This is a genomic window from Variovorax terrae, from assembly GCF_022809125.1.
Classification (GTDB): domain Bacteria; phylum Pseudomonadota; class Gammaproteobacteria; order Burkholderiales; family Burkholderiaceae_C; genus Variovorax_A; species Variovorax_A terrae.
Genome location: NZ_JALGBI010000001.1, coordinates 1,349,613 through 1,795,756, shown reverse-complemented (window position 1 = coordinate 1,795,756; position 446,144 = coordinate 1,349,613). Strand labels below are relative to the sequence as shown.

Here is a 446,144-nt window from a genome sequence, read left to right as displayed (position 1 = left end):
CCCAGGGCGACACCGTGCCGAAGCGCGGTGACACCACGATCACCGGGCCGTCCACCGGCCCCGCATAGGGCTCGCCATAGCTCAGCAGGGCCGCCAGGCGGGCCTGCGTCTCGGGCGACGGCGGCGCTTCGCTGGCCACGAGGTGCACGAACCGGGCCGCGATGCCGCTGATGCGGTCATGGATGGCCTGCAGGCGCGGAAGAAGTTGCTGGACTCGGAACTCGCTGAGCGCGCTGCCGCCGTCGAAGGTGCTGATATGCAGGGTCACTGGGGTGGCCTTGTGGTTGCCGCAGCCACGCTGGATGGGTGGCTCCGTGAAAACCCTTGATTTTACCTGCGCAGGAATTCACCCAGTGGGATAATCGAGGCCATGAGCATTACCTACAAAGACGCGGATGGCATCGCGGGCATGCGCACCGCATGCCGCCTGGCTTCGGAAGTTCTCGATTACCTCACGCCTCACATCAAGGCCGGCATCACGACCAAGGAAATCGACCGCCTGGCGAACGACTACATGGTGAACGTCCAGGGCACGACCTCCGCCACGCTCGGCTACCAGCCCCCGGGCTACCCGCCCTACCCCGCATCGCTGTGCACCTCGCTCAACCACGTGGTGTGCCACGGCATCCCGAACGACAAGCCGCTCAAGAAGGGCGACATCATGAACGTCGATGTCACCGTCATCACCAAGGAGGGCTGGTTCGGCGACAACAGCCGCATGTACCTCATCGGCGAAACCTCCATCCAGGCCCGGCGCCTGTGCGCCATCACCTTCGAGGCCATGTGGCACGGCATCATGCAGGTGCGGCCCGGCGCCCGCCTGGGCGACGTGGGCTGGGCGATCCAGAAATTCGCCGAGAGCAACGGCTTCTCGGTGGTGCGCGAGTTCTGCGGCCACGGCATCGGCAAGGTGTTCCATGAGGAGCCGCAGGTGCTGCACTACGGCAAGCCCGGCACGCTCGAGGAGCTCAAGCCCGGCATGACCTTCACCATCGAGCCCATGATCAACGCCGGGCGCCGCGAGATCAAGGAGCTGACCGACGGCTGGACCATCGTCACCAAGGACCATTCGCTCTCGGCCCAGTGGGAGCACACCGTGCTGGTGACCGAAACCGGCTACGAGGTGCTCACGCTGTCGGACGGCAGCCCGCCTGCGCCTTCGTTCGTCACGGCCTGACCGCCTGGGCGCCTGCCCGCCACCGACCTCACCGCCCGGACATGCCCGACCTGCAAGCCCTGCGCAACGACTACCGGCTCCAGAAAGCCGAGCTGCTGCAGTCCGTGCAGTCCAGCGGCGCCTCCACCCGCGGCGTGCGCCGCCTGCTGCAAAAGCTCGCGCAGCAGGCCGATGCCACGCTGCGCACGCTCTGGGCCCATGCCAGCTTCCCCGAAGGCTTTGCGCTGGTGGCCGTGGGCGGCTATGGCCGCGGCGAGCTGTTCCCCTACTCCGACGTGGACGTGCTGCTGCTGCTGCCCGACCATGCCTCGCCCGACGCCGACGAGGCGCTGAAGCAGCAGATCGAGGGCTTCATCGGCAGCTGCTGGGACACCGGGCTGGAGATCGGCTCCAGCGTGCGCAGCGTGGCCGACTGCGTGGCCGAAGCCCGCAAGGACGTGACGGTGCAGACCTCGCTGCTCGAATCGCGCCTGGTCACCGGTGACCGCAAGCTGTTTGCCCTGTTCAGCGCGCAGTACGCGGCCACGCTCGACCCACAGGCCTTCTTCGTCGCCAAGACGCTGGAGATGCGCCAGCGCCACCACAAGTTCGAGAACACGCCCTACTCGCTGGAGCCCAACTGCAAGGAATCGCCCGGCGGCCTGCGCGACCTGCAGACCCTGCTGTGGGTGGCCAAGGCCGCCCGGATCGGCAAGAGCTGGGACGACCTCGCGCGCAAGGGCTTGGCCACGCCGTTCGAGGCGCGGCAGATCAAGCGCAATGAGGCCCTGCTGAGCCTGATCCGCGCCCGGCTGCACCTGATCGCCGGGCGGCGTGAAGACCGGCTGGTGTTCGACCTGCAGACTGCGGTGGCCGAGTCCTTCGGCTACACCGAGCAGACCACGGCCGGCGGGCGCCTCGCCATGCGCGCCAGCGAAGTGCTGATGAAGCGCTACTACTGGGCCGCCAAGGCGGTGACCCAGCTCAATCAGATCCTGCTGCTCAACATCGAGGAGCGGCTCAACCCCAGCACGCACGAACCGCGCCCGATCAACGAGCGCTTCGCCGACAAGGCCGGCATGATCGAGGTGGCCAGCGACGACCTCTACGTGAAGCAGCCGCACGCCATCCTCGAAACCTTCCTGCTGTACCAGACCACGCGGGGGCTCAAGGGCCTGTCGGCCCGCACGCTGCGCGCGCTCTACAACGTGCGCAACGTGATGACGGCGAAGTTCCGCGACGACCCGGTCAACCGCGCCACCTTCCTGCGCATCCTGCAGCAGCCCGAGGGCATCACCCACGCCATGCGGCTGATGAACCAGACCTCGGTGCTCGGGCGCTACCTGTGGGTGTTCCGCCGCATCGTCGGCCAGATGCAGCACGACCTGTTCCACGTCTACACCGTGGACCAGCACATCCTGATGGTGCTGCGCAACGTGCGGCGCTTCTTCATCGCCGAGCACGCGCACGAGTACCCGTTCTGCTCGCAGCTCGCCGCCGGCTGGGACAAGCCCTGGATCCTCTACATCGCGGCGCTGTTCCACGACATCGCCAAGGGCCGCGGCGGCGACCACTCCAACCTCGGCGCGCACGAGGTGCGGCGCTTTTGCCGCCAGCACGGCATCGCGCGCGAGGACGCCGCGCTGATCGAATTCCTGGTGCACGAGCACCTCGCCATGAGCCGCATCGCGCAGAAGGCGGACCTGAGCGACCCGGACGTGATCGCGGCCTTCGCCCAGCGTGTGGGCAATGAGCGCTACCTGACCGCGCTCTACCTGCTGACCGTGGCCGACATCCGCGGCACCAGCCCCAAGGTGTGGAACGCCTGGAAAGGCAAGCTGCTGGAAGACCTGTACCGCTACACCCTGCGCACCCTGGGCGGCCGCGCGCCCGACCCCGACGCCGAGGTCGAGGCCCGCAAGCGCGAGGCCCTGGTGCTGCTGGCGCTGCACGCGCTGCCGCACGAGGCGCACAAGGCGCTGTGGGACACGCTGGATGTGCGCTACTTCATGCGCCACGAGGCGTCCGACATCGCCTGGCACACCAAGCAGCTGTCGCGCTTTGTCGAGAAGGCGAGCGGCGACGAGTCCGCGCCGCGCGGCCGCGCCATCGTGCGTGCGCGCCTCTCGCCGGTGGGGGAAGGCCTGCAGGTGCTGGTCTACACGCCCGACCAGCCCGACCTGTTCGCCCGCATCTGCGGCTATTTCGAGCAGGCCGGCTTCAGCATCCTGGACGCCAAGGTGCACACCGCCAACAACGGCTACGCGCTCGACACCTTCCAGGTCGTGACCTCGATCCTGCCCGAGCACTACCGCGAACTCATCAGCATGGTCGAAACCGACCTGCTGCACACCATCGAGCAGCGCGGCCCGCTGCCGCCGGTGGGGCGCGGGCGCGTGTCGCGCCGCGTCAAGAGCTTTCCCGTGGTGCCGCGCGTGGATCTTCGGCCCGACGAGAAGGCCCAGCGCTGGCTGCTCAGCATCTCGGCCAGCGACCGCGTGGGCCTGCTCTACAGTGTGGCGCGCGTGCTGGCGCAGCACAAGCTCAACCTGCAGCTCGCCAAGGTCACGACGCTGGGCGAGCGCGTGGAGGATACCTTCCTGATCGACGGCGCCGAGCTGCAGCAGAACAAGGCGCAGATCGAGATCGAGACCGAGCTGCTGGAGGCACTGGCGGCGCCATAGGCCGGCAGCGCCACGCCAGACCAAGGCGCGGCGGCCTCAGTCGTCCTGCTCGGCGTCCAGCCCGGGAAACAGCACCTCGGTGAAGCCGAACTGCGTGAAATCGCGCACCCGCATCGGGTAGAGCTTGCCGATCAGGTGGTCGCATTCATGCTGGACCACGCGCGCATGGAAGCCCTCGGCCACGCGGTCGATCGGGTCGCCATGGGGGTCGAAGCCGGTGTAGCGGATGCGCGCGAAGCGCGGCACCACGCCGCGCAGGCCGGGCACCGAGAGGCAGCCCTCCCAGCCGTCCTCTTCATCCGGCCCCAGCGGCGTGATGACCGGATTGCACAGCACGGTGCGCGGCACGGGCGGCGCGTCGGGGTAGCGCGGGTTGGGTGCATCGGTGCCGAAGATCACGAGCTGCAGGTCCACGCTGATCTGCGGTGCCGCGAGGCCGGCGCCGTTGACAGCGGCCATGGTCTCGAACATGTCGCGCACCAGCAGGTGCAGCGCATCGGTATCGAAGGCCGTCACGGGCGGGGCGATGCGCAGCAGGCGCGGATCGCCCATTTTGAGGATGTCTCGTACAGCCATGGGACGCGGGGGAAAGCTGGGGAGCCGCAAGCATAACCTCCCCCGCCGCCGCGCCATCGGGGCCCGCGGGCGCGATCAGGGCAGCGGCAACCGGCGCACCGCGCAGAAACGTTTGCTAGCGTCCGCGCCGATACCCATAGGAGCCGTAGAAACCGATGGAAGGCGACACCACGATCGGCGCTGCCGGGTAGTAGTAGGTGCCAGGATAGGGAGCCACCGGGGCCACCACGCAGCCGCTCAGCAGGGTGGCGCTGGCAGCGGCGAGGATGATTCCGGCGATACGTAGGCGAGACATGACGGTCTCCTTGTAGATCAGGTCATTTCACAACGCGCGGCGGCCGCGGCCCTCCGACATACCGCAGGTCGCTTTGCGTAACGGTGGGTAAAGCCCTCAGCGCCCGTGGCCGCCACCCCCGTGGCCACCGTCATGCCCTCCACCGCGGCCGCCAAAGTGGCCTGCGCCGCCCATTCCCATGCGCGGCGCGCCGCCGCCGCCGAACGGGCGTCCGGGCGCCACGAAACCAGACGAGCCATGGCGAGGCCCGCGGCGGGCCACCACCACGCTGAAATCGACAAAGCCATAGGCGGGGCCCCAGAACCAGGGATCGGCATAGCCTATGGGCGGATAGGCGTAGGTGTACGGGTAGACGTAGGGCGAACTGTAGGGGTACGCGGTACCGTAGTAGGCATCGGCGGGCACCACGGCGCAGCCCGAGAGCCCGGCCAGGGCGCCAGCGGCGAGCGCGGCGGCGCAGCAGGAAATGCGGATGTTCATGACTGCCTCCTGAAGACAGTGTCCAGGAGGGTTGGACCCCCGCGCCGCGCCGGGGTTCAATCGCTGGCCGTCACTCCGCAGTGCCGGCCAGCAGGCGGCGCAGCCCGTCTTCGTCGAGCACCGCGACGCCCAGGGCCTGCGCCTTCTCCAGCTTGCTGCCCGCCTCGGCGCCGGCAACCACGTAGTCGGTCTTCTTGCTGACCGAGCCCGCGACCTTGGCGCCGGCGGCTTCCAGCAATTCCTTGGCCTCCTCGCGCGACAGCACGGGCAGCGTGCCGGTCAGCACAAAGGTCTTGCCCGCCAGCGGCAGCTGCGCGCGCGGCGCGGGCTCGCCCTCGGGCCAGGCGATGCCACAGGCCCGCAACTGCTCCACCACCTCGCGGTTGTGCGGCTGCTCGAAGAAGGTGCGGATGCTTTTGGCCACCACCGGGCCCACGTCGTTGACCTCCAGCAGCTGCTCTTCGGTCGCATCCATGATGGCATCGAGGCGGCCGAAGTGGCGCGCCAGGTCCTTGGCCGTCGCCTCGCCCACGTGGCGCAGCCCGAGGCCGAACAGGAAGCGCGGCAGCGTGGTCTGCTTCGAGGCCTGCAGCGCATCGAGCACGTTCTGCGCCGACTTCTCGGCCATCCGGTCGAGGCTGGCCAGCGCGGTCAGGCCCAGCCGGTACAAATCGGGCAGCGTGTGGATGACCTGGGCGTCCACCAGCTGGTCCACCAGCTTGTCGCCCAGGCCTTCGATGTCCATGGCGCGGCGCTGGGCGAAATGCAGGATGGCCTCCTTGCGCTGCGCGGCGCAGAACAGGCCGCCGGTGCAGCGGTGGTTGACCTCACCCTTTTCGCGCACCACGGCGCTGCCGCAGACCGGGCACTGGCGCGGCATGCGGAAGTTGGGCACGTAGGGATGACGGGAAACCACTTCGTCCCGAACCTGCGGCTCATCGCCGGCAGCGGCGGGCTCGATGCCCGTGGCGCCCAGCCTCGCCAGCCCGACGATCTCGGGTATCACGTCGCCCGCGCGGCGCACGATCACCATGTCGCCCACACGCACCTTCTTCCTGCGCAGCTCGAACAGGTTGTGCAGCGTGGCATTGGTGACGGTCACGCCGCCCACGAACACCGGCGCCAGCCGCGCCACCGGCGTGAGCTTGCCGGTACGGCCCACCTGCACGTCGATGCCCTGCACCGTGGTGAGCTGCTCCTGCGCCGGGTACTTGTGCGCCACGGCCCAGCGCGGCTCGCGCGTGACGAAGCCGAGCTGACGCTGCAGGGCCAGGCTGTCGACCTTGTAGACCACGCCGTCGATGTCGAACGGGAACTGGTCGCGCTGGCTGCCGATGGCCTGGTGGTACGCTATCAATTCGGTAGCACCAAACGCCCGCTGCACCTGGACTGCGACGGGAAAACCCCATGATTTCAGGGTTTGCAGCAGTTCGTAGTGGGTCTGGAAGTCCGGCCCGCCCTGCTCGGCCGGCGTGATCTCGCCCAGGCCATAGGCAAAGAAGCTCAGGGGCCGCTGGGCCGCGATCGCGGGGTCGAGCTGGCGCACCGCGCCGGCAGCGGCATTGCGTGGGTTGACGAAGGTCTTCTCGCCCTTCTCGCGCTGCCGCTCGTTCATGGCCTCGAAATCGTCGCGACGCATGTAGACCTCGCCGCGCACCTCCAGCACCGGCGGTGCATCGGCGGGCAGCTTCAAGGGGATCTGGCCGATGGTGCGGATGTTCTGCGTGACGTCCTCGCCCAGCTCGCCATCGCCGCGCGTGGCGGCCTGCACCAGCACGCCCTGCTCGTAGCGCAGGTTCGTCGCGAGGCCGTCGAACTTGAGTTCCGCCACGTAGCCAACCGGCGGGTCGGCCTCGGTCAGCCCGAGCTCGCGGCGCACGCGCGCGTCGAAGTTCTGCGCGCCGCTGGCCTCGGTGTCGGTTTCGGTGCGGATGCTGAGCATGGGCACGGCATGGCGCACGGGCGTGAAGCCGTCCAGCACTCTGCCGCCCACGCGCTGGGTCGGCGAGTCGGGTGTGGCCAGTTCAGGGTACGTGGCCTCCAGCGCCTGCAGTTCGCTGAACAGGCGGTCGTATTCCGCGTCCGGGATCTCGGGGGCGTCCAGCACGTAGTACTGGTGCGCATGGTGATGCAGCAGGCGGTGCAGTTCCTGCGCACGGGCCAGGTCGGCCGCGGGAATGGCAAACAGATCGGCGTTTTCCACGAGCAGGCCTCAGCAGCAGCATCCGGGGCCACCGCGGAACCGGCTCTGCCGGGCCGCTGGTGGCGCCCCCTGGGGGGAGGCGGCCTTCGGCCGCTTCGGGGAGGTCATGAAAACAACCGCCGCGCCAGCACCGAGCCGGCGGACAGTTCGCGCGCGTCCAGCGTGTCGTAGAGCTGTTCGAGGTCGGTGCCGATCACGTCCATGGCCTCGGCCCGCAGCGACTGGCCGTTGTCGTCGGTGACCAGGCCGTCCATGGCCGCGGCCAGCGCCGTGGCCGCCTCGCGCATGCGCAGGAACGGCTGCTCACCGCGGTGCACCTGCGGCACGTCCAGGCTCAGCGCGACTTCGCGGATGGCCGACTGCGCCGGGTCGTCGGCCAGCGCGGCCTGCGTGTCGAACGCCAGGCCCAGCACCGGCGGCAGCCCGGGGGCGCCGGCCGGCAGCACCATGCGCCCCGGAATCACCCCGGCCACGAAGCCCAGGCGCGCCGCATGCTGCTGCACGTAGCCCGGGCTCCAGGCTGCGCTCTTGGCGCGCAGGGTGAAGCCGAGCTGGGCATCGTGCCCGCTGGCGAACTGGTCGAGCTCGCGCGCGCGCGCCACCTCGTCCAGCATCTCGGGAAACTCGGGCTCACCATTGACGGCGTCAGCGAAGGCCTGCGCCTTCATCACGAACTCGGAGTACTCGATCTCGTTGAGCGCGCCGGTGCGGTTGGCCAGTTGCACGCCGGCCTGGAAGGCGCCGTAGCGCTGGCCGGGGGCCGGGGTTTCCCACTGCTGCGTGAGCTCGTTCAGGCCTTCGACCGCGAACGGCTTGCTGCCGGCGCGCCGCGTCGGCGGCATGGCGGCCAGCGCGGCCTCGCCGGACACCGCGCCCGAGGCGGGAGCGTCCAGCACGATCGGCGCGATCACGTCGATCAGCGCATCGAGGCCGGGTTTTCTTTCGGGCAGCGGCAGTGGCACCGGGGCCGAATCGAAGGTCGGCTCCTGCAGCTCCGGCTCGCCGTGGGGCGCGGCGCCGGCATCGAAGCCGGGCTCGGTCTGCGTGTCGCGCTGCGCCTGCCGGGGCGCATTCTTGCGCGAAGTCCAGGTGCTGTGCGCCACCACGGCGGCCAGCACGAGGCCGCCGATGATGGCCAGGCCGAGGGTGAGGTTGCTCATGGAACGGCTCCTCAGACGGCTTCGGCCATGGAGACGGCGGACTCCATGTCCACCGCCACGATGCGCGAGACGCCCTGCTCCTGCATGGTAACGCCGATCAGCTGCTCGGCCATCTCCATCGCGATCTTGTTGTGGCTGATGAACAGGAACTGGGTTTCTTTGCTCATGGCGGAGACGAGTTTGGCATAGCGCTCGGTGTTGGCGTCATCCAGCGGCGCATCCACCTCGTCCAGCAGGCAGAACGGCGCGGGGTTGAGCTGGAAGATCGCGAACACCAGCGCGATGGCGGTGAGCGCCTTCTCGCCGCCCGAGAGCAGGTGGATGGTCTGGTTCTTCTTGCCCGGCGGCTGGGCCATGACCTGCACGCCGGAGTCGAGGATTTCTTCGCCCGTCATCACCAGTTTGGCATTGCCGCCGCCGAAAAGTTCGGGGAACATGCGCCCGAAGTGCTGGTTGACGATGTTGAAGGTGCCGCCCAGCAGCTCGCGCGTCTCGCCGTCGATCTTCTTGATCGCATCCTCCAGCGTCACCATGGCCTCGTTCAGGTCGGCCGATTGCGCATCGAGGAAGGTCTTGCGCTCGCGCGCCGTACTGAGTTCGTCCAGCGCCGCCAGGTTGACGGCGCCCAGCGCCGTGATCTCGCGGTGCAGGCGGTCGATCTCGCCCTGCATGCCGTTCAGGCGCACGTTGCCTTCCTGGATCGACCGGGCCACCGCCTCGAGATCGGCCTGGGCATCGGCCAGCAGCTGCGTGTACTGCTCCAGGCCCAGGCGCGCGGCCTGTTCCTTGAGCTGGAAATCGGTGATGCGCTGGCGCAGCGGGTCGAGCTCGCGCTCGAGCTGCAGGCGGCGCTCGTCGCTGGCGCGCAGCTTGGCGGTCAGGTCGTCGTATTCGCTGCGCTTGGCGCCCAGGGCCTGTTCGCGTTCGAGCTTCAGGGCCAGCGCGCTCTGCAGGCCGGCCTGGGCCGCTGCGTCGGTCAGGCGCGACAGCTCGTCGTGGGCGCGCTGCTCCTCGGCGCTGATGGATTGCGCCTGCTGGGTGGCGGTTTCGATGGCGCGCGAGAGCTCGCCGCGGCGCGCCTCCAGGCTGCGCTGCGAGAACGTGGCCTCCTGCGCCTGGCGCTCCAGGCTGCGCTGCTGTTCGCGGCATTCGGCCAGCTTGCGCTCGGCCTCGATCACACGCTCGTCGAGCTGGGCGTGGCGCTCCTGGCTGTCGGCGAGCTGCATGTCCAGCTCTTCGAAGCGCGCTTCGGCCGTGACGCGGCGCTCCTGCAGCTCATCAAGCTGGGCATCGACCTCGGCCAGGTCGCCGCCGATCTGCTCGCTGCGCGCACGGGTCTGCTCGGCGAGCTGCGTCAGGCGCAGCGTCTCCACCTGCAGCTCATGGGAGCGGCTCTGGCTCTCGGCCGCCTCGCGCCGCGCCGCGACCAGGCGCTGGGAGGCGTCGGAATACGCGGCCTCGGCCCGCACCAGCGCTGCGCGCGACTCTTCGCTGATCAGCGCCTGCGCCCGCAGTTGCTTGTCGAGGTTCTCGATTTCCTGCGCGCGCGCCAGCAGGCCGGCCTGCTCGGAGTCCTGCGCATAGAAGCTCACGCTGTGGGCCGTCACGGCATGGCCGGTCTTGACGTAGATGACTTCGCCGGCGCGCAGCTTGTCGCGGCTGGCCAGCGCGTCCTCAAAGCTCTGGGCGGTGTAGCAACCATGCAGCCAGTCACCCAGCAGGGCCTTCTGGCCCGCATCGTTGAGACGCAGCAGATCGGCCAGGCGCGGCAAGGCCGCGTTGCCTTCGGGGGCGCCGGCCTGCGGCGGGCTGTAGAACGCCAGCTTGGCCGGCGGCGCATCGGCCCCGAAGGCCCGCACCATCTCGAGGCGCGACACCTCGAGCGCGCCCAGGCGCTCGCGCAGCGCGGCTTCCAGGGCGTTCTCCCAGCCCTGCTCGATGTGGATACGGCTCCACAGCCCCTGCAGGCTGTCCAGCCCATGCCGGGCCAGCCAGGGCTTGAGCTTGCCGTCGGTCTTGACCTTCTCCTGCAGCGCCTTGAGCGCCTCCATACGCGCCGACAGGTCGGCCTGCTTGTGGCTCTCGGTGTTCACGGCCTGCTGCCGGGTGCGGCGCTCCTCGTCGAGCTGCGGCACCTGCTCCTGCAACTCGTGCAGGCGCGCATCGGCCACGCTGGCCGACTCCTGCGCCGCCGCCAACTGGTCTTGCAGGTTCACGAGGCGGGCCTCGTCGGGGGCTGCCAGCGCATTGCGGTCGGCCACCAGCTTCTCGCGGCGCAGGTTGAACTGGCGCGACTGTTCCTCGATGTTGCGCTGGTCGGCGGCCAGCACCTGGATCTGCTGCTGCACCTGGGCCACGCCGGTGCGCTGCTCGTTGGCCTTGGCCTGCGACTGGCGCAGCGCTTCCTCCAGATCGGGCAGTTGCTGGGCCTGCTCTTCGACCTGCGCGGCCAGCAGCACGGCCTTTTCCTCGGCGTCCACGCCTTGCGCGGCCAGGGTTTCGATCTCGGCCTGGGCATCGTCGCGGCGCGCCGCCCACTGCGCGGTCTGCTCCTTGAGCTGCAGCAGGCGCTGCTCGACGCGCTGGCGGCCTTCCACCACGAAGCGGATCTCGGCCTCCAGCCGGCCGACCTCGGCGCTGGCCTCGTACAGCAGGCCCTGCGCCTGGTTCACGTGGTCGCCCGCCGCGTAGTGGGCCTGGCGGATGGTTTCGAGCTCGGCCTCCACATGGCGCAGATCGGCCAGGCGGCTTTCGAGGTCGTTGACGGCCTTCTCGGCCTCGGCCTTGACCTTGGCCTGGTCGGCCTCGGCCTCGGAGCGGCGCAGGAACCAGAGCTGGTGCTGCTTGAGCGTGACGTCGGCCTGCAGCGTGTTGTACTTCTGCGCGACCTCGGCCTGCTTCTCGAGTTTTTCGAGGTTGGCGTTGAGCTCGCGCAGGATGTCTTCCACGCGCGTGAGGTTCTCGCGCGTGTCGGACAGGCGGTTTTCCGTCTCGCGGCGGCGCTCCTTGTACTTGGAGACGCCGGCGGCTTCCTCGAGGAACAGGCGCAGCTCCTCGGGCTTGGACTCGATGATGCGGCTGATCGTGCCCTGGCCGATGATGGCGTAGGCGCGCGGGCCCAGGCCGGTGCCCAGGAACACGTCCTGCACGTCGCGCCGGCGCACCGGCTGGTTGTTGATGTAGTAGCTGCTGGTGCCGTCGCGGGTCAGCACGCGCTTGACGGCGATCTCGGCGAACTGGCTCCACTGGCCGCCGGCGCGGTGGTCGGCATTGTCGAAAATCAGCTCGACGCTGGAGCGGCTGGCCGGCTTGCGGGTGTTGGTGCCGTTGAAGATCACGTCCTGCATCGACTCGCCGCGCAGCTCGCTGGCCTTGCTCTCGCCCAGCACCCAGCGCACCGCATCCATGATGTTGGATTTGCCGCAGCCATTGGGCCCGACCACGCCGACCAGTTGGCCTGGCAGCATGAAGTTGGTCGGTTCGGCGAACGACTTGAACCCTGACAGCTTGATGGAATTGAGACGCACGGAGAACCCTGTTTTCTTGTGACCTGAGCAGTGAATCTGGCTTATCGATTCAGGTGGATGTCCGGCCTGCTGCCAGAGGGCAGCGGCCATGCCGGCGGGGGCGGCGCGGAAGGTCCAATATTACCCGAGCCGCCAAGCCTCCCAGGGGGAGCCGGAAGCATTCCGCCCCATCGCCCCGGCCTCAACTCAGCAGTCCGTATTCGCCGCCGCGCTCGATGGCGCGCAGGTAGGCCGGCCGCGCATGGATGCGCTGCAGGTAGTCCATGAGCCTGGGCCGGCTGGCGTTCAGGCCCCCTCGAACGGCGGCGGCTTCGACTGGAAAGCTCATCTGGATGTCGGCCGCCGTGAATTCATCACCGGCGAACCAGGGGCTTTTCGAGAGCTCGCCCTCCAGGTAATCCAGGTGCTGCTTGATTTGCGGCTCGATGAAGCTGCTCTTGGCCTTGCCCGCGATGGCGCGCGCCACCGGCTTCACGAAAAACGGCATCGGCGCGCGCTCGATGCGGTCGAACACCAGCTTGAGCAGCAGAGGCGGCATCGCCGAGCCCTCGGCATAGTGCATCCAGTAACCGTAGCGCAACCGCTCCGGGCTGCCCTCGGCTGGCGCGAGCCGGCCGCCGCCGTGGCGCTGCACCAGGTATTCGAGGATGGCGCCGGATTCGGCCAGCGTCAGCTCGCCGTCGGTGATCACCGGCGACTTGCCCAGCGGGTGCACCGCGCGCAGCGAGGGCGGCGCCAGCATGGTCTGGGGGTCGCGCTGGTAGCGCTGGATCTCATAGGGCAAGCCCAGTTCCTCCAGCAGCCAGAGCACGCGCTGCGAGCGGGAGTTGTTGAGGTGGTGAACAGTGATCATCAGATGGTCCTTGGGCAGGCCCCGGGTGGATGGCGCTTGGCCCATGAATTTAACCGCAATCAGCAGCGCCTCCAAGTCGCATCATGAAATTTAAATTTCCTTTTGAATCAAACAGTTAAATGATCTTTCAAATCCATTGCCTTAACTTCAAAGCCGCAGCGACGGCGGCCGCCCGAACCGAACCGCGCCGGGCTTTGACCCTTGCGGGCCCGGTGCCGGCCCCCTTGCGCGCGGCTTTGCGGCGCATACTGGCTGGACAACGACAGGAGACCCACGATGACCCTCTGCCCCATCGCCATGGCCGTTGGCTGCAGCAAATGCCCGGCCTTCAGCGTGTGCCCGCTCAAGACGGTGATTGGCGACCAGCCCAAGGCGAAGGATGCGCCGCCCAAAGCCGCGCAGACAAAGAAGAAGCCGTGAAGCGCGCTGCCGGCGCCTGAAATCCGCGGAGCCCGGCTTCGCTCGGGGTCGATCCCGGATAATTCGGGAATGAATCCCCTGCTGGCCACCTTGCAGCCCTATCCCTTCGAGCGGCTGAAACAACTTTTCGCGGGCGTCACGCCCAACCCTGCGCTTCGCCCCATCAGCCTTGGCATCGGCGAGCCCAAGCATCCGACGCCCGATTTCATCAAGCAGGCCCTGAGCGGCGCGCTGTACGACCCCAGCAGCGACCTGACGGCCTACCCGCCCACGGCCGGCACGCCGAAGCTGCGCCAGGCCTTTGCCGCCTGGCTCAGGAACCGGTACGCGCTGGAGCTGGACCCAGCGACCCAGGTGCTGCCGGTCAACGGCTCACGCGAGGCGCTGTTCGCCTTTGCCCAGACCGTGGTCAACCCCGGCCCGAAGCCGCTGGTGGTGTGCCCCAACCCGTTCTACCAGATCTACGAGGGCGCGGCCCTGCTGTCGGGCGCGCAGCCCTACTACGCGCCCAGCGACCCGGCCCGCAACTTCGCGGTGGACTGGGGCAGCGTGCCCGCCGAGGTCTGGGCCCGCACGCAGCTGCTGTTCGTCTGCTCACCGGGCAACCCCACGGGCGCGGTGATGCCGCTGGACGAGTGGAAGAAACTGTTCGAGCTGAGCGACCGCCACGGCTTCGTGATCGCGTCCGACGAGTGCTACAGCGAAATCTATTTCCGCGACGAGCCGCCGCTGGGCGGGCTGGAAGCCGCCGCGAAGCTCGGGCGCACCGACTACCGCAACCTCGTGGCCTTCACCAGCCTGTCCAAGCGCAGCAACGTGCCGGGCCTGCGCAGCGGCTTCGTGGCCGGCGACGCGGCCCTGCTCAAGGCCTTCCTGCTCTACCGCACCTACCACGGCAGCGCCATGAGCCCGGTGGTGCAGGCCGCCAGCATCGCGGCCTGGGGCGACGAGCAGCACGTGATCGAGAACCGGGCGCAGTACCGGGCCAAGTTCGCCCGCGTCACGCCGCTGCTGGCCGAGGTGCTGGACGTGGCCCTGCCCGACGCCGGCTTCTACCTGTGGGCCCGGGTGCCCGGCAGCGACACCGGCTTCGCACGCGACCTGCTGGCTCAATACAATGTCACCGTGTTGCCCGGCAGCTACCTGGCGCGCGAGGCCGGCGGCTTCAATCCCGGCGCGCAGCGCATCCGCATGGCCCTGGTGGCCGAGACGGCGGAATGCGAGGAAGCCGCCCAACGCATCGTTCAATTTGTCCAATCCCAAAAGAAGTGATTCCATGACTCAACAGCTCCAGCAAATCATCGACGCCGCGTGGGACAACCGCGCCAACCTGTCGCCGAAGTCCGCCCCCAAGGAAGTGGCCGATGCCGTTGAGCACGTGATCGCCGAACTCAACAACGGCCACCTGCGCGTGGCCACCCGCCAGGGCGTGGGCCAATGGACCGTGCACCAGTGGATCAAGAAGGCCGTGCTGCTGTCGTTCCGCCTGAAGGACAACGAGATCATGCGGGCCGGCGACCTCGGCTTCTACGACAAGGTGCCCACCAAGTTCGCCCACCTCTCGCCCGAGGACATGGCCGCCACCGGCGTGCGCGTGGTGCCGCCGGCCGTGGCCCGCCGCGGCAGCTATGTCGCCAAGGGCGCGATCCTGATGCCCAGCTACGTCAACATCGGCGCCTACGTGGACGAAGGCACCATGGTCGACACCTGGGCCACCGTGGGTTCGTGCGCCCAGGTCGGCAAGAGCGTGCACCTGTCCGGCGGCGTGGGCCTGGGCGGCGTGCTGGAGCCGCTGCAGGCCAACCCGACCATCATCGAAGACAACTGCTTCATCGGCGCGCGCTCCGAAGTGGTGGAAGGCGTGATCGTCGAAGAGAACTCGGTGCTGGGCATGGGCGTGTACCTCGGCCAGAGCACCCCGATCTTCAACCGCGACACCGGCGAGATCAGCTACGGCCGCGTGCCCGCGGGCAGCGTGGTCATCAGCGGCAGCCTGCCCAAGAAGACCAAGTCCGGTCAGGACTACGCCACCTACGCCGCCGTGATCGTGAAGACCGTCGACGCCCAGACGCGTTCCAAGACCAGCCTGAACGACCTGCTGCGCGACTGAGCGGCGGCCCCGGGCGGACACCAGATCACAAACGAGAGGGAGACAGCATGGCGACGATGGGCACGATGGAGCGGATTCTCCGCCTGATGGCCGAAAAGAAGGCCTCGGACGTGTATTTGTCGGCGCACTCGCCGGCCCTCATCAAGATCAACGGCCAGTGCATCCCGATCAACAACCAGATCCTGCCGCCCGAGGCCACCAAGAACCTGCTGTCCGAGATGCTGCCGCCCACGCGTATCGAGGAGATGGTGGAGACCGGCGAGCTCAACATGGCCCTGCCCATCGAGGACGTGGGCAACTTCCGCATCAGCGCCATGCGCCAGCGCGGCAGCTATGCGGCCGTGATCCGCTACATCACCACCGAGATCCCGCCCCTGCCCACGCTCAACGTGCCCATGATCCTGGGCGACCTGATCATGGAAAAGCGCGGCCTGCTGCTCATGGTGGGCTCCACCGGCGCCGGCAAGAGCACCACGCTGGCCTCGATGATGGATTTCCGCAACGAGAAGGCCACGGGCCACATCCTCACCATCGAGGACCCGGTCGAGTTCCTATTCAGGAACAAGAAATCGGTGGTCAACCAGCGCGAGGTCGGCAGCGACACGCAGAGCCTGCAGGTGGCGCTCAAGAACGCGCTGCGCCAGGCGCCCGACGTGATCCTGATCGGCGAGATCCGCGACCGCGAGACCATGTCGGCCGCCATCGCCTATGCCCAGTCAGGCCACCTGTGCCTGGCCACCATGCACGCCAACAACAGCTATCAGGCGCTCAACCGCATCCTGAGCTTCTACCCGGTGGAAGTGCGCCCGACCATGCTGGGCGACCTCGCCGCCGCGCTCAAGGCCATCGTCTCGCAGCGCCTGCTGCGCACCGTGCACGGCGCGCGCACGCCGGCCGTGGAGGTGATGCTCAACACCAAGCTGGTGTCGGAGCTGATCGAGAAAGGCGATTTCTCGGGCGTGAAGGAAGCCATGGAGAAGTCCATGGCCGAAGGCTCGCAGACCTTCGAGCAGGACATCGCGCGCCTGATCGTCGAAGGCACGGTGGACCGCAAGGAAGGCCTGATCTACGCCGACTCGCCCACCAACCTGATGTGGCGCCTGCAGAACGACTTCGCCGCCGCCTCGCAGAGCCAGGAAGCGCATGAAGAGCCGGACGACGAGCCGTCGTTCACCGAAATCACGCTGGACGTGAAACACTGAAAGCCCTGGCCGCCCGGCCTGCCGCCACCCCATGAGCACCCGCACCCTGCACCTGACCGAACAGCTGATCTCGCGCCCCTCCGTCACCCCTGAGGACGCCGGCTGCCAGCAGATCATCGCCCAGCGGCTCGCCCCGCTGGGTTTCGCCTGCGAAACCCTGGCCAGCGGCCCGGACAGCTTCCGCGTCGTCAATTTATGGGCAAAGCGCCCGGGGGTCCAGGCGGGGCGGTCCTCGGATGCTACGAAATTGATAGTCTTCGCGGGCCACACCGACGTCGTGCCGACCGGCCCGCTGGAGCAGTGGAGCAGCGACCCGTTCACCCCCACGCACCGCGACGGCAAGCTCTACGGGCGCGGCGCCAGCGACATGAAGACCTCGCTCGCCGCCTTCGTGGTGGCGGTGGAGGAGTTCCTGGCGGCGCGCCCCGATCCGGCGCTCTCCATCGGCTTCTTGCTGACCAGCGACGAGGAAGGCCCGTCGGTGGACGGCACCGCGGTGGTGTGCCGGGCCCTGCAGGCGCGCGGCGAGCGGCTCGACTACTGCATCGTCGGCGAGCCCACCTCGGTCGAGCGCACCGGCGACATGATCAAGAACGGCCGGCGCGGCACCATGGGCGGCCGGCTCACCGTCAAGGGCGTGCAGGGCCACATCGCCTACCCGCACCTCGCGAAGAACCCGATCCACCTCGCCGCGCCCGCGCTGGCCGAGCTGGTGGCCATCGAATGGGACCGCGGCAACGACTTCTTCCAGCCCACCAGCTGGCAGATGAGCAACATCCACGGCGGCACCGGCGCCAGCAACGTGATTCCGGGCTCCGTGGTGATCGACTTCAACTTCCGCTTCTGCACCGAATCCACGCCCGAGGCCCTGCAGCGGCGCGTGCACGAGGTGCTGGACCGCCACGCGCTCGACTACGAGCTGCAATGGACCGTGGGCGGCCTGCCCTTCCTCACCACGCCGGGCGAGCTCGTCACGGCGGTGCAGGCCGCCATCCAGGCCGAGACCGGCATCACCACCGAGCTGTCCACCACCGGCGGCACCAGCGATGGGCGCTTCATCGCCAAGATCTGCCCGCAGACCATCGAGTTCGGGCCGATCAACGCCACCATCCACAAGATCGACGAGCACGTGGCGGTGGCCGACATCGAGCCGCTCAAGAACATCTACCGGCGCGTGCTGGAGAACCTCGAAGCGCAGCTCCAGACGGCGCACGGCGCATGACGACGGTCATCGAACTGATCGAGGCCGGCGCGCAGCAGCTCGACGCGGCCGGCGTGGCCTTCGGTCACGGCACGGCCAATGCGTTCGATGAAGCAGCCTGGCTGGTGCTCTGGAAGCTGGGCCTGCCGCTGCACGAGCTCGACGCGGTGGCCGGCCAGCCCGTTGCGCCCGCCCAGCAGGCGCAGGTGGCCGAGCTGCTGCGAACGCGCATCGACTCGCGCCGGCCGGCGGCCTACCTCACCCGCGAAGCCTGGCTGCAGGGCGTGCCCTTCTACGTGGACGAGCGCGCCATCGTGCCGCGCAGCTTCATCGCCGAGCTGATCGCCGACGGCGGCATCGACCCCTGGCTCGGCCAAAACACACGCCGCGTGCTCGACCTGTGCACCGGCAACGGCAGCCTGGCCGTGCTGGCGGCCATGGCCTGGCCCGAGGTGGCGGTGGACGGCGCCGACCTCTCGGCCCAGGCGCTGGAGGTGGCAAGGATCAACGTCGAGCGGCATGCGCTGCAGCCGCGCATCCGCCTGCTGGCCTCCGACGGGCTGCAGGCCGTGCACGGCCCCTACGACCTGATCCTGTGCAACCCGCCCTACGTCAACGCGCAGAGCATGGCCGCCCTGCCCGCCGAATACCGCGCCGAGCCGGAACTGGCGCTGGCCGGCGGCACCGACGGCATGGACTTCATCCGCGCCCTGCTGCGCGATGCGCCGGCCTGCATGAGCGAGCACGCCGTGCTGGTGCTGGAGATCGGCAACGAGCGCGCGCATTTCGAGGCGGCTTTTCCGAAGCTGGAGGCCGTCTGGCTCGAAACCAGCGCCGGGGACGACCAGGTGCTGCTGCTCACGCGCGAGGCTTTGCGGGACGGGGTGCAGCGGGGCTGAGATAATTCAGGGTTTCCCCCCTGCGCCAGCCTGCCGGCCTTTCCCACCTCATGAGCTCTTCCACGCCCCCGACCCCGCTGACCTATGACCAGGCCGGCGTCAACTACGACCTGATCGACCCGCTCAAGATCGCGGCCCAGCGCGCCGCGGCCGCCACCGGCGCGCACCTGGGCGGCCACGGCTTCGGCGAGGTCGCGGCCTCGCGCGGCGAATCGGCCTACGTGGTGGACGTGGGGCCGATGTACCTGGCCTCCATCGTCGAATGCCTGGGCACCAAGACCCTGGTGGCCGACGACATGGCGCGGCTCACCGGCAAGAGCTACTACTCGGCCATCGCGCAGGACACCATCGCCATGGCGGTGAACGACCTCATCACCGTGGGCGCCACGCCGCTGGTGGTGCAGGCCTACTGGGCGGCCGGCGGCTCCGACTGGTTCAACGACGCACAACGCTCGCAGGCGCTGGTCGAGGGCTGGAAGAAGGCCTGCGACACCTGCCGCGTGGCCTGGGGCGGCGGAGAGACGCCGGCGCTGGCCGGCATCGTGGCCGACGGCCGGGTTGACCTGGCGGCCTCCTGCACCGGCATCGTGAGCCCCAAGAGCCGGCTCTCGCTGGGCGACCAGCTCGGCGCGGGCGACGCCATCGTGTTCCTGGCCGCCAGCGGCATCCACGCCAACGGCCTGTCGCTGGCGCGCAAGCTGGCCGAGCGCCTGCCCCAGGGCTACCTCACCGACATCGGCAACGGCCAGAGCTACGGCGAGGCGCTCTTGGCGCCCACCGCGCTGTACTCGCCCGTGACCGAGGCGCTGGCCGCGGCCGGCATCGTGCCGCACTACAGCGCCAACGTCACCGGCCACGGCTGGCGCAAGCTGATGCGCCACCCCAAGGCCCTGACCTACCGCATCACCGCCGTGCCCGACAAGACGCCGGTGCTGGCCTTCATGCAGCGCGAATGCGCGCTCGACGACCACGAGGCCTACGGCACGCTCAACATGGGCGCGGGTTTCGCGCTGTACCTGGCGGCCGATCAGGCCGCGCGCGCCGTCGAGATCGCGCAGGGCCTGGGCGTCGCGGCCCTGGTGGCCGGCCATGTCGAGGAAGGCCCCAAGCGCGTGCTGATCGATCCGCTGGGCGTGGCGTTCGGCGGCGACGAATTAAGGCTTCGCTAACCCCCAGGCTCCGCTGCGCTGCGCCTCCCCCCTTGCAGGGGGCAACACCAGCGGACCGGCGAAGCCGGTTCCGCGGTGTTTCTGGGGCCTAACCCGCCCCTGAATTTTTGATTGCATTGGTTCCATGATCACCCTCAGAAACGTCATCCTGCGCCGCAGCGCCAAAGTGCTGCTCGACGGCGCCTCGGTCACCATCAACCCCGGCGAGAAGGTCGGGCTGGTGGGCCGCAACGGCGCGGGCAAGTCCACGCTGTTCGCGCTGCTCAACGGCTCGCTGCACGAGGACGGCGGCGACTTCTCCATCCCCAAGCAGTGGCGCATGGCGCAGGTGGAGCAGAACATGCCCGAGACCGAGGCCTCGGCCACCGACTTCGTGCTCGGCGGCGATACGCGCCTGGCCGACCTGCGCGAAGCCCTGGCCGCGGTCGAGGCCAGCCATGAAGCCAACCCTGACGATCCCGAGGTCGGCATGGCCCTGGCCCATGCCTACACCGACCTGGCCGACGCCGGCGAGCACGACGCCGTGCCGCGTGCCCAGGCGCTGATCCTGGGCCTGGGCTTCAAGCCGCACGAGCTCGACCTCCCCGTCAACAGCTTCTCGGGCGGCTGGCGCATGCGCCTGCAACTCGCGCGCGCGCTGATGTGCCCGAGCGACCTGCTGCTGCTGGACGAACCCACCAACCACCTGGACCTCGACGCCCTGGTCTGGCTCGAAGCCTGGCTGCAGAAGTACCCGGGCACGATGATCGTGATCAGCCATGACCGCGAGTTCCTCGATGCGGTAACCGATGTCACCCTGCACATCGAGCACGCCAAGCTCACGCGCTACGGCGGCAACTACAGCAAGTTCGAAGACATGCGCGCGCTGCAGATGGAGCAGCAGCAGCAGGCCTTCGCCAAGCAGCAGGACAAGATCGCCCACCTGCAGAAGTTCATTGACCGCTTCAAGGCCAAGGCCAGCAAGGCCAAGCAGGCGCAAAGCCGCGTCAAGGCGCTGGAGCGCATGGAGAAGGTGGCGCCGCTGCTGGCCGAGGCCGACTTCACTTTCGAATTCAAGGAGCCGCTGAACCTGCCCAACCCGATGCTGTCGATCAGCGATGCGGCCGTGGGCTACCGGGTCGAGGACGAGGCCCCCAAGGTCATCGTGCGCGGCATCAACCGCTCGGTGCTCGCGGGCCAGCGCATCGGCATCCTCGGCGCCAACGGCCAGGGCAAGTCCACGCTGGTGAAAACCATCGCGGGCGACATCCCGCTGATCAGCGGCACCGTCACCCAGGGCAAGGGCCTGTCGATCGGCTACTTCGCGCAGCAGGAACTCGACGTGCTGCGCCCGCAGGACACGCCGCTGGAGCACATGGTGCGGCTGGCGCGCGAGGTGACTGCGGCCGGCGGCCCGGCCTCGCGCGAATCGGCGCGCGAGCAGGACCTGCGCGGCTTCCTGGGCGGCTTCAACTTCAGCGGCGACATGGTCAAGCAGGCCGTGGGCACCATGAGCGGCGGCGAGAAGGCGCGCCTGGTACTGTGCATGATGGTCTGGCAGCGCCCCAACCTGCTGCTGCTGGACGAGCCCACCAACCACCTGGACCTGGCCACCCGCGAAGCCCTGAGCGTGGCGCTCAACGAGTTCGAAGGCACGCTGATGCTGGTCAGCCACGACCGCGCGCTGCTGCGCGCCGTCTGCGACGAGTTCTGGCTGGTCGGCCGCGGCATCGTCAAGGACTTCGACGGCGACCTCGACGACTACCAGCGCTACCTGCTCGACGAGGCCCGGCGCCTGCGCGACGAGGCCCGCGAGGCGGTGCGGGAAGCGGCCCGCCAGGACGAGCCGGCCGCTATCAAATCAGTAGCGCCCGTTGAGCCGCCGACGCGGACATCGGCCGCTTTTTCCCCTGAAAACTCGGCTCAGCAGCGCAAGCAGGAGGCCCAGCGCCGCCAGCAGGCCGCGGAGCGCTCGAAACCGTTCAAGCGCGAGCTTGAGCAGGCTGAGGCGCGCATGGCCGCCCTGAACAGCGAGAAAGCCGCCCTCGAAACCAGGCTCGCGGCGTCGCCCACCCCCGCCGACATTGCCGAAGCCGGCAAGCGGCTCAAGGCCGTGGGCGAGGAGCTCCAAGCACTGGAAGAGCGCTGGCTCGAACTCGGCGAGCTGATCGAGCAAGCCAACGTGGCTTGAGGGCCTGCCGATGCCGCTGGAGTCCCCACTCCACCGGGCGGCTGTGACTCGCGCTACAGTGGCCTGTCAACGCGAAAGGAGCCACCCCTCATGCCCACCGCTTTGCAACTGGCCGAAGGCCATGAAGCCCTGATCGCCGCCGTGCGCCGCAGCCGCAAGCTGCTGCACCGCCGCGCCCTGGTGGCCGGCGTGGCGAGCACCCTGCCGGTGCCGGGGCTCGACTGGGCCGTGGACGCCGCGCTGCTGTCGCGGCTGATCCCGGAGATCAATGCCGAGTTCGGCCTCACGCCCGGCCAGATCGACCGCCTCACCCCCCACAAGCGCGAGCAGATCCAGAAGGCCACGGCCCTGGTCGGCTCGGTGCTGATCGGCAAGTTCATCAGCCGCGACCTCATCCTCAAGGCCGCGCAGGCCGTCGGCATGCGCCTGACGGTGCAGCAGGCCAGCAAGTACGTGCCGCTGGCGGGCCAGGCCCTCTCGGCCGTGATCGGCTACACCGCCATCCGCTACCTGGGCGAAGAGCACCTCAAGGATTGCGTGCGCGTGGCACGGGCCGCGCAGCTGCTGCTGCCGGCCCCGCCATCGCCGCGCCACGCCACGTCGGACGCGGGCCTGGCGACCTCGTCGCCCTGAGCGCCTACTTGACCAGGACCACCGGCTGCGGCGCGGTCGCCAGCACGCGCTGGGCCACCGAGCCGAGCAGCAGATCGGCCAGGGCGCTGCGGCCCTTGGCCCCGAGGACGATCAGGTTGAACTTGCCGTTCCTGGCCAGATCGACGATTTCCTGCGAAACGTGCCCCGTGCGGATCACGATGTCGTGCTTGACCTCGGCGGCCTTGAGCAGCTTTCTCGCCGGCTTGAGTTCTTTCTCGCTGAGTTCGCGCAGGTAGTCCGCCACCTCGGTGCGGCCCACGAACGCCTTTGCGTGGCGCAGCCCCGTGTCGTCGTGCACGTTGACCAGCGTGACGCTCGAGGCCGGCCGGACCTGATGCACCAGCTCGATGGCGTACTTGACCGCGCGCAGGGCATGCTTGGAGCCGTCTGTCGCAACGAGGATTTTCATGAGGTGCTCCTTCGGGTGAATCGGGATCGGCCCAGTCTAGGGCCAAACACGGCCGGCATGGCCTGATCTGGATCAACAGACCGGCGCGGCACGGCCTCGCGCCCCGCCGAAACCGGCGCGTGAAATCGGGAACAATCACGGCTGCAACGACCGCCCTTGACCGATTCCCCCGCCATGCAGGACGCCCTCTTTCCCTCCGACGATGCCGCACCGCCGCCACCGCAGCCGCGCCGGCGTGCGGCGCGCAGCGGCGTCGATCCGGTGCCCACCGTGCCCGAGCTGGAGGAGCTGGCCCACGCATTGCCGCAGCGCCTGCGCATGGGCACCTCGTCCTGGCATTTCCCGGGCTGGGGCGGCCTGGTCTGGCAGGGCGACTACAGCGAGGCCCTGCTGTCCAAGCAGGGGCTCAAGGCCTATGCGCAGCACCCGCTGCTGCGCTCCGTGAGCCTGGACCGCTCGTTCTACCGGCCCCTGTCGGCCAGCCAGTACGCGGCCTACGCGGCCCAGGTGCCCGATGACTTCCGCTTCGTGGTGAAGGCGCCCAGCCTGGTGGCCGACGCCACGGTGCGCGGCGAGAACGGCCGCAGCGTGCAGCCCAACCCGGCCTTCCTGAGCCCCGACCTGGCGCTGCAGGAGTTCGTGCGGCCGGTGCTCGAAGGCCTGGGCGGCAAGGCCGGCGCGCTGGTGTTCCAGCTCAGCCCGCTGCCCCCGACGCTGCTGGGCCGGCTCGACGAGGTGCTGGCCCGCCTGGCGCAGATGCTGCAGGCCGTGCAGCCCGAGCTGCAGTCGTTCCGGGCCACGGCACCCGATGCGGTGGTGGCCGTCGAGGTGCGCAATCGCGAATTCCTGGCCCCGGCCTTCGCCGCCCTGCTGCGCGAGGCCGGCGCCACCTACTGCCTGGGCCTGCATGCCAAGATGCCGCCGATCGAGCAGCAGCTGCCGGTGCTGCGCGCGCTGTGGCCGGGCCCGCTGGTCTGCCGCTGGAACCTGCACCGCAAGCACGGCGCCTACGGCTACGAGGACGCCAAGGCCCTGTACCAGCCGTTCGACAAGCTGGTGGACCCCGATCCCGCCACGCGCGAGGCCCTGGCCCGCGTGATCGCCGGCACCACCGGCGCGGGCCAGTTGGCTTATGTGACGATCAACAACAAGGCGGAAGGCTCGGCGCCGCTGTCGGTGCTCGAACTGGCCCGGGCGACGCTACAGAAACCATAGCAACAAAGCACCACCGCACCTGGACATCGGGCCTGAAAGGCACTCAAAACCACTGGAAAGGCCGAAACGCCCCGCTTCAGCGCCGGCTGGCGCGGTGCTCCAGCTCGACGGCGCTGCCCGAGAGGTTGAAGCTGACGGTCGGCACGCTGAAATCGGAGAACGGCGCGCCCAGCGCGATCTCGCCGTTGCCGTGCAGCACGCATTCGTCGCGCCGCAGGGCCAGCTCGGTTTCGCTGCCAGCAAAGCGCACCCAGGTGCCGTAGCTGCTGACGTCGCTGAGCACGAAGGTGCCGTTGCGCCATTCGATCTTGGCATGCAGGCGCGACACGCGTTGGTCGCTCACCACGAATTCGGCTTCGGCCACGCGCCCGAGGTAGATCGGCAGGTCGGAGGCGCGGAATGCGGCATTCACGTCGAGCCACGACAGCTCGATCTTGCCCAGCACCGGGTCGCTGAACGAAGGCACCGCCTGCAGCGCCGCCGGCATGGTGAGGAATTCCGACATCACCTCTTCCTGCCACTCGATGCGGTAGATCACCCGTGCCTCGGCCTTGCCGCGGATGTTGATGGGGCCCAGGCTGCGGTAGCGCACGCCGGCCGCCGACGACACCGACAGCGGCTCGATCACCGAGTCGGTGGCCCAGATCTGGTCGGCGCCGGACAGGTCGCTCAGGCGCGAGGCCACGTTCACGGCATCGCCGTAGCAGTCGCCGTCAACCTCCACCACCTCGCCCGAGGCCACGCCCACCTGCAGCCGCATGCGCAGCTTGGGCGGCCAGTTGAGGATGCGCTTGTGGTGGTTGCGCTGCATTTCGACCACGGCGTCCACCGCGCCCGCGCTGTCGGGGAACACCGCCAGCACGCCATCGCCCAGCGTCTTGACCACGCGCCCCCCGTAGGCCTCGCAGACCTTGCCAATCCACTGGGTCAGCCGGGTCACGGCCTGGGTTGCCTTGGCATTGCCAAGCGTCTCGAATACACCGGTGCTTCCGGTGAGATCAGCAAATACGACCGTCTTGTTGGCGCCCATGCCCCGCTCGCCCTGGAGTTGTTGTGCCTCGCAGTTTAGAGCATCACACCCCGTTCAGGCAGCCTTGAATTGCAGGGCTTTGAGCTCCAGGAACTCTTCGAACCCGTAGACCCCGTTTTCGCGCCCGTTGCCCGACTGTTTGTAACCGCCAAACGGCGCGTTGCCGTTGAACGGGCCGCCGTTGATGTCGATCTGGCCGGTCCGGATGCGCCGCGCCACGGCCACCGCATGGGCCTCGTCGCCGCTCCAGACGGCGCCGCCCAGGCCGTAGATGGTGTCGTTGGCGATCTTTACGGCCTCGTCCTCGTCCTGGTAGGTGATGACCACCAGCACCGGCCCGAAGATCTCCTCGCGCGCCAACGTGTCACCGGGCTGCACGCGCAGGATGGTGGGCTGCACGAAGTAGCCGGGCGCCCGTGCCGGCGTGGTCGCGCCGCCAGCGATCACTTCGGCGCCCTCCTCGATGCCCTTGGCGATGAAGCCGAGCACGCGGTCGCGCTGCGCCGCGCTCACCAGCGGGCCGAGCTTGCTGCCTTCTTCCAGGCTCGGGCCGATGCCAAAGCGCGCCACCGCGGCCTGCGCCAGCGACTTGACCTCCTCGTAGCGGCTCTCGGGCACCAGCATGCGGGTGTGGGCCGAGCAGGTCTGGCCGCTGTTGAGCAGGCAGGCCGAGATCGTGCCCTTGACGGCGGCCTCGAAGTCGGCATCGGGCAGGATCACGCTGGCCGACTTGCCGCCCAGCTCCAGCGCCACGCGCTTGACGCTCTGGCTGGCCAGCTCGGCCACCCGCTTGCCGGCGCGGGTGGAGCCGGTGAAGCTCACCATGTCCACCTCGGGGTGCGTGGCCAGCACCTCGCCCACCACCGGGCCGGCGCCGTTGACCAGGTTGAACACGCCCGGCGGCAGGCCGGCCTCGTGGATGATCTCGGCCAGGATCATGGCGTTGACCGGCGCGATCTCGCTGGGCTTGAGCACCACGGTGCAGCCGGCCGCCAGCGCCGGCGCGACCTTGAGCGTGATCTGGTTGAGCGGGAAGTTCCACGGCGTGATACAGCCGACCACGCCGATCGGCTCGCGCACCACCAGCGAGTGGCCGACTTTCTCTTCCCACTCGAAGGCGCGCGCCACCTTGGCGAAGTTGGCCCAGTTCCAGACCGGCCCGCCCACCTGCACCGGCTTGGCCAGCTTGAGCGGCATGCCGACCTCGCGCGCGATCGCAGTGGCCATTTCGTCCATGCGGGCCTTCAGGCCGGCGGACACCTTGTCCAGGTAGGCGGCGCGCGTCTCCACCGGCAGCGCGGCCCAGGCGTCGAAGGCCGCGCGGGCCGCCAGCACCGCCTGCTCCGCCTCGGCGGCGGTGCCGGCCGGCACGGTGGCCATCACCTCCTCGGTGCTGGAGTCATGGACCGCGAACGTGTCGCTCGATCGGGCCTGGACCCAGGCGCCGTTGATGTAGTGGGAGGAATACGTTTTCATGAGATTTATTGCCTTGCGGCGTTAGATTATGAAGTAAACCGCAGTTTTCCGTATGCAAGAGCGAGAGGGCACTGACAACACTGTCATGAATTCTAAAGAACTAAGCGCCAAAATTGGTCACAGAAAACATCACATCTCGTTACCAAGTCGTTGATTTTTCCGTTGTTTTTCTTTGACTATTTGAACAAATGAATTTGCACTTTGCTGCCTGCCGCCTTAACTTGTCAGGCATCAAACAAGAATTGTTCAGATGATGGACAAAAGAGTCATGCGTTGGATCAAACCCAGCTTGCGCCACAGCGTCTACAGCCTGCTTGGCGGCACCCCTCCTCCGGTTTCCGAGTCCACGCTCGAAAGCCGGACCGAAGACATCCGCGAGCAGATGCTCGACAGCCTGGGCCAGGACGGCGCCCGGCAATTCACCCAGATCACGCGCCGCGTGCGCTACGCCGGCGACGTGCAGGCCCTGTGGTATCTGCGCGGCGAGCTGATGGCCGCGCTGGCCGCCATGCACGGCGAAGCCCTGGCGCGCGACACGATGGGCACGCTCACCGCAATGTTCCAGGGCCTGGTGCCCGAGGCGCAAGGCACCCGGCGGCGCTCCACCGGCTGAACCCGGCGGGCGCCCCCCCCGCCCGCGCCGCTCAGTGGTGGTGTCCCCACAGCAAGAACGCATCGCGCTCCTCGACCGACAGCGCTACCGGCGCCCCCACCGGCAGCAGCACCTTGGTGGCGACGTGGCCGAACGGCAGGTTGGTCAGCACCGGCACCTTCTTCAACTGGCCGCGCAGCCAGTCGATCACCGACTGCAGCTTGAAGCCCTTGTCGTGCGCCGAGAGCTTGTAGCCGTTGAACTGGCCGAACACGATGGCCTTCTGCTGCGCCAGCACGCCGGCGTGCAGCAGCTGCGTGAGCAGCCGCTCGATGCGGTAGGGATGCTCGTTCACATCCTCCAGGAACAGGATGCCGCCCTTGATGGCCGGCAGCCAGGGCGTGCCCACGAGCGAGGCCAGCACCGCGAGGTTGCCGCCCCAGAGCACGGCATCGCGCACTTCCAGCGCCGCCGGAACGCCTGGCGCCCCGCCCGCCCGCTTGGCCCGGCCCTGCGGCGGCGCGGTGTCAGGCGCCTGCTTCGCGGCCGGCTCGCGGCCCAGCCGCCAGCCCGCGCCCTCGCCCTGGCCGTAGAGCAGGTCGTCGAAGCAGGCCAGCATGATCTCGTCGGGCTCGTCCTCGGTGCCGAAATCGGCGCCCAGCGCCGGGCCGGCCCAGCTCACCGCGCCGGTCTGCGCCAGCAGCGCATTCTGGAACGCGGTGAAGTCGCTCACGCCGACGAACTGCGTGCCCTTGGCAATCGCCTTGGCCACGGCCTTGTAGCGGATGCCCGGCAGGATGCGCGTGAGGCCGTAGCCGCCGCGCGAGATCAATGCCACGTCGGCGCCGCTGGCGGCGGCACGGTGGATGGCGGCCAGCCGCGTCTCGTCGTCGCCGGCAAAACGCAGGTGGCTGGCCAGTGCCGCCTCGTCGATTTCCACCTCGTGGCCCTGGGCCTTGAGGCGCGCCACGCCGCGCTTGAACGAAGCCTTGTCGCGCACGGCGCTCGAAGGCGAGTAGATGTAGATATGTTTTTTCACGGACGCCAGTATGTCACTTGAAAACACGCACGGCGGCCTCGGCCACGGCCTCGCCATGCTCCTGCACGAAATGCCCGGCCTGGGCCAGCACCAGCGGCTCGGGGCAGCCGCGCAGGGTCTGGCGCAGCCCGTCCATCACGGCCGGGCCCAGCACCGGGTCCTGCGCGCCCACGGCCATGAAGGTCTGGCCCTGCCAGTCGCGGGCCCAGAAGTCGCGCGCCTGGCGTGACACCGCCGCGCCGTCGTCGCCGGGGGACTCGGGCACCATCGGCGGGAAGGCCCGCAGCGCCGCGCGGTGGCCGCGGTCGGGAAACGGGGCGTTGTAGGCAGCGCATTCGGCGGCGCTCATCTGCAGATTGCCGCGCGCGAACAGCCGCGCCACGTCGAACTCGGGATGCTGGGCGCACATCTCGCGCCAGGCCAGGAAACCGGGCGGCAGCGGCGCCTCGCCGGTGGCCAGCGTGGTGTTCATCACGAGCAGGCCGCGGTAGCGCTCGGGCGCGGCCATCGGCAGCGTCAGGCCCAGCAGGCCGCCCCAATCCTGCACCACCAGCACGACCCGGCGCAAGTCCAGCCGCTCGACCAGCTCGAGCAGCACCTGGCGGTGCCAGCCGAAGCTATGGGCGCTGTCCTTCTTGGGCTTGTCGCTCTTGCCGAAGCCCACCAGGTCGGGCGCCACGACGCGGCCGCCGCCGCGCAGGAACACCGGGATCATCTTGCGGTACAGGTAGCTCCAGGCCGGGTTGCCATGCAGGCACAGCCAGGTCAGCGCCGCATCGCGCGGCCCTTCGTCCAGGTAGTGCAGGCGCAGGCCGTCCAGGGACGGCAGATCGCTGAGGTAGTGCGGCTCCCAGGGATAGCCCGGCAGGCCGGCGAAGCGCGCCTCGGGCGTGCGCAGCGCGTCGTCGCGCACGGGCTGGCTCTGGCGGCGCGCCTGATCGCGCCGCTGGCGGAAGAAGTCGCTGAGCAGCGCGCCGCACTCGTCTGCCAGCAGGCCTCCCTGGATCCGAGTCTGGTGGTTGAGCTGCGGCTGGGCGAACAGATCGACCACCGAGCCGGCCGCGCCGGTCTTGGGGTCCGGGGCGCCGAACACGACGCGCTTTAGGCGCGCGTGCAGCATCGCGCCGCTGCACATGGCGCAGGGCTCGAGCGTGACGAACAGTTCGCAGTCATCGAGCCGGTAGTTGCCCAGCGCCTGCGCGGCGGCGCGCAGCGCCACCATCTCGGCATGGGCCGTCGGGTCGTGGCGGCCGATCGGCGCGTTGTGCCCGGTGGCGATCACCTGGCCGTGGCGCACCACCACGGCTCCCACCGGCACCTCGCCCTCGGCGCCCGCCTGCCGGGCCTGCGCCAGCGCCAGCCGCATGAAGGCGTCATCCGCCATGCTTGCTACTCATTTGATAGCACTCAATGACCGCTGCACCTGGACCTTGGGCCGATTTCGTTCTCATTTGTCGTCGGGCATGGGGCGCGCCTGCTGCATCAGGCCCTCGACCGTCTGCCGGACCTGCTGCTGCATCTGTTCGCTCTGCTGGCGCGGCGTGGCGCCTGGCGCCGCAGGCGCCACCGCGCCGGGCACGGCCACCGGGGTGGCAACCGCCGCCAGTTGCTTCTTGGCCAGCACGCCGATCACCGCCACCGCGATCAGCAGGCTCAATACGCCGAAGATCACGCGCATGTCAGCCTCGGGGCTTGAGTTGGTCCATCCAGTCCGCCAGCGCGCGCTCGTTCTCGTTGCCCTCGGCATACATCGCCTTCATCGCGTCGCGCGACTCGGGCCGGTGCTGGTTGAGCTTGAGCTTGCACTGCCAGTCGGTCACCTTGAGCTCGAAGCCCATGATGCCCGCCAGCATCTTGTGCGCGAACTCTTCGCCCAGCCCGCGCCACTGCTCGGCATACGCGGGCTCGTGGTCGCCGATCAGCGTCTTGAGCAGCCGATCCTTGGCCAGCGGGTCTTCGATTAGGGTCGCCTGCACCGTGCAGTGCACGGCCAGGTAGTTCCAGCTCGGCACCCGAGCCAGATCGGGATAGACCCTGGGCGACAGGTAGGCATGGGGGCCGAGAAACGTCACCACGGCGCGGGGCCGCGCCTGCAGGTAGCGCCAATGCGCGTTGGGCTTGGCGCAGTGGCCCAGCAGGACAAACTCCACCTGCCCTGAATCAGCCGAAGCGCGCTCTTCGAGGTGCAGCGGCAGGTGCGTAACGTAGGGCAGGCCGTCGTCGTCGTTGCTGATGAGGCTGGCGAACGGGTATTCGCGCATCAGCCGTGCGGCCGTGGCGCTGTCGGTGGTCTTGAAGTGCGGGGGCTGGTACATGGGCACATTGTGCCCGGCCTGAAGGGGCTTTGTCAGGCCTTGCGGGCGCTGCGGCGGGCGCTCATTCCCACTCGATGGTCGCCGGCGGCTTGCTGCTCACGTCATAGGTCACGCGGTTGATGCCGCGCACTTCGTTGATGATGCGGCCCGACACCTTCTTGAGCAGTGCATAGGGCAGCTCGGCCCAGTCGGCCGTCATGAAGTCGCTGGTCTGCACGGCGCGCAGCGCCACCACGTAGTCGTAGGTGCGGCCGTCGCCCATCACGCCCACGCTCTTCACGGGCAGGAACACGGTGAAGGCCTGGCTCGTGAGGTCGTACCAGCTCTTGCCCGTGGCCTCGTCCTTGAAGTTGCGCAGTTCCTCAATGAAGATCGCATCGGCACGGCGCAGCAGGTCGGCGTAGTCCTTCTTCACCTCGCCCAGGATGCGCACGCCCAGGCCCGGGCCGGGGAACGGGTGGCGGTACACCATCTCGGGCGGAAGGCCCAGCGCCACGCCGAGTTCGCGCACCTCGTCCTTGAACAGGTCACGCAGCGGCTCCAGCAGCTTGAGGCCCAGTTGCTCGGGCAGGCCGCCCACGTTGTGGTGGCTCTTGATGGTGACGGCCTTCTTGCTCTTGGCACCGCCCGATTCGATGACGTCGGGGTAGATCGTGCCTTGCGCGAGGAAGGTCGCACCCTTGTGACCGGCACCGCTGGCCTTGAGCTTCGCGGCTTCCTGCTTGAACACGGTGACGAATTCGCCGCCGATGATCTTGCGCTTGGCTTCGGGGTCGCTCACGCCGGCGAGCTTGCCGAGAAACAGCTCGCTGGCGTCCACGCGGATCACCTTCGCATGCAGCTTGCCTTCGAACATCTCCATGACCATGTCGCCTTCGTTCAGGCGCAGCAGGCCGTGGTCGACGAACACGCAGGTCAGTTGGTCGCCGATGGCGCGGTGGATCAGCGCGGCCGCCACGCTCGAATCGACCCCGCCCGACAGGCCGAGGATCACCTCCTCGTCGCCCACCTGCGCGCGGATCCTGTCCACGGCTTCGCTGATGTAGTCCCCCATGATCCAGTCGGGCCGCGCCTGGCAGATGCCGAGCACGAAGCGCTCAAGGATCGCCTTGCCCTGCCGGGTGTGCGTCACCTCCGGGTGGAACTGCACAGCGTAGAAGCCGCGCGCCTCATCGGCCATGCCCGCGATCGGGCAGCTCTCGGTGCTGGCCATGAGCTTGAAGCCGGGCGGCAGCTCGGTCACCTTGTCGCCATGGCTCATCCACACGGTGAGCATGCCGTGGCCTTCGGGCGTGGCGTAGTCCTGGATGCCGTCGAACAGCCTGGTGTGGCCGCGGGCCCGCACATCCGCATGGCCGAACTCTCGCTTGTGCCCGCCCTCGACCTTGCCGCCCAGTTGCCAGGCCATGGTCTGCATGCCGTAGCAGATGCCCAGCACCGGCACGCCGAGCTCGAACACGGCCTGCGGCGCCTTGTCGGTGGTGTCTTCATACACACTGGCGTGGCTGCCCGACAGGATCACGCCCTTGAGCAGGCCGTCCTTGGCGTAATCGCGCACCCAGTCGTCGCTGACGTCGCAGGGTTGGACTTCGCAGAACACATGGGCTTCGCGCACGCGGCGCGCGATCAGCTGCGTGACCTGGGAGCCAAAGTCGAGGATGAGGATTTTCTGGTGTTGCATGGTGGGCTCAGAAGTAGATACAGGAAATGCTGCAGGCTTGTGCGGCCGCCGCGAGCGCCCTGTCGCGCGACAGCAGCGTGCCGTTGAGGCGGACGACCAGTTCCAGGTAGGAGGCGTCGTAGTAGGTTAGCGCATGGGCCTCGGCCAGGCGCAGAACCTGGCTGCGCCGATGCAGGTTGGGGGGCATGTCGATCTCGACCATGGCCATGGAGATGATTTCCAGGCCCCGCTCGTAGTGGGCGCGCGGCAGGCGGTTGCGGCGATAGGCCATGGCCATCACATTGCCCACGTCCCACAGCCAGAGGGTGGGCGCATGGTAGATGCCGTCGCGGCTGCGGGCCTGGGCATAGTGGAAATCGGCCGTGTCGTGCTGCTCGTCCGGAATGCACCAGGCGGCGGCGGCCGACGCGTCAAGAACGATGGGCTTCAATATTTCCGGCCTTCATCACGCAGTTGCTGCCATGTGCTCTTCCCATCGCCTGTCGGTGCCGGGCTCCACAGCGAACGAAAGGCGCGCAGGTCTTCCAGGGCCTGGGCCGCGAGCTTGTCGCGCTCGGCCTCGGTCGGCTCGTCGTCCGTCGCCGCGACCAGCCGGATGACCTTCTTGCCATGGCGCGTGAGCACCACTTCCTCACCCTGCTCCACCGCATGGATCAGGGCGGACAGCCGGGTTTTGGCTTCGTTGATGGGAACGGTTTGCAAAATCTGGGCTTTTCAGGATTGATTTATGGCTATATTTTAAACCAGATCAAGAAAAAGGCCAGAATTTCTGGCCTTTTTCTAGTTGAAGAGGGTTTTGCTCAATCGGCCCGGTAGTTCGGCGCTTCCTTGGTGATCTGCACGTCGTGCACGTGGCTCTCGCGGATGCCGGCGGCGGTGATCTCCACGAACTCGGCCTTGTCCTTCATCTCCTCGATGGTGGCGCAGCCGCAGTAGCCCATGCTGGCGCGCACGCCGCCGGCCATCTGGAACACGATGGAGACCATCGAGCCCTTGTAGGGCACGCGGCCTTCGATGCCCTCGGGCACCAGCTTGTCGGCGTTCGGGTTGCCCGTGGTGGCTTCCTGGAAATAGCGGTCGGCGCTGCCCTGCTGCATGGCGCCGATGCTGCCCATGCCGCGGTAGCTCTTGTAGCTGCGGCCCTGGTACAGGATGACCTCGCCCGGCGCTTCCTCGGTGCCGGCGAACATGCCGCCCATCATCACGGTGCTGGCGCCCGCGGCAATGGCCTTGGCGATGTCGCCCGAGTAGCGGATGCCGCCGTCGGCGATCAGCGGCACGCCCGAGCCCCTGAGCGCCGTGGCCACGTTGTCGATGGCCATGATCTGCGGCACGCCCACGCCGGCCACGATGCGCGTGGTGCAGATGGAGCCGGGGCCGATGCCGACCTTGACCGCATCGGCGCCCACCTCGGCCAGCGCCAGCGCGGCCGCGCCGGTGGCGATGTTGCCGCCGATCACGTCCACCTGCGGGTAGTTCTGCTTGACCCAGCGCACGCGCTCGATCACGCCCTTGCTGTGGCCGTGCGCCGTGTCGACCACGATCGCGTCCACCCCGGCCTTGACCAGCGCCTCGACGCGCTCCTCGGTGCCCTCGCCCACGCCCACCGCCGCGCCCACGCGCAGGCGGCCGGACGCATCGCGCGCGGCGTTCGGAAAGCTGGTCTGCTTGGTGATGTCCTTGACCGTGATCAGGCCCTTGAGCTCGAAGGCCTCGTTGACCACCAGCAGGCGTTCGAGCTTGTACTTGTTGAGCAGCGCCTTGGCTTCGGCCGGCGTGGTGCCGTCCTTCACCGTGATGAGCTTGTCGCGCGGCGTCATGATCTGGCTCACCGGCACGTCGTAGCGCGTCTCGAAGCGCAGGTCGCGCCCGGTCACGATGCCCACCACCTTGCCGCCGTCGCAGACCGGAAAGCCGCTCACGCCGAGCTGTTCCGACAGGTCCATGACCTGGCGCACCGTGTGCGTGGGCGTGATCACCACGGGGTCGCGCAGCACGCCGCTTTCGTAGCGCTTGACGCGGGCCACTTCAGCCGCCTGCTGCTGCGCGGTGAGGTTCTTGTGCACGATGCCCATGCCGCCTTCCTGCGCGATGGCGATCGCCAGGCGCGCTTCCGTGACCGTGTCCATGGCGGCCGACACGAGCGGAAGGTTCAGGTTGATGTTGCGGGAGAAGCGGGTCGCGAGAGAGGTGTCCTTGGGCAGGACTTGGGAGAACGCCGGCACCAACAACACATCGTCGAAGGTGAGCGCTTTTCCGAGAAGGCGCATGTGAAAGCTCCAAAAAACGGATTGTACCCGTGGGGCCGGTCCCGGCGGCGGCGCCAAAACCACAAACCAGGCCGCAAAAGCCGCCGGATCGATGTAACAAGGTCGCCACGCGCAGCCTGCGGCGCTAAACTGCCCGGCATGAATCCGCTTCGAGTTTTTCTGTTTGGCGCCCTCTGCGCCGTGTCGATGATGGCGTCGGCCCAATGGCAATGGATCGACAAGGATGGCCGCAAGGTGTACAGCGACCGGTCACCTCCCTCCGACATCCCGGAAAAGAACGTGCTCAAGCAGCCTGGCGGCAAGCGCAGCCTGCCGGCGGAAACGGCGGCGGCAGCACCGGCCGCATCCGCCCCCGCGGCCGGCGTCCCGAAGCTGTCGGGCAAGGACGCCGGGCTCGAGGCCAAGAAGAAGAAAGCCGACGACGACGAAGCCGCCAAGCGCAAGGCCGACGACGAGAAGCTGGCGAAGGCCCAGTCCGAGAACTGCGTGCGGGCGCGCCGCAACATGGAGGCGCTCAAGTCGGGGGCACGCATCCAGCAGTTCAACACTCAGGGCGAGCGCGAGTTCATGAGCGACGAAGCCCGCGCCGCCGAAAGCAGCCGGGTTCAGGGCATCATCGACAGCGACTGCAAATAGGCCGCCGGGCTCAGTAGCCGGCCTTGGCGCCCGGCCGCTTCTTGGCGAACAGGCCGGCCGCCCGCGCCCCCTGCTTCTGGAAGCGCTCGCGGCGCGCCACCTTCGGGTCCACCTGGAGCGGGCGGTAGATTTCCACGCGATCGCGCTCGCGCAGCACCTGGCCCGGCGCGGCCTTGCGGCCCCAGACACCAACCACGGCCAAACTCAAATCCAGCGCTGGAAAAGCCTGCTGCAGGCCGCTGGCCTGCAGCGCCTGCGAAACCGTGGAGCCCTCGGCGAGCACCAGGCTCTTTTCCCAGACTTCGCGCGGCCCGGGCGAGTACGCCACCGTCACGTGCAGGTCCATGGCGTCAGCCGTAGACCTGGCCGGCCCGCTTGACGAAGGCGTCCACCAGGCTGCCCGCGATCTTGTCGAACACCGGCCCCACCAGGGCGGCCAGCGCGGCGTTGTCGAACCCGTAGTGAAGCTGCAATTCCACCCGGCAGGCGCGCTGGCTCGCATCGCCCAGCGGAATGAAGCGCCACTGGCCGTCAAGCTTGGAGAACGGCCCGCTGACCAGCTTCATGCCCACCTCGCGGCCCACCACATGCTCATTGCGCGTGGTGAAGGTCTGGCGGATGCCGCCAAAGGAAATGCCGACTTCGGCGGTCATGCCCTCCTCGTCCGTGGACACCACCTTGGCGTGGTCGCACCAGGGCAGGAATTCGGGGTAGTGGGCCACGTCGGTCACCAGGGCGAACATTTCTTCGGCGCTGTACCAGATCAGGACGGACTTGTGGACGGTTTTCATTCAGGCGGGCAACAGGCTGCAGCGTAAAATTGGCGCTGCGGGCGCAATTGTATTGAGGCCATGCAGCCCCACTTCATATCCATGGCCAAAAAACCAGACACTTCCTCCCGCATTGCCGACAACAAAAAGGCCGCGTTCAATTATTTCTTCGAAGAGCGCTTCGAGGCCGGCATGGTGCTCGAGGGCTGGGAAGTCAAGGCGCTGCGCGAGGGCAAGGTCCAGCTCACCGACGGCTACGTGGTGATCCGCAACGGCGAGCTGTTCGTGATCGGCTGCCAGATCAACCCGCTCAAGACCGCCTCCACCCACGTCAACCCGGACGCGGTGCGCACCAAGAAGCTGCTGCTGCACAAGGAAGAAATCCGCCGGCTGATCGGCAAGGTCGAGCAAAAGGGCTACACGCTGGTGCCGCTGAACCTGCACTGGAAGGCTGGCAAGGTCAAATGCGAGATCGCGCTGGCCAAGGGCAAGGCCGAGCACGACAAGCGCGACACCATCAAGGACCGCGAAGGCAAGCGCGAAGTCGAGCGCGCCATGAAAAACCGGCACCGCTAGCCTCGCCGGCAGCGGCCCGCCGGGGCTCCCGCGCGGCACGAATCAGGCATAGACTGTGGGGCCGGACGCGGTCGCCCCGAAGCCACGCCCTCGTGTAACCCAACCGGAGATCACCATGAAACTGCTCCCTGTTTCACTGCTGTGCGCCGCGCTGCTCGCCGGATGCGGCAGCATGTCGTCCTCCGCGCCGCCCGACATGCCGACCCGGACCGCCGACGGCGTGCTGATCGGGCCGACCGGCATGACGCTCTACACCTTCGACCGCGACGCCGCCGGCAGCGGCAAGTCGGCCTGCAACGGGGGCTGCGCCACCAACTGGCCGCCGCTGACCGCGCCCGAGGCGGCCAAGCCGATCGGCGCCTACACCATCGTGATGCGCGACGACGGCCGCAAGCAATGGGCCTACCAGGGCTGGCCGCTCTACTACTGGTCCAAGGACGCCAAGCCGGGCGACCGCACGGGCGACGGCTTCAACGGCATCTGGAAGATCGCGCGCCCCTGAGTCTGGCGCCAACCGGCCTGGCGCGGTTCAGGCCAGGCTGCGCAGCGGATGCGCGTGCGCCGGCCACGGGCTGACGAAGAACGGCGCCACCATCGCCGGCGTCACGTCTTCGATGCTTGCGGGATTCCATTTCGGGCTGTGGTCCTTGTCCACGGCCAGCGCGCGGACGCCCTCGACCGTCTCCGACGCCACCCCGGGGCGCAGGTGAAAGCAGTGGCGCACGAGATCGCGCTCCATGCGCAGGTCGTCGGCCAGCGCCATGCCGCGCGCGCGGCGGATCTGCTCGAGCACCACGTTCAGCATCAGCGGCGAGCGCTTGCGCAGCAGGGCCGCGGTGTCACGCGCCCAGTCCGACCCGTCGGCCTGCAGCGCGGCGAGGATGCCAGCCACGCTCTCACGCGAGAAAACATCGTCCAACAGGCCGGAGGTCCAGGCAGGTTGGTCATTGTTTGCTATGAATTTTGAAGCGATCCGGGCTTTCAGGCCGGCTGTGGAATCGATTCCGCCCGAGGCCAGGCTGTCCCACAGCGCGGGCAGCGCGGCCGATGCCACCAGGCCATCGGCCAGCCCGACGGCAACCGCGTCAGCGCCTGAAATCACCTGCCCGGTCAGCGCCAGGTATTCGCCCACGCGCCCCGGACAGCGGCTCAGGAAGTAGCCGCCGCCCACGTCGGGAAACAGGCCGATGCCGGTTTCGGGCATCGCCATCCTGGTGCGCTCAGTCACGAGTCGCAGGCTCGCCCCCTGGCTGATACCCATGCCGCCACCCATCACGATGCCGTCCATGAACGCCACATAGGGCTTGGGGTAGGTGTGGATCAGGTGGTTGAGCGCGTATTCCTCGGTGAAGAAGTCTTCGAGCTCCGGGTTGCCCGCCAGCGCCGCCTGATGGAAGAAGCGGATGTCGCCGCCGGCGCAGAAGGCGCCGAATGGAAGGCCGTTGGAGCCGCCGGCGGGGTCCTTGCTGCTGCCGCGCACCGCCACCGCCGCCACGCCGGCATCTTCGCGCCAGGCCAGCAGGGCCGCGGTGAGCGCGCGGATCATGGACAGCGACAGCGCATTGAGCGCCTTCGGACGGTTCAGGGTGATGAAGCCCACGCCACCGCGGACCTCGGTCAGCACATCATGCATTTCTGTGTTTCCAGCCTAACAATTCGTTCATCACCAGCGCGCCGATCACCAGCGCGCCGCCGGTCAGCACCGTGGCACCGGGCGCCTCGCCGGCCCCCAGCCAGGCCAAGGCGATGCCGAAGATCACTTCCAGCAGCGCCAGCAGCGCCACCTCGGGGGCCTTGAGCGCGCGCGCGCACTGCACCGCCAGCACGCAGGGAATGGCGAGCTGCACCAGGCCCAGCATGGCCAGCAGGCCCACGTCGTGCGGCGTGGCCTGGAACGGCAGCGACAGCGGCAGCGTGGCCAGCGAGGAGATCGCGGCGCCCACCAGTACCGACGGGACGAGATCCACATCGTGCCCCTGGGCATGGCTGCGCTGCACCACGGTCCAGTTGACGGCGCCCGCGATGGGCACGCACAGCGCCACCAGCGTGCCCGCAACCTGGCCGCCCGCGATCTGGCTGCCGTACATGTAGGCGATGCCCAGCCCGGCCACCACGATGGCGCCCCAGGTGCGCGGCGCCAGCCGATGGCCGATGAAGATGCGCGCCACCAGCGCGGTGAACAGCGGGCCGACCGCCATGGTCACCAGCACATTGGCCACGCTGGTGAGCGTGAGCGCCACCATGAAGGCGGTGAACATCACGCTCCAGCAGACGCCCGAGATCCAGACCGCCGCGCCGGCGCGGCGGATCTTCGTGAACACTTCGCGCCCCTGCAGCAGCGGCAGGATCACCAGCAGCGACAGCAGCGTGAAGAAGCTGCGCCAGAAGGTGATCTCGAAGCTGCTGGCGTACTCGAGCCGGCGCGTGACCACCCCTGCGATCGACCACATCAGGGTCACGATCACCATCAGGGCGACGGCTTGGGGATGGCTGAGTTTCATGGCGGAGGCGGCGAGCGGGCAAGCTGCCGAGCTTACCCGCAAATCCGGCGGCCGGACGCCGTCAGCGAGGCCGGCTCAGGCGCCTTCGCGCGAGGCGCGCTTGCGCTCGTGCTCCTTCAGGAAGCGCTTGCGCAGGCGCACGCTCTTGGGCGTGATCTCGACCAGTTCGTCGTCCTCGATGAACTCCACGCCGTATTCGAGCGTGAGTTCGATCGGGGGCGTGATCTTGATCGCGTCTTCCTTGCCGCTGACGCGGAAGTTGGTCAGCTGCTTGGTACGCGTGGCGTTGACCACGAGGTCGTTGTCGCGGCTGTGGATGCCGACGATCATGCCTTCGTACACCGGGTCGTTCGCCTTCACGAACATGCGGCCGCGGTCGTCCAGCTTGCCCAGCGCGTAGGTGAAGATTTCACCGTCGTCCATGGAGATCAGCACGCCGTTCTTGCGGCCGCCGATGTCGCCCTTGTGCGGCTCGTAGCTGTCGAAGATGTTGCTGATGAGGCCGGAGCCGCGCGTCAGGTTCAGGAACTCGTTGGTGAAGCCGATCAGGCCGCGCGCCGGGATGCGGTATTCGAGGCGCACGCGGCCGCGGCCGTCCGGCTCCATGTTCACCAGCTCGCCCTTGCGCTCGCCCAGCGCCTGCATCACGCCGCCCTGGTGGTTCTCTTCGATGTCGGCCGTCACCAGCTCGATCGGCTCGTGGCGCACGCCGTCCACGTCCTTGAACACCACGCGCGGCTTGGACACGGCCATCTCGTAGCCTTCGCGGCGCATGTTCTCGAGCAGGATGGTCAGGTGCAACTCACCGCGGCCCATGACCTCGAACACGCCTTCCTCGTCGGTTTCCTTGACGCGCAGCGCCACGTTGGACTGCAGCTCTTTCTGCAGGCGGTCCCAGATCTGGCGGCTGGTGACGAACTTGCCTTCACGGCCGGCCAGTGGGCTGGTGTTGACGCAGAAGTTCATGGTCAGGGTCGGCTCGTCGACCTTGAGCATGGGCAGCGGCGCCGGGTTGAGCGGGTCGGTCAGGGTCACGCCGATGCCGATGTCGGCGATGCCGTTGATCAGCACGATGTCGCCGGGGCCGGCCTCGGTCACCTGCACGCGGTCCAGGCCCTGGAACGTCAGCACCTGGTTGACGCGGCCCTTGAAGGACTTGCCGTCCGGGCCTTCCATCACCACCACATCCATCAGCGGCTTGACGGTGCCGGCATTGACGCGGCCCACGCCGATGCGGCCGACGAAGGTCGAGAAATCGAGCGCGGAAATCTGCAGCTGCAGCGGCGCGGCCGGGTCGCCCTCGTGCGCCGGCACATGCTTGAGCACGGTGTTGAACAGGGCCGACATGTCGGGGCCCCATTGCTCGCCCGGAGCGCCCTCTTCCAGCGAGGACCAGCCGTTGATGCCCGAGGCGTAGACCACGGGGAAATCGAGCTGTTCATCGGTGGCGCCCAGCTTGTCGAACAGGTCGAACGCGGCGTTGACCACGTAGTCGGGCCGCGCGCCGGGCTTGTCGACCTTGTTCACCACCAGGATCGGGCGCAGGCCCAGGGCCAGCGCCTTCTTGGTCACGAAGCGCGTCTGGGGCATCGGGCCTTCCTGCGCGTCGATCAGCAGCACCACGCCGTCCACCATGGAGAGAGCGCGCTCCACCTCGCCGCCGAAGTCCGCGTGGCCGGGGGTGTCGACGATGTTGATGTGCGTGCCTTCCCAGCTCACGGCGCAATTCTTGGCCAGGATGGTGATGCCGCGCTCGCGTTCGATGGCGTTGTTGTCCATCACGGTGTCGACCACCTTCTCGTGCTCGGCGAAGGTGCCGGACTGGCGCAGCAGTTGGTCGACCATGGTGGTCTTGCCATGGTCGACGTGGGCGATGATGGCGATGTTGCGGATTTGCTTGTTGCTCATAGTTTGCTTTCCAAAATCTGTTGTATCTCGGGCGGGCTCAGCAGCCGCCCCGGAATCAGCTCGCCGGCCGTGACATGCGCCGTGCCCAGCAGGGCTTCGGGCTGCTGGCCGTAGACGGCCACCTGCGCCGTGTCGGGCCAGGCGCCGCGGCGGCGCAGGCCGCTCAGGAAACGCCCCGCATTGTCGGCATCCAGCGTGACACGGGTGTGATCGGCCAGCAGCGACGCCACGGGCTGCAGGCAGTCCAGGCGCTCAGCTTCGTCCATCGCTTCCAGGGCCGCGAGCGTCACGCACTGCGACACGTCGAAGCCGCCGGTGGCGATGCGGCGCAGCGAGGTCAGGTGCGCACCACAGCCGAGCGCCTCGCCGATGTCCTCGCCGAGGGTCCGGATGTAGGTGCCCTTGCTGCAGGTCACTATTATTTTGATAGCACGAAACGACCCAGGCGCCTGGACCTCCGCCACTTCCAGCTTGAAAATCTCGACATCGCGCGGCGCCCGCTCGATCTCGATGCCCTGGCGGGCGTATTCGTACAGCGCGCGCCCGTCCTTCTTGAGCGCGCTGTGCATCGGCGGCACCTGCTGGATGCGGCCGGTGAAGCGCCGGGCCACCTCGGCCAGCTGCGCGGCGGTGAACTGCACCGGGCGCTCGGCGATCACCTCGCCCTCGGCGTCGCCGGTGCTGGTTTTCACGCCCAGCCGGGCCACGGCCTCGTAGGTCTTGTCGGCATCGAGCTGGAGCTGGCTGAACTTGGTGGCCGCGCCAAAGCACAGCGGCAGCACGCCGGTGGCCAGCGGGTCCAGCGTGCCGGTGTGGCCGGCCTTTTCGGCGCGCAGCAGCCATTTCGCCTTCTGCAAGGCGTCGTTGCTGGAAAGACCCAGCGGCTTGTCAAGCAGCAACACCCCATGCACAGGGCGCCGCTGCACCCGTGTGCGTGGCGCGTTCATGCTCAGTCTTCTTTGGCGCGCGAGGAAACGGCCTTGGCGATCAAGGCGTTCATGTCGGCCGCGCGCTCGGTCGTGCGGTCGAACTGGAAGTGCAGCGTCGGCACCGTGTGGATGTGCAGGCGCTTGAACAGGCCGTTGCGCAGGAAGCCCGCGGCCTGGTTCAGCGCCGTCTCGCACTCCGCCGGATCGCCCACCAGCACGCTGAAGAACACCTTGGCGTGCGCGTAGTCGGGCGTGACCTCGACGGCCTGGATCGTCACCATGCCCACCCGCGGGTCCTTCAACTCGCGCGCGATCAGCTCCGTCAGATCGCGCTGGATCTGATCGGCGACGCGAAAGCCGCGATTGGGAACGGATGACTTCTTGGCTGGCATGGTTCGATCCGGGTCCGCAAGGCTGGCATCACGCCAGCGTCCGGGCCACTTCCTTGATCTCGAAGAACTCGAGCTGGTCGCCTTCGGCGATGTCGTTGTAGCCCTTGATGTTCAGGCCGCACTCGAAACCTTCCTTGACTTCCTTGGCGTCGTCCTTGAAGCGCTTGAGCGAATCGAGTTCGCCGGTGAACACCACCACGTTGTTGCGCAGCAGGCGCAGCTTCGCGGAGCGGCGCACCACGCCCGAGGTGACCATACAGCCGGCGATGGCGCCGATCTTGCTGACGCGGAACACCTGGCGGATCTCGGCCGTGCCGATGACTTCCTCCTTCTTGTCCGGCGTGAGCATGCCCGACATGGCGACCTTCAGGTCGTCCACAGCGTCATAGATGATGCTGTAGTAGCGGATGTCGACGCCGTTGTTCTCGGCCAGCTTGCGCGCGCCGGCATCGGCCCGCGTGTTGAAGCCGATGATCACCGCCTTGGAGGCGATCGCCAGGTTGACGTCGGACTCGCTGATGCCGCCCACCGCCGTGTACACCATCTGCACCTTGACCTCGTCGGTCGAGAGCTTGAGCAGCGACTGCGACAGCGCTTCCTGCGAGCCCTGCACGTCGGCCTTGACGATGATCGGCAACTTCTTGACCTCGCCGGCGGCCATGTCGGAGAACATGTTCTCCAGCTTGGCGGCCTGCTGGCGAGCCAGCTTGGTGTTGTGGAACTTGCCGGCGCGGTAGGTCGCGATCTCGCGCGCACGGCGCTCGTCGGTCATCACCATGAACTCGTCGCCGGCCTGCGGCACCTCGGTCAGGCCCTGGATTTCCACCGGAATCGACGGACCGGCCGCCTTGATGCTCTTGCCGTTCTCGTCGAGCATGGCGCGCACGCGGCCATAGGTCGAGCCGGCCAGCACCACGTCGCCGGTCTTGAGCGTGCCGGACTGCACCAGCACGGTGGCCACCGGGCCGCGGCCCTTGTCGAGCTGCGCCTCGATCACCAGGCCCTTGGCCATGGCATCGACCGGGGCCTTGAGCTCCAGCACCTCGGCCTGCAGCAGCACCTGCTCGAGCAGCTCGTCGATGCCCTGGCCGGTCTTGGCCGACACCGGCACGAAGGGCGATTCGCCGCCGTACTCTTCGGGCACCACTTCCTCGGCCACCAGCTCCTGCTTCACGCGGTCGGCGTTGGCATCGGGCTTGTCGATCTTGTTGACCGCCACCACGATCGGCACACCGGCCGCCTTCGCGTGCTTGATGGCTTCCTTGGTCTGGGGCATGACGCCGTCGTCGGCCGCCACCACCAGGATCACGATGTCGGTGGCCTGCGCGCCGCGGGCGCGCATGGCGGTGAACGCCTCGTGGCCCGGGGTGTCGAGGAACGAGATCATGCCGCGCGGCGTCTCGACGTGGTAGGCGCCGATGTGCTGCGTGATGCCGCCGGCTTCGCCCGACGCCACCTTGGCGCGGCGGATGTAGTCCAGCAGCGAGGTCTTGCCGTGGTCGACGTGGCCCATGACGGTGACCACGGGAGCGCGCGGCAGCGCTTCGGCGTGCTGCTGCGACACTTCCTCTTCGGTGAAGGCTTCCGGATCGTCCAGCGCGGCGATGATGGCCTTGTGGCCCATTTCCTCCACCACGATCATGGCGGTGTCCTGGTCCAGCGGCTGGTTGATGGTGACCATCTGGCCCAGCTTCATGAGGTGCTTGATCACCTCCGAGGCCTTGACCGCCATCTTGTGCGCCAGCTCGGCCACGGTGATGGTTTCGGGCACGTGCACCTCGATCACGCGGGCTTCCACCGGCGCGGACTGCACATGCTCCTCGCGGTCGCCACGGTCGTTGCCACGGCGGCCGCGCGGGCCTCCGCGCCAGCTGTTGCGGCCCACGCCGCCGCTGGAATCGCCGCGGGTCTTGATTTCCTTCTTCTTGGCCGGATCGCCGGCCCAGCTCGACGACAGCTTGGCGGACTTGACTTCCTTGCCCGCGCCCGCCGGCGCCGCAGCACCCGCTGCTGCCGGCCGCGCCGGGGCCGTGCCGGCCGCTGGCTTGTGCAGCGTGCCCTTCATGCCGGCCTTGGCCGCATCGGCGGCAGCCGGCTTGGGTTCTTCGGGCTTCTTCGCCACCAGCACGCGCTTGGGCGCGTTCATCATGGCGCGGATGGCCTCGGCTTCCGCCAGGGCCTTGCGGCGGCGCTCGTCGAGGTCCTTGGCGCGGGCGGCTTCCTCGTCGGCGCGGGCCTTGGATTCGGCAGCCGCCTTGGCTCGCGCCTCTTCCTTGGCGCGGGCTTCGGCGGCGGCGCGCGTTTCGGCATCGTCCGCGGCGGCCTGGGCCGCGGCGGGGGCCGGCGCTTCCTGGACGCTGGCCTGCTTCTTCTCGGAAGCAGCGGCCGCAGCCGCTGCGGCGGCGGCCTTCTCGGCCTGCTCCGCCTGTTCGCGCGCACGGGCCTCCTCGGCCTCGCGCTGGCGGCGCTTCTCGGCAAGCTCTTCTTCCTGGCGGCGGATCAGCTCGGCCTGGCGGCGGGCTTCTTCCTCGCGGCGGGCCAGTTCGGCCTCGTCGATCAGGGGAGCGGAAGGCGCGGCGTCGGCGGACGGCTCGTGCGCGGCATCGGCCGGCGCATCGCTGCCGTCTTCGCGCTTGACGAAGGTGCGCTTCTTGCGCACTTCCACCTGGATGGTGCGGGCCTTGCCGGTGGCGTCGGCTTGCTTGATCTCGCTGGTGGACTTCTTCACCAGCGTGATCTTCTTGCGCTCTCCCGTGGCAGTGCCGTGGCTGGACTGCAGGTAGGCCAGGAGTTTCTGCTTGTCGGGCTCGCTCAGGGCATCGGTGGAGGCCGATTTGGGCACGCCGGCGGACTTGAGCTGGTCAAGCAAGGTTTCGGTGGATTTCTTGAGTTCGCTGGCAAACTCGGCGACGGTCATACTGGACATGTGTTGTGTAACCTTTCATGACCGTTACTCTTGAGAAGCGGCGTCACTGGTGAACCAGTGTTCGCGCGCCTTCATGATCAAGGCCTTGGCTTCGTCCGCAGACTGGCCGGTGATATCAGTGAGTTCATCCACGGCCAGGTCGGCCAGGTCGTCGCGGGTGTGCACGCCGCTTTCGGCCAGCTTGGCCACCAGCTCGGGCGTCAGGCCCTCGAGGTCGCGCAGGTCCTGCGACACTTCCTCGACACTCTCTTCCCGGGCGATTTCCATGGTCAGCAGGGCATCCTTGGCACGGGTGCGCAGCTCGGTAACGGTTTCCTCGTCGAAGCTCTCGATCTCCAGCATTTCCTGCAGCGGCACATAGGCCACTTCTTCCAGGCTGGTGAAGCCTTCGGCGAACAGGATGTCGGCGATTTCCTGGTCGACATCGAGCTTTTCCATGAACAGCTTGCGAATGGTGTCGGTTTCCTCGGCCTGCTTCTGGGCCGATTCCGTGGCATCCATGATGTTGATCTTCCAGCCGGTCAGGTCGGACGCCAGGCGCACGTTCTGGCCGCCGCGGCCGATCGCGATGGCGAGGTTTTCCTCGTCCACCACCACGTCCATGGCGTGCTTCTCTTCATCGACCACGATGGAGGACACGTTGGCCGGCGCCAGCGCGCCAATCACGAACTGGGCCGGGTCCTCGCTCCACAGCACGATGTCCACGCGCTCGCCGGCCAGCTCGTTGGTGACGGCGTTGACGCGCGTGCCGCGCACGCCGACGCAGGTGCCGATCGGGTCGACACGCTTGTCGTGGCTCAGCACGGCGATCTTGGCGCGGCTGCCCGGGTCGCGGGCACAGCTCTTGATCTCGAGCAGGCCCTGCTCGATCTCGGGCACTTCCTGGCGGAACAGCTCGATCATGAACTCGGGCGCCGAGCGCGACAGGATGATGGGCGCGCCGCGCAGCGTCAGGTCCACCTCCATGATCATGGCGCGCACGCGGTCGCCGTTGCGCAGGTTTTCCTTGGGGATCATCTCGCTGCGGCGCAGGCGGCCTTCGACGCGGCCGGACTCGACGATGATGTCGCCCTTGTCCATGCGCTTGACGGTGCCCACGAAGATCTTGTCGCCGCGCGACATGAAGTCGTTGAGCAGCATCTCGCGCTCGGCGTCGCGGATCTTCTGCAGGATCACCTGCTTGGCCGCCATCGCGCCGATGCGGCCGATCGGGACCGACTCCACGCCTTCCTCGATGTACTCGTCGACCTCGATGTCGGGAATCTGCTCCTTGGCTTCGAACAGCAGGATCTCCTGCTCGGGCAGCTGCAGGCCGGCCTCGTCGGGCACCACGTGCCAGCGGCGGAAGGTTTCGTAGTTGCCGGTGTCGCGGTCGATCGCGACGCGGATGTCCACTTCACCTTCGTAGAGTTTCTTGGTCGCCTGCGCCAGGGCAGACTCGACCGCGCCAAACACCACGTCGCGCTCGACGTTCTTCTCGCGCGAGATGGCTTCCACCAGCATCAATAATTCGCGATTCATGTCACGACTCTCCTGAACACTCAATTCAAAAACTCAATCCGCCGAAGGGGCAGGCTTGGGCCTGCGGCCCTTGAAATCGACCATCGGCGCCAACCGGGCATCGCGCAGTTCGTCCAGGGTGAAGCCCAGCGCCTGCAGCGGCGCGGGCTCCCGCTTGCGGCTCACCTTCTGGCCCGGCTTGACGGCGGGCTCGTCGCGCCAGACGATCTGCCAGCCCGAGGCCTCGCCGGAGGACACGCGCTCCAGCGTGCCGCGGAATTTCTTGCGGTTGGCGCTGACCTGGCCGCCGGCGGCCGCGCCCATCGGGGCCTTCAGGGTGATGTCCACCACCTCGCCGGCGAAACGCTCGAAGTCCTTCTCGTGGCGCAGCGGCCGGTCGATGCCGGGCGACGAGACTTCCAGGCGCTTGTACTCGGCGCCGTCCACCTCCAGCGCGAACTGCAGCTGGCGCGTGACCTTCTCGCAGTCCTCGACCGTGACGAACTGCTCCACGCCGGGCGTCCAGGGCAGATCAATCGTGATGCGCAGCAATCCTCCGGCGGAGCGTTCGATCTCCACGAGGTCGTAACCGAGGCCGGTCACCGTTTGTTCAACAATCTGCTGTAGTGCCACGTTGGTCAGCTGCCACCCTAAATCCAAAATCGATCGACCAAAAAAAACGGGCGGTTGGTACCCGCCCGTTTGGTCGTGAGAAAAGGATTGTACCTCGTAAAGCCTTGATTTGCAAGGGTTTAGGCTGCTGCCGTCACCAGGGTCCGGGTGTATTCATGCTGCGGCGCGTCAAGCACCCGGTGCACCGGGCCGGATTCGACGATGCGGCCGTCCTTCATGACGAACACCTCGTGCGCCATGGCCCGGATCACGTCCACGTCATGGGTGATCAGCAGGTAGCTCAGGCCCCGCTCGCGCTGCAGGCGCTGCAGCAGCGTCAGCACCTGCTTCTGGATGGTCACGTCCAGCGCGCTGGTGGGCTCGTCCAGCACCAGCAGGCGGGGCCGGACGATCAGCGCCCGGGCGATCGCCAGCCGCTGGCGCTGGCCGCCGGAGAATTCGTGCGGGTAGCGCTGCGGCAGGCCGGGAAACGAGGCCTCGGCCAGCCCGACGTCGGCCAGCGCCTCGGCCACCCGCTGGCGCCGCTCGGCCGGCGGCAGGCCGGGCTCATGCACCAGCAGGCCCTCGCCCACGATTTCCTCCACCGTCATGCGCGGCGACAGCGAGGAATACGGGTCCTGGAACACCACCTGGACCAGCCGCCGGATGGCCTGGTTGTGCGCGCCCTGCCTGCGCCCGGCGCCCCAGGCCCGGCCGACCACCTCCAGCGCCCCGCCGTGCGGCAGCAGGCCCAGGGCCGCCAGGGCCAGGGTGGACTTGCCCGAGCCCGACTCGCCCACCACGCCCAGCGTGCGCCCCGCCGCGATGCTGAAATCCGCCCCCTCGACCGCCACGAACTCGCCCTTGCCAAACCAGCCGCGCAGGCCGGGCCGGCTTACCGGGTAACTCACGCGCAGCCCCTGGGCCTGCATCACGGTGTCGGCGGCGGGATCGGGCGGGCTGTCGGACACATCCCGCTGCGGGCGGCTGTCGAGCAGCTTGCGGGTGTAGGGGTGCTGCGGGTTGGCCAGCACCGCGGCCACCGGGCCGCTTTCCACGAGGTGGCCGTTTTCCATCACCGCCACGCGGTCGGCGAAGCGGCGCACCAGGTTCAGGTCGTGCGTGATCATCAGCACGGCCATGCCATGGCGGCGCTGCAGGTTGTCCAGCAAGTCCAGGATCTGCGCGCGCAGCGTCACGTCCAGCGCGGTCGTGGGCTCGTCAGCCAGCAGCAGCCTGGGGCGGCAGGCCAGCGCCATGGCGATCATGGCGCGCTGGCGCTGGCCGCCGGAAAGCTGGTGCGGCAGCGCGCCGGCGCGGCGCTGCGGCTCGGGGATGCCGGTGTCGGCCAGCAACTGCACGGCGGCCTCGGCGGCCTCGCGCCCGCCCAAGCCCTGCTTGAGCTGCAGCACTTCGGCGATCTGCTCGCCCACGCTCAGCAGCGGGTTGAGCGCCGTCATCGGCTCCTGGAAGATCATGGCGATGTCGCGGCCCCGGATGCCGCGCAGCTTTTGCTCCTGGATTGATAGCAGGTCAAGACCGTCCGACGCGGACTCCGGGCCAAAAAAGCGTGCAGAACCGGACAAATGGGCATTCTGGGCCAGCCGCAGCAGGCTCAGCGCCGTGACGGTCTTGCCCGAGCCCGACTCGCCGACCAGCGCGAGCTTCTCGCCCGGCTGGATCGTGAAGCTCACCCCGTGCACGACCTCCTTGCCGCCGAAGGCGATGCGCAGGTCACGCACCTCCAGCAGCGGCGCGGGGGCACCGCCCGGTGCCGGCGCCGTCCATGGCATGGCGGCACTCATTGGTCCGCCTTCCGGGGGTCGAGCGCATCGCGCAGCGCATCGCCCATGAAGGTCAGCAGCAGCAGCGTAACCACCAGCACGGCGAAGGTGGACAGCGAGATCCACCAGGCGTCGATGTTGGCCTTGCCCTGGCTCAGCAGCTCGCCCAGCGACGGCGTGCCCGGCGGCACGCCCAGGCCCAGGAAATCCAGCGACGTCAGCGCCAGGATGGCGGCGCTCATGCGAAACGGCAGGAAGGTCACCACCGGCGTCATGCTGTTGGGCAGGAGGTGGCGCCAGATCAGGCGCCCGTTGCCCACACCCAGGGCGCGCGCGGCGCGCACGTAGTCGAGCTGGCGGTTGCGCAGGAACTCGGCGCGCACGTAGTCGCCCAGCCCCATCCAGCCGAACAGGCTGAGCAGCACGACCAGCAGCAGCACGCTGGGCTCGAACACGGCCGAGAAGATGACCAGCAGGTACAGCTCCGGCATGGAGCCCCAGATCTCGATGAAGCGCTGCATGATCAGGTCGGTCTTGCCGCCGAAGAAGCCCTGCACCGCCCCCGCCACGATGCCCAGCGCCACGCCGATGGCGGTGAGCGCCAGCGCGAACAGCACCGAGACCCGAAAGCCATACAGCAGCTGGGCCACCATGTCGCGGCCGCGGTCGTCGGTGCCGAGCCAGTTCTCGGCGGTGGGGCCCGAGGGATTGGGCTGCTTGGCGAAGTAGTTCAGCGTGCTGTAGTGGTAGTGGTTGGGAGGAAACAGCATGAAGTTGCCGGGCTTGGCGAACTGGCGCTGGATGAACGGGTCGAGGTAGTCGGTGGGCGTCTGGAAGTCGCCGCCAAACACGGTCTCGGGCACGTTGTGGACGATGGGTGCGTACCACCGGCCTTCGTAGCGCGCCAGCAGCGGCTTGTCGTTGGACACCAGCTCCGCCCCCAGGCTCAGCAGCACCAGCAGGCAGAAGATCACCAGGCTCCAGAAGCCCAGCCGGTTGCGCCGAAAGCGCAGCCAGGCGCGCCGCGAGGGAGACAGGGAAATGGCGCTCATGCCGCCCCTCCCTGCGAACGAAGCAGCTCAACCCAGGAACGCCGTGGAACCGGCTTCGCCGGGCCACTGGCGTTGCCCCCCTTAGGGGGGAGGCCGCCACAGGCGGCAACGGGGGGGCTAGTCAAACTTAACACGCGGATCCACCCAGACATAACAGAGGTCGCTCAGGAGCTTGGTCACCAGCCCGATCAGCGTGAACAGGTACAGCGTGCCCAGCACCACGGGGTAGTCGCGCCGCATCACCGACTCGTAGGACAGCAGGCCCAGGCCGTCGAGCGAGAACAGCGTCTCGATCAGCAGCGAGCCGGCGAAGAAGGCGCCGATGAAGGCCGCCGGGAACCCCGTCACCAGCGGGATCAGCGCGTTGCGGAACACATGCTTCCAGAGCACCTTGCGCTCGCTCAGACCCTTGGCGCGCGCCGTCAGCACGTACTGCTTGCGGATCTCCTCAAGAAAAGCATTCTTGGTCAGCATGGTGGTCACCGCGAAGGCGCCGAGCACGCTGGCCGTGACCGGCAGCGTGATGTGCCAGAGGTAGTCCACGATCCGCGCGCCCCAGCCGAGCTGGTCCCAGTTGGGGGAGGTCAGCCCGCGCAGCGGAAACCACTGGAGCTGCCCGCCGAAGATCACCAGCAGCGCCACGCCGAGCACGAAGCCCGGGATCGCATAGCCCACCAGCACGACCAGGCTGGTCAGCGTGTCGAAGCGCGTGCCGGCGCGCACCGCCTTGGCGATGCCCAGCGGCACCGAGATCAGGTAGCTCAGGAAGAAGGTCCAGAGCCCGAGGCTGACGGAGACCGGCAGCTTCTCCTTCACCAGTTGCCAGACGTCCTTGGGGTAGAAGAAGCTCTTGCCCAGGTCGAAGCGCGCCAGTTGCCCGATCATCTGCCAGAAGCGCTCGTGGGCCGGCTTATCGAAGCCATACAGCGCCTTGATCTCCTCGAGCCGCTTGGCATCCACGCCCTGGGCGCCGCGGTAGCCCGAGCCCGAGCCGCCGGCCTCGCGCATGCTGTCGCGGCCCTTGATCTGAGCCACCATCTGCTCGACCGGCCCGCCCGGCACGAACTGGATCACCAGGAAAGTCATCAGCATCACGCCGAACAGCGTGGGCACCATCAGCAGCAGGCGGCGCGCGATGTAGGCGGTCATGGCTTGGCTCCCGTCGGGTTGGGGGCGGGCACCGCCGCCAGGTTTGGCTTCGAGCCCCACCAGGTACTGAGCGCCCAGAGCTCGGGCTGGTAGTACGGCGGCACGACCGGGGGCAGCTCGAACTTGGCCGGGCGGTAGGCCACGCGGAACACGCCCGAATACCACATCGGCACGCTGTACCAGCCGTTCAGCAGCACCCGGTCGAGCGCCCGGATGGCGGTGCGCAGCTGCTGGCGGGTCTGGGCCTGCGCCACCTTGGCGATCAGCGCATCGACGGCCGGGCTCTTCAGGCCCCACTGGTTGCTCGAGCCCTCGGTGTCGGCCGCCTTGCTGCTGAACATCTCCTGCAACGCGGTGGCGCTCGGGCTTGACGAGCCGGGAATGCGCATGCTGCCAAAGTCGAACCGGAAGGTCTGCAGGCGCTGCAGCAGGAGCGCGAAGTCGACCGGCCGGTAGGTCAGCTTGATGCCCAGCTTCTCGAGCGCCTTCATGTAGGGTGCCAGCAAACGCAGGATGCTCGGCCCCTGGCTGTCGATGAATTCCATGGTGAAGGGCTCGCCCTTGGCGTTGCGCAGGGCACCGTCGCGGTAGGTCCAGCCCGCGGCCTTGAGCAGGGCCTGCGCCTCGCGCAGGTTGCCGCGCAGGCCTTCGGGCGTGTCGGTGCGCGGTGGCTCCGGCGCGGGGCCGAACACCTCGGGCGGCAGCTGGGCGCGCAGGGGCTCCAGCAGGGCCAGCTCGTCCGGGCCGGGCAGGCCCTGCACGCCAAAGCCGTCGGGCGTGGTCTGGCCACCGAAATAGCCGCGGGCCCGGGTGTACGAGTTGTAGAAGAGCTGGCGGTTCATCCACTCGAAGTCCATCGCCAGGGCAATGGCCTTGCGCACCCGCACGTCCTGGAACTTGGGCTCCCGCAGATTGAAGACGTAGGCCTGGAAATCCGGCACGTTCTGGTGCGGAAACTCGCGCTTGACCACCTCGCCGCGCTCGAACACCTTGCCCGTGTAGGCGCGCGCCCAGTCGCGCGAGACCGACTCCTGGAAGAAATCGAACTCGCCGGCCTTCAACCCTTCGCGGCTGGCGGTCGAGTCCTTGTACATCCTGTAGGTGATGGTCTCGAAGTTGAACTGGCCGACGCGCACATTGAGTTGGCGGGCCCAGTAGTTGGGGTCGCGCCGGTAGGTGATGTCGCGGCCAAAGTCGCTGCGGTCGATCCGGTACGGGCCGCTGCCGATGGGCGTGTCCGTCACGATCTGGTCGAACGGCTTGCGCACGCCCTGGCTCATGCCCCACTGGCGCGAGAACACCGGCATGCTGCCCACCACCATGGGCAGCTCCAGGTTGAGCTTGGCGAAATCGAAGCGCACCTCGCGCGGGCCAAGCACGGTGGCGGCCTTCACGTCCTCGAAGATGCTGCGGTACTGCGGCGCCGCCTGCTTGCTGATCAGCGTGTCGAACGAATACTTCACGTCGGCGGCGAGCACCGGGTCGCCATTGTGAAAGCGCGCCGCCGGGTTGAGGCGGAACGTCACCGACATCCTGTCGGGCGCCACCGCCACATCCTCGGCCAGCAGGCCGTAGCCGCCGGTCGCATCGTCGGCGGCGCCGGTCAGCAGCGACTCGAACATCAGCTCGGCCAGCCCCGGCGCGGCCGTGCCCTTGAGCGTGAACGGGTTGAACTTATCGAAGGTCTGCACCCGCCACGGCGGCACCAGCACCATGCTGCCGCCCTTGGGCGCGTCCGGGTTGACGTAGGAGAAATGGGTGAAGCCGGCCGGGTACTTCAGCTCGCCATAGGGCTCATAGGCATACGCGGACCAGGCCGCGCCGCTCGTCGCCGCGCCCGCGGCGCACATCAGGAAAGCCAGCAAACATCGCATGCGACAATTCTGCAAGATTTTTCCTGAGGACTGAGCTATGGGTTTTCTCGCTGGCAAAAAATTGCTGATCACGGGTGTTTTGTCCAACCGCTCCATCGCCTATGGCATCGCCAAGGCCTGCCACGAACAAGGCGCGGAGCTGGCTTTCAGCTACGTCGGCGAGCGCTTCAAGGACCGCATCACCGAATTCGCGGCCGACTTCGGCTCCAAGCTGGTGTTCGACTGCGATGTGGGCGACGATGCCCAGATCGCCAAGCTGTTTGCCGACCTGTCGCAGGCCTGGCCCCGCTTCGACGGCTTCGTGCACAGCATCGGCTATGCGCCGCGCGAGGCGATCGCCGGCGACTTCCTCGAAGGCCTGAGCCGCGAAGGCTTCAAGATCGCGCATGACATCAGCGCCTACAGCTTCCCGGCCATGGCCAAGGCCGCTCTGCCCTATCTCAACGACAAATCAGCCCTGCTCACGCTGACCTACCTGGGCGCCGTGCGCACCGTGCCCAACTACAACACCATGGGCCTGGCCAAGGCCTCGCTCGAAGCCTCGGTGCGCTATCTGGCCGAGTCGCTGGGCCGGACCCCGGACGGGCGAGGCATGCGTGTGAACGGCATCAGCGCCGGCCCGATCAAGACGCTGGCGGCCAGTGGCATCAAGGGCTTCGGCAAGATCCTCTCGGTGGTGGCCGAGGCCTCGCCGATCCGCCGCAACGTGACGATCGAGGACGTGGGCAACGTGGCCGCGTTCCTGATGTCCGACCTGGCAGGAGGCGTGTCGGCCGAGATCACCTATGTGGATGGCGGCTTCAGCCATGTGGTGGGCGGCATCGCCGAGCCCGCCGCCCAGCATTGAGTTTTTCGACAGAAATTTGATCAAAAACGTCCGATGTCCTTGTTCAGTGGACCTCGGCCGCTATTGAATCAATAGCACTCCAAGCGGCGCTTCAGCTTCAGAGGGTGCGCGCAAACGGCCCGTCGTTGCCGACCTGCACCAGCACCGCCTCGCCCGTCGTCGCCGGTGCTGCCGACAGCACCGGGCCTTCGGCCACGCAGTCGGCGAAGTAGCGCACCTTGCCCTGGTCGTCCTGCAACTCCACCAGGCCGTGGATATCGGTCTCGAAGCCCGGGCACTGGGCGTTGAACTCGCGCGAGAACTTGAGGTAGTCGACGATCTTCTTATTGAACACCTCGCCCGGGATCAGCAGCGGAATGCCGGGCGGGTAAGGCGTCACCAGGCTGGTGGCGATGCGGCCTTCCAGGTGGTCGATCTCCACCCGCTCGGTCTTGCGGTGCGCGATGTAGGCAAAGGCATCGCTCGGCTTCATGCCGGGCGTGAGGTCGCTCAGGTACATGTCGGTGGTCAGCCGCGCGATGTCGTAGCGCGCGTACAGGGCGTGCACATGCTGGCACAGGTCGCGCAGGCCCATGCGCTCGTACACCGGGTGCTGCTGGCAGAACTCGGGCAGGATGCGCCACATCGGCTGGTTGCGGTCGTAGTCGTCCTTGAACTGCTGCAGCGCCGTGAGCAGGGTGTTCCAGCGGCCCTTGGTGATGCCGATGGTGAACATGATGAAGAAGCTGTAGAGGCCGGTCTTCTCCACGATCACGCCATGCTCGGCCAGGAACTTGGTCACGATGCTGGCCGGAATGCCCTCCTTGGCGAACTTGCCGTTGAGGTCCAGCCCGGGCGTGACGATGGTGGACTTGATCGGGTCCAGCATGTTGAAGCCATCGGCCAGCCGGCCGAAGCCGTGCCACTTGGCGGTGCGGGCCTCGCCCTTGATGATCCAGTCCTCGGCGCGGCCGATGCCTTCGTCCACCAGCTTCTCGGGCCCCCAGACCTTGAACCACCATTCGTCCTTGCCGAACTCCTCTTCCACCTTGCGCATGGCGCGGCGGAAGTCGAGCGCCTCCAGGATGCTCTCTTCCACCAATGCCGTGCCGCCGGGCGGCTCCATCATCGCGGCGGCCACGTCGCAGCTCGCGATGATGGCGTACTGCGGGCTGGTGCTGGTGTGCATCAGGTAGGCCTCGTTGAACAGGTGCCGGTCAAGCTTGCGGTTCTGCGAATCCTGCACCAGCACGTGGCTGGCCTGGCTGATGCCGGCCAGCAGCTTGTGGGTGGATTGCGTGGCGAACACCAGCGACTCCTTCGGGCGCGCGCGGCGCTTGCCCATCGCGTGGTACGGGCCGTAGAACGGGTGGAAGGCGGCGTGCGGCAGCCAGGCCTCGTCGAAGTGCAGCGTGTCGACGTAGCCGTCGAGCATGCCCTTGATGGTCTCGGTGTTGTAGATCACGCCGTCGTAGGTGGACTGCGTGAGCGTCATCACGCGCGGCTTCACGGTGTCGGCGTTCACATGCTGGAGCAGCGGGTTGGCGCGGATCTTGGCCCGGATGGCCGCCGGCTCGAACTCGCTCTGCGGGATCGGTCCGATGATGCCGAAGTGGTTGCGCGTGGGCTTCATGAACACAGGGATCGCCCCGGTCATGATGATCGCGTGCAGGATCGACTTGTGGCAGTTGCGGTCCACCACCACCACGTCACCCGGCGCCACCGTGTGGTGCCAGACCATCTTGTTGGAGGTGCTGGTGCCGTTGGTCACGAAGAAGCAATGGTCGGCATTGAAGATGCGCGCCGCATTGCGCTCGCTGGCGGCCACCGGGCCGGTATGGTCCAGTAGCTGGCCGAGCTCCTCCACGGCATTGCACACGTCGGCGCGCAGCATGTTCTCGCCGAAGAACTGGTGGAACATCTGGCCCACGGGGCTCTTGAGGAAGGCCACACCGCCCGAGTGGCCCGGGCAGTGCCAGGAGTAGGAACCGTCTTCCGCGTAGTCGAGCAACGCCTTGAAGAACGGCGGCTGCACGCCCTCGAGGTAGCTCTTGGCCTCGCGGATGATGTGGCGCGCCACGAACTCGGGCGTGTCCTCGAACATGTGGATGAAGCCGTGCAGCTCGCGCAGGATGTCGTTGGGCATGTGGCGCGAGGTCTTGGTCTCGCCATACACGTAGATCGGCACGTCGGAGTTCTTGCGACGCACCTCCTCGATGAAGCTGCGCAGGTTCAGCACGGCCGGATCGAGGTCCGGGCCCGGCGTGAACTCCTCGTCGTCGATCGACAGGATGAAGGCGCTGGCGCGCGACTGCTGCTGGGCGAACTGGCTCAGGTCACCGTAGCTGGTGACCCCCAGCACTTCGAAGCCCTCGCTCTCGATGGCCTGCGCCAGCGCGCGGATGCCCAGCCCGGAGGTATTCTCGGAACGGAAGTCTTCGTCGATGATGACAATGGGAAAGCGGAATTTCATGCAGGCCTCCAGGCAGACGGGGCAAAAAAAGCAAAACAGGCGCGAAGTGTAAGGAAATAACGCGACGAGCCTCTTGCCGCGGCCCCTTTTGCCCCAAAATGTGGCGCTACCCATACACGACCGAGGAGGTTTCATGACGGATTCAACCCTCTGGTGGCTGTTGACCGGCGGCGCCATCGTCGTCGAGCTGCTCACCGGGACGTTCTATCTCCTCATGCTGGCCATCGGGCTGGCCTGCGCCGCGCTGGCCGCCCACGCAGGCGCGAGCCAGGTGGTGCAGGTGCTGGTGGCGGCCGTGATCGGCGGTGGCGCCGTGGCGATCTGGCATTACAAGCGCACGAAGCAGCCGCCGGGCCCGCCGGTGGGTGCCAACCGCGACGTCAACCTCGATGTCGGAGAAACGGTCTTCGTGGAGGCCTGGCACGCGGACGGCACCGCCACCGTCAAGTACCGCGGCGCGAGCTGGACCGTGGTGCCGCGCACCGGCAGCACGCCATCGACCGGACAGCACCGCGTTGCGGAAGTCGTTGGCAACCGCCTGGTCGTCGACAAGATTTGATCACAAGCCCCCAGAAAGGCCAGACATGGAAATCGCCCTCGTCATCTTCGTCATTGCCGTCATCTTCATCTCACGCTCGATCAAGGTCGTGCCTCAGCAGAATGCCTGGGTGGTCGAGCGGCTGGGCAAGTACCACGCCGCGCTGGCGCCCGGCCTGAACTTCCTGATGCCCTTCGTCGACCGGGTGGCCTACAAGCACTCGCTCAAGGAAATTCCGCTCGACGTGCCCAGCCAGGTCTGCATCACGCGCGACAACACGCAACTGCAGGTCGACGGCATCCTGTACTTCCAGGTGACCGACCCGATGCGCGCGAGCTACGGCTCGTCCAACTACATCATGGCCGTCACCCAGCTGGCGCAGACCTCGCTGCGCAGCGTGATCGGCAAGCTCGAACTCGACAAGACCTTCGAGGAACGCGACATCATCAACGCCCAGGTGGTGGCCGCCATCGACGAGGCCGCGCTCAACTGGGGCGTGAAGGTGCTGCGCTACGAAATCAAGGACCTGACGCCGCCGAAGGAAATCCTGCACGCCATGCAGCAGCAGATCACGGCCGAGCGCGAGAAGCGCGCCCTGATCGCCGCCTCCGAGGGGCGCCGCCAGGAACAGATCAACATCGCCACTGGCGAGCGCGAAGCCTTCATCGCACGCTCCGAGGGCGAGAAACAGGCCGCCATCAACAATGCCCAGGGCGAGGCCGGCGCCATCACGGCGGTGGCCGAGGCCACGGCGCAGGCCATCGAGCGCATCGCGGCCGCCATCCGGCAACCCGGCGGCGAGCAGGCCGTGCAGTTGAAGGTCGCCGAAAAGGCTGTGGAGGCCTACAGCAAGGTGGCCAACGACTCCACCACTACACTGATTGTGCCCAGCAACATGACGGAGGTGTCCACGTTGATTTCCTCGGCCATGAAAATGCTGCAAACCAGCAAGACATCGGCCTGAGCCAGGCAAAACCCGCCTGCGGCGCTGCTACAATGGAGGGCTTCCGGAGAGGTGGATGAGCGGTTTAAGTCGCACGCCTGGAAAGCGTGTGAGGGTTAATAGCCCTCCGCGGGTTCGAATCCCGCCCTCTCCGCCAAGAATCAGTCTCTAGATGTTCAATAGCATCCGAGAATATCCATAAAAAAAGCCGACCCTCCTCTAGGGGCCGGCTTTTTTGTTTGCTAGCGTCCAAGATCGTCCGTTGACAGCCAGGATTTATTGCTGGTACGGTTGCTGGTATTGAGGCTCTACCGTGCTGGTATCGCCCGTTTCCCCAGCGGAGCTTTGCCCGTTATGCAGCCAGGGGTTTGTGGTGCCTAAGCACAGCAGATATGGGCCGTTCTATTCATGCAGTGCGTTTCCCCGATGCACCTACAAGCGCGGCTCTGGTCAACGCCGAACTCGAAGCTGAGCTTTTTGCTGCACCCCCTGAGCAGAGACATGCAAGCGAGCCGAGCAAGTCAGGCGCTTTCTTCGGGATAGAGCTGGTTGAGGATTTCTGCTACCGGCTATACGGTCCCCAGTACTTAGCCGCCGTGAGCCAGCTCGTTTCGCGAGGCTGGAATGGTCTCCAGCAGATCCCAACTTTGATCCACCGCACCCAGGATCGTCCATGCCGGGAAGTCGCGCGTGATGTCGCGCTCCTTGATCTCGCGAAACTGGAGGGGGGGGGCGGCTCCTCGATGTGCACGCGGTAAGACACCACCTCAACCAGATCCTCAAAGCCCAAACCCTCGTGCGCCAGAATCGCGCCCAGACGCTTGAAGGCCAGATCAATCTGTTCCTTGGCGCTGTCCGGAACGGTGCCGCCTAGGCGGATTCCAACTTGGCCCGTCTACCGCAAATGCGGGGGTACTTTCCGTTCCAGCAAGGTCACAAGCCCGGGTTGCATGAATTCATAGTTGTCCGGAATATCTAGGCATATGACCTTCTTGCCGTTCAGCGACCGCCTGAACTGCTGCATCAACTTGGTCCGATGCGCCCGCTCCATCACGAAGATGATTTCGGCCCATTCAACCTGGTCGACGCTCAGTTGGCATTCTGCATCGGGAGCCAGACCAGCCGAATCCACTTCAATGCCTGGGAAGGTCGAGAAAACTCTCTCGGCGGTAGGACTGCGAAGCCTGTTCCTGCTGCAGATGAATAGCACACGTAGCATGCGAGTCTCTGAATGTTCGCGGATGAGATTGGAGGGCCGGAAGTTTGCTGCAATTCTGCCAGCGCGAGCACGACAAAGCGACAATGACCGTCAGGTTGCTCAAGTATGGGGTGCCGTGAACCGCCGCTCGATGCGGTTTCATCCGCTCCTCAGGTTGTAATCACGGCTGCCTGCCCGCAAGAGCGCCGCGTGCGAGCTCAAGGCTCGACGCGCCGGCAACTCGTTTCGCGGTCACTGCAGTAGTAGGTCCGCCGGCCCGCGACGTCCACACCGGAGCTGCGGTCCATGCTGTTGGAGTTGTTCGTGGCACCGAAGCCGCAACCCCAAACGAGGTGGGTGCTCGAGGCCAGTCGCCGTGCGTCGGGGCAGGCGCTGCTCATGGAACTGACCATGCGCTCAGGCGTGGCCCACTCCGAAAGCCCGCTCTTCGGTCCGCCGCTCAGGCCTCCGGTCACTGGGGAATCGCATCCGAAATTGCCCACCTCGTTGGGCTTAGTGCAGACGAAGATGGCCTCCGGGAATGCCTGGCGCGTCGAACCAGCAGTATCAGGCTTGCTCGGTTCGGGAGGTCGCGATGGCGTTGCAATCATCACCGGTTGGGACGGAGCCGGGGAGCGGGCCGGAGCCAGAGCCGGTGCCGGCGAAGTGGGACGCATCGCGGTCGGTGGGGCCGTGGCTATCTGGGAGGCTGGGAGAGCCCTTCGGTTAGCGGCACTTTGAGCGGCGAGCCGTTCTCGCTCTTGGATAGCGGCAAGCTCGCGTTGTGCCATGTTCGACGCTTTGGATTGCGCCGCTTGTTGCTCGGAATAAGCTTGGGCAGCCGCCTGAGTTCCGATCAGCGCGCTCTGGGCAACGGCGCCCCAGAACTCACTGCTTTTTCGACTTTCCGCTCGGCGTGTTGCGGCTACCTCTTGTCTCGCTTCTTGAAAGAGGGCTTCGTAGCGTTCCGCAGTGACGGAAAAATACCTATTCTGCCTCCAAAGCCATTCATTGCGCTCCTTGTCATAGCTGCCGCCAAACACATCTTTGACAGTGCCATCAGCACTCACCGTCAGGCTCCGTCGCTTGACCCAGGAAGAAGACGACTGCGTGCTTGAGGCGAACTGGTACAGCGTTTTCTCCTCGGGATCGTATTCGATAATGCTGTCTATCTTGTCGCACTTCCCGCTATTGAAGGAGCAATCGAAGTCGGTTCTGCGAATAGACGCACCGGGCACCAACCAAACCGCATTCCAAAAGACAATGTAGTCCCCGTCGATGCTATAGCTTTCACGCCCGACCCAGTATTTCCCGGTCGCGTGAACGTAGTCACCCCAACGGCGAAAAAGTTCTGCGGAATCTGTCGTTTCGACCTTCTTGGCCCGTTCAGGATTGCGGTGATACATCTCGCTGTCTTTTACGACAGTAACGCAGCCAGTAAGCCAGGCGGTTGCGATCAGGAACGCACATGAAGCCGTTCGGCGAAAGATATTCGAACGCTGAGAATTTGAAAATATTGTGAAACCCATCAAAATTCCCTCACATATCAAATTGGAAGATTAATCGAACGATCTCAGGGGCAATTGCTACATGCACCGCCGGGCGTTGCTCTGATTGAGACAGAGTCACACGCCAAGCGAACTCCCGCTCGCTTCATCCAACGTGACGACGTGGTCCGAAGCATGCGCAACGGCAATGCCTGACATAGAGCGACGCAACTCGGGCTCAAATCCCTCCGCCCAAGTACGGTGCTTGCTTCAGGCAATGGAAACTTCGAGTTGGAGTCGATGTCTACGCGGTGGCTAAAGGCCCGGCCAGATCTAGCGGATCTCGAACCGATACTGTGCATTTTGGCCAGCCTGACGCTCATACCAAGACCGTGCCTGACCAAGCTTCGATGGCATGTCGTCCACATAGTTGGCTTGGGCATCCCCTTGCACACGACGATCGAGGGTACTGCATTGCTGCAATGCACGAGGCTTGTACGAATCCACAATGGACCGAACCTGGGTACGGTCATTGGATTCCAGGAATCCCGCCGGGCCAGGGACTGCGACAAGAACCCAACAGTTCGAATTGTTGGTGTCGCCCTTTCTATATTCCATTGGCACTTGATACAGGAACGTCAAGGCAGCTTGCCGCGTCGCACCGTCTCTGTTGCTTGCGGCTGACTCACTTGCGACGGGCGCCAGCGCCGTTTTTCTCTCTTGCCTCTCTGCAAGCGAACCGGCGGCAGCGACCTGCAGGGACGGTGCAGCAGATGGAACCAGTTGCTGCCCCCGGGAGGGCTGCTGAATCTGCGACACCTGTTGCCCCCCTTGTGAGCGACGTTCACTGGCTAGGCGTTCCCGCTCCTTGATCGCCGCAAGTTCGCGCTGCGCCGCGTTTGGCCCCGTGGGTCGCGATGCTTGCTGTTCCGCATAGGCTTGCGACACGCCCTGCGCTACTGCGCTGACGCCCAGAGCGAAGTTGTTCCAGAAAGCAGCACTTTTGTCTCTCTCAGACGCTTTCAGTTCCGTTCGCGCTATCACACTCGCTCTTTCGTAGTCCTCATTGCTCACAGACCGAAAGACTGTCGCATCCACTACGAGATACCCATCTTGGTTTAGCGATCTTTCTCGCCCTCGCCGTTCGTCAAGCAAGGAGCCGTTGGGTTGCATGGCCAAGTCCAACAGAAGATCGCCCGGAGAAGATGCAAGCTGCTGAGAGTTCGCTTCAATCACCTGGATGCGGCCGGACTCTGGATCGTATTGCAGGCGTTGGTCGATTAAGAAGATGCCTCTCCTAGACATAAGGGTCTCACCCATGGTGTCGCCTGTCGCCTTCATGATCACTCCCGGCAGGACCCATTCATATCTCCGGCGCTCCAGGCCATCATTGCTGTAACCGATCCAGTTTTTTTCAACAGCAGCAGCATAGGGACCCCAGCGCTTCTGCAGCACCACCGGGTCTGTCGTCGCCCAAGCCTGCATTTTTGAGACTCCACCCTCGGCGTGCTCGTACAGCCGATTCGTTCCGCAGCCGTACAGCAGGGCGACGATCAATCCCAAAATCCAGATTCTCATGTACTTCTCGTGCATAAAAAAGGGGGAAGTCTAGGAGATTCAGACTGAGCAGTGGGCCTCACGCGGGTGGTGTTTACCCTGCCCTGCCCGACTCGCTGGCAACAGAGAAAAAAGGGCCAAAGCGCGCGCAGCCTTAGCAGACACCATCGTCACGGCTCCTCATCAGCGAGGAGATTTGCCTCATTTACTCCACGCCACAGGACGCTGGGTTGTCAGCGTCCGGCGGGCCACGCAGCGATGGCCAGTGCTACGCGAAGGACCGGCCGCGCCGCTCCTGACAGCGCCGTAGCCGACTCATCGCGGAGACTGTGCTGAGTACCGGCCCCGCGCTCCTTGGGCGTCTGACCAGCGTGCATCAACGGCTACCCTAAAGGGTTCTCCTGCATCGAGCGCTCAAGGGCCTTCGCGCTCGTTTCCCATCCTTCCCGGATGGCGTATTGCAAGGGCGTTTCTCCATCGTCGCTGAGAGCGTGGGGATTCGCTCCGGCTTCGATTAGCGCGGCGATGTTGTCCGCCGAATACTCGACGCAGACGGCACGGTGCAGGACCGTGAGACCACCACAGCGGCGATCCATCTGCTCGGGAAACTCGCGGATGAACGCGCGGAGGATAGACGGCGAGCGCGATCGAACAGCATTCCCAAAGGCGGCACTCACATCCGGTGCACCAGGTTTCCACGGCAAGGCGATCAGGCTCCGCAAGGTCCCGTGAGCCGAGTCGTCGGTCTCGTCGGGTACCCGGCCAGACCACAAGTTAGCGAAGTGGAAAAGTACATCGCGCGGGTAGGCTGGACGGCTTCGTGCCGCCGCGAAAAGCTCCGGGTGCCGCTCGATAGCTTCGTCGCGCCAAGCTCTGCTCAGGAGCGCAGGCAATACCACGTCGATCCCCAGCTGCGCCTCGCAGCCCTGGTGCCAGCGTGCGATTGTGCTGAATAGGGCCAGCGCATCCTCGTGGTCCAGCACCGGTTGGGACAACACTTGAAGCAAGCGGTGCCGCTCGCGGTGATGCTCCTTTGGACGCAGGTCAAGCCGTGACAGATCGCCATCCAGGGTCCGCAGGCAGTCAACGAGCCTGGCAGGCGCGGCTTCCAGCCCGCTCGGCGTCGCAAAGGTCGCCACAGCCCTGGCGTGCGCTGCTGCTTCAGCCAGCGCGCGGGTGAACTGGGTGCGAAAGTCAACGATCACGGCCACTCCCGGAGAGCTCCCGCGCGCTTCCTGAAATCGAAGAAAGAGGGTCGAATGTCGTGGGGAGCACGAAATCAGGCTCCATGGCGACAAGAACGAGCACGGCGAATCGAACCCGGATCCGCATCATTTGCGCTCGTGCTGCTCACGCGCACGCATTTCGGCGGCCCGCTTCTCCGCCCGATAGCCCGGGTCGTACTCGTTGCGCACGTCGGCGTAGCAACGCTGCACCGCGGCGCGCGCATTGTCCCAGCACACAGGCAAGTCGGTACCCGGGCTCCGATCCAGGCAATGGCGCAGGCCGAGGGCACCGCGCGCGTGGCAGGCCTGGTAGTCGCTGGCTGTGGGCGAGGCCTGGGCGACGCCAGCCAGCAAGAAAAAGACCGCAACAACCAAACGCACGAAGTCCTCCGCCTTGTTTGCGCTGATGATACTGGCCGCGCTCTCGACGCGAGCCTCCGTCACGGGCGCCTGCGGGTCCGCACGCGCTTGCAACTGCTCCGTCAGTTCACCGAGCACAAGCGCACGTTCATGCCCCTGGAACTGGAAGCGGAAATCCCCCGGATGGGTCGACGCCTAGCACCCGTGATTGAAGGTGATCCACCTCACCTTGGACCCCTGCCGCTTCTCGGCAGCCTCGAGGTCGTCCAGGTAGTCATTGATCTGCCGTTTCGTGGTGAGATTCTGGCCCAGGATGTTCGACTGGATGTTGTTGTGCACAACAATGTTCCTGAAGACGTCAGGGAAGCGATTTTCCAGCAGATTGGCGTACTTGACCTTCGCTTTGGCAACGAAATCTGTCGACTTCCCGCAAGCGCTGTCGCCCTGGTACTGGATCGGGTCGCTGATGTAGGCGGTGCGGTCTGGCGTCATCACTCCGGAGACGTGCAGGACGATGGCCCGAGCCGGGTCTGCCATTGCCTGAGACGTGGCGACAACCAAGAACAGTGCGGCCGTGACAGCAGCCATGGGGGCGAGACTTTTCTTCAAAACCGAGCTCCTATGAGAATAGATGACGTGAAAGGCATGGACATGGTCAAGAAACCGGTGGCCGGCGCTCAAGCACCTCATATGGCCAAAGGCATCATTAATCAAGCAGTGGCCCCTAGGGGGCCCCCCTGAGGCCGACAACAGAAGGCCATGCTATTTTCATAGCAGCGGGCTTGGGGTGCCATGATCCGCCTTCCAGCTTAGCCAACAGGCTGACACGAGTCATGGGCTTTGCTGTTTCTGGCCGCTGCTCAGCCGCAGTGCGCGCTGGTGGCCTTTCCCTCGCCATCCACATTGATCGTCAGTCGCGTCGCGATGAACTCCATCGTCACCATCTGATTGGGCTTGAGCGTGCGGACCGTTTCCGCGCCCGACCGGACCCTGGCTTCCTCCTGCAGCGCCGCATCGATGCTGCGCCCGATGACGAATTGGGCCGCATCGGCCTTGCACCCTGCGGCGGCGGAAGGGGCTGCCGGCACCGCGCCGGCACCCCCGCCATCCATCGCGCCGCAACCCATGACCGCCACCGGCAGCAATACAGACATCGTCAAAGCCTTCCAGGACATGAACGCCTCCTCATGAATCGTGAACCCAAACAGGCCACCACGGTACCTCAAACCGAGCCCGCCTGTCTGTGACAAACAAGAAGGCAAAAAGCCACCGCGAGGTGGCTTTTTTGCGGGAGATCGACGCGATCAGTTCAGCGGGGACTTCTTGCCGTCCTTGTAGACGTAGAGCGTCATGGCCGGGTTCTTCAGTTCGCCATTGGGCTCGAAGGCGATGTTGGCCGTCACACCCTTGAAGTTGGTTTCGGCCAGCTTCGGGATGTAGACCTTGGGGTCCCAGGAGTTGGCGCGCTTCATGGCGTCAACCAGCACGAAGGTGGCGTCGTAGGTGTACGGGCTGTAGACCTGGAACTGGCCAGGGTACTTGGCGTCGTAGCGGGCCTTCCAGGCCGCGCCGCCAGGCATCTTCTGCAGCGAGGCGCCGCCTTCGGCGCAGACCACGTTCTCCAGCGTCTTCGCGCCGCCCGCGAGCTTGGCGATTTCGGACGTGCAGATGCCGTCGCCGCCGAAGAACTTGACGTTGGAAAGACCCAGTTGCTCCATCTGGCGCAGCATCGGGCCGGCCTGGGGGTCCATGCCGCCGTAGAAGATGCCGTCCGGCGCCTTGGCCTTGATGGCGGTCAGGATCGCCATGAAGTCGGTGGCCTTGTCGGTGGTGAACTGCTCGTCAACGATCTGGATGCCCTTGGAGGCAGCCGTCTTCTTGAACACGTCGGCCACGCCCTGGCCATAGGCCGTGCGGTCGTCGATGATGGCAACCTTCTTGAGCTTAAGCGCATCGGCCGCGTAGTAGGCCAGGCCGGCACCGAGCGCATTGTCGTTGGCGATGATGCGGTAGGTGGTCTTGTAGCCGGGCTTGGTCAGGTTGGGGTTGGTGGCAGCGCCCGTGATGTGGGGAATGCCGCAGTCGTTGTAGACCTTCGAGGCGGGAATGGTGGTGCCCGAATTCAGGTGGCCCACCACGCCGGCCACCTTGGCATCGCACAGTTTCTGTGCGGCCGCCGTGCCTTGTTTCGGGTCCGCCGCGTCGTCCTCGGCCTGGATTTCGAACTTGATCTTCTTGCCGGCAATCACGACGTTCTGCGCATTCAGATCCTCGATGGCCATGCGCACGCCGTTTTCATTGTCCTTGCCGTAATGGGCCTGGGCGCCGGAAATCGGTGCCACATGGCCAATCTTGATCACTTGGACATCCTGTGCAACAGCCAAACCAGCCCCAACGGCCATGGCAGCGGCAACAGTTAGTTTCAACTTCACTTGCATATAAGCCTCCAGATTAGGAAAAAAGGTTGAGATGTAAATTTATGACTCAACGGGCGCGAAGTTATCGCAATTTCCAGGCCCGAACCATAGGGAACACGCTAGGTTCCTACCGATCAAGTGGTTTTTCCTGCCAGCAGTTGCGCTAATGCAGCAGGCACCCCGTTCGACGGTACCGCCTCAGCGCGGCGCAGCCGCCAATTCCTCAGCCAGCGCCTCTGATACAGCCTGTCGAACGGCCTCTTCGATGTCATCCCGCAGGCGCGGTCCCAGCGCCTGGGTTTGCTCCAGCACGGCGCGCGTCACCGCCTCGCGCAGGCGTCGCTCGAGCGACAGATCGATCCGCTGCATCACGCGGTGCATGATCTGGCGCTGCAGCCCGGCCACATCCTGCAGCGCCGGCGCCGGCACGGCCGCCTCGGGACGGTGCACGACCTCGGTCAGCGTCGGAACGAAGCGCGGTGGCGTGCGCGGAGGGGTGGACATCAGGCGGATCCCTTCAGCGCCAGATCGTGCCGGGTGATGGCGTAACCCCGGTCGGCATAGTGCTTCCAGCGGTGGCGTGCGCCCTGGCGGTCATCGCCCTGCTGCGTCACCACCTCGATCAGCCGCTCGAAGCGCTCAAAGCCGTCGGGCACCTGCTCGCCCAGATTGAGCAGGACCTGCTGATGGGGCGTGCCATGCACCGAACCGGCCAGCACCACGGGAGAGGCCGCCAGCATGGGCGCGGCACTGGCGCTGCGGCAGTGCGGAACGAACTCCAGCGGGGCGAACGTCCACAGGGCCACGTCCAGCTTTTGCAGCACCTCCGGCTCCGCCGTCACCACGACCCGGGCGCCGCTGCCCACCGCCTTGCGCAGCAGCCGGCAGGCATAGGCCACCTTGTCGGGGGCGTTGAAGTGAAATGCAACTTCCGTCATGCCGGCCAGACCTTGAAGCTCACTTGCGCGCGGCCGCCGGCCTGGCTTTCGGCTTCTTCGCCGCAGCAGCCCCCGCCGGAGCCTGGGCCAGCAGGTATTCGACCAGCAGGCCCACCGGGCGCCCCGTGGCCCCCTTGGCCGCACCGCTCTTCCAGGCGGTGCCGGCGATGTCCAGATGCGCCCAGGCAAACTTGCCGGCAAAGCGCTGCAGGAACTTGGCGGCCGTGATGGCGCCGCCCGCACGTCCGGCGACGTTGGCCACATCGGCGAAATGGGTCTTGAGCCCTTCCGCATAGTCCTCATCCAGCGGCAGGCGCCAGCAGGGATCGAGCGCTGCCTCGCCCGCCGCCTGCAGGGCCAGGGCCAGTTCGTCGTCCGCCGAGAACATGCCGCTGCGCACCGCGCCCAGCGCGATCACGCAGGCCCCGGTCAACGTTGCGATGTCCACCACGGCACCCGGCTTGAAACGTTCGGCATAGGTGAGCGCGTCGCACAGGATGAGCCGCCCTTCGGCATCGGTATTGAGAATCTCGATGGTCTGCCCGCTCATGCTGGTCACCACGTCGCCCGGCTTGATCGCGCGGCCGTCGGGCATGTTCTCGCAGCTGGGAATGAGGCCCACCACGTTGATGGCCGGCTTGAGCTCGGCCAGCGCGCGGAACACCCCCAGCACGCTGGCGGCGCCGCACATGTCGAACTTCATTTCGTCCATTTCGGCGGCCGGCTTGATCGAGATGCCGCCGGTGTCGAAGGTAATGCCCTTGCCGACCAGCACGGTCGGCGCCACCGATTTGGCCGCGCCCTCGTACCTGAGCACCACGAAGCGCAGCGGCTCCACCGAGCCCTGGGCCACCGCCATCAGCGCGCCCATGCCGAGCTTTTCCACCTCCTTGGGGCCGAGCACCTCGCATTTGACCCCGGGGAACTTGGCCAACGCCTTGGCCGCGCCGGCCAGCATGCTGGGAGTGGCGTGGTTGGCCGGGCGGTTGCCCCATTCCTTGGCCAGCTCGATCCCGGCAACGGCTGCGGCGCCGCGCTCGAAGGCCGGCTTGAGCACGGAAGCATCCGGCGCGCCCAGCACCAGCTGCTGGATCTTGCGGCCTTCCGCCTTCGATTTGGTGGTGGTGTACACATAGCTGGCTTCGGCGCCCGCCAGCATCGCGGCCCGCAAAGCCTCGCCTTGGGTGGCCTCGGCAAAGCAGACCAGCAGCCGCTTGGCAGGGCTGGCCTTGAGGGCCCCGACAGCGGCCTGCACCGCCTGCCGCACCTGCCGGGGCGAGCCCTCGCCGATGCCTGCCAGCACCACGCGCACGGCCGTCAGCCCGGCCGGCCGGTACAGAGAGAGCAGCCGGGCCGGCTTGGCCTCGAAATCGCCGGCCTTGGCCGCCTCGGCCAGCACGCGCGACAAGGCGTCCTTGCCGGGCTTGAACGCCTGGGTGACCAGCACCACGAGGGCATCGCATTTTTCGGCGGCGGCGCCAGCCAGGTCCAGGGTCTTGAGCTCAAAGTTCATAATTCGGTTTTTCCTTGAAACCGATGTTATTCCATTCCTCCATCCGCAAGGAGCTGGCCCGCAGTTTCGGCGCGACGCTGGTGGTGCTGGTCACCATCGTCATGACCATGATGCTGATCCGCACGCTGGGCCAGGCCTCGCGCGGCAGCGTCAACCCGTCGGACGTGATGGTGGTCATGGCCTACACCGTGCTCGGCCATCTGCCCACCATCCTCACGCTGAGCCTGTTCATCGCCATCGTGGGCACGCTGTCGCGCATGTACCGCGACAGCGAGATGGTGATCTGGTTCGCCAGCGGACGCGGCCTGGCGAGCTTCCTGGGGCCGCTGTTCCGCTTTGCCTGGCCGGTGCTGCTGGTCATCGCCCTGCTCGCGCTGGTGGTCTGGCCCTGGTCCAACCAGCAGACCCAGGACATGAAGGACCGCTTCGAGAAGCGCGGCGACCTGGAGCGCATCGCACCGGGCCAGTTCCAGGAATCCGCCAGCGGCAGCCGCGTGTTCTTCATCGAAAAGGAATCGCCCAACAACAAGACCGGGCAGAACGTCTTCATCTCGGCCACCGAGCGCGGCAAGGAGGCCGTGACCTCGGCCCGCAGCGGCCGCGTCGAAATCATCGGGGAAGACAACTTCCTGCTGCTCAGCATCGGGCAGCGCCTGGAAAGCACCATCGGCGAAACCGATCTCAAGATCAGCGACTTCGCCGAGTATGGAACCAAGGTGGGCGCCGACAGCCTGGGCGCGCAGGAAGACGCCCCCGCCAAGTCGCTCTCGACGCTGGCCCTGCTGATGGCGCCCACGCGTTTCAACCTCGGCGAGCTGGCCTGGCGCATCGGGCTGGCCCTCGCCGCCATGAATTTCGTGGTGATCGCCGTGGCGGTTTCCAGCGTCAATCCCCGCGCCGGGCGCGGGGGCAGCATGATCTTTGCGCTGTTCTCCTTCGTGGTCTATTACAACCTGCTCAACCTCGGCCAGAGCTGGATCGGCGCGGGCCGCATCTCGTTCTCCGGCTTCCTGCTGGCCCTGCATGGCGGGGTGCTGGCCCTGGGGCTGCTGTGGCTCGGCAAGCGGCACAACAACTGGTTCCTGCGGCGCCCGGCCCGGCAGCCGGTGGCATCGGAGGCAGGCGCGTGAAGACCCTGAGGCGGCTGATCTACGGCGAAGTCCTGCTCTCGGTGGCCTTCGTCACCCTGGGCTTCCTGGCGCTGTTCTTCTTTTTCGACTTCGTCGACGAGCTGCAGTACGTCGGCAAGAACGGCCCCACGGGCTACCAGCTCGTCCATGCGCTGGCCTACGTCACGCTCATGATCCCCAGCCACTTCTACGAGCTGCTGCCGATCACGGTGCTGATCGGCACCATCTTCGTGATGGCGCGGCTGGCCCAGAGTTCGGAGTTCACGATCCTGCGCACCAGCGGCCTCGGGCCCTGGCGCGCCATGAAGGCGCTGCTGGTGCTGGGCCTGGGCTTCGTGCTGCTGACGTTCGCCGTCGGCGACTACCTGTCTCCGGTCAGCGACCGCACGGCGCAGTTGCTCAAGGCGCGCTACCAGGGCAGCATCACGGTCGGCCAGACGGGCGCCTGGCTCAAGGAAAAGCAGCTCTACAACAGCTACGCCGTCAATGTCGGCGCCCTCTCTCCCGACGGCAACATGCACGCGGTGCGTATCTTCGAATTCGACAGCCGCAGCTTCCTGGTCTCGCTGACCCAGGCCGCCCAGGCCCATTTCGGCGAGGACGATTCCTGGGTGCTGGAGAACGTGGAGCGCAGCGAGTTCGTCTCGCGCGGCGGCGACATGGCGAAGATCGAACGCTCCCACCTCGACCGGTTCCGCTGGCCCACCGAGATCAGCGCCGAAATGGTCTCCGTCGCCCTGCTCAAGCCCGACCGGATGGGCACGATCGACCTGTTCCAGTACATCCAGCACCTCAACGCCAACGGCCAGGCCGCCCAGCGCTACGAGATCGAGTTCTGGAAAAAGGTGTTCTACCCCTTGAGCTGCCTGGTGATGGTCGTGCTGGCCCTGCCTTTCGCCTACCTCCACTTCCGCTCCGGCGGCATTGCCACCTACGTCTTCGGCGGCGTGATGATCGGCATCAGCTTCTTCCTGCTGAACAACGTGTTCGGCTATGTGGGGAACCTGCGCAACTGGTGGCCCTGGCTCACGGCGGCGGCCCCGGGGCTGATCTATTCGCTGCTCTCGCTGGCAGCCTTCGGCTGGCTGGTGCTGCGCCGCTAGCGCCGGTGCAGCGCGAGGCGACCATGACGCAAGGCATCCTGCTGCTGGCTCACGGCTCGCGCGACCCGCAGTGGCAGCGGCCGATGGAGGCCGTGGCGGCCCGCATCCGCGCACTCGACCCGCAAGCCCGGGTCGGCTGCGCCTACCTGGAGCTCACCGCGCCCGACCTGCCGGCCGCGGCCGCGGCCCTGATCGCGGAAGGTGCGTGCACCATTCGGGTGCTGCCCCTGTTCCTCGGCATCGGCAAGCATGCCCGCGAAGACCTGCCCCGGAAGGTGGCCGAGCTGCGCCGCAGCCACCCCGAGGTGGTTTTTGAGCTTCAACCGGCGGTGGGCGAGGATGCCCGGCTGGTAGAGCTGCTGGCCCGGATCGCGCTCTCCTGAGCGCCTCACAAGCGGGCCAGGAAAACTCGGGGCAGCCCGGCGTTTTCTCGAAGAATCTCAATAGAAGTTTGATGCATAATGAATTTCATTGTTAGTAGAAATTCGATATGAATCTGCACCAATTTCGTTTCGTCCAGGAAGCTGCGCGCCGCAACCTGAACCTGACCGAAGCGGCCAAGGCCCTGCACACCTCGCAGCCCGGCGTATCCAAGGCGATCATCGAGCTGGAGGAGGAGCTGGGCGTGGAAATCTTTGCGCGCCACGGCAAGCGCCTCAAGCGCATCACCGAGCCCGGCGAGCATGTGCTGAAAAGCATCGAGCTGATCATGCGCGAGGTCGGCAACCTCAAGCGCATCGGCGAGCAGTTCAGCGCCCAGGACAGCGGCACGCTCTCGATCGCCACCACCCACACCCAGGCGCGCTACGTGCTGCCGGTGCCGGTGGCGAAGCTGCGCGAGGCCTACCCCAAGGTCAACGTGAGCCTGCACCAGGGTGCGCCCGATCAGGTGGCCAGGATGGTGATCGACGAGGTGGCCGAGATCGGCATCGCCACCGAATCGCTGTCGGACTACGCCGAACTCGTCACCCTTCCCTGCTATGAGTGGCAGCACGTGCTGGTGCTGCCCGCCGCGCACCCGCTGGCGAAGAAGGAACGCATTGCGCTGGAAGACATCGCGCATGAGCCGATCATCACCTACCACCCGTCGTTCACCGGCCGCACCCGCATCGACACCGCCTTCGCGCAAAAGAAGCTGACGCCGCGTATCGCGCTCGAGGCCATCGACTCCGACGTGATCAAGACCTATGTGCGCCTGGGCCTGGGCGTGGGCATCGTCGCCGAGATGGCCGTGCGCGACGATGGCAGCAACAACGACCTCGTGGTTCGCCCGGTGGGCCATCTGTTCGGCCAGAACATCGCGCGCGTGGCCTTCAAGCGCAGTGCCTACCTGCGCAACTTCGTCTTCAAGTTCGCCGAACTGCTGAGCGACCGGCTGGACCGCAACCTGATCGCCAAGGCCATGAGCGGGCATGTCAATGACTATGAGTTGTGACCCACCCCTGAAGCGGCCTGCGGCCGTGGTGCCGCTGCCAGAGGCAGCGGCTCTTCGAGGCCGTCCAGACCTGCGCAGGCAGGCCTGGAGCCGCGGCCTCTCAGCCCCCTCAGGGGGACGCCACCAGCGGCCCGGCGGAGCCGGTTCTGCGGTGGCCTTCGAATAAGCCCTTCCGTTCCTCCTTTTTCGTCCTTCCTGCCTGCCCATGAGCACGACCGCCCGCACACCCAGCATCCAGACCAAACTACCCGCCGTGGGCACCACCATCTTCACCGTCATGTCGGCGCTGGCCGCTGAAAAGGGCGCCGTCAACCTGGGCCAGGGCTTCCCCGATTTCGACTGCGATCCGCGGCTGGTGGACGCCGTCACCGAAGCCATGCAGCGCGGCTTTAACCAGTACCCGCCCATGACGGGCGTGCCCGCGCTGCGCGAGGCCATCGCCGCCAAGATCGAGCGCCTGCACGGCCGCCGCTATGACCCGGCGAGCGAGATCACCGTCACCGCGGGTGCCACGCAAGCCATCATCACCGCCATCCTGGCCGTGGTGCGGCCGGGCGACGAGGTGATCGTGCTGGAGCCCTGCTACGACAGCTACGTGCCCAACATCGAGCTGGCCGGCGGCACCGTGGTGCGCGTGCCCCTTACGCCGGGCACGTTCCGCCCCGACTTCGGCAAGATCGCCGCCGCCCTGACGCCGCGCACCCGCGCCATCCTGATCAACACGCCGCACAACCCCAGCGCCACCGTCTGGACGCGCGAGGACATGCTGGCGCTGCAGGAGCTGCTGGCCCCCACCGAGGTGCTGCTGATCAGCGACGAGGTGTACGAGCACATGGTGTTCGACGCGCAGGAGCACCAGAGCGCCGCGCGCTTTCCCGGGCTGGCCGCGCGCGCCTTCATCGTGAGCAGCTTCGGCAAGACCTACCACGTCACCGGCTGGAAGGTGGGCTACGTGGCCGCCCCGCCGACGCTGACCACCGAGTTCCGCAAGGTGCACCAGTTCAACGTGTTCACCGTCAACACGCCGGTGCAGCATGGCCTGGCGCGCTACATGGCCGACCCCGCCCCCTACCTGGAGCTGCCGGCCTTCTACCAGCGCAAGCGCGACCTGTTCCGCGAGGGCCTGCAGCGCACCCGGTTCAAGCTGCTGCCCAGCGAAGGCAGCTACTTCCAGTGCGTGGACATCTCGGCCGTGAGCGACCTCGGAGAAGCGGATTTCTGCCAGTGGCTGACGGCCGAGATCGGCGTGGCGGCCATTCCGCTGTCGGCCTTCTACGGCGACGGCTTCGACCAGCGCGTGGTGCGCTTCTGCTTCGCCAAGAAGGACGAGACGCTCAGGACCGCGCTCGACCGGCTGGCCCGGCTCTGAGCGCGGAGGGCCTCGCCCCCTCACGGCGCAGCCCCCGCCGCCTCAGCTGTTGATCTGCGCCCAGGCCTTGTCCAGCCGCTTCACGCTCACCGGCTGGGGCGTGCGCAGTTCCTGCGCGAAGAAGCTCACGCGCAACTCCTCCAGCAGCCAGCGGAACTCCTGCATGCGGTCGTCCACCGCGCCCTTGCGCTCGGCCACGAGGCGCCAGTAGCGCTGCTCCTGCGGCCGCAGCTCGGCCAGCCTGGCGGCATCGCGCGCGGGGTCGGCGCGCAGCTTGTCCAGCCTCAGCGTGATGGCCTTGAGATAGCGCGGCACATGCTGCAGCTGGGCCCAGGGCGTCGAGGCCACGAAGCGTTTGGGCATCAGGCGCTGCAGCTGCTGCGCCGCATCGGCCGTCGCCTCGGGCTGGTTCTTGGTGTCCTTGATCTTGCGCGCCGCCAGGGCGTATTCGGCCAGCACGGTGCCGGCCAGGCGCGCCACCTCGTTGGCGATCAGCGTGAGCCGGCCGCGGCCCTCTTCCACCCGGCGCTTGAAGTCGAACTCGTTCGAGGGCAGTGGCTCCAGCAGGAAGGCGCGGTCCAGCGCCACGTCGATGATCTGGTCGCGCAGTTCTTCCTGCGTGCCCAGCGGCATGAAGGCCACGGCCATCTTCTGCAGGTCCGGCAGGTTCTTTTCCAGGTACTTGAGCGCGTCGCGGATCTGCAGCGCGAACAGGCGGCGCAGGCCTGCGCGGTGCTTCGCCGCAGCCACCTCGGGCTCGTCGAACACCTCGATGGCCACGCTGTCGCCGCCGTCGATCAAGGCGGGGAAGCCGATCAGCGTCTGCCCGCCCTTGCGGATTTCCATCAATTCCGGCAGCTCGCCAAAGGTCCAGGCCGTGTGGCGCTGTTCGGCGCCCGGTGCCGGCTTTGCTATGTTTTTGATAGCTACCGATGACCGCTGCACCTGGACATCCGGCACATTCTTCTCATTTTTTGGTGCTGTGGCCGGTTGCGCCGGCAATTTCAGCCCCGCCAGCGCCTGGAACGCGCCGCGCGCCTGGGCACCCAGCTCCGCCTTCAGCGCGCCGAGGTTGCGCCCATGGCCGAGCTGGCGGCCATGCTCGTCCACCACGCGGAAGTTCATGAACAGGTGCGGGCTCAGCATGTCGAGCTTGAAGTCGGCGCGCTTCACATCCAGGCTGGTGGCCTCGCGCACCTGTTTGAGCAGCGCGTCGGTCAGCGAACCCGTGCCGAACCGCTCGGGCGCGCCCAGCGCCTCGGCCAGCCGGGCAGCCGACTCGGGCAGCGGCACGAAGCGCGACCTGGGCTTTTGCGGCAGGCTCTTGAGCAAGGCCTGGATCTTGTCCTTGAGCATGCCGGGCACCAGCCATTCGCAGCGCTCCTCGCCGACCTGGTTGAGGACGAACAGCGGCACCGTCACGGTCAGGCCGTCGCGGGCGTCGCCGGGCTCGTGCAGGTAGGTGGCGGCGCAGTCCACGCCGCCCAGGCGCAGGGTCTTGGGGAAGGCATTGGTGGTGATGCCGGCGGCCTCGTGGCGCATCAGCTCGTCGCGCGTGAGCAGCAGCAATTTCGGCTGGCGCTTGACTTCCTCACGGTACCAGCTCTCGAAGCCATGGCCGCTGCAGACGTCGGCCGGCAGTTGCTGGTCATAGAAGGCGTAGATCAGTTCGTCATCCACCAGCACGTCCTGGCGGCGCGACTTGTGCTCCAGCTCCTCCACCTGGCGGATCAGCTTCTGGTTGGCCGCGAGGAAGGGCAGCCTGGTGTCCCACTGGCCGCCCACCAGGGCCTCGCGGATGAAGATCTCGCGCGCCGCCACCATGTCCACGCGGCCGAAGTTCATGCGCCGGCCGTTGTAGATCACGATGCCGTAGAGCGTGGCGCGCTCCAGCGCGGTGACCTCGGCGGCCTTCTTCTCCCAGTGCGGGTCGAGCAACTGCTTCTTCAGCAGATGGCCGGCCACCTGCTCGATCCACTGCGGCTCGATCGCGGCGATGCCGCGGCCGAACAGGCGCGTGGTCTCCACCAGCTCGGCCGCCACGATCCAGCGGCCCGGCTTCTTGCTCAGGTGGGCACCGGGGTGGCGGTGGAACTTGATGCCGCGCGCACCCAGGTACACGTCCTCGTCGTCGAGCTTGCAGCCGATGTTGCCCAGCAGGCCCGACAGCATGGACAGGTGCAGTTGTTCGTAGCTGGCGGGCGCGGCAGAGGATGGCCCCCACGCTCCGCGCTTCGCGTCGTTGCTGCCCCCCGAGGGGGCCGCACCCGGCTTGGGGCGGCCCGGCGCCGGGTGGCGCCACCCGTGCTCGGCCACCACGGTGTGGAGCTGGCTGTGGATGTCGCGCCACTCGCGCACGCGGCGCACGCTCACGAAGTTCTGGCGCAGCAGCTGCTCGTACTGGCGGTTGCTGAGCTTGTGCTCCGCGCCATGGCCACCGCGCGCGTCACCCAGCCATTTCCAGAGCTTGAGGTAGCCGCTGAATTCGCTCTTCTCGTCGTCGAACTTCACATGGGCCTGGTCGGCCGCCTGCTGGGCCTCCATGGGGCGGTCGCGCACGTCCTGCACCGACAGCGCCGAGGCGATCACCAGCACCTCGTCCAGCGCCTGACGCTCACGCGCCTCCAGGATCATGCGGCCGACGCGCGGGTCCAGCGGCAGCTTGGCCAGTTCGGCGCCAATGGACGTCAGTTCATTGGCGTCATCCACCGCGCCCAGTTCGTTCAGCAGCTGGTAGCCGTCGGCGATGGCACGGCGCTGCGGCGGCTCGATGAAGGGGAACTGCTCCACGTCGCCCAGGTGCAGCGACTTCATGCGCAGGATCACGCCCGCGAGCGAGCTGCGCAGGATCTCCGGATCGGTGAAGCGCGGGCGGCCGGCAAAGTCCTTCTCGTCGTAGAGCCGGATGCAGATGCCGTTGGCCACCCGGCCGCAGCGCCCGGCGCGCTGGTTGGCCGCGGCCTGGCTCACCGGCTCGACCAGCAGCTGCTCCACCTTGCTGCGGAAGCTGTAGCGTTTGACGCGCGCCGTGCCGGCGTCGATGACGTAGCGGATGCCCGGTACGGTGAGCGAGGTCTCGGCCACGTTGGTGGCCAGCACGATGCGCCGGCCGCTGTGGCTGTCGAAGATGCGGTCCTGCTCGGCCTGCGACAGGCGCGCGAACAGCGGCAGCACCTCGGCGCTGCGCAAGACCGGCTGGTGCGACAGGTGCTTGCGCAGGTGGTCGGCGGCCTCGCGGATCTCGCGCTCGCCGGGCAGGAAGACCAGGATGTCGCCGCCCTGGCGCGGGTCGCTCCAGAGCTCGTCCACCGCGTCGGCGATGGCCTCGTCCAGGCCGTAGTCGCGCGACTCCTCGAACGGCCGCCAGCGCTGCTCCACCGGGAACATGCGGCCCGAGACATAGATGATCGGCGCCGGGCCTTTGGTTGAGGCAAAGTGCTGCGCGAAGCGATCGGCGTCGATGGTGGCCGAGGTCACCACCACCTTGAGGTCGGGCCGCCGGGGCAGGATCTCGCGCAGGTAACCCAGCAGGAAGTCGATGTTCAGGCTGCGCTCATGCGCCTCGTCGATGATGATCGTGTCGTAGGCTTTGAGTAGCGGGTCGGTCTGGGTCTCGGCCAGCAAAATGCCGTCGGTCATGAGCTTGACCGAGGCGTCGCGGCTGAGCCGGTCCTGGAAGCGCACCTTGTAGCCCACCACCTCGCCCAGCGGCGTCTTGAGTTCTTCGGCGATGCGCTTGGCCACGCTGGAGGCGGCGATGCGCCGCGGCTGGGTGTGGCCGATCAGCCGGCCCCGGCCCGGCGCGGCGTTGAGCTTGCCGCGTCCCATGGCCAGCGCGATCTTGGGCAGCTGCGTGGTCTTGCCCGAACCGGTCTCGCCGCAGACAATGATCACCTGGTGCGCCGCCATGGCGGCCATGATGTCGTCGCGTTTGCCCGACACGGGCAGCGACTCGGGAAACTCGATTTTCAGGGGCAGGACGGACAAAACGGCAACTTCGTAGAGAATCGCGGATTATCCCAGTCTTGCCGCCGCTCCCGCCACCCTGCCCCATCCCGCTGCCATGTCCGCCGTCTTCAATTTCACCTTCGTGCCCTGGTTCCGCTCGGTCGCGCCCTACATCCACACGCACCGCGGCAAAACCTTCGTGGTGGGCCTGGCCGGCGAGGCCATCGCCGCCGGCAAGCTGCAGAACATCGCGCAGGATCTGGCGCTGATCCAGAGCATGGGCGTGAAGATCGTGCTGGTGCATGGCTTCCGGCCCCAGGTCAACGAGCAGCTCAAGGCCAAGGGCCACGCCGCCAAGTACTCGCACGGCATCCGCATCACCGACGAGGTGGCGCTCGACGGCGCGCAGGAGGCCGCCGGCCAGCTGCGCTACGAGATCGAGGCCGCCTTCAGCCAGGGCCTGCCCAACACGCCGATGGCCGGCTCCACCGTGCGCGTGATCTCGGGCAACTTCATCACCGCCCGCCCTGTCGGTGTGGTCGACGGTGTGGACTTCCAGCACTCGGGCCTGGTACGCAAAGTGGACGTGGCCGGCATCACCCGCACGCTGGACTTCGGCGCCATGGTGCTGATCTCGCCGTTCGGCTTCTCGCCGACCGGCGAAGCCTTCAACCTCACCATGGAGGAAGTCGCCACCTCGGTAGCCATCGCCCTGCAGGCCGACAAGCTGATCTTCCTCACCGAAATCCCCGGCATCCGCATCAACCCGGCCGAGCCCGAGAGCGAAGACAACCCCATCGACACCGAGTTGCCGCTGGACAGCGCCGAAAAGCTGCTGGCCGCGCTGCCGCCCGCCCAGCACCCCACCGACAGCGCGTTCTACCTCCAGCACTGCGTCAAGGCCTGCAAGCACGGCGTGGAGCGCAGCCACATCCTGCCGTTCGCGCTCGATGGTTCGCTGCTGCTCGAGATCTACGTGCACGATGGCGTCGGCACCATGGTGATCGACGAGAAACTGGAGAGCCTGCGCGAGGCCACGGCCGACGACGTGGGCGGCATCCTGCAGCTGATCGAGCCGTTCGAGAAGGACGGCACCCTGGTCAAGCGCAGCCGCACCGAGATCGAGCGCGATGCCGACCACTACAGCATCGTCGAGCACGACGGCGTGATCTTCGCCTGCGCCGCGCTCTACCCCTATCCCGAGGCCAAGACCGCCGAGATGGCGGCGCTGACCGTCTCGCCGCAAAGCCAGGGCCAGGGCGACGGCGAGAAGATCCTCAAGCGCATCGAGCACCGCGCCCGCGCCATGGGCCTGCAAAGCATCTTCGTGCTCACCACCCGCACCATGCACTGGTTCCTCAAGCGCGGCTTCGTGCAGGTCGACCCGGACTGGCTGCCCGAAGCGCGCAAGCGCAAGTACAACTGGGACCGCAAGAGCCAGGTGCTGGTGAAGAAACTCAACGGATCCTGACCCCCCGAAAGGCCCGCGCCATGCTGCAACTGCGCCCCAACTGCGAATGCTGCAACCGCGACCTGCCGCCCGACGCCGCCGGGGCGTGCATCTGCAGCTTCGAGTGCACCTTCTGCAGCGACTGCGCCGGCCTGCGGCTCCAGGGCATCTGCCCCAACTGCGGCGGGGAGCTGGTCGCGCGCCCGCGCCGGCCGGCCGAAAAGCTGGCAAAGTACCCTGCATCGACCGAACGTGTCCACCGGCCCACCGGCTGCGAGCCCACCCCATGAACCTCTCCACCCTCCTCGTCTTTTCGCTGGTCGCGCTGATCGCCATCGCCACGCCCGGCCCCACCGTGCTGCTGGCACTGGCCAACGGCTCGCGCTACGGCGTGCGCCGCGCGCTGCCGGGCATGTTCGGCGCCGTCGCCTCCGACTTTGTGCTGGTGGGCGCGGTGGCGCTGGGCCTGGGCGCCCTGCTCGCGGCCTCGGAATTCTGGTTCTCGGTCCTCAAGTGGGCCGGCGCCCTCTATCTGGCCTGGCTGGGCCTGCGGCTGCTGCGCTCGCAAGGCGGCTTCGACCTGCCCGCCGCGGGCGCGCTGGACCCGCAGCGCAGCGGCCGCGCGGTGTTCGCCAAATCCTTCCTCGTCGCCGTCACCAACCCCAAGGGTTACCTCTTCTGCTCGGCGCTGATGCCCCAGTTCATCGATCCAGCCGCGGCGCAGGCGCCGCAGTACGCCGTCATCGGCCTGGTGTTCGCCGGACTGGATTTTTCGGTGATGCTCGGCTATGCCTTCGTTGGCGCGCGCGCGGTGCGTCTGTTCCGGGCCTCGGCCGTGAAGTGGCTGGACCGGGCCTGCGGCGGCGCCCTGCTGGCCCTGGCCAGCTCGCTCGCCGTCTACCGCCGCAGCAATACCTGAATCCGCGCGCGGGCACGCCATGCTGAACATCCGGCAGATCGACCACCTCGTGCTAAGGGTTGCCGACCTTCAGCGCATGCTGGATTTCTACACCGGCGTGCTGGGCTGTCCCATCGAGCGGGTCCAGGAAGACATCGGGCTGTACCAGGTGCGTGCGGGCAGTTCGCTGATCGACCTCGTGCCCGTGGACAGTCCGCTGGGCCGCGCCGGTGGCGCAGCGGCCGGCCCCGAGGGGCGCAACCTCGATCATTTCTGCCTGCGCATCGACCCGTTCGATGCCGGCGCGCTCGCGGCCTGGCTGCGCAGCCGGGGCGTGGAGCCCGGCGCGGTGGCCTCACGCTACGGCGCCGAGGGACAGGGCCCGTCGATCTACCTCACTGATCCAGAGGGCAACGTGGTCGAACTCAAGGGCCCGCCCTGGCCGGGCGGCCAAGCGCCTGATTGATCAGGCCGGCCGGCGCAGGGCCGTGCGCACCAGCACGCCCAGCAGCACCAGACCAAGCGCCACGAAGCAGACGAACGACCAGTTGGCGATGGAGCCGCCCAGGAATGTCCAGTCGATCGCGGTGCAGTCGCCGCTGCCCTTGAAGATCATGGGGATGGCGCGCTTGAGCGGGAAGGTTTCGATCATGCCGTAGAAGTCGCGTCCGCAGGACGCGATCTCGGGCGGGTACCACTGCAGCCAGCTCTGGCGCGCCGCCACGAAGGCGCCGCCGCCAGCCAGCAGCAGGCCCAGGGCGCTGCCGCCGATCTGCAGGCCCCGGCGCCCGCTGGCCGCCGTGAGGCCGGCCACCACGGCCACCAGGATGAGCGCATAGCGCTGCACGATGCACATCGGGCAGGGCTCGAGCCCGACCACATGCTGCAGGTACAGGCCGAATGCCAGCATGGCCACGCACACCAGGCTGACGGCCGCCAGCACGCGGCGGGGCGCTTCATCGAAATACTTCAGCAACATGGATCTCCTTCAAGCTCGCGCATCGGGCCGGATGCGCCTTGCAGCCGGTCAGGACGATGCATTCTCCACAAACACCCGGGCCTGGCGCGGCGTCACCACCAGCGTTTCACCCTCCCGGAATCCCAGGTCCCTGAATTGTTGCGCAGGAATCTGCGCCTCGATCAGGGACTCCCGGGGCCGATTGTCCGCTGGTTGGTGGTCGTCGGCGGCAATAAGTTCCAGCCGCGCGATCGGCCCGACCACGATGGCCCGGCTGAGCTGGGCAACGATGCCGGCCGCGCCAGGCGAATAGCGCTGCACGTCCAGGTCGTGCGGGCGCACATAGGCATAGGCCTTCGCGTCCTGCACGTCGCGGTGCTCGGGCGAGTCCAGGCGCAGGCCCTCCAGGTGCACCTGCCCCTCGTGCGCGCGGCCGTGGAACAGGTTGACGTCGCCCAGGAAGCCGTAGACGAAGGGGCTGGCCGGATGGTCCCAGACCTCCTGCGGCGAGCCGCTCTGCTCGATGCGGCCGCCGTTCATCAGCACCACGCGGTCGGCCACTTCGAGGGCCTCCTCCTGGTCGTGCGTAACGAAGATGCTGGTCACGTGCAGCTCGTCATGCAGCCGGCGCAGCCAGCGGCGCAACTCCTTGCGCACCTTGGCGTCGAGCGCGCCGAAGGGCTCGTCCAGCAGCAGCACCTTGGGCTCCACCGCCAGCGCGCGCGCCAGGGCGATGCGCTGGCGCTGGCCGCCCGAGAGCTGCGAGGGATGGCGGTCGGCCAGCCAGTCGAGCTGCACCAGGCTCAGCAGCTCATGCACCTTCTCCTTGATCTTCGCTTCGGAGGGGCGCTGGCCGCGCGGCTTGACGCGCAGGCCGAAGGCCACGTTCTCGAACACCGTCATGTGGCGAAACAGCGCGTAGTGCTGGAACACGAAGCCCACCTGGCGCTCGCGCACGTGCACGTCGGTCGTGTCCTCGCCGGCGAACAGGATGCTGCCGGCATCGGCCGTCTCCAGCCCGGCGATGATGCGCAGCAAGGTGGTCTTGCCGCAGCCCGAGGGGCCGAGCAAGGCGATCAGTTCGCCAGAATCGATGTCGAGGCTGACGTCGCGCAGCGCGTGGAAGTCGCCGAACTGCTTGCTGATGTTGCGGATTTCGATGCTCATGGAAAGAGTCCTTGGCCGGGCTTCAGCCGGCGACGGCGGCCGCGGTGGCGGCATGCGGGATGAAAGAGGATGCGCCCTGCGGGCGCTCGGGCGGCAGCGCGGCGCCGGCGGCCAGCTCGCGCTCGTGGCGCCACTCGACCACCGACTTGATCACCAGCGTCACCAGCGCCAGGATGGCCAGCAGCGAGGCCACGGCGAAGGCCGCCACCGACTGGTATTCGTTGTAGAGGATTTCCACGTGCAGCGGAATGGTGTTGGTCTGGCCCCGGATGTGGCCCGACACCACCGACACCGCGCCGAACTCGCCCATGGCGCGCGCGTTGCACAGGATCACGCCGTAAAGCAGGCCCCACTTGATGTTGGGCAGTGTCACGTGGCGGAAGGTCTGCCAGCCGCTGGCGCCAAGCACGATGGCGGCCTGCTCCTCGTCGTTGCCCTGCGCCTGCATCAGCGGGATCAGCTCGCGCGCGATGAAGGGAAAGGTCACGAACACGGTGGCCAGCACGATGCCGGGCACGGCGAAGATGATCTTGATGTCGTGCGCCTGCAGCCAGGGCCCGAGCCAGCCCTGCGCGCCGAACAGCAGCACGTAGATCAGCCCCGCCACCACCGGCGACACCGAGAACGGCAGGTCGATCAGCGTGGTCAGGAACGACTTGCCGCGGAACTCGAACTTGGCGATGGCCCAGGCGGCCGCGACGCCGAACACCAGGTTCAGCGGCAGCGCGATGGCCGCGGTGATCAGGGTCAGGCGGATGGCCGACCAGGCGTCGGGCTCGCGCAGCGCCTCCAGGTAGGCGCCCAGGCCCTTGCGCAGCGCCTCGGTGAACACCGCCGCCAGCGGCAGCACCAGGAACAGGCCGATGAAGCCCAGCGCCAGGCCGATCAGCGCGCAGCGGACCCAGGCCGACTCGGTGGTACCGGCGCGGGCGCGCCGCACAGGCCGCGCCCCCGCGGAGGCCTTCGCGCCGGCGCTCACTTGCGTGTGGGCCGTGCTCATGCCAATGCTCCCGTGCGGCGGCGCTGCCAGGCCTGCAATGCGTTGATGACGAGCAGCAGCACGAACGAGATCGCCAGCATCACCACGGCTACGGCGGTGGCGCCGGCGTAGTCGTACTGTTCGAGCTTGCCGATGATGATGAGCGGCGTGATTTCGGAGATCATGGGCATGTTGCCGGCGATGAAGATGACGGAGCCGTACTCGCCGATGGCGCGCGCGAAGGCCATGGCAAAGCCGGTCAGCAGCGCGGGCGCGATCGACGGCAGGATGACGCGGATGAAGGTCTGCAGGCGCGTCGCGCCCAGGCAGGTGGCGGCCTCCTCCAGATCCTTCTCGGCGTCCTCGAGCACCGGCTGCACGGTACGCACCACGAACGGCAGGCCGATGAAGATCAGCGCGATCACCACGCCCGCGGGCGTGAAGGCCAGCTTGATGCCGTGCGGCTCCAGGTACTGGCCGATCCAGCCGTTGCCGGCCAGCAGCGCGGTGAGCGAGATGCCGGCCACCGCCGTGGGCAGCGCGAACGGCAGGTCCACCAGCGCATCGACGATCTTCTTGCCGGGAAACTTGTAGCGCACCAGTACCCAGGCCACCAGCAGGCCGAACACCGCGTTGACCAGCGCCGCGAACAGCGAGGCACCAAAGGTCAGCCGGTACGAGGCCAGCACGCGCGGCCCGCTGATGGCGGCCCAGAACTGCTCCCAGCTCAGCGTGAAGGTCTTGAACAACAGGGCCGACAGCGGGATCAGCACGATCAGGCTCAGGTAGAACAGCGAATAGCCGAGCGTCAGGCCGAAGCCGGGCAGCACGCGCCGGGCGCCGCCGCGCCGGCGCGGCACGCCCAGCCCGAGCGGGGCGCCGGGCGGCGCCAGGGTGGTTGCGGCGCTCATCTACTTCGCGGCGGTGTAGAGCTTGTCGAACTGTCCACCGTCATTGAAGTGGACCTTCTGCGCGTTGCCCAGGCCGCCGAACAGCTCGTTCACGGTGAACAGCTGCAGCGGCTTGAAGGTCGCGGCGTACTTCCTGAGCACGGCCGGCGAGCGCGGGCGCAGCGCGTGCCGGGCAGCGATCTCCTGCGCCTCGTCGGAGTACAGGTAGTCCAGGTAGGCCTTGGCCAGCTCGCCCGTGCCCTTCTTGGCGACGGTGCGCTCGACCACCGCGACCGGGTTCTCGGCCACGATGCTGATCGACGGGTACACCGCATCGACCTTGCCATCGCCAAACTCGCGGTTGATGGCCACGACCTCGGACTCGAAGGTGATCAGCACGTCGCCGATGTTGCGCTGCAGGAAGGCCGTGGTGGCATCGCGGCCGCCGCGCGCCAGCACCGGCACGTTCTTGTAGAGCTGGCCCACGAACTCGGCGGCCTGCGCATCGCTGCCGCCCTTCTTCTTCACATAACCCCAGGCGGCCAGGTAGGCGTAGCGGCCGTTGCCGCCGGTCTTGGGATTGACCACCACCACCTGCACGCCGGGCTTGACGAGGTCGTCCCAGTCCTTGATGCCCTTGGGGTTGCCGTTGCGCGTGAGGAACAGCATGGTGGAGGTGGTCGGCGCCGCGTTGTCGGGAAAGCGCCTGGCCCAATCCCTGGCCACCACGCCCTTGTCGGCCAGGAAGTCGATGTCGGTCGAGGTGTTCATGGTCACCACGTCGGCATCGAGGCCGTCGGCCACGGAGCGCGCCAGCGCGCTCGAACCGGCATGCGACTGGTCGATCCTGACGTCCTTGCCGGTGGTTTTCTTGTAGTGCGCCGCGAATGCCGCGTTGTAGTCCTTGTAGAACTCGCGCGCCACGTCGTACGAGGCGTTGAGCAGCGTGGTCTGTGCGGCGGCCAGCCCGCTGGCGGCCAATGCGGCGGTGGCCAGGAGGGCCTTGATCTTCGAGGTCATGCGATGGTTTCCAGTACTTCAGGAAAAGGAGGCGCCGACGTTCCCAACGACGGGTCGCCCACCAGGGATTGCAAAAGGGCCAGGCCCAGCGGCCATTCGCCGTGGCCTGATTCGATGTTGATGTGGCCGGCCTGCTGCAGGCGCACGAACTCGCTGCCCCAGGCGCGCGCATAGGCGCCCGCCAGCCGGATCGGGCAGTAGGGGTCGTTGCTGCTGGCCACCAGCACGCTGCGGTAGGGCAGCTTCTGGAACGGCACGGGCGCAAAGTCGCTCAGCACGGCGCGGCGCTCCGGGTCGGCCGGGGCCACCAGCAGCGCGCCCTGGATGCGGCGGGCCGCCTCCTCGGGCAGGTGCGCGGTGGCGATGCAGCCCAGGCTGTGCGCCGCGATCACCACCGGGCCCGGCGCCTGCAGCACCAGCTTCGTCAACGCGGCCACCCAGGCCTGCCGGGACGGCGTGATCCAGTCGTCCTGCACCACCCGGCGCGCGCCCGGCAGCCGGTCGGTCCAGAGGCTTTGCCAGTGGCCCGGGCCGGAGTCGCGCCAGCCGGGAACGATGATGAGGTTGGCAGCGATCGGCACCGTGGCGTTCCGCTTACTTGTTCGGCTGCGGCGTCAGGCGCAGGTAGGGGCGCACCGCCGTGAAGCCCTTGGGAAAGCGCTGGGCGATCTCGGCCGGGTCCTGCAGGCTGGGCAGGATCACCACGTCGCCGCCGTCCTGCCAGTTCACGGGCGTGGCCACCTTGTGGCTGTCGGTGAGCTGCAGCGAGTCGATCACGCGCAGGATCTCGTCGAAATTGCGGCCGGTGCTGGCCGGGTAGGTCAGCGTGGTGCGGATCACGTGCTTGGGATCGATGATGAACACGCTGCGCACCGTGGCGTTGGCCAGCGAGTTCGGGTGGATCATGTCGTACAGCGTGGCCACCTTGCGGTCTGCGTCGGCCAGGATCGGAAAGTCCACCGTGGTGTGCTGGGTGTCGTTGATGTCGTCCACCCACTTGGTGTGCGAGTCCAGCGGGTCCACGCTGACCGCGATCGGCTTCACGCCGCGCTTGGCGAACTCGCCCGAGAGCGCGGCCGTCTTGCCGAGCTCGGTGGTGCAGACCGGGGTGAAATCAGCCGGGTGGGAGAACAGGACGACCCATGAATTGCCGGACCATTGGTGGAAGGAAATCGGGCCGGCAGTGGACTCCTGGGTGAAGTCGGGCGCGGTGTCGCCCAGTCGGAGAGTAGCCATGAGTTGCTCCTTGCATGAATGGATGAATCCATTGTGCGGAGCAAGTCTTAAAACTCAAACGAATATATCGTTCTTAATTTATCAATTATTTAGAATATAGAGACCCTCGGCAAGAGCCATGGCCCGAATGAGAGGGCGCCATGCGGGCGCGGCCCCCAGGAGCGCCGCGCCGGCAGGCATCAGGCCCGGCCTACCCGCGCCCTCCCCGCCTCAGCCAGCCGCCAGCGCCCTCGCCTCACTGCGCTCTGCCAGCTTGCGCCGGGCATACGGCACCAGCCCGCCCACGCTCAGGATGTCCAGCGCGCTGGCCGACAGCGGCGTGGCCTGCAGCGTCTGGCCCGTGGCCAGGTTGCGGATCGTCGCGGCCTGCAGGTCCACGCACAGCGGCTGCCCGGTCTGCACCGCCGCCGAAATGCCTTCGCACACCAGGATCGGAAAGCCGTTGTTGATGGCGTTGCGCAGGAAGTAGCGGGCGAACGAGTCGGCGATCACCAGCCGGACGCCCGCGCCGCGCAGCGCGAACACCGGCCCTTCGATGGTCTTGCCGCCGCCGCCGAAATTGCGCCCGGCGACCACGATGCCGTAGTCGCCCGCCAGCGCCTTCGCGGCAAAGCCGGGGTCGAGATCGGCGAACGCCGCCTGCGCCAGTTCCCCATCGGCCAGCGCATTCGAGCTCTTGAAGCGCGTGGGCATGATCTCCAGCGCCTTCACATCGTCGCCCACGCGGTAGGCGCCGGCCGTGAATTCAGTCTGCATGGGTCAGCTCCTTCGATGCGCCCTGGAGGGTGCGCGGGTCGGTGATCACGCCCTGCAGGGCGGAGGCCGCCACGGTTTCGGGCGAACCCAGGTAGACAAACGATTCCGCGCTGCCCATGCGGCCCTTCATGTTGCGGTTGCCCGAGCTGATACAGACCTCGCCCGCGCCGAGCACGCCGCTGTGTTCGCCCATGCAGGGGCCGCAGCCCGGCGGAAACACCAGCGCCCCCGCGTCGGTCAGCGTGGCCAGGTGGCCCGCCTTCATGGCGCGCTGGTACACCTCGCGCGAGGACGGCACCACGATGAAGCGCACGCCGGGCGCCACGCTGCGGCCCTGCACGATGGACGCCGCGGCCGCGATGTCCTCGAAGCGGCCGTTGGTGCAGGTGCCGATCACCGCCTCGTGGATGGCCTTGCCGGCCTGGGAGGCCACGCTGTGGATGTTATCGAGCGCATGCGGGCAGGCCAGCAGCGGCTCCAGCGCGCCGAGGTCGACGTCCAGCACGTCTTCATAGCGGCAGTCCGGGTCGCTGTAAACGGGGGTGAACGGGCGCTGCGCCCGGTCTTTCACGTAGGCCAGCGTGACGGCATCGGCCTCGATGATGGCCGACTTGGCGCCCATGTCGGAGCAGTAGTTGGTGAGCGTGAAGCGCGCGTCCATCGACAGGCCGGCCATGCCCGGCCCGCCGATCTCGATGGCGCGGTAGATCGCCCGGCGCTCGTACCCGAGCAGCTTCATGAGGTGCAGCGCCACGTCCTTGGTGGTGACGCCGGGGCGCAGCGCGCCGTGCAGGTTGATGCGCAGGGTGGCCGGCACCACCAGCCAGATCTCGCCCAGCGCCGCGGCCACGGCCGCATCCGTCTGGCCCACGCCGATCACCACCGCGCCGATCGCGCCGCCCGTGGGCGTGTGCGATTCGTTCATGATGACCAGCTCGCCCGGCAGCACCAGGCCACGCTCGGGCATCACCACGTGCATGATGCCGCTGCCCACGTCGAACAGGTTCTTCACCTCGAACTTCTTCGCCGCCTTGCGGATGGCCGCGTGCACGTCCGCGATGGCGACGCTGTGCGCCGGGCTGTGGTGGTCGAGCGTGAAGGCCACGCGGCCGGTGTCGAACAGCGCGTCGCTGCCCAGGCTGTCCAGCGTGTTGAACACCAGCTTGCCCTGCAGGTCCATGCTGGCGACCTGGTCGACCTTGCAGTCGAGAAACTGCCCGGGCTGCACCCGGTCCAGCCCCGCCGCGCGCGCCAGGATCTTTTCGGTGATGGTCATGCCCATGCGCTGCTCCGGCTACTGGGCCGTGATGTTGGCGCTCTTGATCGCCGCCGCCCACTTGGCCGAGTCGGCCTGGATCAGCGCGCCGAACTGGGCCGCGCTGCCGCCGCCCGGCTCCAGCCCCATGGTCTGGAAGCGGGCGCGGACGTCCGTGCTCTGCAGCGCCCTGGCCACATCGGCCTGCAGCTTGTTCAGCACCGGCTGCGGCGTGCCGGCGGGCGCCACCAGCCCGAACCAGTTGCTGAACTGGTAGCCCGGCAGGCCGGCCTCGGCCATCGTGGGCACCTCGGGCAGCAGGGCCGAGCGCTTGGCGCCCAGCACGGCGAGCGCCCGCAGCTTGCCCGAGTTGACGTGCGGCAGCACCTGCGAAGCGGCGTCGAAATCGAGGTTGACTTCGCCGGCCAGCACCGCGTTCACCGCATCGGCCGTGCCCTTGTAGGGCACCATCAGCAGCCTGACGCCCGCCGCGTCGTTGAACAGGGCGGCCGCGAGATGGGGCGCGCCGCCGTTGCCGGAGGTCGAGGTGCTCACGCCCTCGGGCTTGGCCTTGGCGGCGGCGGTGACGTCCTTGACGCTCTTGTAGGGCGACGACGCCGAGGTGACGAGCACGAAGTCCACCGCGGCGGTCTGCAGGATGGGCGCGAAGTCCTTGACCGGATCGAAGCGCATCTTGGGGTATAGGTGCTGGTTCACCGTCAGGTTGCCGGCCGTCGCCATCAGCAGCGTGTAGCCGTCCGCCGGCGCCTTGGCCACCTGCTCGGAGCCCAGCACGCCCGCCGCGCCGGGGCGGTTCTCCACCACCACCTGCTGCCCCCAGGCCTCGGTGAGCTTCTGCCCCAGCAGCCGCGCGACCACGTCGGTCGGGCCGCCGGCGGTGAACGCCACGACGATCTTGACCGGCTTGCTGGGAAAGGCCTCCTGGGCCGCCACGGTGCCGGCGGCGGCCAGGGCGAGGCCGGCCAGGCAGGTGCCAGCGAGGGTTCGACGGGTGAAATGCATGTCAGTTGTCTCCAGAGGTAGAAGGAATGAGAGAGGCCACGGCCGAGGCCTTGGCGGTGCAGGCCGCGAGCAGGAAGCCGAGGTCGGTGCCGGTGGACACGAAGCGCGCGCCCATGCGCACGAACTGCGCCACCAGGTCGGGGCGCGAGCCGAGGCCGCCCACGCCCACATGCTTGCCGTGCCGCGCGCAGGCGGCGATGGTGCGTTCGTAGGCCGCGGCCACCCGCGGGTCGTCGTACTGGCCCGGAACGCCCCACTCGGCCGTGAGATCGTTGGTGCCGATCAGCATCATGTCGACGCCCTCGACGGCCGCAATCTCCTCGACGCGCTCGAGCGCCTCCACGGCCTCCATCATCACGATCACCATCGTGGCCCGGTTCAGCGCCAGATTGGCCTCGGCCGTCGGGAAGCTGCGGTAGTGCAGGTGCGGCAGGCTGCCGTTGGCCGAGCGGTCGCCCTGGGGCGCGAAGCGGGCCGCGCGCACCACAGCGCGGGCCTGCTCCGCCGAGCGCACGTGCGGCGCGATCACCCCGCTGGCGCCGCCGTCCAGCACGCGGGAGATGTACTCCGGGGTATTGGCCGGCACCCGCACGAAAGCCGGGATGCCCGCCTCCAGCGCGGCCATGCAGATCTGGCCCGTCGCTTCGAGCGAGAAGCTGCAGTGCTCCATGTCGATGTAGAAGGTGTCGAAGCCGGCGGTCTTGGCGATCCGCACGATCTCGACGCCGCGCACCAGGCGCACCATCATCGAGGCGACCACCTCGCCGCGCGCCATTTTTTCCTTCACGGGGTTTCGAAGGATCTCGTTCAGGGAAGCTTTCATCGGGGCTCGCTCCATCGAGCGATATTTAAAATATTCTCACATTATAGGAGAATTTTTAAATCACAAACCCCTTGCCCGCCCTAGCCCAAGGCGCGTGCCGGCAGGTCCACAACGTTGGCGGCGCGCGAAATGCCGGCGGAAATCTGTGCCGCCGCTGCGATCAGATCAGGCGCCAGCGCCTTGAACGCCTCCAGCCGGGGCGATTCGGTGGAGGTGGCCAGCGCGATGCTGCCCAGCACCTCGCCGTCGCGGTTGAACAGGGGTGCCGCCAGTCCCGCGATGCCGGCCCGGTACTCGCCCATCGAGAAGCAGAAGCCCTGCTGCCGGAGCTCTTTCAGCGCGTCGCGCAGGCTGTTCCAGTCCTGTCCCAGGCCGGCCTCGGCGATCCGTTCGCGGTGCTTGTTGAAAACGCTGCGCAACTGGTGCGTGGGCAGGTGCGCGAGGATGATGTTCGCCGTGGCGCCGGCCACCAGCGGCCGCTGCTGGCCCCGGCCAAACAGGGTGGCGGGCGCGTCCCCCGTGGCCTCCTGCTGCACGCACATCACCGCGCCGCTGTACAGCACCGACAGCAGCGCGCTGAAGCCGGTGCGCTGCGACAGCTTGCGCACCACCGGGCTGCCGATGCTGTAGACCGGGTCGGACAGGCGCGCGATGCGGTCCATCTCGAGGATCCTCGGCCCCACGGCATAGGAGCCGCTGCCCACGCGCGCCAGCAGGCCCGCCTGGTGCAATGACTTCAGGTAGCGGTAACAGGTGGACGGCGCCAGGCCGGTGCGCGCGATCAGGTCCTCGGTGGACCAGACGGGGGACTCGACGCTGAACGCGCCCAGCAGGTCAAGCATTTTGTCCTGGCTGCTCATGGGGGATGGCTCCTTGAAAGCGGAGCGCCGATTGTGGACGCTCTTGGTGCTGCACTCCGCAGGTCCCCGGCGAACGGCCGCAGGCCTGCCACCCTGCAACTCCTGATCGCTACAAAATCAATAGCAACAAATGACCGCTGCACCTGGACATGAGGCCGTTTTCATTCCAAATTCAGCCCGATGGGACCTGCAAGCCCTGCGTCAGGGCCTCGCCCGTCAGATGCTCCCCGAGAAAATCCAGAAAGCGCCGCACCGCCGGCACCAGCCCGCGGCGCGACGGAAACACGGCGTGCACCACGCCCGGCGGCGGCGCCCAGCCCGGCAGGGCGTGCGCCAGGCGGCCGTCGCGCACCTCGTCGCGGCACATGTAGTCGGGCAGGTAGGTGGCGCCCACGCCGCACAGCACGGCGAACTTGAGCGTCAGCAGGTCGTCCGCCACGTAGCGCGGGCGGTGCGTGAACACGTATTCGGCGCCACCCGGCCCCACCAGGCGCCAGGTGGCGCGGCCGTCGGCGGCCGACATCGCCACGGTGTCGAGCCCGGCCAGGTCCTGCGGCCCGGCCGGCCGGCCCTGGCGCTCCAGCTGCGCCGGGCTGGCCACCAGCACGGTGCCGCCGCTGCCCAGTTGCTTGACCACCAGGCTGCCGCTGTCGTCCAGCGTGGGGCGCACGCGCAGGGCCACGTCCACGCCCTCCTCCACCAGGTTGACGACCCGGTTGCTCACCAGCATGTCCACACGCACCTGCGGGTGCTGGGCCAGGAAGCGCGGCAGGATCGGCCCCACCACGGTCTGCGCCAGCGTCACCGGGCAGCTCACGCGGATCGTGCCGCGCACCTCGGTCTGCACCTGCGCCACCGCTTCGGCCGCGGCCTCGGCCTCGTCGCGCATGGCCACGCAATGCCGGTGGTACAGCTCGCCCGCCTCGGTGAGCGAGAGCCGGCGCGTGGTGCGCTGCAACAGCCGCACGCCCAGGCGCGCCTCCAGCTCCGCCACGCGGCGCGACAGCCGCGACTTGGGCAGCCCCAGGGCCCGCCCGGCGGCGGCGAAACCGCCCCGGTCCACGACCTCGGCGAAGTACAGCATGTCGTTCAGGTCTTGCATGGCGCCCTCATTGTCCCATTGGCAGGACAATCTATCGCATTTTTACCGGCTTATCAAAAGATTCGTGCGTTCCCACAATACATCCATGGCCGCAATCCGCGGCCTCACACAGGAAAGATCACCATGAAACTGCTCCACATCGATTCAAGCGTCATGGGCGGCAACTCGGTTTCCCGCCAGCTCACGCAACGCATCGTCGCGCAATGGCAGGCCACGCACCCCGGCACCGAGGTGGCGTACCTCGACCTCGCCGTCGACGCCCCGAGCCACCTCTCGATCGACTCGCTCGGCTTCCGCCTGGGCCTGCAGGGCGAAGGCCTGAGCGAGGTGCAGCGGCGCGAGAATGCGCTGTCGGAAGCGCTGGTCACGCAGTTCCTGGCCGCCGATGTGGTGGTGGTGGGCGCGCCGATGTATAACTTCGCGATCTCAAGCCAGCTCAAGGCCTGGATCGACCGCGTGGCCCAGGCCGGCCGCACCTTCACCTACACCGACAAGGGCCCCGTCGGCCTGGCCAAGGGCAAGACCGTGATCGTGGCCTCGAGCCGCGGCGGTGTGTACTCGACCAGCGACGTCGGCCGCGCCCTGGAGCACCAGGAGAGCTATCTGCAGACCATCTTCGGCTTCTTCGGCATCACCGACGTGCGCTTCGTGCGCGCCGAGGGCGTGGCCATGGGCGAGGAGCCCAAGGCCAAGGCGCTGGCCGCCGCCGAACTGGAGATCAAGGCCGTGGCCGGCCTGGCCGCCAACCAGCCGAGCGCAGCGCTGGCCGCCTGAACGCGCCCGCTGGCGCCCCGCCAAAGAAAAGGCCTGCTTGCGCAGGCCTTTTTTCATGGCGACGGCACGGCGCTCAGCCGGTGTGCGTCTTGACCCAGGCCACGTACTGGTTCACCCAGCCCTGCAGGAATTGCCGGGTGGCCTCGATGCCGATGTTGCCGGCCTCGTCCAGCAGGCCGTCCTTGACCTGGACGAAGGCCTCGGGCTGGCCCAGCGTGGGCACATTGAGGTAGGCCAGGATGTTGCGCAGGTGCTGCTGCGCCAGCGCCGTGCCGATGGCGCCCACCGAGATGCCGATCACGCCCGCCGGCTTGCCGGCCCAGGTGTTCTGGCCGTAGGGGCGCGAGGCGTGGTCGATGGCGTTCTTGAGCACGCCGGGGATCGAGCGGTTGTATTCCGGCGTGACGAACAGCAGGCCCTGGGCCGCCGCGATCTCCGACTTGAGCCGCTTGACCGGCTCGGACGGGTGGCCGTCGTTGTCCTGGTTGTAGAGCGGCAGGTCGTCGATGCGCACATGCTCGAAGCTGAACTCGGGCGGCGCCAGCCTGGCCAGCGCCAGCGCGAGTTTGCGATTGAGGGAGTCCTTGCGCAGGCTTCCCACGACGACGGCGATTCGGTATTGGCTCATGACAGCTCCTTGTGAAGAAATGGGCCGGTCCATTATGGAGAGTTATGAAAAGGCTCGTGCGTTCGTGCTGGGCATCGCCCCGGAAACGGGTCGCCGCGCTCAGAACCCCGCGATCACCGAGCCCTTGAACTCGGTCTGGATGAAGCGGCGCACCTCGTCCGAGTGATAGGCCTTCACGAGCCTGGCGACCCAGGGCTTGTTCTGGTCCTGCTCGCGCACGGCCAGCAGGTTGACGTAGGGGCTCTTGGCGTTCTCCTGCGCGATGGCGTCCTTGCCCGGGTTCAGGCCGGCCGACAGCGCGTAGTTGGTGTTGATGGCCGAGGCGTCGAGGTCGTCGAGCGTGCGCGGCAGCTGGGCCGCGTCCACCTCCACGAAGCGGATCTTCTTCGGGTTCTCGGTCACGTCCAGCGGCGTGGCCTTGAGGCCGGCGTCGGCCTTGAGCTTGATCAGGCCCTTGTCCTGGAACACCAGCAGCACGCGGCCGCCGTTGGTCGGGTCGTTCGGGATGCCGACGCGCGCGCCCTCCTTCAGCTCGGCCAGGCTCCTGACCTTCTTCGAGTAGATGCCGATCGGGAAGTTGACGGTGTAGCCCACCGGCACGATCTTGTAGCCGCGGTCCTTGACCTGGGCGTCGAGGTAGGGCTTGTGCTGGTAGCTGTTGGCGTCCAGGTCGCCGGCGGCCAGCGCGGCGTTGGGCTGCACGTAGTCGCTGAACTCGACGATCTGGATCTTCAGGCCGTCCTTCTCGGCGATCTTCTTCACCTGCTCGAAGATCTGCGCGTGCGGGCCGGCCGTCACGCCGATCTTCAGCGGCGCGTCCTGGGCCAGCAGGTCGGCCGAGAAGCTGGCGGCCAGCGCCAGGGCCAGGGCGGTGTGCAGCAGGGTACGTTTGTTCATGAGGTTTCCTTTTGGGATGAAAAAAGACCGGATGGGTCGTTGAAAAAATGGTTTTTGAATGAAATCGCGCCAAGGTCCAGGTGGCGCGGTCGTTGTTTGCTATCAATTCGATAGCATCCGCGATGCGCCTAGCGATGGCTCAGGCGCCGCACGGCCCGGTCGCCCAGGCTCTGCACGGCCTGCACGAACAGGATCAGCACCAGCACCACGGCCGCCATCACCTCGGGCAGGAAGCGCTGGTAGCCGTAGCGGATGCCGAGATCGCCCAGGCCGCCGCCGCCGATGGCGCCGGCCATCGCCGAGTAGCCGGTGAGGCTCACCAGGGTGATGGTCAGCGCCGCCACGATGCCGGGCAGCGCCTCGGGCAGCAGCACCTTGAAGACGATCTGCCGCGTGCTCGCGCCCATGGCCAGCGCCGCCTCCACCAGGCCGTGGTCCACCTCGCGCAGCGCGGTCTCCACCAGGCGCGCCACGAACGGCGCGGCCGCCAGCGTCAGCGGCACCACGGCGGCGGCCGTGCCGATGGACGAGCCGGTGAGCAGCCGCGTGAGCGGGATGACGGCCACCAGCAGGATGATGAAGGGCGTGGAGCGCACGGCATTGACGAGGCCGCCCACCAGGCGGTTGAGCGCGGGGCTACGCAGCACGCCGCCGGCGCCGCTGAGGTGCAGGAACACGCCCAGCGGAATGCCGATGGCGCTGCCCGCCAGGCCCGACAGGCCGACCATGACCAGGGTTTCCCACAGCGAGGTGGCGAACAGCGCCAGCAGCGGCCCGCTGAAGGTGGCGAGGAGGCTCTCAGGCATAGGCCACCTCCTGCACCTGCACGCCGGCGCCGCGCAGGTGCGACACCGCCTGGCGCAGCGGCTCGTGCGCGCCGCGCGCGAACACCGCGAGCGAGCCGAACGGCCGGCCCTGGATCTCGTCGACCTGGCCGTGCACGATGGACAGGTCGATGCCGAAGCGGCGGATCACGTCCGACAGCAGCGGCCGGTCGGCGCCCTCGCCCGCGAACGCCAGCCGCAGCAGCCGCGCGCTGCCCTCGTGCGGCTGCGCCATCAGCGCGCGGATGCGCGCCAACACCGACTCCGGCAGCGCCTGCGGCGCGATGTCGTCGATCAGGCTGCGCGTGGTGGCGTGCTGCGGCTGCGTGAACACCTGCAGCACCGGCCCCTGCTCCACGATGCGCCCGGCGTCGATCACGGCCACGCGCTCGGCCACCTGCTTGATCACCTGCATCTGGTGCGTGATGAGCACGATGGTCAGGCCGAACTCGCGGTTGATCTGCTGCAGCAGGGCCAGGATGGAGCGCGTGGTCTCCGGGTCCAGCGCCGAGGTGGCCTCGTCCGACAGCAGCACCCGGGGCCGGCTGGCCAGCGCGCGGGCGATGCCCACGCGCTGCTTCTGCCCGCCGCTGATCTGCGCCGGGTAGCGCCCGCGCAGGCCGGACAGGCCCACCAGCTCCAGCAGCGGCCCGACGCGGGCGCGGATCTCGCCCGCCGGCAGGCCCGCCAGCTCCAGCGGCAGCGCCACGTTGCCGTACACCGTGCGCGAGGACAGCAGGTTGAAGTGCTGGAACACCATACCGATGGCCTTGCGCGCCTCGCGCAGCGCCGCGCCCGAGAGCTGCGTGAGTTCGCGTCCGTCCACCACCACCCGCCCCGCGGCGGGGCGGTTCAGCAGGTTGATGGTGCGCACCAGCGAGCTCTTGCCCGCGCCGGAGCGGCCGATGACGCCGAAGACCGAGCCGGCCGGCACATGAAGGTCAATGCCGCGCAGGGCCTCGACGGGACCACTCGGTCCGGGATAGGTCTGGAAAATGCCGCTGAGTTCGATCATGGAAGGGCACCCTGCGTTGGCGCCTGGGTCTGGTTGAACAGGCCTTCCATGCTAGGCAGAGCGCCTCGTTCGGCCAACGAATGAATGCGTCCTAGCAAGGTACGAAATCAGATAAGCGATCCGCCAAAAAAAAGCCAGCCGCTGGACAGCGGCTGGCTCTCGGCTCAACCCACCCGGCACTACCCTGCCGGGGCGGGACGCAGGATCAGATCAGGCGCGGCTCGCGCCGATTTCTGGGCCTCAGACGGCGGCCAATGCCTGCTCGAGATCGGCGCGCAGGTCGTCGATGTGCTCGATGCCCACCGACAGGCGCACCATGCCTTCGCTCACGCCGGCCTTGGCCAGCTCGCCGGCGTCGAGCTGGCGGTGCGTGGTCGAGGCCGGGTGCGTGGCCAGCGACTTCGCATCGCCGATGTTCACCAGCCGCGTGAACAGCTGCAGCGCGTCGAGGAAGCGCGCGCCAGCCGCGCGCGGGTCGGCGCCCGCCGCGCTCCTGAGGCTGAACGACAGGATGCCCGAGGCCCTGCCGCCCATCTGGCGCCGCACCAGCGCGTGGTCCGGGTGGTCGGGCAGGCCCGCGTAGCGCACCCACTCCACCTTCGGATGCTGCTGCAGGAACTCGGCCAGCGCCTGGCTGCTGGCGCAGATGCGGTCCATGCGCAGCGGCAGGGTCTCGATGCCTTGCAGCGTCAGCCAGGCGTTGAACGGCGACAACGCCGCGCCCATGTTGCGCAGCGGCACGACCCGCGCGCGGCCGATGTAGGCGGCAGCGCCCAGGGCTTCGGTGTAGACCACGCCGTGGTAGCTCACGTCGGGCTCGTTCAGGCGCGGGAAGCGCGCCTTGTGCTCGGCCCATGGGAACTTGCCGCTGTCCACGATCACGCCGCCGATGCTGTTGCCATGGCCGTTCATGTACTTGGTGAGCGCGTGCACCACGATGTCGGCGCCATGCTCGATCGGGCGGCACAGGTAGGGGCTGGGCACGGTGTTGTCCACGATCAGCGGCACGCCATGCTGGTGCGCCACCTGGGCCAGCGCGGCGATGTCGGTCACGTTGCCCAGCGGGTTGCCGACCGATTCGCAGAACACGGCCTTGGTGCGCGCATCGATCAGCGCAGCGAAGCCGGCCGGGTCGCGCGGGTCGGCAAAGCGCACCTCGATGCCCTGCTGCGGAAAGGTGTGCGCGAACAGGTTGTAGGTGCCGCCATACAGCGTGCTGGCCGAAACGATGTTGTCGCCCGCCTCGGCGATGGTCTGGATGGCAGCGGTGATGGCCGCCATGCCCGAGGCCAGCGCCAGCGCTGCGATGCCGCCTTCGAGCGCCGCGACGCGCTGTTCCAGCACGTCGGTGGTCGGGTTCATGATGCGGGTGTAGATGTTGCCCGGCACCTTGAGGTCGAACAGGTCGGCGCCATGCTGCGCGCTGTCGAAGGCATAGGCCACCGTCTGGTACAGCGGCACGGCCACGGCCTTGGTGGTGGGGTCGGGCGAGTAGCCGGCGTGCACTGAGCGGGTTTCAAACTTCCATTGATCGGACATGTCGATAGGTTTCAGGTTGAGGGAAAAACAATGAATGAAGAAAGGAGGAGGGCCATGGCGCAGCGCGCCACGACGGCCCTCGCTATCGTAGCGCCCTCACAGCTTGGCGATCGACACCTCGGTCGATTTGACGAGCGCCACCACCTCCGAGCCCGGCGCCAGGGCGAGCTCGTCCACCGAGCGCGTGGTGATGACGGAGGTGACGATGCCCCAGGGCGTCTCGACGTCGACTTCGGACACGACGTCGCCCCGGATGATTTCCTTGACCTTGCCGCGGAACTGGTTGCGGACATTGATGGCTTGAATGGACATGGTGAAGATACTCCTGGTTGAAATTCGGGTTTACTACTGAATTGATAGCAAAAAATGACCCCACGGCGCGGACCTCCGCCGGTTTTCATTCATTTCAGACGGCCCAGCGCAGGCCATGGGCCGGTGGCGCGGGCCATGAGGGATCGGCCGGCGGTTCGCGCCCGGGCTGCTGCAGCACGCGGTCGAGGATGCGTTTCTCGATCGCGGCGAAGGCGGCGTCGCCCTGCGAGCGCGGGCGCGCCAGGGCGATGGTTTCGTCCAGCGCGATCCGCCCGTCCTCGATCAGGATCACGCGATCGGCCAGCGCCACGGCCTCCTGCACGTCGTGCGTGACCAGCAGCGCGGTGAAGCCGTGGCGCTGCCACAGGCCCTCGATCAGGCGGTGCATCTCGATGCGCGTGAGCGCGTCGAGCGCGCCCAGCGGCTCGTCGAGCAGCAGCAGGCGCGGGTGGTGCACCAGCGCGCGGGCCAGGGCCACGCGCTGGCGCTGGCCGCCCGAGAGCCGGGCCGGCCAGTCGGCCTGGCGGTCGGCCAGGCCGACCTGCGCCAGCACGTCCGCGGCGGCCGCGCGCCGCCCGGGCGGCAGGCCCAGCGTCACGTTGTCGATCACGCGGCGCCAGGGCAGCAGGCGCGAGTCCTGGAACATGATGCGCGTGTCCTCGCGCAGGCCGTCCGCGGCCTGGCCGTCGATGCGCAGGCTGCCGCCCGTGGCCGGCTCGAGCCCGGCCACCAGGCGCAGCAGCGTGCTCTTGCCGCAGCCGCTGCGGCCCACGATGGCGACGAACTGGCCGGGCTCGATGGCGATCTGCGCCTGGCGTAGCACCTCGCGCGCGCCGTAGCGCTTGGTCAGGCCCTGGATCTCGATGCGCACGCCGCCCGCGGCGGCTGGCTGGGAAGCGGTGAGTGAAGTGGTGAGTGTCATGGCGGTTCCTCGTTTCAGGTGCCAACGGCCTGGTAGCCCGGGTGCCAGCGCAGCCACCAGCGCTCCAGCCCGCGGGCGAACATGTCGGCCAGCTTGCCGAGCAGCGCGTAGAGCAGGATGCCCACCAGCACCACGTCGGTCTGCAGGAATTCGCGCGCGTTCATCGTGAGGTAGCCGATGCCCGATTGCGCCGAGATGGTCTCGGCCACGATCAGGATCACCCACATCAGCCCGAGCGAGAAGCGCAGGCCCACCAGGATGGACGACAGCGCGCCGGGCAGGATGACCTGGCGGTAGAGCTGCCAGCGCGAGAGCCCGTAGGTGCGCCCCATCTCGATCAGCCCCGGGTCCACGTTGCGGATGCCGTGGAAGGTGTTGAGGTAGATCGGGAAGAACACCGACACCGCGATCAGGAACAGCTTGGCCGACTCGTCGATGCCGAACCACAGGATCACCAGCGGGATCAGCGCCAGCGCCGGGATGTTGCGCACCATCTGGATGCTCGAATCGAGCAGCGTCTCGAAGAAGCGCAGCGAGCCCGTGAGCAGCCCCAGCAGCAGGCCCAGCCCGCCGCCCACGGCCAGCCCAGCCAGCGCGCGGCCGGCGCTCACCTTCACGTGCGTCCACAGCTCGCCCGACAGCGCCAGCGCCCAGGCCGCCTTGAGCACCTCCGCCGGCGCCGGCAGCACCCGCGTGGACAGCCAGCCCAGCGACGAGGCCGCCTGCCACAGCGCCACCAGGCCCACGGGCAGCAGCCAGGGCAGCAGGCGCAGCGCCACGGCCTGCCCGAACGCGGCCAGCGCGGCCCACGGGAACGGCCAGGCGGCCTTCAGGGGCAGGAAGCCGAAGCCCGGCGCCTCCACCACGTCGGGCAGGGGCGTCACCTGGATCTCACGCAGCGGCTGGGTCATACGGTACTCACCTGGAAAGGGTCGGGTTCAAGGAATTCAAGCTGGTTGCCGGCCGGGTCGCGCACGTAGAAGCGCAGGTAGCCCGGCAGCGGCCGGCTCTCTTCGAGGGCCAGTTGCGCGGCCAGCAGCCGGCTGCGCAGCTGCGGCAGGTCCTGCACCTCGAAGGCCAGGTGCGAGACGGCCGGCGGCGGACGCCAGTTCTCGGTCGGGATCAGGTCGACGCGCTGGCGGCCGGCGACGAAGCGCAGCGTGCCGGCGGCCGGCTGGCGCAGCTCGGTCAGGCCGACCAGCGTGCCGTAGAAGCGGCGCACCTCGGCCTCTTCGCCCGCGGGAAACGCCAGTTGCACATGGCTGATGGCATGGATGCTCATGAGTTGCTTCCTTTCGCTCAGCTTTGCGAGACCCGCGACGGCGCGTACTGGTGCGCCACCACCTCGCCGAACGGCCCGCTCAGGGCCTGGCCCGGCAGCGTCTCGCGCAGCCGGCGCGGCAGCCGCGGAAACACCAGCTCGGCGAAGCGGTAGGCCTCCTCCAGGTGCGGGTAGCCCGACAGCACGAAGGTGTCGAGCCCGAGCTCGGCGTATTCCTCGATGCGCGCCGCCACCGTCTTCGGGTCGCCCACCAGCGCCGTGCCCGCGCCGCCGCGCACCAGGCCCACGCCGGCCCACAGGTTGGGGCTGATCTCCAGGTCGGCCCGGGTTCTCTTCTTGCCGCCGGCGTGCAGCGCGGCCATGCGGCGCTGGCCTTCCGAGTCCATGCGCGAGAACGCGGCCTGGGCGCGGATCACGGTGTCGTCGTCGAGCCGGCTGATCAGGCTGTCGGCGGCCTGCCAGGCCTGCTCCTCGGTTTCGCGCACGATCACGTGCAGCCGGATGCCGAAGCGCACGCTACGACCGTGGCGTGCGGCGCGTGCGCGCACGTCGGCCACTTTCTTCGCCACCTCGGCGGGCGGCTCGCCCCAGGTCAGGTAGGCATCGACCTGCTCGGCCGCGAGCTCGTGCGCCGCGGGCGACGAGCCGCCGAAATACACCGGCGGATGCGGCGCCTGCACCGGCGGAAACAGCAGCTTCGCGCCCTTGACGCTCAGGTGCTGCCCCTCGTAGTCGAACGGCCGCCCCGCATGGCTGCGCGTGAGGATCTCGCGCCAGATGCGGATGAACTCGGCCGACTGCTCGTAGCGTTGCGCGTGGTCGAGGTAGACGCCGTCGCCTTCGAGCTCGGTCTGGTCGCCGCCGGTCACGAGGTTGATCAGCAGCCGCCCGCCCGACAGGCGGTCGAAGGTGGCGGCCATGCGCGCCGCCAGGCTGGGCTGGTGCAGCCCGGGGCGCACCGCCACCAGGAACTTCAGGCGCCGCGTCACCGGCAGCAGGCTCGAGGCGATCACCCAGGGGTCTTCGCACGAACGGCCGGTGGGAATCAGCACGCCCTCGTAGCCCAGGCTGTCGGCGGCCACGGCCACCTGCTTGAGGTAGTCGAGGTTGACTTCGCGGGCGCCCTCGGCGGTGCCGAGATAGCGGCTGTCGCCGTGGGTGGGAATGAACCAGAACACTTGCATGAGCACTCCTTAGTTGCTGCGTGCGGCCTGCGCCAGGCGCACGCCGTCGGGGCGCCAGACGATCTGCGCCACCGCGACGGGTTTGGGAATCAGGCCGAGCCGCAGGAAGGCGTCGGCCACGCGCTGCTGGTCAGCCACGGTCTGCGCGCTCAGGGGCCCGACCGGCGACTTCGGGCGGCGCTGCAGAAAAAGGCTGACCACGCCGGCGTCCAGGCCGCTGAAATCGGCGATCAGCTTGATCGCCTCCTTGCGGTTCTCCTGCACCAGGCGGTCGGCCCGCGTCAGCTCCTCGAACAGCACGGCAAGGGTCTGCGCGTGCCGCGTCGCGAACGGGCGCGAGGCCAGGTAGAACGAGTTGTTGCCCGACAGCTCGCGCCCGGTGGCCAGCGCGCGCGGCGCGATCGCGAGTTCGGTGGCGGTGTAGAACGGGTCCCAGATGGCCCAGGCGTCGACGCTGCCGCGCTCGAAGGCGGCGCGTGCATCGGCCGGCGCGAGGTAGACCGGCTGGATGTCGCTCCACTGCAGCCCGGCCTTCTCCACCGCGCGCACCAGCAGGTAGTGCGCGCTCGAGCCCTTCTGCAGCGCCACCTTGCGGCCCTTGAGGTCGGCCAGCGTGCGCAGCGGCGAGTCCTTCAGCGTCAGGATGGCCGAACTGTCGGGCTTGGGCGGCTCCGCGCCGACGTAGACCAGGTCCTTGCCAGCGGCCTGCGCGAACACCGGCGGCGAATCGCCAGTCAGCCCGAACTCCAGGCTGCCGACGGCCAGGGCCTCCAGCAGCTGCGGGCCGGCCGGAAACTCGATCCACGACACCCGGGTCTGGGGCAGCCGCTTCTCCAGCCAGCCCGACTGCTTGGCCACCACCAGGTTGACGGCCGATTTCTGGTAGCCGATGCGCAACTGCTCCGGCGGCTTCTCGCCGGCCAGCGCCGGCTGCGCCAGCGCGATGGGCGCCGACAGGCTCCAGGACGCGGCGGTCAGGGCCAGCACCTGCAGCAGGCGGCGGCGCACGGGCGTGTGGATCGGCAAGGGATGTCCTGCGTTCATGAAAAGCTCCTTGGGGAAATGGACCGGCGCGTCAGGCGAGGCCAGCCGGCGCGGCGTCCAGCACGTTGATCCTTCGGGGAATCAGCCGCAGCTCGAAGAAGACGTCGGCAATGCGCTGCTGCTCGGCCAGGATGGCCCGCGTGACCGGGCCCGTGCCGTAGGCCGAGCGCCCCACCGACAGCTCCACGATGGGCCGGGGAATGCCGAACAGCGGCGCCAGCTCGGCGGCCAAGTCGCCGCGGTGGGCCGCGGCCCAGTTGTCGATGCGGTCGATCTCCTCGATGACGATGGCCAGCACGTCGGGATGGCGCGCCGCGTAGTCGAGCGAGGAGAAGTAGTAGGCGCGGTTGTTCACCACGCCGCGGCCGTCGGCCAGGATGCGCGCGTCCAGCGTCTTCTCGGCCGCCGCGAGGAACGGGTCCCAGATCACCCAGGCATCGACCGCGCCTTTCTCGAAGGCGGCGCGCGCATCGGCCGGCGGCAGCCAGACCGGGTTGACCTCGCTGTAGGCCACATGGGCCTTCTCCAGCAGCTGCACCAGCAGGTAGTGCACGTTGCTGCCCTTGTTGAGCGCGATCTTGCGGCCCTTGAGGTCGGCCACGCTGCGCAGCGGCGAGCCGCGCGGCACCAGCACGGCCTCGGCCGAGGGGCGCGGCACGGTGGCCGCCACATAGGCCAGCGAGGCGCCGGCCGCCTGGGCGAAGATGGGCGGGGCCTCGCCCACGTCGCCGAAGTCGATCGAGCCGACGTTGAGCGCTTCGAGCTGCACCGGCCCGGCCGTGAACTCGGTCCACTTGAGCGAGACGCCGAGCGGCGCGAGGCGCTTTTCGAGCGTGCCGCGGCCCTTGAGCAGGCTCAGGAAGCCCTTCTGGTGGCCGATGCGGAGTTGGCGCTGGGGCGCCTGGGCGTGCACGGCCACGGCCGGCAGGGTGGCCGCGGCCAGGCCCGACAGGCCGCCGAGCAGCAGGTCGCGGCGCTTGCGAAACAGGGAGGTATTCATGAGGATTGGTCCTGAAAAAAAGAGGTACGCGCTCAGCGCGGGTCGGTCCAGGCGGCTTCGCGCACGGCGATGGCCTTGGGGATCAGGCGGAGGTCGAAGAAGGTGTCGGCGATCTGCTGCTGGTCGGCGATCACGCCAGCGGACACGGGCTGCACGTTGAACTCGTAGCGGCGCAGGCTCAGCTCGACCACGTCCACCGGTAGCCCCTGCAGCGGCGCGATCAGCTCGGCCGCCTGGCGCAGGTTCTTCTTGAGCCAGATGCCCTGCTCTACCGAGTCGTCGAACAGCGCCTGGATCACCCACGGGTGGCGGCCCACGAAGCGGCGCTCGCCCAGGTAGTACTGGTAGTTGTTGACCACGCCGCGGCCGTCGGCCAGCACGCGCGCGCCGATGGCCTTCTCGGCCGCGGCGGCGAACGGGTCCCAGATCACCCAGGCGTCCACGCTGCGGCTCTCGAAGGCGGCGCGCGCATCGGCCGGCGCGAGGTAGACGGGCTGGATGTCGCCGAGCTTCAGGCCGTGCTTCTCGAGCAGGCGCACCAGCAGGTAGTGCACGTTGCTGCCCTTGTTGAGCGCCACCTTGCGGCCCTTGAGCTCGGCCACCGAGCGGATCGCCGAATCCCTGGGCACCAGCAGGGCCTCGGCCTGCGGCGCGGCCGGGTCGTGGCCGATGTAGACGAACTTCGCGCCCGCGGCCTGCGCGAAGATCGGCGGCGCCTCGCCCACGTAGCCAACGTCGATCGCGCCGACGTTCAGCCCTTCGAGCAGCTGCGGGCCGGCCGGGAACTCGACCCACTTCACGCCCACGCCCAGCGGCGCCAGGCGCTTTTCCAGCGAGCCCTGCGCCTTCTGCAGCACGAACAGGCTGGCTGCTTTCTGGTAGCCGATGCGCAACTCGGCCGCCGGCTGGCCCTGGGCGCGCGCCACCGGCAGCAGCAGGAAGCTGGCGATCAAGGCCAGCGCGGCCAGCACCAGTGCACCAAGCGCGAGCCTGCGCAGGGCTTGCCACCAGCGGGCAGACGGCACGGCGGTTTCGATGCTGTCGGAAGTGATCTGGGTCATGGGGTCATCCTTGTCGGGGTTCGCGGGCAACGGCTTTCCTGGCCGCCCGCGAAAGCGGTGGTTCAACAATCTCAATTGGGGGAAACCGGGGGGCCGGCCCGCGGCGCGGACCGGCGAGGCGCGTCAGACGCTACATCGCACCCGGGAGAACGGCACGGGCTCGAAGCCGGCCGCGGGCGGCATTCGCAGGCCCTCGCTGAACAGCGTGGCCACCGCCTCGTCGAGCCGCGCGGCCAGCTCCGGGCTGAGCTGGTGGGCGCCCTCGGGCGTGAGCGTCACCTGCACGTCGGTGGCGTAGACGCCGGGCAGGATGTGGCGCGCCGACAGCGACTGCAGCACGGGCCGCAGCGCGTAGTCGAGCGCCAGCATGTGGTGGGGGCTGCCGCCGGTGGCCAGCGGCAGCACGGTCTTGCCTTTCAGCGCGGTCTGCGGCAGCAGGTCCAGGAACACCTTGAGCACGCCGCTGTAGGCTGCCTTGTAGACCGGCGTGGCCACCACGATGGCGCGCGCCCGCGCCACCTGCTCCACGGCCTGCTGGATGGTGCGGTGCGCCGTGTCGGCCAGCAGCAGCGCCTGGGGCGAGAGGTCGCGGATCAGCAGCCGCTCGACCTGGGCGCCGCGCCGCCCCAGCCGCTGGCTGACCGAATCGAGCAGCGCGGCCGAGCGCGAGCGCTCGGAGGGGCTGCCGGCAAGAAGCAGAACTGTCATGCGGATTCCAGTGCGATGCTCATCCTGCCCGGACTACTTGCGGGTGTAGATCTGGTCGAAGCTCGCGCCGTCGGCGAAATGCTCCTTGTCCGCCTTGGCCCAGCCGCCGAACGCCTGATCGATCGTCACCAGCGTGAGCTTGGGGAACTGGCCCGCGTATTTGGCCTTCGCCTTGTCGGCGGTCGGGCGGTAGTAGTTGCGCCCGGCGATGTCTTGGCCTTCATCGGAGTACAGGTACTTGAGGTATTCCTCGGCCACGGCGCGCGTGCCCTTCTTGTCCACCACTTTGTCCACCACGGCCACCGTGGGCTCGGCCAGGATGGACAGCGAGGGCACGACGATCTCGAACTTGTCGGCGCCGAACTCCTTGATCGACAGGAAGGCCTCGTTCTCCCAGGCCAGCAGCACGTCGCCCACGCCGCGCTGCACGAAGGTCACGGTGGCGCCGCGCGCGCCGGTGTCGAGCACCGGCACGTTGGCGAACAGCTTCGCGATGTAGTCCTTGGCCTTTGCGGCATCCCTGTTCTGGCCGCCGTACTTGCGCAAAGCGAACTCCCAGGCCGCAAGGTAGTTCCAGCGCGCGCCGCCCGAGGTCTTGGGGTTGGGCGTGATCACCTGCACGCCGGGCTTGACCAGGTCGTCCCAGTCCTTGATGCCCTTGGGGTTGCCCTTCTTCACCAGGAACACGATGGTCGAGGTGTAGGGCGCCGAGTTGTGCGGCAGCTTCTTCTGCCAGCCGGCCGACAGCAGGTTGCCGTGGCTCACCAGCGCGTCCACGTCGCCGGCCAGCGCCAGGGTCACCACGTCCGCGTCGATGCCGTCGATCACCGAGCGCGCCTGCTTGCCCGAGCCGCCATGCGACTGCTTAATGCTCACGTCCTGGCCGGTCTTGCCCTTCCAGTACTTGGCGAAGGCCGCGTTGTAGTCCACATAGAGCTCGCGCGTCGGGTCGTAGGAGACGTTGAGCAGGTTGACCTGCTGCGCCAGCGCCGGCACTGCCGGCAGGGCCAAGGCGCCCGCCAGGGCGGCGGCCAGGGGAAACTTGATAAAGTGGCGGCGTGTGCTCATGAATCTCTCTCTGTATGGGTTGAAAATCAACAGGGTTTGATTCTGGAAGCCCCTTCTCAAAACTGGAACCAATAAGATTTCAGTTTCTAATACCGAAAACATCTTAAAAATCTCCAAGAGGCGTCATATGGCTCGCATGATTCATTGCATCAAGCTCGGCAAAGAGGCCGAAGGGCTCGATTTCCCGCCCTACCCCGGCGAACTCGGCAAGCGCATCTGGGAAAACGTCAGCAAGGAAGCCTGGGCCGCCTGGATCAAGCAGCAGACCATGCTGGTCAACGAGAACCGGCTGAACCTGGCCGACCAGCGCGCCCGCGAGTACCTGAAGCGCCAGATGGAAAAGCATTTCTTCGGCGAAGGCGCCGACGTTGCGCAGGGCTACGTCCCGCCCAGCGCCTGACCACCCTGCGACACACATGGCCGAAGCCGTCGAATGGCTGGCCGACGGCTGGCCGCGCAGCCCCCGCTTCGACGACATCTACCGCAGCGAGGCCGGCGCCCTGGCGCAGGCCCGGCAGGTCTTCCTGCACGGTTGCGGCCTGCCGCAGGCCTGGGCCGGCCAGGCCCAGTGGCGCGTGCTGGAAACCGGCTTCGGCCTGGGCATGAACTTCCTGGCCACCTGGCTGGCCTGGAAAACCGATCCCGAGCGCCCGCGCCTGCTGCACTTCGTCTCGGTCGAGGCCTTCCCCGTGGGCGCGGCCGACCTGCTGCGCAGTGCCGCCGCCCATCCCGAGCTGCAACCGCTGGCCGAGGCCCTGGCCCGCCAGTGGCAGGGCCTGCTGCCGGGCTTTCACCGGCTGGCCTTCGAGGACGGGCGCGTGCTGCTCACGCTGTGCATCGGCGAGGTGCAGCCCATGCTGCGCGAACTCGCGTTCGAGACCGATGCGGTGTTCCTCGATGGCTTCAGCCCGCAGCGCAATCCGGCCATGTGGGAGGTGCACACGCTCAAGGCGGTGGCCCGCCTGTGCCGCCGCGGCACACGCATGGCCACCTGGACCGTGGCGCGCGCCGTGCGCGACGGGCTCGAGCAATGCGGCTTCGCGGTGGCCAAGGCGCCGGGCCTGCCGCCCAAGCGCGACAGCCTGAGCGGCGAATTCAACCCGCGCTGGGAGCCGCGCCGGCCCCGCACGCCCGAGCCGGCGCCGATGGCGGCCGCGCGCTGCGCGGTGGTCGGCGGCGGCATCGCGGGCGCGGCGGTGGCCGCCAGCCTGGCGCGCCGCGGCTGGCAGGTGCAGGTGCTCGACGCCGCCGCCCGGCCCGCGGCCGGCGCCTCGGGCCTGCCCGCCGGACTGCTGGCGCCGCATGTCTCGCCCGACGACAGCCTGCTGTCGCGCCTGACGCGCGCCGGCGTGCGCGCCACCCGGCAGCAGATGCAGGCCCTGCTGCAGGCCGGCTTCGACTGGGACGCCAGCGGCGTGCTTGAACACCGCGTGGACGGCTCGCCGGGCCTGCCCCCGGCCTGGCGCACGCCGGACCTGGCGGCCGCGGCGCGCGACTGGACACAGGACGCCACGCCCGGCCAGCGCCAGCAGGCCGGCCTGCCCGCCGCCGACGACAGCGATGACGGCACCGCCCCAGCCCTGTGGCACGGCAGCGCCGGCTGGCTGCAGCCCGCGCGCCTGGTCGAAGCCTGGCTGGCGCAGCCCGGCATCCGCTGGCAGGGCAAGGCCTGCGTGGCGCAGCTCGAGCACGACGGCGAAGGCTGGCAGCTGCACGATGCGCAGGGCGGGCTGCTGGCCCGCGCCGACCTGGTAGTACTGGCCGCCGGGCCCGCCAGCCGCACGCTCGCGGCGCTGCGGCCCGGCCTGCCGGCGCTGCCGCTGCAGGCCATTCGCGGCCAGGTGTCCTGGGCGCCGCACCAGCCCGGCGACCGTGAGGCCCTGCCGCCCTTCCCCGTCAACGGCCATGGCAGCCTGATCCCGGCGCTGCCCCTGGCCACCGGCCCGGTCTGGCTGACGGGCGCCAGCTTCGAGCGCGACAGCGCCGACCTGCAGCCCCGCGCGGCCGACCACCTGGCGAATCTCGAGCGCCTGCAGGCCCTGCTGCCGCAGGCCGCGCACCAGTTGGCCGCCGCCTTCAAAGAGGGCCGGGTGCAGGCCTGGACAGGCGTGCGCTGCGCCTCGCCCGACCGGCTGCCCCTGGTCGGCCCGCTGGACCCGGCGCATCAGCCCGGCCTGTGGGTCTGCACGGCCATGGGCTCGCGCGGGCTCACCCTGGCCGCGCTGTGCGCCGAGCTGCTGGCGGCCCGGCTGCACGGCGAACCCGCGGCCCTGGAACGCCAGTTGGCCCAGGCCCTGGCCGCCGGGCGCTGGATCAGGCCTTGAAGCCAAAAATTTGAATCAAATCGGCCCGATGTCCAGGCGCAGCGGTCATTTCCTGCTATATGTTTTGTAGCAACTGCTGCAGCTTGCCCGGGTGCATGGGCTTGCCGAGGCAGGCCTGCGCGTCGGCCAGCCAGGCGCGCACCTGGTTCACGACGGAGCGCTGCGCCCCGGTCACGATGATGCGCGGGCGCACCGCCTGCAGCGACGGAATCTGCTTGAGCAGTTGCCAGCCCGGCATGTCGGGCTGGCCGAGGTCCAGCACCACGAGGTCGTAGGCCCGCCGCTTGAGCAGCTCCTGCGCCTCGGCGCCGCTGGCCGCTTCGTCGGCCTGCAGCAGCCCGACGGAGGCGAGCTTGGTCCGCAGGTACAGCCGGCTCTCGCCCTGGGGATCGACGATCAGCACGCGCTTGGTCGCCGCCGGCGGGGCCGGCGCCGCGGGGCTTGCAGGGGCCGCGAAGTCGAGATCGAGGTCCAGATCGAGCGCCGGCGGCGGCAGGTACAGCTCGTCCATCGCCTGCACCACCACCGGCCACTGCAGCGGCCGCTCGAAGGTGCGCCAGGCCTGGGCCGGCGCCACCGCGCCGACCCAGATCAGCTTCATGTCGGGGTCGGCCTGCGGGGATTCGAGTTCGAGCCGGGCCTCGTAGCTCTGGCCGTCGATCAGGGCCAGCCGGGCCGCTTCGGGCGCGCCGGGCTGCCACAGCGCATAGGCCACATCGCGTGGCTCGGACAGCCTGAAGACCGTGTTGAGCGCATGCCGCTCGACATCGGTGAACCCCACCACCTTGACGAAGACGCGTTGTCCCATATGAGCCGCTTTGTTCTTGGGAATAAGCGGCAAATTATCGGGGCAAGCCGGCCCGGGCCGGCCGGCCGTCCAGCAATGGGCTGGGATGACCGCAGTTTTACAACAGTCGGCGCGGGCGGACCGCGGCGCCTACTTCATGGCCTCGGCCGGGCGGCGCGCCTTCACGTAGGCATCGCCGGGCAGGTAGTCCTTGCCGTCGGCGTAGCGCCACTGCACCATCGTGCCCTTGCCGCCGCGCACGTCGAGCTTGCCGACGTAGGCGCCCATGGTGGACTGCTGGTCGATGGCGCGGAACTCGGCCGGGCCGAACGGCGTGGGGAATTTCAGGCCGCGCATGGCCGCCACCAGCTTCTCGTTGTCGGTGCTGCCGGCCTTCCTGATGGCCGCGAAGATGGCCTGCATGGTGGCGTAGCCCACCACCGAGCCGACCTTGGGGTTCTCGTTGAACTTCTTGTAGTAGCCGGCCGCGAACGAGGCGTGCGCGGGCGTGTCGATCTGGTCCCAGGGGTAGCCGGTGACGATCCAGTTCTTCGGCGTCTCGTCCTTCAGCACCTCGAGGTACTCGGGCTCGCCCGACAGCATGGACACCACCGGCACCTTGGGGAACACCCCGCGCTGGTTGCCTTCGCGCACCAGCTTGGCGAGGTCGGCCGCGAAGGTCACATTGAAGATCGCATCGGGCCTGGTGTTCATGATGGCCGTCAGCGTGGTGCCGGCCTCGATCTTGCCGTTGGCCGGCCATTGCTCGCCCACGAACTCCACATCGGGCCGCTTGGCCTTGAGCAGCTCCTTGAAGCTGGCCACGGCGCTCTGGCCGTACTCGTAGTTGGGCGCGATGGTGGCCCAGCGGCGGGCGGGCAGCTTGGCGGCCTCTTCCACCAGCATGGCGGCCTGCATGTAGGTGCTCGGGCGCAGGCGGAAGGTGTAGCGGTTGCCCTTGTCCCAGACGATGGCGTCGGTCAGCGGCTCGCTGGCCACGAACAGGCGCTTGTTCTTGGCCGCGTGGTCGACCAGCGCCAGGCCCACGTTGGAGAGGAAGCCACCGGCCAGCACGTCGACCTTTTCCTTGGCCGTGAGCTCGACCGCGTGGCGCAGCGCCTCCTCGGGCTTGCCCGCGTCGTCGCGCGCGATCACTTCGACCTTGCGGCCCAGCAGGCCGCCAGCGGCATTGACCTCGTCCACCGCGAGCTGCCAGCCCTGCCGGTAGGGCTGGGTGAACTGCGGAATGGCGGAATAGCTGTTGATCTCGCCGATCCGGATCGGCACGCCCTGCGCCCCCGCCACACCCGCGGCCAGGGCCAGACATCCAACGACTGCACTTTTCATAAAAACTCCAAAGCTGCGCCAATGTAGCAGCGGATCGATGGACGCATCGGCCCAGGGGCCGGGCCGCCTTATCCGGCAGGCGCCCGGAAACGCCCTGAAACCCGCATGAATTCTGGTGAATATGCTTATCCGCATAAGGCGCTAACAAATAAATAGTTTGTTTTTATAAGTCGCACTTCTAAAGTCGCGCCCATGCATGACTTCGCGTTCATCTTCGCCGGCTTCTTCGTCGGCTTCGTCGTCGGCCTGACCGGCGTCGGCGGCGGCTCGCTCATGACGCCGCTGCTGATTTTCATGTTCGGCGTCAAGCCCTACCTGGCCATCGGCACCGACCTGCTGTTCGCCGCCTTCACCAAATTCGGCGGCTCGATCAGCCTGGCCCGCGCCCGCGCCATCGACTGGCCGGTGGTGCTGCGCACGGCCTCGGGCAGCGTGCCGGCCGCGCTGGCCACCCTCTATGTGCTGCACCGCATCGGGCCGGCCGGCGCCGCCGTGCAGCAGGTGATGACCACCACGCTCGGCGTCGCCCTGCTGCTGACCGCCGTGGCCACGCTCTACAAGGCGATTGCCGGCAAGTCGGCGCCGCGCGAGATCGAGCCGGCCGCCCTGGCACGGGCCGCCCAGCCCCGCCACTGGGCGCTGCCGGTGCTGTTCGGCGCGGTGATCGGGGTGCTGGTCACGCTCACCTCGGTCGGTGCCGGCGCCATCGGCGTGCTGGTGCTGATGCTGCTGTACCCGGCGCTGCCGCTGCCGCGCATCGTGGCCGCCGACATCGCCCACGCCGTGCCGCTGACGCTGGTGGCGGGCCTGGGCCACGCCTCCATCGGCTCGGTCGACTGGCCGCTGCTGGTCAAGCTGCTGGCGGGCTCGCTGCCCGGCATCTGGCTCGGCTCGCGCCTGGTGCTCAAGGCGCCCGACCGCGTGATCCGCTCCCTGCTGTCCGCGCTGCTGGCCTATGCCGGCGTCAAGCTGATGGCGATCTGATTCAAAGAAGAAGAGTCTCCCGCGATGTACCAATACACTTCCTTCGACAAGCAATTCATCCAGCTGCGCGCCGCGCAGTACCGCGACCAGCTCGAACGCAATCTGGCCGGCACCCTCGGCGATGCCGAATTCCGCCCGCTGCGCCTGCAGAACGGCTGGTACGTGCAGCGCTACGCGCCCATGCTGCGCGTAGCCGTGCCCTACGGCGAGCTGTCCAGCGAGCAACTGCGCGTGCTGGCCCGGGTGGCCCGCGAGTACGACCAGCCCGATGCCGCCCTGCTGGCCGACGCCCAGGCCACGCAGGACAAGCTGGGCCCGATCCCGCTGCGCAATGGCAAGCAGATCGGCTCGCGGCTCAAGCACGGCTACGGCCACTTCACCACCCGCACCAACGTGCAGTTCAACTGGATTCCACTGAACCGCAGCGCCGACGTGATGGAGCTGCTGGCCAGCGTCAACATGCACGGCATCCAGACCAGCGGCAACGTGATCCGCAACATCACCAGCGACGAGCTGGCCGGCATCGCGGTGGACGAGATCGCCGACCCGCGCCCGTTCTGCGAGATCCTGCGCCAGTGGAGCACGCTGCACCCCGAGTTCGCGTTCCTGCCGCGCAAGTTCAAGATCGCCGTGAACGGCGCGCGCGAGGACCGCACCGCGATCGGCTGGTACGACGTGGGCCTGCAGCTGCTGCGCGACGCGCAGGGCGAGCTGGGCTTCAAGGTGCTGGTCGGCGGCGGCATGGGCCGCACGCCGGTGATCGGCAGCGTGGTGCGCGAGTTCCTGCCCTGGCACCAGCTCATGAACTACCTGGAGGCCGTGATCCGCGTCTACAACCGCTACGGCCGGCGCGACAACGCCTGGAAGGCGCGCATCAAGATCCTCGTCAAGGCCGAGGGCCAGCGCTACATCGACCAGGTGGAAGAGGAATACCGGCAGATCGTCGAGGTGGACGGCGCGCCGCACACCATCACCCAGGCCGAGTACGACCGCGTGGCCGCCTCGTTCGTGCCGCCCAAGCTCGACTGCAACCGCTCGGACGCCGAGACCAAGATCGCCCACATCCTGCGCGCCGCCGCCGAGGACGACATCGAGTTCGGCCGCTGGCTGCAGCAGAACGTGGCGCCGCACAAGAACCCCGACCTGCGCGCCGTCACCCTGTCGTTCAAGCGCCTGGGCCAGGCGCCCGGCGACGCCACGGCCGACCAGCTCGACATCGCCGCCGACCTGGCCGACCAGTTCAGCGCCGGCGAAGCCCGCGTCACGCACGAGCAGAACCTGCTGCTGCCCTGGGTCCGCTGCGACCAGTTGCCCGAGCTCTGGAAGGCCGCGCGCAAGGCCGGCCTGGCACGCCCCAACATCGGCCTGCTGACCGACCTGATCGCGTGCCCCGGCGGCGACTTCTGCTCGCTCGCGAACGCGCGCTCCATTCCGGTGGCCGAGGCCATCACCGAGCGCTACCAGGACCTGGACGAGCTGCACGACCTGGGCGAGATCGACCTGCACATCAGCGGCTGCATCAACTCCTGCGGCCACCACCACAGCGGCCACATCGGCATCCTGGGCGTGGACAAGGACGGCCAGGAGTGGTACCAGGTCACGCTCGGCGGCGCCGACGGCTCGGCCCTGTCCGGCCCGGCCACGCCCGGCAAGGTGGTCGGCCCCTCGTTCAGCGCGGCCGAAGTGCCGGAGGTGATCGAGGCCGTGCTCGGCACCTATCGCGACCAGCGCCAGCTGGTGGACGGCCCCGGCGGCCCGAAGCACGAGACCTTCATCGCCACGCTGCGCCGCGTCGGCATCGAACCCTTCAAGGCGGCCGCCAATGCGGCGCGCTTCAGCCAGAAACAAGCAGCCTGAGACCCCCATGAGCCTGACACTGATCTCCCAGGAACAACACGCCGCCGCCGCACCGGCGGGCAGCGTTCTCCCGCTGGCCAACGACGCCGACCTGCAGGCCCTGGTGCTCGACGGCGTGGCGCGCATCGACCTCGATTTCCCGAAATTCACCGACGGCCGGGCCTTCAGCCAGGCGCTGCTGCTGCGCCGGCGCCTGCGCTTCGCGGGCGAGATCCGGGCCGTGGGCGACGTCCTGGTCGACCAGCTCGTGCAGATGCAGCGCAGCGGCTTCAGCAGCGCGGTGCTGCGCGCCGACCAGGATGCCACCCACGCCCAGCGCCTGCTCGACCACTACAAGGCCTTCTACCAGGGCGATGTGATCGATCCGCAGCCGCATTTCCTGAAAGCCGCCTGATGGGAGCCGTCGACCTGCACGCACGCGCCTCGGCCGGCTTCGAGGCCAAGCTCGAGGAAACCTCGCGCCTGCTGATCCGCGCCGCGGCCGAGTTCACGCCCGTGACCCAGGCCTCCAGCCTGGGCGCCGAGGATGTGGTCATCACCCACCTGATCAACCGCCTGGAGCTCGGCATCCCGGTGTTCGTGCTCGACACTGGCATGCTGCACCCGCAAACGCTGGAACTGCTGCGGCAGACCCAGGCCACCTCGAAAACGCCGGTCACGGTCTACCACCCGGTGAACGAGTCGGTGGTGCAGTTCGTGGCGCGCGAGGGCCAGGAAGCGATGTACCGCAGCGTCGAGCTGCGCAAGGCCTGCTGCCACATCCGCAAGGTCGAGCCGCTGGAGCGCGCCCTGCGCGGCCAGCGCGCCTGGATCACGGGCCTGCGCCGCGAGCAGTCGAACGCGCGCGCCGAGGTGCCGCTGATCGACACGAGCGACGAAGCGCAAACCGGCCGGGCCAAGCTCAACCCGCTGGCCAACTGGACCTGGGGCGACGTCTGGCACTACATCCAGCAGAACCAGGTGGCCTACAACCCGCTGCACGACGAGTTCTATCCCAGCATCGGCTGCGCGCCCTGCACGCGCGCCATCGCGCTCGGCGAGGACTTCCGCGCCGGCCGCTGGTGGTGGGAAGACGAAGCCGCCAAGGAATGCGGCCTGCATGTCAAGGGCGACAGCTCGCCCCTCGCAACGAATCTACCCAAGGAAGGGGTGGCCGCATGAACGCGCGCACCGAACCCGAACTGCTGCACCACCTGAGCAATGCCCACCTCGACGCGCTCGAGGAGGAAACCATCTTCATCCTGCGCGAAGTGGCCGCCGCGTTCGAGCGCCCGGCCCTGCTGTTCTCGGGCGGCAAGGATTCGCTGGTGATGCTGCGCTGCGCCGAGAAGGCCTTTGGCGCGGGCCGCCTGCCCTACCCGCTGCTGATGATCGACACCGGCCACAACTTCCCCGAGGTCACCGACTTCCGCGACCAGCGCGCCCGGGAGCTCGGCGCCGAGCTGATCGTGCGCAGCGTCGAGGACTCGATGAAGCGCGGCACCGTGCGGCTGGCGCATCCGGGCGAGTCGCGCAACGTGCACCAGTCGGTCACGCTGCTCGAAGCCATCGACGAGTTCCGCTTCGATGCGCTGATCGGCGGCGCCCGCCGCGACGAGGAAAAGGCCCGCGCCAAGGAGCGCATCTTCTCGCACCGCGACAGCTTCGGCCAATGGCAGCCCAAGGCCCAGCGCCCCGAGCTGTGGACCCTGTTCAACACGCGCCTGGCGCCCGGCGAGCATTTCCGCGTGTTCCCGATCTCCAACTGGACCGAGCTCGACGTCTGGCAGTACATCGAGCGCGAGCGCATCGCCCTGCCCTCGATCTACTACACGCATCCGCGCGAAGTGGTGGAGCGCCGCGGCCTGCTGGTGCCCGTCACCGAGCTCACGCCGCCGCGCGATGGCGAAACCGTGGTCACGCGCGACGTGCGCTTTCGCACCGTGGGCGACATCACCTGCACCTGCCCGGTGGAAAGCCTGGCCGCCACGGCCGGCGACATCGTGATCGAGACGCTGGCCGCCGACGTCAGCGAGCGCGGCGCCACGCGCATGGACGACAAGACCTCCGACGCTTCCATGGAGAAGCGCAAAAAGGATGGGTATTTCTAGGCACACGCATCGGGCCGCGCCCTTGATTGAGAAGTGACAACCATGACGATTGCTACAGAAAAAATAGCAGAAAACAACCAGCTGGTGCGGACCTCCGGCCAAAATGACTATCAATCGGCGCTGCGCTTCATCACCTGCGGCTCGGTTGACGACGGCAAGAGCACGCTGATCGGCCGCCTGCTGGTGGACAGCAAGGCCGTGCTGCAGGACCACCTGGCCGGCGTGCAGCGCCAGGGCGAGACCGACCTCGCGCTGCTGACCGACGGCCTGTCGGCCGAGCGCGAGCAGGGCATCACGATCGACGTGGCCTACCGCTACTTCGCCACCGAATCGCGCAAGTTCATCATCGGCGATGCGCCGGGCCACGAGCAGTACACCCGCAACATGGTGACCGCCGCCTCCAGCGCCGACGCCGCCGTGGTGCTGGTGGACGCGACCAAGCTCGACTGGCGCAACCCCGCGCTGGAGCTGCTGCCGCAGACCCGCCGCCATTCGCTGCTGGCCCACCTGCTGCGCGTGCCCTCCATCGTGTTCGCCATCAACAAGCTCGACGCGGTGGACGAGCCCAGCACCGCCTTCGCCCACATCAGCGCCGCGCTGAACGCCTTCGCGCAGGCCGCGCAGATCCCGGTGCGCGCCATCGTGCCGGTTTCGGCGCTCAAGGGCCACAACGTGGTCGAGGCCCGGCCCGGCTGGTGCGGTTACGAAGGCCCGAGCCTGCTGGAGCTGCTGGAGCAGTTGCCCGCGACGCCGGCCGAGACCGCCCTGCCGCTCAGCTTTCCCGTGCAATGGGTCGAGAAGTTCTCGTCCTCCGCCGACACCTCACAGGGCCGCCGCGTGTTCTGGGGCCGCGTGGCCACCGGCGCCGTGCAGCCCGGCCAGACCGTGCGGGTGCTGCCCGGCGGCCAGAGCGCCGTGGTGGCGCAGGTGCTGGACCATGCGCGCACCCCCAGGGCCATCGCCGCCGGCCACAGCGCGGGCCTGGTGCTGGACCGCGAGGTAGACGTGTCGCGCGGCGACTGGCTGCTCGCGCACGGCGGCGATGCGCCGGCCCTCGAAGCGCGGCGCGAGCTGAGCGCCACCATCGCCTGGCTCGATGAAGAGCCTCTGGTCGCCGGCCGCGCCTACTGGGCGCTGCACGGCCACCGCTGGGTCAAGGCCAAGGTCCGCCGCATCGTGCACAGGCTCAACATCAACACGCTGGCCGAGGAGGAAGCCACCGAGCTCGCCCCCAACGCCATCGGGCATGTGGAGCTCACGCTGCAGGAGCCGGTGGCGGCCCTGCCCTACGCGCAGTCGCGCGCGCTCGGCTCGCTGATTCTGGTGGACACCGCCACGCACAAGACCTCAGGCGCGGTGCTGATTCAGTAGCCCGGCCCGCCGGCCGCGATAAAACCAATAAAATCAAGGGGTCTGGCGAAACCTGGCTTCGCCTCGTTGCCACTGGCCCCCACTGCAAGAACCAAATGACTCACGTCGTCACCGAATCCTGTATCCGCTGCAAGTACACCGACTGTGTGGATGTCTGCCCCGTGGACTGTTTCCGCGAAGGTCCCAACATGCTGGTGATCGACCCCGATGAATGCATCGACTGCGCGGTCTGCATCCCCGAATGCCCGGTCAACGCGATCTATGCCGAAGAAGACGTGCCGGCCAACCAGATCGCCTTCATCAAGCTCAACGTCGAGCTGAGCCAGCAGGCGGGCTGGAAGAGCATCACCAAACGCAAGCCCGCGCTGCCCGAAGCCGAGGAATGGAAGGACGTCACGGACAAGATCGGCGAACTCGTCCGCTGAGTCTGTGCGCCTGCCGCTGCCGCCATGGAACCCCAGCTGAGCCAGGAAGTGGTCGATACCGCGCAAGCCCACGACGGCCCCATTGAAACCGATGCGGTGATCGTCGGGGCCGGCCCGGTCGGCCTGTTCCAGGTGTTCGAGCTGGGCCTGCTCGAAATCAAGGCCCATGTGATCGACTCGCTGCCCTACCCTGGCGGCCAGTGCATCGAGCTCTATCCCGACAAGCCGATCTACGACATTCCCGCCGTGCCGGTGTGCACCGGCCGCGAGCTCGTCGATTCGCTGCTGCAGCAGATCAAGCCCTTCGGCGCCACGTTCCACCTGGGCCAGGAAGTCACCACGGTCCAGAAGCAGGACGACGGGCGCTTCGCCGTCGAAACCTCCAAGGGCGCGCGCTTCCTGACCAAGACCCTGTTCATCGCGGCCGGTGTGGGGGCCTTCCAGCCGCGCAAGCTGCGGGTGGACGGCCTGGACCCGTTCGAGGGCTCCCAACTGTTCTACCAGGTCCGCAACCCGGCCGATTTCGCCGGCAAGCACCTGATGGTGGTCGGCGGCGGCGACTCGGCGCTCGACTGGGCGCTGCACTTCGCCACCCGGGGCGAGGACGGCACCCCGAAGGCCCGCAGCGTGACCCTGCTGCACCGCCGCGACGGCTTCCAGGCTGCGCCCGCCAGCGTGACCAGAATGAGGCAGCTGTGCGATGCGCACGACATGCAGTTCCTCGTCGGCCAGATCACCGGCTGCGAAACGCGGGACGGCCGGCTCAGCGGCGTCGAGGTCACCGGCGCCGATGCCACGACCCGCGTGGTGCCGCTGGACATGCTGCTGGTGTTCTTCGGCCTGAGCCCGAAGCTCGGCCCCATCGCCGAATGGGGCCTGGACATCGAGCGCCGCCAGTTGAAGGTGGACACCGAGGGCTTCGCCACCAGCGTGCCCGGCATCTTCGCCGTGGGCGACATCAACACCTATCCCGGCAAGAAGAAGCTGATTCTTTCGGGCTTCCATGAATGCGCGCTGGCCGCCTTCGCCGCCGCGCCCTTCGTGTTCCCCGACAAGAAGATCCAGCTGCAATACACCACCACCAGCCCCAAGCTGCACAAGGTACTGGGTGTGGAAACACCCGTGTTCGACTGAGCCCGGCCCACCCGCTGGCCAAGTCACCCAAGCCCGCTGCATGCGGGCTTTTTTCATGTGATTTACGGGTAAACCCTGAACAAGTGGGGCGTGATTCGATTCAAAATCTGGTTAAACCAATTTGGTTAGACCAATTTACCCATGTCCCAGGCCACCGACAGCACCCAAGTCCTCTCCCGCATCCTGCCCTTCATCCGGGAGCGCGGGTACGCCCCCGGCGAGCGCATCCCGTCGGAACGCGAGCTGGCCGAGCGCTTCAGCGTGAGCCGCGGCATCCTGCGCGAGGCGCTGTCGGCGCTCGAAGCCATGCGTGTGATCCAGCGGCGTCCGCAATCGGGCATCTACCTGCGCGATGTGGCGCGCGAGGCCTCGGTGGACATGCTGGTGCTGGAGTCCGACCTCGGCATGCCGGTCTCGCCCAGCGACGTGAAGGACCTCAACGAGTTTCGCTCCATGCTCGAGGTGCAGGCCGTCGGCCTGGCCTGCAGCCGCCGCACCGAGGCCGATCTCGCTCGCATCGATGAAGTCCTCGCGGTCTCCCGCGCCCGCCACGCGGCCGGCCAGACGCTCAGCGAACAGGACGCCGACTTCCACATGGCACTGTGCGCGGCCAGCGGCAACAAGCTGATCCAGCGCGCCGCCAATTCGTTCTGGCTGGCATCGCGGGCCCGGCGCGAACGCTACTTCGGCGATCCGGCCAATGGCCTGCGCTCGATCCGGCAGCACACGGCGCTGCGCGACGCCGTCGCCGCCGGCGACACCGCGCGCGCGCTCGATGTGCTCGGCGACCACCTCGGCAATGTCGAGCGCTACTGGCTGGCGAACCTGGTGCCCAATGCGGCGCCGGCACCCGGCCCGGCACGCTGATCCCGCCTTCGCCTTCCCCCTCGTCCGTTCCCTTTTCCGCCGGGCTCCGCCCGCCCCTGCCCGTGACCTCGCCCCTCTCCGTCCTGCTGACCCACCCCATCGATCCCGGCGCGGCCGCCCTGCTGGCGCAACGCCTGGACGTGCGCCTGGCCAGCGCCACCGACGCCGCCACGCTGCGGCATGAAGCGCGCGAGGCGAGCTTCATCATCGTGCGCGCGCCGCTGCCGCCGGACCTGTTCGCCCAGGCGCCGCGGCTGCGCGGCGTGGTACGGCACGGCGCGGGGCTCGACATGATTCCGCTGGACGAGGCCAGCCGCCATGGCGTGGCCGTGGCCAATGTGCCGGCGGTCAATGCGGGCAGCGTGGCCGAGTACGCCGTCGGGCAGATGCTGGCGCTGGCGCGGCAACTGCCGGCCATCGATGCGGCCTTGCGCGCCGGCCCCTGGGACGCCGCGCGGCAACTGGCCGACCGGGCCACCGACCTGCGCGGCAAGACCGTGGCCATCGTGGGCATGGGCGCCATCGGCCAGGCGCTGGCGCGAGCCTGCACACTGGGCTTCGGCATGTGCGTGCTCGGCGTGCGGCGCACGCCTGCCGCTTCCAATGACATGGTGCAGTACGCCACGCTCGACGAGGCCCTGCCGCAGGCCGACTACCTGGTGCTGGCCTGCCCGCTGACCCCGGACACGCGCGGGCTGATCGATGCACCGCGGCTGGCGCGCCTGCCGCGCGGCGCGCGGCTCATCAACGTGTCGCGCGGCCCGGTGGTCGACGAGGCCGCGCTCATCGAAGCGCTGCGCTCGGGCCATCTCGCGGGGGCCGCGCTCGATGTCTTCGCCACCCAGCCGCTGCCGGCCGATTCCCCGCTGCGCGCGCTGCCGCAGGTGCTGCTCTCGCCGCACCTGGCCGGCATCACGCAGGAAAGCATGCAGCGCATGAGCCAGGGCGCCGCCCGCCAGGTGCTGGAGATGCTCGACGGCCGCCTGCCCCTTCATTTCGTCAACCCCGAAGCGCGAGAGCTGATCCTCGAGCGCTGGTCCCAACTGCAACACCACCCATGAAAATCAAAAGCGTCACCGCCCGCTGGCTTCACGTCCCGATCCCCTACGAGAAGCAGCATGTCTCCGATTTCGGCCGCGTCGCCTCGTTCGACTCCGTGCTGGTCCGCATCGAAACCGAGTGCGGCCTGATCGGCTGGGGCGAAGCCAAGGAGGAGGTCGGCAGCGAGGGCAACAGCCACGGCCTCGTGGCCATCATCAACCAGAAGTTCGGCCCCGGCCTGGTCGGCGAAGATCCGCGCGACATCAACCGCCTGTGGGAGCTGATGTACAACGGCTGCCGCGGCCACTACGCGCTGGCGCACGGCCACGTGTTCCCCATCATGGGCCGGCGCGGCGTGTCCATCGCGGCCCTCAGCGGCATCGACATGGCGCTGTGGGACCTGCTGGGCAAACACCTCGACGCCCCGGTCTGGCGCCTGCTCGGCGGCCGCAAGGCCGAGCGCATGGCCGCCTACGCCTCGGGCGGCTGGGCCGATGCCGAGCACATCGGCGAGCAGCTGCTGGGCTATGTGGCGCGCGGCGGCTTCAAGGCCGTGAAGATGCGCGTGGGCGTGATCGACGGCGACCCGGTCAACTCCGCGCGCCGCGTGATCGCCGCGCGCCAGGCGCTGGGCCCGGACATCGGCCTGGCCTGCGATGCGCACGGCACCTACACGGTGGCCGAGGCCAAGCGCTTCTGCCGCCTGGTGGAAGACTGCAACCTGCTGTGGTTCGAGGAGCCGGTGACGGCCGATGACAAGCGCGGCGTGGCCGAGGTGCGCGCCGCCACCGCGATCCCGATCGCGGCCGGCGAGAGCGAGTTCAACCGCTTCGACTTCCGCGACCTCGCCGAACTGCGCGCTGCCGACGTGTTCCAGCCCGACCTCGCGATCTGCGGCGGCATCTCCGAAGCCATGCGCATCGGCGCCATCGCGGCCGCCTGGAACATCAAGCTCGCGCCGCACCTGTGGACCGGCGCCCTCGCGTTCGCAGCCGGCATGCATGTGGCGGCGGCTTCACCAGCTGGCTGGCTGCTCGAGTACTCGGTGGGCGCCAACCCGCTGCTGCAGGAACTGGCCGAGGAGCAGTTCAGCGTTCAGGACGGCCTGGTGGACATCCCGGACCGTCCCGGCCTGGGCATCACGATCCGCCAGGACTTCGTCGAGCGCTACGCCATTGCCTGACGCGGGGCCCGCCCCCTTCACTGCCTTCCATTCCAACACAGGAGACACACCCATGACCTTCCCTCGTTCCCGCGCCCTTTCGCGGCGGCTGGCCCTTGGCCTCTGCGGCGCCTCGCTCGCCCTGCTCGCGGGCGGCGCGCAGGCGCAGGCCGCCTACCCGTCGAAGCCGATCAAGCTGGTGGTGCCGTTCGCCGCAGGCGGCACCACCTCCATCCTGGCCCGCCTGCTGGCCGAGCGCATGGGCCAGGGACTGGGGCAGACCATCGTCGTCGACAACCGGCCCGGCGCGGGCGGCAACGTCGGCATGGACCTGGTGGCCAAGGCCGAGCCCGACGGCTACACGATCCTGATGGGCCCGATCGGCCTGGCCATCAACCCCGCGCTGTACGCAAAGATGCCGTTCGACCCGCTGAAGGATCTGGCCCCGGTGGGCCTGTACGCCGGCGTGCCCAACCTGCTGGTGGTGCACCCCGCGGTGCCCGCGGCCAACGTGAAGGAACTGGTCGCCTACGCCAAGGCCCACCCGGGCAAGCTCAACTACGCCTCCAACGGCAACGGCACCTCCAGCCATCTGGCGGCCGAAATGCTGAAGTCGGCCGCCGGCATCGACATCACGCATGTGCCCTACAAGGGCGGCGGCCCCGCCATGCAGGACCTGATCGGCGGTCAGGTCAACATGCTGTTCGACCAGATGCCCGCCGTGCTGCCGCAGGTCCAGGGCGGCCGGGTGCGCGCGCTCGGCGTCTCGAGCCTCAAGCGCTCCGCCGCGGCCCCGGAGATTCCCGCGATCTCCGAGGCGCTGCCGGGCTTCGACATGACGGTGTGGTTCGGCTTTCTCGCCCCCCGGGGCACCCCGAAGGACGTGATCGCACGGCTCAACGCCGAGATGCTGCGCGCGCTGAAGGAGCCGGCGTTCCAGGCCCAGCTGGCCTCGATGGGCGTCACGCCCATGCCCAGCTCGCCGGACGAATTCGGCAGCTTCATGCGCAGCGAGACCACGCGCTGGGCCAAGGTCGTCAAGGACTCGGGCGCCAAGCTCGACTGAGCCCTACAACCACCACAAGGAGCCATTCCCATGAAGACATTCACAAGCCTGGTGTGCCGCCTCGGCGCGGCGCTCGCCTGCACGGCCAGCCTGCTGGCGCCGGCACTGGCCCAGGCCGACTACCCCGCCAAGAGCCTGCGCGTGATCGTGCCGTTCCCGCCCGGCGGCGCCTCCGACACGCTGGGCCGCATGGTGGCGCAGCACCTGTCCACCGCCTGGGGCCAGAGCGCCATCGTGGAAAACCGGCCGGGCGCGGGCGGCAACATCGGCGCCGAAGCCGGGGCCAAGGCGCCGGCCGACGGCTACACCCTGACGCTGGCCGCGGCCGGCTTCATGGCGGTAAACCCGTCGATCTACCCCAAGCTCAACTACGACTCGGCCACCGACTTCCAGCCCGTGGCCCTGCTGGTGAAGGCGCCGCTGCTGCTGGTGGTCAACCCCAAGGTGCCGGCGCAGAACGCGCGCGAGTTCATCGAGCTGGCCAAGCGCGCGCCGGGCAAGATCACCATCGGCAACGGCGGCACCGGCACGGCGCAGCACCTGGGCGGCGTGAACTTCGGGCTGGCTGCGGGCGTGGACGTGGGCCACATCCCGTACAAGGGCAGCGCGCCGGCCACCACCGACCTGCTGGGCGGCGTGGTCGATGCGCAGTTCGACAACCTCGTCACGCTGGTGCCCTTCGTCAAGAGCGGCAAGCTGCGCGCGCTCGGCGTGTCGTCCCTGCAGCGCGTGGCCGCCCTGCCCGAGGTGCCGACGCTGGCCGAGGCGGGACTGCCCGGCTTCGAGGACGGCACCTGGTACGGCATCGTGGCGCCGCGCAACACGCCCAAGCCGGTGGTCGACAAGCTCAATGCCGAGCTGCTGCGCATGCTGGCCCAGCCCGAGACCCGGGACAAGCTGGTCTCGATGGGCTTGCAGCCCGCCGGCAACAGCCCGGCCGAATTCGGCACGCTGATCCGCTCGGAGATCGGCAAGTACGCCGCCATCGTGAAGGCGGCGCACGTGAAGGCCGAGTAGCCGCCGTGTCCCTATAATCCGCCCAGTACCCGCAAGGGTGCATCGCTAGGGGTGTCGCGTGTGTGGAATGCGCGACTGAGAGAGTCCCTTTGAACCTGATTGAGATCATCCTCGCGCAGGGAAGCAGGCATGGCAGGGCAGCGCCACCTCCCGGGTGGCGACAACGCCTTCCGCCACGCCACGCCCACCTGCCGCCAATCTGCTTGGAGCACATTGATGGCACACACCACCTCTTCCTCGGCCGCCACGGCCGCCGCGCCGCCCGGCAACCAGGCCCTCACGCCCGTGGCCGGGGCCGACCGCGCCTTCCGCTGGCACGACCACGCCTCGCTATGGTTCAGCCTCGGCGTCGGCCTGCTGGTGATGCAGGTCGGCGCCTACCTGATGCCCGGCCTTGGCACGCGCGAGGCCCTGCTGGCCATCGTGGCGGGCTCGGTGATCGGCGCCGGCCTGCTGGGCTGGGTTGCCAAGCTCGGCTGCGACAGCGGGCTGGCCAGCGCCGGGCTGATGCATGCGGTCTACGGCAGCGGCTTCGCGCGGCTGCCCGTCGTGCTTAACATCGTGCAACTGGTGGGCTGGGGCACCTTCGAGCTGGTGGTGATGCGCGACGCCACCGTGGCCATCGGGCGGCAGACCGGCGGCCTGTCGGCGAGCTTCTGGCCTTACGCGGCCACGCTGCTGTGGGGCGGGCTGATCGTGCTGCTGATCAGCGGCTCCATGGTGCGGCTGGTGCGCCGCGTGATCGCGCGCGTGGCCCTGCCGCTGGTGGTGCTGTCGCTGCTGTGGCTGAGCTGGCAGTTCCTCGCCCTGGCGCATGCGCAGGGCTGGGCCGCGCTCTGGCAGCGGCCCGGCACCGGCGGCCTGGGCGTGCTGCCGGCGCTGGACCTGGTGATCGCCATGCCGATCTCGTGGCTGCCGCTGGTGGCCGACTATGCCCGCCATGGCCTGAGCGGCCGCTCGGCGCTGCGGGGCACCTGGTTCGGCTACGCGCTGGCCAACATCTGGTGCTATGCGCTGGGCGTGCTGGTGGCGCTGGTGCTGCCGAGCGCCGACCTGGTCACCGCGCTGCTGCTGGCGCAGGGCGGCTTGCTGGCGCTGTCGCTGATCCTGATCGACGAGGTCGACAACGCCTACGGCGATGCCTACTCGGGCGCCGTGTCGGCGCACAGCCTGGCGCCGCGCTGGAGCATCCGCCGCTGGGGCCTGGGCATGGCGCTGGCCTGCACGGTGCTGGCGCTGCTGCTGCCCATGCACAGCCTGGAGCCCTTCCTGCTGCTGCTGAGCTCGGTGTTCGTGCCGCTGTTCGGCGTGATCCTGGGGCGGCTGGCCTTCGGCACCGACACGGTGGCGCTACTGGCCCGCGCGCAGCGCGCCCATGGCGGGCCGACCCTGATCTGGTTTGCGGGCATCGCCGCCTACCACCTGTGCCCGCTGGTGGCGCCCGATCTCGGCTCCGCCCTGCCCTCGCTGGCGTTCAGCTTCGCGCTGGCCTGGTTCACGCGTCCGCGCGCGGGCTGAGTGCTGCCAGCGGCAGCAGCCGCGCAGGCAAGGGCGCATGGCCGTGGTTCAGCGGGCCATGGCCCTGCCCGGTGCGCACGCCGGCGCCGCTGGCCAGGGCCTGCAGCACATAGCGGCGCGCCTGCGCCACCGCCTGCGACAGATCGAGCCCCACGGCCAACCCGCAGGCGATGGCCGAGGACAGCGTGCAACCCGTGCCATGGATGTTGGCGCTGGCAATGCGCCGGGCGTGCAGGCGCTCGAACGCCGGAGCGGCCCCGCCGTCCCCGGCCTGCGCCAGCACATCCACCACCTCCTCGCCCGGTAGGTGCCCGCCCTTGAGCAGCACGGCCCGGGCGCCCAGCGCGAGCAGATCGGCGGCCGCCGGCGCCAGCGCCTCGACGCCGGGCAGCTCGCGGCCCAGCAGCAGCGCCGCCTCGTCGAGATTGGGCGTGACCACCACGGCGCGCGGGAACAGCTCGCGCACCAGGCCCTGCACCGTCTCCTGCGCGATCAGCCGGTCGCCGCTGGTGGCGACCATCACCGGGTCGAGCACCACGTTGGGCAGCCGGTATTCGTCGATGGCCCAGGCCACGACGTCCACGATCTCGGGCGCATGCAGCATGCCGATCTTGACCGCATGTACGCCGATGTCCTCGATCACGGCCTGCAGCTGCGCCTTGAGGAAGGCCGGCGGCACGCCGTGGATGCCGCGCACGCCGCGCGTGTTCTGCGCGGTGAGCGCGGTGATGGCGGTCATGCCGTAGCAGCCGAGCGCTGAGAAGGTCTTGAGGTCGGCCTGGATGCCGGCGCCGCCGCCGCTGTCGGAGCCGGCGATCGACAGGACGCGCGGGTATTCATGTTCAAACATGCCCGGCCTCCATGCGTTGCAGGAAATCGCGCGCGGCGGCCCGCGGATCGTCGGCCGCGCACAATGCGCTGACCACGGCCAAGCCGTCGGCGCCGGCTGCCATCACCTCGGCCGCGTTGCCGGGATGGATTCCGCCGATCGCCACCAGCGGCAGCGAGGTCAGGGCGCGCACCCGGCGCAGGCCGTCAAGGCCCCAGGGCGCCTCGGTGTCGGTCTTGGTAGGCGTGGCGAACACCGGGCTCACGCCGAGGTAGTCCACCGGCAGCAGCGCGCTGCGCACCACGTCGGCGGACGACTCCACCGACCAGCCGATGAAGACATGCGCCGGCAGCAGGCGGCGCGCCTCGTCGGGCGGCATGTCGCTCTGGCCCAGGTGCACGCCGTCGGCATCGCAGGCCAGCGCCACATCGATGCGGTCGTTGATCACCAGCGGAATGCGCAGCGGCGCCAGCAGCGCCTTGAGCGCCAGCGCCTGCGCCAGGAAGTCGCGCGTGCCGAGCTGCTTCTCGCGCAATTGCACGCAGCTCACGCCGCCCTGCACGGCGGCGCCCACCACGTCGGCCAGCGCGCGGCCGCGCGTCAGTTGCGAATCGGTGACGAGGTAGAGCCGCAGCAGGCGGCGCAATGCCCCGCCATCGGGCTTCAGGTGGGCGGCTACCACGACGCCACCTCGAGCCGCAGGCGCCGCTCGAACGTGGCCTGGTCGATCAGCTGCAGCGCATCGAGCAGCCGCGCCTGCATGCTGCCCACGCCCTGGCCGGCGGCCCGGGTCTGCTCCGCCGCGATCTCGCCGGCCACGCCGAGCAGCGCCATCGCAGCCGTGGTGGCGCGCCAGGCATCGGGCTGCACGGCGCAGAAGGCCCCCACCAGCGCCGTGGCCGAACAGCCCACGCCGGTGATGCGGGTCATCCACGCGTGGCCGTTGGCCAGGCGGCTCCAGCGCCGCTGCGCATCGAGCACGTGGTCGGTGGCGCCGCTCACGCAGACGGCGCCGCCCGTGCGCTGCACCAGCGCCTGCGCCGCGCCCAGCGCATCGCCCGCGGCCGCGCTGCTGTCGACGCCGCGCGTGCGGATTGCGGCGCCCGCCGTGCTCATGATCTCGGAGCCGTTGCCGCGGATCACCGTGGGCGCGGCCGCGTCCAGCAGGCGCTCCAGCGTCTGGTTGCGGTAGGGCGTGGCGCCCGCGCCCACCGGGTCCAGCACGGTGGGCAGGCCGCGCGCCGCCGCGGCCTGCAGCGCCAGTTCCATGCTGCGCACCCAGTAGGGATCGAGCGTGCCGATGTTGACCACCAGGGCCTGCGCGATGGCCACCATGTCGGCCACCTCCTCGTGCGCGTGTGCCATCACGGGCGAGGCGCCGGCGGCCAGCAGCGTGTTGGCGTTGAGGTTGATCACCACGAGGTTGGTGATGCTGTGCACCAGCGGCGAGCGCTCGCGCACGGCGGCGATGTCGGCCCAGAGATCGGAGGAAGAAAGCGTGGCGGCCATGTCGGTCCTTGTCAGATGGAAGAACCTGGGCGCACCGTGGCGGGGAAAGGCGGCAAAGCCTGTGACGCTTCCCTACGCTGGCACGACCCAGATCAGGTTCAAAGAGTGTTTCTCAGTCCCGCCGCCCTGCGGCGCGGGACACCTCTAGCAAGCGGCCATTATGGCAGCGAACCAAACCGCTAGAATCCGCCCTGTCCCGCTTCGGCGGGGCTTCGCTAGGGGTGTTGCCGCGGTCCGGGAGGAAGGACCTGCGGCGACTGAGAAAGTCCCTTTGAACCTGACTGAGGTAATCCTCGCGCAGGGAAGCATGTTCCAGGACCGGGCCGATGCTCTCAAGCGGCCGCACCACGGTCCGCAGCAGGCCGACCTGCTATGACGTTGAAGGAGAACGTTATGGCAAATTCCAAACAAAACAGGCCGGAGGTCCGCATGCAGCGGTCTTTGGCAGCTACACTTTTCATAGCATCCACGGGCTGGGCCCAGACCGCGCCACCGCCGCAGGGCGCGCTCAAGCCGGTCACCATCAGCGAGCGCAGCGCCGCCCCGCAGGCCGACGTGAGCGGCTTCGGCGACCTGCCGGCGCGCGATCTTCCGCTGTCCACCACCGTGGTGGACCAGGAACAGATGCAGGCGGCCGGCGTGCGCCACCTGTCGGACCTGACGCGCATCGACCCCTCCACCACCGACAGCTACAACTCGGCCGGCTACTGGGACTTCCTCACGATCCGCGGCTTCACGCTGGACAACCGCTACAACTACCGGCGCGAAGGCCTGCCCATCAGCGCGGAAACCTCGATCCCGCTGGACAACAAGGAGCGCGTCGAACTGCTCAAGGGCACCAGCGGCATCCAGTCCGGCACCAGCGCGCCGGGCGGGCTGGTCAACTACCTGGTCAAGCGCCCGACCGACCGCGACCTGCGCGTGGTGCGCCTGGAGTACGGCGAGCGCGGCAGCCTGCTGACCGCCGCCGACCTGGGCGGGCGCTTCGGGCAGGACGCGCGCTTCGGCTACCGCTTCAACGTGGCGCATGAGGAGCTGCGGCCCGAGCTGCGTTCGGCCAACGGCTCGCGCGACCTGCTGAGCCTGGCCACCGACTGGCGCCTGACGCCGGATTCGGTGCTGCAGGCCGAGTTCGAGTGGTCGCGCAAATCGCAACCCAGCCAGGCCGCGTTCAGCCTGCTGGGCAACCGGCTGCCGGCCGTGCCCGACCCGCGCATCAACCTCAACAACCAGCCCTGGACGCAGCCCGTGGTGTTCGGCGCCCTCACCGGCACGCTGCGCTTCGACCAGGCGCTGAGCCGCGACTGGCGCTGGTCGGCGCAGTTGGGCACGCAGCGGCTCAAGACCGACGACCGCGAGGCCTTTCCCTACGGCTGCAGCGCCGAAGGCAACTACGACCGCTACTGCTCCGACGGCACCTACGATGTCTATGACTTCCGCAGCGAGGGCGAGCGGCGCCGCTTCAATGCAGCCAAGCTGCAGCTGCAGGGCAGCGTGAGCACCGGCGCCTTCAAGCACGACCTGAGCTTCGGCCTGCTGCGCAGCACGGTCACCGAACGCTACAATCTGCAGGCCTACAACCGCACCGATGCGCTGGGCAGCGCGCCGGGCACCGAAGACGGCATCGGCAACATCAATGGCACGCTGTTCACCCAGCCCTCGCCCGCGCTCACCGGCCAGAACACCAACCGCGACGAGCGCTCCACCGAGCTGTTCGCGTTCGACAGCATCAGCTGGAACGCGTGGCGCGGCTGGCTCGGCCTGCGCCACACGCAGATGCAGCGCGCAAGCGTGCGTACTGACGGCAGCCAGCCCGTGGACTACGCCCAATCCTTCACCACGCCCTGGCTCGCCCTGTCCTACCAGATCGCCGATAAAGTGCTCTACGTGAGCGCCGGAGAAGGCGTGGAATCACGCGTGACGCCCAACCTGCCCACCTACCTCTACGCGGGCCAGCCGCTGCCGGCCGTGAAGAGCCGCCAGATGGAAGCCGGCATCCGCGGCGGGAACGAACGCCTGGGCTGGGGCCTGGCGCTGTTCGAGATCCGCCGCCCGGCCGTCACCGACGACGGCGTGAACTTCCAGACCGACGGCGAAGCGCGCCACCGCGGTCTCGAAGGCCAGGTCAGCTATGCGCAGGGCCCCTGGCGCCTGGGCGCCGGTGCCATGCTGCTCAACGCCCGGCGCGAAGGCAGCATGCTGGACCCCACGCTCAACGGGCTGAAGCCGGTGAACGTGCCCAGCAGCACCCTGCGCGCCAGCGCGGCCTACCGGCTGGCGTCGATCCCCGCGCTCGAACTCGACACGCGCCTCACGCGCGAAGGCCCGCGCGCCGTGCTGCAGGACAATTCGATCATGCTGCCGGCCTGGACCCGCTGGGACGCGGGCGCCACCTGGCGCACGAAAAGCGGCGGCACCGACCTGACCTTCCGCCTCGCGATCGACAACCTGACCGACAAGCGCTACTGGCGCGAAGCCCCGCTGCAGTTCGGCCACTACTACCTCTATCCGGGCGCACCGCGCACCTTGCGCATTTCCGTGCAGGCCTCCTTGTGAAATGGTCAAAAAACACGCTATAATTTAAGTCTTGTTCCTCGATAGCTCAGTCGGTAGAGCGCCGGACTGTTAATCCGTAGGTCCCTGGTTCGAGCCCAGGTCGAGGAGCCACAAAAAAGCAAGGGCCCGCATGCAAATGCGGGCCCTTTGTCTTTTGGCGCGGCGCTGCTTTCGCCCTGCCCGGCAACGAATTTCGTGCGCCTGTGTTGCCAGCCCCTGGCGGGCTGGTTATTCTGGCCTCTCGCAGCCCCCGGTTGTCGAGGAGCTTGACATGGACATGCAAATGGCCGGCTACGGCGCACTGCTGCTGCGGGTGTCGCTGGGGGTGATGTTCCTGGCCCATGGCCTGAAGAAAGTTGCCGAGTTTCCTCCCGCCGGCACCCTGCGCTATTTCCAGTCGCTGGGCCTGCCCTCGTTTGTGGCGTATCTGTCCATCGCGGCCGAGATCGGCGGCGGGTTGCTGCTGGTGCTGGGCGTTGCCACGCGGCTCGTGGCGCTGCTCGAAATCCCTCTGATCGCCGGCACCATCGCCCTGGTGCACGGCAAGAACGGCTGGCTCTTCGCCAACCCGGGCGGCGGCTGGGAGTATCCGGCGTTCTGGTGCGTCACCCTGGCCGTGCTGATCCTGCTCGGCAGCGGGCCCTACGCGCTGCTGCCGCTCTTCGGTTAGGCTCTCATGCTGGCGGCTCTGCCGCTGATCGCCCCTCCCCGCCTGCCTGCCCCAGACCCGTGTCCGCCTCTCCCTCTCGACTGCCCTGGCTCGCACCGGGTGAGCCGTTTCCCGATCCCGCCTTGGCCTGGGGCCCGGCCGACCCGGCGCCGGGCCTGCTGGCCGGCGGTGGGGCGCTCGACGTGGACAGCCTGCAGCGCGCCTACGCGCAAGGCATCTTCCCGTGGTTCAGCGAGGGCCAGCCCATCCTCTGGTGGAGCCCCGATCCGCGCATGGTGCTGCACGCGGCCGAGTTCCGCCTGCACCGCTCGCTGCGCAGGACGCTGCAGAAATTCCAGGCCGACGCGCGCTGCGAGATCCGCTTCGACAGCGCCTTCGGCGAGGTCATCCGCGCCTGTTCGGCCAGCCCGCGCAGCGGCCAGTCGGGCACCTGGATCGTGCCCGACATGGTGGGGGCCTACGAGGCGTTTCACGCCGCCGGCTTGGCGCACAGCGTGGAAACCTGGATCGACGGCCGGCTGGCCGGCGGCCTGTACTGCGTGAATCTCGGGCATGCGGTGTTCGGCGAATCGATGTTCGCCCGCGTGCCCGACGCCTCGAAGATCGCCTTGGCCGCGCTGGTCTGTTTTTGCCGCCACCACGGCATCCGCCAGATCGACTGCCAGCAGAACACGCGGCACCTCGCCGGGCTGGGGGCGCGCGAGATTCCGCGCGGCGACTTCCTTGCCGAGGTCGCGCGCCGCCGGCTTGAGCCCGCTCCCCATTGGCGCTTCGAGCCCGTATACTGGCGCGAACTACTGTCCACCCCGGCCGAGCCAGCGTGACACACCTCAAGGATCTACCGCTCCAGACCTTGCAGTTCTATGCAACGGCGCCCTACCCGTGCAGCTACCTGCCGGGCAAGCAGGCCCGCTCGCAGGTGGCAACGCCCAGCCACCTGATCCACAACGACACCTACTCCGACCTGGTGACCAGCGGCTTCCGGCGCAGCGGCATGTTCACCTACCGGCCCTATTGCGACGGCTGCCGCGCCTGCGTGCCGCTGCGCGTGCTGGTCTCCCAGTTCCAGCCGGACCGCAGCCAGCGCCGCGCCTGGACGCGCCACCAGAACCTGCAGGCGCGCGTGCTCAAGCTGTGCTTCGTGCCCGAGCACTACCACCTCTACCTGCGCTACCAGAACGGCCGCCATGCCGGCGGCGGCATGGACCACGACAGCATCGACCAGTACACCCAGTTCCTGCTGCAGAGCCGGGTCAACTCGCGGCTGGTCGAGTTCCGCGAGACGCTGCCCGACGGATCGGCCGGCGCGCTGAAGATGGCCTCCATCCTCGACGTGCTGAACGACGGCATCTCGGCGGTCTACACCTTCTACGAACCCGACGCCGGCGCCAGCTACGGCACCTACAGCGTGCTGTGGCAGATCGAGCAGGCACGCCAGCTCGGGCTGCCCCATGTGTACCTGGGCTACTGGATCGGCCAGAGCCCCAAGATGAACTACAAGGCGCGCTTCGCGCCCCACGAAACCCTGGTGGCGGGCCAGTGGGTGAAGGGTTCGGCGCCCGCCTGAACGGCCGAAAGGCGATCACCGGTTCGTGCGGAACAGGATTTCACAAGGTAAAATCCTGGGACCGCAATCCCTCGATCGCCCCATGAGAAAATCAGACGCCAGCGTCCCGGCCACCCCCACCATCCAGGTCATCGAGCGCATGTTCGCGCTGATCGACGTGCTGGCATCGCGCGAGGAGGCCGTCTCCCTCAAGGAAATCAGCGAGAAGACCGGCCTGCACCCTTCCACCACGCACCGCATCCTGAACGACCTGGCCACCGGCCGCTTCGTGGACCGGCCCGAGGCCGGCAGCTATCGCCTCGGCATGCGGCTGCTGGAGCTGGGCAACCTCGTCAAGGGCCGCCTGAATGTGCGGGATGCCGCGCTGCTGCCGATGCGCGAGCTGCACAAGCTGATCCAGCAGCCGGTGAACCTGAGCATGCGCCAGGGCGACGAGATCGTCTACATCGAGCGCGCCTACAGCGAGCGCTCGGGCATGCAGGTGGTGCGCGCCATCGGCGGGCGGGCGCCGCTGCACCTCACGTCCACCGGCAAGCTGTTCCTCGCGGCGGACGACCCGCAGCGCGTGCGCACCTATGCCACGCGCACCGGCCTGAACGGCCACACCAAGAACAGCATCACGCAGTTGCCGGCGCTCGAGCGCGAGCTGTCGCGTGCCCGCCAGTACGGCATCGCGCGCGACAACGAGGAGCTGGAACTGGGGGTGCGCTGCATGGCCGCCGGCATCTACGACGACCAGGCCCGGTTGGTGGCGGGGCTGTCGATCTCGGCCCCGGCCGACCGGCTCGACGAGGGCTGGCTGCCCAAGCTGCAGGCCACGGCCAACGAAATCTCTGCGGCGCTGGGCTACAAGACGGCTGGCGCCCGCTGATTGATGGAAAAACCGGAGAAGGTCCGCGCCGGCTGGTCTTTTGATGCTACCGAAACGATAGCACCTCGAATCAGCCGCTGACTTGCTTGATGGCCGGGCTGCTGGTCACCGGATTCGACTCCACCCAGCGGCGCACGCGCTCGGCGTCGCCGATGCGGCTGAGCTTGCCCGCGGAATCGAGGAACACCATGATGAGCTTGCGCCCGGCGATCTTGGCCTGCATCACGAGGCACTGCCCGGCTTCGGAGATGTAGCCGGTCTTCTGCAGGCCGATGTCCCAGGCCGGGTTCTTCACGAGGCGGTTGGTGTTGTTGTACTGCAGGGTCCGGTTGCCCACTTCCACCTGGTAGCCCGGCGAGGTCGACAGCTCGCGCAGGGTCGGGTCGTTGTAGGCGGTGCTCACCAGCGTGGCGAGGTCCTGCGCGCTGGACTGGTTGTGGCTGGACAGGCCGGTGGGCTCGACATAGCGGGTGTCCTTCATGCCCAGCATCTTGGCCTTGGCGTTCATCAGGCTCACGAAGGCGGACAGGCCGCCCGGATAGGTGCGCCCCAGGGCATGGGCGGCACGGTTCTCGCTGGACATCAGCGCCAGGTGCAGCAACTCGCCGCGGCTGAGGATCGTGCCCACGCGCAGGCGCGAGCTGCTGCCTTTTTCGGTGTCCACGTCATCCTGCGTGATGGCGATCATCTCGTCCATCGGCAGCTTGGCTTCGCTGATGAGCACGCCCGTCATGAGCTTGGTCAGCGAGGCGATCGGCAGCACGGCCGAGTCGTTCTTGCTGAACAGCACCTCGCGCGTGTCCTGGTCGATCACCAGCGCCACGCTGGACTTGAGATCGAGCGCGTCCTGCGTGGAATGCAGGCCGGCGATCTGCCCGTAGGAAGGCCTAGCGGGCACCGCCGCCACACGGACCACGGATTTGCGCTTGGCCGTCAGCGTGACGCGCACCTTGCGCTTGGCGACGACCGAGGTCGTCTGCGATTGCTTCTTGACGACGACTTTTTTGCGCTGGGCCGCGTGCGCTTCAGGCAATGCCAAAGCGGCCAGAACGGCACAGATTCCAACAACTTGAAGGATACGTTTCAACGGCTGCCCCAACACAGGATTCATACGACTGGACATGAATTCATCTCCGGTGCGCTGCATGCGATAGGCCGGAGTGTATAGAAATGGAAAAAGTCGCGCAATATCAATTACTTGCGCGACCTTCCTCAAATGAGCTTTAAATTATAGGTGTTTACCCTAGCCTTGTGCAGCCACACGGTCAGCTTTGCTCTGTAACTTGTTGAGGGCACTCAGATAAGCCTTGGCCGACGCCACCACGATGTCGGGGTCGGCTCCCACACCGTTGACCACGCGCCCGGAGTTCTGCAGCCGCACCGTCACTTCGCCCTGGCTCTCGGTGGAGCCGCTGATCGCGTTCACCGAATAGAGCACCATTTCCGCCCCGCTCTTGACGTGGGTTTCGATGGCCTTCAGCGAAGCATCGACCGGGCCGTTGCCGTCCGATTCGCCCTTGACTTCCTTGCCGTCCACGGTGAACACGACGCTCGCATGCGGGCGCTCGCCGGTTTCGCTGTGTTGCGACAAGGAGACAAAGCCGTACTGCTCCTTCTCATGCGCGACGCTTTCATCGCTCACGAGCGCGAGGATGTCCTCGTCGAAGATCTCGCTCTTGCGGTCGGCCAGTTCCTTGAAGCGCATGAACGCGGCATTGATGTCCGACTCGCTTTCCATCGCCACGCCCAGTTCCTGCAGCCGCTGCTTGAAGGCGTTGCGCCCGCTGAGCTTGCCCAGCACGATCTTGTTGGCGCTCCAGCCCACGTCCTCGGCGCGCATGATCTCGTAGGTGTCGCGCGCCTTGAGCACGCCGTCCTGGTGGATGCCCGAGGCATGCGCAAAGGCATTGGCCCCCACCACCGCCTTGTTGGGCTGCACCACGAAGCCCGTGGTCTGGCTCACCATGCGGCTGGCCGCCACGATGTGCTGGGTGTCGATGCCGAGGTCGAGGCCGAAGTAGTCGCGGCGCGTCTTCACGGCCATCACCACTTCCTCGAGCGAGCAGTTGCCGGCGCGCTCGCCCAGGCCGTTGATGGTGCACTCCACCTGGCGCGCGCCGCCGATCTTCACGCCGGCCAGCGAATTGGCCACGGCCATGCCCAGGTCGTTGTGGCAATGCACCGACCAGACCGCCTTGTCGCTGTTGGGAATGCGCTCGCGCAAGGTCTTGATGAAGTTGCCGTAGAGCTCGGGAATCGCATAGCCCACGGTGTCGGGCACGTTGATGGTGGTCGCCCCCTCGGCGATCACCGCCTCGATCACGCGGCACAGGAAATCCACGTCGCTGCGGTAGCCGTCCTCGGGGCTGAACTCCACGTCGGACACCAGGTTGCGCGCGAAGCGCACCGCCAGCTTGGCCTGCTCGAACACCTGGTCGGGCGTCATGCGCAGCTTCTTCTCCATGTGCAGCGGCGAAGTGGCGATGAAGGTGTGGATGCGCGAACGCGCCGCCCCCTTCAGGGCTTCGGCCGCACGGCTGATGTCGCGGTCGTTGGCGCGCGACAGGCCGCAGATGGTCGAGTCCTTGATGACGTTGGCGATCGCCTGCACGGCCTCGAAGTCGCCGTTGGAGCTGGCCGGAAAGCCGGCCTCGATCACGTCGACCTTGAGGCGTTCGAGCTGGCGCGCGATGCGCAGCTTTTCGTCGCGCGTCATGGAGGCGCCCGGGGACTGCTCGCCATCGCGCAGGGTGGTGTCAAAAATGATGAGTTTGTCGGTCATGGGCGCTCCTTGTTCTCGATGCAGGGGGATCAGGCCACCACGCTGGCGGCACGGTCCGGTGAAACCGTGATTTTCGCGCGTTGCAGGCCCGAAATGATGGCCTTGAGCGACGCGGAGACGATATTTGCATCCATGCCCACGCCAAACAGCGTGCGCTCCTCGTTCACGCGCAGCTCCAGGTAGGCGACGGCCTGGGCGTTGGCGCCGCTGCCGATGGCGTGCTCGTGGTAGTCCAGCACGCGCACGGCCTGGCCGGTGGCCGCGTTGAGGCCGTTGATGAAGGCCTCGATCGGCCCCGTGCCCTGCCCGTCGACCTGCAGCCGCTGGCCGGACCATTGGACTTCGGCGCGCAACTGCACGGTCTTGCCATCCGCCTGGTCCTGCACGCGGTGCTGCGGTGCGGCGATCGCATTGACGCCGTACTCGCGCTCGAACAGTTGCCACAGGTCCTGCGCCGTCAGCTCCTTGCCGGTCGCGTCCATCACGCCCTGCACCACCTGGCTGAACTCGATCTGCAGGCGGCGCGGCAGCTCCAGCCCGTATTCGCTTTCGAGCAGGTACGAGATGCCGCCCTTGCCCGACTGGCTGTTGACGCGGATCACCGCCTCGTAGCTGCGGCCCAGGTCCTTGGGGTCGATCGGCAGGTAGGGAATCTCCCAGACGTCGCCCTCTCGACGCACGGCGAAGGCCTTCTTGATGGCGTCCTGGTGCGAGCCCGAGAACGAGGTGTAGACGAGGTCGCCGGCATAGGGATGGCGCGGGTGTACCGGCAACTGGTTGCAATGCTCGGTGGTGCGGCGCACCTCGTCGATGTCGGAGAAGTCGAGCTGCGGGTCCACGCCCTGCGTGTAGAGGTTGAGCGCGACGTTGACGAGGTCCAGGTTGCCCGTGCGCTCGCCATTGCCGAACAGGCAGCCCTCGACCCGCTGCGCGCCGGCCTGCAGCGCCAGTTCGGCAGAGGCCACGCCGGTGCCGCGGTCGTTGTGCGGGTGCACCGACAGCACCACCTCGGACCGGCCCTTGAAGCGGCGCGCCATCCACTCGATCTGGTCGGCGAAGATGTTGGGCGTGGCGTTCTCCACCGTGGTCGGCAGGTTGAGGATGATGGGGCGGCCCGGCCCCCAGGCGGCGATGGCGGTCTCGCAGGCCTGCAGCGAGACCTCGAGCTCGGCCATCGAGAAGGTCTCGGGCGAATACTGCAGCACCCATTCGGTCTGCGGCTGCGCGTCGGTCAGGCGCTTGACCAGGCCGACATGGTGCTCGATGAGCTGCATCACCTCGGGCACCTCGAGCCCGAACACCACGCGCCGCCACACCGGCGCCACGGCGTTGTACAGGTGGACGATGGCGCGGCGCGCGCCGGCCAGCGATTCGATGGTGCGGCCGATCAGTTCCTCGCGCGCCGGGGTCATGACCTGGATGGTCACGTCGTCAGGAATGCGGTCTTCCTCGATCAGCTTGCGCACGAAATCGAAATCGATCTGCGAGGCCGCGGGAAAGCCCACCTCGATCTCCTTGAAGCCGATCTCCAGCAGCATCTCGTACATGCGCAGCTTGCGTTCGCTGTCCATGGGCTCGATCAGCGCCTGGTTGCCGTCGCGCAGGTCGGTGCTGAGCCAGATCGGGGCCTGGGTGAGGACCGCGTCCGGCCATGTCCTGTCGCTCAGGCCGATGGGCTTGAATGCGCGGTACTTGCTGGCGGGTTGCTTCAACATGATGGATTCCTCTGTTTCAGTTAAGCCAGCAGCCCCAAAACAAAACGGCCCGCTGCTGGTGCAAACGGGCCGTTGATTCGGGTATACGCGTGCGCTACCGTCTCCGCCCGTCGGGGGATAGCAGTAGGGCCAGCGAAATTCGGTTCATGTTTTTGACTGTAGCACAAGTTCGGGGCGGTTCAGCCCGCATGCCGCGCGAAGCCCGGCGTCATTTGTGCAGGCCCCGCTCGTCGGGCTCGTCGGTGGAGGTGCTGATCACGCTGGTCTGCACGCCCTTGGCCTTGCGCCAGCCGTAGACCACGTAGCCGCTCACGCCATAGATCACGAACAGGCTGAACAGCACGATCGGCGGATGGATGTTGATGACGGCGATGCCCAGCGCGATCAGCACGATCACCGCGAAGGGCACGCTCTTCTTCATCTGGATGTCCTTGAAGCTGTAGAACGGCACGTTGGTGACCATCGTGAGGCCCGCGTACAGCGCGCAGACGAACATCGGCCAGGCGACGCTCGAGCCCTTGATGTCGGCCTCGGTCATGAGCCAGATGAAACCGGTCACCAGCGCGGCGGCAGCCGGCGACGGCAGCCCCTGGAAGTAGCGCTTGTCGACCACGGTGGTATTGACGTTGAAGCGCGCCAGCCGCAGCGCGGCGCAGGCGCAGTACACGAAAGCGGCGATCCAGCCCCAGCGCCCCAGGCCCTTGAGCGCCCATTCGTAGGCGATCAGCGCGGGCGCGGCGCCGAACGACACCATGTCGGACAGCGAGTCCATCTGCTCGCCGAAGGCGCTCTGCGTGTTGGTCATGCGCGCCACGCGCCCATCCAGGCTGTCGAGCACCATGGCGCAGAACACGCCCACTGCCGCCATGTCGAAGCGGCCGTTCATGGCCATCACCACGGCATAGAAGCCGCCGAACAGGGCCGCCAGGGTGAACAGGTTGGGCAGGATGTAGATGCCCTTGCGGCGCTTGCGCACCACGACCTCTTCTCCGGGCGCGGGAATGGAATCGGTGCCGTCATGCATGGGATGAGTCCCCTTGATGTGTCGAATGGTCGCCCGATGGCATCGCCGTCACGGCCTGGAGAAAGATGGAAACGGAATACTGGCGTGGCATGGACTGTGGAGTGTAAGCCAGCGCCTCCCCGAATCGCCACCCCCGGCAGACGGACCGCAGCCGGGCGCCTACGAGCGGCAACCTGCTGCGGTCAAGGCGGTGCTGGGTGCTGGCCCATCGGCTCGCCGAGCCGGACGGCCCGCGCGGCCTCCCAGTCGGGATTGAACGTGAATGCGCCTTCGGGAAACAGCAGCACGACGGTCGAGCCCAGCAGGAAACGCCCCATCTCCTCGCCTTGCCTGAGGATCAGTTGCCGGTCCTCGTAGCGCCATGTCCGGATCTCCTGCACGCGCGGCGGATTCACGATGCCATGCCAGGCCGTGGCCATGCTGCCGACGATGGTGGCGCCCACCAGCACCAGGACAAAGGGCCGGCCGGAAGACCCTTCCAGCGGTTCGAACACGCACACGACGCGCTCGTTGCGGGCAAACAGGCCCGGCACGCCGCGCGCGGTCTGGGGGTTCACCGAAAACAGAGCGCCGGGCACATGCGTCATGCTCACCAGGCGCCCGTCGCACGGCATGTGGATGCGGTGATAGTCCCTGGGGCTCAGGTACAGCGTGGCAAAGCTGCCTTCGGCAAACCGGGCCGCCAGTTGGCTATCGCCTCCCAGCAAGGCCTCGGCGGAGTAGTCATGCCCCTTGGCCTGGAAGATCTGGCCGGCACGGATCGCCCCGAACTGGCTGATCGCGCCATCGACCGGGCAGATCAGATCCGCCTTGGCCAGCGGGCGCGCGTCCGGCTTCAGCGCCCGCGTGAAAAATTCGTTGAACGTCGGATAGCTGCGGATGTCGGGCTGGGCCGCCTCGGCCATGTTGACGCCGTACCGCTTGATGAACCAGCCGATCAGCCAGGTGGTGGCCGCGCCGCCCCGGGCGCCAGCCACGAAGCCGCCGAACACGGTGAGCGCCCGTTTGGGCAAAAGGTATTGCAGCAGGACAGCGAGACGATCTGGCACGGAATCCACCCGTAAAAGCGGCAACCTCCAGGGTCGCCAACAAAACAGGCCTTGTGCGGGCACCCGCACAAGGCCTCTGCTCAAATCCCGAGGGGATCAGTTCCTCGTCTGGTCCACCAGCTTGTTCTTGGCGATCCAGGGCATCATGGCGCGCAGCTTGGCGCCCACCACCTCGATCTGGTGTTCGGCGTTCAGGCGGCGGCGGCTGATGAGCGTGGGCGCGCCGGCGCGGTTTTCCAGGATGAAGCTCTTGGCGTATTCACCGGTCTGGATGTCCTTGAGCACCTGCTTCATGACCTTCTTGGTCTCGTCCGTCACGATACGCGGGCCGGTGACGTACTCGCCGTACTCGGCGTTGTTGGAGATCGAGTAGTTCATGTTGGCGATGCCGCCTTCGTAGATCAGGTCCACGATCAGCTTGAGCTCGTGCAGGCATTCGAAGTAGGCCATCTCGGGCGCATAGCCGGCTTCCACCAGCGTCTCGAAGCCGGCCTTGATCAGCTCGACGGTGCCGCCGCACAGCACGGCCTGCTCGCCGAACAGGTCGGTCTCGGTTTCTTCGCGGAAGTTGGTCTCGATGATGCCGGCCTTGCCGCCGCCATTGGCCATGGCGTAGCTCAGGGCCAGGTCGCGGGCCTTGCCGGTCTGGTCCTGGTGCACGGCCACGAGGTGGGGCACGCCGCCGCCTTGCGCGTAGGTACTGCGCACGGTGTGGCCCGGGGCCTTGGGCGCGACCATCCAGACGTCGAGGTCGGCGCGGGGCACGACCTGGCCGTAGTGCACGTTGAAGCCGTGGGCAAAGGCCAGCGAGGCGCCCTGCTTGATGTTGGGCTCCACGTCGTTCTTATAGACGGTGGCGATCTGCTCGTCGGGCAGCAGGATCATGACCACGTCGGCGGCCTTCACGGCATCCGCCACTTCGGCGACCTTGAGGCCAGCCTTCTCGACCTTGGGCCAGGAGGCGCCGCCCTTGCGCAGGCCGACCACGACCTTCACGCCGCTGTCGTTCAGGTTCTGGGCGTGGGCATGGCCCTGGCTGCCGTAGCCGATGATCGCGACGGTCTTGCCCTTGATCAGGCTCAGGTCACAGTCCTTGTCGTAAAACACTTTCACGGGGTTCTCCTTCGATGAATGGGTGATGAAAATGGATCTGCGGAATGCTCAGACCCGCAGGATGCGTTCGCCGCGCCCGATGCCGCTTGAGCCGGTGCGCACGGTTTCCAGGATCGCGCTGCGGTCGATCGCCACCAGGAACGCGTCGTTCTTGGCCTGGTCGCCGGTCAGCTCGATGGTGTAGCTCTTCTCGGTCACGTCAATGATGCGGCCGCGGAAGATGTCGGCCATGCGCTTCATCTCCTCGCGCTCCTTGCCCACGGCGCGCACCTTCACCATCATGAGCTCGCGCTCGGTGTAGGCGCCCTCGGTCAGGTCGACCACCTTCACGACTTCGATCAGGCGGTTCAGGTGCTTGGTGATCTGCTCGATCACGTCATCCGAGCCGGTCGTCGTGATGGTCATGCGCGACAGCGACGGGTCTTCCGTCGGCGCCACCGTCAGCGATTCGATGTTGTAGCCACGGGCCGAGAACAGGCCCACCACGCGGGAAAGAGCGCCGGGCTCGTTTTCCAGCAGTACTGCAATGATGTGTTTCATGGGATGTGATTCCTCTTTTCGCTGCCCTCCCCTGGCGCCGGTAAGCGCCAGGCTCGGCAGGCAATAGATTCGTCCAGTTTGCTATTGATTCTGTAGCTGCCCGCGACCGCGACTCGCGGACCGGCGCCACATTTTAAGGGTCAAAGGTCTTCCGAGCCCAGCAGCATCTCGGTGATGCCCTTGCCGGCCTGCACCATCGGGAACACGTTCTCGGTGGGGTCGGTGCGGAAGTCCATGAACACCGTGCGGTCCTTGAGCTTGCGCGCCTCGCGCAGCGCCGGCTCCACGTCCTTCGGGTCCTCGATCAGCATGCCGACGTGGCCATAGGCCTCGGCCAGTTTCACGAAGTTGGGCAGCGCGTCCATGTAGCTGTGGCTGTAGCGGCCGGAGTATTCGATCTCCTGCCACTGGCGCACCATGCCGAGGTAGCGGTTGTTGAGCGAGACGATCTTGATCGGCGTGTTGTACTGCAGGCAGGTGGACAGCTCCTGGATGCACATCTGCACCGAGCCTTCGCCGGTGATGCAGAACACTTCCGAATCGGGCTTGGCCAGCTTGATGCCCATGGCGTAGGGAATGCCCACGCCCATGGTGCCCAGCCCACCCGAGTTGATCCAGCGGCGCGGCTCATCGAAGCGGTAGTACTGCGCGGCCCACATCTGGTGCTGGCCAACGTCGGACGTGATGTAGGTGTCGACGTCCTTGGTCATGTTCCACAGCGTCTCGACCACGTGCTGCGGCTTGATCACGTCCTTGTTGCCGCGGTCGTACTTGAGGCAGTCGCGCTGGCGCCAGCCCTCGATCGCCTCCCACCAGGCGCCGAGCGCGCCGGCGTCGGGGCGGGTGCCGCTCTCGCGGATCATGGAGATCAGCTCAGTCAGCACGTCCTTCACGTCGCCGACGATCGGGATGTCGACCTTCACGCGCTTGGAGATGCTCGACGGGTCGATGTCGACGTGGATGATCTTGCGCTCGTTCTGCGCGAAATGCTTGGGGTTGCCGATCACGCGGTCGTCGAAGCGCGCGCCCACGGCCAGCAGCACATCGCAGTTCTGCATCGCGTTGTTGGCTTCGATGGTGCCGTGCATGCCCAGCATGCCGAGGAACTTGCGGTCGCTCGCCGGGTAGGCGCCCAGGCCCATCAGCGTGTTGGTGCAGGGATAGCCGAGCAGATCCACCAGCGTGCGCAGCTCCTGCGTGGCGTTGCCCAGAATCACGCCGCCACCGGTGTAGATGTAGGGCCGCTTGGCATTGAGCAGCAGCTGCAGCGCCTTGCGGATCTGCCCGCCATGGCCCTTGCGCACCGGGTTGTAGGAGCGCATCTCCACGCTCTCGGGATAGCCGGTGTAGGCGGTCTTGTTGAAAGACACGTCCTTGGGCACGTCCACCACCACCGGGCCCGGACGGCCGCTCTTGGCAATGTGGAAGGCCTTCTTCATGATGTCGGCCATCTGCCGCACATCCTTCACCAGGAAGTTGTGCTTGACGATCGGGCGCGTGATGCCGACGGTGTCGCATTCCTGGAAGGCGTCGAGGCCGATGGCGGCGGTCGGGACCTGGCCGCTGATGATCACCATCGGGATGCTGTCCATGTAGGCCGTGGCGATGCCGGTCACGGCATTGGTCAGGCCCGGGCCGGACGTGACCAGCGCCACGCCCACGTCGCCCGTGGCGCGCGCATAGCCGTCGGCCGCATGCACGGCCGCCTGCTCATGGCGAACCAGGACATGCTGAATCGTGTCCTGCTTGTAAAAAGCGTCGTAAATGTGAAGCACCGCGCCGCCGGGATAGCCCCAGACGTACTTGACGCCTTCGGCCTGCAGGGCCTTCACGAGGATTTCGGCGCCCCGGAGCTCTTGCGTGGAAGTGCTGGAAGCGGCGGCTGCTGCCGATGCGATTTCGGCCTTTGAGATTTCCATGATCAACCTTTGTGAATTTCTCTGACGAAAAACCTTGGGTGCCCCTTGCCAGCTCTTGTGGAGCCGCGTCGGGACTTGAGGCCAAAGCCATGGGCGAGCTGCTTGCATCGCCGGACCGTGACCCGTTTGCCTTTTGACTTGCAACGTGCATTATCGCACTACAGCGCGCGCCGGCACCGGTCGTTACGGGAAAAAGCATGGCGCAATGCCATAATTCGAGCCGAAGTGAGCCGGAAATGCGAGAAAAAGTACAAAACGGCCCCTTGCAGCCGCGACACTTCCCACCATCACTCCCGCGATCCTCTTGGCAACCGAACGAGAACTCTCAGATTTCCTGAAAAGCGTTGAAAAACGAGCCTTCAAGCGCTCGGTCTATCACGTTCGCAATGAGGAAGCCGCCTTGGACATCGTGCAGGACAGCATGATGAAGCTGGCCGAGCACTATGGCGACAAGCCGGCCGCCGAGCTGCCCATGCTGTTCCAGCGCATCCTGTCCAACTGCACGCTGGACTGGTTCCGCCGCCAGAAGACCCGCAACGCGCTGTTTTCCAACATGAGCGACTTCGAGTTGCCCGGAGAGGACGGGGAATTCGATTTACTGGAAACTTATGAGTCCCTGGAAGACTCACAGCGCACGGAAAGTGCCGAAGACGCCACCCGCAGGGCCCAGATCCTGAGAGAAATCGAGGTTGAAATCCAGGAATTGCCGGCGCGTCAACGAGAAGCGTTTCTCATGCGTTACTGGGAGGAAATGGACGTCGCCGAAACAGCGGCGGCCATGGGGTGTTCGGAAGGCAGTGTCAAAACCCACTGTTCCCGCGCAGTCCAGGCTCTAGGCAAAGCGCTGAGGGCAAAGGGAATACATCTATGACTAATTCACTCCAATACCAGACTGACATGCTCCAGGACCGTTACGGCCTGAAGGTGGCCGCCCGTCTGTCGGCCGGCACGGGTGAATTGCCTCATGACATCTCCGAGCGCCTGCGCGCCGCGCGCGTGCGCGCCGTGGCCCAGCGCAAGGTGGCCCGCGTGCGCACGGCCTCGTCCGTGGTGGCCTCGGGCGGCAGCGCCGCCCTGACCTTCGGCGACGAAGGCCTGAGCCTGTGGAGCCGCATCGCCTCCGCCCTGCCCCTGATCGCCCTGGTGGCCGGCCTGGTCGCCATCAACATGGTCCAGAACGAAAACCGCGCCAACGAAGTGGCCGAAGTCGATGCGGCCCTGCTCACCGACGACCTCCCGCCCTCGGCCTACGCCGACCCCGGGTTTGCGCAGTTCATCAAGACCAGCAGGGACCAGAATTTCTGACGCCCGGATGAGCCTCCTGGAACCAGCGCCTGTCCTGAAGCTCCGCCCGCTCCTGACGGGCGCGGTTCTTTTCGCGGCCGCTTTTCTCATCGCACACGGCCTGCTGGCGCTGCCCGCCCGAGCCCAGCCGGCTCCCGGCGCGCCGGCCGCCCCGGCGTCCGCGGCCAAACCCGCCGGCAATAAGGCACAGCCGGCCACCGGCAGCTTCAAGCCCGCCTCCCGCCCGCTTTGGAACGAGCTCACGCCAGCCCAGCAGCAGGCCCTGCAGCCGCTGGCGTCCAACTGGAACGGCATCAGCGAGCTGCAAAAGCGCAAGTGGATCGTGCTGTCCAAGAATTACCCCAAGCTGCCGCCCGAGGAGCAGGCCAAGCTGCACAGCCGCATGACCGAGTGGGTCGCGTTGAGCCCGCAGCAGCGCAGCCAGGCGCGCCTGAACTTCGCCGAAACCAAGCAGCTCTCGCCCGACGAGAAAAAAGCCAAATGGGAGGCCTACCAGGCCCTCAGCCCCGAGGAAAAGCAGAAACTCGCCGCGGGCGCCGCCTCCAAGCCCGTGGGCGCGGCCCTGGCCGTCAAGCCGGCGCAGCAGCAACAGAAAATCGCGCCGATTCCCGGTCCGCGCAAGGACCAGCCGGCCAAGACCAGCCCGCCTCCCCGGGTGATCCCGGCGCCGCGCGCGGTGGACCACCACACCCTGCTGCCTCAGCCCGTCCCTGCCCCTGCTCCGCCCCCTGCCGACGCCGCGACCCCGCATCCGTAGTCGCCGCCGTTTTCGCCTCCCCATGCCGACGAATCGCACGCCCACGGGCGCCACCCTGCCTTCCGCCCCAGCGGCCACCGATCTCGTGGCCCCGAGCCTGCGCCGCCGCATGGCCTGCTGGCTGTACGAGGGCATGCTGATGTTCGGCGTGGTGTTCATCGCCGGCTACCTGTTTGGCACCCTGAGCCAGACCCGCAACGCCATGGACAACCGCCATGCGCTGCAGGCCTTCCTGTTCGTCGTGTTCGGCATCTACTTCACCTGGTTCTGGGCCAAGGGCCAGACGCTGGCCATGAAGACCTGGAACATCCGCGTGGTCGATGCCCAGGGCCGCCCCTTGAGCCAGCGGCGCGCCCTGCTGCGCTACCTGCTGAGCTGGCTGTGGTTCCTGCCGCCGCTGGCGCTGCTGGCCCTGTTCCCGGTGTCCGTGGGCGAGACCCTGGTGATCCTGCTGGGCTGGGTGGCGGTCTGGGCGGTGCTCAGCCGCTTCCATCCGCAACAGCAGTTCTGGCACGACGCCTGGGCCGGCACGCGGCTGGTGTCTTCGCAGCCGCTGAGCCGCTGATGCCGCCGCCAGCCCGTGACCGGGCTGTCATGAACCTCGGCGACAATCGCTGCATGTCGTCTCCAGACCCCGGCTCCCCGAACAGCGCTCCCGCCAACCTCCAGAAAACCCGCACCGGCTTCAGCCGCGTCTGGCACGCCACGGGCTATTCCATCGAGGGGCTGCGCGCCGGCTGGGGCGAGACGGCGTTCCGCCAGGAGGCCCTGGCCGCCATCGTGCTGGTGCCGTTGTCGTTCTGGCTCGGCCGCCACTGGGTCGAAACCGCGCTGCTGGCCGGCTCGGTGCTGATCGTGATGATCGTCGAGTTGCTCAACACCGGCATCGAGACGGCGATCGACCGCATCGGCCCTGAGTGGCACGACCTGTCCAAGCGCGCCAAGGACATGGGCAGCGCCGCGGTGCTGCTGAGTTTGTTGTTGTGCGCCGGCATCTGGGCCGCCGCCCTGTTTCAGAAATTTGCTGCATGACCCCCGATCCCGCTTTTTCCATCTGCGTGTACTGCGGCTCCCGCCCCGGCACCGACCCCCAATTCACCGAAACGGCCCGCCTGGTCGGCACCTGGATCGGCCAGCGCGGCGGCCAGCTGGTCTACGGCGGCGGCAAGAACGGGCTGATGGGCGTGGTGGCCGAGGCCACGCTGGCCGCCGGCGGCCGCGTGGTCGGCATCATCCCGAAGGCGCTGGTCGAGAAGGAGTGGGCCAACCACAGCTGCACCGAGCTGCACATCGTGGACACCATGCACGACCGCAAGCGCCTGATGGCCGAACGCGCCGATGCCTTCCTGTCCCTGCCTGGCGGCATCGGCACGCTGGAAGAGCTGTTCGAAGTCTGGACCTGGCGCCAGCTCGGCTACCACGACAAGCCGATCGGCCTGCTCAACACGGCCGGCTACTACGACGGCCTGGTGGCGTTCCTGCGCAGCAGCGTGCGCCAGCAGTTCATGAACGAGTGGCTGATGGATCTGGTGAAGGTGAATGCCGAGCCCGAGCCCCTGCTGCGCGATCTGGTGCAGGCGGCAGGCATGAACGCCACCGGCCTGGATCTCTCGGAAATCTGAAAGCCTGAAGCGCGGCCGGCTCAGACCGCCGTCTCGTCTTCTTCCCCGGTGCGGATGCGCACCACCCGCTCCACGCTGGTGATGAAGATCTTGCCGTCGCCGATCTTGCCGGTGCGCGCGGCCTTGACGACGGCGTCCACGCAGCGGTCCACGTCGCCTTCCTTCACCACCACCTCCACCTTCACCTTGGGCAGGAAATCGACCACGTACTCGGCCCCGCGGTACAGCTCGGTGTGGCCCTTCTGGCGGCCGAAGCCCTTGACTTCGGTCACGGTCAGGCCGGTGACGCCGCATTCGGCCAGCGCCTCGCGCACTTCCTCCAGCTTGAACGGTTTGACGATGGCGGTGATCTGTTTCATGGTCATGGGGAATTCTCCTTATGCGCGGAACTTGCTGGTAATAGGATAGCGCCAATCCTTGCCGAAACTTCGGTGCGTGACTCTGATTCCCACCGGGGCCTGGCGGCGCTTGTATTCGCTGATCTTGATCAGGCGCGTCACGCGCTCCACGTCGGCGCGCGCAAAGCCGGCGGCGACGATCTCCTCGATCGGCTGGTCGTTCTCCATGTAGCGCTCCAGGATGGCGTCCAGCACCTCGTAGGGCGGCAGGCTGTCCTGGTCGGTCTGGTCGGGGCGCAGCTCGGCGCTCGGCGGGCGCGTGATGATGCGCTCGGGGATCGGGCTGGCGCCCGTGCCGTAGGGGTCGTTCGCGTTGCGCCAGCGCGCGAGGCGGAACACCGTGGTCTTGGCCAGGTCCTTGATCACCGCGAAGCCGCCCGCCATGTCGCCGTACAGCGTGCAGTAGCCGGTGGCCATCTCGCTCTTGTTGCCGGTGGTCAGCACGATGCTGCCGAACTTGTTGGACAACGCCATCAGCAGCGTGCCGCGGATGCGGGCCTGGATGTTCTCCTCGGTCGTGTCCTCCTTGAGCCCCTGGAACTCGCCGGCCAGCGAAGACTTGAAGGCCTCGAACTCGGGCAGGATGGAAATCTCGTCGTAGCGCACGCCCAGGCGCGCGGCCATGTCGCGCGCGTCGATCCAGGAGATGTCGGCCGTGTAGGGCGAGGGCATCATCACCGTGCGCACGCGGTCCCGGCCGAGCGCATCCACCGCGATCGCCAGTACCAGGGCCGAGTCGATGCCGCCCGACAGGCCCAGGATCGCGCCCGGAAAGCCGTTCTTGCCGATGTAGTCGTGCACGCCCAGCACCAGCGCGTCCCACAGATCGGCTTCGGCGCTGCGCTCCGGTGCCACCTCGCCCGCTACCAAATCAATAGCACCCGATGACCGCTGTGCCTGGACCTCCAGCAGTTTTTCCTTGAAATTCCCGGCGCGGGCCACCAGCGCGCCGCTGGCGTCGAGCGCGAACGAGCCGCCGTCGAACACCACCTCGTCCTGCCCGCCCACCAGGTGCGCATAGACCAGTGGCAGGCCGACGGCGCGCACGCGCTCGGCCATGCGCGCCACGCGCTCGCCGCCCTTGCCCACATGAAAGGGCGAGGCATTGATCACGGCCAGCAGCTCGGCGCCGGCCTCCCTGGCCAGCCGCGCCGGCTCCTCGAACCAGGCGTCCTCGCAGATCAGCAGGCCCACGTTCACGCCGCCGGCCTGGAACACGCAGACACCCTGCCCCGGCGTGAAGTAGCGCCGCTCGTCGAACACCTGGTAGTTGGGCAGCTCGCGCTTGGCGTAGGTTTCCAGGATGCGGCCCTCGCTGATCACGCTGGCCGCATTGTGGCGCCGCTGCACCGCCACCGACTTGCTGCGCTCGTCGCCGCCGGTGGGATGGCCGACCACCACCACCATGCCCTTTAACCCGGCGAGTTCGCGGGCCACCGTTTTCACGGCATCATCACAGGCGGCGATGAAGGCGGGCCGCAGGAACAGGTCCTCGGCCGCGTAGCCGCAGATCGACAGCTCGGGCGTCAGCAGCAGGCGAGCCCCCTGCGCATGGGCCGTGCGGGCCGCGTCGATGATTTTTTGCGCGTTGCCGGACAGGTCGCCGACGACGAAATTGAGCTGGGCAACGCAGAGTTTGAGAGTCATACAAGCGATGGGAAACAAGCCAGTCGATTATGTCATCCGGGTCCTGGATTCACCGTTCGCGGTGGCGGCCGCCGACTGGAACGCCCTGCTCGCGCTGCAGCCGCAGGCCGGCCCGTTCATGCGGCACGAATACCTGGCGGCCCTGCACGAGAGCGGCAGCGCCACGCCGGCCACCGGCTGGACGCCGCGCTTTCTCACGCTGTGGCGCGGCACACAGCTGCAGGCCGCCTGCGCGCTCTACCTCAAGGACCACTCCTACGGCGAGTACGTGTTCGACTGGGCCTGGGCCAACGCCTACGAGCAGCATGGCCTGGCCTACTACCCCAAGGCGCTGGCGGCCGTGCCCTTCACGCCCGTGCCCGGCGCGCGGCTGCTGGCGCGCGATGCCGCCGCACGCGCGGCGCTGGTGCAGGCGCTGCTGGGCTGGTGCAGCAACGAAAAGCTCTCCTCGCTGCACCTGCTGTTCGGCGCCGACGAGGACGTGGCAGCCTGCGCCGATGCCGGCCTGATGCAGCGCCAGACCGTGCAGTTCCACTGGCAGAATGCGGCCCCCGCGCCTGGCGGCGACACCGGCTACCGCGACTTCGAGGCCTTCCTCGCCAGCCTGAGCCACGACAAGCGCAAGAAGATCCGCCAGGAGCGGCGCAAGGTGGCCGAGGCCGGCGTCAGCTTCCGCTGGGCCCGCGGCCGCGACATCGGCACCGCCGACTGGGACCTGTTCTACCGCTGCTACGCGCGCACCTACCGCGAGCACGGCAACCCGCCCTACCTCACGCGCGACTTCTTCCGGCGCATGGCCGACACCCTGCCCGAGCACTGGCTGCTGTTCGTGGCGGAGCGCGCCGGCCGGCCGATTGCTACCAGTTTGATAGCAGTCGATGACCCGCTGGCCTGGACCTTGGGCACTTTTGATGCCAAAACCCGGGACAAGGTGGCCTATGGCCGCTACTGGGGCGCGCTGGAGCGCGTGGACTGCCTGCACTTCGAGGCCTGCTACTACCAGCCACTGCAATGGTGCATCGCGCAGGGCTACCAGCGCTTCGAGGGCGGCGCTCAGGGCGAGCACAAGATGGCCCGCGCGCTGATGCCGGTGGCCACCACCTCGGCCCACTGGCTCGCGCACCCGGCCTTCGCCGACGCGGTGGAGCGCTTCCTGGCGCGCGAGGGCGAAGGCGTGGCGAACTACCTCGAGCACCTGGAGCAGCGCACACCGTTTCGCCAGGGCTGAGGCGCCCCGGCGGCGGTGCCGTCGTCAATGCGGCTTGGCGAACGACTCCAGCACCTCGGGCTGCACCTCCTGCACACAGGACTGGCGGCGCAGCCCGTCGGCGGCAGCCAGCGCCCGCTGCGGCGTGTCGAAGCCCAGGATCACCAGCGCCGGCGGCTGCGAGGCCAGCAGCACGCGGCCGCCGCTGGCCTGCGCCAGCGCCTCGGCCCGCCCGGCTTCGGCGCAGAACACCTTGAGCCGCGGCGCCACCAGCGCCGGCGCGCCGCTGCGCTGGTTGACGGCCACCAGGTAGCCCGGCGTGCCGCCTGAAGCCGCGCGGGCGGCACTGTCTGGTCCGGCCGCTGGGCCGCCGTCGAGCACGATGGCGTAGCCGCCCAGCCGCCCCACCACGCGCCCGCCGCTGCGCGCGGCGGCGCCAGCGGGTGCCAACATGCCGGAAGCCGGCGCCGCGCTGGCGTCGGCCTGGGCCTGCGGCTGCGCAGCGGCCCGCGGTACCAGGCGGTAGCTGGCGGTGCCTGCGGTGAAGCGGCTGCCGGTGGCGGCCTCACGCAATGCGGCGCGGTCGTCAGCATCGGCCGCCAGGACATAGGACGACGACGCCACAGCCAGAACGATGGCGGCGCGGCGCAGCGGAGTGGCGGCAATGGATACAGTCAAGAATGTCATGGTGCTCATCTCCCCAGAATGCGGATGGCCCAGCCCTGGAGCTGGGCGGTGGTGTCGCCGGTGGGCTGGGTCACGTCCACCACTTCCAGCTTCCAGGTGCCCTGGGAGGATTCGTCGAGAAAGGCGTTGGAACTCAGCAGCTCGCCCTCGAAGCCGCCCGGCGTGGGGACCAGCACGCTGAACGGCAGCAGCAGGTGGCTGCGCGTGCCGCGCGGCGAGGTCAGCACCAGCCGCAGGTTGGCCGGCGCCGTGTGGGTGGTGCCGAAGCTCACCTGCACCGACTCCACGTTCAGGTCGCCTGCCACGGCGATCGGGATCGCGCCGCGGCTGCCGTTGCCGTCGCGGTAGGGGATCGGCACCGCCGTCATGTTCTGCTGCCAGTTCAGCGTGCGCTGCGGTGCCAGCGGCTTGAAGCCGCGCGCCATGGCCACCGCCGCCGAGGCGTCCACTAGGCCAAAGCCGTACCAGTTGCTGAAGCGGCGGCCGGCGGCGTTTGTGGTCCAGCCCGGCTCCAGCACCACCGAGGCATACTGGATCGGGCCGTAGCCGGTGTCGGTCGGCCGCGCGGTGCGCGCCAGGATGTACTTGACGTCGCGCTGCGTCAGTGCTGGGTTGACCTGCAGCATCAGCGCGACCACGCCCGACACCGTGGGCGCGGCCGACGAGGTGCCGTTGAAGCTACCGGTGTAGCGGCAGTCCGGGTCGATGGCGGACTGGCCACCGGCGTCGATCGCGTTGCTCGGCGGGTAGGGGCCGCCGGCCCGGTTGTAGCCACGCTGGCAGCCCGACAGGTCGGTGGTGACCATGGCCGGCTCCAGCTTCGGGCCGCTGGCGCTCGGCTGGTAGCGGCTGTTGCCGCCGTACTCGCCGCCGAAGCCCGCCACCCAGAGCGTGGCGCCCGGCGTGGAGTAGGACGAGCGCCGCCCCGCCGCGTTGACGGCCCCGACGATGATCATTTCCGACAGCGCATTGCGGGGGTCGAAATTGGCATTCTGGCATTCCACACCGTACAGGTTGGCCGCGCTGCAGTCCTGCCCATCCAGGTCGAGGTAGCCGTTGCCCGAGGACTTGACGTAGATGCCGCCGAGGTTGTTGCGCGTGGCGCGCAGCAGCACCTCGCGCACCGTGAGCTCGCTGCGGGACAGCGGCGCCAGCGCGTTGGGCTCTACGCCGTAGCTCATGTTAAAGACCTGGGTGTCACGCGACAGCGCGCCCTGCCCCAGCGCCGCCAGCTCGTCGGCCAGCGCCTGGCTGGCCAGGAAGTTGAAGCCCTGCAGCCGCGCCTCGGGCGCCACGCCGCGGCCGCCCTTGCCGTTCCAGCCGGCGGCCGCGATGATGCCGGCCACACTGGTGCCGTGATCGCCGCCATTGCCCGTGGGCGTGGGGTCGCCGCTGCCGTTGATGAAGTTGTACGAACCGCCAGGCGTCACGTTGGGCGCCAGGTCCTCGTGCCCGATCTCCAGGCCGGAGTCGACCACGGCCACCCGCACGCCGCTGCCGCGCACGCCCTGCGCGTGCAGCTCGCCCATGTTGAGGTCCACGCCCGCCACCGGACGCACGCTGGCCAGCGCGTCCTGCCCCTTGTTGGACAGGTACCACTGGTAGGTGAACAGGGGATCGTCCTGGGCCACCGGTACGGGGGCTGGCGTGGGCGCCGGGGTGGGTGTTGGTGTCGGCGCGGGCGGCAGGCCGCTGCCGCCACCTCCACCGCATCCTGCCAGCACGGCCAGGCAGGCCGCCAGTGCGCCGGCGGCGCCATGCCGCGCGAGGCGGCCGGGCGCGCGCGCCCTCTTCCCGATTTCTCTTTTGTCGGATTGAGACATTCTTTTAACTCCTGGGTCCCTCATCAAGCGCGGCAACGATACACCATCTATCGCCGATATCGCAGGCGCCGCGAGTGTGATGGCCTCGGCACGCGCTGTGAATAGCACAAAACGACTAAGAAACAACGCTGCATTCTCGGCAATACTCGACTCATGTCACACGCCAGGACTGTCCTGCTGGTCGACGATCACGCCTTGTTCCGCGCGGGCCTGCAACTGATCGTCCAGGCGCACCCCGAGGTCGGCCCCATCCTGGAGGCCGGCTCGGTGCTGGCCGCGCGCGAGCATGCGGGCCGGCCGGTCGACCTGATCCTGCTGGACATCGAGCTGCCCGGCCTCAACGGCCTGGACGGCATCAAGCTGCTGCGCGAAATCTTCGCCCAGGCGCGCGTGATCGTGGTCTCGGCCAGCACCACGGAAGCGATGGCGCGCGAGGCCGCCGCGCGCGGCGCCGACGGCTTCCTGCCCAAGTCGTCGGGCGCCGACGACATCCTGCAGGCCATCACGCGCGTGCTGCGCGGCGAGCCTTCGTTCGAGGACGAGCTGACGGGCGCCGCCGCCCTGCCGCCGTCGTCCACGCTGACCGCGCGCCAGCTCGAGGTGCTGACGCTGCTGTGCACCGGCAAGCCCAACAAGGTGATCGCGCGCGGCCTGGGTCTGAGCGAGAACACGGTGCGCGTGCATGTCGCGGCGATCTTTGCGCACTTCGGCGTGAGCAGCCGCTCCGAGGCCCTGGTCGCGGCGCAGCGCAGCGGGCTGGTGCGGCTCTGATGTGCAAGCCCTGGCGCCTGCCCGAAGCCTGGGGGCCGGTGCTGCGCGAGGACCGCGTGCTGCGCGAGCAGGTGCTGCTGGTCGAGCGCAACCTGGGCATCGGCATGTTCGGCTCCCTGGCCGGCGGCCTGCTGTGCGTGGGCGCGCTGTGGAACACGCTGTCCACGCAGTTCCTGCTGGGCTGGCTGCTGCTGTACCTGGGCCTGATCGTGGCTGGCCGGGTGCTGCTGCTGCGCCGGGGCGGCACCGCGCGCATGGCGCCGCGCGCCGGCCTACGGGTGATCGTGGCGCACATGGCCATGGTCGGCGCGCTGTGGGGCCTGCTGTCGGTCTGGACCTGGCAACACGCCATGGACCAGCCCTGGCCGGTGTTCGCCATGCTGGCCATCATGGCCGGCGTGTCCGCCGGGGCCATGGCCTTCACCGCGCCCTGCGTGCCGGCCTACTGGGCCTATGCCTTCTCGGCCCTGCTGCCGCTGGCCTGGAACCTGCTCGCGCACGGCGGCCCGCAGTACGTCGCCATCGGGCTCGGCAGCCTGGTGTTCCTGGCGGTGACCTGCCTGTTCGCGCGCAACATCGACCTGGACGCGGCGCGCGGCATCGAACTGCGCTTCGAGAACCTGCAATTGCTCGAACGCGCCGAGGCCGCCCAGGCGCGCGCCGAGCAGGCCAACCGCGACAAGTCCAGGTTCCTGGCTGCGGCCAGCCACGATCTGCGCCAGCCGCTGCACGCCATGGGCCTGTTCCTCGAAGCCCTGGTGCGCACGCCGCTCACGCCGCACCAGCAGACCGTGCTCACGCACGCGCAGTCCGCCTCGGACGCCGCCGGCGAGATGCTGACCACGCTGCTGGACTACTCGCGGCTGGAAGCCGGCGTGATCCGCTCCCAGCCCAAGACCTTCGCGGTGCAGCCGCTGCTGCTCAAGCTGGAGCAGGAGTTCGGCGCGCAGGCCGACGCCCAGGGCCTGGTCTACCGCACGCGCGAAACCCAGGCCCTGGCGCTGGCCGACCGGGCCCTGGTGGACCTGGTGCTGCACAACCTGATCTCCAATGCGATCCGCTACACCCACCAGGGCGGCATCCTGGTGGCCTGCCGCGCGCGCAGCGGCATGCTGGCGCTGGAGGTCTGGGACACCGGCATCGGCATCGCGCCCGACCAGCAGCAGGACATCTTCAAGGAGTTCCACCAGCTCGGCAACCCCGAGCGCGACCGCCGCAAGGGGCTGGGCCTGGGGCTGGCCATCGTGCAGCGGCTGGCGCGCGAGATGGGCACGCGCGTGGAGCTGCTGTCGCGGCCGCAGCGCGGCTCGGTCTTCCGCTTCTGGCTGCCGGCCAGCCACGGCAGCGTGCTGGACGACCAGGACCGCGCCGCGCCCGAGGCCAACCTGCAGGGCCTGCGGGTGCTGGTGATCGACGACGACGACAGCGTGCGGCTGGCCATGCACGCGCTGCTCGGCGGCTGGGGCTGCCATTGCGCCACGGCCGACTCGCTGGAGCAGGCCTGGCCGCTGATCGAGGCCCAGGCGCCGCAACTGCTGATCACCGACTACCGGCTGCGCGAGAACCGCACCGGCGCGCAGGTGGTCACGGCCGTGCGGGCGCGCCTGGGCGCCGGCCTGCCGGCCATCATCATCACCGGCGACACCGCGCCGCAGCGCCTGCGCGAGGCCCAGCACAGCGACGCGCTGCTGCTGCACAAGCCGGTGTCCGCCAGGCTGCTGCACCAGGCCATCGCCAAGCTGGTCGGCTGAGCGGCTCGCCGCCCCCCGGCAAACCCCGATGGCTGGCGCCGCACCGGGTTGCTACCCTGCCATGAAGGAGAGACACACACCAATGAAATCCCTCAGCGGCCTGGACGCCACCTTCCTCTACCTCGAAACCCCCGAGACGCCCATGCACGTGGGCTCGCTCAACCTCTACGAGCTGCCCCGCGGCTTCAAGGGCAGCTTCCACAAGGCAGTCCAGCAGCACATCGCCAAGCGCATGCACCTGGCGCCGATCTTCAGCCGGCGGCTGGCCTTCATGCCGTTCGACCTGGGCCACCCGATCTGGGTCGAGGCCGACGCGGTGGACCTGGACTTCCACATCCGCAAGATCAAGGGCAGCCAGCTCAGCGTCAAGGCGGTGCAGGCGCTGGCCGCGCAGTTGCACGGCCAGCTCATCGACCGCGAGCACCCGCTCTGGGAGTTCTATGTTTTTGATAGCATCAAAGCACCGCCCGGCCTGGACATCCAGGGCAAACTGGTTGGTTTCTACTCCAAGATCCACCATGCCGCGCTGGACGGCAAGGGCGGCACGGTGCTGGCCAACGCGGTGCTCGACCTGAGCGCCACGCCGCGCGACGTGGCGCCGCCCGACCTCACGCGGCGCCGCCGCACCGCCAGCGACCTCAAGATCGGCGAGATGATCGGCGCGGTGTTCTCCAACTCGCTGGCGCAATACGCCAAGCTGGCCCGCTCCCTGCCCTCGGCCGCCACCTCGCTCGGCGGCACGGTCGCGCGGCAGACGTTCAGCGGGGGCGGCGCCGGCCTGAGCAGCCTGCGCCCCAAATCGCCGATCAGCCTCGCGCCCAAGACGGTGTTCAACACCGGCATCACGCGCGACCGCGTGTTCGCCACCGCCAGCCTGCCGTTCGCCGAATGCAAGGAGATGGCCAAGGCCGTGGGCGGCTCGTTCAACGACATCGTGCTGTGGATCTGCTCGACCGCGCTGCGCAGCTACCTCGCCCGGCACGCCAGCATCCCCAAGAAGCCGCTGATCGCCGCCATGCCGGTGAGCCTGCGCGAGGAAAGCAACAAGGAGCTCAACAACCAGGCCTCGATCACGGTGGTGGACCTCGGCACGCACCTCGCCCACCCGATGAAGCGCATGAACGCCATCCTGGCCTCCACGGCCAAGGTCAAGGAGGCGCTGGTCGAGCTCAAGTCGGTGCTGCCGACCGACTACCCCTCGTTCCTGGCGCCCTGGCTGGTGGGCGGCGCGGGCAAGGCCGCCTTCCGCACCTATGGCAAGAGCGGCATCGCCGAGCGGCTGCCGACCATCGCCAACCTCGCCATCAGCAACGTGCCGGGGCCGCAGGTGCCGCTGTACCTGGCCGGCGCGCGCATGCTGACCTTCCACCCCTTGAGCATCGTGATGCACGGGCTGGCCCTCAACATCACCATCCAGACCTACGCGGGCAGCGTCGACTTCGGCATCATCGCCGACAAGAAGGCGGTGCCGCACGTGCAGGACCTCGCGGATGCGCTGCAGGCCGCCTTCGAGGAGGCGCGGCGCCTGCACACCCTGGCGCCGGCCGGCGGCACCCCGGTAGTAACCCCTGCACCGCGCGTCGCCAAGGAGACGCAAAAACGGAAGCCTGCCTCTAAAAAGGCCCCGGCCCCAGCACCCCGCACCGCAAAAGCTGCTACCGTGGCAGGCACCAGAAAAGCCGTCAAGACCTCATCATCCCAAGCCCATGGCAAGCCCGAGACAACACCCCTCCAACGCCGACCTGCAACCGCCAAGCCTCGCCCTGCTCGCTCTTGAATTCCGGGCTCCCTGGGAGTTCGGCGCCCTGCTGCCCGCCTGGCCCGCGCTGCAGCGGGCCCCGCAGGGCGATGGCCACGCGGTGATCGTGTTTCCCGGCCTGTCGGCCAGCGACGCCTCCACCATCCCGCTGCGCCGCTACCTCGGCTCGCTGGGCTATCAGATGCAGGGCTGGGACCAGGGCTTCAACTTCGGGCCGCGCGCCGGCGTGCTGGAGCTGGCCAAGCGGCAGTTGACCGAGGCCTTCAACGCCAGCGGCCGCAAGGTCAGCCTGGTCGGCTGGAGCCTGGGCGGCGTCTATGCCCGCGAGCTGGCCAAGGAGCTGCCCCAGATGGTGCGCGGCGTCATCACGCTGGGCACGCCGTTCGCCGGCCCGCCGAAGTCAACCAACGCCTGGCGCATCTACGAGCTGACCAGCGGCCGCAACATCGACCGCGAATCCGAGACCTACAACCTGCCCGAGGCGCCGCCGGTGCCCACCACCAGCATCTACTCGCGCAGCGACGGCATCGTGGCCTGGCAGGGCAGCCTGCAGGCGCCCTCCAGCGCCAACCCGCAGACCGAGAACATCGAGGTGGTGGCCAGCCACATCGGCCTCGGCCTGAACCCGAGCACCTGGTGGGCCGTGGCCGACCGGCTGGCCCAGCGCGAGGGCCACTGGCGCCCGTTCGACCGCACCGGCCTGTTCGGGCTCAAGAGCCTGATCTATCCCGACCCGACACGGGCCTGAGCGCCCCGCCCACGGCTTGCAACTCGGCGGCAAACAAAAAGCGCCTGCGGCACGAGCCGGCAGGCGCTTTCATTTTGATAGCAGTCCACGACCACCCGGCGCGGACCTCGGGCCTGTTTGATCAGGAATTGGCCTTCTGGTAGTTGGCGATGCCGTCGCTGATCTCCTTGCGGGCCGATTCCGGGCCTTCCCAGCCGAGGATCTTGACCCACTTGCCCGGCTCCAGGTCCTTGTAGTGCTCGAAGAAATGCGCGATGGTCTTCAGGCGCAGCGGATTCAGGTCTTCGGGCTTTTGCCACTGGGTGTAGATCGACAGGATCTTGTCGGTCGGCACGGCCAGCACCTTGCCGTCTTCGCCGGCCTCGTCTTCCATCTTCAGGATGCCGATCGGGCGGCAGGTCACCACCACGCCGGGGATCAGCGGCACCGGCGTGATCACCAGCACGTCGACCGGATCGCCGTCGCCCGACAGGGTCTTGGGCACGTAGCCGTAGTTGGTGGGGTAGTGCATGGACGTGCTCATGAAGCGGTCCACGAAGATCGCGCCGGTTTCCTTGTCCACTTCGTACTTGACGGGGTCGGCGTTCATCGGGATCTCGATGACGACGTTGAAGGAATCGGGAGCGTTCTTGCCGGGAGAGACTTTATCGAGGGACATGGTGATGCGGAGATGACAGGAGGATGAAGATCAGGATTAACCCTGATTTTACTGACTCGCTCCTTGCTTTCCCCGACACCGGGAGGCTTTTGTCACGGTTTACGCTTATATTGCCCCCGTTGGCCAATCGTCTCCAAGTTGGGAGCCACGAGGAAGCAACGCAGCGGAAACACAACCGGTGCGTTGTGTTTCTTCCAAGCGAAACAACGAAGTAGGAGATCAACATGACAGGCAACTCGGCGCTGATTCTGGCGCTCGTCTGCGGGTTCGTGGCCGTCGCATACGGCTTCTGGGCGCGCAGCTGGATTCTTTCCCAGGACGCAGGCAATGCGCGGATGCAGGAGATCGCAGCCGCCATCCAGGCCGGCGCGGCCGCCTACCTGGCCCGGCAGTACAAGACCATCGCCTTCGTCGGCGTGGTGCTGGCCATCCTGATCGGCGTGTTCCTCGGCACCCAGACCGCCATCGGCTTCGTGATCGGCGCCGTGCTCTCCGGCGCCTGCGGCTTCATCGGCATGAACGTCTCGGTGCGCGCCAACGTGCGCACCGCGCAGGCCGCCACCCGGGGCATCGGCCCGGCGCTGGACGTCGCGTTCCGCGGCGGCGCCATCACCGGCATGCTGGTGGTGGGCCTGGGCCTGCTCGGCGTGACGGCGTTCTACTGGTTCCTGGCGGGCAACGGCAATCTCACGCCCGACCGCAAGCTGGCCGACCTGCTCAACCCGCTGATCGGCTTCGCCTTCGGCTCCTCGCTGATCTCGATCTTCGCGCGCCTGGGCGGCGGCATCTTCACCAAGGGCGCCGACGTCGGCGCCGACCTGGTGGGCAAGGTCGAGGCCGGCATCCCCGAGGATGACCCGCGCAACCCGGCCGTGATCGCCGACAACGTGGGCGACAACGTGGGCGACTGCGCCGGCATGGCGGCCGACCTGTTCGAGACCTACGCCGTGACGCTGATCGCCACCATGGTGCTGGGCGCGCTGCTGGTGACGGCAGCGCCCGGCAGCGCGGTGGTCTATCCGCTGGCGCTGGGCGCGGTGTCGATCATCGCCTCCATCATCGGCTGCTTCTTCGTCAAGGCCTCGCCCGGCATGAAGAACGTGATGCCCGCGCTCTACAAGGGCCTGGCGGTGGCCGGCGTGCTGTCGCTGATCGCCTTCTTCTTCGTGACGCAGTGGCTGATCCCCGACAACGCGCTGGGCGGCACCGGCGCGCAGATGCGGCTGTTCGGCGCCTGCGTAGTGGGCCTGGCGCTCACCGGCGTGCTGGTCTGGATCACCGAGTTCTACACCGGCACGCAGTATTCGCCGGTGCAGCACATCGCGCAGGCCTCCACCACCGGCCACGGCACCAACATCATCGCCGGCCTCGGCGTCTCGATGCGTTCCACTGCCTGGCCTGTGATCTTCGTGTGCATCGCGATCATGGCCGCCTACTCGCTGGCGGGCCTGTTCGGCATCGCCGTGGCGGCCACCTCCATGCTGAGCATGGCCGGCATCGTGGTGGCGCTGGACGCCTACGGCCCCATCACCGACAACGCCGGCGGCATCGCCGAGATGTCCGAGCTGCCCGCCAGCGTGCGCGACATCACCGACCCGCTGGACGCCGTGGGCAACACCACCAAGGCCGTGACCAAGGGCTACGCCATCGGCTCGGCCGGCCTCGCCGCCCTGGTGCTGTTCGCCGACTACACGCACAAGCTCGAAGCCTACGGCCGCACCATCAGCTTCGACCTGAGCGACCCGATGGTGATCATCGGCCTGTTCATCGGCGGCCTGATCCCCTACCTATTCGGCGCCATGGCCATGGAGGCCGTGGGCCGCGCGGCCGGCAGCGTGGTGGTCGAGGTGCGCCGCCAGTTCAGCGAAATCAAAGGCATCATGGAAGGCACGGCCAAGCCCGAGTACGGCCGCGCCGTGGACATGCTGACCAGCGCCGCCATCAAGGAAATGGTGATTCCCTCGCTGCTGCCCGTGGTCGTGCCCATCCTTGTGGGCCTGCTGCTCGGCCCGAAGGCGCTGGGCGGCCTCTTGATGGGCACCATCGTCACCGGCCTGTTCGTCGCCATCTCCATGTGCACCGGCGGCGGCGCCTGGGACAACGCCAAGAAGTACATCGAGGACGGCCACCACGGCGGCAAGGGCTCGGAGGCGCACAAGGCCGCCGTGACCGGCGACACCGTGGGCGACCCCTACAAGGACACGGCCGGCCCGGCCATCAACCCGCTGATCAAGATCATCAACATCGTGGCGCTGCTGATCGTGCCGCTGGTGGTGAAGTTCCACGGCGGCTGACGCAGCGCCCGCCGCTTCAACGATTCTCCAGCCCGCTTCGGCGGGCTTTTTGTTTGCTATCATTTCAGGAGCAGGCGCAGATTCCAGGCCGGGGCGGCTGGGCGGATGGTGCACCGGCGTGGCCCGGCTCGCGGCGGATAATCCCCTAGACTGGCCGCACGGGGGAAACGCCGCGGCAGGGGCCGGAGCGTTTTCATTCTCCAACGACACGGCGGGTTCAGGGACAACGACATGACAGCATCTTCTCGACGACGGGCACCTGCGGGGCTGTGCCTGGCCCTCGCCGCGCTGGGCGCGCAGGCCGAACCCATGAACTTCGACGCCGCCTGGCAGCGCATGCAGACCGGCTCCGACAAGCTGGCCGCGGCCCGCAGCGCGGTGGAGAGCAAGCAGCTGCAGGGCCGGGGCTTCAAGGGGCTGGGCGGGCCCACCGTCAGCCTGACGGGCGCGGCCTACGCCTACAACGCCAACCTCACCGTCAACCTCGATGCGGTCAACCAGCGCCTGCTGCAGCTCGACCAGCGCCTGCCGATTCCGCTGCAGAACCTGCCCATCCCGCTGCCGGTGCCGCAGTTCCCCTCGCGCTACACCTTCAACCACCACGACACGGGCAACACCTCGTCGGTCTCGGCGGTCTGGCCGATCTACGCCGGCGGCGTGAGCGACGCCGTGCGCGGCTTCGTGACGGCCCAGACCAGCGAGGCCCAGGCCGACGCCGACCAGGCCGGGCATGAACTCACCACCCTGCTGGTGCAGCGCTACTTCGGCGCGCAGCTGGCCGCGCGCGCCGCCGCGCTGCGCGAGGCCGCGCTGCAGACCATCGAGCAGCACGACGCGGCGGCGCAGAAGATGCTGGACGCCGGGGTGATCTCCAAGCTCGAGCGGCTGCAGGCCCGCTCGGCGCTCGAAGAGGCGCGGCGCAACGCGCAGAAGGCGCGCGACGACGCTGAGCTGTCGGCCGTCGCCCTGACCCGCACCGTCAAGGCCGACGAGCGCGTGAGCCCGACCAGCCCGCTGTTCGTGCTGACCCAGCCGGTCGAGCCGCTGCAGCATTTCGTGGAGGCCGCGCTGGCCCGCCACCCCGGGCTGGCCAAGGTGGCGGCCAAGAAAGCCGAGGCCGAGCAGCTGCACGCCGGCCAGGAGGCGCTGCGGCGGCCCCAGGTGTTCGCCTTCGGCCAGCGCGAGCTCAAGAGCACCAACGCCGACTGGGTGGCCGGCGTGGGCGTGCGCTGGACGCTGTGGGACGCCATCGACCGCAACGCGCTCGAAGCCTCGTCGCTCAAGCAGGTCGAGCAGGCCGAGCGCATCGGCGCCCAGGCCCGCAGCGACATCGCCCTGCTGGTGGAGAAGAACTGGCGTGCGCTCGACCAGGCACGGCGCCAGTACCTGGCCATGCAGCCCGGCATCGCGCTGGCCGACGAGGTGCTGCGCCTGCGCGTGGCCGGCCTGCGCGAAGGCACCAGCACCACGCTGGACCTGATCGATGCCCGGGTCAACCTCGCCAAGGTGCAGACCGAGCGGGCGCAGGCCGCGCACGACTATGCGGTCGCGCTGGCCAACCTGCTCGAGAGCTGCGGGCTGTCCGAGGAATTCAGCAATTACATGGCGCGCGCCGACGTGAAGGTGGAATGACATGAACAAGAAACAGATCGCAGGGATCGGGGCCGGCGCGCTGGTGGTGGCCTTCGTGGGCTACGGCCTGTGGCGCGCCTCGCAGCCCGCGCCCGAGGTGTTCCAGGGCCAGATGGAGGCCACCGAGACCGACATCGCCCCCAAGCTCAGCGCGCGCATCTCCGAGGTGCTGGTCAAGGAAGGCGACCAGGTCGCGGTCGGCGCCCTGCTCATGCGCACCAGCAGCCCCGAGGTCGCGGCCAAGCTCGAGCAGGCCACCGCGGCGCAGCAGGCGGCCCAGGCCGTGGCCGACAAGGCCCAGAAAGGCGCGCGGCCGCAGGAAATCGAGATGGCGCGCCTGACCTGGCAACGCGCCCAGGCGGCCGCGGACCTCGCGCAAAGCTCGCTCAAACGGGTCGAGAACCTGGCCAAGGAAGGCCTGGTGGCAGCCCAGAAGCGCGACGAGGCCGAGGCCAACTTCAAGGCCTCGCGCGACCAGGCGCTGGCCGCCCGGGCCCAGTACGACATGGCGCTCGCGGGCGCCCGGCCCGAGGACAAGGCCGCCGCCAATGCGCAGGCCCGCCAGGTGGCGGGCGTGGTGGCCGAGGTGGAGGCGGCCCAGGCCGAAACCGAACTCAAGAGCCCGGTCGCCGGCGAGGTAGCCAAGGTGCTGGCCAAGGTCGGCGAGCTGTCGCCGCAGGGCGTGGCCGTGGTCACCGTGGCGAACCTGAAGGATCAGTGGGCCGTGTTCAACGTGCGCGAGGACCACCTGCAGCGCTTCGGCATCGGCAGCGAGTTCGACGCCGTGCTGCCGGCGCTCGACAACCGGCGCGTGCGCTTCAAGGTCTACTACAGCGCCGTCCTGCCCGACTTCGCCACCTGGCGCGCCACCCGGGCCGGCCAGGGCTTCGATGCCCGCACCTTCGAGGTCCGGGCCCGGCCCCAGGCGCCGATCGAAGGCTCGCGCCCGGGCATGAGCGTCTTGGTGCACTGAGCCGCCGACGCCCTCTGCCCCTGCCACCGCACGCCACGATGGGTTTCGCCCAGGCCTTCCTCGCCAGCGCACGCCGCGAAGCCGCGCTGCTGCGCCAGCGCCCCTGGGACCTGGCCATGATCAGCTGGGTGCCGCTGCTGGCGGTGGCCCTGCTGTGGTGGACGTTCTCGGCCGGCCTGCCCAACCGCCTGCCGATCGGCGTGATCGACGATGACCACTCGGCCCTGTCGCGCCAGCTCACGCGCTTTCTCGACGCCACGCCCGGCCTGCAGGTCAGCCGCGCCTACGGCGACCCGGCCGCGGCGGCGCAGGCCCTGCGCCGCGCCGAGGTCTATGCGGTGGTGAGCATCCCGCGCGACTTCGCGCGCACCGTGAAGCTCGGCCGCGCCGCGCAGCTCACGCTGCTGCACAACGCGCAGCTGGGCACCCATTCGAGCCTGATCCAGCGCGACGTGCGCACCGCCGTGGGCACGCTCTCGGCCGGCGCCGAGATCAGCGCGCGCACCAAGCGCGGCGAGCCGGCGCTGGCGGCGCGCGTCAACATGGAGCCGGTGCGCGTGGGCATGATCACTTTGTTCAACGTGTCGACCAACTACGAGCAGTTCCTGGCCGCGGCCCTGATTCCGGCCGTGCTGCACATCCTGGCCATGACGGCCGGCGCCTGGGGCGTGGGCCGCGAGCTGCGCGACCGCAGCATCGCCGAATGGCTGGGCGCGCAGCCCTCTTGGGCCGCCACCGGCGGCGCGCTGCTGGGCAAGCTGCTCTGGCCGCTGCTCGGGCTGGGCTGCGTGGCGGCGCTGGCGCTGCTGTGGCTGACCTGGGGCCGCGGCTGGCACCCGCCGGGCTCGACTGGCTGGGTGGCGCTGGCGCTGCTGGTGTTCCTGGCGCTGTCGCTTGCCATGGGCGCGGCGGCGGCGGCCGGCTCGCGCTCGCTGCGCACCGCTCTGTCGGCCACGGGCTTCGTCACCGCCCCGGCCTTCGCCTTCGGCGGCGTGGGCTTTCCGCTGCAGTCGATGCCGGTGCTGGCGCGCGCCTGGGCCGAGCTGCTGCCCTACACGCACTACATCCGGCTGCAGATGGAGCAGCTGCAGATGGGCGCGCCGCTGCGCTACTCGCTGCCCACACTGGCCGGCCTGGCGCTAGCCGCCGCCGCGCTGCTGCTGGCCTGCGTGCCGCTGCTGCGCAGCGCCGTGGCCCGGCCGCAGAGCTGGGGGGGCCGCTGATGCCGCAGTGCCTGCGCAACCTGCTGCGCGCCTGGGGCGACACGCTGCGCGCCATCGGCGGCGACTTCGGCGTGCTGCTGATCCTGGCCGCGGCGCCGGTGCTCTACGGTTTCTTCTACCCCTGGCCCTATGCGCAGCAGGCGGTCACGCGCGTGCCGGTGGCGGTGGTGGACTACGACCACAGCAGCCTGTCGCGCCAGATCACGCGCTTTGCCCAGGCCAGCCCGCGCATCGACGTGCGCTGGGTCGGCGGCAACGAGCACGACGCGCAACTGGCGCTGTGGCGCGGCGAGATCGAGGGCTATGCCGTCCTGCCGCGCGACCTCAAGCGCGACGTGCTGCGCGGCAGCCCGGCCGTGGTCACGGTGCAGGCCGATGGCGCCTACGCCCTGCTCAACAAGGCCGTGCTCTATGGCTTTGCCGAAGCCGCGGGCACGGTCTCGGCGGGCATCGAGATCAAGAAGCTGCAGGCGCGCGGCCAGAGCGCACCGCAGGCGATGGCCAGCCGCAGCCCGATCAACGTGCAGATGGTGGCGCTGTTCAACCCGACCGAAGGCTACGGCAGCTACGTGGTGCCCGCGGTGGCGCTGCTCATCATCCAGCAGACCCTGCTCATGGGCGCGGCGATGCTGGTGGGCACCTGGGCCGAAACCGGGCGCCACCGCGCCGGCCTGTCGGCCTGGGCCGGCCGCCTGCTGGGCCTGTGCAGCGTGGGCTACCTGAGCGGGCTGGCCTATTTCGGCTGGATCTTCCTGGTGCAGGATTTCCCGCGCGGCGGCAACCCCGCCGGCGCGCTGGTGCTGCTGGCGTTCTATGTACCGGCCGTGTGCACGCTGGGCGCGCTGCTCGGCGTCTGGTTCGGCAACCGGGAGCGGGCCCTGCAGGTGCTGCTGTTCACGGCGCTGCCGATGGCCTTCGTCTCGGGCTTCTCCTGGCCGGCCGAGGCCCTGCCCGCGCCCCTGCAGGCGCTGCGCTGGCTCTTTCCCAGCACCGCCGGCATCCAGGCCTCGCTGCGCCTGAACCAGATGGGCGCGCCGCTGGGCGACGTGGCCGGCCTGCTGGCCGTGCTGCTCGGGCTGGCCGTCGTCTCGGGCCTGGCGCTGGCCTGGAAAACGCGGCCGGCACTGGCCTGAGCGCGGCCGGTGGGCGCTCGCCGGCAGGCCACCCGCGCGGCGACTTTGCGAGACAATCGCTGCCATGCAGCTCAATTACATTGCCAACGCATCCATCCCCTCCACCTCCGGCCGCACGATCCCGGTGATCGACCCCTCCGACGGCCTGCCCTTCGACGAACTGCAGCGCAGCAATGCGCAGGACATCGACACCGCGGTGCACGCGGCGCGCCAGTGCCTGGACGCCGTCTGGAGCAAGCTCAGCGCCGCCGAGCGCGGCCGGCTGCTGATGCGCCTGTCGGCCAAGGTGGCCGAGCATGCCGAAGAGCTGGCCGCGATCGAGCAGCGCGACTGCGGCAAGCCCACCAAGCAGGCCAAGGCCGATGCGCTGGCCCTGGTGCGCTACTTCGAGTTCTATGCCGGCGCCTGCGACAAGCTGCACGGCGAGACCATTCCCTACCAGGACGGCTACAGCGTGCTCACCTGGCGCGAGCCGCATGGCGTGACGGGCCACATCATTCCCTGGAACTACCCGATGCAGATCTTCGGGCGCAGCGTGGGCGGCGCGCTGGCGGCGGGCAACGTCTGCGTGGTCAAGCCGGCCGAGGATGCCTGCCTGTCGCTGATCCGCGTGGCGCAGCTGGCGGCCGAGGTCGGCTTCCCCGCGGGCGCCATCAACATCGTCACCGGCTACGGCCACGAGGTGGGCGACGCGCTGGCGCGGCACGAGGGTATCGACCACATCAGCTTCACCGGCAGTCCCAAGGTGGGCACGCTGATCCAGCAGGTGGCGGCCGAGCGCCATTGCCCGGTCACGCTGGAGCTGGGCGGCAAGAGCCCGCAGATCCTCTTCGCCGATGCCGACCTCGACGCGGCCATCCCCATGGTCATCAACGCCATCGTGCAGAACGCCGGCCAGACCTGCTCGGCCGGCTCGCGCCTGCTGGTCGACCAGGCCATCTACGAGCCCCTGCTGGAGCGCCTGGGCCAGGCCTTCGAGAACCTGCGCGTGGGCCCGGCCACCCTGGACCTGGACGTCGGCCCGCTGATCCGCGCCAGCCAGCAGCAGCGCGTGTGGGACTTCCTGAGCGATGCCCAGGTCGCCAACATCCCGATGGTGGCGCAGGGCCAGATCGTCGACGAGGCGCCCGAGACCGGCTACTACCAGGCCCCCACCCTACTGCGCGACGTGCCGGTGACGCACCGGCTGGCGCAGGAAGAAGTGTTCGGCCCGGTGCTGGCGGCGATGAGCTTTCGCGACGAAGACCATGCGGTGGAGCTCGCCAACGCCACCCAGTTCGGCCTGGTGGCCGGCATCTGGACGCGCGACGGCGCGCGCCAGTTCCGCATGGCCAAGCGCGTGAAGAGCGGCCAGGTGTTCATCAACAACTACGGCGCCGGCGGCGGCGTGGAGCTGCCGTTCGGCGGCGTCAAGTCATCGGGCTACGGGCGCGAGAAGGGCTTCGAGGCGCTCTATGGCTTCACCACGCTGAAAACCGTGGCGATCCGGCACGGCTGACCCGTTTTACCCGAAATTTTCAATCAAAACAGGCGAGAGTCCAGGTCCAGAGGACCTTTCTTGCTATCTATTCAATAGCACCAGGAGACCCCACACCATGCGCGTCAAGGACAAATCCATCATCGTCACCGGCTCCGGCGGCGGCATCGGCGAAGGCATCGCGAAGCGGCTGGCGGCCGAAGGCGCCCAGGTCATCGTCAACGACATCAATGCCGCGCTCGGCGAACAGGTGGTCGAGGCCATCCTGCGCGCCGGCGGCAATGCCTCGTTCTTCGCAGCCGACGTGACGAAATCCGCCGACGTCAAGGCGCTGGTGGACGCGGCCGTGCAGCGCCACGGCAAGCTCGATGCCATGGTCAACAATGCCGGCTGGACGCACCGCAACCGCCCCGCGCTCGAAGTGTCGGAAGACGAGTTCGACAAGTGCTATGCCGTGAACATGAAGAGCATCTACCTCGCCACCGTCCATGCGGTGCCGGCGTTCCGCGCCAACCAAGGCGGCAGCTTCATCAACATCGCCTCCACCGCCGGCGTGCGCCCGCGTCCGGGCCTGACCTGGTACAACGGCTCCAAGGGCGCCGTCATCACCACCAGCAAGTCGCTCGCGGCCGAGCTGGGCCCCGACAACATCCGCGTGAACTGCATCAACCCGGTGTTCAACCCCAACACCGGCCTGGCGGCCGAGTTCGCCGGCGGCCCGCTCACCGACGAGCGCAAGGCGAAGTTCCTCGCCACCATCCCGCTGGGGCGCTTCTCCACCGCGCTGGACGTGGCCAACGCCTGCCTCTACCTGGCCAGCGACGAGGCCTCGTTCATCAGCGGCGTCTGCATCGAGGTGGACGGCGCGCGCTGCGTCTGAGCCTGGATCACCGGCAGGCGGGTCTTTCGGACCCGGGCACAATCCTCACCATGGCCGAGCGCGTCATTCCCCTGGTCGATCAGCGCGCCGCTGCGCAGGCGGCGCCGCGCCCGGCGCTGCCCGTCGGCGTGCCGGCGCAGCCGGTCGCCTCCAGCGGGCTGCTGTCCGACCGCCTGGGCCGCCCCCTGCACGATTTGCGCATCAGCGTGACCGACCGCTGCAACTTCCGCTGCAGCTACTGCATGCCCAAGGAAGTGTTCGACAAGGACTACCCCTACCTGCCGCACGGCGCGCTGCTGAGCTTCGAGGAGATCACGCGCGTGGCGCGGCTGTTCGTCGCGCACGGCGTGCGCAAGATCCGGCTTACCGGCGGCGAGCCGCTGCTGCGCAAGAACCTCGAGGTGCTGGTCGAGCAGCTCGCCGCGCTGCGCACGGCGGACGGCGCGCCGCTGGACATCACGCTCACCACCAACGGCTCGCTGCTGGCGCGCAAGGCGAAGGCCCTGAAGGCCGCCGGGCTGCAGCGCGTGACCGTGAGCCTGGACGGGCTGGACGACGTGGTGTTCCGCCGCATGAACGACGTCGATTTCCCCGTGGCCGAGGTGCTGGACGGCATCGCCGCGGCGCGCGAGGCGGGCCTGGGCCCGATCAAGGTCAACATGGTGGTCAAGCGCGGCACCAACGAGCACGAGATCCTGCCGATGGCGCGGCACTTCAAGGGCAGCGGCATCGTGCTGCGCTTCATCGAGTACATGGACGTGGGCGCCACCAACGGCTGGCGCATGGACGAGGTGCTGCCCTCGGCCGACATCGTCCGGCTGATCCACGCCGCGATGCCGCTGGTGCAGCTCGGCCACAGCGCGCCGGGTGAGACGGCCGAGCGCTGGGCCTACGCCGATGGCTCGGGAGAAATCGGCGTCATCAGCAGCGTGACGCAGGCCTTCTGCCGCGACTGCAACCGCGCCCGCCTGACCACCGAAGGCCAGCTCTACCTGTGCCTGTTCGCCACGCGCGGGCACGACCTGCGCTCGCTGATCCGCGGCGGCGCCAGCGATGCCGACCTCGCCTCGGCCATCGGCCACCTCTGGCAGGGCCGCGACGACCGCTATTCGGAGCTGCGCGGCTCGCTGCCGCCCGAGGCGGCCGGCGGCGCGCGGCGCGTCGAAATGAGCTACATCGGAGGATGACGATGGCCCCCTCGGACATCACCGGCCTCGTGCTCGCCGGCGGGCGCGGCTCCCGCATGGGCGGGGTGGACAAGGGCCTGCAGAACTTCAACGGCCTGCCGCTGGCCCTGCACACGCTGATGCGGCTGGCGCCGCAGGTGGGCGAGGTGATGGTCAACGCCAACCGCAACCTCTCGGCCTACGAGGCGTTCGGCGCGCCGGTCTGGCCCGACGGGCTGGCCGACTACGCGGGGCCGCTGGCCGGCTTCCTGACCGGGCTGGAGCGCTGCGAGACCCGCTGCCTGCTCACCGTGCCGTGCGACACGCCGCTGTTCCCCACCGACCTGGCCGAGCGCCTGGCCGCGGCGCTGGCGCGCGACGACGCCGAGATCGCGATGGCCAGCGCGCGCGAGGACGACGGCCCGCTGCGCCCGCAGCCGGTGTTCTGCCTGCTGCGCGTGGAGCTGCTCGAAAGCCTGGTGCGCTTCACGCACGGCGGTGGCCGCAAGATCGACGCCTGGACCGCGCAGCACCGCACCGTGATCGTGCCCTTCGACGCGCCGGGGGACGACCCCAAGGCCTTCTTCAACGCCAACACCCTGGCCGAACTGCACGCCCTGGAGACCCGATGAAGAGCATCGCCCAGATCGCCGCCGAACTGCAGGGCTACGACCCGCAGGCGCTGGGCGCCGACGACGTCAACGAGTTCCTGTCGCGCCTGGTCGAGCCGGTCGGCGGCGTGGAGGAAGTCGGCATCTTCGACGCGCTGGGCCGGGTGCTGGCGCGCGACGTCATCTCCCCGTTCAGCGTGCCGCCGCACGACAACTCGGCCATGGACGGCTATGCGTTCGACGGCGCCCAGCTCCCCGCCGACGCGCCGCTCACGCTGGCCGTGGTGGGCACCGCGCTCGCCGGTAAGGCCTGGCAGGGCACGGTTGCCGCCGGCGAGTGCGTGAAGATCATGACCGGGGCCATCATGCCCGCCGGGCTCGACACCGTGGTGCCGCAGGAGTTCACCCAGGCCGAGGGCGAGCGCATCCGCATCCCGCCGAAGCTGCTGCAGCGCGGCGACAACCGGCGCCTGAGCGGCGAAGACCTCATGGCGGGCCAGCCGGCGCTGCGCCAGGGCGAGCGCCTGACGCCCGCGGCGCTGGGGCTGCTGGCCAGCCTGGGGCTGGCAACGGTGCCGGTGGCGCGGCGCCTGCGCGTGGCCTACTTTTCCACCGGCGATGAGATCTTGAGCCTGGGCGAGGCGCCGCGCGAAGGCGCGGTGTACGACAGCAACCGCTACACCGTGTTCGGCCTGCTCACGCGGCTGGGCTGCGACATCGTCGACCTCGGCGTGGTGCGCGACGACCCCGCGCGGCTGGAAGCCGCCTTCACGCAGGCCGCGCAGCAGGCCGACGCCATCATCACCAGCGGCGGCGTGAGCGTGGGCGAAGCCGACTACACCCGCGCCATGATGAAGAAGCTCGGCGACGTGGCGTTCTGGCGCATCGCCATGCGCCCGGGCCGGCCGATGGCGGTGGGCCGCCTCCCGGCGGCGGCGGGCCGCGACCCTGGCGAAGCGGGCAGCGCGGGGGCCATCCTCTTCGGCCTGCCCGGCAACCCGGTGGCGGTGATGGTGACCTTCCTCGCGTTCGTGCGCCCTGCCCTGCTGCGCATGATGGGCGCCCGGGCCGAAACGCCTCCGCTGCTCAGGGCCCGCAGCAGCACCGGCATCCGCAAGAAGCCGGGCCGCACCGAGTACCAGCGCGGCACCGTGAGCACGGCGGCCGACGGCAGCCTGCAGGTCGGCATCACCGGCAACCAGGGCTCGGGCGTGCTCAGCTCCATGGTGCAGGCCAACGGGCTGATCGTGCTGCACCACGGCCAGGGCTCCGTGGCCGCGGGCGATCTGGTTGATGTGATGATGTTCGATGGGGTGATCTGAGGATGGGGCTTGGCTGAGTCTTGAATTGGCTGATTTCGAGGCGAATCGGCCGGATGTCCTTGTGCTGCGGTCGTTTCTTGCTATTGATTCAGGAGTTCTTTGCTCTTTGTCTTGGGGGGCTGGTTCGCCTGCAGGCCGGGACTCGCCCCGGCAGGCGACTCACTTTTCTTTGCTTCGCCAAAGAAAAGTAAGCAAAAGAAAGGCGAGCCGCAGTCATGGCCCCTGCGGGGTTCCCTGCGCTGCTCGCGCCAGGTGGGGTCTGGCTAAACTCGCTTCGCTCAAACAACGCCAGCCCTGATCCACCTGCCGCTGCGCTGCTCGGCCATGCCAGGACGGCGTGGGGGAGAAAGACAAAAACCAAGCCCACAAGAACGCGCCATGGCGCGTCCTGTCAATGAGAGGGGGAGTTGGTTCCCCCCGCCGTTGTGAGGAGGCGAGCAACGCAGGGGTGGGCGGGAAAAGAGGCGAAGATGTTTGAGCCCGCAGGGCGAGTTTCTGAGCCTCCCGCCCGGCCCGAGTAGCGCAGCGTGCCCGAAGCGAAGCGCAGGGCCGACGAACCCGGCTCGCCTTCTCTTTGCTTACTTTCTCTTGGCGAAGCAAGAGAAAGTGAGTCGGCCGCCGGGCCGAGACCCGGCTTGCAGGCGAACCAGCCGCCCAAGACAAAGAGCAAAGAACTCCTGAATCAATAGCAAGAAACAACCGCAGCACAAGGACATCCGACCAATTTCACTCAGAAATCCCGCAGAAAACAGGCTGACGGCTCCCCGCCAGCCCCGCCCCCCTCACTTGGCCACGTAATCCTGCGGCAGATGCAGCCCCTCGGGCGTCTCCCTGGCCTCGGCCGTCTTGGCGCCTGGCACGGCCTGGCGCGCGAAGAACGAGTACATGGTGGGCACCACGAAGATGGTGAGCAAGGTGCCCAGCGACATGCCGCCCACGATCACCCAGCCGATCTGCATGCGGCTCTCGGCCCCGGCGCCGCGAGCCAGCGCCAGCGGGATCGCTCCCAGCACCATGGCGCCGGTGGTCATCAGGATCGGGCGCAGGCGCTGCGCCGAGGCCTTGATGAGTGCATCGGTCATTTCCATGCCGTGCTCTCGCAGCTGGTTGGTGAACTCCACGATCAGGATGCCGTGCTTGGTGATCAGGCCCACCAGCGTGATCAGGCCGATCTGCGAGTACACGTTGAGCGAGCCGCCCGCCCACTTGAGCGCCAGCAGCGCGCCGATCATCGACAGCGGCACCGACAGCATGATCACCAGCGGATCGACGAAGCTCTCGAACTGCGCGGCCAGCACCAGGAAGATGAACAGCAGCGCCAGCACGAACACGATGGCCAGCGCGCCCTGCGAGTTCTTGAACTCGCGCGAGGTGCCGTTGAGGTCGGTGCTGTAGCCGGGCTTGAGCACCTTGGCGGCGGTGGCGTCCATGAACTTGAGCGCCTCGCCCAGCGAATAGTCGGGCGCCAGGTTGGCGGTGATGGAAACCGAGCGGCGCTGGCCGAAGTGGTTGAGCTCGCGCGGCGACACGCTCTCGCGCACCTTGACCAGGGCCGACAGCGGAATCATGGTGTCGCTGCGCCCGCGCACGTAGATGCCGTCGATGTCCTCGGGCGTGGTGCGGCCGGTGGCCTGGGTCTGCACGATCACGTCATACTGCTCGGCGTCGCGCTTGTAGCGCGTCACCTGGCGGCCGCCCAGCATGGTTTCGAGCGCCTTGGCCACCACGTCCACGCCGACGCCCATGTCTGCCGCCTTCTCGCGGTCGACGTCGATACGCAGCTCGGGCTTGTTCAGCCGCAGGTCCACGTCGGGCGAGACGATGCCCGGGTTCTTGGCGATCTCGTCGAGGAACTGCCGCGTCACCAGGTTCAGGTTCTGGTAGCTGTCGGAGGTCTGGATCACGAAGTTCAGCGGCCGGTCGCGAAAGCCCTGGCCCAGCGACGGCGGCGTGATGGTGAAGGCCGACACGCCGGGCAGCGCGTTGAACTTGGGCTGGAGCTCGCGCGCCAGCTCCAGCGTGCTGCGCTTGCGGTCTTCCCAGTCCACCGTGCGGTAGACCACGCTGGCCTGCGACACCGTGGGATTGCCCACGTTGCCGAAGATGCGGTCGAACTCGGGGTACTGCTGGCCCATGGCCTCCAGCGCCTTGGCATAGCGGTTGGTGTAGTCGAGCGTCGAGCCGTCCGGGGCGTTCACGGTGGCCAGGATGGTGCCGCGGTCTTCCAGCGGCGACAGCTCCTGCTTCATGGTCGGCAGCACCAGGTAGATGGCCAGCGCGCTGCACAGCATCATGCCGATCACGAGCCAGCGCGCCTGCAGGAAGAAGCGCTTGAGCGCCAGCCCCGCGCCGCTTTCGCCGGGCCGCGGCTGGTAGCGCGTCGTCACCACCCAGCGCAGCACGCGGCCGTAGCCGTCGGACAGCGCCGTCAGGAAACGCTCCATCGAGCGGTCGAACAGGTTGGGCTTGGGGTTGTGCTTGAGCAGCAGCGAACACATCATCGGCGTGAGCGTGAGCGCCACGAAGCCCGACACCACCACCGCGCCGGCCAGCGCCAGCGCGAACTCCACGAACAGGCGCCCGGTGCGCCCCGGCGTGAAGGCCAGCGGCGCATACACCGCCACCAGCGTCAGCGTCATGGTGACCACGGCGAAGCCGATCTCTCGCGCGCCCTTGATGGCGGCCGAGAACGGGTCGAGCCCCTCCTCGATGTGGCGGAAGATGTTCTCCAGCATCACGATGGCGTCGTCCACCACCAGGCCGATGGCCAGCACCAGCGCCAGCAGCGTGAGCGTGTTGATGGTGAAGCCGGCCAGCGCCATCAGCGCGAAGGTGCCCACCAGGCTCACCGGAATCGTGACGATCGGGATGATGGAGGCGCGGAAGGTGCGCAGGAACACGAAGATCACCAGCGCCACCAGCACGATGGCCTCGCCGATGGTGTGGTACACGTTCTTCACCGAGCGGTCGATGAACTGCGAGTTGTCGTTGGCGATGTCGATGTTGATGTCGCCCGGCAGGTCGAGCTTGAGCTTGGGGATCATCTCGCGCACGCCCTGCGAGAGCTGCAGCGGATTGGCCGTGGCCTGGCGGATCACGCCGGCCGAGATCGCCTCGCGGCCGTTCAGGCGCACCGAGCTGCGCTCGTCGGCCGCGCCCTCCTGCACCCGGGCCACGTCGCGCACCTTGACCGGAAAGCCGTTGACGTTTTTGACCACGATCTCGGCGAACTGGCCGGGCCGGATCAGGTCGGTCTGCGAGGTCACGCTGAACTCGCGCTGCTGCGACTCGATGCGCCCGGCCGGCAGCTCCAGGTTGCTGCGCCGGATCGCGTCTTCCACGTCCTGCGTGCTCAGGCGGTAGGCGGCCAGCTTGTCGGCATCGAGCCAGACGCGCATGGCGTACTTGCGCTCGCCGAAGATGCGCACGTCGGCCACACCGGTCACGGTCTGCAGGCGCGGCTTGACGATGCGGTTGACCAAGTCGTTGATCTGCAGCGGGCTCATCGTGTCGCTGGTGAAGGCCAGCCAGATCACGGGGAAGGCGTCGGCCTCGACCTTGGCGATCACCGGCTCGTCGATCGCCTGCGGCAGGCGGTTGCGCACGCGCGAGGTGCGGTCGCGCACCTCGGCCGCGGCGGCATCGGCATCCTTCTCCAGGCGAAAACGCACCGAGATCTGGCTCTGCTCGGCGCGGCTGATCGAGGTGATCACGTCCACCGCGTCGATGCCGGCGATCGAGTCCTCCAGCGGCTTGGTGACCTGCGACTCGATCACCTCGGCCGAGGCCCCGGCGTACTTGACGCTCACGGTGACGACGGGTTCGTCGATCTTGGGATATTCGCGCACCGACAGGCGGTTGAAGCTCACCGCGCCGATCAGCACGATGAGCAGCGACAGCACGGTGGCGAACACCGGCCGGCGGATGGAAACTTCAGCGAGCTGCATGCGGGGCTCTCCGGAAACTGGGGACGGTCACGTTCAGGCGGGAAGGCGGCCCGTGCCGCGCGGCCCGCGCGGCGCGCCTTCCGAGGCGCCGCGGCCGCGGGCCGTGTCGGCGGCCACCGTCAGGCACGGATTCGGGCCGCTGGCCGGAGCCTGCGCCACTGGCAGGGCCGCGGGCACCATCACTGGGGCAGAAGCGGCCGCGGCCGCCGCGGCGGGTGCCGCAGGCGCAGAGGGCGCGGGCGCATTGCCGCCGCCCGGGCGCGCCGGCTCAGCCCGGCTCAGCTCCGCCACGCGCACCACGGTGCCATCGCGCTGCACGCGCTGCTGGCCCGCGATGATGATGCTGTCGCCCTCTTCCAGCCCCTCGACGATTTCCACGCGGCCGGGCCGGCGGATGCCGACCTTGACCTCCACGCGCTGGGTGGTGCGGGTGTCGGCATCGGGCCCGGGCTTGAGCTTGAGCACGAACTGGCGCCCGCCCTGCGGCACGATGGCTTCCTCGGGAATCACCTTGGCGCGCTCGCGCTCGCCGAACACCGAGGTCACGCGCGCGAACATGCCGGGGCGCAACTGGAGTTGGCGGTTGTCGATGCAGCCGCGGATGCCGACCGAGCGGCCGTTGGCGTCGAGCAGCGGGTCGATCGCCTGGACCATCGCCGTGAACTTGCGCCCGGGCAGCGCGTCGATGTCGACCATGGCCTTCTGGCCCTTGCGCACCTTGGTGTGAAAACGCTCCGGCAGCCGGAAGTCGACGTAGATGGCCTCGATGTCCTCGACGTTGACGATGTCGGAGCCGTCCTTCAGGTAGTCGCCCACGTTGACCGTGCGGATGCCGGCGATGCCGTCGAACGGCGCCACGATCCTGAGCCGCGCCGCGGTGGCCTTGGCCAGCGCCAGCTTGGCCTGCGCCACCTCCAGGTTGGCCGCGCTTTCGTCGACCGAGCGCTGGCTGATGAAGCTCTGCGCCACCAGGTCCTGGTTGCGCTTGTGGTTGGCCTGCGCGATCGACAGCTCGGCCTGGCTTTGCTGCACCTGCGCCAGCGGCAGCTGGTCGTCGAACTGCACCAGCAGCTGGCCCTTGCGCACGCGGTCGCCGTCGCGGAAGTTGAGCTGCGTGATGCGGCCGCTGACCTCCGGGCGCAGCACCACGCTCTGGCGCGAGCGCAGGCTGCCCACGGCCTGGGCGTCATCCGCCAGCCTCATGGTTTCCACGCGGGCCGCTTCCACCAGCGGCGCACGGCCGCCCCCCGGCGCGCTGGCCGGCCCCTGGGCGCCGACGGCGGCCGGACCCGGGCCGCTGGCGGCCGGCGCGGCCGCGGGCTTGTTCTGATACCACCAGGCGGCGCCGGAGGCAGCCGCGATGCCAACGACGGCCACGACGGAATAGATTGCTTTGGATGCCATGAAGAAGACAACGACTTGGAGTTGATGCGTGAGGAATCGGTTGAATGTAACAACCAACCTGCCAATGTATCAGCAGCCGGTGTCCGTGGCATGCGCAAAGCCCCTAGGTCGGCGCCTTCGCCGGCCCATTTTCGGCCGCCTTTACGAAGTCTTTACATTCGGCCGCCGCACCGGCACGGCAGCCGCTCACCGGCGCCCGAGCGCCCGCTCCACGCCCATGTTGGCCAGGGCGTCGGCGCGTTCGTTGCCAGGGTCGCCCGCGTGCCCGCGGACCCAGCGCCAGTCGATCTTGTGGCCGCTCGAGGCGACCAGCGCGTCGAGCTTCTGCCACAGGTCGGCGTTCTTCACCGGCTGCTTGGCCGCGGTGCGCCAGCCCTTGGCCTTCCAGCCCGGCAGCCACTCGGTGATGCCCTTGAGCACGTACTGGCTGTCCAGGTGCAGCGTCACCTCGCAGGGGCGCTTGAGCGCCAGCAGGGCCTCGATCACGGCCGTCATTTCCATGCGGTTGTTGGTGGTGCCCAGCTCGCCGCCGAACAGCTCCTTTTCGGTGGCGCCGGATTTCAGCAACACGCCCCAGCCGCCCGGGCCGGGGTTGCCCTTGCAGGCGCCATCGGTGTAGATTTCAATGTGATTCAAAACGATTTACCTTGCTTGTCCTTGTCGGGTGGACTTTGTTTGCTACAGAAACAGGAGCAGACGCCATGCTCTTGGAAGATTTCCAGGCCGGCCCCAGCAGCCGCATGCCGCGCACCCGCTTGACCGCCACCACGAAGTACGTGGCGCCGAAGATGGGCCACCAGCGGTCGCCCGCCGCGTCCATCCAGTCGAGGCGCTCCAGCCACTGCTCGCTGCGCACCGCCGGGCGGTAGCAGCCGAAGCGGCCCGATTCCACCTCGAAGCTCAAGAGCCGCAGCCAGTCGCGCAACCGCCAGTAGCCGATGAAGTCGCCCATGTCGGGCAGGAACAGCTCGCCGAAACCCAGCCGCTGGTACAGCCTGGCGCGCCGCTGGCGCAGCCCCCACAGGCTGGTCGGGTTGAGGCCGCAGATCACCACCTTGCCCTCGGGCACCAGCACCCGCTCGACCTCGCGCAGCGTGGCATGCGGGTCGGCGCTCAGCTCCAGCGAATGCGGCAGCAGCACCAGATCGAGGCTGCTCTCGGGGAACGGCAGGGCGGCGAAATCGGTCATCAGCACCGCGTAGGCCGGCGCGTCCTGCGCGGCCAGCCAGCGGTGCGGAATGCGGCTTGCCTGCAGGCCGTCGAGCTCGGGCAAACCGAGCTGCAGGGCGTGGTAGCCGAAGATGTCGGCCACCGCCCGGTCGAACTGCGCCTGCTCCCAACCCAGCAGATAACGCCCGGGAGGGGTTTCAAACCACTCGTGCAAACCTATAATTTGACCGCTCATGAAGTTAATTCCGCTGCCCGCCTTTACCGACAACTACATCTGGATGTTGCACGACGGACGCCGGGCGCTGGTGGTAGACCCCGGCGATGCGCAGCCCGTGTTCGATGCCCTGCAGGCCCATGGCCTGCAACTGGACGCGATTCTAGTCACGCACCATCACCCTGACCATGTCGGCGGCGTGGATGCCCTGCGCGACGCCACCGGCGCCGTGGTCCACGGGCCGGCGCGCGAACGCATCCCAGAGCCGCTGAACCGCCTCGCCGGCGGCGACGTCGTGACCGCGCTGGACCTCAGCTTCGAAGTGATCGACGTGCCCGGCCACACCGCAGGCCACATCGCCTACTACTGCACCAACCTCGATGGCGCGCCGCTGCTGTTCTGCGGCGACACGCTGTTCTCCGGCGGCTGCGGCCGGCTGTTCGAAGGCACGCCCGCGCAGATGCTGGCCTCGCTCTCGGCGCTGGCCTCCCTGCCGGGCGACACCCGCGTCTGCTGCACCCACGAATACACCCTGAGCAACCTGAAGTTCGCACGCGCGGTCGAGCCCGACAATGCCGCGCTGGCCCATTACGCCGCACAGTGCGAGGTGGTCCGGGCCAACCACCAACCCACTCTGCCGTCGAGCATGGCGCTGGAGTTGCAGATCAACCCCTTCCTGCGCACCCGCGAGCGCGGCGTGATCCGTGCCGCGCGGGGCTTCGACCCGTCCGCGGCGCAGGACGAGGTCGGCGTGTTTGCCGCCCTGCGCCAATGGAAAAACGAGTTCAAATGAAACTGCTTCACATCGCCTGCATGGCGACACTGCTCTGGCTGGCCGGCTGCGCCAGCACCGGCACCCCCTCCTCCGTTCCCTCCCCCGTCCTCGCTTCCCCCACCTCCTCTCCCCCCGGCACCACCGCACAGCGCCCCGCCATCATTCCCGGCGGCCCGCTGCAGCCGATCACGGCCGCCGAGGCCGCATCCCTGGGCGTGGCCCGGCTGGCCCCGCCGGCCGACCTGTGGGAGCGCATCCGCCGCGGCTTCGCTATGCCCAACCTCGAGGGCGATCTGGTGCGCGACCGCGAGCAGTGGTATGCCTCGCGGCCCGACTACATCCAGCGCATGACCGAGCGCTCCAGCAAGTACCTGTTCCACATCGTCGAGGAGCTGGAGCGGCGCGGCATGCCGAGCGAGCTGGCCTTGCTGCCGTTCATCGAGAGCGCCTTCAACCCGCAGGCGGTCTCCAGCGCCAAGGCCGCCGGCATGTGGCAGTTCATCCCCAGCACCGGCAAGCATTTCGACCTGAAGCAGAACGTGTTCCGCGACGACCGGCGCGACGTGCTGGCCTCCACCCGCGCGGCGCTGGACTACCTGCAGAAACTGTATGGCATGTTCGGCGACTGGCAGCTCGCGCTCGCGGCCTACAACTGGGGCGAGGGCAACGTGGGGCGTGCCATCGCCCGCAACCAGCGCGCCGGCCTCGGCACCGGCTACGCCGATCTCAACATGCCGGCCGAAACCCGCCTGTACGTGCCCAAGCTGCAGGCCGTGAAGAACATCGTGGCGAGCCCGCAGAGCTACCGGGCCGAGCTGCCACTGATCGAGAACCACCCCTACTTCCAGAGCGTGCTGGTCACGCGCGACATCGACGTCGCGCTCGCGGCCCGGCTCGCCGACGTCAAGATCGAGGATTTCAAGGCGCTGAACCCGTCGGCCCACCGGCCCGTGATCCTGGCCGCCGGCACGCCCCAGATCCTGCTGCCCTGGGACAACGCCGCCGTGTTCCAGCGCAATTTCGAGGCCTACTCGCAGGGCCAGTACGCGAGCTGGACGGCCTGGACCGCGCCCGCCACCATGAGCGTGAGCGAGGCCGCCAGGCGCGTCGGCATGAGCGAGGGCGACCTGCGCAGCGTCAACAGCATTCCGCCGCGCATGCTCATCAAGACCGGCTCCACGCTGCTGGTGCCGCGCTCCGTCAAGACGCAGGACGACGTCACCGAGCATGTGGCCGAGAACGGCCAGCTCAACCTGGCGCCCGAAATCATCACGCGCCGCACCGTGGTGAAGGCCGGCAAGCGCGACACCGTGGCCAGCATCGCCAAGCGCTACCGGCTGAGCGCGGCCAGCGTGGCTGAGTGGAACGACGTGAAGGCCACGTCCTCGTTCCACGCCGGCCAGCAGGTCGTGGTGTTCCTGCCGGTCAAGCTCAAGACGGCCACCGCCCGGGCACCCGCCAAGTCGCCGGCGCGCTACGCCAAGCGCGGCGGCAAGCCGACGCGGGTCGTCAAGCGCTGAAGCCCGCGCTCAATAGGTGGCGCGCCCGCCCGACAGGTCGAATGCCGCGCCGGTGCTGAACGAGCATTCGCGCGTGCACAGCCAGGCCACCATCGCGGCCACCTCGTCGGTGGTGCCGAAGCGGCCCATCGGAATCTTGGACTTCATGTAGTCGATGTGCTGCGCCGACATCTGCGCGAACAGCGGCGTCTCGACCGCGGCCGGTGCCACGCAGTTCACGCTGATGCCCTGCGTCGCCAGCTCCTTGCCCAGCGACTTGGTCAGCGCGATCACGCCGGCCTTGGACGCGCTGTAGGCGCTGGCGTTCGGGTTGCCCTCCTTGCCGGCCACCGAGGCGATGTTGACGATGCGGCCATAGCCCTGCGCCCGCATCTGCGGCAGCACCGCCTGGCAGCACAGGAAGGTGCCCGTCAGGTTGACCTGCAGCACCTGCTGCCAGGCACCGAGTGGGTAGTCCGCCACCGGCGCGTTGGGGCCGGTCACGCCCGCGCTGTTGACCAGGATGTCGATGCGGCCCAGCGCCTGCGCCGCCTGCAGCGCCGCCTCGCGCACGGCAGCAGCTTCCGTGATATCCACCGGCCAGGCCGTGAGCCGCGGCTGTGCGGCCGCCTGCAGGGCCGTGGCATCCCGATCCCAGAGCATGACGGCGGCGCCGCTGGCAAGCAGCCGGCGGGCGATGGCCAGGCCAATGCCCGACGCGCCACCCGTGACGACGGCGCACTGGCCGTCCAGGTCGAGCCGGTTCATGCGGCCTCCTCGCAGGCGATGGCGGGCTGCCGCCCACGCTGCGCGGCGGCCATGCGCACGCAGAGGTTGAAGGCCTGCTGCAGGCCCTCGATGTTGGCCAGGCCCTGGCCCGCGATGTCGAAGGCGCTGCCGCTGGCCGAGGTGGCCACGGGCACCGGCAACCCGCCGTGCAGCGTGACGCCCTGCTCGAACCCCATGAGCTTCATCGCGATCTGGCCCTGGTCGTGGTACATCGACACCACGGCATCGACGTCGCCGCGCCGCGCGCCGATGAACACCGTGTCGGGCGAATAGGGCCCGCGCGCATCCAGCCCCTGGGCCTGCAGCAGGCGTACGGCCGGCGCGATGACGTCGATCTCTTCCCGGCCGATGGAGCCGCCGTCGCCGGCGTGCGGGTTGAGGCCCGACACCGCGATGCGCGGATGCGCCACGCCGGCCTGGCGCAGAGCCGCATCGATGATCCGCACCGCGTCGCAGACGCCCTGCTGCGTGATCTGGCCGGCCACGTCCTTCAGCGGAATGTGCGAGGTCACGCGCGAGGTCCAGAGCTGCTGCGTGAGGTTGAACTCGCAGACGAAGCCCGTCACGCCGAAGCGCTCCTGCATGTAGCGCAGCTCGTCCTCGTGGGTGAGCCCGCCCAGCCGCAGCGAATGCTTGTTGAGCGGTGCGAACAGGATGCCGTCCACGCAGCCGCGCCGGGCGGCCTCGGTCGCCAGCGCCAGCGCCTGGAACGAGGCCCGGCCCGATTCGGCGTTGGACTCGCCCAGCACCGGCTCGCGCCCGCCCATCCAGTCCTGCGCCAGCAGCGACACGCGGCCCGGCGCCAGGCGCAAATGCTCCAGATCGCCGGCGGCCAGCGCATCGAGCTGCACGCCCGCGATGCGCTGGCCCTGCGCGAGCACGGCGGGGTCGGCGATCAGCAGCACATCGGCCGCCTCCAGGTTATGCGGCCGCGCCAGCAGCTTGACGGCCATCTCGGGGCCGATGCCCGCCGGGTCGCCCAGCAGCACCGCCAGGCGGGGTCGTTGCGTCGTCATGGATGCAGGTCCTTGGTTATTCTTGGGAGGTCAGGGGGATGGGCCTCATTCGGCCTTGATGCCGGCTTCGCGCACGAGCCTGCCGTAGCGCTCGTACTCGGCCTTGTTCATGTCGGCGAACTGCTCCACCGTCAGGATGCTGATCTCGCCGCCCAGGTCCTTGATGCGGGCCTGGACCTCGGGCAGCCTGAGCGTGCGCGTGAGCTCGGCGCTCAGGCGCTCGACGGCGGCCTTCGGGGCGCCGGCCGTCGTGAACAGGCCGTACCAGGTGGACACATCGGCGCCGCGCACGCCCTCCTCGGCCAGCGTCGGCGTGTCCGGCAGCTCGGCGGAGCGCCGGGGCGAGGTCACCGCGAGCGCCCGGAACTTGCCGCCCTTGATCTGCCCCATGGCCGACGAGGTGGAGTCGAACATCATGTCCACCTCGCCCGCGATGATGTCGATGTGCGCGGCGCTGCTGCCCTTGTAGGGCACGTGGATCGACTTCAGCCCGGTGCTGAGGTTGAAAGCCTCGCCGCCGATGTGCTGCGTGCTGCCCACGCCCGAGGAGGCGTACTTGAAGGAGCCCGGCTTCTCGGCCATCGCCTGCGCCAACTGGCGCACTGTCTTGTAGGGCCCGCTGGCCGAGACCACGAGCACGTTCGGCATCACCGCCACCAGGCCGATCGGCTGCAGGTCCTTGAGCGGGTCGTACTTGAGCTTGAGCAGGTGCGGCGCCACCGCTTGCCCGGTGTTGGTGGCCAGCAGCAGCGTCGAACCGTCGGCCTGCGCGTGGGCCGTCATGTCGGCCGCGATGGTGTTGGAAGCACCGGGCCGGTTTTCCACCACCACGGGCTGCCGCAGCCCGCCCGCGAACTTCTCGGCCAGCACGCGCGCGAGGATGTCGGTGCCGCCGCCGGGCGAGGCCCCGACCATGATGCGCACGGGCTTGTCCGCCGGGGATGGGGATTGGGCCTGCGCCGCCAGGCCGAAGCCGGCCAGCATGCAGGCAAACCAGGCCCGCCGTTGAAGCCGCGCAAATGAAACCATGGGTGTTATCTCCTGTAGGTATATGCCGCCCGGTCTGTGCATGCAGGGCTGCCGGCAAGGGTACGGGGGAATCGAGCGTCTTTCCAATCCCGTTTCGCCAGGAAACCATATACATTTGTATATCAAGCACCGCCTCTCCACCCCGCATGCCCGCCCCCTCCGCCGACCTGTCCCTGCTGCTGCGCGTCCGCCCGCGCCAGCTGATGCTGCTGGCACTGCTGGACACGCAGCGCAACCTCGGGCGCGCCGCCGCGGCCATGAACATCAGCCAGCCGGCCGCCACCAAGCTGCTGCTGCAGCTCGAGGACGCGCTGGATGAGCGCCTGTTCGAGCGGCTGGCGCGCGGCATGGAGCCCACGGCCTACGGCGAGGTGCTGATCCGCTACGCCAAGCGCGTGCTGACGGACTTTGGCGGCGCACGCGAGGAGATGCAGGCGCTGCGCTCCGGCCTGCACGGCGCCCTGCGCATCGGCAGCGTGCCGGGCGCCGTGCCCGAACTGCTCACCCCTGCGCTGATCGAGTACCGGCGGCGCCATCCGCAGGTGGCGGTCTCGGTGGTGGTGGAGACCAGCGACGTGATGCTCGCGCAACTGGGCCGCGGCGACGTGGACCTGATGCTGGGCCGGCTCACCGACGGCCACAGCGCCGAGGAGTTCTCCTGCATCCCGCTGCTCGACGAACTGCAGGTGGTGGTGGTCGGGGCCGGCCACCCCGTGCTGGAGCGCGCCTCGGTCACGCTGGAAGACATGGCGCAGTGGTCGTGGGTGTTGCAGCCGCCGGGATCGCCGCAGCGCGTGCGCTTCGAGGCCGCGCTGCGCGAAGCCGGCATCCACGCGCGGCTCAACATCACCGAGACGGCGTCCACCATCGTGACCACCGCCCTGCTCGAAGCCTCGGACATGGCGGCCGTGATGCCGGCCTCGCTGGCCGCGCACTACGCCCGCCTGGGCGTGCTGCGCGTGCTGCCGCTGGAACTGCCGGTGCGCGTGCCGCCGGTCTGCCTGATCACCCGGGTCGACCGCGCGCTTGCGCCGGTCGCCATCCACTTCAGGCGGCTGCTCGCCGGCGAGGCCTGACAGGCTTCAGAGTTCAGAGCTTTTCGGTCTCGCCCTGCCGGGGCTGCCACTTCATGAGCCGTTTTTCGAGCTTGCCGACGATGCCGTCGAGCACCAGCGCAAAGGCGGTCAGCACCACGATGCCGGCGAACACGGTGTTGACGTCGAAGGTGCCCTCGGCCTGCAGGATCAGGTAGCCCACGCCGCGCGCCGAGCCCAGGTACTCGCCCACCACCGCCCCCACGAACGCCAGGCCCACCGAGGTGTGCAGGCTGGAGAACACCCAGCTCGTGGCGCTGGGCAGGTAGACCGTGCGCAGCAGCTGGCTCTGGTTGGCGCCCAGCATGCGGGCATTGGCCAGCACCACCGGGCTGACCTCCTTCACGCCCTGGTAGACGTTGAAGAACACGATGAAAAACACCAGCGTCACCGCCAGCGCCACCTTGCTCCAGATGCCCAGGCCGAACCACAGCGCGAAGATCGGCGCGAGGATCACGCGCGGCATCGAATTCGCGGCCTTGATGTAGGGGTCCAGCAGCGCGCTGGCCGTGGGCGTGAGCGCCAGCCACAGGCCGCAGGCCAGGCCCAGCACGGTGCCGATCACGAAGGCCAGCACGGTTTCCAGCAGCGTCACGCCCAGGTGCAGGTAGATGTCGGCATTGCCCGGCAGGCCGTCGGGAAACAGCAGGCTCTCGCCGAAGCCGAACGGCAGGAACCACGACCAGATGCGGCCGGCCACCTTGATCGGCTCGCCCATGAAGAACGCGACCTGCTGGTTGCGCGAGGCGACATGCCAGGCCAGCAGGATCAAGATCAGCAGGGCCACCTGCCAGAAACGCAGGTTCTTGTCGGAAAGCCTGAGGGCGCGCCACATGGTCAGGCCGCCTTCTTCAGTTGCTGGGCGTAGCCCTTGAGCACCTCGTCGCGCAGCACGCCCCAGATCTGGCTGTGCAGTTCCACGAAGCGCGGCTGGTTGCGTACCTCGGCCACGTCGCGCGGCCGCGCCAAGTCGATGCCGAACTCGCCGATCGGGTGCGTCGCCGGCCCGGCCGAGAGCACCACCACGCGGTCGCTCATGGCGATGGCCTCGTCGAGGTCGTGCGTGATGAACAGCACGGCCTTCTTCCTGGCGGCCCAGAGGTCGAGCACCTCGTTCTCCATGAGCTGGCGGGTCTGGATGTCGAGCGCGCTGAAGGGCTCGTCCATCAGGATGATGTCGGGGTCGAGCGCCAGCGTCTGCGCCAGCGCCGTGCGCTTGCGCATGCCGCCCGAGAGCTGGTGCGGATAGCGGTCGCCGAACTCGCCGAGGCCCACGCGCTCGAGCCAGGCTTGGGCCTGGCGGCGGGCACGCCGCGGTACTGCAGGCCGACCATCACGTTGTCGATGGCGCTGCGCCAGGGCATCAGCGCCTCGGTCTGGAACATGTAGCCGGCGCGCGCGTTGATGCCCTGCAGCGGCTGGCCGAACACCTTCACCTCGCCCGAGGAAGGCTCCAGCAAGCCGGCGCCGATGTTCAGCAGCGTGGACTTGCCGCAGCCCGTGGGGCCGACCACCGAGACGAACTCACCGGCGCGGATGCGCAACGTGGTGTCGGCCACCGCGGTGTAGCGCTGGCTCTTGTCCTCCTTCGAGCGGAAGGTGACGCTGATGTTGAGGAGTTCGAGTGCGAATTCGGACATGGGCCGAGTTTAGGGCCTGGGTAGCGCTCGAACGCGCTCAGGCCTTGAATTTCTCTTTGGCGCGGCGGGCGAATTCGTTGGTGTAGGTCTTGGCCAGGTCGATCTTGTCGGCCTTGACCGTGTTGTCGAAGCTGGCCAGCGCCTTGAGCGCGGTCTTGGGGCCATCGTCGGGCACCAGGCCGTCCAGCGCAATCGCCTCGCGCACCTTGTTGAACGAGGCCAGGTACAGCGCGCGGTCACCCAGCAGGTAGGACTCGGGCACGGTCTTGATGATGTCGCTCGGACCGGCGGTCTGCAGCCACTTGAGGCCGTGCACGATGGCATTGGCCAGCGCCTGGCAGGTGTTGGGGTTCTTCTGGATGAACTCGGTCGAGGCGTACAGGCAGGCCGCCGGCATGGAGCCGCCGAACACGTCGAGCGTGCCCTTGAGCGTGCGCGTGTCGCTGACGATCTTCACGTCGCCCTTCTGTTCGAGCATGGTCATCACCGGGTCGGTGTTGCTCATGGCGTCGATCTGGCCCGAGCGCAGCGCGGCCAGCGCACCGGCGGCGGTGCCGACGCCGATGTAGCTCACGTCGCTGGCCTTGAGGCCGGCGCGCGACAGCACGAGGTTGGCCACCATGTTGGTGGACGAGCCAGGGGCCGACACGCCGATCTTCTTGCCCTTGAGATCGGCCAGCGTCTTGTAGTTGGGCATGGCCTTGGTGGAGATGCCCAGGGCGATCTGCGGCGCGCGGCCCTGCAGCACGAAGGCCTGGAAGAACTGGTTCTTGCTCTGCAGGTTGATGGTGTGCTCGAACGCGCCCGAGCAGACGTCGGCCGAGCCGCCCACCACGGCCTGCAACGCGCGCGCGCCGCCGGAGAAATCGCTGATCTCCACATCGAGGCCCTCGGCCTTGAAATAGCCAAGCTGTTCGGAGATGGTGAGGGGCAGGTAGTAGAACGCGGCCTTGCCGCCCACGGCGATGGCGATCTTGCTTTTTTCGAGCTTGGGCTGCGCGCGCAAGGCGGGCACGGCCACGGCTGCGGCACCGAGCGCGGCCAGCGATGCGAACGTCCTGCGATTGAAGGTTATGTTTTGCATGGAAGACTTCTCTCTTGACGGATTGCCTCGAAGCTTAGTGAGGCATGAAAAAACCCGCATCGGGAACATCCCCGTGCGGGTTTTTACGTAAGCTGCGCGGCTCAGCGATAGCCGACGAACAGGATGCCCACATTCACCGCGAAGGCCAGCGTCCAGACGAGGGTGCGCAGGCTGGGCAGGCCGGCCACGTACATCATCACGTAGACCAATCGCAACACAATGTAAACAAAGGCCAGGATGTCGAGCTGCGTCTGCGGCGCGCCGAGCTGATGCGCAATGACGACCGCGCCGATGAAGAACGGCAGGCTCTCGAAGCCGTTGGCCTGCGCCGCATTGGCGCGGGCGCGCCAGTCGGTCTGCCGGGCCAGCCAGCCGCGCGGGTCGCTGTTGTCGAAGCCGCCTTCGCGCCGCGGCGTCCCCACGGCGCCGTACTTGGCCAGGCCCGCGCAGACGATGGGCAGCACGGCGGCGATCAGAACGCACCAGTAGGCGATGGTGAAGTGGGTGGAGGTCATGGCAGGCATCATGTTGAAGGTTTCGTGCCGGAGGTCCGCACGCTGTGGACGCCGGCAGCTATCAAAACTGTAGCAGAATTTTCTGCCGCCCCGCGCGTGGCCTTAGCGCCGATCGACCAGCGCATGCGCGATGGTGCCGAGGTCCACGTACTCCAGCTCGCTGCCCACGGGCACGCCGCGCGCCAGCCGCGTGACCTGCAGGCCGCGGCTTCTCAGCGCCTCGCCGATCACGTGCGCGGTGGCCTCGCCTTCGGCCGTGAAGTTGGTGGCCAGGATCACTTCCTGGACCACGCCGTCGGTCGCGCGGTCGAACAGCTTCTGCAGGCCGATGTCCTTGGGGCCGATGCCGTCCAGCGGGCTGAGCTTGCCCATCAGCACGAAGTAGCGGCCCTTGTAGGCGGCAGTGCGCTCCACCGCCGACTGGTCGGCCGGCGTCTCCACCACGCACAGCTTGGCCGCATCGCGCTGCGGGTCCAGGCAGGTAACGCAGACCTCGGCCTCGGTGAAGGTGTGGCACAGCGCGCAGTGCCGCACGCTGTCGGTGGCCTGCCGCAGCGCCTGCGACAGGTGCAGCGCGCCCTCGCGGTCGTGCTGCAGCAGGTGGAACGCCATGCGCGAGGCCGACTTCACCCCCACGCCAGGCAGGCGCCGCAGCGCCTGGATCAGCGCGTCGAGGGAATTGGCGTTAGACATGGCGGATCAAGCCCATCACGGCCACAGGCTTTCGTGCGGACACCGCGGAACCGGCTTTGCCGGGCCGCGGGTGTCGCCCCCTGCAAGGGGGGAGGCGCAGCGAAGCGCAGCCTGGGGGTGTGCCACTAGAACGGGAATTTCATGCCGCCAGGCAGGCCGGGCATGCCCGCGGTGAGCTTGCCCATCTTCTCCTGCGAGGTTTCCTCGGCCTTGCGCACGGCCGCGTTGAAGGCGGCGGCCACCAGGTCTTCGAGCATGTCCTTGTCGTCGGCCAGCAGGCTCGGGTCGATGGTGATGCGCTTGACGTCGTGCTTGCAGGTCATGGTGACCTTGACCAGACCGGCGCCGGATTCGCCAGTCACCTCGACGAAGGCCAGTTCTTCCTGCGCCTTCTTGAGGTTGTCCTGCATGGCCTGGGCCTGCTTCATGAGGCCGGCGAGTTGTCCTTTGTTGAACATGGAAGGTCCTTTATGGGTTCTGAATGGATTTGATGCTGCCTGGCACGATTTTCCCACCGTATTCACGCACCATCTGCTGCACGAACGGATCGTTCAGGATGATTTCCTCGGCGGCGCGCTGCCGCTCGGCCTGCGCGGCGGCGTTGCGGCGCGCCGGCGAGTCGGTCACGGCGCCCACTTCGACGCCGATCTTCACATCATGGCCGGCGTTGCGCAGCGCCGCCTGCAGCCGTTCGCGGCTGACGGGCTGGTCGAGCGACGAGCGCTCGACGCGCAGCAGCCAGTGCGAGGCGCCCTCGCCCGCGTCGCGCGCCACCAGTTGCGACTGCAACGCCAGCTCGCGCACCAGCGCGGTGATGGCTTCGGCCTCCACCAGCTGCTGCACCGTGGCGTGCCAGAAGTCGCCTTCCTCGGTGGGCGTGAAGTCCGTGGCGGGCGCGGCCGGCGCGGCGCGCTCCACGCGCTGCTCGGTGCGCGCGGTGGGCTCGGGCTGCACGCGCACCGGAATTGCTACGAAATTGGTAGCACCCGATGACCGCTGCGCCTGGACCTCAGGCGGTTTTTCCTCTGAAATCACGGTGCGGGGCGCTGCGGCGGCCGGAGCCGGTGCCGCGGGCTCGGGCCGCACCTCCGCCGACACCGGCACCGGGGCCGCCACGGCCGCGGGCGGCGCTTCCTGCACCGGCGGCGGCACGCGGGGCGCGGCAGCGGGCCGGGAAACGGCGGGCTCAGCCGGCGTCAGAGTTTTTTTTTCCACGGCGGCGGCGCTACGCTGCGCATTCGCCGGCTTGAAGGCCAGCAGCCGCAGCAGCACCATGGTCAGCGCCGCATAGTCGTCGGGGGCCAGGCCCAGCTCGGCGCGGCCGTGCAGGCACAGGCTGTAGAGCAGCTGGGTTTCGTCGGCCGGCATCGCCTGAGCCAGGCGCGCGGTCTCGGCCGCCTCGGGGTCGGCGTCGTCGGCGCCCATGCCGGGCACGGCCTGCAGTACGGCCATGCGCTGCAGCACCGAACTCATTTCCTCCAGCGTGGAGGCCGCGCTCAGGCCGTTCAGGCGCAGGGCCTCGGAGGTCTCCACCACCGTCTTGCCGTCACCTTGCGCCAGCGCGTCGATCAGGCGGAACACGTAGGAGCGGTCCACGCTGCCCAGCATCTGACGCACCGCGGCCTCTTCGAGCGTGCCGCTGCCGAAGGCGATGGCCTGGTCGGTCAGCGACAGCGCGTCGCGCATCGAGCCGCGCGCAGCACGCGCCAGCAGGCGCAGGGCCTGCGTGTCCGCGGCCACGCCCTCGGCCTGCAGCACACCCACCAAGTGCTCGAGCACGGTCTCGGGCGCCATCGGCCGCAAGTTGAACTGCAGGCAGCGCGACAGCACCGTCACCGGCACCTTCTGCGGATCGGTGGTGGCCAGCACGAACTTGAGGTACTCGGGCGGCTCTTCCAACGTCTTGAGCATCGCGTTGAACGCGGTGTTGGTCAGCATGTGCACTTCATCGATCATGAAGACCTTGAAGCGGCCCTGCACCGGCTTGTAGACCGCCTGCTCGAGCAGGCTCTGCACCTCGTCCACGCCGCGGTTGGAGGCGGCGTCGAGCTCGGTGTAGTCGACGAAGCGGCCGCTGTCGATGTCGGTGCAGGCCTGGCACACGCCGCAGGGCGTGGCCGTGATGCCGCCATTGCCGTCCGGGCCCTGGCAGTTCAGCGACTTGGCCAGGATGCGCGAGACCGTGGTCTTGCCCACGCCGCGGGTGCCGGTGAACAGGTAGGCGTGGTGCAGCCGCTGCGTGTTGAGCGCATTCGTGAGCGCCTGCACCACGTGCTCCTGGCCCACCATCTGCGAGAAGGTCTTGGGACGGTACTTGCGGGCGAGCACGAGATAGGACATGCGGGGATTCTAAGGGCCGCCTCCCGGGTGCCGGGGCCGCCGTCCGATATACACGGAACTTCGAACACAGGAATTGCACCCGCAAAACCTTGCAGACCCGAAGCCTTGGGTCTGCTCGCCTACAATAGCGGCTGACGGGCCTCCCCGCATGGTGAAGCGGCCAAACGGGTCAGGTGGGGAACCAAGCAGCCCTAACTGTGGAGTCAGTGCCGGGGGTAAGGCTCGTCAACCTCCCTTCTTCTTTTTCCTCCCGATGCTCCGGGTTGGCGCAGCCCTGCACGCCGCCGTCGTGCAACGGCGGACGGGAAGTCAGTGCAGGTTCTGGCGCGCCACGAAATTCACGGCCTGGGCGCGTGTGTGGACGTTGAGCTTGCGGAAGATGCTCTTGATGTGCGCGCTGACCGTCTCGTTGCTGATCGACAGCGTCGATGCGATGTCCTGGTTGACCTGGCCTGCCGCGACCAGCTTCAGCACCTGGCGCTCGCGCGCCGAGAGAACGTCCTCGATCGGATCATACGCGGGCGCCGCCTTCGGCAGGTCTTCCGACAAACGCTTCAGCAGGACTCGGCGCGCCAGATCGGGCGAGATCGCGGCGCCGCCATTGACGACCTGCAGCACGGACTGCGCCATGTCGCGGAACCAGGAGTTCTTGACGAGGTAGCCCGAAGCCCCCGACTCGAAGGCCTGGAGAATCTGGCTTTCGTCGTCCAGCGCGGAAAGCACGATGACCTCGATCGTGCCGCGATGCTTCTTCGCGGCCTTGATGAGCTCCAGCCCATAGCCATCGCCCAGCCGCACATCCAGGATGAGCACATCGAAGTCGGCTTGCGTGACGAGCCGCCGGCCCGTGGCGAGGCTGTCGGCCTCACCCACCACGCGGATGCGGTGGTCGGCCAGCAGTTCCTGGATGATCGTGCGCCGCATGCAGGGATCGGCATCGACCAGGATGACCCGCACGGGAAAATCCTTCTGCCCCGTGAGGAACTCCGGCCAGGGCCCCATGTGCGGGCTGGACCGCGCGGAAGATTCAGCAGCGTCCGCCTGGCGTTCCCCTGTCACAAGCACTCTGTCCAGCGATGAATTCGGATTGGTGATCACGTCTTCTTCCTCGCGAACATTGATCCGGACGAGGCCTCTCGATGAAGGAAATTTCATAATAGTTGATCCCCATCGTTTGAGAGAAACGTGCACGCTCCGTTTGCATTGATCTCGTGACATTCTGCTCAGCTCCCTCTGTTTTGAGGTAAAGGCATGGATGAGCCCACGATTCACAGACAGCACCAAGCACGGCGCATGCGCACGACGCACAGAGCACGGCGCGCGCATCGGCCCGATGGCGCGGGCCGGCAATGAAGCGATGCAGGGAGTGGTGAGTCAGACAGAAGTCAGCCTCCCCGCAACGCAGGGAGGCTGACGCGACATGCAGGCGCGAAGATGGTGGCCTATTTCCGCACGGGCCGGAAGAACAGGTACTCGCCGCGGCCCATCTCCGGGGTGATGTAGTAGCCCTCGCAGAACTCATCCGTGCAGCGGACTTCCACCACGCGGGGCCAGATGGTGGCCGCGGTCGGGTACCCGGGCATGTACTGGGGCACATGCCAGACATCGAGGTCGCCGACGGGGGAGGCATTCTCAAAGCCTTCGGCATTCTGCAGCCCGCTGCCCAGCGGGACACGCTCGATCTGCAAGTCCGCGGCCGCCACCGAACCGGCAAAACAACCGAGGAGTGTGAGGGTGTAGAAAATTTTCATCATGGACGGCTCCTGACGCTTGCGGGCGCTTTGTGGAAGTGGCAATGCCTTCCGGGCAAGCATCGCTTCACCCACCTAAAAATTCTGACCGTAGTCGACGCCGCCGCTGGAGACGACTGCAGCATCGCTGGTTTTGGCCTCAGGCGCGGGCATCGCTGCCGGTACTGCTGCTGGCGTCGGGGTTGCTTCAGGGGCTGGAGCCGGCGCCGGTGCTGGAGCCGGCGCTGGTGCGATCGCCTTCTGCGGTACCGGGCTCGCTGCGGCGGTGGCCACGGGGCCGAATGCCGCTGCCCGTTCTTCCGCCGTCATCGACTGCGGGCACTTGGTTCCCGTCATCTCCAGCGCCGCCTTGGCCGCCGGGTCCATGCAGTCCATGGCCAGCGAAGCCGCCTTCATGCCCTTGTTCCAGAGCTCGCGGCTCATTTTCAGGCGCTTGCACTGCTCGTCGGTCCAGGTGGTGCCGAAGCTCAGGCCGATGCCGGGCCCGTTGGCACTGCCGCTGCTGCTGCCCATGCAGGTGTCGTTGCTGGTGATCAGGTTGGGGCCGTTGACCGAGGGCACGTTCTTGACCGTGTAGCTACCCTGGTATTGCACGATGCCGGTGGATGTCCCGCTGTTGATGATGTTTTCGGTGCCGTTGGTGAACGAATTGGTCGTGACATTGCCCGGGCTCGAAAACGTGATCGACTGTGCATTTCCCTGAGCCGACGTGACCGCTGAACTGTTCGAACTGTTGTTGGCACCACTCTGCTGTTGCGTCTGCTGCGCCAAGGCAGCGAAGGAGGCGCCGAGCAACACCGTAAAGACTATATTTTTCATTTTGGCGTCCTTTCACACTGATGGAGAGCCCCCCGGGGCTCTCTCACTGAATGGAGAGAGCCCCCCGGGGGCCCTCCCCATGGAACCGCCATCGCTAGTTCGTGGCGGCGCTGGAGCCGGCGCCCGCAATGCCGCCGGTGCCCCCGCCGTTGCTGAACGAGCCGGCATTGCCGAAGTGCACGTTGGTCACGCCCGTCGAGCCGCCCATGGAGCCGGCCGAGGAGCTCGTGCCCGTCCCGGTGATGGGGCCGTTCAGCGCGCCAGCGCCGGCGCTGTAGTCTGCCGTGGTGCCCGAGGTACGGGTCACGAGCGCGAAGCCGCCGCCGGGGCCGGCCCCCGTGGCCGCCACGTTGTTGGTACCGGAAGCTGCGCCGCCAGACGCCGACCCGTTCACCGGATGGGAGTTGTCGACATCGAAGCCAGCAGAAGCACCCGACGTGGCACCCGCCTGGGCCTGGGCCGCGCCGCCCGCGGCGCCATTGCCGCTGGTGGCAGCCAAGCTCGTGACGGAGCCGACAGTGGAGGCGGAACCTCCTACCGTGGCGAGTCCGCCGCTGCCGACACTGTTGCCGCCGCTGATGGCGTGGGCATTGGCGGTGGCATTGGCCCCTGACGTGGCCGCGTTGTAGCTGAGAGCACTCCCGGTTCCGGAGCTGGCGGCGCCGGAGACGGTGGAGGATGAGGCGTTGGTCGTCGTCGCGGTAGCGGCGATGGCCGAGCTGCCCACGGTTGCAGATGCGATACTGGCAACGAGAGCAACAGCCATGGCGATTACTGTCTTCTTCATGTCATTTCCTTCAATGAAAAATCTCGGAGCCGCCGAGCGCGGGTTGGAGTCGTGGCATCTTGTGGATTCACCCCGGATCCATTTGACAGAGCGAACTTCTTGAACATTGCTCTTCACGAATTCCTCTCTGTCCGGGCCCAGTTTCAAAGTGCCCGCACATGCAACCAATCCCTGTGGGCCGGTACCCGATTTGGGGGAGGCGGCCACGGCGGCTTTCATGCGCCGGCTGCGCCAGAAAACACCCCGGCCCGCCTGATTCAAGAGCGGATCGAGGCCTGAAGAAACCGTGCCGGGACGAAGAAATGGCTGATGCCCCGATGATTTATCCGGGTTAGTTTCCAGGCGTAACTTGAGCAAGACAATTCACACGGTTTTACGGTTCTGCCAAGTCCGTCACACTCTGTCATCCCGGCTTTTTTGACACCCCCACATGCAACGGCTCCTGCGCATCCTGCTGACGGCTCTGGCCGTGTTCGCCATCGCGGTCTTCGCACTCAACACCTCGCTCTTCACCGAGCGCGCTCCCGGCGAACCCGTGCTGCTGGCGCACCGCGGCGTGGCGCAGCGCCATGACGGCAGCCCCGTGGGCCGCGACGACTGCACGGCCACGCGCATCGTGCCGCCCACGCACGATTTCCTGGAGAACACCCTGCCCTCCATGCACGCCTCGGTGGCCGCCGGCGCGGACGTGATCGAGCTCGACGTGCACCCCACGAGCGACGGCACCTTCGTCGTGTTCCACGACTGGACGCTGGACTGCCGCACCAATGGCCACGGCGTGACGCGCGAGCAGCCGCTGAGCTACCTGAAAGCGCTGGACGTGGGCTACGGCTACACCGCCGATGGCGGGCGCAGCTTCCCGCTGCGCGGCAAGGGCGTGGGCCTCATGCCGACGCTGGACGAAGTGCTGGCGGAATTCCCCTCGCAGCGTCTGCTGATCAACGTGAAGAGCCGCGACCCGCAGGAAGGCGTGAAGCTGGCCGGCGTGTTGAATGCGCTGCCGGCGCAGCGGCGCGCGCAGCTCATGGCCTACGGTGACGCTGCGCCCATCGACGCCTTGCGGCGCCTGGCGCCCGATGTGCGCGTGTTCTCCCGCGAGTCGCTCGAAGCCTGCCTGAAACGCTACATCGCCACGGGCTGGTTCGGCCTGATGCCCGAGGCCTGCCGCCATACGGTGGTGCTGGTGCCGATCAATGTGGCGCCCTGGCTGTGGGGCTGGCCGGACCGTTTCATGAACCGTTTCAAGGACGTCCGCAGCGAGGTGTTCGTGCTCGGCCCCTACCACGGCGGCGGCTTCTCCACCGGCCTTGACAGCGCCGAGGATCTTGCACGACTGCCCGAGGGCTTCAGCGGCGGCGTCTGGACCAACGAGATCGAGCTGGTGGGCAAGACGCTCAAGCCACGCGGGCGGCATTGAGGGTCTATTTTTGGCTTTTGCTGATATGCGAGCGCAGCCAATCGGCAAACTGTTCTTCGCTGATGTCGCCCGCAGCCACGGCAAGCATGGTCAGCACGCAATCTGCGTCCGCAGCTTCCAGCAAGTAGCCATTCAGCCGCAGAAATAATTCAGCTGCCACGAAGCCCGTGCGCTTGTTGCCGTCGATAAATGCGTGATTGCGCGAAATGCCGTAACCGTAGGCCGCGGCCAGAGAGGCTGCATCAGGATTGCCGTAGGCCTGCAAATGGCGCGGCCTGGCGAGCGCGGATTCAAAAAGCCCTTCGTCCCGCACGCCTGCACCGCCGCCATGCTCGGCCAACTGCGCCTCATGCACGGCCACCAAAACGGCTCGGTCCAGCCAGATCCAGCGGGTCATTTGGCGAGTTCACGCAGAACGGCGCGGCGCTCTTTCATGAGGTCACGCGCGATGCGCATCTGCTCCTCAAACTCCGGATTGTGGGTGGTCAGGCGCATGCCGTCCGGCGAGTCCGTGAGATAGACCTCCTCACCCTTTTCAAGGCCCAGCTTGATCAGAACTTCCTTGGGCAGGATCACGCCGAGTGAGTTGCCGATTTGGGTAAGTTTGAGCGTATGCATGGTCAAATTAACGTTATAATGACTGTTATACTAACTCTTCAGCCCAGATATTTCAAGCCTCTCCGTCACGCCGCCCGCCCTGAAACCGCTCACTCCACCCCAAGCGGACAAGGCTGGAAGCGCACGCAGGGCGCCACCTTGCGCAGCCGCGTCAGCACGTTCTCGCCCCCTTCGGCGCGGGCCGTGAACTCCACCTCGTCGCCGACGCGAATGCCTGCGAGCAGAGCCGCGTCGCGCACCTGGAAGGTCAGTGTGGAAAAAGGCATCTTGGCGCGCGGCCGGATCTTCAGCCGCAGCAGTCCCGAATCCGGCCCCGAGGCCGCAGGCAGAGCCCGCACCTGTGCCCGGGTGTAGACCACCTGGGAGGTTGGCGCAGGGGCCGGTGGCTCACTCGCCGTCGCCAGCAGCGGCAACAAGGCGGCCACGGCCAGCAGGGCCAGCCGGCGCCCCCGTTCACCCATACATGCAACGATCAGGGCGCTCTTCATGACGGCTGCCTCCCGATGCGGCGATCCTGGCCCGCAGCGTCGCGCCAGCGCAGCACGCCCTCGGCGGCGCGGCGGCCGCTGGCCATGCAGGCCGTCAGCAGGTAGCCGCCGGTCGGCGCCTCCCAGTCCAGCATCTCGCCCGCGCAGAACACGCCGGGCAACTGCTTCAGCATCAGGCCCTCGTCCAACGCCTCGAAGGGCACGCCGCCAGCACTGCTGATGGCTTCGTCGATGGGACGCACAGCCGCCAGGGTGATGGGCAGGGCCTTGATGGCCGCGGCCAGCTTTGCCGCATCGGCCAGCACGTCCTTGCCGCACAGCTCATGCAGCAGCGCCATCTTGATGCCATCAAGCCCGAGCCGGCTCTTCAGGTGGCTGGACAGCGAGCGCGAGCCGCGCGGGTGCGCCACCTCGGCCAGCACGCGCTCGGGCGTGCGGTCGGGCAGCAGGTCGAGCGTGAAACTGGCGCTGCCGCTGCGCATGATCTCGTCGCGCAGCAGGGCCGAGGCCGCGTAGACCAGGCTGCCCTCCACGCCGCTGGCGGTGGCGACGAATTCGCCCTTGCGATGAAACGGCTCGCCCTGCGCAGGCGCCACGTGGATCGCCACCGATTTGAAGGGCTGGCCGGCAAAGCGGCTGGCGAAATGCTCGCTCCAGCCGCCACGCACGTCGAAGCCGCAGTTGGCGGGCTGCAACGGCGCCAGCGCCACGCCGCGCGCCTGCAACAGCGGCGCCCAGGCGCCGTCAGAACCCAACCGCGCCCAGCTGGCGCCGCCGAGCGCCAGCACCACGGCGTCAGCCCGCACGGCCCGCGCGCCCTGGGGCGTGTCGAAGCGCAGTGCGCCGTCGGCATCCCAGCCGGTCCAGCGGTGACGCATGTGGAACTGCACGCCGGCCGCGCGCAGCCGGTGCAGCCAGGCGCGCAGCAGCGGCGCGGCCTTCATGTCGACAGGGAACACGCGGCCCGAGCTGCCGACGAAGGTGTCCACGCCCAGGCCCTGCGCCCAGGCGCGCAGCTGCGTGGGGCCGAAGGCCTGCAGCAGCGGCTCGATCTGCGCGCGCCGTGCGCCGTAGCGCGCGGCGAAGGCCTCGAAAGGCTCGCCGTGCGTGAGGTTCAGCCCGCCCTTGCCGGCCAGCAGGAACTTGCGCCCCACCGAAGGCATGGCGTCATGCACCTGCACGGCCACGCCGGCGGCGGCCAGCACTTCGGCCGCCATCAGCCCGGCGGGGCCGCCGCCGATCACGATCACTTGTTGATTCATTCCACTTCCAGTAATTCGCCCTGCCCGGTCAGGAAGGCGGCCCGCACCACCTCGCCGGGATGAACCGCCTGCAGCGCTTCGCGGTAGCCGCGCAGCTGCGCCATCAGCTCGGGCTGGCGCTGCGGCTGCGCGGCGGATTTGTAGTCCAGCAGCCACCAGGCCTGTGTGTCGCGCCGGCGCACCAGCCGGTCCAGCCGCAGCAGGCTGCCCTGCCACAGCAGTTCCACCTCGTTGCCCTGCCAGTCGATCAAGTCCGGGTTCCAGGCCCAGGCGCCAGCGCCCTGCAGGATACGCTGCGCCATGGCCGCGGCCTGCTGCGCCTGCGCGGCGGACAGCTCGAACTCGCGCGCCACCGATTGCAATTGCGCCGGCGTCAAGCCGGCCGCGCCAGGCTGTGCCCACTCCAGCAGCCGGTGCATGGCCTGGCCGATGCGCGAGACCAGCGAGTCCGGCCCCGGCTCCACTTCATTTTTGATAGCAGAAGACGCCCGCTGGACGCGGACATCCGGCAGAACCAGCATTGAAAACTCGGGTGCAACGCCTTCCACTGCCGCCGCGGCTGCCGGCGCTGGCACATCGGCCATCTCCAGCAGTTGCGCCTGCGGCGCGAGGCGCTGCCACCAGCTCCCCTCGGCCGCGCGATACGGCTGCACCGACGAGGCCGCGAGTTGCCCGCGTGCCCGCGTCATGGCCACGTACAAGGCATTGAGTTCCTCGCGCCGGCGCTCGGCCTGCTCGGCCTGCAGCAGCGGCACGGCGCAGGGCGGCGGGTTCGACTCGCTGGCCAGGAACACGAAGCGCCTCGGCTCGGCGGCCTCGCCCGGCCAGTCCACCAGCACGCCCATGGTTTCGGCGCGCGGCGGCGCGGCGTCGGTGTCCAGCAGCAGCACCAGCGGCGCCTCCAGCCCCTTGGCGCCGTGGATGGTGAGCAAGCGCACGGCGTCGGCGTCAGCGCTGGCCGGCGCCCGGGTGCCGCCGGCCTTGAGCGCGCGCACCAGCGCATAGGGCGTGGCGTAACGCGCACCGTCGATCTGCAGCGAAGCCGCCAGCAGCGCGCGCAGCCGGGCCAGCACGGTGCCGCGCAGCGCGGCGGGCGCGGCGGCGGCAAAGCGCGCGAGCACGTCGCCGTCGTCGTAGATGGCGGCCAGCGCGTCATGCGGCGGCAAGGTGTCGATCCAGCCCTTCCATCGCCTCAGAATGGCCGGAAGTCCAGGCAGCACGGGCGCTGGCAGCTCCTGTTTCTGTAGCAGATCAAACCACGATCCGTCGCCGCGGCGCTGCAGCAGGGCCAGTTGCACCAGGTCGTCGTCGCTGGCGCCGAACAGCGGCGAGCGCAGCGCGCGGGCCAGCGAGAGGTCGTGCGCGGGCGAGACCAGCACGTCCAGCAGCGCCATCAGGTCCTGTACCTCGGGTGCGTCGGCCAGGTCGTTCTTCTCGGGCTGCTGGGTCGGGATATGCAGGGCGCGCAGTTCCTCCTGCATCGCGGCCAGCCGGTCGCGCTTGCGCGCCAGCACCATGATGTCCTTCGGGTTCAGGCCGCCTTGCAGTTGCTGCGCGAGCCACTGCGCGGCTTGGCGGCATTCGAGCGTGCGCAGCGTTTCCTCGGGCAGCTCGCGCGGCGTGCTCAGGCTGTCGCGCCAGTGCAGCGGGTCGCTTGCGGCCTCGCCGCCTTGCGCGGCCTCGCGCGCGATGGGCGGCAGGCACAGCACCGCGCCGGCCTCGCGCGACTCGGTGGTGTGGGCGCGAAAGCCCGGGTATTCGCCCGCGGCCTGCGCCGCGCCCATGACGGCATTGACGGTGGCGATCACCGCGCGTGCATTGCGGCGCGTGTGGTCGCAGCTCAGCAGGTCGCCGCCCAGGCCGTCCACCACGAAGGCCTGCGCAGCGCGGAACACCTGCGGCTCGGCGCGGCGAAAGCGGTAGATGCTCTGCTTGGGGTCGCCCACGATGAACACGCTGGGCGCCTGGCCCGCGCCCGCGTAGCCGCTGAGCCAGGCGTACAGCGCCTGCCACTGCAGCGGGTTGGTGTCCTGGAACTCGTCGATCAGCAGGTGGCGGATGCGCGCGTCCAGCTTCTCCTGCACCCAGCCCGCGAGCACCGGGTCGCTGAGCATCACCAGCGCGGCGCGCTCCACGTCGTTCATGTCGACCCAGCCGCGCTCGCGCTTGAGCGCGGCGAACTCGTCGATCAGCCGCCGCGCCAGGCGTGCCATGCGCTGCTGGTACTGCCAGGCCGCGTGCTGGCGCTCGGCCGCGGTGATGCGCAGCGCGAGGTCTTGCGCCACGCGCACCTGCTCGATGCCCGCCAGCTTGTCGCTGAACTTGCGCGGCTCGCCCTTCTGCGTGAGCAGGGCCGCCAGCGCCCCCGCCATGTCGCCGGCCGTCAGGGCCTGCTCCAGCTCCACGCCCTTGGCCGAGAACGTGGGCGCGCTGGCGCGGCCCAGGGCCACGGCCGCCTCGCGCAGTTTCTGGCGGTGGTCGCGGTTGCTGCTGAGCAACTCACCCGGTGTATCCAGCCCCGCGAATTCGGTGAATTGCTCGCCGAAGGCCTTGACCGAGGCATCGACCACGCCCTGGGCGTCGGCCAGCGTGAATTCCACGCGCTTGGCCAGCGCGGCCTCCAGCGCCTTGTGCGCCTGGAAGCGGCCATGCGCGGCCACCACGGCCTCGAAGTCGGCACGCGCGGCGGCGTCGGCCGCCACGGCCGCGTGAAAGCGGCGCCAGACCTGGCGCACAGCCTCGGCGTCGTCTTCCAGCAGCTCGTAGCTCGCCGGCAGGCCCAGCGCCTGCAGCACCGCCAGCGGCGCGGTGCGCAGCAGCGCCGCGAACCAGCTGTGGAAGGTGCGGATTTGCACCGGCCGGCCGGCCGCAAGCACCGTCTGGTATAGATTTTGTAGCGCGAGGCGCCCTTCCCGTGCGGCCTGCGGGCCGACTCCCCTTGAAATCAGCTCCTGTTCGAGCTGCTCGGGCGCGGCCTGCGCGAACTCGGCCAGCCACTCCTGCAGCCGCTGGCGCATCTCGCCCGCGGCCTTCTTGGTGAAGGTGATGGCCAGGATCTCGTGGGGCTGCGCGCCCTCCAGCAGGGCCCGCACGATGCGCGAGACCAGCATCCAGGTCTTGCCCGCGCCGGCGCAGGCTTCCACCGCCACGCTGCGCGCGGGGTCGCAGGCGATGGCGTAGAACTGCTCGCAGCCGACCGGGCGGCCGTTGTGTTCGTAGGCGGCAGCGTTCATGACCAGAAATCCTTGCGGCACAGGCCGCGCGCCGCACAGAACTCGCACGCCATCCCCTCGCCGAGCGCCGGCAAGACCGCGCCCTCGGCAAGGCGCCCCATGTCGTGCAGGATGCCTTCGACCAGCGCGTCGCGCGCCGCCACCACGTCCTCCTGCTCGAAGGTCTGCGTGCCGTCCTCGCCCACGTTCACATAGGCCGCGCGCACCGTGTCGTGCGGCAGCAGCGCGGCGTAGAAGGCCAGCTGCGTGTCCTCGGTGGGCGTCTTGATGCGCTCGCGCGTTGCGGCGGACGACTCGGTCTTGTAGTCGATCACCAGCGCCGGCCCGCCCTCGGTCTGGTCAACGCGGTCGAGCCGGCCGACCAGGGTCAGCGCTCCCAGCGGCGTCTCCTGCCAGCTCTCGGCCTGCTCGAAGCGCGCACCGCCGGCCTCGTGTCGGGCCAGCCAGTCCAGGTAGCCCTCGCGCACCTGCGGCCAGGCCGCGGCAAACGGCAGGAACTCGCCGTCGTCCAGGTGCATGGCGCGGGTCGTGGCCTCGGCGGCCTGCTCCAGCAGCGCCAGGCGCGCGGGGGCCTCGGGCGTGGGCGCCGCCTGCAGCGCTTCGTGGAACACCTTGAGCACGGCGTGCAGCCAGTTGCCGAAGTCGCGCTTGTCAACCTCGCTCTCCAGTTCCTCGGCCTCCTGCAAGCCGAGCTGGCGCAAGGCAAAGAAACGGTACGGGCAGCGCCGCAGGTCTTCGTAGGCGCTGGCCGACAGCTTGAGCACCGGCAGGGCCTGCCCCCGCGGCAGCGGCCGGGGCGTGGGCTGCGGCGCCAGCTCGCGCCAGGCGCGCGGGTCGGGCGCCGCCTGCGCCAGCCCTTCGAGTTGCAGGGCCTGCACGCGCGGGCTGGGCAGCAGCGGCTCGCCGCCCTCGTCGCTCTGGCGCCAGAGCACGTCGCAATGCGGCGTCTGCAGCGCATGGCGCCAGGCGGCGCGCTCGGCGGCCTCCAGTGCCTCGCGCGAGGGCAGGCCCAGCGCCAGGCGCTGCGCCGCCGTCCAGGGGCCGGGCGGCTCGGGCGAGGCCGGCAGCCGCACCTCGTCGCAGCCCGGCAGCACCAGCGCCGCGAAGGGCCGGCCCAGCAACTGGCTGAACGGCAGGATCACCACCTGTTCCTGGCGCGGGTGCTCCGGCACGAAGCTGGCGGCTTCCAGCGCGCCGTTGACCCAGGCCGTGAACTCCACCAGGCTGATGCGGCGCGCGGCCCAGCCGCCCGCGCCGCCGGCCGCCAGGCCCGACTGCGCCAGCCGCTGGGCGAATTCCGCCTGCCGGGCTTCGTCCAGGCGTAACGCCGCCAGCAGCTTGCCGCCGGCCGCATCGGCCACCAGCGCCTGCCACTGGCCACCGGCGGCCAGCAGCTCGCGCAAGCCCGCCAGCCACTGCGGCAGCGGCCGCGCCTGGCGCATGCCGTCGCGCACCGCCTGGGCCTGCTCGGCCAGTTGGGCGGCCGGCTCAAGCGCTATGGAATCCGTAGCATGCAGTGGGCGCCACTCGCGGACTCCGGCCTTTCTCAGCCATTTTTCCAGGGCCTGGACCGCACCCGCGTCGAAGGCCGGGGCGTTTTTCAGCCAGTCCAGCACGCTGTCGCTGGAGGCCTGCCAGGCGCAGGCCCGCAGCGCACCCATCACCTGCGCTGCGGCGCGGGTGGTGGAGAGTTTCCAGCCGTTCTCGTCGCGCACCGCCACGCCCTGCGCGTCCAGCATGGCGCGGATGCGGCGCGTGAGCGCGCGGTCGATGGCCGCCAGCGCGACCGGCGCGCGGCCGGCCTCGAGATGCCGCAGCACGCAGGCCGCGGCGCGGGCTGCTTCGTCCTCGGCGTCGCGCGCCGCGTGCAGCCGCACCTGGCCGGCCGGCGCGGGCCGGTCCAGCGGCAGGAACACGGCCTTCTCGCCGAGCTGGGTTTGCAGTGCCTGGGCCAGCGGGTCGGACTGGAAGCCGTCCAGCACCACCAGCGCGTCGAGCGTGTCGGCCTGCGCGGCGCTGAACAGCGCATCCGAGGCGTGGCCGGAGGCCACGGCCCACTCGACGGCCAGACGCGCCACGGCAGACTCCAGCGCCATCACGGGCGCTTCGAGCCCGGTGGCCACCAGCGCGCGCGCACGTGCTGCCCAGGCCGGCCGCTCGGATGGCGGAACCGCTGCCACCAGCCGTGCCAGCTGCTGCGCCGCCTCCATGAGCCGGGCTGCCAGCACCTCGCGCTGGGCGCCCAGGCCGGCCTGCTCGACCAGCGCCCGCGCGGTCAGGATGTCATGCGCGGCGTCGAAGCTGATGTCGTCGGCCGCCGGCACGAAGCCCCCCAGGCCGCGCGCCCAGTTCATGCTGCTCTCGAAGCGCGGCACGAACGCGGCCGCGGGGCCGTCCTGCCGGGCGGCCCATTGCGTCCAGAGCTGGCGCGCCAGCGGCATGAGCTGGGCATAGGGCACCAGCACCACGCTGCGCGCCGGATGCGCGCCGCGCCGCGCCAACTCGGCCGCGATGCGAGAAATCAGGCCCTGCGCGGGGTCGAGCCAGGTCTGGACTGCGGGGTGGCCGAGAGGGAGTTCATGGGTTTTTGCTATCTCATTCATAGCAACCCTGCGCCCGACGATAGGGGTTGGTTTCTGTCACAATGCCGCAACTTTAGCTGTTACCTGCCAAGCCCATCCAAAGGAAACATCATGGCCAGCGACCTGATCAAACACATCTCCGACGCCAGCTTCGAAACCGACGTTCTGAAATCCGACAAGCCGGTGCTGGTGGACTACTGGGCCGAGTGGTGCGGCCCCTGCAAGATGATCGCACCGATCCTCGATGAAGTGTCCAGCACCTACCAGGACAAGCTGCAGATCGCCAAGATGAACGTGGACGAGAACCGCGACATCCCCGCCAAGTTCGGCATCCGCGGCATCCCCACGCTGATGTTGTTCAAGGATGGCCAGCTTGCCGCCACCAAGGTCGGCGCCATGAGCAAGGCCCAGCTCACCGCCTTCATCGACCAGCAACTGGCCTGATGCCTCCCCGCGGCTGAAGCCAGCTCCTGCTTCAGCCGCTCCCGTTTTCCTGTCATAATCCCTCCCAGTTCACCGATTCGCTACCGCGGTCCGGTTCGAGTTCCCGGTGGGTGAAGCACATCTCGCTTCGCACCCAACCTCCCCCCGATTTTTCATCGAACTCCCTTCAAGGGGTCATCCCATGCACTTAAACGAACTCAAGGCACTGCACGTGTCTGAAGTCTTCAAGCAGGCCGAAGAGCTTGAAATCGAGAATACCGGCCGCATGCGCAAGCAGGAGCTGATGTTCGCCATCATCAAGAAGCGCGCCCGCGCCGGCGAACAGGTCTTTGCCGATGGCGTGCTGGAGATCCTGCCCGACGGTTTCGGCTTCCTGCGCAGCCCCGACACCAGCTACACCGCGAGCACCGACGACATCTACATCTCGCCCAGCCAGGTGCGCCGGTTCAACCTGCACACCGGCGACATGATCGAGGGCGAGGTGCGCACGCCCAAGGACGGCGAACGCTACTTTGCCCTGACCAAGCTCGACATGGTCAACGGCGGCCCGCCCGAGCAGAACAAGCACAAGGTGATGTTCGAGAACCTGACGCCGCTGTTCCCCAAGGAACAGATGAAACTCGAGCGCGACAACTTCAAGGGCGAAGAGAACATCACCTCGCGCGTGATCGACATCATCGCCCCGATCGGCAAGGGCCAGCGCGCCCTGCTGGTGGCGCCGCCCAAGAGCGGCAAGACGGTGATGATGCAGCACATCGCCCACGCCATCGCGGCCAACTACCCCGATAGCTACATGATGGTGCTGCTGGTCGACGAGCGGCCCGAAGAAGTGACCGAAATGCAGCGCTCGGTGAAGGCCGAGGTGATCGCCTCCACCTTCGACGAACCCGCCGCGCGCCACGTGCATGTGGCCGAGATGGTGATCGAGCGCGCCAAGCGCCTGGTCGAACTCAAGAAGGACGTGGTGATCCTGCTGGACTCCATCACCCGCCTGGCCCGCGCCTACAACAACGTCGTGCCCTCCTCGGGCAAGGTGCTGACCGGCGGCGTCGATTCCAATGCGCTGCAGCGCCCCAAGCGCTTCCTGGGCGCGGCGCGCAACGTGGAAGAAGGCGGCTCGCTGACCATCATCGCCACCGCGCTGGTCGACACCGGCAGCCGCATGGACGAAGTGATCTTTGAAGAATTCAAGGGCACCGGCAACAGCGAAATCCACCTGGACCGCCGCCTGTACGAAAAGCGCGTGTTCCCCTCGATCCAGCTCAACCGCAGCGGCACCCGCCGCGAGGAACTGCTGCTGGCCCCCGAGATCCTGCAGAAGACCCGCATCCTGCGCCAGTTCATGTACAACATGGACGAGATCGAGTCCATGGAAATGGTGCTCAAGAGCATGAAGGCCACCAAGACCAATGTCGAGTTCTTCGACATGATGCGTCGCGGCGGGTGAGCCCTCCCTGCGCGCGTTCACGGCCGGTAAGTCCTTGATTTCTATGTATAATTGAGGGCTTTTTCGCGGAAAGTACGCCGGATGGTCTGGCGCGGCTCCCGCAAGTGACCCAAGGAAGATCATGAAAGAAGGCATTCACCCCAACTACCGCGAAGTGCTCTTCGTGGACCTGTCCAACGGTTTCAAGTTCGTGACCCGCTCCTGCGTGAACACGAAGGAAATGGGCAAGACCGAAGACGGCCGCGAGCTGCCGCTGTTCAAGCTGGACACCTCCAGCGAATCGCACCCGTTCTACACCGGCACGCAGAAGTCGGTCGACAACATGGGCGGCCGGGTCGAGAAGTTCCGCAATCGCTTCGGCAAGACGGCTGCCAAGTAAGCCGCGCGTCGTCCCCCCAAAGGGCAGCCCGGGCAACCGTGCTGCCCTTTTGTTTTGCGTCTAAACTCCATCGGTTTTTCATCACCGCGTGAACCAGCCCACTCCTGCCATCGTTGCGCAAAGCGCCGTGCGCCGCCTGCCGCGCATGGCCCTGCTGCTGTTCTGCCTGGCCTATGTGCTGCCCGGCTTCATCGGCCGCGAGCCCTGGAAGGGCGCCGACATGACGGCCTTCGGCTACATGGCCGAGCTGGCCTCGGGCACCGGCCACTGGCTCAAGCCCCAGTTGCTGGGCCTGTCGTCCGATGCCGATGCGCTGCTGCCCTACTGGCTGGGTGCCTGGGCCCTGCAGATCGCCCCGGCCTGGGTGCCTGCGGACGTCGCCACGCGCATCCCGTTCGGCCTGCTGCTGGCACTCACGCTGGTGGCCACCTGGTACGGCGTCTACTACCTGGCCCGCAGCCCGCAGGCCCAGCCCGTGGCGTTTGCCTTCGGCGGCGAGGCCAGTCCCATCGACTACGCGCGGGCCATGGCCGATGGCGGCCTGCTGGCGCTGATCGCCTGCCTGGGCCTGGCGCAGCTGTCGCACGAAACCACGCCGGCGCTGGCCCAGATCTGCTTCACCGCCCTGACCTTCTATGCCGTGGCAGCCACCGCGTCGCGCAACGTGGGGCCCGCCATCGGCCTCGTGCTGGGGCTCACCGGGCTGGTGCTCAGCGGAGCGCCCACCATGGCCACGCTGTTCGGTGCGGGCAGTGCGCTGGTCTGCCTGCTGGACCGTTCCCGGGACGACGCCGCAGCGGCGACGGACTCGCAGTGGCGCAATCTCCTGTGGGCAGCCGCCATCGCTGGCGTCACCGCGCTCGCTGCCGCCCTGGCCTGGCAGCTCGACCTGTGGCGCTGGCGCATCGAGTTGCCCGAGGACGGCTGGCACGAGTGGCGCGGCTACGCCCGGCTGCTGGTCTGGTTCACCTGGCCGGCCTGGCCGCTGGCCCTGTGGACGCTGTGGCGCTGGCGGCGCCAGCTGTTGAGCCGCCATGTGGCGCTGCCCCTGTGGTTTGTCCTCGTGGCCGTGGGCACCACGCTGGTCACGCAGTCCTCGGACCGCTCGCTGCTGCTGGCCTTGCCGGCCCTGGCGACGCTGGCCGCCTTCGCGCTGCCCACGCTCAGGCGCAGCGTCGCCGCGCTGATCGACTGGTTCACGCTGCTGTTCTTCACGGGCTGCGCCATCATCATCTGGGTGGTCTGGATCGCCATGCAGACCGGTTATCCCAAACAGCCGGCGGCCAACGTGGCTCGGCTGGCACCAGGTTTCGAGCCCAGCTTTTCCCTGGTGGCGTTCCTCGCGGCGCTGGCCGCCACGCTGGCCTGGGCCTGGCTGGTCCAATGGCGCGTGGGCCGCCATCGCGCCGCCATCTGGAAAAGCCTGGTGCTGCCGGCCAGCGGCGCCGCGCTGAGCTGGCTGCTGCTCATGACGCTGTGGCTGCCGCTGCTCGACTTCGCGCGCAGCTATGCGCCGCTGGTGCACCGCGTGGCCGTGCTCGTCGACCCGTCCGAGTGCGTGGAGGTCTATGGCCTGAGCCGCGGCCAGATCGCCGCCTTCCAGTACCACGGCCAGCTCACGCTCAAGCCCGCCGCCATGCGTGCGCAATGCCCCTGGCTGCTGGTGGACGCCGACACCCTCCCAACGCTGCAGAAGTCGGTGGACACTCGCCAGTGGCAGCTGCAGAGCACGGTGCGCCGGCCTTCGGACAACAACGAAGACGTGCTGCTGTACAGGCGGGCCCGCAAAAACAAGTGACCGAGCTGAGAACCATCACCCGCCATGCCGCGACCGTGCTGGTGGGCCAGCTCGCCGTGATGGCTTTCGGGGTGACCGACACCATCGTGGCCGGGCGCTACTCGGACGCCGCCCTGGCCGCGCTCTCGGTCGGCTCGGCCATCTTCATCAGCGTCTTCGTGGCCTTGATGGGCATCATGCAGGCACTGTTGCCGGTGTGGGCCGAGCTGCACGGCGCGCGCCGCTTTGCGGAAGTCGGCCGCTCGGTGCGGCAGTCGCTGTACCTGTGCGCCCTGACGATCGCGGTGGGCCTGGCCGCGCTGCTGTTCCCGGGCGCGTTGCTGCGCTGGACCGAGGTGCCCGCCAGCCTGCAGGGCGAGGTGGAGCGCTATCTGGCGGTGCTGGCCCTGGCGCTGCCGCCGGCCCTGCTGTTTCGCATGTACAGCACGCTCAACCAGTCCCTCAGCAAGCCTCTGCTGGTGACTTGGCTGCAGATCGGCTCGCTGCTCGTCAAGGTGCCGCTGTCCATCTGGTTCGCCTTCGGCGGCCTGGGACTGGAGCCGCAAGGCGCGGTCGGCTGCGCCTGGGCCACGCTGGTGGTGAACTACGCCATGCTGGGCCTGGCCCTGTGGATGCTGCGCACGCAGGAGCTGTACACCCCCTACCGCATCTGGCAGCGGCTGGAGCGGCCTGACTGGCCGAAGATCGCCGAGTTCGCCCGCCTGGGGATCCCGGGCGGCCTCGCCATCATGGTCGAGGTCACCTCCTTCACCCTGATGGCGCTGTTCATCGCACGGCTTGGCACCGTGGCTTCGGCCAGCCACCAGATCGCCTCCAACATGGCGGCCGTGCTCTACATGATGCCGCTGTCGACCGCCATCGCCACCAGCGCGCGTGTGAGCTACTGGCTGGGCGCCGGCGACCCGGGCCGTGCCCGGGCCGTGATTCGCACGGGTTTCAAGCTCGTGGTCCTGATGGCTGCGTGCTCGGCCGCTCTTCTTTTGATAGCACGCGACGAATTGGCTGCGGTCTATGCCAGCAACCCCACCATCATCGCCCTGGCCAGCGCCCTGCTCGCCTGGGTCGCGATCTACCACCTGGCGGACGCGGTGCAGGCCCTGTGCGTGTTCGTGCTGCGCTGTTACCGGGTGACGGTGGCCCCATTGCTCGTGTACTGCGTGCTGCTGTGGGGCCTGGGGCTGGCGGGCGGCTATCTGTTCGCCTACCAGGGCCTGGCTGGCGTGCCGCCGATGGCCACACCCACGGCCTTCTGGGCCACCAGTGCCGTGGCGCTGGCGCTGACCGCGCTTATTTTTGTAGCGATTCTGTGGCGGGCCGCGAAGCGGCGGCGCCCGATGAACTGAGACCTCGCAGTGCCGCTGCGGGCCGCAGCCGGCTGGCCGGGAACTGGATGCAGAACGTCGAGCCGGCGCCGGGCGTGCTCTCGATCCGCAGTTCGGCACCATGGCGCTGCACCACATGCTTGACGATGGCCAGGCCCAGTCCGGTGCCGCCGGTCTCGCGCGAACGGCTGCGGTCCACCCGGTAGAACCGCTCGGTCAGGCGCGAGAGGTGCTCCGGCGCAATGCCGGGGCCGGAATCCTTCACCGAGAATTCGGCCCGCCCGTCCGGCAGGGATTGCCACTTCACCTCGATGCTGCCCCCCGGCGGCGTGTAGCGGATGGCGTTGCTGACGAGGTTGGACATGGCGCTCAGCAGCTCGGTCTGCGAACCGGTGATGTCGCTGTCGGGCGCCGCCCCGAAATGCAGGCGATGCGGCTTGGCCCCCGCCGGCATCAGCACCCCCGACAGGGCGCGCCCTTCCTGCTCGCACTGGGTCATGAGCACATGCACCGGCGTCCATTCGCTCATGCCGGGCAGCGGGCTGCCTTCGAGCCGCGACAGCGTGAGCAGGTCATTGACCAGCGTCTGCATGCGGCTCGACTGCTGCGCCATGAGGCCGAGGTAGCGCGCCCGGTCCTGCGGATCCAGCGGCAGCGTCTGCAGCGTTTCCACGAAACCGGTCAGCACCGTCAGCGGCGTGCGGATCTCGTGCGACACATTGGCCACGAAGTCGCGCCGCATGGTCTCGGCCTGTTCCAGCGCCGTGATGTCGCGCGACAGCAGCAGCTTGCGGCCCTCGCCATAGGGGTGCAGGTGCACCGAAATCTTGACCGGACGCGCCGCCGTGCTGTCGCGTCCCTGCATGACGGCATCGTGCGTGAAATCGTTGCCGGCGTAGTAGGCGGCGAACACCGGGTCGCGCACCAGGTTGCCGATGAGTTGCAGCATGTCGCGCTGGGCATCGATGCCGAGCTGGTCGGCGGCCGTCTGGTTGCACCATTCGATGCGGCCCTGTGCGTCGAGCAGCACCACGCCGTTGGGCGAAGCCTGGATCGCCGCCAGGAATTCCTGCAGCCGCAGCTGGCTCTCCTGGGTTTGCTGCTCGCGTGCGCGCAGGGCGCGCCGCGTGCGGTCGGCAATCTCGCCCCACAGGCCGTTCATGGCCGGGGCGCCCGTCGCGTCGCCGCGCCGCAACCATTGCAGGATGCGCAGGCCGCGCCACAGGTCCATCGCGAACCAGACCAGGCCCGAGACGGCGACCCCGATCAGCGCGCCCTGGTCATGGCCCAGCCACCAGCCGGCCAGGCCGCCTGCGAGCTGAAACAGGACAAAACTGGAAAAACGCCAGAACATGCAGCAATTGTGGCGTCTGCCGGGCAGCCAGCGGGAGCGGCCCGCTCAGGCCTGCACCGCCACCGGGGTCGTGGCCTGGGACTGCGCAGTCAGGCGGTAGCCTGCGCCGCGCACCGTTTCGATCATGGCGCCGGCGCTGCCCAGGGCTTCGCGCAGGCGCTTGACGTGCACGTCGACCGTGCGCTCCTCGATGAACACATGGTCGCCCCAGACCTTGTCCAGCAGCTGCGAGCGGCTGTGCACGCGCTCGGAATGCTTCATCAGGTAATGCAGCAGCTTGAATTCGGTCGGCCCGATCTTGAGCGCCTGCCCCTGCCAGGACACGCGATGGGTGGCGGCATCGAGCATCAGCTCGCCGATGGTCACGCTGTCGCTGACCTGCTCCGGCGCACGGCGGCGCAGCACGGCGCGGATGCGGGCCAGCATTTCCTGGGTGGAAAAGGGCTTGGTGATGTAGTCGTCCGCGCCGGCATCGAGCCCGGCCACCTTGTCCGGCTCGTCGCCGCGCGCCGTCAGCATCAGGATGGGAATCGCCTTGGTGCGCGGATCGGCGCGCCACTTGCGCGCCAGCACGAGGCCGCTCTGGCCCGGCAGCATCCAGTCGAGCAGGATCACGTCGGGCAGCACGGCATCAAGCTCGCGCTGGGCCGATACGCCGTCTTCGGACCAGGTCGGCTGAAAGCCGTTGTGGCGCAGGTTGACGGCAATCAGCTCGGCAATGGCGGGCTCGTCTTCGACAATCAGGACGCGTGGCTGGTTCTTCATCGTTACTTGGATTGAAGGGCTGACTCGATCTGCTCCATCGAGGTGTGGCGCACATCGGCGCCCTTCACGATGTAAATGATGAATTCTGCAATGTTCTTGGCATGGTCGCCGATCCGTTCGATGGCTTTGGCCAGGAACAGCAGGTCGAGGCTGGCGGAAATGGTGCGCGGGTCTTCCATCATGTAGGTGATGAGCTTGCGCACGAAGCCGTCGAACTCCTGGTCGATCAGGTCATCTTCCTTGAGGATGGACACCGCCACCGCCGTGTCCAGCCGCGCAAACGCGTCCAGCGCCTTGCGCAGCAGGCCGGAGGCCAGGTCGGCCGCCACCCGCAGCTCGGTCGACGGCAGCGCCCGGGCTGCACCGCTCTCGATGATGGACTTGACCATGCGCGCGATCTTCTCGGCTTCGTCGCCCACGCGCTCAAGGTTGGCCGTGGTCTTGGAGATGGCGATCAGCAGGCGCAGATCGCGCGCCGTGGGCTGGCGCCGCGCAATGATGGAGGACAGCTCGCGGTCGATCTCGACTTCCATCGCGTTGACGCGCGTCTCGGTCTCGATCACCTGGTCGGCCGCCTCGGCGCTGAACTGCGACAGGGCATAGATGGCCTGGCGGATCTGGGATTCGACCAGGCCGCCCAGTTCCATGACGCGCGAAGACACGCCATTGAGCTCGCTGTCGAACTGGGTGGAGAGATGTTTGTCGGGCATAAATGCTCCTAACTCGATTTTCAACGAAATACCTTTCCGGGAGACACCACGGAGCCGGCTTTGCCGGGCCGCTGGTGCTGCCCCTTCAAGGGGGAGGCGGCCACAGGCCGCTTCGAAGGTGTCATCCAAATCTGCCCGTGATGTAGTCTTCGGTCTCTTTGCGCTGCGGCTTGAAGAACATCTGCTCGGTCGCGCCGAATTCGACCAGATCGCCCAGGTACATGTAGGCGGTGTAGTCGCTGCAGCGCGCGGCCTGCTGCATGTTGTGCGTCACGATCACCACGGTGTACTCGTTCTTGAGTTCGGCGATCAGCTCCTCAATCTTGGCGGTGGAGATCGGGTCCAGCGCTGAGCAGGGCTCGTCGAGCAGCAGCACTTCGGGCTTGATCGCGATGCCGCGCGCGATGCACAGGCGCTGCTGCTGGCCACCCGAGAGGCCGGAGCCGCTCTGGTTGAGCTTGTCCTTCACCTCGGTCCACAGCGCCGCCTTGCGCAGCGCCCATTCGACGCGCTCGTCCATGTCGGTGGCACTGAGGCTTTCGAACAGTTTCACACCAAAGGCGATGTTGTCATAGATCGACATCGGGAACGGCGTCGGCTTCTGGAACACCATGCCGACTTTGGCGCGAATCAGCGCCACGTCCTGCCGCGAGGTCAGCAGGTTTTCGCCGTCCAGCTCGATGACGCCTTCGGCGCGCTGCTCCGGGTACAGCTCGTACATGCGGTTGAAGGTGCGCAGCAGCGTGGACTTGCCGCAGCCCGAGGGGCCGATGAAGGCCGTGACCTTCTTCTCCGGAATCTCCAGGTTGATGGCCTTCAGCGCATGGAACTTGCCGTAGTAGAAGTTCAGGTTCCTGACCGAGATCTTCGACGGATTGCCGCGGGAGGTGATGGTTTCCATCGTCACACTTTCATCAATTCTTGTTGCGGGTCAGCACGCGGGCGAGGATGTTCAGCCCCAGAACCGCCACGGTGATCAGGAACACGCCGGCCCAGGCCAGGTGCTGCCAGTTTTCGTAGGGGCTCATGGCGAACTTGAAGATCGTCACCGGCAGGCTCGCCATTGGCTCGCTGAGCGACGAGGTCCAGAACTGGTTGTTCAGCGCCGTGAACAGCAGCGGGGCCGTCTCACCCGAGATCCGCGCCACCGCCAGCAGCACGCCCGTGACCACACCGGCGCGCGCGGCGCGCAGCGTGATGCTCAGGATGACCTTCCACTTGGGCGCGCCCAGGGCATAAGCCGCCTCGCGCAGGCCCGCCGGCACCAGTTGCAGCATGTTCTCGGTGGTGCGGATCACCACCGGGACCACGATCAGCGCCAGCGCAATCACGCCGGCCCAGCCCGAAAAGCTCCTGAAGCGCGCCACCACCACGGCATAGACGAACAGGCCGATCACGATCGACGGCGCCGACAGCAGGATGTCGTTGACGAAGCGCGTGACCGAGGCCAGCCAGCCCTTGGTGTCGTACTCGGCCAGGTAGATGCCGGCCATGATGCCGATCGGCGTGCCCACGAAGGTCGCCAGCATGACCATCAGGAACGAGCCGTAGATGGCGTTGGCGATGCCGCCCACCTCGTTGGGCGGCGGCGTCATCTGGGTGAAGGTGGCCAGCGCCAGGCCGCCGACGCCCAGGCGGACGGTTTCCCACAGGATCCAGATCAGCCAGAACACGCCGAAGGCCATGGCCAGCAGCGACAGGGTCAGCGCGAGCTGGTTGACGCGCTTGCGGCTGGCGTACTTGGCCTGCCGGGCCTCTTCCTGCAGGGCGGCGTTCACGAGGCGTTGGCCGGTATTCACGCTTTCGCTCCTTCATTCTTCTTCAGGCGTGCCAGCAGGATCTTGGACAGCGACAGCACCACGAACGTGATGAAAAACAGCACCAGCCCCAGGTAGATGAGGGCCGCCTGGTGCAGGCCGCTGGCCGCTTCGGCGAACTCGTTGGCCAGGGCCGAGGTGATGCTGTTGGCCGCCTCGAACAGGCTGGGCGAGTTGAACTGGTTCATGTTGCCGATGACGAAGGTCACGGCCATGGTCTCGCCCAGGGCCCGGCCCAGGCCCAGCATGATGCCGCCGATGACGCCGGCCTTGGTATAGGGCAGCACGACCTTGAACACCACCTCCCAGGTGGTCGAGCCCAGGCCGTAGGCCGACTCCTTGAGCAGCGCCGGGGTGACTTCGAACACATCGCGCATCACCGAGGCGATGAACGGGATGATCATGATCGCCAGGATGATGCCGGCCGACAGGATGCCGATGCCCACCGGCGGGCCGGACACCAGCGCGCCGAGCACCGGCACGCCGTTGAACAGGCTCTGCAGCGGCTGCTGCACGTAGGTGGCCAGGATCGGGCCGAACACCAGCAGGCCCCACATGCCGTAGACGATGGACGGCACCGCCGCCAGCAGCTCGATGGCCGTGCCTAGCGGGCGCTTGAGCCAGGCCGGTGACAGCTCGGTCAGGAACAGCGCGATGCCGAAGCTCACCGGCACGGCGATCAGCAGCGCGATGAACGAGGTGGCCAGCGTGCCGTAGATCATCACCAGGCCGCCGTAGTCGTTCTGCACCGGGTCCCAGACGCTGCGCGTGAGAAAGCTCAGGCCGTACTTCTCGATGGCGGGCCAGGCGCCCACCACCAGGGACAGCAGGATACCGACCAGCAGCGCCAGGGTCAGCAGGGCCGCGCCCTTGGCAGCCCAGCCGAACAACCGGTCGGCCCAGGGCCCCAGGCGCACCGATTTCACGGGGGGAGGATTGGTCATGTCGCGCGGCTGCCCCCGCCCGGCGGCCGCGCCGGGCAAGTTGAAAGGGGCCTCATTGGCCGGGAGTGTAGAGGACACGTGAAACCCCTTGTTGCTCTGGGAAGAATGTGGCCGCGATTACTTGAAGGCGATGGCCTTGCCCGAAGCGTCCTTGATCTGCGTTTCCCACATCTTCTCGATGGCCTGCTTCACGCTGGCGGGCATGGGCACGTAGTCGAGGTCGTCGGCCGTCTTGTCGCCATTCTTGTAGGCCCAGTCGAAGAACTTGAAGACCTGCGCGGCCTGCGCGGGCTTGTCCTGCGCCTTGTGCATGAGGATGTACGTGGCGTTGGAGATCGGCCACGACGTATCGCCCGGCTGGTTCGTCAGGATCTGGTAGAAGGTCTTGTCCCAGGTGGCGTTCGCTGCCGCGGCCTTGAACGCGCCCGAGTCGGGCTGGACGTACTTGCCCGCCGCGTTCTGCACCAGCGCGTAGGTCATCTTGTTCTGCTTGACGTAGGCGTATTCCACGTAGCCGATCGAATTGGGCAGGCGGTTCACGAAAGCGGCCACGCCTTCATTGCCCTTGCCGCCGGCGCCCGTCGGCCAGTTCACGGCCGTGCCCTCGCCGACCTTGCTCTTCCACTCGGTATTCACCTTGGACAGGTAGTTCGTGAAGATGAAGGTCGTCCCCGAACCGTCGGCGCGGCGCACCGGGGCGATCAGGGCGTCCGGCAGCGCCAGCGAGGGGTTCAGCGCCTTGATCGCGGGATCATTCCACTTGGTGATCTTGCCCAGGTAGATGTCGCCCAGCACCTGGCCGTTCAGCTTGAGCTGGCCCGGGGTGATGCCCTTGACGTTGACCACGGGGATCACGCCGCCGATCACCGTCGGGAACTGCACCTGGCCCTTCTTGGCCAGGTCGTCGTCCAGTTGCGGCATGTCGGACGCGCCGAAGTCCACGGTCTTGGCGTCGATCTGCTTGATACCCGCGCCAGAGCCGACGGACTGGTAATTGATCCGCACGCCGGTGGCCTTGTTGTAGTCGGCCGCCCACTTGGCGTAAACGGGCGCCGGGAAGCTGGCGCCGGCGCCGGTGGCTTCCTGCGCAGCGGCCAGGGTGCCGAAAGAAAAGGCGGCCAGGCCGGCCAGGCTGATCGTTGCAATCTTGAAGCTCAGTTTCATCGAAACACCTCTTGGGTTGATTGAAGGTTGGCGCCACTTTAAAAATGTTTTGTGACAGAGATGTGACATGACAGACTGTCATCCGGCCGGCTTTCAGCGACGCTTTCCCGATAGACCAGGGTTTTCAGTCATGAAAATGTCATCAATCATTCACATGACAGTCACACACGCCCCCTACGCTCCTGCCATCTTTTCAAACAGGAGAACCTCCGATGCTGAACCGCCGAATTCTGTTCATTGCCGCCACCGCGGCCTTCATGGCCGGCTGCGCCACCCAGCCCGCGCCGGTCTCGGTGGCCGACACCATCGCCGCCACGCCGTCGCTGAGCACGCTCAACGGCCTGATCGCCAAGGCCGGCCTGACCGACACGCTCAAGGGCACGGGCCCGTTCACCGTGTTCGCCCCCAGCAATGACGCCTTCAAGGCCGTTCCCGCCAAGACCCTGGACGATCTCGCCAACAATCCGGCCAACCTCAAGGCCGTGCTGAACTACCACGTGGTGCCGGCCAAGCTGATGGCCGCCAACATCAAGACCGCCTCGGTCAAGACGGTCAACGGCGCCGACGTCTCCCTGGCCAAGGCCGGGGATTTCGTCACCGTCGAAGAAGCCATGGTGCAGACCCCCGATGTCGCCGCCACCAACGGCGTGGTCCACGTGGTGGACCGCGTGCTGATGCCGCCCCGCCGCTGAAACCGGCCGGCCGTCCCGCGGCCGTGTATTTCAAGCATCTTTCAGGCCTCCAGTCCGCAACAGGTGGACCGGAGGCGCTATCAATTTCGCAGCAACTTGTTCACCCCTCTTCCTTTCGCGACGGAGAATGCCTTGGCTTTGCACCTACAGCCCCTGAACCGGCGCAAGCTCCTGCAATGCGCCGCCGCGATGGCCGCCGGCACCGCGGCCGCCGTCCGGGCCCAGCCGGGCAAGACGCCCCCTCCTTCCCGCCAGGCGATCGTGGCCCAGATCGTCGACATGTCGCCCGGGCAGCAGGACGTGTCGCGTGACTTCCTGGTCGGCTCGCGTGCCGCCTGGCAGGACATCAATGCCCGGGGCGGCCTGCGCGGCCGTCCCGTCCAGCACCTGTCGATCGAAACCGACGGCAGCGCCGCCGGCGCGCGCGCGGCGCTCGGCCAGATCCGGGACAACCCGGCCTGCGTGGCCCTCTCGGGCACCGTCGGCGATCCGCTGGCCGGCCAGGTGGCGGCGCTGCTGCGCCAGGACAACCTCGGCATCGCGCATGCGGCGCCCTGGCTGCAGAACTCCAGCGTGGAGGTTGACGAGCGCACCTTCCCCATCTTCGCGGCGCGCCAGGAGCAGATCGGCCACGCGCTGAAATCGCTCTCCATCATGGGCGTGCAGGAGCTCGGCGCCATCTACGCCTCGGCCCACGAGCAGACGCTCTATCGGGAAGACGTGGAGCGCATCGCTGCCAGCATGAAGCTCAAGCTGTTGTCGCTGCGGCCCGAGAGCGACCTCAAGGCGCTGGGGCAGCGCCTCAAGCAGGACACCCCGGCCATCCTGCTGTTCGTGGGCGGCACGCCGGAGCTGGTGCAATTCACCCAGGGCCTGGAAAAGCAGGCGCGCCAACGCTATGTGGTGGCGCTGGCCGACGTCAACCTCCAGACCATGGCACAGATGGGCGCGGCCCGCAACACCCCGGTCATCGTGACGCAGGCCGTCCCCATGGTCACGGCCAGCCTGCCGGTGGTGCGCGCCTACCGCGAAACGCTGGCGCGGCTGTTTGACGAAGCCCCCACTTCGCTGAGCCTGGCCGGCTTCATCGCCGCGCGCTACACCTACGAGGTGCTGAACGACCTGGACGGCGCCCTCACGCGCCAGAACGCACTGGCCGCCTTCCAGCGCCGCGCCAGCCTGGACGTAGGCGGCTACCGCATCAGTTTCAACCCCCAGCGCCGCAGCGGCACCTACGTCACGCAGAGCATGCTGACCACGGACGGCCGCGTCGTCGGCTGAACGGCTCTGTCTCGGCCATGCGAATTCCGCGTGAATGCTATGCTGCCTCCGGCAAACGAAACTCATTCATGCAAAACGGAACTCGCCTCGCCGCTGTGGACCTGGGCTCCAACAGCTTTCGCCTCGAAATAGGCCGCCTGGATCACGGTCAGATCCACCGCACCGAGTACCTCAAGGAAACCGTCCGCCAGGGCAACGGGCTCGACGCCGAGCGCAACCTCACCCTGGATGCCATGCAGCGCGGCTGGGATTGCCTGGCCCGGTTCGGCGAGCGCCTGGCGGGCTTTCGCAAGTCGCAGGTGCGCGCCGTTGCCACGCAGACCCTGCGCGAAGCGCGCAACCGCGATGAATTCCTGGAGCGCGCCCACCAGGTGCTGGGCTTTCCGATCGACGTGATCCCGGGCCGGGAAGAAGCCCGGCTGATCTACCAGGGCGTGGCCCACCTACTGCCGCAGTCGGACGAGCGCCGCCTGGTGGTGGACATCGGCGGACGCTCGACCGAGCTGATCCTGGGCCAGGCCTTCGACGCGCGCGTGATGGAGTCCTACCGCGTCGGCAGCGTGGCCTGGTCCATGAAGTATTTCCCCGACGGCCAGTTCACCCCGCATGCCTTCCAGATGGCGGAAATCGCCGCCAAGGCCGTGCTCGACGAAGCGCTCAGCGTCTACCGGCGCGACACCTGGGACGTGGCCTACGGCTCGTCCGGCACCATCGGCGCGGTCGGCGATGCGCTCACGGCCGCCGGCTGGCCCGAAGGCGCCGTCACCCGCGACGGGCTGAACTGGCTGCTCGAGCGCCTGCTCGCCGCGCGCAGCGCGGACCGGCTGCGCCTGGACGGCGTGAAGGAAGACCGCCGCGCCGTCATCGGTGGCGGCCTCTGCGTGCTGCGCGCGGTGTTCGACCTGCTCGGCATGGACCAGATGCAGGCGGCCCAGGGCGCCCTGCGCCACGGCGTGCTGTACGACCTGCTGGACCGCGACCAGGAACAGACCGATCTGCGCACGACCACCGTTCAGCGGCTGGCCAGCAAGTTCGACGTCGACGCCGCCCAGGCCCAGCGGGTCGGCCGGGTCGCCCACCAGTTGCTCCGCCAGCTGCGCGCCGGCGATACGGCGAACGAACTGGCGCGGCTGCAGCGCAAGCTCGACTGGGCAGCGCAGCTGCATGAGATTGGCTGCCTGATCTCCCATAGCGACTACCACAAGCATGGCGCCTACATCCTGGACAACGCCGATGCGCCGGGCTTCGCCCTGCCCGAGCTGCACCACCTCAGCCTGCTGGTGCTCGGCCACCGCGGCAAGCTGCGCAAGCTGATCGTGGACTTCGAGGACGCCGTGTTCGTAGGCCAGTTGCTGTGCCTGCGGCTCGCCGTCATCCTCTGCCATGCGCGGCGCGACCCTGACCTTAAGGGCCTGCAGCTCGAAGCAACCCCGGGCGCCGACCACCGGCTGCTGCTGACCTGCCGGCCGGGTTGGGCCGACACCTATCCGCAATCGGCCCACCTGCTGCGCGAAGAGGTGCTGGCCTGGCAGAAGACACCCTGGACACTGCAGCTCGCGGGCTGCTGAGTTGCCCCGTGGATTCAAACGGTATAAACTGTATATACCGTTTCACCAAGGACCCTTTCCATGCCCGCAGCCAAACAGCCCGTCGCCCGCAAACTCCCGGCTCCCGCAAAATCCACCAAGGCGGCCCCCAAGGCCAGCGCACCGGCCAAGCCTGCCGCGGCTCCGGCCAAAGCCAAGGCCCCGCTGGCCAAGGCCTTTGCCGAGCCCAAGGCCGACAAGCCCGCCAAGGCCAAGAAGCCCAAGCTGGTGCGTGACAGTTTCACCATTCCCAAGATCGAATACGGTGTGCTCGACGAACTGAAGCAGCGCGCCGCCAAGCTGGCGCACCCGGCCAAGAAGAGTGAAGTGCTGCGCGCCGGCATCAAGGCGCTGGCCGCCATGTCCGACAGCGCCTTCCTCGCGGCGCTGCAGGCCGTCCCGGCCATCAAGACCGGCCGCCCCAGCCAGTCCTGAGCGCGGCGAACGGACGCCCTGCCCTACAGCACCTCGGGCGACTGCACCGTCACCACCACCGTCTGGGACGAGCCCTCGCGGTCGCGGTTGCGCAGCCACCAGACGGCGCCCTTCTTGACCGAGCATTCGGACTCCTGGAGCGCCAGCAGCTGCGCAATGACCTGGCCGAGCGTGGGCTGGTGCCCCACCACCAGCACCGTTCCCTTGCCGGCCGGCCATTGAACCAGCTCCAGCAATTGAGCCGCCGTGGCATCGGGCGCCAGCTCCGGCCGCAGCTTGTACTTGCGGCCCAGCGCGAGGGCCGTCTGCTCGGCGCGGCGCGCCGGGCTGACCAGGATGCGCGCGCCTTCGGGCAGTTGCCGGTCCAGCCAGCCGGCCATGCGCGCGGCCTGCTTCTCGCCGCGAGAAGTCAGCGAGCGCGCCCGGTCATCGCAGCCTTCGGCCCACTCTTCGGCTTCCGCGTGGCGCCAGAGGATCAGATCCATGAGGCTTCGTCGCCCGCGCCCTCGCGGGCGCCATAGCGGTCCATCAAGGCGGCCTGCGCGCCATGGCCCGGCTGCCGGTCTCCGGAACCAACCCGCGTGTAGGTGCCGTCGGGCCCGAGGTCCCAGGCGTCCAGGCCGTCGTGCAGGTAGGCCACCAAGCATTCGTCGATGATGCGCTGGCGCAGCGCAGCGTCGGTCACGGGCCAGGCCAGTTCGACGCGACGTAGCATGTTGCGGTTCATCCAGTCGGCGCTGGAGAGGTACAGGTCTTCCTGATCCGCGCAGCGGAAATAGAACACGCGCGAATGCTCCAGGAAGCGCCCGATCACCGAGCGCACCCGGATGTTGGCGGTGATGCCCGGCAGTTGCGCGGGCAGCATGCAGGCGCCACGCACAATCAGATCGATCTTCACGCCGCGCTGGCCCGCGCGCACCAGCGCGAGCATCAGAGCCTCGTCGGTCAGGGCATTCATCTTGGCCACGATGCGCGCCGGCTGGCCCTGCGCGGCGGCCGCACCCAGCGCGTCGATCTTCTCGATCAGCTTGCGGTGCAGGTGAAACGGCGCCAGCCACAGCCGGTTGAGCCGGGGCAGCCGGCTCTGGCTGGCCAGGTGCACGAACACATTCTCGATGTCGGCCGTCAGCAGCGGATCGGCCGTGAGATAGCTCAGGTCGGTGTACAGCCGGGCCGTGCGCGGGTTGTAGTTGCCGGTGGACAGGTGGGCATAGCGCCGCAGCTGCCGGCCCTCGCGGCGCGTGACCAGCAGCATCTTGGCATGGGTCTTGAGCCCCACCACGCCATAGACCACCTGGGCGCCGATCGACTCCAGCATCTCGGCCCAGTTGATGTTGGCTTCCTCGTCGAAGCGCGCCTTGAGCTCCACCACCGCGGTGACCTCCTTGCCGCGGCGAACGGCTTCGCGCAGCAGGTCCATCAGCGCCGAGTCGGCGCCGGTGCGGTAGATGGTCTGCTTGATCGCCAGCACCTGCGGGTCGTTCACCGCCTCGCGCAGGAAGGCCAGAACACCATCGAAGCTCTCGAACGGCTGGTGGATCAGCACGTCGCCCTGCGTCAGCTGGTCGAAGAACGACTGGCCCGGCATCAGCTGCACCGGGTAGCAGGGTTTGTAGGGCGCAAAGCGCAGCCGCGGCTCGTCGACCAGGTCCACCAGCTGCGTCAGGCGCACCAGGTTCACCGGGCCGTGCACGCGGTACAGCGCCTGCGCGGGAAGATTGAACTGCTTGAGGAGAAAGCTCGACAGGTGCTCGGAGCAGCCGGCCGAGACCTCCAGCCGCACGGCCTGGCCGTAGTGGCGGTGCTGCAGGCCCTGGCGCAGCGCGGTGCGCAGGTTCTGCACGTCGTCCTCGTCGACGGCCAGGTCGGAATGGCGCGTCACGCGGAACTGCGAGAACTGCCCGACCTCGCGGCCCGGGAACAGCTCGGCCAGATGCGCCCGGATGACGCTGGACAGGGAGACGAACAGCGTCTTGTGGTCCGACACCTTGTCGGGCATGCGGATCAGGCGCGGCAGCACACGCGGCACCTTGACGATGGCGATGTCGTTCTCGCGCCCGAAGGCGTCGCGGCCGCTCAGGCGCACGATGAAGTTCAGCGATTTGTTGGCAACCTGCGGGAACGGGTGCGCCGGGTCCAGGCCCACCGGGATCAGCAGCGGGCGCACTTCGCGTTCGAAGTAGTCCTTGACCCAGCGGCGCTGCGCCAGATGGCGCTCGCCGTGCGAGACGATCTTGATGCCATGCTTCTCGAACGTGGGCATCAGGTCGTCGTTGTACAGCGCGTACTGCCGGTCCACCAGCTCGTGGGCCGCGGCGGCCAGCGCGGTGAACGACTCGACCGTGTACAGCCCCTTGCGGTCGTTGTTCTGCAGCGCCGTCAGGTGCGGCGCGGCGCGGACCTCGAAGAACTCGTCGAGGTTGGACGACACGATGCACAGGAAGCGCAGGCGCTCCAGCAAGGGCACGTCGGGGCGATGCGCCCAGTCGAGCACCCGCTCATTGAAGGCCAGGATGCTGTGATCGCGATCCAGAAATGGAACCGTGACAGGTGCGGCCGCGGGCGGCTGGACAGCGTTGGGAGCAGGCATTGTCAGCACAGACTACAGGAAATGTATTTGTGACAGATTTTTTACCGATTTGATGACAGTGGCGTGACAGTGCCATGCTCCTGGACGGGCGCGCCCGCGTGCGCACCCCGGCGAGCCGGCACCAGATGGTCCCGGAACAGCTGGGCCGCCTGGGCCCAGTTGAAGTCCAATGCCCTGGCCCGGGCCTCGTGCCGGGGGATCGCCAGCGCGCTGTAGCAGGCCTGCAGCAGGTCCTCGTGCATGGTGCCGCCGCGGCTGCCGCCCTCGGCCTGCCCCAGCACCTCCAGCGGCCCGTCCACCGGGTAGGCCGCCACGGGCGTGCCGCTGGCCATGGCCTCCAGCATCACCAGCCCGAAGGTTTCGGAGCGGCTGGGAAACACGAACAGGTCTGCCGCCGCATAGACCCGGGCCAGCTCGTCGCGCGGCAGCACGCCCAGCCAGCGCACCTGCGGGTAGCGCTCGCGCAGCGAGGCTTCCAGCGGCCCGATGCCGCACACCACCTTGGTGCCGGGAAAATCCATCTGCAGGAAGGCCTCGATGTTCTTCTCGTAGGACACCCGGCCCACGAACAGCGACACGGGCCGCGCCAGCGCGCCCATCGGTCCCTGCGCGCTGGCCTGTGCCTCGAACGAAAACAACCGGGTATCGACCCCGTGCGTCCAGCTGCGCAAATGGCGGAAGCCGCGCCGCTCGAGCATGCGCAGCACGCCCTGCGTGGGCACCATCACGCCCGAGGACGGCCGGTGGAAGTGCCGGAACAGCGCGTAGCCCCAGGACAGCGGCACCTTGAGCGCCGCGTTCAGGATTTCCGGAAACTTCGTGTGAAAGGCCGTGGTGAACGCCAGGCCGCGCCGCAGGCAGTAGCGGCGCGCCGCCCAGCCCAGCGGCCCTTCGGTCGCGATGTGGATGGCCTCGGGCTGCAAGGCGTCGAGCTGCGCCGTGAGCTGGCGCGCCGGGCGCACGGCCAGGTCGATGCCGGCATAGCCGGGACAGGGCCGCGTGCGGAACAACCCGGGCTCGATGACCTCGACCTGGTAGCCTGCCTGCGCCAGCTCGCGCACCAGCTCCACCAGCGTGGTCACCACGCCGTTGACCTGCGGCATCCAGGCGTCGGTGATCAGCGCGATCTTCATAGCGCCGCTGCGGCCGTCTTGCCGCGGCGCTCCAGGCTGTCCTGCGCGGCGGCCCACTGCAGCAGCTCCAGCCGGCCGTCGAAGTGCTCCACCAGCGCGGTGCGGCTCTCCACCCAGTCGCCGTCGTTGCAATACAGCGTGCCGCCGATCTCGCGCATCTCGGCGCGGTGGATGTGGCCGCAGACCACGCCCTGGTGGCCGCGCCGGCGGGCCTCCTGGGCCACCGCCACCTCGAAGTCGGTGACGTAGTTGAGCGCCTTCTTGACCTTCTGCTTGAGGTAGGCCGAAAGCGACCAGTAAGGCAGGCCGAGGCGCCCGCGCAGGTGGTTGAGGTAACGGTTGAGCTTGAGCGTGAACTCGTACAGGTTGTCGCCCAGATAGGCCAGCCATTTGGCGCACTGGATGACGCCGTCGAAGTAGTCGCCGTGGATCACCCACAGGCGGCGGCCATCGGCCGTGGTGTGCACGGCCTCGTCGATCACTTCGATGCCGCCGAACTGGTGGCCAATGAATTCACGCGCAAACTCATCATGGTTGCCCGGCACGTAGACCACGCGGCAGCCCTTGCGCGCGCGGCGCAGCAGCTTCTGCACCACGTCGTTGTGCGACTGCGGCCAGTACCACTTGCGCCGCAGCTGCCAGCCGTCCACGATGTCGCCCACCAGGTACAGGTAGTCGCTCGGGCAGGCCTTCAGGAAGTCCAGCAGCGCGGCGGACTGGCAGCCCGGCGTGCCCAGGTGCAGGTCCGAGATGAAGACGGCGCGGTAGCGCCGGCGCACCCGTTCGTCGTCCTGGTCGTGGGCTTCGTCGGGCATGAAACTGCCGCTCCAGGCATCCAGGGCATCGAAGGTGGTCCGCATCACACCCCCAGGAAATGCTTGCGGTAGCGCGGCGGCAGGTCGGCGATGCGCATCAGCATGGGCAGGTCGGCCGTGTTGAAGTCCGGGTCCCAGGCCGGCGCGCCCAGCACCTTGGCGCCCAGGCGCAAGTAGCCCTTGATCAGCGCGGGCGGCTCCACCTCCAGCGTGCCGTCAAGCTCCGCCACCGGCAGCGCCAGGCGCGGCAGCACGTGGTATTCGATCGGCGCGAGGTGGGTCTGGCGCACCTGGTTCCAGATGCTGGCCGCGGCCTGGCCGCTGACCACGCCGTTGTGCAGCATGGGGATGCTGGCGCAGCCGATCATGGTGTCAAGCTGGTTGCGCACCATGAACTCGGCCAGCGCCCCCCACAGCGCCAGGATCACGCCGCCGTGGCGATGCTCGGGGTGCACGCAACTGCGGCCCAGCTCCACCATGCGCGCGCGCAGGGAGCGCAGGCGGGTCAGGTCGAACTCGGTGTCGCTGTAGGTGCCGCCCACGCGGCGGGCCTGGGCCGGCGTCAGCACGCGGTAGGTGCCCACCACTTCCTGCGTGAGCTCGTCGCGCACCAGCAGGTGCTCGCAGTAGTCGTCGAACAGGTCGATGTCGTGCCCGGCCAGCGTCGTTTCCAGCCGTGCGCCCATCTCGCCCGCGAAGACCTCGAACCTCAGACGCTGCGCTTGCCGGACTTCGTCGAGGTGCTTCGCCCATGAAACCTGAATACCGCCGCGCCCACCTTGAGCGAGTGCCGGGCTGCCCGCAGGGTCAGGTCGGTGAAGTGACCCCCTGGGCAGGGACACGGGCGAGAGCGGGAAGGTCGGGTTGGGCAGTTCTTTCATCGTTCACTCCTTCATCAATTCGGTGTTGTGTTGCGTATTCGTGCAGTTCATTTGTGAAGAAGCCCCGGCGGGCGGGGCTTCCTCTGAGGGGTTCTAGGTGCCGACGAGGCCTCCGTCCTTGCGCCGGATCGCCACCGTGGCCGAGCGCGGGCGGCTGCCCTGGCCGTCGGGCCAGGTGCTCACCGCCGCCGGTTTTGCGGGATCGCTGCGCTCGCTGGCGGTTTCGCCGGGGTGCTGGATGTTGATGAACACCGTGCGGCGGTCGGGCGTGAAGGCGATGCCGGTGATCTCGCAGCCCGACGGGCCGGTGAGAAAGCGCTTGGTTTCGCCCGTCAGCGGGTCGGCGCACAGCATCATGTTGTTGCCCATGTTCCGGTAGGCGCCCTGCAGCAGGGTGGAGGTCGACACGTCGGTCTGGATCCAGAGCAGGCCGCCGGCGTCCACCTTCAGGCCGTCGGGGCTGCCGTAGATGTCGCCGCGGATGTTGCCGCGGTGCTCGGGCTTGTCGGCCTGCGGATCGCCGGCCAGTGCGAAATGCATCCAGCGGAATTCCAGCGCGGCGGCATCGCCGGCCTGGGCATCGCCCTCGCGCCAGCGGATGATGTGGCCCATGATGTTGTCGGCGCGCGGGTTGGCGTCGGACACCGTCTCGCCCTGGGCCCGGCCCGGCTGGCCGCGCTGGCTGTTGTTGGTGAGCGTGACGAACACCTCGCCGGTCTGCGGGTGCACAGCGATCCACTCGGGGCGGTCCATCTTGGTGGCGCCGGCCACGTCGGCCGCCTGGCGGCAGCGGATCAGCACCTCGGCCTGGCTGGCGAAGCCCCGGTCGGCCGTCAGTCCGTTGTCGCCGTGCACCAGGGGCAGCCAGCGGCCATAGCCCTGCGCGTCGAAGCGCGCCACGTACAGCGTGCCGTGGTCCAGCAGTTCGCGGTTGGCCCGGTAGCCGCCGGGCCGGACCTTGTCGCGGCTGACGAACTTGTAGATGTACTCGAAGCGCTCGTCATCCCCCATGTAGACCACCGCGCGGCCGTCGCGGCTCAGCGTGGTGGTGGCGCCTTCGTGCTTGATGCGTCCGAGCGCCGTGCGCTTGACCGGCGCCTGGGCCGGATCGAACGGGTCGATCTCGACCACCCAGCCGAAGCGGTGGGGTTCGTTTGGATGGCGGGCGGCATCGAAGCGCTCGTCGTGCTCGTGCCAGCGGTAGCCCCAGCCGCCATGGCGCAGGCCGTAGCGCTGCTCGTCGGCGCCGGGCTTCTCGCGCGCCGAGAAGTAGCCGTTCCAGTTCTCCTCGCAGGTCAGGTAGGTGCCCCAAGGCGTCTGGCCGGCCGCGCAGTTGTTGATCGTGCCCTGCACCCGGGTGCCCGAGGCGTCGGCGTCGGTCTTCAGCAGCGCATGGCCGGCGGCCGGGCCGGCCAGCACCATCGGGGTGGTGGCCGTGATGCGCCGCGCATAGCGCGACTGCGGCACCACGCGCCACTGGCCCTGCCGCTCCGCGATCTCGATCACGCTCACCCCGTGCGCGGCCTGCGCCTTGCGCACCTTGTCGGCACTCCAGGTCTTCATGCCGTCGGGGTGGAGCAGCCCGTCGTCGGTGTATTCGTGGTTCACGGCCAGCAGGCCGTGGCGCGGGTTCTTGTCGAGCGGGAAATACTCCATGCCGTCGTGGTGCATGCCCGACTGCAGCGCCTGCTCCTGCCAGCTGTTGGAGGCATCGGCGCGGAAGGCGGGCGCGCCGGCCGCCGAGCCCACCGGATCGCCCCAGCGGTACAGCACCTGGGCTTCGTACTCGGGCGGCACCACCACGGCGTCCGCCACCGAGACCGGCACGCCGGTGAAGCCCAGCGGCTTGCCCTTGCCACCGCTGGCACCCCAGGCGTGCGACCCGATCAGCAGCGCCACCGCCGCCGAGCTGCATTTCAGGACATGGCGCCGGCTGCCATCCACCTCGTGAATGGAGGGATTGGGCGCCTGGTTCACGCCGTCTTCCCGTTCGTAGCCTTTGCCGAAACCTTTGCTCACGGAGGACTCCACTGCATTTCCAATGCCGCGAGTCTGGTGGGCCGTGATGACGCCTTTGTGGCCATTTCATGACATTTGAGTGACAAAAACCCATGGATGTCCTTGTCGGGTGGTCATTAGCAGCTATGGATTTGATAGCAATGGCAGGTGCGGCTTGGCATCTCAAAACATTTCAACTATCATTGAAATATAAAAATGAAACCATGACTGAAACAGAAACCCTCCTCGCCCTCGCCGCGCTGGCCCAGGCCCAGCGCCTGCGCGCCTTCCGCGCGCTGGTGGTCGCCGGGCCGCAGGGCCTGCCTGCCGGCGCGATCGCCGGGCAGCTCGGCATTGCGCCCAGTGCCTTGTCCTTCCACCTCAAGGAGTTGAGCCACGCTGGCCTGGTCAGCAGCGAGCCGCGCGGCCGCCACCTGATCTACCGCGCCGACTTCACCCGGATGAACCGCCTGCTGGGCTACCTGACCGAGCATTGCTGCCAGGGCGAACCCTGCGAGGCCGGCCCCCCCGCCGCCTGCTGCCCAGAGGCCGCGGCCGGCAGCATGGAGCTGGGCTCATGAGCGCCGCCCGGCCGCCCGAAGACGACCGGCACGGCAGCGCGCCAGAGGCGCACCTTCCCATGAACGAGCGCCCCCTGCGCGTGCTCTTTCTGTGCACCCACAACTCGGCGCGCAGCATTCTGGCCGAAGCCATGCTCAACCACATCGGCCGGGGCCGCTTTCGCGCCTTCTCCGCCGGCAGCAGCCCGCGCGCGAACCAGCAGCCCCACCCCCTGGGCCTGCAGGTGTTGCGGGACGCCGGCCTGGCCACCGATGACCTGCGCAGCAAGAGTTGGGACGAGTTTGCGCAGGCGGATGCGCCCACCATGGACCTGGTGATCACCGTGTGCGACAGCGCCGCCGGCGAGGCCTGCCCCTACTGGCCCGGCCGCCCCGCGACCGCGCACTGGGGATATGCCGACCCGTCCGCCGCCGAGGGCACGGAGGCGCAGCGGCTCGAAGCCTTCCGCCAGACCCTGCAGGCGATCCGCCGCCGGCTGGAGCGGCTGGTTGACCTGCCGGCCGGCCCTCTGGACACGGCGGCGCTGCAGCGCCACGCCCGCGCGGTCACCGGCTCATGACGCTGCCCCGCCAGGCCCTGGCCGAGTTCACCGGCACCGCCGCCCTGCTCTGCGCCGTGATCGGCTCCGGCCTCATGGCCGAGCGGCTGGCCGGCGGCAACATGGCGCTGGCGCTGCTCGCCAACACGCTGGCCACGGCCGCCGCGCTGTATGTGCTGATCGAGCTGCTGGGCCCGGTCAGCGGCGCCCACTTCAATCCGCTGGTCACCCTGGTTTTGGCCTTCAAAGGGCCGCAGGTCCAGGCGCAGCGGACGCGGGTTGCTCTTTATTTCATAGCATCCCAGTTGCTCGGCGCCGTCGCCGGCGCCTGGCTGGCGCACGCGATGTTCGATCTCGACATTCTGCAGGTGAGCCACCGGCTGCGCGGCGGCTGGTCGGCTACCGGCCAGTTCACGGGCTGGGGCCAGTGGCTGGCCGAAGCCGTGGCCACGGCGGGCCTGATCCTGGTGGTGCTGCGCGCTTCGGCGAAGCGGGCCGGCGCGCTGGTGGCCTGTTACATCGGCGCGGCCTACTGGTTCACCGCCAGCACCAGCTTCGCCAACCCGGCGGCCGTGCTGGGCCGCATGCTGAGCGACAGCTTCGCGGGCATCGCGCCGGCCAGCGCCCCGGGCTTCGTGCTGGCGCAGGGCCTGGGCGCGGTTGCGGGCCTGGGGCTGTCGCGCTGGCTCGGCCCACTGCCGGGCGCCGAGCCGGCTCAGCGCCCCAGCGCGTAGGCCGCCACGCCGAAGCCCAGCACCGCCACGGTGGCGGCCACCACGGCCAGCAGGTAGGCGCGCTGCAGCTTCTTTTCCAGCGTCGTGGCGGCGGCCTGCAGGCCGTCGATGGTGCCCTGCATCTGGGTGGCCAGCAGCTTGATCGCCTCGGCGTTCTGGGTGGCCGCGGCCTGCAGCTCCGCGATCTGCTGGGCCATCACCTCGGGCGACTTGTCGGGCGATTTGGCGCGCGTGAACAGCGGCTGGGCGAGCTTGATGATCTCGGGCAGGTACGGCGCCGCAATGGAAAGCCAGGCACTCATGTCAAATCCTTCATTCGCATCGGGAACCCGTGGGCAGCACAGGCAGCGCGGGCCGCACGGCGAACTCGCCGCCAGCGGCCACGGCCGCTCCCCTCAGCCGGCACGCAGCGCCTCGGCCAGCCGCTGTGCGCTGGCCTGGGCCTGCTGCGCGTCACGCGCCTCGACCATCACGCGCACCAGCGGCTCGGTGCCGCTGGCGCGGATGAGCACGCGGCCGGCGTTGCCAAGCGCGGTTTCGACAGCCTGGGTTTCCGAAGCCAGCCGGGCGCTGGCCTTCCAGTCCTGCCCCGGCTGCAGGCGCACATTGATCAGGGTCTGCGGGAACAGCGTCACATCGGCCAGCAGCTGGGCGAGCGTGCGGCCGCTGCGCACGCAGGCCTGCAGCACCTGCAGGGCGCTGATGAGGCCGTCGCCCGTGGTGTGCTTGTCCAGCGCCAGCAGGTGGCCCGAGCCCTCGCCGCCGAGCAGCCAGCCGCGCTTGTCCAGCTCTTCGAGCACATAGCGGTCGCCCACCTTGGCGCGCACGAACTGCACTCCCCTGGTCTTGAACGCCACTTCCACGGCCATGTTGGTCATCAGGGTGCCCACGGCGCCGGGCACCGGCTCGCCGCGCGCCAGGCGCTCGGCCACCATCAGGTACAGCACCTCGTCGCCGTTGTAGAGGCGGCCCTCGGCATCCACCAGCTGCAGGCGGTCGGCATCGCCATCGAGCGCGATGCCGTAGTCCGCGTGGTTCGCCCGCACGGCCTCGATCAGGGCCTGCGGGTGGGTCGCGCCCACCTCGTGGTTGATGTTGAGCCCGTCCGGCGCGCAGCCGATCGCCACCACCTCGGCGCCGAGTTCGTGGAACACCTTGGGCGCGATGTGGTAGGCCGCGCCATGGGCCGCGTCGACCACGATCTTCACGCCCTTGAGCGTGAGATCGTTGGCAAAGGTGCTCTTGCAGAACTCGATGTAGCGGCCCGCCGCGTCATCGAGCCGGCGCGCCTTGCCCAGGGTGGCCGAGTCGGCCCACACCGGCGGCTCGTCCAGCGCGGCTTCCACCGCCTGCTCCCAGGCATCGGGCAGCTTGGTGCCCTGGGCGCTGAAGAACTTGATGCCGTTGTCGGGAAAGGCGTTGTGGCTGGCGCTGATCACCACGCCGAGGCTGGCGCGCAGCGCGCGCGTGAGGTAGGCCACGCCGGGCGTGGGCAGCGGCCCGAGCAGGATCACATCGACGCCGGCGGAGTTGAAGCCCGACTCCAGCGCACTCTCCAGCATGTAGCCGGAGATGCGGGTGTCCTTGCCGATCAGCACGGTCGGGCGCGCCTCGGTGCGCTTGAGCACGCGGCCCACGGCATGCGCCAGACGCAGCACGAAGTCCGGCGTGATCGGGGCCTGGCCCACCGTGCCGCGGATGCCGTCGGTCCCAAAGTATTTTCTTGTCATGTTCCCTCGTCCTTGTGGTTCAGTTTTCCGAATTCATGGCCGACCAGACCTTGAGCCCCGCCACGGTTGCGGCCACGTCGTGCACGCGCACGACCCGGGCGCCGCGCTCCACCGCGAGCACGGCCGCCGCCACGCTGGGCACCAGGCGCTGCCCCACGTCCAGCCCGGTCACCGCGCCCAGGGAGGACTTGCGCGACCAGCCCGCCAGCAGCGGATACCCCGCGCCCAGCAGTTCGCGCTGGCGTGCCAGCAGCGCAAAATTCTGCGCCACCGTCTTGCCGAAGCCCGTGCCGGCATCCCACACGATGCGGGAGGCCGCGACGCCCCGCGCCAGCAGGGCCGAGGTTTGCTGCGCCAGGAACGACAGCACCTGCGGCACCACGTCGCCCTCCATCGGGGCCACCTGCATGGTCTGCGGGTCGCGGTGCATGTGCATCAGGCACACGCCGCAGGCCGGGTGGCGCGCCACCACCTCGGCCGCGCCATCGCGCCGCAGGGCCCAGATGTCGTTGACGATGTCAGCCCCCAGGTCGAGCGCGGCCTGCATCACCTGCGGCTTGTAGGTATCGATCGACAGGGGCACACCCAGCGCCACGGCTTCGCGCACCACCGGCAGCACCCGGGCCAGTTCCTCGTCCAGCGGCACGGCCGGGCTGCCCGGGCGCGTCGATTCGCCGCCAATGTCGAGGATGTGTGCGCCTTGCGCCAGCAGTTGTTCGCAATGCCGCAGCGCCGCGGAAACGCCGGCATGCTGCCCGCCGTCCGAGAAGGAGTCCGGCGTCACGTTGACGATGCCCATCACCCGGGGCGTTGCCAGGTCGATCTGGAAGCGGGAGGTTTGCCAAAGCATGGTCGATATCAAAAAACGGGGCCTCGCGGCCCCATTTTTCATCAGTTCACCCCGGGCCGTCAGGCCACCGTGGGCGCCGGATCCGGCTTGACGGGCGTGGCGCCGCCACTGCCCCCACCGCCCGAGGAGGGAGTGCGAGGCGTCCAGTCCTTGGGCGGGCGCGGCTCGCGGCCGGCCATGATGTCGTCGAGCTGTTCGCTGTCGATGGTTTCCCACTCGAGTAGCGCCTTGGCCATGGCGTGCATCTTGTCGCTGTTGTCCTCGATCAGCTTGCGCGCCAGTGCGTACTGGTCGTCGATGATCTTGCGCACCTCGGCATCCACCTTCTGCATGGTGGATTCGCTCATGTTGGTGGTCTTGGTGACCGAGCGGCCCAGGAACACCTCGCCCTCGTTCTCGGCGTAGACCATCGGGCCCAGCGCCTCGGTCATGCCGTAGCGCATCACCATGTCGCGCGCGATCTGGGTGGCGCGCTCGAAGTCGTTGGAAGCGCCGGTGGTCATCTGGTGCATGAACACTTCCTCGGCGATGCGGCCGCCGAACAGCATGCTGATCTGGTTCAGCATGTACTCGCGGTCGTAGCTGTAGCGGTCCTGCGCCGGCAGGCTCATGGTCACGCCCAGGGCGCGGCCGCGCGGGATGATGGTGACCTTGTGCACCGGGTCGCACTTGGGCAGCAGCTTGCCGATCAGCGCATGGCCGGACTCGTGGTAGGCCGTGTTGCGGCGCTCTTCCTCGGGCATCACCATGCTCTTGCGCTCGGGGCCCATGAAGATCTTGTCCTTGGCCTTCTCGAAGTCCTGCATCTCGACCACGCGCGCATTGCGGCGCGCAGCCATCAGCGCGGCTTCGTTGCACAGGTTGGCGAGGTCGGCGCCCGACATGCCGGGCGTGCCGCGGGCGATGATGCTCGGGTTCACGTCCTGGCCGATCGGCACCTTGCGCATGTGCACGTTGAGGATCTGCTCGCGGCCGCGGATGTCGGGCAGCGTCACGTAGACCTGGCGGTCGAAGCGGCCCGGGCGCAACAAGGCGGCGTCCAGGATGTCGGGCCGGTTGGTGGCCGCCACCACGATCACGCCGAGGTTGGTCTCGAAGCCGTCCATCTCGACCAGCATCTGGTTCAGGGTCTGTTCGCGCTCGTCGTTGCCCCCGCCCAGGCCCGCGCCGCGCTGGCGGCCGACCGCGTCGATTTCATCGATGAAGATGATGCAGGGCGCATTCTTCTTGGCGTTCTCGAACATGTCGCGCACGCGGGCCGCGCCCACGCCGACGAACATTTCAACGAAATCGGAGCCCGAGATGCTGAAGAACGGCACCTTGGCCTCGCCGGCGATCGACTTGGCCAGCAGCGTCTTGCCGGTGCCCGGGGGGCCGACCAGCAGCAGGCCGCGCGGGATGCGGCCGCCGAGCTTCTGGAATTTCTGCGGGTCCTTGAGGAAGTCGACCACTTCCTTGACTTCTTCCTTGGCCTCGTCGCAGCCGGCCACGTCGGCGAACGTGACCTGGTTGTTGTTCTCGTCGAGCATGCGGGCCTTGCTCTTGCCGAAGCTGAACGCCCCGCCCTTGCCGCCGCCCTGCATCTGCCGCATGAAGTAGATCCAGACGCCGATCAGCAGCAGCATCGGGCCCCAGCTCACCAGCAGCGTCATGAGCAGCGAGCCCTCTTCGCGCGGCTTGACGTCGAACTTGACGTTGTTGTTGATCAGGTCGCCGACCAGGCCGCGGTCGAGGTAGGTGGCGGTGGTGCGCACCTTGCGGTCGTCGGTGGTCATGGCCACGATCTCGGTGCCGCCCTGGCCTTCCTGGATGATGGCGCTCTTGATGCGCTTGCCGCGCACTTCTTCCAGGAAATCGGAGTACCCCATGCTGGTGGCGCCGGCCACGCCACGCGCATCAAACTGTTTGAACACGGTGAACAGCACCAGGGCGATCACCAGCCAAACGGCAATTTTCGAAAACCACTGATTATTCAAGCAAGACTCCGGTTGGGGCTGCAGAGGGCAGACTGATGCATACTTGCGCCCCATTTTAGGCGTTTCAAGGCGTGAAGTACCGCCTTTTCACGGTTTCAGCCACAGCTGCAGCAAGGGCTTGGCCGCCTGGATGGCCCGGAAACCCGGGGCTTTCAGGCCCGTTTCACGCCTTTTTCAAGCCGATGCCGACGAGGAAGGTCTCCGACGACTTGTCGCGCGAGGCCTTGGGCTTGACCGGCTTCACCAGCCGGAAGCTCTGCTTGAACAGCTTCACCAGCTCGCCATAGCCGCTGCCATGGAACAGCTTGACCACCAGCGCCCCCTCGGGTTTCAGGTGGGCCTGGCTGAATTCGACGGCCAGCTCCACCAGGTGGGCGATGCGCGCCGCGTCGGCCGACTCGATGCCCGAGAGGTTGGGCGCCATGTCGGACACCACCACGTCCGCCGAGCGGCCCTGCATCTCCTGCTGCAGCCGGTGCAGCATGTCGGGCTCGCGGAAATCGCCCTGCAGGAAGACCACGCCCTCGATCGGCTCCATCGGCAGCAGGTCCAGCGCGATGATGGTGCCGTTGAGCCCGCCCACCGCCGCGCCGCCGGGCGACAGCCGCCGCCGCACGTACTGGCTCCAGGCGCCCGGCGCGGAGCCCAGGTCCACCACGAGGTGGCCGGGCCGGATCAGGCCCAGCGTCTCGTCGATCTCCTTGAGCTTGTAGGCCGCGCGCGCCCGGTAGCCCTCTTTCTGGGCCATCTTGACGTAAGGGTCATTGACATGGTCGTTCAACCACGCCTTGTTGACCTTTTTACTTTTGGTTTTAACTTTCATCGTTCCATACCCGTGCGGGGATAATACTGCCCATGCCTGCAATTCAACTCACTCCCGCCCAGCGCAAGGAGCACCGCGCCGAAGCCCACCATCTCGACCCCGTGGTGATGATCGGCGGCGACGGCCTGACTGCCGCCGTCAAGAAGGAAACCGACGCCGCCCTCAACGCCCACGGGCTGATCAAGGTGCGCGTGTTCTCGGATGACCGCGCCGCGCGCGAGACCATCTTCCAGACCCTGGCCGAGGACCTCAACGCCGCGCCGATCCAGCATATCGGCAAGCTGCTGGTGCTGTGGCGGCCGATGCCCCCGAAGGAGCGCGCCGAGGACGAGGACCGCAGGCCCGGCCCGCGCGACGTCAAGGTGCTCAAGTACAGCAAGCGCGGCGGCCAGCGCCCCGAAGTGCTGACCCTGCGCGTGCTGGGCAACCAGCGCCTGACGCCCGGCGGCCAGGTCAAGCGCGCCAAGCCCAAGCAGAAAAGCATCAAGAAACGCAGCCAGGCTTGAAGGCGGCCCCCGGCCTGCGGCAGCGGGCCAGCATCCACTCTCAAGAAAAGAAAAGCCAGGACCGCCCCGGCCCCGGGGGCGCTCAGGACGAACGGGCTTCGCGGCTCAGCCGCCACAACGCCGCACCGGCAGACAGCCACTGCAGCAGGTACATGGCGCTGCCCACGGCATGCCACAGCTTGAGGTTCTCGCGCGCCACGATCCGGGGCGCCACGCCGAACTCGGCCAGCAACGCCAGCAGCAGCCCGCCCACTATAAAAACCATAGCATCCGAGGACCGGGGCGCCTGGACATCCGGCTCTTTTGGCCTCAAAACCAGCAACAGCAGCAGGCCGCAGCCGACGGACACCCAGGTTTGCGCCGTGAACAGCTTCGCCGCCATCCCGCCGGCCAGCGCTGGGGTCGGCAGGTTAACGAACAGCAGCGGCACCACCAGGAAGCCGATGGCGCTCAGGCTGCCCCACCAGAGGGCCGCGGCGAAGATCGGCAGGCGCTGTTTCAAAGGTAGCTGACGGCGACGATTTCGTAGCGCTTCACGCCACCGGGCGCCTGCACCTCGGCGGTGTCGCCCTCTTCCCGGCCGATCAGCGCCCGCGCGATCGGGCTGCCGATGTTGATCAGGCCGAGCTTCAGGTCCGCCTCGTCCTCGCCGACGATCTGGTATTTCACGACCTCGCCCGAGGTCTCGTCCTCGAGTTCGACCGTGGCGCCGAACACCACCTTGCCGCCCGGTTCGAGCGTGGACGGGTCGATCACCTGGGCGGCCGACAGCTTGCTCTCGACCTCCTGGATGCGGCCTTCGATGAAGCCCTGGCGGTCCTTGGCGGCCTCGTACTCGGCGTTTTCGCTCAGGTCGCCCTGCGCGCGCGCCTCGGCAATCGCATTGATCACCCAGGGGCGATCCACGGTCTTCAGGCGGTGCAGCTCCTCCTTGAGCTTCTCTGCCCCGCGCTTGGTGATGGGGATGGTGGCCATTTTGTCTTTCTCCAAAAGGAAACCGCCGAGCGTTGCCGTTCGGCGGTGTCTTGAGGCTGCAATTATGCCGTGATCGGCCGTGAAATCCAAGGCCGGTCCGCCCAGGCGTGCGCGAACGGGGCCGTGGCCCCCGCGCAGCGCCCGGCGCGGCCTCTCATGCGGCCTGGCGCTCCAGCTGCGCGTGCAGCTCCTGCACCGAATACACGTCGAGCTGGTCGCGGTATTTCATGCCCTCCACCGCGGCCTCGGCGCCGAAAATGGTGGTGAAGGTGGTCACGCGGGCCAGCAGCGACGAGGTACGGATGGCCCGCGAATCGGTGATCGCGTTGCGGCGTTCCTCCACGGTGTTGATGACCAGCGCAATCTCGTTGTTCTTGATCATGTCCACCACGTGCGGGCGGCCTTCCGTGACCTTGTTGACCACCGCGCAGGCCAGCCCGGCCTCGCTTAGCGCCGCGGCCGTGCCCTTGGTGGCGAGCAGCTCGAAGCCCATGGCGGCGAGTTCCCGCGCAATCGCCACGGCACGCGGCTTGTCGCTGTTCTTGACCGTCAGGAACACCTTGCCCGCGCGCGGGAACTGCGTGCCTGCGCCGAGCTGCGACTTGAAGAAGGCCTCGCCGAAGGTCTTGCCCACGCCCATCACCTCGCCGGTGGACTTCATCTCGGGGCCGAGGATGGTGTCCACGCCGGGGAACTTGACGAACGGGAACACGGCTTCCTTGACGCTGAAGTACGGCGGCGTCACTTCCTCCGTGATGCCCTGCGCGCGCAGCGTCTGGCCGGCCATGCAGCGCGCGGCCACCTTGGCCAACTGGATGCCGGTGGCCTTGCTCACGAAGGGCACGGTGCGCGAGGCGCGCGGGTTGACTTCGAGCACGTAGATCACGTCCTGGCCGTCCACTTCCTGGATGGCGAACTGCACGTTCATCAGGCCCACCACGTTGAGCGCGCCGGCCATCGCGGCCGACTGGCGCTTGAGCTCATCGACCGTGGCCTTGGACAGGTAGTACGGCGGCAGCGAGCAGGCGGAGTCGCCCGAGTGCACGCCGGCCTGCTCGATGTGCTCCATCACGCCGCCGATGAAGGTCTTGCCTTCGGGGTCGCGCAGGCAGTCCACGTCGCATTCGATCGCATCGTTCAGGAAGCGGTCCAGCAGCACCGGCGAATCGTTGCTGACCTTGACGGCCTCGCGCATGTAGCGCTCCAGGTCGCGCTGCTCGTGCACGATCTCCATCGCGCGGCCGCCCAGCACATAGCTGGGGCGCACCACCAGGGGGTAGCCCAGGGCGGCGGCCTTCTCCAGCGCCTCGGCCTCGGTGCGGGCCGTGGCATTGGGCGGCTGGCGCAGGCCCAGCTCATGCAGCAGCTTCTGGAAGCGCTCGCGGTCTTCCGCCGCGTCGATCATGTCGGGGCTGGTGCCGATGATGGGCACACCATTGGCCTCCAGGTCGAGCGCGAGCTTGAGCGGCGTCTGGCCGCCGTACTGCACGATCACGCCCAGCGGCTTTTCCTTGTCCACGATCTCCAGCACGTCTTCGAGCGTGAGCGGCTCGAAGTACAGGCGGTCGGAGGTGTCGTAGTCGGTCGAGACAGTTTCGGGATTGCAGTTGACCATGATGGTCTCATAGCCGTCCTCGCGCATGGCGAGCGCGGCATGCACGCAGCAGTAGTCGAACTCGATGCCCTGGCCGATGCGGTTGGGGCCGCCGCCGAGCACCATGATCTTCTTCCTGTCGGTCGGCTCGGCCTCGCACTCGTCCTCATAGGTCGAGTACATGTAGGCGGTGTTGGTGGCGAACTCGGCCGCGCAGGTGTCCACACGCTTGTAGACCGGGCGCACCTTCAGCGAGCGGCGGGCTTCGCGCACGGACTGGTCGCTGGTCTTGAGCAGCTTGGCCAGGCGGCGGTCGGAAAAGCCCTTCTTCTTGAGCGTGCGCAGCGTGGCCGCGTCGAGCGAGGCCAGGGCGCCTTCGCCCTTTTGCTCGGTCAGCCGGTCCAGTTCGAGCTCGATCTTCACGATCTCCTCGATCTGCACCAGGAACCAGCGGTCGATCTTGGTGAGCTCGAACACTTCATCGATCGACAGGCCCATGGCAAACGCATCGCCCACGTACCAGATGCGCTCGGGGCCGGGCTCGCCGAGTTCCTTCTCGAGCACTTCGCGGTCCTGCGTCTTCTCGTTCATGCCGTCGACGCCGACCTCGAGGCCGCGCAGCGCCTTCTGGAACGATTCCTGGAAGGTGCGGCCCATGGCCATCACCTCGCCCACCGACTTCATCTGCGTGGTGAGGCGCGAATCGGCCTGCGGGAACTTCTCGAACGCGAAGCGCGGAATCTTGGTGACCACGTAGTCGATGCTGGGCTCGAAGCTCGCGGGCGTGGCGCCGCCGGTGATCTCGTTGCGCAGCTCATCGAGCGTGTAGCCCACGGCCAGCTTGGCCGCGACCTTGGCGATCGGGAAACCGGTGGCCTTGGAGGCGAGTGCGGACGACCGCGACACGCGCGGGTTCATCTCGATCACGATCATGCGGCCGTCCTTCGGATTGACCGAGAACTGCACGTTGGAACCGCCGGTGTCCACGCCGATCTCGCGCAGCACCGCCAGCGAGGCGTTGCGCATGATCTGGTATTCCTTGTCGGTCAGCGTCTGGGCCGGCGCCACCGTGATCGAGTCGCCGGTGTGCACGCCCATCGGGTCGAGGTTCTCGATCGAGCAGACGATGATGCAGTTGTCCGCCTTGTCGCGCACCACTTCCATCTCGTACTCTTTCCAGCCAAGCAGTGACTCCTCGATCAGCAGCTCGTTGGTCGGCGAGGCCTCGAGGCCGCGCTTGCAGATGACCTCGAATTCCTCCGGGTTGTAGGCGATGCCGCCGCCGGTGCCGCCGAGCGTGAAGCTCGGGCGGATCACGGTGGGGAAGCCGACGCTCTTCTGCACGGCCCAGGCTTCGTCCATGCTGTGGGCGATCCCCGAGCGCGCCGAGCCCAGGCCGATCTTGGTCATCGCGTCCTTGAACTTCAAGCGGTCTTCGGCCTTGTCGATGGCCTCGGGCGTGGCGCCGATCAGCTCGACCTTGTACTTGTCGAGCACGCCGTTGCGCCAGAGGTCGAGCGCGCAGTTGAGCGCGGTCTGGCCGCCCATGGTCGGCAGGATGGCGTCGGGACGCTCCTTGGCGATGATCTTCTCGACCGTCTGCCAGGTGATGGGCTCGATGTAGGTGACGTCGGCCGTGGCCGGGTCGGTCATGATCGTCGCGGGGTTGCTGTTGATCAGGATGACCTTGTAGCCCTCCTCGCGCAGGGCCTTGCAGGCCTGCACGCCGGAGTAGTCGAACTCGCAGGCCTGGCCGATGATGATCGGGCCGGCGCCGATGATGAGAATGGATTTGAGGTCTGAGCGCTTAGGCATTCTTGTGTTTCTCCATGAGCGCCGTGAAGCGGTCGAACAGATAGCCGATGTCGTGCGGGCCGGGCGAGGCTTCCGGGTGACCCTGGAAGCAGAACGCGGGCCGGTCGGTGCGGGCCAGGCCCTGCAGCGTGTTGTCGAACAGGCTGACGTGGGTGGCACGCAGATTGGCGGGCAGGGTCTTCTCGTCGACCGCGAAGCCGTGGTTCTGGCTGGTGATGCTGACGCGGCCGTTGTCGAGGTCTTTCACCGGGTGGTTGGCGCCGTGGTGGCCGAACTTCATCTTGAAGGTGCTGGCGCCCGAGGCCAGCGCCATGATCTGGTGGCCCAGGCAGATGCCGAAGGTCGGGATGCCGGTCTCGATCAGTTCGCGCGTGGCGCTGATCGCGTAGTCGCAGGGCTCCGGGTCGCCGGGGCCGTTGGACAGGAAGATGCCGTCGGGCCGCAGCTTGAGCACCTCGGCGGCCGGCGTCTGCGCCGGCACCACGGTGACCTTGCAACCGCGCGAGCTGAGCATGCGCAGGATGTTCTTCTTGACGCCGTAGTCGTAGGCCACCACATGGAACTTCGGCGCGGCCTGCGTGCCGTAGCCGGCACCGAGCTGCCACTCGGTCTGGGTCCAGTCGTAGGGCTGTGCAACCGACACCACCTTGGCCAGGTCCAGCCCGGCCATGCTGGGCGCGGCCTGGGCCGCAGCCACGGCCTGGTCGATCACCGCCTGGGTCACGGCCTGGCCCGCGGCGAGGCCGACGATGGCGCCGTTCTGCGCGCCTTTGGTGCGCAGCAGGCGCGTGAGCTTGCGCGTGTCGATGTTGGCGATGGCCACCGTCTTTTCCCGGACCAGGTACTCGGACAGGGTCAGGGTCATGCGGAAGTTGGACGCGAGCAGCGGCAGATCCTTGATGATCAGCCCGGCGGCATGGACTTTTTCAGCTTCGATGTCTTCCTCGTTGACGCCGTAGTTGCCGATGTGCGGATACGTGAGCGTCACGATCTGCTGGCAGTAGCTGGGGTCGGTGAGGATTTCCTGGTAGCCGGTGATCGCGGTGTTGAACACCACTTCACCCACGGTGGAGCCGGTGGCTCCGATCGAATCGCCGAGAAAGACCGTGCCGTCTGCAAGCGCCAGGATGGCGTGGGGGATGGTTCCCTGTTGAGACAAAAGCACTGGGTTCTCCGAATGGTTAGCGGGTACGCCCAAACGCGCTCAAGAGGAGACTCTCGATGGCTGCTTTTGTGAGGGAGGTGGCTTGAATGCGCTAGGCGTACAGGGGTTTGCGGGAAAGCCCCTGATTATAGCCGACTGCGGCTTTTCCCCTGGGAGCCAGGGCCCATGGCGCAGCGTCAGCGCGGGCGCCCGATGGCGCTGGCGTGCAGGCAGATCGCGGCCGCGGCGGCCACGTTGAGCGACTCTTCGCCGCCGGGCTGGCCGATGCGCACCGCCAGGCCGGCGCGCGCTGCCAGTTCGGCACCCACGCCCTGCCCTTCGTGCCCCAGGGCCCAGGCGCAGGGATCGGGCAGCACCTGCTGCTGGATCAGCGCGCCCTGGTGAGAGCTGGTCACGATGATGGGCACAGCCAGCGCTTCCAGCGCCACCGGCTCCAGCCCCTCCAGCAGTTGCAGGCCGAAGTGCGCCCCCATGCCGGCGCGCAGCACCTTCGGGCTCCACAGCGCGGCCGTGCCCTTGAGCGCGAGCACCTGACGAAAACCGAAGGCCGCCGCACTGCGCAGGATGGAGCCCACGTTGCCGGCGTCCTGCACCCGGTCGAGGATCACGGAGGGCGCGCCGGGCGCCAGCGCCGGCGCGCCCGGCAGGTCGAGCACGAAGCCCATGCGCGCGGGCGACTCCAACCCGCTGATCTCGGGTAGCAGGGCCTCCGCGATCACTATGTTTTTGATAGCAGCGCGCGTCCATTCGACGGGGACCTCGGGCCAGAATGACTCCGAAAAGACGGCCAGGGACGGTTTCCAGCCGCGCGACAGCGCCGCGCGGCACAGGTGGTCGCCTTCGAGCCAGACCCGGCCGAGCTTGCGGTAGGCGGTGCTGTCCTGCGACAGGCGGCGCAGTTCCTTGACCAGCGCGTTGTCGCGCGAACTGATGTGGACGGTGGCCTCGGACGTCATCGCAGCACCTGCGCCACCGGGCTGAACGATCTGCGGTGCTGCGGACAGGCCCCGTGCTCGCGCAGCGCCGCCATGTGCTCGGCCGTGCCGTAGCCCTTGTGCCCGGCGAAGCCGTACTGCGGGTACTGCCGGTGGAATTCGGCGCACCAGCGGTCGCGGTGCACCTTGGCCAGGATGGAGGCGGCCGAGATCGCCGGCACCAGCGCGTCGCCCTTGACGATGGCCTCGGCCAGCACGTCCAGCGTCGGCAGACGGTTGCCGTCCACCAGCACCTTGACGGGCTTGAGACGCAGGCCCTCGACGGCGCGGCGCATCGCCAGCAGCGTGGCCTGCAGGATGTTGAGGCGGTCGATCTCCTCCACGCTGGCCTCGGCAATGGAGCAGCACAGCGCCTTGGCGCGGATTTCGTCGTACAGCCGGTCGCGCCGCAGCGCCGTGAGCTTCTTGGAATCGGCCAGCCCCTGGATCGGGTGCAGCTCGTCCAGGATCACGGCCGCGGCCACCACCGGGCCGGCCAGCGGGCCGCGGCCGGCCTCGTCCACGCCCGCCACCAGGCCCGGCGTGTCCCATGCCAGCGGGGCCTGCTCAGCCTTCAAGAACTTTCTGGATCGCATCGGTGGCGAGGGTCGCGGTGTCGCGCAGCAGCTCGTGGTGCAGCGCGGTGAATCGTTGTTGCAGCGCCGTGATTTTCTCAGGTGCGCCGAACCAGCCCAACACGGCCTCGGCCAGCGCCTGCGGCGTGGCCGCATCCTGCAGCAGCTCGGGCACCACGAAATCGCGGCACAGGATGTTGGGCAGGCCGACCCACGGCTGCAGCTGCTTGGCGCGCGTGATCCGCCACGACAGCCAGTTCATGTTGTAGGCGATCACCATCGGGCGCTTGAACAGCGCGGCCTCCAGCGTGGCCGTGCCGCTGGCGATCAGCGTCACGTCGCAGGCAGCCAGCACGGTGTGCGACTGGCCGGCGACGATCTGCAGGCCCTCGCGCAGGCCGGCGGCGCGCGCCGCGCTTTCGATCGCCGGCTGCAGCGCCGGGATCGCCGGAACCACAAATTTGATCGCAGGCTGCGCCCGCTGCATGCGGACTGCCGCCTCGAAGAACCTGGCGGCCAGGTACTGGATCTCGGATGTCCGGCTGCCGGGCAGGATCGCGACCACGCGGTCCTGCGCTCCCAGGCCCAGGCTGGCGCGGGCGGCCGCCTGGTCGGGTTGCATCGGGATCGTGCCGGCCAGCGGGTGGCCGACATAGGTGGCCGCAATGCCGTGCTGCGCCAGCAGTGCGGGCTCGAACGGGAAGATGCACAGCACGTGGTCGGCGCTGCGCCGGATCTTCTCAACGCGGTCGGCGCGCCAGGCCCAGATCGAGGGGCAGATGAAGTGCACGGTCTTGATGCGCTCGGCCCGCAGCGCGGCCTCGAGGTCGAGATTGAAATCGGGCGCGTCCACGCCGATGAAGGCATCGGGGCGCTGCCGCAGGAGCCGGTCCCGGAGTTGGCTGCGGATGCCGACGATCTCGCGGTAGTGGCGCAGCACCTCCACGTAGCCGCGCACGGCCAGCGTGTCGCTCGGCCAGTGCGCCTCGAACCCCTGCGCCGCCATGCGTGCCCCGCCGATGCCGTCGGCCGCCAGGGCCGGCCAGCGCCGGCGCATGCCCTGCAGCAGCAGGCCGGCCAGCAGATCGCCCGACGCTTCGCCGGCCACCATGGCGAAACGAGGTTCCGCGGTCATGGCCGGCTCAGCGGACAATGCCGCGCTGCGGTGTCGTCTGCGCCAGGAACGAGAGCATCATCTCGACGTCCGGCGCGGACTCGGGGTGCTTTTCAGTCAGGCGCCCGATCTGCGCGCGCGCCTCCTCCAGCGTCAGGTCGTCGCGGTACAGCGCCTTGTGCATGGCCTTGATGGCGGCGATGCGGTCGGCCGAGAAGCCGCGGCGGCGCAGGCCCTCGTAGTTCATGGAGCGCGCCTGGGCCGGCTGGCCCTGGCTCATCACGAACGGCGGCTGGTCGGCGAACAGCAGCGAGCACATCGCCGTCATGCCGTGGGCGCCGATGCGCACGAACTGATGCACCACGGTGAAGCCGCCCAGGATCACCCAGTCGTCCACGGTCACGTGGCCCGCGAGCTGCGAGTTGTTGGCGAAGATGGTGTTGTTGCCAACGATGCAGTCGTGCGCCAGGTGCACATAGGCCATCAGCCAGTTGTCGTCGCCCACGCGCGTCACGCCGCCCCCACCGGGCGAGCCGATGTTGAAGGTGCAGAACTCGCGGATGGTGTTGCGATCGCCGATCACCAGCTCGCAGGGCTCGCCCGCGTATTTCTTGTCCTGCGGAATCGCGCCCAGCGAGTTGAACTGAAAGATGCGGTTGTCGCGCCCGATGGTGGTGTGGCCCTCGATCACGCAGTGCGCGCCGATCGTGGTGCCTGCGCCCACCTTCACATGGGGGCCGATGACCGTGTAGGGGCCGACGCTGACCGAGGCGTCCAGCTCGGCACCGGGATCCACGAGGGCCGTGGAATGGATGTTCGCCACTTTGCCGCCGCCCTCACGCAATGGTGCGCATGGTGCACATCAACTCGGCCTCGCAGGCCACCTCGTCGCCGACCTTGGCGCGGGCCTTGAACTTGAAGATGCCGGCCTTCATGCGATCGAGCTCCACCTCCAGCACGAGCTGGTCGCCCGGTTCCACCGGGCGCTTGAAGCGCGCACCGTCGATGCCGGCGAAGTAATAGACCGTCTTGTCGTCGGGCGTGACGCCCAGCGTGTCGAAAGCCAGCAGCGCGGCGGCCTGCGCCAGGGCCTCGAGCATCAGCACGCCCGGCATGACCGGGCGATGCGGAAAGTGGCCGGTGAAGAACGGCTCGTTGATCGTCACGTTCTTGAGCGCCTTGATGCTCTTGCCCTTTTCAAGCGCCAGCACCCGGTCCACCAGCAGGATCGGATAGCGGTGCGGCAGTTGCTTGAGGATTTGGTGGATGTCCATCATGATTTGATTGTTTTCTCGAGTGCTTTCAGGCGTTCGCGCAGCGTATGCAGTTGCTTGAGCGTGGCCGCGTTCTTTTCCCAGACCGCATTGTCGTCGATGGGAAACAGGCCGCTGTAGTGCCCGGGCTTCAGGATGGAGCGCGTGACCACGGAGGCGGCCGAGATGTGGACGTGATCGGCCAGCGTCAGGTGCCCCAGCACGATGGCGCCGCCGCCCACCGTGCAGTGGGCGCCGATCGTGGCGCTGCCGGCCACGCCCGCATTGCCGGCCATGGCGGTGTGCTTGCCGATGCGCACGTTGTGGCCGATCTGGATCAGGTTGTCGAGCTTGACGCCGTCCTCGATCACCGTGTCCTGAAGCGCGCCGCGGTCGATGCAGGTGTTGGCGCCGATCTCCACGTCATTGCCGATGCGCACCGCGCCCAGCTGCTCGATTTTTTCCCAGGCGCCCTCGTTGGGCGCGAAGCCGAAGCCGTCGGCGCCGATCACCACGCCCGGATGCAGCAGGCAGCGTTCGCCGATCACGCAATCCTCGCCCACCGTCACGCGCGACTTGAGCACGGTGCCGGCGCCAATGCGCGCGCCGCGCTCGACCACGCACAGGGCGCCGATGGCGGCATCGGGTGCAACGAAGGCTTCGGGATCGATCACCGCGCTCGGGTGGATGCGCGGGCCACCCGCGCGGACATGCTGCCGCTTCCACAGCTGCGTGACGCGGGCGAAATACAGGTAGGGCTCTTCGGCCACGATGCAGGCACCGCCTGCCGCTCGGGCCAGGGCCGCCTCGCGCATGGACGGCGCCACGATGACGCAGGCCGCCCGGGAGGCGGCCAGCTGCGACTGGTACTTGGGGTGGCTGAGAAAGCTCAGGGCGCCGTCGCCGGCAGACTCCAGCGGCGCGAGGCTCTCGATCTGCAGCGCCGGGTCACCATGCAGCTCTCCCCCCAGCGCATCGACCAGCGAGCCTAGACGGAGTGCCACACCCTGCTTGCCTGGGCGCAGCTTACTTGCCGCCGCCGTTCAACGCCTTGATCACCTTGTCGGTGATGTCGTGCTTGGGATTGATGTAGACGGCTTCCTGCAGGATCACGTCGTACTTCTCGGTCTCGGCCACCTGCTTGACGACCTTGTTGGCACGCTCGAGCACCTGTTGCAGCTCCTCGTTCTTGCGGGAGTTCAGGTCTTCCTGGAATTCACGGCGCTTGCGCTGGAAGTCGCGATCCTGCTCGACCAGCTGCTTCTGGCGTGCAACACGCTGGGACTCGGACAGGGTAGGCGCTTCGCGTTCGAACTTGTCGGAAGCGGCTTTCAGGGCGTTGCCCTGGTCGGCCAGTTCCTTGTCGCGCTTGGCGAACTCCTGCTCCAGCTTGGCCTGCGCCGCCTTGGCGGTGTTGGCTTCACGGAAGATGCGGTCGGTGTTGACGAACCCCACCCGGAATTCCTCGGCCTGCGCCTGGGCAGACAGGGTCAGGACAACCATCGCCAGGCCAAGCCAGCATTGACGGGACAGATATTTCATTAGAAGGATGTTCCAATTTGGAATTGCAGTTTCTGGATTCTATCGCCAGGGAACTTGCGGATCGGGTTGGCGATGGCGATGCGCAAAGGCCCCACGGGAGAAATCCAGCTCAGGCCCACACCCACCGAGGTGCGGAGTTCCTGCGTGCGCACCGGGTCATTTTCGCCGAACACGTTGCCGGCGTCAAAAAACCCGAACAGCCGCAGGGTCCGGTCGTTGCCGGCCCCGGGGAACGGCGCAATGATCTCGGCATTGAGCGTGACCTTCTTCGCGCCGCCAATGGTGAAGCCCGTGACGTCGCGCGGGCCCAGCGTGCCCTGCTCGAAGCCGCGCACCGAGCCAAGACCGCCGGAATAGAAGTTCTTGAACACCGGGAACGATTTCCCGTTCAACCCCTTGCCCAGCCCCAGCTCGCCATTGAGCGCAATCGTGAACTGCTTGTTCAGCGGGATGTATTGCTGGTACTGGTAGTTCGCCTTGACGTAGCGTGCATCGCCGAACGCCGCCCATTCCGAGCCCAGCCGCTGGTAGAGGCCACGCGTCGGCGCCAGCGTGCTGTCGCGGTCGTCGCGCGCCCAGCCCAGCGTGAGCGGGAACGTCGCGCTGCTGTAACCAAACTTGTCGGCGTAGGCCAGGTAGGCCGCCGGGATGTTGGTGCCGGGCCGGATGGTGGTGCGTTCGGCGTTGAGGCCGAAGTACACCCTGTCAACCTCGGTGAACGGCACGCCGAAGCGCAGGCCCGCACCGGTGGTCGCCAGCGAATAGTTGCCGCCCATGTCCTGGTAGGGCTTGGAGACGCGGTGGTACAGGTCGATGGTGCGCGACACGCCATCCGCCGTGAAATACGGATCGGTGGTGCTGAGAATGATCGCCCGGTTGTACTTGCTGGTATTCACCTCGATGCCGAGGTAGTTGCCGGAGCCGAACGCGTTTTCCTGCTTGATGTTGAAGGACAGCGCGAGCTTTTCGGCACTGGAGAAGCCGGCGCCCAGCTGCAGGCTGCCCGTGGGTTTTTCGGCCACGGTCACCAACAGGTCGACCTGGTCGGGCGCACCCGGCACCTCCTGGGTATCGACGCTGACTTCCTTGAAGTAGCCCAGGCGGTCGACCCGGTCGCGCGACAGCCGGATCCTGTCGCCGTCGTACCAGGACGACTCGAACTGCCGGAACTCGCGGCGGATGACTTCGTCGCGCGTGCGGTTGTTGCCGCCAATGATCACCCGGCGCACATAGGCGCGGCGCGACGGATCGGCCTGCAGCACGAAGGCCACCCGGTTGTTGACGCGGTCGATCTCGGGCCGCGCCTCCACGTGGGCGAAGGCGAAGCCGAAATTGCCGAAGTAGTCGGTGAAGGCCTTGGTGGTCTGGGCCACCTCGTCGGCGTTGTAGGCCTCGCCGGGCCGGATGGTGACCAGCGACTTGAATTCGTCTTCCTTGCCGAGGTAGTTGCCTTCGAGCTTGACGCCGGAAACCACGTAGCGCTCGCCCTCGGTCACGTTGATCGTGATGGAGATGTCCTGCTTGTTGGGCGAGATCGACACCTGGGTCGAGTCGATGCGGAACTCGAGGTAGCCGCGCGCCAGGTAGTACGAGCGCAGGGTTTCCTGGTCGGCATTGAGCTTGGCGCGCGAGTAGCGGTCCGACTTGGTGTACCAGCTCAGCCAGCCGCCGGTGTCCAGGTCGAACAGCCCGCGCAGCGTCGATTCGCTGAACGCCTTGTTACCAACGATACGCAGGTCCTTGATCTTGGCCGGCTCGCCCTCGGTCACCGTGAAGGTCAGGTTGACGCGGTTGCGCTCGACCGGCGTCACCGTGGTCACGACCTCGGCGCCATAGAGGCTCTTGTTGATGTACTGGCGCTTGAGCTCCTGCTCGGCCCGGTCGGCCAGGGCCTTGTCGAACGGACGGCCCTCGGCCAGCCCCACTTCGCGCAGGGCTTTCTTGAGCACGTCCTTGTCGAATTCCTTGGCGCCGACGAAGTCGACGTCGGCCACCGTGGGCCGCTCCTCGACGATCACCACCAGCACGTCGTCGTTGACTTCGAGCCGCACGTCCTTGAACAGGCCGAGCGCGAACAGCGCCCGGATCGCCGCGGAACCCTGCTCGTCGCTGTAGGTGTCTCCCACGCGGAAGGGCAGCGAGGCGAAGATGGTGCCGGGTTCCACGCGCTGCAGGCCCTCGACACGGATGTCGCGCACCTTGAAGGGGTTGACCGCCCAGGCCGCATTCGCTGCGAAGGCCATGACCACCAAGGCCGAAATGGTGCGCACGCGAAAGCGGTTGAATTGTTTTTTCATGCGATGTTGGGTTGCCGGCACCGCGCGCAGCGCCGGGCAGAAAGTTAACCGAAGAGCCGGGTGACGTCGTTGAACAGCGCGATCGACATCATGACCAGCAGTACTGCCACGCCACCGCGCTGCAACCGCTCCATCCATGCATCGGATACGCCCTTCCCCGTCACGCCCTCCCAAAGATAATACATCAGGTGCCCCCCATCGAGGACGGGCAGCGGCAGCAGATTCAGCACGCCCAGGCTGACGCTGATCAGCGCCAGGAACACCAGGTACTGCGTGAGTCCCAGGCTGGCGGACTTGCCGGCGTAGTCGGCAATGGTCAGCGGGCCGCTGAGATTCTTGAGCGAAGCCTCGCCGATCACCATCCGGCCCATCATGCGCAAGGTGAGCACCGACACCTCCCAGGTGCGCACCACGCCGTTCCACAGCCCGTCGAGCGGGCCACGCCGCACGGTCACGAACTCGGGCGGGGCGCCGACGTAGGCACCGATCTTCCCGACCCACTGGCTGCCCTCGGCCCGGACCTCGGGCACCACGTCGATCACTTGAAGAGCGCCATCGCGTTCGATGCGCCAGGGGCGCGGCAGCGGCTGGCGCTCCCGCACCGAGGCGCGGATGGTTTCGCGCAGTTGCAGGCCGTCCACGATGCGGGTGTCGCCCACCTGCAGCACCAGGTCGCCCTTGCGCAGGCCGGCCTTCTCGGCCGCGCTGCCGGCCATCACGTCGCCGATCACCGGCCGCGTCCAGGGCGCCACGATGCCCACCTTGCGGAACAGCTGGGCGTCGGCATCAGTGCCCTGCAGATGGCTGAGCTCGAGCAGCGCCTCGCGGCTGGCGCCATTGGGAGAGGAAGCCGCCAGCTCCAGGCGCACGTTGCGCCCGTCCAGCGCGCCGCGGGTCAGCAGCCAGCGCAGCTCCTCGAACGACTGCAGGGGCTCCAGATCGTCGCCCTCGAAGCCGGCGCGGCGCACCGTCTCGCCGCCGCGCAGGCCGGCGGCCTCCGCCACCGAACCGGCCACCGGGCTGGCCAGGATGGGCCGGGGCTCCTGCACGCCGAGCCAGTTCACCACCGCGTACAGCAGCACCGCCAGCAGCAGGTTGGCCACGGGCCCCGCGGCCACGATGGCGGCGCGCGACCTCAGCGGCTGGGTGTTGAAGGCGAGATGGCGCTCTTCGGGCGCCACCGGCGCCTCGCGCTCGTCGAGCATCTTGACGTAGCCGCCCAGCGGAAAGGCGCCGATCACGAACTCGGTGGTCTGGCCGTGCTTCTGGTGGCGCGGCTGCCAGCGGAACAGGGTCTTGCCGAAGCCCACCGAGAAGCGCAGCACCTTGACGCCGCACGCCACCGCCACGCGGTAATGGCCATACTCGTGCACGGCGATCAGCAGGCCCAGCGCGACGATGAAAGCAACAACGGTCAGCAGCATGCGTCAGACCTCCGGCATGTCAGGGTTTCAGGCGGCCGATCTGCTGCTGCGCGGCCTCGCGCGAACGCGCGTCCAGCGCCAGCAGATCGTCGAGCGTGTGGGGCTTGGAGGGGGAAACCGCCGCCAAAGTTGCAAGATTGGTCTGGTGAATCTGGTCGAAACGGATGCGTTTGTCCAGAAACGCCGCCACGGCCACCTCGTTGGCCGCATTCAGCACGGCGGTGGTGCCCGGCACGGCGCGCAGCGCGTCCCAGGCCAGTTGCAGGCCGGGAAAGCGCTCGGGGTGCCCCTGGCTGTCGGTGGCCTCGAAGGTCATGGCCGCCAGCGCATGGAAATCCAGCGCCGCCGCGCCCGAGGCCACCCGCTCGGGCCAGGCCAGGCCGTAGGCGATCGGCACCCGCATGTCGGGCGTGCCGAGCTGGGCCACCACCGAGGTGTCGCGGTACTGCACCATCGAATGGATGATGCTCTGCGGGTGGATCACCACCTCGAGCTGCTCGGGCGCCAGCCCGAACAGGTAGCGCGCCTCGATCACCTCGAGAGCCTTGTTCATCATGGTGGCCGAATCCACCGAGATCTTGCGCCCCATCACCCAGTTGGGGTGGGCGCAGGCCTGCTCGGGGGTGACGTCGCGCAGCGAGGCCGGGTCGCGCGTGCGGAACGGGCCGCCCGAGGCCGTGAGAATGATCTTCTCCACGCGGCCGGCCCAGGTGGCCGGGTCTTCCGGCAGCGACTGGAAGATCGCCGAATGCTCGCTGTCGATCGGCAGCAGCGTGGCGTTGCCTTCGCGCACGGCGTCGAGGAACACCTCGCCGCCGACCACCAGCGCCTCCTTGTTGGCCAGCAGCAGCCGCTTGCCCGCGCGTGCCGCCGCCAGGCAGGGCGCCAGCCCGGCCGCGCCGACGATGGCCGCCATGACGGCATCGACCGACTCGTGGGACGCTATCATTTCAATAGCATCCGATGACCACAGCACCTGGACATCGAGCCCATTTGCCTTGATTTTCTCGGCCAGGGCGCGGCCATGGGGCTCGCTGGCCATCACGGCGTAGCGCGGCTTGAACTGGGCGCACTGCGCCAGCATCAGGTCGACCTGCGTGGCCGCGCTCAGCGCAAACACCTCGAAGCGATCGGGATGGCGCGCGATCACGTCCAGCGTGTTGGCCCCCACCGAGCCGGTGGAGCCGAGAACCGTCAAGCGTTGTTTCATGTCGAAGCGAAGGAATCGGAGGGCGCCAAGCACAACAGCACGGCAACCCGCCCGAAGATCATAGGGAGGCCAGCATCAGGGCCAGCGGCAGCGTCGGCAGCAGCGCGTCGACCCGGTCCAGCACGCCGCCGTGGCCGGGCAGCAGGCCGCTGCTGTCCTTCACGCCCACGCTGCGCTTGACCAGGGACTCGACCAGATCGCCGACCACGCTCATGGCTGCCATGAACAGCACCGCGATCAGCAGCAGCCACCAGCCGCGCGCCGCCAGCCGGGTGTAGAAGCTGGCCACACCGGCCTGCAGCGCCGCATCGGCCGCCACCCAGGCGAAGGCCAGCAGCACCACCCCGGCCATGCCGCCCCACACCCCTTCCCAGCTCTTGCCGGGGCTGATGGACGGGGCCAGCCTGGCCCGGGTGAATTTCAGGCCGAACGCACGCCCGGCGAAGTACGCGAAGATGTCGGCCACCCAGACCAGCAGCAGCACCGAGAGCAGGAAATTGATGCCGATCACGCGCGCCTGCGCCACCGCCAGCCAGGCCAGCCACAGCGCCAACAGCCCGCCCACCAGGCGCACCGGCTTGGGGATACGCGGCCAGCCGGCCACACCGGCCCGCAGCAGCCAGGCGCCGGCCAGCACCCAGGCGCCGCCGGCCACGGCCCACAGCAGGGGCTGCGGCCGCACCAGCAGGCCCAGGCGCCACGACACCAGGCACAGGGCCAGGCAGTCGAACGCCATGAACAGCGCGCCCTTGTGGCCATAGCCGTTCAGGCGCCCCCATTCCCAGGCGCCCGCGACGATCAGGAGCAGCGTGATCGCGCAGAACGGTTCGGGCGATGGGTAGAACAGCGCCGGCAGCAGGATGGCCAGCAGGATGAGGGCCGTGATGATGCGCTGCTTGAGCATGGCGGTTTCAGGCGGCCCGCTGGCCCGGCGTGGGTGCGGCCACCTGCTCGGAGGTCTTGCCGAAGCGGCGTTCGCGCTGCTGGTAGGCGGCAATCGCCTCGTCCAGCGCCGCTTCGTCGAATTCGGGCCAGAGCCGGTCGCTGAAATACAGCTCGGAATAGGCGGCCTGCCAGAGCAGGAAGTTGCTGATGCGCTGCTCCCCGCCGGTGCGGATCAGCAGGTCCGGGTCGGGCGCATGGGCCAGCGCCAGCGCACGGTCCAGGCTGGCCTCGGTGACGGGTTCGCCGGCCGCGGCCAGCCGCGCCGCCGCCTGCGCGATGTCCCAGCGGCCGCCATAGTTGAAGCACACGTTGAGCTCCAGGCGGCTGTTGTGCGCCGTCGCCGCCTCGGCGCTCTGGAGGCTGGCGTTGACCTTGTCGGACAGGCCGGAGCGCTCCCCCGCGAAACGCAGGCGCACGCCGTCGGCCTGCATCTGGGGCACCTCGCGCCCCAGCGCGAAGGCCAGCAGGTCCATCAACCCGGACACCTCTTCGACCGGCCGGTTCCAGTTCTCCGAGGAAAAGGCAAAGACGGTCAGGATCTTCACGCCGCGCTCGCTGCAAGCCCGCACGCAGCGGCGCAGCGAATCGACGCCCTGCTTGTGCCCCGCCACGCGCGGCAGGAAGCGGCGCGTGGCCCAGCGGCCGTTGCCGTCCATCACGATGGCAATGTGGTGGGGAATCTGGCTCATGGTGTGGGGCAGCGAGGAACTGTGGCGCCGTCCACCCGCTGCGGGCCGCAACGGCAGCCCGCCAGGCGGCCGGCCCGCCAGCGCGTCATACCGCCATGATCTCCTGCTCCTTGCCCGCCACCAGCTTGTCGACCTCGGCGATGTGCCGGTCGGTGACTTTCTGGATGTCGGCCTCGGCGCGCTTCTGGTCGTCCTCGGAAGCCAGCTTGTCCTTGACCAGCTTCTTGACGGCTTCGTTGGCGTCGCGCCGCAGGTTGCGCACCGCGATCTTGGCGCTCTCGCCCTCGTTGCGCACGAGCTTGGTCATTTCCTTGCGGCGCTCCTCGCTCATCGGCGGCATCGGCACGCGGATCAGGTCGCCCATGGAGGCGGGGTTCAGGCCCAGGTCGCTTTCGCGGATGGCCTTCTCGATCTTGGCGCCCAGGCCCTTTTCCCAGGGCTGCACGCTGATGGTGCGCGCGTCGAGCAGTGCCACGTTGGCCACCTGGCTGATCGGCACCATGGAGCCATAGTAGTCCACCTGCACCGTGTCCAGCAGCGCCGGGTTGGCGCGGCCGGTGCGGATCTTGGTGAGGTTGTTCTTGAACGCGCCGATGGACTGGTCCATCTTCGCTTCAACGCTGTTCTTGATGTCGGCAATCGTCATGTCTTTTCCTCAACGCAATGCTAGGTGCGCGCCGGTCAGGCGTACACCAGGGTGCCTTCGTCTTCGCCCATCACCACGCGCTTGAGCGCACCGTGCTTGAAGATGGAGAAGACCTTGAGTGGCAGCTTCTGGTCGCGGCACAGCGCGAAGGCCGTGGCGTCCATGATGCCCAGATTCTGCGCCATGGCCTCGTCGAAGGTGATCTGGCCGTAGCGCGTGGCCGTGGGGTCTTTCTTGGGATCGGCCGTGTAGACACCGTCGACCTTGGTGGCCTTGAGCACCAGTTCGGCGCCGATCTCGGCGCCGCGCAGGGCCGCGGCCGTGTCGGTGGTGAAGAACGGGTTGCCGGTGCCGGCCGCGAAGATCACGACCTTGCCCTCTTCCAGGTACTGCAGCGCCTTGGGGCGCACATAGGGCTCGACCACCTGCTCGATGGCGATCGCCGACATCACGCGGGCGATCAGGCCCTGCTTGTTCATGGTGTCGGCGAGCGCCAGCGCGTTCATCACGGTGGCCAGCATGCCCATGTAGTCGGCGGTGGCGCGGTCCATGCCGACCGAGCCGCCGGCCACGCCACGGAAGATGTTGCCGCCGCCGATCACGACGGCCACCTCGACCCCCATGTTCACGACCTCGGCAATCTCCTCGACCATGCGCACGATGGTGGCGCGGTTGATGCCGAACTGGTCGTCGCCCATCAGGGCCTCGCCGGACAGCTTCAACAAGATGCGCTTGTGGGCTGGCTTGGGCGATGACATGAAGGGGCTCCTTGAATTGGTGTGAGTGTAATGGTCTTGTGAAACGGAAATTCCGGGGCGCCCGGGCCGGCGCGCCCCGCGGGGCCTCAGGCGGCGCCCTTGGCGGCGGCCACCTGCGCGGCCACTTCGGCCGCAAAGTCGTCGACCTTCTTCTCGATGCCCTCGCCCACCACGTAGAGCGTGAAGCCCGCGACGCGGGTGTTGGCGGCCTTGAGCATCTGCTCCACGGTCTGCTTGTCGTTCTTCACGAAGGGCTGGTTGAACAGCGAGACTTCCTTCAGGAACTTCTGCACGCCGCCCTCGATGCGCTTGGCAACGATGTCGGCCGGCTGCACCGGCTTGCCGGCCGCTTCGGCGGCCTTGCGGTCTTCCTCGGCCTTGCCCGCGGCCACGGCGCGTTCCTTCTCGATCAGGTCGGCCGGCACGTCGGCGCTGGTCAGCGCCACCGGCTTCATGGCGGCCACGTGCATGGCCACGTCCTTGGCGGCCACTTCGTCGCCTTCGAACTCGACCACCACGCCGATGCGCGTGCCGTGCAGGTAGGCTGCCAGCTTGTTGCCGCCGGCAAAGCGCTTGAAGCGGCGGAAGCTCATGTTCTCGCCGATCTTGCCGATCAGGCCCTTGCGGACATCTTCCAGCGTGGGGCCGAAGCTGTCCTGCGTGTAGGGCAGCGCGCCCAGGGCAGCCACGTCGGCCGGGTTGTGCTTGGCGATCAGCGCGGCAGCGGCGTTGGCCAGCGCGATGAAGCTGTCGTTCTTGGTCACGAAGTCGGTTTCGCAGTTGACTTCGAGCAGCGCGCCCGTGGTGCCGTCGATCGACGCGGCGACCACGCCTTCGGCCGTGATGCGGGCGGCCGCCTTGCCGGCCTTGTTGCCCAGCTTGACGCGCAGCAGCTCTTCGGCCTTTTCCAGGTTGCCTTCGGCCTCGGTCAGGGCCTTCTTGCATTCCATCATGGGGGCGTCGGTCTTGGCGCGCAGTTCGGCGACCATGCTTGCGGTGATTGCAGCCATCAAAATTTCTCCGTATTCAGTTCAGTTCAACTCAAAAATGGGGCTAAAAAAAAGGGGCAACAAAGCCCCTCTTTCTGTGCGACGCCTGGGCGTCACCCGGGACTCAGGCCGCGGCCTCTTCCACTTCCACGAATTCATCGCTGCCTTCGGCGGTGGCCTTGACCACGTCGTTCATGGCATTGGCACGGCCTTCGATGATCGCGTCGGCGATGCCGCGGGCGTACAGCGTGACGGCCTTGGAGGAGTCGTCGTTGCCGGGGATCACGTAGTCGATGCCTTCGGGCGAGTGGTTGGAGTCCACCACGCCGATCAGCGGGATGCCCAGCTTCTTGGCTTCGGCCACGGCGATCTTGTGGAAGCCCACGTCGATCACGAAGATGGCATCGGGCAGCGCGGTCATGTCCTGGATGCCGCCGATGTCCTTCTCGAGCTTCTCGATTTCACGCGTGAACGTGAGCTGTTCCTTCTTGCTCAGGCTGTCGAGGCCGGCTTCCTGCTGGGCCTTCATGTCCTTCAGGCGCTTGATCGAGGTCTTGACGGTCTTGAAGTTGGTCAGCATGCCGCCGAGCCAGCGGGTGTCGACGAAGGGCACGCCGGCGCGGCGGGCTTCGGCGGCGACGATTTCGCGGGCCTGGCGCTTGGTGCCGACCATCAGGATGGTGCCGCGGTTGGCCGTGAGCTGCTTGGCGTACTTCATCGCGTCCTGGAACATCGGGAGCGACTTTTCCAGGTTGATGATGTGGATCTTGTTGCGGTGGCCGAAGATGAACGGGGCCATCTTGGGGTTCCAGAAGCGGGTCTGGTGACCGAAATGGACACCGGCTTCCAGCATTTCGCGCATGGTGGTCGACATAGAGATAACTCCAAAGGTTGGGTCTAAAATCCAGCCCGCTGATTGCAACTTTCGTGACTTTTTGTGGTGTTTCACAAAAGCCGCAACACCTCGGTGGGACTGGTTTGCGATTTGTTCCGCCACAATCACCGAAAACGGTGACCCGGCAAAACCCAAAGAGTATAGCACAGCCCCCTCTCCAATCCGATGCTTCCAGACCTCCACGCCACCCGGCAGCGCCTGCTGTCCGGCCAGACCAGCGCCCCGGCCGAAATCGACCTCGCCATTGCTGCGGCGCAGTCGCCGGCCTGCGCCGCCGCGTTCGTGCGGCCGCTGTTCGACGAGGCCCGCGCCGCCGCCGCGCAGCCGGCCCAGGCCGGGCGGCCGCTGGGGGGCTTGAGCGTCTCGGTCAAGGACCTGTTCGACATCGCCGGGCAGACCACCGCGGCCGGCTCCGCCGTGCTCGCCGAGACCCCCGCCGCGCTGCACGACAGCCCCGCCGTGGCGCGCCTGCGGGCCGCCGGCGCCGCGCTCATCGGCCGCACCAACATGACCGAGTTCGCGTTCTCGGGCGTGGGCGTCAACCCGCACCACGGCACGCCCGCCAATGCCTGCGATGCCGCCGTGGCCCGCATCCCGGGCGGCTCCTCGTCCGGCGCCGCCGTCTCGGTGGCCACCGGAGCGGCCTTCATCGGCCTGGGCTCGGACACCGGCGGCTCGATCCGCATCCCGGCCGCGCTCAACGGTATCGTCGGCTTCAAGAACACCGCGCGCCTGGTGCCCACCGGGGGCGCGCTGCCGCTGTCGCCCACGCTGGACACGGTCTGCGCCATGACGCGCTCGGTGCGCGATGCCATCACCGCCCACGAGCTGCTGGCGGCGCGCACCGTCACGCGCAGCCAGGCCCCGCTGCCGGCCTACCGCCTCGCCGTGGCGCGCACCCTGATGCTGGACGGGCTGGAGCCCGCCGTGGCCCGCGCCTTCGAGCGCACGCTGCAGGCGCTGCGCCGCGCTGGCGCCCGCATCGACGAGATCGCCCTGCCCGAGCTGGCCGAGGTGGCCGGCATCAATGCCACCGGCGGCTTCTCGCCGCCCGAGAGCTACGCCTGGCACCGCCCGCTGCTCGAACGCGACGCGGCGCGCTACGACCCGCGCGTGGCGGCCCGCATCCAGCGCGGGGCGGCCATGGCCGCCTGGCAGTACCTGGACCTCGTGCGGGCGCGCCGCGACTGGATCGCGCGCATGGAAACCGCCCTCGCCGGCTACGACGCCGTGCTGTCGCCCACCGTCCCGGTGGTGGCGCCGCCGATCGCCGAGGTGGCGCCCGGCGCGGCGCGGGACGAGGCGTTCTTCCGCCTCAACGGCCTGCTGCTGCGCAACCCCAGCGCCATCAACCTGCTGGACGGCTGCGCCCTCTCGCTGCCCTGCCAGGCGCCGGGCGAACTGCCGGTCGGCCTGATGGTCTGGCAGGGCGCGCTGCGCGACGACACGGTGCTCAACATCGCGCTCCAGATCGAGCAAATGCTACAAAAACAATAGCGAAAGATCACCGCAGCACCTGGACCTGCGGCCCTTTCGACCATCCACCAGGGATTTCATGAAAATCGCAATCGTTGGCGCCGGCATCATCGGCGTCACCACGGCCTACGAACTGGCCGCCGACGGCCACGAGGTCACGGTGTTCGAGCGCCGCGGCGCGGCGGCCGAGGAAACCAGCTTCGCCAATGCCGGCGTGGTCGCGCCCGGCTACGTCACGCCCTGGGCCGCGCCGGGCATGCCGGGCAAGGTCATCCGTTCGCTGTTCAGCCGCCATGCCGCGGTCAAGGTCGGGCTGCCACTGTCGGGCGACGAGCTCGGCTGGATGTGGAAATGGTGGCGCGCCTGCCGGCTCGACAGCTACCTCGCCAACCGCGCGCGGCTACAGCGCCTGGCGTTCTACAGCCGCGCGCGGCTGCGCCAGATCACGGCCGGGCTGCAGCTCGAGTACGACCGCAGCGACGGCTACATGGTGCTGCTGCGCTCCGAGAAGGACAGCCGCCTGGTGCAGCCCGGCCTGCAGGTGCTGCGCGACGCGGGCGTGAAGTTCCGCGAGATCAACGCCGGCGAGGCGCGCCTGATCGAGCCCGCCCTCAACCCCGACACCGAGTTTCTCGGCGCCGTGCACCTGCCCGACGACGAGGCCGGCAACTGCCGCCAGTTCGCGCTGCTGCTCAAGGGCGAGGCCCAGCGCCTGGGCGTGAATTTCGAGTTCAACACCGCGGTCGAGCGGATCGACCCGTCCGCGCCGGCAACGCTGCAGGTTGCGGGCGAACCCGCGCCGCGCCGCTTCGACGCGGTCGTGATGTGCGCCGGCCTGGCCTCGGCGCAGCTGCTGCGCCCGCTGGGCCTGAAGATCCCGATGGCGCCGGTCTACGGCTACTCGATCAGCGCGCCGATCCGCGAGCCGCTGAACGCGCCGCGCAGCGCGCTGATGGACGAGCGCTACAAGGTCGCCATCACGCGGCTGGGCAACCGCGTGCGCGTGGCCGGCAGCGCCGAGATCGGCGGCTCGCCCGGCAGGAAGCGCGACGCCTCGGTGCAGACCCTCTACAAGGTGCTGCACGACTGGTTTCCCGGCGCGGCGCAGATCTCCAGCGCCGGCGGCACCCGCGTGCAGGAGTGGAAGGGCGCGCGGCCCATGCTGCCCGACGGCCCGCCCCTGCTGGGCGCCAGCGGCCTGCCCGGCCTGTGGCTCAACCTGGGCCACGGCTCCAGCGGCTGGGCCCTGAGCTGCGGCAGCGCCCGCGCCGTGGCCGACCTGATCGCGCAGCGCCCGCCCGAGGTCGATCTCGAGGGCCTGGGCATCGAGCGCCTGGCGCGCTGACGCCCGCCGGCGCCGCGGGCACAATGCCCGCATGCACCGCGTCACGTCCGAACGCCCCTACCCGCTGCTGGACACGGCCGCCACGCGCCGCCTCGAGCAGGCGGCGATGGCCAGCCTGCCGCCGCACACGCTGATGCAGCGAGCCGGCCTGGCCGTGGCGCGGCTCGCGCTGGCCGTGGCGCCGCACGCGCGCAGCGTCTGGGTTGCCTGCGGGCCCGGCAACAACGGCGGCGACGGGCTGGAGGCCGCCCTGCACCTGCAGCAGTGGGGCAAGGCGCCGGTGGTGACCTGGCTCGGCGATCCGGCCCGCGCGCCCGCCGATGCGCGGGCCTCGCTGCAGCGCGCGCAGGCCGCCGGCGTGCGCTTCAGCGAGACACCGCCTGTGCAGCCCGAGCTGTGCATCGACGCGCTGCTGGGCCTGGGCGCCACGCGCCCGCCCGAGGGGCGCATGGCCGACTGGCTGGCCCGCATGAACACCGGCGCGGCGCCCGTGCTGTGTGTCGACCTGCCTTCGGGGCTGAGCCCGGACACGGGCGCCTACGCTATTCATTTGATAGCAGACAATGACCATCCGGCAAGGACATCGGCCCGATTCACCTTGAGCCTGCTGGCTTTGAAGCCCGGACTGTTCACGGCCGGCGGGCGCGATGCCGCGGGCGAGGTGTGGCTCGACGACCTGGGCGTCGCGCCGCAGGACGGCGCGGCCTGCGCCTGGCTCAGCGGCGCCAGTGCGGCGCGCCAGCGGCCGCACGCCTCGCACAAGGGCAGCTATGGCGACGTGGCCGTGCTTGGCGGCGCCCCGGGCATGGCCGGCGCCGCGCTGCTGGCCGGCTCGGCCTCGCTGCATGGCGGAGCCGGGCGCGTCTTCGTGGCCCTGCTGGACGGCGGCAGCCTCGGGGTCGACCCCGGCCGGCCCGAGCTGATGCTGCGCGCGCCCGACGCGCTGGACCTGCGCGCCATGACCGTGGTGTGCGGCTGCGGCGGCGGCAAGGCCGTGCGCGCCGTGCTGCCGCGGGTGCTGTCGCTCGCGGCCCGCGCGGTGCTGGACGCGGATGCGCTCAACGCCATCGCCGCCGACCCGCAGTTGCAGATGCTGCTGCAGGCGCGCACGCGCCGGGGCCTGCCCACGGTGCTGACGCCGCACCCGCTGGAGGCGGCCCGCCTGCTGGGCCTGTCCACCGCCCAGGTGCAGGCCGACCGGCTCGCGGCCGCGCGGCGGCTGGCCGGGCAGCATGGCGGCGTGGTGGTGCTCAAGGGCTCGGGCACGGTCATCGCCGCGCCCGGCCGGCTGCCCTCGATCAACCCGACGGGCAACGCGAGGCTGGCCACGGCCGGCACCGGCGACGTGCTGGCTGGCCTGCTCGGCGCACGCCTGGCCAGCGGCCTGCCGGCCTTCGAGGCGGCCTGCGAGGCCGTCCACGACCATGGCCTGGCGGCCGACCGCTGGCCGGTGGGCCAGGCGCTCACGGCCACGCATCTGGCGCAGAAAATCAGCTGAATCGGCCGGAGGTCCGCGTCGCACGGTCGCGGGCAGCTATCAATTCAGGAGCATCCTTGGTGCTGCCCCTTCGCCAACAGCGTGCCCGCGCTCGGCTCAGCCGCGCCCGACGAAGGGCATCTTGGTCGCCATGACGGTGTGAAACAGCACGTTGGCCTCCGGCGGCAGGTTGGCCATGTAGAGCAGAGACTGGCCGACGATGGCCACGTCCATCAGCGGCTCGATGGCGATCTCGCCGTTGGCCTGCGGCACGCCCTTGGCCATGCGCGCGGCCAGCTCGGTGGCGGCGTTGCCGATGTCGATCTGGCCCACCGCGATGTCATGCACGCGGCCGTCCAGCGAGGCGGTCTTGGTCAGCCCCGTGACCGCGTGCTTGGTGGCGGTGTAGGCGATCGAGAACGGACGCGGCGCATGCGCCGAGATCGAGCCGTTGTTGATGATGCGGCCGCCCTTGGGGCTTTGCGCCTTCATCACGCGAAACGCCTGCTGGATGCAATAGAACATGCCGTTGAGATTGATGTCGACGACGCTCTTCCACTGCTCGATGCTCAGCTCGTCCAGCGGCACGCCGGGTGCGCCGACGCCGGCGTTGTTGAACAGCAGGTCGACGCGGCCGAAGGCCTGCACCGCGGCATCGAACAGGGCCCGCACCGAGGCCGGATCGGCCACGTCGGTGGGCACGGCCAGGGCCGCGGCCCCCGCGCCCGATTCGGTAATCACCTGCTGCAGCGGCTCGGGCCGGCGCCCGGCCAGCACCACGCGCCAGCCGTCGTTGAGCAAGGCCAGTGCGGCCGCCTTGCCGACGCCGCTGCCGGCCCCCGTGACGACGGCGACCTTGTTGTGGGAACTCATGAAACTCATCTCCTGTGGTGAATGGCCCGCGGCGGCACGCTGCCGGCCGCGGTGCCCGCGCCGCTCAGCGCCGGGCCTTGCGGCCCTTTTTCTTGACCGCCGCCTTCTTCACGGCGGCCTTCAAGGCCTGGATCGGCGATTTTGGCGCACGCTCGGAGGCCGGCGCCGCCTTTTTCGCGGCCCGCTTGACCGAGGCCTTGGCCGGCACCCCGCTGGGCGAGGCGCGCCCTCCGGCCGCCACGGACGCACCCTTGTCCTTCATGGCGGCGCGCAGGGCGAGGTCGTCTCCGTCCCGCACCAGGCGGAAATCGATCTTGCGGCCGTCCAGGTCGACGCGGCTGACCTGCACCCGCACCCGCGTGCCGATGGCATAGCGGATGCCGGTGCGCTCGCCGCGCAGTTCCTGGCGCGCCTCGTCGAAGCGGAAGTACTCGCCGCCCAGCTCGGTGATGTGCACCAGGCCCTCGACGTACATCGCGTCCAGCGTGACGAAGATGCCGAAGCCGGTGGCCGCCGTGACCACGCCGCCGTATTCCTCGCCGAGGTGCTCGCGCATGTACTTGCACTTGAGCCAGGCCTCGACGTCGCGGCTGGCCTCGTCGGCGCGGCGCTCGTTGGCGCTGCAGTGCAGGCCGGCGGCTTCCCAGGCCTGGATTTCCTTGGTCGGGGCGATCACCGCCTTCCTTGGCTTGCTGGTGGGCGCCTTCACGCGCAGGGCCAGCCGGCGGGCCAGCTTCTCGTGCGCCTCGCCTGGCGTGGGCAGCACGGGCAGTTGGTACTTGGTCTGCGCCAGCACGGCCTTGATCACGCGGTGCACCAGCAGGTCGGGGTAGCGCCGGATCGGGCTGGTGAAGTGGGTGTAGGCCTCGTAGGCCAGCCCGAAGTGGCCGCTGTTGATGGGCGTGTAGATCGCCTGCTGCATCGAGCGCAGCAGCATGGTGTGGATCTGCTGCGCGTCGGGCCGCTCCTTGGTGGCCTCGGCGATGCGCTGGAACTCGCCGGGCGTGGGCTCGTCGCTGATCGACAGCCCCACGCCGATGGCCTTGAGGTAGTTGCGCAGCAGGTCCTTCTTCTCGGGCGTCGGGCCCTCGTGCACGCGGAACAGGCCCGGGTGCTTGCTCTGCACGATGAAGTCGGCGCTGCAGACGTTGGCCGCCAGCATGGCCTCCTCGATCAGGCGGTGCGCGTCGTTGCGCGTGCGCGGCACGATCTTCTCGATGCGGCCGTTCTCGTCGCAGATGATTTGCGTTTCGGTGGTTTCGAAATCGACCGCGCCGCGCACGTTGCGCGCCGCCAGCAGCGCGCGGTAGACGTCGTGCAGGTTCAGCAGGTCGGGCACCAGCGCCTTGCGCCGCTGGGCCTCGGGGCCACGCGTGTTCGCCAGGATGGCCGCGACCTCGGTGTAGGTGAAGCGTGCATGGCTCCACATCACGGCCGGATAGAACTGGTAGGCGTGGATCTCGCCCTTGGCGGTGATCAGCATGTCGCAGACCATGCACAGGCGCTCGACCTCGGGGTTGAGCGAGCACAGGCCGTTGGACAGCTTCTCGGGCAGCATCGGGATCACGCGGCGCGGGAAGTAGACGCTGGTGGCGCGGTCGTAGGCGTCGATGTCGATGGCGCTGCCGGTCTCCACGTAGTGGCTCACGTCGGCGATCGCCACCAGCAGGCGCCAGCCCTTGCCGCGCCCGACCCGGGCCGGCTCGCAGTAGACGGCGTCGTCGAAGTCGCGCGCGTCCTCGCCGTCGATGGTCACCAGCGGCACGTCGGTCAGGTCGATGCGGTGCTTCTTGTCCTGCGGACGCACCTTGTCGGGCAGCGTGCGCGCCAGCGCGATGCAGGCATCGGAGAACTCGTGCGGCACGCCATACTTGCGCACCGCGATCTCGATCTCCATGCCGGGGTCGTCGATCTCGCCCAGCACTTCCTTGACGCGGCCCACGGGCTGGCCGTAGAGGCTGGGCGGCTCGGTGAGTTCCACCACCACCACCTGGCCGGTCTTGGCCAGGCCGGTCGCGCCCTTGGGGATCAGCACGTCCTGGCCGTAGCGCTTGTCTTCGGGGGCCACCAGCCAGATGCCGCTTTCCTGCAGCAGCCTGCCGATGATGGGCTGCGGCGGCCGCTCGACGATCTCGACCACGCGGCCCTCGGGCCGACCCTTGCGGTCGTAGCGCACGATGCGCACCTTGACGCGATCCTTGTGCAGCACCGCGCGCATTTCGTTGGGGGGCAGATAGATGTCGGGTTCGCCGTCATCGCGAACCACAAATCCGTGGCCGTCGCGATGCCCTTGAATAATTCCCTCAACTTCATCCAGCATTGCGCTGGGTTGGTTCAAATTTTTGATATACAATCGCTTTCTTTCCTGAGATGCCCAGGTGGCGGAATTGGTAGACGCACTAGTTTCAGGTACTAGCGAGTAACATCGTGGAGGTTCGAGTCCTCTCCTGGGCACCAAGTTTAAATAAAACCTCTCGGGTTTGGTAAATAAAAAGCCGCTGTACATCCAGCGGCTTTTTTATTGTCTGCATGCCGGATGCGGCCGCTCAAACCGGCAGGGCCACGAGGTCGTGCCCCTGTGTCCCGACGATCCGCGCTCGCGTGAACTCACCCACTTTCAGCGTCTTGCTGATCTTCTCGGGCGGCAGCAGCTGCACGGTGCCGTCGATCTCCGGCGCATCGGCATAGGAGCGGCCCACACCGCCCTTGCGGCCCAGCGCCGGCGCCGAATCCACCAGCACCTGCATGGTCGCGCCGATGCGCTTTTGCAGCTTGGCGGCAGACACTTCTTCGGCCACGGCCATGAAGCGCGCGCGGCGCTCCTCGCGCAGCTCCTGCGGCAGCATGCCGGGAATCTCATTGGCCACGGCGCCCTCCACCGGGCTGTAGGCAAAGCAGCCCGCGCGGTCGATCTGCGCTTCGCGCATGAAGTCCAGCAGATGCTGGAACTCCTCTTCAGTCTCGCCGGGGAAGCCGGCGATGAAGGTGCTGCGGATCACGATCTCGGGGCAGGCCTCACGCCAGCGCTGGATGCGCTCCAGGTTCTTCTCGCCGCTGGCCGGACGCTTCATGCGCCGCAGCACGTCGGGATGGCTGTGCTGGAACGGCACATCGAGGTAGGGCAGCACCCGGCCCGTGGCCATCAGCGGAATCACGTCATCCACCGAGGGATACGGGTAGACGTAGTGCAGGCGGACCCAGGCGCCGTAGGGCTCGGCCAGTTCGCCCAAGGTCTGCACCAGTTCGAGCATGCGCGTCTTCACGGGCTTGCCGTCCCAGAAACCGGTGCGGTACTTCACGTCCACGCCGTAGGCCGAGGTGTCCTGGCTGATCACCAGCAGCTCCTTCACGCCGCCTTCGAACAGCGCCTTCGCTTCGGTGAGCACGTCGCCGATTGGCCGGCTCACGAGGTCGCCGCGCATCGACGGAATGATGCAGAAGGTACAGCGGTGGTTACAGCCCTCGCTGATCTTCAGGTAGGCGTAGTGCCGCGGCGTGAGCTTCACGCCGGCCACGCCGAAGGCATTGGGCACCAGATCGATGAACGGATCGTGCGGCTTGGGCAGATTGGCGTGCACCGCGTCCATCACCTCCTGCGTGGCATGGGGCCCGGTCACGGCCAGCACGCTCGGATGCATCTGCCGCACCAGGTTGCCTCCGCCCTCGCCTGCCTTGGCACCCAGGCAACCAGTGACGATGACCCGGCCGTTCTCGGCCAGCGCCTCGCCGATGGTGTCCAGGCTCTCCCTGACCGCATCGTCGATGAAGCCGCAGGTGTTGACGATCACGAGGTCGGCGCCCTCGAAGGTCTTGGAGGTCTGGTAGCCCTCGGCGCTCAGTTGCGTGAGGATCAATTCGGAATCGGTCAGGGCCTTGGGGCAGCCCAGGCTGACGAAGCCGACCTTGGGGGCGGCGGTGGCAGGGGAAAGAACTTCGCTCATCCCCGTATTGTCCCCGCAATCGCCTGACTTATTTCTTTAATCCGAAGGCTCCGAGCATTTGTTCGGTCTGCTTCTGCATCTGTTCCTGCATCTGCGTGAACATGTTCTTGGACTGCTCGACGTAGTTGCCCATCATGCCCTGCATCATGGGCGACTGCATGTTGATGAACTGGGCCCACATCTCGGGCGTCAGCCCCTTGGACTGCTCGCCCAGCTTGGTCTGGATGTCCATGAAGGCCTGCACGTTCTTCTCGAGGTACGAGCCCATGAAGCCCTGCATGGCGTGGCCGTAGAAGCGGATGATGTTGGCCAGCGCCGCCTCGGTGAACATCGGCGCGCCGCCGGCTTCTTCTTCCAGGATGATTTGCAGCAGGATGCTGCGCGTCAAATCTTCGTTGGTCTTGGCATCGCGCACCACGAAGGACTCGCTGTCCATCACCAGCTGCTTGACCTCGGCGAGCGTGATGTACGTGGAGGTGTCGGTATCGTAGAGCCGCCGGTTCGGGTATTTCTTGATGACGCGCTGCGCCGGTTTGGCGCCGCTGGATTTCTTGCTTTGCACTCCGGGACTCCTCGAATCTGGCACGCTGGGCCGACGATACTGCCTGTATTGCGCCGCAGCACATTCTAGGCAGCGGACTCCGGCCAATCCCCTAGGTTTACCCTGAGGATATGTCACACGCGGTTAACCGGATGAGGAGATGGATTGGTAGGCGCGATTGGACTCGAACCAACGACCCCCACCATGTCAAGGTGGTGCTCTAACCAGCTGAGCTACGCGCCTAAGGATGTTCGAGAGGTGAGATTGTAGCAGGCTTCTTGCGCATTTCCGCCCGCATGCATCGTCATCTCATCAAATGCATGGCGCCGTTCAGCGCCGCCGCGCCGAGCGCACGCCCGACACCTCGGCCACCGTGCCCAGCACTTTGGCCAGGCGCGCCGAGTCGGCCACCTCCACCGTGAACGTCATCCAGGCCGTGCCCTTGACCGACTGGGTCTGCACGCCGATCACGTTCATCTTCTCTTTGGCGAACACTTCCGAGATGTCGCGCAGCAGGCCCTGCCGGTCGGCCGCCTCCACCGCCACGTCCACCGGATAGACTGCAGCATCGGCCGCCTTCGGATGGCCCCACTGCACCTCGATGACGCGCTCGGCATTGCGTGCAGCCAGCTCGCGGAAGTTGCTGCAGTCGGCGCGGTGGATGCTGACGCCCTTGCCGCGCGTGACGAAGCCGCCGATGGCATCAGGCGGCGCGGGCTTGCAGCACTTGGCCAATTGCGTGAGCAGCGAATCGATGCCCACCACCAGCACGCCGCCCTTGGGCGTCTTCTCGACGTTGCGCGACTTCCTGAGCAGCAGGAATTCGTCGGGCGGCAGCACGGGCTCCGGCGGCCTGAGCAGTGTTTCGATGTTGCGCAGCGAGAACTCGTCCTTGCCCACCACCTCGAACAGGTCGTCGGCCGACTTGAAGCCCAGTTGCGAGGCCAGGTCGTCGAGCTTCATGGCCGTCCGGCCTTCGCGCTGCAGCAGCTTCTCCACCGCCTCGCGCCCGCGCGCCACCGTTTCATGCGTGATCTGCGCGTTGAACCAGGCGCGCACCTTGGCCTTGGCGCGCGAGCTGACCAGGTAGCCCAGATCGGCGTTGAGCCAGTCGCGCGAAGGCCCGCCTTCCTTGATGGCGGTGACCTCCACGGTCTGGCCGTTCTGCAGCGGTGTGTTGAGCGGCACCATCGCGCCGTCCACCTTGGCGCCGCGGCAGCGGTGGCCCAGGCTGGTGTGCACGCTGTAGGCGAAATCCACCGGCGTGGCGCCCTGCGGCAGCTCCACGATGGCGGCGTCGGGCGTGAGCACATAGATGCGGTCGTCGAACAGCCCCTGGTTCTGCACCTCGCCCGCGAGGTCGCGCTCCCAGGCCAGCAACTGGCGCAGCACCGCGATCTTGGCGTCGTAGTCGCTGCTGGCCGAGACACCGGCGTAGCCCTTGCTGCCCGCCTCCTTGTAGGCCCAGTGCGCCGCCACGCCATGTTCGGCATGGTCGTGCATGGCCTGGGTGCGGATCTGGATCTCGATGGCCTTGCCCGCATCGTCGCGCACCACGGTGTGCAGCGACTGGTAGCCGTTGGGCTTGGGCTTGGCGATGTAGTCGTCGAACTCGGACTCGATCGGCTTGAAGCGCTCGTGCACCCGGCTCAGCGCGGCGTAGCAGTCCTTCACCGTGGGCACGATCACGCGCAGCGCGCGGATGTCGAACACCTGGTCGAAGTCGAGCGACTTGCCGCGCATCTTGCGCACGATGCTGTAGATGTGTTTGGGCCGCCCCTGCACGCTGGCGCTGATGCTGTGCGCGCGCAGGTCGGATTCGACCTGGCCGCGCAACTGCTCCATGAAGACCTCGCGCTCGGCGCGCTTCTCGTCAAGCAGGTGCGCCACTTCGCGGTAGGTGTCGGGCTCGAGGAAGCGGAACGCCAGGTCCTCCATCTCCCACTTGACCTGCCAGATGCCCAGCCGGTTGGCCAGCGGCGCGAACACCTGCAGCGACTCGCGCGCCACGCTGGGCGGCGCCGCGATCTTGCTGGCCGCGTGGTAGCGCAGCGTCTGCAGCCGGGATGCGAGGCGCAGCATCACCACCCGCAGGTCGCGCGAGAACGCCAGCAGCATCTTGCGCACGTTCTCGGTCTGCACCGCGGGCGCATTGACCCGCTGCACCGAGGCCTGCGCCATGCGCGCCTGCCGCTGCACATGCACCAGCTTGGTCGTTTCCACCGCCAGCTCGGCGAAGCTGTCGCCAAAGGCCTTGGCGATCACCTCGCGCGGCTTGTTCAGGTGCTCGCAGGCATAGACCAGGTAGCTTGCGGCCTGCATGGCCTCCGAGCCGCCGATGACCTTGAGGATGGCGGCCACCGCATCGGCATGGGCCAGCGTGTTCTCGCCGGTGTCCAGGGTTTCGCCGGCGATCAGCGGCTCGGCGAAGGCGCGCGCCCGCACCAGCGCGTGGGCCTGTTCGGGCAGGCTCTGGGCCGTGGCGGCAATCAGTTCGGGAACAGGAGAGGAACCCGAGGGCTCCACCGTCAGGCTTTTCATTCGCGTGTCAGCCCCTTCTCAATCCAGCAGGAAGGACGCCACGGTCTCCACCTGGTCCGGGGCGATCAGCGTCGGCGCGTGGCCGATCCCGGCGAACTCCACCAGCCGTGCCTTCGGTCCGCGCTGCGTCATGGCCAGCGCCGTCTCGCGCGACAGCAGATCGGACACGGCACCGCGCAGCAGCAACGTCCTGGCCTGGATCTGGTCATAGAGTTGCCACAGCAAGGCCTCGCCCTGGCGCGTCGATTCCTCGGTCGCGGCGCGCACGGGCACGGCCAGGGCCGGGTCGTAGTGCAGCGTCACCCCGCCGCCCTCGGCCGGCTTCACCATGGGCCGCGACAGCGCCAGCCACTGCTCGGGCGTGTGCGGCCCGAAGGTGGTGGAGATGGCCCACATCGCGTCGGCCGCCTGTTGCACGTCGGCGAAATGACCCGTGTTGCCCAGGTAGGCCGCAATGCGCTGGATCGAGGCCCACTGGATCACGGGCCCCACATCGTTGAGCACCAGCCGGCGCACCAGTGCCGGGGCCGCCGCTGCGTTCATGCCGCACACCGTCATGCCGATCAGGCCGCCCATGCTGGTGCCCAGCCAGTCCAGCGTGGCCGGCTTGAGCTGCGCCAGCAAGGCCATCATGTCGGCGACATAGGTCGGCATCTGGTAGCCCATCGGGTCCTTGAGCCAGTCGCTGCGGCCGCGCCCCACCACATCAGGGCAGACCACGCGCACGCGGGGGCTCAGGGCACGCGCCAGCGTGTCGAAATCCCGCCCCTGGCGCGACAGGCCATGCACGCACAGCACCACGTGCGGATTGGCCGGGTCGCCCCACTCCCAGTAGGCCATGCGATGGCCGCCGGAAGGGTCGGGACAGGATACGTAGTTCAGCGTAGGTTCAGACATGGTGCAATTGCCGGATTGATAATGGCATCGTAAATCAAGTGCCATCACCTCACTGGAGAAACTTCATGCTGAAAGGCAAGACCGCCCTCGTCACCGGCTCCACCAGCGGCATCGGCCTCGGTGTCGCCAAATGCCTGGCCGCCCAGGGCGCCAACATCGTGCTCAACGGCTTCGGCGACGCCGAAGGACCCAAGGCGGAGATCGCCGCGCTCGGCGCCAAGGTGGCCTACCACGGCGCCGACATGAGCCAGCCCGCCGAGATCGAGGACATGATGAAGTTCGCCGCCTCGCAGTTCGGCCGCGTGGACATCCTGGTCAACAACGCCGGCATCCAGCATGTGGCCAGCGTGGAGGATTTCCCGGTGGCGCGGTGGGACGCCATCATCGCCATCAATCTTTCCAGCGCCTTCCACACCACGCGCCTGGCGCTGCCCGCGATGAAGGCCGCGAACTGGGGCCGCGTGATCAACATCGCCTCCACCCACGGGCTGGTGGCGTCGGCCGGCAAGTCCGCCTATGTGGCGGCCAAGCATGGCATCGTGGGCTTCACCAAGGCCACGGCGCTCGAAACCGCCACCACCGGCGTGACCAGCAACGCGATCTGCCCCGGCTGGGTGCTGACGCCCCTGGTGCAAAAGCAGATCGACGATCGCGCGGCGCGCGAGGGCATTCCGGTCGAGCAGGCCCAGCGCGAACTGCTGGGCGAGAAGCAGCCCTCGCTGCAGTTCACCACGCCGCAGCAACTCGGCGAGCTGGCGGTGTTCCTGTGCTCCTCGTCCGCCGACAATGTGCGCGGCGTGGCCTGGCAGGTGGATGGGGGCTGGACGGCCCAGTAGTAGCACGCGGGGCGAAGGCCTCGCCGCTGCGGCACGAGCCCGGCCCCGGCACTTGCGCTACTTGAGCTGCACGGAGCCGTTCACCGTGACGACCACGGTGCTCTTGCCGGCCTCCGCCGGCACGGCCATGTCGGAGGCGGCGGCCTTGGCCTCCATCGCCATCATGCGCGGACGCGGCACGAATCCCTGGTCGTTGGCATTGACCGAGACTTCGCGCAGCGTGTAGCTGCCAAAGCCGAAGCCCTTGGCGATGTCGCCCGCCTTCGCCTTGAAGCGGTCAATGGCGATGCTTTGCGCCTCGCCCTCAACCTTGGCGCGCTGCTCGCGGCTCAGGCCGAAAGCCACGTTGCCCATGGTCAGCGTCTGGATCCGGCCTGCGGTGGTGCTGATGCGCGCGAAATCACGGCCTTCCAGCACCAGCTCGGCCGTGCCCTGCCAGCCGCTGATCTTGCCGTCCTTGGCGTAGCGCGGGTACAGGCTGAAGTTGCCGGTGCGAACATCGAGCTGGCCCGGCTGCGCGGCCTTCTTCGCCTCGGTCAGCGCGGCGTCCAGCGCCACCTTCAACTGATTCTGCACCGTGCCCGCATCGGGCCCCTCCTTGGTGGTGTTCAGGCTCATGCTCAGCAGATCCTGCTGCACCTCCACCGAGCCGCTGGCCGACAGCTGCACCACGTTCTGCGGCGGCTGGTACGGTATATTCTGGGCAAATGCGGCGGAGGTCCCCGCCAGCAGGACAACCGTAGCTATTATTTTTGTAGCACTCTTCATTCATCTTCCCTTTCAGGTTCTTAAAAAACCGACCGGCTCGAACCGGCCGCGCACTACATTGTCGGGGTTGACTCCCCACCAGTCCCGCGCCACGGTGGCATAGAGCTGGCGGAAGTCCGTGCTGTAGTACAGATTCTGCGTGCCATCCAGCCGCGTCAGCTCGGGCGCGGGGCCATACAGGCCGCCGCGCACGGCACCGCCGGCCACGAAATGAGGCGCCACGGTGCCATGGTCGGTGCCATTGCTCTGGTTCTGGCGCGCCCGGCGCCCGAACTCCGAGAAGGTCATGACCAGCGTGCGGTCCCAGGCGCCGAGTTCCGTCAGGCTGCTCCTGAGCGCCGCCAGGCCCTCGCCCAGTTGCCTGAGCAGGCCCGCCTGGATGCCCAGCTGGCCCTGGTGCGTGTCGAAGCTGCCGAGCGTGAGCACGATCACCGGCACCCCCGCCTTGCCGCGCTGCGTGGCCACCACTTGCGCCGCGGCGCGCACGCTGCTGCCAAAGCCATTGGCCGGAAATTCCGTGGCGAACGCAAATTTCTCGCCGCGCAGCGCCTGCGCGGCCTCGCTCACGTCGTTCTCCACCCGCAGCAGATGCTGCAAGGCCGGGTTGCCGCTGGCATGGCCGGGCATGGCGAAGCGGGCTTGGTTGACGAACGCCTCCGGGTTGTAGAGCGTGACCGCGCGCGCGCCCGCCAGGGGCCCGAAATCATTCAGGCCGATCAGCACGCCCTCGGCGGCGAAATGGACGTCGCGGCCGTAGCCGGCCTTCATGGCCCGCGCCACCCAGCCATCGGCCAGGTATTCGCCGGACCGGGACGCGGTTTCCCAGATCTCGATCGAGCGGAAGTGCGACAGGTTGGCCTGCGGGTAGCCCACGCCCTGCACGATGGCCAGCTCGTCTTTCTCCCACAGCGGCACCAGGGCCTGGAGATCGGGATGCAGGCCCATGCGCGAGTCGATGCGGATCACGCTGTCGCGCGCAATCGCGATGCTGCTGCGCAGCTGGTAGTAGGTGTCGTCGGTATAGGGTACGACCATGTTCAGGCCGTCGTTGCCGCCCTTGAGCTCGATCAGGACCAGGATGCGGTCGGTCGCGCCGGTCGCGCGCTGCTGCACGGCCTGTGCCCAGCCGGGCGCATGGGTGCCCAGCAGGGCCGCGCCGGTGGCGCTGGAAAACAGGTTCAGGACGTCGCGGCGTTTCATGTCAGCACCTCATGGCTCATTTGAGCTGGTAGGCGGGATCGAGCGTGAGCGTGCGCAGGTAGGCCACGCCCACGGTGCCGGGCGCGATGTCGTGCGTTGCGGGCACGGCCAGCAGCGTCCGGGCCAGGCGCGCTTTCAGCTCATCGGACGGCTCGCGGTCCGCATGGCCGCCATACTGGGACAGCCACTGCTCCGGATCGAACGTGATCTTCGCCATGCCCTCGGCCACCCGCATGATGCCGTCGCGGCCCGGCAGGCGCGGCGCGCCGGGGCCGGCCGCAGCGTTCTGCATCATGGCGCTGCCATCGCCCGGCAGCATCCGCCCGCCCGGCCCCATGGCGATCGGCGGCTCCTTCGATTCGCCGCGCAGCTCCACGGCGCGGAACAGCTGCTCGGTGAAGCGCTTGCGCTCCAGCAGGGTGGCGGTGTTGATCCATTCGGTGTAGCCCGGCCAGCCCTTCACGTTGGGCGGCACCAGCAGATTCTGGCCGAGCTGCGCCGACTTCAGCACGAAGGGCATGGTGTCGGTATAGCTGAAGCCGAACTGCCGCACCGTTCCCACCACCAGGTCGACCGGCGACTTGATCAGGCTGCCGCGGTTGGCCGGGGCCCAGAACGCGGGGCTGAGCAGCAGCTCGCGCACGGCGGTCGCGATGTCATAGCCGCTGGCGCGAAAATCCTGGGCAATGCGCTCCACCTCGCGCGCCTCGGGCACCGGCGAGACGAACTCCTTCCAGAGCTTGGCCGTGATGAAACGGGCCGCGGCCGGCTGCTCGAGCATCACGTCGAGCACGGCATCGCCGTCGAAGTTGCCGCTCTGCCCCAGCACCGTCTTGTTGCCGTTGTCGTGGAGTGCCGGGCGAAAGCGGTACGAGAAATCGGCGTACTCGATGCTCCAGCCGGTGAAGGCGCGCGCGGCTTCCTTGATGTCCTGCTCGCTGTAGCCGCCGCCCTGGCTGGCCTCGCCGAGGGTGAACAGCTCCATCACCTCGCGCGCGAAGTTCTCGTTGGGCGCTTCCTTGCGGCTGTTGGCGCCGTCGAGGTAGACCAGCATCGCCGGGTCCTTCGCCACGCCGTGCAGCAGCCGCCGGAAATTGCCGAGGGCCTCGGCGCGCAGCACCTGGTGCTGGTGCCACATGGCCTGCGAGCGGAACACCTTCTGCTGCGAGGTGGCAAAGTGGTTGTGCCAGAACAGCACCATGCGCTCGGCCAGCGGCGTCGGCGTTTCGATCATCTCGCGCATCCACCAGGTCTTGAGCTCCAGGCTTTCGCGCAGCTGCTGCTGGCGCATGGCCAGCTGCTCTTCCTTGCTTTTGAGCAGCGTGTTGGGAATCGGCGGCGGCTCGGACACGAAATCCGGCGGCGGGTACAGCGGCCGGGCGGCCTGGGCGCGGGCCACCAGATCGGCCACCACGCGCTGCGCATCCTGCCCGGCGATGCGGTCGACCTCGGCCTGCGTCGGTGCAAACCCGGTGCGCACGAGCAGGTGGCGGGCTTCCGCCTGAGTCATGGCCCGGGGAGCGGCCTGCGCCGCCGCCATGCCGGCGGCCAGCAGCAGCGCGGCCATGACCCGGGCCGGCGTCACGGCCGCCCGCCTCTTCTGAGCGGCGGCGCCTGCTCCCTCAATTGCTGGCGCAGTTCGGCGCGCTGTTCCGACGACAGGTGGCGGCTCGCGCCCGGGTCCTTGGCCTGCCGCTGCTCCTGGATGGCGTTGCGCAGTTCGATCCGGCGCTGCTCATCCTGCTGCTGGCGGTCCAGCGGCTCGGCCTTGCTCACCTGATCCTGCGCCCATGCCGGAACTCCCGCCACGACACATGCCAACAACACGAAGATTTTTTTCATGATCAATACCTCAACGGGTGCAGATTCTCCTGCGTTCACGTCGCGCCGGTGAAGGTCCTGCGTGCACCCGCAATATTTGTAACAGTGTGTCATGGCACCCGGGGAATCGTGGTTTTCAAGCGCCAAAATCGGCTCTGTTACAAATACCTGAGTGAACGTCATGACCCAAACTGCAACCCGCACCGACAAGATTCTGGTGGTGGACGATGACGCCCGCATTCGCGACTTGCTGCGCCGCTACCTGACGCAGGAGGGATTTGAAGTCATCCTGGCCGAGGATGGCAAGGCCCTGAACCGGATCATGTTGCGCGAAACCGCCGATCTGATCGTGCTGGACCTGATGATGCCCGGCGAAGACGGCCTCTCGATCTGCCGCCGCCTGCGTGCCGCCAACGACCGCACGCCCATCATCATGCTCACCGCCAAGGGCGAGGACGTGGACCGCATCGTGGGCCTCGAAGTCGGCGCCGACGACTACCTGGGCAAGCCGTTCAACCCCCGCGAGCTGCTGGCCCGCGTGCACGCCGTGCTGCGCCGCCGCCCGCCGCAGGAAGCGCCGGGCGCGCCTTCCACCGACAACGAGGTGGTCAATTTCGGCCCGTTCGCGTTCGACCTGGGCGCGCGCACGCTGCGCAAGAACGGCGAGGAGCTGCCGCTGACCACGGGCGAATTCGCCATGCTCAAGGCGCTGGTGCGCCATCCGCGCCAGCCGCTGTCGCGCGAAAAGCTGGCCCAGCTGGCGCGCGGGCGCGAGTTCGAGCCGTTCGACCGCAGCCTGGACGTGCAGGTCTCGCGCCTGCGCAAGCTGGTCGAGCTCGACGCCGCCTCGCCGCGTTATATTCAGACCGTCTGGGGCGTCGGCTACGTGTTTGTTCCGGACGGTGCGGGCTGACCCCTTCTCTGTGCCGTCTCCAAGGCGCCGGTTCGCCCGCGCCGGGTGAACCCGATTGATCCACACCGCCTCAACCCACATCGACGCCACCGGACCGGCTCCGCTGGAGACGGCGCCTGCGCCGCTCGAATCGCGGCCCCGCGTCGGCCTGAGCCTGTTCTGGCGCACCTTCTTCCTGCTCGCCCTGCTGCTGATCGGCAGCATCGTGGCCTGGCTGCAGACCTTCCGCGCGCTCGAATTCGAGCCGCGCGCGATCCAGACCGCGCACCAGATCGCCTCGCTGGTCAACCTCAGCCGCGCCGCGCTGGTGCACTCGGACGCGATTGCCCGGGTGTCGCTGATCAAGACGCTGGCTGACCAGGAAGGCGTGGGCATCGTGCCGCGCGAGCCCGGCGACAAGTTCGCGCCGTTCGACAGCGATGCCCAGGAGCAGCGCATCACCGAGGAACTCACCGCGCGCCTGGGTCCCGGCACCGTGGTCTCCAGTGGCGTCAATGGCGTGCCCGGCCTGTGGGTCGGCTTTGCCATCGACGGCGATGCCTACTGGCTGCTGATGGACCGCGCCCGCTTCACGCCGGTGGGCGGCAAGACCTGGCTGATCTGGCTGATGACGGCGGCCGCGCTGTCGCTGGCCGGCGCGGCCCTGATCGCGCGGCTGATCAACCGGCCGCTCAAGCAGCTCTCGTTCGCCGCCAGCCGGGTGCGCGACGGCGACTTCGACGCCAGCCGGCTCGACGAGCGGGCCGTGACCAGCGAAATCCGCGAGGTCAACATCGGCTTCAACCGCATGGCCCAGCAGCTCGCCAAGATCGAGCAGGACCGCGCCGTGATGCTGGCCGGCATCTCCCACGACCTGCGCACGCCGCTGGCGCGCCTGCGGCTGGAAACCGAGATGAGCGTGGCCGACCCCGATGCGCGCGACCACATGGCCGCGGACATCACCCAGCTCGACGCCATCATCGACAAGTTCCTCGACTACGCACGCCCCGACCACACCGAGCTCAAGCCGGTGCCGCTCAACGAGGTGATCGAGGCCTGCCTCTATTCCATCCAGGACCACGAGGACATGCGGATCAACCTCGACGTGTCCCCCGGCCTCCATGTGCTGGCCGACGAGGTGGAGCTGGCGCGCGTGATCGCCAACCTGCTGGAGAATGCCCGCCGCTACGGCAAGACGCCGGAGACCGGCATCGCGGTGGTGGACATCGCCGCCAAGACGCGCGGCGACTGGGTGCTGCTCAAGGTGCGCGACCACGGCATGGGCGTGTCGCAGGAGGCCCTGCCGAACCTGGTCAAGCCGTTCTTCCGCGGCGACGCGGCGCGCACCGCCGCCACCGGCGCCGGGCTGGGCCTGGCCATCGTCGACAAGACGGTGCAGCGCATGGGCGGCATTTTCGCCCTGGTCAACACCACCTCGGGCGGGCTGGCGGCGCACATCAAGCTGAAGAAGGCGGTTTTGCCCAGTTCATGAGCCAAAACGGCCCGATGTCCAGGCGCCCTGGTCATTTCATGCTATCAAAACAATAGTGCAACGGCACGCGCCTCGATGCTCAGGCCCTGCCCCACGGGCCCCAGCTTCTCGGCCGTCTTGGCTTTCACGTTGACCTGGCCCGGCGCCAGCCCCAGCGCCTGGGCGATCGCCGCGCGCATGGCCGGGATATGGGGCGCCAGCCGGGGCGCCTGCGCCGTCACCGTGCTGTCGATGTTGCCGATGCGCCAGCCCGCCTCGCCCACGCGCCGCGCGGCCTCGACCAGCAGCGCCACGGAATCCGCGCCGCGGAAACGCTCGTCGGTGTCAGGGAAATGGGTGCCGATGTCGCCCAGCGCCGCCGCGCCGAGCAGCGCATCGGTGATGGCGTGCAGCAGCACGTCGGCATCGGAATGGCCGAGCAGGCCCAGCGGATGGGCGATCTCCACCCCGCCGATGACGAGCCGGCGGCCCGGCACCAGGGCATGCACGTCCCAGCCCTCGCCGATCCGGAAATTCAAGGGGGTGTTCATGGCTGTCGGCTCCTCAGCACGGCTTCGGCCAGTGCGAAGTCCTCAGGATAGGTCACTTTGAAATTCTGGGCGCCGCCGGGCACCAGCCGGGGCTGCAGGCCGGCGGCCTCCATGGCGCCGGCCTCGTCGGTCACGGCCGGGCCGGCCTGCTCGAGGGCCGCCGCCAGCGCGCCGAGCCGGAACATCTGCGGCGTCTGCGCCAGCCACTTGTCGCTGCGGTCGATGGTGGCCGCCACGCGCCCGCCAGCCTCGCGCTTGAGCGTGTCGGGCAGCTTGTGTGCGAGCAGCCCGCCCACGGCGTCATGCTCGCAGGCATCGATCAAGGCCTCGATCTGCCGTGGCGTGACCAGGCAGCGCGCGGCATCGTGCACCAGCACCCAGTCCTGCGGCTCGGCGCCCAGCGCCGCCAGTTGCCCCAGGCCGTTCAGGACGCTCAGGGCGCGCGTTGCGCCGCCGCAGTCCGCGATCGAAAACGAGGCGTCCGGGTGGTCCAGGAAGCGGTCGCCGGGGGCCACCACCACCAGGCAGCGCGCCAGGCGCGGCACGGCCGCGAACGCCGCGAGCGTGTGCAGCACCATCGGCAGGCCGGCCAGCGGCTGGTACTGTTTGGGCTGCGCGGTGCCCGCGCGCGAGCCCGTGCCCGCGCAGGGAATCAGGGCAAAAAAACGGGGGGATGCCGGGGTACCGGCGACTGTTGCAAGCAAGGACATGTGTTCACATTTTAAAATCAGCACCTGACAAGCTTTTACACCCCCCGCCATGTCAGGCGGGGGGTGTTTTGTATTTGTGTTTCTGATGGACTTACCAAAACTTACGGCCGGCAAACGCTACACCCTGCCCCGCCCCGCGGGCTCGGCGGATGCCCTGCTGCTCGCGGCGCTTGGCGAGCGCGAGAAGGCTGCGCGCAAGCGCACCGCCATCGTCACGGCAGACGCCATTGATGCGCAGCGGCTGATCGACGAAATCGCCTTCTTCGCGCCACAGCTGCGCTGCGCGCTGTTCCCCGACTGGGAGACGCTGCCCTACGACACCTTCTCGCCGCACCAGGACCTGATTTCCGAGCGGCTGGCTACGCTCTGGCGCATCAGCCAGCACGAGGCCGACGTCGTGATCGTGCCGGCCACCACCGCGCTGTACCGCCTGGCGCCGCCGGCCTTCCTGGCGGGCTACACCTTCCATTTCAAGGCCCGGCAGAAGCTCGACGAGGCCCGGCTCAAGGCCCAGTTGACCCTGGCCGGCTACAGCCACGTGACGCAGGTGGTGAGCCCCGGCGAGTACGCGGTGCGCGGCGGCCTGATCGACCTGTTCCCGATGGGCTCGCCCGTGCCCTACCGGGTCGACCTGTTCGACGACGAGATCGACAGCATCCGCACCTTCGACCCTGACAGCCAGCGCAGCCTCTACCCCGTGCCCGAGGTGCGCCTGCTGCCCGGGCGCGAATTCCCGATGGACGACGAGGCGCGCGCCAAATTCCGCGGCCGCTGGCGCGAGCTGCTCGAAGGCGATCCGACCAAGAGCCGCATCTACAAGGACATGGGCAACGGCGTGGCCACGGCGGGCATCGAGTATTACCTGCCGCTGTTCTTTGACGACACGGCCACGGTGTTCGACTACCTCGGCGCCGACGCCACCGTGGTGCTGCACGGCGACCTGGAGCCGGCCTTCCAGCGCTTCTGGCAGGACACCCGGGACCGCTACCGCCTGGTGCAGGGCGACCCCGAGCGCCCGGTGCTGCCGCCCGAGGCCCTGTTTCTCGGCACCGAGCAGTTCTACGCGCGGGCCAATGCCCATGCGCAGCTCGCGATCCGGCCCGCCGTCGAGGACGTGGCCGACAACGCCCATTTCCAGAAGCTGGGCGAGCTGTCGGTGCTGCGCGGCGCCGAGGAGCCGCTGGCGCGCCTGAAGGAGCATGTGCGCAACACCGCGCACCGCGTGCTGCTGCTGGCCGAGAGCGACGGCCGGCGCGAGAGCCTGCTCGACTTCCTGCGCGCCAGCCATGTCGGCCCGCCGGCCTTCGACTCGCTGGCCGAGTTCCAGTCCAGCGACGAGAAGCTCGGCATCGCCACCGCCGCGCTCACGGTCGGCTTCAGCTGGCTCGAGGACGGCATCGACTTCGTGACCGAGACCGAGCTCTTCGCCGCCGGCCCAACCACGCGCCGGCGCAAGAAGCAGGAGCAGGTCAGCGACGTCGAGGCCCTGATCAAGGACCTGTCGGAGCTCAACGTCGGCGACCCGGTGGTCCATTCGGCCCACGGCATCGGCCGCTACAAGGGCCTGATCAACATGGACCTGGGCCAGGGTTCGAGCGAATTCCTGCACCTGGAATACGCCGACAAGGCCACGCTCTACGTGCCGGTGAGCCAGCTGCACCAGATCAGCCGCTACACCGGCGTCAGCGCCGACGAGGCGCCGCTGCACAAGCTCGGCTCGGGCCAGTGGGAGAAAGCCAGGCGCAAGGCCGCCGAGCAGGTGCGCGACTCCGCCGCCGAGCTGCTCAACATCTACGCGCGCCGGGCCGCGCGGGAAGGCCACGCGTTCCGATACTCGCCTCAGGACTACGAAATCTTCGCCAACGATTTCGGCTTCGACGAAACCGCCGACCAGCGCGCCGCCATCCATGCCGTGATCCAGGACATGATCTCGCCGCGCCCGATGGACCGGCTGGTCTGCGGCGACGTGGGCTTCGGCAAGACCGAGGTGGCCCTGCGCGCGGCCTTCGTTGCCGTCACCGGCGGCCGCCAGGTGGCCTTCCTCGCGCCCACCACGCTGCTGGCCGAGCAGCACTACCAGACGCTGGTGGACCGCTTTGCCAAGTGGCCCGTGAAGGTGGCCGAGGTCTCACGCTTCCGCTCGGGCAAGGAGATCAGCGCCGCCATCAAGGGCATCGCCGACGGCGGCGTGGACATCGTGGTGGGCACGCACAAGCTGCTGTCCGAATCCACCAAGTTCAAGAACCTGGGCCTGCTCATCATCGACGAGGAGCACCGCTTCGGCGTGCGCCACAAGGAAGCCATGAAGGCGCTGCGCGCCGAGGTCGACGTGCTCACGCTCACCGCCACGCCGATCCCGCGCACGCTGGGCATGGCGCTCGAAGGCCTGCGCGACCTCTCGGTGATCGCCACCGCGCCGCAGCGCCGGCTGGCGATCAAGACCTTCGTGCGCAACGAAGGCAACGGCGTGATCCGCGAGGCCGTGCTGCGCGAGCTCAAGCGCGGCGGCCAGATCTACTTCCTGCACAACGAGGTCGAGACCATCGAGAACCGGCGCCAGAAGCTCGAAGAGATCCTGCCCGAGGCCCGCATCGCCGTGGCCCATGGCCAGATGCCCGAGCGCGAGCTGGAGCGCGTGATGCGCGACTTCGTGGCGCAGCGCCACAACCTGCTGCTGTGCTCCACCATCATCGAAACCGGCATCGACGTGCCCACGGCCAACACCATCGTGATCAGCCGCGCCGACAAGTTCGGCCTGGCGCAGCTGCACCAGCTGCGCGGCCGCGTCGGGCGCAGCCACCACCAAGCCTACGCCTACCTGATGGTGCCCGACACCGAAGGGCTGACCAAGCATGCCAGCCAGCGGCTGGATGCGATCCAGCAGATGGAGGAACTGGGCTCCGGCTTCTACCTCGCGATGCACGACCTGGAGATCCGCGGCGCCGGCGAGGTGCTGGGCGAGAACCAGAGCGGCAACATGATGGAGGTCGGCTTCCAGCTCTACAACGAGATGCTGTCCGAAGCCGTGCGCTCACTCAAGGCCGGCAAGGAGCCCGACCTGCTGAGCCCGCTGTCGGTCACCACCGAGATCAACCTGCACGCGCCCGCGCTGCTGCCCGACGACTACTGCGGCGACGTGCACCTGCGCCTGTCGTTCTACAAGAAGCTCGCCACGGCGAGGACCACCGACCAGATCGACACGCTGCTCGAGGAGATCGTGGACCGCTTCGGCAAGCTGCCGCCGCAGGCGCAGACGCTGATCGACGTGCACCGCCTGCGCGTCATCGCCCGGCCCTACGGCGTGGTGAAGGTCGATGCGGCGCCGGGGCTGATCAACATCACCTTCCGGCCCAACCCGCCGATCGACTCGATGCGCATCATCGAGCTGATCCAGAAAAACCGCCACATCAAGCTGGCCGGCAACGAAAAACTGCGCATCGAGCGCGAACTCAAGGAGCCCAAGGACCGCGCCCAGATGGTGCGCGACGTGCTGCGCTCGCTCGGACAACCCCAAACGGAAACCACCACCGCATGACCTCCTCCCGCGAAATTGCCCCGGGCCTCGTGATCCAGGGCTTCACCCCGCCGCTGAACCTGAAGGACTTCAAGCTGATCGCCTTCGACATGGACTCCACGCTGATCAACATCGAGTGCGTGGACGAGATCGCCGATGCCGCGGGCCGCAAGGCCGAGGTGGCCGCCATCACCGAGGCCGCGATGCGCGGCGAGATCACCGACTACAAAGAAAGCCTGCGCCAGCGCGTGGCCCTGCTCAAGGGTGTCACCGTGGCCCACATGCAGCAGGTCTACGAGCAGCGCCTGCAGCTCAACCCGGGCGCCGCCGAGCTGGTGGCTGCCTGCCAGCGCGCCGGCCTGAAGGTGCTGCTGGTCTCGGGCGGCTTCACCTTCTTCACCGACCGCATCCGCGACCGCCTGGGGATCGACTACACGCGCTCCAACGTCCTGGAGGTGCAGGACGGCGCGCTCACCGGCCAGATGGTGGACCAGCCCTGGGGCGACATCTGCGACGGCGCGGAGAAGCGCAGGATGCTGCTCGAAACCTGCACGCGGCTGGGCATTGCACCGAAGCAGGCCATCGCCATGGGCGATGGCGCCAACGACCTGCCGATGATGGGCGAGGCCGGCCTGTCGGTCGCCTATCACGCCAAGCCCCGGGTGCGCGAGCAGGCCATGGTGGCCATCAACAGCGGCGGGCTGGACCGGCTGCTCGAGATCGTGCGCTGAGGTTTTTCGCCGCGCAACGTGCGGTTGGGGGCGCGAGGCCACTAAACTTGGCCCCATGCCCCTGGAATTTCTCATCGCGCTGCCTTTCATCGGCAGCGCCCTCGCCGCCCTGTTGCCCACCCATGCGCGCAACACCGCGTCCACCTGGGCGGCCCTGGTCTCGCTGGCCGGGCTGGTGCAGATTGCGCTGCTGTTCCCCGAGGTGCAGGGCGGCGGCGTGCTGCGCCAGGAACTGCAGTGGCTGCCCTCGACCGGGCTCAACTTCGTGGTGCGCGTGGACGGCTTCGCCTGGATGTTCGGCATGCTGGTCACGGGCATCGGCGCGCTGGTCGCGCTCTATGCGCGCTACTACATGTCGCCGAGCGACCCGGTGCCGCGCTTCTTCTCGTTCTTCCTCGCCTTCATGGGCGCCATGCTGGGCGTGGTGCTGTCGGGCAACCTGATCCAGCTGGTGTTCTTCTGGGAACTCACCAGCCTGTTCTCCTTCCTGCTGATCGGCTACTGGCACCACCGCCGCGATGCGCGGCGCGGTGCGCGCATGGCGCTCACCGTCACCGGCGCGGGCGGCCTGTGCCTGCTGGCCGGCGTGCTGTTGCTGGGCCGCATCGTGGGTAGCTACGACCTGGACGCGGTGCTGGCCGCCGGCGACACGGTGCGCGCGCATCCCCTGTACATGACGGCGCTGGTGCTGGTGCTGCTGGGCGCCCTCAGCAAGAGCGCCCAGTTTCCATTCCATTTCTGGCTGCCGCATGCGATGGCGGCGCCCACGCCGGTGTCGGCCTACCTGCACTCGGCCACCATGGTGAAGGCCGGCGTGTTCCTGCTGGCGCGGCTGTGGCCGGTGCTGGCCGGCACCGAAGCCTGGTTCTGGATCGTCGGCGGCGCCGGGGTCTGCACGCTGCTGCTGGGCGCCTATGCCGCCATGTTCCAGAACGACCTCAAGGGCCTGCTCGCCTATTCCACCATCAGCCACCTGGGCCTGATCACGCTGCTGCTCGGGCTCAACAGTCCGCTGGCCGCGGTGGCCGCCGTGTTCCACATCATGAACCACGCGACCTTCAAGGCCTCGCTGTTCATGGCCGCCGGCATCATCGACCACGAAACCGGCACGCGCGACATCCGCCGGCTCAACGGCCTGCGCCGCGCCATGCCCATCACCGCCGCGCTTGCCATGGTGGCCAGCGCGGCCATGGCCGGGGTGCCGCTGCTCAATGGCTTCCTGTCCAAGGAGATGTTCTTCGCCGAGACCGTGTTCATTTCGTCTCTGCCCTGGGTCGAGCGCGGCCTGCCGCTGGCAGCCACGGTGGCGGGCGTGTTCGGCGTGGTCTATTCGCTGCGCTTCAGCTACGACATCTTCTTCGGCCCGCCCTCCACCGACCTGCCGCGCCAGCCCCATGAGCCGCCGCGCTGGATGCGCGTGCCGGTCGAGCTGCTGGTGCTGGCCTGCCTGGTGGTGGGCGTCGCGCCGGCCCTGTCGGTGGGGCCGGCCCTGCAGACCGCCGCACGGCCGGTGGTCGGCGGGGATCTGCCGGCCTACAGCCTGGCGGTCTGGCATGGCTTCAACGCGCCGCTGATCATGAGCCTGGTGGCCATGGCCGGCGGCATCGTGGGCTATCTGCTGCTGCGCGAGCAACTGCGGCGCGGCCGCTTCGCGCACCCGCCGTTGACCGGGCTGCTGGACGGCAAGCGGCTGTTCGAGCGCCTCATCGCCGTGCTCAGCGCGCTGGCACGGCGGGCCCTGCGCTGGCTCGGCACCCGGCGGCTGCAGACGCAGCTGCTGTGGCTGGTGCTGGTCTCGATGGCGGTGGCGCTCCTGTCGCTGTCGGAGCAGGGCCTGACCTGGGGCGACCGGCCGCGCGTGCCGGCCACGAGCGAGTTCGCGCTGCTGTGGCTGATCGGCATGGTTTGTGCCGTCGGCGCGGCGGTGCAGGCCAAGTACCACCGCCTGGCTGCCCTGATGCTGATGGCCGGCGCCGGCCTCGTGACCTGCCTGACCTTCGTGTGGTTCTCGGCGCCGGACCTCGCCCTCACCCAGCTGGCGGTGGAGGTCGTGACCTCGGTGCTGTTCCTGCTGGGCCTGCGCTGGATGCCCAAGCGGCTGGAGGCCGAGGCCCCGCGCACCGATGCGCGGGCCCGCGTGCGCCGCGTGCGCGACCTGCTGGTCGCCCTGGGCGCCGGGGCCGGCCTGGCGGCGCTGGCCCATGCCATGCTGACCCGGCCCGCGCCGCAAAGCATCTCGCCCTTCTTCCTGAGCCGCGCGCTGCCCGAAGGCGGCGGCAACAACGTGATCAACGTGATGCTGGTGGATTTCCGCGGCTTCGACACCCTGGGCGAGATCACCGTGCTCGGCGCCGTGGCGCTGACGGTGTACGCACTGCTGCGGCGCTTCCGGCCGCCGCGCGAGAGCATCGCGCTGCCGCAGCAGCAGCGCATCCTCTCGCGCGACCTCGTCACCGACCTCATCAACCCGCGCATGGCGCCCGACACCGCACTGGGCTACCTGCTGGTGCCGGCCGTGCTGGTGCGGCTGCTGCTGCCCGTGGCCTTCGTCGTGGCCTTCCACCTCTTCATGCGCGGGCACAACGAGCCCGGCGGCGGCTTCGTGGCCGGGCTGGTGGTGGCCATCGCCTTCATCGCGCAGTACATGGTGGCCGGCACGCAATGGGTCGAGGCGCACCTGAGGCTGAACCCGATCCGCTGGATCGCCTGGGGGCTGCTGTTCGCCGTCATCACCGGCCTGGGGGCGCTGCTGCTGGGCTACCCCTTCCTCACCACCCACACGGCCCACCTCACGCTGCCGCTGTTTGGCGAAATCCATGTCGCCAGCGCCATGTTCTTCGACATCGGCGTGTTCTCGGTGGTGGTCGGCTCGACCCTGCTGATCCTGACCGCGCTGGCGCACCAGTCGATCCGCAGCCACCGCAAACCCGCGCAAGCGGTGGACGAGGAGGCCAAATGAAACAACCCCCACGCTCATCGCTTCGCGTATCGCTGCCCCCCAAGGGGGCGCTTCAGCGCCTTCGGGCGGCCGGGCGGCGCTGACATGGAAATCATCCTCTCCCTGGCCATCGGCGTGCTCGGCGCCTCGGGCGTGTGGCTGCTGCTGCGCCCGCGCACCTTCCAGGTCATCATGGGCCTGTCGCTCCTGTCCTATGCGGTCAATCTGTTCATCTTCGCCATGGGCAGCCTGTCGGTCGACCAGGAGCCTATCGTGGTGCCCGGCCTGCCGCCGGACCTGCTGCACTACACCGACCCGATGCCCCAGGCCCTGGTGCTGACCGCCATCGTGATCGGCTTCGCCATGACCGCCCTGTTCCTGGTGGTGCTGCTGGCCTCGCGCGGCCTGAGCGGCACCGACCACGTGGACGGCGAGGAGGATCCGCGATGAGCTGGAACCTGCCGCACCTGATCATCGCCCCGATCCTGCTGCCGCTGCTGACGGCGGCGCTCATGCTGCTGCTGGGCGCGCAGCGCCAGCGCTGGAAGGCCCTGCTCAACGTCGTCTCCTGCGTGCTCGGCCTGGGTATCGCCGTCGCGCTGCTGTGCCAGGTGCAGCGCCAGGGCGCGCCGGACACCATGGGCATCTACCTGCCCTCGAACTGGCACGTGCCGTTCGGCATCGTGCTCGCGGTGGACCGGCTGTCGGCATTGATGCTGGTGCTGGCGGCCTGCATCAGCCTGGCCGCGCTGCTGTTCTCGCTGGCGCGCTGGCACCGTGCGGGCGTCCATTTCCACACGCTGTTCCAGATCCAGCTGATGGGCCTGAACGGTGCGTTCCTGACGGCCGACCTGTTCAACCTGTTCGTCTTCTTCGAGGTCATGCTGTCGGCCTCCTACGGCCTGCTGCTGCACGGCTCGGGCTGGGCCCGGGTGCGCTCGGGGCTGCACTACATCGCGGTGAACCTGTTCGCCTCGTCGTTGTTCCTGGTGGGCGTGGCCATGCTCTACGGCGTGACCGGCACGCTCAACATGGCCGACATGGCGCGCAAGCTGCCGCTGGTGCCCGCGGGCGATCTGGGGCTGCTGCATGCCGGCGCGGCCATCCTGGCCGTCGCCTTCCTGGCCAAAGCCGCGATCTGGCCCCTGAACTTCTGGCTGACGCCGGCCTACTCGGCCGCCAGCGCGCCGGTGGCCGCGCTGTTCGCCATCATGACCAAGGTCGGCATCTATGCCTTGCTGCGCCTGTGGACCCTGTTCTTCCCGGCCGGCGCGGACGCCGCCGCCCCCTTCGGCACCGACGCCCTGGTCTGGGGTGGCCTGGCGACGCTGGCCTTCGGCGCCCTCGGCGTGATGGCCTCGCAGCACCTGGGCCGGCTGGCCAGCTACGCCATCATCGTGTCCTCGGGCACGCTGCTGGCCGCCATCGGTTTCGGCCAGGTGGCGCTGACCGGCGGCGCCCTGTTCTACCTCGTGAGCTCGACGCTCGCGGGCGGCGCGCTGTTCCTGCTGGTCGAGCTGATCGAACGATCGCGCCAGGCCGACGCGCACGCCCTGGAGGCGGATGACGACGACGGCGAAGCCATCCCGTTCCCCGTCGATCTGCCAGAGCCGCCTCCGGGCACCAATCTCGACGACGACGAGGAAGCGCTGATCGGCCGGGCTATTCCCGCCGCCATGGCGTTCCTCGGCCTGAGCTTCATCCTGTGCACGCTGCTGCTGGCCGGCCTGCCGCCGCTGTCGGGCTTCGTCGCCAAGTTCAGCATGCTGACGGCGCTGCTCAATCCCGGCGGCCTGGGGGCCGAGGCCGCGCCCGTGCCGACGGCGGGCTGGACCCTGCTGACGCTGATGATCGCCTCGGGCCTGCTCTCGACCATCGCGCTGTCGCGGGTCGGCATCCGCCATTTCTGGGCCCCGCAGAACCGCCCGCCGCCGCGCCTGCGTGTCATCGAATGCCTGCCGGTCGCCGCGCTGCTGCTGGGCTGCGCGCTGCTGGCGCTGTATGCCGAGCCGGTGCTGCGCTACACGCGCGCCACGGCCGCCGAGCTGCACCAGCCTTCGCTCTACATCGATGCCGTGATGGCGGCCCGCCCCGTCCCCAATCCGCAAGGCGGTGCGCGATGAAGCGGCTGCTGCCCTCCCCGCTGCTGTCGGCCTCGCTGTTCGCGCTGTGGCTGCTGCTCAACCAATCCGTCAGCGCCGGGCATCTGGTGCTGGCAGCGGCCGTCGCCGTGGTGATGCCGCTCCTGGCTGCGCCGCTGCGGCCGTCGCCGGCCCGCCTGCGCCGGCCCGGCACGCTGCTGCGGCTGATCCTCATGGTGGGCGGCGACGTGGTGCGGTCCAACCTCGAAGTCGGCTGGGGCATGCTGCGCTCGTGGCGGCGCATGCCGCGCAGCGCCTACGTCGCCATTCCCCTGGCGCTGCACGATGCGCACGGCCTGGCGGCGCTCGCCGTCATCACCACCGTGGTGCCGGGCACCGTGTGGCTGGAACTCGCGCCCGACCGCAGCGCCGTGCTGCTGCATGTCTGGGATGTCGATGACGAAGCCGCGTTCATTGCGCACTACAAGGCGCGCTATGAGCGCCCCCTGATGGAGATTTTCGGATGACTCCCGTGCTGTCCCATGCGATTGTCGCGGCGCTGGCCTGCCATGCGCTGGCCATGGCCCTGATCCTGTGGCGCCTGCTGCGCGGCCCCTCGGCCCAGGACCGCGTGCTGGCGCTGGACCTGCTCTACATCAACGGCATGCTGGTGATGCTGGTGCTGGGCATCCGCCATGCGAGCAGCATGTATTTCGAGGCCGCCCTGCTGATCGCGCTGTTCGGCTTCGTGAGCTCGGCGGCGCTGGCCAAGTTCCTGCTGCGCGGCGAGGTGATCGAATGAGCGCCGGCGTGCCGCTGTGGGTGGAATGGGGCGCGGCCGCGCTGCTGGTCGCCGGCGGGCTGTTCTCCCTGGTCGCCGCGCTCGGCCTGGTGCGGCTGAAGACCTTTTTCCAGCGCATGCACCCGCCCGCGCTGGCCTGCACCTTCAGCAGCTGGTGCGTCACGCTGGCGTCCATCCTCTACTTCTCGGCCAGCGGCAAGGGGTTGGCGCTGCACACCTGGCTGATCATCATCTTCTTGTCGATCACGGTGCCCGTGACCACCTTGCTGCTGGCGCGCGCCGCGCTGTTTCGCCAGCGCCAGGCCGGCGACCAGGACACGCCGCCGCCGCTGCAGCCCCGGCTCTGACCGCCGGCCGCCTCAGGCCCGCTCGACCACCGGCCGGCCGGCCTGCACCTCGAACCGCGCCAGGGTGTGGATGCCGCTGTCGGGCAGCCGCACGTCGTCCACCGCGCGCAGCGTGGTGCTCACCCGCTGCGGCGTGAATTCGACCACACCGTAGCCCCGATGCTCCGCATCGGCGAACACGAAATGCGGATTCTCGGCCAGCACCTGGGGCACCTTGCCCGCGCCGCCCGCGCGCGAGGTGATGCTGGTGCCGCAGAACTCCACGCCGATGCTGGGGCTGGCCGCCTCGGCAAAGTCGGCCTTCACATGGCCGACCCAGTTCTCGTGCACGTCGCCGCTCAGCACCACCGTGTTGGCCACGGCATGCCGGCGCAGCGAGTCGGTCAGCCGCGTGCGCGCGGCCGGGTAGCCGTCCCAGCCATCGTTCCAGAGCGACTGGCCGGGGCCGGTGCGGAAGTCGCGCCGGCCGAGCAGCGTCTGCTGGCCCAGCACGTTCCAGCCCGGCCCGGCCTGGGCCAGCGCGGCGTCCAGCCACTGCTCCTGGGCCGCGCCCAGGAAGGTGCGCCGGGGGTCATTCCAGAGCGCGCAGGTCTCGGGGTTGAGCGTGGCCGAGCCCGGCCGGCCGCCCGGCGTGCAGGCCTGGCGGTCGCGGTACTGGCGTGCGTCCAGCCGGTACAGCGTGGCCAGACGGCCGAACCGCGTGCTGCCGTAGATCCGCATCTCGGCGCCGCCCGCCAGCCCCGCCATTGCCTGCGTCAGCACCGCGGCGCGCAGCGGCATGTGCTCGTAGTAGGCCTGGTAGGCGGCCGCGCGCCGGGCCGCGAAATCCGCCACGCGGGGGCCGCTGTTGCCCGGCTCCATTCCGACGTAGTCGTTCTGGACCTCGTGGTCGTCCCAGGTCACCAGCCAGGGGCAGGCCGCATGCATGGCCTGCAGCGCCGCCTCGCCCTTGTGCAGCGCATAGCGCTGGCGATAGTCGTCCAGCGTGATCACCCAGCCGCCGGTGGGCAGGCGCACGGGATTCGAGGTTCCGGCGTATTCGTAGATGTAGTCGCCCAGGAACAGCACGGCATCCAGGTCTTCCTGGATCATGTGCCGGTAGGCGCTGAAGTAGCCGTGCTCCCAGCGCTGGCACGAGGCGTAGGCCAGCCGCAGCTTCTGTGCTGGCGCGTCGGGCGCGGGAAAGGTGCGGGTGCGCCCCACCGGGCTGGCCGCCTCGCCCACCATGAAGCGGTAGAAGTACCAGCGGTCCGGCTCCAGGGCCGGCACCTCCACGTGCACCGAATGCGCCAGCTCCGGCAGCGCCTGGGCCTGGCCGCTGTGCACGATGCGCGAGAACCGCTCGTCGTGCGCGACTTCCCAGCGCACGGTCACGGGCCGGCCGTCCGCCAGCGCCGCCTCCGGCCGGTCGCCCGCCATCAGCCGGGTCCACAGCACCACGGAGTCGTGGGTGGGCGAACCGCTGGCCACGCCCAGGGTGAACGGGTTGCCGCCGAAGCGCGGCTGGCTCCAGGCGCTGCGCGGCAGGCAGAGCGTCGCGGCGCCGGCCGCGGCCAGCTGCAGAAACTGGCGCCGCTCGGTGGACAGGTTCAGGGAGGAAGAGGGCTTCATCCCCGCTATTGGAACCGATAACACAGGCCACGGTACCCCCAGGAACCCCACGGTATTCAGGCTTGCCGCACACTGGGCGCCCATGATCCCCTTCTCCGTCCTCGACCTCTCTCCCATTGCCGAAGGCAGCGACGCGGCGCAGTCGTTCCGCCATACGCTGGATCTGGCGCAGCATGCCGAAGCCTGGGGCTACCAGCGCTACTGGCTGGCCGAACACCACGGCATGCCCGGCATCGCCAGCGCGGCCACGGCCGTGCTCATCGGCCATGTGGCGGGCGGCACCCGCACCCTCCGCGTGGGGGCCGGCGGCATCATGCTGCCCAACCATTCGCCGCTGGTGATCGCCGAACAATTCGGCACCCTCGAATCGCTCTACCCCGGCCGCATCGACCTGGGCCTGGGCCGTGCCCCGGGTTCCGACCAGCGCACCGCGCACGCCCTGCGGCGCAACCTGGACTCGGATGCCGACGCGTTCCCGCAGGATGTGATGGAGCTGATGGACTACTTCTCGGCCACGCCCAGGCAGGCCGTGCGCGCCGTGCCCGGCACCGGCCTGGACATCCCGATCTGGATCCTGGGCTCCAGCCTGTTCGGCGCCCAGCTGGCGGCGGCACTCGGGCTGCCCTATGCGTTTGCCTCGCATTTCGCGCCGGCCCAGCTGATGCAGGCGCTCGAGGTCTACCGCGCCCGTTTCCAGCCTTCGGCCCGGCTGGCCAAGCCCTACGTGATGCTGGGCTTCAACGTGTTCGCGGCCGACACCGATGAAGAGGCGCGGTTCCGCGCCAGTTCCTGGCAGCAGTCCTTCGTGAACCTGCGCAGCGGCCGCCCGGGTCGCCTGCCGCCGCCGCAGGCCGGCTACTACGAGCGCAGCGGCCCGGCCGAGCGGGCGCTGCTCGACAGCGTGCTGTCCTGCTCCGCCGTCGGCTCGGCCGACACCGTGCGCGCCGCCCTGCGGGCCTTCATCCAGCGCACCGGTGCCGATGAGCTGATGATCACCTCCAACATGTTCGACCATGCAGCGCGCCTGCGTTCCTATGCCATCACGGCCAGCCTGCGCGACACGATCGCTGCCTGAGCGCCGCGCCCCGGCGGCAGGCGCCGGGCAAAGCGGTACAGTGAAGCCTTGCAATGAATGGCAGGATGGTGCAGATGTCGCGCGCAAATGAATGGGCTTCCAAGGTGCTGGCGCTTCTCAGGAGCAACAACGCCGACGCGGCCATCGCCCAGATCAAGGTGGCTCCGAGCGTGAAGGACCTGCGCCAGCTCGGCACGGCGCTGGCCGCGGCGGGGCTCGCGGAGCGCTGGCCCGCCGTCAACGAAGCGATCTCCGACAACATCGACGCACTGTCTGCACCACGGCTGCACCGGTCGCCCTGAGCCTCGGGCCGGCGCCTTGAGCAGGCCGCAGCATGCCTCTCTCTGGCGCGATGAGGCTCGCTATATTTTTGATAGCAAACTATGACCACAGGACGAGGACATCCGGCCAATATTCCTATAAAAATGGTCAAAAAACCGCCGCAACGGCCGTTTCGCACTACGGCAACGTCCCCTCCGCCACCCGCTGGTAGCGCACCTCGCGCCCGCGCACATGGTCGATGCCGGTGAACTCGTTGCGCGACTCGAAGCGGATCTCGAAGGTGGCGTAGGGCATGGCCGGCGCCGACGGCGGCTTGCCGTCCACGCGGGTGTAGCGGCGCTTGAGGTTGGTGCCGTCGAAATGCCATTCACCGGCATGGTGGTGCTCGACCACGGTTCCATCGGACTCGACGATGCGCGCCGACTCCTCGAAGTGGCCGTCGGGCGCCAGCACCAGCACACGGCGCACCTGGGTGCCGTCTTCCTCGTACTCGCGCAGCCAGGTGCCCAGCAGCCGCTGCTCCGCGTCCTGCACCGGCGAGTCGTCGGGCGGGTGGTCGCAGGCCACGCACAGCGTGGCGGCCAGCACAGCGGCCAGCCACCAGCGGAATGCGGACACCCGGTGCATCATGGCCTCCACTTTAGCCGTGGCCGCGCGGCCACGCTGCTTTCGCGCGGGATTTGACGCAGCGCAAGCAGCCCCGCCCCGGCTGCCTTAGGATGGAAGTTGATCAACCACTCCAGCGAGGCCTCCATGTTCAAGCACATCCTGTTGGCAACCGACGGTTCCGCCGCTTCCGGCAATGCATCCGCGCTCGCGGTGAGCCTTGCGCGCCAGCACGGCGCCAGGCTGACCGCGCTCTATGTGGTCGACCCCTACCCCTATCTGGGCATCGGCGAAGCCAACCCGCTGGGCTTTCAGGCCTACATGTCGGCCGCGCAGAATGCCGCGGCCCAGGCGCACGCCCAGGTGGCGGCGCTGTGCGAGCAGGGCGGCGCCCCGGTGGCGCTGCAAACGCGCACCGTCGAAGACGTCACCGCGGCGGCCGGCATCGTGCAGACGGCCCAGGACGAAGGCGCGGACCTGATCGTGGTCGGCACCCACGGCCGCACCGGCGTGGCCCGGCTGATGCTCGGCAGCGTGGCCTCCAAGGTGGCGGCGGAGTCCCCGGTGCCCGTGCTGCTGGCGCGCTGACGCTGCCGCCCGGGGTCGCCGGGCTACCCCTTGGCCTGCACCGCCTTGCGGTCCGCCACCACCCTCTGCGCCGCCGGCCGTTCGCCGATCAGCTTGAGGTAGGGCTTGTAGTCCAGCCCGGCGGCCAGCAGCAGGTCTTCGCCATACACGGCCTTGCTGGCCATTCCCACCAACGGCAGGCTGGCGAAGGCGGCGCAGTCGGCCTGGGTGAACCGATCACCCGCCACGTAGGGCGAGAACATCACCAGCCGCTTGAAGGCGGCGATGTTCCTGGTCAGCAGCTTGCGGATGCGGGCCTGGTTGCCCTCGCTCACCGTGCCGCCAAAGAAGGCCTGGGGGTAGAGCTCCCGGGCCACCAGCTCCAGGTGCAGGTCGATGAAGGCGATCAGCTCGCGCACCTTGGCGGCCGCGTACGGGTCCGCCGGCACCAGCGGCGGGTTCGGGCAGATGGCTTCGAGGTAGTCGAGAATGACCTGGCTTTCGCACAGCCCGCCCTGCGGGGTGCGGATGAAGGGAATCTTGGCCAGCGGCGAGCAGCCCAGCACCGCCTCGTCCGTGCTGTGCGTGTCCACAGACTCTTCGGCGAACGGCATCCCCTTCTCCAGCAGCGCGAGCTTGACCTTGTTGTAGTAATTGGAAATCGGCGAGCCGCAGAGGGTGATCATCGAGACATCTCCTGTCGAAAAGGTGCCTCAAGTCTAGAGGGCAGGCGCTGGCGGCACAGGCACGCCGGCGACAAGCGTCCGTTAAACTGGCCGAAAGCTCCCACACCATGCCCTTTTCCTTTCCCGGCCTTTCTCCTGCGCTCGCCCGCGCTGCCAGCGCTTCCGGTTTTGCTGCACCCACCCCGATCCAGGCCGAAGCCATTCCCGTCATCCTGCGCGGAGCCGACCTGCTGGCCTCGGCCCAGACCGGCTCTGGCAAGACCGCGGCCTTTGCCCTGCCCCTGCTGCAGCATCTGCTGGATGGCCCGCAGCACACGCCCCGGCGCGTGCGCGCGCTGGTGCTCGTGCCCACGCGCGAGCTGGCGGCCCAGGTCAGCGAGGTGCTGCGCTCCCTGGCACAGCACCTGGCGCAGCCGCCCCGGGTGGCCGTGGTGTTTGGCGGCGTCTCCATCAACCCGCAGATGATGGGCCTGCGCGGCGGTGCCGACGTGGTGGTGGCCACGCCCGGCCGCCTGCTCGACCTCGTGGGCCAGAATGCCCTGCGGCTCCAGTCCGTCGGCCTGCTGGTGCTGGACGAAGCCGACCGCCTGCTCGACCTCGGATTTGCCGACGAGCTGGCCCGTGTGCTGGCCCTGCTGCCGGCGCAGCGACAGAACCTGTTCTTCTCGGCCACCTTCGCGCCGGCCGTGCAGGCCCTGGCCGCGAGCCTGCTGCGCGATCCGGTGCACGTGGAAGTGGCCGCCACGCCGGCCAACGAGCCCGCCATCCTGCAGCGCGTGATCCAGGTGGATGCCGGACGGCGCACCCAGTTGCTGCGCCACCTCGTCCAGCAGCATCATTGGGAGCGGGTGTTGGTGTTCGTGGCCACCAAGTACGCGGCAGAACTCGTGGCCGACAAGCTGTACAAGGCCAGCGTGTTCGCCACCGCCTTCCATGGCGACCTGAGCCAGGGCGCGCGCCGGCAGGTGCTGGACGAATTCAAGGCCAAACGCTGGGACGTGGTGGTCACCACCGACCTGGCCTCGCGCGGCATCGACATCGCGCAACTGCCCGTGGTGGTGAACTACGACCTGCCGCGCTCCGCCGTGGACTACGTGCACCGCATCGGCCGCACCGGCCGCGCCGGTGAAAGCGGCTTGGCCATCAGCTTCGTGAGTGCAGGCACCGAGGCGCATTTCCGGTTGATCGAAAAACGCCAAGGCCTGAGCCTGCCGCGTGAACAGATCGCCGAATTCGAGCCCACTGAAGCAGCAGCGCCGCCCGCGCCCGGCACCGGTGGCATCAAGGGCAAGCGCCCGAGCAAGAAGGACAAGCTGCGCGCCGCAGCCGCGCGCAGCGCCTAGTCTTCGGAGTCCACAGCGCCGCCAGGCTCCGCTGGCCGGGCTTTGCGGTGGCCATGGCGGGCATGGATCTCGATGTAGAAGGCGTCGGCCGATGCCTTCGCCGCGGCATCGATCAGGTTCGTGATCTCGCCGAAATGGACGGTCTCGGCGGCGTCTTCGGTCGCCCCGAACCGGCAATCGAAGTCCCAGTAGTCCACGCCTTCGGGCAGCGCCCGCCGCCGTTCACGCTTGACGTACTTGCGGATCTCGTGCTTGACGGCGTCGAGCACGCGGTCGCGGTTCTTGCCTTCGACGGTCAATTGAAATGTCTTTTTCATGGCAGTCCTTCATTGGTGGTGTCGCCCATGATGGACGTGATGTGCAAGGGCGAGATTATGCGGGGGGCGCGGGCCGCAAGAATCCGGCACCGGTCTCGCCGGCGGCTCCACTCCGTAGCTGTGCAGCCCCCTCCTAGGTACTTGACGCAAGGGCAAGACCTTCTCGCAAAAGCCGCTTGCTGCACCAGATGCGCGTTGTTACCATGAATTTGCAGGGGGAAAACAAATGTGTGTTGACCGTCGTACCCGTTCACCCGTCGCAGGCGTCATTGAACCCGCCTGTCCCGCCTTTGCGGCAAGTGCCGCGCAGCCTCTGAATCGGACATCGAACACCAGAGCGCGGCAGTGAGTACCTTGCCGCACCCAGCGACGATGCGCTTCGCCATCATGGGGCTGAATGCGCGCGATGCCATGCTGTTCAAATCCATGGTGCGCCTCCTGAGCCACCGCCTGCGCTATGCATGGGTGTATGACGATGGCCAGCCCGACCTCGCCGTCGTGGGAGCGGCCCCGGTCCAGGCCCACCACCCCTACGTGCTGCACGTGAGCGCCGACGGCCACAGCCGGCCCCATCACGTTGCATTGCCGCTTCACGCCAATGCGCTGGAGGCCGCGCTCAACGCGGCTGGCGATGCCATCCTTGCGCTCAAGGCCTCGGTGACGAGGCACCACGCGCCCGCGCCTCCCCCTGACGCGCCCATGCAATTGCTGCGCTGGCCGCCGGCCAGCGTGCTGGCCGGCCAGCCGGCGCGGCTGCGGCTGGCCACGCTGATGACGGGCAAGCCCTTCACCATCGCGCAGTTGCACGAGCGCTCCGGCATCGAGCTGCCGGCCTGTGAGCGGTTCTGCCAGGAAGCCCTGGCGGCCGGCATCCTCCAGCCCCTGTCCACGGCACCGCCCGCACGGCCGGCGGAGCGGCATGCGCCCGCGCATTCGCGTGGCCTGCTGGCCCAGATCCGCGCCAAGCTCGGACTGGGGACCTAGGGCCTGTTCACACTATTTTTACCAGATGCGTTGCGGAGCAAAAAGGTCATGCGCAAGGCGCGAAACGCAGCCGGGGTTGGCCCCCGGCAAGGCTTCGCAACGCGGCGCATGGCCTTTTTGGCCGCAACCCGTAGGGAACGGGGTGAAAACAGCGCCACTCGGCGTTGCCCTCCTAGCCCAGCCGTCCAGGCTGGGCGTCGTCAGGCGCCTTGATTGGCGCTGTTTTCACCTCGTTCGCACTGGTAAAAATAGTGCGAACAGGCCCCAGCGAACATGACCGAACACAAACTGCTGTTCACAGGCACCGTGGGTGCAGGCAAGACCACCGCCATCGGCGTCGTCAGCGAGATTCCTCCGCTCACCACCGACGTGCGCAACCATGACACCTCGGTGTCCAAGGCGCTGACCACCGTGGGCCTCGACTACGGTGAACTCACGCTGTCCGGCGGCGACAAGCTGCGGCTGTACGGCACGCCAGGGCAACTGCGCTTCGGCTTCATGTGGCAGATCCTGGGGCAGGGAGCGCTGGGCCTCGTCATCCTGATCGACAACCGCCGGCCCGACCCCCTGGCCGACCTGGACGTCTACATCACCGGCTTCGCCGACCTGATCGCCCAAACGGCCTGCGTGGTCGCGGTGGGCCGCATGGAGACGCACCCCAGCCCCGACATCGAGCAGTTCGCCGACCGGCTGGCCAGCCGCGGCGTGCTGTGCCCCGTGTTGCCGGCCGACGTGCGGCGCCGCGACGAAGTGGTGCAGTTGCTGGATCTTTTGCTCACACAACTCGAAGTCCGAACGGAGTAGCCCCGCAATGAACCAGACCGACCTGTCTCCTGCGCTCAAGAGCGGTGCACAACGTGTCGTTGAAGACCTGATGAACGAACTGCGCGCCGCGCTGGCCGTGGTCGTCGCCACGGAGGATGGCTTCGAGGTTGCAGCACATGCGCAGAACACCGCGCAGGTGTCCCGGCTGTCGGCCATGGCCAGCTCCATGGCGGCACTGGGCGCCATGGCCGGCGAGGAAAGCGATCTCGGCGCCTGCGGCAGCATCGTGGTGGAGGCCGAACGCGGCTTCCTCGTGATGATGCAGGCCCGCCACGCCCAGGCCACGCTGATCCTCAGCGTGGTCACCAGCCGCGACGCCGTCATGGGACAGGCCCTGTATTTCTGCCGCCAGGCTGTGCAGACGCTGGAGCAGCTATGACACAGCCCCCCGGCAAGGTCGGGCTGCTGCTGCAACGGCTGGCCGAGTTCCCCGGCCTGGACGCCTGCGCACTGGTCGATGCGGATACCGGCATGACCTGGCACCACGCCGGCCGCCTGCACGACATGGACCGCATCGGCGAAGTGGCTGTGGAATTCTGGCGCGTGCACGGCCGGCTGGCCATGCACTTCAAGGATTTCGGAGGCTTGAACTCGGCCGCCTATGCCTTCGCCCATCGCGTGGTCGCCCTCTTCCCATGCAGCGAAGCACCTCCGCTCGTTCTGGTGTGCGTGGCGCAGAAAAAGAACGTGGCCTGGAGCGAATGGGCGCCCCATGTGCTGGCGCTCAGGCAGGCGCTTGCGGCCGCCCCCTTGCCTTGAAGCATGCACCGCCCCGGCCGGCCTCGACGCCCCGGCCATGGCGTTTTTCAACCGGCGTCTGTGACAAGCGAGAGGGATATGGCGAATATCAAACAATCAATGGAAGAAGTTCTGACTCTGGATGGCGCGATGTGCGCTTCGCTGGTGGACTCGAACAGCGGCATGATCCTGGGCCAGGCCGGCAGCGGCGTGGACATGGAGGTGGCCGCCGCGGGAAACACCGAGGTCGTGAAGGCCAAGCTCAAGACCATGCGTTCCCTGGGCCTGAACGACGTGATCGAGGACATCCTCATCACACTCGGCAAGCACTATCACATCATCCGGCCCATGGGCCGCAAGGAAGGCCTGTTCCTCTACGTGGTGCTGGACAAAACCAAGTCCAACCTGGCAATGGCCCGGCGCAAGGTGCTGGACATCGAGCGCGAATTGATCGTCTGATGGCAGCACCGTCGTTCAGCCTCTGCGGAGGCGGGCTGGACGACGGTTTGCCGGATGCGCCCTCACAACGGCGGCGGGCCTCCCAACTCACCCGGCCCTATTGGCGCCAGTGCACCAGCGGGCCAGACTCGCTGTTCCTGATCTCGATGAGGTCATCGAACGCCTGGACCATGGACTGGAAATCGGCGTGGCCATGCTCCCTGGGGTCAAAGGCGGGATCCAGCCGCTTGATCATGGGCCAGATCGCCGCCAGTTCGACCCAGGCATCGCCCTTGGTTTCGGCCAGCAGGCGCACCGCCCGCTTGAAGAGATCGGCCGCCGGCCCGGCCTGCGGCACCGGCGCAAGCGAAAGAGGTTGTGCGGGGCTGGCAGGCAGCGCCTGCACACCTGCACCCTCCACCAGATTGTCGTAGTAGCGGAACTCATGGCAGCTCCTGGCCCAGTGCCGGTTGGTGGACTTGCGCGTCCCCACCCCCACCAGCGTACGGCCCGCCGCCTTGATCTTCTGCGATACCGGCATGAAGTCGCTGTCACCGCCCACGATGATGACCGTGCCGATGTGGCCGAAACGCCCGATGTCTTCCATCGCATCGAGGCACAGCTTGATGTCGGCACCGTTCTTGGCCGCGCCCCCGGGCGGAAACAGCTGGATCAGCTCGACCGCGTTCTGCAGCAGCGCATCGCGGTAGCGGCCGAAGAACTGCCAGTTGCAATAGGCGCGGTTGATCGCCACCGGGCCGAACGACGCGGCCAGTTCGGCCACAGCCTGCACGTCCACCAACGGTTCCTGAACCTTGAAGCGGTTGTCCTGCCGGCCGTAGTAGCCCTCCTGCCGGTCTTCGCACAGGCTGGCATGCAGGTTCTCGAAATCCCAGTACAGGGCAACGGAGGCGTCTTGTTGGTGAATGTGCTTGGGCATGGGCCTCTCGGGCAATCGCCCGATCCTAACCCGGCCGCGGACGGACGCCGTCGATCAGCATCCGCATCAATGCATGGGCCGTCGCCTGCAGATCGCCCGGCATGGCCGCCGCCAGAAGACCATCGGCATGCAGTGATGCCAGCCCGTGCGACAGCGACCAGCCGGCCAGGGCCACCTGCTGCACGTCGGCATCGCCGATGAGACCGGCGGCCTTGCAGGTGGCCACGGCCTCGATCAGCACGGTCAGGGCCTCATGCCCTGCGGCCATCAGGTCCGGATGCGCCGCCTTGTCGCACTCAGCCCCGAACATCAGGCGGTAGATGGCCGGGTGGTCGGCGGCAAACCTCACATAAGCCAGGCCCACCGCCATCAGGCCCGCCATCGCGTCGGATGCGGCCCGGCGATCCTCATCGGTCCGGTGCGCAAGCTCGCGAAAGCCCTTGGCAAGAACGGCCGCAAGCAGGGCTTCACGGTCCGCGAAATGGCGATAGGGCGCGGCGACGCTGACGCCAGCCGCCTGCGCCGCCTCCCGCAGCGTCAGGCGCGCGCCGCCGCCTGCTTCGATCAACTGCTGCGCCGCATCGACCAGGGCACGCGGCAGATCACCGTGGTGGTAGGCGGACTTGGGAGCGTTTCTTCTGCGGCCTGGGCTTGCCATGTTGACAATCATAACATTGCACATCACACTGATGTGAACAACCATAACTTCATGCCATTCGCGGCACCTGCGGCCGCACGTCCACAGCTTCCTTTATCCACTCTGGAGAAACCCTGATGAACCTTCCCTTGTCGATAGAACCCGGTAGGGCGGGCGATCCGCGCTTCGGCCCCACCGCTGCCGCCTTGCTGGGCGCCGGCGCCCTCGGCCTCATCGCCACCAGCATCTGCTATGCACTGGCCGGGCCGGCAGCGGCCCTGCCGGGCGGTGCCGGCAACCTCGAGTTGGCACGTGCAGCCACGGCCCCGGTAGCCGGCTGGATGCGCGCCGCCGGGCTGATCGGCATGCCCAGCGATGTGCTGCTCGCGGTCGGCGCACTGATGATGGCCTTCATGAAGCGCGGCGAAGGCGCAGGCCTGGCCATGGCCGGCTGGCTCGCACTGGCGATCGCTGGAACCTTGTTCGTCATCGTCGATGCGATGGTGGCGCTGGTGCTGCCGCCCCTGGCGGCACTGGAACACGGCGAAGCGGCCTATTCCGGCCTGCGCTCGCTGTTCGATGGACTGTTCGCGATCGGCGCCTGGACCACCGGCCTGGGGGCCCTGGCCGCCGCCGGGTCGGCACGATGGCCGGAATACCGCCGGCGTGGCGTGCTGTGGCTGATGCGGGCAGCGGGCGCGGTCTGCGTGGCGGCGAACACCGCCTACCTGCTGGGCCTGCCCGGCTCGCGGCTGATCGGGCCTGGCATTGCGCTCGAAGCCGTGGCGCTGCTCGCGTTGTCGATTGCGCTGCTGCGGAGCCCGCCCCCCTACACCCGGGCATCCATCGGGTAGGCCGGGTCGGTATAGCCCGGCGTGGAGGGGTGGCCGGGCCTGACGAGCGAATCCACCAGGGCTTCGTCCTCGCCGGTCACCACATAGTCCAGCGCCGGCCGGTAGTCCTGCCACTGCCCGAGCGTGCGCGGCCCGGCAATCACCGCGCTGACCGCACGATGGGCCAGCACCCAGGCCGTGGCGAACTGGGCCAGGCTGATGCCCTGGGCTTGCGCATGCACCTTGAGCTGCTGGGCGATCTGCAGCGACTCTTCACGGAATTCGGTCTCGGCAATGCGCTTGTCACCCCGGCCGGCGCGCGAGTCGCCGGCGGGTGGCTGGCCCGGGGCATACTTGCCCGTGAGCACGCCGCGCGCAACCGGGCTGTACGGCACGACGCCGATGCCATAGTTCGAGCAGGCCGGCAGGATCTCCACCTCGGGCATGCGGTTGAGCAGGTTGTAGTACGGCTGGCACACCACCGGCCCGGGCATGCCCAGCGCGCTGGCCACGCGCATGATCTCGGCAATGCGCCAGCCCCGGAAGTTGGACACGCCCCAGTAGCGGATCTTGCCCGCGCGCAGCATCTCGTCCAGTGCGCGCAGAGGCTCTTCGAGGTTCATGCCGATGAAGTCGCGGTGCAGATAGAGAATGTCCACGTGGTCCGTCTGCAAACGCTGCAGGCTCGCCTCCACCTCGCGCAGCATCCAGGTGCGCGAATAGTGGCTCTCGTTGACACGGGCCGACATCCTGTTGCCCAGCTTGGTGGCCAGCACCCAGTCATGGCGCCGGCCCTTGAGCAGTTCGCCGAGCATCGCCTCGGACGCACCCTGGGTGTACACATCGGCGGTGTCGATGAAGTTCACGCCGTGCTCGTGCGCATCGGCGACGATGGCGGCAGCTTCTTCCCGCCCGGTCTGGTCGCCGAACATCATGGTGCCCAGGCACAGGGCGGAAACTTGCAGATTGCTTTTGCCTAGAGAGCGGTATTGCATGAGGAACCTTTGACGGCTGAAATGAGTCCACCCCAGTCTATGTCAAAGCCGCCTTGGCCGCGCTGAGCCCCCCCTCTCCCGGAGCCACCATGCACCAGCCCACTCGACGCGCCGCCACCCTGGCCCTGTGCCTTGCGGCCATCGCCCTCCCCCTGTCGTCCATGGCGCAGCCGGCCAACCCCGCCGCCTTCCGCCTGCGCGGCACCATCGTCAGCGCGACAGCCGCCAGCGTGACCGTCAAGGACCGCAGCAGCCCTGAGGTGATCGAGATGGCCATCACAGACGCGACCGAGGTCATCGAGGTCTACCCCATTGCCCTGGCGGACATCCGGGCGGGCAGTTTCATCGGCACGGCCGCCCTGCCCCAGGCCGACGGCAGCCTGCGCGCCATCGCGATCACGGTGTTCCCTGAATCGGCGCGGGGCCGGGGCGAAGGCCATCGCCCGTTCGACCTGCAACCCTCCAGCACCATGACCAATGCCACCGTGGCCGATGTGATGGCCGCGCCCAGCGGCCAGACCCTGCGGGTGAAATACAACGGCGGAGAGAAAACGATCGTCGTGCCGCCTGACGCGCCCGTGATCACCTTCCGCCCCGGCGATCGCGGCCTGCTGGTGCCCGGTGCGAGCGTGTCCGTGATGGCGGCCGAGGTCAACGGCAAGCCGACCGCCCTGCGCATCAACGCGGGGAAGAACGGGTTTGTTCTGCCGTACTAAAGCGATATCGCGATGAGGGCGACAGGCCGTATGCAGGAAATGCCCGCGCCCTCACAGGGAAAGAGTCTCCGTCGCACCACCGGAGCACTGGTCACCGACAGGCACCACATCGCCGTTGCCCGGCGTGGCGCTCTCATGAAAGATGTCGAACAGGTATTGGCCCAGTTCGTCTTCAGCCACGAAATCCGGCACCACGATGCCCAGCGGCCCGCGCTTGCCGTCTGCGCCCACGGCAAAGGCGTTCCATCCGGTGGGCGTGCGAACCACGGCAACCAAACGGCCAAAGACGTTGAAGCGGAATTCTTCTTGCATGGGCCTGCAATTCAATCCGGCACGAAATTGGCATTGAACTTGGCCGCGTCCGCTGCGAGCTCGAAGGTCACCAATTGCCCCATTTTCCGGTCAGCCAGCCGATAGGCGGCAAACAGACTGTGCTTTCCCTGGAGGCGGAAGCTCGGCAGGTCGATCAGGGCATAGGGGTGCGGAACGAACACCTCGTGCAGAAACACCTCGCGATGCACGTTGCGCGGCGAGGGGAACAGCTTGTAGCTGTCGGTGGTGATGGTGGTTTCGGCCATGACCTTGCATGGTACAGGCTGGCGGTGAGCCGCCGGTCAGCGCCGCCATGCGTGCATGGGCAAGACCCGGCGAGGCGCTCACCAGACATCCCGCGCTGGTGCGCCGGACTCAGAGCGCCTTGCCCAGCCTGGCCACGCCTTCCTCGATCCTGGCCACGTCGGCCGTGGCAAAGCTCAGCCGCAGCGTCGCAGGGTCGGGGTTCGCGCAGAAGAACGGCGCACCGGGGACGAAGGCCACGCCCTGCTCGATCGCTCGCCTGGCAAATTCGTTGCCGTCCTTCACCTTGCCACCTGCACCCGTCAGGCGGGCCCAGACGAACAGGCCGCCCTGGGGCTGCACGAACTCGATGGCATCACCCAGCTCCTGGCGCAAGGCCTCGCCCATGGCCAGGGCGCGCTCGGCGTACACCTTGCGCACGTGGGCCAGGGTGGCCGGCATGCGGCCCGCCTTCAAGTACTGGGCGGCAGTGGCCTGGGCAAAGGTGCTGGTGTGGGCGTCGCTGAACTGCTTGCACATGGTGGCCTTGGCCAGCAGCTCCGCGGGGGCGATCATCCAGCCCACGCGCAGGCCGGGGCTCAGCACCTTGCTCATGCTGCCGCAGTGGGCGATCCATTCGCGGCTGCCGGGCACGCTGTCGCTCAGCGCCAAGATGGACGGCGGCGGCGCCTCATTGAAGTACAGATCGCCATAAGGATCGTCCTCCACGATCAGGGTCTGGTACTTCACGGCCAGTTCCAGCACCTTCTTGCGGCGCTCCAGATTCAGTAGACCGCCGCTGGGGTTGCCGAAGGTGGGAATCAGGTAGACGAACTTGGGACGGTGCTCGGCGATCAGCTTTTCCAGTTCGTCGGTCTTCACGCCGTTGCCATCGATCGGCGCGCTGATCAGCTCGGCGCCGTACAGGCGAAAGCACTGGATCGTGGCCAGGAAGGTCGGGCCTTCGACAATCACCTTGTCGCCCGGGCTGATCAGGGTCTTGCCCAGCAGGTCCAGCGCCTGCTGGCTGCCGGTGGTGACGATCAGGCCCTCGGGGTTCAGGCCCTTCACGCCCTTGGTACCCATGAAGGCCGCCAGCTGCTCGCGCAGCGGGTTGTAGCCTTCGGTGGCTCCGTACTGCAGCGCGCCGCCGGGCTCCTCGGCCAGGGCCTTGGCGCTGGCCTCCTTCAGGCCCTCCACGTCGAACATGGCGCTGTCAGGGAAGCCCCCGGCGAAGCTGATGATGCCGGGCTTGCCCAGCAGCTTGAAGAGTTCGCGGATGGCGGAGGTTTCGACGTTGTTCAGGCGGCCGGCGAATTGGATGGACATGGTCTTGATATCTCTGTAAAGGCAATCAACGAATTGCATTCTCGCGCAGTTGGCTGCTGGCATTCTGTACGAACTGTTGCCGCGCCGTGTCAATCGCGCGCTGCGCCGCCGCAGACAACGGCAGCGTGCGGTGCGTGTCCGAGATGATCTCGATGCCCCAGGGGCCGTCAAAGCCTGTGGCCTGCAGCGCCTGGATGAACCCTCGCAGATCAAAGCCACCTTCGCCGCATAGGCGGCGGCGATGGATGGTGTCAGCCCACACGTCGCCCTCGGGAGGGCCCGCGTCGCTGAGTTCGGCAGCCCTCACCCAGCGCGGCGGCAACGCCGCCAGGCTCGACCAGGGCACGCCCGCGCGCTGCAGGTGCCACACGTCCAGCAGCAGCCCGGCATTGGAGGCCTGCGCCTGTTCCAGCAGCGGCAAGGCCTGCGCCGGCGTCGCCAGTTGGGTCCAGGGCAGCAGTTCCAGCACGATCGCCGTGCCGTGGCGCGCCGCCTCTTCACACAGGCGTGCAAAGCTGTCGACCAGCTGTGCCAGCGGCCAGTGCGCGCCGTAGCGGTCGCCGCCTATCTTGATGTGGCGTGCTCCCAAGGCCTGTGCAGCGGCCAACAGCTCGGCGCGTGTGCGGTCCGATGCGGCACGGCGCTCGCTGTCTGCAAACCAGTCCCCCAGAAACTCCAGTTCCAGGTGCCGCAAGCCGTGGTCGTCCAGGCACCGCCGCATCGCAGAGAGCCCCATGCGCCGAGTCGTGGCGGCCAGATCATCGTTCATCAACCCCAGGCCGGTGTAGCCGGCCTGGGCCGCGGCGCGGACGCGGCTCTCGAAACTGTGGGGGCTGATCTGGCTGGGCGAGCGAGGCAGCACATCGCCCGCCAACGTCCAGTAGCTGGCCAGGAAGCCAGGCTCGCCTATTGCAGTTCCCACCCCGACTCCTTGACCACGGGCGCCCAGTGCCGCGTGGTCGAGACAACCCAATCGCGCTGCAGTTGTTCGGGCGTGGCATACAGCACTTCGTTGCCAATCTTGGCCAGCTTCTCATTCATGTCGGGCTGGCGCAGCACGGCGGCCACGGCCTTGGTGAAGCGGTCCACGAACTCGGGCGGCATGCCCCTCGGGCCGAAGAAAGCCAGCCACGGATTCTTGTCCAATCCCTTGAGCCCCAGCTCGGTGAAGGTCGGCACCTCGGGAGTGGCCTTGGCACGCGCGGCGCCCGACACCGCGACGATGCGCAGCTTGCCCGCACGATGATGCTCGATGGCGTCCGTCAACGACACGATGCCCGCCGGGATCTGCCCGCCCAGCAAATCCTGCACCAGCGGCGCCCCGCCTTTGTACGGAACCGCCACCATCTTGACGCCCAGGGACTGGCCAAGCAACTGGCCGGAGAACTGCGCAACGCTGCCGGCGGCACCCACGCCGTAGTTGGCCTGCCCGGGATGGGCCTTGAGCCAGGCGCCGTACTCGGCCATGTTCTTCACATTCAGGCTGTTGGCGACCACCAGGGCGTTGTAGTAGTTGGCGACACCGGCCAGCGCGGTGAAATCGGCGGCCGGGTCGTAGCCCGGCGCCTTGAAAGTCAAGGGCACGATCAGGTGCGTATGGTCGATCGTCAGCATGACGGTGGAGCCGTCGGCCGGCGCGGCCTTGAGCTGTTGTGTCGCAATCATGCCGCCAGCACCGGGCTTGTTCTCGACAATCACGACCTGGCTCAGCAGGTCCTTGAGCTTGTCGCCGATCTGGCGCGCCACCACGTCGGTCGCGCCGCCAGGATTGAAGCCCACCAGGATCCTGATCGGGCCCGTGTAGTCCTTCGCCTGCGCATACGCCTGAGGGAACCATGCGGCCCCCAGTGCCGCGCCGGCCAGGGCGGCCAGGCTGCTTCTACGATTGAACTTCATGCATCGTCCTTTCAATGGAGTCAGTGGAAACAACCGGCCCCTGCGGCACCGGAGCCTGCGGATGCAACAGGTGCCGGTCGCGCAGCGCAGCCCACAGGCCGGGGGGAATGGGATGGTGCAGCGCACGCAGGTTGTCTGCCTGCTCCTGCGCGCTGCGCGGGCCGGGCAGCACCGCAGCGACGGCCGGATGCGCCAGCACGAACTGCAGCGCAGCGGCCACCACGGGTACGCCGAAGGCGGCGCAGACATCGCGGATGCCTTCGGCACGCGCCGCCACGGGCGGCGGCGGCGCCTTGTAGTTCCACAGCCCGCCTCCCGCCAGAATGCCGCTGTTGAGAGGGCTTCCCACGATCAACGACACGCCTTGCGTCTCGCATGCAGGCAGCAAGTCCATCAAGGGTTCCTGCCCCAGCAGCGTGTAGCCGCCCGCCAGCAGAAAGGCATCCCAATGCCCCCATTGCATGGCCTCCAGACACACGGCGGTTTCAAACACGCCCAGGCCGATGGCGCGAACGGCGCCACCGCTGCGCAGGCTGTCCAGCGCCCGATAGCCGCCGCGCTCCAGCGCCTGCATGTGGCCGGCATGCGCCGCGCCATGCACGTAGGCGCCAATGTCATGCACGAACAGCATGTCGATGCGGTCCAGCCCCAGACGCTGCAGGCTGGCCTCGAACGAGCGCATGACGCCGTCGTAGCTGTAGTCGTACACCGCGTCAAACGGCATGGGCCTAGGCGTGCCGCCAGCGCCGGCAGGCGGGTTGGCGCAAGGCACCAGCAGCCGCCCGACCTTGGTGGACAGCACCCAGTCGCCGCGCGGCATGGCGCGCAGCGCATCGCCCACGCGCCGCTCGGCGGCGCCGTAGCCGTAGAACGGCGCCGTGTCCACGTAGCGCACACCGTCGTTCCAGGCCTGGTGAATGGCGCCCGCGGCCACCTGCGGGCTGACGGGAAAGCGGCTGCCACCCAACGTGGCACAGCCCAGGCCCAGCACGCTCACACGGAGGCTACTGCGGCCAACAGGCCGCGTAGGCAATGCGGGCTGGCTCATGCGTTGCGCACCTTCATATGCAGCGCCAGAAAGCCCAGGCTGCGCTCCCATGCCTGCGCCGCACTGGGTGCGTGATAGCTGCCGCGTTCGTCGCAGTTGAAGCCATGCTCCGCTGGATAAATGTGCACAGTTGCAAGGCCGGGGTGTGCGACGCGCACGGCTTCAGCTTCGGCCAGGGAAATATGATCGTCATGCTCGGCAAAGTGCAGCAGTACCGGGCAGCGCGGCGCCTCGGCTGCAAAGTTTCCAATGCCGCCGGGGTAGTACGGCACGGCTGCAGCAAAGCCGTCCAAGCGCGTCGCCGACAGCCAGGCGACCAGACCGCCCCAGCAAAATCCCATTACCGCCACCGGCAGGCCCTGCGCCGCGTGCGCACGGGCGGCATCCACATCGCGCAGCGCGTCGTCCAGGCTGGCGCGCTGCATCAGCTCCACGCCCTGGCCGATGCCCTCGGCGTTGTAGCCCAGTTCCACCTCCGGCATGGCGCGGTCGAACAGCGCAGGTGCCAGTACATCGTAGCCCTCTCCCGCCAGGCGCTGAGCAACGCTGCGGATGTGGCTGTTGACGCCAAAGATTTCCTGCACCAGCACGATGGTCCCCCGTGGAGCGCCGGTGGCCTCCACCTGCCATGCGGACAGAACGAACCCATCCGAAGCCTTGACCTTGATCCACGATCCCATTCGATTACTCCTGTGTTCCATGCGGCAAAGTATCCGCAGGATGGAGTCAATTCGTCGTATCCGGGGATACAAGTCGTGCGCAGAATTTCAGCGCGGCCCCAGGAGGGCGATCAGGCCTTCGCGGTCGATGATTTCCACGTTCTTGGAGCCGGTGGCGATCAGCCCCTTGTCCGCCAGCGACTTCAACGCTCGCGTGACAGACACGCGGCTGAGCGCCGTCATGGCGCCAATCTGCTCATGCGTCAGGTGGATGGAGCGGGCATGCGTCGTGTCCGCGGCTGTGTCACCGGGGTATGGATCATCTCGCCAGGTCTGCGCCACCCGCGCCAGCAGCTCCACCAAGCGCTCTTCGGGGTCGGATGACGTGAAGCGGGTCAGCTTGTTCAGAAGCAGCCGGTTCTTGGTGCCCAGCAACTTGATGAGCGACACGGCCAGCTCGGGCTGCGCCGCGAATGCATCGGCGATCTGGGCGGGATGGTATTGGCTCAGCACCACGGGCGTGATGGTCGTCGCCGTGGCGGAACGCACAGGCCCCGTGAAGGATGAGCCTTCGCCAAAGATGGCACCGGGCCCGAAGATGTCCAGCAGCAGGCTGGTGCCGTTGGGCCTCTGCAGAGTGGTATGCACGAAGCCGGAGCGGATCAGATAGAAAAAATCATGCCGGCTCGCTTCGCCGTACAACACCTGGCCCGCTCCACGCCGCACGATGGTCCCCAGTTCCACCGCGTGCAGCCAGGGCCCGGACACGGTCAGCGATGCATCCCACGACGCATAGGCCGGTGAACGGCGGATGGAGGCTCTGCTTCTCATGGGCCTTATTCTCATCCAATCGATGAAACCATCGCGCACACTGTAGCGCCGATGCGGCGGGCCCTTCATGGCGGCATCGCGACGCGCGCACAATCGCGCCATGCCGCGCCGCCACCCAGCCTCGATCCCCGTCGATCCCATCGCCTCGCCTGCCTATGCGTCGTGGGACGCTTCGCTCGCCCTGGGCTCGCTCTGGCTCGAAGCCACGACGCTGGGCGAGGTGATGAAGCTCGAGGCAGGCCAGACGCTGTACCGGCAAGGCGAATCCCACCGCTACTTCTATCTGCTGCGCGCCGGCTTCGTGCACACCACGATCCTGCGCGGCAACGGCTCGCCACTGCTGCTGGAGATCTTCGGGCCCGGTGCCATCTTCGGTGAAGGACCGGCCTACTCCGGACTGCCACGCACCGTCACGGCCCTGGCGGTGACCGATACCGTGCTGAGCCGCTACCTGCCGGCCGACATCGAGCCCACGCTGCGTGAGCAACCCGCGCTCGCCACATCGCTGCTGCGGCTGCTGGGCTGCAAGAACCACTTCCTCGTGCGCAAGCTCACGCGCTTTGCTTCGGCGGATCCTCAAGAACGCGTGCTGGAGTTGCTGGCACGCGTGGCGCGGTTGGATGCGCCCGGCGCCACCAGCGCCACTGCGCTGCCGGCCGTGGAACTGACGCATGAGCAGATCGCCTCGATGATGGCGCTCAGCCGGGTCACGGTCACGCGCGCGCTCAAGTCGCTCGCGGCACGCGGCCTGCTGGAAACCGCCCCGGGCCGCGTGCACATCCGGGACCGGCAGGCCGTGCTGGCGCTGCTGCGAAGCGCGTAGAAAACACCGCTCGTCTGTATCGCGCGATACAGGCCGAATGGCCGTGCCGGCCGCAAGCTCAGGAGCCTCATTCATCAGGAGACTCCCCATGCAACGAAGAACCGCCTGCGCGGCCCTGCTCGCCGCAGCCAGCGCCACTATGCCCTTGCGGTCCGCCCACTCGCAGAACCGCCCACTGCGCATCATCGTTCCGTTCACCGCGGGCGGGCCGACCGACGTGACCACGCGGCTGCTGGCCGACAAGGCCCGCGAACGCCTGGGCACCATCATCATCGACAACAAGCCCGGCGCGGGGGGTGGCATCGGCGTGGAAGCAGTAGCCAAGGCCGCGCCCGACGGACTGACGCTCGGCATCGCGGCCGTGGCCATGCATGCGATCAACCCCTGGCTGTTCAGCCGCCTGCCCTACGATCCGGTCAAGGACTTTGCCCCGATCACGCAGATGGTGCGTGTGCCCAATGTGCTCGTGGTGAATGCGGACACGGCACGCCGCCTGCGCATCGCCACCCTGCGCGACTTCCTGACCTTCGCGCGCGCCAATCCCGGCCGCCTCAACTACGCGAGCGGCGGCAACGGCAGTGCAGGGCACCTGGCGGGCGAGATGTTCAAGCAGCGGGCCGGCTTCTTCGCAGTCCACGTCCCCTACAACGGCGGCGGGCCGGCCCAGTTGGCGCTGCTGGCCGGGCAGGTCGATTTCACGCTGGACAACCTGGCCACCGCCGCGCCCAACATCCGTGCCGGCCGCGTGGTGGCACTGGGCGTGACCACGGCCCAGCGCAGCCCCTTGTTGCCCGAGGTCCCCGCCATCGCCGAGACTTTTCCCGGCTTCGCGATCGACACCTGGTGGGGCCTGATCGCACCGGCCGGCACGCCGCCGGACGTCGTGCAGCGGCTCAATGCCGCCTTTACCGCCGCCTTGAACGAGCCCGACACCCGCAGCCGGTTCACGCAATTGATGGCAGAGCCCGTGCCGAGCACGCCCGAGCAGTTTGCAGCGCTGATCCGCAGCGAACTCCTGCGGTACGAGGCTGTGGTCAAGGCCAGCGGCGCCAAGGTGGATTGACACCATGGCCGCCAACACGCCTTTCGTCTTCGCCACGCTGGGTCCCGAGGGCAGCAACCACGAGATCAATGTGCGCCGCTACCTTGCATTCCACGGGCTGTCACACGCTCGCGTGGACTGCCTTCCGAACTTCGACCTCGCCTTCGAGCATCTGCTGGACGGCCGCGCCGATTTCGTCGTCCAGGCCTGCCTGCACCCCCAGGTCGGCGCCTGCATCGGCCGCCACCACCCTCGCTGCCGGCTGGTCGACTGCTTCCTCGGTCCGACCGCGCCCATGGGCGTGCTCACCCATGCGCAGCGGGAAGCACCGCGGACGCTGGGCCTGATGCCCGCCACGCGCGTCTACTTCGACGCGAGCCGCTGGCCCACGCAGGTCGAGCTGCCCTCCGGGCCCGAGGTCGCACGCCTGCTGCTTGCAGGCGACATCGATTCGGGCTTCACCGATCTCTCGCTGGCCGACCAGCATCCGGGCCGGTTCCGCATCGAGCTCGATGTCGGCGCGGTTGACATCGCCTGGCTCGTGTATGGTCGCGAGGGGGTCTGCGGCGGCGCGCTCGTGGCCAGTGCCGAGACACCGCTTGCGCAACGGTGCTTCCGATGAGTGCCGCCCTGCTTCCCCTTCATGCCGTGCTGGTCACCGGTGCCGGCCAGGGCAATGGCGAGGCGCTGGCGCTGGGCCTGGCCCGGCATGGCGCCCACGTGGTCGCGACCGATGTGCGTGCCGATGCCGCGCAGCGCACCGCTGAGCGGATCCGCGCGGATGGCGGCTCGGCCGAGGCACTCGCGCTGGATGTGTCCGACGCCCGCGCCTGCGAGGCGGCCGCCGCGGCCTTGCAGCTCCCCGCGGGCCATCAGTTCGTTCTGGTCAACAACGCAGGCATCCGCCCCCGCCACCCTTTCGACGGCGCCGACCGCGATCAGCTCTGGCGCGATGCGATGGCCGTGAACCTGGACGGGGTCCGCAACACGATGCTGGCGTTCCTGCCGTTGCTCGAAGCGTCGGGCGGCAACGTCGTCAACATCAGCTCCATCTCGGCCGCAAGAGCCTCCCCATTTTCCGTGGCCTATTCGACCTCGAAGGCCGCGGCAGAAATGCTGACCAAGGTCATGGCCCTCGAACTCGCGGCGCGCGGCGTACGGGTCAACGCCGTGGCCCCTGGCGTGATGGAAACGGCCATGACAGCCGCCTCGCGCGGCGACCCGGCGCGGCGCGCTCTGCTGCTGGCGCGCATCCCGCTGCGCCGCTTCGGCCGGCCCGACGAACTCGTGGGCCCGGTGGCGTTCCTCGCGTCGCCGCTCGCAAGCTTCGTGACGGGCGCGGTTCTTGCCGCAGACGGCGGCTACCTGGCCGTGTAGCGCCTGCGGGGTGCCTGCCGATACGGGCACGCCAGCCCCCTGGCACGAATACACTACGCGGCATGAAAGCCGCCGCCATCGAACCCTTCTTCGCCACCCTCAAGGCCGCCAATCCGCAGCCGAACACCGAGCTGGAATACACCAGCGTGTTCGAACTGCTCGCGGCCGTGCTGCTGTCGGCGCAAGCCACCGATGTGGGCGTGAACAAGGCCACACGCCGGCTGTTTCCCGTGGCCCACACGCCACAGGCCATCCTGGACCTCGGGCTCGACGGACTGGAGGGTTACATCAAGACCATCGGCCTGTACCGCAGCAAGGCCAAACACCTGATGGAGACCTGCCGCATCCTGGTAGAACAGCATGGCGGCCAGGTGCCGCGTACGCGCGAGGAGCTCGAAGCCCTGCCCGGCGTAGGCCGCAAGACCGCCAACGTGGTGCTCAACGTGGCCTTCGGCGAGCCGACGATGGCGGTGGACACGCACATTTTCCGCGTGGGCAACCGCACCGGCCTGGCTCCCGGCAAGACCCCCTACGAGGTGGAGATGCAACTCCTGAAGCGCATCCCGCCCGCCTACATGGTGGACGCGCACCACTGGCTGATCCTGCTCGGGCGCTACGTGTGCCAGGCGCGCAAGCCGCTGTGCTACCAGTGCGTCGTGGCCCCCTACTGCGATTTCAAGCCGAAGACGGCGGCGCCCTGAGCCCGGCGTTCATGCGGGCAGCCATCGGATGAACCTGTCGATCGAACCCATTTCGAACGGGCATTTCGAGGGCTTTCGAGCCGCCCTCGATACCGTGGCACGCGAGAAGCGGTTTCTCGCGTTCACGCAAGCGTCATCGGTTGAAGATGCATGGGCCTTCCACGCCGCCATCATCGCCAACGGATGGTGCCAGAGGGTTGCGCTCATGGACGGCGTTGTGGTGGGCTGGTGCGACGTATTGCCGACCCACGGCCAGGCGAGGTCGCATGTGGGCACACTCGGCATCGGTCTCGTCCCGGCGGCACGGCACCAGGGCATCGGCGCCCAACTGATGCGCGCAACCATCGATGCCGCATGGGCCACAGGCTTGACGCGCATCGAGTTGGCGGTGCGTGCTGACAATGCCAGGGCCAAGGCCCTGTACGAACGCTTCGGGTTCAACGTCGAAGGGCTGCTGCGCCAGTCGTTTCGAGTCGACGGAGCGTACTGCGACAGCTATGCAATGGCCCTGCTGCGCGACGCTTAGCGAGCCTGCGGGTTCTGCACAAAAGACGCGCCCACCTGGGCAGCCGGATCAGCTGGTTTTGCGGCTCGCCAGCTCCTGAAACCTCGCATCCAGGCCGAACGCGATGATCTTCGGGTGCTGGGTGATGTACGCCCAGACCGCATCGCGCGTGGGCAAGGGGCTGTGCCCGTAGACCTTGTCCAGCGCCTTCAAGGTGCCGGTGATCAACTGGTTCTTGCAATACGTGCGGATGGTGCCGGAGGCCTCGTAGCGCTCCTGCTGCAGTTGCCCGATCATCCACAGCACGGGCCGCCACCAGTCATACGAAAAATCGCAGTGCTTGATGACGGTTGCTGAAGACTCGCGCTGGGCCAGCAGCGCGAAGAAATTGAGCATGTTGTCGAGCATGAGGCGGTCGGCGCGGTCCGCGTGGATGATCTGCTCGTCGCTTTGCTCCTTCTTGGCGTCATCCAGGCCGCGCAGGGTTTCAGCGGCGGCGGGCGGAAACGGCAACTGCTCGACCACGAACAAGCGGCTCGCGAGGTAGTCCGCATAGTCGCGGTTCTGCACCGCTGCCAGCAACGCGCGAAACGCGCTGTCCTTGACGTGCTGAAAATCCAGGCTGGTGAAGGTCTGGAACAGTTCAAAAATGGAGCGCTCGATCTCCTCGCGCCGGGCGATTCTCGATTCTTCCGCCTGAAACAGCAGCGTGGTGACCACGCCGCCAAAAGCCAGCGCGGTGAAGAGCACGTTGAGGCCGTTGTACACGGGCCCGAATGGGTCGCTGAAGGCATCGTGGGGAAGCTGCTTGGCGATGGGATAGGCCACCAGCCAGATCAGGATGATCACGATCATGACCAAGAAGGCCCGCCTTGCGGGTTTGGATGCCATCACTGGAAGCTCCTTGTGTGTTTTGTCGTTGAAGTGGTGTGTGGTCTTGCTGCCGATTCCATCACGGCTTGACTGTACCGCCATGGCGCTGCACCCCGGCCCGCGGGGAGACCCCATGCCCGTCCACCCAACCGGCCCCGCCGCGGCCTGCCTTCATCCTTGCACCCGGAATTGACCAGCGCTTGCTACTGAGGTCAATTTCTTCCCAAACCGCCCCGCGGATCTCGCCAAAGCGGGCGGCTGTGAGAACGGTGAACTCGAAGGCCAGACGCACCGCTTCAGTTGCAGCACTTGCACGGATGTCCCGGATGCATTGACCAAAGGCGCGATTTTCCGTTGATCGAAGCGCGAGAATACGAGCAGCACCACAGGAGCACTCTTTTGACCACCGTCGCCATCAATTCCGCAATCAACGTCGGCAACAGCGATGGCTTCGTCCTGTTTGGCGGCGTGAACGTACTCGAGTCGAAGGACATGGCCCTGCGTGCTGCAGAGGAATACGTCCGAGTCACGCGAAAGCTTGGCATCCCATACGTCTTCAAGGCCAGCTTCGACAAGGCGAACCGCTCGTCCATCCATTCCTTTCGGGGGCCCGGGTTGGAAGAGGGCTTAAGAATCTTCGAGGCCGTCAAGGCAGCGTTCGGCGTGCCCATTCTCACCGACGTGCACGAGCCATGGCAGGCGAATCCCGTGGCCGACGTTGTGGATGTTCTACAGCTGCCTGCGTTTCTCGCCCGCCAGACTGACTTGGTCGTTGCTCTCGCCAGGACAGGCAAAGTCATCAACGTCAAGAAACCCCAGTTCCTGAGCCCGCCGCAGGTGCTCAACATCGTCGAGAAAATCAGGGAGGCAGGAAGCTCGCCCGTCATTTTGTGCGACCGCGGCACCTGTTTCGGCTACGACAATCTGGTGGTGGACATGCTTGGCTTCGGTGCGATGAAGAAGGTCACCGGGAATCTGCCGGTCATCTTCGACGTAACCCATGCCCTCCAGCAGCGCGAGGCGAACGCTGCCGTCTCTGGCGGGCGACGCGAGCAAGTGGTTGAGCTGGCACGTGCGGGTCTGGCGGTGGGCTTGGCCGGCCTCTTTCTTGAAGCCCACCCAGACCCAACGCAGGCCAAATGCGACGGCCCCAGCGCTCTGCCGCTGGACCAACTGGAGCCTTTCCTCGCGCAACTGAAGGCGTTGGACGATTTGGTGAAGTCGTTCGCGCCCCTGCATATTCGCGCCTAGTCAGAGCAAAGCTCCGCGACCCGACGCACCTACATGGGCGGCAATTTGGACCAGGTTGCAAAGTTCAAGGTAGGTTGAGAACCGGCGGGAGGCTCACGTCCTTTGTGGAATTGGAGGTCAGGGCTGAAGGTCGGTTTTTGGCCGAGAGCCGCCCTCCCACCCAGTGACGTTCTTTTGGTTAGTACAGAAGACCATTAATCCTGGCAAACCGACCTATCCAGCCCTCTGCGACACCCCCGCCGACTCAAAACTCGCCATCTCCTGCAGAATGCGGCAGGCCGAATCGAGCAGCGGCCAGGCCAGCGCGGCGCCCGAGCCTTCGCCCAGGCGCAGGCCCAGATCGAGCAACGGCTCGGCTCCGAGCTGAGCCAGCATCAGCGCATGGCCGCGCTCGCCCGAGCAATGGGCGAACACGCAGCGCTGCAGCACGTGCGGCTGCAGCCGCTGCGCCACCAGCACGGCCGCCGAGGCGATGAAGCCGTCCACCACGATCACGCGGCGCTCCTGCGCGGCCTGCAGCACCACGCCCACCAGCGTGGCGATCTCGAAGCCGCCAAAAGCCGCCAGCGCGGCCAGCGGCTCGGTCGCCGCGCCGTGCAGCGCCAGCACCTCGCCCAGCACCGCCACCTTGCGCTGCAGGGCCGCCTCGTCCAGGCCGGTGCCCGTGCCGGTGCAGCCGGCGATGTCCAGGCCAGCCAGCCGCGCCAGCAGCAGTGAGGCGGCGCTGGTGTTGCCGATGCCCATTTCACCGAGCAGCACCGCATTGCCGGGCAGCGCCTTCAGCACGGCCTGCCCGTTGGCAAGGGCCTGGCGGCACTGCTCGTCCGTCATGGCCGGGCCGCTGCCGGCATCGGCCGTGCCGGCGGCGATCTTGCGGATCAGCAGGCCCTCGCGCGGCGCGAAGTCGTGCCGCACGCCGCAGTCCACCACGGTGAGCGCCAGCCCGTGCTGGCGCGCCAGCACGCTCACGGCCGCTCCGCCGGCCAGGAAGTTCTCCACCATCTGCCAGGTCACGTCGCTCGGGTAGGCCGAGACGCCGCGCGCCGCCAGCCCGTGGTCGCCCGCGCACACCAGCATCTGCGGCTGGCGCAGCGCGGGCGCTTCGGTGCCGAGGATCAGGCCGAGCCGCAGCGCCAGCGCCTCGAGCCGCCCCAGAGCGCCCAGCGGCTTGGTTTTGTGGTCGAGCCGGTGCTGCAGGCGCTGCGCCAGTGCGGCATCATGGAGGTCTTCAATGGTCTGGAGTTCAAACATCATGGCTGAAGTGCACGTCGCCGCGCAGCAGGGTTACACAAGAGAAGCGCAGGCCTATGCGCGTGGCCGGCCGGAGTACCCGGCGGCGCTCGCCGGCTGGCTGGCCGGGCCGATGGGCCTGGCCGCGGGCCAGACCGTGGCCGACGTGGGCGCCGGCACCGGCAAGTTCACGAGGCTGCTGGTGCCCACCGGCGCCAGCGTGGTGGCGGTGGAGCCGGTGGAAGCGATGCGGGCCCGGATCGGGCCGGAGCTGCCCACGGTGCGCGTGCTGGCCGGCACGGCGCAGGCCATTGCGTTGCCCGGCGCGGCGCTGGATGCCGTGGTCTGCGCCCAGGCCTTCCACTGGTTCGCCAGCCGCGAGACGCTGGACGAATTCCAGCGCGTGCTCAAACCCGGCGGCCGGCTCGGGCTGGTGTGGAACGTGCGCGACGAGTCGGTGGACTGGGTGGCCGAGCTGACGCGCATCGTCACGCCTTACGAAGGCGATGCGCCGCGTTTCTACAAGGGCGACTGGCGCCGGCCGTTCCCGCATCCGGCGTTCAGCGAGCTGGTGGAAAGCCGCTTCGCGCACCAGCACACCGGCGCGCCGCAGCAGGTGATCGTGGACCGCTTCATGTCGGTAAGCTTCATCGCGGCCCTGCCGCCCGAAGGCCAGGCCGAGGTGCGCGAGCGCCTGGAAGCGCTGATCGCCACCCACCCCGCGCTGCGCGGGCGCGAGATGGTGAGCTTTCCCTATTACACGCTGGCGTTCCACTGCGTTCGTCACTGAACCAGCGCCTCCAGCACGCCCGGCGCGAAATGCGCGCCGATGTAATCTGCCAGGCCATCGAACACGCTGTCCAGCGTCGGCGCCGCGGCGCCGAACAGCGCGCGCAGCGCGGCGGGGTCTTCGAACAGGCCGTGCAGATACAGGCCCAGCACATTGCCCGCGGCATTCTGCCAACCCAGCGCCTGGCCCCCGCCCTCCAGCAGCACGGCCTGCGCCAAGTCGCCGGCAGCGGCCATGGCCGGGTGCTGCGCGGTCTGCCCATGGTGGATCTCGTAGCCGCTCAGCGCCACGCCCGAGAGCGCGGCCCAGGCACCGGCCAGCAGGCCGAAGCGGGCCTGCGTGCGCTGCACCGTCTTGTCGGCCTCGAACACCGTCACCAGCGACAGCAGGCCCAGGCCGGGGGCGTTGCCGTCGATGCCGTGCGGATCGATCAGCGCCTCGCCCAGCATCTGCAGGCCGCCGCAGACACCGAGCACCGCCCCGCCCCGCGCGGCATGCGCGGCGATGGCACGGTCCAGGCCCTGCGCGCGCAGCCAGGCCAGGTCGCCGCTGGTGTGCTTGGAGCCGGGCAGGATGAGCCAGTCGGCACCCGCGCAGTCTGCGGGCGTGCGGGCCCAGACCAGGCGCACGCCGGGCACGTTCTTCAGCGGCTGGAACTCGTCGAGGTTGCTGATGCGCGGGTAGGCGACGACGGCGATGGTGGTGGTGACGGCACCCGTGGCGCGCGCGCGGTCGTCGAAGACTCCATCCTCCTCCGGCAGGCCATGCTGCCACCACATCGGCAGCGTGGCCACGGTGGGGATGCCGGTGAGGTCCTGCAGCATCTGCGGCGCCGGCGCCAGCAGCGCCGCATCGCCGCGGAACTTGTTGAGCACGAAGCCCTGGATCAATGCACGCTCGGGCTCGGGCAGCAGCGCCCAGGTGCCGTAGAGGTGGGCGAAGGCGCCGCCGCGGTCGATGTCGGTCACCAGCAGGCAGCGCGCCTGGGCGTGCAGCGCCACGCGCATGTTGACGATGTCGCTGGCATGCAGGTTGATCTCAGCCGGCGAGCCCGCGCCCTCGATCACCACCACGTCGTTTTCCGCACGCAGCCCGTCCAGCGCCTGCGCCAGCACCGGCCACACGCGCTCGCTGCGGCCGCGCCAGGGCATGCGCGAGAGTTCCGCATCGACCTGCCCCATCAGCACCACCTGGCTGTGGGTGTCGCGCTCGGGTTTGAGCAGCAGCGGGTTCATGCGCACCTCGGGCAGCGCATTCGCAGCCAGCGCCTGGAAGTACTGAGCACTTCCGATCTCCGCCCCCACGGTCGCCCACTGCGTGGGACTCCCTGCCCCCCGAGGGGGCCGCGTTTCGCCTTGGGGCGGCCCGGCGGCGAAACCACTCGCCACAACGGGCGTTGCCACCACACGGGCGTTGTTGCTCATGTTCTGCGCCTTGAACGGCGCCACCTTGAGGCCCTGGCGCGCATACCAGCGGCACAGGGCCGTGGTGAGCCAGCTCTTGCCGGCGCCGCTGGTCGTGCCCAGCACCATCACACAGCGGGCGGTCATGTCGTTTCCTGTTCGTGTTGAATCTGCTGCCACGCGCCGGCCAGCGCATCCTGCGCCGCTGGCGGCAGCACGGCCAGGCGCACCTGGCCGGCCAGGCCGAACGAGGTGCAGTCGCGCAGCTTGATGCTTTGCGCGCGCAGCGACCGCAAGGCCGGGCCCAGGTCCGGCACGCCGGGCCGGGCGCAGAAGAAATTGGCATCGCTGGGCAGGCAGGCCCAGCCCAGCGCCTCACACAGCGCGATTTGCCGCGCCTTCCACTCGCGCAGGGTGGCCAGGCTGCCGGCCAGCCAGTGCTGAACGGCCGGCTCACACCAGGCCTGCAGCAGCGCCACGCCGTGCGCGCCCAGCGGCCAGGACGGCGCGAGGCGCTCCAACTGCGCAGCGGCCTCTTCGCTCCCGGCCGGGGCGATGGCGTAGGCCGCGCGCACGCCGGTCAGGCCCAGCGCCTTGTTGGGGGTCCAGAGCTGCCAGACGCGCCGCAGCCCTGCCTCATCCAAAGCCGGCGCGCCCTGCAGGCGCAGCGGCTCATAGGCGCGGTCCAGCACCACGCTGGCGGGCGCCGCGGCGGCCACGAGGGCAGGCAGGCCCGGCTGCGCCGCGCCCAGCGGGCTCGAGGGCTCGCAGCACCAGGCCAGGGCCGCGTCCTGCGGCAGCGCCGTTGGCCGCAGGCCCCAGGCCTCGGCCGCCTGCGCGTAGTCGCCGTAGTGGTGCGGCGGCAGCCACACAGCCTCACCGCCCTGCTGCGCCACGCTGGCCGTGATGCGGAAGATGAACTCGCTGGCGCTGGCCGCCAGCACCACGCGCGCCGCGGCCACGCCGTGGAAGGCGGCCAGTTGCGCGCGCAGCGCGGCGTAGCTTGCATCGGGGTAGCGCGTGGCGTCGGCCTGCTGCACGGCGGCCAGCGCCAGCGGGCACGGGCCGCCGGCATGGCTGTTGCTGGAGAAGTCGTGGCGCGGCACGCCCTGCGCATCGGGGCCGCCATGCGTGCGAGCCAGGGCGGTCAGCGCAGCCATGAGCCTTCCATCGCTATCAAAACAATAGCTAGAAACGACCACAGCACCTGGACATAAACCGCTTTTGATGCATAAATCAGCGCCTGGGCCGTGTCGGCGGCCTGCGGCGCCCGTCCGGCGGCGTTCAGCGCATAGACGCCGGGCTTGCGCAGGCAGACGCCGAGCTTCAGCGCCATGGCGGCCATTGGCCAGCCGCTGTTGGGCGACGGCGTGCGGGCCGCCTCGCGGCGCAGCGCCTGCAGCGGCAGACCGCGGCTCAGCCCCTTGAGCAGCAGCGCCGTGAGGCGCGCCGGCAGCCACGACAGCGCATCGTCGGCGCGCGCAGCCCACTTGCCGGCCCACTCCCAATTGCGCCCGCGGTACACGCCGCGGTAGCCCCACATGGCGTCGGCGGTGTTGGCGAAACGGTAGACCGCGGCGCCCGGCAGCCCCAGCAGCACGAACCAGAAGATTGGCGCCACCACCGAGTCGTTGAGGTTCTCGGCCAGCGACTCGATGGCGCTTTCGCGCACCGCGCTCTCATTGAGCTGGGTCGTGTCGCGGCTCACCAGCCACGACAGCCGCTCGCGTCCGGCCGCCAGCGACTGCTGCAGCGCCGCCTCCACCGCCGCCACCTCGTCGCGCAGCATGCGCCACGCCAGCAGCGGCTTGAGCAGACAGCCCAGCAGCAGCCCGCCCGCCACCAGCGGCAGCCCGGCCATGGCCTGCTGGGCCAGCCAGGCCAGCCCGCCCACCAGCGCCGCGCCGGCGCACCAGGCCAGCGCACCGGCACCGAAGGCGCGCCAGTCGGGCGCCGGCTCCCGCTGTGGATGCTGCCGCGCGGTGATGAGCCCGCCGATCCAGCCCAGGTAGCGGCCCATGCCCACCACCGGGTGCAGCCGGGCCGGCGGTTCGCCCAGCAGGCGATCGATGAGCAGGGCCACGGCCAGGCCGGACGCCATGAGCGCCGCGTTCATGGCCCGAACCAGCGCAGCAGCGTGGTCAGGATGAGGGCGTTGGCGGTGTCGGTGAACAGCGATGCCGCCAGCGTGATGGCCAGCAGCGCGCGCGGCGTCTCGCCGACCTTGGTGTTCAGGCGGCGCATCACCGCCAGCCCGACCGGCATGGCGCCGAGGCTGAAGCCGATGAAGCCGCCGCAGGCCGCCGCGCCGTCGCGGCCGCGCCCGAACAGCGTGTAGACCACGAGCAGCCCCACCGCCACGGTGAGCAGCGTCTGCGCCACGGCACCCGTCAGCAGCAGCGGCAACTGGGCCGCCAGCGCCACCCAGTCGAGCGAGAGCATGGCAATAGCCAGGAACAGGCGCAGCGCCAGCGTGCCGACGAGATCGGTCGCCTCGGTGTCGAACGGCTTGCGCAGCGCGTCCGCCAGATTGGTGAGCAGCACAGCCGAGAGCAGCACCGTCAGGAAGCCCGGCACCTGCAGGCCTGTGGCCGCCAGCGCCTCGCGCAGCAGCGGGCCCACCGCCACGCAGGCCGTCAGGCACAGCAGCGGCAGCAGCCAGCGGTCGGAGGAGAACGGCGATTCGCGCGGGGGCGCCTCATCGGCCCCCGGCGCGGCCGCCTCGGCCGGCCCCGCCCCGCCCTGGCTGCGCCGGGCCAGCCAGGCCGCCACCGGGCCGGCCACCAGGCCGCCCAGCACCAGGCCCAGCGTGGCGCTGCCCAAGCCCACCTCCAGCACGCCGGCCAGGCCCGCGACCTGCGGCACACCGGCCCAGGCGGTGGCGGTGCCATGCCCGCCCAGGTAGGCGGCGCTGCCGATGAACAGGCCCATCGCCGCCGGCTCGCCGAAGGCGCGTGCGAGCGCAGCGCCCACCAGGTTCTGGCCCAGGGCCACCAGCACGATGGCGAGGCAGATCACCAGCGCCCCCTTGCCGGCCGTGGCCAGCCGGCCGAGGTGCGCGCCGAAGCCGAGCGACGAAAAGAACACCAGTAGCAGCACGTCGCGCGGCACGGTGGAGAGGCGCAGGTCGAGCACCCCGCCCGCACGCAGCACGGCCAGCAGCACCGACAGCAGCAGGCCCGCCGTCACCGCGGGCGGGATGCTGGCGCGCTCCAGCGCGGGCAGCGCGCGGTTGAGGCGCTGGCCCAGCAGGATCGTGGCCAGTGCCGCCACCAGCGTCCAGGCACTATCGAGTTCAAGCGTCATCATGTGCAAGGCCTCCGATCCCGCATGATGCCGTATCAGTCCTCGATGCCGCGCTGCGCCGGGATGCCGGCGTTGAAGGCATGCTTGATCTTGGTCATCTCGGTCACCGTGTCGGCCAGCTCGATGATCTCGGGCGGGCAGCGCCGGCCGGTCAGCACCACGTGCACATCTTTGGGCCGCTCGCGCAGCGTGGCCAGCACCTCATCCAGGGGCAGCCAGCCGTAGATCAGCGGGTAGGTGATCTCGTCGAGCACCACCAGGAAATGCGCGCCGCCCAGGATGGTGGCGCGCGCCTTCTGCCAGCCGTCGCGCGCGAGCTGAGCCGAGTGCTCCAGGTCCTGGCTCTTCCACGAAAAGCCGTCGCCCAGCCCCTCGATCGGGATGCCGATCTGCTCGAACATGCGGTGCTCGCCGAAGCGCGCCGTGGGCACCTTCATGAACTGGTAGATCTTCACGGCCTTGCCGCGGCCATGGGCGCGCAGCGCGAGGCCAAAGGCGGCCGTGCTCTTGCCCTTGCCGTCGCCGGTGTTGACGATGACTAGGCCGCGGCGCTCGCCTTCCGGCTTCTCGTAGGGCTTGGTGCTGGGCGGGGTTTCGATCTGCATGGGGAAATCCTTGGAAGGTGTCTCAGGGGCGCGGTAAAGCCACCCAGTGGTCGTCGACGCGGCGCACGGCCAGGCGCTGGTCGAACACGGCTTCGAGCGCGCGGTGCGTGGCCGCATCGGCGCAGGCGCCCTGGTGCACGACGCGGCCCGCCGCCATGATGACCATCTCATCGGCCTGCAGCGCCAGCGAGCTTTCGTGCAGCACGCTGACCACGGTGCGGCCCTCGGCCACCAGCGCGCGCACCGTGAGCAGCCAGTCGGCCTGGTGCGGCGGGTCGAGGTTGGCCAGCGGCTCGTCCATCAGCAGCACCTCGGCCTCGACCGCCAGCGCGCGCGCCAGCAGCACGCGCTGGCGCTCGCCGCCCGAGAGCTGGCCCAGCGGCCGGGCGCGCCAGTCCCAGGCCTGGGTGGTGCGCAGCGCGCGCTCCACGGCGGCGCGGTCGGCGGCGCTGGGCGCGGCCAGCCAGGGCTGGTGCGGCAGGCGGCCGAGCATGGCCACGTCGTAGGCCGTGAGGTCCTCGGCCGAGCCTTCGTTCTGGCCCAGCCAGGCGAGCTGGCGCGCACGCCGGCGCGCCGGCAGCGCGGCCAGCGGCTGGCCGAGCAGCGCCACCTCGCCGTGGTGCGGCAGCAGGCCGGCCAGGGCCTTGAGCAGGGTCGACTTGCCCGCCCCGTTGGGGCCGACGATGCAGCTCCAGCGGCCCGCGGGCAGGTCCAGGTCGATGCCGTGCAGCACCTCGGCCTGGCCGAGCGAGGCGCGCAGGCCGCGGGCCTGGAGGGCGGGCGGCCTCACAGCAGCGCCCCCCCGCGGCCGCGCCGGTGCATGAGCCACAGCAGGTAGCTGCCGCCGAGCACGGCCGTGAGCACGCCCACGGGCAGCTCCTGGGGCGCGATCAGCCAGCGCGACAGCAGATCGGCCGCCATCAGCAGCAGTCCGCCCATCAGGCCGCTGAGCAGCAGCAGGCGGTCATGCGTGGTCTTGACGATGGAGCGCACCAGGTGCGGCGCCGCCAGGCCGACGAAGCCCACCAGCCCGGTCTGCGCCACCGCGGTGCCGGTGGCCAGCGCCAGCACCACCACCAGCGCCACGCGCAGGCGCGCCAGCGGCAGGCCCAGGCTGCGCGCGGTGGCCTCGCCCAGCGTCAGGCCGTCGAGCACGGGGCTGAGCACCCAGCCCGCGACGCTGCAGGCCAGCCAGGTCGCCAGCATCAGCAGGCAGCCCTCCCAGCCGACGAAGCCGGTGCTGCCCAGCATGAAGCCCTGCAGCGCCTGCAGGATGTCGGGCACGCTCAGCGCCACCAGGTCCTTGATGGCGCCCAGCACGAAGCCCACGATCACGCCGGCCAGCAGCAGCCGCAGCGTGTGCTGCACGCCCTTGGCGAGCGTGAGCGTGAGCACCACGCCGGCCACCGCGCCCAGGAAGGCCGCGCCCGTGAGTTCGAGCCGCACCAGCCACTGCATGGCGAACGGCGAGACGCCGAACAGCGCGAGCGCCACGGCCACGCCCAGGGTGGCCCCCGAGGCGCTGCCCAGCAGGAAGGGATCGGCCAGCGGGTTGCGGAACAGCCCCTGCGCCACTGCGCCCGCCAGCCCCAGCAGCGCGCCGGCCACCCAGGCGCCCAGCGTGCGCGGCAGCCGGATGTCCCAGACGATCTGCCAGGCCACCGGGTCGTGCCGGGCGCGCAGCACGCTTTCGAAGCCGGTGCTGCCGATGCCCGCGCCCAGCATCAGCAGGGCGCCGCCGAGCGCCAGCAGCGCCAGCGCCAGGGCCCATGCGCGGCGCGCCGAGGCATGGACGATGTCGGCCGGGGCCGTGCGGTGCGTCATGGCGCCCGGGCTCCGCCCTTGTCCTGCAGGCAGCGCGCCATGATGCGTGCGGACTCGGCCATGCGCGGGCCGGGCCGCACCAGCACGTCGGACTGCTCGGCCGTGAAGACGCAGACGCGCTGCTCGCGGATCGCGCGGATGCCGCCCCAGCCCGGGCGCTGGGCGAGGCCTTGCGCGTTGCGCTCGCCGATCATGATGAGGTCGGGGTTGGCACGCACCACGAACTCGGGGTTGAGCTTGGGAAACGGCCCGAGCTCGGGCGGCACGATGTTGCGCACGCCCAGGCGCGTCATGATCTCGCCGATGAACGAGCTCTCGCCCGCGCCATAGGGGCCGCGGCTGACCTCGTAGTACACGCGCAGCCGGCGCACCTCGGGCGGCAGCGACTGCGCCGCGGCCGAGACGCTGGCGTCGATCACGCGCCACACGCGCTGGGCGTCGGGCACGTCCAGCACCTGGCCGACCTTGCCGAGCACGCGCCGCACGTCGGCGCCACTCTTGGGTTCGAGCGCCACCACCTTGAGGCCCAGCGCCTCCAGCCGCTGTGCGCCGCGCGAGGAGGTGGCCATCAGCACCAGATCGGGCTTGAGCGCGACGATGGCCTCGATGTTGGGGTCGATGCCGCCGCCCACCTGGGGCAGCGCGCGCACCGAGGCCGGGTGGTTGGAGTAGCGGTCCACGCCCACCAGGCGCGCACAGGCGCCGAGTTCGCACACGGTCTCGGTCAGCGAGGGCAGCACGCTCACGATGCGCTGCGGCGCGCGCTCGAAGCGCACGGTCACGCCGCGGTCGTCGGTCACCTCCAGCGCCTGCGCGCGCAGGGCTGCGCCCAGCAACAGCAGCAGCACCGTCCAGGCCAGCCGCCGGGGTCTTGCGATCATGCCTCGTCCTTCAGTGTGAGCGGCAGTCCGGCCGCCATCAAGGTCACGCGCGCGCAGCGCTGCGCCACGTCCTGGTTGAGCCGGCCCAATGCATCGACGTAGGCCCGCACCTCGCGCCCGAGTGGCACCACGCCCAGCCCGATCTCGTTGCTGACCAGCACCACGGGGCCGGCGGCCGCGCCGATTGCTTCCAAAAACATAGCAACCGATGACCGCTGCGCCTGGACCTGCGGCCGATTTGATTCAAAATCTGCGCCCTCGCCGGCCGGCATCAGCCAATTGGTGAGCCAGAGCGTGAGGCAGTCCACCAGCACCAGCGTGTCGGCGCGGCTGTGCTCGCGCAGCGCCTCGGCCAGATGCAGCGGCGCCTCCACCGTGGCCATACCGGGCAGGCGCTCGGCCCGGTCCTGGCGATGGCGCGCGATGCGCTCGCGTATCTCGGCGTCCCAGGGCTGCGCCGTGGCGATGAACACGGCGCGGTGCACGGGCGACTGCGCGAGCCAGGCGGCCGCCAGCTCTTCGGCGCGGCGCGACTTGCCGCTGCGCTGGCCGCCAAGGACCAGTTCGCTGCGGACGACGGCGCGCTCAGCGTCCATGCCTGTCGCTCCAGTCCACGACGATACGGTGCAGTTGCTCCACGCCGTCGCTCAGCGCAGCCGGGCCGGGCTGCAGGATGTCGGCCGACTTGATCTCGTGCAGCTCGCCGTGCCGGACCGCGGCCACGTCCTGCCAGCCCGCGCGTGCCGCCACCTTCTCGGGCCGGAACTTCTTGCCGCACCAGGAGCCAATGATGATGTCGGGGTTGCGCCGCACGATCTCGGCACCGTCGGCGATGATGCGCTGCTTGCCCAGGGGCTCGCGCGCGAGTTCGGGAAAGCAGTCGTCGCCGCCGGCGATGCCCAGCAGCTCCGAGACCCAGGCGATGGCGCTGATGTGCGGCTCGTCCCACTCCTCGAAGAACACGCGCGGGCGGCGCGGCAGAGTTGCGGCCGCCATGCGGATGGCGTCCAGCCGCGCCTGCAGGGCCGCGATGCGCGCCAGCCCCTGTTCGGCCTGGCCCACCATGGCCGCCACCTGGTACAGCATGGAGAAGATCTGCGCCACGCTGCGCTGGTTGAACACCGTGACCTGCACCCCGTGGCGGATGAGCTGGCTCGCGATGTCGGCCTGCAGGTCCGAAAAACCGAACACGCAATCGGGCTCCAGCGCCAGGATCTTGTCGATCTTGGCGCTCAGGAAGGCGCTGACCTTGGGCTTCTCGTCGCGCGCGCGGCGCGGCCGCACGGTGTAGCCCGAGATGCCGACGATGCGGCGCTCTTCGCCCAGCAGGTAGAGCCACTCGGTGGTCTCTTCCGTGAGGCAGACGATGCGCTGCGGGCCCAGGCTGGCCGTGCTCATGCCACACCCCCGGCACTGAACAGCCGCGCCACCAGGGCCGGGTTCGAGGGAAAGTAGGCGTGGAAATAGCTCGCGCGCACCGGGCCTTGCACATAGAGCGCCTCGCCCTCACCCGCTGCGTTCGGTGCGCCCGGCCGGCGGCTGCGCGCAGCGGGCCGCAGCGCCGTCTCGCAGCGCGAGTAGTGGAAGGTGTGGCCGCGCAGCGCCTGGCCGTCCAGGTCGAGTTGCTGCGGCCCGAGGGCGGCCAGGCGTTGCTGCATGGTGACGCGGCCCGGCAGCAGGCCCCACATTGCGTGCACGGTGCCGTCGGCCGTGGCCAGTTGTTCAAAGAGCGCCATCATGCCACCGCATTCGGCCCAGATGGGCCGGCCCTGCGTCGCATGCGCCCGCAGGCTGTCGCACAGGCCGTGGTTGGCGCCCAGGGCCGCGGCATGCAGTTCGGGGTAGCCGCCGGGCAGCCAGACGGCATCGCAGGGCGGCAGCGCCGCATCGGCCAGCGGCGAGAAGAACACCAGTTGCGCGCCCAGCGCGCGCAGGCAGTCCAGGTTGGCCGCATAGAGAAAACAGAAAGCTGCATCGCGCGCCACCGCAATCGTGGTGCCGACCAGCGGCGCATCGACGGGCGCTGCAGTGGGAACAGCGGGTGCAGGGAACTCGACGCCCCAGTCTTGCAGTTCAGCCACGCCCATGCGCCCCAGCGGCGTGGCCGCCAGCGCGTCGGCGGCGGCATCGAGCCGCGCCAGCGCGTCGCCCACCTCCGACGCGGCCACCAGGCCCAGGTGGCGTTCGGGCAACGAGAGCGCCGGGTTGCGCATCAGCGCCCCCCGCCATTGATCGGGTTCGCGCAGGCCCTCCTGCAGCATCTGCGCGTGGCGCTCGCTGGCCACGCGGTTGGCCAGCACGCCGGCCCAGCGCAGGCCGGGCCGGTAGTGCTGCAGCCCGTAGGCCAGCGCGCCGAAGGTGCCGGCCATGGCCGAGGCATCGATCACGGCCAGCACCGGCAGGCCGAAGCGCTGCGCCAGGTCGGCCGCGCTCGGCGTGCCGTCGAACAGGCCCATCACGCCTTCGATGACGATCAGGTCGGCCTCCTGCGCCGCCGCATGCAGGCGCGCCATGCAGTCGGCCTCGCCGGTCATCCACAGGTCGAGCTGATGCACCGGTGCGCCGCTGGCCAGCGCGAGCCAGTGCGGGTCCAGGAAGTCCGGCCCGCACTTGAAGACGCGCACGCGCCGCCCCTGGCGCGCATGCAGCCGCGCCAGCGCGGCCGCCACCGTGGTCTTGCCCTGGCCGGAGGCCGGGGCCGCCACGAGCACGGCCGGGCAGCATGCAGTGATGGAGCTCATGCCACAAGCCTACTGCGCAACGAGGCCCAGCCGGGGAACGCCGCGGAACCGGCTTCGCCGGGCCGCTGGCGTTGCCCCCGGCAGGGGGGAGGCGCAGCGCGCACCGTGCGCGCAGCCTGGGGGCGAGCCACGGTTACTGAGGAGCCCACTTCAGGCCGACATACAAGGTGCGGCCCGCGGTGGCGTAGGTGTTGGCAAGCTGGTAGGTCTTGTCGGCCAGGTTGTCCACACGCGCCAGCAGCGTCCAGTCCTTGGCCAGGCGGGTGCTGGCGCTCAGGTTGATCAGGCTGTAGCCGCCCAGCACCGTGGTGTTGGCCACGTTGTCGTAGCGCTTGCCCGAGAGCTGCGCCTCGGCGCCCAGCAGCCAGTTGCCCACGCGCGTGTCGGCGCCCAGCGTGGCGTGCTGGCGCGAGCGGCGCGCGAGCTGCTTGCCGGTGTCGAGGTCACGCGGGTTCTGCACGTCGAGCGAGGCGCGCAGGCTCACGCCGGCCAGCTGGTAGCCGCCCGAAAAGGTCATGCCTTCGTACTCGGCGCGCGCGGTGTTGGCGTAGCAGCCGAAGGACGACTGGCAGGTGCCCGCGCCCACGAAGCTGATGAGGTCGCTGACCCGGTTGCGGTAGGCCACCACGCCGAAGCTGCTGCTGCCCTGCGCATAGCGCAGCCCGAACTCGACGTTGCGGCTCGACTCGGGGCGCAGGCTGGACACGCCATAGATGCTGAAGCGCTGGTACAGCGTGGGCGCGCGGAAGGCGTTGCCCACCGAGGCCGTGGCGCGCCAGCCCGGCGCGAAGGCGTAGCCATAGGCCAGGCTGCCGGTGTTCTTGCCGCCGAACTCGCTGTCCTGGTCGTGCCGCAGGTTCACCTGGACGGTGTGCTGCTGATAGGTGTAGCCATAGCCCAGCGCCAGCGCGTCCTGCGAGCGCTTGCGGTCGATCGGGGCGTTCTCCAGGCGGTCCTCGCGGCGCTCGAGCGCGGCGGTGACCAGGTGCGCGCCCAGGCGGATCTCGTTCTGGAACAGGTAGTTGCGCAGCCGGGTGATGGACAGGTAGGGCGACGGCGTGGTCTCGTAGAGCTCGCGCGATTCGGACACGCTGACCTTGCTGCTCCAGACCTCGGACCATTGCGACTGCCAGTTCAGGCCCATGGCCTGCAGCTTGTGGTGGTTGCGGTCATCCAGCTTGAGCGAGTTGTCGTACTGCGAGTTCAGGTCGTTGGCCAGCAGCGTGGCGTCGAGCTTCTGCGTCGGGCTCAGGCGCAAGCCCAGGCGCGCATTGCCCGAGGTGCTGCGAAAGCCGTCGCGGTCCGGGTTCATGGTGGGGATGGGACGCGCGTTGAAGCCGTCGCTGCTGTCGCGCGCCACGCCCACCGAGTAGTCGAAGTCGCCCTGGCTGCCGCTGAAGCCCGCCTCGAGGCGCCGGGTGCCGAGCGAGCCCAGCCCCAGGCCGACGTAGGGCGCGAAAGCGCCCTCGCCCTTCTTCGTGAACAGCTGGATCACGCCGCCGAGCGCGTCGGAGCCGTAGACCGCTGCAGCCGGGCCGCGCAGCACCTCGATGCGGTCGATCAGCGCCAGCGGAATGCTCTCCCAGGCCGCGCCGCCGGTGGACTGGGTGTCGATGCGGATGCCGTCGATGTAGACCGCGGTGAAGCGCGACTCGGCGCCGCGCACGAACACGCTGGTGGTGGTGCCGGGGCCGCCGTTGCGCGAGATCTCGATGCCGGGCACGCGGGCCAGCACGTCGGCCACGCCGGTGACGCCGCTGCGCTCGATGGTCTCGCGGTCGATGATGGACACGTCGGCCACCAGGTCCGACAGCGGCTGCGCCACGCGGGTGGCGGTGACCACGGTTTCCTTGAGGGCGGATGAGGAGGACTGGGCCTGTGCGGACCAGGGCAGCGCGCAGCTCAGGGGCAGCGCAAGCGCGGCCAGGCGCGCGGGGGACATGCGGATTGTCATGGGTAGAAGCATCAACAGAATACCCTTGCCGGCTTCCCCGCCGGCGTGTGGGCGTCAAGGCCGCCGCCTCTCTCGCGAGAGGACGTGCGGCCACCTTGTTGGCCGGTATCCGGGCTGGCGGAGCGATTCCCATCGCCTTCCCAGGCGCTTGTTCAGGACGCCCAGTGGCTGGATGATGGAAACGGAATCAGGCGATTCGTCCGCTTGACCGTTGCGGGGGCAGCGCAGGTTGGGTCGGCCCTGGACGGGCTCTCTCTCCTGCTTCCCGTTGAACTGCGGCATGTGAACCACACCGCGAGCACCAACAGCGCTGATTCTAAGTTGAAATCTGTCACAAACCCTACAATCAAACACTGTATGGCCCAATCGTCCCAAATCGACCGGATTGCCGAACGCGTGGAACGCCTGCTCGTTCGCTACGAGGAACTGCAGCGCACCAACGCCCTGCTGGCCGAGCAGGTGGAGGTGCTGACGCACGAGCGCGATTCGCTCAAGTCGCGCCTCAGCGCCGCGCGCACCCGGGTCGAGGCCCTGCTGGAGCGCCTGCCCGAAGCGGCGGCCGGCCCCGCGCCGCAGAAAGACCCGGCATGAAGCAGCTCGAGGTCCAGATCATGGGGCAGAGCTACCTGCTGGGCTGCCCCGAGGGCGGCGAGTCCCGGCTGCTGGAAGCCGTGGAGAAGGTCGACTCGGCCATGTGCCGCATCCGCGACGCGGGCAAGGTCAAGGCGCGCGACCGCATCGCGGTGCTGGCGGCGCTCAATCTCGCGTTCGACCTGTCCGACCGCAACGCGGGCTTCCAGGCCTCGGGCTTCGGCAGCGCCGAGCCCCTGCCGCTGGGGAGCGCGGACGACGGCAGCACCGATCCGCGCCTGGCCGCGCTGCTGCAGCGGCTGGACAACGCGCTGGGCGGCGACGGCCGCCTGCTCTGACTGCGCCATCGCGCCGGCCCCGCCTTCGCGTGGCGTCCCGAGCGCCTACAATGGAGGCGTCTGCAGTGCACGCCGGGCTTTATATTTCCTTGAACCAATGCTCTTAGAGCCCGGGCTTGGTACATCACCTGATGAGCGTGATCGTCTCGCGTCAGATGAACCCAACGTCAGGTTGCCCTCGCCCACCTGAACCCCCGGTTCAGGATGCCGGTCCGGTGGCACTTGCAGACACCTATCCTGTCGCGCCTCGCGCAGCGGCGCCACCCGCAGTAGAACAACAATCCATGAATCTCGAACCCCAGCTCATCATCGAACTCGCCCTGCTGGGCATTGGCACGGGCTTTCTCGCAGGCCTGCTGGGCATCGGCGGCGGCATGCTGATGGTGCCTTTCATCACGCTCATCATGTCGGCGCGCGGCGTCGGCCCCGACCTCGCGGTCAAGATGGCGATCGCCACCTCGATGGCCACCATCATCTTCACGTCCATCTCCAGCGTGCGCGCGCACCACAAGCGCGGCGCGGTGCGCTGGGACCTGGTCAAGGGCCTGGCGCCCGGCATCGTGATCGGCAGCATCGTCGGTAGCCTGGGCGTGTTCGCGCTGCTCAAGGGCTCGTACCTGGCCATCTTCTTCGGCCTGTTCGTGGGCTTCTCGGCCACGCAGATGTTCCTCGACAAGAAGCCCAAGCCCACGCGCCAGATGCCCGGCACCGCGGGCCAGCTCGGCGCGGGCGGCTTCATCGGCTTCCTCTCGGGCCTGGTCGGCGCGGGCGGCGGCTTCATCAGCGTGCCGTTCATGACCTGGTGCAACGTGGCCATCCACAACGCGGTGGCCACCAGCGCGGCGCTGGGCTTTCCCATCGCGCTGGCCAACGTGCTGGGCTACATCATCAGCGGCCAGTCGGTGCAAGGCCTGCCGGCGGGCTCGTTCGGCTACATCTGGCTGCCGGCCCTCGCGGTGATCGCCGTCTTCAGCGTGTTCACCGCGCCGCTGGGCGCCAAGGCCGCGCACAGCCTGCCCGTGGGCAAGCTCAAGCGCGTGTTCGCGAGCATCCTGTACGTGCTGGCCGCCTACATGTTCTATAAGGGCCTGCGCGGCTGAGCCCCCGCGCGGCATGGCCATGCCGCGCACCCCCATCCCGGTATGATGGACCACGCGGGCCATCGCGGCCTGCTGCGCTACCGGGGCTCCCATGGAATTCAAGGACTACTACGCCACCCTCGGCGTCGAACGCGCGGCAACGGAAGACGACGTGCGCAAGGCGTACCGCCGGCTGGCGCGCAAATACCATCCCGACGTCAGCAAGGAAGCCGACGCCGAAGCGCGCATGCGCGACCTCAATGAAGCCTACGACGTGCTGCGCGACCCGGAAAAGCGCGCGGCCTACGACGGCTTGGCCGACCGCGTCGCGCGCGGCGGCGACCCGCAGGGCGACTTCCAGCCGCCGCCGGGCTGGGACCAGGGCTTCGAGTTCCACCGCGGGCCGGGCGCGGGGCCGGCCGACCATGCCGACTTCAGCGAGTTCTTCTCCTCGGTGTTCGGCGCGGCAGAACGCCGCGGCGCCGCCCGGCACAACCCCCGGGCGCGCGGCGAAGACCATCATGCGGCCATCGAGATCACGCTGGAAGACGCGCTGGCCGGCGCCGAGCGCGAGATCAGCCTGCAGTCGGTCGAGCCCGACGCCGAGGGCCGCTTCGCCCGGCGCACCCGCACGCTGCAGGTGAAGATTCCGCCGGGCGTGCATCCCGGCCAGTACATCCGCCTGGCGGGCCAGGGCATGCCCGGCAGCGGCGGCGAACCGGCCGGCGACCTGTACCTGGAGGTGCGGATCGCGCCGCACCCGCGCTGGCGCATCGAGGGCCGCGACCTCTACATGAACCTGCCGGTCACGCCGACCGAGGCGGCCCTGGGCGCGCAGGTGCAGGTGCCCACGCCGACCGGCGGCGTGGTGGAGGTGAGCGTGCCCGCCCGGGCGCGCGGCGGCATGAAGCTGCGCCTCAAGGAGCGCGGCTTTCCCGGCAAGCCGCCGGGCCACCTGTACCTGCTGCTGGAGATCGCGCTGCCGCCGGCCGACAGCGATGCCGCCCAGGCCGCCTACCGCCAGCTGGCGCAGGCCGCCCCCTTCAATCCGCGCAGCCATCTGGGAGTGTGACCGCCATGCACCCTGTCTCCGTCACCACCACCGTCGTGTCGGCCAGCGCATCGATCGATGCCGGCGACCTCGCCCACGCCTGCGGCGCCGACATCGGCTGGATCGTCCAGCTGGTCGAACTCGGCATCGTCGAGGCCCCTGCTGCTGCCACGCCGCCCGAGCAATGGCGCTTCCACGACACCGACCTGCAGCGCGCGCTCGATGCGCGCCGGCTGGAGCGCGACTTCGGCATGGCCCTGGACAGCGCCGCGCTGGTGCTCGACCTACGTGCCGAGGTGCGGCGGCTCAAAGCCCTGCTGCGGGCGCACGGCCTGCACGACGGGCGCTGAATACACCGGAACCTCCCGGCCCGGCATCAGCGGTCGTCGCGCACGGGCGGCGCCGCAGGCCGCACGGCCGCCGCGGCCTGTCCCGGGCTGATGCCATACAGCCACTCGCGCCAGATCGCCACCAGCAGCGCCATCAGCACCGGCCCCACGAACAGGCCGACCAGCCCCAGGGTCTTGACCCCGCCGACCAGGCCGAAGAAGGTGGGCAGGAACGGCAGCTTCACCGGCCCGCCCACCAGGCGCGGGCGCAGCGTCTTGTCGACGATGAACAGCTCCACCGCGCCCCAGACGAACAGGCCCGCCCCCGCCGCCGCGTGCCCCGAGCCGACGAGGTAGAGCGACACCAGCGTGAACGACAGCGGCGCGCCGCCGGGAATCAGCGCCATCAGCCCCGTGGCCGCCCCGAGCAGCACTGGCGACGGCACGCCCGCGACCCAGTACGCCAGGCCCAGCACCACGCCCTCGCCCAGCGCGATCAGGCCCATGCCGGTGACGGTGGCGCTCACGGTGGCGGGCACCACGCGCGAGAAATGCTGCCAGCGCAGCGGCAGCACCCGCTCGCCCACCACGTCGAGCTGCGCGGCGATGCGCGCGCCGTCCTTGTAGACGAAGAACAGAGTGATCAGCATGAACAGCATCGTCAGCGCCAGGTTGAACAGATTGCCGGTGGCGGCCAGCAGCGTGCGGTAGATGTTGCCCACGTGCTGCCCGCTGAGAAGCTGGATCCACTCGCCCAGCGCTCCGGGCTCGCCCAGGTGCTCGCGCCAGTAGGTAGCCAGCCGCTCGCCCGCCAGCGGCAGCGCCTCGATCCAGCGCGGCACGGGCGCGCCGTTGCGGTTGGCCTCGAGCAGCCAGGTGACGTAGCTGCCGGCCTCCTGCAGCGCATAGTGCAGCGCCAGCGTGAGCGGCACGACCAGCACGACCACCACGAGGAGCAATGCCAGGCTCGCCGCCAGCGTGGTGTTGCCGCGGCACCGCGCCACGCCGCGCCGGTACAGCGGCCAGCTCGCGAACCCGATGATCAGCGCGGCCAGCACCGGGACGAGGAATCCCCGGAAGAAATAGACCCCGGCGGCCAGGAGCAGGAGCAGAAGGCCGCGGGCGACGAGGGGAGCATGCAGGACAGGAGGCATAGGGAAATTTTGGCATGAGGCGCGTGCCGCCCGGCCGACCTGCGCGCTGCGGCGCCACTGGCGCCGACCCGGCGACGCGGTTTTGCCCCTCCGCCGCCGGGCCGCGCCGGCCCGCAGGCGCACAATGCACTCAGGCCGCGGCCCCGGGATCCAGCGCAGGCACCAGGCGACCGAATGCGCCCGACGCTTTCGCCCTCCGCGGCCAAGGAGAACGCCCCATGACTCTTCAGTCCGCCCGCGATTTTCTGCTGTGGTGCCTCGTCCTCAACTACGCCATCCTGCTGCTGTGGTTCATCGCATTCCGGTTCGCTCATGCCTGGCTGTTCGAGTGGCACGGCCGGTGGTTTCGCCTGTCGGTGGAGCAGTTCGACCGCCTCCACTACGCCGGCATGACGCTGTACAAGGTTGGCATTCTCCTGCTCAACCTCGTGCCCTTTCTGGCCCTGTGCCTCCTGGGCAGCGCGGGCCGTTGACGGCGCGCGGCCGCGGCCCGGCGCGATGCAGGGACGTCATGCGAAAACCTCCCCTGCTCCTTCGGCCAGACCAGGCACAGACCCGGGTTGGCACCCAGAATGCTATATTTTCAATAGCAACAGATGACCACCCGACGCGGACATCGGGCCTATTTTCCTTCAAATTCAGGTGTAGCGGCGCTCCAGCGCATCCCACTCGGGCTTGCCCACCAGCCGCTGGCGCTCGGCGAAGGGCGTGACCAGCGCCGGGTCTTCGTCCAGGCGTTTCGTGTCGCGCAGCACGGTCAGCGCCTTGCTCATGCCGGCCACGGCGCCCTGCAGCGCCGCGTTGGCATACAGCACGATGCCGTAGCCCAGGCCACCCAGTTCTTCGGCGCTGAAGATCGGCGTCCTGCCGCCGATCACCATGTTCATGAGCTGGGGTTTGCGCAGGCGCTGCGGCAGCGCTCGGATTTCGTCGGCCGTGGTCACGGCCTCGACGAACAGGATGTCGGCGCCGGCTTCGCTGAACTTTTGCGCGCGCTCGACGGCGGCCTCGAAGCCGTGCACGGCGGCGGCGTCGGTGCGCGCCATGATGAGCAGGTCGGCGTCCTGGCGCGCATCGGCGGCGGCCTTGATCTTGCTCACCGCCTCCTCGGTGGAGATGACTTCCTTGCCCGAGAAATGGCCGCAGCGCTTGGGCGCCACCTGGTCCTCGAACTGGATGCAGTCGGCGCCGGCGCGCTCCAGCGTGCGCACCGTGTGGCGCACGTTGAGCGCGTTGCCGAAGCCGGTGTCGGCGTCCACGATCAGCGGCAGGGCCACGGCGTCGCGGATGCGTGCCGTGTGGTCGGCGATCTCGGCCAGGCCCATGAAGCCCTGGTCGGGCAGGCCGAACCACATGTTGGTGACGCCGGCGCCGGTGATGTAGATCGCCTCGAAACCGAGGTCTTCGATGACCTTGGCCGACAGCGCGTTGAACGCGCCGGGCACCAGCACGCCGCGGCGGGCCTCGGCCAGGGATTTGAGTTGCTTGCGAGTCGACATGTCGTTTCCTGTGTTCAGAAGCTGTTGCCGGGGACGCGCACCCAGCCTTCCATCAGCACGCGCACGCTGCGGCTCATGACGGCCTTGGTCACTTTCCATTCGCCGCCATCCTGTACGGCTTCGGCACCCACGCGCAGGGTGCCCGAGGGGTGGCCGAAGCGCACGGCGCTGCGCGCGCCGCCGCCGGCCGCCAGATTCACCAGCGTGCCCGGAATCGCCGCGGCCGTGCCGATGGCCACCGCGGCCGTGCCCATCATCGCGTGGTGCAGCTTGCCCATGGACAGCGCGCGCACCAGCAGGTCCACGTCGCCGGCGGCGATCGGCTTGCCGCTGGATGCGGTATAGGCCTTCGGCGGGGCGACGAAGGCGACCTTGGGCGTGTGCTGGCGCGTGGCCGCCTCGCCCAGGTGTTGGATCAGGCCCATGCGCAGGGCGCCGTGGGCGCGGATGGCCTCGAAGCGGGCCAACGCCTGGGCGTCGCCGTTGATCGCCTCCTGCAGCTCGGTGCCGGTGCAGCCGACGGCCTCGGCATCGACGAAGATGGTCGGGATGCCCGCGTTGATCAGCGTGGCCTTGAAGGTGCCAACGCCAGGGACCTCGAGGTCGTCCACCAGCCGGCCGGTCGGGAACATCGCGCCGCCCTCGCCTTCCTCGGCCGGGTCCATGAACTCCAGCTGCACCTCGGCCGCCGGGAACGTGACGCCGTCGAGCTCGAAGTCGCCGGTTTCCTGCACTGCGCCCTCGGTGATCGGCACATGGGCGATGATGGTCTTGCCGATGTTGGCCTGCCAGATGCGCACGGTGCACAGGCCGTTGCGCGGAATCCGTTGCGCCTCGACCAGGCCGTTGCTGATGGCGAACGGGCCCACGGCGGCCGAGAGGTTGCCGCAGTTGCCGCTCCAGTCCACGAAGGGCTGATCGATCGAGACCTGGCCGAACAGGTAGTCCACGTCGTGGCCGGGCCGGCTGCTTTTGGCGAGGATCACCGTCTTGCTGGTGCTCGAGGTGGCGCCGCCCATGCCGTCGGTCTGCTTGCCGTAGGGGTCGGGGCTGCCGATCACGCGCAGCAGCAGCGCGTCGCGCGCCGGGCCGGGCACCTGGCAGGCCTCGGGCAGGTCCTGCAGGCGGAAGAACACGCCCTTGCTGGTGCCGCCGCGCAGGTAGGCGGCGGGGATCCTGATTTGCGGTGGATGCAGTGCGGCAGGCATGGTCAGGCGGCCTTGTTTGATTCGAGAAAATCCTGCGCGAAGCGCTGCAGCACGCCGCCGGCTTCGTAGATGGAGACTTCCTCCGCGGTGTCCAGGCGGCAGGTGACGGGCACCGCGAGCTGCTGGCCGTCGCGGCAGTGGATGCGCAGCGTGAGGTCGGCGCGCGGCGTGCGCTCGCCGAGCACGTCGTAGGTTTCGGTGCCGTCAAGGGCCAGGGTCTTGCGGTCGACGCCGGGCTTGAACTGCAGCGGCAGCACGCCCATGCCGATCAGGTTGGTGCGGTGGATGCGCTCGAAGCCCTCGGCCACGATCGCCTCCACACCCGCCAGCCGCACGCCCTTGGCCGCCCAGTCGCGCGACGAGCCCTGGCCGTAGTCGGCGCCGGCGATGATGATCAGCGGCTGCTTGCGCGCCATGTAGGTCTCGATGGCCTCCCACATGCGCACGACCCGGCCTTCGGGCTCGATGCGCGCGAGCGAGCCCTTCTTCACCTGGCCGTCGACCACGGCCATTTCGTTGACCAGCTGCGGGTTGGCGAAGGTGGCGCGCTGGGCCGTCAGGTGGTCGCCGCGGTGCGTGGCATAGGAGTTGAAGTCTTCCTCCGGCAGGCCCATCCGGTGCAGGTACTCGCCGGCGGCGCTGTCCGGCAGGATCGCGTTCGAGGGCGACAGGTGGTCGGTCGTGATGTTGTCGGGCAGCACGGCCAGCGGGCGCAGGCCCCTGAGCGTGCGCTCGCCGGCCAGCGCGCCCTCCCAGTACGGCGGGCGACGGATGTAGGTGCTCTGCGGGCGCCACGCGTACAGCGGGCTGACCGGCTCGCCCGCATCGGCGCGAAGGGTGAACATCGGGTCGTAGACGCGGCGGAAGTGCTCGGGCTTCACGCTGCGCGCGACGATGGCGTCGATCTCCTCGTCAGAGGGCCAGAGGTCCTGGAGCCGGACCGGCTGGCCATTGGCGTCGGTGCCCAGCACGTCCTTCTCGATGTCGAAGCGGATGGTGCCGGCGATCGCGTAGGCGATGACCAGCGGCGGCGAGGCCAGGAAGGCCTGCCTGGCATAGGGGTGGATGCGCCCGTCGAAATTGCGGTTGCCCGACAGCACGGCGGTGGCGTACAGGTCGCGCTCGATGATCTCCTGCTGGATCGCGGGGGCTAGCGCGCCGCTCATGCCGTTGCAGGTGGTGCAGGCGAAGGCCACGATGCCGAAGCCCAGCTTCTCGAGTTCCGGCAGCAGCCCGGCCTCTTCCAGGTACAGCTGCACGGCCTTGGAGCCGGGCGCCAGCGAGCTCTTGACCCAGGGCTTGCGGGTCAGCCCGCGGGCATTGGCGTTGCGCGCCAGCAGCCCGGCGGCGATCACGTTGCGCGGGTTCGAGGTGTTGGTGCAGCTCGTGATGGCGGCGATGATGACGGCGCCGTCGGGCATCCGGCCAGGCTCCTGTTGCCAGGCTCCCGCGATCCCTCGGGCGGCCAGCTCGCTGGTCGCCACGCGGGCGTGGGGGTTGGAAGGCCCCGCCATGCTGCGCACCACGGACGAGAGGTCGAACTGCAGCGTGCGCTCGTACTCGGCACCAGCCAGCGCATCGGCCCACAGGCCCGCCTGCCGGGCATAGGTCTCCACCAGCGCGACCTGTTCCGGCGCGCGGCCCGTGAGCCGCAGGTAGGCCAGGGTCTGGTCGTCGATAAAGAACATCGCGGCCGTGGCGCCGTACTCGGGCGCCATGTTGGAGATGGTGGCGCGGTCGCCCAGCGTGAGGCTGGCCGCGCCTTCGCCGCGGAACTCCAGGTAGGCGCCGACCACCTTGGCCCGGCGCAGGAACTCGGTGAGCGCCAGCACGATGTCGGTGGCCGTGATGCCGGGCCGGGCCCGGCCTGACAGCGTCACGCCCACGATTTCCGGCAGCCGCATCCAGGAGGCGCGCCCCAGCATCACGTTCTCGGCCTCCAGCCCGCCGACGCCGACGGCGATCACGCCCAGGGCATCGACGTGCGGCGTGTGGCTGTCCGTGCCCACCAGCGTGTCGGGGAAGGCCACGCCGTCCTGCGCGTGGATCACCGGACTCATCCGCTCCAGGTTGATCTGGTGCATGATGCCGTTCCCCGGCGGAATGACCTCCATGTTCTTGAAGGCCTGCTGGGTCCAGTCGATGAAGTGGAAGCGGTCCTCGTTGCGCCGGTCCTCGATGGCACGGTTCTTCGCGAACGCATCGGGGTCGAAACCGCCGCACTCCACCGCCAGCGAGTGGTCGACGATGAGCTGCACCGGCACCACCGGATTCACCTGGGCCGGGTCGCCGCCCTGGCTCGCAATCGCATCGCGCAGCCCGGCCAGGTCCACCAGCGCGGTCTGGCCCAGGATGTCGTGGCAGACCACGCGCGCCGGAAACCATGGAAAGTCATGCTCGCGCCTGCCTTCGACGATCTGCGTCAGGCTTTGCTGCAGGATGGCCGGGTCGCAGCGGCGCACCAGGTTCTCGGCATGGACGCGGGAGGTATAGGGCAGCGTGGCCCAGGCGCCGGGCTGCAGTTCCTCGACCGCCGCGCGGGCATCGAAATAATCCAGCGCCGTGCCGGGCAGGTTCTTGCGGTATCGGGTGTTCATCGGTCTCAGGTGCGTGCCTCGATGGGAACGAAGGTCTGATCTTCCGGCCCGACGTAGGTGGCGCTGGGGCGGATGATCTTGTTGTCGATGCGCTGCTCGATGATATGCGCAGCCCAGCCGCTGGTGCGCGATGACGAACAGCGGGATGAGCGTATAGACCGGGTGGCCGAAGCCGACCACGCAGGCCGGCTCGGCGCGGGCCGGCCCCAGCGTCACTCGGCCCGGATGCCGGCGTCGCGGATGACCTTGCCGTAGCGCACGATCTCCGCCTGGATCAGCGCGCCGAACTGCTCGGGCGTGCCGCCAGCCGCGCCCACGCCGGTGGGCTCCAGCCGGTCTTCCATGTCCTTGGCCTTGAGCACGGCATTGAGGTCGGCGTTGAGCCGGGCCAGCACGGCCGGCGGCAGGCCCTTGGGCGCCACCAGGCCATGCCAGGCCACCACGTCGTAGTCGGGCAAGCCACTTTCGGCCACGGAAGGGATGTCGGGATAGGCCGGCAGCCGCTTGGCCGTGCCCACGGCCAGCGCGCGCAGCTTGCCGGACTTGACGTGCTGCATCATGCCTTCCGTGCCGCCGAAGAGCATGTCCACATTGCCAGCCAGCAGGTCGTTGATGGCCGGGCCCGTGCCCTTGTACGGGATGTGGGTGGCCTTCACCTTGGCCATGTCGAGCAGGTACTCGGTCACCACGTGCAGGTGGCCGCCGGGCCCGCTGGAGGCGAAGGTGAGCTTGCCCGGGTCCTTGCGCGCCAGGGCGAGCAACTCCTGCAGGGTCTTGACCGGCAGCTTGGCATTGACGCACAGCACGTAGGCCCCGCGCGAGAGCTGGATCACCGGCGTGATGTCGGCCACCGGGTCGAAGCTGAGCTTGTACAGCGCCGGGTTCACCGTGTAGCTGCCGGCCACCAGCAGCAGCGTGTAGCCATCAGGCGCGGCCTTCACGCCGAGCTCGGAACCCAGCGTGCCGCCGGCGCCGGGCCGGTTCTCCACCACCACCGGCTGGCCGAGGCGCTCGGCCAGCCGCGTCGCGGCCACGCGGGCGATGAAGTCCGACCCGCCGCCCGGTGCGAACGGGCAGATGATGCGAACCGGTTTGCTCGGGTAGGCCGCCTGGGCCCGGCTGGACAGCGGGCCGGCCAGGCTGCCGAGCGCGAGGGCGTGGGTGAAGGTTCTGCGGTCGAGGGTCATGGGTGTGTCTCTGGGTCTGTTGTGGTTGACGGACCATGCGCTGCGCGCGGCCCCAGGGCATTGCACCTCAGTCCGCCGGGCTTGTCCTCGGGATTTACGTGGAGAGGGCTCACGCAGGGACTTCAGAGGCAGATGATCTTGTTGCGCAGATCGCTCGCGATGCGGCCGCCTCGTTGACAATTTCCATTTAAAGTCAATAAAATAACTTTTATCCTGCTTAATAGGCAAATTATTGATGACAAGAAGCTCCTCCTCGCTCGCCGGCGCCCCCCCCGAGTCCCTGCGCATGCTCGCCGGGCTGGGCCAGCGCCTGCGCGCGCACCGGCTGCAGCAGGTGCAGACGATCGAGGAGATGGCGGCCCGGCTGTTCTGCTCGCCCACCACCTACCGGGCGCTCGAAGCGGGCAAGCCGGGCACCAGCATGGGCATCCTGGCCCACGCACTGTGGCTGCTCGGCCAGCTCGACACGCTGGACAACGTGGCGCCCCTGACGACGGGTTTCGCCGCCGGCGTGGCCGCCGGCAAGCGCGTGCGCCGGCGCACGGGCCAGGCAGCGCCCGGCACCATTTCGGAGCCCGAGCGTGATTTCTGAACGCCGTCTCTATGTCGGCTTGGCGTCACACAGCGACGCCGCGGTCACACCGGCCGGGCTGCTCAAGCTGGCGCGCCAGGGCGTCATGGAGTCGGGTGAATTCGCCTACGGCCGGCACTACCTGCAAGACGGGAGCGCGCAGGCGCTCAACCCTGGCTACCTGCCCTTGCAGGAGGCGGTCTTCTCCCTGCCCGGGCGCCGCCTGCGCGATGGCGGCGCGCTGCCGCTGACGTTTCGCGATGCCCTGCCCGATGCCTGGGGACGCCGCGTGCTGGAGGCCCAGCACGGCCGGGAACTGTCCGACCCGGACGTGCTGCTGCTGACGAACGAGGACCGCATCGGCGCCATGGTGTTCGCCGAAGGCCTGCCGATCGAGCCGCAGGCCCCGGCAACGGAGCTGTTCGAGCTGCAGGCGCTGGCCGAGGCGGCCCGGCAACTGGAGGCCGGCAAGGAGCCCGACCGGGCCATGAAGCGCCTGCTGCAAGGCGGCGGCAGCCTGGGCGGCGCGCGGCCCAAGGCCAGCTTCGTCCATGAGGGCCGGCGCTGCATCGCCAAATTTCCCTCGCGCGGCGATGAGCATCCGGTGGAAATCCTGGAGGCGGCCACGCTGGGCCTGGCCATGCAATGCGGCATCGAGGTGCCGCCGTTCTTCCTGCAGCCGCTGCGCCGCGGCCAGGCGCTGGTGCTGCGCCGCTTCGACCGCGAAGGCCCCATCGACGCGGAACGCCGCCACCACTACCTGTCGGCCGCCGCCGTGCTGAATGTGCGCTACGAAAGCAGCGACGGCAGCTATGTCGAGCTGGCGCAGGCCATCCGGCAGTGGTGCGCCGCCCCCCTGCCCGACCTGCGGCAGCTGTACCGGCGCATGGTCTTCAACCTGGTGGCCGACAACAGCGACGACCACGTCAAGAACCACGGCGTGCTGCTGCAGGCCAACGGCCGCTACCGGCTGGCGCCCGCGTTCGACCTGGTGATGCAGCTCACCAACCTGGGCTACCAGGCACTGGCCATTCTTCCCGGCCGGCTGGAGGCGCACCTGGACCTGGCGCGCGAGGCAGCCCCGCAGTTCGGCCTGCCCGCGGCCGAAGCCGAGGCGATCATCGAGCAGGTCTCGGACACGGTTCACCTGCAGGCAGCCCTGATGCTGCAGGCCCATGGCGCGGACGCGGCGCTCATCAGCCACGTGCGGGCCTGCCTGGACAAGCAGGCCCGGCTGATCGGGCTTTGAGCCCAGTCAGGCCCGCGCTCAGCCGTGCGCGGCCCGCGAATCGGCCGGCGCCTGCTCGCGCTCGTTCAGGCCATAGTCGCGGATCACCTCGGCAATGCGCAGGCGGTACTCCTTGAACATGGTGGCGCGCCCGGCCGCCTGCGCCGCGCGGTGCGCTTCCAGATTGCGCCAGGCCGTGAGACAGGACTCGTCGCGCCAGAACTGCAGCGACAGCAGCTTGTCCGGCTCGGTCAGGCTCTGGAAGCGCTCGATGGAAATGAAGCCGTCCATCTTCAGCAGCTCGTTCTTGAGCTGCGCGGCCCAGTCGAGGTAGCCCTCGCGATGCGCCGGATGCGGCCAGACTTCAAAGATCACGGACACCATGGCATGGACTCCTTGTTTCCATTCAATCGACAGAAAAAACCGGGATGCGCACGTTGGACAGCGGCCGGTAGCCCGTGCAACGCCCGAAAAATGAATCAAAACCGCCGGAGGTCCAGTCCAGCTGGACGCAGGACGCTACGATTTCGATAGCAATCGCCTCCCCCGGGCAAGCATGCGCCGCCGCGCCGAAGGTGAAGCTGCGGCGGTGGGCGCGCTGCGCCTCGAAGCGTTCGGGCTGCGGGTTCAGCGCTTCATCGCGGTTGGCGCTGGCCACCACCAGCAGCACGCCCTCGCCCTGGCGCAGCGGCTGGCCGGCCAGCACCGTGTCCTGCGCCGCGTAGCGCCGAGTGTTCTGCACCGGCGCATCCCAGCGCGCCACCTCGGCCACCAGAAGCCGGGCCTGGTCCATCGATGCCGCGAGCGTTTCGCCCAGGCCGGGCTGCTGGCGCAGCAGGCAGGCGGTGTTGCCCAGCAGGCCCGCCGTCGCGTCCAGCGACTGCTGCATCAGGGCCACCCGGTTGGCCGCCTGCACGCGATCCAGGCCCAGAGCCTGGCCCTGCGCCATCAGGTGCTGCGCGGCCGCAACGCCCTGCGCCACCGCTTCGGCGGACGCCCCCGGCGCGATGCCGCGCGTGAAGTCGTGCACCCACTGCACGGTCAGGCCCTGCTGTGCCGTGGGCACGCCCAGCAGCCTGGCCATCACGGCGACCGGCAGCGCCGTGAGAAAGTCGTTCACGTCCAGCGCCTCGCGCAAGGCCGGCACCGCCGCGCGGCTGGCCTCGTGCACCTGCGGCAGGCTCCAGCGCGCTGCCGCGGCAGCCACCGCAGGCCGGTGCTGCGCATGGAAGGCGCCGTCGTTCATGCGCACCAGCAGCGCGAAGACCTCGCGCGCCGCCGTGCCCGCCAGCGCGCGGGGCACGGGCTCCTGCGGCGGCCGCACGCGCAGGGCCGGGTGGGCGAAGGCCTCGGCCACCACCTCGGCGCGGCTGGCGATCCACAGGCGGTTGTGCGTGTCGAAGTGCAGCGGCGGCTGCCGGCGCAGTTGCTGGTAGAACGGGTACGGGTCGGGGTGCGTGACCGCGTCGAGTGCATGAAGAGGGGCAGGCATGGACTGAAGTGTGTCGAGGCCGCCCCGCGTTGTCGAGCATCAACGGTTTGGCCTTGGACAAACCATGCCTGCATGCGCCTCTCGGATTCCATGGTTTGGCCCAGGCCAAAGCATTGCTGCTCGACAGCCCGCCGCCGCGGCGCTACCGTCACGGCATGCTCTGCACCTCTGCCATGCCCTGCGCGCTCCTGCCATGACTTCCTCGCCTGCCCATCGCAGCGGCCACGCGATCGAGCTGGCCTGGCTGGCCGTGCTCGCCACGCTCTGGGGCGGCTCCTACACGCTGATCAAGCTCGGCGTGGCCACCATCCCGCCCCTCACCCTGATCGCGGGGCGCACTCTGGTGGCCGGCGGCCTGCTGCTGCTCATCCTGCGCTGGCGCGGCATGGCGCTGCCCCGCGACGGCGCGACCTGGCGCCGCTTCCTGTTCCAGGCCTGCCTCAACAGTGTGGTCCCCTTCACGCTGATCGCCTGGGCCGAGCAGTCGGTCGACGCCGGGCTGGCCACGATCCTGAACTCCACCTCGCCGGTGTTCGCCTTCCTGCTCACCCAGGCCTTCACGCCGGTGCCGCCGACGCGCCGGCAACTGGCGGGCGTGGCCGCCGGCCTCGCGGGCATCTGCCTGATCGTCGGCCCGCAGGCGTTCGACGGGCTGGGGCGGCAGCTTGCGGCGCAACTGGCCATCGTCGCCGCCACGGTCTGCTTCGCGGGCGCCGCCGTTTTCGGGCGCAACTTCCAGGCGCTGGACCCGATGATGCCGGCCACCGGATCGCTGCTGTGCGGCGCGGCGATCCTGGTGCCGCTCAGCCTGTGCTTCGAGCGGCCCTGGACGCTGACGCCCTCGGCCGGCTCCGTGTTCGCGCTGCTGGGGCTCGCCGTGTTTTGCACCGCCCTCGCCTTTGTGCTGTATTTCCGCCTGGTGCGCACACTGGGCCCGGTCGGCGTCACGGCGCAGGCCTACCTGCGCGTGCCAATCGGCGTGCTGATCGGCGCGCTGTTCCTCGGCGAAAGCCTGACGCCCGGCGTCTGGGCCGGGCTGGCCTGCGTGGTCGCCGGCGTGGCGGCCATGGCCGCGCCGGCGCGGCGGGTGCGGGCGCCTCGCTGAAACCCTTCGCCACTATCATCCCGCCATGAACGCAGCCCCCGACCTGTCACGCCTGGCCGCCGCCGTGGGCGATGCCCGGCGCATCCAGATGCTGGCGCTGCTGATGGAGGGCCGGGCGCTCACGGCCAAGGAGCTCGCCTTGGGCGCGGGCATCGAACCGGCCACGGCCACGGCCCATCTGCGCCGGCTGCTCGACGACGGCCTGCTGGCCGTCGCCTCGCAGGGCCGCCACAAGTACTTCCGCTTCGCCAGCGACCAGGTGGCTCAACTCGTCGAGACCATGATGCGGGTGGCGCCGCGCGTGCGCGAGGCCCCGGCCGCCGCGCGCACCGACGACCCGATGCGCCGCGCGCGCTACTGCTATGACCACCTGGCCGGCAGCCTGGGCACCGGGCTGCTGGCACTGCTGCTCAAGCGGCAATGGCTGCAGGACGACCCGGCAGCCACGCTGCGGCAGCTCGAACTCACCCCGCGCGGCACCCGGGCGCTGGCCGCGCTGGGCATCGACGTCGAGGCGGCGCGGGCGCGCCGGCGCCAGTTCGCCTGCCGCTGCCTCGACTGGTCGGAACGGCGCGACCACCTGGGCGGCTCGCTGGGGGCGGCGCTGGCCGAGCACGCCGCGGCCGAACGCTGGATCGAGCGGCGCAAGCACAGCCGCGCGGTGAGCGTCACGCCGCAGGGCGAGCAGGCTTTCGCGCAGCTCGGGCTGCGCCTGCCCGATTCCTGAGCGCGCTACAGCCCTGCGCACCACGGCCTACAATGCCAGCCATCCCGGGGCCACGCGACAGCGGCCCCTCCTCCCACGGCCTCCAGGCCGTTTTTCATTGGCGCAGCACGGCTCAGATGCAGGTTCAGGATGGTTTGCCCGCGACCCAGCGCCTGCGCGCACTGGGGGTGATCGTTCTGGGCATCGCGGTGTCGGTGCTTGACGGCACCATCGTCAACCTGGCGCTGCCCGGCATCACACGCGACCTGCAGGCCAGCGCCGCGACCTCGATCTGGGTCATCAACGCCTACCAGATCGCCACGCTGGCGCTGCTGCTGCCGCTGGCCACGCTGGGCGACATCGTCGGCTACCGCCGGGTCTACCTGACCGGCATGGCGCTGTTCACCCTGGCCTCGCTGGGCTGCGCGCTGTCCACTTCGCTGCCGATGCTGGCCGCCACGCGCGCGCTGCAGGGGCTGGGCGCGGCTGGGCTCATGAGCGTGAACGCCGCGCTGGTGCGCCAGATCTATCCCAAGCGGCTGCTGGGCCGCGGCATCGCGATCAACTCGATGGTGGTGGCGGCGTCCTCGGTGGCCGGCCCGTCGATCGCGGCGGCCATTCTCTCGGTGGCGTCCTGGCCCTGGCTGTTCATCATCAACCTGCCGCTGGGCCTGCTGGTGCTGGCGCTGGGTTCCCGCGCCCTGCCCCGCAATCCGGTGGCCGCGCCCGGCCGCGTGCGCTGGTCGCCGGTGGACATCGTGCTCAACGCGCTGATGTTCGGGCTGATCTTCCTCGGCGCCGACACCCTGGGCACGCATGGCGGCGGTATGCCCTGGCTGGCTCTGGCCGAACTTGCGGCGGGCGTGGCGGCGGGCGTGGTGTATGTGCGGCGCCAGTGGAACGAGGCGGTGCCGCTGTTCCCGCTGGACCTGCTGCGCATCCCGGTGTTCGCGCTGTCGATGTGCACCTCGGTCAGCGCCTTCTGCGCCCAGATCCTGGCATTGGCGGGCCTGCCTTTCCTGCTGCTGGACAGCTATGGCCGCACTCATGTGCAGGCCGGCCTGCTGCTCACGGCCTGGCCGCTGGGCATCGTGGCGATGGCGCCGCTGGCGGGCCGCCTCATCGGCCGCTACCCGGGCGGCCTGCTCGGCGGCATCGGCCTGGGGACGATGGCCGCCGGCCTGCTGTTGCTGGCCACGCTGCCCACGCAGCCGGGCAATGCCGACATCGTCTGGCGCATGGCGCTGTGCGGCCTGGGCTTCGGCATGTTCCAGTCACCCAACAACCACACCATCATCACCTCGGCGCCGAGCCACCGCAGCGGCGGTGCCAGCGGCATGCTGGGCACCGCGCGCCTGACCGGCCAGACCCTGGGCGCCGTGCTGCTGGCCACCATCTTCAGCATCTACAGCCCGAGCGACGGCCAGGGTCCGGTGATCGCCTTGTTCCTGGCCGCCGGCTTCGCCGCGGTGGCCGGGCTGTTCAGTGCGCTACGCATCCGGGAGCAGGTGGCGGCGCGCTGAGCGGGGTGCACCGCATCGGCACCAGTCCGCCAGAGGCTCCGAGTCGGCAGACCATTCTTCATGGCTCGTGGCGCAGAATGGCGGCCATGGATGTTTTCAAGACTCTCGGGCTCTTCATCGTGACCGCGCTCGCGGAAATCGTTGGCTGTTATCTGCCGTACCTCTATTTGAAAGAGGGCAAATCAGCCTGGCTGCTCGTCCCGGCCGCGCTGAGCCTGGCGCTCTTTGCGTGGATGCTGTCCCTTCACCCCACAGCCGCAGGCCGCGTGTACGCTGCCTACGGAGGCGTCTACATCGGGGTGGCCATCGTATGGTTATGGGCCGTGGACAAGGTCACGCCTTCGGCCAGCGACTGGGTGGGTGTCACCGTCTGCTTCATTGGCATGGCCATCATCATGTTTGGTCCGCGCGAGGCGAACGGCTGACCTGCCTTGTACGGCCGTAGCGACGTGGCCTGTCCGTCTTCATCGCCGGATATCCAGCGATTGCTCCGCATCATGAGGGCCTCGAAACACGCCAGCGCGCAAGTTCATCTTCTACAGGCCAAAAGAAAAATCATGTCAACAAGCATGGCTGACGTATGGCTGTATTGGAGCACCGGGGCGCTTCCCATATCGCGCGAGATATTCATATTCGGCACGAACCAGCTAGCGTCGAACGCAGGCGGCGTCTGCACCTGCCACGTAGAGTTGCGTGAGTGGCGGACCAGATCATCCTGGAGTTAACCAGTTCTCCAGATGCGGTCGCAGGTGGCGGCACAACAGAAGCCAAGAAAAAAATACCGGTGCGAGTCCGATGAGTGAGATCAGTACAACCGAGGGCATGGGCTACAGGATGCATTCAGGCGGACACAAGGCTGTTGACAAGATGTCCATCCACCAAGCCTGGGCCAGGCACTGGGCGTGTCCCGGCTTCAAAGCCCTCCTAAGCTTCCGGCCAAGGTAGACAGACTTGGCCGACGAAGGGCGTGCGGGTCGATACGCTTGGTGTGACGGCAAGCGACGACTCGCCGCGAACGTCTCCAGACACCCCCGTTTTTCCGAACACCGGAAATACTTTAAAAATAAATACTTGACACTTAAATTATTTAAACTAGTATTACCTCACCCTTGAAAGATTTGGGTGCGGCTTTCAAAGGCGTTCCTCCATCGCACTTTCGTGTTTCAGCGCGCATATGCGCGCAGTAGGAGTCTCAAATGTCTATGTTCAAGTCCTCCAAGTTCGTTTCCATCGCCATGAGCGCAGCCCTGCTTGCCACAGGCGGTGGCGCGGCGGCCGCAACGCCTGCCAATGCGGCCAAGCCGAGCATCGTCCTCGTGCATGGAGGGTTCGTTGACGGGTCGGGTTGGGAAGGCGTCTACAAGATCCTGAAAAAGGATGGCTACGAGGTGACCATCGTCCAGAACCCGACGATTTCGCTGGCCGACGACGTGGCCGTCACCAAGCGTGCGATTGCGGCGCAGCCCGGGCCCGTCGTCCTGGTCGGGCATTCCTATGGGGGCGTCGTGATCACCGAGGCAGGGAATCACGACAAGGTCGCGGGCCTGGTCTACATCGCCGCGTTCGCTCCCGACAAGGGCGAATCCGTCAACACGCTGATCAAGGACCCGCAACCCGGCGCGCCGGTGCCCCCCATCCTGCCTCCGCAAGATGGCTTCCTGCTGCTGGACAAGGCAAAGTTTGCCGCCTCGTTCGCCGCCGACGTGAACAGTGACACCGCGGCGTTCATGGCCAACTCGCAAGTGCCCTGGGGTGTCGATGCACTGGGTGGCGCGGTCTCTGATCCGGCATGGAAGTCAAAGCCGAGCTGGTACCTGGTCGCTGCCGACGACAAGATGATCCCGCCGCCCGCGCAACGCCTCATGTCCAAGCGCGCCGGCGCCACCGTCGTGGAAACCGGGGGCAGCCACGCGGTCTACGTATCGAAACCGCAAGCCGTCGCCGAGTTGATCGAACAGGCTGCCTCGAACGCGAAGGTCGCAGCCAAATAGGCGACAGTGCGAACGCTGCCCTCCCGAGCGATCGGGAGGGCAGCGTTTGCGTCGGTGGACAAAGGCCGCATTCAATTTCTTCAAATGCTCCGCCGCCGAGTGAGCACCCCAGGCCGCAGCGGATGCCAACGCCCCAAGCATCCCTTGGCTGACCGTTCTTCGCGGGAGGACGGATTGAGAATGAGCATCGAAGGCCGCAGCGGGTCGGCGCAACAATGAAGTCTTCGGCACCTAATCTAACCAAGCGGATGTCGAAGATGGATCGGGCATCGTCAGCGGCAGCGGCCCCTGGCATGATCGGAAACAGCCGTCTTCGGCGCGCCCTACTAACTCACAGTCCCGGCTAGGAGGCGTTGCCGGCCAGAGCCCGCTTCAGCCACACCAACAACTTGGCTGGCCGTCCAGTTGCATGCTCAAATGTTGCGCAGCGCCGGGGCAGTGATGGCGCAGCCCCTTCCCCCTGATCCTCATATTGTTCTGCCAGGTCGCACGATGCACATATCGCTTATTGGGACGTATCACGAGGAGTGCGGCGCCGTGACTGCTTCGGCGCTTCTTGAAATTCTTGAGCGCATTCAGCCCGAGGTCGTCTTCGCGGAGATTCCGCGAACGCATATTGATGCGTGGAGGGACGGCTCCCACGAAACGGTAGAGTCGATCGCTATCGCGCGCTACGCCGACACCCACTCGTTCGACACAGTCGCGGTCGACTCGCCAAAGCCAGATGACTCCTTCTTCCAAGGTTGGAAGGAGGTAAGTCGCGCCATCGAGCGCACGAGTCCTGAGTTTCGTCGCCTGATGGACCTCGAAACGGACCGGGCGCGCCAAGGAGGGTTTACCTACCTCAACAGTGACGAGTGCATCCAGGCATGGGCTGACATCTATCGTGAGATGCTGGGAACAATCGAGTACATCGGTAATTCGCGCTTACGCAAAATCTACGCACAAGCGCGAGACTTGATGGAACGGCGCGATCTGGAGATGCTCGGGAACATTCGTGCGTACTGCGCCTCCACGGCTCGCACCTGCGGTGTGTTCCTTGTGGGTACTGCACACCGCAAGTCGCTCATTGAGAAGCTCCACGCAGCCGGTAAGGCCGCAGGCCCTCGCATAGAGTGGGACGTGGGCGGGTCGGTCCATGCGCAATCCGCTGGGCAGCAGTAGGCGCTGCAGCCATCTGTTAGCATCTTCCCCATGATCTGCTCGTCGCCCAACACCCTGATTCGTGCCATTCAACGAATGGTGGGTTAGGACGCCGGCTGAGCAGCCATCACAACCCGCCCCACGAGGCGGGTTTTTTTGTGCCTGCCTCCAGGAGTTTTCACTTCAAGAAGAAGCAAATGCAATCGAGCGAACCCGCGCCGCATGCCGCCGCCGCAGCAACCGAACCGGCGGTGCTCCACATCGTCTGCGGCAAGATCGGCTCCGGCAAATCGACACTGGCCGCGCACCTGGCCACCGGGCCGCGCACCGTGCTCGTCAGCGAGGATGACTGGCTCTCGCGCCTGTACCCTGGCGAGATCCAGGCGCTGCCGGACTATGTGCGCTGCGCCGCCAGGCTGCGCAGCGCCATGGCCGGCCACCTGGAGGCGCTGCTTCGCGCTGGCGTGAGCGTGGTGCTCGACCTCCCCTCCAACACGCCGCAGAGCCGGCAGTGGGCCAGAGGTGTGTTCGAGAGTGCAGGCGCGTCCCACCAGTTGCACTTTCTCGATGTGCCCGACGGCATCTGCAAGGCACGCCTGCAGGCGCGCAACGCGTCGGGCCTGCATCCGTTCCAGACGACGGATGCCCAGTTCGACGAGATCACCCGCCACTTCACGCCCCCGCTGGCGCAGGAGGGCTTTCACGTCATCCGGCACGCGCCCGCCGAGCGCAAAGGCTAGCCCTCAGGCGTCGACCTTGACGTTGGCGTCCTTGATGACGCGGGCCCACTTCTGCTGCTCGCTGCGCATGAACTCACCAAAGCGCTCGGGCGTGCCGCCGCCGTCCTCGGCGCCGTACTGGTCGAATTTCTCGATCACATCGGGCATGGCCATGACCTTGTTCACGTCCTCGTTCATGCGGCGCGCCATGGCGGCGGGCAGCTTGCCGGGGCCGACCAGGCCGTACCAGGTGGTGGCGTCGAAGCCGGCGAAGCCCTGCTCGTCCATGGTCGGCACGTTGGGATGGCCCTTGGCGCGCTTGACGCGCGTCTGCGCCAGCGCGATGGCCTTGCCGCTTTTCACATGGGGCGTGGCCGAGGTCATGGTCTCGAAGCAGTAGTTGACCTGGCCGCCGATCAGGTCGGTCAGCGCCGGGCCCGAGCCCTTGTAGGGCACGTGCAGCGCGTCGATGCCGGCGCGCAGCTTGAACATCTCCAACGCCAGATGCTGGGCCGAGCCGCCGCCGGCCGAGGCGAAGCTGATCTTGCCGGGCTGGGCCTTGCACAGCGCCACCAGATCCTTCACCGTCCTGGCCGGCTGCTGCTCGTTGCAGATCAGCAGGTTGGGCGTCACGCCCACCAGCACGATGGGCACGAAGTCGCGCTCCACGTTGTAGCCCAGCCTGGGCACCAGGCTGGGCGCCAGCGCATGGCTGTTGATGTGCGCCATCAGCAGCGTGTGGCCGTCGCTGGGCTGCTTGGCCACGTAGTCGGCGGCGATCACGCCGGCCGCGCCGGCCTTGTTGTCGATCACGATCGACATCTTCCACATCTCGGTAAGCTTTTGCGCCACCACGCGGGCCAGCGCGTCGGTGCCGCCGCCGGGCGGAAAGCCGACGACGATGCGGATCGGTCCGCTGGGCAGGGTCTGGGCCCGGAGCATCGGGGCGGCCAGCGTGGCGGCGCTGGCCGTCGTTGCGGCGATGAAAGTTCTGCGTTGCACGGTTTGTCTCCTGTTTTTGAATAAAACCGCCCGGAGGTCCAGGCCAGGCGGTGACGGAACGCTACGAAATCAATAGCACCCGGCTCACGCCGCGCGGCGCAGGTCCAGGCTCGCCGGATGGCCGGCGAAGTAATCCATCGCCGCCTGCACGCCCGAGCCCGCGAGCTTCACGCCTGCCAGACGGAAGCCCATCTCGCAGCCGGCCAGCGCAGCCATCAGCGTGAGGTCGTTGCAGTCGCCCAGGTGGCCGATGCGGAACATGCGGCCCCGGACCTTACCCAGGCCTGTGCCCAGCGAGCAGTCGAAGCGCTCGTAGACGATCTTGCGCACGGCATCGGCGTCCACCCCCTCGGGCATCATCACGCCGGTGAGCACGGGTGAGTACAGCGCCGGGTCGGCGCACTGGATCTCCAGGCCCCAGGCCCGCACCGCCGCGCGCACGCCCTCGCCCCAGCGCCGGTGGCGCGCGAACACCGTGTCCAGCCCCTGGCTCAGCAGCATGTCGCAGGCCTCGTTCAGGCCGTACAACAGGTTGGTGTTGGGCGTGTAGGGCCAGTAGCCGGTCTGGTTCATCTCGATGATCTCGTCCCAGGCCCAGAACGCCTTGGGCAGGCGCGCCGTTCGGCTGGCTTCGAGGGCCTTGGGCGAAACGGCGTTGAAGCTGATGCCCGGCGGCAGCATCAGGCCCTTCTGCGAACCGCTCACGGTGACGTCCACGCCCCACTCGTCATGGCGGTAGTCGGCGGAGGCCAGGCCCGAGATGGTGTCCACCAGCAGCAGCGCGGGGTGCTTCGCGGCGTCGATGGCGCGGCGCACGGCGGCGATGTCGCTGGTCACGCCGGTGGAGGTTTCGTTGTGCACCACGCACACGGCCTTGATGGCGTGCTGCGTATCGGCCTTCAGGCGCTCTTCGATCATGCCGGCCTGCACGCCGTGGCGCCAGCCTTCGGCGCCGGGCAGGCCCAGGAACTCGGGCTTCAGGCCCAGGCGCGTGGCCATCCGGTTCCACAGCGAGGCGAAATGCCCCGTCTCGAACATCAGCACAGAGTCGCCCGGGCTCAGCGTGTTGGCGAGCGCGGCCTCCCAGGCCCCGGTGCCCGAGGCCGGATAGATCACGACCGGATGCCGGGTCTGGAAGATCTGGCGGATGCCTGCGAGCACCTTGAGGCCGAGCGCGCCGAACTCCGGGCCGCGGTGGTCGATGGTGGGCAGGCTCATCGCGCGCAGGATGCGGTCGGGCACCGGCGAGGGCCCCGGAATCTGCAGGAAATGGCGTCCCGTGGGATGGAAGTCGAGCGTCAGCATGTCAGGGTCCTTTCGTGAATTTTTGGAGATTTTTGCATACAAAATTCATTTGTCAAATTTTTTATCTCTGAAATTTGCATTTCTTTGAAGAAATTTTGAATACAATTCTCCGCATGAGTGCTGAAATCATTTCCATCCCACGTGCCGCCCTGCATGAGCAGGTGGCGCATCGCCTGCGCCAGATGCTGGTGGAAAACCGCATCGCGCCGGGTGCCAAGCTCAACGAGCGCGAGCTGTGCGAGGTGCTCGCGGTCTCGCGCACGCCGCTGCGCGAGGCGATCAAGATGCTGGCGGCCGAAGGCCTGGTGGAACTGCTGCCCAACCGCGGTGCGATCGCGGTGGAGCTGTCCGAGGCGGACGTGCGCAACACCTTCGAAGTCATGGCCGGGCTGGAAATGCAGTCGGGTGAACTCGCGGCGCAGCGCATCACGGAGGAAGAGCTGGCCGAGATCAAGGCCATGCATTTCGAGATGCTCGCGGCCTGGACGCGGCGCGACCTCTCCAACTACTACCGGCTCAATGCGCTGATCCACCGCGCGATCAACGCCGCCGCCAAGAACCCGGTGCTCACCGCCACCTACAACCAGGTCAATGCGCGGCTGCAGGCCCTGCGCTTTCGCTCCAACCAGGACGAAGGCAAATGGCGCGATGCGGTCCGCGAGCATGAACAGATGGTGGCTGCCCTGAGCGCGCACGACGGCGCCGCCATGCGCGCGGTGATGGCCTCGCACCTGGACAACAAGCTCAAGGCGGTGGTCGCGCAACTGCGCGCCTCGCACGACACGGCCCCCGCCCAGGCCTGACACCCCTCCCACCCCTGCCCATGAACGCCCCCCTCCCCCTGAAGATCGCGCGGGACACTGCCGACCGCGCCTACGACCGCGTCTCGCAAGCCAGCAACGAAGTCGCGGGCCGCCTGGCCGCGCGGCTGGCCGCCGAAACGCAGGGCGAAGTCCTGTTCTCGCCGGCCGACCGCGGCCGCTATGCCACCGATGCCTCGATCTACCAGGTGATGCCGGTCGGTGTGTTCGTGCCGCGCAGCGCCGACGAGGTGGCGACGGCGCTGGCCATCTGCCGCGATCTGCGGGTGCCGGTGATCGCCCGCGGCGGCGGCACCAGCCAGTGCGGGCAGACCGTGGGCGCGGGGCTGGTGATCGACCATGCCAAGCATGTGCGCCGGATCCTCGACCTGGACGCGGCCCGGCGCAGCGTGGAGGTGGAGCCCGGCATCGTGCTCGACCACCTGAACACCGCGCTGAAGCCGCATGGCCTGTGGTACCCCGTGGACGTATCCACCAGCGCACAGGCCACGCTGGGCGGCATGGCGGGCAACAACTCCTGCGGCAGCCGCTCCATCGCCTACGGCAACATGGTGCACAACGTGCTCGGCGCCACGGCCTGGTTGTCCGATGGCGGCCCGCACCGCTTCGGCCGCTATGACGACAGCAGCGGAACGGCGAGGCAGATCGGGGACTTCGTGCGCCAGCTCGCCGACGATCTGGCACCCGAGATCGAGCAGCGCTGGCCCAAGGTGCTGCGCCGCGTGGCGGGCTACAACCTCGACATCTTCCGCAACCAGAACGAGAAGCCCTACACGGCCGACGGCTCGGTCAACCTCGCCCACCTGCTGATCGGCAGCGAGGGCACGCTGGCGCTGACCCGCTCGCTCACGCTGCGCCTGGCCGAGCTGCCGCGCGCGAAGGTGCTGGGCGTGGTGAACTTCCCCACCTTCTACAAGGCCATGGACTCGGCGCAGCACATCGTCAAGATGGGCGGCGCCGCGCTCACCGCGGTCGAGCTGGTGGACCGCACCATGCTCGAGCTGGCGCTGCAGAACCCGGCCTTCGCGCCCACCATCCGCACCGCGCTGTCGCCCCGCATCAACGGCGGCAAGCCCGACGCGGTGCTGCTGGTGGAATTCTCCGGCGCCTCCAAGGCCGACATCACGCCCAAGATACGGCAGCTGGTCGAGCTGATGGGCGACCTCGGCCTGCCCGGCTCGGTGGTCGAGATGATCGACGACGCCCCGCAGAAGAACCTGTGGGAGGTACGCAAGGCCGGCCTCAACATCATGATGAGCCTCAAGGGCGACGGCAAGCCGGTGAGTTTCATCGAGGACTGCGCCGTGCCGCTGGAGCACCTGGCGGAATACACCGACGCGCTGACCCAGGTGTTCCGCAAGCACGGCAGCAAGGGCACCTGGTATGCCCACGCCTCCGTCGGCACGCTGCACGTGCGCCCCATCCTCGACATGCGGCGCGACGGCGCGCCCAAGATGCGCGCCATTGCCGAGGAAGCCGCGGCCCTGGTGCGAAAATACAAGGGCGCCTACAGCGGCGAGCATGGCGACGGCCTGTGCCGCGGCGAATGGATCGAGTGGCAGTTCGGGCCGAAGATCACGCAGGCCTTCGCCGAGATCAAGCAACGGCTCGACCCGATCAACCTGCTGAGCCCGCAGCGCATCGTCAACCCGCCGAAGATGGACGACACGCGGCTGATGCGCTTCCCGCCGAGCTACCGGGTGATCCCGCTGCAGACGGCGCTCGACTGGTCGGCCTGGAACGTTCAGAACGACCCGGCCACCGAAAAGACCACCGCCCCCGGCACCGGCGGCGACCCGGCCCAGGGCTTTGCCAAGGCCGTGGAGATGTGCAACAACAACGGCCATTGCCGCAAGTTCGACGCCGGCACCATGTGCCCGAGCTACCGCGTCACGCGTGACGAGAAGCACCTCACGCGCGGACGCGCCAACACGCTGCGCCAGGCGCTCAGCGGGCAGCTCGGCCCCGAGGCCTTCACCGGCGAGGCCGCCTACGAGGCCCTGGACCTGTGCGTGGGCTGCAAGGGCTGCAAGCGCGACTGCCCCACCGGCGTGGACATGGCGAAGATGAAGGTGGAGTTCCTGCACCACTACAAGGCGCGGCACGGCCACACGCTCAAGGACAGGCTGGTCGCCAGCCTGCCCGACTACGCTGGCCTGGCCAGCCGGCTGGCTCCGCTGCTGAACCTGCGCGACCGCCTGCCCGGCCTGGCCTGGACCAGCGAAAAGCTGCTGGGCTTCTCGGCCAGGCGCACGCTGCCACAGTGGCAGCGGCGAACCTTCTTCAATGCGCCGCCCAAGACCGCCACGCGCGACGAGCTGCTGGCCGCCGACAAGCCCGTGGTGCTGTTCGTGGACACCTTCAACGGCCATTTCGAGTCCGGCAACGCATTTTCGGCCTTGAAAGTGCTCGAGGTCGGCGGCTACACGTCATTTGTTGCTACAAAAAAAGTAGCAAACGGCAAGGCGCTGTGCTGCGGCCGCACCGACCTGTCCGGCGGCCGCGTCGACCAGGCCAGGGCCCGAGTGCGCGAACTGGTGGAGGCCCTGCTGCCCTTCGCCGAGAAAGGCATCGCCATCGTCGGGCTGGAGCCCTCCTGCCTGCTGACCCTGCGCGACGAGGCGCTGGCGATGGGCCTGGGCGAGGCGGCCCAGACGGTGGCCCGGCACGCGCTGCTGCTGGAGGAGTTTCTGGCGCGCGAGGCAGCCGCCGGCCGGCTGGAAACACTCAAGTCGCGGCTGCGGCCCGTGACGCAGCCCGTGCTGCTGCACGGCCACTGCCACCAGAAAGCCTTCGGCGCGGTCAGCCCGATCCTGGAGGTGCTCAAGCTCATTCCGGGCGCGCAGCCGGAACTGATCGAGTCCAGCTGCTGCGGCATGGCCGGCAGCTTCGGCTACGAGGCCAGCCACTACGAGGTGTCGATGCAGATGGCCGAGCTGAGCCTGCTGCCCGCGGTGCGCGCCCGGCCCGACGCGATCGTGGTGGCCGACGGCACCAGTTGCCGGCACCAGATCCGCGACGGCGCGCAGCGCGAAGCCATTCACGTGGCGCAGCTGCTGGCACGGCAGCTGTAGCCGGGCAGCCGTCCGTTACCATGCCGGCATGCCAAGAACGCTTGTCCGCCCCGCCCTCGCGTCCGATGAAGCGGCCTGGCGCCTGCTCTGGCGCGGCTACTGCGATTTCTACCAGGCCAGCATCAGCGAGGCCGTGACCGCCCACACCTGGGCGCGCATCTGCGACCCCACCTCGCCGGTGAAGTGCGCCGTGGCCGAAGCCGAGGGCCGGGTCTGTGGCTTCGCCAACTACGTGGTCCACGACAACACCTGGGAGACCCAGCCGGTCTGCTACCTGGAGGATCTGTTCGTCTCGCCCGCCGCACGCGGCAGCGGCGCGGGCAAGGCCCTGCTGCAGTGGCTCCAGGACGCCATGGCCCGCCAGGGCTGGGCCCGCCTGTACTGGGTCACGCACCGCGACAACGCCACGGCGCGCCGCCTGTACGACCAGTTCAGCCAGGCCGACCCCTTCGTGCGCTACGTGGTGCGGCGCTGAAGGCTGGCGCCACGGAAAGATCGCGCCAATTTCCTACAGAAGCGAGGCCCGCCGCAGCCTAGCATGGTCGGGTGCACTCCAGGAGCCGCTCTTGCTCTGTTTTCAGGCCACCGCCAGGATCGCCCTTCTTGCAGCCCTCTCGGCCGCGCTCTGCGGCGTGTGCCTGACGGCGAGCGCGCAAAGCGGCGGCGCGCTGCCGCAGATCACGGTCACTGCCAAGGCCAACCCCGATCCGGTGGAGAAGTCCTACCGGCGGATGATCCGCGGCATGGACTACTTCGAGGCGCACCGCGCGCTGGCGCCGGCCGCCGCGCTGCGCTTTCGGCTCTACCCGCGCGCCCGCGGCACGGACATGGCCGGCATCTCGCTCGACGTCGTCGGCACCACGGCGGACTTTCCCGTCGAGCTGGCAGCCGACAACACGTTCACCCTGGCACGCAACCAGAAGGCCTTGGACGAAAACGCGCAGGTCATCCCCGACCGCAAGGCCCGCAGCATGACCTGGCGCGCCGACATCCGCACGCCGGGCCTGCCGCCCGGCAGCCGGCGCCTGGGCGACCTGCGGCTGGAATGCCAGGTGGGCATGGAGGCCGGCCTGGTGTCGGACACCGACAGCTTCCTGGGCCGCCTGGCGAGCGCGGTGATGGACACGCCAGCCTATTGCAGCCGCAAGAACCCGCGCTACCTCTTCTTCGCGGACCGCCCGTTGTTCAGCGTGACGCTGGTCCACGGAGCGCGGCGGGAGGTGCTGCCCGTCGACAAGCTGTATGCCGGGGCAAGCGACGACCCCGCGCTGAAAAACGAACTGCCCTATTGCGACTGCGAGGCGCTGGTCGACCGGACCTACTTCGTGCCGCTGGAAGACGGCAGTTGGCCGGACGACACGCGGGTCGAATTCGAGTACATGGAGGGCGCGCCATGAGAGGCGGCACGGCGCGCCCGCGCACCGCCTGCGCCGCGGCAGTCGCGGCCTGCTGTTGCCTCTGGCTCGCCGGCTGCGCGGCGCCCTCGCCCGCCGCCGACGGCCGGCCCGAGCCGGTGTTCCGTGACCCGGCGATGTCGATGCAGGAGGCCAGCGGCCTGGTGCCACCCGGCACCACCAGGGCCGAAGTCCTGGCCGCCCTGGGCAGCGCCGGCATGATCCGCTTTGACAGCGGCTTCGAGGTCTGGGTCTATCCGGCGGCAGCGCGGCAGCGCGCGGCCGGCCAGGCGGAGTTCGTGGTGCTGTTCGATCCGGCCGGCATCGTCCGGAAAACGCGCCTGCGGCCGGCCACCCCGCAGCTTCCGCCGCTCGGCAGGTAAGTGCCACGCGGCGTCCGGTGGGCGCTACTGGGTATCGACAAGGCAGCCCGACGCCTCATGCCAGTAGAGCCGCCGGATCGGCTGCCACAGGCCTTTCGCGCCGCGCGCCACGGTCAGGCATGCGAGCTGGGTCGCCCCCTCGGGAACTGGCGCCTGCGCGGGGTTCTTCACACGGGCCGTCGTGACGCCGCAGGTCATGAGCCAGGTGGCCTGCGACACGTCGGAGCCGAAGAGCCGGCCCACGCCATCGGTCCGGGTGGTGGTGTAGGCCAGGCTGAACACCTTGCCCGGCGTGAGCGGGAAGGGCTGCCCCTGCACGCTGTCGATGCGCGTCACCTGCGACGCGGCCTTGCCGGAATAGCCCCGCGCGGAGGACGCCACGTCGAAATTGACGAGCCCGCCCAGCAAGGTGCTGCCCTCCGTGGTGCTCTGCCCGCCATCGACCACCTGCGACAGCGCGAAGACCTGCCCCGCGCGCGCGCATGTCTTGCTGAACGTCACGCGCAGGTCGGTCGCCGTGTGGTCGAACGACAGCTTCTCGCTGCCGCCGGGCACGGCAAAGAATGGATCGCTCGCCACGAAAGCCTTCACCGCCTCGAAGCCGGTGATGTTGACCTTGCGCTCGTTGTCGCCGGGCAGCCGGGCCAGGATGTCGCTCACGACCGCGACGTCGGCGGGGTGACGCCCCTTGGCCAGCGGGCCGAGCTTGAAGCTGGCGGCGACGCTGCCCGCGGCGGCGGCCTTCTGGTACCAGCCGTCGGCTTCGGCCTGGCTGGCGGCCTGGTCGCCCAGCGCGAGCATGGCCGCGACGTCGCCGTTCGCCGCGGCTTGCGCCAGATCGCTGGCCGGCTCGGCAGCGCGCGCGGGCGGCGCCGGCTGGGCGGGCGGCGCGGCGGTGGCGGGCGCGATCGCAACGGTGGCGGCTGGCTGGCCGGCCGCCGGCGCGAAGAAGTAGAAATTGCCGCGCGCCTCGTTGTAGATCGCGGGCCGCTGGTCATGGCCCACGGTGCGGGCCAGCGTCTCGACCGAATCCTGCACCTGGCGCACCACCTCCTCGATGCGCACGCCGGGCTGGCGCATGCGGGTGATGAACTCGCGCGTGAACACGCCGTTGGGGTTCCTGTCTCGGTCGTTCAGGCTGTCCAGCGCCTGCTGGCCGCGGCTGGCGGAATAGACCACCATCTGGCCCTTGGGCGGCTCCACGGCCGACAGGCCGCGCGTGCCGCCGATGCTTCGGCCGTTGGACTTGAGCGGGTTGTCTCGGCAGGCGTCCACCAGTACCAGGGTGAAGGCCGGTTTGGCCTCTGCCAGCTTGTCGGTCAGGTCGGCGAGGCCGTAGGCGGTCTTCTCGATCTCGCTCTCGCTCGCGGCCTCGATGTCCACCGGCAGCAGGTAGCTGCCCGAGCGCACCTGCACGCCGTGGCCCGCATAGAACACGACGACCTGGTCGCCGCCCTTGAGGCTGGCGGTGAAGGTTTCCACCGCCCGGACCATGGCGCGGTAGTTCACGTCCTTCGCCAATGTGACCTGGAAGCCGGCGCTCTTCAGCTCGCGCGCCATCGCCGTGGCGTCGTTGCCGGCCTTCTGCAGCTTCGTAACGTTCTGGTAGGCGTCGTTGCCGAGCACGAGCGCCATGCGCCGCGGCTGGCCCTGCGCCATGGCGCCCGCGGCAGCGAGCACCATGGCTGCGGCCAGCATGAATCGGGCGAGAAAGAGGATTGCGCGCGCGGTCGATACGGTGGAGGGCATGGTCGGGTTCAATTGAAATTGCCGGCCGATTCGTAGGTCTGCACGAAGCAGCCGGTGGATTCGCTCCAGACGTAGCGGGCCAGGAAGTACCGCGAACGCGCCTCGTCGTGACGGTACAGGCACAGCAGCGGCATGCCTTCCGCCACCGGGGCTTCGGCCGTGCAGGACATGCTGGCGGGGTAGTTGTATTGCCGCCGCGCAAAATCGTTGCGGCGCTTGAAATTCATGCCGAAGCGCTTGCCCGGCGTGAGCGGAAAGGGCTGGCCGTAGACGCTGTCGACCTGCGTCAGCTCTGTCACATAGCTGCTCAGCATGCCCGTGCTCGTCTTGTCCTCCAGCGGCAGCAGACCGCCGAGCAGGGACGTGCCCTGGCGCTTGAACTCCGTTCCTCCGTACCCGAGGTGGCGGTATTCGATCTGCGACAGCCTGCCGTTGCGCGTGCAGCCGACCTCGTGGGGCTGCGTTTCCAGCGTGTGATGGCCGAAGAATTGCATGTGGTCGCCGATCGGTGACTTGTATGAAAAGCTTGCCTTGCCGCTGCCCGCCGGCGCGTCGAAGAACGGATCGGCCTGCACGAGGCGGGCGACGGACTCCTTGCCGGCAGCGGACACCGTGCGGAGGTTCTCCACGGGCAGCGCCAGGATCTTCACCACGTCGCGGGCATAGTCCTCCGTGCCCAAGCGGTAGGAGTCGCTGGTCTTGAATTCGGCGACGACATTGCCTTCGGCCGCCGCCTTCATGTACCAGTTCTGCGCTTCGCGAGGATTCTTCGCGGCGCCGTTGCCGGCAGTGAGGCGGTCGCCCAGTTCCAGCATCGCGACCACGTCGCCGCCACTGGCGGCTTTCCTGAGTCCAGCCAGCGAGTCGGGCGATACCTCTGGTGCGGCCATGGAAGCGGGAACTGCGGTTGGAGCCTCCGGTCGGGCCATCGCCACCTGGACAGCCTGCGACTGGGGGGATTGCGGTTGCGTGCCGGCCGGCGCCACCACGGGCGCGAAGAAATAGAAGCTGCCGCGTGCCTCGTTGTAGATGGCCGGCCGCTGGTCGTGGTTGATTGTCCTGGCCAGCGTCTCCACCGAGTCCTGCACGTCGCGCACCATGTCCTCCACGCGCACACCCGGCTGGCGCATGCGGGCGATGAATTCGCGGGTGAACACGCCGTTGGGATTGGTGTCCTTGTCGCTCAGCCGGTCCAGCGCCTGCTGGCCGCGGCTGGCCGAATACACCACCATCTGGCCGCGCGGCGGCTCGATGGCGGCCAGCCCGCGCGTGCCGCCGACGCTGCGGCCGTTGTTGGTGCGCAGGGGGTTGTCGCGGCAGGCATCCACCACCACCAGCGTGAAGGCGGCCTTGGCATCGGCCAGCTTCTCGGTCAGGTCGTTCAGGCCGTAGGCGGTCTTCTCGATCTCGGCCTCGCTGGCGGCCTCGATGTCCACCGGCAGCAGGTAGCTGCCGGCGCGGATCTGCACGCCGTGGCCGGCGAAGAACACCACGACCTGATCGCCGCTGCGCACGCTCCCCGAAAAGGTCTCGACCGCCTTCACCATGGCGCGGTAGCCCAGGTCCTTCTGCAACACTACGTTGAAGCCGGCCGCCTTGAGCTCGCGGGCCATCGCCGAGGCATCGTTGCCGGCCTTCTGCAGCTTGCTGACATGCTGGTAGCCGTCATTGCCCATCACCAGCGCCATGCGGCGGGCGGGCTGGGATTGAGGCTGGGGCTGCGCCTGGGCATGCAGGAACAGGACCGACAGGACGCAGGCCAGCAGGACCCTGGCGGCCCGCACCAGGAACTTCTTTTCTCTCATGCCGAAACGCTTCCCCTCATGAACGAACGCGCGTGCGCGCGGGACCTCAGAGGATTATCAGCCACCCACGCCGCCTGCGGCCTCCCATGAATCGGTGAGGGCGGCGGCCGGCGGGCCGGGGTTCAGTGCGTCAGGCACCAGGGAGCCGTCTGCTCCACCAGGCCCATCCAGATCGCCCAGGCCGACAGCACGGCCAGGGCCAGGCCCGCCAGCCGCACGCCCCAGGCGCCCTGCCCGGCGCCGCGTCCGCGCAGGCGCTGCCACAGCCAGGGTCCGGCGGCCAGCATCGCGCCGCTGCCCAGGGCGAACAGGGCCATTACGCCCGCACCCTGCAAGGCGCTGCCCGACAAGGCCGCCACCAACAGCGCCGAGTACAGCAGGCCGCAAGGCATGAGAGCCCACAGCGCGCCAAAGCCCGCGGCCAGCGCCCCGCCTGGGACACGGCCTCCCGTCGCCCCGGCCGTGCCCACCCGGGAGCGCGCCGCGGCCCAGATGCGCCGCCCCGTGCCGCCGATCCATGCCGGCTGGCGCGCCTGCCAGAGCATCACCAGGCCCAGCAGCAGCGCCGCCACATGGAACAGCGTCCACACCGGCCGCAGCGCCGCGACCTGCGTGCCGAGCCAGCCCATGGCCTGCACCGAGGCCGCCGCCAATGCGCCCAGCGCGCAGTAGCCGGCCATGCGCCCGGCCTGGAACAACATGAGGCCGCGCGCCGTGCTGCGTGCGTCCAGCCGCGCCACCCCACCGCAGGCCGCGCCGCACATGGCCACGCAGTGCGGGCCGCCGGCCAGGCCCATCAGCAATGCGGTGGCGGCCAGTCCGGCAAGCATCAAATGATCTTGGAAAACCGCGCCCGGTTGCGGTCGGCCTGCAGGTAGCGGTCGAACACCATGGCCACGGCGCGTACGAAGAACCAGCCGCTGGCCGTGACCTGGATGCCGGTGTCGTCCAGCTCCACCAGGCCCTGGTCGGCCAGCGCCTTGAGCGCCTCGAGTTCGGCCGCGAAATGGTGGCGGAACTCGATCAGGTAGGCCAGTTCCACCGACTCGAACTGCAGTTGCCCCTGGCACATCAGCGCCATGATCACGGCGCGGCGCGCCAGGTCGTCGCGCGACAGCGCCAGGCCGCGCACCACCGGCAGGCGGCCCTGGTCCAGCAGGTCGCCATACTCGGCCAGCGTCTTGGCGTTCTGGCTGTAGCTGGCGCCGACCCGGCCGATGGCCGACACGCCCAGCCCGATCAGGTCGCAATCGGGCTGCGTGCTGTAGCCCTGGAAATTGCGGTGCAGCCGGCCCTGGCGCTTGGCCACGGCCAGCGCATCGCCCGGCAGCGCGAAGTGGTCCATGCCCACGTAGACATAGCCCGCGCTCAGGAAGGCCGACAACGAGCGCGACAGCATGGCGATCTTGGCGCCGCCGCCCGGCAGCTCGGCGGCCGCAATACGGCGCTGCGGCTTGAAACGCTCCGGCAGATGCGCATAGGCGTAGAGCGCCACGCGGTCGGGCCGCAGCTGCGCCACCTGGGCCAGCGTGCGGTCGAACGACTCCGGCGTCTGGCGCGGCAGGCCGTAGATCAGGTCCACGTTCACCGAGTCGAAGCCTTCGGCGCGGGCGGCCTCCATCAGCTCGAACACCTGCGCCGCAGGCTGCACGCGGTGCACGGCCTTCTGCACATCGGGATCGAAATCCTGCACGCCGAAGCTCAGGCGGTTGAAGCCCAGCTCGGCCAGCAGCGCCAGGCGCGCGGCGTCCACGGTGCGAGGGTCGATTTCGATCGAGTATTCACCCCCCGGCACCAGCGAGAAACTGCGGCGCAGCATGGCCATCAGCTCGCGCAGCTCGGCATCGCTCAGGAAGGTCGGGCTGCCGCCGCCCAGGTGCAGCTGCGTCACCGCCTGCCCGGCGCCCAGCTGGGCCACGTGCAGGTCGATCTCGCGGCCGAGGTAGCGCAGGTAGGGCGCGGCCCGGTCGTGGTGCTTTGTGATGATCTTGTTGCAGGCGCAGTAGTAGCACAGCGACTCGCAGAACGGGATGTGCACGTACAGCGACAGCGGCAGGCTCAAGGCGGCCGCGCCGGTGCGCCGCTGGGCCAGGGCCTGGGCGTAGTCCTCGCCGGTGAAGGCCTCGACGAAGCGGTCGGCCGTCGGGTAGGAGGTGTAGCGCGGCCCCGGCACGTCAAAACGGCGCAAAAGATCGGGCGAAACGACACTCATCAACGGCTCTCCTGGTGCATATCGGCACTTTGCCGCCAAATTCGCGGAGCTTCCTTGATCTGGGTCAAGTCCGGACCATCCGCCGGCACCGACAATTTGAGCCATATCAGGAGCCCCCATGTTTGACACTGTCATGGATCAGACCGGACCAAAGGCGGTAAGCTTCCCCACTGAACTCCCGCCACGCCGCATGAAACCCGAAGCCATCAAAGTCGCCTGCTCCAATTGCAACCTGCGGGAACTCTGCATGCCCCTGGGCCTGAGCACCGAGGAGCTGAACCGCATCGATGACGTGGTGGCCACCCGGCGCAAGGTCAAGCGCGGCACTCCGCTGTTCCGCAATGGCGAGAAATTCACCTCGCTCTATGCCATCCGCACCGGTTTCTTCAAAACCTGCATCGCCACCGAGGATGGCCGCGACCAGGTGACGGGCTTCCAGATGGCCGGCGAGATCATCGGCCTGGACGGCATCGTGAACGACCAGCACACCTGCGATGCGGTCGCGCTCGAGGATGCCGAGGTCTGCGTGATGCCATTCGACCGCATCGAGGAACTGTCGCGCGAGGTCAACGCGCTGCAGCACCACGTGCACAAGATCATGAGCCGCGAGATCGTGCGCGAGCACGGCGTGATGCTGCTGCTGGGCAGCATGCGCGCCGAGGAACGGCTGGCCGCCTTCCTGCTGAACCTGGTGCAGCGCCTGCATGCGCGAGGCTTCTCGCAATCCGAGCTGGTGCTGCGCATGACGCGCGAGGAAATCGGCAGCTACCTCGGCCTCAAGCTCGAAACCGTGAGCCGGACCTTCTCCAAGTTCGTGGAGGACGGCATCGTCGAAGTCCGGCAGCGGCACGTGCGCATCCTGGACACCGACGCGCTCAAGCGCATCGTCAACGCCCAGTCCTGCCACTGACGTCCGAGGCCCGCGACAGCAGCAGCGTCAGGCCGCCCGAGGCCATGGCCACGATCCAGAAGACGAAGAACGCGAGCGTGTAGACGCCCAGCCGCGACAGCCCGAGCGCCGCGCCGGGGCCGCCCAGGTCCTGGGGATCGACCAGCGCGAACACCCCCGCCTCCAGCAGGCAGGCCGCCAGAAAGGCAGGCCAGGCCGTCCACATCAACCATGAGCGCCACATGCAGGCCTCCCTTGCGTGTTATTTGGCCGGTACCGCATCGGCCGGCGTGGCGGCATGGTTGCGCGCCTGCATGGCCGGCAGCGCCCCCTTGGGGGCGGCCAGCGTCTTGTTGATCTCGAGGCCCCGGCGGTAGTAGTCGGGGGCCACCACGGGGTCGGGGTGCCGCATGGCGATCCAGGCCGTGGCCAGGCCGGCGACCACCACGGCCAGCGGGCCGGCGATCACCAGCCAGACATGGCCGTAGGTCCACCAGGGTTTCGGGTTGTTCTCGACCGGCATGCGCTTCTCCTGCGTTGTCAGCGGGGCACTAGGAAGGCGGATTTTTCGATGACATGCGCATCGCCGCCCAGCCCCTGGATCTCGAAATGGATTTCATGCGAGCCCGGCGCGGCCGAGCCATAGGGAATCTGCAGCCGCAGCGCCACCCAGCGCGACTGCGCGGGCCCGACCTCGACTTCGTCCTCCGAAGCCACCGCCAGCCCCGGCAGCCCCGAGGCGCTGATCCGGTAGCGCTGCACGGCTTCGGTGGCGTTCATGAGCTGCAGGCGGTAGATGTTCTCCAGCCGGCCGCCGGCCACGATACGCGACAGGGCCGCGCGGTCGCGCACCACGTCCACCTTGAGCGGCGTGCGCAGCGCCAGGCTGGCCAGCATCGCCACGCACAGCGCCAGCAGCACCAGCGAGTACACCAGCACGCGCGGGCGCAGCACGCGCCGCCACAGGGCCCGGCCCGCCAGTTGCTGCGCCATGCCGTTCTGCGTGGCATAGCGGACCAGCCCCCGGGGGTAGCCCATCTTGTCCATCACGCCGTCGCAGACGTCCACGCAGGCCGCGCAGCCGATGCACTCGTACTGCAGGCCGTCCCGGATGTCGATGCCGGTGGGACAGACCTGCACGCACAGGCTGCAGTCCACGCAGGAGCCCAGGCCGCGCGCGGCGGGGTCCTCGCGGCGCGAGCGCGCGCCCCGCGGCTCGCCGCGCTCTGCGTCGTAGTTCACGATCAGCGTGTCGCGGTCGAACATCGCGCTCTGGAAGCGCGCGTACGGGCACATGTACTTGCAGACCTGCTCGCGCATGAAGCCGGCGTTGCCGTAGGTGGCGAAGCCGTAGAAGAACACCCAGAACACCTCCCACGAGCCCATGCGGGTCTGCAGGAACGCCAGGCCCAGGTCGCGGATCGGCGAGAAGTAGCCGACGAAGGTGAAGCCGGTCCACAGCGCCAGGCCGATCCACACCACGTGCTTGAACCACTTCTTGACCAGCTTCTCCAGGGACAGCGGCGCGCCGTCGAGCCTCATGCGCGCGCCGCGGTCGCCCTCGATGCGGCGCTCGATCCACATGAAGATCTCGCTGTAGACCGTCTGCGGGCAGGCATAGCCGCACCACAGCCGGCCGGCAACGGCCGTGAAGAGAAACAGCGCCAGCGCCGAGATCACCAGCAGGCCCGTGAGGTAGATGAAATCCTGCGGATACAGCACCAGGCCGAAGATGTAGAAGCGGCGCGCCCCGAGGTCGAACAGCACCGCCTGGCGCTGGCCCCACTCCAGCCAGGGCAAGCCGTAGAACACCGCCTGCGTCAGGAACACCAGCGCCCAGCGCCAGCGCGCGAACAGGCCGTTGACCGAGCGCGGGTAGATCTTCTTCTGCGCCTCGTACAGCGACACCCCTTCGCCATCATCCGGCGCTGGCACGGGCACGATGGGAATCACCGGGCGCGCCAGCGCGTCCGGCCCGCGGGGGTTGCGCCCACCACTCATGAAGCCTTACCGGGCCGCCACGGGCTTGTTCGACAGGCCCCAGACATAGGCCGTCAGCACCTGGATCTGCGCTTCGGTGAGCTTGCCCGCCTGGGCCGGCATCTGGTTGGTCTTGCCGTTGTTGATCATCGCGGCGATGGCCTCCTCGCCCCAGCCATGCAGCCAGATGTCGTCGGTGAGGTTGGGCGCGCCCAGGGCCGGGTTGCCCTTGCCGTTGGCGCCGTGGCAGGCGGCGCAGGCCGCGAACTTCGGCTTGCCCAGGGCAGCGCGCAGCGAATCGTGCGGGCTGCCCGACAGGCTCAGCACGTACTGGGCCAGGTTCTTCACGTCGTTGGGTGTGCCCACCGCGGCGGCCATCGGCGGCATCACGCCGGTGCGGCCCTGCATGATGGTTTCGTGGATCTGCTCGGGCGCGCCGCCATGCAGCCAGTCGCCGTCGGCCAGGTTGGGAAAGCCCTTGCTGCCGCGCGCATCCGAGCCGTGGCACTGGGCGCAGTTGTTCATGAACAGGCGCTCGCCGATGGCCATGGCCTGTGCATCGCCGGCCATCTGCGGCGCGGGCATCGCGGCAAAACGCGCATACAGCGGCTCGAGCTCGCGCCGGGCCTGGGCCATCTCGGCCTCGTACTCGCCGCGCGTGCTCCAGCCGAGCTGGCCAGCATAGGTGCCGAGGCCCGGATAGGCCACCAGGTACAGCAGCGAAAAGATGATGCTCAGGACGAACATCCACATCCACCAGCGCGGCATCGGGTTGTTCATCTCCCGCAGATCCTCGTCCCAGACGTGGCCCGTGGTGTTGTCGCTGCTGGCGGCCACCTTCTTGCGGGCCGTGACCCACAGCAGGATCAGGCAGCCGAGGATGCCGGCCAGGGCCAGGCCGGCCACGTAGACCGACCAGAAGTTGCTTGTGAAATCGCTCATGCTTGGGAATCCCCGATGGTGTGGCTCAGTCCTGCTCGAAAGGCAGGCGGGCGGCCTCGTCGAAGCGGGCGGTGTTGCGGCGCGCGAACGCCCAGATCAGGATGCCGATGAAGGTGGCGAAGCACGCCACCGTGGCGATCACGCGCAGGCTGGTGATGTCCATGGGCTTCTCCTTATTTCAGTGCGCGGCCCAGGGACTGCAGGTAGGCCACCAGGGCGTCCTGCTCGGTCCGGCCCTTGACGTCGGCCGCCGCGGCGGCAATCTCCGCATCGCTGTAGGGCACGCCCACCCGGCGCAGCGCCTGCATGCGGGGCGCCACCTCGGCCGGATCGACCGCCGCCTTCTCCAGCCACGGATAGGCCGGCATGTTGGATTCGGGCACCACGTCGCGCGGGTTGTTCAGGTGGATGCGGTGCCATTCGTCGCTGTACTTGCCGCCCACGCGGTGCAGGTCGGGCCCGGTGCGCTTGCTGCCCCACTGGAACGGATGGTCGTAGACGAATTCGCCGGCCACCGAGTAGTGGCCGTAGCGCAGCGTCTCGGCGCGGAAGGGCCGGATCATCTGCGAGTGGCAGTTGTAGCAGCCCTCGCGCAGGTAGACGTCGCGCCCCATCAGCTGCAGCGCGGTGTAGGGCTTGACGCCCGTCACCGCCTCGGTGGTGGATTTCTGGAAGAACAGCGGCACGATCTCCACCAGCCCGCCGATGGCGACCACCAGCAGGATGAGCACGATCATCAGGAAGTTGCTGGTCTCCACCTTCTCGTGCGAGAAGCCGGGCGTGGCCTGGGTGTTGTCGGTCATGGTGTCTTCTCCTCAGGCGTGGGCCGCAAGGGCGGGAATGGGCACATGCACGGAGCGCCCCGAGACCGCCGTCATCCAGGTGTTCCAGGCCATGACCAGCATGCCGCCGAGATACAGCACACCGCCCAGCACGCGGATCACGTAGAACGGATAGGTGGCCTTGACCGACTCCACGAAGGTGTAGGTCAGCGTGCCGTCGGTGTTGACGGCACCCCACATCAGGCCCTGCATCACGCCGGCAATCCACATGGCGGCGATGTAGAGCACGATGCCGATGGTGGCGATCCAGAAGTGCAGCTCGATGGCCTTGGTGCTGTACATCTTCTTCTGCCCGAACATGCGCGGGATCAGGAAGTACAGCGAGCCCATCGAGATCAGGCCAACCCAGCCCAGGGCGCCGGAGTGCACGTGGCCGATGGTCCAGTCGGTGTAGTGGCTCAGCGCGTTGACGGTCTTGATCGACATCATCGGCCCCTCGAAGGTGCTCATGCCGTAGAACGACAGCGAGACGATCAGGAAGCGCAGCACCGGGTCGTCGCGCAGCTTGTGCCAGGCGCCCGACAGCGTCATGATGCCGTTGATCATGCCGCCCCAGCTCGGCGCCAGCAGGATCAGCGAGAACATCATGCCCAGCGACTGGGTCCAGTCGGGCAGCGCGGTGTAGTGCAGGTGGTGCGGGCCGGCCCACATGTAGGTGAAGATCAGCGCCCAGAAGTGCACGATCGAGAGCCGGTACGAGTAGACGGGCCGCTCGGCCTGCTTCGGGATGAAGTAGTACATCATCCCGAGGAAGCCGGCCGTGAGGAAGAAGCCCACCGCGTTGTGGCCGTACCACCACTGGATCATCGCGTCCTGCACGCCGGCATAGGCCGAGTAGCTCTTCATCCAGCCGGCCGGCACCTCGGCGCTGTTGACCACGTGCAGGACGGCCACGGCGAGGATGAACGCGCCATAGAACCAGTTCGCCACGTAGATGTGCTTGACGCGCCGCCGGCCCACGGTGCCGAAGAACACGATGGCATAGGACACCCACACCAGCGTGATCAGGATGTCGATCGGCCACTCCAGCTCCGCATACTCCTTGCCGGTGGTGTAGCCCAGCGGCAGGCTGATGGCCGCGGCCACGATGACGGCCTGCCAGCCCCAGAAGGTGAACGCGGCCAGCGGCCCCGCGAACAGGCGGACCTGGCCGGTGCGCTGCACCACGTAGTAGCTGGTGGCGAACAGCGCGCAGCCGCCAAAGGCGAAGATCACCGCATTGGTGTGCAATGGCCTCAGCCGGCCGTAGCTGAGCCACGGGATGCCGAAGTTCAGGTCGGGCCAGGCCAGCTGCGCGGCAATCACCACGCCGACCAGCATGCCCACCACGCCCCAGACCACGGCCATGATGGAAAACTGCCGCACCACGGTGTCGTTGTAGACGGCCTGCACCCCGGGATCATTCATCTCGCACCTCTTTGCTTGAACGGTGCCAGTGTCGGCCTCAAGGCGCAGCGGCGTATTGACCTGCGTCAATCGCCGCGAAGAATGCGCTCCCCTTCGGACTCGACGTCCTCGAACTGCCCATGCTCCACGGCCCACCACAGGCCGCCGAGGATCAGCAGCACCAGGGCCACCGACAGCGGAATCAGCAGGAACAGGATGTCCATCAGCCCCCGCCCTCCGCTCTGGCCAGCCGCAGGGCATTCAGCACCACCAGCAGGGAGCTGGCCGCCATGCCCAGGCCCGCGGCCCAGGCCGGCAGCCAGCCCATCAGGGCCAGCGGCACGCATAGCGCGTTGTAGAGCGCCGCCCACAGCAGGTTCTGCCGCACGATGCGCAGCGTGCGGCGCGCCTGCCTCAGCAGATGGGGCACCTCCAGCAGCTGCCCGCCCTGCACGACGAAATCGGCCTGGGCCTGGGCCAGCGGCACGCCCTGCCCCATGGCGACCGACACGTCGGCGCAGGCCAGCACCGGCCCGTCGTTCAGGCCGTCGCCCACCATGGCCACGCGGCGGCCCTGGCGCTGCAGGGCCTGCACATGGGCCAGCTTGTCCTGCGGCAGGCATTCCCCGAACGCCTGCGCGATGCCCGCGCAGCGGGCCATCCGCTGCACCGGCCACTGGCGGTCGCCCGACAGCAGCTGCACCTGCACGCCCGCTTCGCGCAGCGCCTGCACGGCCGCCAGCGCCTCCGGCCGCAGGGCCTCTTCCAGCTCGAAGGTCGCCAGCCAGCCCGCGTCACTCGACAGATGCACCTGCAGCACGCCGCCGGGCCGCGGCCCGGCCGGCAGGCCGCAGAAGCCGGCGGAGCCCAGCCGCAGCCGCAGCGGCGAAGCCGGCTGGCTCGGGTCGAGCACCTGGCCCGACAGCCCCTGCCCCATCGTCTCCTTCACGTCGGTGGCCTGCAGCGGCATCGCGGCGGCCGCGGCCAGCGCGCGCGAGGCCGGGTGCAGCGAATGCCGGGCCAGCGCCGCGGCCAGGCACAGGGCCTTGTCCGGCGAAACGCCGGCGCGTGCGCGGATGGCGTTCAGCGCCATGCGGTCCTGCGTCAGCGTGCCGGTCTTGTCGAACACCACGGTGTCGATGCCGGCCAGCGCCTCGAGCGCCTGCAGGCGCCGCACCAGCACGCCGCGCCGCGCCAGCGAGCCGGCGGCCGCCAGCATGGCAGCCGGCGTGGCGAGCGACAGCGCGCAGGGGCAGGTCACGATCAGCACCGCAACGGCCGCCATCACGGCGCGGGCCGGGTCGCTCGGCCACCACCAAGCGGCAGCCGCCGCGCCGGCCAGCAAAACCAGCGCCAGGAACGGCCGCGCCACCCGATCGGCCAGCACGGCCAGGCGCGGCTTGTCGAACGAGGCCTGCTCCATCAGCGCCACGATGCCGGCATAGCGCGTGTCCTGGCCCACGCGCTCGATCCGCACCCGGGCCGGCGCCGACAGGTTGTAGCTGCCGGCGATGACCGGGGCACCGGCGAACTTGGGCACCGGGCGCGACTCGCCCGTCAGCAGGGCTTCGTCCGCCAGCGTCTCGCCGTCCGTCAGCACGCCGTCGGCCGGGAACGCCTCGCCGGGCAGCACGCGCACCACATCGCCCGGCGCGAGCCGGTGGATCGCCACGCGCCGGAAGCTGCCGTCGGCCTCCAGGCGCTCCACGCTGAGCGGCAGGCGCTGCATCAGGGCATCGAGCGCGCCCGCCGTGCGATCCTTCAGCCGCTGCTCCAGCCAGCGGCCGGTGAGCAGGAAGAACACGAACATGGTGAGCGAGTCGAACCAGACCTCGCGTCCCCACCAGCCATCGGGCGAAAAGGTGGCAGCCGTGCTGGCCGCGAACGCGATCACGATGCCCAGGGCCACCGGCAGGTCCATGCCGATGCGCCGCTGCGCCAGGTCGCGCGCGGCGCTGGCAAAGAACGGGCCGCACGAGAACAGGACCACTGGCAGCGTCAGCACCCAGGAAGCCCAGCGCAGCAATTGCTCGATGTCGGGCGTAATCTCGCCGGGCGCGGCCACATAGGCCGGCACGGCGTACATCATGACCTGCATCATGCAAAAGCCCGCAACCAGCCAGCGCCACAGCATCAGGCGCTGCTGCCGGCGCCGCCGGTCCTGCGCAAAGGCATCGGTGGCAGGCCAGGCGCGGTAGCCGGCCCGGCGGATGGCGCCAAGCCAGCCGGCCGGCTGGACCTCGGCGCTGCGCCAGACCACGCGGGCCCGGGCGCCAGCGGCGCTCACCTCGGCCGACTCGACGCCCGGCACCCGGCACAGCGCCTGTTCGATGGTGATGGGGCAGGCCGCGCAATGCATGCCTTCGATAACGATCTGCGACTCCCAGCGCTGGGGCTGGCCCGCCTCCCCGATCGGCCGGCTGAAGGCGGTCCAGTCGGTGGCGTCGTCCTGTGGCCCGGAAAGCGCGCCTGCGCCCGGAGCGATCGCGGGCGGAGCGGGAAGGCGGACGGCTTGCATCCCGCAAGGCTAGTGGCATGCTTCGCCGCGAGCCTTGATCTGGATCAAGCAAAGCCCCCCGGAATCGGCTAATCTGGCGCCACCCAACCCAGGAGACACGCCATGTACCAACGCATCCTCATCGCCACCGACGGTTCCACCCTCTCGAAGAAAGCCGTGCAGCACGGCCTCAAGCTGGCCAGTCTGGCGGACGCGGAAATCGTGGCCCTGACGGTGATCCCGCGCTACCCGCAAAGCTATTTCGAGGGCTCGCTGCCGGTGCCGGTGAAGGAAGTCGCGGCGGTGGAGAAGCAGTGGGCCGACCAGGGCCAGGCCGTGGTCGACGCGATCAAGAAGACGGCGGAAACCAAGGGCCTCAAGGCCAAGGCCGTCACGGCCAAGTCAGACCTGGTGGCCGAGGCCATCATCGCGGCGGCCAAGAAGCACAAGTGCGATCTGGTGGTGATGGCCTCGCACGGCCGCAAGGGGCTCAAGCGCCTGCTGCTGGGCAGCGAAACCCAGCACGTGCTCACGCATTCGCACGTGCCGGTGCTGGTGCTGCGCTAAGGCCGGCCCGCCCAGCCCCGCTCAGGAGCCGAACAGGCTCCGGTACTGCTCGCGCAGCAGGTTCTTCTGCACCTTGCCCATGGTGTTGCGCGGCAGTTCGTCCACCACGAAGCAGCGCTTGGGAATCTTGAAGTTGGCAAGCTGCGCCTTGAGCTGCGCGAGGATGCGCTCGCCGTCCGGCGCGCCACCGGGCCTCGGGATCACGACGGCCACGCCCACCTCGCCGAAATCGGGGTGCGGCACGCCCACCAGCGCACTCTCGGCCACGCCCGCCATCTCGTTGATGTAGCCCTCGATCTCGGCCGGGTAGACGTTGTAGCCGCCGCTGATGATCAGGTCCTTGCTGCGGCCCACGATGGTGACGTAGCCGCGCTCGTCCACCCGGCCCACGTCGCCCGTCTTGAAGAAACCATCGGCGGTGAACTCCTCCGCCGTCTTCTCGGGCATGCGCCAGTAGCCCTTGAACACGTTGGGGCCCTTGACCTGGATGCCGCCGATCTCCCCCACAGGCAGGTCACGGCCCTCGTCGCCCTGCACGCGCAGGCTCACGCCGGGCAGCGCAAAGCCCACGGTGCCGCCGCGCCGCTCACTCTGGCCGCCGTGGTGCGGATCGGCCGCGTAGGGGTTGGAGGTGAGCATGATGGTCTCGCTCATGCCGTAGCGCTCCAGGATGGTGTGGCCGGTGCGCTCCTTCCATTCGTTGAAGGTCTCGATCAGCAGAGGCGCCGAGCCCGCGATGAACAGGCGCATGCGGCTCGCGGCCTCGCGCGTCAGGCCCGGCTCGGCCAGCAGGCGCACATAGAGCGTGGGCACACCCATGAAGACCGTGGCCTCGGGCAGCTTGCGCACGACGAGCTTCGGATCGAACTTGGCCAGCCAGATCATCTTGCTGCCGTTGATCAGCGCGCCGTGGATGGCCACGAACAGGCCGTGCACGTGGAAGATCGGCAGCGCGTGGATCAGCACGTCGCCGCCTTGCTCGGGCGTTCTCCAGCCCCAGTAGTCCTTGAGCATCACGGCGTTGCTCAGCAGGTTGCCGTGCGTCAGCATGGCACCCTTGCTGCGGCCCGTGGTGCCGCTGGTGTAGAGGATGGCGGCGAGGTCGCCGGCCTGTTTGCGCACCGGCTCGTGCTGGTCGCTGCAGTGCGATGCGCGCTCCAGCAGCGAGCCGCTGCGGTTGTCGTCCAGCGTGAACACGTGCGCGGTGCCGGCCTTGAAGGCGATCTTGCTGACCCAGCCGAAGTTCTTGGCGGTGCAGACCACCACGGCGGGCTCGGCGTTGCCGATGAAGTACTCGATCTCGGCGCTCTGGTAGGCCGTGTTCAGCGGCAGGAACACATAGCCCGCGCGCAGCGTGGCCAGGTACAGCAGCATGGCCTCGACCGATTTCTCCACCTGCACCGCCACGCGCGCGCCCTCGGGCAGCCCGAGCGAGGCCAGCAGGTTGGCCAGCATGGCGGTGCCGCGCTCCAGGTCACGCCAGCTGTAGTGGAGGCCGTTGTCGGTTTCGACGGCCGTGCCGTCCAGATCGGGGGGAAAGGCGGCGCGCAGCGCGGCAAAGAGGTTTCCGTTGCTCATGGTGGGGTCAGAAAGCGGGGGGTTCGTTTTTCAATGAAGGCCTGGATGCCTTCGCGGTGTTCGTCGCTGTCCGCGTAGCGGTAGGCGTTTGCTATCAAATCCATAGCTGCCGAGCTCCCGTGCACCTGGACCTCTGGCCGATTCAATGCCCGAAAGGTCTGTTTGTTGAGGCGTGCGGCCTGTGGCGCGAGCGCCGCCACGCGCCGGGCAGCCTGCAAGGCCTGCTCGGCCGCCTGCCCCTCGTCCACCACGCGGTGGAGAAAGCCGCGCGCCTTCATCTCGGCGGCGTCGAGCACGGCCGCTTCCAGCAGCATTTCGCGTGCGGTCAGCTCGCCGGCCGCCCGCATCACGAGCTGGGCCTCGCGCGGCGCCATCGGAAAGCCGAGCCGGGCGATCGGGGCGCCGAAGCGCGCCGACTCGGCGGCGATGCGGATGTCGCAGCAACTCGCGATCTCCACTCCCGCCCCCATGCAGGCGCCCTCGATCTGCGCGACCAGGGGCACGTCGCAATCAAGCAGGGCCTGCAGGCCGCCCCAGACGTCGCGCTCATGGAAGTCGCGCAGGCCGGCCTCCTCGAAGCGAAAGCCCGGGTACTCGGCGATGTCGCCGCCCGCGCAGAACTGGCCGGCCTCGCCGCGGATCACCACGCAGCGGATCCCGCCGCTGCGCTGGACCTGCTCGAACACCGCGCGCAGCTCGCGCCACATCGCGCGCGACATGGCATTGAGCTTGCCGGGATGGGACAGGGTGACGAAGGCCAGGCCCGGATGCGGGCCTGCCGTGTCGAGCGCGATATGCCCGGCCATTCAGTCCAGCTTCGCGCCCGAGGCCTTGACCACGGCGGCCCAGCGGGTGATTTCACCGTGCACGAAGCCGCCGAACTGCTGCGGCGAGAGGTTGCCGAACTCGGCGCCATTGCTGGCCCAGACGGCCTTGAGCTCATCGGACAGCACCGCCTTGCGCATGTCGTCCGCGATGCGCGCCTGCACGTCGGGCGGCGTGCCCTTGGGCGCCCACAGGCCGTACCAGGTGGTGACGGTGTAGTCGGGCAGGCCGACCTCGGCCGCGCAGGGCACGTCGGGGAAGGCCGGGTTGCGCTTGGCGCCCGAGACCATCAGCGCCTTGACGCGCCCGCCCTTGATGTGGGCCGCCGAGGAGCCCAGGCCGTCGAACATCATGTCCACCTGGCCGCCGACCAGATCGCGCAAGGCCGGGCCGGCGCCGGTGTAGGGGATGTGGGTGATGAAGGTCTTGGTCTGCTGCTTGAACAGTTCGCCCGCGAGGTGGTGCGAGGTGCCGGTGCCGGCCGAGCCGTAGTTGAGCCGGCCCGGGTTCTTGCGCACGTAGTCGAGGAAGGACTTGAAATCCGGCGTCGTGATGTTCTTGGGGTTGACCACCACGACCTGCGGCACGTTGGCCAGCAGCGACAGCGGGATGAAGTCGCGCTCGAGGTCGTAGTCGAGCTTGGGGTACATCGACGGCGCGATCGCATGGTGCACCGCGCCCATGAACAGCGTGTAGCCATCGGCCGGCGCCTTGGCCGCGATGCCCGCACCCAGCGTGCCGCCGGCGCCGCCGCGGTTGTCGATCACCAGCGTCTTGCCGCTGAGCTTGGCGAACTGCCCGGACAGCGGCCGCGCAAAGGCGTCGGTGCCGCCGCCGGCCGGGAACGGCACGATCAGGGTCACCGGCTTGGTGGGCCAGCCGCTCTGCGCATGCAGCACGGAAGACGAAGAAGCCGCGGCAGCGCCGGCGGTTGCCAGGCGCAGCACATCGCGGCGGTTGAGGTGTTTCATGGTGCTTGTCTCCTATCCATCGGTTGTTATCGAACTCACACGAACATTCTCAGGGAAAAAACACGGCGCCGGCCGCTTGCCGGTCATGGCCAGGCCAGATCGCCGCGATGGCCCGCGCTGCTCCCATCTCACAGCAGGGGTTTGATCTGCCCCGAAACGGCGATCCTGCCGCTGGCGAGCAGGGCGCGGTGCCTGTCCAGGCGCTTCAGGTCGTACAGGTAGTTCACCATCAGCCCATACGACTGCTTGAGCCCCTTGGGCGAGGGGTCGCCGGCCCAGTTCAGCCGCTCGACGCAGGCGCCGTTGCCGAGGTGAAAGCGGGCCACGGCATCGGCCGGCTTGCCGCCCTCCATCGCCTGGCCGAGATACCGCGCGGCGCAGCGCAGCAGCATCAGCCGCACCGGCGATTTGTCGGGCAGCGCCAGCACGTTGTCGGCCGCGCCGAGAAAATGCGCGGCCGTCGGCGGCTCGAAGCCGATGGCGCGGCCCAGCGCCGTGCGGGCCTTGTCATCGAGCTGCTCCAGCATGGCGGCGGCGTTCTTTCCCAGCCAGCCGCGGAAGCCGGGAATCGGCGACAGCGTGGCGAAGGTCTTGAGCCGGGGGAATTCCTCCTTCAGGGTCTCGACCACGCGCTTGATCAGCGAATCGCCAAAGCTCACGCCGCGCAGGCCGCCCTGCGTGTTGCTGATGGAATAGAAAATCGCGGTGGTGGCCTTGTTCAGGTCCGCGGCATCGGCCGACTCGTCGAGCAGCGGCGTGATGCTGCCGGCGATCTCGTCCATCAGCGCCACCTCGACAAAAATCAGCGGATCGTCGGGCAGCCGCGGGTGAAAGAACCCGTAGCAGCGGCGGTCCGAGTCCAGCCGGTTCTTGACATCGGACCAGCTCTTGATGTCGTGCACCGCCTCGTACTTGATGAGCTTCTCGATCAGCGACGCGGGCGAGTCCCAGCTGATGCGGCGCAGCTCCAGGAAGCCCACGTCGAACCAGGTCGAGAACATGTATTCCATCTCGACGTCCAGCGCCTGCAGGCGCTTGTCCGACTTGAGGTGGGGCAGCATCTCGGCGCGCAGATCGACCAGGAACCGGATGCCGTCCGGGAAGGCGCTGAAGCGCTGCAGCAGGCGCCGGCGCGGCGACACCGTGGCGCGGCGGTAACGCACTTCGGCCACGGCTTCATCGGGCGTGCCGACGGCGGCCTCGAACTGGGCCTGCGCCAGTTTGGTTTTCTGCGCGTCGGCCACGAACTGCTCGCTCATCAGCAGCCACATGTCGCGCCGCTCGTTGGGCGCGGCGCCGGCATACCAGCCGGCCACCCGCATGGCGCGGCGGCCGCCTTCGATCTCGCTGACCTGCGGGTCGATGATGGCCTGCAGCTCGGTCAGCGTGCGCCGCAGCACGCGCGGCGAGAGCGCCTCCTGCTTGCGGCGCAGCGTGGCCTGCAGCCGCTCCCGGGTCGAGCGGGCACCTTCGGCTGCTCCTGTTTTGATAGCATCCGATGACCGCTGCACCTGGACATCAGGCCTTTTTCCCTCTGATTTCTCGGTGGAGCGCAGTCTGGAGACGCTGCGGGCAATCCATTCGGGCGCACTCATGCGATCCACTCCCTCTGGCAGGTTGCGGCCGTCGCGGCAAGGGCCCGGCGAGGGCTCATGACGCCAGCCTCGACGGCTGGTTGCGCGCCAGCTCGCGCAGGGCTTCGCGCTGGCGCGTCAGGTGGGTGCGCATCGCGGCCTCGGCGCCCTCGCTGTCGCGCGCCTTGAGCGCGGCGAACACCGCGAGGTGCTCCGACAGGCTCTGCTCCAGCCGGCCCGGCGCGTGCAGCTGCTGCAGCCGCGCCAGCTTGAGGATCTTGCGCAGGTCGCCGATCACCTGGGCCAGCCAGCGGTTGTTGGCCAGCGTGATGATGGCCTCGTGGATCAGGTGGTTGGCCTCGTAGTAGTCGTTGATGCGCCGGGCCTTGGCATGGCGCGTGAGCCGCTCGTGCAGCGTCTCCAGCGCCGCGAGGTCGGCATCGCTGGCGCGGCGCGCGGCCTCGAAGGCGCAGCGCCCTTCGAGCAGCGCGATGACGGGGAAGATCTCGTCGAGGTCCTGCGCCGTGACCTCGTTGACGAAGCAGCCGCGGCGCGGCTCGTGGCGCACCAGCCCCTCGGCCGTCAGCACCTTGAGCGCCTCGCGCAGCGGCGTGCGCGAGATCTTCAGGCTCTCGCACAGCGCCGCCTCGTCGATGAAGCTGCCCGGCGCCAGCTCGCCCCCGAAGATGCGGCTGCGCAGGCTGGCCGCCACTTCGTCATGAAGCGACTGGGGGGCGAGGCTGGGGGTGATGAGGCGCATAATTTTCTGTAATTACACGTAATTATCAACAGACCAGCATGCCTGCGGCAAGCCCCTCGGCATGCGGGCATACCCTGAGAACGCGTTGACGATGACTGAGCGCCGGTTCAGCGCGGCCGGAACATCGCGTCGGGACTGGCGAAGCGCAGGAATCCCGGCGTCTGGGCCCGGCTGCTGCCCAGCGGGCATTGCTCCGGCGCCAGCGCAGCCTCCCAGGAGCGGAACGCCAGCGCCACCGGTGGCGTCATGAGGCAGTGCGCGTTGCCGAACGGGTGCCCCAGGTGCAGCAGCTGGTGGCCGAGCTCGTGGGCCAGCAGCAGCGCCATGGCGCTGTCGGCCTGCGCCTCGGACAGCGGCTCGCCGCCGCGCAGGCGCTGCGCCAGGGCCGAGGCGTCGGTGAACGGGTAGCTGCTGAGGATGGACACCAGCTGGTAGCGTCCGCGCCGGCTCTGGGTGGTGATGCCGTTGCTGACGCCGCCGCGGATCGCGCTGTGCACCGAGTTCTCCGTGCGTTCGGCGCTGGCGATCAGCTGGTTGGTGATGACCACTTCGTAAGGCAGCTCGGTCGAGCCCAGCAGGTTCCAGAAGCTGTACTCGTTGTAGCGGTCGCCGCCGATCACCGGCCGGCCGTCGAGCGCCAGCGCCTGCCCCCAGTCCCGCAGCAGCGTGTGCTGGGTGATCAGCAAGGCGCGCGCAAAGGCCCGGTCGCTGCCGTCCGCGGGCGGCTGCACCAGGTAAGGTGCCGCGAAGCGCCTTTGCTGCGCGAGGTCGCCGGCTTCACGCAGGTCCTTGAGCAGCGGGCGGACCAGCGGCTCGAGCCTGGCGGGATCGGGCGTTGCGTCCAGACGCTGGCGTTCGGCCTCCAGCGCCAGCCGCGGGCTCAGCGCCGAGAACAGCGGGCCGATCGGCAGGTGCTGCGGTTCGGTGAAGCGGGCGGCGATGCCCAGGTGCGCCTGAAGCTGCCGGGCCGTGAGCGCCAGGATGGCGTCCAGGCGCGGCGCGGGGAGTGCCGGCAGGCGCGGATTCTCGACATAGGCCACGCGCAAGGTGACGCCGTTCGAGAGGTCCGGCAGCGGCACCGGCCGGTCCGCGCCCGGCGGCTGGGCCCAGGCTGCCGTGAGCAGCGCGGCCAGGAGCACCACGGCCCCGACCGCGCGGGCCGTCATGCCGCCGCCCGGCCCGTGCGCGGCGCCTGCCGCTCGGCCCACAGCCAGAGCCAGACGCCGCCCACGATCATCGGCAGGCACAGCCACTGCCCCATGCTCATGCCCAGCGACAGCAGGCCCAGGAAGGCGTCGGGCTCGCGGAAGAACTCGGCGATGAAGCGGAACACGCCGTAGCCCACCAGGAAGGCCGCCGCCACCTGGCCGGGCTTGCGCGCCTTGCGGCCGTACAGCCACAGCAGCACGAACAGCAGCAGGCCTTCGAGCAGGAACTGGTAGACCTGCGAGGGATGGCGCGGCAGCATCGAGCCGCTGTTGGGAAACACCATGCCCCAGGGCAGGTTCGGGTCGCTGAAGCGCCCCCAGAGCTCACCGTTGATGAAGTTGCCCACCCGACCGGCCGCGAGGCCGGTGGGCACGCAGGGCGCCACGAAGTCGGCCACCTGCAGCATGGGCCGGCGGCGCGAGTGCGCGAACCACAGCATGGAGCCGATCACGCCCAGCATGCCGCCGTGAAAGCTCATGCCGCCCTGCCAGACCGCGAAGATCTCCAGCGGGTGCGTGAGGTAGTAGCCCGGCTTGTAGAACAGGCAGTAGCCGAGGCGCCCGCCCACCACCACGCCCAGCACGCCGAGGAACAGGATGTCCTCCACGTCCTTGCGCGTCCAGGCGCCCGGGCCGGTAATGGAGGCAAAGGGCTCGTGCCGCAGGCGGCGCAGCCCCAGGAACATGAACAGCCCGAAAGCAGCGAGATAGGTCAGGCCGTACCAGTGGATGGCCAGCGGGCCGAGCTTGAGGGCGACAGGGTCGATTTGCGGGTACATCAGCATGGGGGCCATTGTGCCGCAGGCCCATGGCCCCCGAATGACAGACCGGGCAAGACACCGGCAAGCCGAGGCCTCCTCCAGGCCAGGCAACGCTGGCGCCCGCTACACCGGCGCGGCGCCGGCCGCCGCCTGGCGTGCGAAAGCGATGAAGTTGCCCAGCGACGGGCTGCGCAGCGGCAGCGGCCAGGCCAGGCTGGTCTCGCAGGCCGGCAGCTTGCGGCGGCCGGCCACGCTGCGGTAGACCACGCCCGGCCGCTGGAACTGCATCACGCTGGCCGGCACCCAGGCCACGCCGAGGCCGGCCGACACCAGGTTGACGATGGTCTGCATCTGGATCGCCTCCTGCGCCACCCGCGGCGAATGGCCGGCCGCGTGGTACAGCGCAAAGATCGCGTCGTACAGCGAAGGCACGATGCGGCGCGGAAAGATCACCAGCGGCTCGGCCAGCACCCGGTCCAGCGCCAGCGCCGCGGCACCGGCCAGCGCATGGTGCGCCGGCAGCGCCAGCACCAGCGGCTCCCGGGCGATCGGCAGGTGCGCCAGGCCGGCCGGCGCGAAGCCCGGCGAATGCAGCATGAAGCCGGCGTCGATCTCGCCACGTTCGAACATCTGAAGCTGCTGGTCGCCGGTGGCCTCTCTCAGGTCCAGCTCCATGCGCGGGTGGCGCGCGCGAAAGGCGCGCACCCACTGCGGCAGCAGGTCGAACCCCACGGTCGAGACAAAGGCCAGCCGCAGGCGGCCCAGCTCGCCCGCCGCCGCCGCCCGGGCCTGGCCGGGCAGCGCCTGGGCGCGCGACAGCAGCTCGCGCGCCTCGGGCAGCAGCGCGGCGCCAGCGGCCGTGAGCTGCACGCTGCGCTTGGTGCGGTCGAACAGGCGCACGCCCAGCAGCTTCTCGAGCTGGGCGATCGCCTGCGTGAGCGGCGGCTGCGTCATGTGCAGGCGCTGCGCGGCGCGGCCGAAATGCAGCTCCTCGGCCACGGCCGTGAACTGGCGCCACAGCCTCAGTTCAATGAATGGATCACTCATATGCACAGCATATTAATAGGTTCCGAGAAATAGATTGGACGCGCGGTTGTGCTGCGGCGCATACTCGGCGCTGCCACAATGACGGCCTTGCGCCTGCAGGCATCCCACCCGCCCCACAGAGAGACACCATGGCAGACATCAAAACCATCCAGATCAACCGCCGCTCGGCCAACATCACCGAAGGCAAGTCGCGCGCCCCGAACCGCTCCATGTACTACGCCATGGGCTACGAGGAAGGCGACTTCAGGAAGCCCATGGTCGGCGTGGCCAACGGCCACAGCACCATCACGCCCTGCAACTCGGGCCTGCAGAAGCTGGCCGACGCGGCCATCGCGGGCATCGAGGAAGCCGGCGGCAACGCCCAGGTGTTCGGCACGCCCACCATCTCGGACGGCATGGCCATGGGCACCGAAGGCATGAAGTACTCGCTGGTGAGCCGCGAAGTCATCTCCGACTGCATCGAGACCTCGGTGCAGGGCCAGTGGATGGACGGCGTGCTCGTCGTCGGCGGCTGCGACAAGAACATGCCCGGCGGCCTGATGGGCATGCTGCGCGCCAACGTGCCGGCCATCTACGTCTACGGCGGCACCATCCTGCCGGGCAAGTGGAAGGGCCAGGACCTCAACATCGTGAGCGTGTTCGAAGCCGTGGGCCAGAACGCCGCCGGCAACCTGAGCGACGAAGACCTGCGCGAGATCGAGATGCGCGCCATCCCCGGCACCGGCTCCTGCGGCGGCATGTACACGGCCAACACCATGTCGTCGGCCTTCGAGGCGCTGGGCATCAGCCTGCCCTACTCGTCCACCATGGCGAATCCGCACGACGAGAAGCAGAACTCGGCCAAGGAATCGGCCAAGGTGCTGATCGAGGCCATCAAGATGGACATCAAGCCGCGCGACATCGTGACCCGCAAGGCGATCGAGAACGCCGTCGCCGTGATCATGGCCACTGGCGGCTCGACCAACGCGGTGCTGCACTTCCTCGCCATCGCGCATGCGGCCGGCGTGGAATGGACCATCGACGACTTCGAGCGCATCCGCCAGAAGACGCCGGTGCTGTGCGACCTCAAGCCCAGCGGCAAGTACCTCGCGGTGGACCTGCACCAGGCCGGTGGCATCCCGCAGGTCATGAAGGTGCTGCTGAACGCCGGCCTGCTGCACGGCGACTGCCTCACCATCAGCGGCCAGACCATCGCCGAAGTGCTGAAGGACGTGCCAGACCAGCCGCGCGCCGACCAGCACGTGATCCGGCCGATCGACAAGCCCATGTACGAGCAGGGCCACCTCGCCATCCTCAAGGGCAACCTGAGCCCCGAGGGCGCGGTCGCCAAGATCACCGGCCTCAAGAACCCGGTCATCACCGGCCCGGCGCGCGTGTTCGACGACGAGCAGTCGGCGCTCAAGGCCATTCTCGATGGCAAGATCGTCGCTGGCGACGTGATGGTGCTGCGCTACCTCGGCCCCAAGGGCGGCCCGGGCATGCCCGAGATGCTGGCGCCCACGGGCGCGCTGATCGGCGCCGGCCTGGGCGAGAGCGTGGGCCTGATCACCGACGGCCGTTTCTCCGGCGGCACCTGGGGCATGGTGGTGGGCCATGTGGCGCCGGAGGCGGCGGCCGGCGGCAACATCGCCTTCATCCACGAGGGCGACTCGATCACCATCGACGCCCACAAGCTGATGCTCGAACTCAACGTGCCCGAAGCCGAGCTCGCCAAGCGCCGCGCAGGCTGGACCCCGCCGGCCCCGCGCTACACCCGCGGCGTGCAGGCCAAGTTCGCCTTCAACGCGGCCAGCGCCAGCAAGGGCGCGGTGCTCGACAACTTCTGAGCCGCTGAGCCCAGCGGACTCATCGCAACATGCGCGTCCTGGTCGTCGAGGATGACCCGGCCCTGCGGCTGGGCATCCGGCGCGCGCTGCAGGCCGAGGGCTGGCAGGTCGACGTGGCGGCCGATGGCGAGCTGGCCCTGGCGGCCACCGCCACCGAGCCCTACGACGCCGCCGTGCTCGACCTCGGCCTGCCCCGGCGCAATGGCCTGGAAGTCCTGCGGCACTGGCGCGGGCGCGGCCTCGAGCTGGCGGTGCTGATCCTGACCGCGCGCGACGAACTGCAGGACCGTCTGCAGGGACTCAACGGCGGCGCCGACGACTACCTCGCCAAGCCCTTCGAGGCCGAGGAACTGGTGGCCCGGCTGCGCGCCATCATGCGCCGCCGCCGCGGCGGCGCCAGCAACCTGCTGCACGTGGGGGAACTCAGCTTCAACACCAGCAGCCGGGAACTGCGCCATCGCGAGGAGCGGCTCGCGCTGAGCCCGCGCGAAGCCGCGCTGGTCGAGCTGCTGATGGCCTCCCCCGGCGCCGCCGTGCCCAAGAGCCGCATCATCTCGGCCATGTCGAGCTGGGAATCGAACTTCAGCGCCAACGCGGTGGAGATCTACATCCTCAAGCTGCGCCGCAAGCTGGCGGCCACCGGCGTCACCATCGTCACGGTGCGCGGCGTCGGCTATGCGCTGGAGCTGGCACAGGCCGGCAGCGCGCCATGAATCCCGCGGGCAGCGCCAGCCTGCTGCGCAAGCTGCTCTACCCGCTGCTGTGGCTGTGGCTGCTGCCGGCCTTGCTGGCCATGCTGGCCGCCTTCTGGCTGGCCGGGCGCACGGCCCAGAGCTCGTTCGACCGGATCCTCAAGGACGATGCCCTGGCCCTGGGCGCGCAGGTGCGCTGGGATGCCGAAGGGCCGCGGTTCGCGGTCGACTCGCGCACCGCGGCCTCGCTGGTGTTCGACTCGCTCTCGCCCTCGCGCTTCACGGTGCGCACCGGCGACGGCCGCACCCTGGTCGGCAACGCCGAACTGAGCCTGCCGCAAGGCTCCGATCAGCAGCCCACCGGGCACCCGCTGTTCTACGACACGCCCACCACCTGGGGCAGCCTGCGGGCCGTGGCCGTTCGGCTGGAGCAGGCCGGGCGACCCGAATCGGTCTGGGTCATCGTGGGCGAAGCGCAGTCCAAGCGCGACCAGATCAGCCGCGAACTCGCCCTGGCCATCTTCCTGCCGGCCGCCGGCCTGGGCTTTCTGATCATCCCCCTGCTGTTCCTGGGCATCCGCTATGGGCTGGCGCCCGCTCGCGACACCACCCTCGCCGTGGCGCGGCGCGGCATCGACGACCTGTCGCCCCTGCCTCTGGACAACGTGCCCGACGAGCTGCGCGGGCTGATCGGCCACATCAACGATCTGCTGGCCCGCCTGCAGGAGGCCGTGGCGCATGAGCGGCGCTTCATCGCCGATGCCGCGCACCAGCTGCGCACCCCCGTGGCCGGGCTCAAGCTGCTGGCCGACGACCTGCAGCGCACCCATCACGCCAATCCCGGGCAGCCGCCCGACAGCGAGGTGCTGGACGAACTGCATGCCGCGGCCTCGCGCGCCACGCACCTGGTGCGCCAGCTGCTGGCGCTGGCGCGCTCCGAGCGCGGGACACCGGCCGAAACCACCCGGTTCGAACTCTGCGCCCTGCTGCAGGAGGTGGCCGGGCGCTGGCAGGAGCCCGCCGCCGCGGCCCACAAGACGCTGCAGGCCGATGCCGACCTGGCACGGCTGGGCCCGCTCTGGCTCAGCGGCAGCCCGATCCTGCTCGAGGAGGCGCTAGGCAACGTCATCGACAACGCCCTGTTGTATGGAGGCCCCGTGGTGCGGATCAGCCTGGAGCCGGCGGGCGATGAGCTGCTGGTCCATGTGCAGGACAACGGACCGGCCATCGCGCCCGCCGTGCGCGACCAGATGCTGACCCCGTTCTGGCGCGGCGACCAGGCCAGCGCCAGCGGCTCGGGGCTGGGCCTGCCCATCGCCCAGAAGGCGGTGCGCGGCCTGGGCGGGGAACTGCTGATCGGCAGCGGCCCGCAGGGCACCGGCACGCGCGTGACCTTCCGCCTGCCGCACCAGCGCACAGGCCGTCACACTACGGAAGCTGCCCCAGCGTCAAAATGAGGTAACAGGCGTTAAGCCTTTGTAAAGCCGGCCGCCCGCACAATCCGCGCAGGAGTTTGCCATGGCACGACACTTTCATTACACGGCGCATCACCGACGCTGCGGCTTCAGCCTCGCCCTGCTGTTCGGCCTCTTGTGCACGCCCGCGCTGCAGGCCCAGGGCCTGCCGGCCCAGGCCGTCGAGGCCACCAGCCCCGCAGGCGCCACCTGGACCCTGCCCGCCCTGGTGGACGAACTGAAACGGAACAATCCACAGCTGCGCTCGGCCCAGGGCGCGGCCCGAGCCACGCAGTTCGGCGTCGAGCCCGCGCGCGCGCCCGACAACCCGACCTTCACCGTCAACCAGGGGCCGCTGCGCCACAACCCCTTTGCCATCGGCACCTCCGAAAGCATGAGCTGGTCGCTCTCGCAGAACCTGTACTGGCCCGGCAAGAAGCGCCTGAGTGGCGACATCGTCCAGGCACAGGCCCATCAGGCCCGGGCCGAGACCGAGTCGCTGCTGGTCCAGCTGGTCGGGCAGCTCAAGACCGCCTGGTTCTCGTGGCAGGCCAACCAGGCCCAGATCCGCCTGTCGCGGACCCAGCTCGACCGGCTCGAACAGATCAAGCAGATCACGCGCCTGCGCTATGCGCAGAACGCGGCGGCCTATGCCGACTACATCAACGCCCAGGTCACGGAAGAACAGCTGCGCACCGACCTGCTGGGGCTGGAGCGCCAGGCCCAGACGCTGGCGGCGCAGATCGGCGGGCTCATCGGGCGGCCGCCCGGCATGCCCCTGGCCCTTCCCACGCAGGACATGGTTCCGGAGCGCCAGGTGCCGAACCTCGACACGCTGCGCGAGGCGGCGCTGACGCGCAACCCGGCGCTCAAGGCCTCGCAGTTCACGCTGGAGGGAGCCCAGCGCAGCGTGGACCTGGCCGAACTCGGCTCGCGGCCCGACTTCAACGTCGCGCTGTCGTTCAACTCGGCCGCGCCGCCCTGGGGCTTTGGCAACAACGAGTCCTACGGTATCAGCGTGGGCGTGACCTTCCCGCTGTATTTCGGCCGCAAGGAGCGCAACCTGATCGACCAGGCCAAGGCCCAGCTCGGCTCGGCGCGCGACGCGGACGAGTCCCTGCGCCAGCAGGCCCTGCTGGCGGTGGACACCGCCTACTTCCAGTGGACCCAGAGCCTTGAGCAGCTCAAGCTGATCGAAGGCCGCCTGCTGGAACAGGCCCGCGTCGCCTACCGGCTGACGCTCACCAACTATGGCACCGGCCAGACCGCATACATCGACGTCATCAACGCCTACAACGCCATGCGCAGTGCCGAATTCGCTGCGCTGCAGGCGCGCTCGGTCGCGCTGCAGGCGCGCGTTGCGCTGGACACCGCCATCGGCGACCTGTAGCCCGACACCCCAAGGAAACACGACCATGATGAACAAGAAGACATGGGCCGCTGCCGCCGCGACCGGCGTGGCAGGCCTGCTGCTGGGTGCCTTTGGCGCCAGGTCGCTGCTGCCGGCCGCCCGGCCGGCCGGCCCGGAAACCCCCGTCGCGGCCGCGGTGGCCGCCGTCCAGCCCGTGCCGACGCCGAGCCAGGCGCGCCTCGGCCAAAGCCTGGTGGAGGTCGTTCCGGCCCAGCTCCAGACCGTGCGCGACGCCCTGCGCCTGAGCGGCAAGCTCGCGCTCAACGGCATGCGCATCAACCAGGTATCGGCGCGGCTGGCCGGGCGCATCGACCGGATCGCCGTGTTCGAAGGCGCCAGCGTCAAGGCCGGCGAAGCCATCGCCTGGCTGTACAGCCCCGAGTTCATCTCGGCGCAGAACGAGTTCCTGCTGGCGCGCAGCGCGGTGCGCATGCTCAACACCCAGTCCACCTCCGACCTGCTGGAAGACGCGCAGGCCACGCTCGCCGGCGCGCGCAACAAGCTCCAGGTGCTGGGCGCCAGCCCCGCCGACATCGAGCAGCTCGACCGCAGCGGCAGCGCGCAGCAGCACCTCGTGGTCCGGGCACCCATCAGCGGCCGCTTCATCAAGCGCAACGTGGATCCGGGCGGCTACCTCGACACCGGCGGCTCGCTGGGCACCATCGCCGACCTGTCCTCGCTGTGGTTCCTGGGCAATGTGTTCGAGGCCGACCTGCCGCGCCTGCACGAAGGCCAGATGGTCGACATCCAGGTCACCGGCCTGGCGCCGGGCGCGCCGCTGCGCGGGCGCGTGAGCTTCATCGCGCCGTCGGTCGATCCGCAGACCCACGCCGTCAATATCCGCGTGGACCTGCCCAACCCGAACGGAGCCCTCAAGCCCGACATGTTCGCCCGCGCCGAAGTGTCCATGCAGGAGCGCCAGCTACCGGTGGTGCCGCGTGCCGCAGTGGTGCAGGACGGCGCCGAATCCTTCGTCATCGTGCAGCGCGAGCCGCAGCGCTTCGAGCGGGTCTCGGTCGAGGTGGCGCCGGCCAACGACGCCGGCCACCTGGCCGTGACGCGCGGCCTGCAGGCCAATGACCGGGTCGTCATCGAAGGCAGCGTGCTGATGGACCGCGGCATCACCAATCCCCAGCCCGGCAAGCCGGCCAGCAACCCGCTGGGCTCGACCCGCGCCGGGGCCGGCTCATGAGCGAGCAGGCCACCAACACCTGGGCCCACAAGCTGGCCCGGCTCATGATCGACCGCCGCTGGCTGGTGGCGGCCGCCTGCGTGGCCCTGCTGCTGGCCGGCATCCAGGCCTTTCGCAAGCTGCCGATCGAGCCCTACCCGAACGTCTCGCCGCTCAACGTGCAGGTCATCACCCAATGGGCCGGCCGCAGCACGCTGGAAGTCGAGCAGCAGCTGACCATCCCGATCGAGACGGCGCTGGCCGGCCTGCCCGACGTCAAGGCCTTCCGCTCGATCTCGCTGTTCGGGCTGAGCGTGGTCACGGTGCAGTTCAACGACGGCGTGAGCTCGTTCGTGGCACGCAACAACGTGCAGCAGTACCTGCAGGGCATCAACCTGCCCGACAACGTGACACCCGACTTCTCGCCCGACGCCGATGCGCTGGGCGAGATCCTGCGCTACCGCATCGACGCGCCCGGCTGGGATCCGACCTCGGTCAAGACCCTGCAGGACTGGACCATCTACAAGGCCATCAAGACCGTGCCCGGCATCGCCGACGTGACGGCGTTCGGCGGCCGCGTCAAGCAGTACCAGGTGATCCCCGACCCCGGGCGCCTGCAGCTGTACAACGTGACACTGGCCCAGCTCATGGCCGCGGTGCAAAGCGGCAACGGCAATGCCGGCGGCGACGTGCTGAACACTGGCAGCCAGCGCGTGGTGGTGCGCGGCGTGGGCATGCTGCGCACGCTCGAGGACGTGAAGAACATCGTGATCGCCACCAACAGCGGCGTGCCGGTGCGCGTGGGCGACGTGGCCGAGGTCAGCGCCGGCTACGCGCCGCGCCTGGGCCAGGTGGCGCAGAACGAGAAGGACGACATCGTCGAGGCCATCGTGCTGATGCGCCGCGGCGGCAACGCCAGCGAGGTGCTGGGCAAGGTGCGCGAGCGCATCAACGAACTCAACGCGGGCGCCCTGCCGGCGGGCGTGCAGATCACGCCGTTCTACGACCGCCAGCATTTGCTGGACCTGACGGTGGACACCGTGCAGCACACGCTGGTCGTGGGCATGGCCCTGGTGCTGATGGTGCTGTACGCCTTCCTGGCCAACTTCCGCGGCGCGCTGATCGTGGCCATGGTGATCCCGCTGGGCCTGTGCGCCGCCTTCATCGGCATGACCCAGGTCGGCATCCCGGCCAACCTGATCTCGCTCGGCGCGGTGGACTTCGGCCTGATCGTCGATGCGGCGGTGATCGTGATCGAGAACATCATCCGCACCATCGAGGAGAAAAAATACGCCACCGTCAAGGAGGCCATCGTCGCCGCCGTGGCCGAGGTGCAGCGGCCGGTGGTCTTCTCCACCAGCATCATCATCGTGGCCTACTCGCCGCTGTTCATCCTGGGCGGCGTGGAAGGCAAGATCTTCCATCCCATGGGCATGACCATGGGCGTGGCGATGCTCGCGTCCATCGTGCTGGCGCTGGCGCTGGTGCCGGCCATGGCCTCGTTCGCCTACAAGAGCGCCAGCCAGCTGCACGAGCCCAAGTACTTCATCAGCATGCTCAACGGCTACCGGCGCCTGGCCGGCGCCATGCTCGACCGGCCCAAGCGGGTGCTGTTCGCCGCGCTCGCGGCCTTCGGCGTCGCGTTGTTCCTGCTCACGCGGCTAGGCACCTCCTTCCTGCCCACGCTGGAGGAAAACAACCTCTGGATCCGCGTGACCCTGCCCACCACGGTGGACATGAACTACTCGGTGAAGGTCAGCAAGCAGTTGCGCGAGCTGTTCCTGCGCCAGCCCGAAGTACGCAACGTCACGGCCCAGATCGGCCGCCCCGACGACGGCACCGATGCCACCGGCGTGTTCAACCAGGAATACTCGCTGGCCTTCAAGGAGCCTGGCGAATGGCCGGTGGGCGTGACCCGCGAAGACGTGGTGCGGCGCCTGCAGGCCCAGCTCGACACCATTCCCGGCGTCGACGTGAGCTTCTCGCAGTACATCCAGGACAACGTGGCCGAGGCGCTGTCAGGAGTCAAGGGCGAGAACTCGGTGAAGATCTTCGGCGCCGACCTGGGCCAGCTGACCGCGCTGGCCGAGCAGATCGAGAAGGTGCTCGACGACACGCCCGGCGTGGTCGATGCCGGCATCCTGCGCGCCCTGGGCCAGCCCACGCTCAACATCACCATCGACCGGGCCGCCTGCGCACGCTTCGGCGTCAATGTGTCGGACCTGCAGAACGTCATCAGCAACGCCATCGGCGGCGGCGTCGCCACCACGGTGCTGGAAGGCGAGCGCCGCGTCGACGTGGCGGTGCGCCTGCCGCAGAACGAGCGCGCCAGCGCCGACCGGCTGGGCCAGCTGCTGGTGGACGCGCCCGACGGTTCGCGCATCCCGCTGTCCATGCTGGCAAAGATCGAGCAGACCAATGGCCCGTTCTTCGTCTACCGCGAGGGAGCGAAGCGCTACATGGCGGTGAAGTTCGGCATCCGCGACCGCGACCTGGGCAGCACCGTGGCCGAGCTGCAGGCACGCATCGCCAAGGAAGTCGAGCTGCCGCGCGGCTACTCGCTCAAATGGGCGGGCCAGTTCGACCAGATGAAGGAAGCGCAGTCCAAGCTGTCGATCATCATTCCCGCCACGCTGGGCGTGATCCTGATCCTGCTGTTCTTCGCCTTCAACAGCTTCCGCGACGCGAGCATCGTGCTGATCAACGTGCCGTTCGCGGCCATCGGCGGCATCACGGCGCTCTACCTTGCGGGCGAGGACCTGTCGATCTCGGCGGCCATCGGCTTCCTGTCGCTGTTCGGCATCGCGATCCAGGATGGCGTGATCCTGATCGCCTACGTGCGCAAGCTGCTCGACGAACGCCTGGAAGAAGCCGGCCGGCTGACCCGCGAGACCCTGCGCCAGGCGGTGCTCGACGGCGCGGCGCTGCGCATGCGCCCGGTGCTGATGACGGCCCTGCTGGCCGGCCTGGGCCTGCTGCCGGCCGCCATGTCGCACGCCATCGGCTCGCAGGCGCAGCGCCCGCTGGCGCTGGTGATCGTGGGCGGCATGCTGACCACCACGCTGCTCACGCTGCTGGTGCTGCCGGTGATCTACCTGGTGGTGCGCGCCTGGGGACTGCGCCGCCACAAGGCCTGAGACGAAGCCTGAGGCTCGGCGGCGCGCCGGGCCTGCCTTCGCCGCCTGCGGGCGGCGGCGAAGGCCAGGGTCATTTGCGCCGCTTGACGCCCTGCCCCATGGCTTCGCGGTTCTTGCTGATGCGCTCCTGCTTGCGCTTGTCCATTTTTTCCATGGCCTTCTTCTTGGTGTAGCCCGACCAGTCGGCCCAGGCCCACCAGGCCACCGCCAGCCCGAACGGCGCCAGCACGATCCACCAGTCCCAGCCTGCGACGACCCCGACCTCCAGGTACTTCAGCAGCAGTAAGACGATTCCGATGCCCAACAAATACATCACAGCCTCCGGGGGATTCTGGCCGCTGACATGCTTTACAGGGGCATTACAGCCCGGTCAACGGCAATCACTACAATCACGTTGAAGAACTGTAACTCAACCCACGAGGAAAACGATGAAACGTGCCCTGTTTACGCTGGTTCTCGCTGCAACGGCAGCCGTCCCCGCGCTGGCCGATCAGGCCCTGGCCACGGCCAAGAACTGCATGGCCTGCCATTCGGTGGACAAGAAGCTGGTCGGCCCCGCCTTCAAGGACGTCGCCGCCAAGTACGCCGGCCAGAAAGACGCCGTGGACAAGCTCTCCGCCAAGATCATCAAGGGCGGCTCGGGCGTGTGGGGCGCCGTGCCGATGCCGGCCAACACGCAGGTCAATGACGCCGAGGCCAAGAAGCTGGCCGGCTGGATCCTGACGCTCAAATAAGCCTGCCCCGCCTCCAGAAAAAAAGCCCGCTGCATCCAGCGGGCTTTTTTCATGCATTATCGGCCGGAGGTCCTTGTCGGGCGGTCATCTTCCGCTCTTCTTTTGATAGCAACCTCCGGCTGGCGATGCGGTTGGCGGTCAGAGCTTTTCGGCCAGTTGCTCCAGGATGGCGGGGTTTTCCAGCGTCGAGGTGTCCTGCGTGATGGCCTCGCCCTTGGCAATGCTGCGCAGCAGGCGACGCATGATCTTGCCGCTGCGCGTCTTGGGCAGGTTGTCGCCGAAGCGGATGTCCTTGGGCTTGGCGATCGGGCCGATCTCCTTGGCCACCCAGTTGCGCAGTTCGTTGGCGATCTGCTTGGCTTCCTCGCCCGTGGGGCGCGAGCGCTTGAGCACCACGAAGGCGCACACGGCCTCGCCCGTCAGGTCGTCGGGACGGCCCACCACGGCGGCCTCGGCCACGAGGTCGGTCTTGGACACCAGTGCCGACTCGATCTCCATCGTGCCCAGGCGGTGGCCCGAGACGTTGAGCACGTCGTCGATGCGCCCCGTGATGCGGAAGTAGCCGCGGTCTTCCGAGCGCACAGCGCCGTCGCCGGCCAGGTAGATCGTGCCGCCCATTTCCTCGGGGAAGTAGCTCTTCTTGAAGCGCTCGGGGTCGCCCCAGATGGTGCGGATCATCGAGGGCCAGGGCCGCTTGATCACCAGCATGCCGCCCGAGCCGTTCGGGATGTCCTTGCCGGTCTCGTCCACGATCGCGGCCATGATGCCCGGCAGCGGCAGCGTGCACGAGCCCGGCACCAGCGGCGTGGCGCCCGGCAGCGGCGTGATGACATGGCCGCCGGTTTCGGTCTGCCAGAAGGTGTCGACGATCGGGCAGCGCTCGCCGCCGACGTTCCGGTGGTACCACATCCAGGCCTCGGGGTTGATCGGCTCGCCCACGCTGCCCAGAATGCGCAGCGACGACAGGTTCCAGTTCTTCGGATGAACCTTCTCGTCGGTCTCGGCCGCCTTGATCAGCGAGCGGATCGCCGTGGGCGCGGTGTAGAACACCGTGACCTGGTGCTTCTCGATCATCTGCCAGAAGCGGCCCGCATGCGGCCAGGTGGGCACGCCCTCGAAGATGAGCTGCGTCGCGCCGGCGGCCAGCGGCCCATAGGCCACGTAGGTGTGGCCCGTGATCCAGCCGATGTCGGCGGTGCACCAGAAGACGTCCGCCGGCTTAATGTCAAAAGTCCAGTCCATCGTGAGCTTGGCCCACAGCAGGTAGCCGCCCGTGGCGTGCTGCACGCCCTTGGGTTTGCCGGTGGAGCCCGAGGTGTAGAGGATGAACAGCGGATGCTCGGCGCCCACCGGCACCGGCGCGCAGTCGCTGCTCTGGCCCTGGAGCGCCTCGTCGAACGTCTTGTCGCGGCCCGCGACCATGGCGCAGGCCGTGGGCGTGCGCATGAACACCAGCACGCTGCGCAGCGTGGTGCAGCCACCCATGGCGATGCCGTCGTCCACGATGGCCTTGAGCGGCAGTTCCTTGCCGCCGCGCATCTGGAAGTTGGCAGTGATGACGGCCACGGCGCCGGCATCGATGATGCGTTCGTTCAGGGCCTTGGCCGAGAAGCCGCCGAACACCACGCTGTGGGTGGCGCCGATGCGCGCGCAGGCCTGCATGGCGATCACGCCCTCCACCGTCATCGGCATGTAGATGATGACGCGGTCACCCTTCTGGATGCCCTGCGCCTTGAGCGCGTTGGCGAACTGGCCCACACGCGCCAGCAGTTCCTTGTAGGTGATGCTGGTCACGGCGCCGTCATCGGCTTCGAAGATGATCGCTGTCTTGTTTTCGGTGGGCGTGCCGATGTGCTTGTCGAGGCAGTTGGCCGAGGCGTTGAGCTCGCCGTCGTCGAACCACTTGTAGAACGGCGCGTTCGATTCGTCGAGCGTGCGGGTGAAAGGCTTGTTCCACACCACGTTCTCGCGCGCCAGCCTGGCCCAGAATCCGTTGAAATCCTTGCCGGCCTCATCGCACAGCGCGTTGTACGCCTCCATGCCCGAAATGCGCGCGCCCTGCACGGCGGCGGCGGGCGGGGGAAAGACGCGGTTTTCGACCAGTACCGACTCAATGGCGCTCATGAGTTGTCTCCTCAGGTTAATGTGAACTGCGCGGTAATGTCGGGGCCTGCACTTACAAGCCACTGACTGGCGCCAAGCTTACAAATTTACCCCACGCCGCGGGATGGCGCAGGCAGTCACAAAGCACCCCTACAATTTCGGCTGCCCGACAACCCACTCCCCTCGCCGACCGGCGCCCTGCCATGTCCGATCTCCGCCCGAACAACAAGACCTCTCCCCTGCGCCCCCTGCCCAATCTGATCTTCGCCAGCCGCTGGCTCCAGCTGCCTCTCTATTTGGGCCTGATCGTGGCCCAGGCGGTATACGTGGTGCATTTCATCGTCGAACTGGAGCACCTGGTCATGGCGGCCTTTGGCAGCGAAACCGCGCTCGAGGCGCTGGTCACCAGCATCGGCTACAAGACCACGGCGCCGATCACGACGCTCAACGAGACCGTCATCATGCTGGTGGTCCTGGCCCTGATCGACGTGGTGATGATTTCCAACCTGCTGATCATGGTGATCATCGGCGGCTACGAGACGTTCGTGAGCCGCATGAACCTGGAAGGCCACCGCGACCAGCCCGAGTGGCTCAGCCATGTGAATGCCTCGGTGCTGAAGGTCAAGCTGGCGATGTCCATCATCGGCATCAGCTCGATCCACCTCCTCAAGACCTTCATCAACGCCGACAACTACACCGACCGCGTGCTGATTGCCCAGACGTCGATCCACATCGCCTTCCTGCTGTCGGCCATGGCGATCGCCTACACCGACAAGCTGATGGCCAGCCAGTACGAGGCGCACTGAGCCCCGGGCTCAGGCGCCGCGCGGGCGGCGCAGCAGCAGGGCCGAGCCCAGCAGGCCCGACAGCAGGGAGCCCGCCAGGACGCCCAGCTTGAGCTGGGTCTCGTAGGCCGCGTCCTGCCCCTCGAACGCCAGCGCGCCGATGAACAGGCTCATGGTGAAGCCCACGCCGCACAGCACGCAGACCCCGAAGAACTGGCCCCAGCTCGCCTCGCTGGGCAGCCGCGCGCCGGCATGGCGGATCAGCAGCCACGAGGCGCCGAACACGCCGACCGCCTTGCCCACCAGCAGGCCCGCCACGATGCCCAGGGGCACGGTCTGCAGCAAGGTGCCCGGCGTGACGCCCTGCAGCGAAACGCCGGCATTGGCGAACGCGAACATGGGCAGCACGGCAAAGGCCACCCAGGGGTGCAGCGCGTGCTCGGCCGTCCTCAGCGGCGAGCGGCCCCGGCCATCGTCCAGGGGGATGGCCAGCGCGGTGATCACCCCGGCGAGCGTGGCGTGGATGCCCGACTTGAGCACGCAGACCCAGATCACCAGCCCCACCACCACGTAGGGGCCGATGCTCATCACCCGCGCCCGGTTCAGCGCCAGCAGGACGGCGCCGCCGGCGGCGGCCATCAGCAGCATGCCGGGCGACAGGTTCGCCGTGTAGAAGAACGCGATCACGAGAATCGCGCCGAGGTCGTCGATGATGGCGACGGCCGTGAGAAACACCTTGAGCGAGGCCGGCACGCGGCGGCCCAGCAGCATCAGAATGCCCAGCGCGAAGGCGATGTCGGTGGCCGCCGGAATGGCCCAGCCGCGCAGAGCCACGCCGTCGCCCCGGTTGATGGCCGCGTAGATCAGCGCCGGCACCACCATGCCGCCGAGCGCGGCGCCGGCAGGCAGCAGCGCCTGGCTGCGCGACGCGAGTTCACCGTCGAGCAGCTCGCGCTTGATCTCCAGCCCCACCAGGAAGAAGAACACCGCCATCCACAGGTCGTTCACCCACAGCAGCAGCGGCTTGGACAGCACCAGCGCATCGCCGCCGATGCGGACCTCTCCGTGCAGGTTCAGAAACTGCTCGTAGAACCCGCTCCAGCCCGAATTGCTGACCACCAGGGCGGCCAGCGCAGCCAGCGCCAGCACCACGCCGCCCGAAGAAGGGGCATGCATGAAGCGCCGCAGGGCGCGCTGGAGGGTGTCGAGCATGGAAACTCCCGGGAGGGCGAAAGCGTGTTGAGCCGGTGCGGCGAACGGCCGTGCCGCCATGATCCGGCGCCGGCCTTGACTCGATCATGACGTTAAATTATAATTACTGCTTGTTTTACAACCTATGAACTAGGTCATTTGCCGGCATCTGCTGGCAAATCGTCAAGTCGGGCCCTGCGCCCGTCACCCCGGCCGGCCCTCCGGCCCCGATGCCGCGTCATTCAGAAGCCGTCCGACAGGCCCCTTTTGAAGCGCACGACAGGCACTGTCTTCGCCAAGCCGTTTTCAGCGCCTGCCCGGCCTCCACCGTCTCTGCCGGTGACCACGCCATTGCGCCATCCAGGCCCCCACGGGCCCGGGTGAGCCGCCGCATCGGGCTCTGGGCCCGCCCACCCTGCCGCCCATCCTGGCGGCGCTGTGTCAACCCTTCACACAAGGAGCCCAGGCGCGTGGCAAAAGAAATCGTGATCGATCATGTGTTCAAGGTCTTCGGCGACGAGCCCGAAGCCGCTCTTGAACTGGTCCGGCAAGGCCTGTCCAAACAGGACATCCTGGCCCGGACCGGCAACTCCATCGGTGTCTTCGACGCCAGCCTGCACATCGCCGCGGGCGAGATCTTCGTCATCATGGGCCTGTCGGGCTCCGGCAAATCCACGCTGGTGCGGCTGCTCAACCGGCTGATCGAGCCAACCTCGGGCCGCATCATCATCGACGGCAGCGACATCAACGAACACTCGGGCGCCCGGCTGCGCGCGCTGCGCCGCAAGGACATCAGCATGGTGTTCCAGTCGTTCGCCCTCATGCCGCACATGACGGTGCGCGAGAACACCGCCTTCGGGCTGGAACTCGCGGGCGTGGGCCGGGCCGAGCGGCTGGAGCAGGCCGACCAGGCGCTGGCCCAGGTCGGGCTGGCCGGCTGGGGCGACAGCTACCCCGACGAGCTTTCCGGCGGCATGCAGCAGCGCGTGGGCCTGGCCCGGGCGCTGGCCTCCGATCCGTCCATCCTGCTGATGGACGAGGCCTTCTCGGCCCTCGACCCCATCATCCGCACCGATATGCAGAGCGAGCTGCTGCGCCTGCAGCAGGTGCGCCGGCGCACCATCGTCTTCATCTCGCACGACCTCGACGAGGCCATGCGCATCGGCGACCGCATCGCCATCATGAAGGACGGCCAGGTGATCCAGGTCGGCACGCCGGAAGACATCCTGCGCCACCCGGCCAACGACTACGTGCGCAGCTTCGTGCGCGGCGTGGATGCCGCGGCCGTGTTCAAGGCCGGCGACATCGCGCGCAAGAGCCAGGTCGTGGTGTCCGAACAGCCGGGCCGGGGGGCGCGCGCCGCACTCAAGATGCTGGAAGACCAGGACCGCGACTACGCCTATGTGGTCAGCCCCGGCCAAGTATTTCTCGGCATGGTGTCGGCCGACTCGCTGCGCGAGGCGCTGGACGGCCACGTGGGCCCGCTCGGCCTGTCGCACGCCTACCTGGGCGGCGTGGCGCCGCTGCCCGCGAGCGAGCCGGTGAACGGCCTGTTCGGGCAGGTGGCGCAGGCGCCCTATGCGCTGCCCGTGGTCGACGGGAGCGGCCGCTTCTGCGGCGCGATCAGCAAGAACACGCTGCTCAAGTTCCTCGATCGCGGCACGCAGCCCTGACGCCCGCGCCCGCCCCATCCGCCCGCGCCCGCCCCATCCGCCCCATCCGCCGCAGCCCGGCCCCCGGCCGCGCCGCCCCTTTTCCCTCGCGAAGGTTTTCACCATGAACGACAACCTGTCCATTGACACCTCTTCCCACCTCCTCACGGCCCCGCCGGGGTTGCCGCCGCTGACGGCCGGCACCGATGCCCCCGCGCCCTGGGATGCGCCCGCCGCCGCGGTGGCGCCGCTGAACGACGACCCCTGGCAGAACCTCAGCGCGGCCGGCAGCACCGACTGGCTGGACGCGCCGGCCCTGCTGCCCGGCAGCCCTGGCGCCGATGCGGCCACGGGCTTTCACCTGAGCCGGCTGTGGGACGGCTCGCTGCCGGTCGAGTCCTGGATCAACCAGGGGCTGGACTGGGTGGTGCTGCATTTCCGCCCGTTCTTCCAGACCGTGCGCGCTCCCATCGACGGTACGCTGAACTCGGTGGAGGGCCTGCTGCAGAGCGTGCCCTCGCTGGCCATGATCGCCCTGCTCGGGCTGCTGGCCTGGCAGCTGGCGGGCCGGGTGCTGGCCATCGGCACCGTGGTGTCGCTGCTGCTGGTGGCCATGCTCGGCATCTGGCCCGAAGCCATGGTCACGCTGTCGCTGGTGCTGACTTCGCTGGTGTTCTGCCTGGCCATCGGCCTGCCGCTGGGCATCGTGCTGGCACACAGCGAACGCGCCCAGCGCCTCACGCGCCCGCTGCTCGATGCGATGCAGACCACGCCGGCCTTCGTCTACCTGGTGCCAGTGGTCATGCTGTTCGGCATCGGCAACGTGCCGGGGGTGATCGTCACCATCATCTTCGCGCTGCCGCCGCTGGTGCGCCTGACCAGCCTGGGCATCCGCCAGGTGCGCCCCGACCTGGTGGAGGCCGCGCGCGCCTACGGCGCCTCGCCCTGGCAACTGCTCATGAAAGTGCAGTTGCCGCTGGCCATGCCGTCGATCATGGCCGGCATCAACCAGGCGCTGATGCTGTCGCTATCGATGGTGGTGATCGCCTCCATGATCGCCGTCGGCGGCCTGGGCCAGATGGTGCTGCGCGGCATCGGCCGCCTCGACATGGGCCTGGCCACCGTGGGCGGCCTGGGCATCGTGCTGCTGGCCATCACGCTGGACCGCCTCACGCAGTCCATGGGCCAGCCCAGGCGTGGCGCACGGCGCTGGTACCAGAGCGGTCCGGTGGGCCTGGTGCTGCGTCCGCTGCTGCGGCAGCGCCTGGCGCCGGCCGCGATGCCCGTCATGCCCGCCGCGCCCGCACTCGCCAGCGGCCAGCCATGAAGAAAAGGAGTTCCCGCATGAGCCTTCCCACCCTCGCCCGCAGCGCCGCCGCGGCCCTGGCCGCCAGCCTGTGCCTGGCCTTGCCCGTTGGCGCCCAAGCCCTGCCCGGCGCCGGCATCCGGGTCCAGCCGCTGCAAAGCCCGATCGCCGAGGAGAGTTTCCAGACCCTGCTCGTCGCCAAGGCCCTGGAAAAACTCGGCTACGAGGTGCAGCCCGTCAAGGAGGTGGAATACCCGACGGCCCACCTGGCCGTGGCCAACGGCGACGCCACCTTCATCGCCGACCACTGGGACCCGCTGCACGCCGACTTCTACAAGAACGCCGGTGGCGACGCCCGGCTGTGGCGCCAGGGCACCTACTCCACCGGCGCCGTGCAGGGCTACCTGATCGACAAGAAGACCGCCGACGCGCACCACATCACCAGCCTGGCGCAGCTGCGCGACCCGAAGATCGCCGCGCTATTCGACAGCAACGGCGACGGCCGGGCCGACCTCACCGGCTGCAACCCCGGCTGGGGCTGCGAGGCCGTGATCGAGCACCAGCTCGACGCCTACCAGCTGCGCGCCACCGTCACCCATGTGCAAGGCAGCTACCCGGCCCTCATGGCCGACACCCTTGCGCGCTACCAGCAGGGCAAGCCCATCCTCTACTACACCTGGACGCCCTACTGGGTCAGCGGCGTGCTGCGGCCGGGCCGCGAGGTGGTGTGGCTGCAGGTGCCGTTCTCGGCGCTGCCGGGCGGACAGCAGGGCACAGAGACGCGGCTGGCCAACGGCCGCAACTACGGCTTCGTGCCCAACACGCAGCGCATCGTGGCCAACCGCACCTTTGCCGAGGCCAACCCGGCGGCCGCGAAGTTGTTCGAGATCATGCAGTTGCCGGTGACCGACATCAACGCGCAGAACCTGCGCATGCGCGACGGCGAGAACCGGCCGCAGGACGTGGCGCACCATGTCGATGCCTGGGTGCGGGGGCACCAGGCGCTGTTCGACGGCTGGATCGAGACCGCGCGCGCAGCGGCGCGCTGACACCGGCCCCGCGCGCCTCAGAACGTCAACACGTTCTCAGCGCCCGACCATGTGGCCCGGCACCACCCAGGCGTCGAACTGCTCGGCTGTGACGTGGCCCAGCGCCAGCGCCGCCTCGCGCAGGCTGCTGCCGTCCTTGTGCGCCTTCTTGGCGATCTGGGCGGCCTTGTCGTAGCCGATGTGCGTGTTGAGCGCCGTCACCAGCATCAGCGAGCGCTGCACCAGCTCCGTGATGCGCTCGCGGTTGGGCTCGATGCCCGCGGCGCAGTGGTCATTGAAGCTCACCATGCCATCGGCCAGCAGGCGCACGCTCTGCAGGAAGTTGTGCGCCACCATCGGGCGGAACACATTGAGCTCGAAGTTGCCCGAAGCGCCGCCGATGTTGATGGCCACGTCGTTGCCGAACACCTGCGCGGCCAGCATCGTGACAGCCTCGCTCTGCGTCGGGTTGACCTTGCCCGGCATGATGGACGAACCCGGCTCGTTCTCGGGAATGCTCAGTTCGCCGATGCCGCTGCGCGGGCCGCTGGCGAGCCAGCGCACGTCGTTGGCGATCTTGTTCATGCTGGCGGCCAGCGTCTTCAGCGCGCCGTGGGCGTGCACCAGCGCGTCGACGCTGGCCATGGCTTCGAACTTGTTCGGCGCGGTCACGAACGGCAGGCCGGTGAGCTTCGCCAGCTCGGCCGCCACCTGCTCGGCGTAGCCCTTGGGCGCATTGAGCCCTGTGCCCACCGCCGTGCCGCCCAGCGCCAGTTCGCACAGGTGCGGCAGCGCGGCGCGCACATGCGCCTCGCCATGCGCGAGCTGCGCCACATAGCCCGAGAATTCCTGGCCCAGCGTGAGCGGCGTGGCGTCCTGCAGGTGGGTGCGGCCGATCTTCACGATGTCGGTGAAGTCCTTCGACTTCTGCTCCAGCGTGCCGCGCAGCTTGGCGATGGCGGGCAGCAGCCTGTGCGTGATGGCTTCCACGGCGGCCACGTGCATGGCCGTGGGGAACACGTCGTTGCTCGACTGGCTGCGGTTCACGTCGTCGTTCGGGTGCACCAGGCGGCCCTCGCCGCGCTCGCCGCCGAGCAGCTCGCTGGCGCGGTTGGCCAGCACCTCGTTGACGTTCATGTTGGTCTGCGTGCCCGAGCCGGTCTGCCAGACCACCAGCGGGAACTCGCCCGGGTGCCGGCCGGCGATGACCTCGTCGGCGGCCGCCACGATGGCCTCGGTCTTCTTCGCGTCCTGCAGGCCCAGCGCGTGGTTGACGATCGCCGAGGCCCGCTTCACCTGTGCCAGCGCCTTGATGATCTCGCGCGGCTGCTGCTCGCCGGAGATGTCGAAGTTCTGCAGCGAGCGCTGGGTCTGCGCGCCCCACAGCTTGTCGGCCGGAACCTCGATGGGCCCGAAAGTGTCGCGTTCGGTGCGGGTGGAAGGGCGTGTGCTCATGGGATGGCCTGACCTGTCAAAATAGCGGACTGGACGGCCCCGTCCTGTCCAAAGCCGCCAAGCATAGCCGTAAATAAAAGCAATTCTCATCCGATGGGTGTTGCCCACCGCAGACCTCACGAACCACCATGACCACCCGCATCCAGCAAAACGACCTGATCGAGTCCATCGCCGGCGCCCTGCAGTACATCAGCTACTACCACCCGGCCGACTACATCGCCCACCTGGCGCGCGCCTACGAGCGTGAGCAGAGCCCGGCGGCCAAGGATGCGATCGCGCAGATCCTGACCAACTCGCGCATGAGCGCCACCGGCCACCGCCCGATCTGCCAGGACACCGGCATCGTCAACGTGTTCCTCAAGATCGGCATGGACGTGCGCCTCGAAGGCTTCAGCGGCAGCCTGGAGGACGCCATCAACGAAGGCGTGCGCCGCGGCTACAACCATCCCGACAACACGCTGCGCGCCTCGGTCGTGGCCGACCCGCAGTTCGACCGCAGGAACACCAAGGACAACACGCCCGCGGTGATCTTCACCGAGATCGTGCCCGGCGACAAACTCGACATCACCGTCGCGGCCAAGGGCGGCGGCAGCGAGAACAAGTCCAAGTTCGTGATGCTCAACCCGAGCGATTCGCTGGTCGACTGGGTGCTCAAGACCGTGCCCACCATGGGCGCCGGCTGGTGCCCGCCCGGCATGCTGGGCCTGGGCATCGGCGGCACGGCCGAGAAGGCCATGCTGATGGCCAAGGAATCGCTGATGGACGACATCGACATGTACGAGCTGCTGCAGCGCGGCCCCTCGAACAAGACCGAGGAGCTGCGCCTGGAGCTGTACGAGAAGGTCAATGCCCTGGGCATCGGCGCGCAGGGCCTGGGTGGCCTCACCACGGTGCTCGACATCAAGATCAAGATGTACCCCACGCACGCGGCCAGCAAGCCCGTGGCCATGATCCCCAACTGCGCCGCCACGCGCCACGCGCATTTCGTGATGGACGGCAGCGGCCCGGTCTACCTCGACGCGCCCTCGCTCGACCTGTGGCCCAACGTCAACTGGGCACCTGACTACAACAAGAGCCGGCGCGTCAACCTCGACACCCTCACCAAGGAAGAAGTGGCGAGCTGGAAGCCCGGCGACACGCTGCTGCTCAACGGCAAGATGCTGACCGGCCGCGACGCCGCGCACAAGCGCATCCAGGACATGCTGGCCAAAGGCGAGAAGCTGCCGGTGGACTTCACCAACCGCGTGATCTACTACGTCGGCCCGGTGGACCCGGTGAAGGACGAGGCCGTCGGCCCGGCCGGCCCGACCACCGCCACGCGCATGGACAAGTTCACCGACATGATGCTCAAGGAAACCGGCCTGATCGCGATGATCGGCAAGGCCGAGCGCGGCCCCGTGGCGATCGAGGCCATCCGCAACCACAAGAGCGCCTACCTGATGGCGGTGGGCGGCGCGGCCTACCTCGTGAGCAAGGCCATCAAGACCGCCAAGGTGCTGGGCTTCGCCGACCTCGGCATGGAAGCCATCTATGAATTCGACGTGGTCGACATGCCCGTGACGGTGGCGGTGGACGCGGGCGGCACCAGCGCCCACATCACCGGCCCGGCCGAGTGGCAGAAGAAGATCGCCACCGGCGAGTTCAAGAGCATCCCCGTCGCCGCAGCCTGACGGCCCGCCCCGCCCCATGGGTGATACCAGCCCTCTTCCGGGTGCCCGCCGGCCGGTGGGCGTGTTCGACAGCGGCGTCGGCGGCCTGAGCATCCTGCGGGCCCTGCGCGCCGGCCTGCCGCGCGAGGACTTCGTCTACTTCTCCGACGGCGGCCACGCGCCCTACGGCGAGCGCGGCGACGCCTACGTGGCGGCGCGCTCGCAGGCCATCACCCAGGAGCTGCGCGCGCAGCATGGCATCAAGGCGCTGGTGGTGGCCTGCAACACCGCCACAACCGCGGCCGTGCACCTGCTGCGGGCCGAGCACCCGGATCTGCCCATCATCGGCGTGGAGCCCGCCCTCAAGCCCGCCATCGCGCTGAGCCGCACCGGGCGCATCGGCATCATGGCCACGCGCGGCACGCTGGCCAGCGCCAAGTTCCGTGCGCTGCACGAGGCGCTGGCCGGCCAGGCCGAGTTCATCGTGCAGCCTTGCGACGGGCTGGCCGACGCGATCCAGTCCGCCGATGCTACGAAAACCATAGCACTGTGCGACCAGTACACCAGGACCTTGGGGTCATTTGGCTCTGGAAACGGGCAGATCGACACGCTGGTGCTCGGCTGCACCCACTACACCTTCGCCAGCGACGTGCTGCGTGCGCTGGTCGGACCGCAAGTGACGCTGGTCGACACCGGCGAGCCCGTGGCGCGCCAGACGCGCCAGCGGCTCGAAGCCGCCGGGCTGCTGGCCACCGACGAGGCCGGCGGCGGCCAGCTGCGCCTGCTCGGCACCGACCGGCCCGGCGCCCTGGAGGCCGCTGCCGCGCGCTGGCTGGCCTGAAACGCCGGGAACCGGCTCCGCAGGGCTCCTTCAGGCGAAAATCTGCATCAAATCGGCCTGATGTCCTGGTCCAGCGGTCTTCTTCAGCTATTAAATTGATAGTGACCGGCGTCAGGCCCGGCCCGCCAGCAAGGCCGCCTCGCGCCCGCGCTTCACGTTGACGGGCATCAGCAGCAGCAGGCCCGCGACGAACAGCACGGCGGTCGACAGGATGGCCGTGCGCTGGTCGCCGCCGGTCATCCAGGTGATCGCGCCATAGCTCAGCGGGCCGATGATGCTGGCCAGGCGGATCGCGAAGGTCCACAGACCGTAGAACTCGGCCAGTTGCTTCTCGGGCGCGAACATGCCAGCCATGGCGCGCCCGGCCGACTGGCTGGAGCCCATGCACAGGCCCGCGATGGCCGCAGCCCACCAGAAGCCGCCCTTGGTGGTGGCGGCGGCCGCGATCACGCAGGTGGCGATCCAGCCCAGCAGCGTCACCGACAGCGCTAGCTTGTGGCCGATGCGGTCCTGCCAGTAGCCGAAGGCGAAGGCGCCGCCCGCCGCCGCGAGGTTGAGCACGAAGATCAGCACCATGGTCTCCTGCTGCTTGAAGCCGATCACATGCTCGGCATAGATGGCCGCCAGCGCGATGGCCACCGCCACGCCGCCCTGGTAGAACACGGCGCAGACCAGCAGCCACATGAAATCCTTGAAGCGGCGCGCCTGGCGGAAGGTGCTGCCAAGCTGGGCCAGCGAGGCGCGAAGGCCGCTTTGCCGCAGCGCCGCCGGATTGGGCCGGGCGCGCTCGCCCAGCAGCCGGAAGGTGACCAGCGAGGCCGCCCCGTAGAGCACGGCCGTGATCAGCAGCGTGACCGGCACGAAGCGGTCGGCGCTGATGCCCTGCCCCTGCGCCCAGATCACGTAGGCCAGGCTCAGGCCCAGCGCCAGCATGCCGCCGAAGTAGCCGAAGCCCCAGCCCCAGCCGCTGACCTTGCCCAGGGCCTCGGGCCGCGCCAGCTCGGGCAGGAAGGCCGCCGTGAGCGATTCGCCGTAGGAGTAGAAGGTGTTGGAGACGATCACCAGCACCATGGCCAGCGCCACGCTGCCGGGCCCCGCCAGGGCCAGCGCCGCCGTGGTGGCCACGCAGCCGGCCGTGGTGAGCATCAGCAGCCGCTTCTTGGCCGCGCGCAGGTCGGCGTAGGCCCCGAGCGAGGGCATGGTGAGCATCACGATGGCGTAGGAGATGCTGAGCGCCGCCGTCCAGGCGAAGGTGGCCCATTCGGCCTTGCCCGCGATGCCGCCGACGAAGTAGGCCGCGAACACCGCGGTGATCACGACCGTGGTGTAGCCCGAGTTGGCGAAGTCGTACATGGCCCAGCCGAACACCTCGCGCTTGGCGACACCGGGGTTGAGGGCATCCTGGGAAAAGAGGGCCATGCGCTGCTCCTGAAAGGAGGCCAAGCATAGCCGACGGGCATGACAGCCGTCAGGCCGCGGCGGCCCAGCCGGGCGGCCGGGCCTGCCGCCGCAGGGGCGCGGTCAGTGCAGGTGGCGCGGCTTGCGGCCGCCGTGGCTGAAGCCGCCATGGCCGCCGCCCGGACTGCGCGGCGGCTTGCCGATTTCCAGCGAGTCGACGAGCGCATCGAAGCGCTGCGTGAACAGCTTGTCGATTTCGGCGACCACGCCGCCGAGTTCGGAGCCGTCGAAATGGCGTTCCATGAGGTTCACCACGTCCTGCACCAGCAGGTCGCGCTGCGCCTGCATGATGGCCGCGGGCGTGGGGCCGACGAACAGCAGCAGAAAATCGTCGCGCGCCTCGGCGCCGGACTCCTCGTCCTCCTCGTCGAACTCGGCGTCGTAGAACGTGACTTCGACCGCCGCGCCGCGCTCGGTCAGCTCGTTGAGGCTCATGCACATGTCGTCCAGCGCCTGGCGGAAATCCTCGTCGCCGGGCACGGTCCAGCACACCTGCAGCAGGTGCTCGTGCGCATCGAACTTGATGCCGGGCTCTTCTTCGTAGATGCTGGTGGCGCCGTCGGCCAGCGAACGCGCACCGGCGTATTTCCACAGCGGCTTGAGCGCATCCTGCAGCTGCTCGAAGCCCACATCGGCGCGCAGGGGCACGTCGCCGTGCACATGGATTTCATAGGGGGCGTTGTAGCGTGTCATAGGGCGGCTCTCCATCGGTGTGGTGCCCGGAACCGGGGTCGAACCGGTACGCTCCCTTTCGGGAAAGCGGCGGATTTTAAGTCCGCTGTGTCTACCAATTTCACCATCCGGGCCACAGTCTATTGTCAAACAAAACAGCCCCGGCAACGTGGGTTGGCGGGGCTGGGTCTCTGGAGGCGCGACCCAGAGTCGAACTGGGCTAATCGGATTTGCAATCCGGTGCATAACCGCTTTGCTATCGCGCCAGGATTTTTCCGTCTCTCTTGACAAAAAAGGGAAGCTTTCGCTTCCCTTTCGGAATGTGGAGCGGGAAAAGAGTCTCGAACTCTCGACCTCAACCTTGGCAAGGTTGCGCTCTACCAACTGAGCTATTCCCGCATTGCTTGCTTGCGTTGTTGTTCGCTTGCAAGACTTGAATTATATACAATTTTTTGGCCCTTTTGCAAGGCGTCCATCAAATTGCAAAAAATCATCCTCAGTGCTTGACCGCCTCCGGCACGGCCGCCGGCGCAGCAGCGGCAGCAGCCACCACGGGCTCGTCGTCGGGCAGCGGCGTGGGCACGCGCTCCAGCGCCACTTCCAGCACCTTGTCGATCCATTTCACCGGCACGATCTCGAGGCCGTTCTTCACGTTCTCGGGGATCTCCTGCAGGTCCTTCACGTTCTCTTCGGGGATCAGCACGGTCTTGATGCCGCCGCGCAGCGCGGCCAGCAGCTTTTCCTTGAGCCCGCCGATGGCGGTGACTTCGCCGCGCAGCGTGATCTCGCCGGTCATGGCCACGTCGCCGCGCACCGGGATGCCGGTGAGCGCCGAGACGAAGGCCGTGGTCATCGCCGCGCCGGCGCTCGGACCGTCCTTGGGCGTGGCGCCGTCGGGCACGTGGATATGGATGTCCTTCTTCTCGAACACCTCGTCGCGGATGCCCAGGCGGCGCGAACGGCTGCGCACCACGGTGCGCGCGGCCTCGACCGACTCCTTCATCACGTCGCCCAGCGAGCCGGTGCGGGTGATGACGCCCTTGCCGGGCATCAGAGCGGCCTCGATGGTCAGCAGGTCGCCGCCGACTTCGGTCCAGGCCAGGCCCACAACCTGGCCCACCTGGTTCTGCTGCTCGGCGCGGCCATAGGTGAACTTGCGCACGCCCAGGAAGTCGTTGAGGTTGTCGGCCGTGACCGTGACCTGCGGCGTCATCTTCTTGAGCTGCAGGCCCTTGACCACCTTGCGGCAGATCTTGGACAGCTCGCGCTCGAGCGAGCGCACGCCGGCCTCGCGCGTGTAGTAGCGCACGATGTCGCGCACGGCTTCCTCGGTGACGAGCAGTTCCTCGTCCTTCACGCCGTTGTTCTTGAGCTGCTTGGGCAGCAGGTACTTCACGGCGATGCTGGTCTTCTCGTCCTCGGTGTAGCCCGACAGGCGGATGACTTCCATGCGGTCCAGCAGGGCCGGCGGAATGTTCATCGAGTTCGAGGTGGCGACGAACATCACGTCGCTCAGGTCGAAATCGACTTCCACATAGTGGTCGCCGAAGGTGTGGTTCTGCTCGGGGTCGAGCACCTCGAGCAGCGCGCTCGACGGGTCGCCGCGGAAATCGGTGCCGAGCTTGTCGATCTCGTCCAGCAGGAACAGCGGATTGCGCGTGCCGATCTTGCCCAGGCTCTGCAGCACCTTGCCCGGCATGGCGCCGATGTAGGTGCGGCGGTGCCCGCGGATCTCGGCCTCGTCGCGCATGCCGCCCAGCGCCATGCGCACGTACTTGCGCCCGGTCGCCTTGGCGATCGACTGGCCGAGCGAGGTCTTGCCCACGCCCGGGGGGCCGACCAGGCACAGGATCGGCGCCTTGACCTTGTCGACGCGCTGCTGCACCGCGAGATACTCGAGGATGCGGTCCTTGACCTTTTCGAGGCCGTAGTGGTCCTCGTTGAGCACGGTCTCGGCATTGCCCAGGTCGTGCTTGATCTTGGTCTTCTTGCTCCAGGGCAGGCCGATCAGCACGTCGATGTAGTTGCGCACCACGGTGGCCTCGGCCGACATCGGCGACATCAGCTTGAGCTTCTTGAGCTCGCCTTCGGCTTTCTTGAGGGCTTCCTTGGGCATCTTGGCGAGCTTGATCTTCTTCTCGATCTCCTCGATGTCCGCGCCCTCCTCGCCTTCGCCGAGCTCCTTCTGGATGGCCTTGACCTGCTCGTTGAGGTAGAAGTCGCGCTGGTTCTTCTCCATCTGGCGCTTGACGCGGCCGCGGATCTTCTTGTCGACGTTCAGGATGTCGACCTCGCGCTCGAGCTGCTCGAACAGGTTCTCCAGGCGCGGCTTGATGTCGGCCAGGTCCAGCACGACCTGCTTGTTGTCGAGTTTGAGCGGCAGGTGCGCAGCGATGGTGTCGGCCAGGCGGCCCGGATCGTCGATGCTGGAGATCGAGGTGAGGATCTCGGGCGGGATCTTCTTGTTGAGCTTGACGTACTGGTCGAACTGCTGCATCACGGCGCGGCGCAGCGCCTCGACCTCGCTGGTCTTCTCGTGCGCGATCTGCGACGGCTCGACCGCCTCCACCGGAGAGACGTTGGCGGTGAAATGCGACTCGCCTTCCTCGATCTTGTTGACCCGGGCGCGCTGCTGGCCCTCGACCAGCACCTTCACGGTGCCGTCGGGCAGCTTGAGCATCTGCAGGATGGTGGACACGCAGCCGACGTCGAACATGTCCGACACCGAGGGCTCGTCCTTGGCCGCTGCCTTTTGCGCCACCAGCATGATGCGGCGCTCGGCCTCCATGGCCGATTCGAGCGCCTTGATGCTCTTGGGGCGACCCACGAACAGCGGAATCACCATATGGGGGAACACGACCACATCGCGCAGCGGCAGCAGCGGCAGGTCGATCGGCGTGGCAGACAGGGGGGTATGACCGGACATGGGAATCCTTGTGTTTACCTGTTGAATATGGTCAGCGGACGGTGATTTTCAACCCACCGGCATCGCAATGCCGGTCGAAGGGTTGATGGGGACGGGGTCTTCACCGGTGGAATGGCCCGATCCCGCTTGCGCAATCAGGCCTTCTTGGCCGCCTCGCGGTACACCAGCAGGGGCGGCTTGTTCTCTTCGATGGTGGATTCGTCCACCACCACCTTGTCCACGTTCGAGGTGTTGGGCAGCTCGAACATGGTGTCGATCAACGATTGCTCCAGGATCGACCGCAGGCCGCGCGCGCCGGTCTTGCGCGCCAGCGCCTTCTTGGCGATGGCCTTGAGCGCGTTGGGCCGGATCTCCAGGTCCACACCTTCCATGGCCAGCAGCTTGCCATACTGCTTGATCAGCGCGTTCTTGGGCTCGGTCAGGATCTGCACCAGGGCCTCCTCGCTGAGCTCCGACAGCGTGGCCACCACGGGCATGCGCCCCACCAGCTCGGGGATCAGGCCGAACTTGATCAGGTCCTCGGGCTCCACCTCGCGGAACACCTCGGTCAGGCTGCGCTGCTGCTTGCTCTTGACCGCGGCGCCGAAGCCGATGCCCGAGGCCTCGGTGCGGTTCTCGATCACCTTCTCCAGGCCCGCGAACGCGCCGCCGCAGATGAACAGGATGTTGGTGGTGTCGAGCTGGATGAAGTCCTGGTTGGGGTGCTTGCGCCCGCCCTGCGGCGGCACGCTGGCCATGGTGCCTTCGATCAGCTTGAGCAGGGCCTGCTGCACGCCCTCGCCCGACACGTCGCGCGTGATGGACGGGTTGTCGGACTTGCGCGAGATCTTGTCGATTTCGTCGATGTAGACGATGCCGCGCTGGGCCCGCTCCACTTCATAGTTGCAGCTCTGCAGCAGCTTCTGGATGATGTTCTCGACGTCCTCGCCGACGTAGCCGGCTTCGGTCAGCGTGGTGGCATCGGCCATCACGAACGGCACGTCGAGCATGCGCGCCAGGGTTTGCGCCAGCAGGGTCTTGCCCGAGCCGGTGGGGCCGATCAGCAGGATGTTGCTCTTGGTGAGCTCGACATCGTCCTTCTTGGCCTTTTCCTTGTGGCGCAGGCGCTTGTAGTGGTTGTAGACCGCCACCGACAGGGCGCGCTTGGCGGCCTCCTGGCCGATCACGTAGTTGTCCAGGTTGGTCTTGATCTCGACCGGCGTGGGCAGGTCGCCGCGCGCTTCGCGCGCCTCGTCGCCCACCGGCAGTTCGTCACGGATGATTTCGTTGCACAGGTCGATGCACTCGTCGCAAATGAAGACGGACGGGCCAGCGATGAGCTTCTTCACCTCGTGCTGGCTTTTGCCGCAAAAGGAGCAGTACAGGGTTTTTTCGCTGGAAGAGCCTTTTTTCTCGGCCATGTGGGGGGCGCCTTGCCTTGTTACGGGTAGTTTCTGAATGATAACCAAATAAAAACGGCGCTTTCTGTTACAGAAAACGCCGTTGCAGCCATGCAACCTCGCTGACGGGTGCGTGCTAGGCGCGCTTTGCGATCACCTGGTCGACCAGGCCGTAGTCCTTCGCCTCGTCGGCCGACAGGAAATAGTCGCGCTCGGTGTCGCGCGTGATTTTTTCCAGCGACTGGCCGGTGCGCTCGGCCAGGATGCGGTTCATCTGATCCTTGGTCTTGAGGATGTCGCGGGCGTGGATTTCGATGTCCGTCGCCTGGCCGCGCGCGCCGCCCAGTACCTGGTGGATCATGATCTTGGAATTCGGCAGCGAGAAGCGCTTGCCCTTGGCGCCGGCCGCCAGCAGGAAGGCGCCCATGCTGGCCGCGAAACCGCAGCACAGGGTGGAGACGTCGGGCTTGATGAAGTTCATGGTGTCGAAGATCGCCATGCCGGCGCTGACCGAGCCGCCCGGGGAGTTGATGTAGAACGAGATGTCCTTGTCCGGATTCTCGCTTTCCAGGAACAGCAGCTGCGCCACCACCAGGTTGGCGGTCTGGTCGTTGACCTCGCCCACCAGGAAGATCACCCGCTCCTTGAGCAGGCGTGAATAGATGTCGTAGGACCGCTCGCCACGGCCCGACTGCTCGATGACCATCGGGACCATGCCCAGGCCTTGTGTTTCCAGTGCGCTCATGTTTTCTCCAGAGATGCTGTCGGTACTGTACCGAAAAACAAATGGGGCCTGTGCCGCCAAGCACAAGCCCCAGATCGTCAGATGGGCGGACGGATCAGTTCTGGCCCATCAGCTCGTCGAACGACACGGCCTTGTCGTTGATCTTGGCCTTGGCCAGCACGAAATCGGTCACGTTGTTCTCGATCACGATGGCCTCGACCTCGGCAAGGCGGCGGTTGTCGCCGTAGTACCAGCGCACCACGTCGGCCGGCTTCTCGTAGCTGGCGGCCAGCTCCTCGATGTGGGCCTTGAGCTGCTCGGGCTTGGCGTGCAGTTCATTGGCACGCACCAGCTCGGCCACCACCAAGCCCAGGCGCACACGGCGCTCGGCCTGCGGGCGGAACACGTCGTCGGGGATCGGCGCCTTGTCGGCGTCCTTGATGCCGCGCTGCTTGAGGTCGGCGCGGGCGCCTTCGATCATGCGGTCCACTTCGGCCTGCACGCTGGACTTGGGCAGGTCGAGTTCGGCCTTGGCCACCAGAGCGTCCATCACGGCGTTCTTGTTGCGGGCCAGCAGGCGGAACTTGACTTCGCGCTCCAGGTTCTTCTTGATGTCGGCGCGCAGGCCTTCCACCGTGGCGTCAGCGATGCCGAGCGACTTGGCCAGCGCCTCGTTGACTTCCGGCAGGTGGGCGGCCTCGACCTTCTTCACGGTCACCAGGAAGTCGGCCTGCTTGCCGGCCACGTCCTTGCCATGGTAGTCGGCGGGGAAGGCCAGCGGGAAGGTCTTGCTTTCGCCCGACTTCATGCCGCGCACGGCATCCTCGAACTCCTTGAGCATCTGGCCTTCGCCGACCAGGAACTGGAAGTCCTCGGCCTTGCCGCCCGAGAAGGGCTCGCCGTCGATCTTGCCTTCGAAGTCGACCGTCACGCGGTCGCCGTCCTGGGCCGCCGCGTCATGGGCGCGCTGGGCAAAGGTGCGGCGCTGCTTGCGCAGGATCTCCAGGGTCTTGTCGATGGCGCTGTCGGTCACTTCGGCCGACACCTTCTCCACCTCGGCGCTGGCCAGGTCGCCGATCTTGACTTCGGGGTAGACCTCGAAAATGGCGTCGAACGACAGCTCGCCCTCGGGCGAGCCTTCCTTTTCGGTGATGCGCGGCTGGCCGGCCACGCGCAGCTTGGCCTCGTTGGCGGCGCTGGCGAAGGCTTCGCCGACCTTGTCGTTCATGACTTCGTAGTGAACCGAGTAGCCATAGCGCTGGGCCACCACGTTCATCGGAACCTTGCCGGGACGGAAACCGTCCATCTTGACGGTGCGGGCCAGCTTCTTCAGGCGGGCATCCACTTCGGACTGGATCACGTTGACGGGCAGCGTCAACGTCATCTTGCGTTCCAGCTTCTCAAGGGTTTCAACATTCACAGCCATTTTTCAACTCTCTTTAAAAGACATATCCTGGTGCGCGGGGGGGGACTCGAACCCCCACACCATTGCTGGCGTCAGGACCTAAACCTGGTGCGTCTACCAATTTCGCCACCCGCGCGCCGGTCCAATGAAAACGGACGGCCCCGGGGCGCCGCAGGAGCCCTGCCGCGCCGCGCAGACCGTCCGCTGGAAATCGGTCAACCTTCTATTTTAGCGCGGAACCGGGCCTTGTTGAGACCCCGGATGCGCAGCCGCGAACCGGATTCAGGCCGCCGCCGGTGTTTCGCGCTTCACGCGGAACCATGCGGGTCACGCGCCCTGCGCCTGCCCCGCCGGGGCGGATTCCGATAACGCCGGTGTTTCGCGTTTCACGCGAAACCATGCGGCGTACATGGCCGGCAGCGCCAGCAGGGTCAGCACCGTGGCCACGATCAGGCCGCCCATGATGGCCACAGCCATCGGGCCCCAGAACACGCTGCGCGACAGCGGGATCATGGCCAGCACGGCGGCGGCGGCCGTCAGCACGATGGGGCGCAGGCGGCGCACGGCGGATTCGACGATGGCGTCCCAGGCCGGCACGCCTCGGGAGCGGTCCTGCTCGATCTGGTCGATCAGGATCACCGAGTTGCGCTGGATCATGCCCATCAGCGCGATCACGCCCAGCAGCGCCACGAAGCCGAACGGCCGATTCAGCACCAGCAGCGCGCCGGCCACGCCGGCAATGCCCAGCGGCCCGGTCAGGAACACCAGCATGGCGCGGCTGAAGCTCTGCAGCTGCAGCATCAGCAGCGTGAAGGTGATGAACAGCATGATCGGGATGCCCGCGGCGATCGAGGCCGAGCCCTTGGAGCTTTCCTCCACCGCGCCGGCCACCTCGATGCGGTAGCCCGGCGGCCATCCGGCCTCCAGGCGCTTCAGTTGGGGCAGCAGCTCGTTGGTGACGGTGGCGCCCTGCAGGCCCTCGATGATGTCGCCCTGCACGGTGATGGCGTAGTCGCGGTTCTCGCGCCACATCACGCCCGGCTCCCAGGTGAACACCGGCTTGGCGATCTGGGTCAGCGGGATCGACTGGCCCGAGGCCGTGGGCAGGTAGGCGTTGGCGATGTCGGTGATGGCGTTGCGCTCGTCCAGCGGCTGGCGCAGCACGATGTCGATCAGCTTGTCGTTCTCGCGGAACTGGCCGACCGGGGTGCCCGCCAGGATGGTGCGGGAGGCCTGGGCGATCGACTGGCTGGTGACGCCCAGGGCGCGCGCCTTGGACTGGTCCACCTCCAGCCGCAGCACCTTGACCGATTCGTTCCAGTTGTCGTTGACGCCGCGCGTGTTGGGGCTCTCGCGCATCGCGGCCTTGACTTCGTCGGCGCGCGCGCGCAGCGCCACCGGGTCGGTGCCGATCACGCGGAACTGCATCGGGTACGGCACCGGCGGGCCGTTGGGCAGCAGCTTGACGCGCCCGCGCACCTCGGGAAACTCCTGGGCCAGCAGCGCGGGCAGCTGCACGCGCAGCGATTCACGCAGCTTCAGGTCCTTGGGGATGATGATGAACTGCGAGACGTTGGATTGGGGAAACACCTGGTCCAGCGGCAGGTAGAAGCGCGGCACGCCCGAGCCGACCCAGGTGCTGACCGTGGTCACGCCGTCCAGCGCCATGAAGCGCTGCTCGACGCGGCGCGTCACCTCCTCGTTGGCCGCGAACGAGGTGCCTTCGGGGAACCAGATGTCCACCAGGATCTCGGGCCGGCTCGAATCGGGGAAGAACTGCTGCTGCACCCGGCCCATGCCCACGATGCCGAGCGCGAAGATCAGCAGCGTGGCGCCGATGGTGAGCCAGCGGTGCTGCACGCACCAGTTCACCGCCTGGCGGAAGGTGTTGTAGAACGGGCTGTCGAACATCTCGTGCGGACTGTCGTGGCCCTCAGCCACCTCCTGCACGTGTGGCAGGCCGCCTGCCCCCACGCTCGCCACGGCGTGTGCTTCGCTGCCCCCCGAGGGGGCGCCAGCCGCCTTGGGGCGGCCCGGCGGCGTCTTGAGCAGCAAGGTTCCCAGGTAAGGCACAAAGTACACCGACACGATCCACGACAGCACCAGCGCGATCACCGTCACGGCGAAGATCGCGAAGGTGTATTCACCGGTCACCGACCTGGCGATGCCGATGGGCAGGAAGCCCGCGGCCGTGATCAGCGTGCCCGTGAGCATGGGCATGGCGGTGATCTCGTAGGCGAAGGTGGCGGCGCGCACCTTGTCGTAGCCCTCCTCCATCTTGCGCACCATCATCTCGACCGCGATGATGGCGTCGTCCACCAGCAGGCCCAGGGCGATGATCAGCGAGCCCAGCGAGATCTTGTGCAGCCCGATGCCCCAGTAGTTCATGGCCAGGAAGGTCACGGCCAGCACCAGCGGGATCGTGATGCCCACCACCAGGCCGGGCCGCATGTCCAGGGTCCAGCGCCGCCACAGCGGGTGGTTGCCGGGGCGGCGGTGCAGGCCCAGGCTGATGAAGCTGACGGCCAGCACGATCGCCACGGCCTCGATCAGCACGCGCACGAACTCATTGACCGAGCTGGACACCGACCGGGGCTGGTCCTGCACCTGCTGCAGGCTCACGCCCGCCGGCAGGGCCTTGCCGATGCGCTGCGTGGCGGTCTGCAGCGCCTTGCCCAGGGCGATGATGTCGCCGCCCTTGGCCATGGAGACCCCCAGCGCGATCACTTCCCGGCCCTGGTGCCGCACCTTGACCGCGGGCGGATCGACGTAGCCGCGCCTGACGTCGGCGATGTCGCCCAGGCGAAGCTGGTTGCCCGAGCTGCCGCGGATCGGCATGGCCTTGAGCTGCTCCACCGCCGCGAACTGACCGGCCACGCGCACCTGCACCACGTCCAGCGGCGTCTGCACGGCGCCGGCCGATTCCACCGCGTTCTGCTGGCCCAGCTGGGCCAGCACGGCATTCATGTCCAGCCCGAGCTGGGCCAGGCGCCGCTGCGAGATCTCGATGTAGACCTTCTCGTCCTGCACGCCGAACAGGTCGACCTTGGCCACGTCGGGCACGCGCAGCAGCTGCTGGCGCACGTCGTCGGCGAAGACCTTGAGCTCGGCGTAGCTGAAGCCGTCGGACTCCAGCGCATAGATCACGCCGTAGACATCGCCGAAGTCGTCGTTGAAGAACGGCCCCTGCACGCCCGCGGGCAGCGTGTACTTCATGTCGCCGATCTTCTTGCGCGCCGTGTACCAGACGTTGGCCACCTCGCCGGCGCGCGACGAGTCCTTGATCTGGAAGATGATCTGCGACTCGCCCGGCTTGGAGTAGCTGCGGATCTTGTCGGCATAGGGCACGTCCTGCAGCGTGCGCTCGAGCTTGTCGGTCACCTGCTCGGCCACCTGCTGCGCCGTGGCGCCGGGCCAGTAGGTGCGCACCACCATGGCGCGGAAGGTGAACGGCGGGTCTTCGTCCTGGCCGAGCTGGAAATAGGCGGCAAAGCCCAGCAGCATCAGCACGATCATCAGGTAGCGGGTGAGCGCCGGATGGTCCAGCGCCCACTTCGAGAGGTTGAAGCTCTCCTTGGGCTGGGCTTGCGTCATGGCCGCCTCACTTCGCGGCCAGGGCGGGCGCCGCGGCCGATGCCGCAGGCAGGGCAGTCGCTACGTTTTTGATAGCGCTCTGTGACCCGCTGGCCTGGACCTCCGGCACTTTTGGCTGGTAAATCGTGACTTTCTGCCCCGGTTGCAGCACATGCACGCCGGCCGACACCACCAGCATGCCCGGTTGCAACCCGCCGCTGATCACGGCCTCGTTGCCGTCGGCCGTGGCGATCTGCACCGGCTGCGAGCGGACCGTCATCGCCGCCTTGTCGAGCACCCACACCGCCGTGGCCTGGCCGTCCTGCCGCAGCGCGCTGGTCGGCAGCTTGATGACCTGCGCGCCCGCGTGGCTGAGCGCCTGCGGCGCCGCATAGACCGTGGCGCCCAGCGCCGGGGTGTCCTGGCCGTCCAGAGCCACCTTGACCGGGAAGGTGCGCGTCACCGGGTCGGCGCTGGCCGCCACGTCGCGCACCCGGCCCGTCAGGCGCGCATTGCCGGCCCACACCCGCACATCGACAACCGAGCCCGGCCGGATCGCCGCCACCTTGTCCTCGGGCACCGAGAACACTGCGTCGCGCGGGCCGTCCTGCGCGATGCGCACCACTGGCGTGCCGGCCGCCACCACTTGGCCGACCTCGGCCTCGATCGCGGTGACGATCCCGGACACATCGGCCACCAGGCTGGTGTAAGCCGCCTGGTTGCCCTGCGAGGCCAGTTGCGCCTGCGCCTGTTCAAGCTGGGCCTGGGCCGCCTTGAGCGTGGCGTCGCGGCGCTCGAGTTCGGCGCCGGCGATGAAGTTCTGGTCCTTCAGTTCCTTGTAGCGCCGGTAGTCGGCCGCCGCCAGGTCGCGGTTGGTCTGCGCCGCGGCCACCTGCGCGCGCGCCGCGTCGGCCGCCAGCCGGTAGTCCTGCGGGTCGAGCTGGGCCAGCACCTGGCCGGCCTTGACGCGCTGGCCCAGTTCAGCCTGGCGCCGGATGATCTTGCCCGCCACCCGGAAACCCAGGCGCGACTCGATGCGCGCCCGCACCTCGCCGGCAAATTCGTAACCGGCCTGGAAGCCGTCCACGCCCACGGTCATCACCTTGACCGCCCGCACCGGCTCCTCCGGCGGCGCCGGCTTGGAACAGGCCGTCAGCAGCAGGGCCACGCCGGCGGCACCAAGGCCGGCAAGAATTCGCGGTGTGAGAGAGGGTTCGGGCATGGCGAGGGTTAATGTAAAAGTATGCAAAGAATCTTCTACTGACTGACCGGTTAGTAATCTAGGGTAAACGCGAATACTTGTCAAGCGACAATCTCGGCCGTGAATCTCGCCGCCGCTCCCTCTGCCCCGCCCGTCACCCACTACGAGAATTTCCCGGTGGCGTCCTGGCTCTGCCCGCCCCGGCTGCGCCCGGCCATCGCCGCGATCTACTGGTTTGCCCGCACGGCCGACGACATCGCCGACGAGGGCGATGCCGCGCCGCAGCAGCGGCTGGACGAGCTCGCCGCCTACCGCGCCGACCTCGCCGCCGCCGCGCGCCGCGAGCCCGCGTCGGCCCGCTGGCCGCAGGTGTTCGGCCCGCTGCGCGAGGCCATGCACAGCTTTGCCCTGCCCGAGCCGCTGCTGGCCAATCTGCTCAGCGCCTTCGTGCAGGATGTGGAAAAGACCCGCGACGCCGCCGGCTACGCCGACCGCGCCGAGCTGCTCGACTACTGCCGCCGCTCTGCCAACCCGGTCGGCCGGCTGCTGCTGCACTTGTACGGCGTGCACGACGGCGCGTCGCTCGCGCGCAGCGACGACATCTGCTCGGCGCTGCAGCTCATCAACTTCTGGCAAGACCTCGGGCAGGACCTGCGGCGCGGCCGCCACTACCTGCCGCACCAGGACAGCGCCGCCTACGGCGTGGCGCAAGCCGACCTGCAGGCGCTGCGGCAGACTCCCGAAGCTACCAAATTGATAGCAAGCGAAGTCCACTGGGCGCGGACCTTGATGCAAAAAGGGGCTCCACTCGTGCACCAGGTCCCGGGCCGGGCCGGCTGGGAGCTGCGGCTGGTGGTTCAGGGCGGCCTGCGCATCCTCGACAAGATCGAGGCCCTGGATTTCGCCACGCTGCGCACCCGCCCCCGGTTGGGCGCCCTGGACGCGCCGCGGCTGCTGTGGCGCAGCCTGTGGATGTGAGGCGGACCGCATGAGATATGCAATGGGACAATCGGCGCCATGACCCCCGAGCAGTACGTCCAGCAGAAAGCCGCCGCCTCCGGCAGCAGCTTCTATTACGCCTTTCTTTTCCTGCCCAAGCCCCGGCGCGCCGCCATCACCGCCTTCTATGCCTTCTGCCGCGAAGTGGACGACGTGGTCGACGAAGTCACCGACCCCGGCGTGGCGCACAGCAAGCTCGCCTGGTGGCGCACCGAGGTGGCGAAGGCGTTCGCGGGCCAGCCCAGCCACCCGGTCACGAAGGCGCTGATGCCGCTGGCCGCCGGCCACGGCATCGAGCCGGGCCACCTGCTGGCCATCATCGAGGGCTGCCAGATGGACCTGGACCAGACCCGCTACCTCGACTTCCCCGGCCTGCAGCGCTACTGCCACCTGGTGGCGGGCGTGGTGGGCGAAGTCGCCGCGCGCATTTTCGGCCAGACGCAGGCGCAGACCACCGAGTACGCGCACCGCCTGGGCCTGGCGTTCCAGCTCACCAACATCATCCGCGACGTGGGCGAGGACGCCATGCGCGGGCGCATCTACCTGCCCGTCAACGAGCTCCAGCAGTTCGACGTGAAGGCCAACGACATCCTCAAGCGCAGCTACTCGGACCGCTTCACCGCGCTCATGCAGTTCCAAGCCGCACGCGCCCACCGCCTCTACGACGAGGCCTTCGCCCTGCTGCCCGATGCCGACCGCCGCGCACAGAAGCCCGGCCTCATGATGGCCAGCATCTACCGCACGCTGCTGCGCGAGATCGAGCGCGACAACTTCCAGGTGCTGCACCAGCGCGTCAGCCTCACGCCGCTGCGCAAGTTCTGGCTGGCGTGGAAGGTGCAGGCGCTGGGAACCCTCTGATGGCCCGCATGCCCCGGCGCCCCCTGGCGGCGCCTGCCCCATGAACATCGCCATCGTCGGCGCCGGCTGGGCCGGCTTGGCCGCCGCGGTGCAAGCCGCGCACGCCGGCCACGCCGTCACGGTGCTCGAGAGCGCGCGCACCCTGGGCGGCCGCGCGCGCGGCCTGCCGGGCCGCCTGCCCGACGGCTCGGCCGTGACGCTGGACAACGGCCAGCACATCCTGATCGGCGCCTACACCGAGACACTGCGGCTGATGCACCTGGTCGGCGTGGATGCCGCGGCCGCCCTGCGTCGCCTGCCGCTGGTGCTGCGCTTTCCCGACGGGCGCGGCCTGAAGCTGCCGCAGCTGCCCGCGCCGCTCGACGCCCTGGCCGGCATCCTCACGGCACGCGGCTGGCACTGGCGCGACAAGCTCGCCCTGCTGCGCACGGCCGCCGGCTGGCAGCGCGGCCGCTTCGAATGCGCGCCCGCGCAGACCGTGGCCGGCCTGTGCGCCGGCCTGACCCCGCGCGTGATGGCCGAGCTGATCGAGCCGCTGTGCGTTTCCGCGCTCAACCTGCCCGCGGCCGACGCCAGCGGCCAGGTGTTCCTGCGCGTGCTGCGCGACGCGCTGTTCGGCATCAGCGGCGGCTCCCACCTGCTGCTGCCAAGCGCCGACCTGGGCGCCCTGTTCCCCGAGGCCGCCGCACGCTGGCTGGCGCAGCGCGGCGGCCGGGTCGTGCCGGGCCACCGCGTCCAGCACCTGCAGGCCGACGGGCCGCACTGGCAGGTCGACGGTGCCCGCTACGACCGCGTGATCCTGGCTTGTCCGCCAACCGAAGCAGCGCGCCTGGCCGAAGACAGCGGTGCGCCGGCCGCCGACTGGTCGCGCCAGGCCCGGGCACTGGACTTCACCGCGATCACCACGGTCTACGCCGCGAGCGCGGCCCGGCTCGCGCAGCCGATGGTCACCCTGCGCTGCGGCCCCGGAGCGCCAGCCCAGTTCGCGTTCGACCGCGGCCAGCTCGGCGGCCCGGCCGGCCTGCTGGCCTTCGTCGCCAGCGCCAGCCAGGGCGAGCGCGGCGCGCTGGAGCAGCAGGTGCTCGCGCAGGCTCGCCAGCAGTTGGGGCTGTCCGGCCTGCACCTGGTGCAGACCGTGGTGGAGAAACGGGCCACCTTCGCCTGCACGCCGGGGCTCAGGCGGCCCGGCCTGCACATCGCCGCGGGCCTGCTGGCCTGCGGTGACTACGTTGACGGCCCCTACCCGGCCACGCTCGAAGGCGCCACGCGCAGCGGCACGGCCGCGGCGCTGAGCCTGTAGCCGCCGGCGGTCAGTGCGCGAGCAGGTCGCACAGCTCGGTCAGGTTGCCCAGCGTCACATGCGGCTGCACCTCGTGCGGCCACAGGTGGTCGGCGCGATTGACCCAGACCGTCTGCATGCCGGCGTTGATGCCGCCAAGCACGTCGAGCATGGCGTCATCGCCCACATGCAGCACGGCCTCGGGCGGCACATCGACCGCGCCGGCCGCCGCATGGAAGATGCGCGGATCGGGCTTGCCCACGCCGAACTCGCGGGCGCTGATGGCAGCCTGGAAATAGGCGCCCAGCCCCACCTGCTGCACGTCGGCATTGCCGTTGGACAAGGCGACCAGGGGAAAGCGGGCTGACAGGAATTCCAGGGCCGACAGGGCATCGTCGAACAGCTGCACCCGCTGGCGCTCGGCAAAGAACACCTCGAACGCCGGCTCGGCCAGCAGCGGGTTCTCGCCCGCCCGGTACAGCGCCAATCGGATCGATTCGCGGCGCACGGCGCTGAGGTCGGACCGCAGGTCGGGCCGGTTCGCCGCCATGTAGTCGCGGATGTCGCGCAGCGCGCCGGGGCTTGAAAACAGGGCGGCCGTCATCGGCGCATGTTCGGTAAGCCACAGATGCAGGCACTTCTCGGCGCGCTCGATGGTCGGCCAGATCGGCCACAGGGTGTCGTCCAGATCCAGGCTGATTGCCCTGATTTTCTTGATGTCCAGCATAGGTGCGGGAGAATACCTCATGACCTTCGCCAAAGAACCGCCCCACCTCGAGGGGCAGCAGGACTACACCGCCGTTCTGCTGTGCAACCTGGGCACGCCCGATGCCCCCACGCCGGCCGCCCTGCGCCGCTACCTCGCCGAATTCCTGAGCGACCCGCGCGTGGTGGAAATCCCGCCGCTGGTCTGGAAGACGATCCTGCACGGCATCATCCTGCGCGTGCGGCCGAAGAAGTCCGCCGCCAAGTACGCCAGCATCTGGACGCCCGAGGGCTCGCCGCTGAAGGTCTGGACCGACAAGCAGGCCACGCTGCTGCAGGGCTGGCTGGGCGAGCGCGGCCACCGCCGCCTCATCGTGCGCTATGCCATGCGCTACGGCAACCCGTCGATCGCCTCGCAGCTCGACCTGCTGAAGGCCGAAGGCGTCACGCGCATCCTGGTGCTGCCGGCCTACCCGCAATACTCGGGTACCACCACCGCCAGCGTCTTCGATGCCGTCTATGCCTGGGCCCGCACCGTGCGCAGCCTGCCCGAGCTGCGCTTCGTCAACCGCTACCACGACGACGCGGGCTACATCGACGCGCTGGCCAGCCGCATCACGCAGTACTGGCGCCAGCACGGCCGCCCCGACCGGCTGGTGATGAGCTTTCACGGCGTGCCCGAGCGCACCCGGCTCCTGGGCGACCCCTACAGCGACGAGTGCCAGGCCACCGCGCAGTTGCTGGCGCAGCGGCTGGGCCTCGCCCCTGAGCAGTACCGCCTTACCTTCCAGTCGCGTTTCGGCAAGGCCAAATGGCTCGAACCCTACACCGAGCCCAGCCTGATCGCGCTGGCGAAAACCGGCGTGCGGCGTGTCGACGTGGTCTGCCCCGGCTTCACCGGCGACTGCCTCGAGACCCTGGAAGAGATCTCGCAGGAGGCCCGCAACGCCTTCCTCACGGCGGGCGGCAAGGAGTTTCACTACATTCCCTGCCTCAACGACAGCCCGGAATGGATCACCGCGCTGTGCAACGTGGCGCAGCGCCAGCTCGCCGGCTGGCCCACGCTGGCCGCATCTGCATCCGCAGGCGCCGCGCCCTCCCCCGAGCTATCCTCCCGGCCCTGAGCCGGCCCGGTCTCATGCGCCCGCAGGCGCTGCCGCGCGCACCGCTTCGCGCCAATCGGCCAGCGCGATGCCGAAGGCGCGCTCGAAGCGCCGGCTCGACAGCGCGCTGAAGGCAGGCCGCTCGGCCTTCATCGGAAAGCTGGCGGCAGCCACCGGCAACAGCCGCGCCACGGCCCTGTCGCCCAGTGCGCGGGCCGCCTCGCGGGCAAACTCGTAGCGGCTGGCCTGGCCCGAGGCGCTCAGGTGGTACAGCCCGCGATGGCGCCCCAGGAAATCACCGCGCTCGCTCGCGGCCCGGGCCAGCACCTCGCGCAGCGCCGCGGCCAACGGCTGCACATGGTTGGGCACCGACACCTGGTCCGCCACCACCCGGAGCTCCCGGTCCTGCTGAAGCCAGCCCCGCACCTGGCTGAAGAAGTTGCGCCCGCCCGGGCCGTACAGCCAGCTCACTCGCAGCACCAGGTGAGCACCGGCGCTGGCAAGCACAGCCTGCTCGCCCGCCAGCTTGCTCTGGCCATAGACGCTGAGCGGCGCGGGCAGATCCGCTTCGGTGTAGGCAGCCGTCTTGCGGCCGTCGAACACGAAATCGGTCGAGAAATGGATCAGCGAAGCGGCCGCGGCATCGCAGGCCTGCACCAGCGCGGCCACGGCCCCATGGTTGAGCGCTCCGGCCGCTTCGGGATGGTCTTGCGCGCCGTCCACATCGCTCCAGCCGGCGCAGTTGATCACCACCGCCGGCCGGTGCTGCCGCAGGAACGCGGCGACCTCTTGCGCGCGCAGCAGGTCGAGTTGCGCACGCGGCGGCATCATCACCTCGAAACCGTCCTGCAGCGCGGCAGCAACGGCTCGCCCCAGCAGGCCGGTGGCGCCCAGCAGCAGGATGCGCCAGCGCGGCGGTGCAGAAAGATCGTCAGTCGTGCTCATGAAGGAAGCTGGCCACCAGGTCGAGCTGCTCCGGCACATTGAGTGCCGGGGCATGACCGCAGTGTGCCACTTCCACCACGCGCGCCTGCCCCCGGGCGCCCGGGCCGCGCTGCAGCATCTGCGCGGTGGTCTCGCGCAGCACCAGGTCCGACTCGGCGCCGCGCAAGCACAGCACCGGGATGCTCAGCGCGTCGTAGTGGTCCCAGATCAGGTAGTCATCCGGGTGATGGATGAACTGCTGCACCATGGCCGGGTCGTAGTGCGGCGTCACGCGGCCATCGGGCAGGCGGCGTGTGGAGGTTTCCGTCAGGCGCCGCCATTGCGCGTCGCTGAGCCAGCCGTAGGGCTGGTAGACCTGCCGGAAGAAGGCCTCGAGCTCGAGCATGGTGGCAAACGCCGGCGGGTTGCCCGCATAGGCCTTGATGCGGTCGAGCGCCGGACGCGCCAGCTCGGGCGCGTTGTCGTTGAGCAGCAGGCTCTTGATGCGGCCCTTGAGCTGCGGCTGGAACAGGCCCGAGGCGCAGACGGTGCCGATGGCCCCTCCCATGGAGGTACCAACCCAGTGCGCAGACCCGATGCCCAGCTGGGCGAACAGATCGGCCGCGATGCGTGCATAGAACTCGAGCCGGTACTCGGCCTGCGGCTGGGGGCTCCACTGGCTCAGGCCGCGCCCCAGCGTGTCGGGGCAGATCACGCGGTAGCGCCCGCTCAGGTGCGCCGCCAGCTCATCCATGTCGCGCCCGGTGCGCGCGAGTCCATGCCAGGCGATCACCACCTCGGCGTTGGACGCCCCCCATTCGGTGTAGTGGATTTCACGCCCCTGGCAAACCAGGTAGTTGGAGGTAAAGCTCATAGAAGTCTTGTCAATGACTGGCGGCCTTGGGGTTGGCGGCGGCGCGCAGGCGCCCCACCACCCCGGTCGGGAAGTAGTAGACCGACAGCACGTACAGCACACCGAGCCACAGCAGCCAGCGGTCGGGCGACAGCAGGGCCGCCATCCAGGGCAGGCCCGCAGCGGCCTCGCTGCCGAACTTGAGCAGATCCTGCAGGTAGCTCTGCGCTACCAGGAACAGCGCCGAACCGATGGCCGCACCGTAGATCGTGCCCATGCCGCCGATCACCACGATCAGCAGCACGTCGAGCATGATCTCGAACGACAGCGAGGTGTCCGGGCCGTTGTAGCGCAGCCAGAGCGCCAGCATCGCGCCCGCCAGCGTGGCGAACAGCGCCGACAGGATGCTCGAGGTGGTGCGGTACACCACCACGCGGTAGCCGATGGCCTCGGCGCGGAACTCGTTCTCGCGGATCGCCTGCAGCACGCGGCCGAACGGCGAATTCACGATGCGCAGCAGGGCCAGCACCAGCACCAGCGCGACGACGAACAGCAGGTAGTAACACAGCAGGCGCCCGTCCAGCGACACGCCGAGGAACGGCTCCTCGGCGAACTCGAAGGCCGGTGACAGCAGCGCCGGCACCTTGAAGGTCAACCCGTCGTCGCCGCCCGTGAAGTCGGACAGCTGGGAGGCCAGCGTCAGGAACGCGGTTGCCACCGCCAGCGTGATCATTGCGAAGAAGATCGCCCGCACGCGCAGCGAAAACAGGCCGATGGTGAGCGCCAGCAGGAACGACACCGCCAGCGACACCAGCAGGCCCACGCCCAGGGCGCTCCAGGTCGGCCCCATGCTGGTGCTGGCGATCGCCACACCGTAGGCGCCGATGCCGAAGAACATAGTGTGGGCGAAGCTCACGATGCCGGTGTAGCCCAGCAACAGGTCGAAGCTGGCCACCAGCACCACGAACACCAGCACCTTGGCGGCCACGTTCAAGGCCTTGACGCCCGGAAAGACGAACGGCGCGAAGGCCAGCCCCAGCAGCACGGCCAGCAGCAGCACGGCCAGCACGCGGCTGCGCGGAAAATCGTTGGAAAGAAGTCGAGTCAGCATGATGTCTGGCGCCTCACCGGTTGGTCACGGGGAAGAACCCCTGCGGGCGCCACAGCAGCACGGCCACCATGAGCGCGATATTGGAAAACAACGCCGCTTTCGGCACCAGGAAGCCGGTGTAGTTGGCCGTCAGCCCCACCAGCAGCGCGCCAATCAGCGCCCCGCCCGTGGAGCCGAGTCCGCCGATGATGATGACGATGAAGATCAGCACGTTGACCTGCGCGCCCATCTGCGGCACCACGTTCTGCTGGAACAGCCCCCACATCACGCCGCCCAGGCCCGCCAGCGCGCTGCCGACCACGAACACGCCGACGAACAGCCGCTTGATCCGGTAGCCCAGCGACTCGACCATTTCACGGTCCTGCACGCCGGCGCGGATCAGCAGGCCGATCTTGGTGCGGCCCAGCGTCCATGCCAGCACGCCGAACACCAGCAGCCCCACGGCCACCGCGATCAGGCGGTATTTGCTGATGGCCGCATCGCCGATGAACAGCGAGCCGCGCATGGCCTCGGGCAGCGGCAGCGGAATCTGCTCGGGTCCCCAGACCACCTTGATGAGTTCCTCGCCGATGATGGCGCCACCCACGGTGATGAGGATCTGCTTGAGATGCTGGCCATACACCGGCCGCACCAGGAAGCGCTCGAAGGCTAGGCCGACGGCGCCGGCCACGAGCATCGCCACCACCATGGCGGGTAGCACCGCCACGAAGTTGCGCCACAGCTCTTGCGAGCCGGTCCAGTCGGCCATGCCGCCCAGCACGCTGGTGGCAACGAAGGCGCCCAGCGCGATGAACACGCCATGGCCGAAGTTCAGGACGTCCATCAGGCCGAACACCAGCGTGAGGCCCGAGGCGATGATGAAGATGATCATGCCCATGGCCAGGCCGGCCACGGTCAGTGTCAGCCAGGTCGAGCCCGAGCCGATGAACGGCAGCACGGCCAGCGCCAGCAGCGGCACCAGCGCCAGGGGTTTCCAATCGAAGTCCAGGTTTTTCATAGTGCCAGCCCCAGCAGCGACTGCTGCAGCGCCTCGTCCTCAGCCAAGGCTTTCATCGTGCCGGCGTGGACCACCACGCCGTTGTCCATCACGGCCACGCCATCGCCCAGGCGCTTGGCGAAATTGATGTTCTGTTCCACCAGCAGGATGGTCACGCCGCTGGCCTTGAGCTGAGCGAAGGCATCGATCATGTTGTTGATGATGGCCGGTGCCAGCCCCTTGCTGGGCTCGTCCACGATCAGCAGCTCGCGCGGCTCGACGATGGCGCGCGAGACCGCCAGCATCTGCTTCTGCCCGCCCGAGAGCTTGCCGGCCGGATGGCTCCAGAACTTCTCGACGGCCGGGAACAGCTTGAAGATCCAGGCCAGGCGCTCTTCGTTCATCTGGCCCGCGCTGCGGGCCTGGCGCGCCGCCAGCAGCATGTTCTCCTTGACCGTGAGGTCGGAAAAAATACCCATGTTCTCGGGCACGTAGGCAATGCCCAGGTCCGCGATCTGCGGCGTGGGCAGCCCGGTGATGTCCTGGCCGTTGAACGTGATCCGGCCTTGCGAGGCACGCCACAGGCCCATGATGGTGCGCAGCGTGGTGGTCTTGCCCGCGCCGTTTCGGCCCAGCAGCATGGTGAGTTGGCCCCGGGGCACCGCGAGGTCCACGCCGTGCAGGATGTGGTAGGCGCCGATGTGGGTGTGCACGCCTTGCAGCGTCAGCAGGTTGTGGTCGCTCATCGGGCTGCCTCCTTGGCCACGCCCAGGTAAGCCTCCTGGACGACGGGCGATGCAATCACCGTGGCGGGATCGCCATCGGCCACCAGCGTGCCGTTGTGCAGCACGATGATGCGGTCGGCCAGTTCGCGCACCACGTCCATCTTGTGCTCGACCAGCAGGATGGTCTTGCTCTTGTCCTTCTTCAGCGAGCGGATCAGGTTCAGGATCACGGGCGCCTCGTCGTGGCTCATGCCGGCGGTGGGCTCGTCGAACATGAAGACCTGGGACTCCAGCGCCATCAGCAGCGCGACTTCGAGTTTGCGCTGGTCGCCGTGCGGCAGGCTGGCCACCGGCGTCAGCTGCTTGTCGCTCATGGCCACGGCCTCGAGGATTTCCTCGGCGCGCTGGGTCAGCGCCCGGTGGTCGCTCCAGATGCTCCAGAGGTTGAGGCCGCGGCGATGCGCGCCTTCGCGCGTAGCCTGCACGGCCAGCCGCACGTTCTCCAGCACCGTGAGGTTCGGGAACAGGTTGGTGAGCTGAAAGGCGCGGCCCAGGCCCGCACGCGTGCGGGCCGAGGCGCCAAGGCCCGACAGGTCCTGGCCGCCCAGCGTGACAGTGCCGCTGGAGGCCCGGAGCTGACCGGAGATCAGGTTGAAGTAGGTGGTCTTGCCTGCCCCGTTGGGGCCCACGATGGCGGTCAGCGTGCCTGGCTCGAAAGCACAGGTCACGGCGTTGACCGCCACGTGGCCGCCAAAGCGGATGGTCAGGTCCTGAGTGGCTAGCAAACTCATGATCTCCTGTCGGTTGTCGCAGTTCGAAAGGTCAGGGGCAGGTGCCGATGACGTAGTAGTTGACCCCGGTCATTTTGAGCGTGGTCGTGTAGAAGGTGTTCCACAAGCCCATGTTCTGGCCGGAGCCGTTGGCGTAGGCATAACCGCCGGACTGGTAGGCGCGGCCCGCAGTGGTGTGGGCATAGTTCGAGGCGGTGTAGCAGGTCGCCGTGGTGCCCGTCGCGGTGGTACCGGTGGCCGCGGCCGAAGTGGTGCCTTCCACGCCGTTGGCGTCAGCCGCGCGCACGGTCCAGCTGTACTGGGTCGAGGGCTGCAGGCCGGTGTCGGTGAAGCTGGTGGCCGTCACGGGCAGCGCGTTGGTCTTGTTGGCGTTGCGGTACACGTTGTAGCTGGCCGCGCCGGTCACCGAGTTCCAGCTGATCTGCATGGTGCTGGTGGTGGCATTGGACGTGGCCACGCCGGTGGGCGCCGCCAGCGTGGTGGTGCCGCCCCCGCCGCCCGAACCCGTGCCGCTGGAGACGCGGTCCACCATGGCCTTGAGCACGGCGGCCTGGACGCCGGCCTTCTGCGTGAAATTGCTGCCGTACCAGCCGATCCAGTCCCAGCAGCCGTTGGGGTTGGGCAGCGAGCCGCTGGCCGCGGTGCTGCGGCTGGTGCTGTCCACCGAGGTCTGCGGGAACAGCACCACGATGTTGTTGGTGTCGGCCCAGCGCGTGTAGCCGGTGTTCTTGACGAACTTGTCGCCCACCGTGGCGTAGTTCTGCACGCAGCCGTGCAGGGCCACGTGCAGCTTGCAGCTGGCGCCGCTGGCGCAGTTGGACGGCACATAGATCCAGCCCGTGGACGCCATGCCTGGGTTGCTGGTGAACGCGGTCTGGTCGAACTCGATGTAGTTGCCGGCGGCGGGCGCATTGTTGCGTGCGTTCAGCGTGCCGTAGAACTTGGTGAACAGCGCCTTGGCGCCGTCATAGCCGCAGTTGCTGATGTAGGGTGATGCCGTGCTGCCGCAGGCATTGTTGCCCGTGCTGTCGAAATCGGTCGGGAAGGTATGCGCGGTGCTGTCGCGCTTGATGTAGTCCATGTTGGCCGACGTGACACCGTTGTTGGTGTACTGGGTCTGCGCCGCATTCATCGGGTTGGGGCCGACGGTGGTGTCGCTGTTGCCGACGAACAGGTAGACCTTCTGGCCGGTGACGTTGGCCTTGTTGTCGATCTGGCTGCCGCTCCAGTTGTTGATGTCGGTCTGCATCGTGTTCAGCATGCTGCTGGTGATGCTGGCGTTGTACATGCACGCCGTGTAGTTGCTGTGGCCGGCGCACATATAGGGGCCGCCGGCGAACATGCCCACGCCCTTGAAGGTGGACGAGTAGGCATAGCCAAGCTGGTTGGCCATGAAGGCGCCGGACGACAGGCCCGACACGGTGGTCTGGCTGGTGTCGATGGCGAGCTGCGGCAGCGGCACGGCCGCCGAGGCGGCGCCACAGGAAAGTACCGCCGCGGCGGCAAGGGTGCGAAGCAATCGGGTTGTCATTGAGTGTCTCCTGGTGTGTTTTGGACAAAACATCGCCTGCCCCCGTGTCGCCAGGGGTTCCTCATTGAACGGATCACAAAAAAAGGGGCGGCCGCCCCTGCGAGGCAGGCCCGGCATCGCGAGGACGCCGGGCCGCCTCAAACCGGGCTAGCGCTTGTTGCGGATCGGCACGTCCATCTCGTCGGCCTTGATCTCATGCACAAGCTCGGGCACGCCCCAGGCGAACGCTGGATCGACCTTGATCTTGAAGTGGTACATGCTCTGCAGGGCCTGGTGGTCTTCCTTGCGGAAGGTCATCTTGCCCTTGGGCGTGTCGAAGCTCATGCCTTCCATCGTGCTGATGAGCTTGTTGGTGTTGGTGTCGCCATTGGTCTTCTTGAGCGCCGTCACCAGCGCCATCGCAGCCGAGAAACCACCGGCCGTAAAAAAGTCCGGCGGCGACTTGAACTGCTTGTAGTGCTGGGCCACCATGGCTTCGTTGACCGGGTTCTTCGGGATGCCGAAGTAGTAGTACGTGGCGCCTTCCATGCCCGGGAAGCTCTTGTAGGCCGCCATGGCCGGCAGGATGTTGCCGCCCGTGGCGATCTCGATGCCGTAGCGCTTCAAGTCCAGGTCGGCGATCTTGAACGGGTTGCCCGCTCCCGCCCAGACGATCCAGATCACCTTGCGGCCCGGCAGGTCCTTGAGCTTGTCGATCAGGCGCTGGGCACCGGCGGTGAAGTCGGTGGTGTTGGCCGGCAGGTATTCCTCGTGCACGACCTTGGCTTTCTTGACCGCGTCCTTGAACGCCTTCACACCGTCGCGGCCGAAGGCATAGTCCTGTGCCAGCGTGGCGATGTTCACCCCCGGCTTGTCCAGCGCCACGGCGTTGGAGATCGCATCCTGCGAGCTGTTGCGGCCCGTGCGGAAGATGTACTTGTTCCACTTGTCGCCGGTGATCGAGTCGGCCACGGCCGGCTCCACCAGCAGGATCTTCTTGTACTCCTCGGCCACCGGCAGCATCGCCAGCGCCACGCCCGAGGAGCTCGGGCCCACCGCGATGTCGGCCTTGTCGTCCGAGTAGGCCGTGGCCAGCAGCGACTTGCCCAGGTCAGGCTTGCCCTGGTCGTCTTTCTCGATGAGAACGATTTTCTTGCCGTTGATGGCCATGGTCCCGCCGGTGGCGTAGTCCAATCCCATCATCAGGCCCACTTGGGTCTGCTTGCCATAGGCCTCCAGCGGGCCGGTCTTGCTGTACACGTGAGCGATGCGGATTTCGCCCGATTGGCCAAAGGCCGGAGCGCTGAGTGCCGTGGCGAGGGTCGCGAGCGCGACCAGGGTACGTCGTTGCATGGAAATGCCTCCTATTGTTGGTGCCAGAATGGTGCACAGTTCGTGCCAGAACGCAAGCCATTGATTCGCATGGATTTTTCCAAAAGACAGTTTCAGAATGTCCATTAAAAAGACAAATTGAATGCCTAAATAAAAGACATTTGTATTTTTACTGAACAGGGTTTTTGCGGTATCCATGACAGCGTCCGGCCCATGCTACACGGTCGTGACGCATGGCACACCCGGGTTCACCGGCGGTTGCGGATCGGCAGGCTCATCTCCTCCGGCTTGATTTCCTTGACCAGGTACAGATCGGCCATGGTTCCGGCGCGCGCGCCCGGGGCGACGCGGAAGTGGTACATGCTCTGCAGGGCCTGGTGGTCTTCCTTGCGGAAGGTCATCTTGCCCTTGGGCGTGTCGAAGCTCATGCCTTCCATCGTGCTGATGAGCTTGTTGGTGTTGGTGTCGCCATTGGTCTTCTTGAGCGCCGTCACCAGTGCCATCGCGGCCGAGAAGCCACCAGCCGTGAAGAAGTCCGGCGGCGACTTGAAGCGCGTGTAGTGGTTGGTGACCAGCCAGAGATTGGTCAAATTCTTGGAGAAGCCGAAGTAGTAGTACGTGGCGCCCTCCATGCCCGGAAACTGGTTGTAGGCCACCATGGCCGGCAGGATGTTGCCGCCCGTGGCGATCTCGATGCCGTAGCGCTTCAAGTCCAGGTCGGCGATCTTGAACGGATTGCCCGCCCCCGCCCAGACGATCCAGATCACCTTGCGGCCCGGCAGGTCCTTGAGCTTGTCGATCAGGCGCTGCGCGCCCGCCGTGAAGTCGGTGGTGTTGGCCGGCAGGTATTCCTCATGCACGATGTGCGCCTGCTTCACGGACTCCTTGAACGCCTTCACGCCGTCGCGGCCGAAGGCATAGTCCTGTGCCAGCGTGGCGATGTTCACCCCCGGCTTGTCCAGCGCCACGGCATTGGAGATCGCATCCTGCGAGCTGTTGCGGCCCGTACGGAAGATGTACTTGTTCCATTTGTCGCCGGTGATCGAGTCGGCCACGGCCGGCTCCACCAGCAGGATCTTCTTGTACTCCTCGGCCACCGGCAGCATCGCCAGCGCCACGCCCGAGGAGCTCGGGCCCACTGCGATGTCGGCCTTGTCGTCCGAGTAGGCCGTGGCCAGCAGCGACTTGCCCAGGTCGGGCTTGCCCTGGTCGTCCTTTTCAACCACCACGATCTTTCGGCCGTTGATGCGCATCGTGCCTTCGGTGGCGTACTCCAGCCCCATCATCAGGCCGGCCTGCGTCTGCTTGCCGTAGGCCTCCAGCGGGCCGGTCTTGCTGTACACGTGGGCGATGCGGATGTCGCCCGATTGGCCGAAAGCCGGGGCGCACAAGGCGGCGGCCAGGGCCGCCAGAGCGACCAGAAAGCGTCGTTGCATGAAAGTGTCTCCGTTGTTATGTGAGGAAAACACAGAGCACGCTTCGTGCTAGCACGCAAGTCTTTGATTTTTATGACAATGCCCCAGGCGTTACCGGGCCATTGGCTGGAATCAGGACACTTTGATTGCCTGATTTTCAGACAAATGCACTAATTTCCATCAGGGTTTTCCAGACGGCCATACAGCGTGGCGCGCGAGATGCCGAGCTGGCGGGCCGTGGCCAGCTTGTTGCCGCCATGGGCCGCCATGACCGCCGTGATGGCGCGGCGCTCCAGCTCCGCCACCTGCACGGCCAGGGGCCGCAGCAGGCCGGCGCTGCCGTCGCCCGCCGCCGGCAGCGGCTCGGGCGCTGCCGGTGCGGCCGGCTCCACCCCGGTTTCGCGCAGGATGCGCGCGAGCTGAGTCGCATCGATGGCCAGCGAGTCGCTGCGCATGGCGGCCTGCTCCAGCACATTGCGCAGCTCACGGATGTTGCCGCGCCAGGGCTGGCCCATGAGCAGCGCCATGGCATCGGGCAGCAGTTCCGGCGGCGGCGTGCCGTTGCGCAGCGCCAGGTCCTCGCCCAGCACCTCGACCAGCGCCGGGATGTCGCCGCGGCGCTCGCGCAGCGGCGGCACCCGAAGCGGCAGCACGTGCAGGCGGTAGAACAGGTCCTCGCGAAAGCGCCCTTCGCGCACCAGCGCGGACAGGTCGCGCGAGGTGGCGGCCACCACGCGCACATCGAACGGCACCAGCTTGTTCGAGCCCAGCGGCTCGATCTCGCCCTCCTGCAGCGCGCGCAGCAGCTTGGCCTGCAGGTTGGCCGGCATGTCGCCGATCTCGTCGAGGAACAGCGTGCCGCCATCCGCCAGCTTGAACTTGCCGTCGCGCCCCTTGCGGTCGGCGCCGGTGTAGGCCCCCGGCGCGACGCCGAAGAACTCCGCCTCCAGCAGCGTGTCGGGAACGGCCGCGATGTTGACGCTCACGAACGGCCCGCTCGAGCGCGCCGAGGCCGCATGGATGGCATGCGCGAGCAGTTCCTTGCCGGTTCCCGTCTCGCCCAGCAGCAGCACCGGACTGGAGGATTGCGCCGCGCGGCGCGCCTGGCGCTTGATCTCGGTGGCTGCGGGGCTGGAGCCGATGAAGCTGGCGAAGGTGTATTTGGTGCGGCGCTGGCTGGCCAGCTCGCGCTTGGCGTCGTCGAGTTCGCGCTGCAGCCGCGCGAATTTGCTGATCAGCGGCTGCAGAGTGGTCTCGGGGTGGTCGAACAGGACGATGCCGATGGCGCCGATCAGCACGCCGCCGTCGTCGCGCAGCGGGATGCGGCTGACCACGAAAGTGCCCGCCTTGTTGGTCAGCAGGTCGATCAGGATCGGCTCGCCGGTTTCCAGCACGCGGCGCATCTGGGTGTTGTGGATCACGTCCTCCACCATGTGGCCGAGGAACTGGTCCACGGATGAGAAGCCCAGCGCCGGGAGGAAGCGCTGGTAGCCCTCATTGACCCAGACGATGCGCCCAGTGCGGTCCACCAGGAACATGCCCTGGCTGATGCTGGAGAACAGGTGGAACATCGACCTGGCGGCCAGTTCGAGGATGCTCTGCCCGTCGAGCGGCAGGGTCTGGGGGGTGGCGGTATCGGTCACGGGCATGGCCGAATGGTAGCGCGGGCCCGGCGGCGCGCCGGCCTCCTCAGAACCGGGCCAGGTGCAGGGCCTTCGCCAGGTAGTCGAAGAACACGCAGTACAAAAGAATCGGCAGCGGCAGGCCGAGCAGCGTGCCCACCAGGTAGTCACGGAAGCGGACGCCCGACATCGCCAGCACATAGTTGAGCGCGGGAACCGTCTGCAGCAGCATGCGCAGCAGCGCGATGCTGCGCACCGGGTGGGCGTCGAGCTGCACGAAGATCCGCCGGGCGACCCGGCCCCTGAGCTGCCGCAGCGCATCGCCGCCGAGCAGCCGGATCACCCAGAAGGTGAACACGCAGGACGCGATGGCGGCGACATAGGTGACCACCCCGCCCCAGGCCTCGCCCAGGGCCAGGACGGCGGCCGCGAGAAAGACCGATCCGGGAATCTGGATCAGATTGCCGAGCGCAAACAGCAGGACGAAGATCAGCAGGCCGCTGAGCTTGTTGTCCAGCAGCTTCTGGTGCAGGAACGCCAGGTTGAAGTGCTCGCGCAGGCCGCTCAGCTGGAACGCCAGCGCCAGCACCCCCAGGAACACGATGACGGCCAGCAGCCTTTGGTAGCGGGGCATGTTCACGAAGCCGGTTGTAGCAGCTGGCGCAAAAAATTCCAAGCGCTGTAAGAAGCTGCCCGGATCTGCGACCAAACCGCATGTCACGCAGGAATCGCCCTTCCCTCCCCCCGTCCCGGACCGCGCCCGCGCCGGCGGCGGACACACGCGCCATGAAACTGCCCTCGCCTCTCATCCACCCCGGGTGGCTTCGTGCGATGCACTGGGCCAATGCCCTCGCCGTCGTGGTGTTGATGATGAGCGGATGGCGGATCTACGACGCCACCGAGTTCCTCGGCTTCGCCATTCCCAAGGCCCTCACGCTGGGCGGCTGGCTCGGGGGCGCCATCCAGTGGCATTTCGCCGCCATGTGGGTGCTGGGTATCAACGGCCTGCTCTACCTGGCGTTCAACCTGGCCAGCGGCCGGCTGTTCAGGCGCTTCTTCCCCCTGTCGCCGCGCGCGTTCCTGGCCGACCTCCGGGCCGCACTGGCGGGCAGGCTGGCCCATGCGGACCCGCACCGCTACAACATGGTGCAGCGCGTGGCCTACCTCTTCGTCATGGCCGACAGCGTGCTACTGGTGCTGTCCGGCCTGGTGCTGTGGAAGTCCGTCCAGTTTCCGCTGCTGCGGGAGCTGCTGGGCGGCTACGAGACGGCACGCTACCTCCATTTCTTCGCCATGGCGGCGCTGGCCGGCTTCGTGGCCGTTCATCTGGTGATGGTGGCGCTGGTGCCGCGCACCCTGCTGCACATGGTCCGCGGCCACTGAGGAGCAGGCGCCATGATCATCCAGAAACCCCGCCCCCTTGCCATCCAGCGCGACGCCGTGCTCAGGGAGGCCGTCGAGCGCATCCGGCAGCCAGCCCGCCGCGACTTCCTGCGGCGCTCCCTCACGCTGGGCGGGCTGTCGCTGCTGACGGGCTGCAGCCTGGTGGACGAGGACAGCGTGGAGGTGGCGCTGACCCGCGTCTCCCGCTTCAATGACGACGTGCAGGGCTGGCTGTTCGACCCGAATCGCCTGGCGCCCACCTACCCGGAGTCGATGATCACGCGGCCGTTCCCGTTCAATGCCTACTACGGCGAGGACGAGGTTCGCCAGGTGGCCGAGGAGAGCTACCGGCTGGAAGTCACGGGCCAGGTGGCCGACAAGCGCAAGTGGACGCTGGCCGAGCTGCGCGCCCTGCCGCAGGCCGACCAGGTCACCCGCCACATCTGCGTGGAAGGCTGGAGCGCCATCGGCAAATGGGGCGGCGTGCCGTTCAAGGCTTTTCTTCAGCAGGTCGGCGCCGACCTCGGCGCCCGCTACGTCGGCTTCAAGTGCGCCGACGACTACTTTACGAGCATCGACATGCCGACCGCGCTGCATCCGCAGACGCTGCTGGCGCTGACCTACGACGGCCAGCCGCTGCCGCCCAAGTACGGGTTCCCGATGAAGCTGCGCATGCCCACCAAGCTCGGCTACAAGAACCCGAAGCACATCCAGGCGATCTTCGTCACCAACACCTACCCTGGCGGCTACTGGGAAGACCAGGGGTACAACTGGTTCGGAGGCAGCTGAGGCCCCTCAGCCGCCCTGCAACACCGGCATTCCGCCACTCTTTTCATTCACACACCAAGGAACCATCATGAACAAGCTCACCGCCACCCTTCTGTCCACCTGCATGCTGCTGGCCGGCGGCAGCGTCCTGGCCCAGGACGCCATGAAGAAGGATGACGCCATGGCCAAGGACAGCATGGCGAAAGATGCCATGGGCAAGGATGGCATGAAGAAAGACTCGATGAAGAAAGACCCCATGGCGAAGGACGGCATGAAGAAGGACTCGATGGCCAAAGACGCGAAAGACGCCATGGGCAAGGACGAGATGAAGAAGTAGCCGCGCGCTGCCGGGCGCGGCGTCATTTCTTGCGGAACGCCACCCAGCCCGCGATGAGGGTGAACGACAGCACGATGCCCACCACGATCCAGAAACCGTGTTCGTGCTGAGCCAGCGGGATGCCCCCGACGTTCATGCCGAACAGGCCGGCGAGGATGTTGATGGGCAGGGCCAGCACCGTCACCACGGTCAGCACGAACAGGCTGCGGTTGTTGTCCTCGTTCACACCGGCGGCGATCTCTTCCTGCAGCAGCTTGATGCGCTCCTGCAGGGCCGACATGTCGCGCAGCACCACCGAGAACTCCTCGGTGGACTGGTGCAGTTCCCGCACGTCCAGCTCGGCCACCCAGTCGGGCGGATGCTGCAACAGCCGGAACAGCGCCGCCGGCTCGGGCGCCAACAGACGCTGCAGCCGCACCAGCAACCGGCGCAATACGCCGAGCCGGGCGCGCTTGGCATCGAGCCGGCCGGCCAGCAACTCGTCCTCGATCTCGTCGATCCGGCGGGTCACGCCGCGCACGATGCCCACCAGCACATCGGCCTGCGCGCGCATCAGCCGCTCCAGCAGCTCGACCGTGGAGCGCATGTGCACGCCGTGCTTGACGGCCGTGCGCAGCTGGTCGATGGAGCGCAGCGGCTGCTGCCGCGCGGTGACGACGAGGTGCTTGTCCACGCTGATCCACAGCGTCGAGATGTCCGAGGGCTCGAACGAGAAATCGAAGTGCACGTCGTTGATGACGGCGATCAGCGAGGCCTCCGCGCGCTCGATGCGGGTGGAATGCAAGCCCTCGCGCAAGGTTTCGAAGAACGTCTCCGACAGCCCCGCATGGCGCGCCAGCCAGCGTTCGGCGGCGATGTGGGCAAGATTGAAATGCAGCCAGATGAAGGCATGCCCGCCCGCGGGGACGTCAGGCGACTCCCGGGCGGCCGCCCGCAGCGATGCCAGGCGGCTGACCGCGCCCGCCGAGTCGATCAACTCGGTGCCCGAGCCGGCATTGAAGACGTAGCCGCAAATCAGGCCGGATTCGTCGGCCCCATAGCCTGATGCTGCAATGTCGGTCGCCACGGCCTTGTGCGCCAGCGCTTGAGGGCTGGCCAGAATGAAACCAGGGGGCTATGTTGCGGGGCCGATGTGACAGCGGTGTGTCAGTCCGGTGACGAAGCCGCCGCCACGGGCGCTGAGGCCTCCCGCTGGTGCCGGCCCAGGGCCCCTCGGGTGCAAAGGTCGCTACAAAAACAGTAGCAAGAAATGACCAGGGGACAAGGACCTCTTGCACATTTTCCTCTAAAAAACCCCTCACCCGGCCCGCAAAGCGACCCGCGCCGACCAGAGCCGGCTCAAACGCGGCAGGATCAGCACGGCCAGGACCACCAGCAGCAGGGTCAGCGACATCGGCCGCTCCAGGAACACCGTCCATTTGCCTTCGCCAATGGACAGTGCGTTGCGCATCTGGGCCTCGGCCAGCGGGCCCAGGATCATGCCGACCACCACGGGCGCCGTCGGGAAATCGAAGCGCCGCATCACCACGCCGAGCAGGCCGATGGCGTAGAGCAGGACCAGGTCGAACGCCGACTGGCGCATGCCATAGACACCGACCGTGGCGAAGATCAGGATGCCCGCATAGAGCTGCGGCTTCGGGATCTTGAGCAGCTTGACCCACAGGCCCACCAGCGGCAGGTTCAGGATCAGCAGCATCACGTTGCCGATGTAGAGCGACGCGATCAGCGCCCAGACCAGCGCCGACGAGGTCTGGAACAGCTGCGGACCGGGCTGGATGCCATAGTTCTGGAACGCCCCCAGCAGGATCGCCGTGGTGTTGGAGGTGGGAATGCCCAGCGTCAGCAGCGGAATCAGCGTGGCCGTGATGGCTGCGTTGTTGGCCGCCTCCGGGCCGGCCACGCCTTCGATGGCGCCCGTCGTGCCGAACTCTTGCGGATGCTTGGACAGCTTCTTCTCGGTGGCGTAGCTCAGGAAGGTCGGAATCTCGCTGCCGCCCGCCGGAATGGTGCCGAACGGAAAGCCGATCGCTGTGGCGCGCAGCCAGGCCGGCCACGAACGCTTCCATTCCTGGCGCGTCATGTGCACCCGGCTCATGCGGTTCGCCGACTCGACGGCCCGCCCCTCGTAGAGCACGTTGTAGAGGGCCTCGCCCACGGCGAACAGGCCCACCGCGATCAGCACCATCTCGATGCCGTCCATCAGCTCGGGCACGCCGCCCGTGTAGCGCGCCTGGCCCGTGATCTGGTCGATGCCGATCAGCCCGATGGCCAGGCCGATGAACAGCGCGGTCATGCCGCGCAGCGTGCTCTTGCCCAGCACCGCGCTCACGGTGGTGAAGGCCAGCACCATGAGCAGGAAGTATTCGGGTGGGCCCAGCCTGACGGCGTATTCCGCCACCACGGGCGCGCAGAACGTCACCAGCACGGTGGCGATGGTTCCGGCGACGAAGGAGCCGATGGCCGAGGTGGCGAGCGCCGCGCCGGCACGGCCGTTCTTCGCCATCTTGTTGCCCTCCATCGCCGTGACCATGGAGCCGGATTCGCCCGGCGTGTTCAGCAGGATGGAGGTGGTCGAGCCGCCGTACATGGCGCCGTAGTAGATGCCGGCGAAGAAGATCATCGAGGCCGTGGCCTCGACCTTGACGGTGATCGGCAGCAGCATGGCCACGGCCACGGCCGGGCCGATGCCGGGCAGCACCCCTACGGCCGTGCCGATCACGCAGCCCAGAAAGGCCCACATCAGGTTGATCGGCGTCGCCGCCGTGACGAAGCCTTGCAGCAGTTGGTTCCAGATGTCCATGAAAATTGCGTGTTCTCGTTCGTCTTGCCGGCCTTACAGCCAGCCGGTGTCGGTCAGCCCCGGCAGGTTGATCGCCAGCAGCTGCGTGAACATCCAGTACACGGGCGCCGCGATCACGAAGCCGGTGACGGCGTCGAGCAGCCAGTGCCCGAGCGAGCGCCGGCGATGGCCCGCCGCCGCGCGAAAGCCGCGCACCGCCAGCACGAAGCACACGGTACAGCTCAGGATGAAGCCCAGGTAGTTGATCAGCACCGCATTGGCAAGCAGGCCGGCCGACACCCAGGCAAAGCCTGGCCAGTCGCCGCGTTCGGCGCCGGAGGGCTCCTCCATGCTGCGAAAGCCGCCGCTGCGGGCCTCCCAGACCAGCCAGGCGCCGCACACCAGCAGGACCGCGGCCACCACCCAGGGCAGGAAGTTCGGGCCGACGCCGGCATAGCCGGCCTCGGATGAAATCGTGGTGGCACCGGCCGCCAGCAGCCCGCCCACCCCCAGGGCGCCCACGCCCACCAGGGTTTGATGCAGGGAAAAAGATGCGGGTTGTTGTGTCATTGTCATGCCCGTAGGTAAAACTTGCGCGCCAGCGCCTTCGCCCCTGGCGGAACGAAGGCGGCGTGCCTCGGCCGGCGCCGTCAGACCATGCCCGACTTCACCATGGTGGCGCGCAGGCTGGCGAACTCGTCGTCGACGAACTTCTCGAACTCGGGTCCTGCGAGCACGGCCGGCGTCCAGGCGTTCTTGTCCAGCGCCTCGGTCCAGGCCTTGGACTTGACGGCCTTGAGCACCAGCTCGGTCAGCGCGCGGCGCTGCTCGGCAGAAATGCCGGGCGCGCCGTAGACGCCGCGCCAGTTGCCCAGCGAGACATTGATGCCCTGCTCGATCAGCGTGGGGATGTTGACGCCCTTCAGGCGTGTCGGCGAGGTCACGGCCAGCGCCTTCATCTTGCCGGTGCTGATGTACTCGGCGAATTCGCTCAGGCCGCTGCCGCCGACCGTGACGTTGCCGCCCAGGATGGCCGCCGTCGCCTCGCCGCCTCCGCGGAAGGCGACGTAGTTGATCCTGGCGGGATCGACGCCGACTTCGCGCGCAATCATGGCGGCCGCGATGTGCTCGGTAGAGCCGCGCGAGCCGCCGCCCCACTTCACGCTGCCGGGGTCCTTCTTGAGCTGCTCGATCACGTCCTTCATGGTCTTGAAGGGCGAGTTGGCGGGCAGCACGAAGACGTTGTATTCGCTGGTCAGGCGCGCGATCGGCGTGGCCTGCGACAGGCTGACCGGCGGCTTGCCCGTGATGATGCCGCCCAGCATCACGGCGCCCATCACCATCAGCGCGTTGGGGTCGCCCTTGCTGCCGTTGACGAACTGGGCCAGGCCGATGGCGCCCGCGGCGCCGCCCTTGTTGTCATAGCTCACGGCCGACGCCACGCCGGCGCTCTGCATGGCCTTGCCCAGGGCGCGGCCCGTGGTGTCCCAGCCGCCGCCAGGGTTGGCCGGAATCATCATCTTGATGTTGGTGCTGGCCCGCGCCGCGAGCGGCAGGCCGCCTGCGACGGCCAGGGCGGCAAGGGATTTCAAAAAGTCGTCTCGGCGCATAGAGTGTGTCTCCTTCTCATCAAATACAGTCTCAGGGGCAGCGCGCGCCGACAGGTTGCGGAGTCAGGCCGAAGCCGGCAGCAGGAGCCGGCGAACCTCAGCAATGCTCCGCGGCGCCAAGCGCGCCGACGTACAACCTGCGTCGCTCAGAACGTATGGCGGATACCGAATTCGTAGCCCGTGCTGGCGCCGCCCGCTGCGGTCACGCCAAGGCCCACGTTGAAGCTCTTGCCATTGTCCTTGTTGGAAATTTTCGCATAGTTGACATACAGGGCACTGCGCTTGGACAGGTTGTAGACGTAGCCCAGCGCGATGTGGTTGGCATCGTTGGCCACGCCGCTGGCCTTGACCGTGCCGTAGGAGGCACGGATCTGACCGGCGCCCACCGGCACTTGTACGCCGATGCTCTGGGCGCGCGTCTTGTTGCCGCTGGTCTTGTTCTCACCCCACAGCGCCATCACGCGGGCCACGCCGAAGTCGTAGCTACCGCCGATGTTGCTCTGCGTCAGGTCGCCCAGACTGCTGATCTTGGTCTTGGTGATGCCATAGGCCACGCTAACCGGGCCATTGGCGTAGCCGATGCGCAGGCCGGTCACCTTGCCGTCGTCGGCGGTGGCGCCGGCGTTGGAGTTGTTCTCTCCCATCGCGTACATCACCTGGCCGAACAGGCCGCCCATCTCGGGCAGGTGGTAACCGATGGAGTTGGACGCGCGCACGTGGGTCACGCGCGCGGCGGATGGCACGGGATAGAACAGGAAGCCCGACGAGCCCACGCCGTTAGTGCCGAAGGCACTGTAGTTCGACAGATTCCAGAAGCCCGGCACGTAGTCGCGACCCAGGCGGATCTCGCCCCAGCTGTCGGATAGGCTGACCGTTGAACGGCGCCCGAAGGTCAGGCCGCCGCCCCCCGCGCCGCCGGTGGCCTGGTTGTTGGTGTTGGTGGTGCCGCCCGTGCCCTCATCGGGATTGATGGCCGCTTCGAGCCAGAAGCTGGCCTTCAGCCCGCCGCCGAGATCCTCGGTACCGCGAAAGCCGAGCCGGCTGGACAGATTGCCGTCGGTCCCGAGCTTGCTCACGGAGCCGGAACCGTCACTGTTGACTCGCACATAATTCACGTCGACCAGCCCGAATATCTGGACCGAGGACTGTGCCCAGGCGGCCGAGCCGACGAAAGCTGCGGCCACACCCACCGCAAGCGGGGAAAGTTTCATACGTATCTCCTCACATTGTTGATCGCTCAATTGCAGGACATCTGCGCGGCGGATGATAGGAACGGCACCTGTCAATCGGCTGTCCGCCGCTGCCGGTGGAAGTGCTAAGGTTTCGCCCATGAAGCTGTTTCTGGTCGAAGACGACCCCTCCATGCAAGCCGTGCTGCAGCGCACCCTGAGCCGCCGCGGCATCGAGGTCGCGGTCTGCGGCGACGGCCGGCAGGCTCTGGCGGGCTGGGCCGCCGCCGATCCCGACGTGGTGCTGCTGGACCTGACGCTGCCGGGGCTCGACGGCCTGCACGTGCTGGAGCAGGCCCGCAAGCAGGGCTGGCAGACGCCCGTGCTGATCCTCACCGCGCGCGGCACGGTCGGCGACCGCATCGTGGGCCTCAACACCGGGGCCGACGACTACCTGCCCAAGCCGTTCGACCTCGACGAGCTCGAAGCGCGGCTGCGCGCGCTGCACCGCCGCAAGCCCCATGCCGCCACCGAGCCGGCCGAGCACTACCTGCGTGTCGGCGACCTGCACTACGACAAGGACAGCGGCGCCGTCTACCACCGCGGCCAGGTGCTCGAGCTCACGCCCCGCGAGCTGGCGCTGATGCAGGCCCTGATGAGCAAGCCCGGCCACGCGGTCTCCAAGGAGCGGCTGTTCGAGCTGGTGTTTCCCGGCGAGGATGCCGTCCAGCCCGAGGCCATCGAGGTGGTGGTCTATCGGCTGCGCAAGAAGCTGGCGCAGGCGCAGGTGACGCTCATGACGCTGCGCGGGCTGGGCTACCTGCTCAAGGCCGGGCAATGATCTGGCAGCGCCGCCTGTCGCTGCGCGGCTACCTGCTGCTGGGCATCCTGCTGCCGATCGGCATCTACGTGCTGCTCAACACCATCGCCCTGTACAACCAGGCCTTGACGGCGGTGCACACCGCCTACGACCGGACGCTGCTGGCCTCGGCCAAGTCGATCGGCGAGCAGTTGGCGGTCGAAGGCTTCGACGACACCGCCGTGCTGCGCGCCACCGTTCCCTACGCGGCGCTCGAAGCCTTCGAGACCGACAACCGCAGCCGCATGTTCTACCGGGTCTCCACCATCAAGGGCCAATGGGTGGGCGGCTTCGAGGACCTGCCCGCCTGGCGCGGCAGGCTGCCGACCCACGGTCCCTACTCGGCCCTGGTGCACTTCTACGACGACGAGTACCGCCAGTGGCCGGTGCGCGTTGCCGTCCTGCTGCAGCCGGTGGTGAGCGAGAACGGGCGCAGCATGGCCGTGATCCAGGTGGCGGAAACCCTGGAGTTGCGGCAGGTGCTGGCGCGCCAGATCCTCGTGGCCACCCTGTGGCGCCAGCTGGCGCTGGTGGCGGTGATCGCCTTCGTGGTGATCGTCGTGGTCCAACAGGCCACGCGCCCGGTGCGGCAACTGAGCGCCGAGCTGCAGGCCCGCGCCGAAGGCGACCTCACCCCCATTGCCACGCTGCGGGCGCCGCGCGAGCTGCTGCCGCTGGTGGATGCGACCAACCACGTGATGGAGCGCCTGCAGCACCTGCTAGACCACCAGAAGCGTTTCGTGCGCGACACCTCGCACCAGCTGCGCACGCCGTTGGCCGTGCTCAAAACTCAGGTGCAGTCGGGACTGCGGGGCGACCTGGAGCCGCGCCAGGCGCTGCTCGAGATCAACGACACGGTGGAGCGCGCCACCCTGCTGGCCAACCAGATGCTGGCGCTGGCCAAGGTTGCACAGCTGCGCCAGCAGGCCGATGCCGGCGTGACCGACCTGGCGGGTGTGGTACGCGCGGTGGCGCTCGACCTCTCGCCGCTGATTGCCGAGAAGGACATCGATTTCGAGATCAGCACCCAGCCGGCGGCGGTGCACGCGCACGACTGGATGCTGCGCGAGCTCTCGCGCAACCTGCTGCACAACGCTATCCGGCACGCGCCGGCCGGCACCGCGCTGAATGTGCGATTGGTGGCCGATGCCCGGCATGCCGCGCTGGTGATCAGCGACAGCGGGCCCGGCATTGCCGACGAGTTGCGCCAGCGGCTGTTCCAGCCGTTCTCCTCAGGCAATGTACGCAGCGGCTCGGGACTGGGCCTGGCCATCTGCCACGAGATCGTGCAGGCCCTGGGCGGCACCATCAGCCTCGACAACCGCGAGGAGCGCGGCCAGACCGTGGGCCTGGACGCCACCGTGCGCCTGCCTTTGGCCGACAATCCCGCCTGATGATGGACAAACTGCGTATCGACAAATGGCTCTGGGCCGCCCGCTTCTTCAAGACGCGCTCGCTGGCCGGCGACGAGATCGGCAAGGGGCGCGTGCATGTCAACGGCCAGGAGGCCAAGGCCTCGCGCGAGGCCCGGGTGGGCGACACCGTGACGATCCGGCAGGGCCCGGTGACGCGCACGGTCGTGATCCTGGCCCTGAGCGGCATGCGCGGCCCGGCACCCGTGGCGCAGCAGCTCTATGAGGAAACGGCCGACAGCCTGAAGGCGCGCGAGCAGGCCCGCGAGCAGCACCGCCTGGCCCGCGAGCCCGCCCTGAGCATCGAGCATGGCCGCCCGACCAAGCGCGAGCGGCGCGACATCGACAAGGCCGCCTGGGACAGCCGCTGGAGCGCCTCGCTGGACCCCTGACGCGCTGTTCGCCCCCAAGCTTCCAGGGCGCCCCCGTGCAACTGCGGGTTGCGCAATGGGCCCACGCTTCTCCAGCGCGCCGAACTTGCCGTTAAGGCATATCGGCAAGGGGCTAAGATGGAAGCCAACTCGAAGGTTTGGCAGCATGAAGATCGGTGAGCTTGCGAGCAAGACGGGAATGACGGCCTCGGCCATTCGTTTCTATGAGCAAAGCGGCTTGCTGCCCGCGGCGGAACGGGGCGGCAACGGCTACCGCAGCTATGGCAACGCTGCCGTGGAGCGCCTGCGCCTGATCCAGATTGCACAGGCCATGGGGTTCTCGCTGGACGCCTTGCGCAGCGTTTTCGCCAGCACGGAAGGCTTCTCGAAAGACGAACTGCTCGGCAGGCTCGGCACCCGGCTCGGGGAGATCGACAAGGTCATGGCGACGTTGCGCGGGCAGCGGCGAGCCCTGCAAGAGCTCCAGGAGACATTGCGCGCCAGTTGGGCGGCCGGTGAGTGCGTGGATGCAACCGCGCTGGCGGCCGGCATGGCCGACAGATCGGCACGGCCCACCCCATCCAGGGCGGGCGCCCGCCGATTGGCCGAGCGATCGGCCGCACTCCGCCAGGCAAGACCGGTGAGCCGGCCGCGAGGCTCGGCCTGACGGGAGTACGGTGCGTCTCAGGCCACCGCGCTGCGCGCCGCCATTAAACGCCGGTACCGCCGGGTGCGCAGGACCGTCAGAAACTGGTCCAGCACCAAGGCGCGAAGCGGCGATACGCTGGGCAAGGTGGCGCGGCCTTGGCTCAGGCGGCGCAACTGAAACTTCACCATCGCCATGCGGGCCATCGCCGCAAGCGGCTTGACCTTCCAGCGGACCGGCCGGAGTTCAGGAACCTTGTGATGGCCGAGCCGCCACTCGCGCGGCAACGCCGGGTTGACGGCCAGGGCCGTTGCGATACCCGCCATGGCTACACCGCTGGCCAGAACCTCTTCGACCACGGGAAGACGGCGGATACCGCCGGTCACCATGATGGGCATGCGGGCAACCTTGGCGATGTCGCTGGCAAACTGGAGAAAGTAGGCCTCCCGTGCCAAGGTGCGGCCATCGCGCGCCTCGCCCTGCATGGCGGGTGCTTCATAGCTGCCGCCCGACAGTTCCACCAAATCCACCGGTATCCCGTTCAACCAGAGGACGACCTGTTTCGCGTCGTCGGCGGAGAAGCCGCCGCGCTGGAAGTCGGCAGAGTTGAGTTTGACGGCAACGCAGAACCGGGGTGAAACCGCCGCGCGCACCGCCCTCACGGTGTCGAGCAGCAGCCGCGCACGATTCTCGAGGCTGCCGCCCCATGAATCGGTGCGCTGGTTGGTGATGGGCGAGAGAAATTGGCTGAGGAGGTAGCCGTGCGCGGCATGGATCTCCACCCCGGTGAACCCGGCCTGTTCACCAAGCTGTGCGGTCCGTGCAAAGCGGCCCACGACCTCGGCGATCTGTTCTTCGGTCATCGCGTGGGGAACGGCAAACATCTTCGACGCGCCGCCCAGTTCCAGTGCCACCGCCGAGGGCGCCCAGGTCTGCTGCCCCAGGCTCATCC

422 protein-coding genes, 8 tRNA genes, 2 other RNA genes, 2 pseudogenes and 3 riboswitches (2 of these 437 cut by a window edge) are annotated in these 446,144 nt (G+C 68.3%); of the genes and pseudogenes, 173 read left to right on the top strand and 261 right to left on the bottom strand.

What is annotated here, in order from left to right; translation table 11 throughout:
• Positions 1–268 carry the 5' portion of a phosphoribosylformylglycinamidine synthase gene (purL, locus tag MMF98_RS08505; RefSeq protein WP_243305844.1) on the bottom strand. It extends 3,755 nt beyond the left edge of the window, so only the first 268 of its 4,023 coding nucleotides appear in the window; it begins with the start codon at positions 266–268; its stop codon lies beyond the left edge, outside the window.
• Between the two features lie 102 nt (positions 269–370).
• Between purL and map the strand changes: the two genes are divergently transcribed.
• Entirely contained in the window at positions 371–1,177 is an 807-nt protein-coding gene (gene map, locus MMF98_RS08500; protein ID WP_243305843.1) for a type I methionyl aminopeptidase, read from the top strand.
• Between the two features lie 41 nt (positions 1,178–1,218).
• Complete coding sequence (locus tag MMF98_RS08495; protein WP_243305842.1) at positions 1,219–3,840, top strand: [protein-PII] uridylyltransferase; 2,622 nt, start codon at positions 1,219–1,221, stop codon at positions 3,838–3,840.
• A 36-nt stretch (positions 3,841–3,876) separates the two neighbouring features.
• Here the strand turns inward: MMF98_RS08495 and def are convergent, their stop codons facing one another.
• From def to MMF98_RS08460, 7 genes are all read right to left on the bottom strand, one after another.
• Entirely contained in the window at positions 3,877–4,416 is a 540-nt protein-coding gene (gene def / locus MMF98_RS08490) for a peptide deformylase (RefSeq protein ID WP_243305841.1), read from the bottom strand.
• Between the two features lie 115 nt (positions 4,417–4,531).
• The gene (locus MMF98_RS08485) at positions 4,532–4,711 is read right to left on the bottom strand and encodes a hypothetical protein (RefSeq protein ID WP_243305840.1); all 180 of its coding nucleotides are present in this window, start codon (positions 4,709–4,711) and stop codon (positions 4,532–4,534) included.
• Positions 4,712–4,807: 96 nt separating this feature from the next.
• The gene (locus MMF98_RS08480) at positions 4,808–5,191 is read right to left on the bottom strand and encodes a hypothetical protein (RefSeq protein WP_243305839.1); all 384 of its coding nucleotides are present in this window, start codon (positions 5,189–5,191) and stop codon (positions 4,808–4,810) included.
• A gap of 70 nt (positions 5,192–5,261) precedes the next feature.
• On the bottom strand, positions 5,262–7,394 hold the full coding sequence (gene ligA, locus MMF98_RS08475) for an NAD-dependent DNA ligase LigA (protein WP_423837583.1): 2,133 nt from the start codon (positions 7,392–7,394) through the stop codon (positions 5,262–5,264).
• A gap of 104 nt (positions 7,395–7,498) precedes the next feature.
• Complete coding sequence (locus MMF98_RS08470) at positions 7,499–8,554, bottom strand: cell division protein ZipA C-terminal FtsZ-binding domain-containing protein (protein WP_243305838.1); 1,056 nt, start codon at positions 8,552–8,554, stop codon at positions 7,499–7,501.
• An 11-nt stretch (positions 8,555–8,565) separates the two neighbouring features.
• Positions 8,566–12,081, bottom strand: a complete 3,516-nt coding sequence (gene smc, locus MMF98_RS08465; protein WP_243305837.1) for a chromosome segregation protein SMC — start codon at positions 12,079–12,081, stop codon at positions 8,566–8,568.
• A gap of 181 nt (positions 12,082–12,262) precedes the next feature.
• Positions 12,263–12,934 carry a glutathione S-transferase gene (locus tag MMF98_RS08460; RefSeq protein WP_243305836.1) on the bottom strand — a complete coding sequence of 224 codons (672 nt, stop codon included), beginning with the start codon at positions 12,932–12,934 and terminating at the stop codon, positions 12,263–12,265.
• A 276-nt stretch (positions 12,935–13,210) separates the two neighbouring features.
• On the opposite strand from MMF98_RS08460, the gene MMF98_RS08455 reads away from it, so the two are divergent.
• From MMF98_RS08455 to MMF98_RS08415, 9 genes are all read left to right on the top strand, one after another.
• Positions 13,211–13,354, top strand: coding sequence for a hypothetical protein (locus MMF98_RS08455; RefSeq protein WP_243305835.1), 144 nt, complete (start codon positions 13,211–13,213; stop codon positions 13,352–13,354).
• Positions 13,355–13,423: 69 nt separating this feature from the next.
• Positions 13,424–14,626 carry a succinyldiaminopimelate transaminase gene (gene dapC / locus MMF98_RS08450; RefSeq protein WP_243305834.1) on the top strand — a complete coding sequence of 401 codons (1,203 nt, stop codon included), beginning with the start codon at positions 13,424–13,426 and terminating at the stop codon, positions 14,624–14,626.
• 4 nt (positions 14,627–14,630) lie between these two features.
• Positions 14,631–15,464, top strand: coding sequence for a 2,3,4,5-tetrahydropyridine-2,6-dicarboxylate N-succinyltransferase (dapD, locus tag MMF98_RS08445; RefSeq protein WP_243305833.1), 834 nt, complete (start codon positions 14,631–14,633; stop codon positions 15,462–15,464).
• A gap of 56 nt (positions 15,465–15,520) precedes the next feature.
• A complete protein-coding gene (locus tag MMF98_RS08440; RefSeq protein WP_243307351.1) occupies positions 15,521–16,666 on the top strand; it encodes a PilT/PilU family type 4a pilus ATPase in 1,146 nt (381 codons plus the stop codon).
• A gap of 31 nt (positions 16,667–16,697) precedes the next feature.
• Positions 16,698–17,888, top strand: coding sequence for a succinyl-diaminopimelate desuccinylase (gene dapE, locus MMF98_RS08435; protein WP_243305832.1), 1,191 nt, complete (start codon positions 16,698–16,700; stop codon positions 17,886–17,888).
• A complete protein-coding gene (prmB, locus tag MMF98_RS08430) occupies positions 17,885–18,766 on the top strand; it encodes a 50S ribosomal protein L3 N(5)-glutamine methyltransferase (RefSeq protein WP_243305831.1) in 882 nt (293 codons plus the stop codon). Before dapE ends, prmB begins: the two co-directional genes overlap by 4 nt.
• Positions 18,767–18,816: 50 nt before the next feature.
• On the top strand, positions 18,817–19,935 hold the full coding sequence (locus tag MMF98_RS08425) for an AIR synthase related protein (protein ID WP_243305830.1): 1,119 nt from the start codon (positions 18,817–18,819) through the stop codon (positions 19,933–19,935).
• Positions 19,936–20,059: 124 nt separating this feature from the next.
• Positions 20,060–22,105, top strand: coding sequence for an ABC-F family ATP-binding cassette domain-containing protein (locus tag MMF98_RS08420; protein WP_243305829.1), 2,046 nt, complete (start codon positions 20,060–20,062; stop codon positions 22,103–22,105).
• Between the two features lie 90 nt (positions 22,106–22,195).
• Positions 22,196–22,738 (top strand): hypothetical protein, encoded by a 543-nt coding sequence (locus tag MMF98_RS08415; RefSeq protein ID WP_243305828.1) that lies wholly within the window; start codon positions 22,196–22,198, stop codon positions 22,736–22,738.
• 4 nt (positions 22,739–22,742) lie between these two features.
• Here the strand turns inward: MMF98_RS08415 and MMF98_RS08410 are convergent, their stop codons facing one another.
• Positions 22,743–23,168: a universal stress protein gene (locus MMF98_RS08410; protein ID WP_243305827.1), complete on the bottom strand. Its 426-nt coding sequence runs from the start codon at positions 23,166–23,168 to the stop codon at positions 22,743–22,745.
• A gap of 174 nt (positions 23,169–23,342) precedes the next feature.
• Between MMF98_RS08410 and MMF98_RS08405 the strand changes: the two genes are divergently transcribed.
• On the top strand, positions 23,343–24,383 hold the full coding sequence (locus MMF98_RS08405; protein WP_423837613.1) for a DUF72 domain-containing protein: 1,041 nt from the start codon (positions 23,343–23,345) through the stop codon (positions 24,381–24,383).
• A gap of 76 nt (positions 24,384–24,459) precedes the next feature.
• On the opposite strand, the gene MMF98_RS08400 is transcribed toward MMF98_RS08405, so the two are convergent.
• Together MMF98_RS08400 and MMF98_RS08395 are read right to left on the bottom strand one after the other, a co-directional pair.
• On the bottom strand, positions 24,460–25,413 hold the full coding sequence (locus MMF98_RS08400) for an adenylate/guanylate cyclase domain-containing protein (protein ID WP_243305825.1): 954 nt from the start codon (positions 25,411–25,413) through the stop codon (positions 24,460–24,462).
• Between the two features lie 54 nt (positions 25,414–25,467).
• Positions 25,468–26,889: an aldehyde dehydrogenase family protein gene (locus tag MMF98_RS08395; protein ID WP_243305824.1), complete on the bottom strand. Its 1,422-nt coding sequence runs from the start codon at positions 26,887–26,889 to the stop codon at positions 25,468–25,470.
• 268 nt (positions 26,890–27,157) lie between these two features.
• On the opposite strand from MMF98_RS08395, the gene MMF98_RS08390 reads away from it, so the two are divergent.
• A complete protein-coding gene (locus MMF98_RS08390; protein WP_243305823.1) occupies positions 27,158–27,502 on the top strand; it encodes a hypothetical protein in 345 nt (114 codons plus the stop codon).
• A gap of 31 nt (positions 27,503–27,533) precedes the next feature.
• Here MMF98_RS08390 and MMF98_RS08385 read toward each other — a convergent pair whose 3' ends face one another.
• From MMF98_RS08385 to guaB, 8 genes are all read right to left on the bottom strand, one after another.
• The gene (locus tag MMF98_RS08385) at positions 27,534–28,520 is read right to left on the bottom strand and encodes an LD-carboxypeptidase (protein ID WP_243305822.1); all 987 of its coding nucleotides are present in this window, start codon (positions 28,518–28,520) and stop codon (positions 27,534–27,536) included.
• Between the two features lie 13 nt (positions 28,521–28,533).
• The gene (gene tadA / locus MMF98_RS08380) at positions 28,534–29,904 is read right to left on the bottom strand and encodes a tRNA adenosine(34) deaminase TadA (RefSeq protein ID WP_243305821.1); all 1,371 of its coding nucleotides are present in this window, start codon (positions 29,902–29,904) and stop codon (positions 28,534–28,536) included.
• Positions 29,905–29,967: 63 nt separating this feature from the next.
• The gene (locus MMF98_RS08375) at positions 29,968–30,198 is read right to left on the bottom strand and encodes a hypothetical protein (protein ID WP_243305820.1); all 231 of its coding nucleotides are present in this window, start codon (positions 30,196–30,198) and stop codon (positions 29,968–29,970) included.
• A gap of 1 nt (position 30,199) precedes the next feature.
• Entirely contained in the window at positions 30,200–30,835 is a 636-nt protein-coding gene (locus MMF98_RS08370; RefSeq protein ID WP_243305819.1) for an FMN-binding negative transcriptional regulator, read from the bottom strand.
• A 61-nt stretch (positions 30,836–30,896) separates the two neighbouring features.
• A complete protein-coding gene (guaA, locus tag MMF98_RS08365; protein ID WP_243305818.1) occupies positions 30,897–32,516 on the bottom strand; it encodes a glutamine-hydrolyzing GMP synthase in 1,620 nt (539 codons plus the stop codon).
• A 7-nt stretch (positions 32,517–32,523) separates the two neighbouring features.
• Positions 32,524–32,946 (bottom strand): type II toxin-antitoxin system VapC family toxin, encoded by a 423-nt coding sequence (locus MMF98_RS08360; RefSeq protein ID WP_243305817.1) that lies wholly within the window; start codon positions 32,944–32,946, stop codon positions 32,524–32,526.
• Positions 32,943–33,218: a type II toxin-antitoxin system Phd/YefM family antitoxin gene (locus MMF98_RS08355; protein WP_243305816.1), complete on the bottom strand. Its 276-nt coding sequence runs from the start codon at positions 33,216–33,218 to the stop codon at positions 32,943–32,945. Before MMF98_RS08355 ends, MMF98_RS08360 begins: the two co-directional genes overlap by 4 nt.
• Before the next feature lie 98 nt (positions 33,219–33,316).
• A complete protein-coding gene (gene guaB / locus MMF98_RS08350; RefSeq protein ID WP_243305815.1) occupies positions 33,317–34,786 on the bottom strand; it encodes an IMP dehydrogenase in 1,470 nt (489 codons plus the stop codon).
• A 138-nt stretch (positions 34,787–34,924) separates the two neighbouring features.
• On the opposite strand from guaB, the gene MMF98_RS08345 reads away from it, so the two are divergent.
• Positions 34,925–35,422, top strand: coding sequence for a DUF4124 domain-containing protein (locus MMF98_RS08345; protein ID WP_243305814.1), 498 nt, complete (start codon positions 34,925–34,927; stop codon positions 35,420–35,422).
• A 10-nt stretch (positions 35,423–35,432) separates the two neighbouring features.
• On the opposite strand, the gene MMF98_RS08340 is transcribed toward MMF98_RS08345, so the two are convergent.
• Together MMF98_RS08340 and MMF98_RS08335 are read right to left on the bottom strand one after the other, a co-directional pair.
• Positions 35,433–35,768, bottom strand: coding sequence for an RnfH family protein (locus tag MMF98_RS08340; protein WP_243305813.1), 336 nt, complete (start codon positions 35,766–35,768; stop codon positions 35,433–35,435).
• Between the two features lie 4 nt (positions 35,769–35,772).
• The gene (locus MMF98_RS08335) at positions 35,773–36,213 is read right to left on the bottom strand and encodes a type II toxin-antitoxin system RatA family toxin (RefSeq protein ID WP_243305812.1); all 441 of its coding nucleotides are present in this window, start codon (positions 36,211–36,213) and stop codon (positions 35,773–35,775) included.
• Between the two features lie 81 nt (positions 36,214–36,294).
• Between MMF98_RS08335 and smpB the strand changes: the two genes are divergently transcribed.
• Positions 36,295–36,768: an SsrA-binding protein SmpB gene (smpB, locus tag MMF98_RS08330; RefSeq protein ID WP_243305811.1), complete on the top strand. Its 474-nt coding sequence runs from the start codon at positions 36,295–36,297 to the stop codon at positions 36,766–36,768.
• A gap of 115 nt (positions 36,769–36,883) precedes the next feature.
• Entirely contained in the window at positions 36,884–37,270 is a 387-nt protein-coding gene (locus MMF98_RS08325) for a COG4315 family predicted lipoprotein (protein ID WP_243305810.1), read from the top strand.
• Positions 37,271–37,297: 27 nt separating this feature from the next.
• Here MMF98_RS08325 and MMF98_RS08320 read toward each other — a convergent pair whose 3' ends face one another.
• From MMF98_RS08320 to MMF98_RS08265, 12 genes are all read right to left on the bottom strand, one after another.
• Complete coding sequence (locus tag MMF98_RS08320; RefSeq protein ID WP_243305809.1) at positions 37,298–38,401, bottom strand: enoyl-CoA hydratase/isomerase family protein; 1,104 nt, start codon at positions 38,399–38,401, stop codon at positions 37,298–37,300.
• Positions 38,394–39,269: a DMT family transporter gene (locus MMF98_RS08315; RefSeq protein WP_243305808.1), complete on the bottom strand. Its 876-nt coding sequence runs from the start codon at positions 39,267–39,269 to the stop codon at positions 38,394–38,396. The genes MMF98_RS08320 and MMF98_RS08315 overlap by 8 nt, the downstream gene beginning before the upstream one ends.
• A gap of 75 nt (positions 39,270–39,344) precedes the next feature.
• Positions 39,345–41,177, bottom strand: a complete 1,833-nt coding sequence (typA, locus tag MMF98_RS08310) for a translational GTPase TypA (protein ID WP_243305807.1) — start codon at positions 41,175–41,177, stop codon at positions 39,345–39,347.
• Entirely contained in the window at positions 41,174–42,124 is a 951-nt protein-coding gene (gene truB / locus MMF98_RS08305) for a tRNA pseudouridine(55) synthase TruB (RefSeq protein WP_243305806.1), read from the bottom strand. Before truB ends, typA begins: the two co-directional genes overlap by 4 nt.
• Before the next feature lie 2 nt (positions 42,125–42,126).
• Entirely contained in the window at positions 42,127–42,498 is a 372-nt protein-coding gene (gene rbfA, locus MMF98_RS08300; RefSeq protein ID WP_243305805.1) for a 30S ribosome-binding factor RbfA, read from the bottom strand.
• A gap of 28 nt (positions 42,499–42,526) precedes the next feature.
• The gene (infB, locus tag MMF98_RS08295) at positions 42,527–45,424 is read right to left on the bottom strand and encodes a translation initiation factor IF-2 (RefSeq protein WP_243305804.1); all 2,898 of its coding nucleotides are present in this window, start codon (positions 45,422–45,424) and stop codon (positions 42,527–42,529) included.
• A 24-nt stretch (positions 45,425–45,448) separates the two neighbouring features.
• Positions 45,449–46,945 (bottom strand): transcription termination factor NusA, encoded by a 1,497-nt coding sequence (gene nusA, locus MMF98_RS08290; protein ID WP_243305803.1) that lies wholly within the window; start codon positions 46,943–46,945, stop codon positions 45,449–45,451.
• A 33-nt stretch (positions 46,946–46,978) separates the two neighbouring features.
• The gene (gene rimP, locus MMF98_RS08285; RefSeq protein WP_243305802.1) at positions 46,979–47,557 is read right to left on the bottom strand and encodes a ribosome maturation factor RimP; all 579 of its coding nucleotides are present in this window, start codon (positions 47,555–47,557) and stop codon (positions 46,979–46,981) included.
• Between the two features lie 119 nt (positions 47,558–47,676).
• Positions 47,677–49,341 carry an ABC transporter ATP-binding protein gene (locus MMF98_RS08280; protein WP_243305801.1) on the bottom strand — a complete coding sequence of 555 codons (1,665 nt, stop codon included), beginning with the start codon at positions 49,339–49,341 and terminating at the stop codon, positions 47,677–47,679.
• A complete protein-coding gene (locus MMF98_RS08275) occupies positions 49,338–50,372 on the bottom strand; it encodes an ABC transporter permease (RefSeq protein WP_243305800.1) in 1,035 nt (344 codons plus the stop codon). The genes MMF98_RS08280 and MMF98_RS08275 overlap by 4 nt, the downstream gene beginning before the upstream one ends.
• A 117-nt stretch (positions 50,373–50,489) precedes the next feature.
• Complete coding sequence (locus MMF98_RS08270; RefSeq protein WP_243305799.1) at positions 50,490–51,521, bottom strand: microcin C ABC transporter permease YejB; 1,032 nt, start codon at positions 51,519–51,521, stop codon at positions 50,490–50,492.
• Positions 51,518–53,395, bottom strand: a complete 1,878-nt coding sequence (locus MMF98_RS08265) for an extracellular solute-binding protein (protein ID WP_243305798.1) — start codon at positions 53,393–53,395, stop codon at positions 51,518–51,520. The genes MMF98_RS08270 and MMF98_RS08265 overlap by 4 nt, the downstream gene beginning before the upstream one ends.
• A 37-nt stretch (positions 53,396–53,432) precedes the next feature.
• Between MMF98_RS08265 and fabI the strand changes: the two genes are divergently transcribed.
• Positions 53,433–54,242: an enoyl-ACP reductase FabI gene (fabI, locus tag MMF98_RS08260; protein WP_243305797.1), complete on the top strand. Its 810-nt coding sequence runs from the start codon at positions 53,433–53,435 to the stop codon at positions 54,240–54,242.
• Between the two features lie 97 nt (positions 54,243–54,339).
• On the opposite strand, the gene MMF98_RS08255 is transcribed toward fabI, so the two are convergent.
• The gene (locus MMF98_RS08255) at positions 54,340–56,694 is read right to left on the bottom strand and encodes an arginine/lysine/ornithine decarboxylase (RefSeq protein ID WP_243305796.1); all 2,355 of its coding nucleotides are present in this window, start codon (positions 56,692–56,694) and stop codon (positions 54,340–54,342) included.
• A gap of 133 nt (positions 56,695–56,827) precedes the next feature.
• Here MMF98_RS08255 and MMF98_RS08250 point away from each other — a divergent pair, with 133 nt between their 5' ends.
• The 4 genes from MMF98_RS08250 (at position 56,828) to MMF98_RS23790 (ending at position 58,647) form a co-directional block, all read left to right on the top strand.
• Complete coding sequence (locus MMF98_RS08250; protein ID WP_243305795.1) at positions 56,828–57,253, top strand: NfeD family protein; 426 nt, start codon at positions 56,828–56,830, stop codon at positions 57,251–57,253.
• Positions 57,254–57,278: 25 nt separating this feature from the next.
• A complete protein-coding gene (locus MMF98_RS08245; protein WP_243305794.1) occupies positions 57,279–58,196 on the top strand; it encodes an SPFH domain-containing protein in 918 nt (305 codons plus the stop codon).
• Between the two features lie 45 nt (positions 58,197–58,241).
• A tRNA-Ser gene (locus tag MMF98_RS08240) sits at positions 58,242–58,332 on the top strand.
• Between the two features lie 156 nt (positions 58,333–58,488).
• Positions 58,489–58,647 (top strand): topoisomerase DNA-binding C4 zinc finger domain-containing protein, encoded by a 159-nt coding sequence (locus MMF98_RS23790; protein WP_423837582.1) that lies wholly within the window; start codon positions 58,489–58,491, stop codon positions 58,645–58,647.
• Positions 58,648–59,070: 423 nt separating this feature from the next.
• On the opposite strand, the gene MMF98_RS08235 is transcribed toward MMF98_RS23790, so the two are convergent.
• The 11 genes from MMF98_RS08235 to MMF98_RS08185 form a co-directional block, all read right to left on the bottom strand.
• The gene (locus MMF98_RS08235) at positions 59,071–59,394 is read right to left on the bottom strand and encodes a low molecular weight protein tyrosine phosphatase family protein (protein ID WP_243305793.1); all 324 of its coding nucleotides are present in this window, start codon (positions 59,392–59,394) and stop codon (positions 59,071–59,073) included.
• A 197-nt stretch (positions 59,395–59,591) separates the two neighbouring features.
• Positions 59,592–60,902 (bottom strand): hypothetical protein, encoded by a 1,311-nt coding sequence (locus tag MMF98_RS08230; RefSeq protein ID WP_243305792.1) that lies wholly within the window; start codon positions 60,900–60,902, stop codon positions 59,592–59,594.
• A 291-nt stretch (positions 60,903–61,193) separates the two neighbouring features.
• Positions 61,194–62,453: a hypothetical protein gene (locus MMF98_RS08225; RefSeq protein WP_243305791.1), complete on the bottom strand. Its 1,260-nt coding sequence runs from the start codon at positions 62,451–62,453 to the stop codon at positions 61,194–61,196.
• A gap of 347 nt (positions 62,454–62,800) precedes the next feature.
• Entirely contained in the window at positions 62,801–63,622 is an 822-nt protein-coding gene (locus MMF98_RS08220) for an ankyrin repeat domain-containing protein (protein WP_243305790.1), read from the bottom strand.
• 126 nt (positions 63,623–63,748) lie between these two features.
• The gene (locus MMF98_RS08215) at positions 63,749–64,141 is read right to left on the bottom strand and encodes a hypothetical protein (protein WP_243305789.1); all 393 of its coding nucleotides are present in this window, start codon (positions 64,139–64,141) and stop codon (positions 63,749–63,751) included.
• A gap of 57 nt (positions 64,142–64,198) precedes the next feature.
• Positions 64,199–64,612, bottom strand: a complete 414-nt coding sequence (locus MMF98_RS08210) for a hypothetical protein (RefSeq protein ID WP_243305788.1) — start codon at positions 64,610–64,612, stop codon at positions 64,199–64,201.
• 251 nt (positions 64,613–64,863) lie between these two features.
• Complete coding sequence (locus MMF98_RS08205) at positions 64,864–65,178, bottom strand: I78 family peptidase inhibitor (RefSeq protein ID WP_243305787.1); 315 nt, start codon at positions 65,176–65,178, stop codon at positions 64,864–64,866.
• 129 nt (positions 65,179–65,307) lie between these two features.
• Entirely contained in the window at positions 65,308–66,441 is a 1,134-nt protein-coding gene (locus MMF98_RS08200; protein ID WP_243305786.1) for a branched-chain amino acid ABC transporter substrate-binding protein, read from the bottom strand.
• A 177-nt stretch (positions 66,442–66,618) separates the two neighbouring features.
• The gene (locus tag MMF98_RS08195; protein ID WP_243305785.1) at positions 66,619–66,924 is read right to left on the bottom strand and encodes a hypothetical protein; all 306 of its coding nucleotides are present in this window, start codon (positions 66,922–66,924) and stop codon (positions 66,619–66,621) included.
• Positions 66,924–67,358, bottom strand: coding sequence for a DNA polymerase III subunit chi (locus MMF98_RS08190; protein WP_243305784.1), 435 nt, complete (start codon positions 67,356–67,358; stop codon positions 66,924–66,926). The genes MMF98_RS08195 and MMF98_RS08190 overlap by 1 nt, the downstream gene beginning before the upstream one ends.
• Positions 67,359–67,377: 19 nt before the next feature.
• Positions 67,378–68,871, bottom strand: coding sequence for a leucyl aminopeptidase (locus MMF98_RS08185; protein WP_243305783.1), 1,494 nt, complete (start codon positions 68,869–68,871; stop codon positions 67,378–67,380).
• A 23-nt stretch (positions 68,872–68,894) separates the two neighbouring features.
• On the opposite strand from MMF98_RS08185, the gene lptF reads away from it, so the two are divergent.
• From lptF to MMF98_RS08160, 5 genes are all read left to right on the top strand, one after another.
• On the top strand, positions 68,895–70,001 hold the full coding sequence (gene lptF / locus MMF98_RS08180) for an LPS export ABC transporter permease LptF (RefSeq protein ID WP_243307349.1): 1,107 nt from the start codon (positions 68,895–68,897) through the stop codon (positions 69,999–70,001).
• Complete coding sequence (gene lptG, locus MMF98_RS08175) at positions 69,998–71,104, top strand: LPS export ABC transporter permease LptG (RefSeq protein WP_243305782.1); 1,107 nt, start codon at positions 69,998–70,000, stop codon at positions 71,102–71,104. Before lptF ends, lptG begins: the two co-directional genes overlap by 4 nt.
• Positions 71,105–71,127: 23 nt before the next feature.
• Positions 71,128–71,487, top strand: a complete 360-nt coding sequence (locus MMF98_RS08170) for a sirohydrochlorin chelatase (protein ID WP_243305781.1) — start codon at positions 71,128–71,130, stop codon at positions 71,485–71,487.
• A gap of 107 nt (positions 71,488–71,594) precedes the next feature.
• Positions 71,595–72,539: a CysB family HTH-type transcriptional regulator gene (locus tag MMF98_RS08165; RefSeq protein WP_243305780.1), complete on the top strand. Its 945-nt coding sequence runs from the start codon at positions 71,595–71,597 to the stop codon at positions 72,537–72,539.
• A 205-nt stretch (positions 72,540–72,744) separates the two neighbouring features.
• Positions 72,745–73,908: a pyridoxal phosphate-dependent aminotransferase gene (locus MMF98_RS08160; RefSeq protein ID WP_243305779.1), complete on the top strand. Its 1,164-nt coding sequence runs from the start codon at positions 72,745–72,747 to the stop codon at positions 73,906–73,908.
• A 42-nt stretch (positions 73,909–73,950) separates the two neighbouring features.
• Here MMF98_RS08160 and hrpA read toward each other — a convergent pair whose 3' ends face one another.
• Positions 73,951–77,826, bottom strand: a complete 3,876-nt coding sequence (hrpA, locus tag MMF98_RS08155; RefSeq protein ID WP_243307347.1) for an ATP-dependent RNA helicase HrpA — start codon at positions 77,824–77,826, stop codon at positions 73,951–73,953.
• A gap of 145 nt (positions 77,827–77,971) precedes the next feature.
• Here hrpA and argA point away from each other — a divergent pair, with 145 nt between their 5' ends.
• The 4 genes from argA to MMF98_RS08135 are packed head-to-tail and all read left to right on the top strand — an operon-like array spanning position 77,972 to position 80,670.
• Positions 77,972–79,327, top strand: coding sequence for an amino-acid N-acetyltransferase (argA, locus tag MMF98_RS08150; RefSeq protein ID WP_243305778.1), 1,356 nt, complete (start codon positions 77,972–77,974; stop codon positions 79,325–79,327).
• A 20-nt stretch (positions 79,328–79,347) separates the two neighbouring features.
• Entirely contained in the window at positions 79,348–79,596 is a 249-nt protein-coding gene (locus MMF98_RS08145; RefSeq protein WP_243305777.1) for a DUF1272 domain-containing protein, read from the top strand.
• Entirely contained in the window at positions 79,593–80,225 is a 633-nt protein-coding gene (locus tag MMF98_RS08140) for a LysE family translocator (protein ID WP_243305776.1), read from the top strand. Before MMF98_RS08145 ends, MMF98_RS08140 begins: the two co-directional genes overlap by 4 nt.
• 19 nt (positions 80,226–80,244) lie before the next feature.
• The gene (locus MMF98_RS08135) at positions 80,245–80,670 is read left to right on the top strand and encodes a VOC family protein (RefSeq protein WP_243305775.1); all 426 of its coding nucleotides are present in this window, start codon (positions 80,245–80,247) and stop codon (positions 80,668–80,670) included.
• On the opposite strand, the gene MMF98_RS08130 is transcribed toward MMF98_RS08135, so the two are convergent.
• The 13 genes from MMF98_RS08130 to MMF98_RS08070 all read right to left on the bottom strand — a co-directional run bounded on the left by MMF98_RS08130 (position 80,671) and on the right by MMF98_RS08070 (position 92,273).
• A complete protein-coding gene (locus MMF98_RS08130; protein ID WP_243305774.1) occupies positions 80,671–81,183 on the bottom strand; it encodes a disulfide bond formation protein B in 513 nt (170 codons plus the stop codon).
• Between the two features lie 48 nt (positions 81,184–81,231).
• The gene (locus MMF98_RS08125; protein ID WP_243305773.1) at positions 81,232–82,329 is read right to left on the bottom strand and encodes a sulfate/molybdate ABC transporter ATP-binding protein; all 1,098 of its coding nucleotides are present in this window, start codon (positions 82,327–82,329) and stop codon (positions 81,232–81,234) included.
• Between the two features lie 22 nt (positions 82,330–82,351).
• A complete protein-coding gene (gene cysW, locus MMF98_RS08120; protein WP_243305772.1) occupies positions 82,352–83,329 on the bottom strand; it encodes a sulfate ABC transporter permease subunit CysW in 978 nt (325 codons plus the stop codon).
• Complete coding sequence (gene cysT, locus MMF98_RS08115) at positions 83,326–84,219, bottom strand: sulfate ABC transporter permease subunit CysT (RefSeq protein WP_243305771.1); 894 nt, start codon at positions 84,217–84,219, stop codon at positions 83,326–83,328. Before cysT ends, cysW begins: the two co-directional genes overlap by 4 nt.
• Positions 84,220–85,218 carry a sulfate ABC transporter substrate-binding protein gene (locus MMF98_RS08110; protein WP_243305770.1) on the bottom strand — a complete coding sequence of 333 codons (999 nt, stop codon included), beginning with the start codon at positions 85,216–85,218 and terminating at the stop codon, positions 84,220–84,222.
• On the bottom strand, positions 85,215–85,799 hold the full coding sequence (locus MMF98_RS08105; protein WP_423837581.1) for an RBBP9/YdeN family alpha/beta hydrolase: 585 nt from the start codon (positions 85,797–85,799) through the stop codon (positions 85,215–85,217). Before MMF98_RS08105 ends, MMF98_RS08110 begins: the two co-directional genes overlap by 4 nt.
• A 13-nt stretch (positions 85,800–85,812) precedes the next feature.
• Complete coding sequence (locus MMF98_RS08100; RefSeq protein ID WP_243305769.1) at positions 85,813–86,454, bottom strand: peroxiredoxin; 642 nt, start codon at positions 86,452–86,454, stop codon at positions 85,813–85,815.
• A gap of 210 nt (positions 86,455–86,664) precedes the next feature.
• Complete coding sequence (locus tag MMF98_RS08095; protein WP_243305768.1) at positions 86,665–87,210, bottom strand: LeuD/DmdB family oxidoreductase small subunit; 546 nt, start codon at positions 87,208–87,210, stop codon at positions 86,665–86,667.
• Positions 87,200–88,486: a 3-isopropylmalate dehydratase large subunit gene (locus MMF98_RS08090; RefSeq protein ID WP_243305767.1), complete on the bottom strand. Its 1,287-nt coding sequence runs from the start codon at positions 88,484–88,486 to the stop codon at positions 87,200–87,202. The genes MMF98_RS08095 and MMF98_RS08090 overlap by 11 nt, the downstream gene beginning before the upstream one ends.
• Positions 88,487–88,504: 18 nt before the next feature.
• Entirely contained in the window at positions 88,505–89,488 is a 984-nt protein-coding gene (locus tag MMF98_RS08085) for a Bug family tripartite tricarboxylate transporter substrate binding protein (protein WP_243305766.1), read from the bottom strand.
• Position 89,489: 1 nt separating this feature from the next.
• Entirely contained in the window at positions 89,490–90,311 is an 822-nt protein-coding gene (locus MMF98_RS08080; protein ID WP_243305765.1) for an HpcH/HpaI aldolase family protein, read from the bottom strand.
• Between the two features lie 80 nt (positions 90,312–90,391).
• A complete protein-coding gene (locus MMF98_RS08075) occupies positions 90,392–91,171 on the bottom strand; it encodes an IclR family transcriptional regulator (RefSeq protein ID WP_243305764.1) in 780 nt (259 codons plus the stop codon).
• Positions 91,172–91,343: 172 nt separating this feature from the next.
• Positions 91,344–92,273: a LysR family transcriptional regulator gene (locus tag MMF98_RS08070; RefSeq protein ID WP_243305763.1), complete on the bottom strand. Its 930-nt coding sequence runs from the start codon at positions 92,271–92,273 to the stop codon at positions 91,344–91,346.
• Positions 92,274–92,396: 123 nt separating this feature from the next.
• Here MMF98_RS08070 and MMF98_RS08065 point away from each other — a divergent pair, with 123 nt between their 5' ends.
• The gene (locus tag MMF98_RS08065) at positions 92,397–93,047 is read left to right on the top strand and encodes an FMN-dependent NADH-azoreductase (protein WP_243305762.1); all 651 of its coding nucleotides are present in this window, start codon (positions 92,397–92,399) and stop codon (positions 93,045–93,047) included.
• 73 nt (positions 93,048–93,120) lie between these two features.
• Here MMF98_RS08065 and MMF98_RS08060 read toward each other — a convergent pair whose 3' ends face one another.
• From MMF98_RS08060 to MMF98_RS07990, 15 genes are all read right to left on the bottom strand, one after another.
• A complete protein-coding gene (locus MMF98_RS08060; protein ID WP_243305761.1) occupies positions 93,121–93,675 on the bottom strand; it encodes an NADPH-dependent FMN reductase in 555 nt (184 codons plus the stop codon).
• 99 nt (positions 93,676–93,774) lie between these two features.
• Entirely contained in the window at positions 93,775–94,572 is a 798-nt protein-coding gene (locus MMF98_RS08055; protein ID WP_243305760.1) for a MetQ/NlpA family ABC transporter substrate-binding protein, read from the bottom strand.
• A gap of 128 nt (positions 94,573–94,700) precedes the next feature.
• Positions 94,701–95,378: a methionine ABC transporter permease gene (locus MMF98_RS08050; protein WP_243305759.1), complete on the bottom strand. Its 678-nt coding sequence runs from the start codon at positions 95,376–95,378 to the stop codon at positions 94,701–94,703.
• Entirely contained in the window at positions 95,371–96,411 is a 1,041-nt protein-coding gene (locus MMF98_RS08045) for a methionine ABC transporter ATP-binding protein (protein WP_243305758.1), read from the bottom strand. The genes MMF98_RS08050 and MMF98_RS08045 overlap by 8 nt, the downstream gene beginning before the upstream one ends.
• A gap of 240 nt (positions 96,412–96,651) precedes the next feature.
• Positions 96,652–97,950, bottom strand: a complete 1,299-nt coding sequence (locus MMF98_RS08040) for an O-acetylhomoserine aminocarboxypropyltransferase/cysteine synthase family protein (RefSeq protein WP_243305757.1) — start codon at positions 97,948–97,950, stop codon at positions 96,652–96,654.
• Positions 97,951–98,046: 96 nt separating this feature from the next.
• Complete coding sequence (locus MMF98_RS08035; protein ID WP_243305756.1) at positions 98,047–98,262, bottom strand: TOBE domain-containing protein; 216 nt, start codon at positions 98,260–98,262, stop codon at positions 98,047–98,049.
• Between the two features lie 94 nt (positions 98,263–98,356).
• Complete coding sequence (locus MMF98_RS08030; RefSeq protein WP_243305755.1) at positions 98,357–99,184, bottom strand: ATP-binding cassette domain-containing protein; 828 nt, start codon at positions 99,182–99,184, stop codon at positions 98,357–98,359.
• 14 nt (positions 99,185–99,198) lie between these two features.
• Complete coding sequence (gene ssuC, locus MMF98_RS08025; RefSeq protein ID WP_243305754.1) at positions 99,199–100,095, bottom strand: aliphatic sulfonate ABC transporter permease SsuC; 897 nt, start codon at positions 100,093–100,095, stop codon at positions 99,199–99,201.
• On the bottom strand, positions 100,092–100,466 hold the full coding sequence (locus MMF98_RS08020) for a VOC family protein (RefSeq protein ID WP_243305753.1): 375 nt from the start codon (positions 100,464–100,466) through the stop codon (positions 100,092–100,094). The genes ssuC and MMF98_RS08020 overlap by 4 nt, the downstream gene beginning before the upstream one ends.
• A 17-nt stretch (positions 100,467–100,483) precedes the next feature.
• Positions 100,484–101,650, bottom strand: a complete 1,167-nt coding sequence (ssuD, locus tag MMF98_RS08015; RefSeq protein WP_243305752.1) for an FMNH2-dependent alkanesulfonate monooxygenase — start codon at positions 101,648–101,650, stop codon at positions 100,484–100,486.
• Between the two features lie 9 nt (positions 101,651–101,659).
• Positions 101,660–102,694, bottom strand: a complete 1,035-nt coding sequence (locus MMF98_RS08010; protein WP_243305751.1) for an aliphatic sulfonate ABC transporter substrate-binding protein — start codon at positions 102,692–102,694, stop codon at positions 101,660–101,662.
• 31 nt (positions 102,695–102,725) lie between these two features.
• Complete coding sequence (locus MMF98_RS08005; RefSeq protein ID WP_243305750.1) at positions 102,726–103,694, bottom strand: sulfonate ABC transporter substrate-binding protein; 969 nt, start codon at positions 103,692–103,694, stop codon at positions 102,726–102,728.
• 32 nt (positions 103,695–103,726) lie between these two features.
• A complete protein-coding gene (locus MMF98_RS08000; protein ID WP_243305749.1) occupies positions 103,727–104,755 on the bottom strand; it encodes a sulfonate ABC transporter substrate-binding protein in 1,029 nt (342 codons plus the stop codon).
• Positions 104,756–104,878: 123 nt separating this feature from the next.
• Positions 104,879–105,463: an NADPH-dependent FMN reductase gene (gene ssuE / locus MMF98_RS07995; protein WP_243305748.1), complete on the bottom strand. Its 585-nt coding sequence runs from the start codon at positions 105,461–105,463 to the stop codon at positions 104,879–104,881.
• 33 nt (positions 105,464–105,496) lie between these two features.
• Positions 105,497–106,531 carry a sulfate ABC transporter substrate-binding protein gene (locus tag MMF98_RS07990; protein ID WP_243305747.1) on the bottom strand — a complete coding sequence of 345 codons (1,035 nt, stop codon included), beginning with the start codon at positions 106,529–106,531 and terminating at the stop codon, positions 105,497–105,499.
• Between the two features lie 127 nt (positions 106,532–106,658).
• Between MMF98_RS07990 and MMF98_RS07985 the strand changes: the two genes are divergently transcribed.
• Entirely contained in the window at positions 106,659–106,931 is a 273-nt protein-coding gene (locus MMF98_RS07985) for an oxidative damage protection protein (protein ID WP_243305746.1), read from the top strand.
• A 16-nt stretch (positions 106,932–106,947) separates the two neighbouring features.
• Positions 106,948–108,855 (top strand): bifunctional tRNA (5-methylaminomethyl-2-thiouridine)(34)-methyltransferase MnmC2/FAD-dependent 5-carboxymethylaminomethyl-2-thiouridine(34) oxidoreductase MnmC1, encoded by a 1,908-nt coding sequence (gene mnmC, locus MMF98_RS07980; protein WP_243305745.1) that lies wholly within the window; start codon positions 106,948–106,950, stop codon positions 108,853–108,855.
• Positions 108,856–108,910: 55 nt separating this feature from the next.
• Here the strand turns inward: mnmC and MMF98_RS07975 are convergent, their stop codons facing one another.
• Both MMF98_RS07975 and MMF98_RS07970 read right to left on the bottom strand, forming a co-directional pair.
• Positions 108,911–109,663 (bottom strand): response regulator, encoded by a 753-nt coding sequence (locus MMF98_RS07975; protein WP_243305744.1) that lies wholly within the window; start codon positions 109,661–109,663, stop codon positions 108,911–108,913.
• 129 nt (positions 109,664–109,792) lie between these two features.
• Positions 109,793–110,989 carry an ABC transporter substrate-binding protein gene (locus MMF98_RS07970; protein WP_243305743.1) on the bottom strand — a complete coding sequence of 399 codons (1,197 nt, stop codon included), beginning with the start codon at positions 110,987–110,989 and terminating at the stop codon, positions 109,793–109,795.
• 192 nt (positions 110,990–111,181) lie between these two features.
• Here MMF98_RS07970 and MMF98_RS07965 point away from each other — a divergent pair, with 192 nt between their 5' ends.
• From MMF98_RS07965 to MMF98_RS07900, 14 genes are all read left to right on the top strand, one after another.
• Complete coding sequence (locus MMF98_RS07965; protein WP_243305742.1) at positions 111,182–111,973, top strand: sulfite exporter TauE/SafE family protein; 792 nt, start codon at positions 111,182–111,184, stop codon at positions 111,971–111,973.
• Positions 111,974–111,997: 24 nt separating this feature from the next.
• A complete protein-coding gene (locus MMF98_RS07960) occupies positions 111,998–113,830 on the top strand; it encodes a nitrite/sulfite reductase (RefSeq protein WP_243305741.1) in 1,833 nt (610 codons plus the stop codon).
• A 7-nt stretch (positions 113,831–113,837) separates the two neighbouring features.
• A complete protein-coding gene (locus MMF98_RS07955) occupies positions 113,838–114,224 on the top strand; it encodes a DUF934 domain-containing protein (RefSeq protein WP_243305740.1) in 387 nt (128 codons plus the stop codon).
• A complete protein-coding gene (locus tag MMF98_RS07950) occupies positions 114,224–114,991 on the top strand; it encodes a phosphoadenylyl-sulfate reductase (RefSeq protein ID WP_243305739.1) in 768 nt (255 codons plus the stop codon). Before MMF98_RS07955 ends, MMF98_RS07950 begins: the two co-directional genes overlap by 1 nt.
• Entirely contained in the window at positions 114,988–115,920 is a 933-nt protein-coding gene (gene cysD, locus MMF98_RS07945; RefSeq protein WP_243305738.1) for a sulfate adenylyltransferase subunit CysD, read from the top strand. The genes MMF98_RS07950 and cysD overlap by 4 nt, the downstream gene beginning before the upstream one ends.
• Before the next feature lie 42 nt (positions 115,921–115,962).
• Positions 115,963–117,291 (top strand): sulfate adenylyltransferase subunit 1, encoded by a 1,329-nt coding sequence (locus MMF98_RS07940; RefSeq protein WP_243305737.1) that lies wholly within the window; start codon positions 115,963–115,965, stop codon positions 117,289–117,291.
• Positions 117,292–117,386: 95 nt separating this feature from the next.
• Positions 117,387–117,716 carry a ferredoxin FdxA gene (gene fdxA / locus MMF98_RS07935; RefSeq protein ID WP_243305736.1) on the top strand — a complete coding sequence of 110 codons (330 nt, stop codon included), beginning with the start codon at positions 117,387–117,389 and terminating at the stop codon, positions 117,714–117,716.
• A 24-nt stretch (positions 117,717–117,740) separates the two neighbouring features.
• Positions 117,741–118,850: an NAD(P)/FAD-dependent oxidoreductase gene (locus MMF98_RS07930; protein WP_243305735.1), complete on the top strand. Its 1,110-nt coding sequence runs from the start codon at positions 117,741–117,743 to the stop codon at positions 118,848–118,850.
• 141 nt (positions 118,851–118,991) lie between these two features.
• Positions 118,992–119,717: a FadR/GntR family transcriptional regulator gene (locus MMF98_RS07925; protein ID WP_243305734.1), complete on the top strand. Its 726-nt coding sequence runs from the start codon at positions 118,992–118,994 to the stop codon at positions 119,715–119,717.
• A gap of 62 nt (positions 119,718–119,779) precedes the next feature.
• Positions 119,780–120,778, top strand: a complete 999-nt coding sequence (locus MMF98_RS07920) for a hydroxyacid dehydrogenase (RefSeq protein ID WP_243305733.1) — start codon at positions 119,780–119,782, stop codon at positions 120,776–120,778.
• A complete protein-coding gene (locus tag MMF98_RS07915) occupies positions 120,775–121,941 on the top strand; it encodes a mandelate racemase/muconate lactonizing enzyme family protein (protein ID WP_243305732.1) in 1,167 nt (388 codons plus the stop codon). The genes MMF98_RS07920 and MMF98_RS07915 overlap by 4 nt, the downstream gene beginning before the upstream one ends.
• Before the next feature lie 52 nt (positions 121,942–121,993).
• Positions 121,994–122,986, top strand: coding sequence for a tripartite tricarboxylate transporter substrate binding protein (locus MMF98_RS07910; protein WP_243305731.1), 993 nt, complete (start codon positions 121,994–121,996; stop codon positions 122,984–122,986).
• A 30-nt stretch (positions 122,987–123,016) separates the two neighbouring features.
• Positions 123,017–124,003 (top strand): Bug family tripartite tricarboxylate transporter substrate binding protein, encoded by a 987-nt coding sequence (locus MMF98_RS07905; protein ID WP_243305730.1) that lies wholly within the window; start codon positions 123,017–123,019, stop codon positions 124,001–124,003.
• A gap of 37 nt (positions 124,004–124,040) precedes the next feature.
• Positions 124,041–124,142, top strand: a riboswitch (TPP riboswitch).
• A 77-nt stretch (positions 124,143–124,219) separates the two neighbouring features.
• Complete coding sequence (locus tag MMF98_RS07900; RefSeq protein ID WP_243305729.1) at positions 124,220–125,521, top strand: purine-cytosine permease family protein; 1,302 nt, start codon at positions 124,220–124,222, stop codon at positions 125,519–125,521.
• On the opposite strand, the gene thiD is transcribed toward MMF98_RS07900, so the two are convergent.
• From thiD to thiM, 3 genes are read right to left on the bottom strand one after another with little or no spacing between them, the layout of a single operon-like run.
• Positions 125,499–126,371, bottom strand: a complete 873-nt coding sequence (thiD, locus tag MMF98_RS07895; protein WP_243305728.1) for a bifunctional hydroxymethylpyrimidine kinase/phosphomethylpyrimidine kinase — start codon at positions 126,369–126,371, stop codon at positions 125,499–125,501. The genes MMF98_RS07900 and thiD overlap by 23 nt on opposite strands.
• Positions 126,364–127,032 (bottom strand): thiamine phosphate synthase, encoded by a 669-nt coding sequence (gene thiE / locus MMF98_RS07890; protein ID WP_243305727.1) that lies wholly within the window; start codon positions 127,030–127,032, stop codon positions 126,364–126,366. The genes thiD and thiE overlap by 8 nt, the downstream gene beginning before the upstream one ends.
• Entirely contained in the window at positions 127,026–127,859 is an 834-nt protein-coding gene (gene thiM, locus MMF98_RS07885; RefSeq protein ID WP_243305726.1) for a hydroxyethylthiazole kinase, read from the bottom strand. The genes thiE and thiM overlap by 7 nt, the downstream gene beginning before the upstream one ends.
• Positions 127,860–127,911: 52 nt before the next feature.
• Positions 127,912–128,015, bottom strand: a riboswitch (TPP riboswitch).
• A 273-nt stretch (positions 128,016–128,288) separates the two neighbouring features.
• Here thiM and MMF98_RS07880 point away from each other — a divergent pair.
• The 6 genes from MMF98_RS07880 (at position 128,289) to MMF98_RS07855 (ending at position 133,523) form a co-directional block, all read left to right on the top strand.
• On the top strand, positions 128,289–130,415 hold the full coding sequence (locus tag MMF98_RS07880; protein WP_243305725.1) for a TonB-dependent siderophore receptor: 2,127 nt from the start codon (positions 128,289–128,291) through the stop codon (positions 130,413–130,415).
• Between the two features lie 35 nt (positions 130,416–130,450).
• A tRNA-Asn gene (locus MMF98_RS07875) sits at positions 130,451–130,526 on the top strand.
• A gap of 160 nt (positions 130,527–130,686) precedes the next feature.
• On the top strand, positions 130,687–131,085 hold the full coding sequence (locus tag MMF98_RS07870) for a DoxX family protein (protein WP_243305724.1): 399 nt from the start codon (positions 130,687–130,689) through the stop codon (positions 131,083–131,085).
• Between the two features lie 59 nt (positions 131,086–131,144).
• The gene (gene aat, locus MMF98_RS07865) at positions 131,145–131,909 is read left to right on the top strand and encodes a leucyl/phenylalanyl-tRNA--protein transferase (protein ID WP_243305723.1); all 765 of its coding nucleotides are present in this window, start codon (positions 131,145–131,147) and stop codon (positions 131,907–131,909) included.
• On the top strand, positions 131,906–132,652 hold the full coding sequence (locus MMF98_RS07860; protein WP_243305722.1) for an arginyltransferase: 747 nt from the start codon (positions 131,906–131,908) through the stop codon (positions 132,650–132,652). Before aat ends, MMF98_RS07860 begins: the two co-directional genes overlap by 4 nt.
• An 82-nt stretch (positions 132,653–132,734) precedes the next feature.
• Positions 132,735–133,523 carry an IclR family transcriptional regulator gene (locus MMF98_RS07855; RefSeq protein WP_243305721.1) on the top strand — a complete coding sequence of 263 codons (789 nt, stop codon included), beginning with the start codon at positions 132,735–132,737 and terminating at the stop codon, positions 133,521–133,523.
• Positions 133,524–133,593: 70 nt separating this feature from the next.
• On the opposite strand, the gene pbpG is transcribed toward MMF98_RS07855, so the two are convergent.
• From pbpG to MMF98_RS07815, 8 genes are all read right to left on the bottom strand, one after another.
• Positions 133,594–134,634, bottom strand: coding sequence for a D-alanyl-D-alanine endopeptidase (gene pbpG / locus MMF98_RS07850; protein ID WP_243305720.1), 1,041 nt, complete (start codon positions 134,632–134,634; stop codon positions 133,594–133,596).
• Positions 134,635–134,766: 132 nt separating this feature from the next.
• Positions 134,767–136,305, bottom strand: a complete 1,539-nt coding sequence (locus MMF98_RS07845; protein WP_243305719.1) for a 2-isopropylmalate synthase — start codon at positions 136,303–136,305, stop codon at positions 134,767–134,769.
• Positions 136,306–136,334: 29 nt separating this feature from the next.
• On the bottom strand, positions 136,335–138,020 hold the full coding sequence (leuA, locus tag MMF98_RS07840; protein ID WP_243305718.1) for a 2-isopropylmalate synthase: 1,686 nt from the start codon (positions 138,018–138,020) through the stop codon (positions 136,335–136,337).
• A gap of 208 nt (positions 138,021–138,228) precedes the next feature.
• Positions 138,229–139,044, bottom strand: a complete 816-nt coding sequence (gene pssA, locus MMF98_RS07835) for a CDP-diacylglycerol--serine O-phosphatidyltransferase (protein ID WP_243305717.1) — start codon at positions 139,042–139,044, stop codon at positions 138,229–138,231.
• Positions 139,045–139,226: 182 nt separating this feature from the next.
• Positions 139,227–140,093 (bottom strand): archaetidylserine decarboxylase, encoded by an 867-nt coding sequence (asd, locus tag MMF98_RS07830; protein WP_243305716.1) that lies wholly within the window; start codon positions 140,091–140,093, stop codon positions 139,227–139,229.
• 96 nt (positions 140,094–140,189) lie between these two features.
• Entirely contained in the window at positions 140,190–141,206 is a 1,017-nt protein-coding gene (gene ilvC / locus MMF98_RS07825) for a ketol-acid reductoisomerase (RefSeq protein ID WP_243305715.1), read from the bottom strand.
• Positions 141,207–141,254: 48 nt separating this feature from the next.
• Complete coding sequence (ilvN, locus tag MMF98_RS07820; protein ID WP_243305714.1) at positions 141,255–141,746, bottom strand: acetolactate synthase small subunit; 492 nt, start codon at positions 141,744–141,746, stop codon at positions 141,255–141,257.
• Positions 141,747–141,886: 140 nt separating this feature from the next.
• Complete coding sequence (locus MMF98_RS07815; protein ID WP_243305713.1) at positions 141,887–143,665, bottom strand: acetolactate synthase 3 catalytic subunit; 1,779 nt, start codon at positions 143,663–143,665, stop codon at positions 141,887–141,889.
• 304 nt (positions 143,666–143,969) lie between these two features.
• Here MMF98_RS07815 and MMF98_RS07810 point away from each other — a divergent pair, with 304 nt between their 5' ends.
• From MMF98_RS07810 to MMF98_RS07785, 6 genes are all read left to right on the top strand, one after another.
• Complete coding sequence (locus tag MMF98_RS07810; RefSeq protein ID WP_243305712.1) at positions 143,970–144,536, top strand: RNA polymerase sigma factor; 567 nt, start codon at positions 143,970–143,972, stop codon at positions 144,534–144,536.
• Between the two features lie 26 nt (positions 144,537–144,562).
• Positions 144,563–144,970: a DUF3619 family protein gene (locus tag MMF98_RS07805; RefSeq protein WP_243305711.1), complete on the top strand. Its 408-nt coding sequence runs from the start codon at positions 144,563–144,565 to the stop codon at positions 144,968–144,970.
• A gap of 7 nt (positions 144,971–144,977) precedes the next feature.
• On the top strand, positions 144,978–145,727 hold the full coding sequence (locus tag MMF98_RS07800) for a DUF3106 domain-containing protein (RefSeq protein ID WP_243305710.1): 750 nt from the start codon (positions 144,978–144,980) through the stop codon (positions 145,725–145,727).
• Positions 145,728–145,836: 109 nt separating this feature from the next.
• A complete protein-coding gene (locus MMF98_RS07795; protein WP_243307344.1) occupies positions 145,837–146,292 on the top strand; it encodes an RDD family protein in 456 nt (151 codons plus the stop codon).
• A gap of 53 nt (positions 146,293–146,345) precedes the next feature.
• Positions 146,346–146,759, top strand: a complete 414-nt coding sequence (locus MMF98_RS07790) for a diacylglycerol kinase (RefSeq protein ID WP_243305709.1) — start codon at positions 146,346–146,348, stop codon at positions 146,757–146,759.
• A complete protein-coding gene (locus MMF98_RS07785) occupies positions 146,756–147,349 on the top strand; it encodes an LOG family protein (RefSeq protein ID WP_243305708.1) in 594 nt (197 codons plus the stop codon). Before MMF98_RS07790 ends, MMF98_RS07785 begins: the two co-directional genes overlap by 4 nt.
• A 20-nt stretch (positions 147,350–147,369) precedes the next feature.
• Here MMF98_RS07785 and MMF98_RS07780 read toward each other — a convergent pair whose 3' ends face one another.
• Both MMF98_RS07780 and MMF98_RS07775 read right to left on the bottom strand, forming a co-directional pair.
• Positions 147,370–147,708 (bottom strand): P-II family nitrogen regulator, encoded by a 339-nt coding sequence (locus tag MMF98_RS07780; protein WP_243307343.1) that lies wholly within the window; start codon positions 147,706–147,708, stop codon positions 147,370–147,372.
• 18 nt (positions 147,709–147,726) lie between these two features.
• The gene (locus MMF98_RS07775) at positions 147,727–149,394 is read right to left on the bottom strand and encodes an NAD+ synthase (protein WP_243305707.1); all 1,668 of its coding nucleotides are present in this window, start codon (positions 149,392–149,394) and stop codon (positions 147,727–147,729) included.
• A 7-nt stretch (positions 149,395–149,401) separates the two neighbouring features.
• On the opposite strand from MMF98_RS07775, the gene MMF98_RS07770 reads away from it, so the two are divergent.
• Entirely contained in the window at positions 149,402–150,622 is a 1,221-nt protein-coding gene (locus MMF98_RS07770; protein WP_243305705.1) for a GNAT family N-acetyltransferase, read from the top strand.
• A gap of 24 nt (positions 150,623–150,646) precedes the next feature.
• Here the strand turns inward: MMF98_RS07770 and MMF98_RS07765 are convergent, their stop codons facing one another.
• Entirely contained in the window at positions 150,647–151,279 is a 633-nt protein-coding gene (locus MMF98_RS07765) for a hypothetical protein (RefSeq protein ID WP_243305703.1), read from the bottom strand.
• A gap of 14 nt (positions 151,280–151,293) precedes the next feature.
• Positions 151,294–153,111, bottom strand: coding sequence for a S8 family serine peptidase (locus MMF98_RS23615; protein ID WP_279343547.1), 1,818 nt, complete (start codon positions 153,109–153,111; stop codon positions 151,294–151,296).
• Between the two features lie 153 nt (positions 153,112–153,264).
• Between MMF98_RS23615 and MMF98_RS07750 the strand changes: the two genes are divergently transcribed.
• From MMF98_RS07750 to MMF98_RS07735, 4 genes are all read left to right on the top strand, one after another.
• Positions 153,265–153,882: a response regulator gene (locus tag MMF98_RS07750; RefSeq protein ID WP_243305701.1), complete on the top strand. Its 618-nt coding sequence runs from the start codon at positions 153,265–153,267 to the stop codon at positions 153,880–153,882.
• Positions 153,882–155,633 (top strand): ATP-binding response regulator, encoded by a 1,752-nt coding sequence (locus tag MMF98_RS07745; RefSeq protein ID WP_243305699.1) that lies wholly within the window; start codon positions 153,882–153,884, stop codon positions 155,631–155,633. Before MMF98_RS07750 ends, MMF98_RS07745 begins: the two co-directional genes overlap by 1 nt.
• Before the next feature lie 82 nt (positions 155,634–155,715).
• Positions 155,716–157,410, top strand: coding sequence for a wax ester/triacylglycerol synthase family O-acyltransferase (locus tag MMF98_RS07740; protein WP_243305697.1), 1,695 nt, complete (start codon positions 155,716–155,718; stop codon positions 157,408–157,410).
• The gene (locus tag MMF98_RS07735) at positions 157,340–158,140 is read left to right on the top strand and encodes a lipase family protein (RefSeq protein ID WP_243305695.1); all 801 of its coding nucleotides are present in this window, start codon (positions 157,340–157,342) and stop codon (positions 158,138–158,140) included. Before MMF98_RS07740 ends, MMF98_RS07735 begins: the two co-directional genes overlap by 71 nt.
• A gap of 121 nt (positions 158,141–158,261) precedes the next feature.
• On the opposite strand, the gene ppa is transcribed toward MMF98_RS07735, so the two are convergent.
• Positions 158,262–158,798, bottom strand: a complete 537-nt coding sequence (ppa, locus tag MMF98_RS07730; RefSeq protein WP_243305693.1) for an inorganic diphosphatase — start codon at positions 158,796–158,798, stop codon at positions 158,262–158,264.
• A gap of 224 nt (positions 158,799–159,022) precedes the next feature.
• Between ppa and MMF98_RS07725 the strand changes: the two genes are divergently transcribed.
• From MMF98_RS07725 to moeA, 10 genes are all read left to right on the top strand, one after another.
• Entirely contained in the window at positions 159,023–161,092 is a 2,070-nt protein-coding gene (locus MMF98_RS07725) for a sodium-translocating pyrophosphatase (protein ID WP_243305691.1), read from the top strand.
• Between the two features lie 231 nt (positions 161,093–161,323).
• Positions 161,324–162,724 (top strand): TolC family protein, encoded by a 1,401-nt coding sequence (locus MMF98_RS07720; RefSeq protein ID WP_243305689.1) that lies wholly within the window; start codon positions 161,324–161,326, stop codon positions 162,722–162,724.
• Position 162,725: 1 nt separating this feature from the next.
• Positions 162,726–163,697 carry an HlyD family secretion protein gene (locus tag MMF98_RS07715; RefSeq protein WP_243305688.1) on the top strand — a complete coding sequence of 324 codons (972 nt, stop codon included), beginning with the start codon at positions 162,726–162,728 and terminating at the stop codon, positions 163,695–163,697.
• 38 nt (positions 163,698–163,735) lie between these two features.
• Positions 163,736–164,920 (top strand): ABC transporter permease, encoded by a 1,185-nt coding sequence (locus MMF98_RS07710; RefSeq protein ID WP_243305686.1) that lies wholly within the window; start codon positions 163,736–163,738, stop codon positions 164,918–164,920.
• Entirely contained in the window at positions 164,920–166,053 is a 1,134-nt protein-coding gene (locus MMF98_RS07705; protein WP_243305684.1) for an ABC transporter permease, read from the top strand. The genes MMF98_RS07710 and MMF98_RS07705 overlap by 1 nt, the downstream gene beginning before the upstream one ends.
• A gap of 64 nt (positions 166,054–166,117) precedes the next feature.
• Entirely contained in the window at positions 166,118–167,551 is a 1,434-nt protein-coding gene (locus MMF98_RS07700) for an aldehyde dehydrogenase family protein (protein ID WP_243305683.1), read from the top strand.
• Positions 167,552–167,648: 97 nt separating this feature from the next.
• The gene (locus MMF98_RS07695; RefSeq protein ID WP_243305681.1) at positions 167,649–168,410 is read left to right on the top strand and encodes an SDR family oxidoreductase; all 762 of its coding nucleotides are present in this window, start codon (positions 167,649–167,651) and stop codon (positions 168,408–168,410) included.
• Positions 168,411–168,460: 50 nt separating this feature from the next.
• The gene (gene moaA, locus MMF98_RS07690) at positions 168,461–169,597 is read left to right on the top strand and encodes a GTP 3',8-cyclase MoaA (protein ID WP_243305679.1); all 1,137 of its coding nucleotides are present in this window, start codon (positions 168,461–168,463) and stop codon (positions 169,595–169,597) included.
• Positions 169,598–169,599: 2 nt separating this feature from the next.
• Entirely contained in the window at positions 169,600–170,208 is a 609-nt protein-coding gene (gene mobA / locus MMF98_RS07685; protein ID WP_243307341.1) for a molybdenum cofactor guanylyltransferase MobA, read from the top strand.
• A complete protein-coding gene (gene moeA, locus MMF98_RS07680; RefSeq protein WP_243305677.1) occupies positions 170,205–171,509 on the top strand; it encodes a molybdopterin molybdotransferase MoeA in 1,305 nt (434 codons plus the stop codon). The genes mobA and moeA overlap by 4 nt, the downstream gene beginning before the upstream one ends.
• Before the next feature lie 782 nt (positions 171,510–172,291).
• On the opposite strand, the gene MMF98_RS07675 is transcribed toward moeA, so the two are convergent.
• From MMF98_RS07675 to MMF98_RS07660, 4 genes are all read right to left on the bottom strand, one after another.
• Positions 172,292–175,456 (bottom strand): efflux RND transporter permease subunit, encoded by a 3,165-nt coding sequence (locus MMF98_RS07675; protein WP_243305674.1) that lies wholly within the window; start codon positions 175,454–175,456, stop codon positions 172,292–172,294.
• Positions 175,457–175,489: 33 nt separating this feature from the next.
• Entirely contained in the window at positions 175,490–176,860 is a 1,371-nt protein-coding gene (locus MMF98_RS07670; RefSeq protein WP_243305672.1) for an efflux RND transporter periplasmic adaptor subunit, read from the bottom strand.
• A gap of 186 nt (positions 176,861–177,046) precedes the next feature.
• A complete protein-coding gene (gene rnhA / locus MMF98_RS07665; RefSeq protein WP_243305671.1) occupies positions 177,047–177,496 on the bottom strand; it encodes a ribonuclease HI in 450 nt (149 codons plus the stop codon).
• Complete coding sequence (locus tag MMF98_RS07660) at positions 177,483–178,265, bottom strand: class I SAM-dependent methyltransferase (RefSeq protein ID WP_243305669.1); 783 nt, start codon at positions 178,263–178,265, stop codon at positions 177,483–177,485. The genes rnhA and MMF98_RS07660 overlap by 14 nt, the downstream gene beginning before the upstream one ends.
• Here MMF98_RS07660 and gloB point away from each other — a divergent pair.
• Together gloB and MMF98_RS07650 are read left to right on the top strand one after the other, a co-directional pair.
• Complete coding sequence (gene gloB / locus MMF98_RS07655; RefSeq protein ID WP_243305667.1) at positions 178,264–179,037, top strand: hydroxyacylglutathione hydrolase; 774 nt, start codon at positions 178,264–178,266, stop codon at positions 179,035–179,037. The two genes, MMF98_RS07660 and gloB, sit on opposite strands and share 2 nt — an antisense overlap.
• Positions 179,034–180,539, top strand: coding sequence for a transglycosylase SLT domain-containing protein (locus MMF98_RS07650; RefSeq protein ID WP_243305665.1), 1,506 nt, complete (start codon positions 179,034–179,036; stop codon positions 180,537–180,539). Before gloB ends, MMF98_RS07650 begins: the two co-directional genes overlap by 4 nt.
• A gap of 9 nt (positions 180,540–180,548) precedes the next feature.
• Here MMF98_RS07650 and MMF98_RS07645 read toward each other — a convergent pair whose 3' ends face one another.
• From MMF98_RS07645 to MMF98_RS07635, 3 genes are read right to left on the bottom strand one after another with little or no spacing between them, the layout of a single operon-like run.
• The gene (locus tag MMF98_RS07645) at positions 180,549–181,286 is read right to left on the bottom strand and encodes an SDR family NAD(P)-dependent oxidoreductase (RefSeq protein WP_243305663.1); all 738 of its coding nucleotides are present in this window, start codon (positions 181,284–181,286) and stop codon (positions 180,549–180,551) included.
• A complete protein-coding gene (locus MMF98_RS07640; RefSeq protein ID WP_243305661.1) occupies positions 181,283–182,323 on the bottom strand; it encodes a 4-hydroxythreonine-4-phosphate dehydrogenase PdxA in 1,041 nt (346 codons plus the stop codon). The genes MMF98_RS07645 and MMF98_RS07640 overlap by 4 nt, the downstream gene beginning before the upstream one ends.
• 45 nt (positions 182,324–182,368) lie before the next feature.
• Entirely contained in the window at positions 182,369–183,352 is a 984-nt protein-coding gene (locus tag MMF98_RS07635) for a Bug family tripartite tricarboxylate transporter substrate binding protein (RefSeq protein ID WP_243305660.1), read from the bottom strand.
• 146 nt (positions 183,353–183,498) lie between these two features.
• On the opposite strand from MMF98_RS07635, the gene MMF98_RS07630 reads away from it, so the two are divergent.
• The gene (locus MMF98_RS07630; protein WP_243305658.1) at positions 183,499–184,428 is read left to right on the top strand and encodes a LysR family transcriptional regulator; all 930 of its coding nucleotides are present in this window, start codon (positions 183,499–183,501) and stop codon (positions 184,426–184,428) included.
• Positions 184,429–184,441: 13 nt separating this feature from the next.
• Here MMF98_RS07630 and MMF98_RS07625 read toward each other — a convergent pair whose 3' ends face one another.
• The 7 genes and pseudogenes from MMF98_RS07625 to dnaX all read right to left on the bottom strand — a co-directional run bounded on the left by MMF98_RS07625 (position 184,442) and on the right by dnaX (position 190,718).
• A complete protein-coding gene (locus tag MMF98_RS07625; protein WP_243305657.1) occupies positions 184,442–185,281 on the bottom strand; it encodes an ABC transporter permease in 840 nt (279 codons plus the stop codon).
• Positions 185,282–185,283: 2 nt separating this feature from the next.
• A pseudogene (locus MMF98_RS07620) lies at positions 185,284–186,086 on the bottom strand (ABC transporter ATP-binding protein).
• Between the two features lie 37 nt (positions 186,087–186,123).
• Entirely contained in the window at positions 186,124–187,170 is a 1,047-nt protein-coding gene (locus MMF98_RS07615) for an ABC transporter substrate-binding protein (protein ID WP_243305655.1), read from the bottom strand.
• 101 nt (positions 187,171–187,271) lie between these two features.
• On the bottom strand, positions 187,272–187,685 hold the full coding sequence (locus tag MMF98_RS07610; protein WP_243305654.1) for an MAPEG family protein: 414 nt from the start codon (positions 187,683–187,685) through the stop codon (positions 187,272–187,274).
• A 102-nt stretch (positions 187,686–187,787) separates the two neighbouring features.
• Positions 187,788–188,378, bottom strand: a complete 591-nt coding sequence (recR, locus tag MMF98_RS07605) for a recombination mediator RecR (protein ID WP_243305653.1) — start codon at positions 188,376–188,378, stop codon at positions 187,788–187,790.
• 125 nt (positions 188,379–188,503) lie between these two features.
• Entirely contained in the window at positions 188,504–188,836 is a 333-nt protein-coding gene (locus tag MMF98_RS07600; protein ID WP_243305652.1) for a YbaB/EbfC family nucleoid-associated protein, read from the bottom strand.
• A gap of 10 nt (positions 188,837–188,846) precedes the next feature.
• The gene (dnaX, locus tag MMF98_RS07595) at positions 188,847–190,718 is read right to left on the bottom strand and encodes a DNA polymerase III subunit gamma/tau (RefSeq protein WP_243305651.1); all 1,872 of its coding nucleotides are present in this window, start codon (positions 190,716–190,718) and stop codon (positions 188,847–188,849) included.
• Between the two features lie 133 nt (positions 190,719–190,851).
• Here dnaX and ffs point away from each other — a divergent pair.
• Positions 190,852–190,948: signal recognition particle sRNA small type (gene ffs, locus MMF98_RS07590), an RNA gene on the top strand.
• Between the two features lie 79 nt (positions 190,949–191,027).
• On the opposite strand, the gene MMF98_RS07585 is transcribed toward ffs, so the two are convergent.
• The 4 genes from MMF98_RS07585 to MMF98_RS07570 form a co-directional block, all read right to left on the bottom strand.
• The gene (locus tag MMF98_RS07585; protein WP_243305649.1) at positions 191,028–191,675 is read right to left on the bottom strand and encodes a LuxR C-terminal-related transcriptional regulator; all 648 of its coding nucleotides are present in this window, start codon (positions 191,673–191,675) and stop codon (positions 191,028–191,030) included.
• Positions 191,676–192,160: 485 nt separating this feature from the next.
• Positions 192,161–192,472 (bottom strand): hypothetical protein, encoded by a 312-nt coding sequence (locus MMF98_RS07580; protein ID WP_243305647.1) that lies wholly within the window; start codon positions 192,470–192,472, stop codon positions 192,161–192,163.
• 72 nt (positions 192,473–192,544) lie between these two features.
• A complete protein-coding gene (locus MMF98_RS07575) occupies positions 192,545–193,288 on the bottom strand; it encodes a hypothetical protein (protein ID WP_243305645.1) in 744 nt (247 codons plus the stop codon).
• A 94-nt stretch (positions 193,289–193,382) separates the two neighbouring features.
• Positions 193,383–194,075, bottom strand: coding sequence for a hypothetical protein (locus MMF98_RS07570; RefSeq protein WP_243305644.1), 693 nt, complete (start codon positions 194,073–194,075; stop codon positions 193,383–193,385).
• Positions 194,076–194,505: 430 nt separating this feature from the next.
• Here MMF98_RS07570 and MMF98_RS07565 point away from each other — a divergent pair, with 430 nt between their 5' ends.
• Positions 194,506–195,492, top strand: coding sequence for a glycerophosphodiester phosphodiesterase family protein (locus MMF98_RS07565; RefSeq protein ID WP_243305643.1), 987 nt, complete (start codon positions 194,506–194,508; stop codon positions 195,490–195,492).
• A 4-nt stretch (positions 195,493–195,496) separates the two neighbouring features.
• Here MMF98_RS07565 and MMF98_RS07560 read toward each other — a convergent pair whose 3' ends face one another.
• From MMF98_RS07560 to MMF98_RS07535, 6 genes are all read right to left on the bottom strand, one after another.
• Complete coding sequence (locus MMF98_RS07560) at positions 195,497–195,889, bottom strand: type II toxin-antitoxin system death-on-curing family toxin (protein WP_243305641.1); 393 nt, start codon at positions 195,887–195,889, stop codon at positions 195,497–195,499.
• Entirely contained in the window at positions 195,886–196,110 is a 225-nt protein-coding gene (locus MMF98_RS07555) for an AbrB/MazE/SpoVT family DNA-binding domain-containing protein (RefSeq protein ID WP_243305640.1), read from the bottom strand. The genes MMF98_RS07560 and MMF98_RS07555 overlap by 4 nt, the downstream gene beginning before the upstream one ends.
• 89 nt (positions 196,111–196,199) lie before the next feature.
• Positions 196,200–196,598: a copper-binding protein gene (locus MMF98_RS07550; protein WP_243305638.1), complete on the bottom strand. Its 399-nt coding sequence runs from the start codon at positions 196,596–196,598 to the stop codon at positions 196,200–196,202.
• A complete protein-coding gene (locus tag MMF98_RS07545; protein ID WP_243305637.1) occupies positions 196,595–197,860 on the bottom strand; it encodes a TIGR03862 family flavoprotein in 1,266 nt (421 codons plus the stop codon). Before MMF98_RS07545 ends, MMF98_RS07550 begins: the two co-directional genes overlap by 4 nt.
• A complete protein-coding gene (locus tag MMF98_RS07540; RefSeq protein ID WP_243305636.1) occupies positions 197,857–201,093 on the bottom strand; it encodes a UvrD-helicase domain-containing protein in 3,237 nt (1,078 codons plus the stop codon). The genes MMF98_RS07545 and MMF98_RS07540 overlap by 4 nt, the downstream gene beginning before the upstream one ends.
• Positions 201,090–203,696: a PD-(D/E)XK nuclease family protein gene (locus MMF98_RS07535; RefSeq protein ID WP_243305634.1), complete on the bottom strand. Its 2,607-nt coding sequence runs from the start codon at positions 203,694–203,696 to the stop codon at positions 201,090–201,092. Before MMF98_RS07535 ends, MMF98_RS07540 begins: the two co-directional genes overlap by 4 nt.
• 90 nt (positions 203,697–203,786) lie before the next feature.
• Between MMF98_RS07535 and trxA the strand changes: the two genes are divergently transcribed.
• The 5 genes from trxA (at position 203,787) to MMF98_RS07510 (ending at position 209,086) form a co-directional block, all read left to right on the top strand.
• On the top strand, positions 203,787–204,119 hold the full coding sequence (trxA, locus tag MMF98_RS07530) for a thioredoxin TrxA (protein ID WP_243305632.1): 333 nt from the start codon (positions 203,787–203,789) through the stop codon (positions 204,117–204,119).
• Positions 204,120–204,300: 181 nt separating this feature from the next.
• Entirely contained in the window at positions 204,301–205,566 is a 1,266-nt protein-coding gene (gene rho, locus MMF98_RS07525; RefSeq protein ID WP_243305630.1) for a transcription termination factor Rho, read from the top strand.
• Positions 205,567–205,687: 121 nt separating this feature from the next.
• Positions 205,688–205,945, top strand: coding sequence for a type B 50S ribosomal protein L31 (locus MMF98_RS07520; RefSeq protein ID WP_243305629.1), 258 nt, complete (start codon positions 205,688–205,690; stop codon positions 205,943–205,945).
• Positions 205,946–206,033: 88 nt separating this feature from the next.
• Entirely contained in the window at positions 206,034–207,743 is a 1,710-nt protein-coding gene (locus tag MMF98_RS07515) for a hypothetical protein (protein ID WP_243305627.1), read from the top strand.
• Complete coding sequence (locus MMF98_RS07510) at positions 207,740–209,086, top strand: MATE family efflux transporter (RefSeq protein WP_243305625.1); 1,347 nt, start codon at positions 207,740–207,742, stop codon at positions 209,084–209,086. Before MMF98_RS07515 ends, MMF98_RS07510 begins: the two co-directional genes overlap by 4 nt.
• Here the strand turns inward: MMF98_RS07510 and phoR are convergent.
• The 7 genes from phoR to pstS form a co-directional block, all read right to left on the bottom strand.
• Entirely contained in the window at positions 209,031–210,419 is a 1,389-nt protein-coding gene (gene phoR / locus MMF98_RS07505) for a phosphate regulon sensor histidine kinase PhoR (protein ID WP_243305624.1), read from the bottom strand. The two genes, MMF98_RS07510 and phoR, sit on opposite strands and share 56 nt — an antisense overlap.
• A 45-nt stretch (positions 210,420–210,464) precedes the next feature.
• A complete protein-coding gene (gene phoB, locus MMF98_RS07500; RefSeq protein ID WP_243305622.1) occupies positions 210,465–211,184 on the bottom strand; it encodes a phosphate regulon transcriptional regulator PhoB in 720 nt (239 codons plus the stop codon).
• 2 nt (positions 211,185–211,186) lie between these two features.
• Positions 211,187–211,894 carry a phosphate signaling complex protein PhoU gene (gene phoU, locus MMF98_RS07495; protein ID WP_243305621.1) on the bottom strand — a complete coding sequence of 236 codons (708 nt, stop codon included), beginning with the start codon at positions 211,892–211,894 and terminating at the stop codon, positions 211,187–211,189.
• Between the two features lie 121 nt (positions 211,895–212,015).
• Positions 212,016–212,795, bottom strand: a complete 780-nt coding sequence (pstB, locus tag MMF98_RS07490; protein WP_243305619.1) for a phosphate ABC transporter ATP-binding protein PstB — start codon at positions 212,793–212,795, stop codon at positions 212,016–212,018.
• A 13-nt stretch (positions 212,796–212,808) separates the two neighbouring features.
• On the bottom strand, positions 212,809–213,693 hold the full coding sequence (pstA, locus tag MMF98_RS07485) for a phosphate ABC transporter permease PstA (RefSeq protein ID WP_243305618.1): 885 nt from the start codon (positions 213,691–213,693) through the stop codon (positions 212,809–212,811).
• Positions 213,690–214,733: a phosphate ABC transporter permease PstC gene (gene pstC / locus MMF98_RS07480; protein ID WP_423837580.1), complete on the bottom strand. Its 1,044-nt coding sequence runs from the start codon at positions 214,731–214,733 to the stop codon at positions 213,690–213,692. The genes pstA and pstC overlap by 4 nt, the downstream gene beginning before the upstream one ends.
• A gap of 39 nt (positions 214,734–214,772) precedes the next feature.
• Positions 214,773–215,819 (bottom strand): phosphate ABC transporter substrate-binding protein PstS, encoded by a 1,047-nt coding sequence (pstS, locus tag MMF98_RS07475; protein WP_243305616.1) that lies wholly within the window; start codon positions 215,817–215,819, stop codon positions 214,773–214,775.
• A gap of 212 nt (positions 215,820–216,031) precedes the next feature.
• Here pstS and MMF98_RS07470 point away from each other — a divergent pair, with 212 nt between their 5' ends.
• From MMF98_RS07470 to MMF98_RS07455, 4 genes are all read left to right on the top strand, one after another.
• Complete coding sequence (locus tag MMF98_RS07470) at positions 216,032–216,511, top strand: fasciclin domain-containing protein (RefSeq protein WP_243305615.1); 480 nt, start codon at positions 216,032–216,034, stop codon at positions 216,509–216,511.
• 132 nt (positions 216,512–216,643) lie between these two features.
• The gene (locus tag MMF98_RS07465) at positions 216,644–217,792 is read left to right on the top strand and encodes an ABC transporter substrate-binding protein (RefSeq protein WP_243305614.1); all 1,149 of its coding nucleotides are present in this window, start codon (positions 216,644–216,646) and stop codon (positions 217,790–217,792) included.
• A 68-nt stretch (positions 217,793–217,860) separates the two neighbouring features.
• Complete coding sequence (gene ppx / locus MMF98_RS07460; protein WP_243305613.1) at positions 217,861–219,360, top strand: exopolyphosphatase; 1,500 nt, start codon at positions 217,861–217,863, stop codon at positions 219,358–219,360.
• A 60-nt stretch (positions 219,361–219,420) separates the two neighbouring features.
• On the top strand, positions 219,421–219,813 hold the full coding sequence (locus MMF98_RS07455; protein ID WP_243305612.1) for a hypothetical protein: 393 nt from the start codon (positions 219,421–219,423) through the stop codon (positions 219,811–219,813).
• Between the two features lie 23 nt (positions 219,814–219,836).
• On the opposite strand, the gene sixA is transcribed toward MMF98_RS07455, so the two are convergent.
• The 6 genes from sixA to MMF98_RS07425 form a co-directional block, all read right to left on the bottom strand.
• Positions 219,837–220,298: a phosphohistidine phosphatase SixA gene (sixA, locus tag MMF98_RS07450; RefSeq protein ID WP_243305610.1), complete on the bottom strand. Its 462-nt coding sequence runs from the start codon at positions 220,296–220,298 to the stop codon at positions 219,837–219,839.
• Positions 220,289–222,403, bottom strand: coding sequence for a polyphosphate kinase 1 (gene ppk1, locus MMF98_RS07445; RefSeq protein ID WP_243305609.1), 2,115 nt, complete (start codon positions 222,401–222,403; stop codon positions 220,289–220,291). Before ppk1 ends, sixA begins: the two co-directional genes overlap by 10 nt.
• Positions 222,404–222,444: 41 nt before the next feature.
• The gene (locus tag MMF98_RS07440; protein WP_243305608.1) at positions 222,445–223,536 is read right to left on the bottom strand and encodes a glycosyltransferase family 4 protein; all 1,092 of its coding nucleotides are present in this window, start codon (positions 223,534–223,536) and stop codon (positions 222,445–222,447) included.
• Positions 223,533–224,396, bottom strand: a complete 864-nt coding sequence (locus tag MMF98_RS07435; protein ID WP_243305606.1) for a UDP-2,3-diacylglucosamine diphosphatase — start codon at positions 224,394–224,396, stop codon at positions 223,533–223,535. Before MMF98_RS07435 ends, MMF98_RS07440 begins: the two co-directional genes overlap by 4 nt.
• Positions 224,396–225,232 carry a GNAT family N-acetyltransferase gene (locus tag MMF98_RS07430; protein WP_243305605.1) on the bottom strand — a complete coding sequence of 279 codons (837 nt, stop codon included), beginning with the start codon at positions 225,230–225,232 and terminating at the stop codon, positions 224,396–224,398. Before MMF98_RS07430 ends, MMF98_RS07435 begins: the two co-directional genes overlap by 1 nt.
• Positions 225,233–225,325: 93 nt before the next feature.
• Positions 225,326–227,176 (bottom strand): PhoX family protein, encoded by a 1,851-nt coding sequence (locus MMF98_RS07425; RefSeq protein ID WP_243307340.1) that lies wholly within the window; start codon positions 227,174–227,176, stop codon positions 225,326–225,328.
• Between the two features lie 278 nt (positions 227,177–227,454).
• On the opposite strand from MMF98_RS07425, the gene MMF98_RS07420 reads away from it, so the two are divergent.
• Genes MMF98_RS07420 through MMF98_RS07410 form a run of 3 tightly spaced genes read left to right on the top strand, consistent with a single transcriptional unit; the run spans position 227,455 to position 229,084 of the window.
• Entirely contained in the window at positions 227,455–227,811 is a 357-nt protein-coding gene (locus MMF98_RS07420; protein WP_243305604.1) for an ArsR/SmtB family transcription factor, read from the top strand.
• 59 nt (positions 227,812–227,870) lie between these two features.
• Positions 227,871–228,371 (top strand): arsenate reductase ArsC, encoded by a 501-nt coding sequence (locus tag MMF98_RS07415; RefSeq protein WP_243307339.1) that lies wholly within the window; start codon positions 227,871–227,873, stop codon positions 228,369–228,371.
• Positions 228,368–229,084 (top strand): aquaporin, encoded by a 717-nt coding sequence (locus tag MMF98_RS07410; protein WP_243305602.1) that lies wholly within the window; start codon positions 228,368–228,370, stop codon positions 229,082–229,084. Before MMF98_RS07415 ends, MMF98_RS07410 begins: the two co-directional genes overlap by 4 nt.
• Here MMF98_RS07410 and MMF98_RS07405 read toward each other — a convergent pair.
• From MMF98_RS07405 to MMF98_RS07385, 5 genes are all read right to left on the bottom strand, one after another.
• Positions 229,066–229,386, bottom strand: coding sequence for a hypothetical protein (locus MMF98_RS07405; RefSeq protein WP_243305601.1), 321 nt, complete (start codon positions 229,384–229,386; stop codon positions 229,066–229,068). The genes MMF98_RS07410 and MMF98_RS07405 overlap by 19 nt on opposite strands.
• A 93-nt stretch (positions 229,387–229,479) precedes the next feature.
• Complete coding sequence (gene glmM, locus MMF98_RS07400) at positions 229,480–230,814, bottom strand: phosphoglucosamine mutase (RefSeq protein WP_243305600.1); 1,335 nt, start codon at positions 230,812–230,814, stop codon at positions 229,480–229,482.
• A gap of 19 nt (positions 230,815–230,833) precedes the next feature.
• Positions 230,834–231,664 carry a dihydropteroate synthase gene (gene folP, locus MMF98_RS07395; protein WP_243305599.1) on the bottom strand — a complete coding sequence of 277 codons (831 nt, stop codon included), beginning with the start codon at positions 231,662–231,664 and terminating at the stop codon, positions 230,834–230,836.
• 59 nt (positions 231,665–231,723) lie between these two features.
• Positions 231,724–233,640 (bottom strand): ATP-dependent zinc metalloprotease FtsH, encoded by a 1,917-nt coding sequence (gene ftsH, locus MMF98_RS07390; protein ID WP_243305597.1) that lies wholly within the window; start codon positions 233,638–233,640, stop codon positions 231,724–231,726.
• A 163-nt stretch (positions 233,641–233,803) separates the two neighbouring features.
• A complete protein-coding gene (locus MMF98_RS07385; protein WP_243305596.1) occupies positions 233,804–234,463 on the bottom strand; it encodes an RlmE family RNA methyltransferase in 660 nt (219 codons plus the stop codon).
• A 32-nt stretch (positions 234,464–234,495) separates the two neighbouring features.
• Here MMF98_RS07385 and MMF98_RS07380 point away from each other — a divergent pair, with 32 nt between their 5' ends.
• The gene (locus tag MMF98_RS07380; RefSeq protein WP_243305595.1) at positions 234,496–234,969 is read left to right on the top strand and encodes a YhbY family RNA-binding protein; all 474 of its coding nucleotides are present in this window, start codon (positions 234,496–234,498) and stop codon (positions 234,967–234,969) included.
• Between the two features lie 82 nt (positions 234,970–235,051).
• Here MMF98_RS07380 and MMF98_RS07375 read toward each other — a convergent pair whose 3' ends face one another.
• The 20 genes from MMF98_RS07375 to rpsB all read right to left on the bottom strand — a co-directional run bounded on the left by MMF98_RS07375 (position 235,052) and on the right by rpsB (position 255,808).
• Entirely contained in the window at positions 235,052–235,471 is a 420-nt protein-coding gene (locus MMF98_RS07375) for a DUF4149 domain-containing protein (protein WP_243305593.1), read from the bottom strand.
• Positions 235,468–235,944 (bottom strand): transcription elongation factor GreA, encoded by a 477-nt coding sequence (gene greA, locus MMF98_RS07370; RefSeq protein ID WP_243305592.1) that lies wholly within the window; start codon positions 235,942–235,944, stop codon positions 235,468–235,470. The genes MMF98_RS07375 and greA overlap by 4 nt, the downstream gene beginning before the upstream one ends.
• A gap of 154 nt (positions 235,945–236,098) precedes the next feature.
• On the bottom strand, positions 236,099–239,353 hold the full coding sequence (carB, locus tag MMF98_RS07365) for a carbamoyl-phosphate synthase large subunit (RefSeq protein WP_243305591.1): 3,255 nt from the start codon (positions 239,351–239,353) through the stop codon (positions 236,099–236,101).
• Entirely contained in the window at positions 239,346–240,518 is a 1,173-nt protein-coding gene (gene carA, locus MMF98_RS07360; protein WP_243305590.1) for a glutamine-hydrolyzing carbamoyl-phosphate synthase small subunit, read from the bottom strand. Before carA ends, carB begins: the two co-directional genes overlap by 8 nt.
• A gap of 176 nt (positions 240,519–240,694) precedes the next feature.
• Entirely contained in the window at positions 240,695–241,474 is a 780-nt protein-coding gene (locus tag MMF98_RS07355; protein ID WP_243305588.1) for a TrmH family RNA methyltransferase, read from the bottom strand.
• Positions 241,471–242,088, bottom strand: a complete 618-nt coding sequence (gene rnhB, locus MMF98_RS07350) for a ribonuclease HII (RefSeq protein WP_243305587.1) — start codon at positions 242,086–242,088, stop codon at positions 241,471–241,473. The genes MMF98_RS07355 and rnhB overlap by 4 nt, the downstream gene beginning before the upstream one ends.
• On the bottom strand, positions 242,060–243,202 hold the full coding sequence (gene lpxB / locus MMF98_RS07345) for a lipid-A-disaccharide synthase (RefSeq protein WP_243305586.1): 1,143 nt from the start codon (positions 243,200–243,202) through the stop codon (positions 242,060–242,062). Before lpxB ends, rnhB begins: the two co-directional genes overlap by 29 nt.
• A 7-nt stretch (positions 243,203–243,209) precedes the next feature.
• The gene (gene lpxA / locus MMF98_RS07340) at positions 243,210–244,004 is read right to left on the bottom strand and encodes an acyl-ACP--UDP-N-acetylglucosamine O-acyltransferase (protein ID WP_243305585.1); all 795 of its coding nucleotides are present in this window, start codon (positions 244,002–244,004) and stop codon (positions 243,210–243,212) included.
• A 13-nt stretch (positions 244,005–244,017) separates the two neighbouring features.
• A complete protein-coding gene (fabZ, locus tag MMF98_RS07335) occupies positions 244,018–244,458 on the bottom strand; it encodes a 3-hydroxyacyl-ACP dehydratase FabZ (RefSeq protein ID WP_243305584.1) in 441 nt (146 codons plus the stop codon).
• Positions 244,455–245,438, bottom strand: a complete 984-nt coding sequence (lpxD, locus tag MMF98_RS07330) for a UDP-3-O-(3-hydroxymyristoyl)glucosamine N-acyltransferase (protein WP_243305583.1) — start codon at positions 245,436–245,438, stop codon at positions 244,455–244,457. The genes fabZ and lpxD overlap by 4 nt, the downstream gene beginning before the upstream one ends.
• A 22-nt stretch (positions 245,439–245,460) precedes the next feature.
• Positions 245,461–245,976, bottom strand: a complete 516-nt coding sequence (locus tag MMF98_RS07325) for an OmpH/Skp family outer membrane protein (RefSeq protein WP_243305582.1) — start codon at positions 245,974–245,976, stop codon at positions 245,461–245,463.
• Positions 245,976–248,273 carry an outer membrane protein assembly factor BamA gene (gene bamA / locus MMF98_RS07320; RefSeq protein ID WP_243305581.1) on the bottom strand — a complete coding sequence of 766 codons (2,298 nt, stop codon included), beginning with the start codon at positions 248,271–248,273 and terminating at the stop codon, positions 245,976–245,978. Before bamA ends, MMF98_RS07325 begins: the two co-directional genes overlap by 1 nt.
• Positions 248,274–248,317: 44 nt before the next feature.
• A complete protein-coding gene (gene rseP, locus MMF98_RS07315) occupies positions 248,318–249,697 on the bottom strand; it encodes an RIP metalloprotease RseP (RefSeq protein ID WP_243305580.1) in 1,380 nt (459 codons plus the stop codon).
• Positions 249,698–249,716: 19 nt separating this feature from the next.
• The gene (gene ispC, locus MMF98_RS07310) at positions 249,717–250,907 is read right to left on the bottom strand and encodes a 1-deoxy-D-xylulose-5-phosphate reductoisomerase (protein WP_243305579.1); all 1,191 of its coding nucleotides are present in this window, start codon (positions 250,905–250,907) and stop codon (positions 249,717–249,719) included.
• Positions 250,908–250,965: 58 nt separating this feature from the next.
• Positions 250,966–251,811, bottom strand: coding sequence for a phosphatidate cytidylyltransferase (locus MMF98_RS07305; RefSeq protein ID WP_243305578.1), 846 nt, complete (start codon positions 251,809–251,811; stop codon positions 250,966–250,968).
• Between the two features lie 7 nt (positions 251,812–251,818).
• Positions 251,819–252,541, bottom strand: a complete 723-nt coding sequence (uppS, locus tag MMF98_RS07300) for a polyprenyl diphosphate synthase (protein WP_243305577.1) — start codon at positions 252,539–252,541, stop codon at positions 251,819–251,821.
• Between the two features lie 85 nt (positions 252,542–252,626).
• Entirely contained in the window at positions 252,627–253,187 is a 561-nt protein-coding gene (gene frr / locus MMF98_RS07295; RefSeq protein ID WP_243305576.1) for a ribosome recycling factor, read from the bottom strand.
• A 35-nt stretch (positions 253,188–253,222) separates the two neighbouring features.
• Positions 253,223–253,945 carry a UMP kinase gene (gene pyrH, locus MMF98_RS07290; RefSeq protein ID WP_243305575.1) on the bottom strand — a complete coding sequence of 241 codons (723 nt, stop codon included), beginning with the start codon at positions 253,943–253,945 and terminating at the stop codon, positions 253,223–253,225.
• Positions 253,946–254,031: 86 nt separating this feature from the next.
• On the bottom strand, positions 254,032–254,955 hold the full coding sequence (gene tsf, locus MMF98_RS07285) for a translation elongation factor Ts (RefSeq protein ID WP_243305574.1): 924 nt from the start codon (positions 254,953–254,955) through the stop codon (positions 254,032–254,034).
• A 103-nt stretch (positions 254,956–255,058) separates the two neighbouring features.
• Complete coding sequence (rpsB, locus tag MMF98_RS07280; protein WP_243305573.1) at positions 255,059–255,808, bottom strand: 30S ribosomal protein S2; 750 nt, start codon at positions 255,806–255,808, stop codon at positions 255,059–255,061.
• A 186-nt stretch (positions 255,809–255,994) separates the two neighbouring features.
• Between rpsB and MMF98_RS07275 the strand changes: the two genes are divergently transcribed.
• The 3 genes from MMF98_RS07275 to MMF98_RS07265 are packed head-to-tail and all read left to right on the top strand — an operon-like array spanning position 255,995 to position 260,148.
• Positions 255,995–257,326, top strand: a complete 1,332-nt coding sequence (locus MMF98_RS07275) for an amidase (RefSeq protein ID WP_243305572.1) — start codon at positions 255,995–255,997, stop codon at positions 257,324–257,326.
• 58 nt (positions 257,327–257,384) lie between these two features.
• On the top strand, positions 257,385–258,650 hold the full coding sequence (locus MMF98_RS07270; RefSeq protein ID WP_243305571.1) for a D-amino acid dehydrogenase: 1,266 nt from the start codon (positions 257,385–257,387) through the stop codon (positions 258,648–258,650).
• A 31-nt stretch (positions 258,651–258,681) separates the two neighbouring features.
• Positions 258,682–260,148, top strand: a complete 1,467-nt coding sequence (locus tag MMF98_RS07265; RefSeq protein WP_243305570.1) for an NAD(P)H-hydrate dehydratase — start codon at positions 258,682–258,684, stop codon at positions 260,146–260,148.
• A 96-nt stretch (positions 260,149–260,244) separates the two neighbouring features.
• Here MMF98_RS07265 and MMF98_RS07260 read toward each other — a convergent pair whose 3' ends face one another.
• Together MMF98_RS07260 and rnr are read right to left on the bottom strand one after the other, a co-directional pair.
• Complete coding sequence (locus MMF98_RS07260; protein ID WP_423837576.1) at positions 260,245–261,000, bottom strand: SDR family oxidoreductase; 756 nt, start codon at positions 260,998–261,000, stop codon at positions 260,245–260,247.
• 64 nt (positions 261,001–261,064) lie between these two features.
• The gene (gene rnr, locus MMF98_RS07255; RefSeq protein WP_243305568.1) at positions 261,065–263,320 is read right to left on the bottom strand and encodes a ribonuclease R; all 2,256 of its coding nucleotides are present in this window, start codon (positions 263,318–263,320) and stop codon (positions 261,065–261,067) included.
• A 52-nt stretch (positions 263,321–263,372) separates the two neighbouring features.
• On the opposite strand from rnr, the gene MMF98_RS07250 reads away from it, so the two are divergent.
• Positions 263,373–263,457: transfer RNA gene (locus tag MMF98_RS07250), tRNA-Leu, on the top strand.
• Positions 263,458–263,546: 89 nt separating this feature from the next.
• Here the strand turns inward: MMF98_RS07250 and rimO are convergent.
• The 5 genes from rimO to MMF98_RS07225 form a co-directional block, all read right to left on the bottom strand.
• Complete coding sequence (gene rimO, locus MMF98_RS07245; RefSeq protein WP_243305567.1) at positions 263,547–264,941, bottom strand: 30S ribosomal protein S12 methylthiotransferase RimO; 1,395 nt, start codon at positions 264,939–264,941, stop codon at positions 263,547–263,549.
• A gap of 28 nt (positions 264,942–264,969) precedes the next feature.
• Positions 264,970–265,503 (bottom strand): polyhydroxyalkanoate synthesis repressor PhaR, encoded by a 534-nt coding sequence (gene phaR / locus MMF98_RS07240; RefSeq protein ID WP_243305566.1) that lies wholly within the window; start codon positions 265,501–265,503, stop codon positions 264,970–264,972.
• 145 nt (positions 265,504–265,648) lie between these two features.
• Positions 265,649–265,725: transfer RNA gene (locus MMF98_RS07235), tRNA-Val, on the bottom strand.
• A gap of 87 nt (positions 265,726–265,812) precedes the next feature.
• A complete protein-coding gene (locus MMF98_RS07230) occupies positions 265,813–268,023 on the bottom strand; it encodes a RelA/SpoT family protein (RefSeq protein WP_243305565.1) in 2,211 nt (736 codons plus the stop codon).
• Between the two features lie 18 nt (positions 268,024–268,041).
• Positions 268,042–268,920: an alpha/beta fold hydrolase gene (locus MMF98_RS07225; protein ID WP_243305564.1), complete on the bottom strand. Its 879-nt coding sequence runs from the start codon at positions 268,918–268,920 to the stop codon at positions 268,042–268,044.
• Between the two features lie 65 nt (positions 268,921–268,985).
• Between MMF98_RS07225 and MMF98_RS07220 the strand changes: the two genes are divergently transcribed.
• Complete coding sequence (locus MMF98_RS07220; RefSeq protein ID WP_243305563.1) at positions 268,986–269,756, top strand: 3-hydroxybutyrate dehydrogenase; 771 nt, start codon at positions 268,986–268,988, stop codon at positions 269,754–269,756.
• Positions 269,757–269,813: 57 nt separating this feature from the next.
• Here the strand turns inward: MMF98_RS07220 and MMF98_RS07215 are convergent, their stop codons facing one another.
• From MMF98_RS07215 to MMF98_RS07200, 4 genes are read right to left on the bottom strand one after another with little or no spacing between them, the layout of a single operon-like run.
• Positions 269,814–270,524, bottom strand: coding sequence for an SIMPL domain-containing protein (locus MMF98_RS07215; RefSeq protein WP_243305562.1), 711 nt, complete (start codon positions 270,522–270,524; stop codon positions 269,814–269,816).
• A 12-nt stretch (positions 270,525–270,536) separates the two neighbouring features.
• A complete protein-coding gene (locus tag MMF98_RS07210; protein WP_243305561.1) occupies positions 270,537–271,724 on the bottom strand; it encodes a DUF1501 domain-containing protein in 1,188 nt (395 codons plus the stop codon).
• A gap of 16 nt (positions 271,725–271,740) precedes the next feature.
• Positions 271,741–273,309, bottom strand: a complete 1,569-nt coding sequence (locus MMF98_RS07205) for a DUF1800 domain-containing protein (RefSeq protein ID WP_243305560.1) — start codon at positions 273,307–273,309, stop codon at positions 271,741–271,743.
• Positions 273,306–273,728 (bottom strand): hypothetical protein, encoded by a 423-nt coding sequence (locus MMF98_RS07200; RefSeq protein ID WP_243305559.1) that lies wholly within the window; start codon positions 273,726–273,728, stop codon positions 273,306–273,308. The genes MMF98_RS07205 and MMF98_RS07200 overlap by 4 nt, the downstream gene beginning before the upstream one ends.
• On the opposite strand from MMF98_RS07200, the gene ompR reads away from it, so the two are divergent.
• Both ompR and MMF98_RS07190 read left to right on the top strand, forming a co-directional pair.
• Positions 273,727–274,458 carry an osmolarity response regulator transcription factor OmpR gene (gene ompR / locus MMF98_RS07195; RefSeq protein ID WP_243305558.1) on the top strand — a complete coding sequence of 244 codons (732 nt, stop codon included), beginning with the start codon at positions 273,727–273,729 and terminating at the stop codon, positions 274,456–274,458. The genes MMF98_RS07200 and ompR overlap by 2 nt on opposite strands.
• Positions 274,459–274,513: 55 nt before the next feature.
• Complete coding sequence (locus MMF98_RS07190; protein ID WP_243305557.1) at positions 274,514–275,929, top strand: sensor histidine kinase; 1,416 nt, start codon at positions 274,514–274,516, stop codon at positions 275,927–275,929.
• 44 nt (positions 275,930–275,973) lie between these two features.
• On the opposite strand, the gene ispF is transcribed toward MMF98_RS07190, so the two are convergent.
• The gene (gene ispF, locus MMF98_RS07185; protein WP_243305556.1) at positions 275,974–276,459 is read right to left on the bottom strand and encodes a 2-C-methyl-D-erythritol 2,4-cyclodiphosphate synthase; all 486 of its coding nucleotides are present in this window, start codon (positions 276,457–276,459) and stop codon (positions 275,974–275,976) included.
• Positions 276,456–277,169, bottom strand: coding sequence for a 2-C-methyl-D-erythritol 4-phosphate cytidylyltransferase (gene ispD, locus MMF98_RS07180; RefSeq protein WP_243305555.1), 714 nt, complete (start codon positions 277,167–277,169; stop codon positions 276,456–276,458). The genes ispF and ispD overlap by 4 nt, the downstream gene beginning before the upstream one ends.
• A gap of 85 nt (positions 277,170–277,254) precedes the next feature.
• Here ispD and mfd point away from each other — a divergent pair, with 85 nt between their 5' ends.
• The 8 genes from mfd (at position 277,255) to MMF98_RS07140 (ending at position 287,582) form a co-directional block, all read left to right on the top strand.
• Positions 277,255–280,704 carry a transcription-repair coupling factor gene (gene mfd, locus MMF98_RS07175; RefSeq protein WP_243305554.1) on the top strand — a complete coding sequence of 1,150 codons (3,450 nt, stop codon included), beginning with the start codon at positions 277,255–277,257 and terminating at the stop codon, positions 280,702–280,704.
• Entirely contained in the window at positions 280,701–281,414 is a 714-nt protein-coding gene (gene serB, locus MMF98_RS07170; protein WP_243305553.1) for a phosphoserine phosphatase SerB, read from the top strand. The genes mfd and serB overlap by 4 nt, the downstream gene beginning before the upstream one ends.
• Positions 281,415–281,469: 55 nt before the next feature.
• Positions 281,470–284,373 (top strand): monovalent cation/H+ antiporter subunit A, encoded by a 2,904-nt coding sequence (locus MMF98_RS07165; RefSeq protein WP_243305552.1) that lies wholly within the window; start codon positions 281,470–281,472, stop codon positions 284,371–284,373.
• Positions 284,374–284,457: 84 nt separating this feature from the next.
• On the top strand, positions 284,458–284,802 hold the full coding sequence (locus tag MMF98_RS07160) for a Na+/H+ antiporter subunit C (RefSeq protein WP_243305551.1): 345 nt from the start codon (positions 284,458–284,460) through the stop codon (positions 284,800–284,802).
• Positions 284,799–286,475: a monovalent cation/H+ antiporter subunit D gene (locus MMF98_RS07155; protein WP_243305550.1), complete on the top strand. Its 1,677-nt coding sequence runs from the start codon at positions 284,799–284,801 to the stop codon at positions 286,473–286,475. The genes MMF98_RS07160 and MMF98_RS07155 overlap by 4 nt, the downstream gene beginning before the upstream one ends.
• On the top strand, positions 286,472–286,960 hold the full coding sequence (locus tag MMF98_RS07150; RefSeq protein WP_243305549.1) for a Na+/H+ antiporter subunit E: 489 nt from the start codon (positions 286,472–286,474) through the stop codon (positions 286,958–286,960). Before MMF98_RS07155 ends, MMF98_RS07150 begins: the two co-directional genes overlap by 4 nt.
• Entirely contained in the window at positions 286,957–287,235 is a 279-nt protein-coding gene (locus MMF98_RS07145) for a K+/H+ antiporter subunit F (protein WP_243305548.1), read from the top strand. Before MMF98_RS07150 ends, MMF98_RS07145 begins: the two co-directional genes overlap by 4 nt.
• The gene (locus MMF98_RS07140; protein WP_243305547.1) at positions 287,232–287,582 is read left to right on the top strand and encodes a Na+/H+ antiporter subunit G; all 351 of its coding nucleotides are present in this window, start codon (positions 287,232–287,234) and stop codon (positions 287,580–287,582) included. Before MMF98_RS07145 ends, MMF98_RS07140 begins: the two co-directional genes overlap by 4 nt.
• 12 nt (positions 287,583–287,594) lie before the next feature.
• Here MMF98_RS07140 and MMF98_RS07135 read toward each other — a convergent pair whose 3' ends face one another.
• Entirely contained in the window at positions 287,595–289,193 is a 1,599-nt protein-coding gene (locus MMF98_RS07135; protein WP_243305546.1) for an alkaline phosphatase D family protein, read from the bottom strand.
• An 82-nt stretch (positions 289,194–289,275) separates the two neighbouring features.
• Here MMF98_RS07135 and MMF98_RS07130 point away from each other — a divergent pair, with 82 nt between their 5' ends.
• Together MMF98_RS07130 and MMF98_RS07125 are read left to right on the top strand one after the other, a co-directional pair.
• The gene (locus tag MMF98_RS07130) at positions 289,276–290,268 is read left to right on the top strand and encodes an LLM class flavin-dependent oxidoreductase (RefSeq protein WP_243305545.1); all 993 of its coding nucleotides are present in this window, start codon (positions 289,276–289,278) and stop codon (positions 290,266–290,268) included.
• A 74-nt stretch (positions 290,269–290,342) separates the two neighbouring features.
• Positions 290,343–290,570 (top strand): hypothetical protein, encoded by a 228-nt coding sequence (locus tag MMF98_RS07125; RefSeq protein ID WP_243305544.1) that lies wholly within the window; start codon positions 290,343–290,345, stop codon positions 290,568–290,570.
• 157 nt (positions 290,571–290,727) lie between these two features.
• On the opposite strand, the gene MMF98_RS07120 is transcribed toward MMF98_RS07125, so the two are convergent.
• Positions 290,728–291,177: a hypothetical protein gene (locus MMF98_RS07120; RefSeq protein WP_243305543.1), complete on the bottom strand. Its 450-nt coding sequence runs from the start codon at positions 291,175–291,177 to the stop codon at positions 290,728–290,730.
• A 99-nt stretch (positions 291,178–291,276) separates the two neighbouring features.
• Here MMF98_RS07120 and MMF98_RS07115 point away from each other — a divergent pair, with 99 nt between their 5' ends.
• Positions 291,277–291,744, top strand: a complete 468-nt coding sequence (locus MMF98_RS07115) for a universal stress protein (protein ID WP_243305542.1) — start codon at positions 291,277–291,279, stop codon at positions 291,742–291,744.
• A gap of 23 nt (positions 291,745–291,767) precedes the next feature.
• Here the strand turns inward: MMF98_RS07115 and MMF98_RS07110 are convergent, their stop codons facing one another.
• On the bottom strand, positions 291,768–292,409 hold the full coding sequence (locus tag MMF98_RS07110; protein ID WP_243305541.1) for a glutathione S-transferase family protein: 642 nt from the start codon (positions 292,407–292,409) through the stop codon (positions 291,768–291,770).
• 107 nt (positions 292,410–292,516) lie between these two features.
• On the opposite strand from MMF98_RS07110, the gene MMF98_RS07105 reads away from it, so the two are divergent.
• A complete protein-coding gene (locus tag MMF98_RS07105; protein WP_243305540.1) occupies positions 292,517–293,752 on the top strand; it encodes a DEAD/DEAH box helicase in 1,236 nt (411 codons plus the stop codon).
• Here MMF98_RS07105 and MMF98_RS07100 read toward each other — a convergent pair.
• Positions 293,749–294,069, bottom strand: coding sequence for a DUF6172 family protein (locus MMF98_RS07100; RefSeq protein WP_243305539.1), 321 nt, complete (start codon positions 294,067–294,069; stop codon positions 293,749–293,751). The genes MMF98_RS07105 and MMF98_RS07100 overlap by 4 nt on opposite strands.
• A gap of 372 nt (positions 294,070–294,441) precedes the next feature.
• Here MMF98_RS07100 and MMF98_RS07095 point away from each other — a divergent pair, with 372 nt between their 5' ends.
• The 5 genes from MMF98_RS07095 (at position 294,442) to MMF98_RS07075 (ending at position 297,075) form a co-directional block, all read left to right on the top strand.
• Positions 294,442–295,053 carry a hypothetical protein gene (locus tag MMF98_RS07095; RefSeq protein ID WP_243305538.1) on the top strand — a complete coding sequence of 204 codons (612 nt, stop codon included), beginning with the start codon at positions 294,442–294,444 and terminating at the stop codon, positions 295,051–295,053.
• A gap of 273 nt (positions 295,054–295,326) precedes the next feature.
• A complete protein-coding gene (locus tag MMF98_RS07090; protein WP_243305537.1) occupies positions 295,327–295,857 on the top strand; it encodes a GTP-binding protein in 531 nt (176 codons plus the stop codon).
• Positions 295,858–295,864: 7 nt separating this feature from the next.
• On the top strand, positions 295,865–296,257 hold the full coding sequence (locus MMF98_RS07085; protein WP_243305536.1) for a roadblock/LC7 domain-containing protein: 393 nt from the start codon (positions 295,865–295,867) through the stop codon (positions 296,255–296,257).
• A complete protein-coding gene (locus tag MMF98_RS07080; RefSeq protein WP_243305535.1) occupies positions 296,254–296,637 on the top strand; it encodes a hypothetical protein in 384 nt (127 codons plus the stop codon). Before MMF98_RS07085 ends, MMF98_RS07080 begins: the two co-directional genes overlap by 4 nt.
• A 78-nt stretch (positions 296,638–296,715) precedes the next feature.
• Positions 296,716–297,075, top strand: a complete 360-nt coding sequence (locus MMF98_RS07075) for a hypothetical protein (RefSeq protein WP_243305534.1) — start codon at positions 296,716–296,718, stop codon at positions 297,073–297,075.
• Between the two features lie 97 nt (positions 297,076–297,172).
• Here MMF98_RS07075 and MMF98_RS07070 read toward each other — a convergent pair whose 3' ends face one another.
• Entirely contained in the window at positions 297,173–297,994 is an 822-nt protein-coding gene (locus MMF98_RS07070) for an NYN domain-containing protein (protein ID WP_243305533.1), read from the bottom strand.
• 25 nt (positions 297,995–298,019) lie between these two features.
• Positions 298,020–298,664 (bottom strand): TetR/AcrR family transcriptional regulator, encoded by a 645-nt coding sequence (locus tag MMF98_RS07065; protein ID WP_243305532.1) that lies wholly within the window; start codon positions 298,662–298,664, stop codon positions 298,020–298,022.
• A gap of 104 nt (positions 298,665–298,768) precedes the next feature.
• On the opposite strand from MMF98_RS07065, the gene MMF98_RS07060 reads away from it, so the two are divergent.
• Positions 298,769–299,485, top strand: coding sequence for a hypothetical protein (locus MMF98_RS07060; RefSeq protein ID WP_243305531.1), 717 nt, complete (start codon positions 298,769–298,771; stop codon positions 299,483–299,485).
• On the opposite strand, the gene MMF98_RS07055 is transcribed toward MMF98_RS07060, so the two are convergent.
• Positions 299,461–300,459, bottom strand: a complete 999-nt coding sequence (locus tag MMF98_RS07055; RefSeq protein ID WP_243305530.1) for an aldo/keto reductase — start codon at positions 300,457–300,459, stop codon at positions 299,461–299,463. The genes MMF98_RS07060 and MMF98_RS07055 overlap by 25 nt on opposite strands.
• Before the next feature lie 89 nt (positions 300,460–300,548).
• On the opposite strand from MMF98_RS07055, the gene MMF98_RS07050 reads away from it, so the two are divergent.
• Entirely contained in the window at positions 300,549–301,175 is a 627-nt protein-coding gene (locus MMF98_RS07050) for a hypothetical protein (protein ID WP_243305529.1), read from the top strand.
• A 51-nt stretch (positions 301,176–301,226) separates the two neighbouring features.
• On the opposite strand, the gene MMF98_RS07045 is transcribed toward MMF98_RS07050, so the two are convergent.
• From MMF98_RS07045 to MMF98_RS07010, 8 genes are all read right to left on the bottom strand, one after another.
• Positions 301,227–301,487, bottom strand: a complete 261-nt coding sequence (locus MMF98_RS07045; RefSeq protein WP_243305528.1) for a DUF7661 family protein — start codon at positions 301,485–301,487, stop codon at positions 301,227–301,229.
• A gap of 11 nt (positions 301,488–301,498) precedes the next feature.
• Positions 301,499–301,753: a hypothetical protein gene (locus MMF98_RS07040; RefSeq protein WP_243305527.1), complete on the bottom strand. Its 255-nt coding sequence runs from the start codon at positions 301,751–301,753 to the stop codon at positions 301,499–301,501.
• Positions 301,754–301,862: 109 nt separating this feature from the next.
• Positions 301,863–303,053 carry an aminotransferase-like domain-containing protein gene (locus tag MMF98_RS07035; protein ID WP_243307338.1) on the bottom strand — a complete coding sequence of 397 codons (1,191 nt, stop codon included), beginning with the start codon at positions 303,051–303,053 and terminating at the stop codon, positions 301,863–301,865.
• 31 nt (positions 303,054–303,084) lie between these two features.
• Positions 303,085–303,981: a sugar phosphate isomerase/epimerase family protein gene (locus MMF98_RS07030; RefSeq protein ID WP_243305526.1), complete on the bottom strand. Its 897-nt coding sequence runs from the start codon at positions 303,979–303,981 to the stop codon at positions 303,085–303,087.
• Positions 303,966–304,955 (bottom strand): Bug family tripartite tricarboxylate transporter substrate binding protein, encoded by a 990-nt coding sequence (locus tag MMF98_RS07025; RefSeq protein ID WP_243305525.1) that lies wholly within the window; start codon positions 304,953–304,955, stop codon positions 303,966–303,968. Before MMF98_RS07025 ends, MMF98_RS07030 begins: the two co-directional genes overlap by 16 nt.
• A complete protein-coding gene (locus MMF98_RS07020) occupies positions 304,939–306,003 on the bottom strand; it encodes an aldo/keto reductase (protein ID WP_243305524.1) in 1,065 nt (354 codons plus the stop codon). The genes MMF98_RS07025 and MMF98_RS07020 overlap by 17 nt, the downstream gene beginning before the upstream one ends.
• Positions 306,000–306,683, bottom strand: coding sequence for a dienelactone hydrolase family protein (locus MMF98_RS07015; protein WP_243305523.1), 684 nt, complete (start codon positions 306,681–306,683; stop codon positions 306,000–306,002). Before MMF98_RS07015 ends, MMF98_RS07020 begins: the two co-directional genes overlap by 4 nt.
• A gap of 87 nt (positions 306,684–306,770) precedes the next feature.
• Positions 306,771–307,493, bottom strand: coding sequence for a Crp/Fnr family transcriptional regulator (locus MMF98_RS07010; protein ID WP_243305522.1), 723 nt, complete (start codon positions 307,491–307,493; stop codon positions 306,771–306,773).
• A gap of 100 nt (positions 307,494–307,593) precedes the next feature.
• Between MMF98_RS07010 and MMF98_RS07005 the strand changes: the two genes are divergently transcribed.
• The 6 genes from MMF98_RS07005 to MMF98_RS06980 all read left to right on the top strand — a co-directional run bounded on the left by MMF98_RS07005 (position 307,594) and on the right by MMF98_RS06980 (position 311,962).
• Positions 307,594–308,316, top strand: coding sequence for a Crp/Fnr family transcriptional regulator (locus MMF98_RS07005; protein ID WP_243305521.1), 723 nt, complete (start codon positions 307,594–307,596; stop codon positions 308,314–308,316).
• Positions 308,317–308,404: 88 nt separating this feature from the next.
• A complete protein-coding gene (locus tag MMF98_RS07000) occupies positions 308,405–309,379 on the top strand; it encodes a tripartite tricarboxylate transporter substrate binding protein (RefSeq protein WP_243305520.1) in 975 nt (324 codons plus the stop codon).
• 4 nt (positions 309,380–309,383) lie between these two features.
• A complete protein-coding gene (locus MMF98_RS06995) occupies positions 309,384–309,980 on the top strand; it encodes a hypothetical protein (protein WP_243305519.1) in 597 nt (198 codons plus the stop codon).
• Entirely contained in the window at positions 309,977–310,735 is a 759-nt protein-coding gene (locus MMF98_RS06990; protein WP_243305518.1) for an SDR family NAD(P)-dependent oxidoreductase, read from the top strand. Before MMF98_RS06995 ends, MMF98_RS06990 begins: the two co-directional genes overlap by 4 nt.
• Positions 310,736–310,797: 62 nt before the next feature.
• Positions 310,798–311,436, top strand: coding sequence for an endonuclease III (nth, locus tag MMF98_RS06985; protein ID WP_243305517.1), 639 nt, complete (start codon positions 310,798–310,800; stop codon positions 311,434–311,436).
• 28 nt (positions 311,437–311,464) lie between these two features.
• Entirely contained in the window at positions 311,465–311,962 is a 498-nt protein-coding gene (locus tag MMF98_RS06980) for a GNAT family N-acetyltransferase (RefSeq protein ID WP_243305516.1), read from the top strand.
• A 48-nt stretch (positions 311,963–312,010) separates the two neighbouring features.
• Here the strand turns inward: MMF98_RS06980 and MMF98_RS06975 are convergent, their stop codons facing one another.
• Entirely contained in the window at positions 312,011–312,832 is an 822-nt protein-coding gene (locus tag MMF98_RS06975) for a hypothetical protein (RefSeq protein WP_243305515.1), read from the bottom strand.
• 381 nt (positions 312,833–313,213) lie between these two features.
• Here MMF98_RS06975 and kdsA point away from each other — a divergent pair, with 381 nt between their 5' ends.
• On the top strand, positions 313,214–314,065 hold the full coding sequence (gene kdsA, locus MMF98_RS06970) for a 3-deoxy-8-phosphooctulonate synthase (RefSeq protein WP_243305514.1): 852 nt from the start codon (positions 313,214–313,216) through the stop codon (positions 314,063–314,065).
• A gap of 213 nt (positions 314,066–314,278) precedes the next feature.
• Here the strand turns inward: kdsA and cobT are convergent, their stop codons facing one another.
• Positions 314,279–315,319 carry a nicotinate-nucleotide--dimethylbenzimidazole phosphoribosyltransferase gene (gene cobT / locus MMF98_RS06965; protein ID WP_243305513.1) on the bottom strand — a complete coding sequence of 347 codons (1,041 nt, stop codon included), beginning with the start codon at positions 315,317–315,319 and terminating at the stop codon, positions 314,279–314,281.
• Here cobT and MMF98_RS06960 point away from each other — a divergent pair.
• Positions 315,318–316,085, top strand: a complete 768-nt coding sequence (locus MMF98_RS06960; RefSeq protein ID WP_243305512.1) for a class I SAM-dependent methyltransferase — start codon at positions 315,318–315,320, stop codon at positions 316,083–316,085. The two genes, cobT and MMF98_RS06960, sit on opposite strands and share 2 nt — an antisense overlap.
• Here MMF98_RS06960 and MMF98_RS06955 read toward each other — a convergent pair.
• The 12 genes from MMF98_RS06955 to MMF98_RS06900 form a co-directional block, all read right to left on the bottom strand.
• On the bottom strand, positions 316,079–317,635 hold the full coding sequence (locus MMF98_RS06955; RefSeq protein WP_243305511.1) for a cobyric acid synthase: 1,557 nt from the start codon (positions 317,633–317,635) through the stop codon (positions 316,079–316,081). The genes MMF98_RS06960 and MMF98_RS06955 overlap by 7 nt on opposite strands.
• Positions 317,632–318,648 (bottom strand): aminotransferase class I/II-fold pyridoxal phosphate-dependent enzyme, encoded by a 1,017-nt coding sequence (locus MMF98_RS06950; RefSeq protein ID WP_243305510.1) that lies wholly within the window; start codon positions 318,646–318,648, stop codon positions 317,632–317,634. Before MMF98_RS06950 ends, MMF98_RS06955 begins: the two co-directional genes overlap by 4 nt.
• Positions 318,636–319,604, bottom strand: coding sequence for an adenosylcobinamide-phosphate synthase CbiB (gene cbiB / locus MMF98_RS06945; RefSeq protein WP_243305509.1), 969 nt, complete (start codon positions 319,602–319,604; stop codon positions 318,636–318,638). Before cbiB ends, MMF98_RS06950 begins: the two co-directional genes overlap by 13 nt.
• Positions 319,601–320,797 (bottom strand): sodium/glutamate symporter, encoded by a 1,197-nt coding sequence (locus tag MMF98_RS06940; RefSeq protein ID WP_243305508.1) that lies wholly within the window; start codon positions 320,795–320,797, stop codon positions 319,601–319,603. The genes cbiB and MMF98_RS06940 overlap by 4 nt, the downstream gene beginning before the upstream one ends.
• A gap of 32 nt (positions 320,798–320,829) precedes the next feature.
• Positions 320,830–321,399: a cob(I)yrinic acid a,c-diamide adenosyltransferase gene (gene cobO, locus MMF98_RS06935; RefSeq protein WP_243305507.1), complete on the bottom strand. Its 570-nt coding sequence runs from the start codon at positions 321,397–321,399 to the stop codon at positions 320,830–320,832.
• Positions 321,400–321,421: 22 nt separating this feature from the next.
• A complete protein-coding gene (locus tag MMF98_RS06930; protein ID WP_243305506.1) occupies positions 321,422–322,189 on the bottom strand; it encodes an ABC transporter ATP-binding protein in 768 nt (255 codons plus the stop codon).
• Positions 322,186–323,223: a FecCD family ABC transporter permease gene (locus MMF98_RS06925; protein WP_243305505.1), complete on the bottom strand. Its 1,038-nt coding sequence runs from the start codon at positions 323,221–323,223 to the stop codon at positions 322,186–322,188. Before MMF98_RS06925 ends, MMF98_RS06930 begins: the two co-directional genes overlap by 4 nt.
• Positions 323,220–324,104 (bottom strand): ABC transporter substrate-binding protein, encoded by an 885-nt coding sequence (locus MMF98_RS06920; RefSeq protein ID WP_243305504.1) that lies wholly within the window; start codon positions 324,102–324,104, stop codon positions 323,220–323,222. Before MMF98_RS06920 ends, MMF98_RS06925 begins: the two co-directional genes overlap by 4 nt.
• A complete protein-coding gene (gene cobU, locus MMF98_RS06915) occupies positions 324,101–324,700 on the bottom strand; it encodes a bifunctional adenosylcobinamide kinase/adenosylcobinamide-phosphate guanylyltransferase (RefSeq protein WP_243305503.1) in 600 nt (199 codons plus the stop codon). The genes MMF98_RS06920 and cobU overlap by 4 nt, the downstream gene beginning before the upstream one ends.
• Positions 324,690–325,502 carry an ABC transporter substrate-binding protein gene (locus MMF98_RS06910; protein WP_243305502.1) on the bottom strand — a complete coding sequence of 271 codons (813 nt, stop codon included), beginning with the start codon at positions 325,500–325,502 and terminating at the stop codon, positions 324,690–324,692. The genes cobU and MMF98_RS06910 overlap by 11 nt, the downstream gene beginning before the upstream one ends.
• A complete protein-coding gene (locus MMF98_RS06905; protein WP_243305501.1) occupies positions 325,499–326,845 on the bottom strand; it encodes a cobyrinic acid a,c-diamide synthase CobB in 1,347 nt (448 codons plus the stop codon). The genes MMF98_RS06910 and MMF98_RS06905 overlap by 4 nt, the downstream gene beginning before the upstream one ends.
• Before the next feature lie 133 nt (positions 326,846–326,978).
• A complete protein-coding gene (locus MMF98_RS06900; RefSeq protein WP_243305500.1) occupies positions 326,979–328,787 on the bottom strand; it encodes a TonB-dependent receptor domain-containing protein in 1,809 nt (602 codons plus the stop codon).
• 95 nt (positions 328,788–328,882) lie between these two features.
• A riboswitch (cobalamin riboswitch) is annotated at positions 328,883–329,120 on the bottom strand.
• Between the two features lie 36 nt (positions 329,121–329,156).
• Between MMF98_RS06900 and MMF98_RS06895 the strand changes: the two genes are divergently transcribed.
• From MMF98_RS06895 to MMF98_RS06870, 6 genes are all read left to right on the top strand, one after another.
• Positions 329,157–329,390 carry a cell division protein ZapB gene (locus MMF98_RS06895; protein ID WP_243305499.1) on the top strand — a complete coding sequence of 78 codons (234 nt, stop codon included), beginning with the start codon at positions 329,157–329,159 and terminating at the stop codon, positions 329,388–329,390.
• Positions 329,387–329,728: a cell division protein ZapA gene (locus MMF98_RS06890; protein ID WP_243305498.1), complete on the top strand. Its 342-nt coding sequence runs from the start codon at positions 329,387–329,389 to the stop codon at positions 329,726–329,728. Before MMF98_RS06895 ends, MMF98_RS06890 begins: the two co-directional genes overlap by 4 nt.
• A 54-nt stretch (positions 329,729–329,782) precedes the next feature.
• Positions 329,783–329,963, top strand: a non-coding RNA gene (ssrS, locus tag MMF98_RS06885) — 6S RNA.
• A 49-nt stretch (positions 329,964–330,012) separates the two neighbouring features.
• Positions 330,013–330,828, top strand: a complete 816-nt coding sequence (locus MMF98_RS06880; RefSeq protein ID WP_243305497.1) for a sulfite exporter TauE/SafE family protein — start codon at positions 330,013–330,015, stop codon at positions 330,826–330,828.
• Between the two features lie 91 nt (positions 330,829–330,919).
• Positions 330,920–331,879, top strand: coding sequence for a DnaJ C-terminal domain-containing protein (locus MMF98_RS06875; RefSeq protein WP_243305496.1), 960 nt, complete (start codon positions 330,920–330,922; stop codon positions 331,877–331,879).
• Between the two features lie 5 nt (positions 331,880–331,884).
• Positions 331,885–332,208 (top strand): chaperone modulator CbpM, encoded by a 324-nt coding sequence (locus MMF98_RS06870; RefSeq protein ID WP_243305495.1) that lies wholly within the window; start codon positions 331,885–331,887, stop codon positions 332,206–332,208.
• Between the two features lie 26 nt (positions 332,209–332,234).
• Here the strand turns inward: MMF98_RS06870 and MMF98_RS06865 are convergent, their stop codons facing one another.
• Positions 332,235–333,341 (bottom strand): AI-2E family transporter, encoded by a 1,107-nt coding sequence (locus MMF98_RS06865; RefSeq protein WP_243305494.1) that lies wholly within the window; start codon positions 333,339–333,341, stop codon positions 332,235–332,237.
• A 218-nt stretch (positions 333,342–333,559) separates the two neighbouring features.
• Here MMF98_RS06865 and MMF98_RS06860 point away from each other — a divergent pair, with 218 nt between their 5' ends.
• A complete protein-coding gene (locus MMF98_RS06860) occupies positions 333,560–333,814 on the top strand; it encodes a DUF6868 family protein (RefSeq protein ID WP_243305493.1) in 255 nt (84 codons plus the stop codon).
• A 165-nt stretch (positions 333,815–333,979) separates the two neighbouring features.
• On the opposite strand, the gene MMF98_RS06855 is transcribed toward MMF98_RS06860, so the two are convergent.
• The 5 genes and pseudogenes from MMF98_RS06855 to MMF98_RS06835 all read right to left on the bottom strand — a co-directional run bounded on the left by MMF98_RS06855 (position 333,980) and on the right by MMF98_RS06835 (position 339,832).
• Positions 333,980–334,840, bottom strand: coding sequence for an isocitrate lyase/PEP mutase family protein (locus tag MMF98_RS06855; RefSeq protein WP_243305492.1), 861 nt, complete (start codon positions 334,838–334,840; stop codon positions 333,980–333,982).
• Between the two features lie 14 nt (positions 334,841–334,854).
• On the bottom strand, positions 334,855–336,048 hold the full coding sequence (gene prpF, locus MMF98_RS06850) for a 2-methylaconitate cis-trans isomerase PrpF (RefSeq protein WP_243305491.1): 1,194 nt from the start codon (positions 336,046–336,048) through the stop codon (positions 334,855–334,857).
• A 2-nt stretch (positions 336,049–336,050) separates the two neighbouring features.
• On the bottom strand, positions 336,051–338,645 hold the full coding sequence (gene acnD / locus MMF98_RS06845; RefSeq protein ID WP_243305490.1) for a Fe/S-dependent 2-methylisocitrate dehydratase AcnD: 2,595 nt from the start codon (positions 338,643–338,645) through the stop codon (positions 336,051–336,053).
• A gap of 5 nt (positions 338,646–338,650) precedes the next feature.
• Positions 338,651–338,792: pseudogene (locus MMF98_RS06840) on the bottom strand (citrate/2-methylcitrate synthase); the annotation flags it as partial.
• Positions 338,793–338,857: 65 nt separating this feature from the next.
• Positions 338,858–339,832 (bottom strand): Bug family tripartite tricarboxylate transporter substrate binding protein, encoded by a 975-nt coding sequence (locus MMF98_RS06835; protein WP_243305489.1) that lies wholly within the window; start codon positions 339,830–339,832, stop codon positions 338,858–338,860.
• A 235-nt stretch (positions 339,833–340,067) separates the two neighbouring features.
• Here MMF98_RS06835 and MMF98_RS06830 point away from each other — a divergent pair, with 235 nt between their 5' ends.
• A complete protein-coding gene (locus MMF98_RS06830) occupies positions 340,068–340,424 on the top strand; it encodes a helix-turn-helix domain-containing protein (protein ID WP_243305488.1) in 357 nt (118 codons plus the stop codon).
• Complete coding sequence (locus MMF98_RS06825; protein WP_243305487.1) at positions 340,414–341,652, top strand: type II toxin-antitoxin system HipA family toxin; 1,239 nt, start codon at positions 340,414–340,416, stop codon at positions 341,650–341,652. Before MMF98_RS06830 ends, MMF98_RS06825 begins: the two co-directional genes overlap by 11 nt.
• A gap of 18 nt (positions 341,653–341,670) precedes the next feature.
• Here the strand turns inward: MMF98_RS06825 and MMF98_RS06820 are convergent, their stop codons facing one another.
• A complete protein-coding gene (locus MMF98_RS06820; RefSeq protein ID WP_243305486.1) occupies positions 341,671–342,015 on the bottom strand; it encodes an antibiotic biosynthesis monooxygenase family protein in 345 nt (114 codons plus the stop codon).
• Positions 342,016–342,037: 22 nt separating this feature from the next.
• Positions 342,038–343,123 carry a cytochrome P450 gene (locus tag MMF98_RS06815; RefSeq protein WP_243305485.1) on the bottom strand — a complete coding sequence of 362 codons (1,086 nt, stop codon included), beginning with the start codon at positions 343,121–343,123 and terminating at the stop codon, positions 342,038–342,040.
• Positions 343,124–343,316: 193 nt separating this feature from the next.
• On the opposite strand from MMF98_RS06815, the gene MMF98_RS06810 reads away from it, so the two are divergent.
• The 7 genes from MMF98_RS06810 to MMF98_RS06780 all read left to right on the top strand — a co-directional run bounded on the left by MMF98_RS06810 (position 343,317) and on the right by MMF98_RS06780 (position 350,331).
• Positions 343,317–344,228, top strand: a complete 912-nt coding sequence (locus tag MMF98_RS06810) for a DMT family transporter (protein ID WP_243305484.1) — start codon at positions 343,317–343,319, stop codon at positions 344,226–344,228.
• 25 nt (positions 344,229–344,253) lie between these two features.
• Positions 344,254–344,955, top strand: a complete 702-nt coding sequence (locus tag MMF98_RS06805) for an ArsR/SmtB family transcription factor (RefSeq protein ID WP_243305483.1) — start codon at positions 344,254–344,256, stop codon at positions 344,953–344,955.
• Between the two features lie 116 nt (positions 344,956–345,071).
• Entirely contained in the window at positions 345,072–346,457 is a 1,386-nt protein-coding gene (locus tag MMF98_RS06800) for an MFS transporter (RefSeq protein ID WP_243305482.1), read from the top strand.
• Between the two features lie 86 nt (positions 346,458–346,543).
• A complete protein-coding gene (locus MMF98_RS06795) occupies positions 346,544–346,882 on the top strand; it encodes a YnfA family protein (protein WP_243305481.1) in 339 nt (112 codons plus the stop codon).
• Positions 346,883–347,653: 771 nt separating this feature from the next.
• Positions 347,654–348,448, top strand: a complete 795-nt coding sequence (locus tag MMF98_RS06790; protein ID WP_341481288.1) for an alpha/beta hydrolase — start codon at positions 347,654–347,656, stop codon at positions 348,446–348,448.
• 537 nt (positions 348,449–348,985) lie between these two features.
• Positions 348,986–349,612: a hypothetical protein gene (locus MMF98_RS06785; RefSeq protein ID WP_243305480.1), complete on the top strand. Its 627-nt coding sequence runs from the start codon at positions 348,986–348,988 to the stop codon at positions 349,610–349,612.
• Positions 349,613–349,788: 176 nt separating this feature from the next.
• Positions 349,789–350,331 carry a P-loop nucleotide/nucleoside kinase family protein gene (locus MMF98_RS06780; protein WP_243305479.1) on the top strand — a complete coding sequence of 181 codons (543 nt, stop codon included), beginning with the start codon at positions 349,789–349,791 and terminating at the stop codon, positions 350,329–350,331.
• Between the two features lie 3 nt (positions 350,332–350,334).
• Here MMF98_RS06780 and MMF98_RS06775 read toward each other — a convergent pair whose 3' ends face one another.
• Together MMF98_RS06775 and MMF98_RS06770 are read right to left on the bottom strand one after the other, a co-directional pair.
• Complete coding sequence (locus MMF98_RS06775; RefSeq protein WP_243305478.1) at positions 350,335–351,312, bottom strand: Bug family tripartite tricarboxylate transporter substrate binding protein; 978 nt, start codon at positions 351,310–351,312, stop codon at positions 350,335–350,337.
• Between the two features lie 84 nt (positions 351,313–351,396).
• Entirely contained in the window at positions 351,397–352,617 is a 1,221-nt protein-coding gene (locus MMF98_RS06770) for a pyridoxal-phosphate-dependent aminotransferase family protein (protein WP_243305477.1), read from the bottom strand.
• A 113-nt stretch (positions 352,618–352,730) separates the two neighbouring features.
• Here MMF98_RS06770 and MMF98_RS06765 point away from each other — a divergent pair, with 113 nt between their 5' ends.
• The 5 genes from MMF98_RS06765 to MMF98_RS06745 all read left to right on the top strand — a co-directional run bounded on the left by MMF98_RS06765 (position 352,731) and on the right by MMF98_RS06745 (position 358,289).
• The gene (locus MMF98_RS06765) at positions 352,731–353,420 is read left to right on the top strand and encodes a GntR family transcriptional regulator (RefSeq protein ID WP_243305476.1); all 690 of its coding nucleotides are present in this window, start codon (positions 352,731–352,733) and stop codon (positions 353,418–353,420) included.
• Positions 353,421–353,440: 20 nt separating this feature from the next.
• Positions 353,441–356,512, top strand: a complete 3,072-nt coding sequence (locus MMF98_RS06760) for an FAD-binding and (Fe-S)-binding domain-containing protein (RefSeq protein WP_243305475.1) — start codon at positions 353,441–353,443, stop codon at positions 356,510–356,512.
• A gap of 28 nt (positions 356,513–356,540) precedes the next feature.
• Positions 356,541–356,987 carry a GNAT family N-acetyltransferase gene (locus MMF98_RS06755; protein ID WP_243305474.1) on the top strand — a complete coding sequence of 149 codons (447 nt, stop codon included), beginning with the start codon at positions 356,541–356,543 and terminating at the stop codon, positions 356,985–356,987.
• Between the two features lie 91 nt (positions 356,988–357,078).
• Positions 357,079–357,909, top strand: a complete 831-nt coding sequence (locus MMF98_RS06750) for a hypothetical protein (RefSeq protein ID WP_243305473.1) — start codon at positions 357,079–357,081, stop codon at positions 357,907–357,909.
• The gene (locus MMF98_RS06745; RefSeq protein WP_243305472.1) at positions 357,906–358,289 is read left to right on the top strand and encodes a hypothetical protein; all 384 of its coding nucleotides are present in this window, start codon (positions 357,906–357,908) and stop codon (positions 358,287–358,289) included. Before MMF98_RS06750 ends, MMF98_RS06745 begins: the two co-directional genes overlap by 4 nt.
• Positions 358,290–358,313: 24 nt before the next feature.
• On the opposite strand, the gene MMF98_RS06740 is transcribed toward MMF98_RS06745, so the two are convergent.
• From MMF98_RS06740 to hemN, 4 genes are all read right to left on the bottom strand, one after another.
• Positions 358,314–360,038 carry a caspase family protein gene (locus tag MMF98_RS06740; RefSeq protein WP_243305471.1) on the bottom strand — a complete coding sequence of 575 codons (1,725 nt, stop codon included), beginning with the start codon at positions 360,036–360,038 and terminating at the stop codon, positions 358,314–358,316.
• A gap of 8 nt (positions 360,039–360,046) precedes the next feature.
• The gene (locus MMF98_RS06735; RefSeq protein ID WP_243305470.1) at positions 360,047–361,843 is read right to left on the bottom strand and encodes a caspase family protein; all 1,797 of its coding nucleotides are present in this window, start codon (positions 361,841–361,843) and stop codon (positions 360,047–360,049) included.
• 122 nt (positions 361,844–361,965) lie between these two features.
• Positions 361,966–362,673, bottom strand: coding sequence for a sulfite exporter TauE/SafE family protein (locus MMF98_RS06730; protein ID WP_243305469.1), 708 nt, complete (start codon positions 362,671–362,673; stop codon positions 361,966–361,968).
• Positions 362,673–364,055 carry an oxygen-independent coproporphyrinogen III oxidase gene (gene hemN, locus MMF98_RS06725; RefSeq protein WP_243305468.1) on the bottom strand — a complete coding sequence of 461 codons (1,383 nt, stop codon included), beginning with the start codon at positions 364,053–364,055 and terminating at the stop codon, positions 362,673–362,675. The genes MMF98_RS06730 and hemN overlap by 1 nt, the downstream gene beginning before the upstream one ends.
• A 190-nt stretch (positions 364,056–364,245) precedes the next feature.
• Here hemN and fnr point away from each other — a divergent pair, with 190 nt between their 5' ends.
• Positions 364,246–364,965, top strand: coding sequence for a fumarate/nitrate reduction transcriptional regulator Fnr (fnr, locus tag MMF98_RS06720; protein ID WP_243305467.1), 720 nt, complete (start codon positions 364,246–364,248; stop codon positions 364,963–364,965).
• Here fnr and MMF98_RS06715 read toward each other — a convergent pair.
• The 9 genes from MMF98_RS06715 to MMF98_RS06675 all read right to left on the bottom strand — a co-directional run bounded on the left by MMF98_RS06715 (position 364,943) and on the right by MMF98_RS06675 (position 372,612).
• The gene (locus MMF98_RS06715) at positions 364,943–365,188 is read right to left on the bottom strand and encodes a hypothetical protein (protein ID WP_243305466.1); all 246 of its coding nucleotides are present in this window, start codon (positions 365,186–365,188) and stop codon (positions 364,943–364,945) included. The two genes, fnr and MMF98_RS06715, sit on opposite strands and share 23 nt — an antisense overlap.
• 18 nt (positions 365,189–365,206) lie before the next feature.
• Positions 365,207–365,467: a FixH family protein gene (locus tag MMF98_RS06710; protein ID WP_243305465.1), complete on the bottom strand. Its 261-nt coding sequence runs from the start codon at positions 365,465–365,467 to the stop codon at positions 365,207–365,209.
• A 17-nt stretch (positions 365,468–365,484) separates the two neighbouring features.
• On the bottom strand, positions 365,485–366,945 hold the full coding sequence (gene ccoG / locus MMF98_RS06705; RefSeq protein WP_243305464.1) for a cytochrome c oxidase accessory protein CcoG: 1,461 nt from the start codon (positions 366,943–366,945) through the stop codon (positions 365,485–365,487).
• A 6-nt stretch (positions 366,946–366,951) separates the two neighbouring features.
• A complete protein-coding gene (gene ccoP / locus MMF98_RS06700) occupies positions 366,952–367,866 on the bottom strand; it encodes a cytochrome-c oxidase, cbb3-type subunit III (RefSeq protein ID WP_243305463.1) in 915 nt (304 codons plus the stop codon).
• Positions 367,867–367,891: 25 nt separating this feature from the next.
• On the bottom strand, positions 367,892–368,029 hold the full coding sequence (locus MMF98_RS06695; RefSeq protein WP_243305462.1) for a cbb3-type cytochrome oxidase subunit 3: 138 nt from the start codon (positions 368,027–368,029) through the stop codon (positions 367,892–367,894).
• 10 nt (positions 368,030–368,039) lie between these two features.
• The gene (gene ccoO / locus MMF98_RS06690; protein WP_243305461.1) at positions 368,040–368,669 is read right to left on the bottom strand and encodes a cytochrome-c oxidase, cbb3-type subunit II; all 630 of its coding nucleotides are present in this window, start codon (positions 368,667–368,669) and stop codon (positions 368,040–368,042) included.
• A gap of 12 nt (positions 368,670–368,681) precedes the next feature.
• Positions 368,682–370,115 (bottom strand): cytochrome-c oxidase, cbb3-type subunit I, encoded by a 1,434-nt coding sequence (ccoN, locus tag MMF98_RS06685; RefSeq protein WP_243305460.1) that lies wholly within the window; start codon positions 370,113–370,115, stop codon positions 368,682–368,684.
• Between the two features lie 65 nt (positions 370,116–370,180).
• Complete coding sequence (gene ccoS / locus MMF98_RS06680) at positions 370,181–370,318, bottom strand: cbb3-type cytochrome oxidase assembly protein CcoS (protein WP_243305459.1); 138 nt, start codon at positions 370,316–370,318, stop codon at positions 370,181–370,183.
• Positions 370,318–372,612 carry a heavy metal translocating P-type ATPase gene (locus tag MMF98_RS06675; protein ID WP_243305458.1) on the bottom strand — a complete coding sequence of 765 codons (2,295 nt, stop codon included), beginning with the start codon at positions 372,610–372,612 and terminating at the stop codon, positions 370,318–370,320. Before MMF98_RS06675 ends, ccoS begins: the two co-directional genes overlap by 1 nt.
• 102 nt (positions 372,613–372,714) lie before the next feature.
• On the opposite strand from MMF98_RS06675, the gene MMF98_RS06670 reads away from it, so the two are divergent.
• Entirely contained in the window at positions 372,715–373,158 is a 444-nt protein-coding gene (locus MMF98_RS06670; protein ID WP_243305457.1) for a universal stress protein, read from the top strand.
• Positions 373,159–373,179: 21 nt separating this feature from the next.
• Here the strand turns inward: MMF98_RS06670 and MMF98_RS06665 are convergent, their stop codons facing one another.
• From MMF98_RS06665 to MMF98_RS06630, 8 genes are all read right to left on the bottom strand, one after another.
• Positions 373,180–374,736, bottom strand: a complete 1,557-nt coding sequence (locus MMF98_RS06665) for a malonate--CoA ligase (protein WP_243305456.1) — start codon at positions 374,734–374,736, stop codon at positions 373,180–373,182.
• Complete coding sequence (locus tag MMF98_RS06660) at positions 374,733–375,542, bottom strand: enoyl-CoA hydratase/isomerase family protein (RefSeq protein ID WP_243305455.1); 810 nt, start codon at positions 375,540–375,542, stop codon at positions 374,733–374,735. The genes MMF98_RS06665 and MMF98_RS06660 overlap by 4 nt, the downstream gene beginning before the upstream one ends.
• The gene (locus MMF98_RS06655) at positions 375,543–376,532 is read right to left on the bottom strand and encodes a Bug family tripartite tricarboxylate transporter substrate binding protein (RefSeq protein ID WP_243305454.1); all 990 of its coding nucleotides are present in this window, start codon (positions 376,530–376,532) and stop codon (positions 375,543–375,545) included.
• A gap of 128 nt (positions 376,533–376,660) precedes the next feature.
• On the bottom strand, positions 376,661–378,127 hold the full coding sequence (locus MMF98_RS06650) for a malonyl-CoA decarboxylase (protein WP_243305453.1): 1,467 nt from the start codon (positions 378,125–378,127) through the stop codon (positions 376,661–376,663).
• Between the two features lie 55 nt (positions 378,128–378,182).
• The gene (locus MMF98_RS06645; RefSeq protein WP_243305452.1) at positions 378,183–378,866 is read right to left on the bottom strand and encodes a GntR family transcriptional regulator; all 684 of its coding nucleotides are present in this window, start codon (positions 378,864–378,866) and stop codon (positions 378,183–378,185) included.
• 107 nt (positions 378,867–378,973) lie between these two features.
• Positions 378,974–380,032, bottom strand: coding sequence for a hypothetical protein (locus MMF98_RS06640; protein ID WP_243305451.1), 1,059 nt, complete (start codon positions 380,030–380,032; stop codon positions 378,974–378,976).
• A complete protein-coding gene (gene lgt / locus MMF98_RS06635; RefSeq protein ID WP_243305450.1) occupies positions 380,029–380,859 on the bottom strand; it encodes a prolipoprotein diacylglyceryl transferase in 831 nt (276 codons plus the stop codon). The genes MMF98_RS06640 and lgt overlap by 4 nt, the downstream gene beginning before the upstream one ends.
• Before the next feature lie 99 nt (positions 380,860–380,958).
• Positions 380,959–381,882 (bottom strand): LysR family transcriptional regulator, encoded by a 924-nt coding sequence (locus tag MMF98_RS06630; protein WP_243305449.1) that lies wholly within the window; start codon positions 381,880–381,882, stop codon positions 380,959–380,961.
• A gap of 128 nt (positions 381,883–382,010) precedes the next feature.
• On the opposite strand from MMF98_RS06630, the gene ilvD reads away from it, so the two are divergent.
• From ilvD to MMF98_RS06600, 6 genes are all read left to right on the top strand, one after another.
• Positions 382,011–383,708 carry a dihydroxy-acid dehydratase gene (gene ilvD / locus MMF98_RS06625; protein WP_243305448.1) on the top strand — a complete coding sequence of 566 codons (1,698 nt, stop codon included), beginning with the start codon at positions 382,011–382,013 and terminating at the stop codon, positions 383,706–383,708.
• Between the two features lie 29 nt (positions 383,709–383,737).
• Entirely contained in the window at positions 383,738–384,421 is a 684-nt protein-coding gene (locus MMF98_RS06620; RefSeq protein WP_243305447.1) for a response regulator transcription factor, read from the top strand.
• Positions 384,418–385,857: a sensor histidine kinase gene (locus MMF98_RS06615; protein WP_243305446.1), complete on the top strand. Its 1,440-nt coding sequence runs from the start codon at positions 384,418–384,420 to the stop codon at positions 385,855–385,857. Before MMF98_RS06620 ends, MMF98_RS06615 begins: the two co-directional genes overlap by 4 nt.
• A 61-nt stretch (positions 385,858–385,918) precedes the next feature.
• Complete coding sequence (locus MMF98_RS06610; RefSeq protein WP_243305445.1) at positions 385,919–387,244, top strand: TolC family protein; 1,326 nt, start codon at positions 385,919–385,921, stop codon at positions 387,242–387,244.
• A 25-nt stretch (positions 387,245–387,269) separates the two neighbouring features.
• The gene (locus MMF98_RS06605) at positions 387,270–388,457 is read left to right on the top strand and encodes an efflux RND transporter periplasmic adaptor subunit (RefSeq protein WP_243305444.1); all 1,188 of its coding nucleotides are present in this window, start codon (positions 387,270–387,272) and stop codon (positions 388,455–388,457) included.
• Positions 388,454–391,573, top strand: coding sequence for an efflux RND transporter permease subunit (locus MMF98_RS06600; RefSeq protein ID WP_243305443.1), 3,120 nt, complete (start codon positions 388,454–388,456; stop codon positions 391,571–391,573). Before MMF98_RS06605 ends, MMF98_RS06600 begins: the two co-directional genes overlap by 4 nt.
• Before the next feature lie 70 nt (positions 391,574–391,643).
• On the opposite strand, the gene MMF98_RS06595 is transcribed toward MMF98_RS06600, so the two are convergent.
• On the bottom strand, positions 391,644–391,886 hold the full coding sequence (locus tag MMF98_RS06595) for a TIGR04438 family Trp-rich protein (protein WP_243305442.1): 243 nt from the start codon (positions 391,884–391,886) through the stop codon (positions 391,644–391,646).
• Positions 391,887–392,001: 115 nt separating this feature from the next.
• Here MMF98_RS06595 and MMF98_RS06590 point away from each other — a divergent pair, with 115 nt between their 5' ends.
• Positions 392,002–392,307: a c-type cytochrome gene (locus MMF98_RS06590; protein WP_243305441.1), complete on the top strand. Its 306-nt coding sequence runs from the start codon at positions 392,002–392,004 to the stop codon at positions 392,305–392,307.
• 138 nt (positions 392,308–392,445) lie between these two features.
• On the opposite strand, the gene acs is transcribed toward MMF98_RS06590, so the two are convergent.
• Positions 392,446–394,431, bottom strand: a complete 1,986-nt coding sequence (acs, locus tag MMF98_RS06585; RefSeq protein ID WP_243305440.1) for an acetate--CoA ligase — start codon at positions 394,429–394,431, stop codon at positions 392,446–392,448.
• Between the two features lie 182 nt (positions 394,432–394,613).
• Between acs and MMF98_RS06580 the strand changes: the two genes are divergently transcribed.
• Positions 394,614–395,216 carry a TIGR00645 family protein gene (locus tag MMF98_RS06580; RefSeq protein WP_243305439.1) on the top strand — a complete coding sequence of 201 codons (603 nt, stop codon included), beginning with the start codon at positions 394,614–394,616 and terminating at the stop codon, positions 395,214–395,216.
• Between the two features lie 9 nt (positions 395,217–395,225).
• Here MMF98_RS06580 and nhaA read toward each other — a convergent pair whose 3' ends face one another.
• Positions 395,226–396,407, bottom strand: a complete 1,182-nt coding sequence (gene nhaA, locus MMF98_RS06575) for a Na+/H+ antiporter NhaA (protein WP_243305438.1) — start codon at positions 396,405–396,407, stop codon at positions 395,226–395,228.
• A 449-nt stretch (positions 396,408–396,856) separates the two neighbouring features.
• On the opposite strand from nhaA, the gene proV reads away from it, so the two are divergent.
• The 3 genes from proV to proX all read left to right on the top strand — a co-directional run bounded on the left by proV (position 396,857) and on the right by proX (position 400,393).
• Complete coding sequence (gene proV, locus MMF98_RS06570) at positions 396,857–398,059, top strand: glycine betaine/L-proline ABC transporter ATP-binding protein ProV (RefSeq protein WP_243305437.1); 1,203 nt, start codon at positions 396,857–396,859, stop codon at positions 398,057–398,059.
• Between the two features lie 103 nt (positions 398,060–398,162).
• Positions 398,163–399,365 carry a glycine betaine/L-proline ABC transporter permease ProW gene (gene proW / locus MMF98_RS06565; RefSeq protein WP_243305436.1) on the top strand — a complete coding sequence of 401 codons (1,203 nt, stop codon included), beginning with the start codon at positions 398,163–398,165 and terminating at the stop codon, positions 399,363–399,365.
• 17 nt (positions 399,366–399,382) lie between these two features.
• A complete protein-coding gene (gene proX, locus MMF98_RS06560) occupies positions 399,383–400,393 on the top strand; it encodes a glycine betaine/L-proline ABC transporter substrate-binding protein ProX (RefSeq protein WP_243305435.1) in 1,011 nt (336 codons plus the stop codon).
• A gap of 36 nt (positions 400,394–400,429) precedes the next feature.
• On the opposite strand, the gene fumC is transcribed toward proX, so the two are convergent.
• A complete protein-coding gene (gene fumC / locus MMF98_RS06555; protein ID WP_243305434.1) occupies positions 400,430–401,827 on the bottom strand; it encodes a class II fumarate hydratase in 1,398 nt (465 codons plus the stop codon).
• A 128-nt stretch (positions 401,828–401,955) separates the two neighbouring features.
• On the opposite strand from fumC, the gene MMF98_RS06550 reads away from it, so the two are divergent.
• Positions 401,956–403,497: a fumarate hydratase gene (locus MMF98_RS06550; protein WP_243305433.1), complete on the top strand. Its 1,542-nt coding sequence runs from the start codon at positions 401,956–401,958 to the stop codon at positions 403,495–403,497.
• A gap of 16 nt (positions 403,498–403,513) precedes the next feature.
• The gene (gene murI, locus MMF98_RS06545; RefSeq protein WP_243305432.1) at positions 403,514–404,317 is read left to right on the top strand and encodes a glutamate racemase; all 804 of its coding nucleotides are present in this window, start codon (positions 403,514–403,516) and stop codon (positions 404,315–404,317) included.
• 111 nt (positions 404,318–404,428) lie between these two features.
• Here murI and MMF98_RS06540 read toward each other — a convergent pair whose 3' ends face one another.
• The 12 genes from MMF98_RS06540 to MMF98_RS06485 form a co-directional block, all read right to left on the bottom strand.
• Positions 404,429–405,736 (bottom strand): MFS transporter, encoded by a 1,308-nt coding sequence (locus MMF98_RS06540; protein WP_243305431.1) that lies wholly within the window; start codon positions 405,734–405,736, stop codon positions 404,429–404,431.
• 102 nt (positions 405,737–405,838) lie between these two features.
• Positions 405,839–406,468, bottom strand: coding sequence for a DUF6806 family protein (locus MMF98_RS06535; RefSeq protein WP_243305430.1), 630 nt, complete (start codon positions 406,466–406,468; stop codon positions 405,839–405,841).
• A gap of 20 nt (positions 406,469–406,488) precedes the next feature.
• Positions 406,489–406,581: transfer RNA gene (locus tag MMF98_RS06530), tRNA-Leu, on the bottom strand.
• Positions 406,582–406,639: 58 nt separating this feature from the next.
• Positions 406,640–406,713: transfer RNA gene (locus tag MMF98_RS06525), tRNA-Cys, on the bottom strand.
• 57 nt (positions 406,714–406,770) lie between these two features.
• Positions 406,771–406,846 (bottom strand) — tRNA-Gly (locus tag MMF98_RS06520).
• A gap of 97 nt (positions 406,847–406,943) precedes the next feature.
• Entirely contained in the window at positions 406,944–409,373 is a 2,430-nt protein-coding gene (gene lon, locus MMF98_RS06515; RefSeq protein WP_243305429.1) for an endopeptidase La, read from the bottom strand.
• A gap of 134 nt (positions 409,374–409,507) precedes the next feature.
• Positions 409,508–410,773, bottom strand: a complete 1,266-nt coding sequence (gene clpX / locus MMF98_RS06510; RefSeq protein ID WP_243305428.1) for an ATP-dependent Clp protease ATP-binding subunit ClpX — start codon at positions 410,771–410,773, stop codon at positions 409,508–409,510.
• Between the two features lie 115 nt (positions 410,774–410,888).
• Positions 410,889–411,497: an ATP-dependent Clp endopeptidase proteolytic subunit ClpP gene (gene clpP, locus MMF98_RS06505; RefSeq protein ID WP_243305427.1), complete on the bottom strand. Its 609-nt coding sequence runs from the start codon at positions 411,495–411,497 to the stop codon at positions 410,889–410,891.
• Positions 411,498–411,591: 94 nt separating this feature from the next.
• Complete coding sequence (gene tig / locus MMF98_RS06500) at positions 411,592–412,902, bottom strand: trigger factor (RefSeq protein ID WP_243305426.1); 1,311 nt, start codon at positions 412,900–412,902, stop codon at positions 411,592–411,594.
• A gap of 28 nt (positions 412,903–412,930) precedes the next feature.
• Positions 412,931–413,017, bottom strand: a tRNA-Leu gene (locus MMF98_RS06495).
• A 191-nt stretch (positions 413,018–413,208) separates the two neighbouring features.
• Positions 413,209–416,475, bottom strand: a complete 3,267-nt coding sequence (locus MMF98_RS06490) for an efflux RND transporter permease subunit (protein ID WP_243305425.1) — start codon at positions 416,473–416,475, stop codon at positions 413,209–413,211.
• A gap of 7 nt (positions 416,476–416,482) precedes the next feature.
• Positions 416,483–417,676, bottom strand: coding sequence for an efflux RND transporter periplasmic adaptor subunit (locus tag MMF98_RS06485; RefSeq protein WP_243305424.1), 1,194 nt, complete (start codon positions 417,674–417,676; stop codon positions 416,483–416,485).
• Positions 417,677–417,775: 99 nt separating this feature from the next.
• Here MMF98_RS06485 and hpnC point away from each other — a divergent pair, with 99 nt between their 5' ends.
• Genes hpnC through hpnE form a run of 3 tightly spaced genes read left to right on the top strand, consistent with a single transcriptional unit; the run spans position 417,776 to position 420,812 of the window.
• Positions 417,776–418,633 carry a squalene synthase HpnC gene (gene hpnC / locus MMF98_RS06480; RefSeq protein ID WP_243305423.1) on the top strand — a complete coding sequence of 286 codons (858 nt, stop codon included), beginning with the start codon at positions 417,776–417,778 and terminating at the stop codon, positions 418,631–418,633.
• 39 nt (positions 418,634–418,672) lie between these two features.
• A complete protein-coding gene (gene hpnD / locus MMF98_RS06475) occupies positions 418,673–419,512 on the top strand; it encodes a presqualene diphosphate synthase HpnD (RefSeq protein WP_243305422.1) in 840 nt (279 codons plus the stop codon).
• Between the two features lie 40 nt (positions 419,513–419,552).
• Entirely contained in the window at positions 419,553–420,812 is a 1,260-nt protein-coding gene (gene hpnE / locus MMF98_RS06470; RefSeq protein WP_243305421.1) for a hydroxysqualene dehydroxylase HpnE, read from the top strand.
• 10 nt (positions 420,813–420,822) lie between these two features.
• On the opposite strand, the gene MMF98_RS06465 is transcribed toward hpnE, so the two are convergent.
• Complete coding sequence (locus MMF98_RS06465) at positions 420,823–421,518, bottom strand: HAD family hydrolase (RefSeq protein ID WP_243305420.1); 696 nt, start codon at positions 421,516–421,518, stop codon at positions 420,823–420,825.
• A gap of 19 nt (positions 421,519–421,537) precedes the next feature.
• Here MMF98_RS06465 and hemH point away from each other — a divergent pair, with 19 nt between their 5' ends.
• Entirely contained in the window at positions 421,538–422,620 is a 1,083-nt protein-coding gene (gene hemH / locus MMF98_RS06460; protein WP_243305419.1) for a ferrochelatase, read from the top strand.
• A gap of 12 nt (positions 422,621–422,632) precedes the next feature.
• On the opposite strand, the gene rfbD is transcribed toward hemH, so the two are convergent.
• The 11 genes from rfbD to MMF98_RS06405 all read right to left on the bottom strand — a co-directional run bounded on the left by rfbD (position 422,633) and on the right by MMF98_RS06405 (position 434,492).
• Complete coding sequence (gene rfbD / locus MMF98_RS06455) at positions 422,633–423,544, bottom strand: dTDP-4-dehydrorhamnose reductase (RefSeq protein ID WP_243305418.1); 912 nt, start codon at positions 423,542–423,544, stop codon at positions 422,633–422,635.
• Positions 423,531–424,397, bottom strand: coding sequence for an alpha/beta fold hydrolase (locus tag MMF98_RS06450; protein ID WP_243305417.1), 867 nt, complete (start codon positions 424,395–424,397; stop codon positions 423,531–423,533). Before MMF98_RS06450 ends, rfbD begins: the two co-directional genes overlap by 14 nt.
• A gap of 10 nt (positions 424,398–424,407) precedes the next feature.
• On the bottom strand, positions 424,408–425,487 hold the full coding sequence (locus MMF98_RS06445; protein ID WP_243305416.1) for a branched-chain amino acid ABC transporter permease: 1,080 nt from the start codon (positions 425,485–425,487) through the stop codon (positions 424,408–424,410).
• A gap of 13 nt (positions 425,488–425,500) precedes the next feature.
• Positions 425,501–426,484: a branched-chain amino acid ABC transporter permease gene (locus MMF98_RS06440; RefSeq protein WP_243305415.1), complete on the bottom strand. Its 984-nt coding sequence runs from the start codon at positions 426,482–426,484 to the stop codon at positions 425,501–425,503.
• Positions 426,481–427,209, bottom strand: a complete 729-nt coding sequence (locus tag MMF98_RS06435; RefSeq protein WP_243305414.1) for an ABC transporter ATP-binding protein — start codon at positions 427,207–427,209, stop codon at positions 426,481–426,483. The genes MMF98_RS06440 and MMF98_RS06435 overlap by 4 nt, the downstream gene beginning before the upstream one ends.
• Positions 427,206–427,979, bottom strand: coding sequence for an ABC transporter ATP-binding protein (locus MMF98_RS06430; RefSeq protein ID WP_243305413.1), 774 nt, complete (start codon positions 427,977–427,979; stop codon positions 427,206–427,208). Before MMF98_RS06430 ends, MMF98_RS06435 begins: the two co-directional genes overlap by 4 nt.
• Positions 427,980–428,010: 31 nt before the next feature.
• Positions 428,011–429,510 (bottom strand): extracellular catalytic domain type 2 short-chain-length polyhydroxyalkanoate depolymerase, encoded by a 1,500-nt coding sequence (locus tag MMF98_RS06425; protein WP_243305412.1) that lies wholly within the window; start codon positions 429,508–429,510, stop codon positions 428,011–428,013.
• Between the two features lie 147 nt (positions 429,511–429,657).
• Positions 429,658–430,842, bottom strand: coding sequence for a substrate-binding domain-containing protein (locus MMF98_RS06420; protein WP_243305411.1), 1,185 nt, complete (start codon positions 430,840–430,842; stop codon positions 429,658–429,660).
• A gap of 227 nt (positions 430,843–431,069) precedes the next feature.
• Entirely contained in the window at positions 431,070–432,257 is a 1,188-nt protein-coding gene (locus MMF98_RS06415; RefSeq protein WP_243305410.1) for a substrate-binding domain-containing protein, read from the bottom strand.
• A 149-nt stretch (positions 432,258–432,406) separates the two neighbouring features.
• Positions 432,407–433,885, bottom strand: a complete 1,479-nt coding sequence (locus MMF98_RS06410; protein WP_243305409.1) for a sigma-54 interaction domain-containing protein — start codon at positions 433,883–433,885, stop codon at positions 432,407–432,409.
• Positions 433,886–433,925: 40 nt separating this feature from the next.
• Entirely contained in the window at positions 433,926–434,492 is a 567-nt protein-coding gene (locus MMF98_RS06405; RefSeq protein ID WP_243305408.1) for a TVP38/TMEM64 family protein, read from the bottom strand.
• A 152-nt stretch (positions 434,493–434,644) separates the two neighbouring features.
• On the opposite strand from MMF98_RS06405, the gene MMF98_RS06400 reads away from it, so the two are divergent.
• The 3 genes from MMF98_RS06400 (at position 434,645) to MMF98_RS06390 (ending at position 436,346) form a co-directional block, all read left to right on the top strand.
• Positions 434,645–435,241, top strand: coding sequence for a cytochrome b/b6 domain-containing protein (locus MMF98_RS06400; protein WP_243305407.1), 597 nt, complete (start codon positions 434,645–434,647; stop codon positions 435,239–435,241).
• Between the two features lie 12 nt (positions 435,242–435,253).
• Complete coding sequence (locus MMF98_RS06395) at positions 435,254–436,030, top strand: molybdopterin-binding protein (RefSeq protein WP_243305406.1); 777 nt, start codon at positions 435,254–435,256, stop codon at positions 436,028–436,030.
• A gap of 67 nt (positions 436,031–436,097) precedes the next feature.
• Positions 436,098–436,346 carry a pentapeptide MXKDX repeat protein gene (locus MMF98_RS06390; protein WP_243305405.1) on the top strand — a complete coding sequence of 83 codons (249 nt, stop codon included), beginning with the start codon at positions 436,098–436,100 and terminating at the stop codon, positions 436,344–436,346.
• A gap of 22 nt (positions 436,347–436,368) precedes the next feature.
• On the opposite strand, the gene MMF98_RS06385 is transcribed toward MMF98_RS06390, so the two are convergent.
• From MMF98_RS06385 to MMF98_RS06365, 5 genes are all read right to left on the bottom strand, one after another.
• The gene (locus MMF98_RS06385) at positions 436,369–437,412 is read right to left on the bottom strand and encodes a transporter (RefSeq protein WP_243305404.1); all 1,044 of its coding nucleotides are present in this window, start codon (positions 437,410–437,412) and stop codon (positions 436,369–436,371) included.
• Between the two features lie 231 nt (positions 437,413–437,643).
• On the bottom strand, positions 437,644–439,146 hold the full coding sequence (locus MMF98_RS06380) for a tripartite tricarboxylate transporter permease (protein ID WP_243305403.1): 1,503 nt from the start codon (positions 439,144–439,146) through the stop codon (positions 437,644–437,646).
• 33 nt (positions 439,147–439,179) lie between these two features.
• On the bottom strand, positions 439,180–439,695 hold the full coding sequence (locus tag MMF98_RS06375) for a tripartite tricarboxylate transporter TctB family protein (protein ID WP_243307335.1): 516 nt from the start codon (positions 439,693–439,695) through the stop codon (positions 439,180–439,182).
• Between the two features lie 80 nt (positions 439,696–439,775).
• Positions 439,776–440,735, bottom strand: coding sequence for a Bug family tripartite tricarboxylate transporter substrate binding protein (locus MMF98_RS06370; protein WP_243305402.1), 960 nt, complete (start codon positions 440,733–440,735; stop codon positions 439,776–439,778).
• 146 nt (positions 440,736–440,881) lie between these two features.
• On the bottom strand, positions 440,882–441,946 hold the full coding sequence (locus tag MMF98_RS06365; RefSeq protein ID WP_243305401.1) for a porin: 1,065 nt from the start codon (positions 441,944–441,946) through the stop codon (positions 440,882–440,884).
• 118 nt (positions 441,947–442,064) lie between these two features.
• On the opposite strand from MMF98_RS06365, the gene MMF98_RS06360 reads away from it, so the two are divergent.
• From MMF98_RS06360 to MMF98_RS06345, 4 genes are all read left to right on the top strand, one after another.
• Positions 442,065–442,745, top strand: a complete 681-nt coding sequence (locus MMF98_RS06360) for a response regulator transcription factor (protein ID WP_243305400.1) — start codon at positions 442,065–442,067, stop codon at positions 442,743–442,745.
• Positions 442,742–444,157, top strand: coding sequence for a sensor histidine kinase (locus MMF98_RS06355; RefSeq protein ID WP_243305399.1), 1,416 nt, complete (start codon positions 442,742–442,744; stop codon positions 444,155–444,157). The genes MMF98_RS06360 and MMF98_RS06355 overlap by 4 nt, the downstream gene beginning before the upstream one ends.
• A gap of 2 nt (positions 444,158–444,159) precedes the next feature.
• Complete coding sequence (locus MMF98_RS06350) at positions 444,160–444,567, top strand: RNA-binding S4 domain-containing protein (protein ID WP_243307333.1); 408 nt, start codon at positions 444,160–444,162, stop codon at positions 444,565–444,567.
• A 145-nt stretch (positions 444,568–444,712) separates the two neighbouring features.
• Positions 444,713–445,213: a MerR family transcriptional regulator gene (locus MMF98_RS06345; RefSeq protein ID WP_243305398.1), complete on the top strand. Its 501-nt coding sequence runs from the start codon at positions 444,713–444,715 to the stop codon at positions 445,211–445,213.
• Positions 445,214–445,230: 17 nt separating this feature from the next.
• On the opposite strand, the gene MMF98_RS06340 is transcribed toward MMF98_RS06345, so the two are convergent.
• Positions 445,231–446,144, bottom strand: the 3' portion of a protein-coding gene (locus tag MMF98_RS06340) for an NADH:flavin oxidoreductase/NADH oxidase family protein (protein WP_243305397.1). It continues 325 nt past the right edge of the window; 914 of the gene's 1,239 nt are visible here — the last part of the coding sequence; its start codon lies beyond the right edge, outside the window; its stop codon occupies positions 445,231–445,233.

Bases quoted from the DNA above. Each gene is read 5' to 3' on its own strand.
- MMF98_RS06780 (WP_243305479.1), top strand. From the start codon at position 349,789: ATGCAATCGAGCGAACCCGCGCCGCATGCCGCCGCCGCAGCAACCGAA.
- MMF98_RS07705 (WP_243305684.1), top strand. From the start codon at position 164,920: ATGCCGCAGTGCCTGCGCAACCTGCTGCGCGCCTGGGGCGACACGCTG.
- proW (WP_243305436.1), top strand. From the start codon at position 398,163: ATGAACGACAACCTGTCCATTGACACCTCTTCCCACCTCCTCACGGCC.
- MMF98_RS08170 (WP_243305781.1), top strand. From the start codon at position 71,128: ATGACGCAAGGCATCCTGCTGCTGGCTCACGGCTCGCGCGACCCGCAG.
- MMF98_RS07145 (WP_243305548.1), top strand. From the start codon at position 286,957: ATGACTCCCGTGCTGTCCCATGCGATTGTCGCGGCGCTGGCCTGCCAT.
- MMF98_RS07065 (WP_243305532.1), bottom strand. From the start codon at position 298,664: ATGATTGTCAACATGGCAAGCCCAGGCCGCAGAAGAAACGCTCCCAAG.
- argA (WP_243305778.1), top strand. From the start codon at position 77,972: ATGTCCGCCGTCTTCAATTTCACCTTCGTGCCCTGGTTCCGCTCGGTC.
- glmM (WP_243305600.1), bottom strand. From the start codon at position 230,814: ATGACAAGAAAATACTTTGGGACCGACGGCATCCGCGGCACGGTGGGC.
- MMF98_RS07000 (WP_243305520.1), top strand. From the start codon at position 308,405: ATGCAACGAAGAACCGCCTGCGCGGCCCTGCTCGCCGCAGCCAGCGCC.
- MMF98_RS07355 (WP_243305588.1), bottom strand. From the start codon at position 241,474: ATGACGTCCGAGGCCACCGTCCACATCAGTTCGCGCGACAACGCGCTG.
- MMF98_RS07580 (WP_243305647.1), bottom strand. From the start codon at position 192,472: ATGATGAAAATTTTCTACACCCTCACACTCCTCGGTTGTTTTGCCGGT.
- proX (WP_243305435.1), top strand. From the start codon at position 399,383: ATGAGCCTTCCCACCCTCGCCCGCAGCGCCGCCGCGGCCCTGGCCGCC.
- MMF98_RS06920 (WP_243305504.1), bottom strand. From the start codon at position 324,104: ATGATCGCAAGACCCCGGCGGCTGGCCTGGACGGTGCTGCTGCTGTTG.
- MMF98_RS06485 (WP_243305424.1), bottom strand. From the start codon at position 417,676: ATGCCCGAACCCTCTCTCACACCGCGAATTCTTGCCGGCCTTGGTGCC.
- MMF98_RS06715 (WP_243305466.1), bottom strand. From the start codon at position 365,188: ATGTGGCGCTCATGGTTGATGTGGACGGCCTGGCCTGCCTTTCTGGCG.
- serB (WP_243305553.1), top strand. From the start codon at position 280,701: ATGACCTCCTCCCGCGAAATTGCCCCGGGCCTCGTGATCCAGGGCTTC.
- MMF98_RS08415 (WP_243305828.1), top strand. From the start codon at position 22,196: ATGCCCACCGCTTTGCAACTGGCCGAAGGCCATGAAGCCCTGATCGCC.
- nusA (WP_243305803.1), bottom strand. From the start codon at position 46,945: ATGAATCGCGAATTATTGATGCTGGTGGAAGCCATCTCGCGCGAGAAG.
- MMF98_RS06905 (WP_243305501.1), bottom strand. From the start codon at position 326,845: ATGAGCTCCATCACTGCATGCTGCCCGGCCGTGCTCGTGGCGGCCCCG.
- MMF98_RS06550 (WP_243305433.1), top strand. From the start codon at position 401,956: ATGACCACCCGCATCCAGCAAAACGACCTGATCGAGTCCATCGCCGGC.
- MMF98_RS07140 (WP_243305547.1), top strand. From the start codon at position 287,232: ATGAGCGCCGGCGTGCCGCTGTGGGTGGAATGGGGCGCGGCCGCGCTG.
- MMF98_RS08190 (WP_243305784.1), bottom strand. From the start codon at position 67,358: ATGACGGAAGTTGCATTTCACTTCAACGCCCCCGACAAGGTGGCCTAT.
- cobO (WP_243305507.1), bottom strand. From the start codon at position 321,399: ATGCAGATCGAAACCCCGCCCAGCACCAAGCCCTACGAGAAGCCGGAA.
- MMF98_RS06535 (WP_243305430.1), bottom strand. From the start codon at position 406,468: ATGACACGCTACAACGCCCCCTATGAAATCCATGTGCACGGCGACGTG.
- moaA (WP_243305679.1), top strand. From the start codon at position 168,461: ATGGCCGAGCGCGTCATTCCCCTGGTCGATCAGCGCGCCGCTGCGCAG.
- rimO (WP_243305567.1), bottom strand. From the start codon at position 264,941: ATGAGCGAAGTTCTTTCCCCTGCCACCGCCGCCCCCAAGGTCGGCTTC.
- MMF98_RS06675 (WP_243305458.1), bottom strand. From the start codon at position 372,612: ATGCAAGCCGTCCGCCTTCCCGCTCCGCCCGCGATCGCTCCGGGCGCA.
- MMF98_RS06400 (WP_243305407.1), top strand. From the start codon at position 434,645: ATGAAACTGCCCTCGCCTCTCATCCACCCCGGGTGGCTTCGTGCGATG.
- MMF98_RS08265 (WP_243305798.1), bottom strand. From the start codon at position 53,395: ATGCGATGTTTGCTGGCTTTCCTGATGTGCGCCGCGGGCGCGGCGACG.
- MMF98_RS07915 (WP_243305732.1), top strand. From the start codon at position 120,775: ATGAAAATCAAAAGCGTCACCGCCCGCTGGCTTCACGTCCCGATCCCC.
- MMF98_RS07845 (WP_243305719.1), bottom strand. From the start codon at position 136,305: ATGACCGACAAACTCATCATTTTTGACACCACCCTGCGCGATGGCGAG.
- MMF98_RS06445 (WP_243305416.1), bottom strand. From the start codon at position 425,487: ATGCTGACTCGACTTCTTTCCAACGATTTTCCGCGCAGCCGCGTGCTG.
- fnr (WP_243305467.1), top strand. From the start codon at position 364,246: ATGAAACCCGAAGCCATCAAAGTCGCCTGCTCCAATTGCAACCTGCGG.
- MMF98_RS07795 (WP_243307344.1), top strand. From the start codon at position 145,837: ATGGCCTGCTGGCTGTACGAGGGCATGCTGATGTTCGGCGTGGTGTTC.
- MMF98_RS07060 (WP_243305531.1), top strand. From the start codon at position 298,769: ATGAACCTTCCCTTGTCGATAGAACCCGGTAGGGCGGGCGATCCGCGC.
- MMF98_RS07790 (WP_243305709.1), top strand. From the start codon at position 146,346: ATGTCGTCTCCAGACCCCGGCTCCCCGAACAGCGCTCCCGCCAACCTC.
- MMF98_RS07130 (WP_243305545.1), top strand. From the start codon at position 289,276: ATGATCCCCTTCTCCGTCCTCGACCTCTCTCCCATTGCCGAAGGCAGC.
- MMF98_RS07435 (WP_243305606.1), bottom strand. From the start codon at position 224,396: ATGCGGACCACCTTCGATGCCCTGGATGCCTGGAGCGGCAGTTTCATG.
- MMF98_RS07210 (WP_243305561.1), bottom strand. From the start codon at position 271,724: ATGAAACGCCGCGACGTCCTGAACCTGTTTTCCAGCGCCACCGGCGCG.
- MMF98_RS07125 (WP_243305544.1), top strand. From the start codon at position 290,343: ATGTCGCGCGCAAATGAATGGGCTTCCAAGGTGCTGGCGCTTCTCAGG.
- MMF98_RS08245 (WP_243305794.1), top strand. From the start codon at position 57,279: ATGGAAATCGCCCTCGTCATCTTCGTCATTGCCGTCATCTTCATCTCA.
- MMF98_RS07725 (WP_243305691.1), top strand. From the start codon at position 159,023: ATGACAGGCAACTCGGCGCTGATTCTGGCGCTCGTCTGCGGGTTCGTG.
- MMF98_RS06770 (WP_243305477.1), bottom strand. From the start codon at position 352,617: ATGCTGACGCTCGACTTCCATCCCACGGGACGCCATTTCCTGCAGATT.
- MMF98_RS07265 (WP_243305570.1), top strand. From the start codon at position 258,682: ATGCACCGCGTCACGTCCGAACGCCCCTACCCGCTGCTGGACACGGCC.
- ompR (WP_243305558.1), top strand. From the start codon at position 273,727: ATGACCCAAACTGCAACCCGCACCGACAAGATTCTGGTGGTGGACGAT.
- phoR (WP_243305624.1), bottom strand. From the start codon at position 210,419: ATGTTCTGGCGTTTTTCCAGTTTTGTCCTGTTTCAGCTCGCAGGCGGC.
- MMF98_RS07700 (WP_243305683.1), top strand. From the start codon at position 166,118: ATGCAGCTCAATTACATTGCCAACGCATCCATCCCCTCCACCTCCGGC.
- MMF98_RS07105 (WP_243305540.1), top strand. From the start codon at position 292,517: ATGCCCTTTTCCTTTCCCGGCCTTTCTCCTGCGCTCGCCCGCGCTGCC.
- MMF98_RS07430 (WP_243305605.1), bottom strand. From the start codon at position 225,232: ATGAAAGAACTGCCCAACCCGACCTTCCCGCTCTCGCCCGTGTCCCTG.
- MMF98_RS06865 (WP_243305494.1), bottom strand. From the start codon at position 333,341: ATGCCTCCTGTCCTGCATGCTCCCCTCGTCGCCCGCGGCCTTCTGCTC.
- pyrH (WP_243305575.1), bottom strand. From the start codon at position 253,945: ATGTCATCGCCCAAGCCAGCCCACAAGCGCATCTTGTTGAAGCTGTCC.
- MMF98_RS07070 (WP_243305533.1), bottom strand. From the start codon at position 297,994: ATGCCCAAGCACATTCACCAACAAGACGCCTCCGTTGCCCTGTACTGG.
- MMF98_RS08470 (WP_243305838.1), bottom strand. From the start codon at position 8,554: ATGAGCAACCTCACCCTCGGCCTGGCCATCATCGGCGGCCTCGTGCTG.
- sixA (WP_243305610.1), bottom strand. From the start codon at position 220,298: ATGGATCTGATCCTCTGGCGCCACGCGGAAGCCGAAGAGTGGGCCGAA.
- MMF98_RS08075 (WP_243305764.1), bottom strand. From the start codon at position 91,171: ATGAGCAGCCAGGACAAAATGCTTGACCTGCTGGGCGCGTTCAGCGTC.
- MMF98_RS07650 (WP_243305665.1), top strand. From the start codon at position 179,034: ATGAAACTGCTTCACATCGCCTGCATGGCGACACTGCTCTGGCTGGCC.
- MMF98_RS08405 (WP_423837613.1), top strand. From the start codon at position 23,343: ATGCAGGACGCCCTCTTTCCCTCCGACGATGCCGCACCGCCGCCACCG.
- murI (WP_243305432.1), top strand. From the start codon at position 403,514: ATGGGTGATACCAGCCCTCTTCCGGGTGCCCGCCGGCCGGTGGGCGTG.
- MMF98_RS06660 (WP_243305455.1), bottom strand. From the start codon at position 375,542: ATGGCCGGGCATATCGCGCTCGACACGGCAGGCCCGCATCCGGGCCTG.
- clpP (WP_243305427.1), bottom strand. From the start codon at position 411,497: ATGAGCGCACTGGAAACACAAGGCCTGGGCATGGTCCCGATGGTCATC.
- mobA (WP_243307341.1), top strand. From the start codon at position 169,600: ATGGCCCCCTCGGACATCACCGGCCTCGTGCTCGCCGGCGGGCGCGGC.
- nhaA (WP_243305438.1), bottom strand. From the start codon at position 396,407: ATGCTCGACACCCTCCAGCGCGCCCTGCGGCGCTTCATGCATGCCCCT.
- hpnD (WP_243305422.1), top strand. From the start codon at position 418,673: ATGACCCCCGAGCAGTACGTCCAGCAGAAAGCCGCCGCCTCCGGCAGC.
- gloB (WP_243305667.1), top strand. From the start codon at position 178,264: ATGAAGTTAATTCCGCTGCCCGCCTTTACCGACAACTACATCTGGATG.
- MMF98_RS07005 (WP_243305521.1), top strand. From the start codon at position 307,594: ATGCCGCGCCGCCACCCAGCCTCGATCCCCGTCGATCCCATCGCCTCG.
- cbiB (WP_243305509.1), bottom strand. From the start codon at position 319,604: ATGAACGCGGCGCTCATGGCGTCCGGCCTGGCCGTGGCCCTGCTCATC.
- MMF98_RS07535 (WP_243305634.1), bottom strand. From the start codon at position 203,696: ATGAATGAGATAGCAAAAACCCATGAACTCCCTCTCGGCCACCCCGCA.
- MMF98_RS06810 (WP_243305484.1), top strand. From the start codon at position 343,317: ATGACTTCCTCGCCTGCCCATCGCAGCGGCCACGCGATCGAGCTGGCC.
- MMF98_RS08390 (WP_243305823.1), top strand. From the start codon at position 27,158: ATGCGTTGGATCAAACCCAGCTTGCGCCACAGCGTCTACAGCCTGCTT.
- trxA (WP_243305632.1), top strand. From the start codon at position 203,787: ATGGCCAGCGACCTGATCAAACACATCTCCGACGCCAGCTTCGAAACC.
- MMF98_RS07150 (WP_243305549.1), top strand. From the start codon at position 286,472: ATGAAGCGGCTGCTGCCCTCCCCGCTGCTGTCGGCCTCGCTGTTCGCG.
- MMF98_RS07985 (WP_243305746.1), top strand. From the start codon at position 106,659: ATGGCTCGCATGATTCATTGCATCAAGCTCGGCAAAGAGGCCGAAGGG.
- MMF98_RS06795 (WP_243305481.1), top strand. From the start codon at position 346,544: ATGGATGTTTTCAAGACTCTCGGGCTCTTCATCGTGACCGCGCTCGCG.
- MMF98_RS08145 (WP_243305777.1), top strand. From the start codon at position 79,348: ATGCTGCAACTGCGCCCCAACTGCGAATGCTGCAACCGCGACCTGCCG.
- ppk1 (WP_243305609.1), bottom strand. From the start codon at position 222,403: ATGCCTGCTCCCAACGCTGTCCAGCCGCCCGCGGCCGCACCTGTCACG.
- MMF98_RS08255 (WP_243305796.1), bottom strand. From the start codon at position 56,694: ATGAAATTCCGCTTTCCCATTGTCATCATCGACGAAGACTTCCGTTCC.
- MMF98_RS07970 (WP_243305743.1), bottom strand. From the start codon at position 110,989: ATGAAAAGTGCAGTCGTTGGATGTCTGGCCCTGGCCGCGGGTGTGGCG.
- MMF98_RS06895 (WP_243305499.1), top strand. From the start codon at position 329,157: ATGGCCCAATCGTCCCAAATCGACCGGATTGCCGAACGCGTGGAACGC.
- MMF98_RS08315 (WP_243305808.1), bottom strand. From the start codon at position 39,269: ATGAAACTCAGCCATCCCCAAGCCGTCGCCCTGATGGTGATCGTGACC.
- MMF98_RS06435 (WP_243305414.1), bottom strand. From the start codon at position 427,209: ATGAGCGACCACAACCTGCTGACGCTGCAAGGCGTGCACACCCACATC.
- MMF98_RS07025 (WP_243305525.1), bottom strand. From the start codon at position 304,955: ATGAAGTTCAATCGTAGAAGCAGCCTGGCCGCCCTGGCCGGCGCGGCA.
- MMF98_RS08195 (WP_243305785.1), bottom strand. From the start codon at position 66,924: ATGTCCACCCCTCCGCGCACGCCACCGCGCTTCGTTCCGACGCTGACC.
- MMF98_RS08185 (WP_243305783.1), bottom strand. From the start codon at position 68,871: ATGAACTTTGAGCTCAAGACCCTGGACCTGGCTGGCGCCGCCGCCGAA.
- MMF98_RS07750 (WP_243305701.1), top strand. From the start codon at position 153,265: ATGTCACACGCCAGGACTGTCCTGCTGGTCGACGATCACGCCTTGTTC.
- MMF98_RS07965 (WP_243305742.1), top strand. From the start codon at position 111,182: ATGCATGACTTCGCGTTCATCTTCGCCGGCTTCTTCGTCGGCTTCGTC.
- MMF98_RS07040 (WP_243305527.1), bottom strand. From the start codon at position 301,753: ATGGCCGAAACCACCATCACCACCGACAGCTACAAGCTGTTCCCCTCG.
- pstS (WP_243305616.1), bottom strand. From the start codon at position 215,819: ATGAAACTGAGCTTCAAGATTGCAACGATCAGCCTGGCCGGCCTGGCC.
- MMF98_RS08375 (WP_243305820.1), bottom strand. From the start codon at position 30,198: ATGCGCGTGATCTTCGGCGTATTGAGCCTGCTGATCGCGGTGGCGGTG.
- MMF98_RS07625 (WP_243305657.1), bottom strand. From the start codon at position 185,281: ATGTGGCGCGCCCTCAGGCTTTCCGACAAGAACCTGCGTTTCTGGCAG.
- MMF98_RS06430 (WP_243305413.1), bottom strand. From the start codon at position 427,979: ATGAGTTTGCTAGCCACTCAGGACCTGACCATCCGCTTTGGCGGCCAC.
- dapE (WP_243305832.1), top strand. From the start codon at position 16,698: ATGAGCACCCGCACCCTGCACCTGACCGAACAGCTGATCTCGCGCCCC.
- ssuE (WP_243305748.1), bottom strand. From the start codon at position 105,463: ATGACAGTTCTGCTTCTTGCCGGCAGCCCCTCCGAGCGCTCGCGCTCG.
- MMF98_RS06390 (WP_243305405.1), top strand. From the start codon at position 436,098: ATGAACAAGCTCACCGCCACCCTTCTGTCCACCTGCATGCTGCTGGCC.
- MMF98_RS07780 (WP_243307343.1), bottom strand. From the start codon at position 147,708: ATGAAACAGATCACCGCCATCGTCAAACCGTTCAAGCTGGAGGAAGTG.
- MMF98_RS07020 (WP_243305524.1), bottom strand. From the start codon at position 306,003: ATGAGCCAGCCCGCATTGCCTACGCGGCCTGTTGGCCGCAGTAGCCTC.
- prmB (WP_243305831.1), top strand. From the start codon at position 17,885: ATGACGACGGTCATCGAACTGATCGAGGCCGGCGCGCAGCAGCTCGAC.
- MMF98_RS06835 (WP_243305489.1), bottom strand. From the start codon at position 339,832: ATGACCCTCGACCGCAGAACCTTCACCCACGCCCTCGCGCTCGGCAGC.
- MMF98_RS06605 (WP_243305444.1), top strand. From the start codon at position 387,270: ATGATGAACAAGAAGACATGGGCCGCTGCCGCCGCGACCGGCGTGGCA.
- MMF98_RS07545 (WP_243305637.1), bottom strand. From the start codon at position 197,860: ATGAATCAACAAGTGATCGTGATCGGCGGCGGCCCCGCCGGGCTGATG.
- MMF98_RS08070 (WP_243305763.1), bottom strand. From the start codon at position 92,273: ATGCAAGACCTGAACGACATGCTGTACTTCGCCGAGGTCGTGGACCGG.
- MMF98_RS06995 (WP_243305519.1), top strand. From the start codon at position 309,384: ATGGCCGCCAACACGCCTTTCGTCTTCGCCACGCTGGGTCCCGAGGGC.
- MMF98_RS08395 (WP_243305824.1), bottom strand. From the start codon at position 26,889: ATGAAAACGTATTCCTCCCACTACATCAACGGCGCCTGGGTCCAGGCC.
- MMF98_RS06735 (WP_243305470.1), bottom strand. From the start codon at position 361,843: ATGAGAGAAAAGAAGTTCCTGGTGCGGGCCGCCAGGGTCCTGCTGGCC.
- MMF98_RS08250 (WP_243305795.1), top strand. From the start codon at position 56,828: ATGACGGATTCAACCCTCTGGTGGCTGTTGACCGGCGGCGCCATCGTC.
- MMF98_RS07120 (WP_243305543.1), bottom strand. From the start codon at position 291,177: ATGCACCGGGTGTCCGCATTCCGCTGGTGGCTGGCCGCTGTGCTGGCC.
- MMF98_RS08100 (WP_243305769.1), bottom strand. From the start codon at position 86,454: ATGGCTACTCTCCGACTGGGCGACACCGCGCCCGACTTCACCCAGGAG.
- MMF98_RS07715 (WP_243305688.1), top strand. From the start codon at position 162,726: ATGAACAAGAAACAGATCGCAGGGATCGGGGCCGGCGCGCTGGTGGTG.
- MMF98_RS07990 (WP_243305747.1), bottom strand. From the start codon at position 106,531: ATGAGCACACGCCGCCACTTTATCAAGTTTCCCCTGGCCGCCGCCCTG.
- uppS (WP_243305577.1), bottom strand. From the start codon at position 252,541: ATGAGCCAGATTCCCCACCACATTGCCATCGTGATGGACGGCAACGGC.
- MMF98_RS06370 (WP_243305402.1), bottom strand. From the start codon at position 440,735: ATGCGCCGAGACGACTTTTTGAAATCCCTTGCCGCCCTGGCCGTCGCA.
- bamA (WP_243305581.1), bottom strand. From the start codon at position 248,273: ATGAAAAAACAATTCAACCGCTTTCGCGTGCGCACCATTTCGGCCTTG.
- MMF98_RS06645 (WP_243305452.1), bottom strand. From the start codon at position 378,866: ATGCGCCTCATCACCCCCAGCCTCGCCCCCCAGTCGCTTCATGACGAA.
- MMF98_RS08045 (WP_243305758.1), bottom strand. From the start codon at position 96,411: ATGATCGAACTCAGCGGCATTTTCCAGACCTATCCCGGACCGAGTGGT.
- MMF98_RS07630 (WP_243305658.1), top strand. From the start codon at position 183,499: ATGCCCGCCCCCTCCGCCGACCTGTCCCTGCTGCTGCGCGTCCGCCCG.
- dapC (WP_243305834.1), top strand. From the start codon at position 13,424: ATGAATCCCCTGCTGGCCACCTTGCAGCCCTATCCCTTCGAGCGGCTG.
- pssA (WP_243305717.1), bottom strand. From the start codon at position 139,044: ATGCATGACGGCACCGATTCCATTCCCGCGCCCGGAGAAGAGGTCGTG.
- MMF98_RS07085 (WP_243305536.1), top strand. From the start codon at position 295,865: ATGAACCAGACCGACCTGTCTCCTGCGCTCAAGAGCGGTGCACAACGT.
- MMF98_RS07010 (WP_243305522.1), bottom strand. From the start codon at position 307,493: ATGAGAAGCAGAGCCTCCATCCGCCGTTCACCGGCCTATGCGTCGTGG.
- MMF98_RS06650 (WP_243305453.1), bottom strand. From the start codon at position 378,127: ATGAGTGCGCCCGAATGGATTGCCCGCAGCGTCTCCAGACTGCGCTCC.
- MMF98_RS06415 (WP_243305410.1), bottom strand. From the start codon at position 432,257: ATGCAACGACGCTTTCTGGTCGCTCTGGCGGCCCTGGCCGCCGCCTTG.
- pstB (WP_243305619.1), bottom strand. From the start codon at position 212,795: ATGGAAACCATCACCTCCCGCGGCAATCCGTCGAAGATCTCGGTCAGG.
- ccoG (WP_243305464.1), bottom strand. From the start codon at position 366,945: ATGAGTGGTGGGCGCAACCCCCGCGGGCCGGACGCGCTGGCGCGCCCG.
- MMF98_RS06595 (WP_243305442.1), bottom strand. From the start codon at position 391,886: ATGTATTTGTTGGGCATCGGAATCGTCTTACTGCTGCTGAAGTACCTG.
- MMF98_RS07955 (WP_243305740.1), top strand. From the start codon at position 113,838: ATGAGCCTGACACTGATCTCCCAGGAACAACACGCCGCCGCCGCACCG.
- MMF98_RS07805 (WP_243305711.1), top strand. From the start codon at position 144,563: ATGCTCCAGGACCGTTACGGCCTGAAGGTGGCCGCCCGTCTGTCGGCC.
- nth (WP_243305517.1), top strand. From the start codon at position 310,798: ATGAAAGCCGCCGCCATCGAACCCTTCTTCGCCACCCTCAAGGCCGCC.
- MMF98_RS08400 (WP_243305825.1), bottom strand. From the start codon at position 25,413: ATGGGCGCCAACAAGACGGTCGTATTTGCTGATCTCACCGGAAGCACC.
- MMF98_RS07520 (WP_243305629.1), top strand. From the start codon at position 205,688: ATGAAAGAAGGCATTCACCCCAACTACCGCGAAGTGCTCTTCGTGGAC.
- hrpA (WP_243307347.1), bottom strand. From the start codon at position 77,826: ATGGCCGCCATGGCGGCGCACCAGGTGATCATTGTCTGCGGCGAGACC.
- rho (WP_243305630.1), top strand. From the start codon at position 204,301: ATGCACTTAAACGAACTCAAGGCACTGCACGTGTCTGAAGTCTTCAAG.
- rpsB (WP_243305573.1), bottom strand. From the start codon at position 255,808: ATGTCGACCACCATGCGCGAAATGCTGGAAGCCGGTGTCCATTTCGGT.
- rnhB (WP_243305587.1), bottom strand. From the start codon at position 242,088: ATGCGATCCAGAAAGTTCTTGAAGGCTGAGCAGGCCCCGCTGGCATGG.
- MMF98_RS06490 (WP_243305425.1), bottom strand. From the start codon at position 416,475: ATGACGCAAGCCCAGCCCAAGGAGAGCTTCAACCTCTCGAAGTGGGCG.
- MMF98_RS08410 (WP_243305827.1), bottom strand. From the start codon at position 23,168: ATGAAAATCCTCGTTGCGACAGACGGCTCCAAGCATGCCCTGCGCGCG.
- MMF98_RS07015 (WP_243305523.1), bottom strand. From the start codon at position 306,683: ATGGGATCGTGGATCAAGGTCAAGGCTTCGGATGGGTTCGTTCTGTCC.
- MMF98_RS06380 (WP_243305403.1), bottom strand. From the start codon at position 439,146: ATGGACATCTGGAACCAACTGCTGCAAGGCTTCGTCACGGCGGCGACG.
- infB (WP_243305804.1), bottom strand. From the start codon at position 45,424: ATGTCCAGTATGACCGTCGCCGAGTTTGCCAGCGAACTCAAGAAATCC.
- MMF98_RS07815 (WP_243305713.1), bottom strand. From the start codon at position 143,665: ATGGAAATCTCAAAGGCCGAAATCGCATCGGCAGCAGCCGCCGCTTCC.
- ccoO (WP_243305461.1), bottom strand. From the start codon at position 368,669: ATGACCGACAACACCCAGGCCACGCCCGGCTTCTCGCACGAGAAGGTG.
- MMF98_RS06990 (WP_243305518.1), top strand. From the start codon at position 309,977: ATGAGTGCCGCCCTGCTTCCCCTTCATGCCGTGCTGGTCACCGGTGCC.
- MMF98_RS07740 (WP_243305697.1), top strand. From the start codon at position 155,716: ATGAAATCCCTCAGCGGCCTGGACGCCACCTTCCTCTACCTCGAAACC.
- fabZ (WP_243305584.1), bottom strand. From the start codon at position 244,458: ATGATGGACATCCACCAAATCCTCAAGCAACTGCCGCACCGCTATCCG.
- MMF98_RS08080 (WP_243305765.1), bottom strand. From the start codon at position 90,311: ATGAAAGCTTCCCTGAACGAGATCCTTCGAAACCCCGTGAAGGAAAAA.
- MMF98_RS06980 (WP_243305516.1), top strand. From the start codon at position 311,465: ATGAACCTGTCGATCGAACCCATTTCGAACGGGCATTTCGAGGGCTTT.
- carB (WP_243305591.1), bottom strand. From the start codon at position 239,353: ATGCCTAAGCGCTCAGACCTCAAATCCATTCTCATCATCGGCGCCGGC.
- MMF98_RS07910 (WP_243305731.1), top strand. From the start codon at position 121,994: ATGACCTTCCCTCGTTCCCGCGCCCTTTCGCGGCGGCTGGCCCTTGGC.
- MMF98_RS08280 (WP_243305801.1), bottom strand. From the start codon at position 49,341: ATGAGTGCCGCCATGCCATGGACGGCGCCGGCACCGGGCGGTGCCCCC.
- tadA (WP_243305821.1), bottom strand. From the start codon at position 29,904: ATGGCGGATGACGCCTTCATGCGGCTGGCGCTGGCGCAGGCCCGGCAG.
- MMF98_RS07960 (WP_243305741.1), top strand. From the start codon at position 111,998: ATGTACCAATACACTTCCTTCGACAAGCAATTCATCCAGCTGCGCGCC.
- rfbD (WP_243305418.1), bottom strand. From the start codon at position 423,544: ATGAGCACGACTGACGATCTTTCTGCACCGCCGCGCTGGCGCATCCTG.
- greA (WP_243305592.1), bottom strand. From the start codon at position 235,944: ATGGCCACCATCCCCATCACCAAGCGCGGGGCAGAGAAGCTCAAGGAG.
- MMF98_RS06345 (WP_243305398.1), top strand. From the start codon at position 444,713: ATGAAGATCGGTGAGCTTGCGAGCAAGACGGGAATGACGGCCTCGGCC.
- MMF98_RS07380 (WP_243305595.1), top strand. From the start codon at position 234,496: ATGCCTGCAATTCAACTCACTCCCGCCCAGCGCAAGGAGCACCGCGCC.
- guaA (WP_243305818.1), bottom strand. From the start codon at position 32,516: ATGCAACACCAGAAAATCCTCATCCTCGACTTTGGCTCCCAGGTCACG.
- prpF (WP_243305491.1), bottom strand. From the start codon at position 336,048: ATGCCTGCCGCACTGCATCCACCGCAAATCAGGATCCCCGCCGCCTAC.
- MMF98_RS08005 (WP_243305750.1), bottom strand. From the start codon at position 103,694: ATGAATACCTCCCTGTTTCGCAAGCGCCGCGACCTGCTGCTCGGCGGC.
- MMF98_RS06745 (WP_243305472.1), top strand. From the start codon at position 357,906: ATGAGAGGCGGCACGGCGCGCCCGCGCACCGCCTGCGCCGCGGCAGTC.
- MMF98_RS06695 (WP_243305462.1), bottom strand. From the start codon at position 368,029: ATGGACATCACCAGCCTGCGCGTGATCGCCACGGTGGCGTGCTTCGCC.
- MMF98_RS06600 (WP_243305443.1), top strand. From the start codon at position 388,454: ATGAGCGAGCAGGCCACCAACACCTGGGCCCACAAGCTGGCCCGGCTC.
- rseP (WP_243305580.1), bottom strand. From the start codon at position 249,697: ATGCTGCTGACCGTTGTTGCTTTCATCGTCGCGCTGGGCCTGCTGATC.
- phoU (WP_243305621.1), bottom strand. From the start codon at position 211,894: ATGCCCGACAAACATCTCTCCACCCAGTTCGACAGCGAGCTCAATGGC.
- MMF98_RS07385 (WP_243305596.1), bottom strand. From the start codon at position 234,463: ATGAAAGTTAAAACCAAAAGTAAAAAGGTCAACAAGGCGTGGTTGAAC.
- MMF98_RS06860 (WP_243305493.1), top strand. From the start codon at position 333,560: ATGACTCTTCAGTCCGCCCGCGATTTTCTGCTGTGGTGCCTCGTCCTC.
- MMF98_RS08020 (WP_243305753.1), bottom strand. From the start codon at position 100,466: ATGAGCATCCATGCCATCAGCCATGTGCAACTGGCGTTTCCCGCGGGC.
- MMF98_RS07075 (WP_243305534.1), top strand. From the start codon at position 296,716: ATGGCGAATATCAAACAATCAATGGAAGAAGTTCTGACTCTGGATGGC.
- MMF98_RS06755 (WP_243305474.1), top strand. From the start codon at position 356,541: ATGCCAAGAACGCTTGTCCGCCCCGCCCTCGCGTCCGATGAAGCGGCC.
- MMF98_RS07880 (WP_243305725.1), top strand. From the start codon at position 128,289: ATGCAGCGGTCTTTGGCAGCTACACTTTTCATAGCATCCACGGGCTGG.
- MMF98_RS07610 (WP_243305654.1), bottom strand. From the start codon at position 187,685: ATGACCTCCACCCACTTCACCATCGCCTACTGGTGCGTTCTGATCGCC.
- leuA (WP_243305718.1), bottom strand. From the start codon at position 138,020: ATGTTGAAGCAACCCGCCAGCAAGTACCGCGCATTCAAGCCCATCGGC.
- MMF98_RS07050 (WP_243305529.1), top strand. From the start codon at position 300,549: ATGCACCAGCCCACTCGACGCGCCGCCACCCTGGCCCTGTGCCTTGCG.
- ssuC (WP_243305754.1), bottom strand. From the start codon at position 100,095: ATGACCCAGCCGCTGCGTGAGATCCAGGTGACGCCCCTGCCCGACGTG.
- MMF98_RS06665 (WP_243305456.1), bottom strand. From the start codon at position 374,736: ATGAGCAACGGAAACCTCTTTGCCGCGCTGCGCGCCGCCTTTCCCCCC.
- MMF98_RS06440 (WP_243305415.1), bottom strand. From the start codon at position 426,484: ATGAAAAACCTGGACTTCGATTGGAAACCCCTGGCGCTGGTGCCGCTG.
- MMF98_RS06670 (WP_243305457.1), top strand. From the start codon at position 372,715: ATGTACCAACGCATCCTCATCGCCACCGACGGTTCCACCCTCTCGAAG.
- MMF98_RS06360 (WP_243305400.1), top strand. From the start codon at position 442,065: ATGAAGCTGTTTCTGGTCGAAGACGACCCCTCCATGCAAGCCGTGCTG.
- MMF98_RS07200 (WP_243305559.1), bottom strand. From the start codon at position 273,728: ATGACGTTCACTCAGGTATTTGTAACAGAGCCGATTTTGGCGCTTGAA.
- ssuD (WP_243305752.1), bottom strand. From the start codon at position 101,650: ATGCAAGTGTTCTGGTTCATTCCCACCCACGGCGACAGCCGCTATCTC.
- MMF98_RS08060 (WP_243305761.1), bottom strand. From the start codon at position 93,675: ATGAGCCAATACCGAATCGCCGTCGTCGTGGGAAGCCTGCGCAAGGAC.
- MMF98_RS08480 (WP_243305839.1), bottom strand. From the start codon at position 5,191: ATGAACATCCGCATTTCCTGCTGCGCCGCCGCGCTCGCCGCTGGCGCC.
- MMF98_RS06875 (WP_243305496.1), top strand. From the start codon at position 330,920: ATGGAATTCAAGGACTACTACGCCACCCTCGGCGTCGAACGCGCGGCA.
- MMF98_RS06420 (WP_243305411.1), bottom strand. From the start codon at position 430,842: ATGCAACGACGTACCCTGGTCGCGCTCGCGACCCTCGCCACGGCACTC.
- MMF98_RS08320 (WP_243305809.1), bottom strand. From the start codon at position 38,401: ATGCATGATGTGCTGACCGAGGTCCGCGGTGGCGTGGGCTTCATCACC.
- MMF98_RS08460 (WP_243305836.1), bottom strand. From the start codon at position 12,934: ATGATCACTGTTCACCACCTCAACAACTCCCGCTCGCAGCGCGTGCTC.
- lptF (WP_243307349.1), top strand. From the start codon at position 68,895: ATGTTATTCCATTCCTCCATCCGCAAGGAGCTGGCCCGCAGTTTCGGC.
- cobT (WP_243305513.1), bottom strand. From the start codon at position 315,319: ATGATGTTTGAACTCCAGACCATTGAAGACCTCCATGATGCCGCACTG.
- MMF98_RS08090 (WP_243305767.1), bottom strand. From the start codon at position 88,486: ATGACCATCACCGAAAAGATCCTGGCGCGCGCGGCGGGGCTGGACCGG.
- MMF98_RS07870 (WP_243305724.1), top strand. From the start codon at position 130,687: ATGGACATGCAAATGGCCGGCTACGGCGCACTGCTGCTGCGGGTGTCG.
- MMF98_RS07160 (WP_243305551.1), top strand. From the start codon at position 284,458: ATGGAAATCATCCTCTCCCTGGCCATCGGCGTGCTCGGCGCCTCGGGC.
- MMF98_RS07135 (WP_243305546.1), bottom strand. From the start codon at position 289,193: ATGAAGCCCTCTTCCTCCCTGAACCTGTCCACCGAGCGGCGCCAGTTT.
- MMF98_RS08050 (WP_243305759.1), bottom strand. From the start codon at position 95,378: ATGCCTGAGAGCCTCCTCGCCACCTTCAGCGGGCCGCTGCTGGCGCTG.
- MMF98_RS07055 (WP_243305530.1), bottom strand. From the start codon at position 300,459: ATGCAATACCGCTCTCTAGGCAAAAGCAATCTGCAAGTTTCCGCCCTG.
- lon (WP_243305429.1), bottom strand. From the start codon at position 409,373: ATGTCCGGTCATACCCCCCTGTCTGCCACGCCGATCGACCTGCCGCTG.
- ccoN (WP_243305460.1), bottom strand. From the start codon at position 370,115: ATGAATGATCCCGGGGTGCAGGCCGTCTACAACGACACCGTGGTGCGG.
- MMF98_RS07675 (WP_243305674.1), bottom strand. From the start codon at position 175,456: ATGCAGCTCGCTGAAGTTTCCATCCGCCGGCCGGTGTTCGCCACCGTG.
- fabI (WP_243305797.1), top strand. From the start codon at position 53,433: ATGGGTTTTCTCGCTGGCAAAAAATTGCTGATCACGGGTGTTTTGTCC.
- MMF98_RS07735 (WP_243305695.1), top strand. From the start codon at position 157,340: ATGGCAAGCCCGAGACAACACCCCTCCAACGCCGACCTGCAACCGCCA.
- MMF98_RS08225 (WP_243305791.1), bottom strand. From the start codon at position 62,453: ATGCACGAGAAGTACATGAGAATCTGGATTTTGGGATTGATCGTCGCC.
- MMF98_RS06830 (WP_243305488.1), top strand. From the start codon at position 340,068: ATGACAAGAAGCTCCTCCTCGCTCGCCGGCGCCCCCCCCGAGTCCCTG.
- MMF98_RS06615 (WP_243305446.1), top strand. From the start codon at position 384,418: ATGAATCCCGCGGGCAGCGCCAGCCTGCTGCGCAAGCTGCTCTACCCG.
- MMF98_RS07770 (WP_243305705.1), top strand. From the start codon at position 149,402: ATGGGAAACAAGCCAGTCGATTATGTCATCCGGGTCCTGGATTCACCG.
- MMF98_RS06350 (WP_243307333.1), top strand. From the start codon at position 444,160: ATGGACAAACTGCGTATCGACAAATGGCTCTGGGCCGCCCGCTTCTTC.
- MMF98_RS08325 (WP_243305810.1), top strand. From the start codon at position 36,884: ATGAAACTGCTCCCTGTTTCACTGCTGTGCGCCGCGCTGCTCGCCGGA.
- MMF98_RS06870 (WP_243305495.1), top strand. From the start codon at position 331,885: ATGCACCCTGTCTCCGTCACCACCACCGTCGTGTCGGCCAGCGCATCG.
- mnmC (WP_243305745.1), top strand. From the start codon at position 106,948: ATGGCCGAAGCCGTCGAATGGCTGGCCGACGGCTGGCCGCGCAGCCCC.
- MMF98_RS07420 (WP_243305604.1), top strand. From the start codon at position 227,455: ATGACTGAAACAGAAACCCTCCTCGCCCTCGCCGCGCTGGCCCAGGCC.
- ppa (WP_243305693.1), bottom strand. From the start codon at position 158,798: ATGTCCCTCGATAAAGTCTCTCCCGGCAAGAACGCTCCCGATTCCTTC.
- MMF98_RS07785 (WP_243305708.1), top strand. From the start codon at position 146,756: ATGACCCCCGATCCCGCTTTTTCCATCTGCGTGTACTGCGGCTCCCGC.
- MMF98_RS06620 (WP_243305447.1), top strand. From the start codon at position 383,738: ATGCGCGTCCTGGTCGTCGAGGATGACCCGGCCCTGCGGCTGGGCATC.
- ppx (WP_243305613.1), top strand. From the start codon at position 217,861: ATGCAAAACGGAACTCGCCTCGCCGCTGTGGACCTGGGCTCCAACAGC.
- cysW (WP_243305772.1), bottom strand. From the start codon at position 83,329: ATGAGCACGGCCCACACGCAAGTGAGCGCCGGCGCGAAGGCCTCCGCG.
- MMF98_RS08495 (WP_243305842.1), top strand. From the start codon at position 1,219: ATGCCCGACCTGCAAGCCCTGCGCAACGACTACCGGCTCCAGAAAGCC.
- acnD (WP_243305490.1), bottom strand. From the start codon at position 338,645: ATGAACACCCGATACCGCAAGAACCTGCCCGGCACGGCGCTGGATTAT.
- rbfA (WP_243305805.1), bottom strand. From the start codon at position 42,498: ATGCCAGCCAAGAAGTCATCCGTTCCCAATCGCGGCTTTCGCGTCGCC.
- MMF98_RS07975 (WP_243305744.1), bottom strand. From the start codon at position 109,663: ATGGGACAACGCGTCTTCGTCAAGGTGGTGGGGTTCACCGATGTCGAG.
- MMF98_RS08440 (WP_243307351.1), top strand. From the start codon at position 15,521: ATGGGCACGATGGAGCGGATTCTCCGCCTGATGGCCGAAAAGAAGGCC.
- MMF98_RS06630 (WP_243305449.1), bottom strand. From the start codon at position 381,882: ATGAGTGATCCATTCATTGAACTGAGGCTGTGGCGCCAGTTCACGGCC.
- MMF98_RS07565 (WP_243305643.1), top strand. From the start codon at position 194,506: ATGCAACGGCTCCTGCGCATCCTGCTGACGGCTCTGGCCGTGTTCGCC.
- MMF98_RS07225 (WP_243305564.1), bottom strand. From the start codon at position 268,920: ATGTCTGAACCTACGCTGAACTACGTATCCTGTCCCGACCCTTCCGGC.
- dapD (WP_243305833.1), top strand. From the start codon at position 14,631: ATGACTCAACAGCTCCAGCAAATCATCGACGCCGCGTGGGACAACCGC.
- smpB (WP_243305811.1), top strand. From the start codon at position 36,295: ATGGCCAAAAAACCAGACACTTCCTCCCGCATTGCCGACAACAAAAAG.
- MMF98_RS08165 (WP_243305780.1), top strand. From the start codon at position 71,595: ATGAATCTGCACCAATTTCGTTTCGTCCAGGAAGCTGCGCGCCGCAAC.
- cysT (WP_243305771.1), bottom strand. From the start codon at position 84,219: ATGAGCGCCGCAACCACCCTGGCGCCGCCCGGCGCCCCGCTCGGGCTG.
- frr (WP_243305576.1), bottom strand. From the start codon at position 253,187: ATGACGATTGCCGACATCAAGAACAGCGTTGAAGCGAAGATGGACCAG.
- folP (WP_243305599.1), bottom strand. From the start codon at position 231,664: ATGCTTTGGCAAACCTCCCGCTTCCAGATCGACCTGGCAACGCCCCGG.
- MMF98_RS06760 (WP_243305475.1), top strand. From the start codon at position 353,441: ATGAACGCCCCCCTCCCCCTGAAGATCGCGCGGGACACTGCCGACCGC.
- MMF98_RS07415 (WP_243307339.1), top strand. From the start codon at position 227,871: ATGAACGAGCGCCCCCTGCGCGTGCTCTTTCTGTGCACCCACAACTCG.
- MMF98_RS06800 (WP_243305482.1), top strand. From the start codon at position 345,072: ATGCAGGTTCAGGATGGTTTGCCCGCGACCCAGCGCCTGCGCGCACTG.
- MMF98_RS07090 (WP_243305537.1), top strand. From the start codon at position 295,327: ATGACCGAACACAAACTGCTGTTCACAGGCACCGTGGGTGCAGGCAAG.
- MMF98_RS08085 (WP_243305766.1), bottom strand. From the start codon at position 89,488: ATGCATTTCACCCGTCGAACCCTCGCTGGCACCTGCCTGGCCGGCCTC.
- typA (WP_243305807.1), bottom strand. From the start codon at position 41,177: ATGAGCAACAAGCAAATCCGCAACATCGCCATCATCGCCCACGTCGAC.
- MMF98_RS06580 (WP_243305439.1), top strand. From the start codon at position 394,614: ATGTCCGATCTCCGCCCGAACAACAAGACCTCTCCCCTGCGCCCCCTG.
- MMF98_RS08065 (WP_243305762.1), top strand. From the start codon at position 92,397: ATGAAACTGCTCCACATCGATTCAAGCGTCATGGGCGGCAACTCGGTT.
- MMF98_RS08010 (WP_243305751.1), bottom strand. From the start codon at position 102,694: ATGAACGCAGGACATCCCTTGCCGATCCACACGCCCGTGCGCCGCCGC.
- hemH (WP_243305419.1), top strand. From the start codon at position 421,538: ATGACCTTCGCCAAAGAACCGCCCCACCTCGAGGGGCAGCAGGACTAC.
- MMF98_RS06655 (WP_243305454.1), bottom strand. From the start codon at position 376,532: ATGAAACACCTCAACCGCCGCGATGTGCTGCGCCTGGCAACCGCCGGC.
- MMF98_RS08235 (WP_243305793.1), bottom strand. From the start codon at position 59,394: ATGCTACGTGTGCTATTCATCTGCAGCAGGAACAGGCTTCGCAGTCCT.
- MMF98_RS07155 (WP_243305550.1), top strand. From the start codon at position 284,799: ATGAGCTGGAACCTGCCGCACCTGATCATCGCCCCGATCCTGCTGCCG.
- map (WP_243305843.1), top strand. From the start codon at position 371: ATGAGCATTACCTACAAAGACGCGGATGGCATCGCGGGCATGCGCACC.
- MMF98_RS08160 (WP_243305779.1), top strand. From the start codon at position 72,745: ATGAGCACGACCGCCCGCACACCCAGCATCCAGACCAAACTACCCGCC.
- moeA (WP_243305677.1), top strand. From the start codon at position 170,205: ATGAAGAGCATCGCCCAGATCGCCGCCGAACTGCAGGGCTACGACCCG.
- MMF98_RS06940 (WP_243305508.1), bottom strand. From the start codon at position 320,797: ATGATGACGCTTGAACTCGATAGTGCCTGGACGCTGGTGGCGGCACTG.
- MMF98_RS07635 (WP_243305660.1), bottom strand. From the start codon at position 183,352: ATGGTTTCATTTGCGCGGCTTCAACGGCGGGCCTGGTTTGCCTGCATG.
- guaB (WP_243305815.1), bottom strand. From the start codon at position 34,786: ATGCGCCTTCTCGGAAAAGCGCTCACCTTCGACGATGTGTTGTTGGTG.
- MMF98_RS07165 (WP_243305552.1), top strand. From the start codon at position 281,470: ATGCCCCTGGAATTTCTCATCGCGCTGCCTTTCATCGGCAGCGCCCTC.
- MMF98_RS06405 (WP_243305408.1), bottom strand. From the start codon at position 434,492: ATGCCCCGCTACCAAAGGCTGCTGGCCGTCATCGTGTTCCTGGGGGTG.
- MMF98_RS08455 (WP_243305835.1), top strand. From the start codon at position 13,211: ATGACCCTCTGCCCCATCGCCATGGCCGTTGGCTGCAGCAAATGCCCG.
- MMF98_RS06355 (WP_243305399.1), top strand. From the start codon at position 442,742: ATGATCTGGCAGCGCCGCCTGTCGCTGCGCGGCTACCTGCTGCTGGGC.
- MMF98_RS07640 (WP_243305661.1), bottom strand. From the start codon at position 182,323: ATGACGACGCAACGACCCCGCCTGGCGGTGCTGCTGGGCGACCCGGCG.
- MMF98_RS08035 (WP_243305756.1), bottom strand. From the start codon at position 98,262: ATGTCCATTCAAGCCATCAATGTCCGCAACCAGTTCCGCGGCAAGGTC.
- MMF98_RS07600 (WP_243305652.1), bottom strand. From the start codon at position 188,836: ATGTTCAACAAAGGACAACTCGCCGGCCTCATGAAGCAGGCCCAGGCC.
- MMF98_RS07925 (WP_243305734.1), top strand. From the start codon at position 118,992: ATGTCCCAGGCCACCGACAGCACCCAAGTCCTCTCCCGCATCCTGCCC.
- MMF98_RS07710 (WP_243305686.1), top strand. From the start codon at position 163,736: ATGGGTTTCGCCCAGGCCTTCCTCGCCAGCGCACGCCGCGAAGCCGCG.
- cysD (WP_243305738.1), top strand. From the start codon at position 114,988: ATGAACGCGCGCACCGAACCCGAACTGCTGCACCACCTGAGCAATGCC.
- MMF98_RS06710 (WP_243305465.1), bottom strand. From the start codon at position 365,467: ATGCCGGTCGAGAACAACCCGAAACCCTGGTGGACCTACGGCCATGTC.
- dnaX (WP_243305651.1), bottom strand. From the start codon at position 190,718: ATGTCCTATCTCGTGCTCGCCCGCAAGTACCGTCCCAAGACCTTCTCG.
- rnr (WP_243305568.1), bottom strand. From the start codon at position 263,320: ATGCTGGATGAAGTTGAGGGAATTATTCAAGGGCATCGCGACGGCCAC.
- tsf (WP_243305574.1), bottom strand. From the start codon at position 254,955: ATGGCTGCAATCACCGCAAGCATGGTCGCCGAACTGCGCGCCAAGACC.
- MMF98_RS06975 (WP_243305515.1), bottom strand. From the start codon at position 312,832: ATGGCATCCAAACCCGCAAGGCGGGCCTTCTTGGTCATGATCGTGATC.
- MMF98_RS07800 (WP_243305710.1), top strand. From the start codon at position 144,978: ATGAGCCTCCTGGAACCAGCGCCTGTCCTGAAGCTCCGCCCGCTCCTG.
- MMF98_RS08205 (WP_243305787.1), bottom strand. From the start codon at position 65,178: ATGTCCTGGAAGGCTTTGACGATGTCTGTATTGCTGCCGGTGGCGGTC.
- truB (WP_243305806.1), bottom strand. From the start codon at position 42,124: ATGAACGCGCCACGCACACGGGTGCAGCGGCGCCCTGTGCATGGGGTG.
- ispF (WP_243305556.1), bottom strand. From the start codon at position 276,459: ATGAACACCCCCTTGAATTTCCGGATCGGCGAGGGCTGGGACGTGCAT.
- MMF98_RS06880 (WP_243305497.1), top strand. From the start codon at position 330,013: ATGAATCTCGAACCCCAGCTCATCATCGAACTCGCCCTGCTGGGCATT.
- MMF98_RS07215 (WP_243305562.1), bottom strand. From the start codon at position 270,524: ATGAAGAGTGCTACAAAAATAATAGCTACGGTTGTCCTGCTGGCGGGG.
- MMF98_RS07570 (WP_243305644.1), bottom strand. From the start codon at position 194,075: ATGAAGAAGACAGTAATCGCCATGGCTGTTGCTCTCGTTGCCAGTATC.
- MMF98_RS06540 (WP_243305431.1), bottom strand. From the start codon at position 405,736: ATGGCCCTCTTTTCCCAGGATGCCCTCAACCCCGGTGTCGCCAAGCGC.
- mfd (WP_243305554.1), top strand. From the start codon at position 277,255: ATGGACTTACCAAAACTTACGGCCGGCAAACGCTACACCCTGCCCCGC.
- MMF98_RS07660 (WP_243305669.1), bottom strand. From the start codon at position 178,265: ATGAGCGGTCAAATTATAGGTTTGCACGAGTGGTTTGAAACCCCTCCC.
- MMF98_RS08140 (WP_243305776.1), top strand. From the start codon at position 79,593: ATGAACCTCTCCACCCTCCTCGTCTTTTCGCTGGTCGCGCTGATCGCC.
- MMF98_RS07615 (WP_243305655.1), bottom strand. From the start codon at position 187,170: ATGCAAAACATAACCTTCAATCGCAGGACGTTCGCATCGCTGGCCGCG.
- hpnE (WP_243305421.1), top strand. From the start codon at position 419,553: ATGAACATCGCCATCGTCGGCGCCGGCTGGGCCGGCTTGGCCGCCGCG.
- MMF98_RS06765 (WP_243305476.1), top strand. From the start codon at position 352,731: ATGAGTGCTGAAATCATTTCCATCCCACGTGCCGCCCTGCATGAGCAG.
- MMF98_RS07575 (WP_243305645.1), bottom strand. From the start codon at position 193,288: ATGAAAAATATAGTCTTTACGGTGTTGCTCGGCGCCTCCTTCGCTGCC.
- MMF98_RS08425 (WP_243305830.1), top strand. From the start codon at position 18,817: ATGAGCTCTTCCACGCCCCCGACCCCGCTGACCTATGACCAGGCCGGC.
- MMF98_RS07270 (WP_243305571.1), top strand. From the start codon at position 257,385: ATGAAAATCGCAATCGTTGGCGCCGGCATCATCGGCGTCACCACGGCC.
- MMF98_RS07900 (WP_243305729.1), top strand. From the start codon at position 124,220: ATGGCACACACCACCTCTTCCTCGGCCGCCACGGCCGCCGCGCCGCCC.
- MMF98_RS07775 (WP_243305707.1), bottom strand. From the start codon at position 149,394: ATGACTCTCAAACTCTGCGTTGCCCAGCTCAATTTCGTCGTCGGCGAC.
- MMF98_RS07080 (WP_243305535.1), top strand. From the start codon at position 296,254: ATGACACAGCCCCCCGGCAAGGTCGGGCTGCTGCTGCAACGGCTGGCC.
- MMF98_RS08125 (WP_243305773.1), bottom strand. From the start codon at position 82,329: ATGAGCATCGAAATCCGCAACATCAGCAAGCAGTTCGGCGACTTCCAC.
- MMF98_RS08230 (WP_243305792.1), bottom strand. From the start codon at position 60,902: ATGGGTTTCACAATATTTTCAAATTCTCAGCGTTCGAATATCTTTCGC.
- MMF98_RS08200 (WP_243305786.1), bottom strand. From the start codon at position 66,441: ATGCAAGTGAAGTTGAAACTAACTGTTGCCGCTGCCATGGCCGTTGGG.
- thiD (WP_243305728.1), bottom strand. From the start codon at position 126,371: ATGTTTGAACATGAATACCCGCGCGTCCTGTCGATCGCCGGCTCCGAC.
- MMF98_RS06900 (WP_243305500.1), bottom strand. From the start codon at position 328,787: ATGTCCCCCGCGCGCCTGGCCGCGCTTGCGCTGCCCCTGAGCTGCGCG.
- MMF98_RS07110 (WP_243305541.1), bottom strand. From the start codon at position 292,409: ATGATCACCCTCTGCGGCTCGCCGATTTCCAATTACTACAACAAGGTC.
- MMF98_RS06815 (WP_243305485.1), bottom strand. From the start codon at position 343,123: ATGCCTGCCCCTCTTCATGCACTCGACGCGGTCACGCACCCCGACCCG.
- MMF98_RS08340 (WP_243305813.1), bottom strand. From the start codon at position 35,768: ATGGACCTGCACGTGACGGTGGCGTACTCGCCCGGGCCGCGCGAAGTC.
- MMF98_RS07855 (WP_243305721.1), top strand. From the start codon at position 132,735: ATGAGAAAATCAGACGCCAGCGTCCCGGCCACCCCCACCATCCAGGTC.
- MMF98_RS08135 (WP_243305775.1), top strand. From the start codon at position 80,245: ATGCTGAACATCCGGCAGATCGACCACCTCGTGCTAAGGGTTGCCGAC.
- MMF98_RS07645 (WP_243305663.1), bottom strand. From the start codon at position 181,286: ATGAACCGGCTCGACCTGGACGGCCAGTGCGCCGTCGTCACGGGTGGC.
- MMF98_RS06395 (WP_243305406.1), top strand. From the start codon at position 435,254: ATGATCATCCAGAAACCCCGCCCCCTTGCCATCCAGCGCGACGCCGTG.
- MMF98_RS06925 (WP_243305505.1), bottom strand. From the start codon at position 323,223: ATGACGCACCGCACGGCCCCGGCCGACATCGTCCATGCCTCGGCGCGC.
- acs (WP_243305440.1), bottom strand. From the start codon at position 394,431: ATGAGCGCCATTGAGTCGGTACTGGTCGAAAACCGCGTCTTTCCCCCG.
- MMF98_RS07100 (WP_243305539.1), bottom strand. From the start codon at position 294,069: ATGAAAAAGACATTTCAATTGACCGTCGAAGGCAAGAACCGCGACCGC.
- phoB (WP_243305622.1), bottom strand. From the start codon at position 211,184: ATGAAGAACCAGCCACGCGTCCTGATTGTCGAAGACGAGCCCGCCATT.
- MMF98_RS08000 (WP_243305749.1), bottom strand. From the start codon at position 104,755: ATGACCCAGATCACTTCCGACAGCATCGAAACCGCCGTGCCGTCTGCC.
- lpxB (WP_243305586.1), bottom strand. From the start codon at position 243,202: ATGACCGCGGAACCTCGTTTCGCCATGGTGGCCGGCGAAGCGTCGGGC.
- MMF98_RS08095 (WP_243305768.1), bottom strand. From the start codon at position 87,210: ATGCAGACTGAATTCACGGCCGGCGCCTACCGCGTGGGCGACGATGTG.
- MMF98_RS06855 (WP_243305492.1), bottom strand. From the start codon at position 334,840: ATGTCGACTCGCAAGCAACTCAAATCCCTGGCCGAGGCCCGCCGCGGC.
- MMF98_RS08130 (WP_243305774.1), bottom strand. From the start codon at position 81,183: ATGTTGCTGAAGTATTTCGATGAAGCGCCCCGCCGCGTGCTGGCGGCC.
- MMF98_RS07230 (WP_243305565.1), bottom strand. From the start codon at position 268,023: ATGAAAAGCCTGACGGTGGAGCCCTCGGGTTCCTCTCCTGTTCCCGAA.
- MMF98_RS06960 (WP_243305512.1), top strand. From the start codon at position 315,318: ATGGCTGAAGTGCACGTCGCCGCGCAGCAGGGTTACACAAGAGAAGCG.
- MMF98_RS08110 (WP_243305770.1), bottom strand. From the start codon at position 85,218: ATGACCTCGAAGATCAAGGCCCTCCTGGCCACCGCCGCATTGGCCGCC.
- MMF98_RS07410 (WP_243305602.1), top strand. From the start codon at position 228,368: ATGACGCTGCCCCGCCAGGCCCTGGCCGAGTTCACCGGCACCGCCGCC.
- MMF98_RS07940 (WP_243305737.1), top strand. From the start codon at position 115,963: ATGACGATTGCTACAGAAAAAATAGCAGAAAACAACCAGCTGGTGCGG.
- pbpG (WP_243305720.1), bottom strand. From the start codon at position 134,634: ATGAATCCTGTGTTGGGGCAGCCGTTGAAACGTATCCTTCAAGTTGTT.
- MMF98_RS07905 (WP_243305730.1), top strand. From the start codon at position 123,017: ATGAAGACATTCACAAGCCTGGTGTGCCGCCTCGGCGCGGCGCTCGCC.
- MMF98_RS07455 (WP_243305612.1), top strand. From the start codon at position 219,421: ATGCCCGCAGCCAAACAGCCCGTCGCCCGCAAACTCCCGGCTCCCGCA.
- MMF98_RS07260 (WP_423837576.1), bottom strand. From the start codon at position 261,000: ATGAGTTCCCACAACAAGGTCGCCGTCGTCACGGGGGCCGGCAGCGGC.
- MMF98_RS07950 (WP_243305739.1), top strand. From the start codon at position 114,224: ATGGGAGCCGTCGACCTGCACGCACGCGCCTCGGCCGGCTTCGAGGCC.
- MMF98_RS08335 (WP_243305812.1), bottom strand. From the start codon at position 36,213: ATGAAAACCGTCCACAAGTCCGTCCTGATCTGGTACAGCGCCGAAGAA.
- fdxA (WP_243305736.1), top strand. From the start codon at position 117,387: ATGACTCACGTCGTCACCGAATCCTGTATCCGCTGCAAGTACACCGAC.
- MMF98_RS07560 (WP_243305641.1), bottom strand. From the start codon at position 195,889: ATGACCCGCTGGATCTGGCTGGACCGAGCCGTTTTGGTGGCCGTGCAT.
- MMF98_RS08345 (WP_243305814.1), top strand. From the start codon at position 34,925: ATGAATCCGCTTCGAGTTTTTCTGTTTGGCGCCCTCTGCGCCGTGTCG.
- MMF98_RS07720 (WP_243305689.1), top strand. From the start codon at position 161,324: ATGACAGCATCTTCTCGACGACGGGCACCTGCGGGGCTGTGCCTGGCC.
- MMF98_RS08420 (WP_243305829.1), top strand. From the start codon at position 20,060: ATGATCACCCTCAGAAACGTCATCCTGCGCCGCAGCGCCAAAGTGCTG.
- MMF98_RS06410 (WP_243305409.1), bottom strand. From the start codon at position 433,885: ATGCCCGTGACCGATACCGCCACCCCCCAGACCCTGCCGCTCGACGGG.
- MMF98_RS06425 (WP_243305412.1), bottom strand. From the start codon at position 429,510: ATGACAACCCGATTGCTTCGCACCCTTGCCGCCGCGGCGGTACTTTCC.
- ilvN (WP_243305714.1), bottom strand. From the start codon at position 141,746: ATGAAACACATCATTGCAGTACTGCTGGAAAACGAGCCCGGCGCTCTT.
- lgt (WP_243305450.1), bottom strand. From the start codon at position 380,859: ATGCTGATGTACCCGCAAATCGACCCTGTCGCCCTCAAGCTCGGCCCG.
- MMF98_RS07930 (WP_243305735.1), top strand. From the start codon at position 117,741: ATGGAACCCCAGCTGAGCCAGGAAGTGGTCGATACCGCGCAAGCCCAC.
- MMF98_RS06365 (WP_243305401.1), bottom strand. From the start codon at position 441,946: ATGAAACTTTCCCCGCTTGCGGTGGGTGTGGCCGCAGCTTTCGTCGGC.
- MMF98_RS06950 (WP_243305510.1), bottom strand. From the start codon at position 318,648: ATGGCTGCGCTGACCGCCCTGGCTCGCACGCATGGCGGCCCCGATGCG.
- MMF98_RS06955 (WP_243305511.1), bottom strand. From the start codon at position 317,635: ATGACCGCCCGCTGTGTGATGGTGCTGGGCACGACCAGCGGCGCCGGC.
- MMF98_RS06465 (WP_243305420.1), bottom strand. From the start codon at position 421,518: ATGCTGGACATCAAGAAAATCAGGGCAATCAGCCTGGATCTGGACGAC.
- MMF98_RS08275 (WP_243305800.1), bottom strand. From the start codon at position 50,372: ATGAGCGCCATTTCCCTGTCTCCCTCGCGGCGCGCCTGGCTGCGCTTT.
- MMF98_RS07325 (WP_243305582.1), bottom strand. From the start codon at position 245,976: ATGAAATATCTGTCCCGTCAATGCTGGCTTGGCCTGGCGATGGTTGTC.
- MMF98_RS07695 (WP_243305681.1), top strand. From the start codon at position 167,649: ATGCGCGTCAAGGACAAATCCATCATCGTCACCGGCTCCGGCGGCGGC.
- ilvD (WP_243305448.1), top strand. From the start codon at position 382,011: ATGGCAGACATCAAAACCATCCAGATCAACCGCCGCTCGGCCAACATC.
- MMF98_RS06740 (WP_243305471.1), bottom strand. From the start codon at position 360,038: ATGCCCTCCACCGTATCGACCGCGCGCGCAATCCTCTTTCTCGCCCGA.
- MMF98_RS06910 (WP_243305502.1), bottom strand. From the start codon at position 325,502: ATGAGCACGGCCAGCCTGGGCCCGCAGCGCATCGTCTGCCTCACGGAA.
- MMF98_RS23615 (WP_279343547.1), bottom strand. From the start codon at position 153,111: ATGTCTCAATCCGACAAAAGAGAAATCGGGAAGAGGGCGCGCGCGCCC.
- MMF98_RS08270 (WP_243305799.1), bottom strand. From the start codon at position 51,521: ATGACCGCCTACATCGCGCGCCGCCTGCTGCTGATGGTGCCCACGCTG.
- MMF98_RS06610 (WP_243305445.1), top strand. From the start codon at position 385,919: ATGGCACGACACTTTCATTACACGGCGCATCACCGACGCTGCGGCTTC.
- MMF98_RS08485 (WP_243305840.1), bottom strand. From the start codon at position 4,711: ATGTCTCGCCTACGTATCGCCGGAATCATCCTCGCCGCTGCCAGCGCC.
- MMF98_RS07275 (WP_243305572.1), top strand. From the start codon at position 255,995: ATGCTTCCAGACCTCCACGCCACCCGGCAGCGCCTGCTGTCCGGCCAG.
- MMF98_RS07095 (WP_243305538.1), top strand. From the start codon at position 294,442: ATGCGCTTCGCCATCATGGGGCTGAATGCGCGCGATGCCATGCTGTTC.
- MMF98_RS08030 (WP_243305755.1), bottom strand. From the start codon at position 99,184: ATGACACTCACCACTTCACTCACCGCTTCCCAGCCAGCCGCCGCGGGC.
- def (WP_243305841.1), bottom strand. From the start codon at position 4,416: ATGGCTGTACGAGACATCCTCAAAATGGGCGATCCGCGCCTGCTGCGC.
- MMF98_RS07555 (WP_243305640.1), bottom strand. From the start codon at position 196,110: ATGCATACGCTCAAACTTACCCAAATCGGCAACTCACTCGGCGTGATC.
- MMF98_RS07220 (WP_243305563.1), top strand. From the start codon at position 268,986: ATGCTGAAAGGCAAGACCGCCCTCGTCACCGGCTCCACCAGCGGCATC.
- ispC (WP_243305579.1), bottom strand. From the start codon at position 250,907: ATGAAACAACGCTTGACGGTTCTCGGCTCCACCGGCTCGGTGGGGGCC.
- fumC (WP_243305434.1), bottom strand. From the start codon at position 401,827: ATGAGCACACGCCCTTCCACCCGCACCGAACGCGACACTTTCGGGCCC.
- tig (WP_243305426.1), bottom strand. From the start codon at position 412,902: ATGGCTGTGAATGTTGAAACCCTTGAGAAGCTGGAACGCAAGATGACG.
- MMF98_RS06640 (WP_243305451.1), bottom strand. From the start codon at position 380,032: ATGACGGCCCGCGCGGTCGGGGCCGTGGTGCTCCTGGCCGCGCTGCTC.
- MMF98_RS06375 (WP_243307335.1), bottom strand. From the start codon at position 439,695: ATGACACAACAACCCGCATCTTTTTCCCTGCATCAAACCCTGGTGGGC.
- MMF98_RS06805 (WP_243305483.1), top strand. From the start codon at position 344,254: ATGAACGCAGCCCCCGACCTGTCACGCCTGGCCGCCGCCGTGGGCGAT.
- MMF98_RS07670 (WP_243305672.1), bottom strand. From the start codon at position 176,860: ATGGCATCCAAAGCAATCTATTCCGTCGTGGCCGTCGTTGGCATCGCG.
- MMF98_RS07045 (WP_243305528.1), bottom strand. From the start codon at position 301,487: ATGCAAGAAGAATTCCGCTTCAACGTCTTTGGCCGTTTGGTTGCCGTG.
- MMF98_RS08370 (WP_243305819.1), bottom strand. From the start codon at position 30,835: ATGTACCAGCCCCCGCACTTCAAGACCACCGACAGCGCCACGGCCGCA.
- clpX (WP_243305428.1), bottom strand. From the start codon at position 410,773: ATGGCCGAGAAAAAAGGCTCTTCCAGCGAAAAAACCCTGTACTGCTCC.
- MMF98_RS08055 (WP_243305760.1), bottom strand. From the start codon at position 94,572: ATGAACAAACGTACCCTGCTGCACACCGCCCTGGCCCTGGCGCTGGCC.
- MMF98_RS08040 (WP_243305757.1), bottom strand. From the start codon at position 97,950: ATGTCCGATCAATGGAAGTTTGAAACCCGCTCAGTGCACGCCGGCTAC.
- ccoS (WP_243305459.1), bottom strand. From the start codon at position 370,318: ATGGACATCCTGTTCCTGCTGATTCCGCTGTCGGTGGCCCTGGTGCTG.
- MMF98_RS06790 (WP_341481288.1), top strand. From the start codon at position 347,654: ATGTCTATGTTCAAGTCCTCCAAGTTCGTTTCCATCGCCATGAGCGCA.
- recR (WP_243305653.1), bottom strand. From the start codon at position 188,378: ATGTCTAACGCCAATTCCCTCGACGCGCTGATCCAGGCGCTGCGGCGC.
- MMF98_RS07470 (WP_243305615.1), top strand. From the start codon at position 216,032: ATGCTGAACCGCCGAATTCTGTTCATTGCCGCCACCGCGGCCTTCATG.
- MMF98_RS07440 (WP_243305608.1), bottom strand. From the start codon at position 223,536: ATGAAGATCGCGCTGATCACCGACGCCTGGATGCCGCAGGTCAACGGC.
- MMF98_RS06590 (WP_243305441.1), top strand. From the start codon at position 392,002: ATGAAACGTGCCCTGTTTACGCTGGTTCTCGCTGCAACGGCAGCCGTC.
- MMF98_RS07550 (WP_243305638.1), bottom strand. From the start codon at position 196,598: ATGAAGAGCGCCCTGATCGTTGCATGTATGGGTGAACGGGGGCGCCGG.
- MMF98_RS06450 (WP_243305417.1), bottom strand. From the start codon at position 424,397: ATGAGCTTTACCTCCAACTACCTGGTTTGCCAGGGGCGTGAAATCCAC.
- MMF98_RS07305 (WP_243305578.1), bottom strand. From the start codon at position 251,811: ATGCTCAAGCAGCGCATCATCACGGCCCTCATCCTGCTGGCCATCCTG.
- MMF98_RS06730 (WP_243305469.1), bottom strand. From the start codon at position 362,673: ATGCTTGCCGGACTGGCCGCCACCGCATTGCTGATGGGCCTGGCCGGC.
- ispD (WP_243305555.1), bottom strand. From the start codon at position 277,169: ATGTCCTTGCTTGCAACAGTCGCCGGTACCCCGGCATCCCCCCGTTTT.
- MMF98_RS06820 (WP_243305486.1), bottom strand. From the start codon at position 342,015: ATGGTGTCCGTGATCTTTGAAGTCTGGCCGCATCCGGCGCATCGCGAG.
- MMF98_RS07745 (WP_243305699.1), top strand. From the start codon at position 153,882: ATGTGCAAGCCCTGGCGCCTGCCCGAAGCCTGGGGGCCGGTGCTGCGC.
- MMF98_RS07405 (WP_243305601.1), bottom strand. From the start codon at position 229,386: ATGAGTGCCTGGCTTTCCATTGCGGCGCCGTACCTGCCCGAGATCATC.
- thiM (WP_243305726.1), bottom strand. From the start codon at position 127,859: ATGGCCGCCACGCTTTCTTCCTCCGATCTCTGGGCCGACATCGCCGCC.
- cobU (WP_243305503.1), bottom strand. From the start codon at position 324,700: ATGGACGCTGAGCGCGCCGTCGTCCGCAGCGAACTGGTCCTTGGCGGC.
- MMF98_RS07540 (WP_243305636.1), bottom strand. From the start codon at position 201,093: ATGAACGCTGCCGCCTACGAACACAACGGCCGCCCGGTCGGCTGCGAG.
- MMF98_RS06890 (WP_243305498.1), top strand. From the start codon at position 329,387: ATGAAGCAGCTCGAGGTCCAGATCATGGGGCAGAGCTACCTGCTGGGC.
- hemN (WP_243305468.1), bottom strand. From the start codon at position 364,055: ATGAGTGTCGTTTCGCCCGATCTTTTGCGCCGTTTTGACGTGCCGGGG.
- ccoP (WP_243305463.1), bottom strand. From the start codon at position 367,866: ATGAGCGATTTCACAAGCAACTTCTGGTCGGTCTACGTGGCCGGCCTG.